The 454144-nt window shown below is 72.9% G+C and carries 414 protein-coding genes, 4 tRNA genes, 1 other RNA gene, 14 pseudogenes and 2 riboswitches (1 of these 435 cut by a window edge); of the genes and pseudogenes, 227 read left to right on the top strand and 206 right to left on the bottom strand.

The annotated features are described in order from the left end of the window. Positions 1 to 1185: the 3' portion of a bifunctional RNase H/acid phosphatase gene (locus tag EDD32_RS16205; protein WP_246006315.1), read on the top strand. 222 nt of this gene lie to the left of the window's left edge; the window shows 1185 of its 1407 coding nt (coding positions 223-1407); its start codon lies off the left edge, out of view; it ends in the stop codon at positions 1183 to 1185. A gap of 27 nt (positions 1186 to 1212) precedes the next feature. Here EDD32_RS16205 and EDD32_RS16200 read toward each other — a convergent pair whose 3' ends face one another. Further along, the gene (locus EDD32_RS16200; protein WP_123919130.1) at positions 1213 to 1989 is read right to left on the bottom strand and encodes a YaaA family protein; all 777 of its coding nucleotides are present in this window, start codon (positions 1987 to 1989) and stop codon (positions 1213 to 1215) included. Positions 1990 to 2047: 58 nt separating this feature from the next. Here EDD32_RS16200 and rnpB point away from each other — a divergent pair. Further along, positions 2048 to 2431: RNase P RNA component class A (rnpB, locus tag EDD32_RS16195), an RNA gene on the top strand. 11 nt (positions 2432 to 2442) lie between these two features. On the opposite strand, the gene EDD32_RS16190 is transcribed toward rnpB, so the two are convergent. The 5 genes from EDD32_RS16190 to map all read right to left on the bottom strand — a co-directional run bounded on the left by EDD32_RS16190 (position 2443) and on the right by map (position 5836). Beyond that, positions 2443 to 2877, bottom strand: coding sequence for a hypothetical protein (locus EDD32_RS16190; protein WP_123919128.1), 435 nt, complete (start codon positions 2875 to 2877; stop codon positions 2443 to 2445). Positions 2878 to 3012: 135 nt separating this feature from the next. Further along, on the bottom strand, positions 3013 to 3225 hold the full coding sequence (locus EDD32_RS16185; RefSeq protein WP_246006181.1) for a PspC domain-containing protein: 213 nt from the start codon (positions 3223 to 3225) through the stop codon (positions 3013 to 3015). A 76-nt stretch (positions 3226 to 3301) separates the two neighbouring features. Continuing rightward, positions 3302 to 4087 carry an MBL fold metallo-hydrolase gene (locus EDD32_RS16180; protein ID WP_211338867.1) on the bottom strand — a complete coding sequence of 262 codons (786 nt, stop codon included), beginning with the start codon at positions 4085 to 4087 and terminating at the stop codon, positions 3302 to 3304. A gap of 40 nt (positions 4088 to 4127) precedes the next feature. Continuing rightward, positions 4128 to 4883: a polyphosphate--glucose phosphotransferase gene (gene ppgK / locus EDD32_RS16175; RefSeq protein ID WP_123919124.1), complete on the bottom strand. Its 756-nt coding sequence runs from the start codon at positions 4881 to 4883 to the stop codon at positions 4128 to 4130. Positions 4884 to 4948: 65 nt separating this feature from the next. After that, entirely contained in the window at positions 4949 to 5836 is an 888-nt protein-coding gene (map, locus tag EDD32_RS16170) for a type I methionyl aminopeptidase (RefSeq protein WP_211338866.1), read from the bottom strand. A gap of 61 nt (positions 5837 to 5897) precedes the next feature. Between map and EDD32_RS16165 the strand changes: the two genes are divergently transcribed. Next, positions 5898 to 6167: an SPOR domain-containing protein gene (locus EDD32_RS16165; RefSeq protein ID WP_211338865.1), complete on the top strand. Its 270-nt coding sequence runs from the start codon at positions 5898 to 5900 to the stop codon at positions 6165 to 6167. On the opposite strand, the gene panB is transcribed toward EDD32_RS16165, so the two are convergent. Together panB and EDD32_RS16155 are read right to left on the bottom strand one after the other, a co-directional pair. Then, entirely contained in the window at positions 6155 to 6979 is an 825-nt protein-coding gene (gene panB, locus EDD32_RS16160; protein ID WP_123919122.1) for a 3-methyl-2-oxobutanoate hydroxymethyltransferase, read from the bottom strand. The two genes, EDD32_RS16165 and panB, sit on opposite strands and share 13 nt — an antisense overlap. Positions 6980 to 7014: 35 nt before the next feature. Then, positions 7015 to 8667 carry an NAD+ synthase gene (locus EDD32_RS16155; RefSeq protein ID WP_123919120.1) on the bottom strand — a complete coding sequence of 551 codons (1653 nt, stop codon included), beginning with the start codon at positions 8665 to 8667 and terminating at the stop codon, positions 7015 to 7017. Positions 8668 to 8836: 169 nt separating this feature from the next. Here EDD32_RS16155 and glnA (EDD32_RS16150) point away from each other — a divergent pair, with 169 nt between their 5' ends. Both glnA (EDD32_RS16150) and EDD32_RS16145 read left to right on the top strand, forming a co-directional pair. Further along, positions 8837 to 10171 (top strand): type I glutamate--ammonia ligase, encoded by a 1335-nt coding sequence (gene glnA, locus EDD32_RS16150; RefSeq protein WP_123919118.1) that lies wholly within the window; start codon positions 8837 to 8839, stop codon positions 10169 to 10171. A gap of 11 nt (positions 10172 to 10182) precedes the next feature. Then, positions 10183 to 13221, top strand: coding sequence for a bifunctional [glutamine synthetase] adenylyltransferase/[glutamine synthetase]-adenylyl-L-tyrosine phosphorylase (locus tag EDD32_RS16145; RefSeq protein WP_123919116.1), 3039 nt, complete (start codon positions 10183 to 10185; stop codon positions 13219 to 13221). Between the two features lie 118 nt (positions 13222 to 13339). Here EDD32_RS16145 and EDD32_RS16140 read toward each other — a convergent pair whose 3' ends face one another. The 4 genes from EDD32_RS16140 to EDD32_RS16125 all read right to left on the bottom strand — a co-directional run bounded on the left by EDD32_RS16140 (position 13340) and on the right by EDD32_RS16125 (position 17372). Then, the gene (locus EDD32_RS16140; protein ID WP_123919114.1) at positions 13340 to 13786 is read right to left on the bottom strand and encodes a DUF6098 family protein; all 447 of its coding nucleotides are present in this window, start codon (positions 13784 to 13786) and stop codon (positions 13340 to 13342) included. Continuing rightward, on the bottom strand, positions 13783 to 14244 hold the full coding sequence (locus tag EDD32_RS16135) for an STAS domain-containing protein (protein WP_170175330.1): 462 nt from the start codon (positions 14242 to 14244) through the stop codon (positions 13783 to 13785). Before EDD32_RS16135 ends, EDD32_RS16140 begins: the two co-directional genes overlap by 4 nt. A gap of 233 nt (positions 14245 to 14477) precedes the next feature. After that, positions 14478 to 15902: a type I glutamate--ammonia ligase gene (gene glnA, locus EDD32_RS16130; RefSeq protein ID WP_123919110.1), complete on the bottom strand. Its 1425-nt coding sequence runs from the start codon at positions 15900 to 15902 to the stop codon at positions 14478 to 14480. 138 nt (positions 15903 to 16040) lie between these two features. Beyond that, positions 16041 to 17372, bottom strand: coding sequence for an ISL3 family transposase (locus EDD32_RS16125; protein WP_425459468.1), 1332 nt, complete (start codon positions 17370 to 17372; stop codon positions 16041 to 16043). A 136-nt stretch (positions 17373 to 17508) separates the two neighbouring features. Here EDD32_RS16125 and EDD32_RS16120 point away from each other — a divergent pair, with 136 nt between their 5' ends. Then, a complete protein-coding gene (locus EDD32_RS16120) occupies positions 17509 to 17865 on the top strand; it encodes an RDD family protein (protein ID WP_246006180.1) in 357 nt (118 codons plus the stop codon). Positions 17866 to 18006: 141 nt separating this feature from the next. Here the strand turns inward: EDD32_RS16120 and EDD32_RS16115 are convergent, their stop codons facing one another. From EDD32_RS16115 to EDD32_RS16095, 5 genes are read right to left on the bottom strand one after another with little or no spacing between them, the layout of a single operon-like run. Next, positions 18007 to 18714, bottom strand: a complete 708-nt coding sequence (locus tag EDD32_RS16115; protein WP_123919108.1) for a DUF4191 domain-containing protein — start codon at positions 18712 to 18714, stop codon at positions 18007 to 18009. 57 nt (positions 18715 to 18771) lie between these two features. Next, complete coding sequence (locus tag EDD32_RS16110; protein WP_123919106.1) at positions 18772 to 19782, bottom strand: PHP domain-containing protein; 1011 nt, start codon at positions 19780 to 19782, stop codon at positions 18772 to 18774. A gap of 21 nt (positions 19783 to 19803) precedes the next feature. After that, on the bottom strand, positions 19804 to 20802 hold the full coding sequence (gene lipA, locus EDD32_RS16105) for a lipoyl synthase (RefSeq protein ID WP_123919104.1): 999 nt from the start codon (positions 20800 to 20802) through the stop codon (positions 19804 to 19806). 36 nt (positions 20803 to 20838) lie between these two features. Beyond that, positions 20839 to 21519 carry a lipoyl(octanoyl) transferase LipB gene (gene lipB / locus EDD32_RS16100; protein WP_123919102.1) on the bottom strand — a complete coding sequence of 227 codons (681 nt, stop codon included), beginning with the start codon at positions 21517 to 21519 and terminating at the stop codon, positions 20839 to 20841. A gap of 43 nt (positions 21520 to 21562) precedes the next feature. Beyond that, positions 21563 to 22009, bottom strand: coding sequence for a MarR family winged helix-turn-helix transcriptional regulator (locus EDD32_RS16095; RefSeq protein WP_123919100.1), 447 nt, complete (start codon positions 22007 to 22009; stop codon positions 21563 to 21565). Between the two features lie 123 nt (positions 22010 to 22132). Between EDD32_RS16095 and EDD32_RS16090 the strand changes: the two genes are divergently transcribed. Further along, positions 22133 to 24454, top strand: a complete 2322-nt coding sequence (locus tag EDD32_RS16090; protein ID WP_246006179.1) for an MMPL family transporter — start codon at positions 22133 to 22135, stop codon at positions 24452 to 24454. Positions 24455 to 24547: 93 nt separating this feature from the next. Next, entirely contained in the window at positions 24548 to 25858 is a 1311-nt protein-coding gene (locus EDD32_RS16085; protein WP_123919098.1) for a serine/threonine-protein kinase, read from the top strand. A 107-nt stretch (positions 25859 to 25965) separates the two neighbouring features. Here EDD32_RS16085 and sucB read toward each other — a convergent pair whose 3' ends face one another. The 3 genes from sucB to EDD32_RS16070 form a co-directional block, all read right to left on the bottom strand. Beyond that, entirely contained in the window at positions 25966 to 27837 is a 1872-nt protein-coding gene (gene sucB, locus EDD32_RS16080) for a 2-oxoglutarate dehydrogenase, E2 component, dihydrolipoamide succinyltransferase (protein ID WP_123919096.1), read from the bottom strand. A 24-nt stretch (positions 27838 to 27861) separates the two neighbouring features. Then, positions 27862 to 29256, bottom strand: coding sequence for a dihydrolipoyl dehydrogenase (lpdA, locus tag EDD32_RS16075; protein WP_123920618.1), 1395 nt, complete (start codon positions 29254 to 29256; stop codon positions 27862 to 27864). A 134-nt stretch (positions 29257 to 29390) separates the two neighbouring features. After that, a complete protein-coding gene (locus tag EDD32_RS16070; RefSeq protein WP_123919094.1) occupies positions 29391 to 30854 on the bottom strand; it encodes a leucyl aminopeptidase in 1464 nt (487 codons plus the stop codon). A gap of 44 nt (positions 30855 to 30898) precedes the next feature. Here EDD32_RS16070 and EDD32_RS16065 point away from each other — a divergent pair, with 44 nt between their 5' ends. Genes EDD32_RS16065 through EDD32_RS16055 form a run of 3 tightly spaced genes read left to right on the top strand, consistent with a single transcriptional unit; the run spans position 30899 to position 32806 of the window. After that, on the top strand, positions 30899 to 31252 hold the full coding sequence (locus EDD32_RS16065; protein ID WP_123919091.1) for a hypothetical protein: 354 nt from the start codon (positions 30899 to 30901) through the stop codon (positions 31250 to 31252). Next, complete coding sequence (locus tag EDD32_RS16060; RefSeq protein WP_246006178.1) at positions 31249 to 31749, top strand: hypothetical protein; 501 nt, start codon at positions 31249 to 31251, stop codon at positions 31747 to 31749. Before EDD32_RS16065 ends, EDD32_RS16060 begins: the two co-directional genes overlap by 4 nt. A gap of 1 nt (position 31750) precedes the next feature. Then, positions 31751 to 32806 (top strand): quinone-dependent dihydroorotate dehydrogenase, encoded by a 1056-nt coding sequence (locus EDD32_RS16055; protein WP_123919088.1) that lies wholly within the window; start codon positions 31751 to 31753, stop codon positions 32804 to 32806. A gap of 68 nt (positions 32807 to 32874) precedes the next feature. Here EDD32_RS16055 and EDD32_RS16050 read toward each other — a convergent pair whose 3' ends face one another. Together EDD32_RS16050 and EDD32_RS16045 are read right to left on the bottom strand one after the other, a co-directional pair. Beyond that, positions 32875 to 33888, bottom strand: a complete 1014-nt coding sequence (locus EDD32_RS16050; RefSeq protein ID WP_123919085.1) for an aldo/keto reductase family protein — start codon at positions 33886 to 33888, stop codon at positions 32875 to 32877. A gap of 22 nt (positions 33889 to 33910) precedes the next feature. Next, positions 33911 to 34480: a DUF3043 domain-containing protein gene (locus EDD32_RS16045; RefSeq protein ID WP_123919083.1), complete on the bottom strand. Its 570-nt coding sequence runs from the start codon at positions 34478 to 34480 to the stop codon at positions 33911 to 33913. A 41-nt stretch (positions 34481 to 34521) separates the two neighbouring features. Here EDD32_RS16045 and EDD32_RS16040 point away from each other — a divergent pair, with 41 nt between their 5' ends. The 7 genes from EDD32_RS16040 (at position 34522) to EDD32_RS16010 (ending at position 42136) form a co-directional block, all read left to right on the top strand. Further along, positions 34522 to 35883: a dipeptidase gene (locus EDD32_RS16040; RefSeq protein ID WP_123919081.1), complete on the top strand. Its 1362-nt coding sequence runs from the start codon at positions 34522 to 34524 to the stop codon at positions 35881 to 35883. Between the two features lies 1 nt (position 35884). Then, positions 35885 to 37069, top strand: coding sequence for a glycerate kinase (locus tag EDD32_RS16035; RefSeq protein ID WP_170175329.1), 1185 nt, complete (start codon positions 35885 to 35887; stop codon positions 37067 to 37069). Between the two features lie 145 nt (positions 37070 to 37214). Next, complete coding sequence (gene erpA / locus EDD32_RS16030) at positions 37215 to 37568, top strand: iron-sulfur cluster insertion protein ErpA (RefSeq protein WP_123919077.1); 354 nt, start codon at positions 37215 to 37217, stop codon at positions 37566 to 37568. Between the two features lie 109 nt (positions 37569 to 37677). Then, positions 37678 to 38640 (top strand): FKBP-type peptidyl-prolyl cis-trans isomerase, encoded by a 963-nt coding sequence (locus EDD32_RS19930; protein WP_123919075.1) that lies wholly within the window; start codon positions 37678 to 37680, stop codon positions 38638 to 38640. A 303-nt stretch (positions 38641 to 38943) separates the two neighbouring features. Next, on the top strand, positions 38944 to 39846 hold the full coding sequence (gene ctaC, locus EDD32_RS16020) for an aa3-type cytochrome oxidase subunit II (protein WP_246006177.1): 903 nt from the start codon (positions 38944 to 38946) through the stop codon (positions 39844 to 39846). After that, complete coding sequence (gene ctaD, locus EDD32_RS16015) at positions 39846 to 41663, top strand: aa3-type cytochrome oxidase subunit I (protein WP_123919073.1); 1818 nt, start codon at positions 39846 to 39848, stop codon at positions 41661 to 41663. Before ctaC ends, ctaD begins: the two co-directional genes overlap by 1 nt. After that, entirely contained in the window at positions 41660 to 42136 is a 477-nt protein-coding gene (locus EDD32_RS16010) for a cytochrome c oxidase subunit 4 (RefSeq protein ID WP_342771418.1), read from the top strand. The genes ctaD and EDD32_RS16010 overlap by 4 nt, the downstream gene beginning before the upstream one ends. Positions 42137 to 42339: 203 nt before the next feature. Here the strand turns inward: EDD32_RS16010 and EDD32_RS16005 are convergent, their stop codons facing one another. The 5 genes from EDD32_RS16005 to ctaE all read right to left on the bottom strand — a co-directional run bounded on the left by EDD32_RS16005 (position 42340) and on the right by ctaE (position 47496). Further along, positions 42340 to 42966 carry a superoxide dismutase gene (locus tag EDD32_RS16005; protein ID WP_123919070.1) on the bottom strand — a complete coding sequence of 209 codons (627 nt, stop codon included), beginning with the start codon at positions 42964 to 42966 and terminating at the stop codon, positions 42340 to 42342. A 234-nt stretch (positions 42967 to 43200) separates the two neighbouring features. Next, on the bottom strand, positions 43201 to 44967 hold the full coding sequence (gene qcrB / locus EDD32_RS16000; RefSeq protein WP_123919068.1) for a cytochrome bc1 complex cytochrome b subunit: 1767 nt from the start codon (positions 44965 to 44967) through the stop codon (positions 43201 to 43203). Continuing rightward, positions 44964 to 46022 (bottom strand): cytochrome bc1 complex Rieske iron-sulfur subunit, encoded by a 1059-nt coding sequence (qcrA, locus tag EDD32_RS15995; protein WP_123919066.1) that lies wholly within the window; start codon positions 46020 to 46022, stop codon positions 44964 to 44966. The genes qcrB and qcrA overlap by 4 nt, the downstream gene beginning before the upstream one ends. Next, a complete protein-coding gene (gene qcrC, locus EDD32_RS15990; protein WP_123919064.1) occupies positions 46019 to 46804 on the bottom strand; it encodes a cytochrome bc1 complex diheme cytochrome c subunit in 786 nt (261 codons plus the stop codon). The genes qcrA and qcrC overlap by 4 nt, the downstream gene beginning before the upstream one ends. Positions 46805 to 46860: 56 nt before the next feature. Further along, a complete protein-coding gene (ctaE, locus tag EDD32_RS15985) occupies positions 46861 to 47496 on the bottom strand; it encodes an aa3-type cytochrome oxidase subunit III (RefSeq protein ID WP_123919062.1) in 636 nt (211 codons plus the stop codon). A gap of 291 nt (positions 47497 to 47787) precedes the next feature. Between ctaE and EDD32_RS15980 the strand changes: the two genes are divergently transcribed. Together EDD32_RS15980 and trpD are read left to right on the top strand one after the other, a co-directional pair. Next, positions 47788 to 48222, top strand: a complete 435-nt coding sequence (locus EDD32_RS15980) for a response regulator transcription factor (protein WP_123919060.1) — start codon at positions 47788 to 47790, stop codon at positions 48220 to 48222. After that, on the top strand, positions 48219 to 49277 hold the full coding sequence (gene trpD / locus EDD32_RS15975) for an anthranilate phosphoribosyltransferase (RefSeq protein ID WP_123919058.1): 1059 nt from the start codon (positions 48219 to 48221) through the stop codon (positions 49275 to 49277). The genes EDD32_RS15980 and trpD overlap by 4 nt, the downstream gene beginning before the upstream one ends. Before the next feature lie 7 nt (positions 49278 to 49284). Here trpD and EDD32_RS15970 read toward each other — a convergent pair whose 3' ends face one another. Next, positions 49285 to 49563 (bottom strand): Lrp/AsnC family transcriptional regulator, encoded by a 279-nt coding sequence (locus tag EDD32_RS15970; RefSeq protein ID WP_123919056.1) that lies wholly within the window; start codon positions 49561 to 49563, stop codon positions 49285 to 49287. Between the two features lie 79 nt (positions 49564 to 49642). Next, complete coding sequence (locus EDD32_RS15965; protein ID WP_123919054.1) at positions 49643 to 51421, bottom strand: DEDD exonuclease domain-containing protein; 1779 nt, start codon at positions 51419 to 51421, stop codon at positions 49643 to 49645. Between the two features lie 245 nt (positions 51422 to 51666). Between EDD32_RS15965 and EDD32_RS15960 the strand changes: the two genes are divergently transcribed. Beyond that, on the top strand, positions 51667 to 52893 hold the full coding sequence (locus EDD32_RS15960; protein ID WP_123919052.1) for an IS110 family RNA-guided transposase: 1227 nt from the start codon (positions 51667 to 51669) through the stop codon (positions 52891 to 52893). Positions 52894 to 52994: 101 nt separating this feature from the next. Here the strand turns inward: EDD32_RS15960 and EDD32_RS15955 are convergent, their stop codons facing one another. Beyond that, complete coding sequence (locus tag EDD32_RS15955) at positions 52995 to 54833, bottom strand: AMP-dependent synthetase/ligase (protein WP_123919050.1); 1839 nt, start codon at positions 54831 to 54833, stop codon at positions 52995 to 52997. Positions 54834 to 54998: 165 nt separating this feature from the next. On the opposite strand from EDD32_RS15955, the gene EDD32_RS15950 reads away from it, so the two are divergent. After that, the gene (locus EDD32_RS15950) at positions 54999 to 55931 is read left to right on the top strand and encodes an ROK family glucokinase (RefSeq protein ID WP_123919048.1); all 933 of its coding nucleotides are present in this window, start codon (positions 54999 to 55001) and stop codon (positions 55929 to 55931) included. Positions 55932 to 55935: 4 nt separating this feature from the next. Here EDD32_RS15950 and EDD32_RS15945 read toward each other — a convergent pair whose 3' ends face one another. Continuing rightward, complete coding sequence (locus tag EDD32_RS15945) at positions 55936 to 56460, bottom strand: hypothetical protein (RefSeq protein ID WP_123919046.1); 525 nt, start codon at positions 56458 to 56460, stop codon at positions 55936 to 55938. A 179-nt stretch (positions 56461 to 56639) separates the two neighbouring features. Between EDD32_RS15945 and EDD32_RS15940 the strand changes: the two genes are divergently transcribed. From EDD32_RS15940 to EDD32_RS15930, 3 genes are all read left to right on the top strand, one after another. Further along, entirely contained in the window at positions 56640 to 57866 is a 1227-nt protein-coding gene (locus EDD32_RS15940) for a pyrophosphate--fructose-6-phosphate 1-phosphotransferase (RefSeq protein WP_123919044.1), read from the top strand. An 84-nt stretch (positions 57867 to 57950) separates the two neighbouring features. Then, positions 57951 to 59303, top strand: a complete 1353-nt coding sequence (locus tag EDD32_RS15935; RefSeq protein WP_123919042.1) for a class II 3-deoxy-7-phosphoheptulonate synthase — start codon at positions 57951 to 57953, stop codon at positions 59301 to 59303. A gap of 11 nt (positions 59304 to 59314) precedes the next feature. Then, positions 59315 to 59929, top strand: coding sequence for a molybdopterin-dependent oxidoreductase (locus EDD32_RS15930; RefSeq protein ID WP_246006176.1), 615 nt, complete (start codon positions 59315 to 59317; stop codon positions 59927 to 59929). A gap of 6 nt (positions 59930 to 59935) precedes the next feature. On the opposite strand, the gene pknB is transcribed toward EDD32_RS15930, so the two are convergent. Together pknB and EDD32_RS15920 are read right to left on the bottom strand one after the other, a co-directional pair. Then, positions 59936 to 61843: a Stk1 family PASTA domain-containing Ser/Thr kinase gene (pknB, locus tag EDD32_RS15925; protein ID WP_211338864.1), complete on the bottom strand. Its 1908-nt coding sequence runs from the start codon at positions 61841 to 61843 to the stop codon at positions 59936 to 59938. Between the two features lie 58 nt (positions 61844 to 61901). Next, positions 61902 to 63377 (bottom strand): lytic transglycosylase domain-containing protein, encoded by a 1476-nt coding sequence (locus tag EDD32_RS15920; protein WP_211338863.1) that lies wholly within the window; start codon positions 63375 to 63377, stop codon positions 61902 to 61904. Between the two features lie 172 nt (positions 63378 to 63549). Here EDD32_RS15920 and EDD32_RS15915 point away from each other — a divergent pair, with 172 nt between their 5' ends. After that, positions 63550 to 63921: an Rv2175c family DNA-binding protein gene (locus tag EDD32_RS15915; protein ID WP_123919040.1), complete on the top strand. Its 372-nt coding sequence runs from the start codon at positions 63550 to 63552 to the stop codon at positions 63919 to 63921. Between the two features lie 14 nt (positions 63922 to 63935). Here EDD32_RS15915 and EDD32_RS15910 read toward each other — a convergent pair whose 3' ends face one another. Beyond that, entirely contained in the window at positions 63936 to 65018 is a 1083-nt protein-coding gene (locus EDD32_RS15910) for a polyprenyl synthetase family protein (protein ID WP_123919038.1), read from the bottom strand. A gap of 142 nt (positions 65019 to 65160) precedes the next feature. Between EDD32_RS15910 and EDD32_RS15905 the strand changes: the two genes are divergently transcribed. The 6 genes and pseudogenes from EDD32_RS15905 (at position 65161) to EDD32_RS18945 (ending at position 69896) form a co-directional block, all read left to right on the top strand. Then, complete coding sequence (locus tag EDD32_RS15905) at positions 65161 to 66267, top strand: DUF4192 domain-containing protein (protein WP_123919036.1); 1107 nt, start codon at positions 65161 to 65163, stop codon at positions 66265 to 66267. 154 nt (positions 66268 to 66421) lie between these two features. Further along, complete coding sequence (locus tag EDD32_RS15900; protein WP_123919034.1) at positions 66422 to 66820, top strand: universal stress protein; 399 nt, start codon at positions 66422 to 66424, stop codon at positions 66818 to 66820. Positions 66821 to 66882: 62 nt separating this feature from the next. After that, on the top strand, positions 66883 to 67266 hold the full coding sequence (gene gcvH, locus EDD32_RS15895; RefSeq protein ID WP_123919032.1) for a glycine cleavage system protein GcvH: 384 nt from the start codon (positions 66883 to 66885) through the stop codon (positions 67264 to 67266). Positions 67267 to 67512: 246 nt separating this feature from the next. Beyond that, positions 67513 to 68805 (top strand): annotated as a pseudogene (locus tag EDD32_RS15890) (RNA polymerase sigma factor); the annotation flags it as partial. Between the two features lie 285 nt (positions 68806 to 69090). Continuing rightward, a complete protein-coding gene (locus EDD32_RS19230; protein WP_211338862.1) occupies positions 69091 to 69732 on the top strand; it encodes a winged helix-turn-helix domain-containing protein in 642 nt (213 codons plus the stop codon). Next, complete coding sequence (locus tag EDD32_RS18945; RefSeq protein ID WP_170175327.1) at positions 69729 to 69896, top strand: hypothetical protein; 168 nt, start codon at positions 69729 to 69731, stop codon at positions 69894 to 69896. Before EDD32_RS19230 ends, EDD32_RS18945 begins: the two co-directional genes overlap by 4 nt. Positions 69897 to 69914: 18 nt before the next feature. On the opposite strand, the gene EDD32_RS15880 is transcribed toward EDD32_RS18945, so the two are convergent. Beyond that, a complete protein-coding gene (locus EDD32_RS15880; RefSeq protein ID WP_123919028.1) occupies positions 69915 to 70736 on the bottom strand; it encodes a DUF1206 domain-containing protein in 822 nt (273 codons plus the stop codon). A 145-nt stretch (positions 70737 to 70881) separates the two neighbouring features. Beyond that, on the bottom strand, positions 70882 to 71094 hold the full coding sequence (locus tag EDD32_RS15875) for a DUF7455 domain-containing protein (protein ID WP_123919026.1): 213 nt from the start codon (positions 71092 to 71094) through the stop codon (positions 70882 to 70884). Between the two features lie 257 nt (positions 71095 to 71351). Here EDD32_RS15875 and EDD32_RS15870 point away from each other — a divergent pair, with 257 nt between their 5' ends. The 3 genes from EDD32_RS15870 to EDD32_RS15860 all read left to right on the top strand — a co-directional run bounded on the left by EDD32_RS15870 (position 71352) and on the right by EDD32_RS15860 (position 75861). Then, on the top strand, positions 71352 to 73472 hold the full coding sequence (locus tag EDD32_RS15870; protein WP_123920611.1) for a DNA gyrase/topoisomerase IV subunit B: 2121 nt from the start codon (positions 71352 to 71354) through the stop codon (positions 73470 to 73472). A 20-nt stretch (positions 73473 to 73492) separates the two neighbouring features. Then, complete coding sequence (locus EDD32_RS15865; RefSeq protein ID WP_123919024.1) at positions 73493 to 74545, top strand: GNAT family N-acetyltransferase; 1053 nt, start codon at positions 73493 to 73495, stop codon at positions 74543 to 74545. Between the two features lie 143 nt (positions 74546 to 74688). Then, on the top strand, positions 74689 to 75861 hold the full coding sequence (locus EDD32_RS15860; protein ID WP_246006175.1) for a GNAT family N-acetyltransferase: 1173 nt from the start codon (positions 74689 to 74691) through the stop codon (positions 75859 to 75861). 34 nt (positions 75862 to 75895) lie between these two features. On the opposite strand, the gene EDD32_RS15855 is transcribed toward EDD32_RS15860, so the two are convergent. After that, positions 75896 to 78364: a DNA gyrase/topoisomerase IV subunit A gene (locus EDD32_RS15855; RefSeq protein ID WP_123919022.1), complete on the bottom strand. Its 2469-nt coding sequence runs from the start codon at positions 78362 to 78364 to the stop codon at positions 75896 to 75898. Positions 78365 to 78440: 76 nt separating this feature from the next. Between EDD32_RS15855 and EDD32_RS15850 the strand changes: the two genes are divergently transcribed. Genes EDD32_RS15850 through EDD32_RS15835 form a run of 4 tightly spaced genes read left to right on the top strand, consistent with a single transcriptional unit; the run spans position 78441 to position 83648 of the window. After that, positions 78441 to 81236, top strand: a complete 2796-nt coding sequence (locus tag EDD32_RS15850; protein WP_123919020.1) for a GNAT family N-acetyltransferase — start codon at positions 78441 to 78443, stop codon at positions 81234 to 81236. A 10-nt stretch (positions 81237 to 81246) separates the two neighbouring features. Beyond that, the gene (locus EDD32_RS15845) at positions 81247 to 81813 is read left to right on the top strand and encodes a DUF5998 family protein (protein WP_425459503.1); all 567 of its coding nucleotides are present in this window, start codon (positions 81247 to 81249) and stop codon (positions 81811 to 81813) included. Positions 81814 to 81821: 8 nt separating this feature from the next. Then, positions 81822 to 82961 carry an alkaline phosphatase family protein gene (locus tag EDD32_RS15840; RefSeq protein WP_246006174.1) on the top strand — a complete coding sequence of 380 codons (1140 nt, stop codon included), beginning with the start codon at positions 81822 to 81824 and terminating at the stop codon, positions 82959 to 82961. Continuing rightward, positions 82962 to 83648, top strand: coding sequence for a thymidine kinase (locus EDD32_RS15835; RefSeq protein WP_123919016.1), 687 nt, complete (start codon positions 82962 to 82964; stop codon positions 83646 to 83648). Between the two features lie 53 nt (positions 83649 to 83701). Here EDD32_RS15835 and sepH read toward each other — a convergent pair whose 3' ends face one another. Continuing rightward, the gene (sepH, locus tag EDD32_RS15830) at positions 83702 to 84853 is read right to left on the bottom strand and encodes a septation protein SepH (RefSeq protein ID WP_123919014.1); all 1152 of its coding nucleotides are present in this window, start codon (positions 84851 to 84853) and stop codon (positions 83702 to 83704) included. Between the two features lie 389 nt (positions 84854 to 85242). On the opposite strand from sepH, the gene EDD32_RS15825 reads away from it, so the two are divergent. Continuing rightward, the gene (locus EDD32_RS15825; RefSeq protein WP_123919012.1) at positions 85243 to 85542 is read left to right on the top strand and encodes a DUF4193 domain-containing protein; all 300 of its coding nucleotides are present in this window, start codon (positions 85243 to 85245) and stop codon (positions 85540 to 85542) included. Positions 85543 to 85547: 5 nt separating this feature from the next. Here EDD32_RS15825 and EDD32_RS15820 read toward each other — a convergent pair whose 3' ends face one another. Then, positions 85548 to 86039 (bottom strand): DUF3093 domain-containing protein, encoded by a 492-nt coding sequence (locus tag EDD32_RS15820; protein ID WP_246006173.1) that lies wholly within the window; start codon positions 86037 to 86039, stop codon positions 85548 to 85550. 137 nt (positions 86040 to 86176) lie between these two features. Between EDD32_RS15820 and EDD32_RS15815 the strand changes: the two genes are divergently transcribed. The 3 genes from EDD32_RS15815 to EDD32_RS15805 are packed head-to-tail and all read left to right on the top strand — an operon-like array spanning position 86177 to position 87992. After that, complete coding sequence (locus EDD32_RS15815) at positions 86177 to 86932, top strand: DUF3710 domain-containing protein (RefSeq protein WP_123919010.1); 756 nt, start codon at positions 86177 to 86179, stop codon at positions 86930 to 86932. Further along, on the top strand, positions 86932 to 87300 hold the full coding sequence (locus tag EDD32_RS15810) for an OB-fold nucleic acid binding domain-containing protein (protein WP_123919008.1): 369 nt from the start codon (positions 86932 to 86934) through the stop codon (positions 87298 to 87300). The genes EDD32_RS15815 and EDD32_RS15810 overlap by 1 nt, the downstream gene beginning before the upstream one ends. Beyond that, positions 87300 to 87992: a DUF3159 domain-containing protein gene (locus EDD32_RS15805; protein WP_123919006.1), complete on the top strand. Its 693-nt coding sequence runs from the start codon at positions 87300 to 87302 to the stop codon at positions 87990 to 87992. The genes EDD32_RS15810 and EDD32_RS15805 overlap by 1 nt, the downstream gene beginning before the upstream one ends. Here the strand turns inward: EDD32_RS15805 and EDD32_RS15800 are convergent. Further along, positions 87946 to 88629, bottom strand: a complete 684-nt coding sequence (locus EDD32_RS15800) for a potassium channel family protein (protein ID WP_123919004.1) — start codon at positions 88627 to 88629, stop codon at positions 87946 to 87948. The two genes, EDD32_RS15805 and EDD32_RS15800, sit on opposite strands and share 47 nt — an antisense overlap. Beyond that, complete coding sequence (locus EDD32_RS15795) at positions 88629 to 89279, bottom strand: potassium channel family protein (RefSeq protein WP_123920607.1); 651 nt, start codon at positions 89277 to 89279, stop codon at positions 88629 to 88631. Before EDD32_RS15795 ends, EDD32_RS15800 begins: the two co-directional genes overlap by 1 nt. A gap of 53 nt (positions 89280 to 89332) precedes the next feature. Between EDD32_RS15795 and EDD32_RS15790 the strand changes: the two genes are divergently transcribed. The 6 genes from EDD32_RS15790 (at position 89333) to pflA (ending at position 100972) form a co-directional block, all read left to right on the top strand. After that, on the top strand, positions 89333 to 91300 hold the full coding sequence (locus tag EDD32_RS15790; protein ID WP_123919002.1) for an APC family permease: 1968 nt from the start codon (positions 89333 to 89335) through the stop codon (positions 91298 to 91300). Next, positions 91297 to 92544 (top strand): class I SAM-dependent RNA methyltransferase, encoded by a 1248-nt coding sequence (locus EDD32_RS15785; RefSeq protein WP_123919000.1) that lies wholly within the window; start codon positions 91297 to 91299, stop codon positions 92542 to 92544. Before EDD32_RS15790 ends, EDD32_RS15785 begins: the two co-directional genes overlap by 4 nt. 80 nt (positions 92545 to 92624) lie before the next feature. Next, a complete protein-coding gene (locus EDD32_RS15780; RefSeq protein WP_123918998.1) occupies positions 92625 to 95486 on the top strand; it encodes an aconitate hydratase in 2862 nt (953 codons plus the stop codon). A 284-nt stretch (positions 95487 to 95770) separates the two neighbouring features. After that, positions 95771 to 97678 (top strand): 1-deoxy-D-xylulose-5-phosphate synthase, encoded by a 1908-nt coding sequence (gene dxs, locus EDD32_RS15775; RefSeq protein WP_123918996.1) that lies wholly within the window; start codon positions 95771 to 95773, stop codon positions 97676 to 97678. A gap of 137 nt (positions 97679 to 97815) precedes the next feature. Next, positions 97816 to 100083 carry a formate C-acetyltransferase gene (gene pflB / locus EDD32_RS15770; RefSeq protein ID WP_123918994.1) on the top strand — a complete coding sequence of 756 codons (2268 nt, stop codon included), beginning with the start codon at positions 97816 to 97818 and terminating at the stop codon, positions 100081 to 100083. Positions 100084 to 100207: 124 nt separating this feature from the next. Continuing rightward, on the top strand, positions 100208 to 100972 hold the full coding sequence (gene pflA / locus EDD32_RS15765) for a pyruvate formate-lyase-activating protein (protein ID WP_123920606.1): 765 nt from the start codon (positions 100208 to 100210) through the stop codon (positions 100970 to 100972). A 52-nt stretch (positions 100973 to 101024) separates the two neighbouring features. Here the strand turns inward: pflA and EDD32_RS15760 are convergent, their stop codons facing one another. From EDD32_RS15760 to EDD32_RS15745, 4 genes are all read right to left on the bottom strand, one after another. Beyond that, positions 101025 to 103178: a 3-hydroxyacyl-CoA dehydrogenase NAD-binding domain-containing protein gene (locus EDD32_RS15760; protein WP_123918992.1), complete on the bottom strand. Its 2154-nt coding sequence runs from the start codon at positions 103176 to 103178 to the stop codon at positions 101025 to 101027. 145 nt (positions 103179 to 103323) lie between these two features. Then, positions 103324 to 104595 carry an HRDC domain-containing protein gene (locus EDD32_RS15755; RefSeq protein WP_123918990.1) on the bottom strand — a complete coding sequence of 424 codons (1272 nt, stop codon included), beginning with the start codon at positions 104593 to 104595 and terminating at the stop codon, positions 103324 to 103326. Between the two features lie 190 nt (positions 104596 to 104785). Then, the gene (gene eno / locus EDD32_RS15750) at positions 104786 to 106054 is read right to left on the bottom strand and encodes a phosphopyruvate hydratase (protein ID WP_123918988.1); all 1269 of its coding nucleotides are present in this window, start codon (positions 106052 to 106054) and stop codon (positions 104786 to 104788) included. 262 nt (positions 106055 to 106316) lie between these two features. Further along, the gene (locus tag EDD32_RS15745) at positions 106317 to 106880 is read right to left on the bottom strand and encodes a DUF3000 domain-containing protein (RefSeq protein ID WP_246006171.1); all 564 of its coding nucleotides are present in this window, start codon (positions 106878 to 106880) and stop codon (positions 106317 to 106319) included. 177 nt (positions 106881 to 107057) lie between these two features. On the opposite strand from EDD32_RS15745, the gene EDD32_RS15740 reads away from it, so the two are divergent. Next, the gene (locus EDD32_RS15740; RefSeq protein ID WP_123918984.1) at positions 107058 to 108284 is read left to right on the top strand and encodes a carboxylate--amine ligase; all 1227 of its coding nucleotides are present in this window, start codon (positions 107058 to 107060) and stop codon (positions 108282 to 108284) included. 275 nt (positions 108285 to 108559) lie between these two features. Here EDD32_RS15740 and treZ read toward each other — a convergent pair whose 3' ends face one another. Genes treZ through glgX form a run of 3 tightly spaced genes read right to left on the bottom strand, consistent with a single transcriptional unit; the run spans position 108560 to position 114980 of the window. Then, positions 108560 to 110293: a malto-oligosyltrehalose trehalohydrolase gene (treZ, locus tag EDD32_RS15735; RefSeq protein WP_170175326.1), complete on the bottom strand. Its 1734-nt coding sequence runs from the start codon at positions 110291 to 110293 to the stop codon at positions 108560 to 108562. Positions 110294 to 110346: 53 nt separating this feature from the next. Then, on the bottom strand, positions 110347 to 112863 hold the full coding sequence (gene treY / locus EDD32_RS15730; RefSeq protein ID WP_123918980.1) for a malto-oligosyltrehalose synthase: 2517 nt from the start codon (positions 112861 to 112863) through the stop codon (positions 110347 to 110349). Next, on the bottom strand, positions 112860 to 114980 hold the full coding sequence (glgX, locus tag EDD32_RS15725) for a glycogen debranching protein GlgX (protein WP_123918978.1): 2121 nt from the start codon (positions 114978 to 114980) through the stop codon (positions 112860 to 112862). Before glgX ends, treY begins: the two co-directional genes overlap by 4 nt. Positions 114981 to 115158: 178 nt before the next feature. Between glgX and EDD32_RS15720 the strand changes: the two genes are divergently transcribed. Continuing rightward, positions 115159 to 115713: a hypothetical protein gene (locus EDD32_RS15720; protein WP_447925992.1), complete on the top strand. Its 555-nt coding sequence runs from the start codon at positions 115159 to 115161 to the stop codon at positions 115711 to 115713. Positions 115714 to 115750: 37 nt separating this feature from the next. Here EDD32_RS15720 and sulP read toward each other — a convergent pair whose 3' ends face one another. The 6 genes from sulP to EDD32_RS15690 form a co-directional block, all read right to left on the bottom strand. Next, a complete protein-coding gene (gene sulP, locus EDD32_RS15715) occupies positions 115751 to 117460 on the bottom strand; it encodes a sulfate permease (RefSeq protein WP_123918974.1) in 1710 nt (569 codons plus the stop codon). Positions 117461 to 117623: 163 nt separating this feature from the next. Further along, the gene (locus EDD32_RS15710) at positions 117624 to 118610 is read right to left on the bottom strand and encodes an aldo/keto reductase (protein ID WP_123918972.1); all 987 of its coding nucleotides are present in this window, start codon (positions 118608 to 118610) and stop codon (positions 117624 to 117626) included. A gap of 150 nt (positions 118611 to 118760) precedes the next feature. After that, complete coding sequence (locus EDD32_RS15705) at positions 118761 to 119447, bottom strand: alpha/beta hydrolase (RefSeq protein WP_123918970.1); 687 nt, start codon at positions 119445 to 119447, stop codon at positions 118761 to 118763. 321 nt (positions 119448 to 119768) lie between these two features. Next, positions 119769 to 119843: transfer RNA gene (locus tag EDD32_RS15700), tRNA-Val, on the bottom strand. 13 nt (positions 119844 to 119856) lie between these two features. Next, positions 119857 to 119930 (bottom strand) — tRNA-Cys (locus EDD32_RS15695). Positions 119931 to 119967: 37 nt separating this feature from the next. Further along, positions 119968 to 120040 (bottom strand) — tRNA-Gly (locus EDD32_RS15690). A gap of 320 nt (positions 120041 to 120360) precedes the next feature. On the opposite strand from EDD32_RS15690, the gene EDD32_RS15685 reads away from it, so the two are divergent. Both EDD32_RS15685 and EDD32_RS15680 read left to right on the top strand, forming a co-directional pair. Next, positions 120361 to 120432: transfer RNA gene (locus tag EDD32_RS15685), tRNA-Val, on the top strand. A 172-nt stretch (positions 120433 to 120604) separates the two neighbouring features. Further along, entirely contained in the window at positions 120605 to 121822 is a 1218-nt protein-coding gene (locus EDD32_RS15680; protein WP_123918968.1) for a tyrosine-type recombinase/integrase, read from the top strand. A gap of 207 nt (positions 121823 to 122029) precedes the next feature. Here EDD32_RS15680 and EDD32_RS15675 read toward each other — a convergent pair whose 3' ends face one another. From EDD32_RS15675 to EDD32_RS19845, 4 genes are all read right to left on the bottom strand, one after another. Further along, positions 122030 to 122266, bottom strand: a complete 237-nt coding sequence (locus EDD32_RS15675; protein ID WP_246006170.1) for a helix-turn-helix domain-containing protein — start codon at positions 122264 to 122266, stop codon at positions 122030 to 122032. Positions 122267 to 122389: 123 nt separating this feature from the next. Next, positions 122390 to 123403 carry a class I SAM-dependent methyltransferase gene (locus EDD32_RS18940; RefSeq protein ID WP_170175325.1) on the bottom strand — a complete coding sequence of 338 codons (1014 nt, stop codon included), beginning with the start codon at positions 123401 to 123403 and terminating at the stop codon, positions 122390 to 122392. Next, positions 123400 to 124026, bottom strand: coding sequence for a hypothetical protein (locus tag EDD32_RS15660; RefSeq protein WP_211338861.1), 627 nt, complete (start codon positions 124024 to 124026; stop codon positions 123400 to 123402). The genes EDD32_RS18940 and EDD32_RS15660 overlap by 4 nt, the downstream gene beginning before the upstream one ends. Further along, entirely contained in the window at positions 124026 to 124157 is a 132-nt protein-coding gene (locus tag EDD32_RS19845; protein WP_281274896.1) for a hypothetical protein, read from the bottom strand. The genes EDD32_RS15660 and EDD32_RS19845 overlap by 1 nt, the downstream gene beginning before the upstream one ends. A 98-nt stretch (positions 124158 to 124255) precedes the next feature. Here EDD32_RS19845 and EDD32_RS15655 point away from each other — a divergent pair, with 98 nt between their 5' ends. Continuing rightward, positions 124256 to 124690 carry a hypothetical protein gene (locus EDD32_RS15655; protein ID WP_123918962.1) on the top strand — a complete coding sequence of 145 codons (435 nt, stop codon included), beginning with the start codon at positions 124256 to 124258 and terminating at the stop codon, positions 124688 to 124690. A 2-nt stretch (positions 124691 to 124692) separates the two neighbouring features. On the opposite strand, the gene EDD32_RS15650 is transcribed toward EDD32_RS15655, so the two are convergent. The 6 genes from EDD32_RS15650 to EDD32_RS15630 all read right to left on the bottom strand — a co-directional run bounded on the left by EDD32_RS15650 (position 124693) and on the right by EDD32_RS15630 (position 130257). After that, positions 124693 to 126459 (bottom strand): TraM recognition domain-containing protein, encoded by a 1767-nt coding sequence (locus EDD32_RS15650; protein WP_123918960.1) that lies wholly within the window; start codon positions 126457 to 126459, stop codon positions 124693 to 124695. After that, positions 126456 to 126995, bottom strand: a complete 540-nt coding sequence (locus EDD32_RS18935) for a hypothetical protein (protein ID WP_170175324.1) — start codon at positions 126993 to 126995, stop codon at positions 126456 to 126458. Before EDD32_RS18935 ends, EDD32_RS15650 begins: the two co-directional genes overlap by 4 nt. Next, on the bottom strand, positions 126992 to 127366 hold the full coding sequence (locus tag EDD32_RS15645) for a hypothetical protein (protein WP_123918958.1): 375 nt from the start codon (positions 127364 to 127366) through the stop codon (positions 126992 to 126994). Before EDD32_RS15645 ends, EDD32_RS18935 begins: the two co-directional genes overlap by 4 nt. A gap of 219 nt (positions 127367 to 127585) precedes the next feature. Further along, the gene (locus EDD32_RS15640) at positions 127586 to 128968 is read right to left on the bottom strand and encodes an IS1380 family transposase (protein ID WP_123918956.1); all 1383 of its coding nucleotides are present in this window, start codon (positions 128966 to 128968) and stop codon (positions 127586 to 127588) included. A 302-nt stretch (positions 128969 to 129270) separates the two neighbouring features. Beyond that, on the bottom strand, positions 129271 to 129603 hold the full coding sequence (locus tag EDD32_RS15635) for a hypothetical protein (protein ID WP_123918954.1): 333 nt from the start codon (positions 129601 to 129603) through the stop codon (positions 129271 to 129273). A 9-nt stretch (positions 129604 to 129612) separates the two neighbouring features. Beyond that, positions 129613 to 130257, bottom strand: a complete 645-nt coding sequence (locus EDD32_RS15630) for a hypothetical protein (protein ID WP_123918952.1) — start codon at positions 130255 to 130257, stop codon at positions 129613 to 129615. Between the two features lie 53 nt (positions 130258 to 130310). Here EDD32_RS15630 and EDD32_RS15625 point away from each other — a divergent pair. Further along, positions 130311 to 131559 (top strand): annotated as a pseudogene (locus EDD32_RS15625) (IS256 family transposase). Between the two features lie 406 nt (positions 131560 to 131965). Here the strand turns inward: EDD32_RS15625 and EDD32_RS15620 are convergent. From EDD32_RS15620 to EDD32_RS15600, 5 genes are all read right to left on the bottom strand, one after another. Continuing rightward, a complete protein-coding gene (locus EDD32_RS15620) occupies positions 131966 to 134137 on the bottom strand; it encodes a tyrosine-type recombinase/integrase (RefSeq protein WP_123918950.1) in 2172 nt (723 codons plus the stop codon). 262 nt (positions 134138 to 134399) lie between these two features. Beyond that, on the bottom strand, positions 134400 to 135569 hold the full coding sequence (locus EDD32_RS15615) for a tyrosine-type recombinase/integrase (protein WP_211338860.1): 1170 nt from the start codon (positions 135567 to 135569) through the stop codon (positions 134400 to 134402). Between the two features lie 94 nt (positions 135570 to 135663). Further along, positions 135664 to 136410, bottom strand: a complete 747-nt coding sequence (locus tag EDD32_RS15610) for an ArdC family protein (RefSeq protein ID WP_123918948.1) — start codon at positions 136408 to 136410, stop codon at positions 135664 to 135666. 93 nt (positions 136411 to 136503) lie between these two features. Beyond that, on the bottom strand, positions 136504 to 137898 hold the full coding sequence (locus EDD32_RS15605; protein ID WP_123918946.1) for a hypothetical protein: 1395 nt from the start codon (positions 137896 to 137898) through the stop codon (positions 136504 to 136506). Further along, positions 137895 to 138203: a hypothetical protein gene (locus tag EDD32_RS15600; RefSeq protein WP_123918944.1), complete on the bottom strand. Its 309-nt coding sequence runs from the start codon at positions 138201 to 138203 to the stop codon at positions 137895 to 137897. The genes EDD32_RS15605 and EDD32_RS15600 overlap by 4 nt, the downstream gene beginning before the upstream one ends. Positions 138204 to 138608: 405 nt before the next feature. On the opposite strand from EDD32_RS15600, the gene EDD32_RS15595 reads away from it, so the two are divergent. From EDD32_RS15595 to EDD32_RS15585, 3 genes are all read left to right on the top strand, one after another. Next, positions 138609 to 139688 (top strand): tyrosine-type recombinase/integrase, encoded by a 1080-nt coding sequence (locus EDD32_RS15595; RefSeq protein WP_123918942.1) that lies wholly within the window; start codon positions 138609 to 138611, stop codon positions 139686 to 139688. 7 nt (positions 139689 to 139695) lie between these two features. Next, positions 139696 to 140022 (top strand): helix-turn-helix domain-containing protein, encoded by a 327-nt coding sequence (locus EDD32_RS15590; RefSeq protein WP_123918940.1) that lies wholly within the window; start codon positions 139696 to 139698, stop codon positions 140020 to 140022. A gap of 389 nt (positions 140023 to 140411) precedes the next feature. Beyond that, positions 140412 to 141812 carry a hypothetical protein gene (locus tag EDD32_RS15585; protein ID WP_123918938.1) on the top strand — a complete coding sequence of 467 codons (1401 nt, stop codon included), beginning with the start codon at positions 140412 to 140414 and terminating at the stop codon, positions 141810 to 141812. A gap of 59 nt (positions 141813 to 141871) precedes the next feature. Here the strand turns inward: EDD32_RS15585 and EDD32_RS15580 are convergent, their stop codons facing one another. Together EDD32_RS15580 and EDD32_RS15575 are read right to left on the bottom strand one after the other, a co-directional pair. Beyond that, entirely contained in the window at positions 141872 to 143353 is a 1482-nt protein-coding gene (locus EDD32_RS15580) for an ATP-binding protein (RefSeq protein WP_123918936.1), read from the bottom strand. Further along, entirely contained in the window at positions 143350 to 143859 is a 510-nt protein-coding gene (locus EDD32_RS15575) for a hypothetical protein (RefSeq protein ID WP_123918934.1), read from the bottom strand. The genes EDD32_RS15580 and EDD32_RS15575 overlap by 4 nt, the downstream gene beginning before the upstream one ends. 557 nt (positions 143860 to 144416) lie before the next feature. On the opposite strand from EDD32_RS15575, the gene EDD32_RS15570 reads away from it, so the two are divergent. Beyond that, positions 144417 to 144857, top strand: a complete 441-nt coding sequence (locus EDD32_RS15570; RefSeq protein WP_123918932.1) for a hypothetical protein — start codon at positions 144417 to 144419, stop codon at positions 144855 to 144857. Positions 144858 to 144884: 27 nt separating this feature from the next. On the opposite strand, the gene EDD32_RS15565 is transcribed toward EDD32_RS15570, so the two are convergent. The 11 genes from EDD32_RS15565 to EDD32_RS15515 all read right to left on the bottom strand — a co-directional run bounded on the left by EDD32_RS15565 (position 144885) and on the right by EDD32_RS15515 (position 155423). After that, positions 144885 to 146339, bottom strand: coding sequence for an SCO6880 family protein (locus EDD32_RS15565; protein ID WP_123918930.1), 1455 nt, complete (start codon positions 146337 to 146339; stop codon positions 144885 to 144887). Then, positions 146336 to 147577, bottom strand: a complete 1242-nt coding sequence (locus EDD32_RS15560; RefSeq protein ID WP_148087417.1) for a conjugal transfer protein TrbL — start codon at positions 147575 to 147577, stop codon at positions 146336 to 146338. The genes EDD32_RS15565 and EDD32_RS15560 overlap by 4 nt, the downstream gene beginning before the upstream one ends. Before the next feature lie 7 nt (positions 147578 to 147584). Next, a complete protein-coding gene (locus EDD32_RS15555) occupies positions 147585 to 147887 on the bottom strand; it encodes a DUF6112 family protein (protein ID WP_123918926.1) in 303 nt (100 codons plus the stop codon). Positions 147888 to 147936: 49 nt separating this feature from the next. After that, positions 147937 to 148206, bottom strand: a complete 270-nt coding sequence (locus EDD32_RS15550) for a DUF6112 family protein (RefSeq protein ID WP_123918924.1) — start codon at positions 148204 to 148206, stop codon at positions 147937 to 147939. Beyond that, entirely contained in the window at positions 148203 to 149402 is a 1200-nt protein-coding gene (locus EDD32_RS15545; RefSeq protein WP_123918922.1) for a M23 family metallopeptidase, read from the bottom strand. Before EDD32_RS15545 ends, EDD32_RS15550 begins: the two co-directional genes overlap by 4 nt. Before the next feature lie 12 nt (positions 149403 to 149414). Next, positions 149415 to 150122 carry a hypothetical protein gene (locus EDD32_RS15540; RefSeq protein ID WP_123918920.1) on the bottom strand — a complete coding sequence of 236 codons (708 nt, stop codon included), beginning with the start codon at positions 150120 to 150122 and terminating at the stop codon, positions 149415 to 149417. An 11-nt stretch (positions 150123 to 150133) separates the two neighbouring features. Further along, positions 150134 to 151135: a ParB N-terminal domain-containing protein gene (locus EDD32_RS15535; RefSeq protein WP_123918918.1), complete on the bottom strand. Its 1002-nt coding sequence runs from the start codon at positions 151133 to 151135 to the stop codon at positions 150134 to 150136. Next, positions 151128 to 151961, bottom strand: a complete 834-nt coding sequence (locus tag EDD32_RS15530) for a serine/arginine repetitive matrix protein 2 (RefSeq protein ID WP_123918916.1) — start codon at positions 151959 to 151961, stop codon at positions 151128 to 151130. The genes EDD32_RS15535 and EDD32_RS15530 overlap by 8 nt, the downstream gene beginning before the upstream one ends. 370 nt (positions 151962 to 152331) lie before the next feature. Next, entirely contained in the window at positions 152332 to 153225 is an 894-nt protein-coding gene (locus EDD32_RS15525) for a bifunctional DNA primase/polymerase (RefSeq protein ID WP_211338858.1), read from the bottom strand. Positions 153226 to 153759: 534 nt separating this feature from the next. Further along, on the bottom strand, positions 153760 to 155112 hold the full coding sequence (locus tag EDD32_RS15520) for a dihydrolipoyl dehydrogenase family protein (RefSeq protein ID WP_123918912.1): 1353 nt from the start codon (positions 155110 to 155112) through the stop codon (positions 153760 to 153762). Further along, complete coding sequence (locus tag EDD32_RS15515; RefSeq protein ID WP_123918910.1) at positions 155112 to 155423, bottom strand: thioredoxin family protein; 312 nt, start codon at positions 155421 to 155423, stop codon at positions 155112 to 155114. The genes EDD32_RS15520 and EDD32_RS15515 overlap by 1 nt, the downstream gene beginning before the upstream one ends. 58 nt (positions 155424 to 155481) lie before the next feature. On the opposite strand from EDD32_RS15515, the gene EDD32_RS15510 reads away from it, so the two are divergent. Together EDD32_RS15510 and EDD32_RS15505 are read left to right on the top strand one after the other, a co-directional pair. Further along, the gene (locus tag EDD32_RS15510; RefSeq protein ID WP_123920603.1) at positions 155482 to 155883 is read left to right on the top strand and encodes a heavy metal-responsive transcriptional regulator; all 402 of its coding nucleotides are present in this window, start codon (positions 155482 to 155484) and stop codon (positions 155881 to 155883) included. 115 nt (positions 155884 to 155998) lie between these two features. Further along, positions 155999 to 156226 (top strand): hypothetical protein, encoded by a 228-nt coding sequence (locus EDD32_RS15505; protein ID WP_123918908.1) that lies wholly within the window; start codon positions 155999 to 156001, stop codon positions 156224 to 156226. 465 nt (positions 156227 to 156691) lie between these two features. Here EDD32_RS15505 and EDD32_RS15500 read toward each other — a convergent pair whose 3' ends face one another. The 16 genes and pseudogenes from EDD32_RS15500 to EDD32_RS15425 form a co-directional block, all read right to left on the bottom strand. After that, positions 156692 to 157393 carry a toll/interleukin-1 receptor domain-containing protein gene (locus tag EDD32_RS15500; RefSeq protein ID WP_211338857.1) on the bottom strand — a complete coding sequence of 234 codons (702 nt, stop codon included), beginning with the start codon at positions 157391 to 157393 and terminating at the stop codon, positions 156692 to 156694. A gap of 410 nt (positions 157394 to 157803) precedes the next feature. Next, positions 157804 to 159102 (bottom strand): hypothetical protein, encoded by a 1299-nt coding sequence (locus EDD32_RS15495; protein ID WP_123918904.1) that lies wholly within the window; start codon positions 159100 to 159102, stop codon positions 157804 to 157806. A gap of 425 nt (positions 159103 to 159527) precedes the next feature. Further along, positions 159528 to 159720: pseudogene (locus tag EDD32_RS20150) on the bottom strand (leucine zipper domain-containing protein); the annotation flags it as partial. Between the two features lie 107 nt (positions 159721 to 159827). Next, entirely contained in the window at positions 159828 to 161471 is a 1644-nt protein-coding gene (locus EDD32_RS15485) for an AAA family ATPase (protein WP_123918900.1), read from the bottom strand. A 411-nt stretch (positions 161472 to 161882) separates the two neighbouring features. Beyond that, a complete protein-coding gene (locus EDD32_RS15480; protein WP_123918898.1) occupies positions 161883 to 163682 on the bottom strand; it encodes an AfsR/SARP family transcriptional regulator in 1800 nt (599 codons plus the stop codon). Next, positions 163679 to 164095, bottom strand: a complete 417-nt coding sequence (locus EDD32_RS15475) for a pilus assembly protein TadG-related protein (protein WP_246006168.1) — start codon at positions 164093 to 164095, stop codon at positions 163679 to 163681. Before EDD32_RS15475 ends, EDD32_RS15480 begins: the two co-directional genes overlap by 4 nt. 32 nt (positions 164096 to 164127) lie before the next feature. Then, on the bottom strand, positions 164128 to 164583 hold the full coding sequence (locus tag EDD32_RS15470; protein WP_123918894.1) for a TadE/TadG family type IV pilus assembly protein: 456 nt from the start codon (positions 164581 to 164583) through the stop codon (positions 164128 to 164130). Further along, the gene (locus EDD32_RS15465) at positions 164580 to 164996 is read right to left on the bottom strand and encodes a TadE family protein (RefSeq protein ID WP_123918892.1); all 417 of its coding nucleotides are present in this window, start codon (positions 164994 to 164996) and stop codon (positions 164580 to 164582) included. Before EDD32_RS15465 ends, EDD32_RS15470 begins: the two co-directional genes overlap by 4 nt. After that, positions 164993 to 165184 (bottom strand): hypothetical protein, encoded by a 192-nt coding sequence (locus EDD32_RS15460; RefSeq protein ID WP_123918890.1) that lies wholly within the window; start codon positions 165182 to 165184, stop codon positions 164993 to 164995. Before EDD32_RS15460 ends, EDD32_RS15465 begins: the two co-directional genes overlap by 4 nt. 63 nt (positions 165185 to 165247) lie before the next feature. Then, complete coding sequence (locus EDD32_RS15455) at positions 165248 to 166159, bottom strand: type II secretion system F family protein (RefSeq protein ID WP_123918888.1); 912 nt, start codon at positions 166157 to 166159, stop codon at positions 165248 to 165250. Continuing rightward, positions 166156 to 166857 (bottom strand): type II secretion system F family protein, encoded by a 702-nt coding sequence (locus EDD32_RS15450; protein ID WP_246006167.1) that lies wholly within the window; start codon positions 166855 to 166857, stop codon positions 166156 to 166158. The genes EDD32_RS15455 and EDD32_RS15450 overlap by 4 nt, the downstream gene beginning before the upstream one ends. A 140-nt stretch (positions 166858 to 166997) precedes the next feature. Next, the gene (locus EDD32_RS15445) at positions 166998 to 168377 is read right to left on the bottom strand and encodes a TadA family conjugal transfer-associated ATPase (RefSeq protein WP_123918884.1); all 1380 of its coding nucleotides are present in this window, start codon (positions 168375 to 168377) and stop codon (positions 166998 to 167000) included. Beyond that, positions 168374 to 169156: a CpaE/TadZ family protein gene (locus EDD32_RS15440; protein ID WP_123918882.1), complete on the bottom strand. Its 783-nt coding sequence runs from the start codon at positions 169154 to 169156 to the stop codon at positions 168374 to 168376. Before EDD32_RS15440 ends, EDD32_RS15445 begins: the two co-directional genes overlap by 4 nt. Positions 169157 to 169162: 6 nt before the next feature. After that, complete coding sequence (locus EDD32_RS15435; protein WP_123918880.1) at positions 169163 to 169822, bottom strand: SAF domain-containing protein; 660 nt, start codon at positions 169820 to 169822, stop codon at positions 169163 to 169165. Between the two features lie 24 nt (positions 169823 to 169846). Then, positions 169847 to 170809 carry a hypothetical protein gene (locus EDD32_RS15430; RefSeq protein WP_246006166.1) on the bottom strand — a complete coding sequence of 321 codons (963 nt, stop codon included), beginning with the start codon at positions 170807 to 170809 and terminating at the stop codon, positions 169847 to 169849. Next, the gene (locus tag EDD32_RS15425) at positions 170791 to 171561 is read right to left on the bottom strand and encodes a hypothetical protein (protein ID WP_211338856.1); all 771 of its coding nucleotides are present in this window, start codon (positions 171559 to 171561) and stop codon (positions 170791 to 170793) included. Before EDD32_RS15425 ends, EDD32_RS15430 begins: the two co-directional genes overlap by 19 nt. Positions 171562 to 171770: 209 nt before the next feature. On the opposite strand from EDD32_RS15425, the gene mobF reads away from it, so the two are divergent. From mobF to EDD32_RS15405, 4 genes are all read left to right on the top strand, one after another. Continuing rightward, a complete protein-coding gene (mobF, locus tag EDD32_RS15420) occupies positions 171771 to 175352 on the top strand; it encodes a MobF family relaxase (RefSeq protein ID WP_246006165.1) in 3582 nt (1193 codons plus the stop codon). A gap of 350 nt (positions 175353 to 175702) precedes the next feature. Further along, positions 175703 to 176086 carry a hypothetical protein gene (locus EDD32_RS15415; RefSeq protein ID WP_123918878.1) on the top strand — a complete coding sequence of 128 codons (384 nt, stop codon included), beginning with the start codon at positions 175703 to 175705 and terminating at the stop codon, positions 176084 to 176086. Positions 176087 to 176537: 451 nt separating this feature from the next. Next, a complete protein-coding gene (locus EDD32_RS15410; protein ID WP_123918876.1) occupies positions 176538 to 178337 on the top strand; it encodes a ThiF family adenylyltransferase in 1800 nt (599 codons plus the stop codon). After that, the gene (locus tag EDD32_RS15405) at positions 178313 to 178837 is read left to right on the top strand and encodes a Mov34/MPN/PAD-1 family protein (protein WP_281274895.1); all 525 of its coding nucleotides are present in this window, start codon (positions 178313 to 178315) and stop codon (positions 178835 to 178837) included. Before EDD32_RS15410 ends, EDD32_RS15405 begins: the two co-directional genes overlap by 25 nt. An 8-nt stretch (positions 178838 to 178845) precedes the next feature. Here EDD32_RS15405 and EDD32_RS15400 read toward each other — a convergent pair whose 3' ends face one another. The 6 genes from EDD32_RS15400 to EDD32_RS15375 form a co-directional block, all read right to left on the bottom strand. Next, positions 178846 to 179118: a hypothetical protein gene (locus EDD32_RS15400; protein ID WP_123918874.1), complete on the bottom strand. Its 273-nt coding sequence runs from the start codon at positions 179116 to 179118 to the stop codon at positions 178846 to 178848. After that, the gene (locus EDD32_RS15395; RefSeq protein WP_123918872.1) at positions 179118 to 182129 is read right to left on the bottom strand and encodes a type I restriction endonuclease subunit R; all 3012 of its coding nucleotides are present in this window, start codon (positions 182127 to 182129) and stop codon (positions 179118 to 179120) included. Before EDD32_RS15395 ends, EDD32_RS15400 begins: the two co-directional genes overlap by 1 nt. Further along, a complete protein-coding gene (locus EDD32_RS15390) occupies positions 182126 to 183250 on the bottom strand; it encodes a restriction endonuclease subunit S (RefSeq protein ID WP_123918870.1) in 1125 nt (374 codons plus the stop codon). The genes EDD32_RS15395 and EDD32_RS15390 overlap by 4 nt, the downstream gene beginning before the upstream one ends. A gap of 74 nt (positions 183251 to 183324) precedes the next feature. Next, positions 183325 to 184869, bottom strand: a complete 1545-nt coding sequence (locus EDD32_RS15385) for a type I restriction-modification system subunit M (RefSeq protein ID WP_123918868.1) — start codon at positions 184867 to 184869, stop codon at positions 183325 to 183327. 256 nt (positions 184870 to 185125) lie between these two features. Next, the gene (locus EDD32_RS15380) at positions 185126 to 186238 is read right to left on the bottom strand and encodes an ImmA/IrrE family metallo-endopeptidase (RefSeq protein ID WP_170175322.1); all 1113 of its coding nucleotides are present in this window, start codon (positions 186236 to 186238) and stop codon (positions 185126 to 185128) included. 23 nt (positions 186239 to 186261) lie between these two features. Next, positions 186262 to 186630 carry a hypothetical protein gene (locus EDD32_RS15375; RefSeq protein WP_123918864.1) on the bottom strand — a complete coding sequence of 123 codons (369 nt, stop codon included), beginning with the start codon at positions 186628 to 186630 and terminating at the stop codon, positions 186262 to 186264. Between the two features lie 102 nt (positions 186631 to 186732). On the opposite strand from EDD32_RS15375, the gene EDD32_RS15370 reads away from it, so the two are divergent. From EDD32_RS15370 to EDD32_RS18930, 6 genes are all read left to right on the top strand, one after another. Beyond that, positions 186733 to 187017: a multiubiquitin domain-containing protein gene (locus tag EDD32_RS15370; RefSeq protein WP_123918862.1), complete on the top strand. Its 285-nt coding sequence runs from the start codon at positions 186733 to 186735 to the stop codon at positions 187015 to 187017. 2 nt (positions 187018 to 187019) lie between these two features. Then, complete coding sequence (locus EDD32_RS15365) at positions 187020 to 188159, top strand: ThiF family adenylyltransferase (protein WP_123918860.1); 1140 nt, start codon at positions 187020 to 187022, stop codon at positions 188157 to 188159. Continuing rightward, positions 188156 to 188554 carry a ubiquitination-like system serine protease family protein gene (locus EDD32_RS15360; protein WP_123918858.1) on the top strand — a complete coding sequence of 133 codons (399 nt, stop codon included), beginning with the start codon at positions 188156 to 188158 and terminating at the stop codon, positions 188552 to 188554. Before EDD32_RS15365 ends, EDD32_RS15360 begins: the two co-directional genes overlap by 4 nt. A 336-nt stretch (positions 188555 to 188890) precedes the next feature. Continuing rightward, positions 188891 to 190015 carry a CHAT domain-containing protein gene (locus tag EDD32_RS15355; protein ID WP_123918856.1) on the top strand — a complete coding sequence of 375 codons (1125 nt, stop codon included), beginning with the start codon at positions 188891 to 188893 and terminating at the stop codon, positions 190013 to 190015. A gap of 19 nt (positions 190016 to 190034) precedes the next feature. Next, entirely contained in the window at positions 190035 to 190436 is a 402-nt protein-coding gene (locus tag EDD32_RS15350) for a hypothetical protein (RefSeq protein ID WP_123918854.1), read from the top strand. A gap of 45 nt (positions 190437 to 190481) precedes the next feature. Beyond that, positions 190482 to 190646 carry a hypothetical protein gene (locus EDD32_RS18930; RefSeq protein WP_170175321.1) on the top strand — a complete coding sequence of 55 codons (165 nt, stop codon included), beginning with the start codon at positions 190482 to 190484 and terminating at the stop codon, positions 190644 to 190646. Positions 190647 to 191010: 364 nt separating this feature from the next. Here the strand turns inward: EDD32_RS18930 and EDD32_RS20040 are convergent. Further along, a pseudogene (locus EDD32_RS20040) lies at positions 191011 to 192182 on the bottom strand (IS481 family transposase). Between the two features lie 346 nt (positions 192183 to 192528). Continuing rightward, positions 192529 to 193824, bottom strand: coding sequence for an IS256 family transposase (locus tag EDD32_RS15340; RefSeq protein WP_123920598.1), 1296 nt, complete (start codon positions 193822 to 193824; stop codon positions 192529 to 192531). A 12-nt stretch (positions 193825 to 193836) separates the two neighbouring features. Here EDD32_RS15340 and EDD32_RS15335 point away from each other — a divergent pair, with 12 nt between their 5' ends. Further along, positions 193837 to 195030 carry an IS110 family RNA-guided transposase gene (locus tag EDD32_RS15335; protein ID WP_123918852.1) on the top strand — a complete coding sequence of 398 codons (1194 nt, stop codon included), beginning with the start codon at positions 193837 to 193839 and terminating at the stop codon, positions 195028 to 195030. Positions 195031 to 195129: 99 nt separating this feature from the next. Here the strand turns inward: EDD32_RS15335 and EDD32_RS15330 are convergent, their stop codons facing one another. Continuing rightward, a complete protein-coding gene (locus tag EDD32_RS15330) occupies positions 195130 to 196473 on the bottom strand; it encodes a DUF2252 domain-containing protein (protein WP_484103615.1) in 1344 nt (447 codons plus the stop codon). Then, positions 196401 to 197150, bottom strand: a complete 750-nt coding sequence (locus tag EDD32_RS15325; RefSeq protein ID WP_123918850.1) for an MIP/aquaporin family protein — start codon at positions 197148 to 197150, stop codon at positions 196401 to 196403. The genes EDD32_RS15330 and EDD32_RS15325 overlap by 73 nt, the downstream gene beginning before the upstream one ends. On the opposite strand from EDD32_RS15325, the gene EDD32_RS19925 reads away from it, so the two are divergent. Continuing rightward, positions 197141 to 197689 carry a DUF5335 family protein gene (locus tag EDD32_RS19925; protein WP_342771417.1) on the top strand — a complete coding sequence of 183 codons (549 nt, stop codon included), beginning with the start codon at positions 197141 to 197143 and terminating at the stop codon, positions 197687 to 197689. The two genes, EDD32_RS15325 and EDD32_RS19925, sit on opposite strands and share 10 nt — an antisense overlap. Before the next feature lie 33 nt (positions 197690 to 197722). Here EDD32_RS19925 and EDD32_RS15315 read toward each other — a convergent pair whose 3' ends face one another. The 4 genes from EDD32_RS15315 to EDD32_RS15300 form a co-directional block, all read right to left on the bottom strand. Then, positions 197723 to 198130, bottom strand: a complete 408-nt coding sequence (locus EDD32_RS15315; protein WP_170175320.1) for a helix-turn-helix domain-containing protein — start codon at positions 198128 to 198130, stop codon at positions 197723 to 197725. Between the two features lie 191 nt (positions 198131 to 198321). Next, entirely contained in the window at positions 198322 to 198753 is a 432-nt protein-coding gene (locus EDD32_RS20035; protein WP_123918844.1) for an AraC-like ligand-binding domain-containing protein, read from the bottom strand. Further along, entirely contained in the window at positions 198750 to 199319 is a 570-nt protein-coding gene (locus EDD32_RS15305; protein ID WP_211338853.1) for a YflT domain-containing protein, read from the bottom strand. Before EDD32_RS15305 ends, EDD32_RS20035 begins: the two co-directional genes overlap by 4 nt. Positions 199320 to 199359: 40 nt before the next feature. Beyond that, on the bottom strand, positions 199360 to 199788 hold the full coding sequence (locus EDD32_RS15300) for an Hsp20/alpha crystallin family protein (RefSeq protein ID WP_123918842.1): 429 nt from the start codon (positions 199786 to 199788) through the stop codon (positions 199360 to 199362). Positions 199789 to 200090: 302 nt separating this feature from the next. Here EDD32_RS15300 and EDD32_RS15295 point away from each other — a divergent pair, with 302 nt between their 5' ends. The 9 genes from EDD32_RS15295 to EDD32_RS15255 all read left to right on the top strand — a co-directional run bounded on the left by EDD32_RS15295 (position 200091) and on the right by EDD32_RS15255 (position 209707). Next, entirely contained in the window at positions 200091 to 200864 is a 774-nt protein-coding gene (locus EDD32_RS15295; protein WP_342771434.1) for an MEDS domain-containing protein, read from the top strand. 112 nt (positions 200865 to 200976) lie between these two features. Further along, positions 200977 to 202869 (top strand): molecular chaperone DnaK, encoded by a 1893-nt coding sequence (gene dnaK, locus EDD32_RS15290; protein ID WP_123918840.1) that lies wholly within the window; start codon positions 200977 to 200979, stop codon positions 202867 to 202869. Between the two features lie 5 nt (positions 202870 to 202874). Next, on the top strand, positions 202875 to 203420 hold the full coding sequence (locus EDD32_RS15285; protein ID WP_123918838.1) for a nucleotide exchange factor GrpE: 546 nt from the start codon (positions 202875 to 202877) through the stop codon (positions 203418 to 203420). Further along, positions 203420 to 204397 carry a DnaJ C-terminal domain-containing protein gene (locus EDD32_RS15280; protein ID WP_123918836.1) on the top strand — a complete coding sequence of 326 codons (978 nt, stop codon included), beginning with the start codon at positions 203420 to 203422 and terminating at the stop codon, positions 204395 to 204397. Before EDD32_RS15285 ends, EDD32_RS15280 begins: the two co-directional genes overlap by 1 nt. Continuing rightward, positions 204394 to 204714 carry a chaperone modulator CbpM gene (locus EDD32_RS15275; RefSeq protein ID WP_123918834.1) on the top strand — a complete coding sequence of 107 codons (321 nt, stop codon included), beginning with the start codon at positions 204394 to 204396 and terminating at the stop codon, positions 204712 to 204714. The genes EDD32_RS15280 and EDD32_RS15275 overlap by 4 nt, the downstream gene beginning before the upstream one ends. Continuing rightward, positions 204705 to 207320 carry an ATP-dependent chaperone ClpB gene (clpB, locus tag EDD32_RS15270; RefSeq protein WP_123918832.1) on the top strand — a complete coding sequence of 872 codons (2616 nt, stop codon included), beginning with the start codon at positions 204705 to 204707 and terminating at the stop codon, positions 207318 to 207320. The genes EDD32_RS15275 and clpB overlap by 10 nt, the downstream gene beginning before the upstream one ends. A gap of 140 nt (positions 207321 to 207460) precedes the next feature. After that, a complete protein-coding gene (gene trxA / locus EDD32_RS15265) occupies positions 207461 to 207787 on the top strand; it encodes a thioredoxin (protein WP_342771416.1) in 327 nt (108 codons plus the stop codon). After that, positions 207787 to 208062: a UBP-type zinc finger domain-containing protein gene (locus EDD32_RS15260; RefSeq protein ID WP_123918830.1), complete on the top strand. Its 276-nt coding sequence runs from the start codon at positions 207787 to 207789 to the stop codon at positions 208060 to 208062. The genes trxA and EDD32_RS15260 overlap by 1 nt, the downstream gene beginning before the upstream one ends. Beyond that, the gene (locus EDD32_RS15255; protein WP_123918828.1) at positions 208040 to 209707 is read left to right on the top strand and encodes an FAD-dependent oxidoreductase; all 1668 of its coding nucleotides are present in this window, start codon (positions 208040 to 208042) and stop codon (positions 209705 to 209707) included. The genes EDD32_RS15260 and EDD32_RS15255 overlap by 23 nt, the downstream gene beginning before the upstream one ends. A gap of 10 nt (positions 209708 to 209717) precedes the next feature. On the opposite strand, the gene EDD32_RS15250 is transcribed toward EDD32_RS15255, so the two are convergent. The 4 genes from EDD32_RS15250 to EDD32_RS15235 form a co-directional block, all read right to left on the bottom strand. Next, positions 209718 to 210305: a signal peptidase I gene (locus EDD32_RS15250; RefSeq protein WP_170175318.1), complete on the bottom strand. Its 588-nt coding sequence runs from the start codon at positions 210303 to 210305 to the stop codon at positions 209718 to 209720. Positions 210306 to 210430: 125 nt separating this feature from the next. Next, entirely contained in the window at positions 210431 to 210781 is a 351-nt protein-coding gene (locus tag EDD32_RS15245; RefSeq protein ID WP_123918824.1) for a hypothetical protein, read from the bottom strand. Between the two features lie 571 nt (positions 210782 to 211352). Beyond that, complete coding sequence (locus tag EDD32_RS15240; RefSeq protein ID WP_148087415.1) at positions 211353 to 212372, bottom strand: AraC family transcriptional regulator; 1020 nt, start codon at positions 212370 to 212372, stop codon at positions 211353 to 211355. A gap of 559 nt (positions 212373 to 212931) precedes the next feature. Further along, positions 212932 to 213987 (bottom strand): hypothetical protein, encoded by a 1056-nt coding sequence (locus EDD32_RS15235; RefSeq protein ID WP_211338851.1) that lies wholly within the window; start codon positions 213985 to 213987, stop codon positions 212932 to 212934. 323 nt (positions 213988 to 214310) lie between these two features. Between EDD32_RS15235 and EDD32_RS15230 the strand changes: the two genes are divergently transcribed. Further along, positions 214311 to 214919 (top strand): sensor histidine kinase, encoded by a 609-nt coding sequence (locus EDD32_RS15230; RefSeq protein ID WP_123918818.1) that lies wholly within the window; start codon positions 214311 to 214313, stop codon positions 214917 to 214919. Between the two features lie 317 nt (positions 214920 to 215236). Here the strand turns inward: EDD32_RS15230 and EDD32_RS15225 are convergent, their stop codons facing one another. The 3 genes from EDD32_RS15225 to EDD32_RS15215 are packed head-to-tail and all read right to left on the bottom strand — an operon-like array spanning position 215237 to position 217477. Continuing rightward, positions 215237 to 215773 (bottom strand): SLATT domain-containing protein, encoded by a 537-nt coding sequence (locus tag EDD32_RS15225; protein ID WP_123918816.1) that lies wholly within the window; start codon positions 215771 to 215773, stop codon positions 215237 to 215239. Continuing rightward, positions 215770 to 216327, bottom strand: coding sequence for a type II CBASS E2 protein (locus tag EDD32_RS15220; RefSeq protein WP_484103609.1), 558 nt, complete (start codon positions 216325 to 216327; stop codon positions 215770 to 215772). Before EDD32_RS15220 ends, EDD32_RS15225 begins: the two co-directional genes overlap by 4 nt. Then, positions 216308 to 217477: a nucleotidyltransferase domain-containing protein gene (locus tag EDD32_RS15215; protein WP_123918812.1), complete on the bottom strand. Its 1170-nt coding sequence runs from the start codon at positions 217475 to 217477 to the stop codon at positions 216308 to 216310. The genes EDD32_RS15220 and EDD32_RS15215 overlap by 20 nt, the downstream gene beginning before the upstream one ends. A gap of 921 nt (positions 217478 to 218398) precedes the next feature. Here EDD32_RS15215 and EDD32_RS15210 point away from each other — a divergent pair. Next, positions 218399 to 218875, top strand: coding sequence for a site-specific integrase (locus EDD32_RS15210; RefSeq protein ID WP_123918810.1), 477 nt, complete (start codon positions 218399 to 218401; stop codon positions 218873 to 218875). On the opposite strand, the pseudogene EDD32_RS15205 reads toward EDD32_RS15210, so the two are convergent. The 5 genes and pseudogenes from EDD32_RS15205 to EDD32_RS15185 all read right to left on the bottom strand — a co-directional run. Then, a pseudogene (locus tag EDD32_RS15205) lies at positions 218826 to 219146 on the bottom strand (helix-turn-helix domain-containing protein); the annotation flags it as partial. The gene EDD32_RS15210 and the pseudogene EDD32_RS15205 overlap by 50 nt on opposite strands. A gap of 815 nt (positions 219147 to 219961) precedes the next feature. Further along, positions 219962 to 221098, bottom strand: coding sequence for an MFS transporter (locus EDD32_RS15200; RefSeq protein ID WP_170175317.1), 1137 nt, complete (start codon positions 221096 to 221098; stop codon positions 219962 to 219964). 37 nt (positions 221099 to 221135) lie between these two features. Further along, positions 221136 to 222644, bottom strand: coding sequence for a tripartite tricarboxylate transporter permease (locus EDD32_RS15195; protein WP_123918806.1), 1509 nt, complete (start codon positions 222642 to 222644; stop codon positions 221136 to 221138). Then, the gene (locus tag EDD32_RS15190) at positions 222641 to 223192 is read right to left on the bottom strand and encodes a tripartite tricarboxylate transporter TctB family protein (protein ID WP_170175316.1); all 552 of its coding nucleotides are present in this window, start codon (positions 223190 to 223192) and stop codon (positions 222641 to 222643) included. Before EDD32_RS15190 ends, EDD32_RS15195 begins: the two co-directional genes overlap by 4 nt. Then, positions 223189 to 224232, bottom strand: coding sequence for a Bug family tripartite tricarboxylate transporter substrate binding protein (locus EDD32_RS15185; protein WP_123918802.1), 1044 nt, complete (start codon positions 224230 to 224232; stop codon positions 223189 to 223191). The genes EDD32_RS15190 and EDD32_RS15185 overlap by 4 nt, the downstream gene beginning before the upstream one ends. Before the next feature lie 145 nt (positions 224233 to 224377). Between EDD32_RS15185 and EDD32_RS15180 the strand changes: the two genes are divergently transcribed. Together EDD32_RS15180 and EDD32_RS15175 are read left to right on the top strand one after the other, a co-directional pair. Further along, a complete protein-coding gene (locus EDD32_RS15180; RefSeq protein ID WP_170175315.1) occupies positions 224378 to 225040 on the top strand; it encodes a GntR family transcriptional regulator in 663 nt (220 codons plus the stop codon). Between the two features lie 56 nt (positions 225041 to 225096). Next, complete coding sequence (locus tag EDD32_RS15175) at positions 225097 to 225486, top strand: universal stress protein (RefSeq protein ID WP_123918798.1); 390 nt, start codon at positions 225097 to 225099, stop codon at positions 225484 to 225486. A 167-nt stretch (positions 225487 to 225653) separates the two neighbouring features. Here EDD32_RS15175 and EDD32_RS15170 read toward each other — a convergent pair. Then, positions 225654 to 226247, bottom strand: a pseudogene (locus EDD32_RS15170) (IS110 family transposase); the annotation flags it as partial. A gap of 269 nt (positions 226248 to 226516) precedes the next feature. Between EDD32_RS15170 and EDD32_RS18925 the strand changes: the two are divergent. Together EDD32_RS18925 and lhgO are read left to right on the top strand one after the other, a co-directional pair. Then, positions 226517 to 226924: a hypothetical protein gene (locus tag EDD32_RS18925; RefSeq protein ID WP_123918794.1), complete on the top strand. Its 408-nt coding sequence runs from the start codon at positions 226517 to 226519 to the stop codon at positions 226922 to 226924. A 350-nt stretch (positions 226925 to 227274) separates the two neighbouring features. Then, positions 227275 to 228480, top strand: coding sequence for an L-2-hydroxyglutarate oxidase (gene lhgO / locus EDD32_RS15160; RefSeq protein ID WP_246006162.1), 1206 nt, complete (start codon positions 227275 to 227277; stop codon positions 228478 to 228480). A 5-nt stretch (positions 228481 to 228485) separates the two neighbouring features. Here lhgO and EDD32_RS18920 read toward each other — a convergent pair whose 3' ends face one another. Next, positions 228486 to 228767, bottom strand: coding sequence for a hypothetical protein (locus EDD32_RS18920; RefSeq protein WP_170175146.1), 282 nt, complete (start codon positions 228765 to 228767; stop codon positions 228486 to 228488). Positions 228768 to 229025: 258 nt separating this feature from the next. Then, positions 229026 to 229774: pseudogene (locus EDD32_RS15155) on the bottom strand (DDE-type integrase/transposase/recombinase); the annotation flags it as partial. Positions 229775 to 230721: 947 nt separating this feature from the next. Here EDD32_RS15155 and thrS point away from each other — a divergent pair. The 19 genes from thrS (at position 230722) to EDD32_RS15060 (ending at position 250374) form a co-directional block, all read left to right on the top strand. Further along, complete coding sequence (gene thrS / locus EDD32_RS15150) at positions 230722 to 232740, top strand: threonine--tRNA ligase (RefSeq protein WP_211338850.1); 2019 nt, start codon at positions 230722 to 230724, stop codon at positions 232738 to 232740. Further along, entirely contained in the window at positions 232737 to 233291 is a 555-nt protein-coding gene (locus EDD32_RS15145) for an HIT family protein (protein ID WP_246006161.1), read from the top strand. Before thrS ends, EDD32_RS15145 begins: the two co-directional genes overlap by 4 nt. Next, positions 233291 to 233932, top strand: coding sequence for a phosphatidylinositol phosphate synthase (gene pgsA / locus EDD32_RS15140; RefSeq protein WP_123918790.1), 642 nt, complete (start codon positions 233291 to 233293; stop codon positions 233930 to 233932). Before EDD32_RS15145 ends, pgsA begins: the two co-directional genes overlap by 1 nt. Then, the gene (locus tag EDD32_RS15135) at positions 233929 to 234990 is read left to right on the top strand and encodes a phosphatidylinositol mannoside acyltransferase (RefSeq protein WP_123918788.1); all 1062 of its coding nucleotides are present in this window, start codon (positions 233929 to 233931) and stop codon (positions 234988 to 234990) included. The genes pgsA and EDD32_RS15135 overlap by 4 nt, the downstream gene beginning before the upstream one ends. Then, entirely contained in the window at positions 234990 to 236186 is a 1197-nt protein-coding gene (locus EDD32_RS15130) for a glycosyltransferase family 4 protein (protein WP_123918786.1), read from the top strand. Before EDD32_RS15135 ends, EDD32_RS15130 begins: the two co-directional genes overlap by 1 nt. Then, positions 236183 to 236785, top strand: coding sequence for a hypothetical protein (locus EDD32_RS15125; protein WP_246006160.1), 603 nt, complete (start codon positions 236183 to 236185; stop codon positions 236783 to 236785). Before EDD32_RS15130 ends, EDD32_RS15125 begins: the two co-directional genes overlap by 4 nt. Before the next feature lie 36 nt (positions 236786 to 236821). Further along, positions 236822 to 238003, top strand: coding sequence for a PrsW family intramembrane metalloprotease (locus EDD32_RS15120; RefSeq protein WP_123918782.1), 1182 nt, complete (start codon positions 236822 to 236824; stop codon positions 238001 to 238003). A gap of 38 nt (positions 238004 to 238041) precedes the next feature. Next, positions 238042 to 238962 (top strand): pyridoxal 5'-phosphate synthase lyase subunit PdxS, encoded by a 921-nt coding sequence (pdxS, locus tag EDD32_RS15115; protein WP_123918780.1) that lies wholly within the window; start codon positions 238042 to 238044, stop codon positions 238960 to 238962. Positions 238963 to 238974: 12 nt separating this feature from the next. Next, positions 238975 to 239526 (top strand): NUDIX hydrolase, encoded by a 552-nt coding sequence (locus tag EDD32_RS15110; protein WP_123918778.1) that lies wholly within the window; start codon positions 238975 to 238977, stop codon positions 239524 to 239526. 49 nt (positions 239527 to 239575) lie between these two features. Next, positions 239576 to 240205 carry a pyridoxal 5'-phosphate synthase glutaminase subunit PdxT gene (gene pdxT, locus EDD32_RS15105; RefSeq protein WP_123918776.1) on the top strand — a complete coding sequence of 210 codons (630 nt, stop codon included), beginning with the start codon at positions 239576 to 239578 and terminating at the stop codon, positions 240203 to 240205. Positions 240206 to 240243: 38 nt separating this feature from the next. Continuing rightward, a complete protein-coding gene (locus tag EDD32_RS15100) occupies positions 240244 to 241005 on the top strand; it encodes a YebC/PmpR family DNA-binding transcriptional regulator (protein ID WP_123918774.1) in 762 nt (253 codons plus the stop codon). A gap of 87 nt (positions 241006 to 241092) precedes the next feature. Beyond that, a complete protein-coding gene (gene ruvC / locus EDD32_RS15095; RefSeq protein ID WP_123918772.1) occupies positions 241093 to 241710 on the top strand; it encodes a crossover junction endodeoxyribonuclease RuvC in 618 nt (205 codons plus the stop codon). 63 nt (positions 241711 to 241773) lie between these two features. Continuing rightward, complete coding sequence (gene ruvA / locus EDD32_RS15090) at positions 241774 to 242382, top strand: Holliday junction branch migration protein RuvA (protein ID WP_123918770.1); 609 nt, start codon at positions 241774 to 241776, stop codon at positions 242380 to 242382. Continuing rightward, positions 242324 to 243397: a Holliday junction branch migration DNA helicase RuvB gene (ruvB, locus tag EDD32_RS15085; protein ID WP_123918768.1), complete on the top strand. Its 1074-nt coding sequence runs from the start codon at positions 242324 to 242326 to the stop codon at positions 243395 to 243397. Before ruvA ends, ruvB begins: the two co-directional genes overlap by 59 nt. Positions 243398 to 243540: 143 nt before the next feature. Further along, positions 243541 to 243972, top strand: a complete 432-nt coding sequence (gene yajC / locus EDD32_RS15080) for a preprotein translocase subunit YajC (protein WP_123918766.1) — start codon at positions 243541 to 243543, stop codon at positions 243970 to 243972. Positions 243973 to 244035: 63 nt separating this feature from the next. Continuing rightward, positions 244036 to 246336 (top strand): protein translocase subunit SecD, encoded by a 2301-nt coding sequence (gene secD, locus EDD32_RS15075; RefSeq protein WP_246006158.1) that lies wholly within the window; start codon positions 244036 to 244038, stop codon positions 246334 to 246336. Continuing rightward, positions 246336 to 247445, top strand: a complete 1110-nt coding sequence (gene secF, locus EDD32_RS15070) for a protein translocase subunit SecF (protein WP_123918764.1) — start codon at positions 246336 to 246338, stop codon at positions 247443 to 247445. The genes secD and secF overlap by 1 nt, the downstream gene beginning before the upstream one ends. Continuing rightward, positions 247442 to 247993 carry an adenine phosphoribosyltransferase gene (locus EDD32_RS15065; RefSeq protein ID WP_123918762.1) on the top strand — a complete coding sequence of 184 codons (552 nt, stop codon included), beginning with the start codon at positions 247442 to 247444 and terminating at the stop codon, positions 247991 to 247993. Before secF ends, EDD32_RS15065 begins: the two co-directional genes overlap by 4 nt. 50 nt (positions 247994 to 248043) lie before the next feature. Continuing rightward, positions 248044 to 250374: a RelA/SpoT family protein gene (locus tag EDD32_RS15060; RefSeq protein WP_123918760.1), complete on the top strand. Its 2331-nt coding sequence runs from the start codon at positions 248044 to 248046 to the stop codon at positions 250372 to 250374. Positions 250375 to 250377: 3 nt separating this feature from the next. Here the strand turns inward: EDD32_RS15060 and EDD32_RS15055 are convergent, their stop codons facing one another. Next, a complete protein-coding gene (locus tag EDD32_RS15055; RefSeq protein ID WP_123918758.1) occupies positions 250378 to 250938 on the bottom strand; it encodes a hypothetical protein in 561 nt (186 codons plus the stop codon). 88 nt (positions 250939 to 251026) lie between these two features. Further along, on the bottom strand, positions 251027 to 253153 hold the full coding sequence (locus tag EDD32_RS15050; RefSeq protein WP_342771414.1) for a DUF349 domain-containing protein: 2127 nt from the start codon (positions 253151 to 253153) through the stop codon (positions 251027 to 251029). A 218-nt stretch (positions 253154 to 253371) separates the two neighbouring features. Between EDD32_RS15050 and EDD32_RS15045 the strand changes: the two genes are divergently transcribed. The 6 genes from EDD32_RS15045 to EDD32_RS15020 all read left to right on the top strand — a co-directional run bounded on the left by EDD32_RS15045 (position 253372) and on the right by EDD32_RS15020 (position 260608). After that, positions 253372 to 253743, top strand: coding sequence for an ArsR/SmtB family transcription factor (locus tag EDD32_RS15045; RefSeq protein ID WP_123918756.1), 372 nt, complete (start codon positions 253372 to 253374; stop codon positions 253741 to 253743). Then, positions 253740 to 254996, top strand: coding sequence for a cation diffusion facilitator family transporter (locus EDD32_RS15040; RefSeq protein WP_123918754.1), 1257 nt, complete (start codon positions 253740 to 253742; stop codon positions 254994 to 254996). Before EDD32_RS15045 ends, EDD32_RS15040 begins: the two co-directional genes overlap by 4 nt. Positions 254997 to 255005: 9 nt before the next feature. Continuing rightward, positions 255006 to 255752 carry an MBL fold metallo-hydrolase gene (locus EDD32_RS15035; protein WP_123918752.1) on the top strand — a complete coding sequence of 249 codons (747 nt, stop codon included), beginning with the start codon at positions 255006 to 255008 and terminating at the stop codon, positions 255750 to 255752. A gap of 64 nt (positions 255753 to 255816) precedes the next feature. Further along, a complete protein-coding gene (hisS, locus tag EDD32_RS15030) occupies positions 255817 to 257172 on the top strand; it encodes a histidine--tRNA ligase (RefSeq protein ID WP_123918750.1) in 1356 nt (451 codons plus the stop codon). Further along, the gene (locus tag EDD32_RS15025; protein WP_123918748.1) at positions 257169 to 258929 is read left to right on the top strand and encodes a dynamin family protein; all 1761 of its coding nucleotides are present in this window, start codon (positions 257169 to 257171) and stop codon (positions 258927 to 258929) included. Before hisS ends, EDD32_RS15025 begins: the two co-directional genes overlap by 4 nt. 5 nt (positions 258930 to 258934) lie before the next feature. Beyond that, the gene (locus tag EDD32_RS15020; RefSeq protein WP_246006309.1) at positions 258935 to 260608 is read left to right on the top strand and encodes a GTPase; all 1674 of its coding nucleotides are present in this window, start codon (positions 258935 to 258937) and stop codon (positions 260606 to 260608) included. A gap of 222 nt (positions 260609 to 260830) precedes the next feature. Here the strand turns inward: EDD32_RS15020 and EDD32_RS15015 are convergent, their stop codons facing one another. Then, complete coding sequence (locus tag EDD32_RS15015; RefSeq protein WP_123918744.1) at positions 260831 to 262765, bottom strand: DEAD/DEAH box helicase; 1935 nt, start codon at positions 262763 to 262765, stop codon at positions 260831 to 260833. Positions 262766 to 262982: 217 nt separating this feature from the next. Beyond that, entirely contained in the window at positions 262983 to 264449 is a 1467-nt protein-coding gene (locus tag EDD32_RS15010) for an MFS transporter (protein ID WP_123918742.1), read from the bottom strand. 218 nt (positions 264450 to 264667) lie between these two features. Here EDD32_RS15010 and aspS point away from each other — a divergent pair, with 218 nt between their 5' ends. The 3 genes from aspS to EDD32_RS14995 are packed head-to-tail and all read left to right on the top strand — an operon-like array spanning position 264668 to position 267857. Further along, on the top strand, positions 264668 to 266461 hold the full coding sequence (aspS, locus tag EDD32_RS15005) for an aspartate--tRNA ligase (protein WP_123918740.1): 1794 nt from the start codon (positions 264668 to 264670) through the stop codon (positions 266459 to 266461). Then, positions 266458 to 267228, top strand: coding sequence for a GNAT family N-acetyltransferase (locus EDD32_RS15000; protein ID WP_123918738.1), 771 nt, complete (start codon positions 266458 to 266460; stop codon positions 267226 to 267228). Before aspS ends, EDD32_RS15000 begins: the two co-directional genes overlap by 4 nt. 11 nt (positions 267229 to 267239) lie before the next feature. After that, positions 267240 to 267857 (top strand): L-threonylcarbamoyladenylate synthase, encoded by a 618-nt coding sequence (locus tag EDD32_RS14995; protein ID WP_123918736.1) that lies wholly within the window; start codon positions 267240 to 267242, stop codon positions 267855 to 267857. A gap of 64 nt (positions 267858 to 267921) precedes the next feature. Here the strand turns inward: EDD32_RS14995 and EDD32_RS14990 are convergent, their stop codons facing one another. Further along, positions 267922 to 270183 carry an MMPL family transporter gene (locus EDD32_RS14990; RefSeq protein ID WP_246006157.1) on the bottom strand — a complete coding sequence of 754 codons (2262 nt, stop codon included), beginning with the start codon at positions 270181 to 270183 and terminating at the stop codon, positions 267922 to 267924. Positions 270184 to 270250: 67 nt separating this feature from the next. Between EDD32_RS14990 and EDD32_RS14985 the strand changes: the two genes are divergently transcribed. From EDD32_RS14985 to nusB, 16 genes are all read left to right on the top strand, one after another. Further along, the gene (locus EDD32_RS14985; RefSeq protein WP_123918732.1) at positions 270251 to 271606 is read left to right on the top strand and encodes a replication-associated recombination protein A; all 1356 of its coding nucleotides are present in this window, start codon (positions 270251 to 270253) and stop codon (positions 271604 to 271606) included. Between the two features lie 142 nt (positions 271607 to 271748). Further along, positions 271749 to 272372 (top strand): 30S ribosomal protein S4, encoded by a 624-nt coding sequence (gene rpsD, locus EDD32_RS14980; RefSeq protein WP_123918730.1) that lies wholly within the window; start codon positions 271749 to 271751, stop codon positions 272370 to 272372. A gap of 123 nt (positions 272373 to 272495) precedes the next feature. Then, positions 272496 to 272846: a DUF948 domain-containing protein gene (locus EDD32_RS14975; RefSeq protein WP_123918728.1), complete on the top strand. Its 351-nt coding sequence runs from the start codon at positions 272496 to 272498 to the stop codon at positions 272844 to 272846. Then, complete coding sequence (locus EDD32_RS14970) at positions 272846 to 273121, top strand: hypothetical protein (protein WP_123918726.1); 276 nt, start codon at positions 272846 to 272848, stop codon at positions 273119 to 273121. The genes EDD32_RS14975 and EDD32_RS14970 overlap by 1 nt, the downstream gene beginning before the upstream one ends. 187 nt (positions 273122 to 273308) lie before the next feature. Then, a complete protein-coding gene (alaS, locus tag EDD32_RS14965) occupies positions 273309 to 276005 on the top strand; it encodes an alanine--tRNA ligase (protein WP_123918724.1) in 2697 nt (898 codons plus the stop codon). Further along, positions 276002 to 276505 carry a Holliday junction resolvase RuvX gene (gene ruvX, locus EDD32_RS14960; protein WP_211338849.1) on the top strand — a complete coding sequence of 168 codons (504 nt, stop codon included), beginning with the start codon at positions 276002 to 276004 and terminating at the stop codon, positions 276503 to 276505. The genes alaS and ruvX overlap by 4 nt, the downstream gene beginning before the upstream one ends. After that, the gene (gene mltG, locus EDD32_RS14955) at positions 276502 to 277665 is read left to right on the top strand and encodes an endolytic transglycosylase MltG (RefSeq protein ID WP_211338848.1); all 1164 of its coding nucleotides are present in this window, start codon (positions 276502 to 276504) and stop codon (positions 277663 to 277665) included. Before ruvX ends, mltG begins: the two co-directional genes overlap by 4 nt. Further along, complete coding sequence (locus tag EDD32_RS14950) at positions 277665 to 278615, top strand: shikimate dehydrogenase (RefSeq protein WP_123918722.1); 951 nt, start codon at positions 277665 to 277667, stop codon at positions 278613 to 278615. Before mltG ends, EDD32_RS14950 begins: the two co-directional genes overlap by 1 nt. After that, on the top strand, positions 278612 to 279100 hold the full coding sequence (locus tag EDD32_RS14945) for a prepilin peptidase (RefSeq protein ID WP_123918720.1): 489 nt from the start codon (positions 278612 to 278614) through the stop codon (positions 279098 to 279100). The genes EDD32_RS14950 and EDD32_RS14945 overlap by 4 nt, the downstream gene beginning before the upstream one ends. Positions 279101 to 279291: 191 nt before the next feature. Then, on the top strand, positions 279292 to 280509 hold the full coding sequence (aroC, locus tag EDD32_RS14940; RefSeq protein ID WP_123918718.1) for a chorismate synthase: 1218 nt from the start codon (positions 279292 to 279294) through the stop codon (positions 280507 to 280509). Between the two features lie 76 nt (positions 280510 to 280585). Beyond that, positions 280586 to 282304: a 3-dehydroquinate synthase gene (gene aroB / locus EDD32_RS20145; RefSeq protein WP_123918716.1), complete on the top strand. Its 1719-nt coding sequence runs from the start codon at positions 280586 to 280588 to the stop codon at positions 282302 to 282304. Positions 282305 to 282318: 14 nt separating this feature from the next. Continuing rightward, positions 282319 to 282834, top strand: coding sequence for a shikimate kinase (locus EDD32_RS14930; protein ID WP_246006156.1), 516 nt, complete (start codon positions 282319 to 282321; stop codon positions 282832 to 282834). A gap of 297 nt (positions 282835 to 283131) precedes the next feature. Next, positions 283132 to 283842: a hypothetical protein gene (locus EDD32_RS14925; RefSeq protein ID WP_211338847.1), complete on the top strand. Its 711-nt coding sequence runs from the start codon at positions 283132 to 283134 to the stop codon at positions 283840 to 283842. Beyond that, the gene (locus EDD32_RS14920) at positions 283839 to 284219 is read left to right on the top strand and encodes a hypothetical protein (RefSeq protein WP_123918712.1); all 381 of its coding nucleotides are present in this window, start codon (positions 283839 to 283841) and stop codon (positions 284217 to 284219) included. Before EDD32_RS14925 ends, EDD32_RS14920 begins: the two co-directional genes overlap by 4 nt. Before the next feature lie 68 nt (positions 284220 to 284287). After that, positions 284288 to 284848 carry an elongation factor P gene (gene efp / locus EDD32_RS14915; RefSeq protein WP_123918710.1) on the top strand — a complete coding sequence of 187 codons (561 nt, stop codon included), beginning with the start codon at positions 284288 to 284290 and terminating at the stop codon, positions 284846 to 284848. 74 nt (positions 284849 to 284922) lie between these two features. Further along, on the top strand, positions 284923 to 285348 hold the full coding sequence (gene nusB, locus EDD32_RS14910; protein WP_123918708.1) for a transcription antitermination factor NusB: 426 nt from the start codon (positions 284923 to 284925) through the stop codon (positions 285346 to 285348). Between the two features lie 22 nt (positions 285349 to 285370). Here nusB and aroD read toward each other — a convergent pair whose 3' ends face one another. Further along, entirely contained in the window at positions 285371 to 286144 is a 774-nt protein-coding gene (aroD, locus tag EDD32_RS14905; RefSeq protein ID WP_123918706.1) for a type I 3-dehydroquinate dehydratase, read from the bottom strand. Between the two features lie 117 nt (positions 286145 to 286261). On the opposite strand from aroD, the gene EDD32_RS14900 reads away from it, so the two are divergent. The 7 genes from EDD32_RS14900 to pyrF all read left to right on the top strand — a co-directional run bounded on the left by EDD32_RS14900 (position 286262) and on the right by pyrF (position 295381). Next, entirely contained in the window at positions 286262 to 286741 is a 480-nt protein-coding gene (locus EDD32_RS14900; RefSeq protein ID WP_123918704.1) for a CinA family protein, read from the top strand. Between the two features lie 125 nt (positions 286742 to 286866). After that, entirely contained in the window at positions 286867 to 287418 is a 552-nt protein-coding gene (gene pyrR, locus EDD32_RS14895) for a bifunctional pyr operon transcriptional regulator/uracil phosphoribosyltransferase PyrR (protein WP_123918702.1), read from the top strand. Continuing rightward, positions 287415 to 288422, top strand: a complete 1008-nt coding sequence (locus tag EDD32_RS14890) for an aspartate carbamoyltransferase catalytic subunit (RefSeq protein WP_123918700.1) — start codon at positions 287415 to 287417, stop codon at positions 288420 to 288422. Before pyrR ends, EDD32_RS14890 begins: the two co-directional genes overlap by 4 nt. Then, on the top strand, positions 288419 to 289735 hold the full coding sequence (locus EDD32_RS14885) for a dihydroorotase (protein ID WP_123918698.1): 1317 nt from the start codon (positions 288419 to 288421) through the stop codon (positions 289733 to 289735). Before EDD32_RS14890 ends, EDD32_RS14885 begins: the two co-directional genes overlap by 4 nt. Further along, entirely contained in the window at positions 289732 to 290994 is a 1263-nt protein-coding gene (gene carA, locus EDD32_RS14880; RefSeq protein ID WP_123918691.1) for a glutamine-hydrolyzing carbamoyl-phosphate synthase small subunit, read from the top strand. The genes EDD32_RS14885 and carA overlap by 4 nt, the downstream gene beginning before the upstream one ends. Then, complete coding sequence (carB, locus tag EDD32_RS14875; RefSeq protein ID WP_123918689.1) at positions 290994 to 294392, top strand: carbamoyl-phosphate synthase large subunit; 3399 nt, start codon at positions 290994 to 290996, stop codon at positions 294390 to 294392. The genes carA and carB overlap by 1 nt, the downstream gene beginning before the upstream one ends. Continuing rightward, complete coding sequence (pyrF, locus tag EDD32_RS14870; RefSeq protein ID WP_123918687.1) at positions 294392 to 295381, top strand: orotidine-5'-phosphate decarboxylase; 990 nt, start codon at positions 294392 to 294394, stop codon at positions 295379 to 295381. Before carB ends, pyrF begins: the two co-directional genes overlap by 1 nt. 91 nt (positions 295382 to 295472) lie before the next feature. Here pyrF and EDD32_RS14865 read toward each other — a convergent pair whose 3' ends face one another. Further along, on the bottom strand, positions 295473 to 297524 hold the full coding sequence (locus EDD32_RS14865; protein ID WP_170175313.1) for an HNH endonuclease signature motif containing protein: 2052 nt from the start codon (positions 297522 to 297524) through the stop codon (positions 295473 to 295475). A gap of 531 nt (positions 297525 to 298055) precedes the next feature. On the opposite strand from EDD32_RS14865, the gene mihF reads away from it, so the two are divergent. From mihF to putP, 10 genes are all read left to right on the top strand, one after another. Beyond that, the gene (mihF, locus tag EDD32_RS14860) at positions 298056 to 298367 is read left to right on the top strand and encodes an integration host factor, actinobacterial type (protein WP_123920588.1); all 312 of its coding nucleotides are present in this window, start codon (positions 298056 to 298058) and stop codon (positions 298365 to 298367) included. A 171-nt stretch (positions 298368 to 298538) separates the two neighbouring features. Beyond that, a complete protein-coding gene (gmk, locus tag EDD32_RS14855) occupies positions 298539 to 299141 on the top strand; it encodes a guanylate kinase (protein ID WP_123918683.1) in 603 nt (200 codons plus the stop codon). 67 nt (positions 299142 to 299208) lie between these two features. Next, entirely contained in the window at positions 299209 to 299472 is a 264-nt protein-coding gene (gene rpoZ, locus EDD32_RS14850) for a DNA-directed RNA polymerase subunit omega (protein WP_123918681.1), read from the top strand. Positions 299473 to 299530: 58 nt separating this feature from the next. Further along, entirely contained in the window at positions 299531 to 300766 is a 1236-nt protein-coding gene (gene coaBC, locus EDD32_RS14845; protein WP_123920587.1) for a bifunctional phosphopantothenoylcysteine decarboxylase/phosphopantothenate--cysteine ligase CoaBC, read from the top strand. Beyond that, positions 300763 to 301971 carry a methionine adenosyltransferase gene (gene metK / locus EDD32_RS14840; protein WP_123918679.1) on the top strand — a complete coding sequence of 403 codons (1209 nt, stop codon included), beginning with the start codon at positions 300763 to 300765 and terminating at the stop codon, positions 301969 to 301971. The genes coaBC and metK overlap by 4 nt, the downstream gene beginning before the upstream one ends. A gap of 85 nt (positions 301972 to 302056) precedes the next feature. After that, positions 302057 to 304099: a primosomal protein N' gene (locus tag EDD32_RS14835; protein WP_123918677.1), complete on the top strand. Its 2043-nt coding sequence runs from the start codon at positions 302057 to 302059 to the stop codon at positions 304097 to 304099. A gap of 22 nt (positions 304100 to 304121) precedes the next feature. Next, a complete protein-coding gene (locus tag EDD32_RS14830) occupies positions 304122 to 305060 on the top strand; it encodes a methionyl-tRNA formyltransferase (protein WP_123918675.1) in 939 nt (312 codons plus the stop codon). A gap of 209 nt (positions 305061 to 305269) precedes the next feature. Then, complete coding sequence (locus tag EDD32_RS14825; RefSeq protein ID WP_246006155.1) at positions 305270 to 306817, top strand: RsmB/NOP family class I SAM-dependent RNA methyltransferase; 1548 nt, start codon at positions 305270 to 305272, stop codon at positions 306815 to 306817. Positions 306818 to 306828: 11 nt separating this feature from the next. Further along, a complete protein-coding gene (rpe, locus tag EDD32_RS14820; RefSeq protein ID WP_123918671.1) occupies positions 306829 to 307497 on the top strand; it encodes a ribulose-phosphate 3-epimerase in 669 nt (222 codons plus the stop codon). 222 nt (positions 307498 to 307719) lie between these two features. Beyond that, positions 307720 to 309267 (top strand): sodium/proline symporter PutP, encoded by a 1548-nt coding sequence (gene putP, locus EDD32_RS14815; protein ID WP_123918669.1) that lies wholly within the window; start codon positions 307720 to 307722, stop codon positions 309265 to 309267. A gap of 105 nt (positions 309268 to 309372) precedes the next feature. Here the strand turns inward: putP and EDD32_RS14810 are convergent, their stop codons facing one another. Genes EDD32_RS14810 through EDD32_RS14795 form a run of 4 tightly spaced genes read right to left on the bottom strand, consistent with a single transcriptional unit; the run spans position 309373 to position 312819 of the window. Further along, positions 309373 to 310194, bottom strand: a complete 822-nt coding sequence (locus EDD32_RS14810; RefSeq protein WP_246006154.1) for an ABC transporter ATP-binding protein — start codon at positions 310192 to 310194, stop codon at positions 309373 to 309375. Further along, positions 310194 to 311057: an ABC transporter permease gene (locus EDD32_RS14805; protein WP_246006153.1), complete on the bottom strand. Its 864-nt coding sequence runs from the start codon at positions 311055 to 311057 to the stop codon at positions 310194 to 310196. The genes EDD32_RS14810 and EDD32_RS14805 overlap by 1 nt, the downstream gene beginning before the upstream one ends. Continuing rightward, positions 311054 to 311821, bottom strand: a complete 768-nt coding sequence (locus EDD32_RS14800; RefSeq protein WP_123918667.1) for an ABC transporter permease — start codon at positions 311819 to 311821, stop codon at positions 311054 to 311056. Before EDD32_RS14800 ends, EDD32_RS14805 begins: the two co-directional genes overlap by 4 nt. 14 nt (positions 311822 to 311835) lie before the next feature. Then, complete coding sequence (locus EDD32_RS14795; RefSeq protein ID WP_123918665.1) at positions 311836 to 312819, bottom strand: ABC transporter substrate-binding protein; 984 nt, start codon at positions 312817 to 312819, stop codon at positions 311836 to 311838. 195 nt (positions 312820 to 313014) lie between these two features. Then, positions 313015 to 313144: riboswitch (FMN riboswitch) on the top strand. A gap of 90 nt (positions 313145 to 313234) precedes the next feature. On the opposite strand from EDD32_RS14795, the gene EDD32_RS19835 reads away from it, so the two are divergent. The 5 genes from EDD32_RS19835 to EDD32_RS14770 all read left to right on the top strand — a co-directional run bounded on the left by EDD32_RS19835 (position 313235) and on the right by EDD32_RS14770 (position 317019). Further along, positions 313235 to 314212: an ABC transporter permease gene (locus EDD32_RS19835; RefSeq protein WP_281274893.1), complete on the top strand. Its 978-nt coding sequence runs from the start codon at positions 313235 to 313237 to the stop codon at positions 314210 to 314212. A gap of 162 nt (positions 314213 to 314374) precedes the next feature. Further along, a complete protein-coding gene (locus EDD32_RS14785; RefSeq protein WP_123918661.1) occupies positions 314375 to 315415 on the top strand; it encodes an ABC transporter substrate-binding protein in 1041 nt (346 codons plus the stop codon). Between the two features lie 10 nt (positions 315416 to 315425). After that, a complete protein-coding gene (locus EDD32_RS14780) occupies positions 315426 to 315689 on the top strand; it encodes a phosphoribosyl-ATP diphosphatase (RefSeq protein WP_123918659.1) in 264 nt (87 codons plus the stop codon). 35 nt (positions 315690 to 315724) lie between these two features. Continuing rightward, positions 315725 to 316573 carry an ATP phosphoribosyltransferase gene (gene hisG, locus EDD32_RS14775; protein ID WP_123918657.1) on the top strand — a complete coding sequence of 283 codons (849 nt, stop codon included), beginning with the start codon at positions 315725 to 315727 and terminating at the stop codon, positions 316571 to 316573. Next, positions 316573 to 317019: a PH domain-containing protein gene (locus EDD32_RS14770; protein ID WP_123918655.1), complete on the top strand. Its 447-nt coding sequence runs from the start codon at positions 316573 to 316575 to the stop codon at positions 317017 to 317019. The genes hisG and EDD32_RS14770 overlap by 1 nt, the downstream gene beginning before the upstream one ends. 176 nt (positions 317020 to 317195) lie before the next feature. Here EDD32_RS14770 and EDD32_RS14765 read toward each other — a convergent pair whose 3' ends face one another. After that, positions 317196 to 318419 carry a DUF3866 family protein gene (locus EDD32_RS14765; protein WP_246006152.1) on the bottom strand — a complete coding sequence of 408 codons (1224 nt, stop codon included), beginning with the start codon at positions 318417 to 318419 and terminating at the stop codon, positions 317196 to 317198. Positions 318420 to 318473: 54 nt separating this feature from the next. Between EDD32_RS14765 and EDD32_RS14760 the strand changes: the two genes are divergently transcribed. The 10 genes and pseudogenes from EDD32_RS14760 (at position 318474) to ribH (ending at position 326995) form a co-directional block, all read left to right on the top strand. Continuing rightward, positions 318474 to 319523, top strand: a complete 1050-nt coding sequence (locus EDD32_RS14760; RefSeq protein WP_123918653.1) for a DNA polymerase domain-containing protein — start codon at positions 318474 to 318476, stop codon at positions 319521 to 319523. Positions 319524 to 319687: 164 nt separating this feature from the next. After that, positions 319688 to 320173: a septum formation family protein gene (locus EDD32_RS14755; protein ID WP_170175312.1), complete on the top strand. Its 486-nt coding sequence runs from the start codon at positions 319688 to 319690 to the stop codon at positions 320171 to 320173. 163 nt (positions 320174 to 320336) lie between these two features. After that, positions 320337 to 321410 (top strand): ATP-dependent DNA ligase, encoded by a 1074-nt coding sequence (locus EDD32_RS14750; protein ID WP_123918649.1) that lies wholly within the window; start codon positions 320337 to 320339, stop codon positions 321408 to 321410. A 66-nt stretch (positions 321411 to 321476) separates the two neighbouring features. After that, a complete protein-coding gene (locus tag EDD32_RS14745) occupies positions 321477 to 322469 on the top strand; it encodes a helix-turn-helix transcriptional regulator (protein ID WP_246006151.1) in 993 nt (330 codons plus the stop codon). Then, entirely contained in the window at positions 322462 to 323436 is a 975-nt protein-coding gene (locus tag EDD32_RS14740) for a helix-turn-helix transcriptional regulator (RefSeq protein WP_123918647.1), read from the top strand. The genes EDD32_RS14745 and EDD32_RS14740 overlap by 8 nt, the downstream gene beginning before the upstream one ends. After that, a complete protein-coding gene (locus tag EDD32_RS14735; protein WP_123918645.1) occupies positions 323433 to 323750 on the top strand; it encodes a hypothetical protein in 318 nt (105 codons plus the stop codon). Before EDD32_RS14740 ends, EDD32_RS14735 begins: the two co-directional genes overlap by 4 nt. Positions 323751 to 323845: 95 nt before the next feature. Further along, a riboswitch (FMN riboswitch) is annotated at positions 323846 to 323977 on the top strand. Between the two features lie 78 nt (positions 323978 to 324055). Beyond that, a complete protein-coding gene (gene ribD, locus EDD32_RS14730; protein ID WP_246006150.1) occupies positions 324056 to 325147 on the top strand; it encodes a bifunctional diaminohydroxyphosphoribosylaminopyrimidine deaminase/5-amino-6-(5-phosphoribosylamino)uracil reductase RibD in 1092 nt (363 codons plus the stop codon). Beyond that, positions 325147 to 325746: a riboflavin synthase gene (locus EDD32_RS14725; protein ID WP_123918643.1), complete on the top strand. Its 600-nt coding sequence runs from the start codon at positions 325147 to 325149 to the stop codon at positions 325744 to 325746. Before ribD ends, EDD32_RS14725 begins: the two co-directional genes overlap by 1 nt. 86 nt (positions 325747 to 325832) lie before the next feature. Continuing rightward, a pseudogene (gene ribB / locus EDD32_RS14720) lies at positions 325833 to 326396 on the top strand (3,4-dihydroxy-2-butanone-4-phosphate synthase); the annotation flags it as partial. Between the two features lie 128 nt (positions 326397 to 326524). After that, positions 326525 to 326995 carry a 6,7-dimethyl-8-ribityllumazine synthase gene (gene ribH, locus EDD32_RS14715; protein WP_123918639.1) on the top strand — a complete coding sequence of 157 codons (471 nt, stop codon included), beginning with the start codon at positions 326525 to 326527 and terminating at the stop codon, positions 326993 to 326995. 2 nt (positions 326996 to 326997) lie between these two features. On the opposite strand, the gene EDD32_RS14710 is transcribed toward ribH, so the two are convergent. Beyond that, positions 326998 to 327951: a glycerophosphodiester phosphodiesterase family protein gene (locus tag EDD32_RS14710; protein WP_123918637.1), complete on the bottom strand. Its 954-nt coding sequence runs from the start codon at positions 327949 to 327951 to the stop codon at positions 326998 to 327000. Between the two features lie 164 nt (positions 327952 to 328115). Here EDD32_RS14710 and EDD32_RS14705 point away from each other — a divergent pair, with 164 nt between their 5' ends. The 6 genes from EDD32_RS14705 to EDD32_RS14680 all read left to right on the top strand — a co-directional run bounded on the left by EDD32_RS14705 (position 328116) and on the right by EDD32_RS14680 (position 336001). Continuing rightward, on the top strand, positions 328116 to 328529 hold the full coding sequence (locus EDD32_RS14705) for a twin-arginine translocase TatA/TatE family subunit (RefSeq protein ID WP_123918635.1): 414 nt from the start codon (positions 328116 to 328118) through the stop codon (positions 328527 to 328529). 3 nt (positions 328530 to 328532) lie between these two features. After that, positions 328533 to 329342: a twin-arginine translocase subunit TatC gene (gene tatC / locus EDD32_RS14700; protein ID WP_246006149.1), complete on the top strand. Its 810-nt coding sequence runs from the start codon at positions 328533 to 328535 to the stop codon at positions 329340 to 329342. Beyond that, complete coding sequence (locus EDD32_RS14695) at positions 329339 to 330313, top strand: diacylglycerol/lipid kinase family protein (RefSeq protein WP_123918633.1); 975 nt, start codon at positions 329339 to 329341, stop codon at positions 330311 to 330313. Before tatC ends, EDD32_RS14695 begins: the two co-directional genes overlap by 4 nt. Positions 330314 to 330322: 9 nt before the next feature. After that, entirely contained in the window at positions 330323 to 333118 is a 2796-nt protein-coding gene (locus EDD32_RS14690) for a DEAD/DEAH box helicase (RefSeq protein ID WP_123918631.1), read from the top strand. Positions 333119 to 333497: 379 nt separating this feature from the next. Then, positions 333498 to 335243: an apolipoprotein N-acyltransferase gene (lnt, locus tag EDD32_RS14685; RefSeq protein ID WP_246006148.1), complete on the top strand. Its 1746-nt coding sequence runs from the start codon at positions 333498 to 333500 to the stop codon at positions 335241 to 335243. Further along, entirely contained in the window at positions 335240 to 336001 is a 762-nt protein-coding gene (locus EDD32_RS14680; protein ID WP_123918629.1) for a polyprenol monophosphomannose synthase, read from the top strand. The genes lnt and EDD32_RS14680 overlap by 4 nt, the downstream gene beginning before the upstream one ends. A 105-nt stretch (positions 336002 to 336106) precedes the next feature. Here the strand turns inward: EDD32_RS14680 and EDD32_RS14675 are convergent, their stop codons facing one another. Next, on the bottom strand, positions 336107 to 336457 hold the full coding sequence (locus tag EDD32_RS14675; RefSeq protein WP_123918627.1) for an RNA polymerase-binding protein RbpA: 351 nt from the start codon (positions 336455 to 336457) through the stop codon (positions 336107 to 336109). 276 nt (positions 336458 to 336733) lie between these two features. Between EDD32_RS14675 and EDD32_RS14670 the strand changes: the two genes are divergently transcribed. Genes EDD32_RS14670 through EDD32_RS14660 form a run of 3 tightly spaced genes read left to right on the top strand, consistent with a single transcriptional unit; the run spans position 336734 to position 338468 of the window. Beyond that, positions 336734 to 337303: a biotin transporter BioY gene (locus EDD32_RS14670; protein ID WP_123918625.1), complete on the top strand. Its 570-nt coding sequence runs from the start codon at positions 336734 to 336736 to the stop codon at positions 337301 to 337303. Positions 337304 to 337308: 5 nt separating this feature from the next. Beyond that, positions 337309 to 338085, top strand: a complete 777-nt coding sequence (locus EDD32_RS14665) for an alpha/beta hydrolase (RefSeq protein WP_123918623.1) — start codon at positions 337309 to 337311, stop codon at positions 338083 to 338085. Next, complete coding sequence (locus tag EDD32_RS14660) at positions 338082 to 338468, top strand: VOC family protein (protein ID WP_123918621.1); 387 nt, start codon at positions 338082 to 338084, stop codon at positions 338466 to 338468. Before EDD32_RS14665 ends, EDD32_RS14660 begins: the two co-directional genes overlap by 4 nt. Before the next feature lie 96 nt (positions 338469 to 338564). Here EDD32_RS14660 and EDD32_RS14655 read toward each other — a convergent pair whose 3' ends face one another. Then, positions 338565 to 338966 carry a hypothetical protein gene (locus EDD32_RS14655; protein ID WP_123918619.1) on the bottom strand — a complete coding sequence of 134 codons (402 nt, stop codon included), beginning with the start codon at positions 338964 to 338966 and terminating at the stop codon, positions 338565 to 338567. A 96-nt stretch (positions 338967 to 339062) separates the two neighbouring features. Between EDD32_RS14655 and EDD32_RS14650 the strand changes: the two genes are divergently transcribed. From EDD32_RS14650 to EDD32_RS14635, 4 genes are all read left to right on the top strand, one after another. Then, on the top strand, positions 339063 to 339785 hold the full coding sequence (locus EDD32_RS14650) for a hypothetical protein (protein WP_211338845.1): 723 nt from the start codon (positions 339063 to 339065) through the stop codon (positions 339783 to 339785). A 36-nt stretch (positions 339786 to 339821) separates the two neighbouring features. Next, a complete protein-coding gene (locus EDD32_RS14645) occupies positions 339822 to 340337 on the top strand; it encodes a helix-turn-helix transcriptional regulator (protein ID WP_123918615.1) in 516 nt (171 codons plus the stop codon). Positions 340338 to 340342: 5 nt separating this feature from the next. Beyond that, positions 340343 to 340753: a VOC family protein gene (locus EDD32_RS14640; RefSeq protein WP_123918613.1), complete on the top strand. Its 411-nt coding sequence runs from the start codon at positions 340343 to 340345 to the stop codon at positions 340751 to 340753. Between the two features lie 64 nt (positions 340754 to 340817). Next, positions 340818 to 343217 (top strand): ATP-binding cassette domain-containing protein, encoded by a 2400-nt coding sequence (locus EDD32_RS14635; protein ID WP_123918611.1) that lies wholly within the window; start codon positions 340818 to 340820, stop codon positions 343215 to 343217. Here the strand turns inward: EDD32_RS14635 and EDD32_RS14630 are convergent. Further along, positions 343214 to 343861 (bottom strand): hypothetical protein, encoded by a 648-nt coding sequence (locus EDD32_RS14630; RefSeq protein WP_123918609.1) that lies wholly within the window; start codon positions 343859 to 343861, stop codon positions 343214 to 343216. The genes EDD32_RS14635 and EDD32_RS14630 overlap by 4 nt on opposite strands. Before the next feature lie 479 nt (positions 343862 to 344340). On the opposite strand from EDD32_RS14630, the gene EDD32_RS14625 reads away from it, so the two are divergent. Beyond that, positions 344341 to 345003 carry a histidine phosphatase family protein gene (locus EDD32_RS14625; protein WP_123918607.1) on the top strand — a complete coding sequence of 221 codons (663 nt, stop codon included), beginning with the start codon at positions 344341 to 344343 and terminating at the stop codon, positions 345001 to 345003. A 120-nt stretch (positions 345004 to 345123) separates the two neighbouring features. On the opposite strand, the gene EDD32_RS14620 is transcribed toward EDD32_RS14625, so the two are convergent. The 4 genes from EDD32_RS14620 to arr all read right to left on the bottom strand — a co-directional run bounded on the left by EDD32_RS14620 (position 345124) and on the right by arr (position 347345). Beyond that, positions 345124 to 345561 (bottom strand): VOC family protein, encoded by a 438-nt coding sequence (locus tag EDD32_RS14620; RefSeq protein ID WP_123918605.1) that lies wholly within the window; start codon positions 345559 to 345561, stop codon positions 345124 to 345126. A 191-nt stretch (positions 345562 to 345752) separates the two neighbouring features. Next, entirely contained in the window at positions 345753 to 346451 is a 699-nt protein-coding gene (locus tag EDD32_RS14615; protein WP_123918603.1) for a 4a-hydroxytetrahydrobiopterin dehydratase, read from the bottom strand. A 132-nt stretch (positions 346452 to 346583) separates the two neighbouring features. Further along, positions 346584 to 346769 carry a hypothetical protein gene (locus EDD32_RS14610; protein ID WP_123918601.1) on the bottom strand — a complete coding sequence of 62 codons (186 nt, stop codon included), beginning with the start codon at positions 346767 to 346769 and terminating at the stop codon, positions 346584 to 346586. Between the two features lie 147 nt (positions 346770 to 346916). Continuing rightward, complete coding sequence (gene arr / locus EDD32_RS14605; RefSeq protein ID WP_123918599.1) at positions 346917 to 347345, bottom strand: NAD(+)--rifampin ADP-ribosyltransferase; 429 nt, start codon at positions 347343 to 347345, stop codon at positions 346917 to 346919. A 130-nt stretch (positions 347346 to 347475) separates the two neighbouring features. Between arr and EDD32_RS18915 the strand changes: the two are divergent. Both EDD32_RS18915 and EDD32_RS14600 read left to right on the top strand, forming a co-directional pair. Continuing rightward, a pseudogene (locus tag EDD32_RS18915) lies at positions 347476 to 347586 on the top strand (YciI family protein); the annotation flags it as partial. After that, positions 347583 to 348431, top strand: a pseudogene (locus EDD32_RS14600) (DUF6596 domain-containing protein); the annotation flags it as partial. The pseudogenes EDD32_RS18915 and EDD32_RS14600, both read left to right, overlap by 4 nt. Before the next feature lie 86 nt (positions 348432 to 348517). Here the strand turns inward: EDD32_RS14600 and EDD32_RS19580 are convergent. The 10 genes from EDD32_RS19580 to clsA form a co-directional block, all read right to left on the bottom strand. Next, a complete protein-coding gene (locus tag EDD32_RS19580; RefSeq protein WP_123918597.1) occupies positions 348518 to 348901 on the bottom strand; it encodes a DUF2695 domain-containing protein in 384 nt (127 codons plus the stop codon). 83 nt (positions 348902 to 348984) lie between these two features. Next, a complete protein-coding gene (locus EDD32_RS14590; protein WP_170175311.1) occupies positions 348985 to 349887 on the bottom strand; it encodes an ornithine carbamoyltransferase in 903 nt (300 codons plus the stop codon). A 51-nt stretch (positions 349888 to 349938) separates the two neighbouring features. Further along, positions 349939 to 350460 carry a MerR family transcriptional regulator gene (locus tag EDD32_RS14585; protein WP_123920580.1) on the bottom strand — a complete coding sequence of 174 codons (522 nt, stop codon included), beginning with the start codon at positions 350458 to 350460 and terminating at the stop codon, positions 349939 to 349941. A gap of 253 nt (positions 350461 to 350713) precedes the next feature. Next, complete coding sequence (locus EDD32_RS14580) at positions 350714 to 351403, bottom strand: bifunctional nuclease family protein (RefSeq protein ID WP_123918593.1); 690 nt, start codon at positions 351401 to 351403, stop codon at positions 350714 to 350716. Positions 351404 to 351453: 50 nt separating this feature from the next. Further along, positions 351454 to 352233 (bottom strand): transcriptional regulator FtsR, encoded by a 780-nt coding sequence (ftsR, locus tag EDD32_RS14575; protein WP_246006147.1) that lies wholly within the window; start codon positions 352231 to 352233, stop codon positions 351454 to 351456. Continuing rightward, positions 352230 to 352709: an FHA domain-containing protein gene (locus EDD32_RS14570; RefSeq protein WP_123918591.1), complete on the bottom strand. Its 480-nt coding sequence runs from the start codon at positions 352707 to 352709 to the stop codon at positions 352230 to 352232. The genes ftsR and EDD32_RS14570 overlap by 4 nt, the downstream gene beginning before the upstream one ends. Positions 352710 to 352793: 84 nt before the next feature. Beyond that, positions 352794 to 353648, bottom strand: coding sequence for a DUF881 domain-containing protein (locus EDD32_RS14565; RefSeq protein ID WP_123918589.1), 855 nt, complete (start codon positions 353646 to 353648; stop codon positions 352794 to 352796). Continuing rightward, the gene (locus EDD32_RS14560; RefSeq protein ID WP_123918587.1) at positions 353645 to 353977 is read right to left on the bottom strand and encodes a small basic family protein; all 333 of its coding nucleotides are present in this window, start codon (positions 353975 to 353977) and stop codon (positions 353645 to 353647) included. Before EDD32_RS14560 ends, EDD32_RS14565 begins: the two co-directional genes overlap by 4 nt. Further along, entirely contained in the window at positions 353978 to 354859 is an 882-nt protein-coding gene (locus EDD32_RS14555) for a DUF881 domain-containing protein (protein WP_123918585.1), read from the bottom strand. Positions 354860 to 355002: 143 nt separating this feature from the next. Next, positions 355003 to 355608, bottom strand: coding sequence for a cardiolipin synthase ClsA (clsA, locus tag EDD32_RS14550; protein WP_123918583.1), 606 nt, complete (start codon positions 355606 to 355608; stop codon positions 355003 to 355005). A 134-nt stretch (positions 355609 to 355742) separates the two neighbouring features. Between clsA and EDD32_RS14545 the strand changes: the two genes are divergently transcribed. Both EDD32_RS14545 and EDD32_RS14540 read left to right on the top strand, forming a co-directional pair. After that, positions 355743 to 356336, top strand: coding sequence for a DUF4126 domain-containing protein (locus EDD32_RS14545; RefSeq protein ID WP_123920578.1), 594 nt, complete (start codon positions 355743 to 355745; stop codon positions 356334 to 356336). Between the two features lie 22 nt (positions 356337 to 356358). Continuing rightward, on the top strand, positions 356359 to 357369 hold the full coding sequence (locus tag EDD32_RS14540) for an LLM class F420-dependent oxidoreductase (protein ID WP_123920577.1): 1011 nt from the start codon (positions 356359 to 356361) through the stop codon (positions 357367 to 357369). A 61-nt stretch (positions 357370 to 357430) separates the two neighbouring features. Here the strand turns inward: EDD32_RS14540 and EDD32_RS19225 are convergent, their stop codons facing one another. Then, positions 357431 to 358216, bottom strand: coding sequence for a ribonuclease H family protein (locus tag EDD32_RS19225; RefSeq protein WP_211338843.1), 786 nt, complete (start codon positions 358214 to 358216; stop codon positions 357431 to 357433). A gap of 219 nt (positions 358217 to 358435) precedes the next feature. Here EDD32_RS19225 and EDD32_RS14530 point away from each other — a divergent pair, with 219 nt between their 5' ends. From EDD32_RS14530 to EDD32_RS14515, 4 genes are all read left to right on the top strand, one after another. Further along, a complete protein-coding gene (locus EDD32_RS14530) occupies positions 358436 to 360517 on the top strand; it encodes an elongation factor G (protein ID WP_123918581.1) in 2082 nt (693 codons plus the stop codon). Positions 360518 to 360566: 49 nt separating this feature from the next. Next, complete coding sequence (locus EDD32_RS14525) at positions 360567 to 360995, top strand: YccF domain-containing protein (protein WP_123918579.1); 429 nt, start codon at positions 360567 to 360569, stop codon at positions 360993 to 360995. A gap of 59 nt (positions 360996 to 361054) precedes the next feature. Beyond that, positions 361055 to 361657, top strand: coding sequence for a dihydrofolate reductase family protein (locus tag EDD32_RS14520; RefSeq protein WP_211338842.1), 603 nt, complete (start codon positions 361055 to 361057; stop codon positions 361655 to 361657). Between the two features lie 166 nt (positions 361658 to 361823). Then, positions 361824 to 362735 (top strand): S1C family serine protease, encoded by a 912-nt coding sequence (locus tag EDD32_RS14515; RefSeq protein WP_123918577.1) that lies wholly within the window; start codon positions 361824 to 361826, stop codon positions 362733 to 362735. Positions 362736 to 362775: 40 nt separating this feature from the next. Here the strand turns inward: EDD32_RS14515 and pepN are convergent, their stop codons facing one another. Beyond that, positions 362776 to 365352, bottom strand: a complete 2577-nt coding sequence (gene pepN, locus EDD32_RS14510) for an aminopeptidase N (RefSeq protein ID WP_123918575.1) — start codon at positions 365350 to 365352, stop codon at positions 362776 to 362778. Between the two features lie 155 nt (positions 365353 to 365507). On the opposite strand from pepN, the gene EDD32_RS14505 reads away from it, so the two are divergent. Continuing rightward, positions 365508 to 366395, top strand: coding sequence for a universal stress protein (locus tag EDD32_RS14505; protein ID WP_123918573.1), 888 nt, complete (start codon positions 365508 to 365510; stop codon positions 366393 to 366395). Between the two features lie 119 nt (positions 366396 to 366514). Here the strand turns inward: EDD32_RS14505 and EDD32_RS14500 are convergent, their stop codons facing one another. From EDD32_RS14500 to EDD32_RS14490, 3 genes are read right to left on the bottom strand one after another with little or no spacing between them, the layout of a single operon-like run. Then, entirely contained in the window at positions 366515 to 367471 is a 957-nt protein-coding gene (locus EDD32_RS14500) for a carbohydrate ABC transporter permease (RefSeq protein ID WP_123918571.1), read from the bottom strand. Next, positions 367468 to 368415: a carbohydrate ABC transporter permease gene (locus EDD32_RS14495; protein WP_123918569.1), complete on the bottom strand. Its 948-nt coding sequence runs from the start codon at positions 368413 to 368415 to the stop codon at positions 367468 to 367470. The genes EDD32_RS14500 and EDD32_RS14495 overlap by 4 nt, the downstream gene beginning before the upstream one ends. A 1-nt stretch (position 368416) precedes the next feature. Further along, on the bottom strand, positions 368417 to 369811 hold the full coding sequence (locus EDD32_RS14490) for an ABC transporter substrate-binding protein (protein WP_123918567.1): 1395 nt from the start codon (positions 369809 to 369811) through the stop codon (positions 368417 to 368419). Positions 369812 to 369969: 158 nt separating this feature from the next. Between EDD32_RS14490 and EDD32_RS14485 the strand changes: the two genes are divergently transcribed. The 8 genes from EDD32_RS14485 (at position 369970) to EDD32_RS14450 (ending at position 376964) form a co-directional block, all read left to right on the top strand. After that, positions 369970 to 370110, top strand: a complete 141-nt coding sequence (locus tag EDD32_RS14485; RefSeq protein WP_170175144.1) for a hypothetical protein — start codon at positions 369970 to 369972, stop codon at positions 370108 to 370110. A 10-nt stretch (positions 370111 to 370120) separates the two neighbouring features. Further along, positions 370121 to 371353, top strand: coding sequence for a zinc-dependent alcohol dehydrogenase (locus EDD32_RS14480; protein ID WP_123918563.1), 1233 nt, complete (start codon positions 370121 to 370123; stop codon positions 371351 to 371353). After that, positions 371350 to 372987 carry an NAD-dependent epimerase/dehydratase family protein gene (locus EDD32_RS14475; protein ID WP_123918561.1) on the top strand — a complete coding sequence of 546 codons (1638 nt, stop codon included), beginning with the start codon at positions 371350 to 371352 and terminating at the stop codon, positions 372985 to 372987. Before EDD32_RS14480 ends, EDD32_RS14475 begins: the two co-directional genes overlap by 4 nt. Before the next feature lie 57 nt (positions 372988 to 373044). Then, the gene (locus EDD32_RS14470) at positions 373045 to 373530 is read left to right on the top strand and encodes a DUF6328 family protein (RefSeq protein ID WP_123918559.1); all 486 of its coding nucleotides are present in this window, start codon (positions 373045 to 373047) and stop codon (positions 373528 to 373530) included. Further along, a complete protein-coding gene (arfB, locus tag EDD32_RS14465) occupies positions 373523 to 373948 on the top strand; it encodes an alternative ribosome rescue aminoacyl-tRNA hydrolase ArfB (protein WP_123918557.1) in 426 nt (141 codons plus the stop codon). Before EDD32_RS14470 ends, arfB begins: the two co-directional genes overlap by 8 nt. Before the next feature lie 32 nt (positions 373949 to 373980). After that, positions 373981 to 374433, top strand: coding sequence for a methyltransferase family protein (locus EDD32_RS14460; protein ID WP_123918555.1), 453 nt, complete (start codon positions 373981 to 373983; stop codon positions 374431 to 374433). A gap of 58 nt (positions 374434 to 374491) precedes the next feature. Further along, positions 374492 to 376153 carry a substrate-binding domain-containing protein gene (locus EDD32_RS14455; RefSeq protein ID WP_123918553.1) on the top strand — a complete coding sequence of 554 codons (1662 nt, stop codon included), beginning with the start codon at positions 374492 to 374494 and terminating at the stop codon, positions 376151 to 376153. Positions 376154 to 376496: 343 nt separating this feature from the next. Beyond that, positions 376497 to 376964, top strand: a complete 468-nt coding sequence (locus tag EDD32_RS14450) for a hypothetical protein (protein ID WP_123918551.1) — start codon at positions 376497 to 376499, stop codon at positions 376962 to 376964. A gap of 21 nt (positions 376965 to 376985) precedes the next feature. On the opposite strand, the gene EDD32_RS14445 is transcribed toward EDD32_RS14450, so the two are convergent. After that, positions 376986 to 377264, bottom strand: a complete 279-nt coding sequence (locus EDD32_RS14445; RefSeq protein ID WP_123918549.1) for a hypothetical protein — start codon at positions 377262 to 377264, stop codon at positions 376986 to 376988. A 61-nt stretch (positions 377265 to 377325) separates the two neighbouring features. On the opposite strand from EDD32_RS14445, the gene EDD32_RS14440 reads away from it, so the two are divergent. From EDD32_RS14440 to EDD32_RS14430, 3 genes are read left to right on the top strand one after another with little or no spacing between them, the layout of a single operon-like run. Next, entirely contained in the window at positions 377326 to 378306 is a 981-nt protein-coding gene (locus tag EDD32_RS14440; RefSeq protein ID WP_123918547.1) for an AAA family ATPase, read from the top strand. Further along, positions 378303 to 379535, top strand: coding sequence for a DUF58 domain-containing protein (locus EDD32_RS14435; RefSeq protein WP_123918545.1), 1233 nt, complete (start codon positions 378303 to 378305; stop codon positions 379533 to 379535). The genes EDD32_RS14440 and EDD32_RS14435 overlap by 4 nt, the downstream gene beginning before the upstream one ends. Then, the gene (locus tag EDD32_RS14430) at positions 379532 to 381910 is read left to right on the top strand and encodes a transglutaminase TgpA family protein (RefSeq protein ID WP_123918543.1); all 2379 of its coding nucleotides are present in this window, start codon (positions 379532 to 379534) and stop codon (positions 381908 to 381910) included. The genes EDD32_RS14435 and EDD32_RS14430 overlap by 4 nt, the downstream gene beginning before the upstream one ends. Here EDD32_RS14430 and EDD32_RS14425 read toward each other — a convergent pair. Beyond that, complete coding sequence (locus EDD32_RS14425; RefSeq protein WP_123920574.1) at positions 381838 to 382560, bottom strand: DUF72 domain-containing protein; 723 nt, start codon at positions 382558 to 382560, stop codon at positions 381838 to 381840. The genes EDD32_RS14430 and EDD32_RS14425 overlap by 73 nt on opposite strands. 164 nt (positions 382561 to 382724) lie before the next feature. Between EDD32_RS14425 and EDD32_RS14420 the strand changes: the two genes are divergently transcribed. Both EDD32_RS14420 and pgi read left to right on the top strand, forming a co-directional pair. Continuing rightward, positions 382725 to 383633: a Gmad2 immunoglobulin-like domain-containing protein gene (locus EDD32_RS14420; RefSeq protein ID WP_123918541.1), complete on the top strand. Its 909-nt coding sequence runs from the start codon at positions 382725 to 382727 to the stop codon at positions 383631 to 383633. A 135-nt stretch (positions 383634 to 383768) separates the two neighbouring features. Beyond that, positions 383769 to 385391, top strand: a complete 1623-nt coding sequence (pgi, locus tag EDD32_RS14415; RefSeq protein ID WP_123918539.1) for a glucose-6-phosphate isomerase — start codon at positions 383769 to 383771, stop codon at positions 385389 to 385391. 64 nt (positions 385392 to 385455) lie between these two features. Here the strand turns inward: pgi and EDD32_RS14410 are convergent, their stop codons facing one another. Then, the gene (locus EDD32_RS14410) at positions 385456 to 385719 is read right to left on the bottom strand and encodes a hypothetical protein (protein WP_123918537.1); all 264 of its coding nucleotides are present in this window, start codon (positions 385717 to 385719) and stop codon (positions 385456 to 385458) included. Between the two features lie 131 nt (positions 385720 to 385850). Between EDD32_RS14410 and EDD32_RS14405 the strand changes: the two genes are divergently transcribed. Next, on the top strand, positions 385851 to 387203 hold the full coding sequence (locus EDD32_RS14405) for a cryptochrome/photolyase family protein (RefSeq protein WP_123918535.1): 1353 nt from the start codon (positions 385851 to 385853) through the stop codon (positions 387201 to 387203). Positions 387204 to 387212: 9 nt separating this feature from the next. Here the strand turns inward: EDD32_RS14405 and hrpB are convergent, their stop codons facing one another. After that, positions 387213 to 389678 (bottom strand): ATP-dependent helicase HrpB, encoded by a 2466-nt coding sequence (gene hrpB / locus EDD32_RS14400; RefSeq protein WP_123920573.1) that lies wholly within the window; start codon positions 389676 to 389678, stop codon positions 387213 to 387215. Between the two features lie 74 nt (positions 389679 to 389752). Between hrpB and EDD32_RS14395 the strand changes: the two genes are divergently transcribed. From EDD32_RS14395 to EDD32_RS14375, 5 genes are all read left to right on the top strand, one after another. Next, positions 389753 to 390220 carry a nitroreductase/quinone reductase family protein gene (locus EDD32_RS14395; RefSeq protein WP_123918533.1) on the top strand — a complete coding sequence of 156 codons (468 nt, stop codon included), beginning with the start codon at positions 389753 to 389755 and terminating at the stop codon, positions 390218 to 390220. Beyond that, positions 390217 to 391248: an L-glyceraldehyde 3-phosphate reductase gene (gene mgrA / locus EDD32_RS14390; RefSeq protein WP_123918531.1), complete on the top strand. Its 1032-nt coding sequence runs from the start codon at positions 390217 to 390219 to the stop codon at positions 391246 to 391248. The genes EDD32_RS14395 and mgrA overlap by 4 nt, the downstream gene beginning before the upstream one ends. Positions 391249 to 391253: 5 nt before the next feature. Continuing rightward, entirely contained in the window at positions 391254 to 392471 is a 1218-nt protein-coding gene (locus tag EDD32_RS14385; protein ID WP_123918529.1) for a phospholipase D-like domain-containing protein, read from the top strand. A gap of 76 nt (positions 392472 to 392547) precedes the next feature. Beyond that, positions 392548 to 393345, top strand: a complete 798-nt coding sequence (locus tag EDD32_RS14380; RefSeq protein ID WP_342771413.1) for an alpha/beta fold hydrolase — start codon at positions 392548 to 392550, stop codon at positions 393343 to 393345. Continuing rightward, positions 393342 to 394859 (top strand): SpoIIE family protein phosphatase, encoded by a 1518-nt coding sequence (locus EDD32_RS14375; RefSeq protein WP_123918527.1) that lies wholly within the window; start codon positions 393342 to 393344, stop codon positions 394857 to 394859. The genes EDD32_RS14380 and EDD32_RS14375 overlap by 4 nt, the downstream gene beginning before the upstream one ends. Before the next feature lie 15 nt (positions 394860 to 394874). On the opposite strand, the gene EDD32_RS14370 is transcribed toward EDD32_RS14375, so the two are convergent. The 4 genes from EDD32_RS14370 to EDD32_RS14355 are packed head-to-tail and all read right to left on the bottom strand — an operon-like array spanning position 394875 to position 399150. Continuing rightward, complete coding sequence (locus tag EDD32_RS14370; RefSeq protein ID WP_123918525.1) at positions 394875 to 396161, bottom strand: cation:proton antiporter domain-containing protein; 1287 nt, start codon at positions 396159 to 396161, stop codon at positions 394875 to 394877. 32 nt (positions 396162 to 396193) lie between these two features. Beyond that, the gene (locus EDD32_RS14365) at positions 396194 to 397027 is read right to left on the bottom strand and encodes an ABC transporter permease (protein ID WP_281274892.1); all 834 of its coding nucleotides are present in this window, start codon (positions 397025 to 397027) and stop codon (positions 396194 to 396196) included. Continuing rightward, the gene (locus tag EDD32_RS14360) at positions 397017 to 397997 is read right to left on the bottom strand and encodes an ABC transporter ATP-binding protein (protein ID WP_246006146.1); all 981 of its coding nucleotides are present in this window, start codon (positions 397995 to 397997) and stop codon (positions 397017 to 397019) included. Before EDD32_RS14360 ends, EDD32_RS14365 begins: the two co-directional genes overlap by 11 nt. A 1-nt stretch (position 397998) precedes the next feature. Further along, the gene (locus EDD32_RS14355; RefSeq protein WP_123918523.1) at positions 397999 to 399150 is read right to left on the bottom strand and encodes a LolA family protein; all 1152 of its coding nucleotides are present in this window, start codon (positions 399148 to 399150) and stop codon (positions 397999 to 398001) included. A gap of 109 nt (positions 399151 to 399259) precedes the next feature. Between EDD32_RS14355 and rlmC the strand changes: the two genes are divergently transcribed. Next, positions 399260 to 400516 carry a 23S rRNA (uracil(747)-C(5))-methyltransferase RlmC gene (gene rlmC / locus EDD32_RS14350; protein ID WP_123918521.1) on the top strand — a complete coding sequence of 419 codons (1257 nt, stop codon included), beginning with the start codon at positions 399260 to 399262 and terminating at the stop codon, positions 400514 to 400516. Here the strand turns inward: rlmC and EDD32_RS14345 are convergent. From EDD32_RS14345 to EDD32_RS14325, 5 genes are all read right to left on the bottom strand, one after another. Next, positions 400480 to 401472 (bottom strand): iron-siderophore ABC transporter substrate-binding protein, encoded by a 993-nt coding sequence (locus EDD32_RS14345; RefSeq protein ID WP_123918519.1) that lies wholly within the window; start codon positions 401470 to 401472, stop codon positions 400480 to 400482. The genes rlmC and EDD32_RS14345 overlap by 37 nt on opposite strands. 88 nt (positions 401473 to 401560) lie before the next feature. Continuing rightward, positions 401561 to 402367 carry an ABC transporter ATP-binding protein gene (locus EDD32_RS14340; protein WP_123918517.1) on the bottom strand — a complete coding sequence of 269 codons (807 nt, stop codon included), beginning with the start codon at positions 402365 to 402367 and terminating at the stop codon, positions 401561 to 401563. Further along, positions 402364 to 403410, bottom strand: coding sequence for a FecCD family ABC transporter permease (locus EDD32_RS14335; RefSeq protein ID WP_170175310.1), 1047 nt, complete (start codon positions 403408 to 403410; stop codon positions 402364 to 402366). The genes EDD32_RS14340 and EDD32_RS14335 overlap by 4 nt, the downstream gene beginning before the upstream one ends. Then, positions 403407 to 404396: a FecCD family ABC transporter permease gene (locus EDD32_RS14330; protein WP_246006145.1), complete on the bottom strand. Its 990-nt coding sequence runs from the start codon at positions 404394 to 404396 to the stop codon at positions 403407 to 403409. The genes EDD32_RS14335 and EDD32_RS14330 overlap by 4 nt, the downstream gene beginning before the upstream one ends. A 176-nt stretch (positions 404397 to 404572) precedes the next feature. Next, positions 404573 to 405580: a siderophore-interacting protein gene (locus tag EDD32_RS14325; protein ID WP_123918515.1), complete on the bottom strand. Its 1008-nt coding sequence runs from the start codon at positions 405578 to 405580 to the stop codon at positions 404573 to 404575. Between the two features lie 261 nt (positions 405581 to 405841). Between EDD32_RS14325 and EDD32_RS14320 the strand changes: the two genes are divergently transcribed. The 4 genes and pseudogenes from EDD32_RS14320 (at position 405842) to EDD32_RS14305 (ending at position 408800) form a co-directional block, all read left to right on the top strand. Next, positions 405842 to 406045, top strand: a complete 204-nt coding sequence (locus EDD32_RS14320; protein WP_123918513.1) for a cold-shock protein — start codon at positions 405842 to 405844, stop codon at positions 406043 to 406045. 122 nt (positions 406046 to 406167) lie between these two features. Then, positions 406168 to 407446 (top strand): annotated as a pseudogene (locus EDD32_RS14315) (FAD-binding protein). Between the two features lie 78 nt (positions 407447 to 407524). Continuing rightward, on the top strand, positions 407525 to 408484 hold the full coding sequence (locus EDD32_RS14310) for a phosphotransferase (protein WP_123918511.1): 960 nt from the start codon (positions 407525 to 407527) through the stop codon (positions 408482 to 408484). A 67-nt stretch (positions 408485 to 408551) separates the two neighbouring features. Beyond that, positions 408552 to 408800 (top strand): hypothetical protein, encoded by a 249-nt coding sequence (locus tag EDD32_RS14305; protein ID WP_123918509.1) that lies wholly within the window; start codon positions 408552 to 408554, stop codon positions 408798 to 408800. Here the strand turns inward: EDD32_RS14305 and EDD32_RS14300 are convergent. The 6 genes from EDD32_RS14300 to EDD32_RS14280 form a co-directional block, all read right to left on the bottom strand. Then, positions 408797 to 409231, bottom strand: coding sequence for a VOC family protein (locus EDD32_RS14300; RefSeq protein ID WP_123918507.1), 435 nt, complete (start codon positions 409229 to 409231; stop codon positions 408797 to 408799). The genes EDD32_RS14305 and EDD32_RS14300 overlap by 4 nt on opposite strands. 65 nt (positions 409232 to 409296) lie before the next feature. Beyond that, the gene (locus EDD32_RS14295) at positions 409297 to 410313 is read right to left on the bottom strand and encodes a pirin family protein (RefSeq protein ID WP_123918505.1); all 1017 of its coding nucleotides are present in this window, start codon (positions 410311 to 410313) and stop codon (positions 409297 to 409299) included. Between the two features lie 114 nt (positions 410314 to 410427). Further along, positions 410428 to 411027: an NADPH-dependent FMN reductase gene (locus EDD32_RS14290; RefSeq protein ID WP_123918503.1), complete on the bottom strand. Its 600-nt coding sequence runs from the start codon at positions 411025 to 411027 to the stop codon at positions 410428 to 410430. 142 nt (positions 411028 to 411169) lie between these two features. Then, a complete protein-coding gene (locus EDD32_RS18910) occupies positions 411170 to 411340 on the bottom strand; it encodes a hypothetical protein (RefSeq protein ID WP_170175309.1) in 171 nt (56 codons plus the stop codon). A gap of 80 nt (positions 411341 to 411420) precedes the next feature. Next, complete coding sequence (locus EDD32_RS14285) at positions 411421 to 412245, bottom strand: HAD hydrolase family protein (protein WP_123918501.1); 825 nt, start codon at positions 412243 to 412245, stop codon at positions 411421 to 411423. After that, complete coding sequence (locus EDD32_RS14280) at positions 412242 to 413510, bottom strand: O-succinylhomoserine sulfhydrylase (RefSeq protein WP_123918499.1); 1269 nt, start codon at positions 413508 to 413510, stop codon at positions 412242 to 412244. The genes EDD32_RS14285 and EDD32_RS14280 overlap by 4 nt, the downstream gene beginning before the upstream one ends. A gap of 199 nt (positions 413511 to 413709) precedes the next feature. Here EDD32_RS14280 and EDD32_RS14275 point away from each other — a divergent pair, with 199 nt between their 5' ends. Further along, positions 413710 to 414861: a MalY/PatB family protein gene (locus EDD32_RS14275; RefSeq protein WP_123918497.1), complete on the top strand. Its 1152-nt coding sequence runs from the start codon at positions 413710 to 413712 to the stop codon at positions 414859 to 414861. A 9-nt stretch (positions 414862 to 414870) separates the two neighbouring features. On the opposite strand, the gene EDD32_RS14270 is transcribed toward EDD32_RS14275, so the two are convergent. Beyond that, positions 414871 to 417000 (bottom strand): DEAD/DEAH box helicase, encoded by a 2130-nt coding sequence (locus EDD32_RS14270; protein WP_123918495.1) that lies wholly within the window; start codon positions 416998 to 417000, stop codon positions 414871 to 414873. Positions 417001 to 417397: 397 nt separating this feature from the next. Between EDD32_RS14270 and EDD32_RS14265 the strand changes: the two genes are divergently transcribed. Together EDD32_RS14265 and EDD32_RS14260 are read left to right on the top strand one after the other, a co-directional pair. Then, positions 417398 to 418081 (top strand): LmeA family phospholipid-binding protein, encoded by a 684-nt coding sequence (locus tag EDD32_RS14265; RefSeq protein WP_123918493.1) that lies wholly within the window; start codon positions 417398 to 417400, stop codon positions 418079 to 418081. Between the two features lie 96 nt (positions 418082 to 418177). Beyond that, positions 418178 to 418582, top strand: a complete 405-nt coding sequence (locus EDD32_RS14260; protein WP_123918491.1) for a four-helix bundle copper-binding protein — start codon at positions 418178 to 418180, stop codon at positions 418580 to 418582. Here EDD32_RS14260 and EDD32_RS14255 read toward each other — a convergent pair. Then, on the bottom strand, positions 418579 to 418842 hold the full coding sequence (locus tag EDD32_RS14255) for a nuclease (RefSeq protein WP_123918489.1): 264 nt from the start codon (positions 418840 to 418842) through the stop codon (positions 418579 to 418581). The two genes, EDD32_RS14260 and EDD32_RS14255, sit on opposite strands and share 4 nt — an antisense overlap. Before the next feature lie 590 nt (positions 418843 to 419432). On the opposite strand from EDD32_RS14255, the gene EDD32_RS14250 reads away from it, so the two are divergent. Both EDD32_RS14250 and EDD32_RS14245 read left to right on the top strand, forming a co-directional pair. After that, a complete protein-coding gene (locus EDD32_RS14250; RefSeq protein WP_123918487.1) occupies positions 419433 to 419909 on the top strand; it encodes a methylglyoxal synthase in 477 nt (158 codons plus the stop codon). A gap of 68 nt (positions 419910 to 419977) precedes the next feature. Next, on the top strand, positions 419978 to 420757 hold the full coding sequence (locus tag EDD32_RS14245) for an SDR family oxidoreductase (RefSeq protein ID WP_123918485.1): 780 nt from the start codon (positions 419978 to 419980) through the stop codon (positions 420755 to 420757). 3 nt (positions 420758 to 420760) lie between these two features. On the opposite strand, the gene EDD32_RS14240 is transcribed toward EDD32_RS14245, so the two are convergent. Then, positions 420761 to 422380: a xylulokinase gene (locus EDD32_RS14240; RefSeq protein WP_123918483.1), complete on the bottom strand. Its 1620-nt coding sequence runs from the start codon at positions 422378 to 422380 to the stop codon at positions 420761 to 420763. 145 nt (positions 422381 to 422525) lie between these two features. Here EDD32_RS14240 and EDD32_RS14235 point away from each other — a divergent pair, with 145 nt between their 5' ends. The 3 genes and pseudogenes from EDD32_RS14235 (at position 422526) to nhaA (ending at position 425310) form a co-directional block, all read left to right on the top strand. Then, complete coding sequence (locus EDD32_RS14235) at positions 422526 to 423047, top strand: DUF421 domain-containing protein (protein WP_123918481.1); 522 nt, start codon at positions 422526 to 422528, stop codon at positions 423045 to 423047. Positions 423048 to 423052: 5 nt separating this feature from the next. Further along, positions 423053 to 423394, top strand: a complete 342-nt coding sequence (locus tag EDD32_RS14230) for a histone-like nucleoid-structuring protein Lsr2 (RefSeq protein ID WP_123918479.1) — start codon at positions 423053 to 423055, stop codon at positions 423392 to 423394. Positions 423395 to 423421: 27 nt separating this feature from the next. Beyond that, positions 423422 to 425310 (top strand): annotated as a pseudogene (gene nhaA, locus EDD32_RS20140) (Na+/H+ antiporter NhaA). Positions 425311 to 425401: 91 nt separating this feature from the next. Here the strand turns inward: nhaA and EDD32_RS14220 are convergent. From EDD32_RS14220 to EDD32_RS14150, 17 genes and pseudogenes are all read right to left on the bottom strand, one after another. Then, positions 425402 to 426193 carry an ABC transporter ATP-binding protein gene (locus EDD32_RS14220; RefSeq protein ID WP_123918477.1) on the bottom strand — a complete coding sequence of 264 codons (792 nt, stop codon included), beginning with the start codon at positions 426191 to 426193 and terminating at the stop codon, positions 425402 to 425404. After that, entirely contained in the window at positions 426193 to 427095 is a 903-nt protein-coding gene (locus tag EDD32_RS14215; RefSeq protein ID WP_123918475.1) for an ABC transporter permease, read from the bottom strand. The genes EDD32_RS14220 and EDD32_RS14215 overlap by 1 nt, the downstream gene beginning before the upstream one ends. Continuing rightward, positions 427095 to 428096 (bottom strand): ABC transporter substrate-binding protein, encoded by a 1002-nt coding sequence (locus EDD32_RS14210; RefSeq protein ID WP_342771410.1) that lies wholly within the window; start codon positions 428094 to 428096, stop codon positions 427095 to 427097. The genes EDD32_RS14215 and EDD32_RS14210 overlap by 1 nt, the downstream gene beginning before the upstream one ends. Before the next feature lie 428 nt (positions 428097 to 428524). Beyond that, on the bottom strand, positions 428525 to 429304 hold the full coding sequence (locus tag EDD32_RS14205) for a maleylpyruvate isomerase family mycothiol-dependent enzyme (protein WP_123918473.1): 780 nt from the start codon (positions 429302 to 429304) through the stop codon (positions 428525 to 428527). Continuing rightward, positions 429301 to 430164, bottom strand: a complete 864-nt coding sequence (locus tag EDD32_RS14200) for a fumarylacetoacetate hydrolase family protein (RefSeq protein WP_123918471.1) — start codon at positions 430162 to 430164, stop codon at positions 429301 to 429303. Before EDD32_RS14200 ends, EDD32_RS14205 begins: the two co-directional genes overlap by 4 nt. Beyond that, entirely contained in the window at positions 430161 to 431228 is a 1068-nt protein-coding gene (locus EDD32_RS14195) for a cupin domain-containing protein (RefSeq protein WP_123920566.1), read from the bottom strand. The genes EDD32_RS14200 and EDD32_RS14195 overlap by 4 nt, the downstream gene beginning before the upstream one ends. Positions 431229 to 431290: 62 nt before the next feature. Continuing rightward, positions 431291 to 431542 carry a hypothetical protein gene (locus EDD32_RS19220; RefSeq protein WP_211338839.1) on the bottom strand — a complete coding sequence of 84 codons (252 nt, stop codon included), beginning with the start codon at positions 431540 to 431542 and terminating at the stop codon, positions 431291 to 431293. A 77-nt stretch (positions 431543 to 431619) separates the two neighbouring features. Next, positions 431620 to 431973 (bottom strand): annotated as a pseudogene (locus tag EDD32_RS20030) (FAD-dependent monooxygenase); the annotation flags it as partial. A gap of 135 nt (positions 431974 to 432108) precedes the next feature. Then, on the bottom strand, positions 432109 to 433185 hold the full coding sequence (locus EDD32_RS14185) for a 2,3-butanediol dehydrogenase (protein WP_123918469.1): 1077 nt from the start codon (positions 433183 to 433185) through the stop codon (positions 432109 to 432111). A 449-nt stretch (positions 433186 to 433634) separates the two neighbouring features. Beyond that, the gene (locus tag EDD32_RS14180; RefSeq protein WP_123918467.1) at positions 433635 to 434411 is read right to left on the bottom strand and encodes an RNase H family protein; all 777 of its coding nucleotides are present in this window, start codon (positions 434409 to 434411) and stop codon (positions 433635 to 433637) included. Between the two features lie 167 nt (positions 434412 to 434578). Continuing rightward, positions 434579 to 435349 carry a heliorhodopsin HeR gene (gene heR / locus EDD32_RS14175; protein WP_170175308.1) on the bottom strand — a complete coding sequence of 257 codons (771 nt, stop codon included), beginning with the start codon at positions 435347 to 435349 and terminating at the stop codon, positions 434579 to 434581. Positions 435350 to 435617: 268 nt separating this feature from the next. Beyond that, positions 435618 to 436046 carry a hypothetical protein gene (locus tag EDD32_RS14170; RefSeq protein ID WP_123918465.1) on the bottom strand — a complete coding sequence of 143 codons (429 nt, stop codon included), beginning with the start codon at positions 436044 to 436046 and terminating at the stop codon, positions 435618 to 435620. A 92-nt stretch (positions 436047 to 436138) separates the two neighbouring features. Further along, positions 436139 to 436879, bottom strand: coding sequence for a serine hydrolase domain-containing protein (locus EDD32_RS14165; RefSeq protein ID WP_281274888.1), 741 nt, complete (start codon positions 436877 to 436879; stop codon positions 436139 to 436141). Between the two features lie 67 nt (positions 436880 to 436946). Beyond that, positions 436947 to 437129: pseudogene (locus EDD32_RS19820) on the bottom strand (serine hydrolase); the annotation flags it as partial. A gap of 335 nt (positions 437130 to 437464) precedes the next feature. Next, positions 437465 to 437629, bottom strand: coding sequence for a hypothetical protein (locus EDD32_RS19210; RefSeq protein WP_211338838.1), 165 nt, complete (start codon positions 437627 to 437629; stop codon positions 437465 to 437467). Further along, on the bottom strand, positions 437626 to 438306 hold the full coding sequence (locus EDD32_RS14155; protein ID WP_123918463.1) for a hypothetical protein: 681 nt from the start codon (positions 438304 to 438306) through the stop codon (positions 437626 to 437628). Before EDD32_RS14155 ends, EDD32_RS19210 begins: the two co-directional genes overlap by 4 nt. An 84-nt stretch (positions 438307 to 438390) precedes the next feature. Continuing rightward, positions 438391 to 441237 carry a winged helix-turn-helix domain-containing protein gene (locus EDD32_RS14150; RefSeq protein WP_123918461.1) on the bottom strand — a complete coding sequence of 949 codons (2847 nt, stop codon included), beginning with the start codon at positions 441235 to 441237 and terminating at the stop codon, positions 438391 to 438393. A gap of 191 nt (positions 441238 to 441428) precedes the next feature. Here EDD32_RS14150 and EDD32_RS14145 point away from each other — a divergent pair, with 191 nt between their 5' ends. After that, positions 441429 to 441791, top strand: a complete 363-nt coding sequence (locus EDD32_RS14145; RefSeq protein WP_246006303.1) for a response regulator — start codon at positions 441429 to 441431, stop codon at positions 441789 to 441791. Positions 441792 to 441801: 10 nt separating this feature from the next. Here EDD32_RS14145 and EDD32_RS14140 read toward each other — a convergent pair whose 3' ends face one another. The 4 genes from EDD32_RS14140 to EDD32_RS14125 all read right to left on the bottom strand — a co-directional run bounded on the left by EDD32_RS14140 (position 441802) and on the right by EDD32_RS14125 (position 445946). Continuing rightward, positions 441802 to 442137: a sensor histidine kinase gene (locus EDD32_RS14140; RefSeq protein WP_123918459.1), complete on the bottom strand. Its 336-nt coding sequence runs from the start codon at positions 442135 to 442137 to the stop codon at positions 441802 to 441804. Then, a complete protein-coding gene (locus EDD32_RS18905; RefSeq protein WP_170175307.1) occupies positions 442128 to 443825 on the bottom strand; it encodes a GAF domain-containing protein in 1698 nt (565 codons plus the stop codon). The genes EDD32_RS14140 and EDD32_RS18905 overlap by 10 nt, the downstream gene beginning before the upstream one ends. A gap of 1 nt (position 443826) precedes the next feature. Further along, entirely contained in the window at positions 443827 to 445188 is a 1362-nt protein-coding gene (locus EDD32_RS14130) for a sensor histidine kinase (RefSeq protein WP_123918457.1), read from the bottom strand. 92 nt (positions 445189 to 445280) lie between these two features. After that, complete coding sequence (locus tag EDD32_RS14125) at positions 445281 to 445946, bottom strand: response regulator transcription factor (RefSeq protein ID WP_123918455.1); 666 nt, start codon at positions 445944 to 445946, stop codon at positions 445281 to 445283. Positions 445947 to 446187: 241 nt separating this feature from the next. On the opposite strand from EDD32_RS14125, the gene EDD32_RS14120 reads away from it, so the two are divergent. The 7 genes from EDD32_RS14120 to EDD32_RS14090 all read left to right on the top strand — a co-directional run bounded on the left by EDD32_RS14120 (position 446188) and on the right by EDD32_RS14090 (position 453130). Continuing rightward, positions 446188 to 446958, top strand: a complete 771-nt coding sequence (locus tag EDD32_RS14120) for a DUF4386 domain-containing protein (protein WP_123918453.1) — start codon at positions 446188 to 446190, stop codon at positions 446956 to 446958. Between the two features lie 61 nt (positions 446959 to 447019). Then, the gene (locus tag EDD32_RS14115; RefSeq protein WP_123920563.1) at positions 447020 to 447988 is read left to right on the top strand and encodes an NAD(P)-dependent alcohol dehydrogenase; all 969 of its coding nucleotides are present in this window, start codon (positions 447020 to 447022) and stop codon (positions 447986 to 447988) included. Between the two features lie 35 nt (positions 447989 to 448023). Further along, a complete protein-coding gene (locus EDD32_RS14110; RefSeq protein ID WP_123918451.1) occupies positions 448024 to 448956 on the top strand; it encodes an ABC transporter ATP-binding protein in 933 nt (310 codons plus the stop codon). Further along, positions 448953 to 449810: an ABC transporter permease subunit gene (locus tag EDD32_RS14105; protein WP_123918449.1), complete on the top strand. Its 858-nt coding sequence runs from the start codon at positions 448953 to 448955 to the stop codon at positions 449808 to 449810. The genes EDD32_RS14110 and EDD32_RS14105 overlap by 4 nt, the downstream gene beginning before the upstream one ends. 19 nt (positions 449811 to 449829) lie before the next feature. Further along, positions 449830 to 450696, top strand: coding sequence for an SDR family oxidoreductase (locus tag EDD32_RS14100; RefSeq protein ID WP_211338836.1), 867 nt, complete (start codon positions 449830 to 449832; stop codon positions 450694 to 450696). 51 nt (positions 450697 to 450747) lie between these two features. After that, a complete protein-coding gene (locus tag EDD32_RS14095) occupies positions 450748 to 451557 on the top strand; it encodes a glycoside hydrolase family 16 protein (protein WP_123918447.1) in 810 nt (269 codons plus the stop codon). Between the two features lie 100 nt (positions 451558 to 451657). After that, positions 451658 to 453130 (top strand): AAA family ATPase, encoded by a 1473-nt coding sequence (locus EDD32_RS14090; RefSeq protein ID WP_123918445.1) that lies wholly within the window; start codon positions 451658 to 451660, stop codon positions 453128 to 453130. Between the two features lie 83 nt (positions 453131 to 453213). On the opposite strand, the gene EDD32_RS14085 is transcribed toward EDD32_RS14090, so the two are convergent. Further along, on the bottom strand, positions 453214 to 454035 hold the full coding sequence (locus tag EDD32_RS14085) for a CPBP family intramembrane glutamic endopeptidase (protein ID WP_123918443.1): 822 nt from the start codon (positions 454033 to 454035) through the stop codon (positions 453214 to 453216). Positions 454036 to 454144 lie beyond the last annotated feature (109 nt).

Genomic DNA, 454144 nt, shown 5'->3' with positions numbered 1-454144 from the left:
GCGCTGCTGGCGGAGCGGGCGGACTACCTCGGCGTCGCCTCGAACAACGTGGCCGAGTACACGGCGGTGGTCGAGGGTCTGCGCGCGGCGGCGGCCATCGACCCCGGCGCCGAGGTGGAGGTGCGCGCGGACTCCCGGCTCGTCGTCGAGCAGATGAGCGGCCGGTGGAAGATCAGGCACGCCGACATGCGCGACCTCGCCGCCCGGGCCCGGGCCGTCCTGCCCCCGCACCGGGTCCGGTACATCTGGGTGCCGAGGGCGCAGAACGGTGCCGCCGACGCCCTGGCCAACGCCGCGATGGACACCCGCGCCGCCGTCCGGCGCGACCACGGCGACCCGCCTGCCACCGCGTCCACGGGCCCCGCTCCCGCCACCGCGCCCGGTGTCGGTGTCACCGGCGCGGTCCTGCCGGGCGGGGTCGGCACCGACGCCGACGACACCTCCGCCGCGGACGCCAACGCCCCCCGGGCCTCGGGCACGCCCCTGCCGCGCGCGGTCGGCTCGCCCGTCACGGTCGTCCTCGTGCGCCACGGCGTCACCGCCCTGACCGAGAGCGGCCACTACTCCGGCGGGGACACGCCCGGCCCCCCGCTGAGCCCGCTCGGGCGCGAGCAGGCCGCCCGCGCGGGCACCCTGGTCACGCGGCTCGGGGTGGACCTGTGGGCCGACCTGCCCGTGCCCTCCGCGCTGGTCCCCTCGCCCATGGTGCGCACCCGGGAGACCGCCGAGGCCCTCGGGGCGGCGCTGGGGCTCACCCCGGCCGAGCCCGACGACCGGTTCGCCGAGTGCAGGTTCGGGCAGTGGGACGGGCTGTCCGTCGAGCAGATCGAGAGCGGCTGGCCCGGTGAGCTGCTGCGGTGGGCCACCGAGGCGGACCACCGTCCCCCGGGCGGGGAGTCCCTGCGCGACGTCGGGGCGCGGGTGGCGCGGGGCCTGCGCGCCCTCGCCGCCGCGCACGCCGGCGCGACGGTGGTCGTCGCCGCGCACACCGTCGTCGTCCGGGCGGCCGTCGGGCTCGTCGGCCGGGTGGCGGCCGACCACTGGTCCGCGGTGCGGATCCCGCCCGCCTCGGTGACGGTGGTGCGCGTGTGGCCCCAGGTCGACGCGGCGGGCCGCCTCGTCGGCGACCTCACCGTCGTCGGGTGCCCCTCGGAGCTGGTCGACCCGGCGGTGGTCGGCCGGTAGGTGGTCGACCTCTGCTGGTCGACCCGGTCAGTCCCGCTCGACGAGGGTGAGGGTGCGGCGGCGCCCCGTGCCCGTGAGCTCCACCGCCCCCCACGCCGTGCCGACCAGCTCCTCGGCGGCGTGGGCGAGCTGGTCGGCGGTGCGGGGCGGCCGGCCGGGCCGGACCAGGAGGTGGCGGGTCAGCACCCCGCGGGCGTGCTTGGCGTTGTGGGAGACCACCTGGCGCCGTCCGCCGGACTCGCGCACCACCTGGACCGCCACGTGCTGCGCCGCGGCGCCGGGACGCCACGCGGCGGCGTAGGTCGCCGAGCGGCAGTCGACGACGACGTCGCCGTCGGCCTGCTCGTCCAGGACGGCGGGCAGGTGCTCGCGCCAGTACGACGCGAGCGGCCCCGTGCCGGGCAGGGCGGCGCCCATGGAGAGCCGGTAGGCGGGGATGCGGTCCGTGGGCGTCAGGACGCCCCAGAGCCCGGAGAGGATCCGCACCGATCGACCGGCGCGGGCGCGGGCCGGACCGGTGAGGCCGGCCAGCCCCGCCGCGGTGTGCAGCACCCCGGTGTAGACCCGGGCCGCCGGGGCCGCGTGCGCGGTGCGCAGCGCCGTGTTCCGCTCCACCTCGGCGGCCAGCGACGGTCCCACGCCCAGCACCGACGGCCCGTCGGGTGTCGCGGAGACGGCGCGAAGCGCGTCGAGCACGCGTTCCCGGGCGGGCGCGAGGGCGGGGGCGGCGAGACGCCCGAGGTCGACCGGGCGGCCGCGGGTCGGGGCGGTCTTGCCCTCGGAGGGCGGCAGGAGCACGAGCACCGGGGAATGGTAACGGCCGGCCGTCCGGCGTCAGCCCGGGGTACGATGGCGGCGCGGATGAGTCGGCCAGGCGGTCGCGTCGTCCCGGCCTCGGCCGGGACGCCGAGGAACGTCCGGGCTCCATAGGGCAGGGTGGTGGGTAACACCCACCCGGGGTGACCCGCGGGACAGTGCCACAGAGAGCAGACCGCCGTCGGAGCGATCCGGCGGTAAGGGTGAAACGGTGGTGTAAGAGACCACCAGCGCGGCGGGTGACCGTCGCGGCTAGGCAAACCCCACCCGGAGCAAGACCAGACAGCAGGCGTGATCAGGGCTGCCCGCCCGAGCCTGCGGGTAGGTCGCTGGAGGCGTGCGGCAACGTACGTCGTAGATGGATGGCCGCCACCGACGGGACGGCAACGACCCGGCGGGACAGAACCCGGCGTACCGGCCGACTCGTCCGCACCACCACCGTCAGGCGAAGACGCTGACCCAGACGGTCCAGTCCTTCTCCGCGAGCTCGGTCACGGTGAAGTCGTAGGTGTGCACCCGCGGCGGCGTGCCCTCGCGTCGCAGCTCGACGACGTAGCTGTCGGCGCCCGTGAGGTCGCCGAAGGTGAGGGACCAGGTGCAGCCGTCGGGTGTGGCCCGGCCCGTGGCGTCGACCTCGCCCGCGCCGACGACCGTGCCGGCGGGGTCGGTCACCGTGACCGTGGCACCGTCGAAGAAGGTCCCCTCGAACGCCGCGGCGGAGCAGTCCGCCGTGCGACCGGTGCCGGCCGCGGTGAGGACCACCCGCAGAGGTCCCTCCGGGCCGAGGGAGACGTCCGACAGCGCCGCGGAGGTCGCCAGGCCGACTCCGGCCAGGGCGGCCGCCCCGACGACGAACCAGCGCGAGACCATGACCACCGTGTTGCTCCTCAGAACTGCCGTACCCCTGACGCCGATGGTAACGGCGGCGGGTGTACGGCCGGTGAACGACCAGGTGGTGCCGCGTGTCGTGGGGCCGCCGGCAGCGGGCGGGCCGCGCGGGGTGTGCCCGGGTCAGTACTCGTTGGGCATGAGGACCCACAGGATGGGGTAGACCACGAGCTGGCTGCCGGGCAGGACCATGAGCAGCAGGACGAACAGCAGCCGTGCCACCCACGGGGAGAGGCCGAAGCGCCGGCCCAGGCCCGCGCAGACGCCCGCGAGGACGCGGGTGTCGCGGGGGCGGACCAGGCCCTGGTTGCGCATTCCGGCTCGGATGTCGTTCACGTCGTGCACCTCTTCTGCTCGTCAGTACCTCCAGCGTGGTGCATCGGCCCGGTCCGCACATCAGGGACGCCCCGGATCACGACCCTGATCTCGGGGCCGGCCCCGCCGGGGGTCCGTCCGGTGGGTCGCTCCGGGCCGCCTGTCGGTCGTGCTCCGCCCTGACCCACGGGTCGATCAGACGCGGGTCGGTGCCGGGACGGCCGGCGGCCAGGCGGTCGAGGTAGCGCAGGTCGGCGACCAGGCGTGCGCGGGCCTCGGCTGCGGTGGCCACGGCGCCGTGCCCGGGCACGACGACGTCCGCGTCCCGCAGGAGGGGTACGAGGAGGGCCAGCGCCTCGGCGTAGTCGCCCAGGGGGTCGGCCGCGTCGAGGTCGAGGAGGGGCACCTCGCGGTCGGAGAGCATGTCGCCGACGAGCAGCGCCCGTGCGGCGGGGACGACCACCGTGAGGTGCCCGGGCGCGTGCGCGCGGTGCTCGACGAGACGGACCGCCGGCCAGGCAGGCACCGCCGGTCCGTCCTCGGCCACCGCGGTGGGCAGGGCGTCCGGGACGCGGAGGTGCGCCTCGGCGCCGGTGCCGCTCGCGGCGGCCTCGGCGACCAGCGCGGTGCGCCCGTCCCTCGCCGCCCGCACGGCGGCCGCCGAGGCGACGTGTGCCACGCCGGTCAGCGGCGCCGGCACCAGGAGGTGGTCCCAGTGCGGGTGCGTGGACAGCACGGCGCTGACCCGCCAGCCGCGCACGGCGACGGTCGCGGCGAGGCCGTCGAGCTCGGCGGGGGTCAGCGCGGGGTCGACGAGGAGGCAGGAGCCGTTCGATGCGACGACGACGGTCGACGTGGTCGCCCACCGACGCGCGGTGGCCACGTGGACACCGGGCGCGACCTCCTCGAGGCCGCGGGTCACGTCAGCGGTAGCCGTGGGCGGCCAGCTGAGCGGCGCCGGCGATCCCGGCGGTGTTGCGCAGCGCCGCGGGCACGATCGGCGCCTGGGTCGTCAGCAGGGGGAGGAACTTGTCGTGCTTCTTGCTCACCCCGCCGCCGACGACGAGGAGGTCGGGGGAGAAGAGCATCTCGACCGTCTCGTAGAACCGCTGGAGGCGCTCGGCCCACTCGTCCCACGACAGCCCCTCCGCCTCGCGCGCGGAGGAGGCCGCGCGGTGCTCGGCGTCGTGGCCGTCGATCTCGAGGTGGCCGAGCTCGGTGTTGGGTACGAGCGTGCCGTCGACGATGAGCGCGGAGCCGATCCCGGTGCCGAGCGTCGTGACCAGGACGACACCGGGCACGCCCTTCGCGGCGCCGTAGACGACCTCGGCGATGCCGGCGGCGTCGGCGTCGTTGACCGCGATGACCTGACGGCCGATGGCCTCGGTCATGAGGACCGGGACGTCCACGCCCTTCCAGGACTTGTGGAGGTTGGCGATGGACCCCACGACGCCGTGCTTGATCGGGGCGGGGAAGGTCAGCCCGATCGGGGTCGTGTCCGGCACGTCGAAGGAGGCGACGAGCTCGGCCACCGTGGCCGCGACGGCGGCCGGCTTGGACGGGTTCGGGGTGGGGATGCGCAGCCGGTCGCCGACGAGCTCACCCGTGGTGAGGTCCACCGGGGCGCCCTTGATCCCCGAGCCGCCGATGTCGATGCCGAATCCGATGAGGTCGCTCATGGTTCTCCGTCGTGTCCGTCCCGCCGCGCCGGTCGGCGCACCCGCAGGCTATCCGGACCGGGGCGTCAGGGCAGGGTGAGGATCTCCGCGCCGGTCTCGGTCACGACGACCGTGTGCTCCCACTGGGCGCTGCGCGAGCGGTCCTTGGTCAGCACGGTCCAGCCGTCGTCCCACTGGACCCAGTCGATCTCACCGAGGGTGAGCATGGGCTCGATCGTGAACACCATGCCCGGCTCGATGACGTCGTCGTAGCGGGGGGCCGAGTCGTAGTGGGGGATGATGAGTCCGGAGTGGAACGCCTCGCCGACGCCGTGCCCGGTGAAGTCGCGCACGACGCCGTAGTCGAACCGCCGGGCGTAGGCCTCGATGACCCGGCCGATGACGTTGACGGCCCGGCCCGGGCGCACGGCGTTGATGCCGCGCTCCATGGCGACCTTCGTCCGCTCGACGAGGAGGTGGGACTCCTCGTCCACCTCGCCGACCTCGAACATGGCGTTGAGGTCGCCGTGGACGCCGTCGAGGTAGGCGGTGACGTCGACGTTGAGAATGTCGCCCTCGGCCAGGACGGTCGAGTCGGGGATGCCGTGGCAGATCACCTCGTTGACCGACGTGCACAGCGACTTCGGGAAGCCCATGTAGCCCAGCGTCGAGGGGTAGGCGCCGTGGTCGAGCATGAACTCGTGGCCGATGCGGTCCAGCTCGTCCGTCGTCACGCCCGGCGCGACGTGGCGGCCGACCTCGGCCAGCGCCTGGGCCGCGACGCGCGAGGCCCGCCGGATCCGTTCGATCGTCTCGGGCGACTTCACCTCGGAGGCGCTCACCCGCTCCGGACCCGTGCGCCCGACGTACTCCGGCCGCGGGATCGACACGGGCACCTCCCGCAGCGGGGAGACGCGCCCCTTCGTCAGGGTGCCGCGGGGGGCGCGGTCGGCGAGCATAGGGTCCACCAGCATGGGCCCAGTCTACGGACGGGGCGGCCCGCGGTCCGCGCGGGCAGCGACGAGGAGGACGAGCATGAGCGAGCAGCCCGAGTTCTACTACGACCTCGCCACGGGCGAGGTCCAGGAGGGGAAGGTCGCGGGCTGGACCTCACGGATGGGCCCGTACCCGTCGGCGGAGGCCGCGCGGCACGCCATGGACAAGGTGCGCACGCGCAACGAGGAGTGGGAGGAGGACGACGCCGCCTGGAAGGGGGAGCCCGGCGCCGACCCGTCCGTCGAGGGGACGTCGGACGGGTCAGAGGGCGGCACGACAGGCGCCGGTGGTTCCCCTCAGCTCTCGTAGGTGTGCTCGGGGCCCGGGAAGGCCCGGGTCCGCACCTCCGTGACGTACTGCCGCGTCGCCGCGCCGAGGGCGGCACCCAGCTCGGCGTAGCGGCGGGCGAACCGGGGGGACCACGACCCCATGCCGGCCATGTCCGTCCAGACGAGGACCTGCCCGTCGCAGCCGTTCCCGGCGCCGATCCCGATCGTGGGGACGGGCAGCACCTCGGTGACCCGGTCGGCCACGGGCGCCGGGACCATCTCCAGGACGACGGCGACGGCGCCGGCGTCGGCCAGGGCGAGGGCGTCGGCGACGAGCCGGTCGGCGGCCTCCTCGCCGCGGCCCTGGACGCGCTTGCCGCCGAGGATGTTCTCCGACTGCGGCGTGAAGCCCAGGTGGCCCACCACGGGGATCCCCGACCGGGTGAGGAGCTCGACGTGGCCGGCCAGGTGCGTCCCGCCCTCGAACTTCACCGCGTGGGCGCCGGCCTCCTTGACCAGCCGCACGGCGGTGGCGTGGCACTGGGCGGGGGATGCCTCGTAGGAGCCGAAGGGCAGGTCCGCCACGACCATCGCCCGGCGGGTCACGCGCGCGACCGCCCGGGTGGCGACGACCATCTCGTCGACCGTCACCGGGATCGTGGAGTCGTGGGCGAGCATGTTGTCGCCGACGGAGTCCCCGACGAGGAGCAGGTCGACGCCCGCCTCGTCGAAGACCCGGGCGGTGACGGCGTCGTAGGCGGTGAGCATCGTCAGGGGTTCGCCGCGCTCCTTGGCCTGGCGCAGGTGGTGGACCCGGAACCGGCGGGGTGTCTCGGGTGCGGGGGTGCTCATGGGAAGGGTCGTCCTCTCGGTCGGGCGGGGGAGGGTCAGAGCCGCTCGCGCCAGCGGTTGGTCACGGGCAGGCGCCGGTCACGGCCGAACGCGACCGCGGTGACCTTGGGGCCGAGGGGGTACTGGCGGCGCTTCCACTCCGCGCGGTCCACGAGCCGCAGGACGAGCTCGACGGTCTCGGGGTCGAACCCGGAGTCGAGCAGCTCCTCCCGGCCGAGGCTGCGCTCGACGTAGCCCTCGAGGACGTTGTCGAGCAGGTCGTAGTCCGGCAGGGAGTCGGAGTCCTTCTGGTCCGGGCGCAGCTCGGCCGAGGGAGCCTTCTCGATCGAGCTCCACGGGATCGGCGGCTCCTCGCCGGCGGCCGCGGCGGCCTCGTTGCGCCAGCGGGCCAGCTCCCACACGTGGGTCTTGAGGACGTCCTTGAGCGGCGCGTAGCCGCCCGCGGCGTCGCCGTAGACGGTGGAGTACCCGACAGCGAGCTCGCTCTTGTTCCCGGTCGCCAGGAGCAGCGGCCCCTCGGAGTTCGACACGGCCATGAGGACGACGGCGCGCACCCGCGCCTGGAGGTTCTCCTCCGCGACCCCGGTGATGTCCATCTCGGCGAGGAAGGCCTCGACCATCGGGCCGATGGGGCGCACCCGGTAGTCGGCGCCGATGCGGCGGGCGAGGTCGGCGGCGTCGTCGCGGGAGTGGTCCGAGGAGTACCGCGAGGGCATCGAGATCCCCACGACGTTCTCCCCGCCGATCGCGTCGGCGGCCACGGCGGCGACGAGGGCGGAGTCGATGCCGCCGGACAGACCCAGCACGACCTTCTCGAAGCCGTTCTTGCGCACGTAGTCGCGCAGACCCAGGACGATGGCCTCGTACATCTGGGCGATGTCCGACCGCTCCGGGGGCAGGGCGTACCCGGCCGGGGTGGTGGGGGCCGCGCCGTCCCCGGGCAGCGCCACCAGCAGGAGGTCCTCGACGAAGCCCGGGGACGCCGCGACGAGGTCCCCGGCGGCGTCGACGACGAAGCTGTGGCCGTCGAAGACGAGGTCGTCCTGGCCGCCGACGAGGTTGACGTAGAGGACCGGGCAGCCGAGCTGCCGCGCCCGGTCACGGGTGAGACGCCGTCGCACGGCACCCTTGCCGAACTCGTACGGCGAGCCGTTGAGGACCAGGAGGGCGTCGAGACCGTCGTCGGCCATCGCGGCGACCGGCCCGCCGTCGACCCAGATGTCCTCGCAGATCGCCACACCGAGCCGGTGCCCGCCGGCCTCGACGACCACGACGTCGTCCGGGTCGCCCGGGGCGAAGATCCGGTACTCGTCGAACACGCCGTAGTTGGGCAGGTGGTGCTTGGTGTAGACCGCCTCGACGGCGCCGCCGCGCAGGACCGCGGCGACGTTGGTGGGCCGCTCGGCCCGGGCGGTGCCCAGCGAACCGAGCACGACGGCGGTGGCGCCCAGGCCGTCCGCGGCGAGCTCGGCGGCCAGGGTCTGCAGGCGCGCGGCCGCGGCGCGCTGGAACGACCCGCGCAGGGCGAGGTCCTCGACGGGGTAGCCGGTCAGGACCATCTCGGGCAGGAGCACGACGTCGGCCCCGGCCGCGACGGCGCGGGCGGTCACGGCACGCACGGCGGAGGAGTTGGCGTCGAGGTCGCCGACGGCGCTGTTGACCTGGGCGAGGGCGATGCGCAGCTCCATGCCCCGAGCCTATTGCCGCAGGCGACGGCGCAGCGCGCCGGAGGGGCGGATGCCGGTCGGCGGCGCGCGGGCGGCCGGGCGTGCGCCATGATGGGGCCTGTGGGGGCCGGTGCCCCTCGCACGTCCGCCCGGGCACCTTCCGTGGCGGTCCCGGACCGAGGAGGGGTCGATGGACAGGCAGCAGGAGTACGTGCTCAGGTCGATCGAGGAGCGCGACATCCGGTTCATCCGGCTGTGGTTCACCGACGTCCTGGGCGTGCTGAAGTCCGTGGCCATCGCGCCGGCCGAGCTCGAGGGGGCCTTCGCGGAGGGCATCGGGTTCGACGGTTCCTCCATCGAGGGCCTGACCCGGGTCTACGAGGCGGACATGCTCGCCAAGCCGGACCCGGCCACCTTCCAGGTGCTGCCCTGGCGCGGTGAGGAGAACGGCGTCGCCCGGATGTTCTGCGACATCCTCACCCCGGCGGGCGAGCCGGCCCGGTCCGACCCGCGCGGGGTGCTGCGCCGCGCGATGGACAAGGCCGCCGAGAAGGGCTTCACCTTCTACACCCACCCCGAGATCGAGTTCTACCTCTTCCAGAACTCGTCGCCGGAGGACGGGCTGGTGCCGATCGACCGTGGCGGGTACTTCGACCACGTCGCGCGCGGCACCGCCCACGACTTCCGCCGTGACGCGATCACCACGCTCGAGTCCATGGGGATCTCCGTGGAGTTCTCCCACCACGAGGCCGGCCCGGGCCAGAACGAGATCGACCTGCGCTACGCCGACGCGCTGAGCACGGCCGACAACATCCAGACCTTCCGCACCGTCATCAAGGAGGTCGCCCTCCAGCAGGACGTGCTGGCGACGTTCATGCCCAAGCCGCTCGTGGACGCCCCCGGCTCCGGCATGCACACCCACCTGTCCCTGTTCGAGGGTGAGCGCAACGCCTTCTACGACCCCGCCGGGCAGTACCAGCTCTCCGACACCGGCCGGGCGTTCATCGCCGGCCTGCTGCGGCACGCCGCGGAGATCACCGCCGTGTGCAACCAGCACGTCAACTCCTACAAGCGCCTGTGGGGCGGCGGCGAGGCCCCCAGCTACGTGTGCTGGGGCCACAACAACCGCTCCGCGCTCGTGCGGGTGCCCATGTACAAGCCCGACAAGGGCGGTTCGGCGCGGGTGGAGTACCGGGCGCTGGACTCCGCGGCCAACCCCTACCTCGCCTTCGCGGTGCTGCTCAACGCCGGCCTCAAGGGCATCGAGGAGGGCTACGAGCTGCCCGAGGGCGCCGACGACGACGTCTGGGCGATGAGCCGGGCCGAGCGCAAGGCGCTCGGGATCAGGTCGTTGCCGAACTCGCTGCGCGAGGCCGTGGAGATCATGGAGACCTCCGAGCTCGTCGCCGAGACCCTGGGTGAGGACACCTTCGAGTTCTTCCTGCGCAACAAGCGCACGGAGTGGGAGGAGTACCGGGCCCAGGTGACGGCGTACGAGCTGCAGCGCTTCATCCCCGCCCTGTGAGCTGACCGCCCGTGCCGCGTGAGGTCTCCGCCGCCAGCCGGCTGCGCCGGCTGGGGTTCGCGGCGCCCGCCCGCGCCGAGAGTCTCCTCGCCGAGGCCGCGCTCGCCCCGGTGGTCGCCGCCGCGGGGGCGGCGGGCGCACCGCTGCCCGAGGCGCTCGGACGCGCGGCCGACCCCGACCTGGCCCTGCTCACCCTGCTGCGGCTGGTCGAGGCCGCCGACGACGGCGGAGACCTCGCCGCGGTGCTCACCACCGACGGGCCGCACCGGGACCGGCTCCTCGCCGTCCTGGGCGCAAGCTCGGCGCTGGGGGACATGCTCGTCGCGCGCCCGGGTGACGTCACTCTCCTCGCCGATCGTGACGGCGAGGTCCCGGTCCTCGACCTCACGGCCGAGGACGAGCGCGAGCGGGCGCTGAGGGCGGTCGGGGCGGACCACCGCGACACCGTCCCGGTCGCCACGGTCACGGGCGCCGAGGGGGTGGACACCCTGCGGCGCACCTACCGCCGGCGCATCCTGGAGATCGCCGCCGCGGACCTCACCAGCCCCGACCCGCTGGCGGACCTGCCCAAGGTGGCCGCCGCCGTCGCCGACGTCGTGGCGGGGGCGCTGGACGCCGCCCTGGCGGTGGTGCGCGCGGACCAGCCGGACGGTGCCCGCGGGGTGCGCCTGGCGGTGCTGGGCATGGGTAAGACCGGTGGCCGCGAGCTCAACTACATCTCCGACGTCGACGTCGTCTACGTCGTGGAGCCGGCGGAGGGCACGGACGAGGGCGAGGCCCTCGCGGTGGGCACCCGGCTCGCGGCCGCCCTGGCGCGGGCGTGCGCCGGCCCGTCGGGCGAGCCGGCCCTGTGGCCGCTGGACGCCAACCTGCGGCCCGAGGGCAAGGACGGGCCCCTCGTGCGCACCCTGGCCTCCCACCTCGCCTACTACGAGCGCTGGGCGAAGGCGTGGGAGTTCCAGGCGCTGCTCAAGGCCCGGCCGGTGGCCGGTGACCTCGCCCTCGGCCAGGCCTACGTCGAAGCCCTCGCGCCGATGGTGTGGTCGGCGGTGGAGCGCGAGCACTTCGTCGAGGACGCCCAGGCCATGCGGCGCCGGGTCGAGGACACCGTCCCCGCCCAGCACGCCGAGCGTCAGCTCAAGCTCGGCAAGGGTGGCCTGCGCGACGTCGAGTTCACCGTCCAGCTGCTCCAGATGGTCCACGGCCGGACCGACGAGACCATCCGGTCCCGGACGACGCTGCAGGGCCTGGCGCAGCTTGCGCGCGCCGGGTACGTCGGCCGCGACCACGCCGAGGAGCTGGGGCACCACTACCGGTTCCTGCGGGCGCTGGAGCACCGCATCCAGCTCTACCGGTTGCGCCGCTCGCACCTCGTCCCCACCGACGAGGCGGACCTGCGCCGCCTGGGCCGGTCGCTGCGGACCGACGGCGTCGACGGCGCAGAGTCCCTCGAGGAGCGGTGGCGGCAGGTGCGCCGCGAGGTGCGCCACCTCCACGAGGAGATCTTCTACCGCCCGTTGCTGCCCCTCACCGCGCAGCTGAGCGCCCAGGACGTCGTCCTGGCGCCGGAGGCGGCCCGCGCCCGCCTCGCCGCGATCGGGTTCCACGACCCCGCCGGGGCGATCCGCCACATCGCGGCCCTGACCGAGGGCATCACCCGGCGGGCGGCGATCCAGCGCCAGCTCCTGCCCGTCATGCTCGGCTGGTTCGCCCAGGGACCCGAGCCGGACTCGGGCCTGCTGAGCTTCCGCAAGCTCTCCGAGACCATGGGCACCACCCACTGGTACCTCAAGCTCCTGCGCGACTCCGGCGCGGCCGCCGAGCGCCTCGCGCACCTGCTCTCCCACAGCCGCTACGTCGCCGCCTCCCTGGCGACCCTGCCGGAGGCGGTGCGGTGGCTCGACGACGACGACGAGCTGACGCCCCGCACCCGCGAGGTGCTGGAGCCGGAGCTGCTCGCGCTCCAGTCGCGCCGGGCCGAGCCGGTGCCCGGGGTCATGGTGGCCCGCTACCTCCGGCGCCGCGAGCTCCTCCGGGCCGGCATCGGGGACGTCCTCGACGCGGTCCCGGACGGTCGCTCCCGGGCGATGATCACCACCGCGGCCGACGTCGCCCTCGCCGGTGCGCTGCGGGTCGCCGTGGCCGAGGCCACGGCCGAGGCGGGCCTGGCCGAGCCGCCGTCGCGCTACCTCGTCGTGGCGATGGGACGGCTGGGCGGGGAGGAGATGAGCTACGCCTCCGACGCCGACGTCCTCTTCGTCCACGAGCCCGAGCCGGGCGCGGACCCCGAGACGGCCACCCGGACGGCGGTGGCCGTGGCGAGCAAGGTCCGCGGGCTCCTCGGGGAGGGTGGGGGAGAGCCGCCCCTGGCGGTCGACGCGGACCTGCGCCCCGAGGGCCGCAACGGCCCCATGACCCGCACGCTGTCGGCCTACGCCGAGTACTACGAGCGGTGGGTGGAGCCGTGGGAACGTCAGGCCCTGCTGCGCGCGCGCCCCGTGGCCGGGGACGACGACCTCGCGCGGCGGTTCGTCGCGCTCGTGGACCCGTTGCGCTACCCCGCGGAGGGCCTCACCGAGGCCGAGCTGCGCGAGCTGCGCCGGATCAAGGCGCGGGTCGAGTCGGAGCGGATGCCTCGCGGCGTCCCCCCGACCCGCCACCTCAAGCTCGGCCGGGGCGGCCTCAGCGACGTCGAGTGGACCGTGCAGCTGCTCCAGCTGCGCCACGCCGGGCGGGTGCCGGAACTTCGGACCACCTCGACGACCCGGGCGCTGCACGCCCTCCACGAGGCCGGCCTGGTCAGTGCCGAGGAGGCTGCGCGCCTGGACGGCGCGTGGCAGCTCGCGTCCCGGATCCGGGACGCGATCGTCCTCGGCACGGGCCGGACCACCGGCGCCAAGATCGACACCCTGCCCCACGAGGCGGTCGAGCTCGAGGTGGTGGCCCGGATCCTCGGCTACCCCCCGGGCAGGCGGCTGGACCTGGAGGAGGAGTACCTGCGCCGGGCCCGGCGGGCTCGGACGGTCGTCGACGAGCTCTTCTACCAGTGAGCCGGCCGAGGGTCGAACCCCGCACGGCCGGTGCCGTCGGCGCGATCGGAGTCGTCGGCGCGATCGGGACCCTCGGCCCGGCCCGGGCCCCCGGCGGGGCCTGCGCCCGGCGAACGCCTCAGCGGAACTCGCGCTCGCGCCACCCCGTGTAGGTCTCCGCCGCCTCGCGGTGCACCCCCGCCCCCACCTCGGCGAGCGTGCGCGGGTCGGCGAGGAGGGGCTCGCCGTCGCCGCCCCGACCGGCCGCGGCTCCCACGACGACCCACGCCGACTGCGACGGCTCGACGTGCCCGGCGCGGCGGACCAGTTGGCGCGCGATCCACACCCGCTGACCGCCCTGCCACCAGGGCTCGGCGCGCAGCGGCCACGCGGGCAGCCCCGGCAGCGGGTACCCGCTCTCGGCGTGCCAGGCCCCGGCCCGGAGCAGGTGGGGCGCCGTCCCGACGTAGAGGTGGGCCGAGCCGACGGCCCGCACGACCGCCTCGAGGTCGGCGAGCGTGAGGAGGAGGCGCGGCGGCCCGTCGTGGGTGCCGCCCACCGGCGGTGTCGTGGTCCCCAGCGTCATGGCAGGCCTCCGTCGGTGCGTGCCGTGCCCACCGGTTGGGGTTCGGCCTGCTCGGGCCGGACCGTCAGGGGCTCGGACAGGTAGAGGCGGGCGACCGCCAGCGGGGCGATCCCGCTCAGGTCGACGGCGCGGTCCGGCCCCGACGAGCCCGGGCCGTCGGCGGCGAGGGCGGTCAGCCCCGCCGTCTCCAGGAGGAACCGGACCGGGGCGCTGGCGGCGACGACGCGCACGGGCGCGCTCACCCGCCCGACGACCGCCTGGAGGATCCGCAGGCCGTAGCAGTCCATGAACGTCACGCCGGCGAGGTCGATGTCGACCGGTGTGTCGTGGGCGGCCACGCGCTGGAGCGCGTGGGCGACGTCGTCGGCGATGCCCGCGTCGATCTCACCGGCCAGGACCAGCCTGGTCGTGCCTTCCTCCTCGTCGACGACGACCGAGGGACTCCCGTTGCCGTCCATCTTCGCCTCTCCGTCGCACCGTCGCGGTGCCACCGGAGTCTGGAGTGGCGCTCCCGGCGCGCGGCGCGCCGGAACCATCAGGTTACGGTCGTAGGCGCCCGATGACAACGGCGGGCGCCGCCGCCCGCGCGGAGGACCAGCAGGCGGTCGATGTCGCTGCCCGGACGCAGGCCGCCCCCCGGCCCGCCCTGAGGGCGGGTCGGGGGGCGGCTCGGGCTGACGACCGGCTCAGATCAGAGGTCGTAGTAGAGCTCGAACTCGTGCGGGTGCGGGCGCAGGCGCAGCGGGTCGATCTCGTTGGTGCGCTTGTAGTCGATCCACGTCTCGATGAGGTCGGCGGTGAAGACGTCGCCCTCGGTGAGGTAGTCGTGGTCGGCCTCGAGCGCGTCCAGGACGGCCGGGAGGGAGTCGGGGACCTGGTCGATCTGCGCGTGCTCCTCGGGCGGCAGCTCGTAGAGGTCCTTGTCGATCGGGTCCGGCGGCTCGATCCGGTTCTTGATGCCGTCCAGGCCGGCCATGAGCATGGCGGAGAAGGCCAGGTACGGGTTCGACGACGGGTCGGGCACGCGGAACTCGATGCGCTTGGCCTTCGGCGAGGTACCGGTGACGGGGATGCGGATGCACGCCGAGCGGTTGCGGGCCGAGTACACGAGGTTGACGGGCGCCTCGAAGCCGGGGACCAGGCGGTGGTAGGAGTTCACCGAGGGGTTGGTGAACGCCAGGAGCGACGGCGCGTGCTTGAGGAGCCCGCCGATGTACCAGCGGGCGAGGTCGGACAGGCCGCCGTAGCCGCGCTCGTCGAAGAACAGCGGCTTGCCGTCCTTCCACAGGGACTGGTGCGAGTGCATGCCGGAGCCGTTGTCACCGAAGAGGGGCTTGGGCATGAAGGTCGCGGACTTGCCGGCCTCGAAGGCGACGTTCTTGATGATGTACTTGAACTTCATCAGGTCGTCGGCCGCGCCCCGCAGGGTGTTGAAGCGGTAGTTGATCTCCTGCTGGCCGGCCGTGCCGACCTCGTGGTGGGCTCGCTCGACGTCCAGCCCCACCTCCTGCATGATCCGGACCATGTCGTCGCGCAGGTCGGCGAAGCGGTCGGAGGGGGAGACGGGGAAGTAGCCGCCCTTGTAGCGGGTCTTGTAGCCCAGGTTGCCGCCCTCCTCCTCGCGGCCGGTGTTCCAGGCCGCCTCGGTGGAGTCGAGGTAGTAGAAGCTCGAGTGCTGCGTGGTCTGGAACCGGACGTCGTCGAAGACGTAGAACTCCGCCTCGGCACCGAAGTAGACGGTGTCGGCGATGCCGGTGCTCCTGAGGTAGGCCTCGGCCTTGGCGGCGATGTTGCGCGGGTCGCGCGAGTACGACTCGTCGGTGAACGGGTCGACGATGGAGAAGTTGACGACCAGCGTCTTCTGCTTGCGGAACGGGTCCACGAACGCGCTCGTGACGTCCGGGACGAGCTTCATGTCGGACTCGTGGATCGCCTGGAACCCGCGGATCGACGAGCCGTCGAACATGAGGCCGTCCGTGAAGGCGTCCTCGTTGAAGGCCTCGACCGGGATGTTGAAGTGCTGCATGACCCCCGGCAGGTCGCAGAAGCGGACGTCGACGAACTTGACGTCCTGCTCCTTGGTGAAGGCGATGGCCTCCTCGGCGCTGGAAAACATCCGCTGCTCCTTGGTGTGGACGAAGGTACGACGCCGAGGTTAGTCCCGACCTGTTGCCCGCGTGTCACCTCAATGTGTCCGGCATGTTTCGGGGCCGGAGCGGATCGGGGCCCTACGGTGTCGGCCGGGTAAACTGGCTCATCGGAGAATCGGTGGGGTGAGGCCGCCTCCGACGAGGAGCATCCTGAGTCGGTAGTTGTCCTTGTTGCGGAAGCCGCGGGCGATGCGGCGGTGGAGCTCGATGATCCCGTTCAGGGCCTCGGTGCCGCCGTTGCTGGCGCGGTTGGTGGTGAAGTAGCCGAGGAACTGGGTCTTCCACCGGCGCAGGGTCCGGCCCAGGCGGGCGACCTCGGGGACCGGGCAGGTGTGGAAGGTGGCGACGATGTGCTCGGCGACCTTCCTCGCCTCCGCGAGGTCGGGAAGGTGGTAGACCGAGCGGAGGCGCTGGTAGCACTGCCAGGCCAGGAGGACCTCACCGTCGGGGTCGCCAGCGGGTAGGTCCCGTTCGAGGCGGTCCCACTGCCGGCTGGTGAGCCGGTCCGCGCCGGCGCGCAGGACGTTGCGGACCTTGTACAGCGGGTCGTCCCGGCGGCCGCGGTGGCCGGTGGTGTGCTGCTGGACGCGGCGGCGGACCTCGTCCACGACGTCGACACCGAGCTTGGTGACGTGGAAGGCGTCCAGCACCGCGGCGGCGTCCTCGAGCTCGGCGTCGATGGCGTTCTGGTACCCGCGGAAGGGGTCCAGGGTCGCGACCTTGACCCCGGCGGTGAAGGTAGGCCCGCGGTCCTGGAGCCACTTCTCGTAGACCTTCCCCGACCGGCCTGGCACCAGGTCGAGCAGCTTCGCCCGGGTGCGGCCCGTGGCGTCGCGGGTCAGGTCGACCATCCCGGTCATCTCTTTGGGGCCCTTGTCCTTGATCCGGTGCGGGGTGTGGTGCCACACGTGCTCGTCCACTCCCAAGGCGTTGACGCCGGCGAAGCGGGACTCGTCCTTCGCCATCGCGTCGAGCTCGGGGCGGACGGTGTCCCACAGGGTGTGCCAGTCGACGCCGAGCTGGCGGGCCAGGCCGGCGATGGAGGCGTGCTCGCGGCGCAGCTGTCCGATCGCCCACCGCACCGCCCGGGCGGTCAACTTGGCCCCACCGATGACGAGGTCGGCGACGTCCTCCGAGAACGAGCCGGCCGGGCAGCCCGGGTCCGGGCACACCCAGGTCCGCCGCCGCCACACCACCGTCACGGGCGCGGCGTGGGAGGGGACGTCGTGCAGGACCCGGACCCGCCGGCCGTGCCCGACCGCGACCACACCGCACCGTCGGCACCCCTCGACCCGCGGCGGTGTCTCGACTGTCAGCACCAGACCGGTCTCGGTACGTCGGACGTCTGTCACATGCACGCCCGCGATGCCGAACAGGGTGTCAGTACGCGAGCAGTAGGTGCCGCCGCGAAGGCAGCACGACGTAGGGTGATCCACCGTCGAGGTCCTCTTCGAACAGGTTGCTTGGTCGCTCCTGATCGTGAGGACCTCGACCCCTATTCAGATGGAACTCGTCCCAGTCGGCGTGTCACCCCACCCCACCGATTCTCCGAAGAGCCGGTAAACTCTCCCGGTGACCGCGCCCGTCTCCGTCCCCGTCGCCACCCTCGGCCGCCGCCTCGTCGGACTGGCCGTGGACTGGGCTCTCGCCTCGGCGATCAGTGCCGGCTTCCTCGGCTACGAGCCCATGGCGACGCTCGCCGTGTTCGCCCTCATGACGTGGCTCATGGTCGCCACGCTCGGCGCCACGATCGGCCACGTGGTGGCGGGTCTCGCGGTCCGCACCCCCGCCGGCGGACTCCCCGGCCCGGTGCGCGCGCTCGCACGCACGGTGGGGCTGTGCCTGGTGATCCCCGCGGTGGTCTGGGGCCCCGACGGTCGCGGCCTGCACGACGTGTGGGCGGGGACCGTCGTCACACGGGTGCGCTAACCGACGAGTCGGCCCCGCGAGATTGACCGGCCACGGCTACGAAGCAGAAGAGTCCGTCGGGCTGGGCCTGACGGACTCTTCGGCCTGACGGTCACACCACCAGGGACGGAGGCGGACTCGACGACCCTGTGCGAGCAGGGTTCAGCGGCCCTTCATGCCCTTGCGGTCGGGACGCGCACGCATGGGGTCGACGCCCTTGGGGATGGGCAGCCTGGTCCCGCCGAGCGCCTGGATCCGGCGGGCGACCGTGGCCACCTCGGCGGCGGTGAGGGTCTTCTTGAGCTTGCGGACGGTCTTGCCGAGCTTCGCGAGCGGCACCTGTCCCTCGTCGTTGCCCGCCTGCACCAGGTGGACCGGGACGTTCGGCGCGACCCGGGCGACCTTGCGCCGCTCGTCCTCGAGGAGGCGCCGCACCCGGTTGGCCGGGCCCTCGGAGACCAGCACGATGCCGGGCCGGCCGACCATGCGGAACACGAGGTCCTGGGTGCGCGGGTTCACCGCGACCGGCTCCTGCTCGAAGTTCCATCCCTTGGTCTGGCCCAGGACGGCCCCGACGGCCCCGGTCCGGCCCTCGATCTGGCTGTAGGCCGCCTTCTCGGTCTGGCGCGAGAGCACCACGAGCATGAGTGTCAGCGCCAGCATGAGGCCGAACAGGCCCGTGTACCACGGGTGGCCCCAGATGAACCCGATGATGAGGGCGAGCCCCATGACGGCCACGAAGACACCCAGGAGGATCCACGTGATGAGGGGGTTGACCTGCCGGGTCAGCCGGTAGGCGTCACGGACGTTGTGGTACCAGCGCTGCTTCTGGGGCTTCGGCGCGGCGTCGTCGGAGTTCTTGCGGGCCATGACGGTCAAGCCTACCGTCCGGGGGCAGGGGCCACGCCGTCGGCGCCGGACGGGTCGTCAGGCCGTCCACGCCAGGAGGTCGTCGACGGCGAGGGTGTTGACGATCCGCGCCCGGGCCAGGCCGGCCGCCTGCGCGCGGGCGCAGCCGTGGTCGAGGAGCTCGAGCTGACCCGGCGCGTGGGCGTCGGTGTCGACGGCGAAGACGCAGCCGGTGTCGCGGGCGAGGTGGAGCAGCTCGGTGGGCGGGTCCCGTCGTTCGGGCCGGGAGTTGATCTCGACGGCGACGTCGAAGCGCCGGCACGCCTCGAAGACGATCTCCGCGTCGAAGCTCGAGGGCGGCCGCGTCCCGCGCGAGCCGGTGACGAGTCGGCCGGTGACGTGCCCCAGGACGTCCACCCGCGGGTTCGCGACGGCGGTGACCATGCGCCGGGTCATCGCCGCGCTGTCCATCCGCAGCTGGGAGTGCACGCTCGCCACGACGACGTCGAGTGCGTCGAGGAGGTCCTCGTCCTGGTCGAGGGAGCCGTCCTCGAGGATGTCGACCTCGATGCCGGTGAGGATCCGGAACGGTGCGAGCTCGGTGTTGAGGCGGGCCACGACGTCGAGCTGCTCCCGCAGCCGCGCGGCCGTCAGCCCGCGGGCGACGGTGAGCCTGGGGGAGTGGTCGGTGAGGGCGAGATAGGAGTGGCCGAGGTCCACGGCCGCGGCGGCCATCGCCGCGATCGGGGCCGTGCCGTCGGACCAGTCCGAGTGGGTGTGGAGGTCGCCGGTGAGCCAGCCGCGCACGACCTCCCCGCCCGTGACGACCGGGTCCCGCGCGCCGTCCTCGAGCTCGGCCAGGTAGGCCGGGACGTCCCCGGCGGCCGCCTGGTACGCCACCGCGGCCGTCTTCGGTCCGACGTCGGGGAGGTCGGTCAGGGTGCCGGCCCGCAGCCGTGCGCCGATCTCGTCGGGGGCGAGCGCGGCGAGCCGTCGGGCGGCGCGCCGGTACGCCCGGACGCGGTGCGGCTCGGCCAGCTGCCGCTCGAGCAGGTAGGCCACGCGCTCCAGGGCGCCGACGGGGTCCACCCGGCCGAGGCTACGCCCGGCTCACCGCACGAGCGCGGCAGCCTCCTGGCGGGACGTCCGGGCCTCGGACAGGTGCGCGAGGTGCTCGGGCACGGGCCGGCCCTTGCGGGCCATCGCCTGGCCCCACAGCCGACCGGCGCGGTAGCTCGAGCGCACCAGCGGTCCGGACATGACGCCGAGGAAGCCGATCTCCTCGGCCTTGTCCGACAGGGCGACGAACTCCTCGGGGCGGACCCACCGGTCGACCGGGTGGTGCCGCACCGACGGGCGCAGGTACTGGTTGATGGTCAGCAGGTCGCAGCCGGCGTCGTGGAGCATCTCCATCGCCTCGACGACCTCCTCGAAGGTCTCGCCCATCCCGAGCATGAGGTTGGACTTGGTGACCAGGCCCTCGTCGCGGGCGGAGGTGAGGACACCGAGGGAGCGCTGGTAGCGGAAACCGGGCCGGATGCGACGGAAGATCCGCGGCACCGTCTCGACGTTGTGGGCCAGCACCTCCGGCCGCGAGGAGAAGACCTCGGCGAGCTGCTCGGGCACGGCGTCGAAGTCGGGGATGAGCAGCTCGACGCCCGTCCCGGGGTTGAGGGCGTGGATCTGGCGGACCGTCTCGGCGTAGAGCCAGGCTCCGCCGTCGTCGAGGTCGTCGCGGGCCACGCCGGTGATCGTGGAGTACCTCAGCCCCATCGTCCGGACCGACTCGGCGACCTTGAGCGGCTCGCCGCGGTCCAGGGCCGAGGGCTTGCCGGTGTCGATCTGGCAGAAGTCGCAGCGCCGCGTGCACTGGGAGCCGCCGATGAGGAACGTGGCCTCCCGGTCCTCCCAGCACTCGAAGATGTTCGGGCAGCCGGCCTCCTCGCACACCGTGTGCAGGCCGCCGCCGTGGACGAGCTGCTTGAGGTCCCGGTACTCAGGGCCCATCGTGGCGCGGGTCTTGATCCAGCTCGGCTTCTTCTCGATGGGGGTCTCGGCGTTGCGTGCCTCGACCCGCAGCATCCTGCGGCCCTCGGGAGCGATGGTCACGTGGTGCCTCTCCTCGTCCGTTGCTTGGTGACGATCCTACGTCGGGGTCCCGGCGGGCGCCGTCGCGGGCCGGGACGCGGCCGTGAGCGGGCCGAGCGCCTCGGCGAGGTGCCGCTGGAGGGCCTCGGCGATGTCCGTGGGCCCGATGCGCCGGCCGGTCTCGGCGGACAGCGAGGTGACGTCGGCGTCCTCGATGCCGCAGGGCACGATCCGGTCGTACGCCGCGAGGTCGACGTCGGCGTTGACGGCGATGCCGTGCATCGTCACCCCCCGCGCCACCCGGACGCCGACGGCGCAGAGCTTGCGGTCGCGACCGCGGTCGTCGGCCAGCACCCACACCCCCGAGCGGCCGGGAACGCGGGCGGTGGCCACGCCGTAGGCGGCGGCGAGGTCGATGACGGCCTGCTCCAGCGCCCGCACGTACGCCACGACGTCGACCGGCTCACGGAGCCGGACGATGGGGTAGACGACGAGCTGGCCCGGGCCGTGCCAGGTGATGCGCCCACCGCGGTCGACGTCGATGACGGGGGTGCCGTCGGTGGGGCGGTCGCGCGTGGCGGTGCGCCGGCCCGCGGTGTAGACGGGCGGGTGCTCCAGCAGGAGGACCGTGTCCTCGAGGTCACCGTCGGCGACGCGGGCGTGGAGCGCGCGCTGGAGGTCCCACGCCCGCTGGTAGTCCGTCAGGGAGGTCCCCAGGTCGATCTGCTCGAAGCGCACGGGACGATCGTAGGCCGGTGGCGGCCGCGGTCGGCCCGGCCGCTCATCCCGCGGGCGGCTCGAGGACGAGGAGGAGCAGGCGCCGGAGCTCCGCCACCTCGGCCGCCGTGAGCGCCGCGCTGGCCAGGGCCTCGACCGCGCCGGGGTCGTCGAGGGCGGCGAGCGTCGTGCGGCCGTGGTCCGTGATGGCCACGACCTGACGGCGGCGGTCGGAGCCGTGTCGCCGGCGCTCGAGGTACCCGGCCCGCTCGAGCCCCACGGCCATCCTGCTGACCGCCTGCTCGCTCACCCCGAGGGCGGCGGCGATCTCGCGCTGCGAGCGGGGACCCCCCGCCAGGACGGCGAGCAGGGGGAGTGTGGCGTGGGACAGCGACCACCGCTGGAGGTAGTCGTCCCAGGACCGCTCGACGCGCCGGGCCGCGGCGGAGAGCAGGCGGCCGGTGGGCCACGCCGGCGGCGGGGTCGCGACACCGGGGCCTCGGGGATCCATCGGGGCATCCTTCCAGAGCGACGGCGGTCGGCCCGCGGAGGGGCCGGTTCGAGTCTTGCACGATCTAGGTAGCCAGGCTAGCGTTCACGGTGTTGAGCATCCGGTCCGTCCTGGAGGATCCCCGTGGCCACCCAAGCACCGCCCGCACCGACCAAGCGCCGCGTCCGCACCCGTTCTGCGGTCGCGCGGGCGGGTCTGATCCTGCTCGCGCTCGTCGTCTGGCTCCTCGTGGGCGCGTTCGGGGGGATGGCCCAGGGGACGCTCTCCGCGGTGCAGGAGAACGACAACGCGGCCTTCCTGCCCGCGAACGCCGAGTCCACGCGGGCGGGGGAGCTCTCGGCGCAGTTCAGCGACGAGACCACGCTGCCTGCGCTCGTCGTCGTCGAGGCCGCGGACGGGGGCAGGCTCGACGCCGGTCAGGTCGAGGCCGTCGGGACATTCGCCGAGGCCGTCCCGGGCATCGAGCTGCCCGGCGGCGGGACGCTCGGTGACGTCCTCACCGGCCCCGTCGTCGCTGTCCCGTCCGAGGACGGTGCCGCCGTGCTCGTGCCGGTCCCCCTGGACGCCACGGTCGCGAACGAGCTCGCCGGGGAGAGCGAGGAGCGGGTCGTCAACGCCGCCGTCGCCGAGCTGCGGGCCCTCGCCGCGGACGAGCTGTCCGGCGTCAGCACCTGGGTGACGGGTCCGGCGGGTGCCATCGCCGACCTCGTCACCGCCTTCGGCGGGATCGACGGCATCTTGCTGCTCACCGCGCTCGTCGTCGTGTTCGTTATCCTCATCCTCGTCTACCGCTCGCCCAGCCTGCCCTTCGCGGTCCTGCTGACCTCGGTCTTCGCCCTGGCCGCTGCCGCCCTCGTCATCAAGCCCCTCGCAGGTGGCGGGGTCCTGCAGCTCAACGGCCAGAGCCAGGGCATCCTCTCGATCCTCGTCGTCGGAGCCGCCACGGACTACTCCCTGCTGCTCGTCGCGCGCTACCGCGAGGAGCTCACCCGGCACGCCCACCCCGCCGACGCGATGAGGGTCGCCTGGCGGGCGTCCCTGGAGCCCGTCCTGGCCAGCGCCGGTACCGTCATCGTCGGCCTGCTGTGCCTGCTGCTGTCCGACCTGGGGTCCAACTCGAGCCTCGGCCCGGTGGCGGCCATCGGCATCGCCTCGGCGGTCCTGGCGGCCCTCACCCTGCTGCCGGCCTTCCTCCTCCTCGCCGGTCGCCGGTCGCGGTTCATCTTCTGGCCGCGGACCCCCCGCTACATCGGCGCCGACGTCGTCGACGGGGCGCAGGTCGCTGCGCGCGGCTCGGCGCGGCCCGGGATCTGGGAGCGGGTCGCCACGTTCGTCACCTCCCACGCGCGGCCGGTCTGGGTCGTCACCGCCCTCGTCCTCCTCGCGGCCGCCGCGTTCGTGCCCACGCTGCGTGCGGAGGGCACCAGCGACTCCGACATCTTCCTGGCCGAGACCGAGTCGGTGGCGGGCGAGGCCGTGCTCGCCGAGCACTTCGACGCCGGGCAGGTCCAGCCGGCGGTCGTCATCACCGCCGAGGCGAACGCGGCGGACGTCATCGCCGCCGCGGAGACCGTCCCCGGCGTCACCGGGGCGGCGCTCGTCACCGAGGCCGCGGGTCCGCCCGCGGGGGTGGACGCCGAGTCGGGTCCGCCGGCCGGGGCGGACACCGAGGCGGGTCCGCCCGCGGGGGTGGACACCGAGTCGGGTCCGCCGGCCGGGGCGGACGCCGAGGCCGAGGCGGTCGTGGTGGACGGACTGGTCCGGATCGACGTCGTGACCGAGGACGCCGCGGAGACCCAGGCAGCGGTGGCGACCGTGCGCGAGCTGCGCACCGCCGTGCACGCGGCCGACGCCGACGCCCTCGTCGGCGGCGCAGCGGCACAGCGCCTGGACACGCAGGACACCGCCGCCAAGGACCTGCGGACCATCATCCCGGTGGTCCTCGTGGCGATCTTCCTCATGCTGGTGCTCCTCCTGCGGGCGGTCGTGGCGCCGCTGGTGCTGCTCCTGGCCAACCTGCTCTCCTTCGGGGCGACCATGGGCATCAGCGCGATCGTGTTCAACCACGTCCTGGACCTGCCCGGCGCCGACGCGACCGTGCCGCTGTACGGCTTCGTCTTCCTCGTCGCGCTCGGCATCGACTACTCGATCTTCCTCATGACCCGGGTCCGGGAGGAGTCGCTCGTTCGCGGCACCCGGGAGGGGGTGCACCGCGGCCTGGCCGTCACCGGCGGCGTCATCACCTCGGCCGGGCTCGTGCTCGCGGCCACGTTCAGCGCGCTGGCGGTCATCCCGCTGCTGTTCCTGCTGCAGCTGGCGTTCATCGTCGCCTTCGGCGTGCTGCTCGACACCTTCGTGGTGCGCTCCCTCCTCGTCCCTGGACTCGTCCACGACCTCGGGCGCCGCACCTGGTGGCCGTGGCAGCGTCGGGTGCCGTTGGACTGACGGCGGCCCACAGCGCCCTCGGCGCACCCTCGTCGTCCACAGCACGAGCGAAGGGGGGTGCGCGAGGAGGTGCCCGGCTGGTTCGCTCGCACCATGAGCGCGACACGCACGGGTGCTCCCGAGGTGCCGGGGTACCGGGTGGGGGCGCCCGTGGGCTTCGGCGCGACCGGCGCGGTGTGGGCCGCACGTGACCCGGACGGCCGCGCGGTCGCGCTCAGCGTCCTGCGGCTGGCGCCGGACGAGCGCGGCGCGGCCCAGCTGCGCCGCCTGGCCGCCCTGCGCGGAAGCCACCACCCTCACCTGCCCCGGGTCCTGGACGTGATCAGCCTCGGCGGGGACCGCTGCGCCCTCGCGTGCGAGCTCGTCGAGGGACCCACCCTCGCCACGGTGCGCACCGCCCGGGGTCCGCTCACCCCCGCCGAGGCGGCCACCCTGCTCGACGCGCTCGGCTCCGCCCTGGGCCACCTGCACGACCGTGGTGTCGTCCACGGCGACGTCTCGCCCGCCAACGTCATCCTCACCGGGGGCGGCCGGCCGGTGCTGACGGACCTCGCCGGCGAGGTCACCCGGGAGGCCGGGACGCCGGGCTTCGTCGCTCCCGAGCGGGCGGGCGGGGCGCCCGCGTCGGCGCCCGGAGACCTCTGGTCCCTCGCCCGCACGCTCCTGTGGGCGGTGGCGGACGATCCCGTGGTGGGTGACGTCCTGAGCCCAGCCCTTCGTCCCGCACCGGAGGAGAGGCCCGCAGCGCGGGACCTCGCGGCGTGCGCGCCCGTACTTGCCGACCGCGTCCCCGTGGCCCTGCCGGCCGATGCCGACCTGGCCGCCGCTCAGCTCCGGTCACGGGCCGGTCAGCCCCCGACGGCGCTCGCCGCGCCCGGCCGGTGGCGGACCCGGACCCGGCGGCTGCGCCGTCGTCGACCGCGCTCACCCATCCCGCTGCTCGTCGCCCTGGGGCTCGGCGTCGGAGTGCTCGGTGGTGCGGCGGCGGCGCGGTCCGCAGCACCGGCGACCGGCGGCCCGGACGCGGTCCTCGAGCAGCTCGTGGCCGCCCGGGACGAGGCTCTGACCGCCGGTGACGCCGGCGGTCTGGCTACCCTCACCGTGCCGGGCAGCGCCCCGGCCGCCGCCGACGCCGCGGTCGTGCGTGCGCTGGGGGGCACCCGGCCGCGAGGGCTGAGCACCACCGTCGTCGACGTCCGGGTGGTCGAGCACGGACCCTCGCGGCTGGTGCTCGAGGCGGTCACCCGGCAGTCCGGGTACACCCTCACCGGGCCCGCCGAGCACCGGGCGGTGGGACCGCAGCCGGAACGCTGCACGCGCTACACCCTGGCCGGCCCGGCGCCGTGGCGGGTGGGCGCGACGGCTCCGTGCAGCCTCGCGGGGGGTGACCGCGCGGCCGGGTGACGGCGCAGCGGCCGGGTCATCTCCTCGGTGACGCGGCGAGGTCCGCGCGACGCGGCGGCCCCGCACCGGACAGTGCCGGTGCGGGGCCGCGGTGGTGGCGCAGTGCCCTAGAGGCCGACCTCGGCCTCGAACGCGCCCTCCTCGAGCCGGGCGCGCACGGCGCTGAGGAAGCGCCCGGCGTCCGCGCCGTCGACCAGGCGGTGGTCGTAGGTGAGGGACAGGTACATGATCGAGCGGATGGCGATGGCCTCGTTGCCGTCCGCATCGGTCACCACGGCGGGACGCTTGACGATCGTGCCCACCCCGAGGATGGCGACCTCGGGCTGGTTGATGATCGGGGTGTCCATGAGCAGGCCGGCCGACCCGGTGTTGGTGATCGTGAAGGTCGAGCCGGAGAGCTCGTCCGGGGTGACCTTGCTGTCACGGGTGCGGGCGGCAAGGTCGTTGATCTTCTTCGCGATCCCGCCCAGGGTGAGGTCCCCGGCGTCCTTGATGACCGGGACGAGGAGACCGCGCGGGGTGTCGACCGCGATGCCGATGTGCTCGGCGCCGTGGTAGACCACCTGCTCGCCGTCGATCGTGGCGTTGAGCTTCGGGTGGCTCTTGAGCGCCTCGGTCGCCGCCTTGACGAAGAACGGCAGGAAGGTCAGCTTCGTGCCCTCGTTGGCCTGGAACGACGACTTCGCCCGTGAACGCAGCGCGGCGATCCGCGTGACGTCGACCTCGACGACCGAGGTGAGCTGGGCGGAGGTGTCGAGCGACTCGCGCATCCGCTTGGCGATGACCTTGCGCAGGCGCGACATCTTCTCGGTGGTGCCCCGCAGCGGGGAGGGCTCGGCGGCCTTCCTCGGGTGGGTCGCCGCGGGCTGAGCGGGCTGGGCCTGCTCTGCGGCGGTCTTCTCCGCAGCCGCCTTCTGGGCAGCCTCGGCGGCAGCCTCGACGTCCTGCTTGCGGATGCGTCCACCGACGCCGGTTCCGGTGAGGGTGGCGAGGTCGACGCCCCGGTCGTTGGCGAGCTTGCGCACCAGCGGGGTGATGTAGGACGTCGACGCCGCCTCGGCGGTCGGGGCCGGCTCGGACGGACGGGCCGGGGTGGACGGCGGACCGGCCTGGGGCGCCTCGACCGGCGGCTCGGTCCGGTGCTGGCCGGACTCCTTCTCCACGGTGGCCTGGTCGGCCGGCTCCTCGGCTGGGGCCTCCTGCTCGGGCGCCTCCTGCGTGGCGGACGCCTCGGCCGCCGGCTTCTCGGCCGCCGGCTCCTGGGCGGGAGCCTCCTTCGCCGGGGCGGCGACGGCGCCTGCCTCGCCGACGATGGCCAGCTGCGCACCGACCTCGACGGTCTCGTCCTCCTGGACGAGGATCTTCAGGACCGTCCCGGCCAGGGGCGAGGGCACCTCGGTGTCCACCTTGTCGGTGGAGACCTCGAGGAGCGGCTCGTCGACCTCGACGGTGTCGCCCTCGGCCTTGAGCCAGCGGGTGACGGTGCCCTCGGTGACGGACTCACCCAGGGCGGGCATCGTCACCGGCTCGCCGGATCCGGACCCACCGCCGGACCCGCCCTCGGAGGGCGCGTTCTCGGTCGCCTCGGACTTGGCCTCCTCGGCCGGCTTGGCGTCCTCGGCGCCCGGCTGGGCGGCCTCGACCTCCTCGGCAGCGGGAGCCTCGCTCGCGGCCGGGGAGCTCTCGTCGGCGGCAGGCTCCTCGGCGGGCTCCTCGGCCGGGGCCTCGCCCCCGCCGCCGGAGCCGTCGCCGATGACGGCGAGCTCGGCGCCGACCTCGACCGTCTCGTCCTCCTCGACGAGGATCCTCTCGATGACCCCCGCCACCGGGGAGGGCACCTCGGTGTCGACCTTGTCGGTCGAGACCTCCAGCAGCGGCTCGTCCACCTCGACCGACTCGCCGACCGCCTTGAGCCATCGGGTGACGGTGCCCTCGGTGACGGACTCGCCCAGTGCGGGCATCTTCACGGACTCAGACATGTCCTGGCGTCTCCTTCGATCGGGTCAGTTGTGGGCGTGCAGAGGCTTGCCGGCAAGGGCCAGCGCGGCCTCGCCCATCGCCTCGTCCTGCGTGGGGTGGGCGTGGACGAGCGCCGCGACGTCCTCGGGGTAGGCCTCCCAGTTCACCATGAGCTGGCCTTCGCCGATGAGCTCGCCGACCCGCGCACCGAGCATGTGCACCCCGACGATGGGACCGTCCTTCTGCCGGACGAGCTTGACGAAGCCCGTGGTCTGGAGGATCTGGCTCTTGCCGTTGCCACCCAGGTTGTACTCGACCGACTCGACCTCGCCGTAGGCCTCCTTGGCCTCGGCCTCGGTGAGTCCCACGGAGGCGACGTTCGGCTCGCAGTAGGTCACCCGGGGGATGCCCGACTCGGCGATGACGGCCGGCTTGAGGCCGGCGATCTCCTCCGCGACGAAGATGCCCTGCTGGAACCCGCGGTGGGCCAGCTGGAGCCCGGGGACGATGTCACCGACGGCGTAGACGTTGCCGACACCGGTGTGGAGGCGCTCGTCGGTGAGGACGAAGCCACGCTCCATGGGGATGCCGTTGTCCTCGTAGCCGAGGTTGGCGGTCGCGGGGCCACGGCCGACGGCGACGAGGAGGAGCTCGGCCTCGAACGTCTTCCCGTCCTGGGTGGTGACCTTGACGCCGTCATCGTTCTGCTCGACGCCGGCGAACATCGTCTTGGTCTGGAAGGCGATCTTGCGCTTGCGGAAGGCTCGCTCGAGGCCCTTGGAGAGCGCCGGGTCCTCGTTGGGCACCAGGTTGGGCAGGCCCTCGATGATCGTGACGTCGGCCCCGAAGGAGTTCCACACGGAGGCGAACTCGACGCCGATGACCCCGCCGCCCAGGACGATGGCGCTCTTGGGGACGTAGTCCAGCTCGAGGGCCTGCTCGGACGTGATGACCCGGCCGCCGATCTCCAGGCCGGGCAGGGTCTTGGAGTACGAGCCCGTCGCGAGGATGACGTTCCTGCCCCGGTAGCGGGTGCCGTCGACCTCCACGGTGTCCTGCGCGACGAGGCGGCCCCAGCCGGCGATGAGGTCGACCTTGCGCGAGGAGACCAGTCCCTGGAGCCCCTTGTACAGGCGGGCGACGATCCCGTCCTTGAAGCTGTTGACCTTGGCCATGTCGATGCCGCCGAGCGTGCTCTCCACACCGACGCCGGCGCTCTCGCGGATCGTGTCGGCGACCTCGGCGGAGTGCAGCAGCGCCTTGGTGGGGATGCAGCCGCGGTGAAGGCAGGTGCCGCCGAGCTTGCCGGCCTCGATGAGAGCGACCTTCAGGCCGAGCTCCGCGCCCCGCAGGGCCGCCGCGTACCCGCCGCTCCCGCCGCCGAGGATGACGATGTCGTAGTCCTGCGTTTCAGCCACGTACCTCTCCTTGAGCACCATGGTCGGCCCCGGTTGGGCCGGATCCGCCGTCATCATTCCACTCCCGTGCCGTGAGGGCCCATTCGGGCGCGGGGTGCACCCGCGCGGCGGCGGGCCCGGCCGGGGCGCCGTGCCCCGGGGCACGGCGCCGACGGCTAGCGGGCGGCCGCGGCCTCGAGCAGACCCAGGAGGGTCCGCAGCCCCATGCCCGTGCCGCCCTTGGGGGTGTACCCGAACGGTTTGGCGTCGTTGTACGCCGGACCGGCGACGTCGAGGTGGGCCCAGGGCGTCTCACCCACGAACTCCTTGAGGAACAGGCCCGCGACGAGCATCCCGCCGAAGCGGTCGCCCATGTTGGCGATGTCCGCGACCGGGGTCTTCATCGACTCGCGCAGCTCGACCGGCAGCGGCATGGGCCAGAACTGCTCGCCGCCGGCGTCCGCGGCGGCGGCGACCTGCTCGCGCACCTCCTCGGTGCCCATCACGGCGCCGACGCGGTTGCCGAGGGCGATCATCTGGGCGCCGGTGAGCGTCGCGATGTCCACGAGGACGTCGGGGTTCTCCTCCCGGGCCGCGACGAGCGCGTCGGCCAGGACGAGCCGGCCCTCGGCGTCGGTGTTGAGGACCTCGACGGTGGTCCCGCCGCGGATCGTGATGACGTCGGAGGGCCGCTGGGCGGTGCCGGAGGGCATGTTCTCGGCGAGCGCGAGCCAGCCGGTCACCCGGACGGGCAGGGCGAGCTCGGCGGCGGCGAGCACGGTGTGCAGGACCGTCGCGGCGCCGGCCATGTCGCACTTCATGGTCTCCATGCCCTTGGCCGGCTTGATGGAGAGTCCGCCCGAGTCGAAGGTGATGCCCTTGCCCACGAGGGCGTAGTGGGCGCGGGAGCGCGCGGGCGCGTACTCGACCCGCACCAGGCGCGGCGGGCGCACCGAGCCCTGACCGACGGCGAGGAGTCCGCCGTAGCCGCCCTCGGCGAGGTCCTGCTCGTCCAGGACGGTCACCGTGACCGCGCTGCCCTCGGCGGCGGCCCTCGCCTCGTCGGCGAAGCTCGCCGGGTACAGGTGGGCGGGGGAGGCGTTGACGAGGTCGCGCACGCCGCGCACCGCGGCGCCGACGATCCGGGCGCGCTCGGCGGCCGCCCGCGCGGCCTTGTCCTTCGCGGCCGGGGTGGCCACCTCGACGCGCGCCACGGGGGCAGGGTCGGACGACTTGTAGCGGTCGAAGCGGTAGGCGCCGAGCAGGGCGCCCTCGGCGACGGCGCCGACGACGGCGGCGTCCCCGGCGGGCAGCGCGAGGACGACGTGCTCGGTCCCGGCGAGGGAGCGGACGGCGGAGCCGGCCGCGCGCCGCAGCGCCTCGTAGGTCAGGTCCTCACCCACACCGGTGAGCACGAGGACGTCCGCGGCGACGCCGTCGACGGCCGGGATGCGCACCACCTCGTCGGCACTGCCGCTCACGCCCAGGGCGGGCAGCAGCGCGGTGAGGGCGGAGGCGGCGCGCCCGGGGAGGACGTCACCGAGGAGGCGGGGGCCGTCGGTCGTGCGGGCGACGCCGACGACGAGGGCGTCGGCGCCGATGCGGGCGGGGTTCTTCGAGGTCAGGTCGAGGTCGGTCACCGTCCGATGCTAGCCCGGCGGCCCGGGGGCGATAATCTCGCCGGGTGCTCACGACCGTCGTCCTCGCCGCCGCCCTGGCCGGCGCGCTAGCGCTGTGGGCCGCCTGGTTCGCGCTGAGGGACCGCCCGGTGGTGCTGCGCCAGCTGGTCGCGGGCGGCGCCGTGGAGGTCGCGCTCCTGGCTCAGATCGTCGTGGGGATCGCCGCCGCCGCCGGCGGCAGGTCCCCGGCGGACCCCTGGACGTTCTGGGGCTACGTGGTCACCGCGGTCGTGCTGCTGCCGGTCGCCGCGGTCTGGGCGATGGCGGACCGGACACGGACGAGCTCTGTCGTCCTGCTCGTGGCGTGCGTGGCGATCATGGCCATGCAGGCCCGGGTGTGGCAGGTGTGGGCAGGATGACCGAGGAGGACGACATGACCACCCGCGAGGACGTCCGCGAGCCGGGGTACGCCCCGGTGAGCACGACGTCGACCACCGACACCCGGCGACCGGCCTACGGGTTGGGCCGTGTGCTCATCCTCGTGTACGGCATCTTCGCGGTGGCGGCGACGGCGCGCGCGACGGTCCAGCTGCTCCGGGACGCCGGGGAGGCCCCGTTCGCCTACGGCCTCTCCGCGCTGGCCGGCGCGGTGTACGTCGCCGCGACGGTGGCGCTGGCCCACAACGGGCGCCGGATGCGGCGCGTCGCGTGGGTGGCGGTGGGTTTCGAGCTGGTGGGCGTCGCCGTCGTCGGCACGCTGAGCCTGACCCGGCCCGACCTCTTCCCCGCGGACACGGTCTGGTCGCGCTACGGCAGCGGCTACGGCTTCGTCCCGGCGGTGCTGCCGGTGCTGGGCCTGGTCTGGCTCTACGTCTCGAGCCCGGCGCGGGTGGCCGCCCGGGCCGAGCGGCGCTGAGATGTACCAGGTCCTCTTCCGCACCCTCGCGCTGCGCCTCGACCCCGAGCGGGCGCACGTGCTGGCGATGGGACTGATCCGGTCGGCGGCGCGCGTCCCCGGCCTCGCGGGCACGCTCCGGGCCACCCTCGGCAGGCGACCCGCCCGACCCGTCCCGGCCAGGTCGGCGGGCGGACCCCTGGCGCGGCCGGTCCCGGGGGTCCTCGGGCTCGCCGCGGGCATGGACAAGGACGCGGACACCGTGCTGGGCATGGACATGCTCGGCTTCGGGTTCGTCGAGGTGGGCACCGTCACCGCCGTCGCCCAGCCGGGCAACGAGCGCCCCCGGCTGTGGCGCCACGTCGACCGGCGGGCCCTGCGCAACCGCATGGGCTTCAACAACCGCGGCGCCGCCGCCGCCGGGGAGCGGCTGCGACGGCTCCGGGGGACCCGGCGGGGGCGCGCGGTGGTGGTCGGGGCCAACATCGGCAAGAGCAGGGTGACCCCGCTCGAGAGCGCCGGGGCGGACTACGTCACCAGCGCCCGGGCGGTGGCGCGGTGGGCGGACTACCTCGTGGTCAACGTCTCCTCGCCCAACACCCCCGGCCTGCGCGACCTCCAGGCGGTCGACGCGCTGCGGCCCATCCTCGCCGCGGTGCGTGACGCGGCGCGGGAGACGGCCGGGCGGGAGGTGCCGGTGCTCGTCAAGATCGCCCCCGACCTGGCCGACGCCGATCTCCACGCCGTCGCGGACCTGGTCCTCGAGCTCGGCCTGGGCGGGGTGGTGGCGACGAACACGACGATCGACCACGACCTCGGCCCCGGCGGCCTGTCGGGCGAGCCGCTGCGCGCCCGCGCGCTGGACGTGGTCCGGCTCCTGCGGACACGGCTGGGGGAGGGACCGGTGGTCATCGGCGTCGGTGGCATCGCCACCCGCGCCGACGCCGAGGCGATGCTCGACGCCGGCGCGGACCTCCTCCAGGCGTACACGGCGTTCATCTACGAGGGTCCGGCCTGGCCGGGCCGGCTCAACCGCGCCCTCGCCGGCCGCGCGACCCGGGGTCGCGGCGGCCGCTGAGGCCGGCGGCCGCTGAGGCCGGCGGTCGCGGCGGCCGCCGAGTGCTGCCACGCGGCCGCCGTGCCCGGTCAGCTGGGCCGGGTGTGCGGGGCGTTCTCCCAGGTCTTCGCCGGGTCGCGGACGACCCGGTCACCGAGGGTCTCGTCGATCCTCGCCATGAGCTCGGCCGGGATGCGCACGCCGGAGGCGACGACGTTCTCCGCGACCTGCTCCGGCCGGGAGGCCCCGATGATGGCCGCGGCGACGTTGTCGTTCTGCAGGACCCAGGCCACGGCCAGCTGGGCCATCGTCAGGCCGAGCTCGTCCGCGACCGGCCGCAGGCTCTGGACACGGGTGAGGAGGTCGTCGTCGAGGAAGCGCTTGATCGTGTCGGCGCCGCCCTTCTTGTCGGTCGCCCGCGACCCCTTGGGCAGCTTCTCCCCGGGCAGGTACTTGCCCGTCAGGACACCCTGGGCCACCGGGGACCACACGATCTGGGACAGCCCGAGCTCGCTGGAGGTGGGGACGACCTCGTCCTCGATGACCCGCCAGAGCATCGAGTACTGCGGCTGGGACGAGATGACCTGGAAGCCCAGCTCGCGGGAGTGGTCGTGGGCGAAGCGGATCTGCTCCGCGGTCCACTCCGAGACGCCGATGTACAGCGCCTTGCCGGCGCGCACGACGTCGGCGAAGGCCTGCATCGTCTCCTCGATCGGCGTCTCCACGTCGAAGCGGTGCGCCTGGTAGAGGTCGACGTAGTCGGTGCCCAGGCGTCGGAGGGAGCCGTCGATGGACTCCATGATGTGCTTGCGCGACAGGCCCGAGTCGTTGGGACCCTTCGGGCCGGTCGGCCAGTAGACCTTGGTGAACAGCTCGAGGGACTCGCGGCGCTGGCCCTTGAGCGCCTTGCCGAGAACCTTCTCGGCCTTGCCGTTGGCGTAGGCGTCGGCGGTGTCGAACGTGGTGATCCCGGCGTCGAGGGCGGCGTGCACGCAGGACGTCGCCACCTCGGCGTCGACCTGGGAGCCGTGGGTGAGCCAGTTGCCGTAGGTGATCTCGGAGATCTTCAGGCCGGAGCGGCCGAGATAGACGTGGTTGACCATGCCCTCGATCGTAGGTGCCCGATCAGGCCGGGTACTCCCCGCGCCCGACCTGCGGACGGGGCTGGCGCATGCGACGGAAGTAGAAGTTGCGCGAGAACGCGTAGAACCCGGTCCACCGGGGGACCTTCTCCTCGCCGAACCGCGCGGCGAGCTTCTTCTTCAGCCGCCACACCATGAACAGGGAGTCGGCGATCGCGAGGACGAGGACGCCGTACATCGCCAGCACGAGGCCGCCGGCCAGCTGGGGGTACGCGCCGGCGAACATCATGACGACGATCATCACCAGCGCGAGCGGCAGGAAGAACTCGGCCACCGACCAGCGGGCGTCGACGTGGTCGCGGGCGTAGCGACGCACCGGGCCCTTGTCCCGCAGCGGCAGGTACCGCTCGTCACCGGTGCGCATCGCCTCCTGCTGACGGGCCCAGGACTCGTTGCGCTGCTCGCGCGCGCGGCGCCGGGCCTCCTTGCGGTCCTCGGGCACCAGCGGGCGGCGGTTGCGCGCCTCGGCCTGCTTGCGCTTGGGCGTGGGGCGGCCCTTGCCGGGGAGGACGGGTTCCGGCTCTGGCTCGACGGGGGTGCGGCGTCCGATCACCCCAGCAGGGTAGTCGACGCGGCGGCGGTAGCCTCGACGCCGTGACTGGAGTCGACGATCTCGCCCGGCGCACCCGTGAGGCCTTCCCCCGGGTGCGCGCCGACCTGGAGGACCTGGTGCGCATCCCCAGCGTCTCCTCCGACGCGTTCGACCAGGCGCACGTGCGCGCCTCGGCGGAGGCGGTGGCGGCGCTGCTGCACGGCGCCGGCATGACCACGGCCGAGGTCCTCGAGGTGACCACGGCGGACGGACGGACCTCCCGCCCCGCCGTCGTGGCGCACCGGCCCGGCCCGCAGGGCGCGCCGACGGTGCTGCTCTACGCCCACCACGACGTCCAGCCCCCCGGGGAGGCCGGGGGATGGACCTCGGACCCCTTCGAGCCCGTGCAGCGCGGTGAGCGGCTCTACGGCCGCGGCGCCGCGGACGACAAGGCCGGGGTCATGGCGCACGTCGGGGCGTTGCGCGTCCTGGGCGACGAGCTCGCCGTGGGCGTCACGGTCTTCGTCGAGGGTGAGGAGGAGATCGGCTCGCCCACCTTCACCGACTTCCTCCACGCCCACCGCGACCGTCTCGCCGCCGACGTCATCGTCGTCGCGGACTCCGGCAACTGGAAGATCGGCGTCCCGGCCCTGACGACGTCGCTGCGCGGTCTGGTCGACTGCGAGGTGGAGGTGCGGGTGCTCGACCACGCCGTGCACTCGGGCATGTTCGGCGGCCCGGTGCTCGACGCCGTCACCCTCATGGCCCGCCTGGTGGCCACCCTCCACGACGCCGCGGGGGACGTCGCCGTCGCCGGTCTCGTCGCCCGTGACGACGCCGACGTCGACTACCCCGAGGCGGACCTGCGTGCCGACGCCTCGGCCGTCGACGGCTACCGCCTCGCCGGCACCGGAGCGCTGAGCGCCCGCATGTGGACCAAGCCGGCCCTGTCCGTCATCGGCCTGGACGCGACGTCCGTCGCCCAGGCCTCGAACACCATCGCCCCGGTCTGCCGGGCCAAGCTCTCGATGCGCATCGCGCCCGGCCAGGACCCCGCGGAGGCCGAGCGGCTGCTCCACGACCACCTCCTCGCCCACGCGCCGTTCGGTGCCCGCGTCAGCGTCACCCCCGGCGAGCGCGGCCAGGCGTTCGACGCCGGCGGCGACTCCGAGGAGATGCGCACCGCCCGCTGGGCCTTCGCGCAGGCCTGGGACCACGAGCCGGTCGACATCGGCGTGGGCGGGTCGATCCCGTTCATCGCCGAGCTCCGGGAGGTCTTCCCCGAGGCGAAGATCCTCGTCACCGGTGTCGAGGACCCCGACTCCCGCGCCCACAGCGAGGACGAGTCCGTCCACCTCGGCGAGCTCGAGCGGGTGGTCCTGGCCGAGGCCCTGCTCCTGGCACGTCTCGGCGGTCGGGTCTGAGGTGCGGGTCCTCGTCGCGACGGACCGGTTCGCCGGGGCCGTCACCGCCGCCGTCGCGGCCACGGCGCTGGCCGAGGGCTGGCGGGAGAGCGTCCCGTCCGACGTCGTCCGGACACTGCCGCTCTCCGACGGCTCCGCCGGCCTGGTCGACGCCGTCGGCGCGGCGCTGGGCGGTCGGCTCGTCCCGGTGACCGTCCCGGGACCGCTCGGCGCCGCCGTGCCCGCCACGGTCCTGCACGTGCCCGGTCAGGCGGGCGGGACCGCCTTCGTCGAGGGGGACCAGGTCCTCGGCACCCACCTCGCGGCCGACCGCACCGAGGCCGCCGTCCGGGGCACCACCAGCGGGCTCGGGGCGCTCGTCCTCGCCGCCCTGGCCACCGGCGCCGGCCGGGTCGTCGTGGGCCTGTCGGTCCCCGCCGCCGCCCACGACGGCGGGGCCGGCCTGCTGGCGCAGCTGGCGGGCGGCGAGGCGGCGGACCCGCTCACGAGCGGGGGGCTCGCCCTGGCGGGCCTGGCGGCCGACGGTGCGGCGGCCGTGGTGTCCGCCGCGCGGGAGCGGCTCGCCGGCGTCGACGTCGTCCTGGCGCTCAGCGACGACGCGCCCCTGCTGGGGCTGCACGGCGCCGGTGCCGTCCTGGGTCAGGACCCGGCGGTGGGACCGGCCCGCGCGCAGGACCTCGAGCGGGCGCTGGGGCGCGGGTGCGACGTGCTGGAGCGCTCGGCACCGCCGGCCCCGCGCCGCTCCCTGCTCGCGGTCGAGCCCGGGTCCGCCGGCACCCGGCTGGCCCGCTCACCCGGCACCGGAGCAGGGGGCGGCAGCGCGTTCGTCCTGCAGCTGCTGGGCGCCCGGGCCCTGCCCGGGGCCGAGGTCGTCGCGACGGCCGTGGACCTCGCCGGCGCCGTCGCGGAGGCGGACCTCGTCCTGACGGGAACGGCCGTCCTGGACGCCCGGAGCCTGACCGCGTCGGTGGTCGCGACCGTGGCGCGCGCCGCCCTCCCGCGCGCGCTGCCGGTCGTCGCCGTCGCCGACGAGGTCCAGACCTCCCGGCGGGAGGTCTCCCCGCTCGGCATCAGCGCCACGTACGAGGTGCTCGATGGCGGACGCCGGCGCCGTCCGGGGGCGGGGGAGGGGCTGAGCGCCCTGCGGGCGCGTGGGGGGCGGATCGCCCGGACGTGGTCGGTGTGAGCCCACCGCGGGGCGGCGGTGGGATCGGTCACGATCGGCACGGATCGTGCGTCCGGACCGGCGCACCACGTAGGCTGGCCGGGAACAAGGTCGCTCCCGGTGCAGTTCATCTCATCGGGAGCCCATCGACGAAGCGGAGATACCCATGAGCGAGTCCACCGAGCAGCTCACCACGCACGGCGTGGAGCTCACCGACGTCGCGGCCACCAAGGTCAGGACCCTCCTCGAGCAGGAGGGGCGCGACGACCTGCGCCTGCGCGTGGCCGTCCAGCCCGGCGGGTGCTCCGGCCTCATCTACCAGCTGTACTTCGACGAGCGGGTCCTCGACGGCGACGCCGTCCGGGACTTCGGCGGCGTCGAGGTTGTCGTGGACCGCATGAGCGTGCCCTACCTCGACGGCGCGACGATCGACTTCGCGGACACCATCGAGAAGCAGGGCTTCACCATCGACAACCCGAACGCCACCGGCTCCTGCGCCTGCGGCGACTCGTTCCACTGAGCCACCCCGCCCCGCGCGCGGCCCCGCCGACCATGCCGGCCGGGGCCGTCGTGCTGCCCGGGGGGCGCTCGAGCGCCGCCCACCGCCTGACCACCCCCGAGGAGACACCGTGCGCCGCCCCGTAGCCCTGACCAGCCTCGCCCTCGCCGCTGCCCTGACCCTGGGAGCCTGCTCCTCCGGCGACGGCGAGGAGTCGCCCACGGCCGAAGGGACGTCCACCGCCTCGGCGGACGCCACGCCGGCCGGCGACGAGCTGCCCACCGTGGCCGGCGCCTTCGGCGAGACCCCTGAGATCACGTTCCCCGGCAGCGGTGCGCCCGCCGAGCTCGAGGTCGAGGTCCTGGAGCCCGGCGACGGTGCCGAGGTCGGCGCCGACGACTACGTGGTCGCGAACTACGCCGGACAGGTGTGGGACGGCGAGGTCTTCGACAGCTCCTTCGAGCGCGGCGCACCCACCGGCTTCAGCCTCAACCAGGTCATCCCCGGCTGGAAGGAGGGCCTGACCGGCACCAACGTAGGCGACCGGGTCCTCCTGTCCATCCCGGCCGAGCTCGGCTACGGCGACAACCCCCAGGGCGAGGTCATCGAGGCCGGGGACACCCTCGTCTTCGTCGTCGACGTCGTGGGCACCTACGCCCCCGACGCGACCGGCCAGGCGGACGCCACCGCCGTCGACCCCGCGCCCGAGCTGCCCGTGACCGTCGAGGGCGCACTGGGCGAGGTCCCCAGCCTCACGGTGGACGAGGGCGCCCCCGAGCCCACCGAGCCGGTCGTCACCGTCATCGCCAACGGCACCGGTGACGCGGTGCCCGCCGAGCCCGGCTCCACCGTCGTGGTGCAGTTCGCCGAGACGCTGTGGGACAACAGCCAGAGCGCGAACACCTGGGAGACCTCCGGCGTCACCGGTGTGACCCTGGGGCAGGGCTCCGTCTTCGACAAGCTCGCCGGCGTCCCGGTCGGCTCCCGCGCCGTGATCCAGATCCCCGGCACGCCCGCCAGCGACACCGCGGAGGCGTCCCCCTCCCTCGCCGCCGTCGTCGACGTGGTCGGGGCCCACGGCCCGACCGCCTGACCCGACCGGCCACGGCCCGGTCCGCACCCCACGGGGGAGCGGACCGGGCCGTCGCCGTCCGGCCCGGCCCACGCCGGGTGAACCGGTCATTCCGGTCGCAGGGCGCCGTTCCAAGGTGACAGAACGTCAAATTCCCCGTCCGGAACGCCCGTCGGTGGCGCCTCACGGGGCTGTCGACCGGTAGTGTTCCCTCGAAGGACGAAGGTCCCGGGTCCGTGCGCGCCGACGGCGTCGGTGCAGACGACGGGAGCCGGCGGCCCCTCGTCAAGACAGCTGCAGCACCGCGTCGGAAGGTCTCATCCCGTGCGTACCCCGTCTCCGCCACCCCGGCGCCCTGGCGTGCGCGCCCTCCTCCTCGCCGTCGGCGTGGGGCTGGTCGCCACCGCGTGCGCCCCCGCGGACCAGTTCCCCAGCGAGCCCGGCAAGGGCGTCGACGTCGGCTTCCTGCCCAGCGAGCGGGGCCTGACCGACCGCACCGCGGGCCTCATCGACCTGTGGAACGGCTCGTGGGTGGCGGCGCTGGTCGTCGGCGTGCTCGTCTGGGGCCTGACGATCTGGGTGGTCGTCGCCTACCGCCGGCGCAAGAACGACCCCGAGCTCCCCGTCCAGCTGCGCTACCACGTGCCGCTGGAGCTGATGTACACCGTCGTCCCGATCCTCATGATCGGCACGTTGTTCTTCTTCTCCACGCGGGTCACCGGGGAGTTCCAGGACACCGCCGCCGAGCCCGACCTCGAGATCGAGGTCTACGGCAAGCAATGGAGCTGGGACTTCAACTACCTCAGCGAGGACGTGTACTCCTCCGGCGGACGGATCGCGCTGACCGGCGAGGCGGGCGTCGAGGAGACCCTGCCGACGCTGTACCTGCCCGTCGACGAGACGGTGGAGTTCACCCTCCGCTCGCGCGACGTGGCGCACTCCTTCTGGATCCCCGCGTTCCTGTACAAGCTCGACATCCTCCCGGGCCGGGTCAACACCTTCCAGGTGACCCCGCAGCAGGAGGGCACGTTCTCCGGCAAGTGCGCCGAGCTGTGCGGGGAGTTCCACTCCGAGATGCTCTTCAACGTCGCTGTCGTCGACCGAGCGACGTTCGACGACCAGATGGACCAGCTGCGCGCCGCCGGCCAGACGGGGCGCCTGGGCGAGGAGCTCAACCGGCGCTACCTCATCACCGACGACAACGCCACCGAAGGGAGCCAGGACTGATGGCAGCGACCATCGAGGCCCGGCCGGAGCCCCTCCCCGGCCTACGCCCCCACAAGCAGAGCCTGGGCAAGATCGTCGTGTCCTGGGTGACCTCGACCGACCACAAGGTGATCGGGTACATGTACCTCATCGCCGCCTTCATCTTCTTCATGATCGGCGGCGTGCTGGCGCTGCTCGTGCGCGCCGAGCTCTTCGAGCCCGGCATGCTGCTGCAGTCCAAGGAGCAGTACAACCAGTTCTTCACCATGCACGGCACGATCATGATGCTTCTGTTCGCGACGCCGCTGTTCACCGCGTTCGGCAACATCCTCGTCCCGCTGCAGATCGGCGCACCCGACATGGCGTTCCCCCGCCTGAACATGTACGCGTTCTGGCTCTTCCTGTTCGGCGGGCTCATCACGGTCGCGGGGTTCCTCACCCCCAAGGGGGCGGCCAGCTTCGGCTGGACGGCCTACACCCCCCTGTCGAATGCCACGTTCTCACCGGGCGTGGGCGGTGACCTGTGGATCCTGGGCCTGGCGATGACGGGGTTCGGTACGATCTTCGGCGCAGTGAACTTCATCGCCACGATCATCGCCTTGCGCGCACCGGGCATGACGATGTTCCGGATGCCGATCTTCACCTGGAACATCCTCATCACCTCGATCCTCGTGCTCATGGCCTTCCCGGTGCTGGCCGCGGCCCTGTTCGGCCTGAGCGCGGACCGGCTCCTGGGGGCGCAGATCTACAACCCGGAGGCGGGCGGGGCGTTGCTGTGGCAGCACCTGTTCTGGTTCTTCGGGCACCCCGAGGTCTACATCATCGCGCTGCCGTTCTTCGGCATCATCTCCGAGGTCATCCCCGTCTTCTCGCGCAAGCCGATCTTCGGGTACAAGGGCCTGGTGTTCGCGACCATCTCGATCGCCGCGCTGTCGGTGACCGTGTGGGCGCACCACATGTTCACCACCGGCGGGGTGATGCTCAGCTTCTTCTCGCTGATGACGATGCTCATCGCCGTGCCCACGGGGGTGAAGTTCTTCAACTGGATCGGCACGATGTGGCGGGGCAAGCTCTCCTTCGAGACCCCCATGCTCTACGCGCTCGGCTTCCTCGTGACCTTCCTCTTCGGCGGGCTCACGGGCATCATCCTGTCCAGCCCGGCGATGGACTTCCAGGTCCAGGACACCTTCTTCGTCGTCGCCCACTTCCACTACGTCGTCTTCGGAACCGTGGTGTTCGCCATGTACTCGGGCTTCTTCTTCTGGTGGCCCAAGTGGACCGGTCGGATGCTCGACGAGCGGCTGGGCAAGATCCAGTTCTGGATGCTCTTCATCGGCTTCCACGCCACCTTCCTCGTCCAGCACTGGCTCGGTGCGCAGGGCATGCCGCGCCGGTACCCGGACTACATGCCCGAGGACGGCTTCACGCTCTACAACCAGATCTCCACGATCGGCGCGGTGCTTCTGGCCGCCTCGACGCTGCCGTTCCTCTACAACGTCTACAAGACCTCGCGCGGCCCGCGCACCGTCTTCGTGGACGACCCGTGGGGCTTCGGCAACTCGCTGGAGTGGGCGACGGCGTCGCCGGTCCCGCGGCACAACTTCACCTCGCTGCCCCGCATCCGTTCGGAGCGTCCGGCCTTCGACCTGCACCACCCCGAGGTCGCTGCGCTCGACCACCCCGAGCCGAACCGGGACTTCCTCGACTCCATGCTCGCCGGACCCGAGACCGCGGACGCGGCGGACGTCGCGGCTGAGCGCGCCGCGCGGCGTCCCGTGACGGGGACGGGTCTGCTCGAGCCGGGCCGGCGTGACGACGAGGAGGGGACGAGGCGATGACCGAGAACGACCGCCTGCACCAGCAGCGGCCGAACGTCGAGGCGGAGAAGGGCCACGGCGAGCAGACCAGGCCGATGCGGGTCGAGGTGCTCCTCTTCAGCGCGTGGATCCTGTTCTTCATCCCGGTCGCGATCATCTACATGTGGCTCTCCGACGCAGAGCCGGTGGGGACGGTAGGGCTGTTCCTCCTCGGCGGCATGTTCGCCTTCTCCGGTGGCTACCTGTGGCTGACCGCCCGCCGGATCGACCAGCGGCCCGAGGACGACCCGCGCGGCGAGATCGAGGACCGCGCCGGTGAGGTCGGTACCTTCTCGCCGCACAGCTGGTCACCGCTCGTCATCGGGATCGGGACCGCGCTGGCGTTCCTGGGCCTGGCGTTCGGCTGGTGGCTCACCGGCATCGGCGCCGTCGTCGCACTCGTCGGCGTGGCCGGTCAGCTCACCGAGTTCTCGCGGGGCCAGCACACCCACTGAGCCTGTCACCGAGCCGCTCCAGGGCCCCGTCACCGGCGTGACGGGGCCCTCGCGCGCTCGTCACCGGACGGCTGCTCGTCGCGGCGCCGAGCGGTCGGTCCCGGCGTCGTGGGGAAGCAGGCCGCCCTCGCGCGCACAGGGCCCCCAGGATCGCTCCTGGGGGCCCTGTGCGGCGCGGTGCCGGCCGGGCCGGCGTGTGTGCGTCAAGCGGGGACGATGAGACCCGAGGCCTGGGTCGTGGCGCGCGAGAGCCGCGCGGCGACGTCCTGCCAGTTGACGATGTTCCAGAACGCCTTGACGTAGTCCGCCTTGACGTTGAGGTAGTCCAGGTAGAACGCGTGCTCCCACATGTCCAGCTGGAGCAGCGGGAGGGTCCCGACCGGCACGTTGTTCTGCTGGTCGAACATCTGGAAGATCACGAGCCTGCCCGACACCGAGTCGTAGGCCAGGACGGACCAGCCGGAGCCCTGGATGGACGTGGCGTTGGCAGTGAAGTGGCTCTTGAAGCCCTCGAAGGAGCCGAACGAGTCCTTGATCGCCTCGGCGACCTCACCGTCCGGCTCGCCGCCACCCTCGGGGGAGAGGTTGTTCCAGAAGATGGTGTGGTTGATGTGTCCGCCCAGGTTGAAGGCGAGGTTCTTCTCGTAGAGGTTCACGGCGGCGAGGTCGCCGCTCTCCCGGGCGGCGGCGAGCTTGTCGAGAGCGGCGTTCGCGCCGTCGACGTACGTCGCGTGGTGCTTGTCGTGGTGCAGCTCCATGATCTTGCCGCTGATGTGCGGCTCGAGGGCGCTGTAGTCGTAGGGAAGCTCCGGGAGCGTGTACACGGCCATGAATTCTCCTCCTGGCTTGTCGTGGGTGCCGTGCTCCGGCACCCCTGCTCGTTCGGGGCGTGGCCCCGTCACGAGACCAACCTATTGCGTCACGGGTCGTTCCCGCGCGTCCAGCCCGCTGGCCGGGCGCGGTCGGTGGGCGCGGTCGGAGGGACGACCGGCGGGTGGAGTCCGATGACGACGGCGGCCGGCCCCCCCTGGGGGAGCCGGCCGCCGTCGTGGTGCGTGAGCGCGTCAGCGCTTGGTCAGGGTCGCCACGGAGGTGCTGCGACGGCCGGTGCCGTCGTCGTGGTGGCCCTGGGAGACCTCCATCTCGACGCCGATCGACCCGCCGTGGATGGGCTTGCGGGGGCCGTCGTCACCCTCGACCTCGTCCGCCAGGTGGTGCACCGCAGCGAGCTCGGCCGGGGTGAGGGGTTCGACCCGGTCCTCGTAGAAGAAGCGGGAGAGGCGCTGGCGGAGGGCGTCCGTGCGGTAGCCCCGGCGCTCGACGCCGTTGCGGTCGGTGGCCGGCTCGATCTCCATCGGGCGCCGCGGCTCGTGGGCGACGAGGATCCACCGCTCCTCCGGCGTCAGCGGCTTGTGCACCTCCATGAACGCCCCGTTGGGGAGCTGGACGATGCGGCCCGTCTCGTGCCCGTGCAGGGCGAGCTCGCGGTCCCGGCGCTGGAGCGCCAGCGCGGTGCGCTTGGTGACCACGAACGCGAGCACCGGCAGGACGAAGATCGCGACGCGGAAGAACCACGTGATGTCGTTGATGGCGAGGTCGAAGTGGGTCGCGATGAGGTCGTTCGAGCCGGCCAGCACCAGGACGACGAACGTCGTGATGATCGCGACCCCGAGTCCGGTGCGGACCGGGACGTTGCGCGGGCGGTCGAGGACGTGGTGCTCGCGCTGGTCCTTGGTGGCCGCGGCCTCGATGAACGGGTAGGCCCCCAGGAGGGTGAAGAGCAGCCCGGGCACGACGATCGCGGGGATGATCACGCTGAGCGGCACGGAGAACCCGCCGACCACCCACTCCCAGCCGGGCATGAGACGCAGCGAGCCCTCGAGGAAGAGCATGTACCAGTCGGGCTGGGCGCCGGCCGAGACGGGTGAGGGGTCGTACGGGCCGTAGTTCCACACCGGGTTGATCGAGATCGTGGCACCCATGATCGCCAGGAACCCGAACACGATGAAGAAGAACCCCGCCATCTTGGCGACGTAGAGCGGGAACGCCGGGTAGCCGACGACGTTGTGGTCGGTGCGGCCGAGGCCGGGGTACTGGGTGTGCTTGTGCACGACCATGAGCAGCAGGTGCACGCTCACCAGGGCTATGAGCAGGCCCGGGATGAGGAGGATGTGCAGGGTGAAGAAGCGGGCGATGATGTCGGTCCCGGGGAACTCGCCGCCGAAGATCGCGAAGCTGGCGTAGGAGCCGATCACGGGGATGGACTTCACCACGCCGTCGGTGATCCGCAGCCCGTTGCCCGACAGGACGTCGTCGGGGAGGGAATAACCGGTCAGGCCGGCCGCGAGACCCAGGAGCAGCATGACGAAGCCGATGAGCCAGTTCATCTCACGGGGCTTGCGGAACGCCCCGGTGAAGAAGATCCGGAACATGTGTACGACGATGCCGGCCATGAACAGCAGCGCCGCCCAGTGGTGGATCTGCCGCATGAGCAGACCGCCCTTGACGTTGAAGGACATGTTCAGCGTCGATGCGTAGGCCTCGGACATCGCTACCCCGGCCATCGACGCGGGCAGCGCGTCCTCGGGGTAGGTCGTGTGGGCCATCGACGGCTCGAAGAACATCGTGAGGAAGATGCCCGTGATGATGAGCACCACGAAGCTCCACATCGCGATCTCGCCGAGCAGGAACGACCAGTGCTCGGGGAAGACCTTGCGGGAGATGAACTTGACGGCCTTGGCCACCCCGACCCGGTTGTCGAGGTAGTCGGCGGTCGCGGTGACCGGCTTGGACGGGATGTAGCCCGTCTGGCCGTGCGAGGAGGTGCTCATCTCAGGCGCTCCCAGAAGGTCGGGCCGACGGGTTCGGTGAAGTCGCTGCGGGCGACGAGGTATCCCTCGTCGTCGACGGCGATCGGCAGCTGCGGCAGGGGGCGACCCGCGGGCCCGAAGACCACCTTCGCCTCGTCCGTGATGTCGAAGGTCGACTGGTGGCACGGGCACAGCAGGTGGTGCGTCTGCTGCTCGTACAGCGCGACAGGGCAGCCGACGTGGGTGCAGATCTTGGAGTAGGCCACGATGCCGTCGTAGGACCAGTCGGCGCGCTCGGGTCGCTCCTTGAGGACCCGAGGGTCCAGGCGCACGAGGAGGACGACGGCCTTGGCCTTCTCCTCGTAGTACTCCTCATCCTCGGACAGGCCGTGGGGGATGACGTGGAAGACCGAGCCGATGGTGACGTCGGTGGCCCGGATGGGGGTGTCCTCCGGGTCGCGGGCGAGACGGCGGCCCACGGAGCCGTCGGGCAGGGTGCCCACGAACCCCTCGGGGTGGTCGCCCCACACGGTGTGCTTGAGCTTGGAGACGTTCCAGTCGCCGCCGAGCCCGCCGACCAGCGGGACGAGGATCGGCAGCGGTGCGAGGGCGGCGGCCCCGACGAGGGCGCCCTTGAGGAGAGGCCGCCGGGCGATCCCGGAGTCGTCGACCCCGTCGACCATCATCTGCCCGGCGACCGCGCGCGTCTGGGCGTCGGAGCGCTGCGGATGGCGCTGCTCGACGCGCTCCATGTTGTTCATGATCGACTTGGACCAGTGGATGGCGGCAACGCCGATGCCGAGCATGCCGATGCCGAGCCCCAGCCCGAGCGCCAGGGTCGACGCGCGCACGGTTCCCAGGGTGTCCTCGGACGGGATGGCGAAGTACGCGACGACGGCCGCGAGCGATGCGAGCACGGAGATCGCGAACAGCAGGGCGACCTGACGCTCCACGCGCTTGGCGGCGCGCTGGTCGATGTCGCTCAGGCGCGGCTTGTGCTCCTCCAGCCCCGGGTTCTCGAACCGCGCCGGGACGGTCGAGGTGCCGGCCGTGGAAGGACGCTCGAGGGAGCTCATGACGACTTCGCTCCGATCCACACGCCCATGCCGATGAGACCGCCGATGCCGATGACCCATGCCCACAGGCCCTCCGACACGGGCCCGAGCGAGCCGAGGGTGATGCCGCCGGGGGAGGCCTCGCGCTGCTCGTAGAGGTAGGCGATGATGTCGCGCTTGCCCTCGGGGTCGATGTTGGCCTCGTTGAACACCGGCATGGACTGCGGGCCGGTGAGCATCGCCTCGTAGATCTCGGTGGGCGTCGAGTCGTACAGCGACGGGGCGTACTTGCCCTCGCTCAGCGCCCCGCCGGCGCCGACGGCGTTGTGGCACATGGCGCAGTTGGTGCGGAAGAGGGCCATGCCGCTCGCGGGGTCGCCCAGGGCCGGGTCCACCTGCTCGGCGGTGGGCACGGCCGGCCCCGGGGCCAGGGACGCGACGTACGACGCGACGAGGGCGATCTGGTCCGGCGTGAACTGCGGCTTCTTGGCCTCCGCCTGCGGGGAGTTGTTCGACATCGGCATGCGCCCGGTGGCCATCTGGAAGTCCACCGACGCGGCTCCCACGCCCACGAGGGAGGGAGCGAGGTCCGTGCCCTGTGCGTTCAGGCCGTGGCAGGTGGCGCAGTTGGCCCGGAACAGCTGTTGCCCGGCCCCGACGGTCTGGGCACTGGCGGCGGCCGGCGACGCGGTGGCGGTGCGCGGGGCCAGCACGGCGTACATGGCTCCGGTCAGGAGCAGGGCGAGCAGCACGAGCACCGCCGGTGCGAACCGGCTTCTTCTGCTGGCGGCGAATGCCTTCACGATGGTCGTCCTCGTTCGGGTCGTTGATGGGCAGGTGGTCGGTCTGCGGGCCGGGGCTAACGCAGGATGTAGATGACGAAGAACAGCGCGATCCAGACGACGTCCACGAAGTGCCAGTAGTAGGACGTCACGACGGCGCTGCCGGCCTCGAGGTGCCCGAACCGCCGGGCGGTGAAGGACCGGCCGAGGACGAAGAGGAACGCGATGAGGCCACCGATGACGTGCAGCGCGTGGAAGCCCGTGGTGATGTAGAAGACCGACCCGTACGAGCTCGTCGAGATCTTCGTGCCGTGCTGGATGAGCTCGGCGTACTCCGTGACCTGACCTGCCACGAAGATCGCACCCATGATGAAGGTGAGTGTGTACCACTCGTTCATGCCCCATCGGAGGGGGTTGAGCAGGGACCCCGTCCGGGACTGCTGGAAGCGCTCCGCCGCGAACACGCCCATCTGGCAGGTCACCGAGCTGAGCACGAGGATGAGGGTGTTCCCCAGCGCGAACGGGAAGTTCAGCGCGCTCGACTCGGCCGCCCACACCTCCGGCCCGGCGACCGAGCGATGGGTGAAGTACATGGCGAACAGCCCGGCGAAGAACATCAGCTCGCTCGAGAGCCAGACGATGACGCCGACCGACAGGGTGTTCGGCCTTGTCACCTGCACGTGAGCCGTGGGGGCAGCGGTTGTTGACGACACGGCGTCATTATGGCTCAGGTCGGGCCAATCGTGCCCACATTGCCCGGTGGTGAGTCGCGGAGATCGCCAGAAGTAGCCTAGTTCCGCCGAAATATCGCCGGGCCATGACGAAGGTCCCGGTGGGGGCGCGGACCGCTCCGTCCCGGTATGCCCGGATCGACGGTGGCGCCGGCGAGCAGGGACGGACCGGCCGCCGGCCGCGCACTAGCATGGGCGGGGGCCCGCCCGCGGCTCCCCAGCCCTGGAGCGGCCGGCTCGACCACGACCGCCCACACGCCTGAGAGGACGACGATGACCAGCACGGAGACAGGCTCCGACCCGTCGGCGAACGACGAGCGCACCGTGGACCTGCTCGTCTACAGCGACGACGCCGACACCCGGCGCGCGGTGATCGAGTCGGTCGGGCGCCGGCCCGCCAAGGGCCTGCCGCGCGTGCGGTGGACCGAGTCCGCCACCCACGCCGGCGTGGTGAACAAGGTCGAGCAGGGCTCCTTCGCGGTCCTGGTCCTCGACGGTGAGGCCGCCAAGGTCGGCGGCATGGCTATCGCCCGGCAGCTCAAGGACGAGATCTACAACTGCCCGCCCGTCCTCATCCTCACCGGTCGCCCTCAGGACGCCTGGCTGGCGACGTGGGCGGAGGCCGACGCCATCGTCGCGGCACCCCTGGACCCCATCGAGCTGCAGGAGGCGGTCGCGGGGCTGCTGCGCGCGACCGCGGCGCCGTGAGCGAACCCGGTGCTCGCACGTGGCCCGAGCTCGTCGCCCGGCTGATCGGCCGGGAGGACCTCACGGCCGCGGACACCGCGTGGGCGATGGACCGGGTGATGTCGGGGGAGACCGCCCCCGCCGTGCTCGCCGCGTTCCTCGTGGGACTGGCGACGAAGGGCGAGACGGTCGAGGAGCTGCGCGGCCTCGCCGACGCGATGCTCGAGCACGCGACGCCGATCGAGGTGTCGGACGACGTCGTCGACATCGTGGGCACCGGTGGCGACCGGATGCACACGGTCAACATCTCGACGATGGCATCCCTGGTCGTCGCGGCCGCCGGCATCCGCGTGGTCAAGCACGGCAACCGCGCCTCCAGCTCGTCGTCGGGCTCGGCCGACGTCCTCGAGGCGCTGGGGGTCGACCTCAACCTCGACGTCCGCGGCGTCGAGCGGGTCTTCCGCGAGGTGGGCATCACCTTCTGCTTCGCCAACCTCTTCCACCCGTCGATGCGGCACGCCGCGCCGACCCGCCGCGAGCTCGCCGTCGGGACGGCGTTCAACGTCCTGGGTCCCCTGACCAACCCCGCCCGGCCCCGCGCCGCGGCGATCGGCGTGGCTGACGCGCGCACCGCGCCGCTGGTGGCGGGGGTCCTCGCGGCCCGCGGTACCGACGCTCTGGTGTTCCGCGGGCGCAACGGCCTCGACGAGCTGTCCACCACCGCGGTCAACGAGATCTGGGAGGTGCGCGACGGCGAGGTCGTCGCCACGACCCTGGACGCCGCCGCCGAGCTCGGGATGGCCGCGACCACCGTGGCGGACCTGCGCGGAGCCGATGCCGCGTACAACGCCGGTGTCGCCCGCACCGTCCTGGGCGGGCAGCCGGGACCGGTCCGGGACGCCGTGCTGCTCAACGCCGCCGCGGCGCTGGTCGCCAAGGGCGACCTGCCGGGCACCGAGCCGGGCGCGGGCACGCTGATCGACCGCCTGCGCGCCGGCATCGAGCACGGGGCGCGGGCGGTCGACTCCGGTGCCGCGGGCGACCTGCTCACCCGCTGGGTGGCGGCCACCCGCTGACCGGGCCTCAGTCCAGGCCGATATGGAAGGCCTGCTCGAGGTCGTGGCGGGAGTACGCCTGGAACGCGATGTAGGTCTGGGTCCGCACGACGCCCTCGACCTTGCCGAGGCGGTCGGCTACCACCGAGGCCAGGTCCTCGTGCTCGCGGACGCGGGCGATCGCGATGAGGTCGATGTCGCCCGTGACCGAGTAGACCTCGCTGATGCCGTCGAGCTCGGCCACCTCCTGGGCGACCTCCGGGATCCGGGCGGCGTCGGCGTCGATGAGGACGATGGCGGTCAGCATGGGGGCTCCTCCGGGGACTGGCGGGCCGTCCCACCGGAGCGGGACGCACGCCCGCGGGCTCCGCCGGGGCGCACGCCCATCATGGCCTGCCGGGCACCACGTGTCGTGCCGCCCCGCGCACCGGCCACGCCAGCGGCAGACCGCCCTCGGCCACCTCCACGAGCCGCACCCCGTCCTGCTCGAGCCAGCCCGCGAGGAGCTCGGTCTCCTCCACCGGCGCCGCCCCGCACGCGTGGTCGGGAGCGGCGACCTCCTCGGCGGTGGCTCGCAGCGCGTCCATCACCGGCGTGGGGTCGGTGCGGGCGGGGCTGACCGCCGCGCCCGCGAGCCGGCCGTAGCGCACCAGGACGAGCTCCCACCCGCCGTCGTCGGCCCGCCGGGCCGCGAGGAGCTCCGGCGTCGTGACCAGGGGGCGCAGCCGTTGGGCGCGCCGCGCACCCTGGACGAGCGCGCGCAGCCGGTCCCGCTCGGTGGCGGCCTCCTCGTAGCGCTGCTGGGCCGCGAGGGCGGAGAGACGAGCGCGCAGCACCTCGACCACCGGGTCCAGCTCGGTGCCGAGGGCGCCCCGGGCCGGCGCGAGCGCGACCTCGTAGGCCGCACGGTCCTGACCCCCGGTGCACGGTGCCCCGCACCGGCCCATCTCCGCCAGGGCGCACGCCGCCGCGGTGGGGGACGGACGCACCGGCAGGCGCGGCGAGCAGCGCCGCAGCGCCACCGCCTCCTGCAGCGCCTCCAGCGCGGCGGTGGCGGCCCCGCGCGAGTGGAAGGGGCCGATCGCGGAGCCGAGCTCGGCGGCGGGGAGCCTGCGCACGACGCTGAGCCGGGGGAAGGCCTCGTCCGTCAGGCGCAGCCACGGGCGGCGGTCGGGCCGGCGGGACCGGCGGTTGTAGGGCGGGTCGAGCTCGGCGATGAGGCGCAGCTCGCGCACCTGCGCCTCGAGCGCCGTCGCGCAGGGGATCGGGCGCACCGCGGTGGCGATGTCGAGCATCTCCCCGATGCGGGCCCGCTTCTCGGCGGCGGTGAAGTACTGGCGCACGCGCCGGCGCAGGTCCACCGCCGTCCCGACGTAGAGGACCTCGCCCCGCGGACCGAGGAACTGGTAGACCCCGGGGCCCGACGGCAGCCCGTCGGCCATGCCGGCCTTGCGCCGGCGCCCGGAGGGCACCGGGTCGGCGGCGGTGCGCAGGTCCTCGAGGTGGGTGACCCCCAGCGGCGCGAGGCGCCCGAGGAGCGCATGGAGGACGTCGACGGTGGCGCGTGCGTCGTGCAGCGCGCGGTGGTCGGGCGTCACCGCGGTCGCGAACAGCCCGGCCAGGGTGGACAGCTTGTGGTTGGGCGCCTCGTCCCGGGTGACGACCCGGCGCGCCAGGGCGACGGTGTCCACCACCTCGGGCCGGGGCCAGGGCAGGCCCATGCGCTCGGTCGCGTGCCGGAGGAACCCGACGTCGAAGCGGGCGTTGTGCGCGACCAGGACCGATCCCCGGTCCAGGCCCGCGAACTCGAGGAAGGCCGGCAGCACCTCGGTGACCGGCGGCGCCGCCATGACCATCGCCGTGGTGATCCCGGTGAGGACGGTGATCATGGGCGGGACCGCCACACCGGGGTTGACGAGCGTCTGGAACTCGCCGAGGACCTCCCCGCCCCGGACCTTCACCGCACCGATCTCGGTGATCTCGGAGCCCGTGGGTGAGCCGCCCGTCGTCTCCAGGTCGACGACGACGAAGGTCACCTCGTGCAGCGCCGTGCCCAGCTCGTCCAGGCCGAGCTGGACGGGCACCCCCGTACCGGCGGCGTTGCGCGTGGTCCCGTCCAGCGTGAGACGGCCGCCCGGGGCGACGTCGAGGAGGGTGGCTGCCATGGACCGTCACGCTAGGGCCGACCACCGACACTGATGATAGGAAGCGTGTTCCGAGGGGTCGTGACCCGCCTACTGACTGGCGCCCTGCTGGGTTGCCTTCCAGTTGATCTGTCCGGCCCCTCGGGCATGGCACCGGCCGGGCCGGTCATGACCTGATAAGAGCTTGGCAGTTCCTCACCAGTGTCCTGTCTGACCGTCCCGACCGGCGTCGACCCCATCGACTCCAGCGAAAGGGCGGTTCCAGCATGACAGCGGCACCAGGAGATGACGACCGTGACGACGGGGCCGAGGAGGTCATCGGAGGCATCGACACCCACGCCGAGACCATCCATGTGGCTGTCGTGAGCGTGCTGGGGCGGGAGATCGCCGACGCCGAGTTCGCGACCACTCCGGCGGGCTACCGGGCGGCGTACGACTTCCTGAACAGCCACGGCGCGATCGAGCGGGTCGGCATCGAGGGCACCAGCTCCTACGGGGCCGGGATCGCCCGGGCATGTGCCGCCGGCGGGCTCGAGGTCCGAGAGGTGCTGCGCCCCGACAAGACCGTCCGCCGCCGCCAGGGCAAGTCCGACCCCATCGATGCCTATCACGCCGCCCGTGCGGTGCTCTCCGGCCGGGCGACCTCGCCACCCAAGGACGAGAAGATCCTCGGCCTGCGCGCCCTGCACCTGGCCCGCCGCTCCGCGGTCAAGGCACGCACGGCGACGATCCACCAGATCCACCAAGTCCTGGTCACCGCACCGGACTCGATCCGGCAGAAGTACCGTTCCATGACCAACACCAAGCTGGTCACCGCACTGTCCCGAAGCCGCACCACCCGCTACGACCCAGTCGGCGCGGCCATCATGCGCGCGTTGAAGGACCTCGCCGCACGACACGAGTTCCTCACTAGTCAGGCCGCTGACCTCGAGCGCGACATCCGTACCGTCGTGGAGTCCATGAACCCCGGTCTGCTCGCCGCCCACGGCGTCGGCCCAGACACCGCTGCCCAGCTGCTCATCACCGCCGGCGCGAACCCCGACCGGCTCAGCAACGAGGCCTCCTTCGCCGCACTGTGCGGCACCGCACCGGTGCCCGCTTCCTCGGGCAAGACCCGCCGCTACCGGCTCTCCCGGGGAGGGGACCGCGCCGCGAACAACGCCCTGCACCGCGTCGCCCTGGTCCGCATGTCCAGCGACCCCACCACCCGCGCCTACGTTCAGCGACAACGCGCCAGAGGCCGCTCGAGCAAAGAGATCCTCCGCACCCTCAAACGTGCCCTCGCCCGGGAGATGTTCAAGTACCTCACCCGAGTCGTCACGGCCCCCGCGACCGCGGACTTGCGCCCCGCCCGACAGGCCAAGAACATCACCCTGACCCAGGCCGCCGCCCACTTCGGCGTCTGGCCCATGCACATCTCCACCATCGAACGCGGCACCCGCCGCGACGACGACCTCGCCCGCGCCTACCGCCAATGGCTCCAAGCAGCTTGACAACCAATAGGAGCATCACCGGCGCCGTCCCACGCCGACGACGACGAGGGGGGGTCACCACCTCGCCGGTGGTGACCCCCTCGCACGTTAGCGCCGTGCGGTCAGCTCTCGGACCGGCCGGCGGCCCGGGTCGCCGCCGCGTCGGCGTAGAACTTCTCCACGACGTCGGCGAAGTCGGCGAGGACGAGGTTGCGCTTGACCTTCAGCGACGGCGTCAGGTAGCCGTTCTCGACCGTGAAGTCGTCGTCGAGCACGTGGAAGGCCCGGATCGACTCGGCCCGGGAGACCTTGTGGTTGGCCCGGTCGACGGCCATCTGCAGGTGCTCGCGCACGAACGGGTCCTGCGCCGCCTCGGTGACGGTCATCGCGTCCTTGCCGTGGTTGGCGAGCCAACCCGGCAGCATCTCCGCGTCGATCGTCATGAGCGCGCCGATGAAGGGCTGCTGGTCCCCGACGACGACGCACTGCGAGACGAGCGGGTGGGCGCGGATGGCGTCCTCGAGCGGGGCCGGGGCCACGTTCTTGCCGCCGGCGGTGACGATGATCTCCTTCTTGCGCCCGGTGATGCGCAGGTAGCCGTCCTCGTCGAGGGAGCCGAGGTCGCCGGTGCGGAACCAGCCGTCCTCGAACGCCTCGGCCGTGGCCTCGGGGTTGTTGTGGTACCCGCGGAAGATCGGGATGCCCTTGGCGAGGATCTCCCCGTCGGGGGCGATGCGGATCGCGGTGCCGGGCAGCGGCGGGCCGACCGTGCCGATCTTGATGCGCTCGGGACGGTTGACGTTGGTCGGGGCCGTGGTCTCCGTGAGGCCGTAGCCCTCCAGGACGATGAGGCCGACGCCGCGGTAGAAGTGGCCGAGCCGCTCGCCGAGGGCTGCCCCGCCCGAGACGGCGTACTGCGCCTGGCCGCCGAGGGCGTGGCGGATCTTGGACAGCACGAGCTTGTCCGCGAGCCGGTGCTGGGCCTTCAGCGCAGCGGAGGGCCCCGACGCGGTGTCGAGCGCGCGGGAGTAGACGATGGCGACCTTGGCCGCCCAGCGGAAGATCTTCGTCTTGAGGCCGCCGCCGGTGCGGGCCTCCACGCCGTTGTAGACCCGCTCCCACACCCGGGGGACGGAGAGGATGAACGTGGGGTGGAAGGTGGCGAAGTCCGCGACCGCCTGCTTGGTGTCGGGGGTGTGGCCGAGCGTGCGCCCCGAGAGCAGGACGAGGACCTCGACGAAGCGCGCGAAGACGTGCGCCAGCGGGATGAACAGCAGCGACCGCGCCTCGGGCGGGTCGAAGACGACGTGGAGCTCGCGGATGGCCTCGAGGGAGAGCTCGACGAAGTTGCCGTGGGTGAGCTCGGCCCCCTTGGGGCGCCCGGTGGTGCCGGAGGTGTAGATGATCGTGGCGAGGTCGGCCAGACCGACGGCGGCGTGCCGTGCGGCCAGGTCCTCGTCGCTGACCTGCGCGCCCCGCTCGGCGAGGGTGTCGAGAGCGCCCGCGTCGATCGTGAGCACCTCGCGCAGGTTCGGCAGGCCGCCCTCGACGGCTCGCGCCTCCTCGACCGTGGCGGCGTTGGCCGCCGTCTCGACGACGACGACCGCGGCGTCGGAGTCGGCGAGGATCCACTGCGCCTGGGAGGCCGAGCTGGACTCGTACACCGGCACGGGGACGGCGCCGGCGTGCCAGGCCGCCAGGTCCATGAGCGTCCACTCCAGGCGGGTGCGCGACATGATGCCCACGCGGTCACCGGGGCCGACGCCGGCGGCGATGAGCCCCTTGGCGACCGCCTCCACCCGGGCGAGGGTCCAGGCGGCGTCCCGGCGGACCCACGTGTCGCCCACCTTCTCCTCGTACAGGACCTTCGTCGGGGTCTCCCGAGCGTGGTCGAGGAGATAGTCGGTGATGCTCCGTGAGGGGTCGACCTCGACGGCGCGAGGGGTGGCGAACTCGTCCATGCTGTCTCCATCGGCAGGGGGGCGGGGATCCCGTGCCGCCACCCTAGTGGTGCCGGCCGGAGGTGACACCTCCCTCGTCCGGCGCGCCGAGGGGCGGACCTGTGGGCCCCGTGGCCCGTGACCCCTCACCATGGACCCCGGACACTCGACGGAAGGACGGACGGCATGGACGCCATCGGCGTGGACATCGGCGGCACCAAGATCGCTGCTGGCGTGGTCGACGAGGCCGGGACGGTGCTCTCGCAGGTCCGGCTGGACACCGACCCGGACAACCCCGGCGCGATCGAGGCGGCCGTCATCTCCGCCGTCGCGCAGCTGCGACGGACCCACACGGTCGGCGCCGTCGGCGTGGCGGCCGCCGGGTTCGTCAGCCCGCGCCGCGACGCGGTGCTCTTCGCCCCCAACATCGCCTGGCGCGACCACCCGCTGCGCGAGCGCCTCGCCGCCGGCATCGACCTGCCGATCGTGGTGGAGAACGACGCCAACGCCGCCGGCTGGGCGGAGTTCCGCTTCGGCCGGGCCCGTGCGGTCGAGGACATGGTCATGCTCACGGTCGGCACCGGCCTGGGTGGGGCCCTCGTCCTGGGTGGCCGGCTGCTGCGCGGCGCGCACGGCGCCGCCGGCGAGATCGGCCACATGCAGGTCGTCCCGGGCGGGCACTACTGCGGCTGCGGCCATGAGGGCTGCTGGGAGATGTACGGCTCCGGGCGGGCCCTGACCCGCTCGGCCCGTGCGGCGGCGGTGGCGTACCCGGACCGGGCCGGTGCGCTGCTCGAGCTCGCCGGGGACAAGAAGATCCAGGGGCCGCACGTCACCGCGGCCGCCCAGGCCGGGGACCCCCTCGCCATCGAGCTCTTCGCCCAGCTGGGATTCTGGCTCGGGGTGGGCATCGCCGACCTCGCGGCCGCGGTCGACCCCGAGATGGCCGTCGTGGGCGGCGGGGTGGCGGCGGCGGGGGACCTCCTCCTCGAGCCGATCCGCGCCTCCTTCGCCCGGCACCTGTCCGCCCGGGGCTACCGCGGGGAGCTGACGATCGAGCTCGCCGAGCTGGAGAACGAGGCAGGCATCGTCGGCGCGGCGGACCTCGCCCGGAACTGAGTCCCTAGACGACGGCCCCGTCGGAGCGGTCGTCGCGGTCGCGGCGGGCGGGCATGCGCCACAGGAGCAGCCCGACACCGCCGGCCAGGACGAGCGCCAGGGCCCCGAGCACCCCGTCGGGGACCGGGCGCCACACGACGGAGAGGACGACCCCCAGCATGACGGCACCGATCGTGGCGACCCAGCCCAGGGTCACGGCCGGATCGGCGTGGGTGAGGGGTTCGGGCTCGGGCGGCTCGTAGCCCTCGTCCTCGTCCTCGTCCGGGACGTAGTCGCGCGGACCCGGCGCCGCGGGTCGCACCACGCGAGCACCCGGCAGGTCCGCGGGGCGGGCGGGGCGCTCGTCGCCGGGGACGGCGCCGGGTCCCGGACGGTCGGGCCCGGGCTCGCCGGGCGTGGGGTGCTCGGGCGGCGGGACGGCCAGCTCACCGAGGGAGGCGGTCAGCTCCGCCCACCGCGCGGCGACGGCGGCGTCGTCGAGCTCCCGGGGCTCGCCGGGGGGCTCGCCCTCGCGGTTCGGTCCGGCCATGCCTGCACTCTAGATCGCCGCCACCGGCCACCGGCACCCCGCCCGCCGCTGGTGACGGGCGCCCGAGGACCCGGGGCCGCCCCACGACGCCCCCCTAGGATGGTTCCGGGTCCGTCCGCGACCGCGGCGGCCCGGCCCGGCGGCGTCCGTCGCGGGCCCGGACAGACGGAAGGTTCTCGATGACGGTCCGACGCGTCGCGCTGCTCACTGCCGGCGGCTTCGCCCCCTGCCTCTCCTCCGCCGTCGGCGGGCTGATCGAGCGGTACACCGAGATCGCCCCCGACGTCGAGATCGTCGCCTACCAGCACGGCTACCACGGCCTGCTCACGGGCACGAAGGTCGCCGTCGACGCCGAGGCGCGCAAGCACGCGGGCGTCCTGCACCGGTTCGGCGGCAGCCCCATCGGCAACTCCCGCGTGAAGCTGACCAACGCCAAGGACCTCGTCGAGCGTGGCCTGGTCCGCGAGGGCCAGAACCCGCTGGAGGTCGCCGCGGAGCGCCTGCGCGAGGACGGCATCGACGTCCTGCACACGATCGGCGGTGACGACACCAACACCACCGCCGCCGACCTGGCCGCCTACCTCGAGGAGCACGACTACCACCTCACGGTCGTCGGGCTGCCCAAGACGATCGACAACGACATCGTGCCCATCCGCCAGTCGCTGGGCGCCTGGACCGCGGCCGAGGAGGCGGCGGAGTTCGCGCAGAACGTCATCGGCGAGCACCGCGTCAACCCCCGCATGCTCATCGTCCACGAGGTCATGGGCCGGCACTGCGGGTGGCTGACGGCCGCGGCCGCGAGGTCCTACCGCGCGTGGCTCGACACGCAGGAGTGGGTCCCCAGCATCGGCCTGAGCCGTGAGCGGTGGGACATCCACGCGGTGTTCCTGCCCGAGATGCACCTCGACATCGACGGTGAGGCGGACCGGCTCCGGGCCATCATGGACGCCCAGGGCAACGTCAACATCTTCCTGTCCGAGGGGGCCGGCGTCCCCGAGATCGTCGCCGAGCTCGAGGCCAAGGGCGAGGAGGTCCAGCGCGACCCGTTCGGCCACGTCAAGCTCGACACCATCAACCCGGGCCGCTGGTTCGCCCAGCAGTTCGCGGAGCGGATCGGCGCCGAGAAGGTCATGGTGCAGAAGAGCGGCTACTTCTCGCGCTCGGCCCGCGCGAACGCCGAGGACCTGCGCCTCATCCAGTCCATGACGGACCTGGCCGTGGAGTGCGCGCTGCGCGGGGAGTCCGGCGTCATCGGGCACGACGAGGAGGACGGCGACCGGCTCAAGGCGGTCCCGTTCCCGCGCATCGCCGGCGGCAAGGCGTTCGACGTCAGCCAGGCGTGGTTCGGGGACCTCATGGCCGGGATCGGCCAGACGGTCGAGGCCGCGGCCCCCGCGGCGCACTGACCCGCGCCGCCGGGGGTGGGGCGGGCGTCGTCCGGGTGCCGGACGGCGTCTGTCTCACGTGCCGGGAAGACCTATCCTGGGCGCGTGAGCATCGAGGCATCCGAGGAAGTCCTGGCGGGTCTGCAGCACTGGCGCGACCTGCCGGCCGCGCAGCAGCCCGCCTGGCCGGACCAGGCCGCGGTGGACGCCTCCACGGCGGAGCTGCGCGAGCGGCCCCCGCTGGTCTTCGCCGGTGAGGTGGACAACCTCAAGGGCCACCTCGCCGCTGCCGCCCGGGGCGAGGCGTTCCTCCTCCAGGGCGGGGACTGCGCGGAGACGTTCGCCGAGTCCACGGCGGACCGGATCCGCAACAAGATCCGCACCATCCTCCAGATGGCCGCCGTCCTGACCTACGGCGCCAGCATGCCGGTCATCAAGATGGGCCGGATGGCGGGCCAGTACGCCAAGCCCCGCAGCTCCGACCTCGAGACCCGCGACGGGGTCACCCTGCCCGCCTACCGCGGCGACGCCGTCAACGGCCACGCGTTCACCCCGCAGGACCGCACACCCGACCCGCAGCGCCTGGTCGGGGCGTACACGCGCTCGGCGACGACGATCAACCTCATCCGCGCCTTCACCTACGGCGGTTTCGCGGACCTGCGACTCGTCCACGACTGGAACCGCGGCTTCACCTCCAACCCCGCCTACGCCCGCTACGAGGTCCTCGCCGCGGAGATCGACCGCGCGATGCGGTTCATGGCCGCCTGCGGCGTCGACTTCGACGCCCTGCGCACCGTGGACTTCTACTCCTCGCACGAGGCCCTGCTGCTGGAGTACGAGTCGGCGATGACCCGCATCGACTCGCGCACCGGGACGCCGTACAACACCTCCGCCCACTTCGTGTGGATCGGCGAGCGGACCCGGCAGGTCGACGGCGCCCACGTGGACCTGCTCTCGCGCGTCCGCAACCCCATCGGGGTCAAGCTCGGCCCGACGACGACGGGTGACGACGCCCTGGCGCTCGTGGACCGGCTCAACCCCGACGGCGAGCCGGGCCGGCTGACCTTCATCACCCGCATGGGCGCCGGCAGGATCCGCGACGCCCTGCCGGCGCTGGTCGAGCGGGTCACCGCCGACGGGCGGCCGGTGACGTGGGTGTGCGACCCCATGCACGGCAACACCATCACCTCCCCGTCCGGCTACAAGACCCGCGAGCTGTCCACCGTGCTGGACGAGGTGCACGGGTTCTTCGGGGTCCACAAGGCCCTGGGGACGGTCCCGGGCGGTCTGCACGTCGAGCTCACCGGCGACGACGTCACCGAGGTCCTCGGCGGCAGCGAGGAGGTCGACGACGCCGCGCTGGCCCGGCGCTACGAGACCCTCGTCGACCCGCGGCTGAACCACCAGCAGTCCCTGGAGATGGCCTTCGACGTCGCCGAGATGATCCGCGGGCACTGAGGACAATGGTCGTGCCGGACCGGATGGAGGTCGACCCGGGCCCGCGTCTGCCCGCGGACAGGTTCCTCCCGCCCGGCCAGCACCTGGTCGCCCGCGCCCCCGTCATGCACTACGGGCCGGTGCCGGCGCGGCGGCCCGAGCGGTGGCGCCTCACGGTCGGCGGCGCCACCGCGGACGGCGCCGAGCACGCCTTCGGCTTCGCCGAGATCACCGCGCTGCCCCGGCGCACGGTCGTGGCCGACCTGCACTGCGCGACCGGGTGGTCGGCCGTCGACGAGCGGTGGGCCGGGGTGGCCGCCCGCGACGTCGTCGAGCTCGCCCCGCCCCGGCCCGACGTCGAGCACGTCCTCGTGTTCGCCGAGTACGGCTACGCCGCCACGGTCCGCCTGGAGGACCTCGTCTCGGGCCGCGCCCTCCTGGCCACGCACCACGACGGCGAGCCCCTGCCGGACGAGCGCGGTGGGCCCATGCGGCTGATCGTCCCCCACCTGTACTCGTGGAAGGGACCCAAGTGGCTCAGGGGGTGGAACTACCTCACCGAGGTCGAGCGCGGCTTCTGGGAGGAGCGGGGCTACCACCTGCGCGGCGACGCGTGGCGCGAGGAGCGCTACGCCTACCAGGAGTGACGGCCGTCAGACGACCGTGAGGGTGATGACGCTGCCCCGGGGCAGCATCGACCCGGCCTCGGGGTCCTGGGCGCGGACGGTGCCGAAGAAGGCCCCGAGCACCTCCTCGACCTCCACCTGGAAACCGGCGTCGACGAGGGTCTGCCGGGCGGCGCGCACCTGGGTGCCGACCACCTCGGGCACCGCGAGCAGCTCCGGTCCGCGGGAGAGGACGAGGTCGACCGTGTCCCCGCGGTAGAGCGTGCCCTCGCCGGGCGCGGGCGACTGGGCGAGCACGAGACCGGCGCCGACCGTGTCGGAGTACTCCTCGGTCGTGCCTCCCAGGGCCAGGCCGGCGGCGGTGAGGGCGGCCTCGGCGTCGGCGGCCGACGCACCGGTGACGTCGGGCAGCTCGACCGGCTCCCGGCCGGCGGAGACGACGAGGACCACACCGGTGGTGTGCTCGACGACCTCCGCCGCGGCGGGGGAGGAGGAGATGACCGCCCCGGCCGGCACGGTGTCGTCGAACTCCTCCCGGACCTCGGACACGGCCAGGCCGGCGACGGCGAGGGTGTCCTCCGCGGCGTCCCGGTCCTGGCCGGTCACGTCGGGCACCGGCACGGTGAGGATCCCGAGCGAGACCCGGACGGCGACCTCGGAGTCGGGGCGGACCTCGCTACCACCGTCCGGGTCGGTGTCGATGACCGCCCCGGCGGCGACGTCGTCGTGGTGGGTGCGGGTGACCACCGGAACCAGGCCGGCGTCGCGGAGGGCGTCGACGGCGAGGTCCTCCGCCTGTCCCTGCGCCTGCGGGACGGGGACGGTGGCGCCGGGCCCGACCCGGAACCACCACAGGGCGCCCGCGCCCGCCACCAGCGCGATGGCGAGCAGCAGGGCCACCACCCGCGGCCAGGCCCTCGCCCGTCGGGCCGGACCCTCCTCGCGAGCGGCGAGGGCACCGATGGGCAGCGCGACCGTGCCGTACCGGCGGGGGAGGTCGACGGCGGCGGTGCCGCGGGCGTCGGGCGCCTCCTCGCTGCCCGGCTGGGCGGCGGGGGGTACGTCGGCGCGCCGGACGAGGTCCGCGGGGTCGAGGTCGTGGACGCACCGGCGCGCGAGCGCCAGGGCCGCCGCGGCGTCGACGGGGCGCTCGTCGAGCTCCCGAGCGGTCAGGGCCCCGACGAGCTCGTCGACCTCGGCGGGCAGCCACGAGAGCTGGGCGGAGGGGGCCGGCACCCGGCCGGTGACGTGCTGGTAGGCAATGCGGATCGGGGCGTCCCCGGTGAACGGCGGCCGGCCGGTGAGGAGCTCGTAGAGCAGGACCCCGACGGCGTAGACGTCGGCGCGCTGGTCCGCCCGGCCCTCGGTCACGATCTCGGGCGCGAGGTAGGCGACGGTGCCCAGGACCGTGCCGGTCGTCGCCGCGGTGGCCTCGCTGACGGCGCGGGCGAGCCCGAAGTCCGCGACCTTGGGTCGCCCGTCCTGGGTGAGCAGGACGTTCTCGGGCTTGATGTCGCGGTGGACGAGCCCGGCACGGTGGGCCGAGGCCAGGGCGTCGAGGACGTGGTCGACGACCGTGAGCGCCTCGCCGAGCGGCAACGCGCCACGGCGGCGCAGGACCGTGCGCAGGTTCGGTCCCTCGACGAGCTCCATGACGAGGTAGCTCGCCTCGCCCGTGGTGCCCTGGTCGTGCACGGCCACCACGCCCGGGTGGGTGAGGCGCGCGGCCGCCCGCGCCTCGCGGCGGAACCGGGCCACGAAGTCCGGGCTCTCGGCGAGGTGCGGGTGCATCACCTTCAGCGCGACGGTGCGCTCGAGACGACGGTCCACGGCCCGGTAGACCGTGGCCATGCCCCCGCGAGCGATGCGAGCGCCGACCTCGTACCGGTCGTCGACCAGACGGCCGATCATCGGGTCGAGGGTCGCGGTGTCCACGGCCGCGAGCCTAACCCGGCAGCGGCGCAGGGCCCGGCAGGCGTGCCGGGCCCGGACCTCAGAACCGGTTCATGAGGGCGCGCACGGCCGCGACGTACATCTTCGTGTCCGGGTAGAGCCCGTTGCGGGCCACCGACCCGGCGCCCTGGTAGTACGACGCGATCGCGGTGTCGAGGTCGGGGGCCGTGCGCACGTGGTAGCGGATGATCGCCACGCCGGCTACGACGTTGTCGAGCGGGTCCAGCAGGTTGAGCGGGCGTCCTACCAGGTCCGAGGCCCACCGGCCCGATGACGGGATGACCTGCATGGTGCCCAGCGCGTTGGCGGGGGAGACCGAGGCGTGGTTGAAGCCCGACTCCTGGAAGGCGTGCGCCTGGGCGAGGGCCGGGTCGACACCCATCTGACGGGCGACCGAGGCCACGAGCGCCTGCATCTCGGCCCGGGAGGGGACCCCGGTGGCGAGCAGGGTCGCCTTGTTGGCGTTGGCCGAGGCGACGGTGGCCTCGGGGTAGGTCCGGCCCAGGAAGCTGCTGGGCACCAGCGGCTGGGTGGTGGGTGCCGGGGCGGCGGACGCCTTGGCCGGGACCGTCAGGCGCTGCCCGACGTAGATCGTCGCGGCGGGTCCGAGCTTGTTGGCCTGAGCGACGGCCGCGACCGTGGTGCCCCACCGTGCGGCGAGGACCGAGACGGTGTCGCCCGCGACGACGGTGTGCGTGGTGGCGGCCGGGGCGGCCGGGGCGGCCGGCTTCGGGGGGGTCGGGGTGGCCGGCTTCGGGGGGGTCGGGGTGCCTGCCGCGCCGGCGACGCGTAGCTTCTGGCCGACGTAGATGCGGTCGGGCGAGGCGAGGGAGTTCAGGCTCACCAGTGCCGAGACCGACGTGCCGTACTGCCGGGCGATGCCGGAGAGGTACTCGCCGTTGCGGACCGTGTGGGTGGTGGCGGCCGGCGCGGCGGCCGGGGCGGCCGGCTTCGTGGGGGTCGGGGTGCCTGCCGCGCCGGCGACGCGTAGCTTCTGGCCGACGTAGATGCGGTCGGGCGAGGCGAGGGAGTTCAGGCTCACCAGTGCCGAGACCGACGTGCCGTACTGCCGGGCGATGCCGGAGAGGTACTCGCCGTTGCGGACCGTGTGGGTGGTGGCGGCCGGCGCGGCCGCGGGGGCGGCCGGCTTCGTGGCGGTGGGGGCGGCGGCGGCAGCCGACGGGATCCGCAGCATCTGGCCGACGCGGATCACCGCACGGGCGTCCAGGCCGTTCGCCCCGACGATGGCTCCCACCGAGGACCCCGTGCGGGCGGCGATGTGCGAGACGGTGTCGCCGGCCTGCACGCGGTAGGTCATCACCGGCGCGGCCGGCTGGACGTGGACCGGAGCCGCGAGAGCCCCGTGGAGCGCCGGGGCAGGGCGCGCGGAAGGTGCCGGTGCGGCGGCCGCGGGGACGGCCATCCCGACGGCGGTCGTGGCGGCGAGGGCGAGGCCCACGCCGGCCCGTCCCGCGTGTGCCCGCGCCGAGGGCTGGGAACGGTGCTCGGCCTTCATCGATCCTCCAACGTCGGTCTCACCCGGGGCCGCGTACCGACCCCGGGTGGGTGCCGTCCGACGTGACCATGTGCCTGGTGATGATGATGTGACTTGTGTTAACGCTGTGACAGTAGCGACTGATGTGGTGCGCCGCCAAGCCCTTCGTCCCAGCGGGCTCTAGGCTGGGGCGGTGAGTGACACGCCCCAGGACCCCGCCACCTGGCTCTCCGTCCCCGAGGTCGCCGAGATCCTCGGCCTCCGGCAGCGCGACGTCCGCGCCCTGGTCCGGGACCGTCGGCTGCTGACCGTCCCGCACGGCCCGAACGGGTCGGCCGCGATCCCGGGGGAGTTCCTGCTCCTGCCCGAGGAGTCGGACGAGCCCGGACCGCTGCCCGCCCTGCGGGGCACGCTCATGCTGCTGGCGGACGGCGGCATGGACGACCAGGAGGCGTTCCGGTGGCTCTTCACCCCCGATGCCGAGCTCGGCACCACCCCCATCAGCGCGCTGCGGGAGCGCCGGACCCACGCGGTCCGTCGCGTCGCGCAGACGCTGGCCCTGTGAGGTAGGGGGACGGCTCAGGCGTCCCGCCGCGTCAGCGCCTCGGCCAGCCCGGCGACCGCGGCGCGGGCGTGCCCCGGCAGGTGCGCGTCGTCGAGCGCACGCAGGGCCGCCTCGCGTCGCTCCTCGACCAGCCGACCGTGCTCGGCGAGGGCGCCGCTGGCGACGATGAGGTCCTGCAGACGCCCGACCTCGGCCGGAGCGAGGTCCGCCCGGCCCAGCCGGCGTCTGAGGTCCGCCCGGTCGGTGGCGTCGACCCGCGCTGCGGTGAGCGCGACGAGCGCGGTGCGCTTGCCCTCGCGCAGGTCGTCGCCCGCGGGTTTGCCCGTCACCGCGGGGTCGCCGAACACGCCGAGCTCGTCGTCGCGGAGCTGGAAGGCCTCACCCAGGGGCAGCCCGACCCCCGACAGCGCCGCGAGCAGGTCGTCGTCGCCGCCACCCAGGGCCGCGCCGAGCACGAGCGGGTGCTCCACGGAGTACCGGGCGGACTTGTGCCGCACGACCTGAAGGGCACGCGTGAGCTCCTCGCCGTCGTCGCGCCAGGGCAGGTCCTGGGAGCGGATGTCGAGGTACTGACCCAGCGCCACCTCGGCGGTCATGACGTCGTAGATCTCCCGCGCCCGCCGTCCGGCTGCGGGCGGCACCAGCTCACGCGCCCGCTCGAGCTCCATCGCCGAGAGCGCCAGGAGGAGGTCGCCCAGGACGATGGCCGCGGCCGTGCCGTAGGAGTCGGCCTCGCCCAGCCAGGCGTTGGTGGTGTGGTGCCCGGCGAACCTCCGGTGCGCCGCCGGGAGACCGCGCCGGGTCGCCGAGCCGTCCATGACGTCGTCGTGCACCAGCGCCGTCGCCTGGAAGAGCTCCAGGGCCGACCCGGCGAGCACGACCGCCTCGCTCGTCCGCTCGTGCCCCGCCGCCAGCCACCCCGCCGCGCAGAGCTGCGCGCGCAGCCGCTTGCCACCCGAGAGCAGCTCGCGTGCCGGGAGGAGGAACTCCTCGACGGGTGCCCCCACCTCCGCGAAGCGGGCGGTGTGCTCGCCGAGCGCGGCGAGCGTTCGGGCCGAGACGTTGTCGCGGACGTCCGTCAGCGTCGAGGTGCGCATGGACCGACCCTACGGTCCGGCCGCCCGGTCCGCCGACGTGCCGCCGGGCACGGCTCGTCGCTGGTCCGTCCACAGACCGCCGGGGAGGTGCCGGTCCACAGGACCTGCGCCCGCCCTGCCTCCGTGACGGTGCGATGCCCTCATGACGACCACCGTGACCGTCGACGACCCCCGCGACCTCGTCGCGCACCTGCCCTACCGCCTCGGGTTCCACCCCGCCGACTCCGTCGTCCTCGCGGGCCTGTGCCGCGGCCCGAGCGGTCGCGACCTCGTCGGCCTGGTCGTGCGCTGCGACCTGGCCGACCTCGGCCACCCCGCAGCGGGCCCGGCCCTCGCGGCGACCCTGGGCGGACACCTCCTTGCCGACGGCGCGTACGACGTCTTCGCCGTGGTCTACCTCGCCACCAGCCGGCGCGGGGTGTCCCGCGACGAGCGGGTCCGCCACGCCCGACGGGCGCTGGTCGACGCGATGCCCTGGGCCGCGTCGCTCCGCGGTCCCTGGTTCGTGGGCCACGAGGCCTTCGGCCACCTCGACCCGTGCCGGTGCTGCGCGGCCGGCGGGCGCCCGCTGCGCGACCTCGAGACCTCGGTGGCCAGCGCCGCGTTCGTCGCCGACGGCCGAGCCGCGGTCCGGTGTCGTGAGGACCTCGCCGTCGTTCGCACGCAGGACACCGCCGCGCGCGCGGCCGCCGCCAGGGCCGGTGCGCAGGAGCGGCGCCGGGTGGCCGCGGCCCGTGCGGTCGGCGCGGCGTTCCGCCCACCACCGGCCGAGTCGGCCGAGCTGTGCCGCCTCCGGCAGGAGCACTGCGACCTGTGGGACTCCTCCCTCGGCGAGGTTCCCGCGCACGCCACGCTGGGCCGCCTCCTCGTGGCGCTGGAGGACACCCGCGTGCGTGACGCCGTCCTCGCCGCCACGCTGGCCGGCGGCGACGTCGTCGCCCGCGACCTGCTCCCGGTCGACGCGGTGGACCTCGTCCTCACGGTGGCGCCGCCCCCGGAACGCGACACGATCGTCGCCGCCGACCGTCTGGCCTGCGCCGTCGTGGCCCACGCCCCGGACGGCGCCGCGGCCCCGGCCCTCGGACTGCTGTCGTACCTGTGCTGGTGGGACGCCGCAGGTGCGCGCGCCGACGTCCTGGCCGGGCAGGCACTGCAGGAGCAGCCGGGGCACCGCCTGGCGGTGCTGGTGCGCGAGGCGCTCGACGCCGCGGTGCCGCCACCGTGGTACCCGCAACGCCACGAGCACTGAGCGACCGCCTGCCCCACCGAGCGCGTCCCGCCGGCCGTGGTGCCGACCGGTCCGGATGAGCCGTCGCGCCCGGGTATCGGGTGAGCCGTCGCGCCCGGGTATCGGGTAACGTCGCGGGCACGACGAGCCGGAGCGGACGGGAACGGGGTGCTGGATGACCATCGTGGTGGGCTTCCTGTCGACCAAGGAGGGCGAGGCCGCCCTGACGTCGGCCGTGGCAGAGACCCGGCGCCGCGACACCAGGCTCGTCGTCGTGCTCTCGCGTCGCACCGACGCCGGTGACCACGCCGCGCTCGAGGCGGAGGCCGACGCCGTGCGCGACCGTCTCGACGAGGCAGACCTCGCCTACGAGGTGCGCCAGCTGCGCCGCGGCAGCGACGTCGCCGAGGACATCCTCGCCGTGGCCGAGGAGGTCGGGGCCGACCTCATCGTCATCGGCCTGCGACGTCGATCGCCGGTGGGCAAGCTCATCCTGGGCTCCAACGCCCAGCGCATCCTCCTCGACTCCCCGTGCCCGGTCCTCGCGGTCAAGCCCGCCGGCGCCGCGGCCTAGCGAGCCTCCACGACCCCGGCGCCCCCGTGCCGGCCTGCCTCGTCCCCCCGAAGGAGCACGCCATGGACTACCCCGGCGACCGGCTGTACACCCCTGACCACGAGTGGATCACCGTCGACGGCGACGTCGCCCGCGTGGGCATCACGAGCTACGCCGCCCAGGCGCTCGGCGACGTGGTCTACCTGGACCTGCCCGAGGTGGGCACCGTGGTCACGGCGGGGGAGAGCTGCGGGGAGATCGAGTCCACCAAGTCCGTCTCGGACCTCGTGGCCCCGGCCGACGGCGAGGTCCTCGGCCACAACGAGGCCGCCGTCGACGCCCCGGAGACGGTCAACACCGACCCCTTCGGCGACGGCTGGCTCTACACCATGCGCGTCGGCGCGGTTCCGGAGGACCTCCTCGACGCGGAGACCTACGCCGCCCTCGTGACCGGCGAGGGCGCCTGAGCGCCGTCGGGGCGCGTCCGGGTGGGCTCTGCGCCCGTCGCGGCCGCATCGGCGGGACCGCCCAGCGCTGACCACCGACGGTGGAATGCCTCGGGGCGCGGCGGCGTTGAGACCACAGCGCTGCCGCGGCGCTGCCCCACGTCAGCGCCCCGCCCACCACTGTCGGGCCCGCCGACCCGGCTGAGGCTATAATTGTAGGGCTGGCACGCTCGATCGTCGGCTCTCGCGACCCCCGCCGAAAGGTTCTCTGTGTCTGTGTCGTCCACGTCTGCCTCCAAGACCACCCGCTCCCACCGGGCCGCCAAGCCTGCTGCGGACGTCCCTGCCGAGGGTTCGGTCGAGCAGGCCGAGGTGCCCACCCAGGCCCCCGCGGAGGAAGCGCCCGCCAAGAAGACGCCGGTGCGCAAGGCCGCCGGCGCCAAGACGCCCGCCCGCGCCAAGGCCGCTCCCGGCACCAAGCCGGCTGCCGGCCGGTCCACCGCGAAGAAGACCGCCCTCAAGGCCGTGCCCGACGCCCCGGCGGAGCCTGCCGCGGCAACCGAGGACGACGAGCCCGACGAGTCCGGCTTCGTCGTCTCCGACAACGACGACGACGACGCGCCCGTCCAGCAGGTCGTCACCGCCGGTGCGACCGCGGACCCGGTCAAGGACTACCTCAAGCAGATCGGCAAGGTCGCCCTCCTCAACGCCGAGCAGGAGGTCGAGCTCGCCAAGCGCATCGAGGCCGGCCTGTTCGCCGAGGAGAAGCTCGCCAGCGAGGGGGAGTCCCTCGCGCCGAAGCTGCGCCGCGAGCTGCAGTGGATCGCCAACGACGGGCACCTCGCCAAGAACCACCTCCTCGAGGCCAACCTCCGCCTGGTGGTGTCCCTGGCCAAGCGGTACACCGGTCGCGGCATGCTGTTCCTGGACCTCATCCAGGAGGGCAACCTCGGCCTCATCCGCGCCGTGGAGAAGTTCGACTACACCAAGGGCTACAAGTTCTCCACGTACGCCACGTGGTGGATCCGCCAGGCCATCACCCGAGCCATGGCCGACCAGGCCCGCACCATCCGCATCCCCGTGCACATGGTCGAGGTCATCAACAAGCTCGCCCGCGTCCAGCGGCAGATGCTCCAGGACCTGGGCCGCGAGCCCACCCCGGAGGAGCTGGCCAAGGAGCTGGACATGACGCCCGAGAAGGTCGTCGAGGTCCAGAAGTACGGCCGCGAGCCGATCTCGCTGCACACCCCGCTCGGTGAGGACGGCGACAGCGAGTTCGGTGACCTCATCGAGGACTCCGAGGCGGTCGTCCCCGCCGACGCGGTGAGCTTCACCCTCCTGCAGGAGCAGCTCCACGCGGTGCTCGACACCCTCTCCGAGCGGGAGGCCGGCGTCGTCTCGATGCGCTTCGGCCTGACCGACGGCCAGCCGAAGACGCTGGACGAGATCGGCAAGGTCTACGGCGTCACGCGTGAGCGGATCCGCCAGATCGAGTCCAAGACGATGTCGAAGCTGCGCCACCCGAGCCGGTCCCAGGTGCTGCGCGACTACCTGGACTGACGAACTCACCACGCACCGATCGTCGACGCCGCCGCCAGCCATCGCGGCGGCGTCGCTGTGTCCGGCGCGGCTGCGCCGAGCCCGGGTCCCTGCCTCCCGTGCGGAGGGGCGTCGCTGTGTCCGGAGCGGCCTGAGCTCGGAGCCGTGCGACCGGCGCGGAGCGACCAGGGCGTGCGTGATGACGACGTGCCGCGGGAGGGCCCGAATCCGTGCCGCCGGAGGGCGCGAATACCACCTTGCAAAGAAATGCTTGCAAAGGTGTCTTTGGAGAACTAGTCTCGACTCATGAGCAGCACCCGCCACGAGGAGCACGTCCTCGACGTCGCCGCCCTCAAGGCACTCGCCCACCCGCTACGTACACGCCTGTGGGACGCCCTCATGTCCGGCCCGGCGACCGCGAGCCAGCTCGGCCAGCTCCTGGGGGAGTCCTCCGGCGCGACGAGCTACCACCTGCGCCAGCTCGCCCGGCACGGCTTCATCGAGGAGGTCCCCGACCGCGGTACCGCCCGTGAGCGCTTCTGGCGGGCCACGGAGCGGGAGACCCGCATCACCCGCGACGCCGTCAGCACGCCGTCGGGCCGTGCGGCCCTGGCCATCTTCGGCGACGAGTGGCTCAAGCTTCGGTTCGAGTCCGCGGCGCGCTACCAGCAGATGCGACGCCAGGACCTCGTGCCCGGCCCGTGGGCCGGGGCAGCGGTCGAGATGGCCACCACCTTCGTGGCCACCGCCGACGAGCTCGCCGAGCTCGTCGCCGACCTCCAGGCGGTCATCGAGGCCTGGCACGACCGGGTCGAGGGCCGCGACGGCACCGAGCCCGGCACGAGCCCTGTCGAGCTGCAGCTCAGGGCCTTCCCCCGCAGCATCCCCGCAGCCACCCCCACCGCGCCGCACGGCGCCGCCACCACCGAGCACAGGAGCCAGCCGTGACCGACCCCAGCCTCATCGACGCCTTCGCCGCCCGCAGCCTGGGCGTGCCCATGCAGGAGATGCTCCGCACCCGACGCGCACGGACCGCGCCGTGGCGGCTCACGACCCGTGGCGGGACGTCGTTCGTCAGCCCGACGCGGCCGCTCCCCGGCGAGCTCCGCTGACCCTCCCGGCCGCCGGCCTCAGCCCTCGACCGCGTGCCGGGCGCCCATCACCTGGTAGACGCCGAAGCTCATGAGACCGAGCGCCACCGCGCCGAGGAGCACCGTGCCGTAGGGCAGGCGGAAGATGGCGGTGAGGGCCTCGTCGATACCGCCGGCCTGCTCGGGGTCACGGCGCAGGGCCGCCAGGGCGACGATGACGCCAAGGACGCCGACCGCGACCCCGCGGCCCACGTGGCCCACCCGGCCGAAGGTGATGAGCCGCTCGTCGACCCCCGGCTCGAACTTCTCGCGGAAGCTCGCGGTGATGCCGCGGTACACCCAGTAGCCGCCGAGCCCGAGCAGGCCCGCGCCGACCGCGACGACGAGCACGACCCCGCCCGGGTTGGACAGGGCCGAGGCGGTGAGTGACTCCTCCGTCCCGTCGTCCGGGGATCCGTCGAGCACCAGGTCGGCGATGGTCGCGACGAGCACCCCGGCGACGACGACCTTGGCGGCCGAGCCGATCCGCTTCTTGAGGCGGTCGGTGCCCTCCTCGTACCGGTACCCCCACACGGCGGCGGCCAGCTGCCACAGGCCGTACGCGACCAGGCCGAGCGCCATGACGACCAGCAGCACCCGTCCGACCGTGGTGCCGGCGAGCTGGGCCAGCGCACCGGACTGGTTGGCCTCCTGGCCACCGGCGTCACCCGTGGCGAGCTGCAGGGCGACCCACCCCAGGAGGAACCACACCACGCCGATGGCGGCGAACCCCACCCGTCCGAGGGTGAGGAGCCAGCCCGACTCGGCGGACTCGTGGACGTGACCGCGGGCCTGCCGCGCGTGCTTCTCCAGGGAGCTCATGGGTGAAGGGAACCACCGGCGGACCCGACGGGCACGCCGAGCGCACGTCGGGTCCGTCCGCGGCACGCGCGGCAGCCGGACCGGGCCGCCCGAGGAGACGACGGCGGCCGCCACCCCGAGGGGATGGCGGCCGCCGTGGCGTCGCTCAGCGCTGGGCGCCGGGTTCCGCGTGCAGGCGCTCGGTCTCGTCGTGGATGGTCTTGGCCACACCCGAGAGGGCCTCGGAGTGACGGCGGGCGTGGTGGGCGCAGAACAGGAGCTCGCCGGCGTCGAGCTCGACGCGGACGTAGGCCTGCGCACCGCAGGCGTCGCAACGGTCCTGGGCTGTCAGCGTGGGCTCTGTCGTCGTGGTGCTCATGTCAGCATGTAACCACCCCGACCCTGGAAATATGCTGCGGGTGGTCCCCTTTACGCTGCCGGCGTAGCGCCGGCGCCAGGGCCGAAGGTCCCGGCGCGGTCGGACGGGCACCGGGTGCGGGTCCCACCGGGCACCCACCGGCGGCCGCGGGGCGTGCCCCGGACTGCCCGCTGCGGCACGGCACGGTGCCCACCGGTGGGTCGGTGCACGGGCCGGGGCGTGAGAAAACCTAGTATCGACAGGTGTCCACCGCCACGATGACCGCCGCGTCCAGCTACACCGCCCGCCACCTCTCCGTCCTGGAGGGCCTCGAGGCGGTGCGCAAGCGCCCCGGCATGTACATCGGCTCCACCGACTCGCGCGGCCTCATGCACTGCCTGTGGGAGATCATCGACAACGCCGTCGACGAGTCCCTCGAGGGGCACGCGACGACCATCGAGGTCATCCTGCACGCGGACTCCTCGGTGGAGGTCCGCGACGACGGCCGCGGCATCCCGGTGGACAACGTGGCGTCCCTGGGCCTGTCCGGCGTCGAGGTGGTCTTCACCAAGCTCCACGCCGGCGGCAAGTTCGGCGGCGGGTCCTACGCCGCCTCCGGCGGTCTGCACGGCGTCGGCGCCTCGGTGGTCAACGCCCTGTCGGCCCGCCTGGACGTCGAGGTCGACCGCGGCGGCAGGACCCACCGGATGACCTTCCACCGGGGCGAGCCCGGCGTGTACGACGACAGCGCCGGCCGCGGGCCCGACGCGCCGTTCAGCCCCTTCACGGACGCCTCCGAGCTCGCCGTCACCGGCAAGGTGCCCCGCACCCGCACCGGCACCCGTGTGCGGTACTGGGCCGACCGGCAGATCTTCCCCGCGTCGGCGACGTTCTCCTACGACGACCTCCTCGACCGGGCACGCCAGACCTCCTTCCTCGTCCCGGGCCTGACCCTGACGGTGCGCGACCTGCGGGGGCTGCCCGGCACGCCGGGGGAGGCGGGTCCCACCGAGGAGGTCTTCCGCCACGACGGCGGCGCGGTCGACTTCGCCGACTTCCTCGCCCCGGACGCCTCCGTGACGGACACGTGGCGCCTGACGGGCACCGAGACGTTCGCCGAGACCGTCCAGCAGCTGGACGACCGCGGGCACCTGCACCCCGTCGACGTCGAGCGCAGCTGCGAGGTCGAGGTCGCCCTGCGGTGGGGGATCGGCTACGACACGACCGTGCGCTCCTTCGTCAACATCATCGCCACGCCCAAGGGCGGCTCGCACCTGGCCGGGTTCGAGCAGGGTCTGCTCAAGACCGTGCGCAAGCAGATCGAGACCAACGCGCGGCGGCTCAAGGTCACCGCGAAGGAGGGCAAGATCGAGAAGGACGACGTCCTGGCCGGCATGACGGCCGTCGTCACGGTGCGCTTCCCCGAGCCGCAGTTCGAGGGCCAGACCAAGGAGGTCCTCGGCACCGCACCCGTGCGCGGCATCGTGGCCAAGGTCGTCGAGCGCGAGCTCACCGCGCTGCTCACCTCCTCGCGGCGGGCCGAGAAGGTCCAGGCCGCCGCCCTCCTGGAGAAGGTCGTGGGGGAGATGCGGGCGCGCGTCTCGGCCCGCATGCACAAGGAGATCTCCCGCCGCAAGAACGCCCTGGAGACCTCCACGCTGCCGGCCAAGCTCGCCGACTGCCGGAGCGAGGAGGTCGACCGCACCGAGCTGTTCATCGTGGAGGGGGACTCCGCGCTGGGCACCGCCAAGCTGGCGCGCTCGAGCGACTTCCAGGCCCTGCTGCCGATCCGCGGGAAGATCCTCAACGTCCAGAAGGCCTCGCCGGGGGACATCCTCAAGAACGCCGAGGTCGCCTCGATCATCCAGGTCATCGGCGCAGGGTCCGGCCGCACCTTCGACCTGTCCCAGGCGCGCTACGGCAAGATCGTCCTCATGACGGACGCCGACGTCGACGGCGCCCACATCCGCACGCTGCTCCTCACCCTCTTCTTCCGGTACATGCGTCCCCTCGTCGAGGCGGGCCGGGTCTTCGCCGCGGTGCCGCCCCTGCACCGGGTGGAGATCGCCGGCTCGGGCGGGCGCAAGGGGGACGTGGTCTACACGTACGCCGAGAGCGAGCTCACCGGGCTCCTGCGCCGGCTCGAGCGGACCGGCAAGCGCTACAAGGAGCCCATCCAGCGGTACAAGGGTCTCGGCGAGATGGACGCCCACCAGCTCGCGGAGACCACCATGGACCCGTCCCGGCGCACCCTGCGCCGGATCTCCATGGCCGACGAGACCGCCCTCCACGAGGCCGAGCGGGTCTTCGAGCTCCTCATGGGCAACGACGTCGCCCCCCGCAAGGACTTCATCGTGGCCGGCGCAGATCACGTCGACCCCGACCGGATCGACGCCTGAGCGCCCCTAGGATCGTCGTCATGCCTGACCGACCGCTCGCCGACCGCCTGGGCGCGCCGGAGGTGGCCGAGCTCCCGGCCGCCCACCTGGGGCTGAGCTGGCGCACGATCACGGCGGCGGACCTCGACGCCGTCCGCGACCTGGCCCTACGCTGCGCCGAGGTCGACCGCCCGGTCTCCGGGACCGGCCCCGGCTCGGTCGTCGACGCCCTCGGCCCCGGCTCGGTCGTCGACGCCCTCGGCCGGGGCACGGGCGACGCCCTCGGCCGGGGCACGGGCGACGCCCTCGGCGGGTTCTCCCGCGCGGGCGAGCTCGAGGCGGTCGCGGTCGTGGACGTCCCGCCCGGCGCCGGGCGGGTGCACCAGGCGGTGCTCGTGGCGTCCCTCGCCCCCCAGTGGCGAGGTCGGGGCATCGGGCGCGCCCTGCTGGACTGGCAGGACGGGCGGGCGCGGCAGCTCCTCGCCGCCCGTGGCGGGCAGGGCCCGGCGCGGCTCGCCGCGTACGTCGACGAGCACCACGCCGACCGGCGCCGGCTCTACGTCGCGGCCGGGTTCAGCGCCAAGCGCACCTTCCACGAGATGCGCCGCGCCGTGGCCGACCCGGTGCCCGCGGCGCCACCGCCGCCGGACCTGCGGATCGGTGACCTCGTCCCGGCCCTCGACGACGCCGTCCGTGAGGTCCACAACGCCGCGTTCGCCGACCACTGGGGCGCCGAGCCGCTGACCGCCGGGTCGTGGACCCGCCTGCTCGAGGCCCGGGAGCCGGCCTGGTCCAAGGTCGCCCTCGACGCCGACGGCGCCGTCGTCGGCTACGCCATGACCTGCCGGCGCCCCCACCCACGCACGGGCGCGGCCGAGGGCTGGACGGAGCTGCTCGGTGTCCGGACCGACCACCGCGGCCGCGGCGTCGCCCGTGCCCTCCTCGCGGCGGTGCTGCGCTCCCTCGCCGAGGACGACGTCGCCACCGCCGGCCTGACCGTCGACACGGTCGAGCCCGTCGGGGCGGGCGCCTTCTACGAGGAGCTCGGGTACCGGCGCGAGGGCGCCCGGATCCTCTACACCATCGAGATCTGAGGCGCACCGGCCCAGAGGCTCCTACCGACGCCCGGGCGCCCGGCGCCTCCGTGGTCGGCGCCGCTCGCACACCGGGTGGCCGGGCACCAGGCACCCGGGCACCGAGGTGACGGTCCCGGGCGCCACCACGTATCGTCGGGGCCGTGCCCGCCCCCCGACCCCGTCCGGACAGCCGTGCGCCGTCCCAGAGCGTGACGGTGCCCGGCGCCGCGGTGGTGCCCGGCACCGCGGCGGCTCCCCGCACCACCGCGGCCACCGGCGGCGTGGCGGCTCCCGGCGGCGTGGCGGCGCCCGGCAGCGCGACGGTGCCCCTCGCGGTCCGCGCCGGGGCTCCCGCGGTCGTGCCGCCGCCGGCGGCGGTCGCCGGCCTGGAGTGGCGCCCGCTCGGCGCGGTGGACATCGGCGGCCTCACCGACCTCGTGGGGCGCATCGAGGACGCCGACGACCCGCCCTACCGCACCTCGGCCGAGGAGATCGTCGAGTACTTCGACTCCGGGCACGCCTGGAGCGCGATGGGTGGCTGGGACGCCACCGGGTCGCTGCGCGCGTTCGGCTTCGTCCGGGTGCGCCACGGTGACACGTCGCTGCTGCGGGCGTTCTGCTCCGGCGGGGTCGACCCGCTGTGGCGCCACCGGGGGGCTGGCTCGGCCGTGCTGGACTGGCAGGTCGCCCGGGGCCGGCAGATGCTCGTCGAGACCGGCAAGGAGGCGCCGGCGCGCATCGTCGTCCACGTCGACGAGGGCATGGACGCCCTCACCCGGCTGATCGAGGCACGGGGGTTCGAGCCCCGGCGGTGGTACACCGAGATGCGGCGCGACCTCTCGCTGCCCATCCCCGAGGTGCCCCTGGACCGCCACCTCGCCGTGGTGCCGTGGAGCCCGGATCTCGACGACGCCGTGCGCCGCGCCCACAACCGGGCGTTCGGAGACCACTGGGGATCTCAGCCCCACACCCCCGAGTCCTGGCGCCAGGGCCGCACCCACTTCGCCCCGGGCTGGAGCTTCGTGGCCCTGGACCGGTCGAGCGACCGCGCCCAGGTGGCCGGGTACCTCATGTCCGGCCGCTACGAGCAGGACTGGCCCGCCCTGGGCTGGACGGAGGGGTACACCGAGATCATCGGCGTCCTGCGGGAGTGGCGCGGGCGCCATGTCGCCACCGCCCTCATGACCGAGGCGATGCGGGCCTACCGGGACTCCGGCATGCAGTACGCGGGCCTCGACGTCGACACCGACAACCTCACCGGCGCGGTGCGCCTGTACGCCAAGCTCGGCTACGAGGTCACCCGCACCTCGGCGATGTACACCGTCGAGATCTGATGTGGGCGGCGCCGCAGCCTGACGGCGCCCCGGCTCAGCCGATCGCGGCGACCGGGACGGGCAGGGGCTGCCCGGAGCCGTCGCGGCGCTCGTCGGGGTCGGGCAGGGGCACGGCCTGGCCCCCGGAGCCCACGGCGCGGGCGGGCTCCGGTCCCACCCAGGCGAGCTGGAGGCAGTCCTCGCCCCGGACGAAGCGGTGGGCGCGGACGCCGCCGGTGGCCCTGCCCTTGGCGGGGTAGCGGTCGAGCGGGGTGACCTTGGCGCTGCCGGCCACGGTGCCCGGCAGGGCCCCGGACGCGCCCGCCACGGTGACGACGACGCTGGAGGAGACGTGGTCGGCGTCGACGACACCGAGGTGGACGACCGTCGCCCCGGCGGCCAGCTTGATCCCGGCCATGCCCTGGCCGCCGCGCCCCTGCGGCCGCACCGCCGCGGCGTCGAAGCGCAGCAGCTGGGCGTCGGAGGTGATGAGGACGAGCTTGTCGCCCTCGGCGGCGTGCCCGGCGCCGACGACCCGGTCGCCCTCGCGCAGGCCGACGACCTCCCAGGCGTCCTTGTTGCCGGGGTGGTCGGGCACGACCCGCTTGACGACCCCCTGGGCGGTGGCGAGGACGAGCGGCGGGGCACCGGCGTCGAGGCGGACGAGCCCGACCACCTCCTCGTCGCGTCCCAGGCCCAGGAGCTCGCGGACGGGGGCGCCCCCGGAGAGCCCCGGTGCCGACCCGGTCGGGGGGATCGTGGGGGCGTCGAGGACCTCCAGCCGCACCACCCGTCCCGTCGAGGTCGCCACCGCGACGTGCCCGCGCGCCGTCGCCGGCACGGCGTGGGTGACCGCGTCGTGCGCGGACCGTCCCCCGGTGCGCACGGGTGCGTCGGGCTCGGTCGTGCGGGCGAGCAGGCCCGTGCCGGACAGGAGCACCCAGCACGGCTCGTCGGCGACCTCCAGCGGCAGGGCGGCCGTCCGGGTGCCCGCCCGCCCCGGCGCCGCCTGGGTGGCCGGGCCGCCGGCGTGCTCGAGGAGCACCGTGCGCCGTGGGGTGCCGAACCGGCGGGCGACGTCGGCGAGCTCGTCGGAGACGACCTGGCGCAGGCGCGCCTCGGAGCCGAGGATCTCCTGGAGGAGCTCGATCGTGCGGGCCAGCTCGTCCCGCTCGGCCTCGAGCTCGAGCCGGGAGAACTTCGTCAGGCGGCGCAGCCGCAGGGCGAGGATGAAGTCGGCCTGCGCCTCGGACAGGTCGAACACGCTCATGAGGCGGGTGCGGGCGGCGTCGGCGTCGTCGGAGGTGCGGATGACCGCGATGACCTCGTCGATGTCGGCGATGGCGACGAGCAGGCCCTCGACGAGGTGCGCGCGCTCGGTGGCCCGGTCGAGGCGGTACCGCGTACGGCGGCGGACCACCGTGAGGCGGTGCCCGACGAAGACCTCCAGGAGCTCGCGCAGCCCGAGGGTGCGCGGCTGGCCGTCGACCAGCGCGACGTTGTTGATCCCGAAGGACTCCTCCATCGGCGTGTGCCGGTAGAGCTGCTCGAGCACGGCCTCGGGGTTGAAGGCGTTCTTGACCTCGATGACCAGCCGCAGCCCGTGATGGCGGTCGGTGAGGTTCTGCACGTTGGTGATGCCCTGGAGCTTGCGCGCCTGGACGGCGTCCTTGATCTTCTCGATCACGCGCTCGGGCCCGACCATGTACGGCAGCTCGGTGACGACGATGCCCTTGCGGCGCGGGCTCAGGTTCTCCACCCGGGCGGTGGCGCGGGTGCGGAAGCTGCCCCGGCCGGTGGCGTACGCCTCGCGCACGCCCTCCAGACCCACGATCTTGCCGCCCTCGGGCAGGTCCGGGCCGGGGACGAGCCGGACGAGCTCGTCGAGCGTGGCGTCGGGGTGGTCCACGAGGTGGCGCGCCGCGGCGACCACCTCGACGAGGTTGTGCGGGGGCATGTTGGTGGCCATGCCCACCGCGATGCCGGTGGCGCCGTTGACGAGGAGGTTGGGGATGGCCGAGGGCAGGACCGACGGCTGGGTGAGCTGGTTGTCGTAGTTGGGGACGAAGTCCACGACGTCCTCGCCCAGGTCCGCCGTCATGGCCAGGGCGGCGGGGGTGAGCCGGGCCTCGGTGTAGCGCGAGGCCGCGGGGCCGTCGTCGAGGGAGCCGAAGTTGCCGTGCCCGTCCACCAGGGGCAGCCGCAGCGCGAACGGCTGGGCCATGCGCACCATGGCGTCGTAGATGGCCGAGTCGCCGTGCGGGTGGAGCTTGCCCATCACCTCGCCGACGACGCGCGCGGACTTCACGTGGCCGCGGTCGGGCCGCAGCCCCATCTGGTCCATCATGAACAGGATCCGGCGCTGGACGGGCTTGAGCCCGTCGCGCGCGTCGGGCAGCGCCCGGGAGTAGATGACCGAGTAGGCGTACTCGAGGAACGAGCCCTGCATCTCCGCGGAGACGTCGATGTCGACGATCTTCTCGTCGACGGGCTCTGAGGGGGTCGTCGGGGTCTTCCGGGCCATGGTGGCCATTGTCGCCGACGGCGGAGGCGATCGCGTGCACCCGCGCGGGCGGGGCGCACCGTTACGCTCGGGAGGCATGGACGCCGACGCCGCCGCGTACCCGTCGCGCTGGATGGCGGACGTGGTCCTGCGCGACGGCGCGACGATGCAGATCCGCCCCATCCGCCCCGAGGACGCCGACGCCCTCCAGCGCATGCACCTGGGCCAGTCCGCCCAGTCGGTCTACTACCGGTTCTTCGCACCCATGGAGCGGCTGGGGGAGCGGGACCTGCACCGCTTCACCCACGTCGACCACCACGACCGGGTCGCCCTCGTCCTCGTCCACGGCGACGACCTGCGCGCGGTGGGCCGCTTCGACGTCGTCGAGCCCGGGACGGCCGAGGTCGCGTTCTACGTCGCCGACACCGAGCACGGGCGGGGCCTGGGCTCGGTGCTGCTCGAGCACCTCGCCGCCGCGGCGCGTGAGGTGGGGGTCGACCGCTTCGTCGCCGACGTGCTGCCGGGCAACGCCAAGATGATCCGGGTCTTCTCCGACGCCGGCTACGAGGTCGCCCAGCACTACGAGGACGGGGTCATCTCGGTCGAGTTCTCCATCGAGGAGACCGAGCGGTCGTGGCGGGTCATGGCCGAGCGGGAGCGGCACGCCGAGGCGCTGAGCATGCGCGGGCTCTTCCAGGCCGGGTCCGTCCTCGTCCTCGCCGCCGGCCCCCCGGGCGGCGAGGGCCAGGTCCTCGCCGGCGCGGTCGCCCGTGAGCTGGCCGGCGCGCGGACCTCCGGCGCGTTCACCGGGGGCCTGGACCTCGTCGGCCTGGCCGCCCCGCCGCCGGCGGACGCCGACGTCGCGGTCCACGGCAGCCTCGGGTCGGTGACCGGCCCGGTCGACCTCGCCGTCGCCGCCGGCCCGCCCGCGGAGGTCGTCGCGGCCGTCCCGGCGCTCGAGGCCCTGGGCGTGCGGGCCCTCGTCGTGCTGTCCCACGGCTTCGGGGAGCAGAGACCTGCCGGCATGGCCCGCCAGCGCGAGCTGCTGCGCAGCACGCGCGAGGCCGGCATCCGGGTGGTCGGCCCCGCCTCGTACGGCGTCGTGGGGCAGGGACCGGCCGGGCGGTACAACGCCTCGCTCTGGGCCGAGCAGGGCGTCGTCGCCGACGGGCCGGGGGTCGGGATCTTCGGTCAGTCCGCCTCGGCCGGGCTCGCCCTGCGCTCGACCGCCGCCAGGCGCGGGCTGCCGGTGAGCACCTTCCTCTCGGCCGGGCACCGGGTGGACGTCTCGGGCAACGACACGATGCAGTTCTGGTCGGCCCACGAGCCCACCGCGGTGGGCGCCGTGTACCTCGAGTCGATCGGCAACCCCCGCAAGTTCTCGCGCGTCGCGCGCGCCCTGAGTTCGACCAAGCCCCTCGTGGCGGTCGTGTCGGGGCAGACCGGTCAGTCCACCCCGCCCGGCCACGCCGTGCGCACCTCGCGCCAGCCCCGGCGGGTGCTCACCGAGATGCTGCGCCAGGCCGGGGTCGTCCACGCGTCCTCGGTCCGGGAGATGCTCGACGTCGCCGCCCTCCTCCTCGCCCAGCCGCTGCCCGCCGGGCCGCGGACCGCGGTCGTCTCGTCCTCCGCGGCTCTGGCCGGGCTCGTCGGGGAGGTGCTGCGAGCCGGGGGGCTCGGCGTCGCCGGCGAGGCGGTGGTCCTGCCGCCGCTGGCCGGCCCGGACCGCTACGAGGAGGCGCTGGCCGCACTCGCCGCACGGTCGGACTGGGACGCCGTGGTGGTCGCACACTCCCCGCCGCTGGGACGCACCGACCCCGAGGTCGCCCAGGCCGTGGCGCGGGCCGCCGCCGCGGACGGACGCACCTGGGTCGCGGCGGTGCACGGCCTCCACGGCCTGACTCCCGAGCTCACCGCCGAGGGGCGGACCGTCCCGTCCACGACGACCGTCGAGGACGCCGTCGCCGCCCTGGTCGGTGCCGTGGAGCACGCAGCGTGGCGGCGGCGGGCCGGCGAGGAGCTCGTGGCACCGACCGGGATCGACCCCGCGGCGGCGCGCCGGGTCATCGGCCGCGCCCTGGAGGGCGTGGTGCCCGGGGAGCGGCGCCGGGTCGAGACCGCGACGGCGGCCGCACTGCTCGGCTGCTACGGCATCACCCTGCTGCCCGCGACCGCGGTGACGGACGCCGACGGCGCGGTCGAGGCGGCCGCGGCGATCGGTCACCCGGTGGCGCTCAAGGTCGCCGACGACGTCCTGCGCCACCGCACCGACCTCGGCGGCGTGCGCCTGGACCTGGCGGACGCCGACGACGTGCGCGAGGCGTTCGTCCACATGTCGGCCCGGGCCGCGCACGTCCTGGGCCGGCCGAGCACCTTCGAGGTCCAGGCGATGGCACCGCCCGGCGTGGCCTGCGTCGTCCGGGGGACGGAGGACGACCTCTACGGCCCCGTCGTGGCCTTCGGCGTCGCGGGGGACGCGGTCGAGCTGCTCGGCGACGTCTCCTACCGCATCCCGCCGCTGACCCCGACCGACGTCGCGGAGATGGTGCGGTCGGTGCGCGCCGCGCCGAGGCTCCTCGGACACCGGGGGCTGCCCGCCGCGGACGTGGCGGCCCTGGAGGACCTCCTCGCCCGGGTCTCGATGCTCGTCGACGACCTGCCCGAGGTGGCCGAGGTGGCGCTCAACCCCGTCATCGTGGGCGAGGACGGCCTGTGCGTGGCCTCCGCCGTCCTCGAGGTCGGCCACCCGGTGCGGCAGGACGCCGGGCGGCGTAGCCTGCCCACCCCCGCCGAGCCGGCGCCGGTCGGCGTCGTGGCGGACGGCCCCGGCACCCGGACGGCGGGGGGCCGGGGGTCGGAGGAGGACGACGGCGGTGCGAGGGTGGAACAATGACGGGGTGCCCGTGACCAACCTCGCCAAGCAGCTGCGCTCGGACCTCGACCACGCCGGGTACTACCCGGAGCTGGTTGCCGGCGTCATCGACGTCGCACTGGCCGACGAGCCGGTCGTCTCCTTCCTCGTCCACCCGGAGACCACGTTCGACAGCACCGAGGTCCGGCGCCACCTCACCGCCCTCGTGCTGACGCCCACGCGCCTGGTCGTCGCGCACGTGGACGACATGCCCGGCGCCGACGGCCGGCCCTCGGCCGCCGCGACCACCGAGTCGGTGCCGCTGCACCAGGTGCGCACCGTCTCGCTCACCCACGGTGTCAGCGAGCCCGCCCACGCCCGCGGCATGAGCACCCAGGAGCTGACCGTCGCGGTGAGCTGGGGGGCGGTCCTCAGCGTCGACCTCCAGCCGGCGACCTGCGGCGACCCCGACTGCGAGGCCGACCACGGCTACACCGGGATGCTCTCGCCGGACGACGTCGCGGTCCGGGTGAGCGTCGAGGCCGAGGGGAAGGGCGCCGTCGAGGGCGCCCTGTCCTTCGCCCGGACGCTGTCGGCGGCCACCGCGGCCCGGGCGTGAGTGCGGCGGTGCCGGTCGAGCACCCGCACCTGCGCTCGGTGATGCCCGCGGCGCTGGACGCCGTCGGGCTGGCCACGACCTCGGCCGGTCGCACCTCCGCGGAGGACCGGTCCCTCCTCGGCCTGCCCGCGGCCCCGAGGGTCTGCGTCGTCCTCGTCGACGGTCTGGGGGTGCGGATGCTCGCCGAGCGCGGCGGGCACGCACCCTTCCTGCGCTCGGCCGGCGCCCGGACCCTCACGACGACGTTCCCCTCGACCACGGCCGCGGCCATCACCACCCTCGGCACCGGCGAGCTGCCCGGCCGCACGGGCATGCTGGGCTACTCCGTGCGGGACCCCGGGCACGGCGGGGTCCTCAACCTCATCCAGTGGGACGGCGCGAGCGTCACCCCGCGGGAGTGGCAGCGCACCGACACCCTCTTCGAGCAGCTGGCGGGCCGGCGTGCCGCGGGCGAGGAGCTGCCCGAGGTCGTCAGCGTGGGCCCGGCCCGGTTCGTCGGCTCGGGGCTCACCGAGGCGGCGCTGCGAGGTGTGCGCAACGTCTCGGCGGAGCTCCTCCCCGAGCGGGTGGACGCCGCGGTCGCCCAGCTCCGCCGCGGCGCCGCCGCCGTGTACCTCTACTGGGGCGACGTCGACCACACCGGGCACGTGCACGGCTGGGGGTCGTGGCAGTGGGGGGAGGAGATGGAGTCCACCGACCGCGAGCTGCGCCGTCTCGAGCGGTCGCTCCCGCCGGGCACGCTCCTCGTCATCACCGCCGACCACGGCATGGTCGACGTCACCGACCGGGTCGACGTCGCCACCACCCCCGCCCTGGCGGCCGGGGTGGAGCTGGTCGCGGGGGAGCCGCGTGCCTGTCACGTCTACACCCGCCCCGGGGCCGCCCCCGACGTCGCCCGCCGGTGGCGCGAGGTGCTCGGCGAGCGGGCGTGGGTCGTGGATCGGGAGGAGCTCGTCGCCACGGGCCTGCTCGGCCCCGTGGCACCCGAGCGCGCCGCGGCCATCGGCGACGTCGTCGCGGTCATGACCGGGCGGCACGCGGTCGTGGACTCACGCACCCAGCCGGCCCGGTCGCTCGCCCTGGTCGGCATGCACGGGGCGCTGACGCCCGACGAGCTCGAGGTGCCCCTCGTCCAGGCGGTGGTCTAGGTGGCCCAGCTCGTCTTCTTCTCCGGGACCATGGACTCGGGCAAGTCCACCCTGGCCCTCCAGATGGACCACAACCACGCTGCCCGTGGCCGCGACGGCGTCCGCTTCTCCCGCAACGACCGCGCCGGCCAGGCGATGCTGTCCTCGCGCCTGGGCCTGGCGGTCCCCGCCGTGGAGGTCACCGACGACACCGACTTCTGGACCGAGGTGGTACGCCGGCGCACCCACGGTGCGCGGGTGGACTACCTCATCTGCGACGAGGTGCAGTTCTACACCCCCGGCCAGGTCGAGCAGCTCGCCCGTCTCGTCGACGAGATGGGGGTCGACGTCTTCGGCTTCGGGATCACCACCGACTTCCGCACGCGCCTCTTCCCGGGCTCGGCGCGCATGCTCGAGCTCGCCGACCGGGTGGAGGTCCTCCAGGTGGAGGCGCTGTGCTGGTGCGGCTCGCGCGCGACCCACAACGCCCGCACGGTCCGCGGGGTCATGGTCACCGAGGGCGAGCAGGTGGTGGTCGGCGACACCGCCGAGGCGCCCCGCCCCGACGGTGCCGACACCGCCGTGCCCGAGCGGGAGGACGAGGTGGGCTACGAGGTGCTGTGCCGCCGTCACCACATGCGCCACGTCACCTCCGCGGTCGCCCGGGCGGCGAGCCCGAGCCCGCAGACGCTGCCGCTGGGGTACTGAGCGCCCGGACCCGCGGACGCTGGGGGACCGAGCGCCCGGGCGCCGAGCGCGGCCTACTCCGGCCGCGCGCCGAAGACGATCTCGTCCCAGCTCGGGACGCTGCGGCGGGCGGAGCGACGCTGCCGCCGGGGCTGCCGGCCGGCGTGACCGCCGTCGGGCGCGGGTCCGGGCCCTCCCGAGGGCGGGCCGTCGACCTCGCGGTCGTCCGACGCGCCGGGCACGTCCTCACTGCCGGGCCGGTCGGTGGCCGGCAGGGCGGGCGTGGTCCCCGGGCCGGTCTCCACCTGCGTCACGGCACGGCGCGGCAGCGCCAGGACGTGGGCGTCGGTGGCCTCCTCGGGCCGGGAGGCCGGCGGGTGCGCCCCGGGGGCGTCCCACAGGGCGCCCCCCTCCTCGTCGTCCGCCTCGAGCTCGGGCTGCAGCTCCAGGCGCGTGCCGCGGTGGGCGGCGAGCTGGGCCAGGAGCGAGTCGGTCTCGGACCGCTCGGGGAGGGTCTCCTCGGCCGGCTCGACCGGCTTGACCGGCTCGACCGGCTCGACCGGCTCGTCGCGGCGCGGGCGCCGCTCAGGAGCGAGGTCCTGGACCCCGGCCCGGCCTGCGCCGACAGGGCTCAGGTGCCGGCGCGGGTGAGCCCCGGGACCGACCTCGGTCTCCGAGAGCCACCGTGCCTCGTCGTCGAGGGCGTGGACGCTCCGGGCCGGGAGGTCCACCTGCCAGCGGGCCTCACGTTCGCGACCGCCGGCGACGAACGTCACGACGACCTCCCACGCCTGTCCCTGGCGGCGGACCGCGTCCCAGGCGAGCGCGCCGGTGACGACGCCCCGGGCGGCGAGACGGTCGAGGACGAGGTCGCCCAGGCGCGGGGCGTCGCTCTCCCGGCCGACGCGGTGGCCCTGCGCCTGCTGGACCACCCACTCCCGCTCGGCCAGGACGGGGCCCTCGTACCGTCGGACGTGCTCGGGCGAGAGGCCTGAGACCTCGGCCACCTCCTCCGCGCTGGCACCGGCGCGCACGAGCGCCTGGATGTCCCTGGGGCGCAGGGGCGACTCCCCGGCGGCGCGCAGCGCCTCCAGGTGGGGTCGGTCGCGGCGGACGGCGGCGCGCAGCGTGTCGTCGATGGACAGGCGGTAGCGACGTCCGTCGTCGTCGGTCAGCGTCAGGTGCTCACCGTCGCCGTGCAGACCGAGGAGCTCGAGCTCAACCATGGGTCCTCCTTCGAGGTTCTCCACCCGAGGGTGCCATCCGCCCGCGCCCGGGCCGCGCATTGCCCCCGGTGTGTTCACCACGTGTCCCGGCCCGGGCCGCGGTGCGCCAACCGGGGGCCACCGTGGACGCGCGCCCCCGTCGCCCGCGAGACGGGCCGAGGGCCGTCGCGTGCCGGCGTCGAGCGGCACCGGGCCCGACGGCAGGCGCCTGTGAGTTCGGCCACGAACGGCACCGATGTGGCCCGCAAAGGGCTGCGCTCCCGGCCATGGTGGTTCATACTCCGGTGACCGCGGGAACAAAACGGCGACAACGGCGTTTTCCCGGGGTGTCCGGCCGATCGGCCGACCCGACCCACACCACCACGAGGAAACCGGAGCGTGACGCCGAGATGGCGACCGACTACGACGCACCGCGCAAGAACGAAGAGGACCTCTCCGAGGACTCCATCGAGGAGCTGAAGGCCCGCCGCGCCGAGAAGAACTCCGGAGCGGTGGACGAGGACGAGGCCGAGGCGGCGGAGGGCTTCGAGCTCCCCGGCGCGGATCTGTCCGGCGAGGAGCTCTCCGTGCGGGTGCTGCCGCGCCAGGCGGACGAGTTCACCTGCTCCAAGTGCTTCCTGGTCCACCACCGCAGCCAGCTCGCGTACGAGGAGAACGGACAGCTCGTCTGCTCCGAGTGCGCCGCCTGACCCGCTCAGCCCCCGCGCCGGCCCAGCGCAGCGATGAGCTGCGTGGGCCGGCGCGTGCACACCACCCACGACGGCGTCGGGTCCCGCGGGTCCACCACGGCCACCCGCACGCCGCCGCGCACCCACGAGCGGTGGCAGACGTGGTCGCGCACGTCGGCACCGGGCCCGATCGCCTCTCGCAGCCCGTCGGCGTCGAGCACCTGCACCTCGCCGAGGGCGTCGACCGGGATGACCGCACCGCCGGCGTGGAGCCGACGCGCGTCGGGGGCACCACCGTCGGCCGGGTCGCCCCCCTCGGTGACCCGGACCACCGGTGCCGTGGCGACGAGCAGCGCGGAGATCCCGACCGTCACGGCCACGCCCGCCACGACCGCGGCCGCCGTCCCGAAGAGGGAGACGGCCAGGGCCGTCCCCAGCCCGGCGAGCACCGACACCAGGTGCGTGCGGACCGAGGGGCTCAGCCGTTCGGAGTAGACCAGCGGTGCACGAGAGCTCACGGATCCCACTCTGCCACCTCGGCACGGACACCTCGCACCGGGCCCGCGCCCACGGGCCGTCAGCACGGGCACCGCGGGCGCGGGTACAGTCGAGGGCGCCCACCACACGGGCGACCACGGACCGAGGAGACGATCTGATGGGCCTGTTCTCGCGCCGCAGCCGGGACGAGGCGCCTGCCGACGGCGCTGACGCGCCGGAGACCGACGAGCGTGCCGACACGCCGGCGACCGCCACCGGTGCGCCGGCGACCGACCCGGTCCGCCGGGAGGACCCCACCGGCGCCTCCCGCGGTCCGTACGACGTCGCCGATCAGCCCGAGCTCGGTGCCCGGCTCGATCTCGGCGCGCTGCGCGTGCCGGCCCGCAGCGGTCTCCAGGTGCGCCTGGAGATGGAGAAGAAGTCGCGCAACGTCGTCGCGGTGACCCTGGGCCTCGAGGGCTCGGCCATGCAGCTGCAGGTCTTCGCCGCGCCCCGCACCGCCGGGATCTGGGACGAGCTCCGCGAGGAGATCTCCGCGTCCGTGGCCAAGCAGGGCGGGACGAGCGAGGAGGCCACCGGCCCGTTCGGCACCGAGCTCGTCACCCGGCTGCCCGTCAAGACCCCCGAGGGCGGCGTCGGGCACCGCCCGGCGCGGTTCCTCGGCGTCGACGGCCCCCGCTGGTTCCTCCGGGCCGTGCTCACCGGCCGGGCCGCCGTCGAGCCCGACGAGGCGGCGACGTTCGAGGCGCTGCTCGCCGACGTCGTCGTCGTCCGTGGGGGTGAGGCGCGGGCCCCGCGCGACGTGCTCCTCCTCCACGCCCCCGGCCGGGGGGCCGCCCCGCCGGCACCCGTGCCCGCGGACGCCCCGCTCGACCCGCTGCGGCGCGGCCCGGAGATCACGGAGGTGCGGTGATGGGCCGGCTCCTGGAGTCCGTGCACCGGCTCACCGCCTCACGCGAGGAGATCGACGCCGCAGAGCAGCTGCGAACCGCCCGGACCTCGGGCGCCACGCCCGTCGCCGAGTGCGTCGCGCGCCGGCCCGCCCGCGTGGCCGGGGTCATCTCCTCCCTCACCTACCGCCCGCGGGGCGAGACGCCCGCCCTCGTGGCCCGGCTGTACGACGGCTCGGGCTCGGTGGAGCTGATCTTCCTCGGGCGCCGGGACGTCCCGGGCATCGAGCCCGGGCGCCGTCTCGTCGCCGAGGGCGTGGTCTACGACGACCACGGCCGGCCGGCCATCTTCAACCCGGCCTACGAGCTCGGCGCCCGCGGGGACGACTGATGACCGAGCCCCAGGACGCCGAGGCGACGGAGCCGGGCCCGCTGCCCGAGGCCGCCGCACGCTCGAGCCTGCGTCAGCTCGTCGGCGAGGACTTCTCCGTGGCCGACTCCATCGGCGGGTGGCGCGGCGTGGCCGAGTCGATGGCCCCCGGCGCCGTGTTCCTGGCCGTGTTCGTCCCCACCCGCGACCTCGTCCCGGCCCTCGTGGCCTCCCTCGCCGTGGCGCTGACCGCCACGGTCCTGCGGCTCGTCCAGCGCACCCCGGTCACCCAGGCGGTCGGCGGCCTCCTCGGGGTCCTCGTCGGCGTCGTGTGGGCCTGGCAGTCCGGCCGCGCCGAGGACTACTTCGCGATGGGCCTGTGGACGAACGCGGCATACCTCGTCGCCCTCCTCGTGGCGCTCGCGCTGCGGTGGCCGGTCGTCGGGGTGGTGGTCGCGCTCCTGCGCGGTCACGACATGTCGTGGCGGACCGACCCGGGCCAGCGCGCCCGACGCTCCCGCTACACCGTCGCCACCTGGCTGTGGGTGGGGATGTTCGCGCTGCGCCTGCTCGTCCAGGTCCCGCTCTACCTCGACGCGGAGGTCGCCTGGCTCGGCACCGCCCGGATCGCCATGGGCCTGCCCCTGTGGGGGCTCACCCTGTGGCTCACGTGGCTCCTCGTGCGGGAGCCAGCATCTGCTGAAGCTCGCTGAGGTCGGACTCCAGCGCCGCCGCGGCGACGACGAAGAGCAGCTCGTCGCCGGCCTCGAGGGTGTCGTCCGGCGTCGGCGTGAAGGGCCGGTCCTCGCGGATGACCGCGGCGAGCACGGTGTCCGTGGGCCAGCGCAGGGACCCGACCAGCGCCCCGACCACCGGAGAGTCCGCCGGCAGGGTGAGCTCGTGCATGCTCGCCCCGGACTGGTGGAACCGGAAGATGCGCACGAGGTCGCCCACCGTGACCGCCTCCTCCACCAGGGAGGTCATGATCCGGGGGGTGGAGACCTGGACGTCGACGCCCCACGCCTCGTCGAACATCCACTCGTTCTTCGGGTTGTTCACCCGCGCCACGACCCGCGGGACCCCGAACTCGGTCTTGGCGAGCAGGGACACCACGAGGTTGACCTTGTCGTCGCCGGTGGCCGCCACCACGACGTCGGCGTCCTCGACCTGCGCCTCGGCCAGGGCGGACGGCTCGCACGCGTCGGCGAGGAGCCAGTCCGCCTCGGCGACGCTGGCGATGCGCATGGCCGCGGGGTTGCGGTCGATGAGGGCCACCTCGTGGCCGTGCCCGAGGAGCTCCCGGGCGATCGAGCGCCCGACCGAGCCCGCTCCCGCGATGAGGACGCGCATCACTCCTCCTCCGCCGGCGCGACGGCGAGGAGCCGCTGCACCGGTCCGATCCGGTCGGTCGCCACGACGAGGTGGACGACGTCGTGCTCCTGGAGCACCGTGCCCTCCTCGGGGATGATCCCGAGCCCGAGCCGGGTGAGGTAGGCCACCCGGGCCCCGGCCACCCGCTCCAGGCGCCGCATGTCCTCGCCGACCCACCGCCGGTGCAGGTCGAAGCTGGCCAGGGAGACCTGGGACGAGGCGTCCTGGAACTCCGCCACCGCACCCATCGGCACGAGCCGGCGGAGCACCTGGTCCGCGGTCCACCGCACGGTCGCCACCGTCGGGATGCCCAGCCGCTGGTAGACCTCGGCCCGCCGCGGGTCGTAGATGCGGGCGACGACGTTGGCGACGCCGAACGTCTCGCGCACGACGCGCGCGGCGATGATGTTGGAGTTGTCGCCGTTGGAGACCGCCGCGAAGGCGTAGGCCTCCTCGATGCCCGCCTGGGCGAGGGCGTCGCGGTCGAACCCCAGGCCGGTCACCCGCCGGCCCTGGAAGTCCTCGGGCAGACGCCGGAACGCGTCGGGGTTCTGGTCGACGACGGCGACGGAGTGCCCGCCCTCCTCCAGCTGCTCCGCCAACGTGGCGCCGACACGGCCGCAGCCCATGATCACGAAGTGCACGGGGCGACGCTACCGCGCGGGGCCTAGCATGGGCTCCCGTGCCGGACATCCCAGGGGCGTTCAAGCGCATGCTCGTCGGACGCCCGATGCGCAGCGACCGCCTGAGCCAGACCCTTCTGCCCAAACGGATCGCCCTGCCGGTCTTTGCCTCGGACGCGCTGTCGTCCGTGGCCTACGCCCCGGACGAGATCATCCTCACCCTCGCCCTCGCCGGGTTCGCGGCCACCGCGATCTCGCCGTGGGTCGGCCTGGCGGTGGTCGTCGTCATGCTCACGGTCGTCGCCTCCTACCGCCAGACCGTCCACGCCTACCCCTCCGGCGGCGGGGACTACGAGGTCGCCACGGAGAACCTGGGCCCGCGGGCGGGCCTGGGGGTGGCGAGCGCGCTGCTCGTCGACTACGTGCTGACGGTGGCGGTCTCGATCTCCTCCGGCGCCCAGTACCTCGCCGCCGCCCTCCCGGCCGCGATCGGGCTCGAGGTGCCGGTCGCCGTCGGCGTCATCGCGCTGCTGGCGCTGCTGAACCTGCGGGGCGTCCGCGAGTCCGGTACGGGCTTCGCCATCCCCACCTACCTGTACATGGGCTCGATCGGGCTCATGGCGGTCGTCGGGATGGTCCAGTCCGCCACCGGCACCCTGGCCCGTGCCGAGTCGGCCGGGCTGGAGGTCCTGCCGGAGGCGGCGCTGGACCAGGGCCTGGTCGGGCTGGCCGGGGCGTTCCTCGTGCTACGGGCCTTCTCCTCGGGCTCCGCCGCCCTCACCGGCGTCGAGGCGATCAGCAACGGCGTCCCGGCGTTCCGTCGACCCCGCTCCCGCAACGCCGCCACCACCCTGCTCCTCCTGGGGCTGATCTCCGCCACCATGCTCATGTCGGTGCTCCTGCTCGCCGGGGCCACCGGGGTGCGCTACGTCGAGGACCCCGGCACCCAGCTCCTGCGCGACGGGGTGCCGGTCGGGGACGACTACGAGCAGCACCCGGTCATCGGTCAGATCGCCGCAGCCGTCTTCACCGACGTGCCCGTCATGTACCTCGTCGTCACCGTGGTCACCGGCCTCATCCTCGTCCTGGCCGCCAACACCGCCTTCAACGGCTTCCCGGGTCTGGGCTCCATCCTCGCCCGGGACGGCTTCCTGCCGCGTCAGCTGCACACCCGCGGCGACCGCCTGGCGTACTCCAACGGCATCCTGCTCCTCGCGGCGGCGGCGGTCGTCCTCGTCGTCGCCTTCGACGCCCAGGTCACCCGCCTCATCCAGCTCTACATCGTCGGGGTGTTCATCTCCTTCACCGTCAGCCAGCTCGGCATGGTGCGGCACTGGACCAGCCGGCTGCGGGTGGAGACCTCGGGCCCGGTCCGCGCCCGCATGCGGCGCTCGCGGATGGTGAACACCTTCGGCCTGGCCATGACTGGCACGGTCCTGCTCATCGTCCTCGTCACGAAGTTCACCCACGGGGCGTGGATCACCCTGGTCCTCATGGCGGTGCTCTACGGGGCGATGAACGGCATCCGGCGCCACTACGACACGGTCGCGCGTGACCTCACCGTGCCCGACCTCGCCGCCGCCCGCGCGCTGCCCTCGCGCGTGCACGGCGTCGTCCTGGTCTCCAAGCTCCACCAGCCCGCCATGCGGGCGCTGGCCTACGCCCGGGCCACGCGGCCGTCGACCCTCGAGGCCGTGACGGTCAACGTCGACCCGGCCGACACGGCCGAGCTGCGCCGGGCGTGGGAGGAGGCCGAGATCCCCGTCCCGCTCACCGTGCTGGACTCCCCGTTCCGGGAGATCACCCGTCCGGTGGTCGAGCACGTCCGGGCGGTGCGGCGCGCCTCGCCGCGCGACCTCGTCGTCGTCTTCGTGCCCGAGTACGTCGTGAGCCACTGGTGGGAGCAGGTGCTGCACAACCAGAGCGCCCTGCGGCTCAAGGGCCGGCTGCTCTACACCCCGGGAGTCGTCATGGCGTCGGTGCCCTTCCAGCTGCACGAGGTCGACCACCTGGAGGAGAAGAAGTGAGCGAGGAACGCCCGGTCGTCACCGTCGGCCCGCCGGCGCACGGCGGCCACTGCGTGGCCCGGCTGGACGGCCGCGTGGTCTTCGTCCGCCACGCCATCGAGGGCGAGGAGGTCGTCCTGGACGTCACCGACCGCCGCTCGCGCTTCTGGCGGGCCGACGCCGTCGAGATCCTCACCCCGGCCGCCGAGCGCGTCCCCTCCGTGTGGCCCGAGGCCGGTCCCGGCGGCGTCGGCGGCGGCGAGCTGGCCCACGTGGCGCTGCCGGCCCAGCGGTCCTGGAAGGCCCGCGTCCTGGCCGACACGCTGCGCCGGATCGGCGGGGAGGAGGTCGCCGCCGACGTCGCCGCGGTGCGCCCGGAGGGGGTGGACGTCGAGGCCCTGCCCGGCGACGACGACGGTCTGGCCACCCGCACCCGCATCGAGCTGACCGTCGACCGGTCCGGCCAGGCCGGGATGCACCGCTCCCGCAGCCACGACGTGCTGGCCCTGGCGGCGATGCCCCTGGCGGCGGAGGGGATCACCGGGCTCGGGCTGCTCGGCCCGGGCTCGCCGTGGCGTTCGACGTGGGCGCCGGGTGCCCGCGTGCAGGCGGTCGCCCCGAGCGCCGGGGACCCGCTCGTCCTCGTCGACGGCGAGCCCGCCGCCCGGCGCCGCACCGGGCCGCCGCGGCGCAGCGTGCGTGAGCGGGTCGGCACGTCCCTCGGCGAGCTCACCTACCGGGTGGGCGGCGCCGGCTTCTGGCAGGTCCACCGAGCCGCCCCCGCCACCCTCGTCGACGCCGTCCTCGCCGCCGCCGCGCCCCGGGCGGGGGAGCGGGTGCTCGAGCTCTACGCCGGAGCCGGTCTGCTGACCCTGCCGCTGGCCCTCGCCGTGGGCCCGGCCGGCGGGGTCCTCACGGTCGAGGGGGCCGCCGACGCCGTCCGGGACGCCCGGCGCAACCTCCACGACCAGCGGTGGGCCACGCTCCACCACGGGCCCGTCGACCCGGCGGCCGTCGCGGCCGGGGCGGGGGCCGACGTCGTGGTCCTGGACCCGCCGCGCACCGGCGCCGGCCCCGGCGTCATGGCGGCGGTGGCCGCGCTGGGCGCCGACCGGGTCGTCCACGTCGCGTGCGACCCCGCCGCCCTGGCCCGCGACCTGCGGGCGGCGCGGGACCACGGCTACGTCCCCACCGCGGTCCGGGCGTTCGACCTCTTCCCGCACACGCACCACTTCGAGGTCGTCGTCACGCTGCGCCGCCCGTGAGGCGTGTCGGTGGACACACCTCGGGCGAGGAACTATCTTGACATCGAGATATAAGAGGGTGTGGTGACGGTCGTGGAACGATGGCCGCAGGCGCACAGACGCGCACCGCACGCGCCAGCACGAGCCGAGGAGCACATGTGAGCACTGACAGCTTCAAGTCCAGGGGAACCCTCGAGGTGGGCGAGAAGAGCTACGAGATCTACCGGCTCGCCGCCGTCGAGGGTCTCGACCGCCTCCCGTACAGCCTCAAGGTCCTCGCGGAGAACCTCCTGCGCACCGAGGACGGCAAGAACGTCACCGCCGACCACGTCCGTGCCCTCGCCACGTGGGACCCCGCGGCGCAGCCCAGCACCGAGATCCAGTTCACCCCGGCCCGCGTGGTCATGCAGGACTTCACCGGCGTGCCCTGCGTCGTCGACCTCGCGACCATGCGTGAGGCCGTCGCCGAGCTCGGCGGCGACCCGGCGCGCATCAACCCGCTCGCCCCGGCCGAGCTCGTCATCGACCACTCCGTCGTCATCGACGTCTTCGGCCGCGAGGACGCCTTCGAGCGCAACGTCGAGCTCGAGTACGGTCGCAACAAGGAGCGCTACCAGTTCCTGCGCTGGGGCCAGACGGCGTTCGACGACTTCAAGGTCGTCCCGCCCGGCACCGGCATCGTCCACCAGGTCAACATCGAGTACCTCGCCCGGGTCACGATGACCCGAGGGGTCGACGGCGTCGTCCAGGCCTACCCCGACACCTGCGTCGGGACGGACTCGCACACCACGATGGTCAACGGGCTCGGGGTGCTCGGGTGGGGCGTCGGGGGCATCGAGGCGGAGGCCGCGATGCTCGGCCAGCCGGTGTCGATGCTCATCCCGCGCGTGGTCGGCTTCAAGCTCTCCGGTTCCATCCCGCCCGGCGCCACCGCCACCGACGTCGTGCTGACGATCACCGAGATGCTCCGCGAGCACGGGGTCGTCGGGAAGTTCGTCGAGTTCTACGGCGAGGGCGTCGCCGCCGTTCCGCTGGCCAACCGCGCCACCATCGGCAACATGAGCCCGGAGTTCGGCTCGACCGCCGCGATCTTCCCGATCGACCAGGTCACCGTGGACTACCTGCGCCTGACCGGGCGCGAGGAGGAGCAGGTCGCCCTCGTCGAGGCGTACGCCAAGGAGCAGGGCCTCTGGCACGACGCGAGCCGCGAGCCCGCGTTCTCGGAGTACCTCGAGCTCGACCTGTCCACGGTGGTGCCCTCGATCGCCGGGCCCAAGCGCCCGCAGGACCGCATCGCCCTCACCGACGCGAAGTCGGCCTTCGCCGAGGCGCTCCCGCACTACGTGGGCGCCGAGGAGCCGTTCGCGGAGAACGAGCTGGACGAGGCGGTCGAGGACACCTTCCCCGCCTCGGACCCCATCGCGGTCGGCACCGACGGCGTCGAGCGCGCCGAGCCCCACCACCACACGCACCTGGGCATCGGCCGGGTGTCGAAGAAGGTGCCGGTGACGATGGCCGACGGCCGCGAGACCGAGCTGGACCACGGCGCCGTCGTCATCTCCTCGATCACGTCGTGCACGAACACCTCCAACCCCTCCGTCATGCTCGCCGCCGGCCTGCTGGCCAAGAACGCGGTCGAGCGGGGCCTGCAGGTCAAGCCCTGGGTCAAGACGTCCATGGCGCCGGGGTCGAAGGTGGTCTCCGACTACTACGACAAGGCGGGCCTGTGGCCCTACCTGGAGAACCTCGGCTACCACCTCGTCGGGTACGGCTGCACCACGTGCATCGGCAACTCCGGTCCGCTGCCCGAGGAGATCTCCGCCGCCGTGAACGCGAACGACCTCTCGGTCGCGTCGGTCCTCTCCGGCAACCGCAACTTCGAGGGCCGCATCAACCCCGACGTGAAGATGAACTACCTCGCCTCCCCGCCGCTGGTCATCGCCTACGGCCTCGCCGGGACCATGGACTTCGACTTCGCCGGTGAGCCGCTGGGGCAGGACAAGGACGGCCAGGACGTCTTCCTCGCCGACATCTGGCCCACCGCCGCCGACGTCGACGCCACGATCGCGTCCTCGATCGACCGCGAGATGTTCACCAAGGACTACGCCGACGTCTTCGCCGGGGACGAGCGCTGGCGCGCGCTGGAGACGCCCGAGGGCGACACCTTCGACTGGCAGCCGGACTCGACCTACGTGCGCAAGCCCCCGTACTTCGAGGGCATGAGCGTCGACCCCGAGCCCGTCCAGGACATCACCGGCGCGCGGGTGCTGGCCAAGCTGGGCGACTCGGTGACGACCGACCACATCTCGCCGGCCGGGTCGATCAAGCCCGACAGCCCCGCGGGGACGTACCTCGCCGAGCACGGGGTGGCCCGCCGCGACTTCAACTCCTACGGCTCGCGCCGCGGCAACCACGAGGTGATGATCCGCGGCACCTTCGCCAACATCCGGCTGCGCAACCAGCTCCTCGACGGCGTCGAGGGCGGTTTCACGAAGAACTTCCTCACCGGGGAGCAGGCCGCGATCTTCGACGCCGCGCAGGACTACGCCGAGGCCGGGGTGCCGCTGGTGATCCTGGGCGGCAAGGAGTACGGCTCCGGCTCGTCGCGCGACTGGGCGGCCAAGGGCACCGCGCTCCTGGGCGTCCGCGCCGTCATCACCGAGAGCTTCGAGCGGATCCACCGCTCGAACCTCATCGGCATGGGTGTGCTGCCGCTGCAGTTCCCCGCCGGGCAGAACGCCGACTCGCTCGGCCTGGACGGCACGGAGACGTTCGACGTCGCCGGGGTGACCGGGCTCAACGAGGGGACCACGCCCAGCACGGTCGAGGTCACCGCCACGAAGGAGGACGGCTCGGTCGTCGAGTTCGACGCGGTGGTGCGCATCGACACCCCCGGTGAGGCCGACTACTTCCGCAACGGCGGCATCCTCCAGTACGTCCTGCGGCAGCTCGTCAAGGCCTGACCGGGCCGTCGACGCCCCGGCCCGGGTCGTCGACGCCCCGGCACGGGTCGTCACTGCCCAGCCGGGCTCGTCACTGCCCGTCGGGCTCGTCATGCCCCAGCCCCGACAGCGGGCCCTGTCCGGATCCTCCGGGCGGGGCCCGCCGTCGCCGTGCGGGCGCGGCCCGAAACCGTCGCGCGGCACGACGGTGACCACCCGCACGCCCTCAGACCTCGCCCGCGGCCGCCGCGCGTCCTACAGTGTTGCACCGGTGCGTCTCCTCGCGCTCCGGGGAAGGACCGACCATGAGCCAGCTGGAGCGCATCCGCCGCCCCGCCGACCTGCGACGGCTGACGTCCCCCGAGCTGGAGGTCCTGGCCAAGGAGATCCGGGAGTTCCTCGTCAGCTCGGTCTCGGCCACCGGCGGCCACATGGGGCCCAACCTCGGCGTCGTCGAGCTGACCATCGCGCTGCACCGCGTCTTCGACTCACCGGTGGACCGGATCGTCTTCGACACCGGGCACCAGGCCTACGTCCACAAGCTCCTCACCGGCCGGCAGGACTTCTCGGGCCTGCGCCGCCGTGGCGGGATGTCCGGGTACCCGTCCCGGGCCGAGTCCGACCACGACATCGTGGAGAACTCCCACGCCTCCACCGCGCTGAGCTGGGCCGACGGCATCGCCAAGGCCAACGAGCTGCGCGGTCTCGACGACCGCTGCGTCGTCGCGGTCATCGGCGACGGCGCGCTGACCGGTGGCATGGCCTGGGAGGCGCTCAACAACATCGCCGACGGCCAGGACCGGTCCCTCATCATCGTCGTCAACGACAACGGCCGCTCCTACGCCCCGACGATCGGCGGGCTGGCGCACCACCTCGACGCGCTGCGCACCACCCCGAGCTACGAGAAGGTCCTCGGCTGGGGCAAGCGGACGCTCCAGCGTTCGGGGACACCCGGGCGCGTCGCGTTCGACGCCCTGCACGGGATGAAGAAGGGCCTCAAGGACGTCATCGCCCCGCAGGGGCTCTTCGAGGGCCTCGGCATCAAGTACGTCGGGCCCGTCGACGGGCACGACATCAGCGCGATGGAGTTCGCCCTCACCCGTGCACGCGCCTACGGCGGCCCCGTCATCGTCCACGCCATCACCGAGAAGGGCCGTGGGTACACGCCCGCCGAGGAGGACGTGCGCGACCGGTTCCACGCCGTGGGGGTCATCCACCCCGAGACCGGCCTTCCGGTGGCGCCGTCACGGTTCGGGTGGACGAGCGTGTTCGCCGAGGAGATCGTCGAGATCGCCCGGCGCCGGTCCGACGTCGTCGCGCTCACCGCCGCGATGCTCGCCCCGGTGGGCCTGGCCCCCTTCGCCGAGGAGTTCCCCGACCGGGTCTTCGACGTGGGCATCGCCGAGCAGCACGCGGTGACCTCCGCCGCCGGCATGGCCTTCGCCGGGCTCCACCCCGTCGTCGCCCTGTACGCGACGTTCCTCAACCGCGGCTACGACCAGGTCCTCATGGACGTCGCCCTGCACCGGGCCGGCGTGACGTTCGTGCTCGACCGGGCCGGGCTCACCGGGGACGACGGCGCCTCCCACAACGGCATGTGGGACATGGCGCTGCTGCGCACCGTGCCCGGCCTGCGGCTGGCCGCCCCCCGGGACGCGGAGACCCTGCGGGCCGAGCTGCGCGAGGCGGTCGCGGTCGAGGACGGCCCGACGGTGGTGCGCTACCCCAAGGGTGCCGTCCCGGAGGAGATGCCGGCCCTCGCGCGTCAGGGCAGCGTGGACGTCCTCGCCCGGCACGCCGGCACGCCCCGGGTGCTCGTCGTCGGTGTCGGGGCGATGACCCGCACCGCGGTCGAGGTCGGTGCCGCGCTCGACGCCCAGGGCATCGGCTCGACCGTGGTCGACCCTCGCTGGGTGCTGCCCGTGGCCGCCGACCTCGTCGACCTGGCGGCCCGGCACGACCTCGTCGTGACGGTCGAGGACGGCCTCGTCACCGCCGGTGTCGGCTCCGCCCTGCGCGACGCCGTGGCCGAGGCCGGCTCGGACGTCCCCGTGCGCTCGCACGGCATCCCCCTGCGCTTCCTCGAGCACGCCTCCCGGGGCGAGCTCGTCGAGGACTTCCACCTGCGCGGGCAGGACATCGCCCGCGAGGCCGCGGCATCGGTCGCGTCCCTGCCCACCCTGCCGAGCCGGGTCGACGCCACCGAGGTCTGATCCTGTGACTGCGGGCACGTCGCTGTGAGGGAGCGCACGGCCACCTCCAGCCCTAGGTCCCACGCGCGAGTGGGTGTCCGATTCGTACTGTTGTGACAGGCGGCAAGATCTGCCGCAGGCACACGTAGGAGGCAGGAATGGCCACGACCATCCAGGAGCCCGTCGACGAGGCCCGCGCGGCCGACCCGTGGGCGACGTTCGTCGCCGGCCCGTGGCAGGACGGCGTGGACGTGCGCGACTTCATCCAGCGCAACTACACCCCCTACGAGGGTGATGCGTCCTTCCTCACCGGTCCCACCGCGCGCACCACCCACATCTGGGAGGTTCTGTCGGGGATGTTCCCGGCCGAGCGGGAGAAGGGTGTCTACGACATCGATCCCGTCACCCCCGCCGGGATCACCGCGCACGCGCCGGGGTACATCGACAAGGACGCCGAGATCGTCGTCGGCCTGCAGACCGACGCCCCCCTCAAGCGGGCGATCATGCCCTACGGCGGCTGGCGGATGGTCGAGACCTCCCTGAGGACCTACGGGTACGAGGTCGACCCGGTCGTGCGGGACATCTTCACCAAGTACCGCAAGACCCACAACGCCGGCGTCTTCGACGTCTACCCGCCCGACGTGCGCCGCGCCCGCAGCTCCCACCTCGTCACCGGCCTGCCCGACGCCTACGGCCGCGGCCGCATCATCGGCGACTACCGCCGCGTCGCCCTGTACGGCGTCGACCGGCTCATCGCCCAGAAGAAGCTCGACCGGGCCGAGATGGACGCGGTGCGCAGCACCGAGGACGTCATCCGCGACCGCGAGGAGAACAGCGAGCAGATCCGCGCGCTGGTCGAGCTCAAGGAGATGGCGGCCTCCTACGGCTTCGACATCTCCCGGCCCGCCGCGAACGGCCGCGAGGCCGTGCAGTGGCTGTACTTCGCCTACCTCGGCGCGGTCAAGGAGCAGAACGGCGCCGCGATGTCGCTGGGCCGCACCTCGACCTTCCTCGACGTCTACCTCCAGCGTGACCTCGCCGCCGGCCGCCTCACCGAGAGCCAGGCGCAGGAGATCATCGACGACTTCGTCATCAAGCTGCGCATCGTGCGGTTCCTGCGGACCCCCGAGTACGACGAGCTGTTCTCCGGCGACCCGACCTGGGTGACGGAGTCCATCGGCGGCATGGGCGACGACGGCCGGACCCTGGTGTCGAAGAACTCCTTCCGGATGCTCCAGACCCTGTACAACCTCGGTCCCGCGCCGGAGCCGAACCTCACCGTGCTCTGGAGCGAGCACCTGCCCGAGGGCTTCAAGAAGTTCTGCGCGCAGGTCTCCATCGACACCTCCGCCATCCAGTACGAGTCCGACGCCCAGATCTGCGGCGCGTGGGGCGACGACTCGGCGATCGCGTGCTGCGTCTCGCCCATGGCCGTGGGCAAGCAGATGCAGTTCTTCGGCGCCCGCGTCAACCTCGCCAAGGCCCTGCTCTACGCCGTCAACGGCGGCCGCGACGAGAACACCGGCCAGCAGGTCGCCCCCGCGACCGAGCCCATCACCGGTGACGTCCTCGACTACGACGACGTCCTGGGCAGGTACGACACCCTGCTCGACTGGCTCGCCGCGACCTACGTCGACGCGCTGAACTGCATCCACTACATGCACGACAAGTACGCCTACGAGCGCCTGGAGATGGCGCTGCACGACAAGGACGTGCTGCGCACCATGGCGTGCGGCATCGCCGGTCTCTCGGTCGCCGCGGACTCCCTCTCCGCCATCCGCTACGCGACCGTGCGGCCCGTGCGCAACGAGGCCGGCCTCGTCGTCGACTACGTCACCGAGGGCGACTTCCCGATGTTCGGCAACGACGACGACCGTGTGGACTCCATCGCCGTCACGCTCGTCGAGCGGTTCATGACGAAGCTCCGGGCCCTGCCCACCTACCGCGACGCCGTGCACACCCAGTCGGTGCTGACGATCACCTCCAACGTCGTCTACGGCAAGCACACGGGCAACACCCCGGACGGGCGCCGCTCGGGCGAGCCGTTCGCGCCGGGCGCCAACCCCATGAACGGGCGCGACACGCACGGCATGCTGGCCTCGGCGCTGTCGGTCGCGAAGCTGCCCTACAACGAGGCGCAGGACGGGATCTCCCTGACCAACACGGTCGTCCCGTCGGGCCTGGGCCGGACCCCCGACGAGCAGGCCACCAACCTCGTGGGCCTCCTCGACGCCTACATGGGCTCGCAGGGGTACCACATGAACGTCAACGTGCTGAACCGGGACACCCTCTACGAGGCGATGGAGAACCCGGAGAAGTACCCGCAGCTGACGATCCGGGTGTCCGGTTACGCGGTGAACTTCGTCCGCCTCACCCGGGAGCAGCAGCTCGACGTCATCTCCCGCACCTTCCACGGCGGCCTGTGAGGTGAGGCCCCCGGCCGTCGTCGCGCCCGACGGGATCAACGGCGAGTACGTCGCCGTCCCCGAGGACGCCGTGCCGCGCCTGCGCCGTTCGGCGGGCACGGCGGGCATCGCGACGACGGCCGAGATGAGCCACGGCGAGCACGTCGCGGCGGTCCGGGCCGGCGAGATCGGCTCCATGCACTCCTGGGAGCTCGTCACGGCCGTCGACGGGCCGGGCACCCGGATGACCGTCTTCCTGGCGGGCTGCCCCCTGCGGTGCCTGTACTGCCACAACCCCGACACGCTGCGGATGCGCGACGGCGAGCCTGTGGCCGTGGACGAGCTCCTGCGCCGGGTCCGGCGCTACCTGCCGGTCTTCCGGGCCACCGGTGGCGGGCTCACCGTCTCCGGCGGCGAGCCCCTCATGCAGCCGGCGTTCCTCGGCCGGCTCCTGCGCGGGGCCAAGGAGATGGGGGTCCACACGACCGTCGACACCTCGGGCTTCCTCGGCACCCACGCCTCGGACGCGCTGCTCGACGACGTCGACCTCGTCCTCCTCGACGTCAAGTCGGGCCTGCCGCAGACCTACCTGCGCACCACGGGCCGCGAGCTGGCCCCGACGCTGGACTTCTCGCGTCGCCTCGCCGCGCGGGGCACGCCGATGTGGATCCGGTTCGTCGCCGTGCCGGGCCTGACCGACGCGCCCGACAACGTCGCGGCCGTGGCCGACCACGTGGCGTCGCTGGCGACCGTCGAGCGCGTCGAGGTGCTGCCCTTCCACCAGATGGGCCGGGACAAGTGGGAGCGGCTGGACCTGCCCTACGAGCTCGGGGAGACCCCGGCGCCCGAGCCCGCCGACGTCGAGCGCATCCGTGCGCAGTTTCGCGACCGGGGGCTGACGGTCTTCTGACCGTCCGGCGTTCCGGCGGTGCACCCGCCGGAACACCGGGCAACCCGCCTGCTCACGGCAGGTCCGCGACCCCCCGGGGGTGAAAGCGCCCGCCGCGCTCCTCGGCGGCACCGGTGCGGTCCAGGTACGGCGTCAGCCCGCCGTTGTGCGCCGGCCACCCCGCCCCGAGGATCATCGCCAGGTCCACGTCCTCCGCGCCGCTGACGACGCCCTCGCGCAGCAGGAGGTGGGTCTCCTCGGCCAGCGCCAGCTGCACCCGGCGCAGCACCCCGGCGGCGTCCAGGGGCTCGGGTGACCTCCGGGAGCCGAACAGCTCCTCGACCGCCGGGTCGACCGGCGAGGCAGCAGTGGGCCGACCGCCCCCGGTGACGAACGCGCGGCCCGACGCCACCACCGCGCGCAGGCCCGGCGAGTCCGGGTACCGCTCGCCGAGCTGCTCACGCAGGGTGATCAGGACGTGCTCGGCGACGGCGGGCCCCACGAGCTGGAGGAGCTGGAAGGGCCCCATCGGCAGGCCCATCGGTACGAGCGCGGCGTCGGCCTCGGCCACGGTGGTGCCCTCCTCCAGGGAACCGAGGACCTCGCCGAGGAGGCGCACGAGCAACCGGTTGACGACGAAGCCCGGCGCGTCGGCCACGGCGACGGAGGTCTTGCGGCAGCGGTCGGCCACGGCGAACGCCGTCGCGTAGGTGGGGTCGTCCGTGCGCCGTGCCCGCACCACCTCGACCAGGGGCATCTGGGCGACGGGGTTGAAGAAGTGCAGGCCGACCACCCGCTCGGGGTGGCGCAGGTGCTCGGCCATCGCCGTGACGGACAGGGCCGAGGTGTTCGTCGCCAGCACCGCGGTGGGGGAGACGACGCCCTCGAGCTCGGAGAGGACGGCGCGCTTGACCTCCAGCTCCTCGAACACCGCCTCGACGACGAGGTCGGCGCCGGCGAGGTCGGTGAGGTCGGTCGTGACGGTGACGAGGCCGGTGAGCTCCTCGGCGGTGGCCTCGTCGAGGCGGCCGCGCTCGCGCATCCGGCCGATCTCCGCCCGCACCGCCGCCAGTCCGCGGGCGGCGCGCTCGTCGTCGAGGTCGCGCATGGTCACCGGCACGCGGAGGGAGCGGGCCAGGAGCAGGGCGAGCTGCCCGGCCATGAGCCCGGCCCCCGCGATGCCCACGGAGGTGACCGGACGGGGCTCGACGCCCTCGGGCCGGCCGGGACGGGCGGTGCGGTGGCCGAGGAGGTCCGCGGCGTAGAGGCTCGCGCGGCACTGGTCGGTCATGACCAGCTCGGTGAGTCCGTCGTCCTCGGCGGCGAAGGACTCGGCGCGGGTGCGGGTGCGGGAGGCCTCGACGATGCCGAGGGCGCGCGCGGCGGCGGGTGCCCCGCCCGCGGCGGCGGCCCGGGCGCGCTCACGCCGGGCCCCGACCGCTGCCGACCAGGCGGCCTCGTCTGCCGGCACCGGAACGGCGCCGCCGGCGGGGGCGATGCTCTCGGCTCCGGCCGGGCCGCCCGCCTGCTCTGCGGTGGCCGGGCCGCCCGCCCGCCCCGCGGTGACCGTGGCGCCGAGGTGCTCCAGGGCGGCCTCGAGGCTGCCGACGACGACGTCGACGACGCCGAGCCGCTGCGCGCCGGCGGCGTCGAGGAGGGTGTTGGCCCGGGCGGGGTTGTCGAGGATGACCGTCAGCGCGGCGTCCGGGCCGACCAGCCGGGGTAGCACCGTGCACCCGCCCCAGCCGGGAAGCAGTCCGAGGGTGACCTCGGGCAGGCCGATCGCGCGGACCCCGGGGGCGGCCGTGCGGTGGTCGCACGCGAGGGCGATCTCGAGCCCGCCGCCGAGCGCGGCACCGTTGAGGTGGGCGAGGGTGGGCACCGGCAGGTCGGCGATCGCCGCCACGAGGCGGTGGCCCGCCTCGGCCAGGGCACGCACCTCGTCGGCGGTCGTGGCGGCACGCATCATCGTCAGGTCCGCGCCAGCGAGGAAGGTCCGCCCGCCGCCGGTGAGGACGACGGCGCCCACCTCCCCACGCGCGGCCCGGGACCCGGCCTCGGCCACCGCGGCCTCGAGGTTGGCCAGACCGGTCGGGCCGAGCGAGCACGGCCGGTCCGAGCCGTCCTCCGCGACGAGGACGAGGAGCGCGGCGGTGCCGAGGCCGGGGACCTCGACGTCGGAGGGGCGGACCACGGTGACGCGCTCGGTGTAGGACGGTGCGGGCACGAGACCTCCTGGTAGACGGCACTGTCGGTATCAGGTACCCGCGGAGCCTACCGGGTCCCTCCGTCAGCTGCCGATCACCGTCGCGGTCGGCGCATCACCGTCGACCCCAACCGGGGAACGTCACCCCGACCGGGGACCGTCGGCCTCAGCCGCCGAGCGCGGCCGCGAGGACCCCCGAGACCTGCTCGGCCTGCCACCGGCGCGCGCCGAGGGCGAGGAGCCGGTCGCCGACCGCCGCGGCCGTGGTCTCCGTGCCGTCCCAGGCGAGGCGGCGCTGCAGGGCGGGGGCCAGGAGGTTCTCCTGGGGCAGCTCGAGCTCGGCCGCGCGGGTCCGCACCGCGGCCCGCACGACCTCCAGGCGTGCGGCGGCCTCCGGGTTGCGCTCCGGCCACGACCGGGGGGCCGGCAGGTGGTCGGGCTCGAGGGGTGCGCGCCGAGGTGGTAGCTCGCTCTCGGGGAGCTGCAGGCCGCGTGCCACGGCCGCGTGCCAGTAGGGGGCGTGCCGGCGTGTGCCCTTGCCGGCGAACTCGGGGAGCCGCAGGAGGTCCTCGACGGTCCTGGGCTGCGCCTGGGCGGCGGCGACCACCGCGGCCGCCGGCAGCACCCGGCCCGGCGAGCGGTCCCGGCGCCGGGCGAGCTCCTCCCGGGCCAGCCAGACCTCGCGCGCCACGGCCAGGCCGCGCGGGGACCGCACCGCCTGGAGCCCCGAGGTGCGTCGCCAGGCGTCCGGCCGCGGGGGAGGCGGCGGCGCGGTGCGGACGTGCTCGAACTCCTCCAGGGCCCAGGTGAGCTTGCCGGCGTCGTCGAGGTGGTCGGCGAGGACGGTGCGCAGCTCCACCAGCAGCTCGACGTCCAGAGCGGCGTAGCGCAACCACGCCGCCGGCAGGGGCCGGGTGGACCAGTCGGCGGCGGAGTGCTCCTTCGCGAGCGCGTAGCCGAGGTTCTCGGCGACGACGGCGGCCAGACCGACCCGCTGGCGGCCCAGCAGCCGCGACGCCAGCTCCGTGTCGAACAGGCTCGGCGGCTCGAGCCCGAGCTCGCGCAGGCACGGCAGGTCCTGGTCGGCCGCGTGGAGCACCCACTCCGCCTCACCCATGAGCCGGGCCAGGTCACCGAGGTCGTTGAGCGGGACGGGGTCGAGGAGCACCGTCCCGGCACCCGCGCGGCGCAGCTGGACCAGGTAGGCGCTCTGGCCGTACCGGTAGCCCGAGGCGCGCTCGGCGTCGACGGCGAGCGGGCCGGTGCCCCCGGCGAGCCATGCGACCGCGGTCTCGAGCGCGGACGGTGTGTCGGTCACGGGCGGCACCCCGCCGGTGGGCTCGGTCAGCGGCTCGGCGGCCGGCGGCTCCGGCTCGGCCACGGACGTCGCGGCTCCCTCGGGGCGGGCGGGTCCGGCGGCGTCGGGCGTCTGGGGCACGGCCCCACGTTACTTGCCCACCCGTGCGCGGCGTCGCGCCGTCCCGGTGCCGCGCCGTCCCGGTGCCGCGCCGGTGACGTCCGCCGCAACGACCGGTGACTCGGGCGTTCAGCCGCCTCGCCGGTCCGCGGCTACACCCAGCCGAGGGGTCGCACGCAGGCCACAGCCCAGCAGGCTGCGAGCGGAATCCTCACTGTCCACCGAGCCCGTACGGCAGGTCGGTGGTGGCGGCGATCTGCAGGAGCCGGTTGTACTTCGCCACCCGCTCACCTCGCGCGGGCGCACCGGACTTCAGTTGGCCGCACCCGGTGCCGACGGAGAGGTCGGCGATGAAGCTGTCCTCGGTCTCGCCGGAGCGGTGGGAGACCATCTGCGTGTAGCCGGCCTCCCGGCACAGGCGCATCGCCTCGAGGGTCTCGGACACCGAGCCGATCTGGTTGAGCTTGATGAGGGCGGAGCTACCGACCTTGCGCCCGATCGCCTCGGTGATGATCGCGGGGTTGGTGACGAGGATGTCGTCGCCCATGATCTGCGCGCGGCCGGCCAGGCGCTCGGTCAGGTCGACCCAGCCGTCCCAGTCGTTCTCCGCGAGGCCGTCCTCGATGGACCACACGGGGAAGTCGCTGACCATCCGGGCGTACCGCTCGATCATGTCAGCGCTGGTCAGGCTCTCCCCGGCGACCCGGTAGGAGCCGCCGTCGTAGAACTCGCTCGCCGCCGGGTCCAGCGCGATGGCCACCCCGTCACGGCCGGCGGTGTACCCGGCACCCTCGATCGCCTGGACCAGCAGGGACAGGACGTCCTCGGGCCGGGTGATGTCCGGGGCGAAACCGCCCTCGTCGCCCAGGCCGGTGGCGAAGCCGCGGTCCTTGAGCAACGACCGGAGCCTGGCGTACACGGTCGCTCCGGCACGCACCGCCTCGGGCAGCGACGGGGCGCCGATCGGGGCGATCATGAACTCCTGGAAGTCGAGCGAGTTCGGCGCGTGCGCGCCGCCGTTGAGCACGTTGAAGTGCGGGACCGGCAGCCGGGGTGCGGCACCGTCGAGGCGCAGGAACGAGTAGAGCTCGCCGGTGCCTGCCAGGGCGCGAGCCAGCGCCATGGAGACGCCCACGATCGCGTTCGCCCCGAGGCGGCCCTTGTTCGCGGTGCCGTCGGCGTCGTTCATCGCCCGGTCCACCTCGGCCAGGGAGGTCCAGGTCCTGGACCGCAAGAGCTCGGCCAGCTCGCCGTTGACATTGCTGACCGCGCGGGTGACACCCTTGCCGCCGTACCGGTCGGCGTCGCCGTCGCGCAGCTCGACCGCCTCCCGGCTTCCGGTCGAGGCACCGGACGGCACACCGGCCGAGGCCTGGTGTCCGCCGGACAGCCTGACGGACACGCGCAACGTGGGATTGCCTCGCGAGTCGAGGATCTCCAGTGCGCTCAGGTCGGCGACGCCGAACTCGTCAACACCCATGTGGATCTCCACCTCTCCTCCGCACCCACCCGGGGCGCGGTCCCAGAACACGAGGGGAAGAGACCGTGGGTCACCGCAGCCGCTCGCCCTCTCGGACAAGACCAGGGACCGTTGGCGACATCGCTGCCGCGGTTGAAGGCGAGCCCCACCGCCGTGACAGCCATCACGCTATCCCCGCCCCGGGGGCGGCGAGCGGGACCAAAGGGCGGTCCGTGCGCCGAGCCGAGCGTCCGCGCCTTCTGGCGCGAGAGCACCTGAGCGCTCAGTGCCGCCGGGTGAGCGCGGTGACGTTCTCCGGCAGCGGCTCGAGCCCCGCCGCGGTGCACGTCAGCGTCGCCCAGGCGCGGAGGTGGGGGCCGAGGTCAGGCGTCGTCGCGGTCCAGGATGCGCGCACCTCGATCTCCACCTCACCGCCGCGCAGCTCCAGACCCCCGAACGTCTCGGACAGCACCCGCGTGACGGTGCCGGAGAGGTGGTGGTACCCGGCGCCGGCGTCGGTCAGCGCGTCGGTGAGCCAGCTCCAGCCGACCTCACCGAGGAGCGGGTCGGCCCCGAGCTCGTCCTCGAGGCGTGCCTTGGCCATGGCGACCACACGAAAGGTGCCGTGCCAGGCGTCCTGACCGGCGGGGTCGTGCAGGACCACGAACCGGCCGTGCCCGAGGAAGGAGTCCGGGTCCGACCCCGGGTCGGGGTTGACCTCACCGGTCAGGGCGAGCGCGTAGGGGGCGAGCCGGGACGGCGCGGGGATCTCCTCGAGGTGGAGCTCCGGGCGCAGGCGGTGCCCGCGCAGGCTCAGCAGCGCCGCCTCGAAGTCGGGTGGTGCCACCCGGTCACCGTTCACCACCCCAGGCTAGGTCTCCCGCCGTCGGGCGTCAGGAGGGCGCGCCGTCCCTCGGCCGCGGCGTCAGGTCGCTGCCCGGGTGCCGCACCGTCGGCTGCCGCACAGCCCTGGGTGCGCACCCCGCCTATGCTCGCCACTGCAGCCCATCCCTGAGAGGACCGCATGGCCCCCACCTCCGACGTCCGCCCGATCATCCTGGGCGGCGACCTCGGCGCCTACGCCACCGCCCGGACGTTCCACGAGCGCTACGGCGTGCGCTCGGTCGTCCTCTCGGCCGTGATCACCTGGGCGGTGCGCCGCTCGGTCGCGGTGGACCACCGCGAGATCCCCGGCATGTCCGACCCCGACGCCGTCGTCGCGGCGGTTCGTGCGGTCGCCGCCGAGGAGCCGGGCCGTCGTCACCTGGTGCTGGCCAGCGCGGACTGGCTCGTCGACGTCGTCGTCGCCCGCCGCGGCGAGCTCGAGCCCACCGTCGTCGTGCCCTACGCCGACGCCGCCGCCATGGCGCGGATCACCGACAAGGGCAGGTTCACCGCCCTGTGCGAGGAGCTCGGCCTGCCGGTCCCGCGCACGGTGGTCCTCAAGGCGGCCGACGGTGCCGGCGCGGCGCGTGACCTCACGTTCCCTGTCGTGGTCAAGGCGGCCTCGACGAGCGCGTTCCACGAGGTGACCTTCGACGGCAAGCGCAAGGTCGACCACGCGGACGACCCGGCGGCGCTCGAGGCCGTCCTCGCCCGGATCGCCGCCGCCGGTTTCCCCGGGGACCTCCTCGTCCAGGAGCTCGTGCCGGGTGGCGACGGGGAGATGGCCGCAGTCAACCTCTTCTTCGACGCCGACGGCGTGTGGCGCTTCGCCCAGTACGGCCGGGTCCTCCTGGAGGAGCACACGCCGGGGGCCCTGGGGAACTCCGTCGCGCAGGTGACGGGGGTCCACCCCGACGCGGTGGACCAGGCCCGGCGCCTGCTCGAGCACGTCGGGTGGCGCGGTTTCGCCAACGTCGACCTCAAGCGGGACCCGCGTGACGGCGTCCACCGATTCCTCGAGGTCAACCCCCGGGTGGGCCGCAGCGGCTACGCGGTGACGGCGTCCGGCTACGACGTCGCGGAGATGTACGTGCGCGCGTTCGTCGACGGAGCGCCGGCCGAGCCCCGGGTGGGCACCGCCGAGCACCTCTTCCACGTGGTGCCGCTGCGCCTGGTGCGCCGGTACGTCCCTGCCGCCGACGCAGCCCTGGTCCGGCGACTGGCACGAGCGGGCCGGGCGACCAACCCGCTGTTCTACCGCGCGGAGCGCGACCCGCGCCGGTGGGCCGAGATCGCCGCGGCCCAGGTGAACCAGTTCCGCAAGTTCGCCCGGCACCACCCCGGCGCGCTGCCCACCGGCCGGTGAGCTCGGGCCCGCCGAGCACGTCGCCGTCTGCCGCCGCCGGCGGCGGCCAGTCGCGGGTTCCGGCGGTGGTGAGCTCGTTCCGGCCGAGGTCGAGGCTCCATTGCCCGATCAGCAGGAACTGGTCTGCGGGCTCGACCCGCTACGTGCTGACCGACCCGGCTCCTGCTGATTCGGGAGCTATGGGCATCGCCTGGACCTCGCGCGCAGGCGTGCGCGGGTTCACCACCCGCGCGACCCGTGCCGTCCGGTGACCCCCACCGCTCCGGGGCGGCCGCTCACGCCAGCCGCAGCACCGCCACGTTGTGGCCGGACAGCTCGACCTCGGACCCGTGCACGGCCAGCCCCTCCCCGTCCCAGCACAGGAGCACCTCGCCCGCCGCGGACCCGAGCGCCAGGGTCGCGGGCCCCGGGGCGAGGTTGATCGCGACGGCGATGCCGCCTCGACGCATCACCAGCTGGTCCGGCCCGGTCTGGACGGCCGTGGCGGCCCGGTCGCCCGAGGCGATGTCGGGCTCGCGGCGCAGCCGCACGAGGTCGGTGTAGAACCGCAGGAGACGGGCGTTGTCCGGCCGTGCCGGCTCGTCCCAGTCCAGGCGCGAGGCCACCACGGTCTCGGGGGACTGCGGGTCGGGCACGACGATGTCGTGCCCGTAGAGCTCGGCCCACCCGTGCGTGCCGAACTCGCGCGAGCGTCCCTCCCGCACGCCCTCGGCCAGCTCGGGCTCCGCGTGGTCGGTGAAGTACTGGAACGGCGTGGTCGCCCCCCACTCCTCACCCATGAAGAGCATCGGCGTACCGGGTCCCAGGAGGACGACGGCGGCGGAGATCGCGAGCTGCCCCGGCGAGAGAGCCCGGCTCGGCCGGTCGCCCAGAGCACGGTTGCCGACCTGGTCGTGGTCCTGGGAGAAGACGACGAACCGGCGCCGGTCCACCTCGGGCGGGACCGGCGCGCCCCAGACCTTCCCGCGGAAGGAGGAGAACTCCCCGGCGTGGACGAAGACCTCGGTCAGCGCCTTGGCGAGGGTCGCCACGGACCCGAAGTCGGCGTAGTACCCCTGCCGCTCGCCGGTGACGAGGGCGTGGAGGGCGTGGTGGAGGTCGTCGTTCCACTGCGCGGTCATCCCCAGGCCGCCGTCCGCGGTGGCGGTCACCATCCGAGCGTCGTTGAGGTCGGACTCGGCGATGAGCGACAGCGGCCGGCCCACCTCGGACCCGAGCGCCGCCACGGCGTCGGCGAGCTCGGCGAGGACGTGCCGGTCCGAGTCGTCCACGAGGGCGTGGACGGCGTCCAGGCGCAGGGCGTCGATGTGGAAGTCGCGCAGCCAGCGCACGGCGTTGTCGACGACGAACGCGCGCACCTCGGCCGCGTCGCCGCCGTCGAGGTTGACCGCCGCACCCCACGGGGTGTGATGGCGCTCGGTGAAGTACGGCCCGTACGCGCCCAGGTAGTTGCCCGAGGGCCCGAGGTGGTTGTAGACGACGTCGAGGCACACCGCGATGCCGCGGCCGTGGGCGGCGTCGACGAAGCGCTGCAGCGCCGCCGGTCCGCCGTAGGGCTCGTGCACCGCGTACAGCGCCACACCGTCGTAGCCCCACCCGGCCGTGCCGGGGAACGCCGCGACGGGCATGAGCTCGACCATCTCCACGCCGAGGGCGACGAGATGGTCCAGCCTGGCGATGGCGGCGTCCAGGGTGCCCTCGGGCGTGAAGGTGCCGATGTGCAGCTCGTAGATCACCGCACCGAGGCTCGAGCGACCCGCCCATCCGGCGTCGGCCCAGGCGTGCGCCGAGACGTCGAAGGTCCGCGAGGGACCGTGGACGCCGTGCGGCTGCCACGCGCTGCGAGGGTCCGGCAGGGCCGGGCCGCCGTCGATCGCGAAGGCGTAGTCCGTGCCGGGCGCCAGCGCATCAGCCGAGCGCCACCACCCCCCGTCCTCGGGGCTCATCGGCGTGCGCGCCTCGCCCGAGACGAGCTCGACCGTCCTGGCGTCCGGTGCCCAGACCCGCACGGGGCCTCCCGCGGCGCGGCCTCCGCCGGGCCGGCCGGCGCCCGCCCCGGCGCTCACGCCCGCTCCAGGAGCGCGACCGGCGAGGACGCCAGCAGGTCGCCGAGGCGGCACGGGCCGCCCTCGAAGGTCGTCCCACTGAGGACGTCGTGCCAGGACCCCTCGGGCAGCACGACCGTGCTGTCGGGCAGGCCGTGCACGCGGGCAGTGGCGGCCGCCAGGCGGGTCGTCACCGCGACGACGACCGGCAGGTCGGCCTCGGTACGGGCCAGGGCCACCGCGTGCGAGGTGGTCGTCGGCAGCGGGAGGTAGCCCGCGGCAGGCCCGACGAAGGCGCCGGGGTGGGCGCGCCGAAGCCGCAGGGCGGCGGCGGTGAGGGCGAGCTTGTCGTCGTCCAAGCCGGTCGGCCGGGCGCCGCCGTCGAGCTCGGCCAGGCGCGCCGCGAGGGCGGCGTGGTCCACGGGCCGGCGGTTGTCGGGGTCGACGAGGGAGGTCTGGGTGATCTCGCTGCCCTGGTAGACGTCGGCGACGCCGGGGATGGTCAGCTGCAAGAGCTTGGTACCCAGGACCGACGCGCGCACCGCGGGGGCGACCTTCTCCACCCACCGGCCGAACCCCTCGACGACGGCGGGGTGCTCGAGCAGGGCGGCGGCGTGGTCGAGCAGCGCGGCCTCGCGGGCGAGGTCCGGCGCGGTCCAGGTCGTCCACGCCTTCTGCTCGCGCACGGCCTTGGTGAGGTAGCCCTGGAGACGCTCGGCGGAGAGGGGACCGAATTCGGTCCAGGTCCCGGCGAGGGTCTGCCACAGCAGGTTCTCGGTGCGGCCGTCCAGGTCGGCCGGACGCACCGCGGCGGTCGCCTCCCGCAGGGAGTGCACGAGCTCGGCCCAGGCGTCGGCGTGCTCGGAGATGACCCCGATCCGGGCCCGGACGTCCTCCCCGCGCTTGGTGTCGTGGGTGGTCCCGGCGGTCATGGTCGCGGGCCAGTTCGCGCCCGAGCGGCCCGCCCAGGCGTGGAGCTCGTCCGGCCCGATGCCGAACCGGGAGGGCACCCCGCCCACCTCGCACAGGCTCACCAGGTGCGTCCAGCGGTAGAACGCGGTGTCCTCGACCCCCTTGGCCATGACCGCCCCGCACACCTGCGGGAAGCGGACCATGAGCTCGGCGCGGCGGGCCTCGTGGGTGCGTCCCGCGCTGCCGGTCTCCTGGCCCAGGACCAGGGCGACGGCGACCTCGAGGGTGTCGTGGCGGTCGGCCTCGAGCCGGCCCCGGGCGATCTCCGCCGCCTCGCGGACCACCCGCTCCTCCGCCGCCGGGACCGGCTCGCCCGGTACGACGTAGGCGCGGTAGCGGTCCATCGCCACGACCAGCTCGGCGAAGCAGTCGTGCAGGGCGCGGAAGGTGTGGTCGCGCAGGCGGATGTCGTCGTGGCAGATCTCCGCCGCGAGCGTGGCCAGCCGGTGGACCTCGGCGTAGAGGGAGGTGGTGACGATCTGCCGCTTGGCCTCCTCGACGACCGCGGGCAGGGAGGCGGAGATCCCGGTGACCTCGTGCATGAGGTCGGCGAGGGGCACGGCGCCGGCGGGGTCGACCTGGAGCGCGTGCAGGCGCCAGGCGGCGTCGTAGCCGGTGGTGCCGGCCACGGGCCAGTCGCCGGGGAGCTCCTCCTCGCCCTCGAGGATCTTCTCGGCGACGACCCACGCGCCGCCGGTCGCCTCGGCGAGTCGGCGGAGGTAGCCGCGCGGGTCGGCCAGGCCGTCCGGGTGGTCGATGCGGAAGCCGTCGATCACCCCGGCGTCGAAGAGCTCGAGGAGCAGGGCGTGGGTGGCGTCGAAGACCTCCGGCACCTCCACGCGGACCGCGGCGAGGGTGCCGACGTCGAAGAACCGGCGGTAGTTGAGCTCCTCGTCGGCGACCCGCCAGTAGGCGAGGCGGTAGTGCTGGCGCTCGAGGAGCTCGGCGAGGGGGAGGTGCTCGGTCTCGGGCCGGACGGGGAAGACGTGGTCGAAGTAGCGCAGCACCACCTGCTCGCCGGCGTCCGGCTCGGACGGCACGACGAGACGCTCGACCCTGAGCTCGCCCGAGGCGAGGACCTCCCCGACCCTGGTGCCGAGGACGGGCATGAGCACGCCGTCGTCGCCGCCGAGGTCGATGTCGAACCACGAGGCGTAGGGCGATTCCGCACCGTGGCGCAGCACCGACCACAGGGCCCGGTTGTGCCACGCGGGGGTGGGCACCGCCATGTGGTTGGGCACGACGTCGACGACGACCCCGAGGCCGCGGGCGTGCGCGGCGGCGGCGAGGCTCTCCAGGCCGGCCCGGCCCCCCATGGACTCGCTGATCCGGGTGTGGTCCACGACGTCGTAGCCGTGGGTGGACCCGGGCGCGGCCTGGAGGACGGGGGAGAGGTAGAGGTCGGTGACCCCGAGGTCGTCGAGGTAGGGCAGGAGCGCCTCCGCCGCGGCGAACGTCAGGTCCGGCCCCAGCTGGAGCCGGTAGGTGCTCACCGGCAGGCGCCGGCCCGGCGCGGGCAGGTGCGCGCCGCCGCCGGCCGGAGCGGGGACCGGGCCGCTCACTCGCTCTCCCCGCGCGGGCTGACCAGGACGATGGTGGTGCGTCCCGGCACGGCGACGGTCCCGCCGGCGGTGTGCTCGACGCCGACGCCCTCGTCGTCCGAGGTGTCCAGCGCGGTGGTCCAGGTGGTGCCGTACTCGGCAGGGGGCAGCCGGAACTCCAGCGGCTCGGCGCCGGCGTTGAGGAGCCCGAGCACGTTGTCGTCAACGATGCGCTCGCCGCGCGCGTCGGGCTCGGGGATCGCCTGGCCGTTGAGGAAGACCATCACGGAACGGGCGTGCGAGACCGACCAGTCCTCGTCGGACATGTGCTCGGCGGCGTGGGTGAACCACTCGATGTCGCCGATGTCGGACTCGCCGCCGTGGTCGGGGGAGCCGGCGAAGAACCGGCGCCGACGCATCACCGGGTGGTCCTTGCGGAGCTGGACGACCGTTCGGGTGAAGTCGAGGAGCGACTGCCGGTCGTCGTCGAGGTCCCAGTCCATCCACGCCAGCTCGTTGTCCTGGCAGTAGACGTTGTTGTTGCCGTCCTGGGTGCGGCCGAGCTCGTCCCCGTGGGCGATCATCGGCACGCCCTGGCTGAAGAGCAGAGTGGTGAGGAAGTTGCGCTGCTGGCGCGCCCGCAGCGCCCGGATCTCCGGGTCGTCCGTCGGACCCTCGACCCCGCAGTTCCAGGACCGGTTGTGGGACTCGCCGTCGGCGTTGCCCTCACCGTTGGCCTCGTTGTGCTTGTCGTTGTAGGAGACGAGGTCGCGCAGGGTGAAGCCGTCGTGGGCGGTGACGAAGTTGACCGAGGAGACCGGCCGGCGGCCGGTGTGCTCGTACAGGTCGGACGAGCCGGTGATCCGGCTGGCGAACTCGCCCAGGGTGGACGGCTCGCCGCGCCAGAAGTCCCGGACGGTGTCGCGGTACTTGCCGTTCCACTCCGACCACAGCGGGGGGAACCCGCCCACCTGGTAGCCGCCCTCACCGACGTCCCACGGCTCGGCGATGAGCTTGACCTGGGAGATCTTGGGGTCCTGCTGGACGATGTCGAAGAACGCGGAGAGCCGGTCGACGGCGTGCAGCTCGCGCGCCAGGGTCGAGGCGAGGTCGAAGCGGAAGCCGTCGACGTGCATCTCCTCGATCCAGTAGCGCAGCGAGTCCATGATCATCTGCAGCGTGTGCGGGGAGCGCATGAGCAGGGAGTTCCCCGTGCCGGTCGTGTCGAAGTAGTGGGCCTCGTCGCCCTCGACGAGCCGGTAGTACGAGGCGTTGTCGATGCCCCGGAAGGACAGCGTCGGGCCCATGTGGTTGCCCTCGGCGGTGTGGTTGTAGACGACGTCGAGGATGACCTCGATGTTCGCCTCGTGCAGCGCCTTGACGAGGGTCTTGAACTCCTGGACCTGCTCACCGCGGGTGCCGTACGCGGCGAAGCCGTTGTGCGGGGCGAAGAACCCGATGGTGTTGTAGCCCCAGTAGTTGCTCAGCCCCTTCTCCTGCAGGTGCGGGTCGTTGACGAACTGGTGCACCGGCATGAGCTCGACGGCGGTGACGCCCAGCTTGGTGAGGTGCTCGATGACCGACGGGTGGGCCATCCCCGCGTACGTGCCGCGCAGCTCCTCGGGGACGTCCGGATGGAGCTGGGTCATGCCCTTGACGTGCGCCTCGTAGACCACGGAGTCGTGGTACTCGTGGTTCGGCGGCCGGTCGTAGCCCCAGTCGAAGTAGGGGTTGATGACGACCGAGTACATCGTGTGCTTCTTGGAGTCGGCGGTGTTGCGCTTGGCGGGGTTGTCGAAGCTGTAGGAGTACAGGGAGGGGTCGCGGTCGATCTGGCCGTCGATCGCCTTGGCGTAGGGGTCGAGCAGGAGCTTGCTGGGGTCGCAGCGGTTGCCGTTCTCCGGCTCGTACGGGCCGTGGACGCGGTAGCCGTAGCGCTGCCCCGGCTGGGCGCCGGGGAGGTAGGCGTGCCACACGTGGGCGTCGACCTCGGTCAGCTCGAGCTTCGTCTCCTTGCCCCGGTCCCCGATGAGGCACAGCTCCACCCGCTCGGCGACGGAGGAGAAGAGGGCGAAGTTGGTGCCGCTGCCGTCGTACGTGGCACCGAGAGGATAGGGACGACCAGGCCAGATCTGCATGGGCCAAGGTTGGCACGGCCCCGGCGTTTCCGCCCGGCTCAACGGGTCGGGATGCGTGAGACGATCGGCACGGTAGACCGAGCGCCCGCACGGCGCCGTCGCCGTCGTCGAGGGGGGCCCCGCCGTGCCGGTGCTGGAGATCGTGGGCTGGGCGGGCTCGGCCGTCATCGTCTGGTCGATGATGCAGCAGCGGATCCTGCGCCTGCGTGTGATCAATCTCATCGGCTCGAGCATGCAGATGGTCTACAACGGCATCCTGGGGATCTGGCCGGTGTTCGTGCTCAACGTCGTCCTCGCCGCGATCCAGGTGGTGAGCATCGTCCGGCTCCTGCGCACCCGGCACTCCGAGGCGACCTACGCGGTCCTGCCCGTCGACCCCGACGGTGCCTACCTGCGCCACCTCCTGCGTCTGCACGACGACGACGTGCACGAGTTCAACCCCGGCTTCACCGGCCCGGCCCCCGGGTCGGAGGCCTACCTGGTGGTGCGCGGGGAGGAGACCGTCGGCTACGTCCTCCTCCACGACGCCGGGGACGGGGTGGCCCAGGTCGACCTCGACTACGTCACCGAGAGATACCGCGACTTCACCCCGGGCGAGTTCGTCTTCCGGCGCTCGGACGTCCTGCGCGCCGCCGGCTACCGCACGGTGCGCAGCGCCCCCGGCATGCGCGCCCCCTACTACGAGCGCATCGGGTTCGCCCCGGCCGGGGACCGGTACGAGCTGGCCCTGTGAGCGTGCTGCCCAGCGGGGGAGGTTCGCCGGCCGCGGCTCACCCGGCAGCCGGCTCGTCGCTCCCGGGGGCGCGCCCCGCCGCCCACCTCTCGTACGCGTCCACCGCGGTCGGCAGGGTCGCGAAGATGTGGTCCCGCCCGACGGCCTCGACCAGGCCGTAGGCGTCCAGCTCGGAGTACAGGTCCTGCTTGACCCGGGCGAGGGCGACGACGACGCCGCGCCCGTGCAGCTCGTCGCGCAGCGACTCCAGCGCGTCGAGCGCGGTGAGGTCGACCTCGACGTTCGCCTCGGCGTTGAGGAGGAACCACCGCACCGGTCCGGGGTCGTCGTCGACAGCGCGCAGCGCCCGGCGTCGGAAGTCCTCGGCGTTGGCGAAGAACAGGGGCGAGTCGTACCGGTAGACCACGAGCCCGGGGATCGTGCGGGCGGTGGGGTAGTCGTCGACGTCGTGCATCCCCGCCAGGCCCGGGACCCGTCCGAGGATCGCGTCGTGCGGGCGCCCCACCCGCAGGAGCATCTCCGCCAGGGAGAGCGCGACGGCCAGCAGGACGCCCTCGAGGATGCCGAGCACCACCACGGCGGCGAGCGTGAGCAGGGCCAGGGCCAGCTCGCTGCGCCGGAACGAGGCGAGCTGGCGGAATCCCGGGACGTCCACGAGCTGCAGCGCGGCGAAGACGATAAGCGCACCCAGCGCGGCGTCGGGGAAGCCGGCGAGCACCGGGCGCCCGAACACCAGCACCAGCAGCACCGAGACGACCGCCACGAGGGAGAAGACCTGGGTGCGGCTGCCCGCCGCCGCGCCGATCGCGGTGCGCGAGCCGGAGGAGGAGACGGGGAAGCCCTGGACGAGGCCGGCGACGACGTTGACCGAGCCGAGGGCGAGCAGCTCGGCGTCGGGGTCGATCCGGTACCCCCCGCGGGTGGCGAACGCCCGCGCGGTGAGGATGTTGTCGGTGTAGGCGACGACGAGGACACCGAGGGCGGGCACGACCAGCAGGCCGAGCGTGCCGAGGTCCAGCGGCGGCACGGTGGGCGAGGGCAGCCCGGCCGGGATGGCCCCGACCACGTCGACGCCGAGGTCACCACCGACGGCGACGAGCGCCGTCGCGAGGAGGACCACGAGGAGCGGTCCGGGCAGCCGAGGGGCGGTACGTCTGAACACCAGCAGCAGGACCAGCGCACCGGTCGCGACGGCGGTGGTGACCGGCTCGACGTCCCGCAGGTTCGCGGCGAACGCGGCCAGCTGCGCCACGATCGTCCCGTCGGGCACCGGAACCCCGGTGACCTTCTCGAGCTGGCCGGTGATCATCAGCGCCGCCACACCGGCCATGTAGCCGATGAGGACGGGCCGGGAGACGACGTCCGCCACGACGCCGAGCCGCAGGACCCGCGCGACGAGCGCCAGTGCGCCGACCAGGAGCGCGAGGGTCGCGGCGAGACCCGCGTAGCGTCCTGCGTCGCCGTCGGCGAGCGGACCCACCGTGACGGCCACCATGAGCGCCGTCGTGGACTCCGGCCCCACCGACAGCTGGCGCGAGGAGCCCAGGAACGCGTAGACGGCCATGGACGGCACGATCGTCCACAGCCCCGCCACGGGCGGCAGCCCTGCCAGCGTTGCGTACGCCATCACCTGCGGGACGAGGTAGGCGGTGACGGTGATCCCAGCCAGGACGTCGCCGCGCCACCACGACCGCCGGTAGCGACGCAGCGTGACGATGCCGGGCTCGGGCCCCTCGAGCCGGGCCATCGCCGCTCCCTCCGCCGCTGTCGCTGCTCACGGTAGCGCCGGACGGTGGGCGCCGGACGTGCTCAGGCGGGCGTGAGCTCGACGGTCGCCGCCCGAGGCCCGGCGCCCACCAGGTGGTCCACGATCCAGGCGGCCAGGCGACCGTTGGTGGGTGTCCAGGTGCTCACAGGCCCACCATCCCCATGCCGGTGTCGTTGTACCGGTTGCCGCGGACGCCGACCCGCGTGGCGAGGGCGTCGAGGTCGGCCACGTCGTCGGCCGAGAGCGGCACGGTCGTGGCCGCGGCGTTCTCCTCGACGCGCTCGAGGCGGCGGGTGCCCGGGATGGGGACGATCCACGGCTGCTGCGCGAGCAGCCACGCGAGCGCGACCTGGCCGGGCGTTGCCCCCTTCGCTCCGGCCAGGGCCCGCACGTGGTCCACCAGCGCCGCGTTGGCGGCCTGGTTCTCCTCGGCGAAGCGCGGGATGGTGGCTCGGATGTCACCGGCGGGGAAGGTCGTGCCGGGCTGCACGGTCCCGGTGAGGAAGCCCTTGCCGAGAGGGCTGAACGGGACGAAGCCGATGCCGAGCTCGGCGCAGGTGGGCAGCACCTCGGCCTCGGGATCCCGGGTCCACAGCGAGTACTCGCTCTGCACGGCGGTGACCGGGTGCACCGCGTGCGCCCGGCGGATCGTGCCTGCCCCGGCCTCCGACAGGCCGAGGTGGCGCACCTTGCCGGCCGCCACGAGCTCCCCGACCGCGCCGGCAACGTCCTCGATCGGGACCTGGGGGTCGACCCGGTGCTGGTAGAAGAGGTCGATGGTGTCGGTGCGGAGCCGGCGCAGGGATGCGTCGGCCACCCGGCGGATCTGCTCGGGGCGGCTGTCCAGCCCGTTCGGGCGTCCGTCCTCGATGTGCCAGCCGAACTTCGTCGCGATCACCACCTGGTCGCGGACGGGCTCGAGCGCCTCCCCGACGAGCTCCTCGTTGACGTACGGGCCGTAGACCTCTGCGGTGTCGACGAAGGTCAGCCCGCGCTCGACCGCGCCTCGCAGGACGGCGATCATGTCGGTCCGGGAGCCGGGGTTGGGGCCGTAGCTCTGGGACATGCCCATGGCCCCCAGACCGATGGCCGAGACCCGGAGTCCCTGGCCGAGAGATCGTGTGTGCATCGTGACCGCCTTGGTCGTGTGTGGGACGAGGACGGTCCCAGACAACCACCCCGGCCGCCGGCGGGGGAGTCACCGGCTGTCCGGGTACTGCCGTTACCCCCTCGCGCGCGTTACCCCCATCGCGCCGGCCCCCCTCGGGGGCCCCGGCGGCTACGACCGCGGAGGTCCCGCGACGTCGTCAGCCGGGAGGGGTGGAGAACCGGCCGACAGCTCCGAGAGCCAGCGGTGAAGCTCCGCCACCGTCTCCACGGTGAGCCCGTGTCCGCCGGGGTCGCGCCTGGCGAGCGTGCGGGCACCGGACTCCTCCACCAGGTAGGTCCAGGTGCGGTCCAGCAGTTCGCGCGGAATGACGGTGTCGGTATCGCCCTGGGCCACGAGCACCGGCACGCCCTCGAGCCGGGCGGGCGTGACGGGGACGCCGGCGTCGAAGGGCAGCGTGCCGTAGAGGATGGCGGCGCCGGCGAACCGGTCCGGCCGGCTCAGGAGCAGCCCGCCGGCAAAGGCGGCGCCACCGCTGAAGCCCACGAGGACCACGGGGCGGCCGGGCGGGGCGACGTCGTCGAGCCAGGACCCGAACCAGGCCATCGTCTGCCTCAGCGACGCCTCGACCGGCCGGCCGATGCCCCGGTTCTCGAACCAGGCGAACCCGCCCCCGGCCGGGATGGGCGCCCGGAGGGCGGCGTAGGCCGGACCGGTCGGCAGGTGGCGGGCCAGGCCGACGATGTCGGCCTCGGAGGAGCCGCGGCCGTGCAGCAGCACGACGAGGGGCGCCGCGGGGTCCGTCGACCCGGCGAGTGCCACCACGTGCGGCGCTTGGAGGTCACCGGCGTCCGTCATCGTGCCGCGACCGGTACGGGGCCAGGGTTCGCGACGGTGACGGCCTCGGCCGCGCACCCTGTCCGAGGACGGGTGGGCGCGACGGGCGCAACGGGGTCCTGCACGGGAGGCCTCTCGAAGGGGACGGGGAACAGCTGCACGTTGACGTTGCTGCTAACAATACCCGGCTGTTACTTGTATGTTCAAGCATCCCCGGCACGCGGGGCTCGCCCGCTGAGTGCGGTCACCACCGAGGACGGCGAAGTGGGGAACCATCACCGAGGACGGCGAAGTGGGGGACACAAAAGCCCCAGGTCGGTGGTGTCCGACCTGGGGCTGTGCTGGTGGGCGATACTGGGATCGAACCAGTGACCTCTTCCGTGTCAGGGAAGCGCGCTACCGCTGCGCCAATCGCCCATGGTGCCTTTCGTGGAGGTGGCGACGGGATTCGAACCCGTGTGTACGGCTTTGCAGGCCGCTGCCTCGCCTCTCGGCCACGCCACCCTGAAGGCTTGTGCCCCACCGGGTGGTGGTGCCTCCGAGCGGATGACGGGACTCGAACCCGCGACCCTCACCTTGGCAAGGTGATGCTCTACCAACTGAGCCACATCCGCGTGCCCCGCCGAGATTCTCACTCGGTGGCGCAGTCCAGAACTCTAGCCAGACCGTCTGGCAAAGTCCAAACCAGCGTGACACCGTCGGGCTGTGAGAGCCCCCACAAGCCCGCGGGCGGCGCGTCCGCCCACGCTCGCGAGGCGGAGGCCCTACCCTCCAGCGCCGCTCCCGCGCGAACGTCCCGGCGAGGTCACCGGCCACGACGAGGGCGGCCGGCCGGCTGGACCGGAGGGGCGCCGTCGCGCCGGTTTCGCGATCGCCTCCGGCGTCCGCTAGAGTCGGTTGCCGCACGGAGAACACCCCCGGTGGGACCCGACGCGGGCGATTGGCTCAGTGGTAGAGCGCCTCGTTCACACCGAGGAGGTCACTGGTTCGAACCCAGTATCGCCCACCGCAGAGATGGTGCCTCTGACCAGCGAAGTCGCAGGTCAGGGGCCTTTTCTGTGCCCGCCCCAGGTGGACACAAGAGGACCTGAATGCCCCCTGTGGGCCCCTGGTGGGCCCACAGGGGGCCCACGGACTGGTGATCGAGAGACACCTAGTCCGTAGGAGGCGAGAAGCCGATGGCAGCAGGAAGCAGGCGGGGGTTCGGCAACACCGAGCGCCGCAAGAACGCGAAGACCGGCAAGACGACCGGGTGGCGCGCGCGCTACCGGGGGCCGGATCTCGGGCGCTATCACCGGAGCTTCACGACCAAGATCGACGCCGAGGCGTGGCTGTACGCCGAGGAGGCGCTGATCGCGCGGGGGGAGTGGGTCCCGCCCGACCAGCGCGTGGCGCGTGTCACCGTCACCCTCAACGAGTACGTCGGGGCCAACATAAAGATCCGCAAGCTCGCCCCCCGCACCCGCGAGGAGTACGAGACCTACGTCGAGAGATTCCTTACTCATGACGAGCTCGGCGGGAAGTCGCTCAGGGCGATCTCCGCCCGCGACATCACCGCCTGGTACAGCCGACTGCAGGAGCACACCGGAACGACCATGAGCGCGCGGGTGTACGGGTTCGTGTCTTCGGTCTTCAACGCCGCAGTGCGTGACCGGCTCGTCGACCACAACCCGTGCACCATCCGTGGCGCCTCCGAAGCGCCACGCCGGTCGAAGAAGACCATCGCTACGCCCGAGGAGATCGCTGAGGCGCTGCTTCACCTCGACAAGAGGTACCGGGCCATGATCCTGCTGGCGGCCTGGTCGGGCCTGCGCTCCGGGGAGTTCCGCAACCTGCGTCGCCGGAACGTCGACCTGGTCGGGCGCAGGGTCGTCGTCGATGAGCAGGTCCAGAACCTGCGCGGCCAGGGCAAGGTCGTGCGCGGGGTCAAGACCGAGGCCGGTGCGCGGATCGTGCATCTACCGGCCTCGGTGATCGGGGTTCTCGAGACGCACATGAGCGAGTTCTCCCAGGCCGGTCCCGACGGCCTGGTCTTCCCCTCCCGCATCGGCACACCGATCTCTCAATCGGTGCTTCACAAGGTCTGGAACGAGGCACGACAGGCGATCGGCAGGCCAGACCTGCGCATCCACGACCTGCGTGCGACCGCGGCGACCCAGGCGGCCCGAACGGGCGCGACGATCGCTGAGCTGCAGGCCCGCCTCGGGCACACCACCCCGAACGCGGCCATGAAGTACCAGGCGGCCGTCGCGGCACGCGACGCTCACATCGCCGTCGCGCTGGACGACTTCATCACGCTGCCGGTCGACCTGACGGCGGCGAAGAAGAGAACGCCCGCTCCCGACGCCCGCAAGGGCTCCCGGCGGAAAGCCACCGGCGGCAAACGGTCCACGTGAACCGCCTCTGGACTGTGCAGGGGCGCACGGGTTCGAGGGCGTTAGGCCCACGGCGTCATACGACTGGGACCACGGACAGCTGGCAAAATGGCGGTGCGATCGGCACCGATACCCGGCCCGATGAAGGCGTAGGCCCAGGGGCCCGGAGCCGTAGGCCCATGGACGACCGCCAAGGACCAGTATCGCCTGAGCGCCGGGGACCGAGACTCACGCAACTGTGCGCGTCGTGGTGATCGTCGTGATGAGGCACCGGGCGACCTCGTCGAGGTCCACCCTGACCATCCGGCCGATGCGATAGCCGGTGAGAGTGCCGTCGGCGATCCGCCGGCGCAACGTCTTCGGGTGGACGCCGATGTGTTCGGCAGCGACTGCCAACGAGACCAAGTTGGCGGGAAGCGCGGCGCTTGGGACGGTGGTCGTCTTTGAGGACCGCATGGCGCTCATCTCCAGTCTTGTCAGTAATCTCACAATGGGCGGTCAGCCACCAGCCGTTCGGCCAGAGACAGGTCGCCCGAGGCACGCACAGCCGCAGCGTTCGGACGGCCGGTGTCGTCCTCGCCTCTGCGTTCATGGCTCGAGTCCGGTGTGGCTATCGGCGCGGCGCAGGTGCGGCCGTGACGGCGTGGGGGCCTCCCGGCGGTGGTGCCGACGGGTGAGGTCGGCGACCGACGGCTGCTCCGGCTCTACACCCGTGGCGTGGGGCGTGTAGGTCAGGCCCGTGCGAAGGGCGTGGGTGGTGACGTTGCCGAGGGCCTCGGCCAGGTCTCGGTCGAGACGATCCGGTGTGGCGGAGACGGTGATGGCGGCGGGGCCCCAGGCGAGCGGGTCGGCGCCGACGGCGCCGAGGACCTGGTCGGCGTGGTTCTCGAAGTAGGTGTTGATCTCCACGTCGCGGCCGTCGACGTGAATGGTGGTGGTGCGCTCGAACTCCTGTGACCGCGTGCTCGCCCGGTCGGGTCGGCGTTGGAGGACGAGCAGGTCGGTCGGCAGGTCCAGGCCGGGGAGCCGGCGAAGGGCACCGGCGGGCAGGCGGACGGCCCCGAGCAGGTCGGCGCCCAGGTGGAGGTGGCGGCGGGTCTCGGGGAACGGGTGGTCCATCAGGTCGTGCGAGGCGAGCAGCGCCGCGTACCCGCCTGGTCGGGTGAGCCGTTGCATGGTCACGGCGAGCTGGGCTTGGACGGCGCGCCGCAGGACGACGTGCTCGGGGTCCTGAAGCCGCACGTCGTTGTACGGCAGGGAGCAGATGACGACGTCGAACCTCTCGTGCGCTTTCGGCGTCCGTACCTGCACTGAGAGCTGGCTGCTCGGGGCGTGCGCGGCGGGGACGTCCGCGACTACTGAAAGGGGCGAGGTGTCGTCGTTGTGCGGTAGCCCGAGCAGGGTCGCGGCCCCGTCACCGACGGCAAGCACGCGCCCGTCGGTGAACCCAAGGTGGCGGAGCATGGTCCACAGATGGGTCGCGATGATGCGGTGCGTGGGGCGGGCGGACGTCGTGGCGTGGCCGTCGAGTGCGACGTGGTCCGCTTCCCGGCGCAGCGCACGCAGGTCGCGGGCTTGGTCGCGATCGGGCCCGCTGGTCATGACGCACCTCGTCGGCCTCGGGCAGCCCAGTCCTTGCGGTTCGCTTGTGCCCTGGTGGCGCGGCGGGCGTCGAGGTCGGCGGCGACGAACGCCGCGAAGTCGGCCCGCCGATCGGTGATGGGCTGCTCGTCGGCCGGGGCGACGGTGGGCTCGCCGGGCCAGGAGGTGGCCCGGGTGGGGCGGTCGCGGTCCAGGCGGGTGCCGGAGGTGGCGACCCACTCGCGCAGCCGGTCGCGGGTGTCGGCGAAGTCGGCGTGCCAGGCGATCGGCCCGGAGCCCGAGCCGCCCGGTTCGTAGCACGCCATCCAGTGTGTGTGGAGCGCGGACAGTTCCCAGACCAGTTCGGGGTGGCGGTGCCACAGCGGTGGGATCACGGTCGGTGGCAGGCCGTAGGTGGTGCGGAGCCAGTGGACGAACGTGTCCAGCGACCGCCAGTGCATCTCAGCCTCGACGGCGGTGAGGGTTCGCCAGTCGACGGGCTCGACCTCGCCAACCGCATCGACCGCATCGTTCAGGTCGGCGGCGAGCTCGGCCTCGTACTCGACGAACTGCCGGTTCGACAGGAAGTCGTCGAATGGGTCGGCAGGGTCCGTGTCGAACTGCCAGGGAACCTGACCGTCCATCACAGCCCGATCCCGTGGCCCGGCGACGCATCCGGGCGGAAGCGGACCTGGGTGATACCGGCGTCGGTGAACGAGGCTTCCGCGTTGCCGGCGATGAAGCCCGCCAGGGACTGCTGGACAGGGATGGTCATGACGACCCCCTCCTCCGGTCGGACGGCGCCTACTGCGCGAGCGCCCGTGTCGACAAGGAGGTGTGCGATGTGTGACACGCCCGTCTAGGGTCACAGCCGTGGCCACCCGGGCATCCAGCGACGAGCACTATGTGATCGACCTGTGTGATGCGGTGCTTGGCGTGCAGGCGCTTCGCCAGCATCGTTTCCCTTGGCTGCTCGGGGATCCGTCTCCGAAGACCGGGCGACAGGTCGCTCTGCCCGTCGATGCGTACTGGCCCGACTTCAACCTCGTCGTGGAGTTCTATGAGCGCCAACACGACGAACCCGTGACGTTCTTCGACAAGCCGGAGCGACTGACCGTCTCTGGTGTGCCTCGTGGCCTGCAACGGTCGCTCTACGACGAACGTCGACGTGAGCTCGTGCCCCAGCACGGCATCAAGCTAGTGATCGTCACGCTCGACGTCTTTGAGAGCCGACGAGGAAAGATCATCCGCCGTCCAAGCGAGGATCGGCTCGCCATCGCCGCTCTGCTCGACGAAATCCACCGCTGACGCTAGGCCCGACGTAGGGTCTGCTCGACTGCGGAACGCTCGGTGGCGAGCTCGGCCGCGTCCGGGCGGTTTGTCCATGCGCGGAGGTCGGTGACGAGTGGGGGAGCGGAGCGCAGGAGCACGAGGGCGGTGCCGAACGGGAGCATGCGGATGGTCTCGGGGGGCATGACGGGGATGCGGCGCACGGACCGCTGGACGGAGCGGTTGCCGTGGTCGCCGATGGAGACGGTGTCGGTGTGCTCGTCGCGGTCGCCGAGGAGGGCGGAAACGTCCTGGAGGTCTTTGGCGACGGACGCGCCGCCGAGGACGATCTTGACGATGGAGGCGTCCCAGATGGCGCTGGCGTTGTGGTCGCCCCACCGGGCGCGGGCCTGGGACAGGGACTGCAGGACCGGCATGGTGGTGATCCCCGTGCCGCCGCCCTCAGCCATGAGCACCGGGAGAGACGGCAAGGGGGAGAGGTTACCGATCTCGTCCAGCGCGAGGAGCAGCGGTGGGTCCAACCGGGCACCCGGTGAGGCGGCGGCCAGGGCGCGGGTGGTCTCGACGAGGTCCTCGATGAATGCCGCGACGAGGGACCAGGATGCGGAGGCGCCGGCCCCGGTGGAGAGCAGGTACATGGTGCCGTTGTCGCGGAGGAACTTGGCCGGGTCGAACGACTCACCGGGTCCGGGGGAGACGGCGTCCATGACGCGGGGGTCGGCCAGGCAGGCCAGGGCGAGGGAGACGCCCATCCAGATCGAGTCCCTGGTGCGGGGGTCGGAGTGGATGGTGGACTCGAGCGACTCGGCCCAGCCGGGCGCGGACCCGGGGTGGGAGGAGAGGATGGCGACGGCGTCCGCGGCGGCCGAGGGGGACAGGGACCAGGCGAACAGGTCGCGTGGTGAGCACTGCCCGAGGGCGGCGGCGTGCAGGAGGGCTTGCAGCGCGGTGCGGGTCTTGCCCTCCCAGAACCCGCCGGACTCGACCCCGCCGGTGGACAGCCCGGTGGCTGAGCTGAACCCGGTGGCGCGGATCATCGCGGTGAGGGGGTTCTCGCACCCGCGCACGGGAGACCAGCGCAGCCCGGTGGGCAGTCCGTCGGCTAGGTGCTGCGGGTCGAAGACAGCGACCGGACCGCGCCGCTCGCGCGCCCTCATCGTGGCGGTGAGGTTGTCCGGGCGGGTCGAGGTCGTGATGACGGCCCCTGGGGCGTCGAGGATCGCGTTGATCACCACGTGCAGGCCCTTGCCCGACCGAGGCGGGCCGAGCACGAGCACCGAGTCTTCGACCGATGCCCACACGTCCTTGCCCTGGGAGGACCCGAGCAGGTAGCCGACGTCGGACGGGACAGGTCTGGTCAGTGAGGGCCGCAGCGTCCGGGAGCGGGCGAGCAGGGCTTTGGTGGAGGCGGCCCTGGTGACGTCGCCGCGGGTAGCGGTGCCGGGGAGCCGGTGCGGGTCGCGCGGGGCTCGGGTGGCGTCGTGGCGGACCAGCCGCCACGCTCGCCAAGCCGTCGCGCCGAGTCCGGTGAGGAGAACGCCGGCCACCGCCCAGTACAGCGCCGGGTTCAGACCCGGCGTGACGAGGGCGGACGCGGGGTCTCCCGGGGTCACGAGCACCCTCATCCCGGCGGCGAGGCCCGACACCGGTGGGTCGATGCCCGAGAGGTGCGCGGCGATCGTGCCGGCCACCCGCAGGACGGCCGCGACCGCGACCGCGGCGACGAGCAGGATGAGACCGAGGTTGGTCAGCTCGTCGCCGCCGCGGGGCGAGGACGGGCCGCTCATGCCACACCGGCCGCGAGAGCCTCCACGGCGGGGTCGTGGATCACCAGGGTGCCCGAGGTGCGGCCGAGCAGCACGATCGTTGCCGGGAGCCGCTCGAGGAGTGGGGTGGGTAGCGGGAGCGCCGCGCGGCCGTCGGCGTCGGCGTCCCGGGCGGTGACGACGACGGCGATGCACACCTGCTCCCCGGGCAGGAATCCCCGGCCGACGACCCCGAACGGGAACTCGACCGGGGACACCGCCTCGGAGGGCTGGACCGGGGCGGCGACGGGGACGGGGCGGCTGGGGTCGGGGAAGGGGTCGGGTTCGCAGATCTGCGTGTACCTTCCGCCTTCGGGGTTGACCGCGACGACGTGCACGGCCTCACCGAGGTCGAGCGCGACCAGACGGCCCAGGTCCCGGGGGTCCCGGGAGTTGATCCGCACCGGCGCCTCGGGTAAGTCGTACGGTCTGCCGGCCACCGTCACGACCGGGGCCCAGTCGGGCCCGTACTGAATGTGCACCTTGGCCAGGTCGGTCTGAGGGTCGTTGCGCTTCACCGGGTCACCACCGTCGATCGTGTGCTGGGGCCGCGCCGTCTGGCGGGCCGTCGGGTCTCGCGCTCTCGTACGGCGCGCTGGTCGCGCGTGGCGGCCAGGCCGGGTGGTTCGCCGTCGCCGATCTGGAGGGTGTCGAGCGTGTCGAGGATCGCGACGGCGGCCTTGCGGGCGCGCTCGGCCGTCGCTGTCACGACGTCGAACACGGTCTTGTCGGGCACCGAGCCGGCCCAGGACGTCACGTACGGCACCGAGTACTCGGCGGTGTCCAGGCCGTGCGCCGCGCCGATCATCAGGGCGACCGTCTCAGCCTCGACCTCGACGACGCCGCGGTGGGCGCGTGCGTCTACCGCCTCGGGGGTGTGGAGACGCACATGCCCCAGCTCTTTTCTGCACCAGCGCTGAGAGGCCGCAGGGGAAACTAATGTCATGCGGGTTAGCCTCGGTCTTTCACGCGGCCGGTGAGCGGAACTCTGATTGGTGATCTTGAGCAGATCGGGCCTTCACGGCGGAGGCTGGGCATAGCGAGGGCCCGGCTGTCGCACCGGGTGGTCGGGTTCCGAGGTCCTTGGTCGTCGGGGCAGGGCCGTCGGTCAGCCGAGGGCGGTACGTATCCGGCTCCAGCCGGTGGCGATCTCGGTGGCCCAGCGCCAGGTCTTGTCGATCCGTAGATGGACTTGTCGGGCGGCTCGAGTGATGCGGGCGGCGACGTGTAGGACGCGGTAGCGGAAGGCCTGGATCTCGCAGCGTGCGAGGGCGGGGTTGTCGGCGAAGGCAATGAGCTTGGTCCAGGCGATCAGGTCGGTGGCCATCAGGACGACCTCGAGCCATGCCTGGTTCTCGTTGAAGGCTCGGCACGGCAGGTTTCGAAGTCCGGTGGCCTTGGCCTGGCGGATCCGGTCCTCGACGCGGGCGTGCTGACGGTGGCGCAGCTCGAGCCCGGCGATCTGCCCTGGGATCACGCCCGGTGGCGTGTCGGTCAAGAATGCGGTGATCCGCATGCCGTCGACATCGGTGAAGCTCAGCTGCGCGCCGGGATGAGGGCGTTCCTTGCGCAGGATCAACCGCGACCCGGCCGGCCACCGGCCGAGGTCGATGTTGTCGGTGGCCTCGGCGACCCAGGCGCCCTCGCGTATCCCGTCGGTCTCGATCGCCGGGTACCACGCACTCTCCGGGATGGCGTCGACGATGTCCTTGATGCGAAAGTCGACCGGGAACCCGAAGGAGAACCCCACCCCGGCCTTGCGGCACGCGGCGGCGAAGGTGTGCGTGGCGCCGGCGGAGTCCGAGCGGGCCAGCACCCGCGGGCCATCGGTCTTCCCGGGCCGGGGCCGGGCGTTCGCCGGCAGCGCCTGAAGTGCCATGGTCAAGACGGTGACGTGGTCCGCGGCGGTGTTCGACCCGGCGTTACCGGCCCGGAGCAGCCCGGCCAGGGCCTCCCCGCCGGCGATCTCCGGGCGATCGAGGAACGCGAGCAATGGATGGAACCCGAACGTGCGCTTCCACGTCGCGGCCGCGTTCTCCTTCTCACTGTGGGCGATCGTGATCGTGGCGTCGAAGTCGATGCACAGCTCACCGTCCAGGTCCGGCCCTGCGCCGGCCGCCCACGCCTTCTCCCGGGCCACCGCCCTCGCGGCGCGCACCGCGCCGAGGTGGTCGGCGTCGACCCGATCCAGCACCCGCCAGGCGGTCGACATCGAGGCAACCGGGCCGAACACGTCCTGCCGGTCGCCCAGAACCGCGATGCCGGTGATCGCGTCCGCGCCGTCGGCGACCGCGACCGCGACGTCGGTCAGGACACGCCCCGGTGCGTGGACCGGCACCCCGCGGTAGGTGTCCGCCAGCGCGTCGTCGAGCGCCTCGACCAGACCGGTGTACCCGGCCAGCTCCCGCAGCATCCCCAGCCCGGCGTGGGACACGACGCCCTCACCGTCCGCGCTGACCTTCAACCGACGAACCGACCCGATACGCTTCACCTTGGAAGTGCCCTCTCGTGGGACTACTTGGAACCTCAACAAGCCCAAGTTTTCCGCACCAGACGGGCACTTCCGTCTATCTACCGGCCCGTGTCGCCACCCCCGCGTGAAACGCCGAGGTTAGGTGTGCGAACCGATCCCGAGGTCGTTCTCACGCAGCACGGGAGGCTTGGTGCGGCATGTGGAAGGGCGGATGTCGAACTCCACCGCCGCTAGCGCAACCGAGACAAACTACCGTCTCCCGAACGCTGGTAGGGGGTTCGGGGGTTCACGCCTGGATGACGCGAACCCCCGATGCTCGCTCACCTGGTGACTACAAAGCGGCCGTTCCGTAACGATGCCCTGCGCGGCACCGGTTCTGCGGTCTGCACTGTCTCCTGGAGGCCCACGAGGATGTAGTAGATGCCGGCCATCTGCGGCGACGCGTCCGGCCAGAGGTTCTCCCGGTCATCGTCCGAGAGCATCGAGATGGCCGCAGCCACCTCGGCCTCTGGGACATCGAGCTCCAGGGGCTCGGGCAGTTCCACAGACTCGAGCGATGCGACGGTGACCGTGCCCTCACTGCGGGAGGCGGCAACGACGGTGCCCCCCTTGCGCAGTTGCTTCACGAACGCGTCGAACGGTGCTTCCTCCACTTGGACCTCTCAGGAACTCGACGGGTAGGCGGTGATGATGTTCTGTGTCGCTCGGGCGACGATGACGTTCACATACTTGACCGCGAAAACCTTCCCCGTCGACTTGTCTCTGAGCTGGATCTGCCGCTTGTAGTAGTAGGTGTCGTTCGAGCTCACGTAGGTGGCCGACGCGGGGTACAACAACGTCTCGGCGATTGCCCAGTCTGCGGCCGTTCGCCAGTTCACCCCGTCGTACACGGCGATCGCTTCCCAGTGCGCCTGGTGATTTTTTTGAATGTGCCGGTAGCCCCACGCGTCCGACCCGCACTTCAGGTAGGCCTTTCCTGCCGGCACGCTTTGCCAAGCCACCCGAGTGAAGGTGCGCACCAACTTCGTGCTCGCGTCAGATACGCCGCATGCAGCCCACGTTGCGTTGATGCTGAACTCGGGCATCGCGTGAGATGGCTGCCCGGCTTCCGGTGCAGTGGACCAGTAGAGGTCCTCGGACGCTGGGGCACCGGGTTGGACGAGGGTTGCCTGGACCGGTCCGGCTGCAGCCGGTGCTGCTACGGCTACGCCGATACCGCCGACCGATAGCGCGAGAAATGAGTTGCGTCCTGCAGAGTGGTGTACCGGTAGCCCGGTGAGCGTGTCGTCGTAGACGAGTGCGGTCACCGCGTGATCCTTCGAGTGATCTCTCACAACCGACTCGAAGAGGACCTACAGCGATGACCGCACCATCAAGTATCGACCCTGCCCGCTTCCTGGAGGAGCACCTCGCCCAGGCGTCCCCGGACCTGTTGCGGCAGATGCTCACCACGTTCATCAACGCCCTGCTCTCGGCCGATGCCGACGCGGTCTGCGGGGCGGGTTACCGGGAGGTGAGCGATGCCCGGTCGAACCGGCGCAACGGTTACCGCCACCGCGACTTCGACACCCGCGCCGGGACCATCGACGTCGCGATCCCGAAGCTGCGCACCGGGTCGTACTTCCCGGACTGGCTGCTCGAGCGGCGCCGCCGCGCGGAGGCGGCCCTGACGAGCGTGGTGGCGACCTGTTACCTCCTAGGCGTCTCGACTCGGCGGATGGACAAGCTCGTCCAGTCCCTGGGGATCACCGGGCTGAGCAGGTCCCAGGTCTCACAGATGGCCAAGGATCTCGACGCCCAGGTCGAGGACTTCCGCACCCGGCCCCTGGACGCCGGCCCGTACACATTCCTCGCCGCGGACGCGCTCACGATGCGGGTCCGGGAAGGCGGCCGGGTGGTCAAGGTCGCCGTCCTGGTCGCCACCGGCGTCAACGCCGACGGCCACCGCGAGGTCCTCGGCGTCCAGGTCGCCACCGCCGAGTCCGGGGCCGGCTGGCTCGGCTTCTTCCGCGACCTCGTCGCCCGCGGCCTGACCGGGGTCAAGCTCGTGACCTCCGACGCCCACGCCGGCCTGGTCGAGGCCATCGGGGCGACCCTGCCCGGCGCGGCGTGGCAGCGGTGCCGCACGCACTACGCCGCGAACCTCATGGCCAAGTGCCCCAAGGCGTCCTGGCCAGCCGTGAAGGCCATGCTGCACTCGGTCTACGACCAGGTCGACGCCCCCGCCGTCCAGGCCCAGTTCGACAAGCTCCTCGACGCCGTCCAGACCCAGCTACCCGACGTCCACGCCCACCTCGACGACGCCCGCGGCGACATCCTGGCCTTCACCGGCTTCCCCAAGGCCCTGTGGCGCCAGATCTGGTCCAACAACCGTGGGCGAGCGCCTCAACCGCGAGATCCGCCGCCGCACCGACGTCGTCGGGATCTTCCCCGACCGCACCAGCATCATCCGACTCGTCGGCGCCGTGCTCGCCGAGCAGCACGACGAATGGGCCGAAGGCCGCCGCTACTTCGGCCTCGACGCCCTGGCCAAGGCCCGCCTGACCCTCATCACCACCACCGAGCCCGGACAGGAGGACCCCGCCGTCGCCGGCGCCATCAGCGCCTAACACCCCACGAATGGATCACGCCGAACCCGTACACCACCCCAGAGGACTTGACCGAGAAATGCGGAAGTAATCACGGATGCGAACGAACGTGCGATCAAGACTCTCTCCCTTTGGTGCGAGCCCCGGCCGACTGCCGCGGGCGGTAGCGGCAGCCTCGCGATAATTCGTTCCACTCCGGCACGGATTGAATGGCGTCTACCTGCCATGGCATCTACCTGCCATGGCCTGATATCCGCTCCTCGTGTCTCGTGGTGAACGCCCCATCACAGCAGGCCATCCACCGCAAAGCGCGAAGAGCCAGAATGGGAGGCGGTAGTCGTCTCGGGTGCGGTAGTCGCGGGCGAGGCGGCGGTGGAGTTCGATGATTCCGTTGATCGCTTCGGTGCCGTCCTTACATTTCGGCGCGTCATCGCTTCCGTATGGTGGGTATTCCGAGGTTCGTGGCGGTGCGCTGCATCTGGACGAGCTTGAGCTGGGCGGCGTCGAGGCTGACCTGTAGCCCGTCGACCTCGCCGAGCCAGCCCTGGTCGTGGGCCTCAGCGATGCGCTCGGTGAGGGAGGCGATGATCTGCTCGAGGCGGTCGTGCTGGGTGGGATCGGGCCGGAGCATGGGGCAGCGGATGCAGGCGTGTTCGTGCTGGCAGCCGGTGCCGTAGGCGCGCCCGCAGGTGCCGAGTTCGAGCTTGCGCTGGGCGAAGTGGCCGAGGAAGTCGTCCCATTCGCTGTCGGTGGGCTCGCGGTATTCCTCGGAGGGGCGTAGCGCTCGGCGGCGGGCGATGAAGGCGCGGTGGTGGTCGATGACGTCCTGGTCGTAGATGGCGACGTAGGTCTGGGTCGTGGCGATCGACTCGTGGCCGAGGATCTTGGCGGTGATGTGCACGGGCAGGCCCGAGGCGACGGCCTCGGTGGCGAAGATCCGGCGGAAGTCGTGCGGGGTGAACTTGGCGGGGGAGCCGTCGTTGTTGGTGATCTTGGCCGTGGCGACCAGCTCGTCGAGCAGGCGCATCACGTAGTTCTTCGTGATCTCGTGGTCGCGCAGCCCCCAGCGGCGTTGGAACAGGAACGGCAGTGTGGGGCTGTAGGTCCGTTCGGCGGCGTCGTAGCGGCTGATCAGTGGGATGTGCTCGGCGCCTTGGCGCACGTGGGTGATGATCTCGGCAAAGACCATCGCGAGCTCGGGGCCGATGACGAGGAGGCGTTCCTTGTCGGTCTTGGACGGGGTGATCTGGAGCATCGGAACGATCTCGCCGGTCGAGGGAAGCCGGTAGGAGACGAACGAGCGGTGGGTGATCTCGAGGACTTCCTCGATCCTGGCGCCGGTATGCCGAAGCACCTCGACCAGCGCCCATCCCCAGAACCCGCGTTCCGCCTCGAGGGTCAGGTTCCGTACGACGTCGGGCTCGCTGTCGGCGTAGGCGCGGATCACGCCCTTGCGGCCGGTGCCGCCCTGCGTGGGATCGGTGACCGGGGCGGTGCGGCGAAGCGTCTGGCCGGCGACGGTGAACTGGTGGCCAGGGGCGGTGCGGCGAGCCGCGTCGAGTCGTTCGCGCGTGGCGTCCCGGTGTGCGATCGCGGCGTCGACGAGGCGGGGCAGGAGTGGCGCGAGCTCGCGGGTGCGTTGGTGCATGCGCGATCGCGCGTGCTTCTGGGCCTTGGTCATGCCGGCCAGGTCGCGCGAGTCGACCGGCGTGGGCGCCGCCCAGGGCGCCCACCGGGCGGGGTCTTGCAGGGCCCAGTGCGAGAGGTCCGCGTAGAACGCGCGCACGCTCATCAGGACGGTGTATGGGTCCTGCCGCTTCTGGCCGACCCGGTTCGCGCCGTAGCGCACGACGTCGTGCAGGCGCTGCTTCCAGCACTGGGCCACCTCATCGCTCAGGTGCAGCGAGTTGATGCCCGGCTCGTGGATCTCGAGGTCTTTCCAGAACAGCAGGACGAGCTTGGAGGCCAGGTAGCGGATGGAGTTGTAGTCCATGCCGGGGCGCCGCTCGTAGAGGTAGGCCACGAACAGGTCGCGGATGGGGCGGCACTGCACGTCGTAGCGGTCGACGAGCTCCTCGATCGTGAACTGCCCCTTGCGTGAGGCGCCGTAGATCGTCGGCGGGCTGTCGGCCGGCAGGATGCCGGCGGTGAGCAGCAGGGAGTACCAGTGTGAGTGCTGACGGCTGCTGTAGCCGTCCTGCGCACGGTAGGCCTCGATGCAGTCCTCGAGCGTGATGTCCGCGAGCCTGCCGCCGTTGTGCATCAGCACCCTCGCCAGCTGACGCAAAGAGAATTGCGAGTCGGTCGGTTGCAGCCGGCGATCCTGCTGGCACAGCCGACGCATGAGCGCGAACCCCTCCGGGTCGCGCAGCTCCTCGCACCTGTCGAACGTGAGCTTTGACGCCATGTTCGAGTAGAGCCACGCGTAGTCCGGACGGATCACGTCGAGCACGATCAACCGCCAGGCCGCGCCCGTGAAGGTGCGTCGTCGGACCGGGCCCTCCTCGTGTCCGCCGATCAGGTCGATCCACTCCTTGCCAGCTTGGTCGACCGAGGAGGCGTGCCACCTCTGCTGCCAGGACTCACCCGGGAACCTCACCAGCCAGTCGAGCAACTTCCTGACGCCCGCGACCGCCTCACGCCTGTGACCCGGGCGCCGGGGCTGGTCACTCTCGAGCGCTTCGACGGCCGCGACGACTTCCTCGAAACTCTGCTGGGACGCGGTCCACACGGTCGGTCGCGCAATGGCCGGCGTGGGTAGCGATGGTGTCGGCGCCTTCGGTCGCAAGGCACCGTTGTTCGCAGGCGTGTGCCGGGACGGACGGGCCCCGCGCTCAAGGAACGCGACCGGGTCGACGCGATCAGCCACGAGAACCACTACCGAGGAGGAGTTCGAGGACCTCGGCCGAGTAGTCCGCGCTGCCGACAGCCATCGCCTGAGCTGGCCGGTCGGTACGACCGCGCAGGTGAGACTGCACCCGGGCGACGACCTCGTCCTCGCGGGGACGTAGGTAGATCTGGGTGGTGGTGATGTGCTCGTGCCCGAGCACCCACTGGACGTCGGTCAGCGACAGGCCGGGGTCGTCGACCATGCGCTGCGCGGCGGTATGGCGCAGGTCGTGCAGCGTCCACCCCGTGCCGAGCGTCGCGTTCGCGCGTTGAAGCACACGCCGCACGGCCGAGTAGGTCAGCGGCCGGATCGGGGAGCGTCGCGTCAACCACAGTGCGCGCTCCCCATCGGGGCGACGGGTCTGCTGCTCGTACAGCCGCAACCACACGAACGCGTCCGCGGACGCCGGCAGCCACTGGATGCGCCCCGAGCCCTTGCGCTGCACGGCGATGCGCTGCGAACCCGGGTCGATCATGTCCATCGTCGTGCTCAGCAGCTCCGAGGCCCGAGCGCCGGTCGAGACGTAGAACGAGAGCAACGCCCGGTCACGATCGCAGACCATCGCCGCGAACAGGTCGTCGAACTTCCCGTCCGACAACGCGCGAGGGATCCGATCGGGCTGCTTCTGCCGCAGCGGCGCCCGCCGGCCCGGCGCGAACGGTTGCATCGGGTTGTGATGGGCCTGGACCCGCCGCCCGTTGCGGTGCTCGGCAGGCGGCACCGGGTTGACCACGGGGCCCTCGCCCGCGCGGATCCGGTCCTCGTAGAACATCTTGATCACCGCCAGGGCGTGGTTGATCGTCGCCGGTGCGTACCCGCGGGCGCGGCCCGATGGGCCGACCAGGCGCATCCACAACACGAAGTCGCGCGCTTCACCTCTGCCGGCCTGCTGCCATGGCACGCCAATCGCCGCGAGGAACCGCCACCACCGCAACAGATCCATCGCGTAAGAGCGCAGCGAGCCCGGGCTCGATCCCGAGGCGAGCATCGAGGCGAAGAAGTCGGCCACCTCCGGCACCGGCTCGCCGGCAGCGTCGAGCAGTGCTACCCCGACGGGATCACCATCAGGCACCACAACCTGCCCGACTGCCATCACCTCGATCGCCGTCACGTCCCGCGACAGCCCCACACTCTCATCCACCCCACGCCTCCCTCACGTCGTCGTGGGGCAGACCTCAGCACACCGCCCAGCCAACGAGAGCCCGGCGACCAGCACCCGGCGTGTCGCGTCGGCGTCACGTCGGCGAAACTGCAGGAAGGCGCATCGTTGGTGCGGTCAACGGATCGTGCGCCAATGTCTTGACCCGGGCGGCGTCGTCCATGTCCCCGCGGACGGTCACCGTTCTGGCCACGAAGTCAGTCAGGCCGTTCGCGCCGCCGATCCCGCCTGCCGTGGGGACCTGTCGGAGCGTGTACCCGTCGCCGACGACCTGAGCGGCCAGCCCCTCCCACAGGCCCCCGGGGGCCGCGCCGCGCAGCAGCCGTGGGACCGGCTGTTGCGGGATCGGCTCGCCCTCGGTCTGACTCACGTCCCACACGTGAGCGGGCCGGGTGCCGGTCAGACGATCGCGCACGACCTCACCCGGCCCGGGGCCTTCACCGCGGGGCAGGAGCCGCCAGGGCCCGCTCGTGGGGTCGGCGGTGGCGTACCTCGCCGTGACCGGGGCCAGGATCACGTACCCGGACTGGCCCTTCACCACCTGCCGGTCGAGGTGCTGCCACTGCCGGTACCCGGCGACGAGTGTCGGCTCCGGTGCGGGGACCCGCCCGGCCTCGTACGCCTCGGCGTGCTGGGCCATGATCAGGAGCGCGTTGTTGAGCGAGCGGGAGCGGAACCGCGCCGCGAACTCGACCGCCCGCCGGTAGCCGTCGCTCCCGGCCATCGCGTCGACCGCGGCAGCCAGACGCTCGTGGGCCTCGTCCAGCTTGGCCTCGCGCACCGCGGCGGCGGCCTCGGCGTCCGCCGGTGTCCAGCGTCCCATCACGCACCTCCAACCATGTTCGGTGGAAAGGTGCGCGAGTGCCGCCTGACCTCCCGTGTTCACGCGTCGCGGATCCGACCCGCGGCGAGCTGATCAACGGGAGATGCCCCCTGAGTCGGCGTGGTTCTTGGCCACGGCGAGCCGGGGGACGGCCGGCCGGGCCCTGGGGGAGCGGGTGATCGGCGGGATGATGTTCCTCGGTGTGGGGGTGCCTTCGCGGACGGGCAGGGTGTACTCGTGGGCGGGGAAGACCTGGGTGATCCGCCGCAGCGCGGAGGCCAGGCGTGGCTCGTCGTCGTTGGCTCGGGCTCGGTCCCAGGTGTATGGGGTGTGCTCGCTGTAGGAGATGAGCCAGCGCCCCGAGCTGAGCTGACGGTCAGCTGCCCGGGAGAGCTGTGCGAGGACGGCTGGGCTCTGGTGCACCGTCGCGCGCAGCGCGAGGAGATCACCGCGGTCCAGCTCGGTGATCTGCTGGGGCGTGGCGAGGAAGTCCAGCATGAGCTGGGTCTGGATCAACGGTGCTCTCGTGCCGGGGACGAGGGCGGTGACGTCACCGACCGATGGGGAGACCGCTCGGGCGAGGTGGCCGGCGAGGTCCCGGGCGAGGTCGCTGGTGTGTCCGTGTTGGCCGGCCCGGTCGAGGCGGTCCGCGGCTGCCGCGAGGAGCAGTCCCTGACCGGCTGCGACGGTGGCGACCACCTGCGGGCGGACGTCTTCGGCGGTGGTGAGTTGTGCGGCGAGGCGCCGCTGCGCCTCGAGCAGCGCGGCCGGTGACGTCACCGCGACGGGTCGCGTCGAGGCAGGTGGGGTCTCCAGGGCGCTGGGGCTTGTCAGTGGGCCGGTGTGGGCGATCGCGTTGACCTCCGCCGCCATGAACGACGCCGAGCTGTGCTGGGTCACGGTGAGCAGCTCGACGGCGCCAGGTCGACTGGGTCGCCGGCCGTCGGGCTCGGGGTAGATACGGCGGGCGGCGCCGAGGAGCTCGAGGTCGAGCGCCTGCAGGACCGGAGTGAGCGCGGCGGCGTCGGCCACCAGCCCCCACTTTCGGTGCGGATGCCGGTATGCGGATCGCTCGTTGTCGAGCTCGTGTCCGGCGATGATCGCGGTGCGTGCGACGGCGTGCCAGTGCTCGGCCGCCGGTGAGGTGAGGTGCTCGGCCCGCACGTCCATGAAGGAGATGTTGACGGCAGGGCGTGGGTACCTCGCGAGGACGTGTTGGAGCACGATGACCGGGTTCGTGTAGGCCTCGTCGACCGTGCGCCTGCTCGCCGTCGCAGAGGCCTGTGACGTCGCCGCCGTGCGGATGCCGCCGAGGACGGGACTGGCACCGGTCGCTGTCGTCAGCGCCCGCTGGATGAGTCTGAGGGTCTGGTTGCGGCCGAGGAGCGCGACCTTCAGGCCATCCTCGTCGAGGTTCTCGCTCCCGCCGGATGCGACCAGGGCAAGGAGGTAGTGGGCCAGTGCGGCGCTGTGCTGGCGGTAGGTCATGGCCGACCGGGCCGGTTGAGCTCGCGGGCGGCGGCGGCAAGCAGCGTCAGTTCCTGGACCGAGGTGGCGCAGTCGCCCGCTGACAGGAGGGCCTGGCGGACGTCGTCGATGCCCGGCAGCGGCAGGTCGCTGACGTCACCGATGGGCGGGAACGGTGGCCACGCCATCTCGAGGGCGTTGAACGCCATCGCCGCCACGAGTCCGTCGACGAGATCGAGCTCGTCTTGGTGCATGGCCCGGCGCTTGAGGAGCCGGCGGGCGCTGGCCATCTGAGGTGTCTGCGGGCTGGTCTCGAAGGTGTCCATGGCTGCCACTCTCAACTGACAAGGACCGGTACGGCCCGCGGGTTGTGGACACCCTCAGCCGCGGCGGCGCGTGCACCAGCGCCGAGGCCGGTGGCCTTGCGATTGGCCGTGCTTCGCTGGCCTGTCGTGGCCGCAATCACCGGCTCGTTCCTCCCGCCGAGGTAGCGAATCCGGCGTAGTTCCCGCATGCGGCAGTGCTCTCGGACGCATGGGGAGTCACGGGTGGTCCGGCCGGTCAATCTCCATGCACTGAAGTTCCGCTCTCGGCTCCGTCTTCCGGATTGGCCGTTTCCCTTGTGGTTGCGGGTTCCTCGTGCGCGAAACGCCGGGTGAGGAGATGTCACTGTGGCTGACGGTACGTCGGTAGAATCGACGCATGGTCGACCAGCGTGAACAGCAGGGTTCGTGAACCTCGTCGCGCTGCCGGGCGGCGCCACCGATGAGGCGCTGGGGAGCGCGCAGGATGTTGAGGACTTCGAGCAGGAGATCGTCGACGAGTACGCGCTGGCGATGGCCGCCGCCGGGCTCAGTGACGGGCATGTTCGCACGACGCGGGCGACGATCATCGAGTTCGCCCGAGCGCTGACCGGGCCGCTGTGGGAGGCGACCTTCGCGGACGCGGACCGGTTCCTCGCCGAGCAGCGGCGGATGGGCCATGCGGTGAGCACGAGAGCGGGCAAGGCCGGGGCGCTGGCGCAGTTTTACGAGTTCGTTATCGCCCGCTATCAGGGCCAGCTTCACCGGACGACCGGGGTGGTGGTCGAGCAGCCGATCGACGAGTTCAACCGACAGTCCGGCGCATCGCTGGGCAAGGTGCGAGTGCCGCCGGCCGATGCGGAGGTCGACGAGCTGTTCGCCGCGTGGCGGGGTTCGATCCCCGAGGCCCGCAAGTACCTGCCCGCCGCGCGCGACTACTTCGCCGCGTCGTTGTGGCGCAGGCTCGGGCTGCGAATCACCGAGACGGTGATGCTCGACATCCGCGACTGGCGTCCTGACCTGGGCGGGTTCGGCAAGCTGCATGTGCGGTTCGGGAAGGGCTCGCGGGGCCGCGGCTTCAAGGCGCGCCTGGTCCCGGCGATCAACGGTGCCGATCAGCTCATCGACTGGTGGCTGGCCGAGGTACGTCACCAGTTCGGCGACGACTGGGCCGATCCGGACGCGCCGCTGCTGCCCTCGGAGCGGTTCGATGCGGAGTTGGGCCGGTGCGGTCGCGCGAGCGACTTCGCGTTGCGACGGGGCCTGGCGATCCAGACTCAGCGGTTCCTGCCGGCCTGGTCGAGTCGGCTGACGCCTCACGTGCTGCGGCACTACTGCGCCTCCTCGTTGTACGGAGCCGGGATGGACTTGAAGGCGATTCAGGAGCTGCTGGGGCATCAGTGGCTCTCCACGACGTCGGGCTATATCCACGTGCGCAGCGAGCACGTCGAGCTGGCCTGGCGAGGCGCCAACCAGCGGGTCGAGGCCCGCTTCGCGGAAGAAGGGTGAGCAGACCGTGCAGTGGAATCTGAGGATGAGAGCCGCCGAGCGCGGCATCTGGAAGTCCGCGCAGATGCGCCGGATGCTCGCCGACGCGGGCCTGGAGATCAGCGCCGGAAAGATGTCAGGCTGGTGGGCCGGGACCCCACCCACGATCCGGCTGGACGAGCTCGACGTGCTCTGCGCGATCCTGGAGTGTGCCCCCTCGGACCTGATGACTCCCGAGCCGGGGAAGGTCGCCGCCCGCAGGCCGCAGAAGGCCGAGACCGTGGGCGGCGACAACGATGTCCCGCCGCGGGTGGCGCCCCGGTTCGGCAAGCCGCGGTCCGAGCCGCCGCTGTGAGTCCCGCGCCGGGCGCGGAGGCGAGGCTGCGGCCGCCGCCGAAGTGCAACGAGTGCATGATCAAACGGGTCGCCTGGAGCAAGCCGAGAGTCGACCTCTGCTACGACTGCCTGCCCGGTGGCCCCTTCACCGCGCCGCCGTGTGAGAAGTGCGGCTCGGCCGACTACTTCAGCCAGGGCATGTGTGTGCGCTGCCATCCCGGCGGCCCCCGGCACCTCGGCGCCTGCCGAGGCTGTCTGGCCTGGGGCGTGTATCGCCAGCGGAGCTGGCTGTGTTCCTCGTGCATCTGGTGGCGGACCCACTACCCGTGGGGCGTGTGCGGGTCCTGTCACCGCGAGAGCTGGATCGCCGAGCAGGGCGCCTGCCGGCTCTGCCTGGAGCAGGCCCGGATGCTGCAAGAACCCGGCCGTGCCCTCGACCTGGTCGTGGCCAACGAGCACGGCCAGCAGCTGTTCTTCGCCAACATGCACTTCCAGCGCCGCCGAACCCGCCGCCTCGCACCCGAGCCGCGCGCGTCGAAGAAGAAGTGGAAGACGCCGGGCGGATGGGGGCGGCCAGGGCCCGCCCCCGACCAGCTCGTGCTCTCCGAGTGGGTCCAGCCCGTCCTCGTCGATGTGCCGCCCGACCCAGAGCTCGTGCGTCGGCGCGCCCTCATCGAGAACAGCGAGCTGACCCGATACTGCGCCGTGATCGTGCGCGAGCACGCCGAACGGTTCGGATGGTCCAAGCGCCAGCGCAACGACGTCGTCCGCTCCCTGCGGCTGCTGCAGACCCTCCGCGAGAGCCCGACCGCGAAGATCCGCGCCTCCGACGTGCTCCAGCTCCCGCGCTATGACGGCAACATCATCTCCACCCTCGACGTGCTCGACGCCGCCGGACTGCTCATCGAGGACCGGCCCCGGCCGATCGAGACGTACTTCACCACCAAGACCGCCGCCCTGCCGCCGGTGATGCGCGAGCAACTCGAGGTGTGGCTGAAGGTCATGCTCGACGGCGCCACCACCGCGCCCCGGCAACGCTCCCGCGACCCGCTGACCGTCCGCATCCGCATCCGCGCCATCGTGCCCGCCGTCACCGCGTGGGCCGGGGCCGGGCACCAGTCGCTGGCCGAGATCACCGCCGCCCAGGTGCGCGCCGCCCTCCCCGAGACCGGTGGCCAGCGTGTCCTCATGGAGCAAGGGCTGCGGTCCCTGTTCAAACTCCTCAAGGCCCGCAAGCTGATCTTCGCCAACCCCATGCGCGGCATGAAGGGCAACAGAGCGAACGCGACCGTGCCGATGCCGCTGGACACCGTTCTCATCCGGGAGAAGTTGAACTCGACCAACCCTGCGATCGCCCTTGCTGTCGCGCTCGTCGCGTTCCACGCCCTGACCGCCAAGCAGGTCTCCGAGCTGCTGGTGACCGACATCGTCGACGGTCGCCTCACCCTCGACGGACGCAGCATCCCGCTGGCCGATCCCGTCCGCGAACGCCTCGCTCGGTGGCTCGACCACCGCCAAGCCAGGTGGCCGAACTCGCGCAATCCACACTTGCTCGTCCACCAACGCTCTGCGCCCAGGCTGCTCCCGGCCGGCAGGACCTTCCCCTGGAAACAGGCTGGCATCCGCCCGCAGGCTCTCCGTGAGGACCGCATCCTCGCCGAGGTCCACGCCACCGGCGGCGACGCCCGCCGAATCAGCGACCTGTTCGGCATCGGCATCGAGACCACCAACCGCTACCTCGACACCCTCGAACACCCCGACCTCATCAGCGAGAGCCAAGATGTTCGAGGAACATCGACCCCCAGGTAGCCTGCAGACCTCGTGAACCTTGAAGTTCCGGCGAAAACCGTCAATATTCATCGGAACTTCTAGACGTTGGCGGTGAGGCGGGTGGAGGTATCGAAGAGCTGGGCTTCGGCGGGGTGGAGCTGGTGCTGCACGACGAAGGATCGTTCGCGGATGCGCCACAGGCCCTGCCCTGTGTTGAGGGTGGGCAGGAGGCCGCGTTCGGTGCGGGTGAGCCCCAGGGCTGCGGCCGTCGGGCCGAGCTGGTCGGACTCCTGCCGGTAGATGACCCGTGTCTCGGCGTTGGCGAGCAGCGAGGATGCCAGCGCGCGCATGGCGGAGCCGGCGTCGCCGACGTTCTCCAGGTCGGAGAGCTTGTGGAAGATGAGCATGTTCGCGATCCCGTACCAGCGGGCCAGGCGCCACTGGGCGTCCATGCGTCGTAACAGCGCCGGGTGGGACATGAGGCGCCAGGCCTCGTCGTAGACGACCCAGCGTGGCCCACCGGCGGTGTCGAGCAGCGCGGACTCCATCCACGCCGAGGCGCAGGTCATGAGCAGGGAGATCGCCGTGTCGTTCTCCGCCACGGCGGACAGGTCGAGGGTGACCATCGGCAAGGTCGGGTCGAACGTCACGGTGGACGGGCCATCGAACATGCCGGCCAGGTCCCCGGCGACCAGGCGACGCAGCGCGTGCCCGGGCAACCGGCCGTCCTCGGCCAGGCGCCCGTCGCTGTCGTGACGGCGGTCGGGGGCCAGGAGCCGGTCGACGACCATCGGCAGGACCGGGACGTCGGAGGTGCGGAAGACGTCGGCCAAGGCGGTGTCGATCGCGGTGTGCTCGAGCGGGGTCAGGCGCCGATCCAGGACCGTCTCGGCGAGCGCGCCGAGCAGGTCTCGGCGACGCGCGGCGAGCTGAGCTGCCCACGCGGCGTCATCGAGATCGGTGCGGCGGTGGCCCGGGTCGAGAGGGTTGAGCCTGGTGCGATGCCCATGGCCCAGCGTGATGGCCTGCCCGCCGACGGCCTGGGCGACGGGGGTCCACTCGCCTTTCGGGTCGCACGCGACGTAGACGCGTCGTCCGAACGAGATGGACCGCGTGCACAGCGACTTCGCGAGCGAGGACTTGCCGGAGCCGACGATGCCGGCGACGACGACGTTCGGAGCGGTGATCAGGCCGCGCGCGTACAGCACCCACGGGTCGTAGACGAACGCGGACCCCGAGTAGAGGTCTTGACCGACGAACATCCCGTCCGCGCCGAGGCCGCCCTCGGCGAGGAACGGGTAGGCCCTGCCCCAGGTGGCGGAGGTGTCCTGATGCTTGGGCAGGCGGAACCTGCCCGATGTCCGCAGGGCCGCGGGCCCGGGCTCGCCGGCCTTGGGCAGGATCACGGTTGCGCGCCGCTCCGCGGCCTCGGCCACCCGGCGGGCTCGGGCCGCGTCGCGCCGGGCGGCCCGGTCGTCGGCGCCGATCCTGGCGGCGGCCCGGCGGCGGGCCTTGCGCAGACGGCGCCGTTCCCCGTTCGGTGTGATGAGGACGACGGTGTGCAGCCGCTCGACGTTCACAGCGACCGCCCGTCCGGTACCGCCGCGGTGCGGGACCGCGGCGTCGGTGCCGGGGGTGCCGGTGATGCGCGACCGTCAGTACCGCGTACACGTGCGACGGTCGAGGTCGGGCCGACGGGGCGGGCCTGGTCTTCAGCGACCGGGGCAGCGGCGTCTGGGAACCACACGATCTGGGCCGACATGTCGGTGGCGTGATCGACGTGCCGGTAGGCATCGGCGATCTGGAAGGAGGCGCGGCGCAGGCTCTGTGCCGCCGCGAGTGCCAGCTCCCGCCCGGCCACCAGGTCTCTGTCTTGGTCGTCGTGGGCGTCGCCGATCTTGCGCTCGTGGGCGTCGGCAAGGTTGTCGAGGACGCTCACGTACGAGCTGGTGATCGAGAGCATGTCACCCAACACGCTGAAGGTGTCCTCGGGCTTGTCGACGAGATTCAGGGTCGCGTGAGCCAGTGCCCTCATGGCCTCGGCCGCCTCGAGCCCCGAGCTGACAGGTTGGTCGTAGTTCGGCACGGGTCGCCTCCAAGAGTGAGCCAGTCTCTTGACAGGTGCGCACGGCCGCCCACGCCGACCGCGGTCACCGCCTGTCTGGTGACGGCACCGGGCGGATGTAGTCCGGTGTGGTGACACTCCTCAAGGCGATGGGTTCTCCTGCTATGTGCGCGACCCGCCCAGCATCGGCGGGGAGGAGGCACGCTGCGGCGTATAGGCCGAATCACCCGGGGTTCCCCGTGGCTCGACGAGCAGCGCAAGCTCGTCCGCCTGAGCAAGACCCGCCGAGAGGATCGCTAGGCAAACGGTTGACGTTGACGCTCATCCGACCGGACGAGCTCCCGGCTATCCGGAACGGAACGACGGCCGCAGGCGCCGGCGAATCCTAGGCCTCCTTCTTGAGCGCATTTCCAGCGGCGGCCGTGTCATGCTGCGCAAGCCCGATGGCAGCCGGCGGCGTTGCGGGTTCTCGGAGATCGGGCGAAACGAGTGCGGGTGTCATATGTCAGTGGTCGGTGGGAGGCTCAGGAGCGGCCCGGAATTCGCCCCGGGCGGACCCGACCTCATGGAGTAGTGACGTGGATATTCGAAAGAGCGAACCGACTCTGCTTGGCCCGGCCGACTCGAGTTACAACGACTGGAAGGGCACGGCCGTCGCGGAGAACAGCCTCATCGAGGCAAGCGGTGATCTGTACGAACTTGCCGGTCTTAGAGATGAGCGTGATCGTTGGAGCATTCTTGGCATTGAGGTGGACGCATACAGCCATGGGGCCGACACGTCTTGGACGGTCCGCGTCTATGCCGCGGACCGTCATGAGTTGGGCGTCAATTCGTTCGAGGACTGGGAGCGTGTTGCTGCCAAGCACGGTGGCATCCCGGTTGCCGACATCCTCCTTCACGACGCGACGCTCGACGACGTGATCAAGTGCATGAAGAGCTTCGGCGTACAACTTCGCAACGGTCACATCTCGCACGACTTTCTCCACGCTGGGTACGGCGACCATCCGGCGCAAGATTGAGCTGCACCCTGCCAGTGTGCGTTCGCACTAGACCGCACGGCACAGCGGCAGCGCCGCGGCAGCGAACGCTTGAGCCTGCTGACCCCACAGCCGCCGGGTCTCGCACGACGCTTGGATCGCGGCTTGCTCGATCGCGGCGACGGCGCGTTCGAGCTCGTCCGCGGTGGGGGCGCTGACGGCGATGAGGCCGATGGCCCGCAGGATGCCGTGGCCGGTGGTGAGGTCGGCCTCCTGCTGGAGGACGTCGACGTACTCGGCGGTCTGGGCGGCGTCTTCGATCTGGCCGATGCGGTGGCGCTGGGCGGCGTCGGAGATGTGCTCGGTCTTCTTCTTGCGGATGTCACGCGCGGCGACGTCGGCGCGCACGGGCGTGAACAGCATGGCGAACGTTCGCCGCACCCCGGAGGCGAGAAGGAGGGGGTGGAGGAAGTCGGGGTAGACCAGGGAGCGGGGCCACTCGGAGATCCAGAGCACGGCGTGGTGGGCGGAGTCCGAGCGCAGATGCCCCCAGGTCTCGGTGACCGCGACGGGTCCGGCGGTGGCGAGGTCGCGGCCGAGGGTGCCGTGGCGTTCGAGGGCGGCGGCGACGACGGGGTCGTACGCGGACCGCAGCACCAGGGCCAGGTCGCCGGGGCCGATGGGGGTGGAGGGCGCGAGGTCGGCTGCGCGCAGCGCGGCGGTGAGGCTGTCGACCTCCTGGCGCAGGGCGGCGACCGCGCCGCGGGTGCCACCGCCGGCGGCGCGGATCGCGCGGGTGGCCGCGGTGAGGTCGAGGGCGATCGAGATCGTGGTCGCGTGCCGCTCGCCGGCGGGGCCCGCACGGCGGATGAGGTCGGCGTAGGTGGCCGCGGCGAAGGAGTCGTCGTCGCGGCCGTGGGTGGTCCACCAGTCGCCGAGCTCCTTGCCGGAGTCGGGCAGGGTGCGTTCGAGGACCTGCAGGCGCGCGATCCGGCCGGATCGGCACGCCGTGGCGAGCACGCGGGACCAGCCGGTGGTGCGCCGGTTCTGGTCGGCGGGGTCGAGCAGGATGAACGCGGGGTGTGACACCTCGACGATGGCGGTGAGGGTTGCGTCGTGTGGGTCGTGGACGTAGACGGCGCCGGTGTCCGCGTCGACCCACTGCCGCAGCCGGGCGGCGTCGCCGGGGAGGGCGAGCGTCCCGGCGGGGCGGGGCTTGCCGATGCGGGCCCGGTAGTCGAGCTGTCCCGTCGCGGCGCGCCGTTGCCACCGGGCCACGAGTGGCACCCACTCGACGAGCGGGCGACCGGCGACCTTGACCCAGACGAGGGCCGCGCACACGGCGACGGCGGGGACCGCGTACAGCACAGCGGCCCCGCCCAGGTACAACGTGGTGACGAAGGTGGCCGCCGCCACGGCGACGACGGCGAGCTGCCCGCCCGACAGGCCGAGCAACACGCCACGCGTGGACAGACGGGAGAACTTCACCGGCTCCAGGCCCGCGTCGTCGCGGGTGGTGGTCATGATCGTTCCCCTCGAGCCTGGGCGTCATGCTGCGCGGCGTGGTCCGCGACGGATCGCCCCGCCTTCGGGCCGGCCTTGACCGCCTCGGTGAGGATGGCAGCGGCGGCCGCCACGCCCCCTACACCGACCGCCACGCCTCCTGTACCGCCGGCCGCCGCGCCGCTCGGGCGGGCAGGGGCACCGGCCGCGCGGGCGGTGGCGCCGGGGAGGCTGCCGGGGCTGCTACCACCAGGAGAGCCCGGTGTGCTGCCGGCGCGCCCGTTCGGCGCCGGCTGTTCGTCGAGCAACGGGGACGGGGCACGTCGCGGCGGGACGCGGTGCGGGACTGGGGTGGGGCGGTCGAGAGCGTGCTTGCTCTCCTGCTCGGCGGCCATGGCGTGGTGGGTGTCGACGCCCATGAAGGCGATGAACTTGTACGTCAGGTAGGGCGCGAACCCGGCGACCATCATCAGGACGATCCCGGCCATCGGGTCGGCGAAGGACTGGAGGTCGGCGGAGATCGGGGCCGCGACCTGAGCGGTGGCGAGCAGGAACACCACGACGACGACGAGCTTGGAGGCGATCAACGCCAGGACGAAGGCGCCCCAGCGGGTCGCCCAGCCGCGGGTGGCGTCCCACGTCGCCCCGGCGAAGGCGATGGGGGCGAGCACGACCGCGACGAGCAGCAGGGCCTTGCGCACCAGCAGCGAGATCCACACTATGAACGACGCCGCGATCATCAGCCCGGCCAGGGCGATGACGACCAGGACCGGCATGACGGGGCCGCCCGCGCCCGACAGGGCGAGCCCGGCGGTGAGCGCCGTCATGCGGCCGCCCATCTCCTCGACGGTGGTTCCTGCAGCGGTCATGAGCCCCAGGCACAGGCGGTCGGTGATCTCCAACGCCGTGGCCAGCAGACCGAGCGCGACGAACGAGCCGAGGATCCCTTTGCCGAGGCCGACGACGGCGCGGGACAGGGCGGCGGGCTCGCGGCGGATCGTGGCTCCGAGGAGCTGGACGAGGAAGAAGACCAGCATCACGAAGACCGCGAGGCCGAAGATGATGTTGTAGACCTTCGTGAAGTGCCCGGTGGTGATGTCGACGAACGTGGTGGTCTCGAACGTCGCCCACATGGCCGCGATGGTCCACGCGGCCGCGGCGACGGTGGCGTCGGCGAGCCACTGGAACGGGCTGAGGACCGCGGCGGCACCGCCGCCCACGGTGCTGCAGACGGCGCCCAGGCCTGGGAGGTCGCACACGCCCATGTCACACCGTCTGCCCGAGGTCCCAGAAGAAGTTGACCAGGGTCACGGCGCCGCCGCACAGGACGGCGGCGCCGAGGGCGACCAGCACGCCGCTCTTGCCGCGGCCGGCGAGGTGGGGGTTGGAGGAGTTGGCGCCCATCGCCCACACGATCGCCGCGACGATCAGCGCCAAGACGGCCAGGATCAGCCCGACCGTCATGACGGCACCGACGATGGTGCGCAGCTGGGTGATGCCGGGCAGGCCGTCGGTGTTCGGGGCGATGTCGATCTGCGCCAGGATGACGCCGATGCGGGTGATGTCCATGGCAGGTGTGCTCCGCTCTCGTTGGGGGTTGCGCAGGGGAGCGCCGTTCTCACAGGCCGGCGCCGACGCCGAGGAGGTAGTTGGTCCAGGCGAGCGCGGTCCCGGCGAGGGCCGCGGCGCCCAGGGCGACCCACGCGCCGGTCCTAGCCCGCATCGCGGTGTGCCAGTGGCCCGTGGCGGCGGTCAGCGCCCACGTGACCGCACACACCACGACCGCGCCGACGGCGACCACGAGCGTGATCGTCAGCAGTGCGCCGATGATCCCGATGAGCTCGCCCGCGGCGGCCACGGCACCGAAGTCCGGTCCGACGGCGCTCATGAGGTAGCCACCAGGCAGTGGCTCGGTGCGGGGACGGCCGCCGAGGTCATCTCGGTGGCCGTGGCCAGCCAGCTGTCCGGGTCGACGCCGGTCTGGCTCGCGCCGCCGGGGCGGATCTCGAAGTGCAGGTGCGGACCGGTGGAGTTCCCGGTCGACCCCACGTCGCCGATCCGCTGCCCGACGGCGACGAGGTCACCGACCTGGACGTGGATGCCGCCGTCGCGCAGGTGCCCGTACGAGGAAGCCACGACCCGCCCGCCGACCTGGTGCTCGAGGACGATCTGATTCCCGCGGCCCGTTCGGTAGCCCGCGGAGACCACCCGGCCGGCGGCCGTGGCGAGCACCGGGGTGCCCGAGGGGGCGGCCAGGTCGACACCGGTGTGGACCTGCCAGACCCGCAGCACCGGGTTCAGCCGCATCCCGTAGCCGCTGGTGAGCGTCCACGTCCCGGCCGGCAGCGGGAAGACGGTCGAGGCCGCCGTGGGCAACGTGCTGGCGGCGGAGGCGGGGGAGGACGCCCCCAGTGACGTGCCGCTGGAGGGTGTGGTGCCGGGGCGCCTGGTGGTGAGGGCGGTGAGGATCTTCTCGGCGACTGGTTCCCAGGTGGCGTACCGGTCCGGGTGTGCGGAGACCTCCACGGCCTGCGCGGCAGCCGCCGCGGACAGCGACGTCCAGCCGGCGATGTCGAGCAGCCCGCGCGGGGAGCCGCCGTTGGGTCCGGTGGGTCCGCCGAAGAAGGCCCTGGCCTGGTAGGTGGGGTCCATGAGCTCGGCGACCGTGCCCCACCCGGCGGCCGGGCGCATCTGAAAGATCCCCAGCGAGTCGTGATCCGACCCGTCCGCGTCGTGCGGGTACCGGGCTGAGTCCGGGTAGGCGCCGGTGTTGGCGTACATGAGCAGGCGCGACTCGGTCAGCCCGGCCGTGAGCGCAACAAGCAAACCGTCCTGTCCGACGCCGTCGATCCCGCCACCGACGATGACGATCGTCGCCGCGTGCGTCAGCTGGGTGCGGTTCAGCCGCACGGCCCTCCCGTCGTGGGTCGTCGCCGTCAGGGTGTCCGGCACCTGCGCGACGCCGCCGGCCGTGGAGCACGAGGCCGTGGCACCGGAAGGCGTGGTGAGGGCGACCAGTGGCAGGACACCGAGCGGCACGGCGAGGACCGCGATCAACGCACCGGCCAGCAGCAGAAGCTTCATCAGTTCGGCCCCTCACCGCAGCGGCTCGTCGAGCCGAGACAGGCGCAGCAGGTAGCACCGGGGGTAGGTCGGCCCGCACACGACGACCGCGGTGAACGCAACGTCGAACCGCTCGGTGACCTCACGGCTTTCCCATGTCCCGGCCCGGTGCCGCACCCCTGTCACCGTCAGCGCCGTCGTCCCGGGCGCGAGGCCGCTCCCGGCGGCGACGGCGTGCCACTCATCCGGCACCCGGGCGCCGGTGACGTCGATCCACTGCCGGGTGTCGTACCCGGCCAGGAAGTCCCACGTCTGCGCCGACGGCAGGTAGCCGCCCAGGTCGGCGACGAGCCCCGGCGACTCCACCCCGGTGGGGTCGGCGACGGCGAGGAGCCGGCCCTTGTGGTCGGCCCGGGTGTGCGAGCCGGTGGTGTCCCAGTCGAACAGGGCGCGCGCCACAGCGGTGGCGAAGGCCACCGGGTCACCCGTCCCCGCGATTGGAGACAGCCCAGCAGGCGCTGGCGCGGTCGGCGTGGTGACCGTGACCGGGGCCGGCGGGGCCGGCGGGGCCGGCGGGTTCGCCGCAGCCGTCACGGGCGCCGCCCGGACGGAATCGGCGGTGTTGCCGGTGGCGAGCAGTCCGTAGGCAGTGAACGCGGCCACGACCAGGACGAGCAGGGCGCCGAGCACGACATGCACCCGGTGCACCGGACGGGCCGTGGACCACCTGAGTGGGAGCATGGCCGGGCTCCTCACGCGGCATCTGCGCGGGAGTCGCGCACCCGGTCGAGGAAGGCGGTGGACTCGGCCACGACCCGCTCGACCATCGCCCACTCGGCGTCGGTGAGCTTGGCCGCGACCTCGACCGGATCGTAGTGCCGGGTCCAGCCGTCCAGGTCGGCCCACGTCATCACCAGGGCCCGCACGGAGCGCTTCACCGGTTCGGCCGGTGGCCGGTGCGCCGACAGCCGTTCGATGCGGCGCTCACGCTCCTCCTTGGCCCGTGCCAGCGCCTGCGCGCTCAGCTCCGCGATCTCCTCCGGTGTCGGCTCCGCATCGACCTCAGGCCCGCCTGGTGCGGGTCCGCCCGCGCCGATCGCGACAGCGGCCATGACGGCCTCGTATGAGGGCGCGACCGGGGCGCCAGCGTTGATCTTGTCCAGCTCTCCCTCGGCCAGGCGCCGCACCTCGAGCGGGTACGACTCGTCGTCGACGACCTCCTGGATCTTCCCGATCCGCTCCATCCGCTCGAACGACGCCGTACCGGTCACCATCAACGCGGCCCGGAACCGCGTGCGAGAGGCGTCACCGCGCGGTCGTGACGAGTCGTCACCACCGCTGTCTTCCCCTAGTTCGCCGTGCGCGCCGAAGCGTGTCGTCTCCTGCCGCCGGTGCGCGTCCTCGGTGAGCACCGCCTTCAGCTCGCGGAAGAGCCTGGCGGCCTCGGTCGGGGCCAGCGGCTTGTGCAGCATGTTCTCGTCCTGCTGGGCGAGCAGCCCGGACAGCTTGTCGGAGAGCCCGGCCCTCACCCAGACCTTGACGCTGCGCCAGCCGAGCCGGGTGATCGCCTCGAGGCGGCGGCGGCCACACACGAGGACCCCGTCGGGGGTGACCGTGATCGGCTGAAGCAGGCCGACCTTCTCGATGGACGTCATCAGCGGCCCCAGGTCGCCCAGGTCGGCCCGGTGCCGGATACCCACGGTGATCGACTCGACCAGCCGCTCGGCACCGAGGTAGTCCCTCGCCTCAACCACGGTCCGCCTCCAGGCACAGCGGCGCGGTGATGGCCAGGACTCTGGTCACGGCCGGGTCGCCGCAGATCTCTTCGCGGGACTGCCCGGCGATCAGCCGCCACAGCAGCCCGCGACCGAGATCGGTGGTGGCGAGGTCGGGGTGCTGCGCGCCGAGCACGACCGTCAGCACCTGTGTCCACTGCTCCTGGCTCAGGTCCAGGTGCGCCCAGCCCTCCGGGTGCCGGCGCAGATACTCGAACGCCCGACGCCGCTGCCCGGCCGCCATCAGCCGCGAGCAGATCAAGAACAACGCGCCGCGCGCGAGGTCGTCGGGCCAGCCACACACGACGAAGACCCGCACCGCCTCGGCCAGTGCCACGTACGGCGGCACAAGCGCCGTCGTGACGTCCTCGGTCGGTGTGGAGTCTTCGACGTCACCGTCGATGCCGCTGACGTGGAAGGCGGGGTCGCGCTCGACGAGCGCGTGGTCGGCGATCCGCGTCACGTCGTGGACTGCCTCGTGCATGAGGTGCCGGGCCCGCTCCGCCCCGCACAGCAGTCCGTCCGCGCGATGCTCGGCCTGCAGCGTGCGGTTCACGGCGGTGGTCACCACGCCCCACGGGTCGCGGGCCCACCGGGTCGCGGGAGCGATGAGTGCCTCGTACGCAGCCGTAGCCGCGTCCTCACCGCTCTGCCCGTACCTGCGCGCCAGCCCGCGGTACCGCTGCGCGCAGTAGCTGAGCAGCGCCTCAGCCTCCGGCCCGCCCCACCTGTCCGGGCAGCGGTGCAGCTCGACGAGCAGGTCCCTCAGCCCGCTTGCGTGCATGAACCGGGGTGGCGTGCTCATCGGTCCATTCCTCTCGCGCGGCGCGACGCCCGCCGGGAAGCGATACGACGGGTTATCACCTGTGCGCCGACGGACGGGGCCCGGACGACGGACCGCGTGGCCTTGGACTGCGCAGTGAGGCTGCGGTCGACGACCTCGCTGAGCGCGGGGGCGAGGAGGACGTTCGGGAGCTCCGACGGCCGCAACCATGCCACCCTCCGGTTCGCCGCCTCCGTCGCAGCGGTCGCGGCGTCCTGCGCAGGAGAAGGCCCCTGGGGATGCACGCCAGACCGTGACGGGTCGCGGGTAGCGGGCTCCGCGTGCCGTCGTTGCCCGCCCGGAGCGGGTTGCGGCAGGCGCGGGTCATAGCGCTGCTCGTCGTCATGCTCGTTCATCGGGCCACCGCTTCACTGCGTGATCGGGACACTGCGGATGAGTGATTCGGGCGGCGCTGGCCACCCGGATCGTCTGGACTGGTCCGGCGGAACGCCGACCGGATCGTGGCCGCCGCCTCCCGCTCGCCGAGTCCGGCAACCCGGGCGGCCTCGCCGAGCAGCCCGAGCACCGAGGCATGGTCGAAGCCCTCCTCAGCCATCCGGCACGCTGCCCAGAACAGTCCGCCGTTGCGCCCGCCCTCCGGCCGGGTCGCCACCCACGCAGCCAGCCGCTCCGGAGCCGCGCCCACGACCGGCGCGGCGGCCGCCGGCTGACGTGGCGGGGGAGCGAGCAGGTCGCGCAGCGCGGTCGCGTCAACCGGGGCCGGGGCGCGGCGGGCGACAGCGATCAGCCTGTACTCGCGCACGGCACCCGATGTGGTGCGCACCCGCGACGGCGGCGCGATGACGTACCCGCCGTCGCCACGGAAGTCGACATGCACGCTCGCCAGCGCCCAGGACCGTTGCTCGGTCCCGTGCGGGTAGTAGGCGTGCACCCCACCAGAGGGGGTCCGCACGAGCCACGCCCACGCCCCGACCAGGCCCGCCTGCCGGGCGCGCTCGAAGCCGGGGAACCCGCTGCCGCCGTCGTGCACGTCGACGTCCACGACGTTCACCCCCGAGGTCGCGCCGGTCGGCAGGCCGATGTTCGCCTCCGGCCACCGCTGCCACCAGGCGGCCACCTGGCGCGCGTCACGTGACGCGTCGTGGAAGCCGCGCGGCGTCAGCGGCGCCTTCCCATTGCGCTGGCACGGGAACACCGCGACACCCGCCTGCGCAAAGGTGAGCGCCGCGTGCGCGAGCGATGGTGCGGACGACGCCGCGACGATCGTCGCCGGCGACCAGCCCACGGCAGCGGGAGCGGAAGCGGGATCCATGCGACCCACGTTGGCCCGGGTGCGTTGCCGAGAACGTACGGGGTACATGACCCCGTACGCACCCCGTACGCACCCCGTACGCACACGAAGGGAGTGCATCAGCGCAGGTCAGACTGCGTACGGGGACAGATCCAGGAGAAACGCGGCCGACGGCGCGCGCGGTCCGTCGATTGCCTCCGAGTCCGACCCCGTACGCGGCGCGGTGCTCACGGACGGAGCGCGACACAGTGCCCCAGCAACGGTCGTAGGCGCGACGGCGAACCTGGCGCCGGACCACTTGAGTCCTCTTCGACGTTCATGGTGTCGTTCGAGGTCCTTGGGCGGCTCAACGGTTGTGACCCCTTGATCTACAGGCTCACCGCTGGATTGCGCGCGATCGGCATGTGCGGACGTTTTGTGCCATCCGACAATGCGGGAGCGTCGAGTTGAGTTCTCGTGCCGCTCGGTCAGGGCCACCCAGTGTTCGGTCGCCAGTCTGCCGGACGGCTATCGCGTCGCTGTCCCGGGTCAGAGGATGGATCCGAGGTCTGATCCGACGGTGGGGTAGGCGGCGGTCATCGACTTGAGTTGTCGGGTGGTGAGTTGGAGCTTCATGGCGAGGCCGACGATGTTGATGAGTTCGCCGTACTCGGGGCCGAGGAGGTGTCCACCGACGATCCGGTCAGTGGACCTGTCGATGAGGATCTTGGTGGCTGCGGTGGTCTCACCGATCCGGTAGTTGGAGTACCAGCCGCTGGTGTCGCGATAGCGGACGTCGACGTCGATGCCCTGGTCTCGAGCCTCTTGCTCGAGCATCCCCACCCGCGTCAGTTCCGGGATGGTGAAGACCGCCGTGGGGACGCCGGTGTAGTCGGGGATGGTGGTGGTGGCTTTGAGCATGTTGGACGCGGCGACCTTGCCCTCGAACACCGCGACCGGGGTCAGCGGCATCCCGGGGCTGTCGGCTGAGTCGCCGGCGGCGTAGACCGCCGGGTTGGTGGTGCTCTGCAGATGGGCGGCGACGCGCACTCCGCGCTCGTCCCACTCGACACCGGCGGCGTCGAGGTCGAGGCCGGTCAGGTCGGGTATCCGGCCCGCGCCGTGCACGACGAGGTCGAACTCCACCGTCTCGGGTTGGCCGGATCGCTCGATGCTGACCTTGAATCCGGTGTCGGACTTCTCGATCGCGGTGACCGTGGTGGAGCGCCACAGCTGGATCCCGGCGTCGGCGCCGCGACTGATGAGGAGCTCGACGAGGTCGGGGTCGAAGGTCTTGAGCGGCCGCGGCCCGCGGTCGAGGATGACCGGCGTGCTGCCCGCGCGTGCCGCGATGTGAGCGAACTCGAAGGAGATGAAGCCACCACCGACGAACAAGATCCGCTCCGGCAGCTCGGGAAGCTCCATGAAGCCGGTGCTGTCCACCAGGTGCTCGTGGCCGGGAATGTCCAGCGGCCGGGGCCGGGCGCCGGCGGCGATCAGGAAGTGTGCCGCCTCGTAGGTGGTGCCGCCGATCGCGATGGAGTTCGCGCCGGTGAACCGTGCCCGGCCGTGGAGCGTGTCGACGCCGTTGCCGGCGAGGCCGTCCTCGGTCTGTCTCGGCACGGGGTCGGTGAAGCCGTGCTTGTGCTTGATCAGGTCGGCCCAGTTGATCGACAGGTCGGCATCGTCGATGCCCTTGCCCCGCATCAGCCGGGCGCTGTCGATGATCTCGGCACCGCGACGCAGGATCTTCTTCGGGTCACACCCGCGCAGAGCGCACGTGCCGCCGTAGGGCAGCGCGTCGACGATCGCGACCCTCCAGCCCGCGGCGGCGCACTTGTTCGCCGCCGAGACGCCGGCCATGCCCGCACCGATCACGATCAAGTCATGGCCGTGGATCATCACGCCCCCTCTTTGGTCGCCCCGAGCGCTGCCCGGAGCTGCTCCATCGTCGGTGCGCCCGCCAGGCCGTCGGGCGTGCGGTAGACCCGGCACGACAGCCCAATCCCGGCGCCCGGCTCGGCGAAGACATCGACACCGTCGACCACGATGCTCGGCGAGCCATGGAACCCCACCCGGTCGGCCTCCTCCACCGTCTCGACGCGGTGACGGCTCACCACGACCTCGGGGAGCTCGGCGGCGATCACGGCCAGCCGCTGGTCGGCGATCCTCCAGTTCGGGCAGTTCTCGAAGTACAACAAGGTGACGTCCATGCCCGCGACGCTAAACCTTGTACCGTGGTAGAAGGTCAAGAGGTGGAGGGTGGACGAGATGTTGATCGGTGAGCTTGCCGAGGCTGTCGGCGTGACCAGCCAGACCGTCCGGTTCTACGAGCGCAAGGGCCTCTTGCCCGACGCCGAACGGGGCGCCAACGGCTACCGCGTCTACGACGACTCCACGCTCACCCGGCTGCGCTTCATCAACGTGGCACAGGCCGCCGGGCTCACCCTCTCCGAGATCCGCAGCATCATCGACCTCCGCGACGACGGGACCGTGCCCTGCGCGCACGTGGCCACGCTCATCGACACCAAGCTCGCTGACGTCCGCGCGCGAATCAGACACTTTGCCGCATTACAGGCCGAGCTCGAAGCAATCCGCGAGCACAGCCACCTGCTCGACCCCGCCGACTGCGCAGACGACGACATCTGCCACATCCTCGCCTCACCGAAGTAGCCCTCGAAGGACATCTAGAGCCCACCCGTACCCCTCCTCCTGCCACCCAGGCCCGAAGGGCTGCGCCACAGTCCAACGCTCTCCACAGAGTGAATCTAGGCACCCGGATCTCGACATGGCCGAGGGATGCGGCAGCGCGAGCCGGCGTACCGGTGCGCACGTTCACCCGCTTTGGATTTCCGTGTGCCGCGCCGTGCTGAAGGTGTCGGGCCATCGGTTCTGTTGTGAGATCGCTGGATGGCTCGCCGGTCCCAGTTGGCAGCCGGTCGACGTCAAGCCCTCGATCCCCGATAACATCGTCTGGCGGTTCGGCCAGATCCTGTTTCGGTACGGCAACGACTGAGTGCTATGGCCGTCGGCTGCAGGAACGCACTCTTCTGCCGGCGACCGGGACGTTGCGGCAATCCGCCGGGCTCCGATTCGTCCGGGTGCGTTGCTCTTGGCCTGGCGCCTGTGTCGGTCTAGGGTCCGGCCCGTGAACCACATCGAGCAATGACGGCCCCAGCCCGGGGCCGTCCTGCCTGATGGAGCTCGACATGTACGGGAGAGGCGCCCGGTAAATTCAGTACGTTGGGTCGCGGGGCGAAGTACGCCGCTATTTCTGCCAGCACCCAGACCTCCGACAAGTCCGTCGCCGTCGACCGCCAGAGCGAAGCCGCCCGAGCGGCCCATTTTCGACCTGACCTTATCCGAGCCTCGCTCGACGACTGGCCAGCCACCATCGCGTTCGTCTAAGGACTCCTTCGGGGGTGACCCTACGGGCGCTCGCTGAGGGCTACGGCGCGGACGCTGTCGCCATGTAGATGGTCTACGCGGCCGGGAGCGCAGCGGCTGCAGCGGCAATCTTGGCGGCCACGTCGTCAAGCGAGGACTCCGCCGTGCTGAGTCCGGCGTGCGACGCGAGCATCGGGCTGACGTCATAGAGCTCGTCGAAGGTCACGCCGTGTGTAACGGGAACGACACGCCTGCTATTGAGCAGCACGGCGAGTTCCTTCTCGGCGATGCCCTCGTTTCTGATGCTCTTGAGCAGCGCTGGCGTCACCAGCACAATCCCGATGCGAGAGTTCCGGAGCCCTTTGTCGATCTCGCGAGTCATCAGCGAACCGAGGGGAATGTCTTCCTCGCTGAACCACACAGTCGCGCCGTTCGCCTTCAGCTGGCGGTGGAGGTCAGCCGCGCTGCCTTGACGGTCGTCCCAGGCGTGGCAGAGGAAGAGGTCGCGACGGTCCGGGTGTGTGCGAGCCTGCTCGGCAGCCTTCTCAGCGTAGGGCTCAACGGCGCGCCACTCGCTGAAGCTGTACGAGACGGACCTGCCGGTCCTGGTGCGTCGCGAGGTCAAGCCGCCGGACGATGACGACCCGTATGTGGACCCGCGCCCGCTGCCATACGACGACGAACTGCCGTAGGACGAGTAAGAGGAGCGGTATCGCGACCGCCCGCCGCACGCAGGGCAGTTCGCAGCCGCTGCAGGTGAGCGGTGACCGTATACGGGGGCTGTGCATTGCGCCATGAGGTGATGGTAATGGCGCCCTCCGACAGTCAGATCAGGACCTCTGGATCCCCGGGGCCCGGGTGAACAGAGAAGACGAGGTTCCTGTCGGTGTTCTGCGCCCACTCTGGGCGGAGTTAGGTACGAGTGCTGCACTCGGATTTCGGCACGAGCGCGAACTGGCACCTCGCGGCGGCCTTGGGGACGTACCGCTCCGCGGCATGAGAGCGCGTTCCTAGCGGGGCGCTGGCCAGGGGCAGAAGGGGCGTAGCGAGCTTGGCGTGGTCCTGCGGCTTGGCGTTCTGCTCCAAGTGCAGGACCGAACGTCTGGGTCTGCGTGCGTCGGGAGCCAGCACCGGCTGGGCGTCGATCCGTGATCGCACCCCGCCGCGACGGTCTGCAGAGCGCTCGGCAGCCCGCAGGAGCTGCTCTCAGACGCCGGAAAATCCCTCGCCTTGCTGATCCGCTTCTGCGATCAGGTCCTCCCATGGCCAAGGTACAGTTGCGTACTTCCGGTAGAGCAAGAGCTGCCGATCGACAACTGACACGACCTTGCGGGACTCGTCATAGGCGAGCACCAGACCCCGCCCTGCATCATCCACTTGCAGGGCCTCGATCCGTTCCAACACGGTTCTTAGGTTGCCCTTCTGAATCCGGGGCTCCCGTGCGTGCGCCGTCTTGAAAATAGAGTCGAGTGGTACGCCTCCGATCAGCTCGTCGTCGCTAGCGGCCATGATAACCGCCATGGCATGCGCATAAATGCCAGTGGCATTCTGCCTGGTTCGGATGCCACTCGAGACACGGTTCGCGAATTCTAGGTATACGGTGTTCAGTTCTTCCGCGTAGTTGAGTTCAGCGTCCTCGAGCAGCGAGACGTCGTCGACGTAGGTCAACTCTTTCTGCTCCTCTTCAATACCAGCCTCTTCAAGGACGCCCTCGATGAGGCGCTGCAGGATTCCGGCGTTGCCGTAGCAGTCTTTCACAGCACGCGCCACGACGTCGCCGCTGAACTGGAGGTTAAGAGCCTTGCCCCCACGCTCGAAAATCTTCTCGAGATCCTCATCGCTCCACACGATCGGGACTTCGCGAACTCGCGCGGTGAGGTCGGAATTGAGGTGCACCAGAATATTTTGCCCACTCCAAACGCCTACTATGACTACATAGGTCTTGTAATCCCATAGCGCCTTCAGGTCGAAAGCCAACTTCGTTCGTTCGGCATGACTGAGGTAGTGAAAATCTTCAATCACGAGCGTTCGGCCGCTTTCGCGAATAAGGTCGGCGATGAACCCCAAGTCGTTGATGTCCTGGCGCACACTCTTGGTTGTGATGCTGTCCGTGGCTGTCCCCGAGAAGCCCCATTTCGCTGCGATCTTGGCAATCAGGTTAACTCCGGCCTCAGCGGTAGCCTCGACAGTTCCCGTAAGACTGGTTGCCTCGGTGGAACTTACCTCCAACCGAATCCCGAGTTCGCCAAGAGCTTCCCGATAGATGTCGAGAACGGTCTTTCCGAGGCGGCACTGCACTACCAAGGCGCTGGGTACGACACGCTGACGTAACCATGACTTGCCGCACTTCGACACGCCGCGAAGCGCGATGTGTTTCTTCTTGTTGAGTAGGCGGGCAATCCTCTCATCAAGGTCTCCGCGATCGACGTATGAGTCAGGGAGCACTTCGGGGGCGACCCCGAAGACGTCTTCAGCGCGCTTAGGCCTTCGCAGCAAGGAATGCATTTTCCAATCCTACTGCCCCCAACGCTTCAGGTGTGCGGGGTCCCAGCAGCGCTTCCACAGAACGGCACCAGCCTGCTCGTGGGCGCCACCGATGGTCCTTTGGTGCGCGTAGTACAGATTGACGACCCGTTGAAGAGCTCTTCTCTCGGTGTGTCCCGAGACGGCTTGGCCGACTGGAGGTGGGCCTCGTGGAGATCGGCACGGGCTATCGGCGGCGCCTGAATATGTACGAGAGTACTGGCACGGACGCACGGTGGTGTGTGGGGTTGGCGTGGCGGGCGGCAATCTGCGCCGTCGCGCACGTTCAGACACCGTTCGGGCGGCACGCCGAGCTCGGGACCGAGCCAGTCCTGGCCCCCGCGTTCCTGCCGGCGCTTGGCCACGATCGCTTCTTCGACCTCGACCGGGGTAGCGCGGGACAGCGATGGGGGGGCGAGAGGACCGGTCGAGCAGGCCCGTCTCGCCTTCCTGGCGGAAGCGTGTGACCCAGCGGTGCGCGTACTGACGAGAGATCCCTTGGGCCTTAGCGGCGTGGGCTACCGGCCACCCCAGGTCACAGGCACGCTCGACAAGCAGTTGGCGGCCACGCACGTTCAGCCGGGCGTTACGGTGGGACACGAAGACCTCCGGACGGTAGACGACCTAGACATCGCCCACCGCACCCGGAGGTCTTCCCTTCGTCAACAACCGGCCCGGAGTGTCACCAACCTCCTGGCCGAGTACATCTAGAGGGGTGGCAGCGCACCGATCGCGTTGCGCAAAGATTCCGCCAGCTCGCGTTCCCTCGCAACCCTTACGCGCACCGCTGCTTCGTAGTCGGCGGGTCGCTGAAATCCGAGCATCGTGGATACACGAGATGGGAGGGCCGTGTCCCGAACTGGTAAGAGCGCCAGGAGCCCCGGGTAGTCGCGCTCGACTGCCATATTCTCGAGTTTGCCTCTAATCTCAGGATATGGGGAGGGAATCTGGACTTCAATCGGATCCTGCTGACCGCCAAATTTCGAAGGGATGCTGTCGACCATTGTACGTCGCAAGGCTGCTAGAGCTAGCCCGCCAGCGAGGCGATCTAGCGTTGCATTGTCTGCTAGCACGTCTAGGGCGAGCGCTCTGGCCCGTTCATACAGCGTGTCAGCGGAGCCGCCCACTAATTCGGCGCGGGCCATCGCTACGCTGCGCAAAGCGTCATCCGAGTAGTACAGATTCTCGACCTCACTCACTCGAAGTGATACGATTCCGCGACGTAGAAGCGACGCTCGTTCGGCTTCGTCTCTCCCGTCGCCATCCACGACCCCATAAGCATTGACCCAATGATGGTCAGCAGAACTGCGCAACCCGGTTACCGCCTTGATGACTTGATCCGCTCCACCTGCAGGGAAAACCGAGAGGGCTGGAAACAAGAGTTCGTATAAGGACTTGTCAAGGCTGTGAGCTTCCCCCTCGGCGAAAAGTAACTCACGACGTCCGCCCAGAATCGCTCTTCTGGCACTCTCGGGAAGATTGCTGTCAGGATCAACCTCCTTAAGGTCCCAACCAGTGGGTGCTTCGCCAGTCCAATCACACCCTGCTAGCGTCAGCGTTTGGCCTGGTCGTCGGCTCAGGGTAGATGCGAGATCAAGATCATGCGTTAGCACCACAAAGTGACAGTCCGGGCGATCGGCGATGACGGCGTCCACCAGGCCTGCCGAGATGGAGCGATGGAGATGCCGTTCGGGTTCGTCAATGATGAAGACTCGGGCTGGAGGGCTGCTGATGATTTCTCCTGCCAGCAACACTGCACTCTTTTCGCCGTCAGACATGCGGTTGATCGGATACGCCACCCGGGACCGTGCGTTTACGGTATCAAACGTCTGCTTGTCCGTCAGCAAGAGGGTCACCGCTAAGCCAGCTCGCTGCAAGATGACGTTCAGTCTATCGAGGATCGGTAGGCCTATTTCGGACTCGACTCGGGCAGGCGTGGCACCTTCCCTGAAAATGGCCACCATGCGAGCATTCTCAGCATTCAATTTGGCGAGTAGGTCAAAGAGAACGATCCCGGCTCGTTGTGCATCGGCGTGGTCTAGAAAGCGGGACTCCTCCTGACGATTCCAGGTCTGGATATTGCTTCCAGTCCTCTCACGCTGGGCCGGACTGAGGTCCGGTCCGGCATTTGGAAACCAGAGCCTGCGGTGGGCGACGAGTCGCTTGGCTACCCCACTAGAATGGGCATCTAGCCAGTACCCCAACGCGGACTTGCCCGCACCGTTTGCACCGACAATCGTTGTTATCTCGCCTGGCATGCCCACTAACGGGAACGGCTGCGCTCCGCCTACTGATGGGATCTCCCAGTGCGCGAGGGCAACCTTGTCGATCTTAGGTTCTGAGTCGGCCACAGAATGATCTTACGGCGAAGGTGTCGCCTGCTGGCCATGCCAACACAAAGCAAGCTGAACCGCTGCTGGTCTGAGGTGTGGGGTAAGGCGGGAGATCGCCTCGCATGAATCTGTGACTCGCGTTCTCGGTGCCAGGCACAGACGCCCCTCACGATCTCTGCCGATGCCTGCCGGAGTGGCTACGGTACGTCACGACGGCACGGTCCTCCGGCTCGAGACACCTTGGGCGTTACTCACTTCGGCATGAGTGGTAAACCGCGTCGGAACACGAGACTGAGTGCGGCGGTCTTTGCTGGCCGGCGCACCGGGACGTAACCCCCGTTCTCCGGACGCTGCGACCTCCCGAAGAGAGTCGTGTCACGCAGACGACTGTCCCATCGGAGTCTCCCAGTACTTCCACCGTGCGGGCTTCTACGAGCCGGCTGCCCGTCTTGGTGCCCCGGCGATCCTCTCGGTCCGCTCCGAGGCGTCGAGTGGGGGCCGGTAGTCGTCGGTGCGCTCGAAAATGCCTTCGCTCCTGATCTGGGCGGCTTCGGCGTGGTTGCCTTCGAGGTCGGCAACCTTGGCGAGGTCAAGACGGGAGATTTCGTCGTAGGGGGAGGCGCTGAGTGCGATCTCGACGGCGCGGCGTGCGGTGGTCAGGTCGCCGTCCTTCATGGTGCGGGTAGCGACGAGGTGGGCGACATCAATAATCGCGGCAGCGAACTCCAGATCGAAGCGCTCGCCCTCGAACATCCAGGTCCATGAGTCGGCGCGCAGGTCCGCGAAGGGCTCCCCGCGCACCAGGTGCAGTGCGGCGACGAGGTCGGGGAGGCCGTCGGCTCCGCGTGCTTGGGCGCGGGCGCGTAGGCGGCGAAAGAGGTCGACGTCGAAGAGCACGCCGCGCAGCGTGTATCCGTTCCAGCCGTCCTCGGCGCGCGCTCGGGTGTCGGGGGCGGTGGGCAGGTAGCTCTCGCCGGTGCGTGGGTCGGTGCCGAGGTACTTGCGCAGGTGGCTGACCTCGACGCGGGCGCGTTCGCGCTTGTACCCGAACTCATCGGCCAGGGTCGCTGAGGTGACGCCGTGCGGGTGCGCCCACAGGTAGGTCATCAGTTCGATGTAGTGGTGTTTGCGCTCGGCGACCTCTTGGTTGACGCCGTGCGCGGTGGCGCGGAGCTTGCCGAGCAGCATCACGCGCGGCACCGGGCACTTGTCGCCCATTCGCCACAGTTTCAGGTCCTCGTCGATGGTCGGGTCGGCCGCGAGTATGGCGTCGGCGGTCGATCGTGGGACGGGTGGGGCGAGGGCGGCGACGTCGTTCTCGGTGGTGGCGGCGGTCTCGGTGTACGCGGTCGCCGGCTCGGGCAGCAGCGACGTGTGTCCGGCCGGTTGATTGGGGGCTGGGCGCTCGTCGACCAGCGGGTCACGTAGGGCTCCGGTCGCAGTGATGAGGGCCCCGTACCCGTCGGTGAGCAGGTCGTCGACGGGCACCGGGACGTTCGTCCGCGTCCGGGTGACGCGCACGATCTCGGCGACGGACATCGCCTCGGCCTGCGTCAGCCCTGGCGCGCGAAGGTCGATCCCGAGGGACGGCACCAACAGCCGGGAACCCTCGACCCCCAGTACTGCGGCTGACCCTGCGGTCTCGCCGGCGAGGGTGACGACGGCGGCACCCGGCCGCTTCTCGTGCGCGGAGACGACCTGGGTGAGCTGGGCTGTGCCCTCGGTGGAGGCGGCGCCGGCGGCGATGACGACGACGTGCAGCTCCTCCGGGTCGTACCCGTCCGAGTCGCGCACCGATCGGGTGACCGTGTCGAGCGCGCTGGCGTCACCGGCGGGGTAGGGGATGAGGCGGAACTCGTCGAGGTCGGCCAGCTCGTCCCCGAACCCGACGGTGTGGATCTGGACGAGGGTCGACCACGGGGTTCGCGCGGCGTGCTGGGGCAGGGAGAGGCCGGGGAGTTCGGGGGCGTGGACGTTACGTACCGCGGCGACGAGCTCGACGATCAGGCAGTAGCCCAGGACTGCCCACACTGCCCAACTGATGATGCCGAGCCCGGCCCACACGATCCGCCAGTCGGCGGCGTCGAGCAGGTCCGCCCACACGGGCTGGGCGAGGATCCCGGCGGGGCTGAGACCGATGAGCGTCAGGAGCGTGGGGAATCCGACGGCGAAGGCGAGCAGGCCGAGGGTGACGAGGAGCCCGAGGAGCCGCTGCTTGAGGGTTGTCATTGTTCGCGGTCTCCCAACGTGCGGACCACCTGGGCGGTGGCGTCCCCGCCGACGGTCAGGGTTCCGAGGCCGACGATGCCGAGGAACCGTGGGTGGTAGGTGTCGGTGACGGACACGTGCACGGTGTCGCCGCCGGTGATGGTCACGGTGCCGTCGACACCGGAGGCGGCGAGGTAGGTCTGCGCGGCGACGCGCGCCTGGCCGATGGCGATGGAGGGGTAGGCGCCGGTGACTGCGGTGCCGTCGAGCTGTTGGCCGCCGGCGCGGGCGGCCTGGGCGGCGACGCCGCGGGCGTGCTGCTGGGCGTGGACCTGGCCACCGAGGTCGAGGGCGATGCCGACGCAGATCATCATGATGACCGCCGACGTCGCTGCCCACACCGAGATCGAGCCGCGCTCACCCCGGCCGGCCACCAGCCGCCCTCGCACGCGATGTCGCAGCCGGTTCATGACGTCGCCCGGTAGGCGTCGACGACGGCGGACATGGTCGCGGACACCGTCGCCTGGCCCGGGACACCGGGCACGGCGAGGTCGCGCAGGTCGATCGTGCAGGACACGGTCGCGGTGACCATGCCGGGCTGTCCGACCGGCTTGTCCAGGCCGGAGGTGTCCACGTCGAGGTCGTGGCTCGCGCACCGGAGCCCTTGTGCCACGAGTGCGTACTCGACGGCTGCCTGGGCCCGGGTGTGCGCCTCGGCGTGGGTGCGGGCGATGGACGCGGACCGGGCGGCGTCGTAGGCGACGGCCTCGACGCCCTGGTGGGCGACCGAGGTCCGGCCGGCGTAGATCAGCAGGCCGACGAAGAGGAAGAACGCGGGCACGACGATCGCCGCCTCGAGCGAGGACGACCCGCGGTCGCCGCCCCGGCGCATCAGCCGTCGCAGCCGTGGCAGCCGGGTCATGGTGCCGTCACCTTCTCCACCGGAGCCTCGGCCTGCGCGGAAATGGGCGGCGCCCAGCCGGGCAGGATGGACGCGGCCCGGCCGGTGACGGCGATGCGGGCGACGGTGTCGCCGCGTTGCCCGCCGACGGAGACGTCGGTGATGGCGTGCCGGCCGACGTCGGTGACGAAGTCCGTCGCCGCGGCGACGCCGGCCGAGACGGTGGAGTTCCTGGCCGCCGCCGCACGGGCGCCTTCCTGCGCGGCCGCGATGGCCACGGTGTGCGCGTGGTAGTAGAACGCGCCCTGGACGCCGAGCAGGACGATCGCGAACAGGGCGGGGAGCAGGACCACGAGCTCGACCGAGGCCGAGCCGCGCTCGTCCCGGAGACGGCGCCGGCGGCGTCGGCGGGTGGCCTGCCGCAGGCGTGTCATGGGGAGGAGATGAGCCCGGACTGGGTCGTGACGTAGTTCGTGATCGCCGCGACGACGATGCCGACGATCGCGATGACCGCGACCGCCCACAGGACGTGCTCGATGGTGACCGACCCGCGCTCGGGGTCACGTTCTGGTGGGGTCAGGTACGCCTTGAGCAGTGTCAGGGTGGTGAGGAGGTGCGGCATGGTCTTGTCCTTTCCGGGGTTGGGGTACCGGTTCGTGGCCCACGGGCTTGGGTGCGGTCCATGTCAGGTGCCGGTGAGCATGCCCAGCAGGGCGGGGGCGAGCAGGAGCGCCATGAAGAGGACGCCGGCGAGAGAGCCGGGGATCGTCATGCGTTCGCCGAGCGCGTTGGCCGCGGTGAGGTCGTCGGAGAGCATCGCGGTGCGCAGCGCGGCGGAGCGGGCGCGGAGGTTGGCGTAGACGGCGGCGCCTTCCGCGCCGGAGAGTCGCATGATGTCGGCGAAGTCGGCCAGCTCGGGGAGGATGAGCTCGTCGGCGAGGGCGTGCAGCGCGTCCCATGGTGGGACGCCGGAGAACCGGGAGCGGCGCAACTCTTCGGCGATGCGCCGGAAGACCCAGCTGGGCGATACCTCGGCGGCGGACTCCATCGCCTGGCGGGTGGCGGCGCCGTTGTGCCGTTCGGTGGCGACGAGGTCGATGTAGGCGGTCATGGCGTGGCGGAACTCCCCGCGCGCCGTCCTGGCGGCCTCGAGCGCGTTGTAGTTCGGGATGAAGAACAGCACCGCGGCGAGCGCGGGGGCCGCGATGGCCGGGATCACGAAGGGCAGCCGGAGCCCCATGAGGGTGAAGAACGCGCCCAGGACCGGTGGGATGAGGAGTCCGAGCGCGGCGAACTGGAGCTTCTCGCCGTAGAACCTGGCCAGCGGGATGCGCAGCAGGGCGAGCTCGCGGGCGGGGGTGCGCACCCACACCGCGGGCGGCAGTGCGCGCATAGCCCACACCCCGAGGCGGTCCTTGCTGCCCGCGCCGGCCGTGGTCGTGTGGAGCTCGGCGAGCGTGCGGTTGCGGGCGGGCGTCATGCGGTCGAACGCGTCGTCCAGCTTGACGTGGGCGGGCCGGAGCTGGGCGAGCAGGAGCACGAGGCTGCCCCCGGCGAGCGCGCCGAGCACCATGACCAGGATCAGGGACGTGGTCATGGGCGGGCTCCGTCCGGGGTCAGCAGGCGGGGCCACGGTTTCCCGGCCGCCATCTTCTTGAGCCAGACGAGTGTCGCGACGTAGGCCGACAGCAGGACGACGAGCACGACCTGCCCGATCGAGGACCGGTAGGAGGTGTTGTACGAACTCGTCAGGGAGAGCAACGCGAACACCGTCACGGAGATCGCCGTGACCCAGCGGGCCGTGGCCCGTGGCTTGGCCCGGTCGGCCTCGATCTGCCGGCGGGCGCGCACGTCCTCCTCCACCGACTCGGCGAGCGCTTCGAGGACCGAGGCCAGGCCGGTCCCGCGCTTGCGGGCGGCCAGGACGAGGTTCATAGCGATGAGGTCGCCGGTGGCGTCGTTCAGCTCGTCGGCGAAGGCGCGCAGCGCGTCCTCGGTGCGCCACCGGGCGCGCAGCCGCGAGGTCAGGCGGCGCACCTCCGGCTCGATCGGTGCGGGCGCGGAGCGCAGTGAGATGGCGAGCGCCTGCTCGAGCCCGATCCCGACGGTGAGCACGCCGGCCAGGGAGCGGGTCCACTCGGCCATCGCCTCGAGCTTGGCGATCTGGGACTGCACGTCCGAGCCGGACAGCAGGGCGGGCAGGCCGAGCGCGGCGACGGGGACGACGACGAGCGCGAGGACCCAGCCGGTGATCTGCCAGGCGAGCACGCCGCCGCCGAGTCCGGCCAGGAGCATCAGCCGTGCCCGTCTCGAGACCGCAAGCCGCACGCCGTTTGCCTTGGGTCGGGGTGGCGCCGGTGGCGTGGGTATGAGGCCGGCGACAATGGCGACGAGTCCGAGGCCGAGGGTGGCGCCGAGGACGATGACGGTGAGCATTAGTCCGCCTCTCGCTGGTGGGCGAGGTAGGCGTTCAGGTCGAACCCGTAGCGGGCCAGGGCCCGGTAGTCGTCGGGCAGCACGCCGGGGACTGCGACGCCGTCGGGTCCGGCGGCGAAGATGTGCGTGGTGGCGTATCCGGTGGCCTTCTCGCCGGGGGCGACGGCGACGATCTCGGCGACCCGCCGGGTCCGGGTCGTCCGGCCGTCTGTGGTCGTGGTCGACATGTCGACGTGGACGATCAGGTCGATGGTGGCGGCGAGCTTGGCGGTGGCCAGCTCTGCGGTCACGTGCGGGCCCGCCTCCATGGCGCAGGTGACGAGCTTGCGGATCGCGGCCACGGCGTCGGAGGCGTGGGTAGTGGAGATGGACCCGGTGCCGGACTCCATCGCCTTGATCATCGGCCAGACCTCCGACCCTCGAACCTCACCGACGATCTGTCGGGAGAGGTTGTACCGGTGCGAGGCGGACAGGGCCTGGTCGAGGGTGAACTCTCCTGGCCGTCGCCCGTTGGGGCCGATCTCGCCGGTGCCGGGCCTGTGCTCCCAGGGGCGGACCATCTGGTGGCGCTCGCGCACCTCGTGGAGGAACAGCTCGAGCTCGGTCTCGAAGGTCCCGATGGGCTCCCACGCGTCGATTTCCGCGCACAGGGCCCGCACCAACGTCGTCTTGCCCGCGCCCTGGGCGCCGGAGACGACGATGGACTTGCGCGCCCGGACGGCCGCGGCCAGGAAGGACGCCGCCGGCGGGGTGAGCATGTCCAGGATCACCAGGTCGTTGAGGGAGACCTCGACCAGGCGGTGGCGGCGGATGTTGACCTGCGGGCGCGGGCACACCCACGCCGACGCGGCCAGGCGCGACCCGCCATCCAGACGCAGGTCCAGGGTCGGGTTCGCCTCGGAGAACTCCCTCGCGCTGGCCTCGGACCGCGAGGCCAGGAACGACAGGAACTCGATCAGCTCCTCGTTGGAGCCAGCGACCGGCGGTCCCAGGACGCGGCGACCGTCGGCCATCTCCAGGATCACGTTGTCGAACCCGTCGATCATGATGTTCTCGACCTCGTCGTTGTCGACGAGGGGCTGGAGCCGGCCGAGCCGGAACAGGGCATCGAACACCGCTCTCGCGAGAACCTGCTGCTGGAGCAGGTTCCAGGTCGCCAGGCCGGAGTCGACACGGTCGGCCACGGCGGCCTCGATAAGGTCGAGGATGATCGACCGGCCCAGCTCCTCCTGGGCCTCCTTGGTCAGCGTGCCGTGCTGCCCGACAGCGTCGGAGAGCTGACTGGACGCCCGGGCCCGGAGCTGGGCGACGAGCTGCCAGTCCACCTCGCCCGGTCCCGTGCCGGAACCGGTCTGGTTGGTGAGGTCGGTGGTGGTCATGAGGTCACGTCCCCGGTGAGGTCGGCGGTCAGCGCGTCACGGCGGCGCGCCACCGTGGAGGTGATCGCCGCCGCGGCGGCTCGCAGGCTGCGCACGTACGGGCCGGAGTCGAACCGGCGCGGGGGAGTGGCGCCGCGGTGGTAGACGGCCGCCGCTGCGGCGTCGTCGGCAATGGTGGCGACCACGGGCAGGCCGAGCGCGTTGGTCACTTCCTGCTTGCCGTACGGCTGGGCCTCACCCACGAGGAGCAGGCCGGGCTCTCGCCAGGTCGTCGCCGAGGGCGAGCGCAGGTCCTCGGCCCACGTCCGGGCGCCGGCGAGAGCCGGCAGGGTGGTTCGGGTGAGCAGGAGTGTCAGGTCGGCCCACGACAGCAACGGCTCGGGTGAGCCGACCAGGCCGAGGCGCCCGGCGTCGACGATGACGTCCTGGCCGGTCCGCTCGAGGTCGGCCAGCGTCTCGGCAAGCGGCGCCCACAGCCCGCTCATCCCCGCCGCCTGGGAGTGCGTCTGGGTGCCGACGACGAAGGACACGTTCGTCCCTTCGATCGGCCGCACGACGTCCCGGAGTGCGTCAGAGACAGCCAACGGGGACGACCTGAGCTCGAGCAGCCCGACGTCGTACTCCCGCCCGCCGCGGAAGATCCCGGCCAGCAGCCCGTTCGAACCGGACGGGTCGGCCTCGACGATCAGGACCGGCCGGGGCCAGCTCATCGCGAGCCCGATCGCGGTCGTCGTCACCCCCGGTGAGCCTGACGCCGAGCAGAGCGTGATCACGGCCATGCCCGCTCACCTCTCCCGCGAGTCCAGGACGAGATAGAAGTTCCCCGAGGCGAGCCGCGCGGCGAGCACCGGCCCGTCCTCCTCGGGAACCAGGAGCGTCACGACCGTGGAGACCGTGTCGGCGCTCGGGGCGACGGTGGCGACCTCGGCCGCGGAGAACGGTGGGTTGCCCTCGACCGGCTGCCCGGGCGGCGGGGTCAGGACGACCTTGACCCGGTCACCAGGCTGGAGATCCAGGCCGTCGGCGCGTTCGGCCGGCACGGTCACCGGCAGGAGCGACATGCCGTCGCCCGGCAGTGCCTCCGGGATGAGCATGGCGTCGGTAACCAGGCTCCCCGCCGTCAGCGGGGTCGACGCCCGCTGCCCGACGAGCTCGCCGGCCCGGGCAGCGGGGATCTGCGCCAGGGCGGGGTCGAGCGTGATGCGAGCCGTGGTTAGGTCCTCGGCCTCGATCACCTCACCCCGGCCGACGTCCTGGGCGGCGACCACCACCTCGACGGCGTCGTCGGCGGCGGAGAACGCCCACCCCAGGCCACCCGCGCTGGCGAGGGCAACCATCGCGCCGGCCGCGACGACCGCGGGGCGTCGCCGCAGGCGGGGCGGCGCGCCAGGCGGCGAGCTCGCCTCGTCGGTCATCTTGTTCGGTCGTGTCGTTGTGCTGGTCATGTCCGCCCTCACTTCGTGGCTCGCTTACGAGGTCACGAGCACCTGCGCTTCCCCGACCGCGACCTGGACGGACTCGGTGAGCCCGCCCATGCGGATGGTCCCGGTTTGCCCTGCGCCTTCCCAGGTGATGACCCAGTCCGAGTTCGCCGTGACGGTGAACCTCTCGCCCGGCTCGCCCGAGGACGAGGTCGTGTAGACGTGACCGCAGTCGGGTGACTGCGCCCGTCCGTAGCCCGCGTTGTACGCGGTCCCGGCGCCACGGCACACGACCGTGTGGCCGTCGCCCATGTCCCAGATGATCTTGTTGATACGCGCGGTCGCGGTGACCGTGATGCCACCGGCCGACGCCGACGCCGTGACCGGGCCGACCGTGCTCGGGCCCGGCTCCGCCGCCCACATCCACACCGGCATGCCCACCAGACCGATGGAGCCGACGCCCGGTTCGGGCGCGATGCCGATCGTGATGGCGCGGAGGTTCATCTCATCGATCGCCATCTCCGCGACCTGCCGCGGCGAAGGCCCCGAGCCCGACGCTTCCGGCGGGCTCGCCAGCCACAGGTAGATGTCAATGTCGAGGGGGAGAGGCTGATAGCACTGGTAGATCGCGCCGCCCTCCTCGGGCGTGTGGCCGTCCCATGCGGGGTCATCGGCACCGGGCTGCGGATCTAGGACCCGCACGTAGCACTGGAGGCCGTTGTTCCACGCCCCGTACTCCCCTGAACAGGGGACCGGGCCGGCCGGCACCGAGTGGCCCTGCCTGGATGGATCGAAATAGCACGAAGCGCCGGAGCCGGTGTCCGCTGGGTCCTCGCGCTCCGAGACCGGTTCCGCGCTGGGTGGAGGCGGCACGACGACCTCGACGAGACAGACGCCGGTGCGGTCATCGATGAGTTCGCAGATGGGCTCGGCCGCCGCCGTACCTAACGCGAGAAATGGCAGGCTCGCGATCGCGAGGGCGACGACATACCTCAGGCGGCCGGTTGGCATGGTGGTTGCTCGAGATCCACGCTCGTCGAGACGCGCCACGCACCCTCGGGATGGGTATCCCACGAGTAGTTGCTCACCGTGTGACGGGTCCAGTTGGTATCGGGCCGGTCGGCCGTGACGACGGAACTGCCGCTCGCGTCGCGAACGTCGACGTCGGTGACGTCGACACAGACATCAACTTGGACTGCAGGGACGCGACCGGTGGATGGGTCGGAGTTGTCTAGGTTCACGGACTGGACCTTGAGTTCGACGATCTTGGTGTCACCGGTCTGAGTCCAGCCGTCGCGACGCTCTCGCTCGAACTGCCGCTGGCGGACGCTGAGGTCCTTGCTGATCGCGACCTCCTCCAGTGCGGTAAGCGGGACGGAGGGATCGAGACCGAGCTGGTCGATCACCTGGTAGTACTCGCGGATGAGTTCCTCGGCGTCTGTCGCTGCGCGCTCCGTGTCCGACGTCGGCGACAGCGACGGCGAACTGGTTGGCGAGGGCGACGGGGTCAACGACGGGGTAGACGACGGAGACGTTGAGACGGTCACCGTGGACGTCGGTGACGCCGCCGGTTCCGGCGATCCTGAGCAGCCCGAAGCGACGGCGAGTACCAGGATCGTCGCCGCTGTCAGTGCACTAGCTCGACCGCCACGGTGCATGCCCTCGACGCCCTTGTTCGAGTTCTGCTTGCGTGCCTTCTGTACCGGAGCGATCTCGCGGGGAGGCCGCCGCGTGCAGTCTTGCAGACTCATGTGTCCGATCACCAGCCTCCTTGTGGATGGACCAGCCCAAATGGACTGCCGCTGAGTCGCAGCGCCCTCTGAGGAACAGGTGTGTCGCGACCGCCAGGAGGCGATGCGGCGACCGTGACCACTCACCACTGAGGTGGACGACTCGCTGGCCATGCGCGCTCGTGTCGACTTCACACCGGCAGAGCGGGCCCAAACCGGGCCTGGGGCCATGGCGGCCACTCGTGGTCCTCACACCTCTGGCACCCGAGGCGGACTGGGTCGCGCACCTGGAGGGTGTGACGGTCTCGATGCGGGTGGTCTCGGCGGGCAAGGGGTACGGGTACCTGCTGCGGTCGGTGGTGCAGGGAGACGGCGACGCCGCCCAGGCGAGCGGGTTCACGCGGTACTTCACCGAGGCGGGCACACCGCCGGGGGTGTGGATGGGCAAGGGGGTCGCCTTCTTCGGGGCGGGGGAGCTGCGCCCGGGGATGGCGGTGACACCCGAGCAGCTGCAGACGCTCCTGGGGCGCGGGAACGACCCCGTCACCGGGGCCAACCTTGGTCAGCCTTTTCGGGAGTACCCGTCCGTGGTCGAGCGGACCGCGGCGCTGACCGCCCGGGTGGACCGGGCCCTGCCGGCGGGGGAGTTTGACGCCGAGGCGACTCGCATCCAGGCCGAGCAGGCCGTCCGGGGGCCGCAGACCGCGACGGCGGGTTTCGATCTGACGTTCTCGGTGCTGAAGTCGGTGTCCGTGCTGTGGGGCCTGGCGGATGCGAACACCCAGGAGCTGATCGTCGAGGCGCACCATGCCGCCGTCGCGCAAGTGCTCGACTTGTTCGAGCGGGAGGTCGCGGCCACCCGTACCGGGCACGCCGGCATCGCGCAGGTGCCCGTCGTCGGGGTCGCCGCGACGGCGTATGACCATTGGGACTCGCGCGCGAATGACCCCCAGCTCCACACCCACGTGGTGGTGTCGAACAAGGTCATGGCCGCCCACGACGGGCGGTGGCGGACCCTGGACTCCCGGGCGGTCCACCACGCGATGGTCGGCCTGTCCGAGCACTACAACGCCGTCCTGGCGGACCGGCTCACGGGCACGTTCGGTTTGTCGTGGGAGCGGCGCGAACGGGGGGAGGACCGCACTGCGCAGTGGGAGATCCGCGGCGTCGGCGAAGACCTGATCGCCGCGTTCTCCAGCCGGGCCCGGGCGATCGACGTCGCCACGGACGCGAAGATCGCCGCCTACGTGGCCGAGCACGGGCACCGCCCCACCGGCCGGCGGATCGTGCAGCTGCGTGCGGAGGCCACCCTGGACACTCGGCCCGAGAAGACCATCCGTGCCCTGTCGGAGCTGACGGCCGAGTGGCGGACACGCGCGCGGGACATCGTGGGCGGTGACCCGACCGAGTGGGCACGCACCCTCACCACCCCCCGAGAGCCGGCGCGGGGGCTCGCCTTGGAGTCGGTGCCGATGTTCCTGATCGACCAGGCCGCCGCCGACGTCGTGGACGTGGTGGCGGAGAGGCGATCGACCTGGCGGCACTGGAACCTGTGGGCCGAGGCGTCTCGCCGCACGATGGGCTGGCGCTTCGCGACCGCCGCGGACCGCGAACGCGTCGTCGCGCTCATCACCGACGCCGCCACCCGGCGGTCCGTCCCGCTCACCCCGGGTGAGGTCGCCACCACCCCCGCCGGAATGCGGCGGGGCGACGGCACCAGCACCCTGCGTCCGAAGCACTCCACGTACTACTCCAGCGAGCGTCTGCTCGGCGCGGAGGACCGGCTGCTCGCCCTGGGCGAGGAGCGCACCACGACGCTTGTCGTCCCGCAACGAATCGTCGAGACCATGACGGGCGCCTGGGGTGACGGTGTGGTGGTCGGCGGGGAGCAGGCCGCCGCAATCACGCAGATCTTGGCCTCGGGGCGGCGTGTGGACGTGTTGGTTGGTCCGGCCGGGACCGGGAAGTCGACCGCGATGGCCGCCCTGGCCGGTGCCTGGACCGAGGCGCACGGGGCCGGGTCCGTGGTCGGGATGGCGCCGTCGGCCGCCGCCGCGCAGGTGCTCGCCGAGGACATCGGCATGGGGTGCGACAACACCGCCAAGTGGGTCCACGACCATGCCCGTGGCAGGGCGGACTTCCGCCCGGGCCAGCTCGTCATCCTCGACGAGGCCACCCTCGCCTCGACCCGTGCCCTGGAGACCATCGCCACCCGCGCCAGCGAGGTTGGCGCGAAGGTCGTGCTCGTCGGGGACCCGGCCCAGCTGCAGTCCGTCGACGCCGGCGGCGCGTTCAACATGCTCACCGCTGCCCGTGGAGGCGACCTGGCAGAACTGGTGGAGGTGCGGCGGTTCGTCCACGCGTGGGAGAAGCACGCGTCCCTCGCCCTGCGCGACGGCGACGTCGCCGCGATCGACGCGTACGCCGGCCGTGGCCGGATCGTCGAGGGCACCACCGAGACGATGATCGACGCCGCCTACCGGGCGTGGCAGCACGACCTGACTGCCGGCCGGTCGTCCATTCTGGTGACCGAGGCCGCCGAGTCCGTGCGGCACCTCAACGAGCGGGCCCGCGCCGAACGCGTCCAGCAGGGCCTGACCGCCACCCGCGAGGCCGCCCTGCGCGAGGAGGTTCGCGCGTCCGTCGGTGATGTGGTCATCACTCGCCGTAACGACCGCCGCCTGCGCACCGGCCCGGACACCTGGGTCCGTAACGGCGATAGGTGGACGGTCACCCACGTCGGACCAGGCGGCACGCTCGAGGTCCGGCGAATCGACGCCGGCGGCGCGACGGTGAGGCTCCCGGCCGGATATGTCGCCCGGCACGTCGACCTCGGTTACGCCGTCACCGCGCACCGCGCCCAGGGCATGACCGTCGACACCGCGCACGTCGTCGTCTCGGCGTCGACCACCCGGGAGAACCTCTACGTGTCGATGACCCGCGGCCGCCACGCCAACACCGCCTACGTCGCCCTCGACCAGCCCGACCCCCTCCACGCCACCCCGGCCGAGACCGGCACTTCCGCCCGCACGGTGCTGTTCGGGGTGCTCAACCACTCCGGGCTCGAACTCTCCGCGCACCAGACCATCACCGCCGAGCAGGAACGCTGGACCGGCATCGCCCAGCTCGCGGCCGAGTACGAGACCATCGCCACCACCGCCCAACAAGGCCGCTGGACCCGGCTCGTCACCGACACCCTCACCCGCGCGGGCGGGCTCACGACGGCCGAAGCCAGCCAGGTCACCTCCTCCGAGACCTTCGCCGTCCTCACCGCAGAGCTGCGCCGCGCCGAGGCCAACCACCACGACGTCGAAAACCTGCTGCCGCGCCTGGCCGCCCAACGCACCCTGCTCGACGCCGACGACGTCGCCGCAGTCCTCACCGCCCGCCTCGCCCGAGCCACCCGACGACCCGCACCCGGCACGACCCCGAACCTCATCGCCGGACTCATCCCTGCCGCAGCCGGGCCAATGCCCGCCGACGCCGCCCGGGCACTTGGCGGACGCCGTCAGCTCATCGAGACCCGCGCTCGCACCCTCGCTGACGCCGCGGTTCGCGACCGGGCGCCGTGGGTGTGCCGCATCGGTGACCGGCCGCACAGTGCCGGCGACCGGGAACGGTGGCTGGCCGAGGTCGCGGTCGTCGCCGCCTACCGCGACCGGTACGGCATCACCTCCACCGCACCGCTCGGGCCCTCGACCCAGACCCTCCTCCAGGAACGCGACCGGCCGCGCGCCGCCGAAGCCCTCCGTCGCGCAGAGGCCATCGCCGAGAAGGGCCGGAGCGCACCGAGCCCGACACGCGCCCCCGGGCGCAGCCTGTAGGACGCCCCTCACTCCTTGCGCAGTCGCTCGCACGCAGCCCAGCGTGAAAGGGACCGCGGTGACCGCGCGGCGCAGCTACGAAATCCCTGGACAAGACCGTGGGTGCAGTCATCCGGGCGGTGGAGAGAACCGCAAAGAGTGAGCGATCGACATCTTCGCCTTCCAGCGGGACGGGACCGCCAGCAAGCGGCGTCGGCGGCGCACGCCGTGGAGCCGGGACCGCCCCCAGTTGCGGCAGGGACAAGTTCTCCACAGCCCCGCCGTCCTGTCCACTTTCGGCGCCCCAGTAGCGCGCACCCTTCATCGGAGGGCGGCTCATCCCGTGCCGCCACGAGCGAGGGACGGGGATCGTGGTCTTCTACGTCATCTTTCGGTTCTGGTGCACCCTCGGGCTCCGCGTCCTCCCCCTCGCTCAGGCCTGGATGCCTACCAACCACCTCGTCCGCTGGGTCGGCACCGACCGCGGAATCAAGTGGGGCCTCCCCATCGGCATCGCGCTCACGCCCTTGTACAACCTGGCCATGACCTGGGGACACGGGCACCTGGACGCCGGCGGGACCGCCTTCTGGTGGGTACCGACGGTCTGGGGCGCAATCAACATAATCAAGTTCGCCCACGTCGCCATCCGCAGCCCGTTCATCTGGATCCACCGGACGGTGCGCCGCCGCCGCGCGCTTGGTCGAGAGTTACCAGCGCGGGCCCGCGCAGTAACCGCTGACGCGACCAGCAACTAGCGGGCGAGAAGTGGTGGCCGGCGTCGCCAGCACCTGCCCGCACCGGAAGGGGCGGTTCAGGGGGGTGGATTGCAAAACTGACGACTTGCCACGATTCCGCTCCCAATCCCCCGATGGCCGCGATAACCCCCGCTCCCCTTCTGTGGGAATCGAGTTGAGCCCTGCCGTCGCGGACAGGACGCCCACAGGCCTGTGGGTAAGTGCGGGGGCTCGGGGCTATGTCAGACCCGTGTGCCAGAATCGGAGAGTCCGCAGTTGAATCCCTCAGAGGAGGTCAAATGTCTAGCGCGAACAAGCCGGAGCACCCGGAGCGCCCGGAGCACCCGGACAAGCCTGGCCGCCCTGACGAGCCCGGTAATCCCGACGTTCCGAAGGGCCCGCCGAGCGACGTCCCACCGGGGCACACGGACCCGCCGGTGCCGCCGCGGCCGCGCCCTGTGGGCTGAGAGCAGTGAGAAAGCCCACCTCCTGGTGGGAGGCGAACCCTGGGCGGCTCCAGTGGGAGATCGACTGGCTGGAGTGGCTCGGGGTTTCCCTGGTGAGCCAGACGGCCGACGAGGAAGCCGGCTTGCTCCGGATGTGCCTCCGAGTCCCGGACAGCTATACCGGGATTGGGGAACTGCCCCTCGACGTGACCTTCCCGCAGGCTTACCCCTTCGCGGAGCCTGTGGTCGTTGCACCCTCGCTCGCCCTGGCTCACCATCAGCATCCCTTCGCCAAGAACCTATGCCTCCTCACGCGAGGTGTCGGAACGCTCGCGCCCGATGGAGACGGTTCAATCGGGCACGACGGCTGGGAACCGGGCATGAGCCTCGCCGGGCTTCTCCGGGACCAGCTCCGCGATGTGATCGAGCTCGGTCAGGGGAGCGGCGTCACGGACCGCGAGGCGCGTCAGGGCGAGCCCTTCGCCGTCTACTACTCGTACGAGCCCATCTCCGTCGTACTCGTTGACAGTTTGTGGGGCCCGTTCAAGACAGGCGAAAGCGGCGCGATGGAGCTTGACGTCTACGGGGCGGTTAGCTTTGCGGATCACCAGCGGACCGTGCTTTTAGTGTGTGAGCTAGACCGAGGGGCGTCAGACGCAGTACGGATGCCGGAGGCCATTACTCGGTTCTGGGCGGAAACCGCGGCCAGCATCCCGTGCAACGGTCGATGGGTGTACCTGGACGACCCGGTGATGAGCGGTGACCCGGAGGAAGTGTGGCTCGCGGCCGCCCGGGCCGATGCAGGGAGTCCAACGACCCAGCACTCCAACGGCGTTGACTTCGAAGCCCGGCTCGTCGGGTTTCCAGAGGAGCACGGTCCCGGCGTTTCGGGCACTGGGTGGCTGCTCGTGATACGCCGCCGACCCGGAACTCAGGCCGCGGGAAACCGTGCCCAGAGACGCAGACAACAGCTGCCAGGGACGAAGCCACAACCTTGGACGTATCACCTCATCCGGGCTGTCAGAACGGGAGAGAAAGACATCCGGGCACGGGTTCCCCGTAACCTTGAAGACCTGAGCCACAAGTCAGCTCTCATCATTGGAGTTGGGGCATTGGGGAGCGTCGTTGCAGAGCAGCTAGCGCGCAACGGTATCCGATCTATGTTCCTGATGGACCGCGATGTCATGGAGCCGGGCAACGCCGCTCGCCATGCGTGCACCACCACGGAGAGTGGACTTCCGAAGGCTTCGGGGGTCGCTAGTCTGGTGAGGCGCATCAACCCGTTCATTCAGGTAGGCGCCTCGAACCTTTCCGTCGGCGCGGTCATTTCCGTGCCATCGGACCACGCCGACTTCATTGAGCGGATCTCTACTACGGACATCCTCATCGATGCGTCGGCAGACCTCCCGACTCAACGCCTGACCGCTGAACTCGCCCAGCGTGCCGGAAAGGACTGGGTCTCGGTTCACGGAACCAACGGTGCCTGGGCAGGTGAGGTGGTAGCGGTACCGGCGGGTGCCGACTGGTGCTACGGCTGCTATCTGGCCGCACTCGGCAATGGCGGCCTGCCTCGCTTGCCAGCGGACCAGGAAGAGTGGTGGCAGCCTGTCGGCTGTGCAGAGCCCACTTTCGTGGGGTCGAGTATCGATCTCACGGAGATCGCCCTCCTAGCCGTACGAACCGCTGCCGGGATGCTCGCCGGTCGTCAGCAGTCTGGTGTCTACTCTGTTCGCACGAGAGAGGCAGATGGAGTGCCGATCATGCCCATGTTCGAGCACACCCCAATCACCCAGCAGGACACGTGCGGCAAACACCGGTCGTCCTGACCATCGAGCCCGCGGCCGCCGCAACTCTGACAAGCGAAGCGAGTCGTGCCTTCCCGATGGAGACGGGCGGGGTCCTCATGGGATGGGAGTTGGGCGGACGTGTGCACATTCACACCGTCGTCGGCCCAGGTCCTGCCGCGGTGCACCGGCCCGCCGCATTCCATCCCGACAGTGAGTGGCAAGAGGGCGAGATCGCGCGGATTTACGCCGAGTCTGGTCGTCGCGTCTCCTACCTGGGTGACTGGCACACGCATCCCCGTGGAAGTACCAGGATGAGCCTGACGGATCGCGGCACGCTTCTGAGCATCGCGAATCACGCTGCCGCGAGGTGCCCCAACGCCGTGATGTTAATCCTGGCAGGTATGTCCAATAAGTGGTCCCTTGGCGCTTTCAGGGTGGAGCGCGTACCTCTGCTCTTGGGGATTGCGGTCACCACCGTCACAGCCCCCGTCCCGCAGCTAGCGGTATGGGATGACGATGTCGGTGGTCGGAAGCGATAGCCGCGGAGTCAGTCCATCGGAGGGGTCTTGTCCAAGATCCACGGCAGGCAATGCACCTCGATAAACTCCCATTCGCCGCTTCCGGGAACACCTGGACCAACGTATATGGCAGATTCGTGAGCGCCGGGCACGTTCCAGGCGTCCTCGTCGAGGGCGCCGACGGTGCCCTCTTGGATCACCGACATCCGCAGCGAAGTGAGGTGGTCGTGGATCTCGATCGGGTCGCTGCCGTCGTCGGCCAGCTGCACTGTGAACGGCAGTCCCGAGTCCCGCGTCGTCATCAATAGTTCTCGCGGATGTAGGCATAGGCGGAGTCGAACGGTTCGCCCTTGATGGGCAGGCCGTAGCGCTTGAGGAGGACGCGGAGCTCGGACTTGACCTTCTTGGCGCCCTCGTCCTTCTCCGTCCAGCCGGTGAAGGCGACGAGCTTGACGATGGCGTCGATCTCGGCGGCGAGCTTCTCCACGACGACGTCGACACCGGCAGGCTTGTTCTCGGCGACGATCTGGGACAGGGCGCCGATGTTTGGGTCGAACAGGGCCTCGTTCCCGGCGAGGGTGCCCTCGTCCTCCATGCGTTCGGCACGCACGGTCAGCTTCGCGACGTCGAACGCCTTCATCAGGTAGCCGACGGCGTCGTCGGGCTGGGCGAGCATCTGCTGGCGCAGCAGCTCGAGCCGCTTCGCGAGAGACTCGTACACGCCCTTGTGAGCCGAGGTGGTTAGGCGCCGCTGGATGCGGGCCTCGATAGAGTCGAGGACCTCCTCGACCGTCATCTCCTCCGCCGGCTTGTCCTCACCGCCGTCGGTAGGCGGCTCGACCGTGCCGTCGTCAGTGAGGTCCCGCAGGGCGATCAGGGCGGCGGGTTCGATGATGGCGCGGCCGCCGCGGTGGGTGACGGTGATGTTCTCCATGTGCTGGTGGACCAGGGCGATCGTCTTCGGGCCGACCCGGGCCCACAGCAGCTCGTGGGCGGCGTCGTGCGGGCGGGCGGCGTCGTAGACCTTTGCCAGCCACCGGTACTCGGCCGCGTACTTGGCCAGAATGGGGTGCGGGTCGAGGAACTCCCACATGCCCTGCAGCTTGAGGAACTTGGCGGCGAAGTCGTCGCGGGCGTCGCCAACGCCGATGGCCTGCAGGGCGGCGGTGAGGGCCTCGAAGGAGTCGTCGTCGGGGTCGATGCCGGCGAACCGGGTCATCGTCGTGGCGATCTGGACGACGAACCGGCCGGCGAGCTCGTTGACGCCGACGGTGCGCTTCTGCCCGGGGGTGTCCAGGTCGGGGGTGCGCAGGGCGTTGTCGATCGCCTTGTCCATGCCGAGGTAGTCCACGACGAGGCCGTAGTCCTTCACCGCCCCGTCGGGGGAGGTGTACTTGCGGTTCGGGCGGGTGATCGCCTGGAACAGGGTGTGCCGGGTCAGCGGCTTGTCGAGGTAGATGACGCCCTCGTTCGGGGCGTCGAACCCCGTCATGAGCTTCGCGGTGACGACGAGGAACGTGAGCGGGTCGTCGGGGTCGGTGAAGCGCTTCTTCTGCTTCTCCTCGGCGGCCTCGTCGAGCTCGTACTTCGCGTACGGGTCGTCCTTGCCGCCGGTGACGGTCATGTTCAGCTCGACCGTGTACGGCAGGCCCCGGTCGGTGATGACGCGCTCGAGGCCGTCCTTGTAGGCGACGACCATCTCGCGGTCGAGGGCGACGACCTGCGCCTTGAGGCCGAGGGGGGCGAACTTGGCCCGGTAGTGGTCCACGATGTCGACGCAGACAGCGGCGACCCGGTCGGGGTTGGAGAAGAAGACCTTCTTCCGCGCGACCTTGGACGCGATGTAGGCGTGCTGATCCTCAGTCAGGCCCTCCTGCTCGGCGAGCTCTTCGTCGGCGGCGTCGAGGGCGTCCTGGTCGAGGTCGAACCCGACCCGGCGGGACTCGACGTACACCGGCACGGTGGTGCCGTCGGCGATGGAGCGTTCCGGCTCATACGTGCTCATCACGAACCCGGGGTCGCCCGGGTCGCCGAACAGCTTGAACGTGTTCCGGTCCGTGTCCGCGATCGGGGTGCCCGTCATGCCGAAGAACCGCGCGTTCGGCACGGCGGCGCGCAGCTGGGTGCCGAGATTGCCCTCCTGGGTCCGGTGGGCCTCGTCGACGAGGACGACGATGTTGTCGCGGGCGTTGAGGAACCCGGCCTCCGCGAACTTGTGGATCGTGGTGACTATGATGCCGCGGTAGTCCCCACGGAGCAGGTCGTGCAGCTCCTCGGAGCGCTGCGGGGCCTCCAGGCGGGGCATGCCGCCGGTCAGGAACGTCTCCTTCGCCTGCGAGGCGAGCTGTGTGCGGTCCACCAGCATGATGACGGTCGGGTCGCCGGCGTGCGGGTCGTTCAGCAGCCGCAGCGCGGCGAACAGCGACAGGAACGTCTTCCCCGACCCCTGGTAGTGCCAGATGAGCCCACCGGGCCGGCCGGTGAGGACCTTGTCGTGGATGGCCTCCGCGGCCTGGACCTGCGGGTAGCGGGGGAGGAGCTTGCGGGAGCCGGCCACGCCGGAGTGCGCGAACAGGGTGTACGAGCGCAGGATCCGCAGCACCATGAACGGGTCGAGCAACAGGCGGGCGTCCCGCTCGACCCGCTGCGGGCCGATCAGGGCCGGGTCGCCGTCCATGTCGCCCCACCTCGACCACGCCTGCGCGGGTTCGGCGACGGCGCCGTAGCGCAAGTCGTGCCCGTCGGTCGCGACCTGGAACAGGTTGGTTGCGAAGAAGGACGGGTAGTCGTCCTGGTAGACGTCGACGAGGTCCTTCGCGGCGTTGAGCCACGTGATCTTCTTCCCCACCGGGGTCTTCGTCTCGATGACGACGAGGGGGAAGCCGTTGACGTAGAAGACGACGTCGAACCGGCGAGACCCGAGGGTGACCTCGTCGGCGACGACATACTGGTTCGAGGCTGGGTCGTCGAAGTCGATGAACCGGCGCGGGACCGACTTGCTCGTCGCTACGTCCTTGAACGTGCGGTTCCCCCGCAGGATGGTCGTCATCAGTTCGTTCGCGGCGAGGAGGCCGTCCGACCCGGCGGAGATCACCGCGGCGCGCAGCTCGGCGACGATGATGCTGACGTTGTCCCCGGCCCGGTCCAGGTCAGGGTTGAGCCGAACGAGGGCGTCGACGACCCAGTCGGTGATGAGGACGTCGGTGGTGTGCCGTGGGAGTTCGTCACCGGGGACTTGCGTCCACCCGCCCTCGACAGCCCACTTCACCAGCGCCTTCTGGATCGTGCTCGCCTCCGTGAAACCCGTGCTCATACCGCCTCCTGCAGACCGAACAGCTCGTCGTACGACTCGGGGATCTCCACCGCACCGGACAACAGCGCGGGGATTAGGTTGGCACGAAACTCTCTCGACGCAGCGAGGTGTCGTGAGATTGTCGATTCAACATCGGCGATTGCGTCGAGGATGTTGACCACATCGCGTTGCTCGCCAATATCAACGAGTGGCCGCTCCAGGAGGCGCAGAACCACCTCCTTGGAGAGATTTGCCTGAGCCGCTCCTGTGGCGGCGTGCTTGAGCCGCGCGCTGGCGTTTGAGGCCCAGTGATACAGAAAGCGGCCGTCGATCGCGGAGTTGTCTGGCACCAACGCAAGCACGGCCTGATTGGTCGCCAGCTCCGAAGCAGTGCGTCCGACCTGGGCAGCAGTCGCTCCGTACATCGCGATCACGACCGCCCCCGGTGGCACCATCCACGCGCTCGAGTCCCGAATCGCCGATTCGGTAATCGTCTCCTCCGTCTCGACGATCGAACGACCAGCGACCTCACCAGACTTGAGCCACGGAACCTTGCCGCCGTAGTAATCCGGACGTGATCTGCTCGGGGTCCCGCCCGCCTTTGCCTTCGTCAGTACCTCTGCGATCGACCCCGATGAGGGGATCTCGGACAGGACGGCTGTCCTAGTGGCGTCAAGAAGGGTGCGCCCTTCACCGAGCTCGGCTACGGAGGCCTCGATGTTGTCGTCGAGCGCGCCGATCAGGTCGACGATCCGACGCTGCACGTCGAGCGGTGGTAGGAGCACTTGTGCGGCGAAGAACTCCTCAAGGCGGACGTTGAGCAGACCGTGACTACGGGCGCCTTCCCGAAGCTTTCCAGCAAGCGAGGCGAAGAAGGTCGACGAGTTGCAGGCGAGTTCGAGGAACTCCGGCGTCACAAAGTCAGTGTCCGCTCTGAAGCAAATGTAAAGCGGTGTGACGACTCCAGGCTCGCCCTCGGTCATGCGGGCCACGACCCCGAACGGTGCATCCTTCGAGCTGCTCTTGTTGTAGACGAGGTCGCCTCGCTCGACGACGTAGTAGGTCGTGAGGTTCTTGCTCGCAACCTTCTTGGTGAAGAAGTTCTCCTGGTCGACCAAGCCTCGGTCTGCGGCGACCGTCATTACGCGTGTCTGCGACGTCGCTTTGCGCTTGATGCGAGTGACGACATCGCCGAGGGGGACCCTTCGCAAGCCGTTCACTGGACGCCTCCGAGGTCGGCGATGCCGGCGGCGGCGAGGCGGGCGAAGAGGGCCTCCTCGGCGGTGATGCGCTCCGCGCGGGCCTCCTGGTAGCGCACCAGGGCGGTCTCGAGGTCGAGCTCCTCGGCTGATTCGGCGCGCACGTACCGGCCGATGTTGAGGTCGAAGTCGTTGCCGGCGATCTCCTCCAGCGGCACGAGGCGGACGTTGACGCCCTGGTCCTCGCCGTCGGGGTCGATGCCGGTGCGGTATGCGGCGACGGCGGCGGCGACGTCGTCGTCGGACATCGTGTTCTGGTTCTTGCCCTTGACGAACCTCGCGGCGGCGTCGACGAAGAGGACGTGCCCCTGACGCTCGGCGAGCTTCTCCGACCGAAAGATGAGGATGCAGGCGGGGATGCCGGTCGAGTAGAACAGGCCCGTCGGCAGGGCGATGACGGCCTCGAGCTGGTCGGCCTCGACGATGCACTTGCGGATCGTGGCTTCCTTGCCGCCGCGGAAGAGGACACCGAGCGGCATGACGACACCGGCGCGGCCGGTGCGGCCCTTCATCGAGGCGACCATGTGCTGGACCCACGCGTAGTCGGCGTTGCCGGCTGGCGGGACGCCGCAGAACGCGCGCGGGTCCGTCGCCCAGTTCTCCGCACCCCAGTCCTTCAGCGAGAAGGGCGGGTTGGCGATGACGACATCGAAGCGGCGCAGGTTCCCTGCCACGGTGCGGTGCTTGGGGTCGCGCAGGGTGTCGCCGCGGGCGATGCGGGAGGAGTCGAACCCGTTCAGGATCAGGTTCATCCGAGCGATCGCGGACGTGGTGAGGTTGACCTCCTGGCCGTACAGGTTCAGCGACTGGTACTGCAGGCCATCCGCGCGAAGCTTGCCGATCGTCGAGACCAGCATGCCGCCGGACCCGCACGCCGGGTCGTACACGGTCTCCGCCTCCGTGGGCTGGAGGACGTCGACGAGGAGGTGGACGACGGAGCGGGGCGTGAAGAACTCGCCGGCCTTCTTTCCCGACGAGTCGGCGAAGTTCTTCAGCAGGTACTCATACCCCTGACCGAGCAGGTCCGAGCTGACCCGGTCGGGGGAGAGCCTGATCTGGTTGAACGCCTTGACGATGCCGAGGATCGCGTGGGCGGGGATGCGGTCCTGGTCGGCCCAGTTCGCGTCCCCGAAGATCCGTGCGAGGGCCTTGGGGTTGGCCTGCTCGATGTCGGTGAACGCCTGCTGGACATGGGCGCCGAGGTTGCCGGCGGTGCGGGTGGTGACGTCGTACCAGGACGCGCCCTCGGGCAGGACGAAGCGGTGCTCGTCGGCCTCGATCTCGTCGTCGAGGTCGTCGCCGTACTTCTCGACCGCCTGGTCGTGCTCGTACGCCCAGGTATCGGAGAGCCACTTCCAGAACAGCATTGGGAAGACGTAGGTCTTGAAGTCGGCCGGGTCGACAGGGCCGCGCAGGGCGTTCGCCGCTGCCCACAGGCGCGACTCCAGCTCCTCGAGCGTGCTCTGTTCCACGTCGTGCTGCGACTGTGTCTGGCTGATCATGCGTCCTTCGGGCCCCGATCATCGGTCTCAGTGCGATTGTGCGCTTGTCCGTCGTTCCGGGGACAGCGTCTCACCCGCGACTGACATTCATCCTGCACTTACGGGCTCACGTCGTCGGGTCCGAAGGGAAGGCTCTCCCCCTACGATGAAGCGGCTGTTCTCCGGGCACGCAGTGCAGTTCTTCGACAGCACGACACATCCACTGGGTCTGAGCTGAGTTCACTGACGCTGCCTGCCGATCGACAGCTCTAAAGCGTCAAAGGGCGACTGAGAGGACCGCGGCGAAATCCGCTCGGGGTCGTAGTTTCCCGAACTTCCTCCAGTCACCCGTCGCATGGCCGTACTGACCAGCAATCACTCCCGGTGAGACTCCGGCGCGCCGTGCGAGCGACTGCAACTGGTCATCAGTGTTGAGCTCCTCGAGCTCACGCCGGAGAGCCTCGTCGAGGATGATTTCGCTAGCGAATCTGTTAGCGGCTGTCTCCTGCAGGTCCTCGTCGTCGTGCGCGCCGCCGACGTCGACGTCGAGATATGTCGCCCGCTTTGGGTGCAGGAGGACGTGCCCGATCTCGTGCAAGAGCGCGAACCAAAAGACGTCGAGGTACTTGTAGCGCCCTGACAGTGCAATCACCGGATGGTTCGAGGCGAGCCATCTGGAGGCTCCGGTGATTCGAGTGTCGGCGATCCCTGGAACGAAGACCAGAAGAACGCCTGCCTTCTTGAGGAGGGTCTGGGCACTCTTGAAACCGGTAGGGATTGGTTCGCGAGTCAGGGGCGGCAGCATGCGTGAGAGCGCCCGAAGTTTGCCGGCATCATACGGGGGGCATTCTACTCTAAAGTCTTCTGCTGCAACTTCAGCAAGCCGGAGCCAGAGTGCGGTCGCGTATGGATCGATTGCGAACTTCTGGCTCCTCTTGTAGTTCGCCTGTGGTGTGAGCCAGACCTTCTCGAAGGCCGTCGTGTCGGCGACCTGGAAGAATCTAAGAAGTGAATCTGCGCGCGCGGCGACTGAGGCCTTGGTGTCGACGAGCTTCCGCTCTCGCAGCACCTCGTTTGGGAAGCGGCTCAGCCACGATGCGAGGCCGGCGAAGGAGACGGCCGAGTTCTCGCGGGCCTTGTGGGCCTGCCACGTTGCCTCGAGTGCGAGCCAATGGTCCGCGGGTACTCCGAGCACCCGCTCCAGCGCGACTGCAACCTCGGGGGAGAGCGGAACATGCGCCTTGATCACCTGGTTGAGGTGCTTCGCGCTGATGCTTGCGCGGGCCGCCACGTCCGCCTGGGTGAACCGCAGGTCCTCCAGTGTCTCTTGGATCATCGAGCCTGGAGCGACCGCCCAGTCAGGCTCGAACTCGCGGGGGATGTACCGCATCGTGCTGGTGCTTGGTGACGTCATCACATTGCCTTTCGAAGGCTGCCGGATCCCTCTGCCATGAGGTCGGCGACGAGCAGTGCAGTCGTGGTGCTCGCATGTCGCAGGAGTTGGTCTGCCTCGGCGATGCCGAGGACTTCGCCGGTGCGTGCCAGCGCCATCGCGCGCATCCCCGCCTTGCGCATCTGAACGCTCAGTGACGTCTCGGTGCGGTGGCTGTCGCTCGTGACCCTGACGGACGGGTGCCTCAGTAGTGCGGCAAGGTCCCGACAGTGCTTGACGGTCCACAAGAGGCGCCTGACCGCGTCCGCTGACTGCGGCCAGCGGAGCTCGATGGCGTCGCTGGACGAGCAGGTTTGCTCGAGCGCGGGGTCGCGCCACGCCAGAAGCACCTTTACCTCCCAGGTAAAGCCATCGTGCTACGGTTGTTTACCAGACAGGTAAAGCCTACCGCGCCGCGGCCTGGTTCCCTGCGCGACACCCAGGAGGTACCCATGGTTTCCACCGACGCGCTGACCGAGCTGGCCGCTGCCAACGGCTCCAAGATGATCGAGGTCTTCGTGAACGCTCGCCCGCACCTCGTCGCGGACAAGGAGGTGTCGTTCGAGCAGGTCGTCGCGCTCGCCTTCCCCGGGCAGACCCCAGGCGCCGACACCGAGTACATCGTGACGTACACCCGCGCTCAGCACGGGAACGAGTCGGGCTCCTTGGCCCCGGGCCAGGGGATTCGTGTCAAGAAGGGAACGAGCTTCGGCGTCCAGACCACGACGCGGTCCTGATCATGGACGACCTCACCCGCCTTCTGAACGAGGGCTACGACGTCGAACTGCGTGATGGCTACCTGGTCGTCCACGACGTCCCCTACGTCACCGCCGACAAGACGGTGGCCCGAGGGCAGTTCGTCATGCCGGCCACCATGGCCGGCGACATCCTGACGACGCCGCCGGACCACACGACCCACTTCGCGGGATCGGAGCCCTGCGACAACGATGGTCGGCGCCTGGCGAAGGTGATCCACGGCATGCAGGTCAGCGATCTGCTGCCTGGCCTGCGCACCAACTTCTACTTCTCCGCCAAGCCGCCCGAGGGTAATTACCGCAACTACTACGACAAGGTCACCATCTACGTCGACCTGCTCTCACGCTGGGCCCGCCGCATCGATACCCGGGCCACTGCGCGCACCTATCCGGTCCACGAGGTCGCCGACGACGACTACCCGTTCGCCTACCGCGACTCATCGTCCAGCCGGGCCGGCACCACCTCCCTCAACTCGATCTTCCGCGGCATGCGGATCGCGATCGTCGGCCTCGGCGGCACGGGTTCGCACATTCTCGACCTCGTCGCCAAGTCACCGGTAGCCGAGATCCACCTCTACGACGGCGACGTCTTCATCAACCACAACGCCTTTCGCGCTCCGGGCGCCGCCGACATCAACGAGCTGCGAGCCCAGCCGAACAAGGCCGAGCACTGGGCAGCGCAGTACTCGCGCATCAAGCGCGGGATCATCGCTCACCCCACATACTTCGAGGTCGAGACCGTCGCGGAGGTCGCGGGCTTCAACTTCGTCTTCCTCGCGCTCGACGACGGCTCCGACCGCCAGGGCATCGTCGCGGCCCTGGAGGCCGCTGACATGTCGTTCATCGACGTGGGCATGGGCGTCACCGACACCGGCGCTGGACTGACCGGCATGGTGCGCGTCTCGACCAGCACCCCTGGACGACGTGTGCCGATCCCGGCCGGGGGCACGGCACCCGACGAGTACCAGAGCAACATCCAGATCGGCGACCTCAATGCCCTTAATGCAGCACTCGCAGTGCTCCAGTGGAAGCGCCATCTCGGCTTCTACGCCGACATGGCATCCGACATGCCCGCCTTCGCTTACCCCGTCAGCGACAACACGATCAACAGGCTGTCCGTGTGAGCCGCCACCACGAGATGGACCACCGGTTTGTCGAGGTGCTTCCCACTCCCCTCGAGCCGGGCGTGCTCTACATCAGCGGCGCGCACAACATCGTCGCCCACCTGTGCTGCTGTGGATGCGGCACGGAGGTCGTCACCCCACTCGGCCCAGCCGGGTGGGCGCTCCGCTACGACGGACGAGTCAGCCTCTCACCGTCCATCGGCAACGGTGCGTACGACTGCAAGTCCCACTACGTCATCCAGGCGTCCCACGTGCGGTGGCTCTCGAACATGACCCTCGAGCACCACGTTCGCGCCCAGGCGCGGGATCAGGCAGCGGCGCTCAACCTCAACCTGTCCCGGCTTGACCGCGCCAAGCGAATGGTCGCAGACCTCTTCCGCCGCATCCGGCGCTGAAGACAAGCCCGGCAGCGCCTCCGCGACGCGACGAGATCGGAGCGAAGGGTTATGTACCTGCGAGGTGTTCGGTGCAGTACCAAGCAACTCCCTCTTGAGTCCCAGTACGGAGGGGACGTCATCGCTGCACGCGTCCCTAAGGGAGCCCAGTCATTTCACTGCCCATACTGCTGATGGTGGCACGTCGTCGGCTAGGGATCGCCGAGCGAGGCGCCGAGCAGACCACGCCTCACGACGGTAGAACTCAATGGCGTGCCCATGGCAGCCTCGCCACCGTAGGCGGCTCCATCGGACGGCGGCACCAGCAACTCAGACCAGCAGAGATGGGTGAGATGGATGGCACGTAGCGACACTCTCCGTCGGGAGATCGCGACTCTGGAAGACAAGAAAGCCAGCCACGCGAAGATCATCGCTGCGCAGGGCAAGGTCGCTACGGCGGCGCGCGAGGCCGCCCGCAAGAAGCGTGAGGCGGCAGCGCGCTCCAAGAGCGCCAGCGCGATCCGGTCGTCGCTAGCTGCGGCCGAACGCGAGGAGAAGAAGGCGGACGCCGCCGAGGACAAGGTCGCCAAGGCGCGCAAGGACATAGCGACCATCGACAAGACGATCGCCAGCAAGACGACCTCGCTGCGCGCCGCCGAAGGATCAGAGCGGAAGGCCGCCGAAAACGCCCAGCGGAACAACGATGCGAGGCGAAGGCGTGAAGAGCTCAGCCACGCACGTGCCTTGGCGAACGCGAGCAGCCCGTCACCCGTGACCCGCTACGTCGAGGTCGCCCCGCCAGTTCCCGAGCGGCTCCGGGTGCTCTACCTGACGTCAAACCCCGACGCCACCACAAACACGGTGACGAGCCCCGATGGGACGGTCGTCGAACAAGGCACGTGGCTTCGCGTCGACCAGGAAGTGCGACAGGTCAAGCAGGGCTTGCGCGGCTCGAAGTACCGCGATCTCGTCGTCGTCGAGCACGCACCCGCCGCAACCTTCGGCGATCTGAGCGCCGGACTCAACGACCACCGTCCCCACGTCGTGCACTTCTCTGGCCACGCTGACGCGTTCGGCGTCTGGATGGAGAACGACGCCGGCGCACCCGACGGGCAGGACGTCAACTTCACGCTCCTTGCGAGGCTCCTCGGAGCCACTGACGAACCGCCTCGCCTGGTCGTCCTGAACGCCTGCGAGAGCCTCGAGGGTGCAGACGATCTCCTCCAGACGGTACCTGCGGTGATCGGGATGTCGGACACGGTCGACGACACGGCCGCCGTTGTCTTCGCCCGATCGTTCTACGCCGCGCTCGCCTCCGCACAGTCGGTTGCAACGGCGGTCGAACAGGCGAAGGTGCAGATGCTTGCCGCCTCCATGTTCGACCTCGACCAGGCCGACCACTCCCATCTTCCGACGCTGAGGACACGAGACGACGTCGATCCGGCAACGCTCGTCCTGGTCTCGCCGCCCGCCGGCTCGTGACGTCCCCGAAAGGCCCGACGTGAACAAGCAGCAGAAGCTCAAGAACACCGCGGAAGGACTGCTCGCCGGCCTGGCCGCCGTGGGCTTCGAAGGTCCCTGGCGTTGGGCGCACTGCGAGTGGGAGGGCGCGTTCCTCCGCGTATGGAAGATGTGGCCGCCCGCTAGGGACGCCAAGGTCTTCCGGACGTTCCAAGTCGGTGGTTCCGCTGACGGCAGAACGTCTCAGGCCCGGGACATACTCTTCGCGGTGAAGAGCACATCACCGTTCGACGGCTACGACCGCGGTCCGCTGAACCCAGCGCCGAGAGGGCTGACTCCGGAGGAGTACCTCGAGATCTGGGAGGAGGGCGCTACCCCTGCGGAGTGGATGGTCCTCGCTCTTGCGTTCCTGACCGAAATGGACGAGCCGCTTCGGGATTAGTTCCGGACAGGCAGCTGCTCAAGGTGCGAGCCCCGGACGGTCCCGATGCTCAAGATCGCGCGCCAGCCCTACTACCGCTGCCTCGCCCGGCCAGTCGGCAACGCCGAGCTCGCGCAGGCCTACCGGGCCAACGCACTTATTGACACCCACAAGCACGACCCCGAGTTCGGCTACCGGTTCCTCATCGACGAAGCCAAGGAGTTCGGTTAGCCGTTGGCCTCGCGGACCACCGGAGGATCTGCTCCGAACGGCTGGTAGTCGGCCTTCGGCAAGCACAGGCGGGAGTCGTTGACGTGGTGCGTTATACATGCCGACAGCGGCTGTGGGAGATGTCTGCGTTGAACGACAGAAACCTACCGCTTACCCATCGCAATCACCCCTGAGCAACCCTGACTGGCCCAGTACACTCAGATTGAGTGAACCGCCTGGTTCCCCGGAAACACAAGGGAATCCGCGAGTTCCGGAGACAAGCGGCGACGACCCGGATCCGTCCGAATCCGCCAAGGGGTCGCAGGTTCAAATCCTGTCAGCCCGACCGTGTGATGTCGCAAGACATCCGCGACAGGCCGAACCCTCATTTTGAGGGTTCGGCTTTTGTCGTTGTTCGGGGTTGGTAGTCGCGTGTGGGGTCGAGGGTGAGCTCGCGGATGATCTCGCCGGTGTCTTTGGCGGCGATGACGATGTGGCGGTCCTGGATGACGATGACGACGGGGGTTCGGGCGTGGGTTCGTCCGACGCCGATGTGGTGCAGGCGGCCGTTATAGCGCAGGGTGACGGAGCCTTGGCCGTCGACCTTGTCGTGGCGGACGCGGTTGTCCTTGCCGGCGGGTGATCCTATCGGGACGGCTTTGGGTGTGGCGATGTACGCCGCTCGTGGGGTGCGACCGCCGAGGGAGCGGTGCGGGCGGGTGGTGTTGTAGTAGGTGACGAAGGTGTCGATGTGGGCCTGGAGCTCGGCGATGTTGTCCGCGGGCGCTCTGGTTGCGAGGTGCTTTTTGAGGGTCTGCTGGAAGCGTTCGACCTTGCCCTGGGTCTGGGGGTGTGGTTGGGGGCGCCGTTCTTCTGGTGGATGCCGAGCTTGTGGAGCAGTCGCTGGAAGCTGTTGCGGGCCTTGAGCGAGTGGGTGGTGTAGACGAGGCCGTTGTCGGTCAGGACGGTGGCGGGTAGGCCGTGCTCGGCGGCGGTGGTCTGGAAGGTGGTGGTGACGGTCTGACCGGTGATGACGGTGTGGGCGGTGACGGACAGGGCGTAGCGGGAGTGGTCGTCGAGCCAGGTGATGACTTCGGTGTCGGTGCCGCCTTTGAGGCGGACGTGGGTGAAGTCGGACTGCCAGCACTCGTTCGGTGCGGACGCTTCGAAGCGGATGTAGGAGGCTTTCGGGCGTTTCTTGGGCTCGGGGGTGATCAGGCCGTGCCGGTTCAGGGTCCGCCAGATCGTCGCCACGGACACGGTGACCCCGCGGCGGGTCAGGTGCTCGGCGATGGTGGCGGGGCCGGCGTCGTGCCCGGCGGCGGTCAGCTCCTCGCGCAGGGCCAGGATCGCCGTCACCTTCTCCGCGCTGGTCGCTCTGGGGACGGTCTTGGGACGGCGTGAGCGCGGCTCGAGCGCTGCCTCGCCGTCCTGCTCGTACCGGCGCACGAGCCGGTAGACCCACGATCGGTGGACACCGTAGGTCGCGGCGACCTCGGCGACCGGGCGGTTCTGATGGACGACGGCGGTGATGACCAGACGGGCTGTCGAGGACATGACCGAGCCCTACTGGGTCCGAGCGGTGTCGCGGATGTCTTGAGAGACGTGTCGCGCATGTCTTGAGACATCTGTCGCCTATGTGTTGAAACAGGACACTGTCAGCCCGACCGAGTGAGATGGCCTCGGACTTGCGAACGTGCAGGTCCGGGGCCATATGCGTCTCCCGAGCGGGACTGGTGACCGTGACCGAAAGGTTGCCAGTTTTGATTCATGGGGCATTTATGGGGCATAAACCCCTCGCCCGAGGCCCGCACTGGCCGCAGGTCCACGCCGCGCTGCGATCGGTGGTCCGAGCAGGGCCTGTCCGTTGTTCTGTGTAAGTGCGTGACGTGTGTTCATGGTGTCAGACCCGGTCCAGGCGGCCGGGGAACATCAGGTCGAACTGGTTCAGGGCGGCTCGCCAGGAGCCGGTGGCCAGGCTGCGGCCGGCGGTGTTGCGGGTGTGTTCCACGCCGAGGTCTTTGCAGCCGAGGTAGAGCAGCTTGATCAGGGCCTCGTCGGTCGGGAAGTGTCCGCGCGTCTTGGTGATCTTGCGGAGCTGGTAGTTGATCGACTCGATCATGTTGGTGGTGTAGATGACTTTGCGGACCTCCGGGGGGAAGGCGAAGAACGGGATGACCTGTTCCCAGGCGGCCTCCCACTGGCGTTTGATCGCCGGGTACTGCCGGCCGATGTCGGACTCGGTCCAGGCGTCCAGGGCGTCTCGGGCGGCGGTTTCGGTGGAGGCGGCGTAGATCGAGCGCAGCTGGGCGGCGACCTTCTTGCGGTCCTTGTAGTTCACCCAGCGCATCGAGGCCCGCACGAGGTGGACCACGCAGGTCTGCACGAGCGCGTCCGGCCACACGGTCGTGACCGCGGCGGGCAGGCCGGTGAGCCCGTCGCACACGACGATCAGGACGTCCTCGACGCCGCGGGCCTTGAGGTCGTTCATCACCCGCAGCCAGAACTTCGCGCCCTCGGTGTGCTCGACCCAGATGCCCAGGACCTCCTTGCGGCCGTCGACATCGACGCCGACGGCCAGGTGGGCGGCCTTGTTGCGCACGGTTCCCTCGCTGCGGACCTTGCAGATGAGCGCGTCGAGGAAGATCACCGGGTAGACGCGGTCGAGCGGGCGGGCCTGCCACTCGCGGACCTCCTCCAGGACCGCGTCGGTGATCGTGGAGATCAGGTCCGCGGAGACCTCCACGTCGTAGATCTCGACCAGGTGGGCCCGGATGTCCCGCACGGTCATCCCGCGTGCGTAGAGGCCGATCACGATCTTGTCGATGCCGTCCAGGCGCCGTTGCCCCTTCCGCACCAGCCGCGGCTCGAAGGACCCCACCCGGTCGCGCGGGACGTCCAGGTCGATCGTGCCGGCCTCGGAGTGCAGCCGCTTCGGCGTCGTGCCGTTGCGGGAGTTGCCTGCCCCGGCCCGCTCGTGCGGCTCGTAGCCCAGGTGCTCGGTCAGCTCCTCGGCCAAGCCCCGCTCCAGCACCGCCTTGGTCATCTGCCGCAGCAGTCCGTTCTCCCCGAGGAGCTCCACCCCCTGCTCACGGGCCCGGGCGACCAGCTCCTCCGCCAACGCGGCGTCGACGAGTCCCTCCCCACGCTCAGGGTCAGGCTCACGACCACGACGTCCCACCCGTGCAGTCTCGGTCATATCGCTCATCACGTGTCCTCCCCGGGCCGCTCCCACGGCCCAGCCTCGAGGTCACGCACTTACACAGAAGTTCCGACACGCCCCCACGAACGGCTCCTCGGCAGCGGACGCTTCGACACCACCAACACCGGTTACGCCGCGATGCGCCGTTATGTGAAGCAGTGGCCCACCCGGCTCTGGGCCGTCGAAGGAGCCAACGGCGCAGGTCGTCCGCTGGCCCAACGGCTCGTCACCGCCGGCGAGAAGGTCGTCGATGTGCCGGCCAAGCTGGCGGCCCGGGTGCGGCTGTTCGACACCGGACACAACCGCAAGACCGATGCCTTGGACGCCCACTCCATCGCCCTCGTCGCGGTCCGCACCCATGGCCTGCGGGTGGTGGTCGAGGACGGTGAACTCGAAGCCCTGAGGATGCTCACCGACCGCCGCGATGAGCTCGCCCGTCAACGGGTCCAGACCGTCAATCGGCTGCAACGCCTCCTCAGCGAACTACTGCCTGGCCAGCGCAAACGCGACCTGTCCGCCGCCCAGGCCAAGGCGATGCTGGCTACCGTGCGGCCCCGCGACATCGCCGGCAAGACCCGCCGCCGGATGGCCGCCGAAGAGATCGCCGACCTGGTCACGGTCGACGCCAAACTGAAGAAGATCAAGGCCGAGCTGAAGGCCGCGGTCCTCGAACGTAGGTCGGGGTTGATAGACATCTACGGCATCGGACCAGCCGGTGCCGCGCGGGTCCTGGCCGACGTCGGCGACGTGGCACGGTTCGCCGACCGCAACCGGTTCGCGTCCTGGACCGGCACCGCACCCCTGGACGCCTCCTCGGGCGAGCAGACCCGCCACCGCTTGTCGCGGGCCGGGAACCGGCGGATGAACCACGTCCTGCACGTCGCGGCGATCGTTCAGATCCGTCACGACACCGAGGGTCGTGCCTACTACAGACGCAAGCTCGATGCCGGCAAGACTCCGATGGAGGCGCTGCGGTGTCTGAAGCGACGCCTGTCCGACGTCGTCTACCGACAGCTCGTCGCCGACGCCCAGCAGCAGGGTGGAGCGGGTCCGGGAGGGCACTGCGGGGCGACTCGTCAATCCAGCGCGGCCGACTCGCACCCGCTCATCGACACTTCGGATCAGCCACTTCCCGGACCCGCGCAGCCGACGCTAAGCCGACCACCAGCTAGCCGGAAGACCCTCGCCAAAGCCGTGCCTTGACACAGAGGGGTGCCAGATCCGTGCGGTCCTCCGCGCAACTCTTGGTGGCATTAAGTGAGCCTCGGGTCGGGGTCCGGAGGTTCACGCCCTGAACCTCGGTCAGACTCCGGTCTCGGCCGGGAGACGTCCGGATCCGACGGCTCGGCGCAGCAGCTCGAAGTCGGCCTCGGCGACATCGGCGTAAGCGGCCGACCATTTCGCCGCCGCCTCGGCGAATTCCTCGGACCGGCCGAGGTAGCTCACGATCGCAGCCGAGGCGGGAGACTGCCCGTGCGCCCGAGCCAGGAGTGCGGCGCACAGCGCACCGTACGAGCGGAACTGGTCGGTGTCGAGCGTGTCCGGGTCGATCGACCCTTTCATGTCGCGGAACTGCCGCCAGTAGTAGTCCACCCGGTAACGGTCCGCGGAGTCACCGGCCCAGCCGCGGATCCATCCGACGAACAGGTCGGAGTTTGCCTGCAGGATCCGCTGCGCGGCGACGACGCGGTGACCCTCGATGAAGTCCGTCACGCCGGGGCGGCCGGGCACGGCCGAGCGCCGACCACCGTATGTCGTCAGGACGGACGGCGGCGCCTCCTTGGCCTGGAGGAACAGCATGTCGCCGGTGGGACCCTCGACGGCGATGAGGTAGCACCGGGTGCCGACGCTGCCGACTCCGACGACCCTCAGCGCGAAGTCGACCACGCGGTACTGCTCCAGCAGGAAGGCGATGTCCTCGCGCAGAGTTGCGCGGTACTGGGCGAACAGGTCGGTGACTTCGCCCAGGGTCGCATGATCGACGTGGCGAAGGACGGGCGGCTGATCGACGATGCGGATGCCGCCGTCGACAGCGATCGTCGTCAGGCGCTGCAGCACCTGCTCCGATGTGCGCCCACGGGCCTTCTTCGCCGCCTTGCGGACCGTCCGCTCGCCCTTCTCGCCGAGGTGACGCGCGACCGAAGAGGTATCGACGCGGGCGTAGTAGCGCTCCCGCGTCGACAGGCGGCAATAGCTCCGCAGCATCTCGCGGTACGCCTCGGCCGCGGCGAACGCCGCGTCGCGGCATGCGTCCTCGCTCATGCCGATGTCGCGCCCGCTGACGTACACGCTCGCGGTGAGGCGGCGCACGTCCCACTCCCACGGCGCGACGCCGCCCTCATCGAAGTCGTTGAGGTCGAAGACGAGCGCGCGTTCGGGTGAGGCGAAGAAGCCGAAGTTGGAGATGTGCGCGTCGCCGCAGGAGACGACCTCGAGGTCGGTGGTGGGCGCACCGCGCAGGTCGGCCGCCATGACGGCCGCCGTGCCCCGGTAGAACGCGAACGGCGATTGCAGCATCCTGCTCACCCGCACCGGCACGAGATCCTGCAGGCGCGACGCGTATGGCTTCTCCCTCACGGTCTCCCGTTGTGTGGTGTGGTGGGTTGTGGCACGGCGGCGCCCGGGCGGGCCAGCAGCTCGTAGCAGATCGCCGCGAGTCCACCTCCGACCAGCGGCCCGGCGAGGTAGACCCAGTACTCCGACCAGGGCGTGGATCCGCCGAAGAGCTGGTTGACCAGGTAGGGGCCGAAGGACCGGGCAGGATTGACGGAGCCTCCAGTGAACGGGCCGATCACCATGATCTCGGTCGCGACGGCCAGGCCGATGATCAAGCCGGCCCACCCTGCGGGTGCGCTGTGGCCCACCGCGACGGCCATGACCACGAGGAGCAGCAGGAACGTTCCGAGCCCCTCCGCGAGGACCCCTTGCGCGGCGCTGACGCCCGTTGCGAGCGACGTGAGACCCACCTGGGCGGAGCTCGTGGCGCGATCACCGGCGTACGCCACGATGAGCAACGCCCCGGCGACGGCACCCGCGAGCTGGGCGACGACGTACGGCGTGACCTCGGCCCACGTGAAGCGTCGTACGACGGCGAGCGCGATCGTCACGGCCGGGTTGATGTGGGCGCCTGAGATGGCCCCGACGGTGTAGACGGCGAGGGTGACGGCGAACGCGAACGCGAGCGAGACGATCCCCAGGCCGGCGTAGTCCAGCGTGCCGTCGCCCTGATCCATGGCGGCGACGATCGATCCTGCTCCGAACAGCACGAGGATGGCGGTTCCGACGAACTCCGCGACCAGCCGTCGGAGGAGCGATGCATTCATCAGGTCCTCTCGCCCATGGCGGAACCACCGATCGGGTTCCAGCAGTGGGTAGTAACGATGAGGTTGGTACAGCGGTACCACCGGCGTCATCCCGGGTTCGCGGGATGCCGCCGAACTGGGTGACGACCGACGATGGGCAACCACTCCGGACGGATGTTCTGGGGGCACGTGATCGCGAAAGGGTCTGTCCAATGACGTCGAGCCCGACCACCGACCACGACGAATGGATGCTGCAGCTCGACAAGCTGACCAGGGATCGCCGGGAGCAGTACGTCACCATCGAGATCCTGCATCCCGAGTACGGGGATCAGCCGGAGGCGGAGCACCTGCCGTTCGCGTACGCCATGTACGACCCCAAGGACGACGTGGTGGTGATCGCCGTCGGAGGCAACACGGCGAAGTATCCGGTGCTGCTCCGCCACCTGATCGCTCACCCCACCGAGGTGGAGGTCGACGTCGACGACGGCGCCCTGAAGGTCGTCGAGAAGGACGGCACGACGACGATCGTGGGCTTCCATGGAGTGCCCGCACAGATGTGACGCCGCCCAGGCGGTGGTCTTCCTCGGCCGCCTCTACCGTGCGAGTGTCCGGGACGGTGACTCGCCGAACGCCGCTCGATAGGCCGCTGCGAAGCGACCCATGTGCAGGATGCCCCATCGTGAGGCGACGGCCGCGACCGTGGTGCTCCCGGGGTGTGCGTCCCGGAGAACGGTGTGGATCCGGCGCAGTCGCACGTCCCTCAGGTACTGCATGGGCGGTTGCCCGACGTGTTGCCTGAATCCCTCTTGGAGGGCCCGAACGCTCAGGTGCGCCTCCCGGGCGAGCAAGGTGCTGGACCATGGCTCGTCCGCGCGTTCGTTGAGCAGGTCCACGATCCGGACGATGGCCGCGTGGGAACCGGGGCGCGGTCCTGCGCCGACGTCGTCGAGGTAGTTGTGGGCCTGGCCGAGCAGCAGCCCGTCGAGCAGGAGGCTCTGCACGTGCGCGCCGGCGTCCGGGTGGAGGAGGAGTCCCGGGCCTCCTCGAGCTCGCGCGCCAGCAGCCGCAGCGTCTCGGTCCAGGAACGTCCAAGGGGACCCCGCAGGGTCCATGGCGAAGTCGAAGCGGAGCGGACGCACCGCCGAACGCCCGAGGAGCTCGTCGAGCTACGCCTTCAGGACTCCCGGCGGGATCATGAGGCACACCTGGACACAGTCGGCACTCCAACGCATCCGTGCAGGCTCACCAGGGGGAAGACGGCGGCATGGTCCCCGGGAGCGGCGACGACCTCGGTTCCACCTGCGCCCATCTCCGCGTGCCCGGCAAGGGGGACGTCGACGTGGAAGTTCGTCGCCTCGTCCGTCACCACCCGGACCTCTTGCCCGTAGCCCAGTCGCCCCACCGTCAGCTGGCCGAGCCTGAGCGCGGCCAGCGACATGTCCAGGCGGCTCCGGCGCGGAGAGACCCTCAAGCGGTTCGGGAGGTACGCGTCACGCACCAGCACCTCTGCCTGAGCAGGGTCGGTCACGCCTCGGACCGAGACCGGCCCGTGCGCGCCGGTGGCTATGGGCGCCCTGGCCCGCGGAGCAACCGCCTGCCGTTGCTCGGGCGAAGGTGTGGTCATCGCGCGGGTGGCTCCTGGTCGCCCACCTCCTGGTCGCCCACCTCCTGGCGCGCGTCGACTCGAGCCTCCAGCTGCTGGACCTCCAGCTCCTGGATGGCGCGGTCGGCCACCTCGGCGTCCGCCAGGATGTCGTAGCGGGACGGCTGCATGATCCTGACGGTCGTGAAGTCACGACGTCCGCGTTGCATCGCGAACACCACGACGTTGAGCAGGCCACCGAGGACGGCGCCGAAGACGAGCCCGTAGATCGCGAGGAGGAGGCTCGCCCTGAGCGGATCGACCCACTCGAAGAGCCCGAACACCCAACCGATCAACGCGCCGGGGAGGGCCCCGGCTGCCGCCCCGTGTGCCGCCGCGGTGGCGTAGGTGAGACGGCCGGTCACTTGTTCGACGAGCCTCACGTCATGTCCGACGATGGCCGTCCGTTCGACCGGGAACTTGCGGTCGGCCAGGTGGTCGACCGCCGCCACGGCATCCGCGTAGTCCTCGTAGGAGGCGATCACTCGGCGAGCGGGCTCGCCGTGCCGTGGTCCTTCGTCGTGATGGTTCGACTGGGTCTGGCTCATCGATGCCTGCCTCTCGTCTGGCGGCGGGGCTGGTGACGAGTCACTGTCCCGCAGCGGCGGTGGTCACCGGGCGGTCGCTCAGGGAGATCTTACGTGGTTTGCTGGCTTCGGAGACGGGGATCTCGAGGTTGAGCACTCCGTCGGTGAGGTCGGCGGTGAGCTTGGTGGCGTCGAGGTTCTCGCCCAGGAACAGCTGGCGGCTGAACTCGCCGTGGGGCCTTTCGTCGACGATGACGTCGTCGCCCTCCTGGGCGAGCGGGGCGCGGCGGGCGCGGACGGTGAGGACGTTGCGTTCCACCGTGACGTCGATGTCGTCCTGGGTCACGCCGGGCAGGTCGAGGGCGACCAGGAAGCGGTGGCCGCGGCGCAGTGCCTCCATGGGCATCGTGCGCAGGTTGCGGGAGCCGGCCAGGGCCTGCTCGGTCCAGCGGTCGAGCTCGCGGAACGGGTCGAAGCGCATCAGGGTCATGCTCGTCTCCTCCTCTGGATGTCGACCTGCGGCAGTCGCAGGTCCAGGGTGCGCGCGAGCGGCCACGTCAGGTTGGTCTCCGTCGGGACAGTGACTGCCGTGGTCGGGATGTCGCTCCTGGAACCACCGGGGTACCTCACGCGTCGTCGTCAGCGAAACCCTGCCCACGAGCGACGGCCATGTCATCCCGCGTTCGCGGGACCCGATCGCGGGCCCGGAGGCGTAGCCTGAAGGGCGGATCTCGGCGTGTCGGGTGATGTCCGTGGACACCGAGGAGGCAAAAGTGCTCGCAGGAGCCCCATCTGTGCGCGCTGTGCTCGGGGCCGGCTGAGCGCAACAAGCTCATTCTCGACTTCCGCCAGGAGGGGCAATGGCGGGGGGACGGCTACCTTGGCCTGACAGATCACCCCGGTCGTGGCCCGGGGCACGAGCCTGCCTGGCGGTCGAGCACCCGCGGCCGTTCACCCTCCGACGTCCGTCCCGCCTCGGACGTCTGCCTCCCCGGCGGCCGGTTCTCGGCCGAGCGAATGACGGCCGTCCTCGTCGAACGTGCCGGGCATTCAGCCGAGTCGGGGTCCCCACTGCTGCGAGTGATGGTGGAGATGGGTTGGCTTCCCGGGCAGAGCGAGACGTTTAACGTCCTCGAGCTCTACGAGAACGCCGTGGACCAGGTGGTCGATCGGGTGGCGGCGGTCGTGCTGTGCGTGTACGACCTGCATCAGCTGAACGCGGCAACGCTCACGACGGTGTTGGCCGCGCACCAGACGGTGCTCCTCGACCACACCGTGCTGGTGAACCCGCACTTCCGGACTGACGAGTCTCGGCACGGCTTCGCAGGCGGCCGGGGCCCGCATGCGCAGCAGACGAGCACACGTGAGCGGTGGCGGACCCTGACCCACTCGGAGCTGCGAGTCGCGGCGCACGTGGCGGACGGCCTGACCAACCGGGAGATGGCCGCGGTGCTGCTGGTCTCACGCCACACGATCGATGCCCACCTGAAGCACATCTTCATCAAGCTGGACATCCACACCCGCGTGGAGCTGACGGTCATCACGCTTCGGCATCGGTCGCCCTAGCCGACGGCCTGCGTCCAGCGCACCGAGCCTGCTCACCTCACGCGTTCATGGGGTGCCGGACCCAGGCCGACGGTAGCATGGGCGTCTGGGTATCGACTGAAAGGAGCCGGTGATGGGCAGGGCTGTGGGTGTGGACCTCGGTACGACCAATTCCGTGATCGCGGCGATGGAGGGTGGCCAACCTCAGGTCATCCCGAATGCCGAAGGCCACCGGACGACGCCATCGGTGGTGGCCTTCTTGGAGTCGGGTGAGCGCCTCGTCGGGCAGATGGCCCGGCGACAGGCGATCCTGAATCCGAAGGGGACGATCTACTCCGCCAAACGTTTCATCGGACACAAGTACGACGAAGTCAGCAGCGAGCTGACGACTGTCTCGTTCGACGTGGTGGCCGGGCCGGACGGCGCGGTGCGCTTCCAGGTCAACGGCAAGCTCTACGCGCCGGAGGAGATCTCCGCCCAGGTGCTTCGCAAGCTGGTCGACGACGCGGGGAAGTTCCTCGGCGAGCGGGTCACCGAGGCGGTCATCACCGTCCCGGCCCACTTCAACGACGCGCAGCGACAGGCGACGAAGGACGCCGGCAAGATCGCCGGGCTCGAGGTTCTCCGGATCATCAACGAACCGACGGCGGCCGCGCTCGCCTACGGGATGGAGAAGGTCGAGAACGAGACCGTGCTGGTCTTCGACCTTGGCGGCGGCACCTTCGACGTCAGCATCCTGACGGTCGGAGACGGCGTGGTCGAGGTCCGGTCGACGGCAGGGGACACGCATCTCGGCGGCGACGACTTCGACCGCCGCATCGTGGACCACCTGGCCGACGAGTTCAAGAAGTCCAACGGCATCGACCTGCGCGACGACTCACAGGCCCTGCAGCGCCTGTTCGAGGCCGCTGAGAAGGCCAAGGTGGAGCTGTCTGCGGTCACCCAGACCGCCGTCAACCTTCCCTTCGTCACCGCTGACGCGTCCGGTCCCAAGCACCTCAACGTCAACCTGATGCGCTCGACGTTCGAGCAGCTCACGGCCGACCTCGTCGAGCGCTGCCTCGGGCCGGTCAAGCAGGCCATGGAGGACGCCAAGGTCACCGCGGACGACATCGACGAGGTCATCCTCGTGGGCGGGTCCACGCGGATCCCCGCCGTGCAGGCTCTGGTACGCCGCCTGACCGGTGGCAAGGAACCCAACATGACCGTCAACCCGGACGAGGTGGTCGCCATCGGCGCCGCCGTCCAGGCAGCGATCATCAAGGGCGACGTCAAGGACGTGCTGCTGCTCGACGTCACGCCCCTGTCGCTGGGGCTGGAGACCATGGGCGGGGTGATGACCAAGGTCATCGAACGCAACACGACCATCCCTGCCCGGCGGACGGAGGTCTTCAGCACCGCGGAGGACAACCAGTCGGCTGTCGACGTCGTCGTCCTCCAGGGCGAGCGGGAGAGAGCGGCGGACAACCGTCAGCTGGCCCGCTTCCGGCTGGAGAACATCCGTCCCGCGCCCCGTGGGGTGCCGCAGATCGAGGTGACCTTCGACATCGACGCCAACGGCATCCTCCACGTCTCGGCGCGCGACAAGGACACCGGCGCCGAGCAGGAGGTGACCATCAGCGAGACCTCCACGCTCAGCCAGGAGGAGGTCGACCGGATGGTCGCGGACGCCGAGACCCACCGCGGTGAGGACGCAGCCCTGCGCGAACGGGTCGACGCCCGCAACGAGCTCGACTCCGTGGCGTACCAGGTGCAGAAGGCCCTCGAGGAGGGTGGGGACGCCGTGCCCCAGCACGACCGCGCCCGAGCCGAGATGCTGGTCGAGGAGGCCCGGCAGGCCGTCGAGGGTGACGAACCGGTCGACCGCCTCCGCGCGCTGACCGGGGAGCTCCACCAGATGGGTCAGGCGCTGAGTACGGCCACCCGGGGTGGCGGCGGGACGTCGGCGGGCTCGGCCGATGCCTCCACCGAGACGTCTGACAGCGACGACGACGACGTCATCGACGCCGAGTTCACCGCTCACTGACGGCCATGTCCGACCACGACGCACCGACGACCGAGGCCCCGACGACCGGGGGAGGGAGCGACACGGCTCCAGCGAACGAGACCCCGGAGCAGGTCGACGACACCGAGGGAGACGATTCCGCGCGCCAGATCGCAGAGCTGGAGGACGCTTGGCGACGTACGGCTGCGGAGCTGGACAACTTCCGCAAGCGGTGCGCGCGCGACGTGGTCCGCAGCCGCGAGCAAGAGCGGGCGGCCGTGGCCACGAGCTGGCTACCCGTCCTCGACAACCTTGAGCGGGCGCTGGAGCACGCGTCGTCCGATCCCGCCTCCGTGGTCGAGGGCGTGCGTGGCGTGCTGGCGCAGGCGGTAGGCGTCCTGGCCGACCTCGGCTACCCGCGTCGCGACGACAACGGCCGGGCCTTCGACCCGGCCGTGCACGAGGCGGTGAGCACCGTGGCCGACGAGGGCCTGACGCCCGGCACCGTGGCCCAGGTCGTGCGTCCCGGCTACGGCCCGGACGACAAGCTCCTGCGACCGGCCGCGGTCGTGGTGGCCACCAGGGCAACCTGATGGCGAAGGACTTCTACGAGGTCCTCGGGGTCTCCCGCGATGCCGACCCGGCCGACATCCAACGCGCCTATCGCCGACTGGCGCGCCAGAACCACCCGGACGTCAACAAGCAGTCCGATGCCGAGGAGCGGTTCAAGGACATCGCCGAGGCCTACGACGTGCTGTCGGATCCGGAGCAGCGTCGCCGCTACGACGCCTTCGGCGAGGACTTCCGGCGCGTCCCTCCCGACACGGACCCGGACGCCTGGCGGCAAGCCCGGACGTACGCCGACGCCGGGGCAGGGGCGCGCGGGCGCTGGTCGTCGGGGGCCGGCCCGGCGGGGGGTTTCGGAGCCGGCGACTTCGGCGACGACATCGACATCGAGGACCTCCTCGGGGGGATCTTCGGCGGCCGGGGGAGGGGCGGTCGGGGCCGCGCCGGTTGGGGGCCGGGTCCGGTCCCGGGCTCCGACCACGAGGCGGAGGTCGAGGTGTCGGTCGAGGAGGCCTACCACGGCACCGAGCGCAACCTCACGATCAGCGGCCCCGACGGGCCTCGTACGGTCGATGTCACCATCCCGCCAGGCGTGGTCGACGGCCAGCGGATCCGGCTTCGCGGCCAGGGCGGGCCGGGGAGTGGCTCGGCGGCTGCCGGAGACCTCTACCTGGTGGTCCGGATCGCCGACCACCCGCGTTACCGGGTGGAGGGACGCGACCTGCACGCGCTCCTGCCGGTCGCTCCCTGGGAGGCAGCCCTGGGCGCCTCGATCTCGGTCGACACTCCCGGAGGCGTCGCCACGGTGAAGGTCCCGGCCGGCTCGTCGAGCCATCGCCGGTTGCGGCTCAAGGGCCGAGGGCTTCCCAACCGGCGCGGCACGCCGGGGGACTTCTATGCCGAGCTGCAGGTCCGCGTGCGCCGCACCCTCACCGACGAGGAGCAGCGTCTATTCGAGGAGCTCGCGAAGGTGTCGGGCTTCGATGCGAGGAGCACACGATGACCGCGGTCACGCACTTCGCGCTCGCTCGGCCCTACCGGCTCAGCCTCGACAGCTACGCACAGCTCACCGGCGTACATCCCGAGCTGGTGCGCCGCCTGGTCGCCCTCGGGCTGCTGGACGTCACCCGCGACGCGCAGGGGCGCTTGTGGTTCGACCCCTCCCAGGTGAGGGAGATGGCCAGGATCCAGCGGCTGCGGATGAGCCTGAACCTCGGCTACTCGGCCATCGGGCTGGTCGTCGAGCTGCTCGACCGGATCGCGGAGCTGGAGAAGACGCAACGGCGATCAACACGACGAGGAGGCGCTCCATGGACATGAACAGACTGACCCAGAAGTCACAGGAGGCACTGCACGACGCCCAGACCAAGGCGCTGCGCTTCGGGCACACCGAGGTGGACGGGGAGCACCTGCTCCTCGCCCTGCTCGACCAGGCGGAGGGCCTGGTCGCGCCGCTGCTCGCCCGGGCGGGGGCAGACCCGGACCGGCTGCGTGAGGAGCTCGAAGCCGAGCTCGGGCGGCGCCCGCGGGTCAGCGGGCCCGGCGTGACGCCGGGGCAGGTGCACATCACCCAACGACTCTCGCGCCTGCTCGACACGGCCGACCGTGAGGCTCGCAGGCTCAAGGACGAGTACGTCTCGGTCGAGCACCTCGTGATCGCCCTGGTGGAGGAGGGCTCGGGCTCGGCGGCCGGTCGGCTCCTCCACGCCCAGGGGCTGACCCGCGACACGTTCCTGGCCGCACTGACCGAGGTGCGCGGTCACCAGCGGGTGACCTCGGCGACGCCCGAGGGGACCTACGAGGCGCTGGGGAAGTACGGTCGCGACCTCGTCGAGGCCGCGACGGCCGGCAAGCTCGAGCCGGTGATCGGCCGGGACTCGGAGATCCGCCGGACCGTCCAGATCCTGTCGCGCAAGAGCAAGAACAACCCGGTGCTGATCGGCGAGCCAGGGGTCGGCAAGACCGCGATCGTCGAAGGTCTCGCCCGACGGATAGCCGACGGCGACGTGCCCGAGGGACTGCGGGACAAGACCGTCTTCGCGCTGGACATGGGGGCCCTCATCGCCGGGGCCAAGTACCGCGGCGAGTTCGAGGAACGGCTGAAGGCCGTGCTCAACGAGGTGCAGAGCGCCGAGGGCCACATCCTGCTCTTCGTCGACGAGCTGCACACCGTCGTCGGCGCCGGCGCCGGCGAGGGTGCGATGGACGCCGGCAACATGCTCAAGCCGCTCCTCGCCCGCGGCGAGCTCCACATGATCGGTGCGACCACCCTCGACGAGTACCGAACGCACATCGAGAAGGACGCAGCCCTCGAGCGCCGGTTCCAGCCGGTCATCGTCGACGAGCCCAGTGAGGAGGACGCCCTCTCGATCCTGCGTGGGCTGCGTGAGCGGTTCGAGGTCTTCCACGGCGTGAAGATCCACGACGGCGCCCTGGTGGCGGCGGTGACGCTGAGCCACCGCTACATCTCCGATCGCTTCCTGCCCGACAAGGCCATCGACCTCGTCGACGAGGCGTGCGCGATGCTGCGCACCGAGATCGACTCGATGCCGGCCGAGCTGGACGAGCTCACCAGGCGCGTGACCCGGATGGAGATCGAGGAGGCGGCGCTCTCGCAGGAGGAGGACAGCGCGAGCAGGGCGCGACTGGAGGAGCTGCGCAAGGAGCTGGCCGACGCGCGGGCCGAGGCCGATGCCCTGCGTGCGCAGTGGGAGGCCGAACGGTCGGCACTGCGCGAGGTGCAGTCCCTCCGACAGGAGCTCGAACAGGTCCGGTTGGAGAGCGAGCGGGCCGAGCGGGAGTACGACCTCAACCGAGCGGCGTCCCTGCGGCACGGCAAGCTGCCCGAGATCGAGAGACGACTGGAGGCGGCAGAGTCCCGGCTTGCGGGGAAGCAGGGCGGTCGACGACTGCTGCGCGAGGTCGTGACCGCCGACGAGATCGCCGACATCGTGTCGCGCTGGACCGGCATCCCGGTCACGCGGCTCCAGGAGGGGGAGCGCGACAAGCTGCTCCGCCTCGACGAGGTGCTCCACGAACGGGTCATCGGCCAGGACGAGGCGGTCCAGGTGGTGGCCGACGCGGTCGTCCGAGCGCGCTCGGGCATCAAGAACCCCCAGCGGCCCATCGGGTCGTTCATCTTCCTCGGCCCCACCGGCGTCGGCAAGACGGAACTGGCCAAGACACTGGCGGCGGCCCTGTTCGACACCGAGGAGAACATGATCCGGATCGACATGAGCGAGTACCAGGAGCGACACACCGTCAGCCGGCTGGTCGGGGCACCGCCGGGCTACATCGGGTACGAGGAGGGCGGCCAGCTCACCGAGGCCGTGCGGCGCAAGCCCTACTCGGTGGTCCTGCTCGACGAGATCGAGAAGGCGCACGTCGACGTCTTCAACACGCTGCTGCAGGTGCTCGACGACGGCCGCCTGACCGACTCCCACGGCCGGACCGTCGACTTCCGCAACACCGTGCTGATCATGACCTCGAACATCGGCTCCGAGCATCTCCTCGAGGGGGTCACCGCGGGGGGCGAGGTCAAGGACGAGGCACGCTCGATGGTGATGCGCACCCTGCAGTCGCACTTCCGCCCCGAGTTCCTCAACCGCGTGGACGAGATCATCATGTTCAAGCCGCTGACGCTCGCCGAGATCGAGCGCATCGTCGACATCCAGCTCGAGGAGCTGCGCCTGCGGCTGGCCGACATGCGGATCACCCTCGAGGTCACGACCGAGGCGCGCCGCTTCATCGCCGACCAGGGCTTCGACCCGGCGTACGGCGCCCGTCCGCTGCGGCGCTACATCTCCCGCGAGGTGGAGACCAAGGTCGGTCGGGCGCTGCTGCGCGGCGACGCGTCCGACGGCGGAACGATCTCGGTCACCGTGGTCGACGGGGAGATCGCGGTGACCGCGGCCGGCAGTCCGTAGGAGGGGTGGGCAGCCGCGTGAACGCGAACATGTCGAGGTCGACCACGGTGGTGTGCGACAACTGCGGAGCCAAGAACCGGGTGCCGGCAGCCGCCGACGGCGTTCCCCGCTGTGCGAAGTGTCAGACGCCGCTCCGCTGGGTGGTCGACGCGACCGACGAGGAGTTCCACGCCGTCGCGGACGAGTCGAGCCTCCCCGTGCTGGTCGACGTGTGGGCTCCCTGGTGCGGCCCGTGCCGGATGGTGAGCCCGGCCCTGGAGAGGCTGGCCGGAGAGATGGCCGGCAAGCTCAAGCTGGTCAAGGTCGACGCGGACGACAATCCGGAGGTGAGCCGGCGTTTCGAGGTCCAGTCGATCCCGACCCTGGTCCTCCTCCACCGCGGCGAGATCGTCGACAAGCAGATCGGCGCCGCGCCGGAGCCCCGGCTGCGCTCATGGCTCGAGTCCAAGCTCCCGGCGGGATCGTGATGACGCCCCCTCCGCGCGTCGCCCCAGACCCGCACCTGCCGATCATCCGGCCGGTGCCGCCGCCCGCTCGGCGCGCGTGCCCGGAGTGCCTGCGCCTCGCCACGCCGTGGGTGCACCTGCGCCAGTGCCTGACCTGCGGCCAGGTCGGCTGTTGCGACTCGTCGCCCATGCGGCACGCGCGCGCACACGCCGCCGGGACGGGCCACGTCATCGTGCGTTCGATCGAGCCGGGGGAGAGCTGGAGGTGGTGCTATGTCGACGACCAGTTCGTCTGAGTCCGAGCTCGAGGACCTGCCCGAGACGCCCGATACGACCGGCGCGTATCCCCGGCTGACCGACGACCAGATCATGCTGCTCTCGCGTTACGGCGAGCGGAAGCGGCTGCCCGGGGGCACCATGCTGTTCTGCGAGGGGGACCGCGAATGCGGCCTCTTCGTTCTGCTGGACGGCAAGGTCCAGGTCCTCCAGGAGAATGACCCGGGGGAGGAGTCTCGGGTGATCGCCGTGCACGGGCCCGGTCGCTTCGTGGGTGACCTGTCGATGTTGACCGGCCAGGCCGTCTATGTCACCGCCGTCGCCCAGACCGACGTCGAGGTGCTGGAGATCCCCTATGGCCGCCTCAAGGAGGCGGTCACCCAGGACCAGTCGCTGGGGGACCTGATCCTGCGGGCCTTCATCCTCCGGCGCAACATCCACGCCAACCTCGGCGCCGGGCTCCGGATCATCGGGTCGCGCTACTCCGCCGACACCCGCCGGCTGCGGGACTTCGCGAGCCGCAACCGGGTGCCGTACCGCTGGGACGACCTCGAGGAGGATCCCGACGCGGAGGCATCGGTGCGAGCCTTCGGCATCTCACCCGACCAGACCCCCGTCGTGATCTGGAAGGGGCAGGTGGTGCTCCGCAACCCGAGCTCCGCCGAGCTGGCCCAGCTTCTCGGCCTGCGGAGCGAGGCGCCGCCCCGCGATGCGTACGACGTCGTCGTGGTGGGCGCCGGCCCGGCCGGTCTTGCTGCCGCAGTGACGGCGGCGTCCGAAGGACTGTCCACCGTCGTGGTCGACGCGATCGCGACGGGAGGGCAGGCGGGGACGTCGTCCCAGATCGAGAACTACCTCGGCTTCCCTGCCGGCATCTCCGGCGGCGAGCTCGCCGATCGAGCCGTGGTCCAGGCCCGGAAGTTCGGTGCCACGTTCACGATTCCCGGCGAGGCCCGGTCGCTCGACCGCATCAACGGCCACTTCGTCGTGAGGCTGTCCGACGGGATCGAGGTGGAGGCGCACACCGTGGTGCTCGCGACCGGCGTCCGGTACCGCCGCCTCGAGGTCACCGGCATCGACCAGCTCGAGGGTCCCAGCGTCTACTACGCCGCCACCGAGTTCGAGGCGCGGATCTGCCACGGCGACCCGGTCACGGTCGTCGGTGGCGGGAACTCCGCCGGGCAGGCGGCCCTGTTCCTGGCCCGCAACGCCGCTGAGGTCAATCTCGTGGTCCGGCACGACGACCTGGAACGCGACATGTCGCGGTACCTCGCAGAGCGGATCACCGAAGCCCCACGCGTGCGCGTCTGGCGCAACAGCGAGGTGTGCGAGCTGCGAGGCGACCTCGCCCTCGAGGAGGTCATCGTCCAGGACCTGCAGACGGACGAGCGCCGAACCCTCGACACGACGGCTCTGTTCGTGCTGATCGGCTCCGAGCCCCACACCCGGTGGCTCGAGGGCTCGATCACTCTCGACGACAGGGGATACGTGCTGACCGGCGCTGACGCGGGAGGAACCAACCTGTTCGAGACCGCGAGCCTCGGCGTCTTCGCGGTCGGGGACGTGCGCAGCGGCTCCGTGAAGCGAGTGGCCTCCGCCGTTGGTGAGGGGGCCGTCGCCGTGCGTCTGGCGTACGAGCACCTCGTCAGGGCGGGCCAACGATGACGGTCGGTGGTCACAGGTGCTGGCCCGCGGTCGGAAGCCCCGGTCTGTCGTGGCGACGCCCAGCACGGCCCTTGTGGCGCGGCGCTCGAGCCGGTGTGGGTCCGCCGAGTCCGAGCAGGATCCTCAGGGCCCCGACCGCGATCAGCGCGTATGCCGCCGTATCGGCAAGGGTGGCGCCGAGGCCCACGTTGAGTCGGTTGGCGACCCATCCGAAGTACGGCACGGCGTAGACCACGGTCCCCATGACCTGTTCGGGGCGGACCGGCCGGTCATCCGGAGTGCGGTTGGCGTCGCCCTGCAGAGTAAGGCTGACGTCGCCTTCGGCGCCCTTGGTGACAGCGATGACCCGGTGGGTCACCGGCGTCGGGTCGTCCGACTCCGGCTGGTAGGAGAGGACGTCCCCCACGCGGGCTTGCGTGGCGTCGACGGGACGGACGACGGCGAGTGATCCCGGCGGCATCGTCGGGGCCATCGATCCCGACAGGATCGTCAGCGGGACGGCGCCCAAGATCTTCGGCAGCACCACACAGGTGAGGGCCAGTGCCGAGGTGCCCATGAGAAGAGCCACGGAGGTGGTTCTGGCGACGAACGTCGTCATGCGCCGGATGCCGTGCCCGGCTTTGATGTTTCCTCTCGGCTCCGGTGACGAGCGTCGCACAGGGGCGGCCGCGGTCACCCGTCGACCGCCCCCGTGCTCGGCTCCGGACATGTGGCGAAGGGTGGTCAGGGCTGCGTCGGTCGAAGCTGCGTGGTCACGAACTTCGCGTTGGACAGCAGCGCGGTGGCGCTTTCGGCCTCGTCCAGGGATGCCGCCGAGGACAGCGCGAACGTGACCGTCCCTGTCGCATCGATCTCGTCGTCGATCATGTCGTCGCGCAGAAACGAGACACTTCCGTCCGCCTCGTCGATCACGCCCGCCTCCGGAGCCGGAGCAACGTCGTAGGCCACGGTGAAGTTCGGCCCGAAACCGGCGGTGTCGAACGCCATGCGGTCGAGGTGGATCCTCCCGGCGAGGTTCTTGCCGACGGCGGTGACGGCGACCGGGACGGTGAGCGTGACGGTGTCACCGGGCACGAGCTTGTCGGTGGCGGGGTCCCAGTCTGGGTCCACGGCGTCGGGGGACTCGTCCTCCCACGACTCAGTCCCCATCTCGAGCGAGAGCTCGCCCGCGGTGATGGAATCGCTCGGGAGGGGGTCCTACTCGGACCAGAGCGCGAACGACCCGAAACCGCCGACGAGCAGCGCAGTGCCAGTCGCGATCGTGAGCGCGCCCTTGAGGACATTCTTGTTGCCGGGCATGGCTTGCCTTTCCGTTCTGGGTCCTCCCGGGTGGAGGACCTTCGGCCCGGGGAAGGAAGAGCTCCCTGCCTCCGCGGCTTGGCGCCAAGGCTCCGTCAGCCGCTCGCTGAAAGTGGCGGAACGTGGATCGGGTGCGCGTCCGGGATGGTGGGCCGCGCCCAGCGGCCACAGTCTTCCATCCGCGATGACGACGCGGTATCGCCCGCGGTGCGTGGCGGCGCAGCGATCGATGGTGGCGGCACCTGTCCGGGTGTGTGAAGCGACATGGATGGAGTCGGCCTCAGATGGCCAACAGTCCGTCCCGTTCCGCGCCAAAACGGATACCCCAGGGGTGAAGTCACCGAGGTCAGGCAGGACGGTTGAGCGTGTCCGAGAGGGCCTCACCGAATGCGGCCCTGTAGGCGGCCGCGAAGCGGCCCAGGTGCAGGATGCCGAGGCCGATGGCGATGGCACCGACCGTCGTCGTATCGCGGTCGGCCGCCAGGAGCGCCTCGTGCGCCCGGCGGAGCCGGACCTGACGCAGATAGGTCATCGGCGGGGTGTCCAGGTCCCGACGAAAGCCCTCCTGCAGCGCACGTACGCTCAGGTGCACCTCGGCGGCCAAGCGGACCGCCGTCCATGGCTCTGAAGGTCGATCCTCGATCAGCTCCACCGCCCGCTTGATCGCCGTGCCGAGCCTGACCGGACGATCAGCCACCACGGCGTCGTGGTGGCTGTGTGGCTGGCTCAGCAGCACACCCCCAAGCACCAGTCCTTCGACGTGGCCACCCACGCGGGGGTCGTGACCCACTGCCGTCGGCTGGTCCAGCTCGTCCACGAGGAGGTCTAGGACGGTCCGCCAGCGGCGTCCAATGGGGTTGTGCAGGTCGGCGGTGAAGTCGAACGTGAGCCGACCCCTGAGAGATCGACCCAACAGGCGCTCGAGCTCCGCCTCCAGACGTGTCCGCGGGATCATCAGGCACAGCTGCTCACAGTCGGCGGACCACGCCATCTCGGCAGGCGCCCCCGGCGAGAACACGAGACCCTCACCCATACCTGTCGCGACGGGCTCGCAGGACCCGCTCCGTGACGAGGCCCGGCCCCGCAAAGGGATGTTGACGTGGAAGTTCTCGGCGTCAGCCGTGCGCAGGCGCACGCGGCGTCCATATGTCAGCCGCCCGACGGTGAGCGCCCCCAGCCGGAGGCCGGTCACCTCCATGTCCAGCGGAGCGGAGCCCGGAGACAGGTCGAGTCGGTTCGGGAGGTAGAGCTCACCGACGATCCGCTCGGCCTCGTCGCGGTCAACCGTCGCGCTCCGTGTCGGGCGGGGCGGCGATGCGCGGTTCGCGATCGAACCTGGCCCACGGCTCCCGAGGGTGGCGCTCATGGTGCTGCTCCTGCATTGTCCCGGGCTCGACGCCCCAGGGGATCGAGCCTGCCCGAAAGGTGTTCGGCCGGGCTCGACCTGCTTCGTCACGTCGCGCGGTCGGCCCGGCGTCCCCGGTCATGCTAGGCCGCCCGGCCGTGCATGGAGCGCGCTTGATGAGCCGCTCAGCGCGGCACCATGGCCGGATCGCGCACGGCCGCTGACAGCGGCGCTGAGCCGTGTGGTCGACGTCACGCTCGTGCGAGGGCCTGACCCGCGGTCCCCGTGGTGCCCTGCCCGCCGACCCGGGAGCAGGGCGCCACCCGGGTCGGCGCCGGGACGTGGGCTGGGCGGGCGGGCGTCGGCGCGCATCCGGGACCAAGCGGTGCGTGGGTCGGATAGCCCTAGCGCGCGCGCTCGGGGGAAGGTTGGTCCGGACCTGCCAAGGATGGCGGGGGCGAGGCGTCTGCCAGGACGGCAGTGTGAACCTCGGCCAGGGACCCCGTGGCGCGGCCCAGCCGGGCCACGGGTCCCTTCCGAGCATGGAGGAGCGTCGCGACGGGACGCAGGAAACCGGGGTTCATCCCTTCGGCAGGGGTCGGCCCGACTCCTGCCGGTACGTGTAGGCGGCGGCCCGAACAGCTTCGTCGCTCTCCAGGCCCGCACCCAGAGCCCCGCCCAACGTGGCCAGGGCGCTGGTGAGCCACACGAGCTCGAGGTAGTCACCGACTCGGGCCGCGTGCCCGATGTTCTCCTCGAACAGATGCGCCGGCACCAGGACCGGTGACGTCAGCATCGCGAGCAGGAGGAGCGCGGCGTACAGGAAGAGCACCCCTAGCAGGACGGTGCCCGTCGTGGCCAGGTTGAAGAGGGTCACCTGCTTGCGACCATCCATGGTCGATGAGCGTTCCCACAGTCCCGCTCCGACGATCAGCGCGACGGTGATCGCCACGACAGATCCCACCCCGACCGCCGAGAGCCTGGCCCAGCCGAGGGCGTCGCCGAGCTGCCAGATGTCGGAGGTGACGAGCGCGAGGACCCCGGTCGCCAGGGCGGCGGTCAAGGCTCTCGAGAGACCGATGGCGAGTCTCCACGGCTGGTTGGCTCGGATCATCCCGGTCAGGAGTCGCACGTTCCCGCTCAGGACCCTCGCGGTGAACCTGACGCTGCCGTCCGCGCCTTCCTGCTGCCTCCCGAGCTCATGTGCGCGGCGCCGCAGCCCCGCGACGGAGCCCGGCAGCGCGTGGTCCTCCGTGTCCCCGAGCAACGTGCGCACGAGTCCCACGACGGTGTCACGCGTGCGACGACGCAGTCCGATGGCGCCGAGCGCCGGCAAGCACACGACCGCCACGCCGTGCAGGGGGCTGGCGTGGGCCACCACTGGGCGCCGGTGGACCTCGAGCGGCAGGTCGGTGAGGCAGACGACCAGGTCCCAGGCCTCGTCCAGGAGCCTCTCCCTCGCTGCGGCGACGATGATGGCGTCATCGGCAGGTGGGCTGACCAGGACGTCGACCACCGTCGGCACCCGCCACTCGACGGTGGGCAGTCGCTCGCTCAAGTCTGCGCGCAGGTCGTCGGCGAGGTTCGACGCGACCTCGGCGGCGGTACCAGGCGCAGAGACAAGCCCGATCACCACCACATAGCCACTCATCGCAAGGCGGCCGGCCTGCGCGAGTTATTCCGACCGTCCTGCCTCATCCCAGAAGTGTCGGACCATCGGGCGGCGTGAAGCAAGGGGCGCCACCGACACGTGTGAGGTGCTTCAGTGAGCCGGCGAACGCCGTCGCCTGGCCAGATCGCGCGGGGTCGTTGCTGGTCCGCTCCGCGCTCGAGACCCGCATCACGATGGTGCCGAGGGCTCTCCACGAGACCCTTGTGGCGCCTTGGGTCTGCCCCCTTCAGGCTGCAAGGCGCCACCCGACCCGAGACGACGCGCCCTGACCTACCAGGAGGCCCAACGTGAGCGAAGCGCTCAGCCGAGCAGTCGTCGAGTCGGTCAACCACCACCTGCGGACACCCGTCGCGGTGATCATGTTGAACTCCGAGATGCTGATCGACCACGGGCACGAGCTTCCCGAGGACGTCCAATGCTCGCTCGCCTGCATCCTGCGGTCAGGCCTTCGACTCAACGACGTGGTGGCCGGTATAGGTGAGCTCATCGATGTCGTCTGCCTCGGCATCAACGTCCGGGACACGGTCGACGTCTCGCACGTGCTGGCCGATGAGGTCGCGACCTACATGGACCGAGCCGAAGCACGAGGTATCCGCCTGGACGTCTCCACCGGTGGAGCGGTGAGCTGTGTGGGGAGCCCGAGTCGTCTGCGGCGTGCGCTCCGCGAGTTGCTCGACAACGCCGTGACCTACGCACCCGACGGGTCGACGGTGTGCGTAACCGCCACCGTCACGGCGACGGGGGTCCGGAACACGATCCGCGACCACGGCACCGGCATCGATGCGGCCGACCGCGACCGATTCATGAGGCCCTTCGAGCGCGGCACCCACCCGCGGCAGGAGGCCACCGGCCTCGGGATGAACCCGCCGTTCGGGTTCGTCGGCGAGTGTCGGTGAAACGTGTCGACCTGCGGTGATGTACTGCTCCGGACCGGTGCGAACTGGCTGCCTTGATCTGGGGGTCAAGGGGTCGCGGGTTCAAATCTCGTCGGCCCGACACAGAGAACGTGCTGGCGAGAGGCCCGTAGGCGGACTTCGTGTGGTCTCCTGCGGGCCTCTTTGCGTGGGCTGACACCAGTTTTGACACCAATCGGCCGACCGGTCACCGTCGCCAACTCTCCTCGACAGCCGAGGAGAGCATCGCCTCTCAAGAAGCCGCCAGAGGACGACCCTCGGGTCCGGCTCTTGCTGCAGGAGCGCGCCAGGGGCGGTGGTCAGCTTCTTTGCGTCGAGTCGGACTCGTGCTCAAAGTGGCCCGCCTCGATCTTCGTCCTTGCGCGGTCGAAGGCCCGGCCAGAGAGCGCGGGAGCCTCTCCGTCGATCTTCGCCTTCTCACTTGCGACCTCTGCGGGCAGCGACCGCCACGAGCGGGGATCGTCTGGTGCAGAAGTCGCGAGGTCGATGCGGATCATCTGTCGAGCTCGGACTCGTAGTGCGTTGAGCTGCCGCCCCGCGGTGAGATGACGCAACTCGGCCTCTCGCGGCTTGAGGAAGGTGAGCAGGCCGGCGGTGATTGCAGCGATGAGGGCGGCGGCTCCAGTGACGACTGGTGCCGCTTCTGTGAGCACGGTGGCCGCCGCGATGCTGGCGGAGATCGTGGACGTCAGGCCGAGCCAGAGGTTGATGCGGGCGTGGGCCTCGGCGTGCGCGAAGTGCGCCTTCTCCGTCCAGAGGATGTCCTCGGACAAATCCTCAAGTTCTCGCGCCACGGCTCTGCGGAACTCCGGCGTGAAACCGTGTGCGGTGGTCATCGGTGCCTCGCGTTGGTCGTGGATCGCGCCGTGGCGGAAGCACGGCGCGGGCGTGAAGGAGCGTTGATCGGTGCAGGGAGTCGCACCGAACCACGAACAGAAGATGGGGCTTGTTCGGGGCTATAGGGATGAAGGACGTCCGCCTGCGAGTCGCCGTCGAGGCGGTCGGGCCCATCTCCGTACCAGGTGCCCGTCGCCCGCCACTGCTCGTAGTGAATTAGCCACTCGAGGGTCCACGGGAGAACGGTGTCGACGAACAGCATGCCGGGGCGGAAGTCGCCGAGATCCGACACGCACAAACTGCCGGTGTCATAGACGTGGGGGAGGAGACCCGACTCGTTCGCGATAAGTTCCGGCTCCATCACGTAAATCGACGGCACTCGCGCGTGCTCGGCCTCGAGCCGCAAGAGGTAGGTGTCGCACAGGTCCAGTGGGCGCACGCTTCCAGTCCAGATGAGGTGGCCCCGCGTGAGCTCGGCGGAGCTCGAGGGGAAGGCCTTGGACAGACACAGGGCTTGAAGCGCTAGGTTCGCGTCACCGCGGCGATAAACCACCGGCAAAGTGGTGTCCTTTCACTGTACGGGAGCCTTGGGCGGCGGACGCCGTGGACGCGATGGCCAGCGTGCCGCCAGTCTGCATCCTCAACGCCTTGTTGTGCCGGGCGCCGTCGAGGGTCTCGCTGAGTGCGTCGTTCGCACCCCGTGCGAAGCGGCGCCCGAAGCTGGCCTCGAGCAGCGGAAGGACTTCATGCAGTCCGGACTTGGACTCGAACCCGGAGAACGTGTCCTGGGCGGCGCGAAGCCACTCGAAAAAGTGCTCGGCGCGAGTGGGCTCCGCTGCCCAGCCGTCGAGGAAGTTCTCCGCAGGTTGCGCGGGGTTGCTCAGGGTCCAGGTGTGGTCACTCCACTCGAGGTAGGAGCCCATCTGGGAGACGACTTGGCGTAGCGAGTCGTACAGGCCTGTGCCTCCTGCGTACGCGTGCGCTGCAAGGGTCGTGATCACGATCGACGCGGGCCGGTCGTGCAGGTGCTCGGCGAAGTGCACGTCGCGGTGCCGCTTGAGCGCCTGGACCACGCGCTGAAGAGTGGTGCGTCGGCGCCACTCCGGCACGCCTTCGATGTCGAGGCGCTTGGCTTCCTCGGCGCTCGCCGTGAGGGTGCTTGGGCTCATGCGGGCGTGGAACCAGGCTGCGTAACCCGTCGGGTTCGACGAGAGCCACGTGCGAACGTCCGTGTCCGTAATGAGAAGGTCGTCGCGATTACTGTCGCGGTTAGGAATAGCTGGCAAGACGTCCATGTGCATATCCGGCCACGTGAGGGTCCAGCACCGGGAGCTTTCCTCGACGTTGGGGCGCCCGCTGTCCGGAGTCCGGGCGAAGGTGCGAACCGCTTGTCCGATCTCCTCCTTGAGCTCTTGCTGGCTGATGGAGGTCTTTGCGATGTCACGCTTGGCCACGAGATCGATGTCGATGTCGTCGTTGCGGTGGACGTTGCGAACTACAGTCCCGAGCTTGAACGATCCCTGCGGGAAGACTGCGTTCTGCCCGTAGGTCGAGGACCACTGCTTATCGAGCACCTCGCCGAGCTGCTCGTACCGCCGAACCACTTGCTCGAACTCGAACTGCGTGATGTCGAGCGCTGCGAGGCCGCCACGGAGGAGGTGCCCGAGATCGCCGACTGGTGCGGCCAGCGCGGTCTGAGTCATGGTTCCTGGTCCTTCCTGACCGGGGCCGGGACTGTGTCCTGTGTCACCTGTCAAGTTCGTGCCGCGTGTTCGCGGGTGCCGCAATGAACTACAGGGCTGGAACTACTCCGCTGTGGTATGGATACTACACCTAGGGGCCTACGCGAACCTGGGCACCACATGTTGTGCTGGTCCGGCGCGAGGGTTGGGTGCGGTGCTGGTTCGCGGCTTGCTTGCCGCGAGCCGCGAACCGCGGCGGGAGCGACCGCGACGAGCCGTTCGTCGAAGGGGTGGGCGTCGAGAAGGACGACCCGTCGGCCGCCGACGCGGCGCCAGCGCCCGGCCCGGCGCTGCCGGCTGCCGCGGTCGCGACGAGCAGGTCGAGCAGCACGACGAGGAGTTCGATGGGATGAACGGTTGACACCAGTTCTGACACACCAACCGGGACGGATTCACTGCAGTCCGAGTACGTCGGTCACTATCCGTGTTGGCGGTAGCAGGCTGATATGCGACCTGAAGCGATCGCTCTGAACGGGCTGCCGTCTGCTGGGGATCAAAGGGGCCCACGGTCGGTTCCCGCCCGTCCGAACAGTTCCGCGGTAAAGTGAGTGCGATCCCAGCACAGAGTGCGCATGGGACACCGGTCCGTCGACGTCGCGCTCGGTAACGATCCGAGACGTAGGCCCACCAGGGGCCCACGGAGGTCCCAGAGGCAGCAAAGGTGCTGGTGAGCGAGCCAGAAGCATCAGGTTCGAACCCAGTATCGCCCACCATCCCGATGGGGCCTCTGACCAGCGAAAGCGCAGGTCGGAGGCCCTTTGCGTGTCCGCCCTAGGTGGACACGAGAGGACCCGAATGCCCCCTGTGGGCCTCCCGGAGGCCCACCAGAGGCCCACGGACTGGTGATCGACGAACACCTAGTCCGTGGGAGGCGAGATCCAGATGGCAGGCACTCGACGAGGGTTCGGCAACACCGAACGTCGCAAGAACGCGAGGACGGGCAAGACGACGGGATGGCGGGCGCGGTACTTCGGGCCGGACGAGGGCCGCTATCACCAGACCTTCACGACCAAGATCGACGCCGAGGCGTGGTTGCACTCCGAGGAGGCGCTGATCGCGCGGGGGGAGTGGCTCCCGCCCGCCCAGCGGGTGGCGCGCGTCACGGTGACCCTCAACGAGTACGTCGCGGTCAACATGAAGGTCCGCAAGCTCGCCCCGCGCACCCGCGAGGAGTACGAGACCTATGTGGAGAGGTTCCTCACCCACGACGACCTCGGCACGAAGGCGCTGCGGGCCATCTCCGCGCGCGACATCACCGCCTGGTACACCAGGCTGCAGGAGCGGACCGGCAAGACGATGACCGCGCGCGTGTCGACTCCAGGGTCGCGACCACGACGTCCTCGACCTGCTCGACACTGATCGAGGCCGGCCGCCCCGGGCGCGGGTCGTCGCTCAGCCCGTCCAGACGGTGCTCGACGAACCGGGTACGCCACTTGCCCACCGTCGCCGCGGCGCACCCCAGGCGCGCCGCCACCGTCTTGTTGTCCAGCCCCTCCGCACACGCCAGCACGATGCGCGACCGCAACGCAAGCGCCTGGGACGACTTCGCCCTTCGCGACCAGCGCGTGAGCTGCTCGCGCTCGTGCTCGGACAGGACCAGCTCGGCCTTGGGGCGCCCAGATCGCGACATACCCCAGTCTACGACTTATGGTATGGATTTCTGGCGCACGACACTAGCGACCAAGGATCGCTAGCGACCAAGGATCGCTAGACGGGGCGCACGACACCGCCACGCAGCAACGGCGTCTGGCCGCGCACGTCGTCCCGCTCGTCCGGGCCGTCGGGCACCTGGCACTGACGGATACCGAAGGCGGGGTGGCCGAGAGGCGGGGAGCTGATCGAGCCGTTGCAGGTCCCGGATGCCGGCCGGCCCCCGGGACCGGACGGCCGGAGCCAGGTCCGAGGCCGTAGCGCGAGGTTCGCTCGGGTGGCGGGGTAGGTCCGTGCTGGCCACGCTCAGTCCGGTGGTGCCCATGGCCCGCGGAGCGCACACTGGCGAGCGGTTAACGCAGTGGCGAGGGTGCCCGCCGCGACATGAAGCCCCATGGCGGTAGAGAGTGGCTGGTGCCGAGGATCGGGTTGAGGGTCGCCAGAACTTCATCGGTGCCCTGCCGGGCTTGGGTGTATGCCGCGGCCGAGTTCAGGACGTCCTCGGGCAGCGCGTCGGCGGCCCTGCGATAGAACTCCTCGCACGAGGTAACCAGCGTAGTAGTGCGCCTCATCAGCGACCGGCGGCATCCCGGCGTCGAGCAGCCGCGACATATCCCCCGCGAGGAATCCCAGCATGGCACGTCGGAAAGCGAGCCGGGCGACGGACTTCGACACCTCCCTGGGCGGTGACCCAAGCGGAGGATGTCGTGGAGCAGGTCGCCTAAGGAAGTTCCAAGAAGCCGGCGCTCCGGGCTGCCGGGCTCCCGGGAGCCTCGACAGGCACGGTGGCGGCGTTCAGGCCGGCCGGCCCCGGCGCACCACCAGCGCGACCCCCGCCAGAGCGGCGGCCATCACCCACAGCACGCCGCCGACCCCGGCCGAAGAGGCGGCGAAGCCGGCGACGGTCGGCACGACGGTCTGGCCCAGCCGGTTGCCGGTCAGCCGTACGGAGAGCCAGGTGGCGCGTGCGCCGGGCGGCGCCGCCTCGGTCACCCACGCCATCGTGAGCGGCTGCCCGATTCCGAGGGTCAGCCCGCCCAGGGCCATGACTGCGAAGAGCACGGCCAGCGGCATGGGCACCGGGATGACGGCGACGGCGAGCGCGGAGAGTGCGAGCGAGGCGCCGAGCGTGGGGAGGCGGCGGAAGCGGGCCACCAGGGAGCCGACGAACATGCGCGAGACCATCGATGCTGCCGCCCGCACCGACAGCAGCACGCCGACCGTCCCCGCGCTGATCCCCGCCTGCGCGCCGAGGGCGGGCAGGTAGACGACGAGCAGGTCGATCGCTGCGATCAGCACGAGCGAGGCCGCGATCGCGTTGATGAGCTCGCGGCGCACCGGCCCGGTCACGCGCATCGCCAGCCGCAGGCTCCCCGGTGAGTCGTCCCGGGCGGGCCCGGATGCCCTGGCGCGCATCGCCGCGGTGCTGAAGACCAGCACGACGGCGAGCACCACAGCCCCGCGGAGGATGGCGGAGGTGTCCGGGATGGCGCCGTCGCCACCCAGAAGCGTGATCAAGCCCGGCCCGATGATCTGGCCGAACGAGACCGACAGGGTGTAACGCCCGAACGCCGAGTCAAGCCCGAGGGCCCCGCGCAGCACGGTCACCGTGGTCTGCTCGCCGACGATGGTCAGCAGGTGCCCGACGCCGAGCAGCACGCTCCACAGCAGCAGCGTCATCAGAGAGTCCGCCAGCCACGCCAGCCCGACCGTCGCCACGAGCATCAGGTCCGCGCCGGTCCAGAGCACGAGTCGCTCGCCGCGCAGGTCGGTCATCCGCCCCACCGAGATGGCGATGAGCAGCGGCACGACGGCGAAGGCCCCGGAGAGCAGCCCGAGCTGGCTAGCGGGGACGTCGAGCTCGAGGGCGCGGTACGCCGTCGTCGGGCGCACGACGTAGGTGAGCGCCTGGACCACGACGGCGTGGCACATCAGGGCGACCGGCCACCCCCGCGCCGGCGCCATCGCGTCAGCCGGCGGCGGCGACGCGCGCCCGCGCGCCGGTGCGGCGGGCCAGCAACCGCGGCAGGACGATCGCGACCACCAGGAGGGCGTAGACGGTGATCGAGAACGTCGAGCTCACGAGGATGCCGAGGTCACCGGCGGAGATGTCTAGCGCCCGGCGCAGCTGGAGCTCGGCGAGCGGGCCCAGGATGGCGCCGATGATCAGGGGCGTGACGGGGATGCCGAACCGGCGCATGACGTACCCGAGCAGGCCGATCGCGGCCATGACCCAGACGTCGAACACGGCGCCGTTGAGCGTGTAGGCGCCCAGCAGCGCGAACAGGGCGATGCCGGCGTAGAGGTAAGGCTTGGGGATCTGGAGGATCTTCACCCACACCCGTACCAGCGGCAGGTTCAGCAGGAGCAGCATGACATTGCCGATGAACAGGCTCGCGATCAGGCCCCACACCAGGGGCGCCTGCGTGGTGAGCAGCTGTGGCCCGGGCTGGATGCCGTACTGCTGGAAGGCGACGAGGATGACCGCCGCGGTCGCCGACGTCGGGATGCCCAGCGTCAGCAGGGGCACGAGGACGCCGGCGGCGTTGGCGTTGTTCGCAGCTTCCGGGCCCGCGACGCCCTCGATGGCGCCCTTGCCGAACTCCTCGGGGTGCTTGGAGAGCTTCTTCTCCAGCGAGTAGGAAAGGAAGGTGGGGATCTCGGAACCGCCGGACGGGATGGTGCCCATCGGGAAGCCGATGGCGGTGCCGCGCAGCCATGGCTTCCACGAGCGGCGCCAGTCCTCGCGCGACATCATCCGGCCGGTAAACCGCGCGATCGAGAAGGCGGCGCCGGTCTGGTGGGCGGCCACGTAGAGAACCTCGCCGATGGCGAAGAGGCCGACGATGACGAGGACGACGTCGATGCCGTCCAGGAGCCGCACCAGCCCGAAGTCCAGGCGCGCCTGGCCGCTCTGGAAGTCGATGCCGATCAGCCCGATGACCAGGCCGACGGCGAGGCTCACGAGGCCGCGCAGCACGGAGCGGCCCAGCAGCGCGCTGACGGTCAGGAACGCCATGACCATGAGCGCGAGGTAGTCGTGCGCCCCCAGCTTGACGGCGACGCGCACGATCGCGGGCGCGGCGATCGCGAGCGCCGCCGTCGCCAGGGCACCCGCCACGAATGAGCCGATGGCGGCCGTGGCGAGGGCAGCGGCGCCCCTGCCCGCGCGCGCCATCTTGTTCCCGTCGATGGCCGTGACGATGGAGCCGGCCTCGCCGGGGGTCTTGAGCAGGATCGACGTGGTCGACCCGCCGTACATGGCGCCGTAGTAGATGCCGGCGAACATGATGAACGTGCTCGACGGCTCGAGGCCATAGGTGAGCGGGAGCAGCAGAGCGATCGTCAGTGCCGGGCCGATGCCCGGCAGAACGCCGACCAGGGTGCCGATGGCCGTGCCGGCCAGCGCGTAGAGCAGGTTCGTCAGGGTCAGCGCGACCGCGAAGCCCTGCGCGAGGGAGGTGAGCGAGTCAGTCACAGCACCCCCTCGAGCACGCCGGCCGGCAGCCGGATCGACAGTCCCTGGGTGAAGCCGACGTAGATGACGACGGCGAGCACGGCAGCGATGAGGAAGTCGCGGACGTAGCGGCGAGCGCCGAGGGCGTACGCGATGGCCCAGAACGTCACCAGCGCGGTCGGCACGTAGCCGAGCCTCTCGAGCGCCAGCGCGTACCAGGCGATCGCGGCCAGCACGATGAGCGCGCCGCGGACGTGGAGCACCGCGAGGTCGATGTCGCCCTCGCCCTCGTCCGGGTCGCCGCGGCCGCCAAGGAGGACGTGGACGATCAGGGCGAGCGCCACCGCCATGGTGAAGACAGCGACGATCGTGGGGAAGAACCCGGCCCCGATGCCCGAGGCCGAGGTGGAGGCGGGCATCGAGCGGGCGTCGAGGAGGACGACGACGCCGAGGCCCAGCACGGCCAGGCCGAGGACGAGCTCGCCCCAGACGATGCGCCGGCGTGCCCGCCCCGCCGGGGCGGGGCGGGTCTCCGGCGGGGCCGCGTGGGCTCCGCCGTCGGCCGTCACTGGACCAGACCGAGGCCCTCGAGCACCTCGGTGACGCGGGCGTTCTCCTCCTCGATCCACGAGGCGAACTCCTCGCCCGAGATGTAGACGTCCTCCCAGGCGTTGTCGGTGACGGTCTGCTGCCACGTCTCGGAGTCGTGCAGGGCGTCCAGGGTGGCGACGTACTGGTCGATGGTCTCCTGCGGCAGGTCGGCCGGGGCGGTGATCGAGCGCCAGTTGTAGAACTCCAGGTCCTCGAGCCCCTCGTCGGCGAGGGTCGGGGCGTCCGGCACCGACTCGACGGTCTCGAGGGAGGAGACGAGGAGGGGGCGGAGCTCGCCGGCCTCGACCTGAGCCTGGAACTCGCCGGTGCCCGCGATGCCGGCTGACACCTGGTTGCCCAGCAGCGCCGTCGTCGCCTCGCCGCCGCCGGAGAACGGGACGTAGTTGAGGTCGCTCGGGGTGATGCCGCGCTCCTGGGCGAGGAGGCCGAGGAAGAGGTGGTCCGCGCTGCCCGCCGAGCCGCCTGCGATCGGCACGGACGCGGGGTCCTCCTCGATGGCGGTCAGGAGGTCCTCGAGGGTCTGGAACTCCGAGGCGGCCGGCACCACGATGAGCTCGTACTCGCCCATGAGCCGCGCCAGCGGGGTGACCTCGTCGAGCGTGACGTCGGAGTTGTTCGTGACGACGCCGGTCATCATCGCCAGTCCGGACGCCATCCACAGGCCTTCTTTGCCGGTCTGCGGGGCCACTTGGGCGAGTGCGACCGTGCCGGACGCACCGGGGACGTTGGTGACGGTGACCTGCTCGGCGAGCGACTCTGCCTGCAGCCCCTCCTGCACCGCGCGGGAGGTCTGGTCCCACCCGCTGCCCGGGGCGGCGGGCGCGATGATCTCCAGCTGGGCGATCGGCTCGGCGGCCTCGTCGCTGCCGGCGGCTGTGGTGGACGTCTCGCCACCGGCGGTGCCGCCATCATCGGGGTCGGTGCCGCCGCCACAGGCGGAGAGTGTGAGGGCGGTGGCGGTGAGGGCGAGGAGGCCAAGGGTGCGGCGAGAGCGCATGAGGTGGCACCTTCCGGTTCGACTGGACATCGTTGTCAGCTGTCATGCCCCTGGCCATCCGTGCGATTCCGACCCGGGTGCTGCCGGGAACGTACCGCGGTGTATGCGTGTATGCAAGACCGACATTTTCTGCCACACTGCCGCCATGTCGAGCGCCAACGTCCGACGGGGGACGGGACTGGAGACCGTGTACGCCACGGTCCGCGGCCAGATCATCGACGGGACGCTGGGCCCGGGTGAGCGGCTCACCGAGCCCGCCCTCGCCGAGCGGCTGAACGTGAGCCGAACGCCGGTGCGCGAGGCCCTGCGCCTGCTGCTCGCTGAGGGGCTCGTCCACCGGCAGCTCTCCGGCGGCCTGCGCGTCGCGCCGTTGCGGCGCGAGGATCTCGACCGCATCTTCGATATCCGTGCCCGGCTCGAGGGGCTGCTCGCCCGCGACGCCTGCCTGCGCATGACGCCCGAGGTGCGGTCCCACCTCGATATATTGCTGGACCGCATGGACCGCGCGAAGGGCGACGAGTCCGAGATCCTGCGCCTCGGCCGGGAGTTCCACGCCACTGTCGCCGAGGCGGCCGACAATCCCTGGTGCAGCCAGCTGCTCCACGAGATCCGTGGGCACGTCGACCGCTACAAGGCCTGGGCGACGAGCGACCCGGGCCGGCCGGCGCAGGCAGCGGTCGAGCACCGCGCCATCTTCGACGCGCTGGTGGGGCGGGATCCCGAGGCCGTCGACCGCATCATGCAGGACCACGTGGTGAGCAGCGCCGTTGCCGCCCGGCGCGCCTTGCCGCCGGACGTCCAGAGCTGAGTTCTTCACCGCCCGACCCGCCCGAACCCCACCGCGCCCGCCGAGAGAGGACCACGATGACGATCGTCGTCGGCTACACCACCAAGCCCGAGGGCAGGGCGGCGCTCGCCCGCGCCATCCTCGAGGCCCAGACCCACGCCGAGGACCTGCTCGTGCTCAACGTCTCCGCTGGAGAGGCCTACGCCGACCCATTGCTGGCCACTGAGGATGAGCTCGACGAGGTACGTGCCGAGCTCGCCCGTGCCGGCGTGGAGGGCCAGGTGCGCCAGCTCGTGCGCGGCAACGACGTCGCCGACGAGCTCCAGGCAATCACCGGCGAGCTCGGCGCGAGCCTCGTGGTCATCGGACTGCGCAGGCGCTCGCCCGTGGGCAAGCTCGTGCTGGGCAGCAACGCCCAGAAGATCCTGCTCTCGGTCGATGTCCCTGTGCTCGCCGTCAAGGCCTGAGGCCGTCGCGCGGGCCCGACCGCCCCGGGCCTCGCGCATCGCTGTCGGCGCGAGGACGGGCGGTGAGACGGCCTACCAGGTGGTGGCTCCGCGGATCACGACGTCGGAGCCGCCGTCGACGAAAGATGACCTGGCCGCAAAGGTGGGTCTTCTTTCTCCTCGCTGGTCCGCTTGACCAGCCATGCCCGCAACCGCGACTCACCCGTCCGGCGGATCGCCTGCGGCGTCTGGTAGCCCGTCAGCAGGACCAACGCACCCCGGCTATGGGCGTAGTCGAAGGACCGCTCCAGCGCAGGGAAGTAGCCGCTGAGCACGTCGCGGAGCCGGTTGACCACGCGGACCCGGTCACCGACCAGGTCGGTGCGGTGGGTGACCAGCAGCCGCAGCTCGGTCACCAGCGCGGTGGCGACCTCGACGTCCTGTAGATCGCCGCGGTGTCGAAGGGTCTCGGCGATGACGTAGGCATCGCGGGCGTCGGTCTTGGCCTCACCGCGGTAGGCGCTGGCCATCTGGTTCACCGTGCGGCCGGGGACGTATCTCACCCGCTGACCGTGGGCTGCCAGCAGTGCCAGCAGCAGTCCCGACATGGTCCCGGTGACGTCTACTCCCCAGACGACCTCGTCGGCGTGGCCAAGGACGCCGGCGATCGCGTCGAGGATGGCGGCCTCGTCGTTGACCACCTTCGTCGACCAGACTGTGGTGCCGGCCTCGTCGATCAGGCAGATCCAGTGATGACCCTTACCGACGTCGACACCAGCCCACCCCGAGCGCGATCCGTTGCTTCATCAACTCCTCCTTCGAGCACACGAGCGATTGCCATGGCCCGAAGGAACACCCCGCCGACATCCGTAAACAGCGAACAGGACGCGCATCTCAATCAGCAGTCAAGGCGCCCCAGGAGGAACCGGGCGGCCAATCCATCGGAGCCATCAACGGGCGATCAAGGCTCAGCCACACCCAGCCCTCCCGGGCCACCCAAGAACTTACGGATCAGGGCTCAGCGGCAGGGAACAACCGCGAGTCGCTCGAGATGTGGTTCAGGGGTGCAACCCCCGCCCAGCGCGCCGCCCTGGAGAAGAACCTTGTCGACGCCTACAACGCATCCCAGGACGAGTACATCCTCTCGGTCACCTTCAACGAGCGCGTGGACAGCAACATCAGACCGCGCTCTCGCGAGGCGTCACCGGCCGGGACGAGCCCGCCGCCCATCCCGAACGCTTCGTCCGCCACCCACCCGCCCCGCTGGGAGCCGCCCGAGGAGCCGTTCACCACCGACGTCGTAGCCGTGCCCACCCGCGGCGTCGAGCGCTGGCTCGCCCAGCGACTCTCGTACCACCTCGGCGCCGGGCCCGACGGCGAGCCCCGCGTGTGCGCCAACGTCACACTCGCCTCGCCGCACAGACTTGTCGGCGCCGTGCGCGCCGCCGCGGCGCGATGACGACGAGAACGGCGCAGGCCACCGCGTAGGCAACGAGCAGCGCGTCCGACAGGTTGGTGTACCCGCACAGCTGCAGGTCCATCGGGACGATCCCGCTCGCCATGACGAGTGCGAGGTAGCCGGGCGTCAGGCCCTCGATGGCTCGAGCGACTCTCTCCCAGGTTCACAGGTTCCGTGGTCGATTCGCGCCTGCCGCCCCCACCGGCGACATAATGCTGGTGCGGCGGGGCACCCCGCCGCGGCGGCGCACGCGTCGTCGCCCGCAAGGAGGTCGTCGTGTCACGTGCTTCCCGGACGGCGGAGCCCGGGGCTTCCGGCCCGGCCGCGACCTGCCGGGGACGGTGAGCGCCGTGTCGAGCTACGACTTCCTCGTGGTGGGTGGGGGCATCGTGGGCCTCGCAACGGCACGTGACCTGCAGCGCCGTCGGCCGGGCGCCTCGGTGCTGGTGATCGAGAAGGAGCGGGCGCTCGCCGCGCACCAGACCGGGCACAACTCCGGGGTGATCCACGCCGGGATCTACTACGCGCCTGGTTCCCTCAAGGCGCGCCTGTGCCGGGCGGGCGAGGCCGCCACCAAGGAGTTCTGCACCGAGCACGGCATCCCGTTCCGCACGGTGGGCAAGCTCGTGGTCGCCACGGACGACGCGGAGGTGGCGCGCCTGCGCGCGCTGCGCGGCCGCGCCGCGGAGAACGGCATCGAGGTCGAGCCCGTGGACGCTGCCCGGCTGCGCGAGCTGGAGCCGAACGTGACCGGCCGCGAGGCGCTGCTGGTGCCGGCGACCGGGATCGTGGACTACCGGCGGGTGGCCCGGGCGATGGCCGAGGGCGTGCGCGCCGCCGGCGGCCGGATACTGACCGGCACCGCCGTCACGCGCATCACGGAGGACGATGACGCCGTGCGGGTCGTGGCCGGCGGCCAGGAGTTCCGGGCTGGGCGGCTGGTCGCGTGCGCCGGCGTGCAGGCCGACCGGGTCGCCCGGATGGGCGGCCTGGCGCCGGATTTCCGTATCGTGCCGTTCCGCGGGGAGTACTTCGAGCTGCCCGCGGAGCGCACGGGTCTCGTCGAGCACCTGATCTACCCGGTGCCGGACCCGGCGCTGCCGTTCCTCGGTGTCCACCTCAGCCCGACCATCGACGGCCGGATCACCGTGGGCCCCAACGCCGTCCTCGGCCTCGCCCGCGAGGGCTACCGCAAGGGCGCCGTCTCACTGCCCGACGTGCTCGACTACGCGAGGTTCCCGGGCATGTGGCGGGTCGCCCGCGCGAACCTGCGCACCGGGGCGGCGGAGGTGGCCAACTCGGTGTTCCGCCCCGGCTACCTGCGCCAGTGCCGGCGGTACTGCCCGTCCCTGCGGCTGTCGGACCTGCGGCCCCATCCCGCCGGCATCCGTGCGCAGGCGGTGCTGGCGGACGGGACGCTGGTGCAGGACTTCCTGCTGCGGCACACGCCGCGGCAGCTGCACGTCGCCAACGCCCCGTCCCCCGCCGCGACCTCCGCCCTGCCGATCGGGGCGATGATCGCGGCACGCGTGCTGGAGCCGACCAAGACGACCTAAGTCGTCTAGTCCTTCTGGGCGCAGCGTACGTCGTCGACCTTCGCGTCGATCGTGGCGAGATATTCGGTGATCTGATCAGTGAGGGCCGACAACAACGCTGGCTGGTCGATCGCCCGCGAGCAGCGCCGCACACCTGCACGGTGACCCCAAGGAGGGACAGCAGCAGCGGGCGCGCCATCACCGACGAGGACCGCCGCGACCGGGTCGTCGTCGTCGAAACCCTGGCCCTGGCCCGCGGCGATGACGACCCGGTCGCCGGGCGGTCGGCTACCAGGGTCCGGCGCCACAGCATCGCCGCATAACGGACGCCAGCCGCTGAGACGCGGCACATCCGGATGTAGCGCCTCCGTATCTTGACCCGGGAGGAGACGGGCGGCCGACGACGGCAGGTCCGGGAACGCATGAGCAACTGCAAGCGACAAGCGGGGGAGTACCGGCGCCCCGGGGGACGGATCAACCTGGCCACCGAGCCGGGCTCGCGGCCAGACCGGCCCGGTTAGTTCTCCTGCGCCCCTGGCGGGTGCGCCCTGTCGGGCGTGAGAATGGTGCTCCGCGTCACGCCAGAGATGAGACTTGTAGGCCGAGCCGTTGTCGGACAGGACCCGCTCGACGGCGACGCCGTGGTCGGCGAACCACGCCACCGCTCGCCGGAGCACCCGATGGCGGTGACGGCCTTCTCGTCGCCGCAGATCTCGGCGTAGGCCAGGCGGGAGTGGTCATCGATGACCGTGTGCACGAACGCGGTGCCGATCTTCGGATGCCCGTGTCGGTCCTGCCGGTCCGCAGTGCAGTCTTGGCCTTGTTCTTGTCGCCCTGCCGCTTGCCGACGTAGCGCCAGCCGCCCCCGTCGGGATGTTGCCGAACTTGGTGACGTCGACGTGGATCAACGAGCCGGGGTGGTCGTGCTCGTAGCGCCGCAACGGCTCCCCGGTGACCCGGTCGATGAAGGAGAGCCGGTTGATCCGGTACCACATCAGCACCGCGTGCACGGTCGAGGCCGGCATCCCCAGCCGGCCGGCGATCTGGACCGGCCCCAGCCGGTGCCGCCACCGCAACCGCAACCGATGCGCACTAGGTCGGGGTCTGTTCTCGTCAGGCTGGAGCGCGGACGCGAGCTGCGGTCCACCATCGCGGTCTTGCGCTCGGCGCGGTACCGATCAGCCCACTTCTTCGCTGTCCGCGGGGAAACCATGAACATCTTGGCCGCCGCGGCGTAGCTCCAGCCGGACTCGAGGACGAGCAGGGCGAGCCGCAACCGGGCACGCGGGGTCAGGGCAGCGTTAGCGTGGGACACGAAGGCCTCCTGCTTGGTGAAGCGGTTCCTCGACCGCTCCACTTCACTACCGGAGGCCTTCACCTGTCAGCCCGACTCACCGCCACTGGGCGGTACAACCTCCCTGGAGATCACAGCTCGACGATCGTGATCACCTCGGCCGAGTACAAGCGGTCACGCAGCTCGCGAGTGTCGTCGTCGGCGGCCAGCGGCAGCTGGCCCGGGCGCCCAGGATCGCGGCGGCGGCCTCCCGGTGGTCCCGGGCGGCGAGAGTCAGGCGCGGTCATAGGTACCGGCGACTTCGGCGTTTCGGTCGTGGTAGCAGTCATCCAGGGCGGGTGCGAATCAGCGGCGGAGCCCCATCCCGCTCTTCGCGGGCTCTCGCCCGCGCGTACGTGCGCAAACGCTCGGCGACGAGCACATGGAGATTCCCCAGGGCCATGGCTCGGCCGACCATGTGGTGTGCGCTGGCCAAGGTCTCTCTTCAACGGCAGGCGAGTGGGGACGGTGGCCTCGGGCAGGAGGTGCGTGTAGCCGAAAATGTAACCATGAGGCATCGGTCGCCGCCGTTCGGGAGCGTCGGCCGGCGTCGGTCATCAACATCGACCTGCGGTCATGTACTGGTCCGGACGGGTGTGGATGGGGCGCCTTGATCTGGGGGTCAAGGGGGCGCAGACTCCATTCTCGCTGACCCGAACCGCTCCTCGGTAGACTGGTCTCGGTTCCAGCGCAGACCGCGCGTGGGACTCCAGTCCGTCGAGTTCGCGCCCGGCAAGAGGCGGGACGTAGGCCCACCAGAGGCCCACGGAGGTCCCGGAGGCGGCCCGCCGGCACACGCCCTACCGCGGTGCTCTCCGACAAGCCCCGCCGGCACGCATCCGCCACGGCGCCGCGGCGACCGCCCGTGCAGGTCCCCGGCGTCGGTACGATCGAGACGACCTTTTCCGCAGGACGAGCAGGAGCACACCGTGGGTACCGACCACCCTTTGACCATCGACGGCACCCCGCGGACGGTCACCGGTGGCACCACGGGCACCGAGCTGTTCACCGACCGGCGCGACGTCGTCGCCCTCCGGGTCGACGGCGAGCTCAGGGACCTCGACACCGAGCTCGCCGCGCTGCCGGCCGGCGCCGTCGTGGAGTCCGTGACGATCGGCAGCCCGGACGGCCTGGCGATCCTGCGGCACTCCGCCGCCCACGTCCTCGCCCAGGCCGTCCAGCAGGTCGACCCCGACGCCAAGCTGGGGATCGGCCCGCCGATCACCGACGGCTTCTACTACGACTTCGACGTCGAGGTGCCCTTCACGCCCGAGCTCCTCAAGGATCTCGAGAAGCAGATGAACCGGATCGTGCGCGAGGGGCAGACCTTCCGGCGCCGTGTGGTGACCGAGGCGGAGGCGCACGCCGAGCTGGCCGACGAGCCCTACAAGCTCGAGCTCATCGGGCTCAAGGGGCCGGCCGGCGCCGGCGAGGTCGCCGAGGGGGCCTCGGTGGAGGTCGGCGGCGGCGAGCTGACGATCTACGACAACGTCCGCCGTGGGGGAGAGGTGGCCTGGAAGGACTTGTGCCGCGGGCCCCACCTGCCCTCGACCAGGCTCATCGGCAACGGCTTCGCGCTCATGCGCTCGGCGGCGGCCTACTGGCGGGGCAGCGAGAAGAACCCGCAGCTCCAGCGCGTCTACGGCACGGCGTGGCCGTCCAAGGACGAGCTCAGGGCCTACACCGACCGCCTGGCCGAGGCCGAGCGGCGTGACCACCGCCGGCTCGGCTCGGAGCTGGACCTGTTCTCCTTCCCGGACGAGATCGGCTCCGGCCTGCCCGTCTTCCACCCCAAGGGCGCCATGATCCGCATGGAGATGGAGGAGTACTCGCGCCGTCGCCACGTCGAGGCGGGCTACTCCTTCGTCAACACCCCGCACATCACCAAGGCGCAGCTCTTCGAGACCTCCCGCCACCTGGAGTGGTACGCGGAGGGGATGTACCCGCCCATGCACCTGGACGAGGTGCGCGACGCCGAGGGCAACGTCACCAAGCAGGGCCAGGACTACTACCTCAAGCCCATGAACTGCCCCATGCACAACCTCGTCTACAACTCCCGCGGCCGGTCCTACCGCGAGCTCCCGCTGCGCCTGTTCGAGTTCGGCAGCGTCTACCGGTACGAGAAGTCCGGGGTCGTGCACGGACTGACCCGGGCGCGCGGCTTCACGCAGGACGACGCCCACATCTACTGCACCCGCGAGCAGATGAAGGACGAGCTCGCCGGCCTGCTCTCGTTCGTCCTCGAGCTCCTCAAGGACTACGGGCTCGAGGAGTTCTACCTCGAGCTGTCCACCCGGGACCCCGAGAAGTCCGTCGGTGACGAGGCCACCTGGGAGGAGGCGACCCGCACCCTCGAGGAGGTCGCGACGGCGTCGGGCCTCGAGCTGGTGCCGGACCCGGGCGGTGCGGCGTTCTACGGTCCCAAGATCTCCGTCCAGGCCAAGGACGCGATCGGCCGGACCTGGCAGCTCTCGACGATCCAGCTCGACTTCTTCGAGCCCGAGCTCTTCGAGCTCGAGTACACCGCCCCGGACGGCTCGCGGCAGCGGCCGGTCATGATCCACCGGGCGCTCTTCGGCTCCATCGAGCGCTTCTTCGGCGTGCTCCTCGAGCACTACGCGGGCGCGTTCCCGGCGTGGCTCGCGCCGGTCCAGGTGGTGGGCGTGCCCGTCGCCGACGTCTTCGACGACTACCTCCGCGGCGTCCTGGACCAGCTCCGCGCGCGAGGTGTGCGCACCGAGCTCGACGCCTCCGACGACCGGTTCGGCAAGAAGATCCGCAACGCCGCCAAGGAGAAGGTGCCGTTCGTCCTCATCGCCGGTGGCGAGGACGTCGAGGCGGGGGCGGTGTCCTTCCGCTACCGCGACGGCACCCAGCGCAACGGCGTCCCCGTGCCGGAGGCGATCGAGGAGATCCTCGCCGCCATCGCCAGCCGGGAGCAGGTGTGACCGACGCCGAGCGGGCGAGCGACCACGCCGGCGTGCCGGACGCCTTCGCGCGCCTCTGGACGCCCCACCGGATGGTCTACGTGGGCGGCCAGGACAAGCCGGAGGACGACGGCGAGGCGGCGTGCCCGTTCTGCACGGCACCCGGCCGCGAGGACGCCGAGTCCCTCATCGTCCACCGCGGCGTGACGGGCTACGTCGTCCTCAACCTCTACCCCTACAACCCCGGCCACGTCCTGGTGTGCCCGTACCGTCACGTCGCGGACCTCACCGAGCTCACCGACGCCGAGCGGGACGAGGTCGGGGCCCTCACCGCCGCCGCGATGAGGGTCCTGCGGGACGTCTCGGCCCCGCACGGTTTCAACCTGGGGATGAACCAAGGACCCGCCGCCGGCGCCGGGATCGCCGGGCACCTGCACCAGCACGTCGTGCCGCGCTGGGGCGGGGACGCCAACTTCTTCCCGATCATCGCCGGCACCAAGGCCCTGCCGCAGGTCCTCGGCGAGACCCGGGACCTCATCGCCGCCTCGTGGGCGGGGTCGGTGGCGCGCTGATGGTGCTCTCGCGAAACGGGCGGGGCTTCGCCACCGCCGTCTTCGGCCCCGCGGCCCGCGGCCTCGTGAGGCGCGGGATCAGTCCCGACGTCGTCACGGTCGGCGGGACGGTCCTGTCCACCACCGTGGCACTGACCTTCCTCCCCTCCGGGCGGCTGACGTCCGGCGCCCTGCTGCTCGGCGCGCTGGTGCTGGCCGACAACCTCGACGGTCAGATGGCCCGCCTGCTGAACCGGGCGAGCCGGTGGGGTGCGTTCCTCGACTCCACCATGGACCGCATCGCCGACGCCGCGATCTTCTCGGGCGTCCTGCTGTGGTCCCTGACCCACCTGGAGGGCCCGCTGCGGGCGTGGACCGCGGGGTTCGCCCTGGCCGCGCTCGTCCTGGGGTCCGTGGTGCCCTACGCCAAGGCGCGGGCCGAGGGCCTGGGCATGACCGCCGACGTCGGCCTCGCCGAGCGCGCGGACCGCCTCCTCGTCGTCCTGGTGGCCACCCTGCTCGTCGGGCTCGGGCTCCCGGCGGCCGTCATGACGGGTGCGCTGGCACTGCTCGCCGTCGCCAGCGCCGTCACCGTGGTCCAGCGCATGCGGACCGTCTACGTCCAGGCCGTGGGCGGGGCCAGGCCCCGGAGCGGCGCATGAGGCTCGACGTCGTCCGGCTCTTCGTCCTCGCCGACGCCGGCGTGCGGGCCCTGCCGGAGCCGGTCGCCCGCGCCGCGTTCGACCTCGTAGCGATCGGCGCCTGGGCGGCGCGCGTCGGCGGGGTCCGTCAGCTCGAGCGCAACCTGTCCCGCGTCCGCCCCGACGTCGGGCGTGCGGGGCTGCTGCGCCTGTCCCTGGCCGGCATGCGGGCGTACATGCGGTACTACTGCGAGTCCTTCCGGCTGCCCGCCCTGGGACCGGACGACCTCGCGGCGCGGGTGCGTGCCACCGGCGACGGGGCGATCCGGGAGGCCCTCACCATGGGGTCGGCGGTCCTGGCGCTGGGTCACACCGGGAACTGGGACCTCGCAGGCGCGTGGGCGACGAAGTTCCTCGGGCCGGTGGTCACCGTGGCGGAGCACCTCGAGCCGGAGGAGATCTTCCAGGGCTTCCTCGAGTTCCGGACCTCCCTGGGAATGACGATCATCCCGCTGGAGAAGGACGGCTCGACCTTCCGCGAGCTGCTGCGCCACACCCGCGGCTCGGCCAGCGTGGTCCCCCTCCTGGCGGACCGCGACCTCTCCCGGACCGGCGTCGACGTCGACCTCCTCGGCCACCGCGCCCGGTTCGCCCCGGGTCCGGCCGCCCTCGCCCTGGCCACCGGGCGTCCGCTGTTCGTGGCGACGATCCGTCACGAGCGGCTCCGGGGCGCCCGCCGCCGTGCGGCCGGCACGGGGTGGGGCATCGCCATCGAGTTCGTCGAGGTCTGGCCGGGCTCGGCCCCCGGCGCGCCCCGGCCCTCCGTGGCGGAGCTGACCCAGCGCTGGGTGGACGCGGTGGCGTCGGGCGTCGCTGCGCACCCCGACCAGTGGCACATGCTCCAGAAGGTCTTCCTCGCCGACCTCGACCCGGACCGGCTCGCGCGTCAGGCGGCTCCCCGGCCGACGCCGGACGGCGGGACCGCCACACCGCCGGACGGCCGTGGGAACGAGACGCCCCCGGACGGCCGCGAGAACGAGACACCCGCTGACGGCGCACCAGCGGCAGGCGGGCGCTGATGCGCATCGGCATCGTCTGCCCGTTCTCCTTCGACGCCCCCGGGGGCGTGCAGTTCCACGTCCGCGACCTCGCGGAGGAGCTCACCACGCGCGGCCACGTCGTCAGCGTCCTGGCACCCGCCGACGAGGACACCGAGGTCCCCGACTACGTCGTCCCCGCCGGCGGCTCGATCCCCATCCCGTACAACGGCTCCGTCGCGCGGGTGACGTTCGGGCCCGTAGCGGGTGCGAAGCTGCGGCGCTGGGTGCAGCAGGGCGACTTCGACCTGCTCCACCTGCACGAGCCGATGAACCCCTCCCTGAGCATGCTCGCGCTGTGGGTGGCGGACGGCCCGGTCGTGGGCACCTTCCACAGCTCCATGGAGCGTTCCCGCGCGCTCCAGGCCGTCTCGCCGGTCGTCGGCCCCATGCTCGAGAAGCTCACCGCCCGCATCGCCGTGTCGGAGGAGGCCCGCCGCACCCTCGTCCAGCACCTGGGCGGTGACGCCGTCGTCGTCCCCAACGGGGTCTACGTCGACCGGTTCGCCGGCGCGCCGACCGACCCGCGCTGGACCGGCACCGACGAGCGTCCGACCGTGGCGTTCCTCGGCCGCCTCGACGAGCCGCGCAAGGGCCTGCCGGTGCTCGCCGCCGCCGTCCCGGCCGTGCTGGCGCGGGTGCCGGGCGCCCGGTTCCTCGTCGCCGGCCGCGGCGACGCCGAGGACGAGCGGGCCCTGCTCGCCACCGCGGGGGAGTCCGTGGAGTTCCTCGGCGGTGTGAGCGACGCCGAGAAGGCGGCCCTGTTCGCCTCGGTCGACGCGTACGTCGCACCGCAGACCGGCGGGGAGAGCTTCGGCATCGTCCTGGTCGAGGCCATGAGCGCCGGGACGCTCGTCGTCGCCTCCGACATCCCGGCGTTCCAGGCCGTCCTTGACGGCGGGGCGCACGGTCGGCTCTTCCGCCGCGGCGACTCCGACAGCCTCGCCCACGCCCTCGTCGACGTCCTCTCCGACCGGTCGGCCGCGCGGGAGCTGGCGGCCCGCGGGGCGGTCGCGGCGCGCCGGTACGACTGGTCCACGGTCACCGACCAGATCCTCGCCGTGTACGAGATGGCGATGTCCACCACGCACGCCCGCGTGCGGGAGGACCCGCGCTCGCGCACGATGTTCGGCCGCCTGCGGGCCGCCACGACGGGCGGTGAGGACGCGTGGGTGTGACCGAGTGGGTGCTCGTCGGCGTCCTGCTGGTCGTCCTGGCGGGGGTGGCGCTGCTGCGCCTGGCGGCGCGCGTCGACCGGCTCCACCGCACCGTCCTGCGCTCACGGGTCACCCTCGACGCCCAGCTGGCGCGCCGCGCCGCGGCGGCCAGCGAGCTGGCCGCGTGCGGGGCGCTCGACCCCGCCGAGGCCCTCGCCGTGACGGACGTGGCGCTGCGGGCCGCCGACGCCGCCCCCGGCGGGGTGGTCGCCGACGGTCTCGAGGGCTTCCCGGAGGCGGACGTCCTCACCGGCGCCGACGCGCGGGACGCCGCGGCCGACCGCGGTCTGGTCGAGAGCGAGCTCAGCCGCACCCTCCGGGCCGTGCTGGGGGAGCCGGCCGACCGGGCCGAGCTCGCGGCCGACCCGCGTGCCGCGGAACCGCTCGAGCGGCTCGAGCACGCCTGGTACCGGCTGCAGCTGGCGCGCCGCTTCCACAACGCCCACGTCGAGCAGGTCCGGCGGCTGCGCACCGACCCGGTCGTGCGGGTCTTCCACCTCGCCGGCCGGGCGCCCCTGCCGGAGCCCTTCGACATGGACGACGTCCTGCCGCAGCGCTGAGCCGGCCCTGCGGGGCCGGAGACCTAGGGTGTGGCCATGACGACGAGCGGGCCACAGCAGATCCCGCCGGGCAGGCCAGGCCGTCCGGCGATCGCCCCCGCGCCGGGCGCACCGCCCACGGTCGGTGGCTGGACGCCGCGCCGGCCCCCGGGCCGCACCCTGCTCGTCGTCGAGGTCCTCGGCATCGCCCTCGGCCTGGCCGGCGTCTACTGGATGATCACCCTCATCATGGGGGTGGGCGGGGCGACCTCCACGGCCATGGCCGGGGCGCTGGCGTTCGTGCCCCTCCTGGTCGTCCTCGGCGCCGTGCGCTGGGTCGACCGCTGGGAGCCCGAGCCACGGAGCCTGCTGCTCACCGCCCTGATGTGGGGCGCCGGGGTCTCCACCGCGGTCTCGCTCGTGTTCAACGAGCTGTTCACCTTCTCGGTCCTGTCCACCACGGGCGACGACACCACCGCCTCGGTCCTCGGCGCCGTCGTGGGTGCGCCCCTGGTGGAGGAGAGTGCCAAGGGCGTCGGCGTCCTCCTCATCTTCCTGCTGCGCCGCCGCTACTTCGACGGCCCGGTGGACGGCATCGTCTACGGGTCGGTCGTGGCCGCCGGGTTCGCCTTCACCGAGAACATCCTCTACTTCGTCCAGTACGAGCAGGCGCTCGGGCAGGTCTTCTTCGCCCGGGCGATCCAGGGCCCCTTCGCCCACGTCACCTTCACGGCCTGTACCGGGCTGGCGCTGGGCCTGGCCAGCCGTACCCGCAGCCGCGGCTCGTGGGTGTGGCTCGCCCCGCTCGGGTGGGCCGGCGCCGTCGCCCTGCACGCCCTGTGGAACGGGTCGGCCGTCATGGCCGTCCACGAGAGCGTGTACTGGACCATCCAGGTGCCGCTCTTCGCCGTCGCGATCCTGCTCGTCCTGGCGCTCCGCCGCGCGGAGCAGCGCACCATCGCGCGGCGGCTGGGGGAGTACGCCCGGGCCGGCTGGTTCGCCCCCTTCGAGGTGGAGATGCTCACCTCGATGCCCGCCCGTCGCGACGCCCGCGCCTGGGCCGCCCGGCGCGGCGCCGCCGGCGCCATGAAGGACTTCCAGCGGACCGCCACCTCCCTGGCCTTCGCACGACAGCGGGCCCTGACCGGCCGGTACGACATCGGTGCGCGCCTGGACGAGCAGCACCTGCTCGAGCAGGTGGTCTCGGCGCGGGCGGGGTTCGCCGCGCGCCGCGACTAGACTGGTGAGGTTCCATCCGCCCTTCCCCCGAGGTCACCGTGTCTGAGAACGAGTTCGCCACCGAGCCGGCCGCCGCGCCCCAGCAGGGCACCGCCCGCGTCAAGCGCGGGATGGCCGAGATGCTCAAGGGCGGCGTCATCATGGACGTCGTCACCCCCGAGCAGGCCAAGATCGCCGAGGACGCGGGCGCCGTGGCCGTCATGGCCCTCGAGCGGGTGCCCGCCGACATCCGCGCGCAGGGCGGGGTCTCGCGCATGAGCGACCCCGACATGATCGACGGCATCATCGCCGCCGTCTCCATCCCCGTGATGGCCAAGGCCCGCATCGGCCACTTCGTCGAGGCCCAGGTCCTCCAGGCGCTCGGCGTGGACTACGTCGACGAGTCCGAGGTCCTCACCCCCGCCGACTACGCCAACCACATCGACAAGTGGCGCTTCACCGTCCCCTTCGTCTGCGGGGCCACCAACCTGGGCGAGGCGCTGCGCCGCATCACCGAGGGCGCCGCGATGATCCGCTCCAAGGGCGAGGCCGGCACCGGGGACGTCTCCAACGCCACCACGCACATGCGCCAGATCCGCCAGGAGATCCGCCGCCTGCAGAACCTGCCCGAGGACGAGCTCTTCGTCGCCGCGAAGGAGCTCCAGGCGCCGTACGAGCTCGTCAAGGAGGTCGCCGGGTCCGGCAAGCTGCCCGTGGTACTCTTCACCGCCGGCGGCATCGCCACCCCGGCCGACGCCGCGATGATGATGCAGCTCGGCGCCGAGGGCGTGTTCGTCGGCTCGGGCATCTTCAAGTCCGGCAACCCCGCCCAGCGGGCCGCGGCGATCGTGCGGGCGACGACCTTCTACGACGACCCGGATGTCATCGCCGAGGTCTCCCGCGGGCTGGGCGAGGCCATGGTCGGCATCAACGTGGACGACATCCCCGTCCCGCACCGTCTCGCCGAGCGCGGCTGGTGACCGCCCGGGCGCATGCCTGACCCGCAGACCTACGGGCTGAGCCCCGACTGGGTGCCCGGGCCGGACGGCATCCCGTACCGTCGCGCCGCCCGCGTGATCGTCGCGGACGAGGAGGACCGGGTCCTCCTCGTCCGTGGGCACGACTCCGGCGAGGTGACCCGCTCGTGGTGGTTCACCGTCGGCGGCGGCGTGGACGCCGGCGAGGACGGGCGCGCCGGTGCGGTGCGCGAGCTGGCCGAGGAGACCGGGCTGGTGGTCGGCCCCGAGGAGCTCCTCGGGCCGGTCCTGACCCGCAGCGCCCTGTTCGACTTCGCCCGGGTGACCTGCCGGCAGGACGAGGACTTCTTCTTCGTGCGCGTCACCGCCACGGAGGTCAGCCACGCCGGCTGGACCGAGCTCGAGCGCGAGGTCCTCGACGAGGTGCGCTGGTGGCACGTGGCCGAGCTGGAGGAGGCGGTGGGCGCCGGGGTCGTCGTCTACCCCGCAGGGCTGCCCGCCATCGTCGCCCGGCTGCTGCGCGGCTGGGACGGGACGGCCGAGCACCTCGACGAGTCGTCGGTGTGAGCGGGACGACCGGCCGGGTCCGTCCGAGCCCGGTATAGGATCCCCCGCCGTGACTTCTTCCCCCACGATCGGCGTCCTGGCGCTGCAGGGCGACGTGCGCGAGCACGTCGCCGCGCTCGCGGCGGCCGGCGCCCGACCGGTCACGGTGCGACGGGCGACCGAGCTCGCCGCCGTCGACGCCCTCGTGCTGCCCGGTGGGGAGTCGACGACGATCGAGAAGCTCCTCAAGGCCTTCGAGCTGTACGTGCCCCTGCGCGGGCGCATCGCCGCCGGCCTGCCGGTGTACGGCTCCTGCGCGGGGATGATCCTGCTGGCCGACCGGGTGGCCGGCGCCACCGCCGACCAGGAGGGGCTGGGCGGGATCGACATGACCGTGCGGCGCAACGCCTTCGGGCGCCAGGTCGACTCCTTCGAGGAGGACCTCGCCGTGCCGGCGCTCTCCGAAGCGGGGGAGGGCCCCCTGCACGCGGTGTTCATCCGCGCCCCGTGGGTCGAGCAGGTCGGGGCGGACGTGGAGGTCCTCGCCCGCACCGGCGCCCCGGGCGCGTCCGGCACCGGCGACGGTAAGATCGTCGCGGTTCGGCACGGCAGGCTGCTCGCCACCGCCTTCCATCCGGAGATCGGGGGGGACGGGCGGGTGCACCGATACTTCGTGGGCATGGTCCGCGACGCGGCCTGACCGCTCGCCATGCACACGCAACCTCCGAGGAGCACACAGTGTCCGGTCACTCCAAGTGGGCCACCACCAAGCACAAGAAGGCGGCCATCGACGCCAAGCGGGGCAAGCTCTTCGCGCGGATGATCAAGAACATCGAGGTCGCCGCGCGCACCGGCGGCGGTGACCCGGCCGGCAACCCCACACTCTTCGACGCCATCCAGAAGGCGAAGAAGTCGTCCGTGCCGGCCGACAACATCGACCGCGCCGTCAAGCGCGGCTCCGGCGCGGAGACGGGCGGCGCCGACTACGAGACCATCATGTACGAGGGCTACGCCCCCGGCGGCGTCGCGGTCCTCGTCGAGTGCCTCACCGACAACCGCAACCGCGCCGCCTCCGACGTCCGCGTGGCGTTCACCCGCAACGGCGGCAACCTCGCCGACCCCGGCTCGGTGTCGTACCTGTTCAACCGCCGGGGCGTGGTCACCCTGCCCAAGACCGGCGGGCTCAGCGAGGACGACGTCCTCGCCGCCGTCCTCGACGCCGGCGCCGAGGAGGTCAACGACCTCGGCGACTCCTTCGAGGTGCTCTCCGAGGCCACCGACGTCGTCGCCGTGCGGACCGCCCTGCAGGACGCGGGGATCGAGTACGACTCCGCCGAGGCGCAGTTCGTGCCCTCCATGGAGGTCGAGGTGGACCTCGACGGCGCCCGCAAGGTCCTGCGCCTCATCGACGCCCTCGAGGACAGCGACGACGTCCAGAACGTCTTCGCCAACTTCGACGCCTCCGACGAGGTCATGGCGGCGCTCGACGAGGAGGACTGAGGTCCACCGCCGCAGTGGCCGCCGCCCCGCGCACACCCCGGCGCGCCGGTGCCGCCGCGGCGGCGGGCCGCGGGGGAGAGTAGGCGGGTGCGCATCCTCGGAGTCGACCCCGGCATGACCCGCTGCGGTCTCGGCGTCGTGGACACCGCCGCCGGGCGGCGGGTGCACCTCGTCGAGGTCGGCGTGGTGCGCACGGCCGCCGAGCTCTCCCCGCACCTGCGCCTGCTCGCCGTCGCCGAGGAGATCGAGCGCTGGCTGACGACGCTGCGCCCGGACGTCGTCGCGGTCGAGCGGGTCTTCGCCCAGGCGAACGTGCGCTCGGTCACCGGGACGTCCCAGGTGGCCGGCGTGGCCATGCTCGCGGCCGCCCGCGCGCACCTGCCGCTGGCGCTGCACACGCCGAGCGAGGTCAAGGCCGCGGTGACGGGGAACGGCCGTGCCGAGAAGGCGCAGGTCCAGGAGATGGTCATGCGCATCCTGGGCCTCGCCGAGCGGCCGCGCCCCGCCGACGCCGCCGACGCCCTCGCCCTGGCCATCTGCCACGCCTGGCGCGGCGGCGGGGCGGGCTCGGCGGTGCGCGCCCAGTACGGCGGCGCGGACACCCTGCCCCGCGCCACCGGGGCCGGCCTCACGCCGGCCCAGCGCGCGTGGGCCGAGGCCGAGCGGTCGGCGCGCCGGGCCGGCGCCGTCGCACCCAAGCTGTAGGTTGGTCGTACACCTGTACGTCCCGCACGCCGAGCGGGCAGCCCGCCGGGAGGAACCACACCGATGATCGCCGCCGTCACCGGCACCGTCGAGAGCGTCACGCTCGACCGAGCCGTGGTCACCGTGGGCGGGGTGGGCATGCTCGTCCACGCCACGCCCACCACGCTGGCCGGGTTGCGCGTGGGGGACCGGACCCGCCTGGCGACCACGCTGGTGGTGCGCGAGGACTCCCTCACCCTGTTCGGCTTCGCCGACGACGACGAGCGTGAGGTCTTCGAGACCCTCCAGACGGTCTCCGGAGTCGGGCCGCGCCTGGCGCTGGCCATGCTGGCCGTGCACACCCCCGACGGTCTGCGTCGCGCCGTCGCGGCGGAGGACCTCGCCGCCCTCCAGCGGGTGCCCGGCATCGGCCGCAAGGGTGCCCAGCGCATCGTCCTCGAGGTCGGGACGAAGCTCGGCACCCCGGGCGGGACGGGCGCGGAGCCGGCCCCGGCACCGGCTGCGGCCGACGGGGCCCCCGACGTCGTCGAGGCCCTCGTCCAGCTCGGCTGGACCGAGAAGGTCGCCGCCGGGGCCGTCGAGTCCGTCCTGACCGCCGACGACGCCCCCTCGGATGTCCCGGCGATCCTGCGGGCGGCGCTGCAGAGCCTCGGCGGGCAGCGCCGTGGCTGACGCCCGAGAGGTGGTCGACGCCGCGGCGGACGACCTCGAACGGGCCGCCGAGGCCGCGCTGCGCCCGCGGCGGCTGGCCGACTTCGTCGGTCAGGAGGTCGTGCGAGACCAGCTCTCCCTCCTCCTGGACGCCGCGAACGCGCGCCAGAGCCCGCCCGACCACGTCCTGCTGTCCGGCCCGCCGGGGCTGGGCAAGACCACCCTGGCGATGATCATCGCCGCCGAGGTCGAGGGGTCCCTGCGGCTGACGTCCGGGCCCGCCATCCAGCACGCCGGTGACCTGGCCGCGATCCTGTCGTCCCTCCAGGACCGCGACGTGCTGTTCATCGACGAGATCCACCGCCTCGCCCGGCCCGCCGAGGAGATGCTGTACCTGGCGATGGAGGACTACCGGGTCGACGTCATCGTCGGCAAGGGGCCCGGCGCCACGTCGATCCCGCTCAGCCTCCCGCCGTTCACGGTGGTCGGCGCCACCACCCGCGCCGGCTTGCTGCCGGCCCCGCTGCGGGACCGGTTCGGGTTCACCGGCCATCTCGAGTTCTACTCACCCGCCGAGCTGGAGCGGGTGCTGCGGCGCAGCGCGGGCCTGCTCGGCGCGCCGCTGCACGACGACGCCGCCACCGAGCTCGCCTCCCGGTCGCGGGGCACCCCGCGGATCGCCAACCGCCTCCTGCGCCGGGTGCAGGACTTCGCCCAGGTGCGCGGCAGCGGCGAGCTCGACCTCGCTGCCGCCCACGGGGCGCTGGACGTGTTCGAGGTCGACCGGCTCGGCCTGGACCGGCTCGACCGTGCCGTGCTGCAGGCCCTGTGCAACCGCTTCGGCGGCGGCCCGGTGGGCCTGACCACCCTCGCCGTGACCGTCGGTGAGGAGCCGGAGACCGTCGAGACCGTCGCCGAGCCGTTCCTCGTGCGCGAGGGTCTGATCGTGCGCACGCCCCGGGGCCGGATGGCCACGCCGGCCGCGTACGACCACCTCGGGCTCGACCGGCCCGGCGACGGCCTGCTCTTCGTCTGAGCGGCACGCGGCCCCCGCCGGACGAACCGCGCGTCCGCGTGCCGAGGAACCCACCGGACGCGCGCGGCGGAGTTCCCCCCGGCGGCGGGGCGTGGCCTAGACTCAGGTGGCCATCGTCCTCGACACGACCGGAGCATCTCCCGATGGATCCCTCGATCTTGATCTTCCTCGCCCTCATGCTCGGCATGATGTGGTTCATCAGCTCACGCGGGAAGAAGCAGCAGGCCGCCGCCCGGCAGAAGCTCGAGGAGGCGCTCGTCCCGGGCACGTGGGTCATGACGATCGGCGGCTTCCTCGGGAAGATCGTCGACATCGACGGCGACGTCATCACCCTGGAGAGCCCCTCCGGCGTGGAGACCATCTGGAACCGGACCGCGATCCGCGAGGCCAAGGAGCCCCCGTACGCCTCGGCCGACGAGGACGAGGGCGAGATCGACGGCGTCGTCGTCCCCGACGACGCCGGTGCCCTGGGTGGCACGCCGACGGCCATCGACGGCACGGGCACCACCGGGACCGGCGGGCTGCCCCCGGCCGACCGCGGACCCGACGGCGACCGCGAGAACCCGCGCCCCTGACCTGCCGCCCGGTCCGGGCGAGCACCTGCGGCCCCTCGCCGCCCTGCACGAGAGAAGACATCGGTGGCGCAACGCCCGAAGAAGAACCGTCCCGGCCGGTCGCTCGGCCTGCTGGCCCTGCTGGTCCTCCTCCTCACCGGATCGCTGGTGGCCGGCGTCCAGCTCACCGGCGACGAGGAGGACGGGGCGTCCTTCGCGCCCCGCCTGGCGCTGGACCTCGAGGGCGGCACGCAGCTGATCCTCACGCCCACCACCACCGACGGGTCGGAGGTGACGGAGGAGGACATCACCCAGGCGATCGAGATCATCCGCCAGCGGGTGGACGCCTCCGGCGTCACCGAGGCCGAGATCACGAGCCAGGGCGGGCAGAACATCGTCGTCGCCCTCCCCGGGACCCCGTCGCAGGAGACCCTCGACCTCGTGCGGCGGTCCGCGCAGCTGCGGTTCCGGCCGGTGCTGACGCTCGCCGGTCCCGGCACGATCGACCCGGTCGCCTTCGAGGAGTCCCAGCAGCCCGCCGAGGAGCCGACCGACGCCGCCGCCGAGCAGCTCACCGACGGGCAGACCGAGGCGCCCGCCGACGCCGCCGGCGAGCAGCCGACCGACGCCGCCACCGAGCAGCCGACCGACGCCGCCACCGAGCAGCCGACCGACGCCGCCACCGAGCAGCCGACCGACGCCGCCACCGAGCAGCCGACCGACGCCGCCACCGAGGAGCCGACGGCGCCGCCGACCCAGGAGGAGATCGAGGCCGCGGCCCGCGCCGCGTCGGACGCCGACGGCGACGGTCAGCTCTCCGCGGACCCCGCGACCGAGCCGACGTCGTCCTCCGACCTCGCGTGGATCACCGAGCAGGTCAGCTACGACTTCTACACCACCGACTGCACCGACCCGGCGAATCTCACCGGGGGCGTCGAGGACGACCCCGCCGCCCCGCTGGTGGCGTGCTCGGACGACGGTGCCACGAAGTTCATCCTCGGCCCCACCGCCCTCGAGGGCACGAACGTCGACTCCGCCACCTCGGGCATGGGCGTCAACCAGCAGGGCGTCAGCACGGGGCAGTGGGTCGTCTCACTCGAGATGGACGGTGAGGGCGCCGACGTCTTCGCCGAGTTCAGCCAGCGCCTGCTCGACCTGCCCGAGCCGCAGAACCAGTTCGGCATCGTCCTGGACGGCCTGGTGATCTCCAACGCGGTGATGCAGAACGCCATCTTCGACGGCCGGGCCCAGATCTCCGGCGACTTCACCCGCGAGACCGCGGCGTCGCTCGCCAACCAGCTGAACTTCGGGTCGCTCCCGCTGGACTTCACGGTCCAGTCCGAGGACCAGATCTCCGCGACGCTCGGCTCCGAGCAGCTCCAGCGCGGCGTCCTCGCCGGCCTCATCGGTGCCGGCCTGGTCATCCTCTACATGTTCTGGCAGTACCGCGGGCTGGGCCTGGTCTCCGTGGCCAGCCTCCTCATCGCGGCGCTGCTTACCTACCTCGTCATCACCATCCTGTCGTGGACGGTCGGGTACCGCCTGTCCCTGCCCGGCGTCGTCGGCATGATCGTCGCGGTGGGCATCACGGCGGACTCGTTCATCGTCTACTTCGAACGCATCCGGGACGAGGTCCGTGAGGGCCGGCTCCTCGTCGACGCGGTGGAGCACGGCTGGGCCCGCGCGCGTCGCACCATCCTGGCCTCCGACGCGGTGAACTTCCTCGCTGCGCTCGTCCTGTACTACCTGGCCGTCGGCGGCGTCCGCGGGTTCGCCTTCACCCTCGGCCTCACGACCCTCATCGACCTCCTCGTGGTCATGCTCTTCACGCACCCGCTCATGCGGGTGCTCATCCGCACGCAGTTCTTCGGCCAGGGGCACCGACTCTCCGGTCTGGACCCCGTCCGGCTCGGTGCCAGCTCGGTGACCTACCGCGGCCGGGGCCGGTTCGACCGGGCCGCGCGACCGGCGACGGCGGCGCGTCCGGCCGAGAGGACCCTGGTGGGGGCGGGGGTGGGCGCAGGCTCCACGGGCTCGGCCGCTGGCGGTGAGCCGCGGTCTGCCGGGACGGGCTCCGCCGGGACGACGACTCCCACCGCGAGCAGCCGGAGCGCCGCCGGGGCGGGCGTGGTGCCGCCGGCCTCCGCGACAGGGGCCACGCACGACGTCGACGGCGCTCACGACGACGAGCTCTACGCACCGGACGGCCGCCGTCTGACCATCGCCGAGCGCCGCGCGGCCGCGCGCGCCCGGGCCGCCGCCCGGGAGGGGACCGGCTCGGAGGACACCCGGCCGGACACCGGCGTACCGCCGGACGCCGGACCCCCCACCGACCTGCCCGGCACGGGCACCGACACCCGCACCACGGAAGGCGGTGAGCGCTGATGCGCGGCCTGTCCTCCCTCGGCAACGAGCTCTACACCGGACGCCGGTCCGTCCAGATCGTCGGACGACGCCGGACCTGGTTCACCATCGCGCTCGCGCTCGTGGTCGTCTCGGTCCTCATTCTCGCGGTCAAGGGCATGAACCTCGGCATCGAGTTCCGCGGCGGCTCGCAATTCACCGTCTCGGGCGCCGCCAACCTCGACCAGCAGCCCGCGGCCGATGTCGTCGCCGAGCTGTCGGGCGAGCCGCCGCGGATCTCCACGGTCGGAACCGACTCGCTGCGGGTGCAGACCGCCGAGCTGACCAGCGAGGAGACCCAGCAGCTCCGGGACGGCCTGGCCGAGGCGTACGGCGTACCGGCGGAGGACGTCACCGCGACGTTCGTCGGTCCGTCGTGGGGCCAGGACGTCACCGCCAAGGCCCTTCAGGGCCTGGTGATCTTCCTGGTGCTCGTCTCGCTCGTCATGGCGGCCTACTTCCGCACGTGGACGATGTCGGTCGCGGCGATCGTGGCGCTCCTGCACGACCTCGTCGCCACGGTCGGGGTGTACGCGCTCGTCGGGTTCGAGGTGACCCCCGCCTCCGTCATCGGCTTCCTCACCATCCTGGGCTACTCCCTCTACGACACGGTCGTCGTCTTCGACAAGGTCCGCGAGAACAACGCGGACCTGTACACCCAGCACCGGCGCACCTACGCCGAGGGCGCCAACCTCGCCGTCAACCAGACGCTCGTGCGGTCGATCAACACCTCGGTCGTGGGCCTGCTGCCGGTCGCCTCGATCCTCTTCGTCGGGGCGTTCCTCCTCGGCGCGGGCACGCTGCGCGACATCGCGCTGGCACTGTTCGTCGGGATGCTGCTGTCGACCTACTCCTCGATCTTCATCGCCACGCCCCTCGAGGTCACGCTGCGGGAGCGTTCGGAGCCCATCCGCCGGCACACCCGTTCGGTGCTCGAGCACCGGGCGCGCAGCCGCGCCGCGGCCGGTGAGGGGCAGGGCGGCGAGGACGTCGCCGCCCGTACCGAGGACCTCACCGGCGTGGGGGTCGTCGCCGGCCACCACCAGGGCCACGACGCCCAGCCCAGACGACGCAAGAAGGGCCGACGATGACCGCCGCACCGCAGACCGCTTTCCCGACCTCGCTCACCGACCTGGTCCGTGGGCACATCCGGGAGATCCCGGACTTCCCGGCGCCCGGCGTGCTGTTCCGTGACATCACCCCGCTCCTCGCCGACGGGCCCGCCTTCGGGGCCCTCGTCGACGGCCTGGCGGAGAAGTACCGCGGTCGGGTCGACGCCGTCGCGGGCCTGGAGTCCCGTGGCTTCATCCTCGCGGCACCGCTGGCGAACGCCCTGGGCGTCGGCATGATCACCGTGCGCAAGGCCGGGCGGCTCCCCGGGCCCGTCATCGGTGTCGACTACGCCCTCGAGTACGGCACCGCTCGCATGGAGCTGCGGCCCGAGACCGTCCGCGACGGCCAGCGCGTCCTCATCATCGACGACGTCCTCGCCACCGGGGGCACGGGCGCGGCGGCCGTCAAGCTCATCGAGCGCAGCGGCGGCGAGGTCGTCGCCCTGGCCATGCTGCTCGAGCTCGCCGCGCTCGGGGGGCGCTCGAAGCTCGAGGGTCACGACGTCGACGCGGTGCTCGTGTACTGAGGCGGCGTCGCCGGTCGTCCGGCCCTCCGGGCGCACCGTAGGATTCTCCAATGGCGGGCGAACGGATCCCGGCGCCGGGAGAGACGGGCGCGACCGACACGGTCGTCCCCGGGTCGCGGGTGCGCTCTCGCCTTGTCTGGCTCGGCTCCCGCGGCCACACGAGCCCGCCGGCGATCGAGCCGCTGCTGCGCGCCGTCCGGGCGAACCACCCCAAGGCCGACGTCCAGCTCCTGGTGCGCGCCTACGAGGTCGCCGAGGAGGCCCACCGCGGGCAGGTCCGCAAGAGCGGCGACCCCTACATCACCCACCCGGTCTCCGTCGCGACCATCCTCGCCGAGCTGGGCATGACCCCGCCCACCCTGGCCGCGGCGCTGCTGCACGACACCGTGGAGGACACCGGGTACTCCCTCGAGGCGCTGCGCAAGGAGTTCGGCGAGGAGATCGCCCTGCTCGTCGACGGCGTCACCAAGCTCGACAAGGTCACCTACGGCGACGCCGCCCAGGCCGAGACCGTCCGCAAGATGGTCGTGGCGATGGCCAAGGACATCCGCGTCCTCGTCATCAAGCTCGCGGACCGGCTGCACAACGCGCGCACCTGGAAGTACGTCCCCGCGGCCTCCGCCCAGCGCAAGGCGCGCGAGACCCTGGAGATCTACGCCCCGCTCGCGCACCGGCTGGGCATGAACACGATCAAGTGGGAGCTGGAGGACCTCTCCTTCGCCACCCTGTATCCCAAGGTCTACGAGGAGATCGAGCACCTCGTCGCCGAGCGCGCACCGGCCCGCGACGAGTACCTCGACCAGGTGAGCCAGCAGATCGAGTCGGACCTGCGCAGCGCGAAGATCCGCGGGGTGGTCACCGGCCGGCCCAAGCACTACTACTCGATCTACCAGAAGATGATCGTGCGCGGCCGCGACTTCGACGACATCTTCGACCTCGTCGGGGTGCGCGTCCTCGTGGACTCGGTGCGCGACTGCTACGCCGCGCTCGGCGCGATGCACGCCCGCTGGACGCCCCTCCCGGGGCGGTTCAAGGACTACATCGCGATGCCGAAGTTCAACCTGTACCAGTCCCTCCACACCACCGTCGTCGGGCCGGGCGGGCGGCCGGTCGAGATCCAGATCCGCACCCACGACATGCACCGCCGGGCCGAGTACGGCGTCGCCGCCCACTGGAAGTACAAGGAGAACCCCGGCGCCAAGGGCGCCAAGTCGGGCGAGGCTCCCCCCAGCGAGATGGGTTGGCTGCGCCAGCTCGTGGACTGGCAGCGCGAGACCGCGGACCCCGGCGAGTTCCTCGACTCGCTGCGCTACGAGATGTCGGGCTCGCAGGTCTACGTCTTCACCCCCAAGGGCGACGTCATCGCCCTCCCCGCCGGGGCCACCCCCGTCGACTTCGCCTACGCCGTCCACACCGAGGTCGGGCACCGCACGGTCGGGGCGCGTGTCAACGGCCGTCTCGTGCCGCTCGACTCCGCGCTGGAGAACGGTGACAACGTCGAGGTCTTCACCTCCAAGGCCGAGGGGGCCGGCCCCAGCCAGGACTGGCTGACCTTCGTCAAGAGCCCGCGGGCGCGCAACAAGATCAAGGCGTGGTTCACGAAGGAACGGCGCGAGGAGGCCATCGAGCTGGGCAAGACCCAGCTGACGAAGGCGATGCGCAAGCAGAACCTGCCCATCCAGCGCCTCATGAACCACGAGTCGCTCAGCGCCCTCGCCACCGAGATGCGCTACGCCGACGTGTCCTCGCTCTACGCAGCGGTCGGCGAGAACCACGTCTCCGCCTCCAACGTCGTCCACCGGCTCGTTCAGTCGATGGGTGGGGAGCCGGGCGCCGAGGAGACCCTCGCCGAGGCGACGATGCCGGGGGAGCAGCGCATCCGGCACCGCACCGGGGACTCCGGGGTCGTCGTGGAGGGCATGGCGGACACCGACATCTGGGTCAAGCTCGCCCGGTGCTGCACCCCCGTCCCGGGCGACCCGATCGTCGGGTTCATCACCCGCGGCTCGGGAGTCTCCGTGCACCGCGCGGACTGCGGCAACGTCGAGGGCCTGCGCGCCCAGCCCGAGCGGATGGTCTCGGTCAGCTGGGCGCCGCGCGGCCAGAGCACGTTCCTCGTGCAGATCCAGGTCGAGGCGCTGGACCGCAACGCGCTCCTGTCGGACGTCACGCGCGTCCTGTCCGAGAACCACGTCAACATCCTCTCGGCCGCGGTCTCGACCTCGCGGGACCGCGTGGCGCTGAGCAAGTTCGTCTTCGAGATGGCCGAGCCCTCCCACCTCGGCGCCGTCCTCAGCGCGGTGCGCCGGATCGACGGTGTCTTCGACGCCTACCGGGTCACGGGGACGAAGAGCTCGCGCACCCCCGAGCCCAACGCCTGACGCTCACAGCAGCAGGGCGACCAGGTCCCGACCGCGCTGGACGAAGGGGCGACGGCGCTGCAGGGCGAGCGCGGCGGACACCTCGGCGAGGTCCAGCCCGGCGCGGCGCAGGGCCAGCAGGCCCGCCGCCGCCCGGTCGAGGGGCGCCAGCCGGGCGACGTCGCACGCGGTGCGCAGCGGCGTGGTCACGGTCAGGGACTCCAGGACGACGACGTCGTCCTCGACGAGCGTCAGGGCCACGGTGCCCACCCGACCGGCGCCCGGCGCCGGACACACCTGGAGGTGACCCGGGTGCGACAGGCCGGTGTGGACCCACACCGCGGTGCCCAGGCAGACCGCGCCGGTCCCGGGCACCCGGCCGGCGAGCGAGGACGCGCGCGCGGCCGCCGAGCCGGCGAGGTCGAGCGTGGCCGCCCGGCCGTCCGGTCCCGGGCAGAGCAGCCCGTCCAGCCGCGCCCCGGCCAGCAGGGCATCCCCCCGGGGGCCGCCGCCGCCGGGCAGCTCCACCGCACGCACCGGTTCGGGGTGTCCCGGCTCCAACCACCGCAGCGCCGTCGTCGTCATGCCCCGAGCGTGCCGTTCCCACCCGGCCCAGGAACGCCGCCGGCCCGCCCCCTGTGGACGCGGGGCGGGCCGGCGGCGTTGTGGAGCGTCAGCCCTGGGCGGTGCGCTGGATCTGGTCCAGCCAGGCACGCCGGGCGTCCAGCGCAGCCTGCGCCCGGGCCACGGCGTCGGCGTCGCCGGTGGCCCGCGCGGCCTCGAGCTGGTCCTCGAGCTGGCCGATCGCCGACTCGAGCTGGGCGGCCGCCCCCTCGGCCCGGGCCCGGGTCTCGGGGTTGGACTGCTTCCACACGGCCTGCTCGGCGTCGCGGACGGCCTGCTCCACGGCGCGCATCCGGCCCTCGACACGCTGGACGTCGGCGCGGGGGACCTTGCCGGCGGCCTCCCACCGGTCCTGGAGCGGGCGCAGGGCCGCCTTGGCGGCCTTGAGGTCGGTGACCGGGACGAGCGCCTCCGCCTCCTCGAGGATTGCGAGCTTGACCTTGAGGTTGTCGCCGTACTCGGCGTCCACCTCGGCGTTCTGGGCGCTGCGGGCGTCGAAGAAGCGCTGCTGCGCCGCGCGGAAGCGTGCCCAGAGGGCGTCGTCGTCCTTGCGGGAGGCCCTGCCGGCCTCCTTCCACTCGTCCATGAGCTGCCGGTACGCCGCTGCGGTGCGGCCCCAGTCCGTCGACGACGACATCTCCTCCGCGCGGGCGATGAGCTTTTCCTTCGCGGCCTTGACGGTGCTCTGGGCAGAGTCGAGCTCGGAGAAGTACTGCCGGCGGTGTCGGTCGAAGGCCGTGCGCGCGTGGGAGAACCGCTTCCAGAGCTTGTCCTCGGTCGGCCGGTCCAGGCGAGGACCGGAACGCTGCGCGGTCTTCCACTGGTCGAGCAGCTCGCGCAGCCGCTCGCCGGACTGCTTCCACTGCGTGCGAGACGGGTCCTGCTCCGCGATCGCCTCGGCCTTCTCCACGATCGCGGTCCGTTCGGCCACGGCGACGGCCCGCGCCGCCTCACGCTCCGCGGCGGCCTCGCGCCGGCGCTCCTCACCGATCTCGCGGAGCTTGTCCAGGCGAGCCCGGAGTGCATCGACGTCGCCCACGGCAGCGGGCTCGGCGAGCGCCTCCGTGAGGGTCTGCAGCGTCTGGTCGATCTCCTTCGGAGCCAGCTGCGGCAGGCGCGCCTCGAACAGGGCGACCTGAGCCTGGAGGTCGAGGAAGCGGCGCACGTAGAAACCGAGCGCCTCCTCGGTGTCGGCACCGGTGTACTGCCCGACGACCCGCTCACCGGCGGCCTCCCGGACGTACACGGTCCCGTCCTCCGCGACCCGCCCCCACGCCGCGGCCTCGGCGGCGTCGTGCGCGTCCACCGGCGGGGCCGGCGGCGTGGCAGCAGCAACCGACGGCGCCGCCTTGCGGGGAAGTGGGCGCGGGGCGGGCCGAGGAACCGGTCGGGGTGAAGGCGCTGCGGCCGGCTCGGGCTCAGCGGCGGGCTCAGCCTCGGCAACTGGCTCGGGCTCAGCGGCGGGTTCAGCCTCCGCGACCGGCTCAGCCGCGGCGACCGGCTCGGCCTCGGCAGCGGGCTCAGCCTCGGCGACCGGCTCGGTCACAGCAGCGGGCTCACCAGCGGGCTCAGCCTCGGCGACCGGCTCGGCCTCGGCAGGGGGCTCAGCCTCGACGACCGACTCGGCAGCGGGCTCAGCCTCGGCCACCGGCTCGGTCACAGCAGCGGGCTCACCAGCGGGCTCAGCCTCGGCGACCGGCTCGGCCTCGGCAGCGGGCTCAGCCTCCGCGACCGGCTCAGCAGCGGGCTCAGCCTCGGCGACCGGCTCGGTCACAGCAGCGGGCTCAGCAGCGGGCTCAGCACCGGGCTCAGCCTCGGCGACCGACTCAACCTCGACGACCGACTCAGCTTCGACGACCGGCTCGGCGACCAGTGCGTCGCCGGTGGACGCGTCGTCGACCGACGCCGTCGACCCGGACGTGTCCGACACGACCGGCGGCATCGCCGCGGACTCGACCGGCGGCTTCTCGGCCGCCTCGACCGGCGGCATCGCCGCGGACTCAACCGGCGGCTTGTCGCCCGCCCCTCCGGGAGGCACCGCCGCGGACTCGACCGGCGGCTTCTCGGCTGCGCCGGCGGGGGAGCCCGCTGCGCCGCGGTGCTCTCCCGTCGCAACCTGGTCCTGGGCGGTCGATGCGCTGTCCTCGTTCTCGCTGGTTCCCGGCTGCTCGGTCACGTCGTGGTCACTCCTTCGGGATGACGGGGTTGGCGGGGACGCCACACCGTTCTCGGCCATTCGGCCCGACGTCTCCGCCGGTGCCTCGTCGCGCCTGCACGCAAAGGTCTGCCGCCGCGCGCGCGAGACCATCAGTCTAGGGACAGGCGCAAGCGGGCACACACCGGTTTTCGAGCGCCGCGCGTCGGCCGCCGAGGGCGAACCGCTATTATCTGCACATGTACGCAGATACAGACGGACTGGTCGACGACGATCTGGTCGACGTGGCGGCAGAGGTCTTCGCGATGCTCGCCGAGCCGACCCGGGTCAGGCTCGTCCTCGCCCTCGGCGACGGCGAGCGCTCCGTGGGAGAGCTGGCCGCGACCGTCGGCAAGGCACCGTCCGCCGTCTCCCAGCATCTGGCGAAGCTCCGACTCGCCCGGATCGTCGCCGCACGCCACGAGGGGACCCGGGTGCTGTATCGGCTCCTCGACGAGCACGCGCACAGCCTGGTTACCGACGCGCTGCACCAGGCCGAGCACAGCATCGGCGGCACGCCGCGGCACCACCAGGTGAGCGCTGTCCGCCCGGCCCAGCAGGTGCGGCGATGAGTAGATCACCTGAGGGCGGCTCGACCGACCGGCTCCACCTGGCCGGGGACGACCGCGATCACGCTCACCAGCCCGGCCACGACCAGGGCCACGACCACGACCACGACCGCCGCCACACTCACGACCACGGCCACGAACCCGGCCACGACCACTCCGACGGCGCCCACACCCATCCCCACGGCGGTGTCCGGGGCTTCCTCCACCACCTCTTCGTCCCGCACAGCCACGACGCCGCGGACTCGATCGACGACGCCCTCGAGGCCTCGAGCCAGGGCATCAGGACGGTCAAGATCAGCCTGGTCGTGCTGGGGGCGACGGCGCTGCTGCAGCTGGTGGTCGTGGCCGTCTCCGGCTCGGTCGCCCTGGCGGCGGACACGATCCACAACTTCTCCGACGCCCTCACCTCGGTGCCGCTGTGGATCGCCTTCGTCCTGGGTCGGCGCCGTCCGGACCGGCGCTTCACCCACGGCTACGGCCGGGCCGAGGATCTCGCCGGCCTGTTCGTCGTCGTCATGATCGCCCTCTCCGCGGTCGTCGCGGCGTACGAGTCGGTCCACCGGTTCTTCGAGCCGCAGCCGCTGCAGAACCTCGAGTGGGTCCTCGCCGCGGGTGTCATCGGCTTCGCCGGGAACGAGCTCGTCGCCGGGTACCGCATCCGTACCGGGCGCCGGATCGGCTCGGCCGCCCTCGTCGCCGACGGCATCCACGCACGCACCGACGGCTTCACCTCCCTCGCCGTGGTCCTCGGCGTGGTCGGTGTCTGGCTGGGCGTCCCGGCCGCCGACCCGCTCGTGGGCCTGCTCATCTCCGCGATGATCGCCGTCCTGCTCTGGGGGACGGCGCGCGACGTCGGCCGGCGGCTCCTCGACGGCGTCGAGCCGGACCTCGTCGACCGCGCCGAGAAGGCGCTGACCGCCCTTCCCGGCGTCCACGCCGTCCGCGGGCTGCGGCTGCGGTGGGCGGGGCACCGGCTGGATGTCGGGACCGAGATCGAGCCGGCGCCCGGGGCGACCATGACCGACTTCCTCGCCCTGCAGGGCTCGGCCACCGCGGCGCTGCGGGCCGCGCTGCCGGGCGTGGGCCACGTCGTCGTCGCCCCGGCCGCGGCGGCCACGGACGTCGTGCCGGCGCCCGACGGGCGTGCCACCGGTGTGGCGCCCGGACCCGACCGACCTGAGGTCGCACCCGGCCCCGGCCGCCCTGCTCCACGGTCGCGTCCGACGTCCCGCGGGCACACCCACCCGCACCGGTAGCCTGGCGCGGTGCTGCTGCTGCGAACCTCCCGCACCGCCCTCGAGACCCACTGCTACGTGCTCGCCGCAGGGGCAGGTGGCCCAGCGGTGGTGGTCGACCCGGGTGCGGGCGCGGGCCAGTCGCTGCCACCGCTGCTCGCCGAGCACGGCCTCACTGTCGGTGCCGTCGTCGTGACCCACGGTCACGCCGACCACCTCTGGGACGCGGCCGAGGTCGCGGGCGGGGCGCCGGTGCACCTGGCCGGCCCCGACCTCTACCGGATGAGCGACCCCGCGGGCGCGCTGGGCGAGCTGGGGGAGTACTTCCGTCGGCTCACCGGCACCGCGTGGCGCGAGCCGGAGACCACCCGGCCCTTCCCGGCCGGCTGGCTCGAGGGCGGTGGGGACGAGGTCGTCCCGGGCGTCGTCGTCCGGGCCGTCCCCGCGCCGGGGCACACCGAGGGCAGTGCCGTCCTCCTCGTCCGGGCCACGCTGGCACCGACGGACGTGCGGCCGGCCGACATCCTGCCCCGCGGGGTCCTCGCCCCCGACGGCCCGACGGAGGTCCTCCTCGGGCTGTGCGGGGACGTGCTGTTCGCCGGCTCGATGGGCCGCACGGACCTGCCCGGCGGGGACGAGCGCGAGATGCTCTCGACGTTGCGCACGCTGGCCAGCGCGCTGCCGCCCGAGACCGTCCTGCTGCCCGGCCACGGCCCGTCCACCACCTTGTCCGCCGAGCTCGCCACCAACCCCTACCTCCGCCGGGCGACCGGCTGAAAACCCAGCGGACAGCGGCGGGCCGAATCGCCCGCAGCGTGGCGGGGATGGAAGGATCAGGCCCATGGCACGCACGTCCTCCCTCTCCGGCTTCCCCGAGTGGCTCCCCGACGGCCGGGTCGTCGAGCAGCACGTGCTCGACTCGCTCCGCCGCACCTTCGAGCTCCACGGGTTCGCCGGCATCGAGACGCGCGCCGTCGAGCCGCTGTCCCAGCTGCTGCGCAAGGGTGAGACGTCCAAGGAGGTCTACCTCCTCCAGCGCCTCCAGGAGGAGTCCGACGACGCGGGCGAGGTCGACGCCGAGCGCCGCCTCGGCCTGCACTTCGACCTCACCGTCCCGTTCGCCCGGTACGTGCTCGAGCACGCCGGACAGCTCGCGTTCCCCTTCAAGCGCTACCAGATCCAGAAGGTGTGGCGAGGCGAGCGCCCTCAGGACGGCCGGTTCCGCGAGTTCACGCAGGCCGACATCGACGTCGTCGGCGCCGACACCCTGCCCTTCCACTACGAGGTCGAGCTGCCGCTGGTGATGGCCGAGGCCCTCACGGCGCTGCCGATCCCTCCTGTCCGGGTGAGCGTCAACAACCGCAAGGTCGCCCAGGGCTTCTACGAGGCCATCGGGCTGGAGGACGTCGAGGGGACCCTGCGCACCATCGACAAGCTGGACAAGGTCGGCCCCGAAGGTGTCGCCCGGCTGCTCATGGACGAGGTCGGCGCCACGCCGGAGCAGGCTGCGCACGCCCTCGAGCTGGCCGACATCTCCGGGACGGACGCCTCGGTCGCCGACCAGGTCCTCGCGCTCGGGGCCCGCTCGCCCCTCCTCGACGAGGGCCTCGGTGAGCTCGTGGCCCTTCTCGAGGCCGCGCACGAGCTCTCCCCGGGCACCGTGGTGGCGGACCTGAAGATCGCGCGCGGGCTCGACTACTACACCGGCAGCGTCTACGAGACGACGCTCCTGGGCCACGAGGACCTCGGCTCCATCTGCTCCGGGGGACGCTACGACTCCCTCGCCTCGGACGGCCGGCGCACCTACCCGGGGGTGGGCCTGTCCATCGGGGTCTCCCGGCTGCTGGCTCGGCTCCTGCGCGACGACCTGGCGACGGCGACGCGACCGGTGCCGAGCGCCGTCCTCGTCGCCGTGACCGACGAGGAGCACCGCCGGGGCTCGGACCGGGTGGCCCGCCGGCTGCGCGCCCGGGGGATCCCCACCGACGTCGCGCCCGTGGCGGCCAAGTACGGCAAGCAGATCCGCTACGCCGACCGCCGCGGCATCCCGTTCGTCTGGTTCCCCGGTGCCGACGGCGACGAGGTCAAGGACATCCGCTCGGGCGAGCAGGTCCCGGCCGACGCCGGCACCTGGGCCCCGCCCGAGAACGACCTCCTGCCCCGCGTCGTCCGGGCCGACCCCGCGGCGGCCCGATGAGCCTGACCCTGCCCTCGGGGACGGGCGACGGCGCTCGCGCGGTCCTCGGCGCCCTGGGCGAGCTGCGCGAGATCCTGCGCGGCGTGCACCTGCCGCTCGACGTCGAGGGCGCCGCGCTCGCGCGACAGGACCGCCAGGAGGTGCTCGACCAGCTCTCCGACTACGTCATCCCGCGCTACGAGCAGCTCGAGGCGCCGCTGCTCGCCGTCGTCGGCGGGTCCACCGGGGCGGGGAAGTCGACCCTCGTCAACGCGCTCCTGCGCGAGCAGGTCACGGCGGCCTCCGCGATCCGCCCCACCACCCGCCGGCCGCTCCTCGTCCACCACCCCGACGACGCCGCCTGGTTCACCGACGACCGGATCCTGCCCGGCCTCGCCCGCGTGCACGTGGGACCGGGCGCCCCGCCGAGCCCGGCCACGGGGACGGCCGGCCACGAGATCGAGCTGCGGGCCTCCGCCGCCCTGCCGCCGGGCCTGGCACTGCTCGACGCCCCGGACATCGACTCCGTCGTCAGCGAGAACCGCCAGCTCGCCGGCCAGCTCCTCGCGGCGGCCGACCTGTGGGTCTTCGTCACGACGGCTGCGCGCTACGGCGACGCGGTCCCGTGGGCGCTGCTCACCGAGGCCGCCGACCGCCGGATCGTCGTGGCCGTCGTCCTGGACCGCGTCCCCGCCGGCGTGAGCGCCGAGGTGCGCCACGACCTGGCCGAGCGGCTGGAGGAGGAGGGCCTGGGCCGGGCCCCGCTCTTCGTCATCGGCGAGACCGTGCTCGGCCCGGACGGCCTCCTCCCCGGCGCCGACGTCGCCGCCCTGCAGGGGTGGCTGCACGGCATCGCCGCCGACGCCGGATCGCGGGCCTCCGTCGCGCGTCAGACCCTCGGCGGCGCCGTCGACGCCGCGCTGGGCCGCGCCACCCTCGTCGCGGAGGGCACGCACGCCCAGACCGCCGCCCTCGTCCAGCTCGCCGGGCGGGTCGACGAGGCCTACGCCCAGGCGCACCACCGCATCATGACCGCCACCGCCGACGGGGCCATGCTCCGCGGCGAGGTCCTGGCCCGGTGGCAGGAGTTCGTCGGCACCGGTGAGTTCTTCCGGTCCGTCGAGGCCCAGGTGGGCCGCCTGCGCGACCGGATCGGCAGCTTCTTCCGGGGCCGGCCGGTCCCCACCGAGCAGGTCGAGGAGGCCATCGAGACGGGTCTGCAGACCGTCCTCGTGGCCGAGGCCGAACGGGCCGCCGCCGACGTCGACCACGCGTGGCGCCGCGAGCCGGGCGCCCGCGGCGTCCTCGCCACCGCGACCGCGTCCCTCGCCCCCGAGGCCGAGCTCTACGACGCCGCCTCCGCGCAGGTGCGCGGCTGGCAGTCGGGGCTGCTGGCGATGGTGCGGGACGAGGGCGCCGACAAGCGGTTCACCGCCCGGATGCTCTCCTTCGGCGTCAACGGCCTGGGCATCGCGCTCATGATCGTCATGTTCGCCTCGACGGCCGGCCTGACCGGCGCCGAGATCGCCATCGCCGGCGGCACCGCCGTCGTGGCGCAGAAGCTCCTGGAGGCGGTCTTCGGTGACGACGCGGTGCGGAAGATGACGAAGAACGCCCGCGACGACCTCCACACCCGTGCCGGCCAGTTCCTCGCCGACCAGGCCGAGGCGTACCGGCAGGCGCTGGCCACGCTGGAGATCGACCCGTCGGCGACGGACCGGATCGGCGCGGCGGTCACCGCCGTGCGGGCCGCCCGCCGGGCGGAGGCGGGCCTGTGAGCGCGATGCTCCGCCGGCGCCGCGAGGTCGACCACGCCGCGACGCTCCCGCAGGACCTCGCCACGCTGCGCTCCGCCGTCGGCATCGGTGAGCCGCACCTGCCCTCGAACGTCGTCGAGGGCGCCCGGTCCCTCGTCCTGCGCGCCGACCAGCGCCAGAACCTCGCCGCCGGCCGGACGGTCGTGGCCCTGCTCGGCGCGACGGGGTCGGGGAAGTCCTCGCTGTTCAACGCCCTCGTCGGGCGGCCGGTCTCGCGGGTCGCGGCCACCCGGCCCACGACGGCCCGGCCGCTGGCGGCGGTGTGGGGCCCGGACGACGCCGGCGACCTGCTCGACTGGCTCGGCGTGCCCGACCGTACCCGTGCCGGCGACGGAGCCGCCGACGCCGACGCGGCCCTGCGCCGTCTGCCCGCCCGGCGCGCGTCGACGGCGAGCCCGGACGGGCTGGTGCTCCTCGACCTGCCCGACATCGACTCCACCGCGGAGGACCACCGCCGCATCGCCTCGCGCATGGCCTCGGCCGTCGACGTCCTTGTGTGGGTCCTGGACCCGCAGAAGTACGCCGACGCGATCGTCCACCGCGACTACCTCGCCCCGATGGCCGCGCACGCCGACGTCACCGTCGTCGTCCTCAACCAGGTGGACACCCTCGAGCCGGGGGAGCGGGAGGGGATCCTCCGCGACCTCGCGGGCATCCTCGCGCGCGACGGTCTGCGCGGGGTGCCCGTCCTGCCGGTCTCCGCACGCACCGGCGAGGGGGTGGCCGAGCTGCGCGAGCGGATCGACTCCGTCGTCGCCTCGACCCGGGCCGCCCAGCTGCGCCTGGCCGCGGACGTGCGCACGGCCGCGGCGCACCTGCTCCGCGCCGCCGAGGTGACCCCGGACGGGGAGCCCGTGACGGGCGTGGAGCCGCGCCAGAGCGCCCGGCTCATCGAGGCCGCGGCCCGCGCCGCCGGGGTGGACGCCGTGCAGGACGCCGTCCGCGGCAGCTACGTCAGGGCCGCGCGCCGGCACGTGGGCTGGCCCCCCGTGCGCTGGCTGGCCCGGCTGCGGCCGGACCCGATGCGCCGCCTGCACCTGGAGAAGCAGGCGCCCGAGGCGCGCCTGGCGCGCACCTCCCTGCCCGGACCGACGCCGGTGCAGGAGGCCGCGGTGCGCTCGGCCGCGCACGCGATGGCGTCCACGGCCACGCGGCACCTGCCGGACTCCTGGCGGGCGGACGTCCTGCAGGACACCGAGGCCCGCGTACCGGCGCTCGTGGACTCCCTCGACCAGCAGGTCGGCGCGGCCGAGCTCGAGCAGACCCGGCGCCCCGCCTGGTGGCGGGTGCTGGGGTTCCTCCAGTGGCTCTTCCTCGCCGCGGCCATCGCCGGCGGCCTGTGGCTGGCGGCGCTCGCTGTGATGGGTTACCTCCAGCTCCCGGCGCCGGAGACCCCGGTGGCCGGCCCGCTGCCGTGGCCGACCGTGCTGCTCGGCGGCGGGGTGGTCGTGGGACTGCTGCTCGCGCTCGTGGGCGGCGTCGCCGCGCGTGTCGGGGCGCGCAGGCGGTCCCGCCGGGTGGCCCGACGCCTGCGCGAGGTGGTCGCCGCGACCGTGCGTGAGCAGGTGGTCGAGCCCCTCGAGGGTGAGCTCGCCGACTTCGCGCGGTTCTGGCGCGAGCTGACGTCGCTCGCGCGCTGACACTGCCGGACCGGGCGTCGGCGGCGCGGTGTCGGAATCTGCAGGCTCGCGCTTCGCAACCAGCGGCGTCCGTGCACGGACCGCCCCGGCACGACGACGAAGGCCCACCCAGTCGGGTGGGCCTTCGTCGTCGTGCCGGGCGCCGTCCGTCCCTCGACGAGTCTGCTCAGGTGGCTGCTACGAGCGACCAGACGAGCAGAGCTCGGGACCGGTGCCGACGGCTCAGCGGGGGCGGCGGGCGGGGCCGACCGGCCGCGAGGGCCGACGCTCGGGACGGTCGTGCTCCCGCTTCGCTGGCCGGGCGGCGCGCGGGCCGTCGTCCGGGCGGATCTTCAGCGGCCGGCCGGCCACCTTGGCGGCCCCGATGCGACGGGCCGACTCGGGGGAGAGGTCCCCGGAGATCTCCACGAGCGAGAAGCTGGGGAAGATGTCGATCTTGCCCAGGTCGGAGCCGCGCAGGCCGCCCTCACCGGTGATCGCACCGACGATCGCGCCGGGCTGGACGCCGTCCTTGTGCCCGACCTCGACGCGGTAGCGGGTACCGGCGATGCGCTGGCGGCGGCCGCCACGCTCGGCCGGGCCGCGGGTCCCGTGCTTGGACGTGTGGCCCTCGTCGAAGCGGGCGGCGACGAAGGTGCCCTCGTCGTCCACGGCCTCCTCGCGACGAGTGCGCGGGCGGTCGTCCTCGTCGTCACGGCGCTGCGGACCCTCGTCACCGACGGACAGGGCCACGAGAGCGGCGGCGACCTCGAGCAGGTCGGCACCGGTCTCCTCGACGTGCGCGCTCAGCGCCTCGCGGTACATCTCCAGGCGGCCGGCACCGCGGCGTTCGGCGACCTGGCCGAAGAGCTTGCCGGCTCGGTGCGCGGAGACGTCCGCCGGCGTCGGGAGCGTGACCTCCTCGAGGGTGGAGCCGGTGAGCTTCTCGATCTGGCGGAGCTGCCCGCGCTCACGCGGGGTGAGGAAGGTCAGGGCCGTCCCGGTCCGACCGGCGCGGCCGGTGCGGCCGATGCGGTGGACGTAGGAGTCGGCCTCACGGGGCACGTCGAAGTTCACGACCAGGCCGATGCGCTCGACGTCGAGGCCGCGGGCAGCGACGTCGGTGGCCACGAGGACGTCCAGCGTGCCGTTGCGCAGCCGCTCGACGAGCCTCTCGCGCTCCTTCTGCGGGACGTCGCCGGACAGACCGGCGGCGGAGATCCCCCGGCCGGCGAGCTCGATGGCGACGTCCTCGACGGTGCCCTTGGTGCGGACGAAGACGATCGCCGCGTCGGCCTCGGTGGTGGCCAGCACGCGGGCGAGCGCACCCACCTTGTGGCGGAACGGCACGACGGCGTACGTCTGGCGCACGGTGGCTGTGGTGGACGCCGGCCGGGTGACGGCCACGCGCACCGGGTCGGTGAGGTGGGTGTCGGCCACGCGCTTGATGGCCGCGGGCATGGTGGCGGAGAACAGCGCGGTGCGGCGGCCGGCCGGGACGTGGGAGGCGATCTGCTCGACGTCCTCGGCGAAGCCCATGCGCAGCATCTCGTCGGCCTCGTCCAGGACGAGGAACCGCACGCCCGAGAGGTCCAGGCTGCGGCGCTCGATGAGGTCCATCACGCGGCCGGGGGTGCCGACCACGACCTGCGCGCCGTCCTTGAGGGCGCGCAGCTGCGGGATGTAGCTCGAGCCGCCGTAGACCGGCAGCACGGTGAGGTTCTTGGTGCGGTGGGCGAAGGACGCGATGGCGTCCGAGACCTGCATGGCGAGCTCGCGGGTGGGCGTGAGCACCAGGGCCTGCACCGAGCGCTCCCACGCGTCGACCGCCTCGAGCAGCGGCAGCCCGAAGGCGGCGGTCTTGCCCGTGCCGGTCTGGGCCACGCCGACGACGTCGCGGCCGGAGAGCAGCACCGGGATGGCCTCGGCCTGGATGTCGGTCGGCACCGTGAAGCCGAGGTCCTCGATCGCCGCGAGCAGGTCGTCCGGCAGGCCGAGGTCGGCGAAGGTCACCGCCGCCTTGGCGAGCGGTGCCGCCGCCGCGGGAGCGGTCTCGGCGGGAGCGGCCTCGGCGGGAGCACCGGCCTGGTCGGCGGACGCCACGGCGTCGGAGATCTCCAGCGCCTCGAACAGGGCGTCGTCAGCCGCCTCGGGGCGCGAAAGGGCAAAGTCGTTCATCGTCACAGGGGAAACCCATCGTCGAACGGAGTGGGGCGGCACCGCCAGGTCGGCGGCGAGCCCTCCGCGATGGGCCCACACAGTTGCGACAACATCCGCTTCAGGGCCTGGGCGGGAGAGCACTCCAGGAGGTCCCAGCCTACCCGGAGGCCCCTCGAGACCGCAGGAGCGAGCAGCGGTGACCTTGGGCACAAGGTCCCGCACCCGTCCTGGCTGCTCAGCCGCCCGGGAGCGGGGCGCCGTCCGCGGGGAGGTCCGCGTCGTCGGCGACGCGCCGCTCGGACCCGCCGGGCGGGTCGTCGGTCTCGTCCTCGCCGCGCTGCCCAGCCCGTGCCCCCGCCAGCGTGGCCAGGAGCGCCACCACGACGGCGAGGAGGAGCCCAGCGAGGTACGCGAGCGTGCCGCCCCGCCCCACGAGCGCGATGAACAGCCCGCCCGACGCGGCCAGCCCCAGCGCGGCCCCGAGGGCGTCGGCGACCTGGAGCGAGGAGCTGATCCGGCCGTGCCGGTGCGCGGGCGTGCGCTGGAGGACCAGGACGCTGACCGCGGGGAACACCAGGCCCATCCCGCCCCCGGCGATCGTCCAGCCCACGACCACCACCCACCCCGGTGCCCCCTCGACCGTGGCCCCGGCGGTGACGAGGGTGCCCAGGGCGAGCGTCAGCGGCCCCACCCAGAGCAGACGGCGGCGCAGCTCCTCGTCGCTGACCCGGCCCTGGATCCACGAGCCGGTCGCCCAGGTGACCGACGCGACGGTGAGGACCAGGCCGGCCTGGGCCACGGACCACCCGTGCTCGCGCACGAGGAGCAGCGGCAGGAACGTCTCGGCGCTGAGGAACGTGGCGTTGAGGAGCCCGCGGGTCGCGACGGCGGAGGGCACCCCGGCGCGCAGCCGCACCGTCCCGGCCGGCAGGAGGACCGGGAGCGTGAGGACGAGGACCGCCCCCCCGGCGACGGCGAGGAGCAGGCCCGCCGCGCCGCCGTCGGCACCGGCGACCTGCAGGGCCGCCGCCGCGAGCCCCGCCCCGGTGGCGGCGACCACCAGCCGCCGTGCCCGCGGACGGGCCTCGTCGGGCCGGTCGGGCTGACCGGGCAGGTGCCGCAGCAGCGGCAGGAGCACGACCGAGGCACCGAGGGTGAGCACCGGCACGGCGAGGAAGACCCATCGCCACGACCACTCCTGGGCGACGAACCCCGCGATCCCCGGACCCACGAGGCCGGGGAACACCCAGGCCACGGCGAAGGCGGCGAAGAACCTCGGCTGCCGCGGCGCCGGCACCATCGAGCCGACCAGCACGTACAGCGGGACGATGAGCAGCCCGCCGCCGAACCCCTGTACGGCCCGGCCGGCGGCCAGGACCTCCATGCCGGGCGCCAGGCCGGCCACGACCAGCCCCGCGCAGAACAGCAGGACCCCGCCGACGAGCGCGCCGCGCGGACCGCGGGCGTCGGACCACGCGCCCCCGACGGCGGTCGCGACGAGCTGCGCCGCCAGCGGCGCGCCGGAGGCCACCGCGTAGAGCCGGAGCCCGTCGAGGTCCGCCGCGACGCTCGGCATCACCGTGGTCACCGCGAGGTTCTCGAACGCGACCAGGGTGATGAGCGAGACGGAGGCGACCAGGAGCAGCCGCACGACGTCGGGGCCGCCCGTCGTCGTCGCCGTAGCCGGCCGCCGCTCGCTCACCGGGGAATCATGACGGACGCCGAGGCGCCTGCGGAACGGAGGCGCCCGCGGAACGGAGGCGCCTGCGGAACGGAGGCGCACGCGGAAGCGAGGCACACACGGAACCGAGGCTCCCGCGGCACGTCGCCGCCGCGGCCTGGCACCCCCGGCCGCCGACACTAGGATCGTCGGAGCGCCCGCCCGTCTAGCGGTGCGCCCGTCTACCCGGAAGGAACCCCGTGCTCCGCACCCACGCGGCAGGATCCCTGCGCGCCTCCGACATCGGCACCACCGTGACCCTGGCCGGCTGGGTCGACCGCCGCCGCGACCACGGCGGCGTCGCCTTCATCGACCTGCGCGACGCCTCGGGCATCGCGCAGGTGGTCATCCGTGACGAGGCGGTCGCCCACGAGCTGCGCAGCGAGTTCGTCCTCCAGGTGACCGGGGAGGTCGCCCGGCGGCCCGAGGGCAACGCGAACCCCAACCTGCCCACCGGCGGGATCGAGGTCATCGCGGCCGACGTCGAGGTCCTCAACACCGCCGCCGCGCTGCCCTTCCAGGTCTCCGAGCACGCCGAGGACGCCGGTCAGGTGGGGGAGGAGGCGCGCCTGCGCTACCGCTACCTGGACCTGCGCCGGAAGGCGCCGTCGCACGCGCTGCGGCTGCGCGCCAAGGTCAACCAGGCCGCCCGCCGGGTCCTGGACGACCAGGGCTTCGTCGAGATCGAGACACCCACGCTGACGCGGTCCACCCCGGAGGGGGCGCGCGACTTCCTCGTGCCGGCGCGACTCTCGCCGGGCTCCTGGTACGCCCTGCCGCAGTCGCCGCAGCTGTTCAAGCAGCTGCTCATGGTCGCCGGCATGGAGCGCTACTACCAGATCGCGCGCTGCTACCGCGACGAGGACTTCCGCGCCGACCGCCAGCCCGAGTTCACCCAGCTCGACGTCGAGATGAGCTTCGTGGACCAGGACGACGTCATCGCCGTTGCCGAGCAGGTCCTGGCCGAGCTGTGGCGCCTCGTCGGCCACGAGATCGACCGCCCCATCCCGCGGATGACCTACCTCGAGGCCATGCGCCGCTACGGCACCGACAAGCCGGACCTGCGCTTCGGCCTGGAGCTGACCGACCTCACCGAGTACTTCAAGGACACCCCGTTCCGGGTGTTCCAGAGCCCCTACGTCGGCGCCGTCGTCATGCCGGGCGGCGCCTCGCAGCCGCGCCGGACCTTCGACGCGTGGCAGGACTGGGCCAGGTCCCGCGGCGCCAAGGGTCTGGCGTACGTGACGATCGGCGAGGACGGCACCCTCGGCGGGCCCGTGGCCAAGAACATCTCCGAGGCCGAGCGGACGGGGCTGGCCGAGGCGGTCGGCGCCCAGCCGGGTGACAACGTCTTCTTCGCCGCGGGCCGCGCCTCCGACGCCCGGGCGCTCCTCGGCGCCACCCGGCTGGAGATCGGCCGGCGGGTCGGGCTCATCGACGAGAACGCGTGGTCCTTCGTGTGGATCGTCGACGCCCCCCTGTTCAAGCCGACGGGCGAGGACGACGACGTCGACCTGGGCCACAGCGCCTGGACCGCCGTCCACCACGCCTTCACCTCCCCGACGCCGGAGTGGGTCGACCGGTTCGAGGAGAGCCCGGGGGAGGCCCTGGCGTACGCGTACGACATCGTCTGCAACGGCAACGAGATCGGTGGCGGCTCCATCCGTATCCACCGCCGCGACGTCCAGGAGCGGGTCTTCGCGGTCATGGGCATCGGTGAGGCGGAGGCGCAGGAGAAGTTCGGCTTCCTCCTCGACGCGTTCAAGTTCGGGGCCCCGCCGCACGGCGGCATCGCGTTCGGCTGGGACCGGATCGTCTCGCTCCTGACGCACTCGGACTCCATCCGCGACGTCATCGCCTTCCCCAAGTCCGGCGGCGGGTACGACCCGCTCACGCGGGCGCCCGCGCCCATCACCCCCGAGCAGCGCAAGGAGGCCGGCGTGGACGCACCGGCCGAGCCGGCGCCCGGGGGTCCCGCGTCCCCGGTGGCGTGAGCGCACGGACGGACCCGCTGACGGCCGGCGGCCAGGACGTCCTGGACCGCTGGCCGTTCTGGCGCGCCAACGCAGGGCGGTTCCGCCTGCTCCACGTGTGGGCCACGACGTCCCCGGCCGCCGCCGCGCCCGCGCCGGCGGTCGCGCACGTCGAGCGAGGGGGCGGCACGGCCCTGGTCGGCGTGGGACGGCCCGCCGACCTCGCCGCGCTCCTGACCGAGGTGAGCGCTCCCGCCGTCGTCAGCGCGCTGCTCCCGCGCGGGACGTGGGACGCCGTCGACCCCGCCGCACGGAAGCGGATCGGCCTGCGGCCCGGCCGCCCCTGGGACTGGCTCACGTGCAGCGCCGCGCCGCCACGTCACCCCGACGCCGGACGGGTGCGCGACCTGGGTCCGGGACCGGCGGCCGCCGCCCGGGCGCAGGAGGTGCTCGACCGCGCCTACCCCGAGCGCGAGGCGCGCGCGGACGACGCCAGGAGGACCTGGGTGGGCTTCGACGACGGCGCCGGCGGCCTCGCCGGCGTGCTCTCCGCCCTGGCGCTCCCGGGCGGCGTCCACCTCTCGGCCGTGGCGGTCGATCCCGCCTGGCGACGGCGCGGGGTCGCCTCGGCGATGACCAGCGAGGTCACCCGGCGCGCCCTGGTGGGCAGCGGCCTGGTGCACCTGGGCACCTGGGCCGACAACGACGCCGCGCGGGCCCTGTACCTCTCCCTCGGGTACACCGTCGCCGCGGAGCTGGAGAACCTGCACGCCGCGCCGCGGTGGTGAACACTTCCCTCATGGCCCGCACCCTGCAGATCCACCCGGTCGACCCGCAGCCCCGGCTCGTCGGGCAGGTCGTCGACGCGCTGCGGGGCGGGGGTGTCATCGCCTACCCGACCGACTCCGGCTACGCCCTGGGCTGCACCCTGGACAACAAGGCGGGACTGGACCGGATCCGCGCGATCCGCCAGCTCGGCGACACCCACCACTTCACGCTCATGTGCCGTGACTTCGCCCAGCTCGGGCAGTTCGTCATCGTCGACAACCGCGCCTTCCGCCTCGTCAAGTCCGCGACCCCCGGGCCCTACACCTTCATCCTCAGGGGCACCAAGGAGGTGCCGCGGCGGATGTTGCACCCGAAGAAGCACACCGTGGGCGCCCGCATCCCCGACCACCGGATCACCCAGACGATCCTCGCCGACCTGGGGGAGCCGCTGGTCTCGAGCACGCTCATCCTGCCCGGCGAGGAGCTGCCGATGACCTCCGGCTGGGAGGTCGCCGAGCACCTCGGGCACCTGCTCGACGCCGTGGTGGACGCCGACGTCGACGACGCGGCGCCGACCACGGTCGTGGACCTCACGTCCGGGACACCCGAGGTGCTGCGGGAGGGCGCGGGCGACCCCTCGCGCTTCTGACGGCGGTCGGCGCGCCTCGCGAGGCGGTCGGCGCGGCTTGCGAGGCGGTCGGCGCGCCTCTCGGTCAGTGGACGATCTTGAGCCGGTCGTACAGGGCCCGCATCGGCGCGGGCGCCCACCAGTTCCACCGACCGAGCAGCGTCATCGTCGCGGGGACGAGGAGCATCCGCACGAGCGTGGCGTCGATGAGGACCGTCAGGGCCAGCGCGACGCCGGCCTGCTTGATGACGATGAGGTCGCCCGCGGCGAAGCCCGCGAACACCGAGATGATCACGAGGGCGGCCGAGGTGATGATCCGGCCCGAGCGCTGCAGCCCGTGCTCGACCGCGGCGTCGTTGTCGTAGCCCAGGTCCCAGAACTCCTTGATGCGCGAGAGCAGGAACACCTCGTAGTCCATGGCCAGGCCGAACCCGAACGCCACCGCGATGGCCACGACGTAGGACTCCAGGCCGGCCACGGGCGTGAACCCCAGGAGGTCGGCACCGTGGCCCTCCTGGAAGACCCACACGGTCACCCCGAGGGAGGCGGCGAGGGAGAAGAGGTTGATGACCAGCGCCTTGAGCGGGACGAGCAGCGAGCCGGTCATGAGGAAGAGCAGGACGAAGATCGCCAGGACGATGATCCCACCGGCCAGCGGCAGCCCCTCGACGATGGCGTCGTTGAAGTCGGCCTGGTTGGCCGCCTGCCCGGCGACCCACGTCTCGAACCCGGGGTCGAGCGCACGGATGTCCCGCACCACCGTCGTCGCCTCCGGCCCGCCGGCGTCCTCGGCGTCGACGAACACCTCGAGCACGGCGCGGTCGTCGACCGGGACCGGGCCGCGGACCTCGGTCACGCCGGGCAGCCCGCCCACGTCCTCGGCGAGACCCGCGGCGCCGGCGGCCTCGGTGTCGGCGACGACGAGGACGTCCGCCGCCGCCGCGGCGGGGTAGTCCTCACCGAGGACCGCGATGTAGTCGCGCTGGTCGGAGTCCGAGGGCAGCAGCTCGGTGGTGGAGTTGCGCATCGTCAGCCCCAGCACGGGGGAGGCGAGCGTCGCGAGGAGGGCGACGACGCCGATGAGCACCAGCCAGGGGTGGCGGTGCACGCCGCGGGCGAGCCGGGAGAAGAAGCCCTCCGCGGGTGCCACGTCGCCCAGTCCCCGCACGAGCACCCGCAGGCCGGGGACCCGCCGCAGGGCGGAGGGTCGCAGGAGCCGCTCCCCGAGCAGCACGATGACGGCAGGGACGAAGACCACGGCGGTGAAGACGGCGAGGATCACCACGGCCACGGCGGCGGCCCCGATCGAGCGCAGCACGTCGGGCCGCAGGAGCAGCAGCCCGGAGATCGCGAAGGCCACCGTGACCGCGGAGAAGAGCACCGTGCGCCCGGCCGTGGCCACGGTCGCGCGCACCGCCTGCACCACGAGGGGGTTGCGCCGGTGCCGGCGCCGCCGTGCCTGCACCGCGACCGGTTCCGCGCCGTCGCCGACGAGCCGGTGCGCCTCCTCCCGGAAGCGGGAGACGATGAGCAGGCCGTAGTCGATCGACAGGCCCAGGCCCAGGACCGTGACGACGTTGATGACGAACGAGTCGATGTCGACCCCGTAGCTCATGACGAGCAGGACGCCCAGCCCGGCGAAGATCGAGGCGACGGCGCCCATGAGCGGCAGGCTCGCCGCGAGGAACCCACCGAAGACCACCACCATGATGAGCAGGGAGACCGGCAGGGCCACCGCCTCGCCGGTGACGAGGTCCTCCTCGACCTGCTCGACGATCTCCCCGGCGATGATCTCGTTCGAGCTGGTCGTCCCGCGGGCGTCGGGCGCGACGCCGGCCAGGTCTGCCGGCACCTGCTCGAGGCGCTCGACGACGGCGTCGTGGGCGAGCGCGGCCTCGTCGTCGTCGAGGCCCGGGTCCAGGGTCACGGCGACGAGGAAGCCGTCCTGCGCGCTCGAGACGAGGCCGGCCGCGGCGGGGTTGGCGAGCCCCTCGGGCAGGAGGAAGGCGTCGACGACCTGGTCGACGCCGTCGATGGCGGTGAGATCGGCGTGTGCCGGGGCGAGGGCCTCGGCGATCGCGGCGGTCCGCTCGGTGTCGGTGAGGTCGGCCCCCTCGACGAGGAGGGTGACCTGGTCCCCGCTCTCGCGGTCCCCCTCGAGGATCTCGCGGGCCCGCTGGCTCTCCGATCCCGGCACGGTGGGCTCGCCCGTGCGGAGCCGGTCGAAGAGGCTGTCGCCGCCCAGCCCCGTGAACGCCACGAGCAGCGCGGCCAGCGAGACGAGGGTCCACAGCAGGACCACGGAGCGTGGGTGCCGCGTGACGAGGCGGCCGAGGCGGTCGAACACGCGCCCAGTCTTCCACCGCGGGGAGGTCCTCCCGGCCACGGGCGCGACGTTGCGTAGGCTCCGGGGCGTGGACCTGTTCGAGGCGGCCGGAGCCGACGACGCCGGCGTCCCTGCCGTCGGCAGCGGGGCGCCCCTGGCCGTGCGCATGCGCCCGGCCTCCCTGGAGGAGGTGCTCGGCCAGGAGCACCTGCTCGAGCCGGGCTCGCCGCTGCGCCGCCTCGTCGAGCCCGTCCCCGAGGGGCGCCGCCGGATCGCGCCGTCGTCGGTGGTGCTGTGGGGGCCGCCCGGCACCGGGAAGACGACGCTGGCCTACCTCGTCGCGCACGCCTCCGGCCGGCGCTTCACCGAGCTCTCCGCCGTCACCGCCGGCGTCAAGGACGTCCGCGCCGTCGTGGAGGACGCCCGCCGACGTCTGGTGACCTCGGGGGAGGAGACGGTCCTCTTCATCGACGAGGTCCACCGCTTCTCCAAGTCCCAGCAGGACGCGCTGCTGCCCAGCGTGGAGAACCGGTGGGTCACGCTCGTGGCCGCGACGACGGAGAACCCCAGCTTCTCGGTCATCTCGCCGCTGCTGTCCCGCTCGCTCCTGCTCACGCTGCGCCCGCTCGCGGAGGAGGACGTGCGAGCCCTCGTGCGCCGCGCCCTCGACGACGAGCGCGGGCTCGGCGGCTCCCTCGCCCTTGACGAGGCGGCCGAGGACCACCTGGTGCGCCTCGCCGGGGCCGACGCGCGCAAGGCGCTGACCATCCTCGAGGCCGCCGCCGGCTCCGCCGACGCCGCCGGCGAGGACGCCATCACCCTCGAGGCCGTCGAACGGGCCATCGACGTCGCGGCGGTCCGGTACGACCGGGCCGGCGACCAGCACTACGACGTCATCTCCGCCTTCATCAAGTCCATGCGCGGCTCGGACGTCGACGCCGCCCTGCACTACCTCGCCCGCATGGTCGTCGCGGGGGAGGACCCGAGGTTCATCGCCCGGCGGATCGTCATCGCGGCGGCCGAGGACGTCGGCATGGCCGACCCCTCCGCGCTGCAGACCGCCGTCGCCGCCGCGCAGGCCGTGGCCCTCATCGGGATGCCCGAGGCACGGATCATCCTCGCCGAGGCGGTGGTGCACGTGGCCACCGCACCGAAGTCCAACGCCGCCTACGCCGCCGTCGACGCCGCGATCGCCGACGTCCGCGCCGGCAAGGCCGGGCCGGTCCCGGCCCACCTGCGCGACGCCCACTACGCCGGGGCCAAGCAGCACGGCCACGGGGACGGCTACCGCTACGCCCACTCCTACCCGCACGGGATCGTCGGCCAGCAGTACGCCCCCGACGAGCTGGACGGCACGCGGTACTACGAGCCCACCGGCCACGGCCACGAGCGCGACATCACAGCCCGGCTCACCCGGATCCGTCAGATCCTCACCGAGCGGTAGTGCTAACCTCGTGAGGTTGCCGTGCGGGCCGCTCCGCGCCCGCCGTCGGCAGCCACCTGGGGTCATGGCCACGAGGTCGACCCCGCACCGCCCGGACATCCGTCCGCCGCGGTGACGTCACCGACACGACAGGACGAAACACATGGCAGTTTCCCGCACGCGCCGTCAGGTGCGCCTCTCGCGCGCCCTCGGCATCGCCCTGACCCCCAAGGCGGTCAAGTACTTCGAGAAGCGCCCCTACGGCCCCGGTGAGCACGGCCGCGCCCGTCGCCGCACCGAGTCCGACTACGCGGTGCGTCTGAAGGAGAAGCAGCGTCTGCGCGCCCAGTACGGCATCCGCGAGGCCCAGATCCAGCGGGTGTTCGAGGAGGCCAAGCGCGAGCAGGCCCTGACCGGTGAGTCGCTGGTCGAGCTGCTCGAGATGCGCCTGGACGCCCTCGTCCTGCGCTCGGGCTTCGCCCGCACCATCGCCCAGGCCCGCCAGGCCGTGGTGCACCGTCACATCCTCGTCGACGGCAAGCTGGTCGACCGGCCCTCCTTCCGGGTCAAGCCCGGCCAGGTCATCCAGGTCAAGCCCAAGTCGCAGGCCATGGTGCCCTTCCAGGTCGCCGCCGCCGGCGCCCACCGCGACGTGCTGCCCAACCTGCCGTCCTACCTCGACGTCGAGCTCACCAAGCTCCGCGCCGAGCTGGTCCGCCGCCCCAAGCGCGCCGAGGTCCCCGTGACCTGCAACGAGCAGCTGGTCGTCGAGTACTACTCGCGCTGACGTCAGCGCTCACGACGCCCCGGGCGGCCGGCTTGCCGGTGCCCGGGGCGTCGTCGTCCTACGGGTAGGCTTCCCCGGCAGACCGGCCCAACCCGCCGGTGCCCACCGGTACGAGGAGAACACATGTCGCTCGGTGACATCGCCGGACTGATCGCCGCGCTGGCGTTCGTCGCCCTGGTCGGGTTCCTGGCCGTGCCGCTGCTCAAGCTCGGCCGGGTCCTGGACGAGGCCCGCGGCACCGTCCACCAGCTCACCGAGCACACCCTGCCGGCGCTGGACGAGGCCGTGGAGACCGTCCGCGCGGCCAACGGTCAGCTCGCCAAGGTCGACACCATCACCACCTCGGCCGCGCAGGTCACCGAGGACGTCTCGGCCCTGACGACCCTCGTCGCCGCCACGGTGGGCGGGCCCCTCATCAAGGTCTCCGCCTTCTCCTACGCGGTGCGCCGGGTCCTGGCCGGGAAGGGCCGCTGATGGGCGTGCGTCTGGTCGTCGGGCTCGTCGTCGTCGGCTCCGCCGCCGTCGTCCTGGCAGCACGGGCCCCCTCCCTGCTCCAGCGCCTGCGAGCCCTCCCGGGTGAGCTCTCCGCCGCCTACCACGAGCGCGAGGCCGAGCTGCGCGCGGCGCTCCTGCCCGACGAGGACGCCGTCGCCGCCGCCCGGGCCGAGGTGGCCCGGCGCCGGGCCGCCCCCACGACACCGCAGCCCTGGGCCGCCACGGAAGACGACGACCTGGCATCGGCGTTGTAGCCCGTGAGGGGCAGCGGGCGCCGTCCCTCAGCACGTCACCGCCCGAGAGCACCACGCGGCCACAGCACCACGCGACCGCACCACCACAGCACCACGTGACCGCTCGACACCACCGCACCACGTGACCCGCACCACCACGTGAGCGCACCACCGCCGCACCCCAGCACCGACACGAACCCGAGGAACCATGCGTACCGCCGAGATCCGCTCCCGCTGGCTGGACTACTTCGCCAAGCACGACCACGCCGTCGTGCCGAGCGTCCCCCTGGTCTCCCCGGATCCGTCGATCCTTTTCACCATCGCCGGCATGGTCCCCTTCATCCCGTACATCATCGGGACCCAGGAGGCGCCCTGGCCGCGGGTCGCGAGCGTGCAGAAGTGCATCCGCACCAACGACATCGAGGAGGTCGGCCGCACCACCCGGCACGGCACCTTCTTCCAGATGGGCGGCAACTTCTCCTTCGGCGACTACTTCAAGGAGGGGGCGATCACCTACGCCTGGGAGCTGCTGACCGCCTCGCGCGACCAGGGTGGCTACGGCCTGGACGGCGACCGTCTGTGGGTGGCCATCTGGGACCAGGACGAGGAGGCGCGTGACATCTGGGCCCGCAAGATCGGCCTGCCCGCCGAGCGGATCCAGACCCAGCCGCGCGCGGAGAACTTCTGGGACACGGGCCAGCCCGGCCCCGCCGGTCCCACCTCCGAGATCCACTACGACCGCGGCCCGGCCTACGGCCCCGACGGCGGGCCGGAGGTGGACAAGCAGGGCGACCGCTTCCTCGAGATCTGGAACCTCGTCTTCGACCAGTACCTCCGTGGTGAGGGTGGGGGCAAGGACTACCCGCTCCTGCGCGAGCTGGACAAGAAGGCCATCGACACCGGCCTGGGCGTCGAGCGGCTCGCGTTCCTCCTGCAGGAGAAGGAGAACTTCTACGAGATCGACGAGGTCTACCCGGTCATCGCGGCCGCGCAGGAGATGAGCGGGCGCCCCTACGGCCTGGGGCGCAACTCCACCGACCCCGACGACATCCGCATGCGGGTGGTCGCCGACCACGTGCGCTCGGCGATGATGCTCATCGGCGACGGCGTCCGCCCCGGCAACGACGGCCGAGGGTACGTGCTGCGCCGGGTCATCCGCCGCGCGGTGCGCTCGATGCGCCTGCTCGGCGTGGACGAGCCCTCGCTGCCCGTCCTGCTGCCCGCGTCGCGCGACGCGATGAAGGACTCCTACCCCGAGATCGGCACCGACTTCGACCGCATCTCCCAGGTCGCCTACGAGGAGGAGGAGGCCTTCCGGCGCACCCTCACCTCCGGCACGACCATCCTCGACAGCGCCGTGAGCCGCGCCCGCACCGCGGGTGGGTCGGTCCTCAGCGGGGCCGACGCGTTCGCGCTCCACGACACCTACGGCTTCCCCATCGACCTCACCCTCGAGATGGCGGCCGAGCAGGGCGTGCGCGTCGACGAGGCGGGCTTCCGCAGCCTCATGCAGGAGCAGCGTGAGCGTGCCCGCGCCGACGCCCTGGCCAAGAAGTCCGGCCATGTCGACACCGCGGTCTACAACGAGGTCCTCGGCCGCCTCGGCGGCGCGGTGGAGTTCCTCGGCTACACCGACGCCGTCGCCGAGGCGCGGCTCGTCGGCCTGCTCGTCGACGGCGTCGCGGCCCCGGCCGCGACCGCTCCCGCCGACGTCGAGGTCGTCCTGGACCGCACCCCGTTCTACGCCGAGGCCGGTGGGCAGCTGGCCGACCAGGGCACGATCTCCTTCCAGGGCGGGGCGATCGTCGACGTCGCCGACGTCCAGGCCCCGGTCCGCGGGCTGTCCGTGCACCGCGGGCGCCTCACCGAGGGCACCCTCACCCTGGACGAGACGGGCGTGGCGAGCATCGACACCGACCGGCGCCGGGCGATCGCCCGCGCCCACACGGCCACGCACATGGTCCACAAGGCCCTGCACGAGCACCTCGGCGACCAGGCAACCCAGGCCGGCTCCGAGAACGCGCCGTCACGGCTGCGGTTCGACTTCCGGCACGGCTCCGCCGTGCCCGGCGACGTCCTGTCCGAGATCGAGGGCCGCGTCAACGCCCAGCTCGCGGAGAACCTCGACGTCACCGACGAGATCATGGACATCGACGACGCCCGCGCCGCGGGGGCCATGGCCCTGTTCGGCGAGAAGTACGGCCGCCGCGTCCGTGTCGTCTCCATCGGCGGCGACTGGTCGAAGGAGCTGTGCGCGGGCACCCACGTGCCCTCCACCGGCAACCTCGGGCTCGTCACCCTCCTCGGCGAGGCCTCCATCGGCTCGGGCGTACGCCGGGTCGACGCCCTCGTCGGCGCCGGCGCCTACGGCTACCAGGCCAAGGAGCACGCCCTCGTCAGCCAGGTCTCGACGATCCTGGGCGGGCGCCCGGAGGAGCTGCCCGAGCGGGTCAGCACGCTCATGACCAAGCTCAAGGCGGCCGAGAAGGAGCTCGCGGCGCTGCGCCAGGCCCGGCTCCTCGGGGGTGCGGCCCAGGTCGCCGGCTCCGCCCACCGGGTCGGGACCGCGCTGGTCGTCACCCACGACGCCGGCGAGGTCGCCTCCGCCGACGACCTGCGCACCCTGGCCCTGGACGTGCGCCAGCGCCTCGGTGAGTCCGCGCCCGCCGTCGTCGCCGTCGGTGGCGTCGCGAAGGACCGGCCGGTCGTCGTCGTCGCCACCAACGCCGCCGCCCGGCAGGCCGGCGTGCGGGCCGGTGCGCTCGTCCGCGTGGCGGCCACCACCCTCGGCGGGGGCGGCGGCGGCAAGGACGACGTCGCCCAGGGCGGCGGGACCGACGTCGCAGCGCTCGGCAGCGCCCTCGACGCGGTCCGCGCCGAGGTGACGACGCTGGTCGGCGCGTGAACGCTGCCGGGCTGCGGCGCGGGGTGCGCCTCGGCGTCGACGTCGGCTCGGTGCGGGTCGGCGTCGCGCGCTGCGACCCCGAGGGCATCCTCGCCACGCCGGTGCGCACCGTCGCCCGGCGCCGGGACGGCGGTGACGTCGCGGAGATCGCCGCGATCGCCGCGGAGGTCGGGGCGATGGAGGTGCTCGTGGGCCTGCCCCGGCACCTGTCCGGCCGGCAGGGGGAGTCCGCCGACGCCGCGCGCGGGTACGCTGTCCGGGTCGCGGCCGCCGTGGCACCTCTCCCGGTGCGGCTCGTCGACGAGCGACTGACGACGGTCAGCGCCCACCAGGCGCTGCGGGCGTCCGGCCGCCCCGGACGCCGGCACCGGGAGGTCGTCGACCAGGTGGCTGCCGTGATGATCGTTGAGCACGCCCTCGAGGTCGAGCGGCGCACCGGCCAGCCCGCCGGTGAGCCGGTCGGGCCGGGGGAGACCGTCCGAGGGGGGACCTCGCAGTGAACGACCTGTTTGCCCATGGCACGACCGCCGAGCCGGCGCACGAGGACGACCTCCGACGCGTCCGCCGCGAGCAGCGGCGCGCCCGCGAGGACCGCCGCCGCCGGCGGCGCCGCCGCACGCTGCTCGTCCTCGCCGTGGTCGTCGCGGTCGTCGGCGCGCTCGCCCTCTGGGCGTACCCGACGGTGCGCGACGCCGTCTCCGACCGGCCCTCGGCCGCGGCCGAGGACTTCCCCGGCCCCGGCAGCGGCGAGGTCCAGGTGGTGATCCCCGCGGGCGCCTCCGGCGCCGAGATGGGCTCGGTCCTGGAGGAGGCCGGTGTCGTGGCCTCGCAGCGCGCGTTCGTCGACGCGTTCGGCGAGAACGTCAACGCCGGACGCATCCAGCCCGGCACCTACACGCTCATGAACGAGATGGCCGCGAGCGACGCCGTCGCCGCGCTGCTCGACCCGGCCTCGCGGGCCGAGGTCACCATCACGGTGCCGGAGGGCTTCCACGCCGCGCAGGTGTACGAGCGCATCGCGAACGTCGCCGACATCCCCCTCGAGGACGTCCAGGCCGCGGCCGAGGACACCGAGGCGATCGGGCTGCCCGCCGAGGCGGACGGCAACCCCGAGGGGTGGTACGCCGCCGCGACGTACTCCTTCGAGCCGGGCGACGACGCCGCGACCATGCTCTCGACGATGGTCGCCCAGACCGTCTCGCGCCTGGACGCCCTCGACGTGCCGGCCGACCAGCGCCAGGCGGTCCTGACCAAGGCCTCGATCGTCGAGCGCGAGGTGAACCTGCCCGAGTACTACGGCCAGGTCGCCCGGGTCATCGAGAACAGGCTCACCGACGACGACGACGTCAACGGTCGCCTCCAGATGGACTCCACCGTCCTGTACGGCGTGGGCAAGGTCGGCGGCGTGCCCACCCAGGCCGACCTCGACGACGACAACCCGTACAACACCTACCTCAACCCCGGTCTGCCGCCGACGCCCATCGGCGCCCCGGGCGAGGCGGTCCTCGACGCGGTCATCAACGCCCCCGAGGGGGACTGGCTCTACTTCGCCACCGTCAACCTCGACACGGGGGAGACGAAGTTCGCCGCGACCCTCGACGAGCACAACGCCAACGTCGCCGAGCTCCGCGCGTGGCTGGCCGAGAACCCGCAGGGCTGATGGGGGTCGGCGCCGGTGCCCCTGGCCAGGACCTCGCCGCCCCGGGGGTGACCCGGCGCGCGGCCGTGCTCGGCCACCCCGTCGCCCACTCCCTCTCGCCGGCGCTCCACCGGGCCGCCTACGCCCAGCTCGGCCTCGACGGCTGGGCGTACGGCCTCCAGGACGTCACCGCCGAGGAGCTGCCCGGCGTCATCGCCCGGCTCGACGGCTCGTGGGCGGGCCTGTCGTTGACCATGCCGCTCAAGCACGCCGTCATGGGCCTGCTCGACGCGGTCGACCCGCTCGCCGAGGTCACCGGGGCGGTCAACACGGTCGTCGTCCAGCCCGGACCGGGCGGGGCGGCGGGCCCCCTCGTCGGGTTCAACACCGACGTGCACGGAATCGTCGCGGCGGTCCGCGAGGCAGCCGCGCCCGGCTGGGTTCCGCGGCGGGCCGTCATCCTCGGCGCGGGTGCCACCAGCTCCTCCGCGCAGGCCGCGGTGGCCGAGCTCGGCCTGACCCGCTCCACCCTCGTGGCCCGCCGCGTACCACCCGCCGCCGCCGCGGCCACGGTCCGGATGGGTGTGGCCGTCGAGCACGTGACGTGGACCTCCCCGGCCGTCGCGGCGCAGACCGCGGCCGGCGCCGACCTCGTCATCTCCACCGTCCCGGCGGGCGCCGCGGACGACACCGCCGCCGAGCTCGTCCGGCTCGGCGTCCTCGGCGGCGCGGTGCTCCTCGACGTCGTCTACGAACCGTCCCCCACCCCGCTGGCGGCCGCGTGGGAGGCGGCCGGCGGCGTCGTCGTGCCGGGCTGGTCGATGCTCCTGCACCAGGCGGAGGCCCAGGTCCGTCTCATGACCGGCCGCACCCCCGACGTCGAGGTGATGCGCGCGGCCCTCCTCGCCGAGCTGGCCCGGCGCCGGGGCGGGGGAGAGGTGGGGGCGTCGCCGGCGCCGTTCCCGGCGTGAGCCTCCCGGCGGCCGTGCTGGCGGCCGGCGCCTGGCTGGCCGCCGTGTCGGCGGCGCTCATCGTCACCGACGTGCGCAGCCACCGGCTCCCGGACCGCCTCGTCGGGGCGGCAGCGGCTGGAGTGCTCGCGCTCCTCACCGTCGCGGCGCTCACCACCGGCCAGTGGACGGACCTGGCCCGGGCGGTCCTGGCCGCCGGCACGGTCACCGCCGGCTCCCTGCTCCTCGCCCTCCCGCGGGCGACCGGGCTGGGATTGGGGGACGTCAAGCTGGCCGGCGTGCTGGGACTCTGGCTCGGGTGGTTCGGCTGGCTGGTGGTCGCCACGGGACTCCTCGCGGCGGTCGTGCTGGGCGGCGCCTGGACCACCGCGCGACTTCTGGCCGGCCGCGCCCGACGTGACGACGCCGTCCCCCTCGGGCCCTGGCTGGTGCTCGGGGCGGCGCTCGCCACGGTGGCACACCTCGCCGGGCCCGCGCCGGCCTGACCCGAACCCACCCCCGACACTCGCGCAGCGAACGCTCTCCGCCCGCGCCACACCCGTTCCCCTTGCGCCGCGAACGCACCCGATCCCCACCACGTGGCGGCCTCCTGCGCCGCGAACGCACCCACCCGCGCCCCGGCGCATGCCGTGGACACCCCCGCACGAGCCCCGCCGCCGCGTGGGAGGATCGGGCCATGCTCAGATGGATGACCGCAGGCGAGTCGCACGGCCAGGCTCTCGTCGGGGTGCTCGAGGGCCTGCCTGCCGGGGTCGGGATCACCACCGGCCAGGTGCGCGACGCCCTCGCCCGGCGCCGGCTCGGGCACGGGCGCGGGTCTCGGATGTCGTTCGAGCAGGACGAGGTCCGAGTGCTCTCCGGCGTGCGGCACGGCCTGACAATGGGCGGCCCGGTCGCGATCGAGATCGGCAACACCGAGTGGCCCAAGTGGGAGACCGTCATGGCCGCCGACCCGGTGCCTCGCGAGGCGCTCCTCGTCGACGCCGGCACCGGCGACGAGCGGGAGATCGCCCGCAACCGGCGCCTCACGCGTCCGCGGCCCGGCCACGCCGATCTCGTCGGGATGCAGAAGTACCACCTCGACGACGCCCGGCCGATCCTCGAGCGGGCCAGCGCGCGCGAGACCGCCGCCCGGGTCGCCCTGGGCACGCTGGCCGCCGCGCTCCTGGAGCAGGTCGCGGGTGTCCGTCTCGTCTCGCACGTCGTGGCGATCGGCCCCGTCGCCGTCCCCGACGACGCTCCGGTGCCCGGGCCCGACGACGTCGCGGCGCTGGACGCCGACCCCGTGCGCTGCCTCGACGCGACGTCCTCGGCGGCCATGGTCGCCGAGATCGACGCCTGCCAGAAGGACGGCGACACCCTCGGCGGCGTCGTGGAGGTTCTCGCCTACGGCCTGCCCCCCGGCCTGGGCTCGCACGTCTCGTCCGACCGGCGCCTGGACTCCCGGCTCGCTGGAGCGGTCATGGGCATCCAGGCCGTCAAGGGCGTCGAGATCGGCGACGGGTTCCGCACCGCGACCCGCCGCGGCTCCGCCGCGCACGACGAGATCGTCCGAGGGGCCGACGGCCGGATCCGCCGCGCCACCAACCGGGCCGGCGGCACCGAGGGCGGGATGTCCAACGGCGAGCCGCTGCGCGTGCGCGCCGCGATGAAGCCCATCTCCACCGTGCCCCGCGCGCTGGCCACCGTCGACGTCGCCACCGGCGCCGAGGCGCGCGCCATCCACCAGCGGTCCGACGTCTGCGCGGTGCCGCCGGCCGCCGTCGTCGCCGAGGCGATGGTGGCCCTGGTCCTGGCCGACGCCCTGCTGGAGAAGGTCGGCGGGGACTCGGTGAGCGAGTCCGCCCGCAACCTGCGCGGCTACCTCGAGGCCATCCCCGAGCACCAGCGCTGACGGGGTCCTCGACCGCACGTCTCGGTCCGCAGCACGGGCCGCGTCGCGCCCGGCGCCGGCGGTAGCGTTGCGCCTCGTGGCTCACTCCGGAACCGGTCCCCGCCTCATCCTCGTCGGCCCCCCGGGGGCCGGCAAGACCACCGTCGGTGAGCTCGTCGCCGCCACCCTGGGTGTGCCGCTGTGCGACTCCGACGCCGAGGTGGAGCGGCTCGCGGGGACGACCGTCCCGGAGATCTTCCGCACCCGTGGCGAGAGCGAGTTCCGGGTGCTCGAGCACGACGCCGTCACCCGCCTGCTGTCCGAGCACGACGGCGTGCTGGCCCTCGGCGGCGGCGCCGTCCTGCACCCCGGCACCCAGGCGGCCCTCGCCGGGCACCACGTCGTCTTCCTCGACGTCGACGCCGACCACGCCGTGGCCCGGGTTGCCCGTTCAGGTGCCCGCCCCCTCCTCGAGGGCGACCCGGCCGCGCGCTTCGAGGCACTCATGACCGCACGTCGTCCGGTGTACGAACGGGTCGCGACGGCGCGGGTGGGCACCGGCGGACGCACCGCCGAGGACGTCGCCGCCGACGTCCTGCGGACCCTCGTGGCACCGGCGTCGTCAGCCGCACCAGCCACATCACCCGCACCGGCGGCACCCCAGGCACCGGCGTCGTCAGCCGAACCAGCCCCAGGACCCGCACCAGCCTCAGCACCCGCACCGACGGCACCCGCGGCACCGGCCACCCGGATCACGGTCACGGGCGCCGCCCCGTACGACGTCGTCGTCGGCCATGGGCTGGACGGGGAGGTCCTCGACCTCGTCGGCCCCGACGCCTCCCGCGTCCTCCTCGTCCACCCCGCAGCCCTGGCGGGCCGCGCGGAGGCGCTGCGGGCTGAGCTGGCCGCCGCCGGCCGCACGGCCCTGACCCACGAGGTGCCCGACGCCGAGTCCGCGAAGACCCTCGACGTCGTCGCCGGCTGCTGGGACCTGCTGGGGGAGCGGCGTTTCGGTCGCGACGACGCGGTCGTCGCCCTCGGCGGGGGCGCCACGACCGACATGGCCGGCTTCGTGGCCGCGACGTGGCTGCGTGGTATCCGGCTCGTCAACGTGCCGACCACCCTGCTCGGCATGGTCGACGCCGCGGTCGGCGGCAAGACCGGCATCAACACCGCCGCGGGCAAGAACCTCGTCGGGTCCTTCCACCCGCCCGCCGGTGTCGTGTGCGACCTGGACTCCCTCGGGACACTGCCCGCGGTGGACCTGCGCGCCGGCCTCGCCGAGGTCGTCAAGTGCGGCTTCATCGCCGACGAGGAGATCCTCCGCCTGGTCGAGGCCGACGGCGGCGCGGCGGCGCTCCGTCCGGGGTCACCCGTCCTGCGTGAGCTCGTCGAGCGCGCCGTGGCGGTCAAGGCGCGTGTCGTCGGGGCCGACCTGCGCGAGGCCGGTCTGCGCGAGATCCTCAACTACGGCCACACCTTCGCCCACGCGATCGAGCGGACCGAGGGCTACACCTGGCGCCACGGCGACGCCGTCGCCGTGGGGATGGTCTTCGCGGCCGAGCTCGCCCGCGCGGCCGGGCACCTGGACGAGACGGACGTCCGGCGCCACCGCGGGGTGCTCGAGGCGCTGGGCCTACCCACCGCCTACGGCGAGGACCGCTGGCCGGACCTCCTCGACGCGATGGCGAGCGACAAGAAGGTCCGCGGGTCCACCCTGCGCTTCGTCGTGCTCGACGCCGTCGGCCGGCCCACGATCCTGCGCGGCCCGGCCCCGGAGCAGCTCGAGGCCGCATGGGCCGCGGTGCGGGGATGACGTACGGTTCCCCGGTGACCCAGATCCCCACGCTCGTCCTCCTCGGTGCCCCCGGTGCCGGGAAGTCCACGGTCGGCGCGCTCCTCGCCGACCGGCTGGGGGTCGAGCTCCTCGACACCGACGACCTCCTCGCGGCGCGGGTGGGCACGGACGTGGGGGACTACTTCCTCGATGCCGGCGAGGAGCGGTTCCGCGAGGTCGAGGCCGAGGTGGCCGCGGCCGCGCTCGGCCGGCCCGGCGTGGTCGCGCTGGGCGGGGGAGCCGTCCCGGGCGTGGCACAGCGTCTGGAGGCCTACCGCGGCGACGGCGGGACGGTCGTCTTCCTCGACGTCTCGCTCGCGGCGGCGATGCCGCGCGTCGGCCTCAACGCCCCGCGGGCGGTCGTCGTGGGTTCCCCGCGCGCCCAGTACGCCGCCATGGCGAACGCACGCCGGCCCGTCTACGCAGCGGCCGCCGACGCCGTCGTCGACACCTCGTCCCTCAGTCCGACCGAGGTTGCCGAGGCGGTCCTGGCGGTCCTGCGCGGCTGAGGGCGGTCCGTGTGGCCATGGCGCCGCGTCAACCGCGGAGATCGCGGTGCATGGCGGCACGGCAGCTGGTTCGAACAAGGCCGTGGACGCGATGGCGGCGCATCAAGCGATCACCCTTGATCATCGGGGGATGTGCCCTCGGGCCGTCGTCTGCGTGCACCCTCGGTCGGGCGTCGAGCGCGCGCAGCCCGGGGTCCGGTCTGGAGCATGGCGCATCCTGGTCCTGTCCCGAGCACCCACGCATCAATCAAGCCTGAAACCTTGACCTCCTATAGTCTAGCCCCTAGGCTTGATTCCATGTTCGTGCTCACCGCAGACCAGCACGCGAGCAAGGTCCGTGGCGACAAGGTCGCCGCGCTGCTCGACGCGCAGGAGGGGTGGGCACGCGCCCACGCGGACGCCGTCGTGCTGCCCCTCGAACGGACCGTGGGCGACGAGGTCCAGATCGTCCTGTCGGACGCCTCCGCCGCCGTCGACCTGGCGCTGCACCTCATGCGGCTGGGCGAGTGGGCCGTCGGGATCGGCGCCGGTCCGACCGACGCACTGGCGCAGACCTCCCGGGCCAGCTCGGGACCGGCGTTCGTCCACGCCCGTACCGCCGTCGAGCGGGCTCGGGGCCGGGCCGTGCCGGAACCGGTGGTCGTCACCGGCGAGGACGCCGCGGCCGCCGAGCGGGCCACCGCCCTCCTGCAGCTCCTCGCCGCCGTGGTGCGCCGTCGCTCGGCGCCCGGCTGGGAGGTGGCGGACCGGCTCGTGGGCGGGACCCTCCAGAAGGACGTCGCCGCGGCGCTGGGCATCAGCGAGCAGGCGGTGAGCCAGCGCGTGCGCTCGGCCATGATCGAGGAGGAGCGCGCCGCCCGGCCCCTGGCGGCGGAGCTCCTCACCGGCGCCGAGGAGGTGTCCCGGACCGAACCCGCCGCACCGTCCCGGACCGGCGCTGAGACACCCTCCCGGACCGGCGCCGCGGACGACACCGCACGCGTCCCACCCTCGAAGGAGAACAGGTGAGTTCGACCACAGGCCTCCAGGCGGGCGTCGTCCTCGCCGTGCTGCTGCTCTCGGCCCTGCTGGGCCGGGTGATCGTCGGTGCCACCCTGCGGCGCGTGGAGCCGGGGCCGGTCATCCCCGGCGTGCTCCGCGGGGGCACCTGGATCGGCATGCTCGAGCGCTTCGCGATCACCGGCGGTGTCCTGGCCGGCTACCCCGAGACGGTCGCCGTCGTGCTCGCCGTCAAGGGGCTCGGCCGCTACCCCGAGCTGCGTGAGGCCCACCCCGACAAGCGCAGCCCCGCCGCGGAACGGTTCATCATCGGCACGCTGGCGAGCTACATCTGGGCCGCCCTCCTCGGCGTCGTCGGCGTGCTGGTGCTCGGCGCGGTATCCTGACCGGCGCTGCCCGGCGCCCGGCGACCGGTGGCGCGACCAGCACTCGACGACAGGAACGGCAGAGAAACGTGGCGACGACGAACGACCTGAAGAACGGCCTCGTGCTCAACATCGACGGACAGCTCTGGCAGGTCGTCGAGTTCCAGCACGTCAAGCCGGGCAAGGGCCCCGCCTTCGTCCGCACCAAGCTCAAGAACGTCATGTCGGGCAAGACCGTCGACAAGACCTTCAACGCGGGCATCAAGGTCGAGACCGCGACGGTCGACCGCCGCGACATGCAGTTCCTGTACAAGGACGGCACCGACTTCGTCTTCATGGACTCCGAGACGTACGAGCAGATCCACGTCCCGGCCGAGACGGTCGGCGACGCCGCGAACTTCCTCCTGGAGAACCAGGAGGCCATCGTCGCCACGCACGAGGGCACGGTGCTCTTCGTCGAGCTGCCCGCCTCGGTCGTCCTCGAGATCACCTACACCGAGCCGGGTCTCCAGGGCGACCGCTCCTCGGCCGGCACCAAGCCCGCCACCGTGGAGACCGGCTACGAGATCCAGGTCCCGCTGTTCCTCGAGATCGGCACCAAGGTCAAGGTGGACACCCGCTCGGGCGACTACCTCGGTCGCGTCAGCTGACCGGCCGCCCGGGCCGACCGGGCTGATCGCGACCACACGCACGACCAGGAGCACGAGCACCAGAGAGGACCTCCGTGGCCGCACGCACCAAGGCCCGACGCCGGGCGTTGGACGTCCTGTTCGAGGCCGACCAGAAGGGCCGTGGTGACACGGCCGACGACCTGCTCGCCCTGCTGGAGGAGCGCAAGCAGATCACGGTCGCGCAGGGCCCGTTCCCGCCGTACGCGGCGGAGATCGTCACCGGTGTCGCCGCCCACGGCGGGGAGATCGACGAGCTGCTGCGCACCTACTCCCAGGGCTGGTCGCTCGAGCGGATGGCGGCGGTCGACCGGGCCATCCTCCGCCTGGGCGCGTGGGAGCTCCTCTACAACGACGACGTCCCCGACGCGGTCGCCGTCGACGAGGCGGTCAACCTCGCCACCGAGCTGTCCACGGACGAGTCCCCGTCGTTTGTCAACGGGCTGCTCGCACGGCTCATGGAGATCAAGCCCACCCTCTGAGCTCGGCTGGCGCCCCGTAGCCTTACCCGCCGCCGAGGACTCGCAGGACCCGGCTCAGCTCGCCCACCGGCACCTGGCCGGGTGCCGACGCCGCGCCGACGCTCCCGAAGGTGGCGGCCGAGCCGAACACCCCGCCCACGAGCCGCGAGGCCACACCCACCTGGCCCATCGCCATGGTGATGAGCGGGCGGTCCGTGCGACGGCTCATGGTCCACGTGGCGTCGAGCAGGGTCAGCACGTCCCCGGCGTCCCGGGGTGTCGCGGCGAGCTTGGCGACGTCCGCGCCGAGCTCGACCATCCGGCCCAGGCGGTCGAGGATCTCCTGCGTCGCCGGGGTGCCGGCGAAGTCGTGGGTGGACATGACGACGGCGACACCCGCCTCGTGGGCGGCCGCGACCACCCGCCGCACCTGCTGCTCGTCCCGGAACAGCTCGACGTCGACGGCATCGACGACGCCCGACCGGGCGAGCGCGATCGTGAGGTCGGCGTAGTCCTCGTCGGCGATCGCCGCGGCACCGCCCTCCTCGGCGGTGCGGAAGGTGAAGAGCACGGGCAGGTCGCCGGCCTCGGCGGCGACGAGCCGTCCGGCCGCGAGCACGTCGGCCGCGAGCACGTCGGGCCCGGCCACCCGGGTCAGGTGGTCCGCCCGCCACTCCACGACGTCGACGACGCCGGCGACGGCCCGCACCGCGCGCAGCTCCTCGACGAGGGTCGCGGCGTCGGCACCGGTGATCGGGACGATCACCTTCGTCGGGTCCTCGCCGAGGACGACGTTCTTGAGTCGGACCGTGCGCACCGTGCTCCTCCGCCGCTGGGCCGGACGTCCCGGCCCGCCGAGCGTATCGGCGGGGCGGGTCCCGGGAGGGGACGTCCACCGTGCAGGCCGCCGGGCGCCCGGGCATCATCTGGCTCCATGACCACGCTCATCGACGGCGCGCAGCCGCTCCTCGACGACATCGCCGCCCGGGCGCGGACCTCGGGGGTGAGGGTCGCGGTGGCCGAGTCCCTCACGGCCGGGCTCCTGGCCACCCAGCTCGGCGCCGCCGAGGGGGCGTCCACCTGGTTCGCCGGCGGCGTGGTGTCCTACCTCGACGAGGTCAAGTTCACGGTCCTGGGCGTGGACCCGGGCCCGGTGGTCACGGCGCGGTGCGCGGAGCAGATGGCCGACGGCGTCGCCCGCCTCACCGGTGCCGACGTCACGGTCTCGGTCACGGGCGTCGGCGGTCCGGGGCCGCAGGAGGGACGGCCCGCCGGCACGGTGTTCGTCGGCGGGCACCTGCGCGGCACGGCCCGTCACGAGGAGCACCACCTGCCGGGCGACCCCGAGGACGTCCTCACCGGCACGGTGCTGCGCGCGCTGGAGATGCTGCGGCGTCTGCTCGACGAGGCCTGAGGCGTGAGCGTCGCCACGGCGCCGACCCGCGGACAGCGCGAGGACCGCCCCGGGCCAGGGCGTACCATCGGCGCTGTCCGACATCCTTTAACACCCGTCCCGTGAGGCGGGGAAGGAGGTCCATCGTGACCAGCACGCCCCGACAGGTCCTTTCCGACGCCGACGTCTCCCGGTCCCTCACCCGGATCGCGCACGAGATCCTCGAACGCAACCACGGCAGCGACGACGTCGTCGTCCTGGGCATCCCGACCCGCGGCGTACCGCTCGCCGAGCGCGTCGCCCGACGCATGGCCGGCACCGAGGGCGGCCGGGAGATCCCGGTCGGGTCCCTCGACATCACCATGTACCGCGACGACCTGCGGTCCCACCCCACCCGGCCGCTGGGCCCGACGTCGCTCCCGGCGGGCGGGATCGACGACAAGGTCGTCGTCCTCGTCGACGACGTCCTGTTCTCCGGCCGGACGGTCCGCGCCGCCCTGGACGCCCTCCAGGACCTCGGGCGCCCCCGGGCCGTCCAGCTCGCCGTCCTCGTCGACCGCGGCCACCGCGAGCTGCCCATCCGCGCCGACTACGTGGGGAAGAACCTGCCCACCGCCCGCAGCGAGCGGGTGAGCGTGCAGCTGTCGGAGATCGACGGCGCCGCCGACGCCGTGACGATCGCGGGGGAGGCACGATGAGGCACCTCCTCTCCGCCGCCGACCTCGACCACGACGCGGCCGTCGGCGTCCTCGACACCGCCGAGGCGATGGCCGCCACCCAGGGCCGGACGATGAAGAAGCTGCCCACCCTGCGCGGGCGGACGGTCGTCAACCTCTTCTTCGAGGACTCCACCCGCACGCGGATCTCCTTCGAGGCGGCCGCCAAGCGCCTGAGCGCCGACGTCATCAACTTCTCCGCCAAGGGCTCCTCGGTGTCCAAGGGCGAGTCCCTCAAGGACACCGCCCAGACCCTGCAGGCGATGGGCGCCGACGGCGTCGTCATCCGCCACCAGGCCTCCGGCGCCCCGCACCGGCTCGCCCACTCGGGCTGGATCGACGTCCCCGTCCTCAACGCCGGCGACGGCACGCACCAGCACCCCACCCAGGCCCTGCTCGACGCGTTCACCCTGCGCCGCCACCTCCACGCCCGCGGCGTCATCACCGCGTGGCGGGTCGCCGGCGCCACCCCCGCCCCGACCGGCTCCGACCTCGCCGGGACGTCGGTCGTCATCGTCGGCGACGTCCTCCACTCCCGCGTCGCCCGGTCGAACGTCCAGCTCCTCTCCACCCTGGGGGCCAGGGTCACCCTCGTCGGCCCGCCCACCCTGCTCCCGGTCGGCATCGACGGCTGGCCCGCGACGGTCCGCTACGACCTCGACGAGGCCGTCGAGGCCGACGCCCCCGACGCGGTGATGATGCTGCGCGTCCAGCGCGAGCGGATGTCCAGCGCCGGCGGCGGGTTCTTCCCCTCGCCGCAGGAGTACCACCGCCGCTACGGCCTGGACGGCCCGCGGCTGCGCGCCCTGCCCGAGCACGCCATCGTCATGCACCCGGGACCGATGAACCGCGGCCTGGAGATCAGCGCCGAGGCCGCCGACTCCCCGCGCTCGACCATCGTCGAGCAGGTCGCGAACGGCGTCTCGGTCCGCATGGCCGTGCTGTACCTGCTCCTGTCCGGGGGCACCGACGGAGGGATCTCATGACCGACCACCTCGTCCGCGGCGCACGCCTGCTCGGCGGCGACCCGGCCGACCTGCTCCTGCGCGGGGGCCGCATCGCCGCCGTCGGCGCCGACGCCTCCCGTGCGGCCGGGCGCGACGCCGTCGTCGTCGACGCCGACGGCCTGGTCGCACTGCCCGGCCTGGTCGACCTGCACACCCACCTGCGCGAACCGGGCCGGGAGGACACCGAGACGGTCGCGACCGGGACCCGTGCCGCGGCGCTGGGCGGCTTCACGGCGGTGCACGCCATGGCCAACACCTCCCCGGTCGCGGACACCGCCGGCGTCGTCGAGCAGGTGTGGAACCTCGGCCGCGAGGCCGGCTGGGTCGACGTCCACCCCGTCGGTGCCGTCTCCGTCGGCCTCGAGGGCAAGGTCCTGGCCGAGCTCGGGGCCATGGCCCAGTCCGCCGCCCGCGTGCGGGTGTTCTCCGACGACGGCCGGTGCGTCGCGGACCCCGTGCTCATGCGGCGCGCCCTGGAGTACGTCAAGGGCCTCGACGGCGTCATCGCCCAGCACGCCCAGGAGCCGCGCCTGACCGAGGGCGCCCAGATGCACGAGGGCGCGGTCTCGGCCGAGCTCGGCCTCGCCGGCTGGCCGGCGGTGGCGGAGGAGTCGATCATCGCCCGGGACGTCCTCCTCGCCGAGCACGTCGGCTCCCGGCTCCACGTGCTGCACCTGTCCACCGCCGGCTCGGTCGACATCGTCCGGTGGGCCAAGGCCCGCGGCATCGCGGTGACGGCGGAGGTCACCCCGCACCACCTGCTCCTCACCGACGAGCTCGCCCGCAGCTACGACCCGCTGTTCAAGGTCAACCCGCCGCTGCGCACCGCCGAGGACGTCGAGGCGGTCCGGGCAGGCCTGGCCGACGGCACCATCGACACCGTCGGCACCGACCACGCCCCGCACGCGGCCGAGGACAAGGACTGCGAGTGGGCGGCCGGGGCCTTCGGCATGACCGGCCTGGAGACCGCCCTGTCGGTGGTCCAGGAGGTCATGGTGGACAGCGGCCGGCTGACCTGGGCCGACGTCGCGCGCGTCATGTCCGAGGCGCCGGCCCGGATCGGCCGTGTCACCGGCCACGGCCGGCCCCTCGCCGTCGGCGAGCCGGCCAACCTCACCCTGGTCGACCCCGCCGCGCGCCGGGTCGTCGACCCGGCCGCCCAGGCCACCCGCAGCCGCAACACCCCTTGTGCCGGCCGGGAGCTCCCCGGTCGGGTGGTCGCGACGTTCCTGCGGGGACGTCCCACCGTTGTCGACGGCGCCCCCGTGGCGCGTGAGGAGGCAGGCGCATGAGCGCCCCCACCAGCCAGGCGTCCGGCACCGCCCCCCGCGGCGCCCTGCGCGAGCCCGCGCTCATCGTCCTCGAGGACGGTCTCGTCCTGCGCGGCAGCGCCTACGCCGCCACCGGCCGCACGGTCGGCGAGATCGTCTTCTCCACCGGGATGACCGGATACCAGGAGACCCTCACCGACCCCTCCTACCACCGCCAGATCGTCGTCATGACCGCCCCGCACATCGGCAACACCGGCGTCAACGACGAGGACCCGGAGTCGCACCGGATCTGGGTGGCCGGCTTCGTCGTGCGCGACGCCGCCCGCCGCGCCTCGTCGTGGCGCTCCCAGCGCGAGCTGGAGGACGAGCTCGCCGAGCAGGGCGTCGTGGGGATCTGCGACGTCGACACCCGGGCCCTGACCCGGCACCTGCGCGAACGCGGGGTCATGCGCGCCGGCATCTTCTCCGGCGCAGCCCTGCCCGCGGGCGCCGAGAACCTCACCGAGCAGGCCACCGAGGTGCTCCTCGACGTCGTCCGCGAGTCCCCGGAGATGCTCGGCGCCGACCTGGCGCGCGAGGTCAGCACCGAGGCCGCGTACACCGTCGAGCCCACCGACGACCACGCCGGCGACCCGGTCGCGACCGTCGTCGCCGTCGACCTCGGCATCAAGTCCCGCACCCCGCAGCAGCTCGCCGCGCGGGGGGTACGGGTCCACGTGGTCCCGCAGTCGGTCACCCTCGCCGAGGTCCTGGCCCTGAAGCCCGACGGGGTGTTCTTCTCCAACGGCCCCGGCGACCCCGAGGCCGCCACCCACGAGGTGGACCTCCTGCGCGGCGTCCTCGACGCCGGGCTGCCGTTCTTCGGCATCTGCTTCGGCAACCAGCTCCTCGGCCGGGCGCTCGGGTACGGCACGTACAAGCTCGAGTACGGCCACCGCGGGGTCAACCAGCCGGTCCTGGACCGCGAGACCGGCAAGGTGGAGATCACCGCGCACAACCACGGCTTCGCCGTCGACGCCCCCATCGGCGAGCCGTCCACCGCCCCCTTCGAGGGTGGGCGGTACGGCCGCGTGGAGGTCTCGCACGTGGGTCTCAACGACAACGTCGTGGAGGGCCTGCGCGCCATGGACATCCCCGCCTTCTCGGTGCAGTACCACCCCGAGGCGGCGGCCGGCCCGCACGACGCGGAGCACCTCTTCGACCGGTTCGTCCGGCTCATGCACGACCACCCCCGCACCGGCGCCGCCGGCGGCCCCACCGACGAGAGCGAGAACAGCTGATGCCCCGGCGCACCGACATCGCCAGCGTCATGGTGATCGGCTCCGGGCCGATCGTCATCGGCCAGGCCGCCGAGTTCGACTACTCCGGCACCCAGGCCGTGCGGGTGCTGCGCGAGGAGGGCATGCGGGTCATCCTCGTCAACTCCAACCCGGCCACGATCATGACCGACCCGGAGATGGCCGACGCCACGTACGTCGAGCCCATCACCCCTGAGGTCGTCGCCACGATCATCGCCAAGGAGCGTCCCGACGCCCTGCTGCCGACCCTGGGCGGGCAGACGGCCCTCAACACGGCCATCGCCCTGCACGAGGCCGGTGTGCTGGATGAGTTCGGCGTCGAGCTCATCGGCGCGTCCATCGACGCGATCAACCTCGCCGAGGACCGGGAGGCGTTCAAGGGCGTCGTCGAGCGGTGCGGGGCGGAGAGCGCCCGGTCGGTCATCACGCACAGCCTCGAGGAGTGCCACGCCGCCGCGGAGGAGCTGGGCTACCCGCTCGTCGTGCGGCCCTCCTTCACCATGGGGGGCCTCGGCTCCGGCATCGCGTACACGCCCGAGGACCTCACCCGGATCGCCGGCGCGGGCCTGCACTACTCGCCCACCACCGAGGTGCTGCTCGAGGAGTCCATCCTCGGCTGGAAGGAGTTCGAGCTCGAGCTCATGCGCGACAAGGCGGACAACGTCGTGGTCGTGTGCTCGATCGAGAACGTCGACCCCGTCGGCGTGCACACCGGCGACTCGATCACCGTCGCGCCGGCCCTGACGCTCACCGACCGCGAGTACCAGAGGCTGCGCGACGTCGGCATCGCCATCATCCGCGAGGTCGGTGTCGACACCGGCGGCTGCAACGTCCAGTTCGCGGTCGACCCGGCGACGGGGCGCGTCGTCGTCATCGAGATGAACCCGCGCGTCTCGCGCTCCTCGGCGCTGGCGTCGAAGGCGACCGGGTTCCCCATCGCCAAGATCGCCGCCCGCCTCGCCGTGGGCTACACCCTCGACGAGATCCCCAACGACATCACCGGCTCCACCCCGGCCAGCTTCGAGCCCACGCTCGACTACGTCGTCGTCAAGGTCCCGCGGTTCGCGTTCGAGAAGTTCCCTGCCGCCGACCCCACCCTCACCACGACCATGAAGTCGGTGGGGGAGGCGATGGCGATGGGCCGCAACTTCACCGAGGCCCTGCAGAAGGCGCAGCGCTCGATCGACAAGCGCGGCACGAGCTTCCACTGGGACGGCCCGGCCCCCGACGCGGAGACGACGGCGGCCCTCCTGGAGTCGGTGCGCACCCCCACCGAGACGCGCCTGGTCGACGTCCAGCAGGCGCTGCGCGGCGGCGCCACCGTCGAGGAGGTGTTCGAGGCGACGGCGATCGACCCGTGGTTCCTCGACCAGCTCGTCCTCATCGAGGAGGTCGCCGAGGCGGTGCGCACCGCGCCGGCCCTCACCGAGCAGGTGCTGCGCCTGGCCAAGCGCAACGGCTTCTCCGACCTGCAGATCGGCCGGCTGCGCGGGCTGGGGGAGGAGGCGGTGCGCGAGGTGCGCCACGCCTACGGACTGCGCCCGGTGTACAAGACGGTCGACACCTGCGCCGCCGAGTTCGCCGCACGCACCCCGTACCACTACTCGGCGTACGACCTCGAGACCGAGGTCGCCCCGCGCGAGCGCGAGGCCGTGATCATCCTGGGCTCCGGGCCGAACCGCATCGGGCAGGGCATCGAGTTCGACTACTCCTGCGTCCACGCCGCCCTGGCGCTGGCGGAGAAGTACGAGACCGTGATGGTCAACTGCAACCCGGAGACCGTCTCGACGGACTACGACATCTCCGACCGGCTCTACTTCGAGCCGCTGACGTTCGAGGACGTCCTGGAGATCTACCACGCCGAGCTCGCCGCCGGTCCCGTGGCCGGCGTCGTGGTCCAGCTGGGCGGTCAGACCCCGCTGTCGCTGGCCCAGCGCCTCGCCGACGCGGGGGTGCCCATCATGGGCACCTCGCCGGAGTCGATCGACCTCGCCGAGGACCGCGGGGCATTCGGCGCGGTGCTGGGACGGGCCGGGCTGCCGGCGCCGGCGTTCGGGACCGCGACCTCGCCCGAGCAGGCCCTCGAGGTTGCCGCGTCCATCGGCTTCCCCGTCCTCGTGCGCCCGAGCTACGTCCTGGGCGGTCGGGGGATGGAGATCGTGTACGACGAGCCGGGGCTGCGGGACTACATCGCGCGCTCGGCCGTCGAGGCCGGTGACGCCACCCGGCGGGTGGCCCCCCTGCTCATCGACCGCTTCCTCGACGACGCCATCGAGATCGACGTCGACGCGCTCTACGACGGCACCGAGCTCTACCTCGGCGGGGTCATGGAGCACATCGAGGAGGCGGGCATCCACTCCGGCGACTCCGCGTGCGTCCTGCCCCCCGTGACGCTCTCCCAGACGGAGATCGCCCGGATCCGCCGTTCCACCGAGGCGATCGCGGAGGGCGTGGGCGTGCGCGGCCTCATCAACATCCAGTTCGCGCTCGTCTCCGACGTCCTCTACGTCATCGAGGCGAACCCGCGGGCGTCGAGGACGGTGCCCTTCGTCGCCAAGGCCACCGGCGTCCCGCTGGCCAAGGCCGCGTCGCTGGTCATGGCGGGGGAGAGCATCGCCTCGCTGCGCGAGCGGGGGATCCTGCCCGTCGACGACGGCGGGGTGCTCGACCTCGACTCGCCCATGGCGGTCAAGGAGGCCGTGCTGCCGTTCAAGCGGTTCGCCACCGCCCGCGGGACGATCGTGGACACCCTCCTCGGGCCCGAGATGCGCTCGACGGGCGAGGTCATGGGCTTCGACGTGGACTTCCCGCGCGCGTTCGCCAAGTCCCAGTCCGCGGCGTACGGCGGTCTGCCGACGACGGGGCGGGTGTTCGTCTCGGTCGCGGACAGGGACAAGCGATCGATCATCTTCCCGGTCAACCGGCTGGTCGAGCTGGGCTTCGAGATCCTCGCGACCGAGGGCACGGCCGGGGTGCTGCGCCGCTACGGCATCCACGCCACCGTGGTGCGCAAGGCGTCCCAGGGCCGCGGTCCCGGGGGTGAGCCGACGATCATCGACCTCATCTCCGACGGCGACGTCGACATGGTCATCAACACACCCAGCGGTCAGGGCGCGCGAGCGGACGGCTACGAGATCCGCGCGGCCACGACCGCGGCCGACAAGCCCATCATCACCACCGTCCAGGAGTTCGGCGCCGCCGTGCTCGCGGTGGAGGCCCTGACGGCCGGGCCGTTCCGGGTCCGCAGCCTCCAGGACCACGACGCCGCCCGTCTCGTCCGCCGTGAGGCCGCGGCGTCAGCGTCGGCGGCGCTGGTCGGCGCGGCAGCCGCCGTCATGTCGGCCCCCGCCGGCTCGGCCACCGCGACCGGGGTGCACTGATGGCGCCATCCGCGCCTGTCCTGTCCGGCCGGCAGCCGGTGCCGTTCGGCGCCCGGCTCGCCGAGGCGATGGCCGAACACGGTCCCGTCTGCGTCGGCATCGACCCGCATCCCGCACTTCTTCGCGCCTGGGGACTCGGTGACGACGTGGAGGGGCTTCGCCGCTTCTCGCTCGGAGTGGTCGAGGCGCTCGGTGGCCGCGTCGCTGCTCTCAAGCCGCAGTCGGCGTTCTTCGAGCGGCACGGCTCGGCGGGCGTCGCCGTCCTGGAGGAGGTCCTGGCAGCCGCCGCGGCGGCCGGCACCCTCACCGTCCTCGACGTCAAACGGGGCGACATCGGATCGACGATGGCCGGCTACGCCGACGCCTATCTGCGCGACGGCTCCTCCCTGGCGGCGGACGCCGTCACGCTCTCGCCCTACCTCGGGTTCGGATCGCTGCGCCCGGCCCTCGATCTCGCCCGGCAGACCGGCCGGGGCATCTTCGTCCTGGCGCTGACGTCCAACCCGGAGGGTGCCTCCATCCAGCACGCGCTCGACGGTGGTGTCGCCGTGGCTGCGCGGATCGCCGAGGGCGCGGCGGTCGAGAACGCGGCGGTCGAGCACCCGACGGTCGAGCACGCGCCACTCGAACACCCGACGGTCGAGAGCCCGGCTGCTGCTGCCGCGGGTGACCCGGCACCCACCGACGTTGCCTCGACCGACGCGGCCGCGCGGCTGGGCTCGGTGGGTCTGGTCGTGGGCGCGACCACGGGTTCGGCAGTTGCTGACCTGGGCATCGACCTCACCCGGATGGGCGGGGCCATCTTGGCCCCGGGTGTCGGTGCCCAGGGGGCCGGTGCGCGAGAGCTTGCGGAGGTGTTCGGACCCGCACGCCGCCAGGTTCTCGCCTCGACGTCGCGCGCGGTCCTGGCGGCCGGTCCAGAAGCCGCTTCGCTGCGTTCGGCGCTTGCCGCGACGGTCGACCAGGCGCGCGAGGCGCTTCAGGGTTGAGCCGCCCGCGAGGCTCGCCGGTACGCCGGTACGCCGGTACGCCGGTACGCCGGTACGCGAGCGTCGCACCGCCGGCGTCGGGCCGGGCTCATCAGAACGGCGGGTCGAGGGTCTTGGTGTAGCGGGGGTCGAGCATGGTGTTGCCGTCCCAGGGGCCACTGTCCCACAGGTCTGGCTGTGCGTGGTGGGTCCGTGCCGAGGTTCGCCCACTCCGCTCGCGCCGCTCTCGCCCGGTCGGGTGGTCTGTGGGCGTGGTCGTTCCGGGTCTCGGCGGCCCGTCGGGCCTGGCCGGCGGCGCGCTGCCAGGTCGCCGGGTCTGGGGCGGGCTCGCCAGCACGGCCCGCGTCCGGTCCGGCGTGTCCGGCGCCGCCCTGGCTCCCTTCGCAGGTTCCGGCGCCGACCGGCTTTCATCGGGCGCACCCGGGTAGGACTTGCCGGCCGTCGCGGGCGGTGACCCGCGGGTGCTGTCGACGACCATTCGCCCCTGAACCGGGGGGTCGCCCGTGCGGGGCGGCGAGCCAGGTCCACCCCCACCGACGTCGGCGGCGGCGCCCGCGTCGGTGCCGGTCGCGGCGTCCGGGATCGCGCCGGAAGAGCCGAGTGAAGGCCGCTGCGCCGTTGGCGGCCGGGCGCCAGTCAGGGCCGGGGGCCACGATGCGAGGAGGACCGCTTCCGGGCCGTCCGCGGTGCAGCGCGGCGGGCTCAGCCCGTCACCGGCGTCCCGCCGCCGCCCAGCGGTCCTCGGGTGCCGTCGGGTGGTACCGATAGGGCGGCCGTCACGGTGGTGGAAGTCGTACCCGTCGGCCAGGATCGTCACACTCACGTGCTCGTTGTGGATGCGGTGATGGTGGAAGCTGCACACCGTCAGCCCCAGCTCGACCGAGGTCGGCCCACCCCGGGAGTACCACCACAGGTGATGGACCTCGCACCACGACGCCCGGATCGCGCACCCCGGCCACTGACAGTGACGATCCCGTGTCGTCACCGCCCGACGCAGCTCCTTGGCGTAGGTGCGCTGGGTCTGGCCCACGTCCAACGGCACCCCCGTCGCGTCCACGACCATCCGGGTGACTTCGCAGTCACACATCAACCGCTCCAACTCACCCAACGGGATCACCGTGCCGTCCTCGAGCTCACCGGGATCGACATCGGGCAGCGCGGCCACCGCTGGCACCGGACCGGTGGCGCCCGGCGCGGTGGCATCCGGGCCGGTGACGCCCGGGCCGGTGACGCGCGGGCCGGTGACGCGTGGGCCGGGCCGGCCCGAGACGAACGTGCAACCGATTTCGGGCCGGGCCGCACCGGTGAGCCCGAACCCCGCCCCGGCGGAGGTCTCCCCGGCGCCGGCGCCTCCACCGCCCGCGTCACCTCCGGCGTTTCCGCACACGGAGCCGTCCTGGCCGGTGCCCGCCTGCTGCTGGCGCCACAGCCGAAGCGCCGCCCACGTCCGGTCCTGGACCAACAGCGCCAGGTGCGGGCGGACCTGCGCCCCGGTCAGATCGTTCCCGACCTGCAGGACCCGCCCAGCCATCATCACCAGCGCGTCAGCCCACCGCTGCTCACGCGAGCGCGTGTCGTCCTTCGCCGGGGTCCCGACCACCGCGTCCAACGCCGTCTCGACGATCGCCGCCCCGACATCATCGAGGAACCACTCACCCCTCCGACCCCCACCCGCGACCCCGCTCGTGGTGACCTTGCGGCGCCGCCACACCGCCGTATAGCTCTCCTGCGCCGCCTGCGCATCGATCCGCGCCGCGACCTTGCGCGCCTCCCGTCCCAGCTCCGGCGCTGACAGCGACTTGCCGCGCTCGACCAGATCCGCCACCACCGCACCCGTCAAGGACTCCTTGACCTCCCGCGACCCGCCCGCCCGCACCCGCGCCAACACCCTCGCGTGCTCCAACGTCAACTCACCGCCCGCGACTGCCGCGGCGACCTCGGGCATCAGCTCCAACCCCTCCGCGACCTGAAGCTCACCCAGCGCTGCGCCCCGCCCGGCGCCGGTGACCCGCGCCCGCCAGTCCGGGAAGTCCCGGTCCCGCCCGGACGACCACGACCCACCCTGCCGGTGCGCCAGCAGCACCTCACCGCGGTAGACCGTCAACTCCCGCAGGGCCGCGTCCAGCCCCTCGATCACCGCCACCCGCTCACCATCAGACCACTCCGCCGCACCCGACCCCGCCGCCCCCGCGCGCAGCCCCGCGACCGCCGACCGCACCCCCACCACCAACCCCAACGGCGACGCCGAACAGCTCTCCGCCGACACCACCGACGGCGACGCCGGTGATCCCGACCCCACCGACACCGACCCCGCCGGCGACACGGGCGGTGCCTGCGCCGCCATCACACCCTCCGCCACCAGGACCACCCCCTCTTGCCGACCGACCGACCAGGTAGAACGTCTGTACAGAACGCTAGACCGGCCCACCCACACCGGCTCAACGGGTGTGGACAACCACGGGCGCGCAGCCATGTGCAGGGTGGATCGGTGGTGCGCGGGCAGCTCGGATGAGATCCGGACCGTGGCAGCGACACACCGCGGAGGACCCAGAGATTCCGATGCCTAGGACCGCAAACCTCAACCGTTGCCGGACCCCGGGGGAGTCGCTACGTTCAGCACAACGTCGCTGATGACGTCCGTGCTATGTCCCTGCGACCCGACGAGGTGACCGCCGTGGCACTGCCCCCGCTGACCCCGGAACAGCGAGCCGACGCCCTGCGGAAGGCGGCTGCCGCCCGAGCCACACGCGCCGAGGTCAAGAACAAGCTGAAGTACTCCCAGGTCAAGCTCTCCGAGGTCCTCGAGGCCGCCCAGACGGACGAGGCGCTAGGCAAACTCAAGGTCGTCTCGCTCCTCGAGTCCATGCCCGGCGTGGGGAAGGCCACCGCCCGGAACCTCATGGCCGAGATCGGTATCTCCGAGGCACGGCGTGTCCGAGGCCTGGGTCCGCACCAGAGCGCCGCACTCGTCGACCGCTTCGGCTGAGCTCGCACGCCCGGGCCCCTGCACGCCCAGACCCTGCACCGCCCGCGCCGCGCCGCACCGTCGGCGCCGGACCGCACCATCAGTGCCCGGACCGACGGACCCTCGCCGGGCGGGCCGCCGCGGGTCCGTGGCCGGGAGATCCTGTCAGCCGCCGATGGCAGGATGTCCGCCATGACCGACGCCCTCCCGACAAGCGTGCCCGTGACCCGGCCGGACGCCGCGCGCCTGACCGTCCTGTCCGGTCCCACCGCGGTGGGCAAGGGAACGGTGATGGCCGAGATGCGCCGTCGCCACCCCGACCTCTGGATCTCCGTCTCGGCCACGACGCGACCGCCTCGCCCCGGCGAGGTCGACGGGGTCCACTACCACTTCATCAGCCACGAACGCTTCGACGAGCTGGTCGCCTCCGGGCAGATGCTCGAGTGGGCGCTCGTGCACGGCCGCAACCGCTACGGCACCCCCCGCCTGCCGGTCGAGGAGCAGCTGTCGGCCGGCAGGCCCGTGTTCGTCGAGGTCGACCTCCAGGGTGCCCGGCAGGTCCGCGCGGCGATGCCGGAGGCGCGGTTCGTGTTCCTGGCGCCGCCGGACTTCGACGAGCTCGTGCGCAGGCTCGTCGGACGTGGCACCGAGAGCGAGGAGGAGCGTGCGCGCCGCCTGGCCACCGCCCGGGAGGAGCTCGCCGCCGTCGCCGAGTTCGACCACGTCGTGGTCAACGACGACGTGACGCGCGCCACGGACGAGGTGCTGGCGCTGATGGGCCTGGCCGCCAGGTAGACTGGGCGGCTGTATGCGTGCGCGCGCCCAGCGGCAGCGCACCCCCGGCTGGAAGAGAAGGTCACGCATGTACGGAACCGTCGCCGCCCCCGAGGGCATCACCGACCCGCCCATCGACGAGCTGCTCGAGAAGGTCGACTCCAAGTACGCCCTGGTGATCTACGCGGCCAAGCGCGCCCGTCAGATCAACACCTACAACGCCCAGCTGCAGGAGGGCCTCCTGGAGTTCGTCGGCCCGCTCGTGCCCGCCGCGCAGGAGGACAAGCCGCTCTCCATCGCGATGCGTGAGATCAACGAGGGCATGCTCACCCTCACCCCCATCGAGGAGTGACCGGCCGGTCATGACCGACGACGTGCGCGCCGCCCCCGGCACCCCGGGTGGCGGCGCGCTGCGCATCGTCCTGGGGGTCACCGGCGGGATCGCCGCCTACAAGGCCGCCTACCTGCTTCGCCGCTTCCGTGAGGCGGGCCACCGCGTCCGGGTCGTCCCCACCGAGGCGGCCCTGCAGATGGTGGGCCGCCCCACCTGGGAGGCCCTGTCCGGCGAGCCGGTGCGCACCTCCGTCTTCGACGACGCCGAGCACGTCGACCACGTGGCCCTGGGCCGCGGCGCCGACCTCGTCGTCGTGGCCCCCGCGACGGCGGATCTGCTCGCCCGCGCCGCCACCGGCATGGCCGACGACCTCCTCACCGCGACCCTGCTCACCGTCACGTGCCCGGTGCTGCTCGCCCCCGCGATGCACACCGAGATGTGGCTCCACCCCGCCACGCAGGCCAACGTCGCCACCCTGCGAGCCCGCGGCACGCACGTCCTGGACCCGGACGTCGGCCGCCTCACCGGAACCGACACCGGGGCCGGTCGCCTGCCCGAGCCCGAGGCGATCGCGGCCGCCGCACTGGCCCTCGTGGGCCGGCCGAGCCCGACGGCGGACCTCGCCGGCCTCGAGGTCGTGGTCTCCGCCGGCGGTACCCGCGAACCCCTGGACCCCGTGCGTTTCCTCGGGAACCGCTCGTCCGGACGACAGGGGATCGCCCTGGCCGCCGCTGCGGCGCGGCGCGGGGCCAGGGTCACCCTCGTCGCCGCCAACGTCGACGCCGCTCTCACCGCTCCGCTCGGCGCCCTGACCGTCGTGCCCGTCGAGACGACCGCCGAGCTGCGCGAGGCGGTGCGCGACGCCGCCCGCTCCGCCGACGTCGTCGTCATGGCCGCCGCGGTCGCGGACTTCCGTCCGACCACCAGCGCCGCGCACAAGATCAAGAAGACCCCCGGCGGCACCCCCGCCCCGATCACCCTCGTGGAGAACCCGGACATCCTCGCCGAGCTCGCCGCGGAGAGGCTTCGCCCGGGGCAGGTCGTCGTCGGGTTCGCCGCGGAGACCGGCGACGACGACGCGGACGTCCTCGAGCACGGCCGCGCCAAGGCCCGCCGCAAGGGGGCGGACCTCATGGCGGTCAACGCCGTGGGCACCGCGGCCGGCTTCGGCGACGTCCCGAACTCGGTCACGGTCCTGGACGCCGCCGGCGAGGTCGTCGCCCGCGCCGCGGGGACCAAGGACGACGTCGCCGACGCCCTGCTGGACGCCATCACCGCCCGTCTGGCCGCGGCGACTACGATCGTCCGGTGACCTCAGCACCCCGCCTGCGCCAGTTCACCTCCGAGTCGGTGACCGAGGGACACCCCGACAAGGTCTGCGACCGCATCTCCGACTCCATCCTCGACGCCCTCCTCGAGCAGGACCCCGACGCCCGGGTGGCCGTCGAGACGGTCGTCACCACGGGTCTGGTGCACGTGGTGGGGGAGGTGACCACCGAGGCGTACGTCGAGATCCCCCAGATCGTGCGCGACGAGGTCAACCGGATCGGCTACACCTCCTCCGCGGTCGGCTTCGACGGCGACTCGTGCGGCGTCTCGGTCTCGATCGGCCAGCAGTCCCCGGACATCTCCGCCGGCGTGAGCAAGTCGCTGGAGATCCGCGACGACGCGAGCGACCACGACCCGCTCGACCTGCAGGGCGCGGGCGACCAGGGCCTGATGTTCGGCTACGCCTGCGACGACACCGCCGCGCTCATGCCGCTGCCCATCCACCTCGCGCACCGCCTCGCCGAGCGCCTGGCCGCGGTCCGGCGCGAGGGGATCCTCCCGGGCCTGCGACCCGACGGCAAGACCCAGGTGACCATCGGCTACGAGGGCGACCGGGCCGTCGACCTGCAGACCCTCGTCGTCTCGACCCAGCACGACGAGGACGTCACCCAGCGGTGGCTGCGCTCGGCCGTCGCCGAGGAGGTCGTCACCCCGGTGCTCGCCCAGCTCGACCTCGATCTCGACACCGCCCGGCACGACCTGCTGGTCAACCCGACCGGCAAGTTCGTCGTCGGCGGACCCATGGGCGACGCCGGCCTGACCGGGCGCAAGATCATCGTCGACACCTACGGCGGCATGGCCCGCCACGGCGGCGGGGCGTTCTCGGGCAAGGACCCCTCGAAGGTGGACCGGTCCGGCTCGTACGCGATGCGCTGGGTGGCCAAGAACGTCGTCGCCGCCGGGCTGGCGCGCCGGTGCGAGGTGCAGGTGGCCTACGCCATCGGCAAGGCGCACCCGGTCGGCCTGTTCGTCGAGACGTTCGGCACCGAGAGCGTTCCCGTGCACAAGATCGTCGACGCCGTGCGTCAGGTGTTCGACCTGCGCCCGGCCGCGATCGTCCGCGACCTGGACCTGCTGCGCCCGATCTACCGTCACACCTCCGCCTACGGCCACTTCGGCCGCGAGCTGCCCGAGTTCACCTGGGAGCGGACCGACCGCGCCGAGGCGCTGCAGGAGTTCGTGGCCTGAGTGTCGGCCGAGCCGCGGCTCGAGCACGGCGGGGCCCGGGCGCCCTCGACCGCCCGTGTCCCCGGGCCGTGATGAGATGACACCCATGACGACGGCGGGACGGCAGGAGGTGCTCCTCGACCTGCCGGCGGCCGCGCCGGTACGGGTCGACGGCGGCGACGTCGCCGACCCGGTCGCCCGCGTCGTCGTCGACGTCCCGCTGGCCCACCTCGACCACCCCTTCGACTACCTCGTCCCGCCGTCCATGTCGCAGGACGCCCTGCCGGGGACGCGCGTGCACGTGCGCTTCGCGGGCCAGGACCGGCCCGGCTACGTCCTCGAGCGACGCTCCGACACCGACCACGGCTCGGTTTTGAGCCCCCTGCGCCGCGCCGTCTCGCCGGTGCCGGTGCTCACACCCGCGGTCCTGCGTCTGTGCCGCGCCGTCGCGGACCGGTACGCCGGCACCCTCGTCGACGTCGTCCGCCTGGCTGTTCCGCCTCGGCACGCCACGACCGAGCGCTCGGTCCTGGAGAAGGCAGCGCCGCCGGCCGACGCCGAGGTCGACGCGCCCGAGCCCGGCCCGTGGACCGACCTCACCGGCGGCCCGGCGTTCCTGCGGCACCTCGCCGACGGCGCCAGCCCCCGAGCCGTGTGGACGGCCGCCCCGGCGGCAGCCACGCCGGCCGCCGGCTGGGAGAGCGCGCTCGCCCTCGCCGCCCGCGCCACGCTCGCGTCCGGGCGAGGCGTCCTCGTCGTCGTACCGACCTCGCGCCACGTCGAGGCCGTCACCGCCGCGCTCACCGTCGAGCTCGCCGCCGAGCCGGTCGTGCGCCTCGTCGCCGAGGACGGCCCCGCCCGGCGCTACCGCAGCTTCCTACGGGTGCTGCGCGGCGAGGCGCGAGTGGTCGTGGGCACCCGTGCCGCAGCCTTCGCCCCGGTGCGGCGACTCGGTCTCGTCGCCTGCTTCGACGACGGCGACGACCGCCTCGCCGAGCCCCGCGCGCCCTACCCGCACGCCCGGCAGGTCCTGGTCCTGCGGGCCGAGCAGGAGGGCGCCGCGCTCCTGCTGGGCGGGCACACGCGGACGGTGGAGGCCCAGCTCCTCGTCGAGACCGGCTGGGCGCACCCCGTCCAGCCGCCCCGCGCGGTCGTGCGCCGTGCCGCGCCGCGGGTCGAGGCCCCCACCGACGTCGACCTCGCCCGCGAGGGCCCCGCCGCCGCGGCCCGCATCCCGCACGCCGCGTGGCAGCTCGCCCGCACCGCGCTCGAGACCGGGCCCGTCCTCGTCCAGGTGCCACGCTCGGGGTACCTACCGGTCGTCGCCTGCGCCCGGTGCCACGAGCCGGCGCGGTGCCGTGCCTGCCACGGCCCGCTCCGGCTCGACCGCGCCGGCGCCGTGCCCGCCTGCTCGTGGTGCGGCCGGCCCGCGGTGGACTGGTCGTGCAGCACCTGCGCGCACACGGCGCTGCGCGCGGCGCGGGTGGGCTCGGACCGGACCGCCGAGGAGCTCGGGCGGGCCTTCCCCTCGGTCCCGGTCGTCGTCTCGGGCACCACCGCCGCGCACGGGGTGGTCGAGACCGTGGACGACCGTCCCCGGCTCGTGGTCGCCACCCCGGGCGCGGAGCCGGTGGCCCGCGGCGGCTACGCCGGCGCCCTCCTGCTCGACGGCGCGGTCCTGACCTCCCGACCGGAGCTGTGGGCATCGGCCGAGGCGCTGCGGCGGTGGACCGGGGCGGCCGCGCTCGTCCGGGCCGCGGCCGACGGCGGACGCGTCATGCTCCTGGGCCGGCCCGCGCCGGTCCCGGCGCAGGCGCTCGTGCGCTGGGACCCGGCCGGCTTCGCCGCGCGCGAGCTCGCCGAGCGGACCGAGCTGTCCTTCCCACCGGCCGTCCGGCTCGCGATCGTCGAGGGCCCGGCGGCGGCCGTGCGCTCGTTCCTCGACCACCTCCGCGCCGGCGAGGGGCTGCCCGGGCTGGAGGTCCTCGGGCCGGTCCCGGCCGACGACGGCGTCCGGGCGGTCCTGCGGGTGGGGCGCCGGAGCGGGACGGGTCTTGGCCGACGTCTCGCCCAGGCCTCCGCCGTGCGCAGCGCCCGGAAGGAGGAGGGCTCGGTCCGGGTCCAGGTGGACCCCCCGGACCTGTGGTGAGCGGCACCTAGACTTGCCGACCATGCGCCTGCTGTTCGCCGGCACCCCCGAGGTGGCCCTTCCCTCCCTGCGCGCCCTCATCGGCTCGGCCCACGACGTCGTCGCCGTCCTCACCCGTCCCGACGCCCCGCGCGGCCGGGGCCGGGGGATGGCGGCCAGCCCCGTCGCGGCGCTCGCCCGGGAGGAGGGCATCCGCCGCCTCACCCCGCGCACCCTGCGTGAGGACGGAGTCGCCGAGCAGCTCGCGGACCTCGGCGTCGACGCCGCACCGGTGGTCGCCTACGGCAACATCATCCCGGCGCACCTCCTGGACGTCCCCACCCACGGCTGGGTGAACCTGCACTTCTCGCTCCTGCCCGCCTGGCGCGGTGCCGCGCCCGTGCAGCGGGCCCTCATCGCCGGCGACGAGGTCACCGGTGCCAGCACCTTCCGGATCGAGCAGGGCCTGGACACCGGCCCGGTCTACGGCACGCTCACCGAGGACGTCCGCCCCCGCGACACCGCCGGTGAGCTCCTCGCGCGTCTCGCCGTCTCCGGTGCCGGTCTGCTCGTCGCCACCCTCGACGCCATCGCCGACGGCTCCGCCCGGCCCCAGCCGCAGGGCACCGACGGGCTGAGCCACGCCGCCAAGCTCGAGGCGGCCGACGCCCGCGTCCGCTGGGTCGACCCGGCCCTCGCCGTGGACCGCCTCGTGCGCGGGTGCACGCCTGCGCCCGGCGCGTGGACGACACTCCCGGACGGGTCGCGACTCAAACTCGCCCCGGTCCGGCCCCGGCCCGACGTGGACGACCTGCGCCCGGGCGAGATGCGGGCCGGCAAGCACGAGGTGCTCGTCGGCACGGGCTCGGTCGCGGTGGCGCTGGGCGACGTCGCCCCGGCGGGGAAGGGCTGGATGGCGGCGGAGGCCTGGGCGCGCGGCGCCCGCCCGGCGCCCGGGACGATCCTCGGGCCGTCCTCGTGAGCCCGGACCGGACGGGGCGCGCCGGCGGAGCGGGCCGGTCGGGCGGGGACTCCGGGCACGACCGCGGCCGTCCGCCGGGCCGTGACAGCGGCAGACGCCGGGACGGCCAGGGTCGCGACGGAGCGGTCCGCCGGGACGGCCAGGGCCGCGACGGAGCGGTCCGCCGGGACGGCGCGCGGCGGCCGGGCAGGCCCGACCCCGCCCGGGCCGTGGCGTACGAAGTTCTGCGCGAGGTCCGGGAGTCCGACGCCTACGCGAACCTCGTCCTGCCGGTCCTCCTGCGCGAGCGCGGCCTCACCGGGCGCGACGCCGCCTTCGCCACCGAGCTCGCCTACGGCACCCTGCGGCTGCGCGGCCGCTACGACGCCGTGCTCGAGCAGTGCACGAACGGCCGTCCGCTCACCGCACTGGACGCCCCCGTCCTGGACCTCCTGCGCCTGGGCGCCCACCAGATCCTCGGCATGCGCGTGCCCGTCCACGCAGCGGTCTCCGAGACCGTCACCCTCACCCGCGCGAGCGTGGGGCCCGCCCCGGCCGGGCTGGTCAACGCCGTGCTGCGCGCGGTGGCCCGGCGCAGTCTCCAGGAGTGGCTCGCCGTGCTCGCCCCGCCCGCCGGCAAGGCCAACCGCGCCGGCCACACCGACCGCACCGACCGCACCGACCGGACCAACCGCGCCGGCCGCACCGACCGCACCGACCGCACCGACCGCACCGACCGCACCGACGGAGCGGACGGAGCGGGGGAGCGGGACGCCACCGAGGACGCGCCACTCGGCGACGACGTCGCCGTCCTGTCGCGCACCGAGTCCCACCCGGAGTGGATCACCCGCGCGCTGCGGCAGGCCCTGGTGGCCCACGGTCGCCCCGCAGCCGACCTGCCGGGTCTGCTCGCCGCGGACAACGCCGCACCCCGGGTGGCGCTCGTCGCCCGCCCAGGCCTGGTGACCACCGACGCGCTGGCCGACGAGGCTGCCCGCGCGGGGGAGTCCGGGGTCCGGCGGGGCCGCTGGTCGCCCGTGGCCCTCGTACCGGGCGGCGGCGACCCGGCGTTGCTGCCCTCGGTCCGCCGGGCCGCCGCCGGCGTCCAGGACGAGGGCTCCCAGCTCGTCGCCCTGGCGCTGGCCGCTGCCCCGCTGGGCCCGGACCGCGAGGGCGCCGCCCACGACCGGCAGTGGCTCGACCTGTGCGCCGGGCCCGGCGGCAAGGCGGCCCTCCTCGGCGCCCTCGCCCACCAGCGCGGCGCCCACCTCCTGGCCAACGAGGTCGCGCCGCACCGGGCCGGCCTGGTGCGCGGGTCGGTCGCAGCGGTCCCTGCCGGCACGGTCGAGGTGCGGGTAGGCGACGGCCGCGAGGTCGGGGAGCTGTTCCCGGCGAGCTACGACCGCGTCATGGTCGACGCCCCCTGCACGGGCCTGGGTGCGCTGCGCCGTCGGCCGGAGTCACGCTGGCGGCGCACGCCCGGGGACCTCACCGCCCTCTCGCCGCTCCAGCGCGACCTGCTCACGTCGGCGCTCGAATCGGTCCGGCCCGGGGGAGTGGTCGCGTACGTGACGTGCTCGCCCCACCTGGCCGAGACCCGGGCGGTCGTCGAGGACGTCCTGCGCCGCCGCGACGACGTCGAGGTCCTCGACGCCGTCGCCGTCCTCGACGACATCACCGTGGAGCCGCTGCCGGGACTGACCGGCCCGTACGTCCAGCTCTGGCCCGACCTGCACGGCACCGACGCGATGTTCCTCGCGCTGCTGCGCCGCCGATAGGCTCGGGCACCGTGAGCATCGTCATCTCGCCCAGCATCCTCAACTCGGACTTCTCCGACCTCCGCGGGGAGCTCGCGAAGATCGCCGGCGCCGACTTCGCCCACGTCGACGTCATGGACAACCACTTCGTGCCCAACCTCAGCCTCGGGCTGCCGGTGGTGGAGCGGATCCTCGAGGTCAGCCCCGTCCCGGTCGACGCACACCTCATGATCGACGACCCCGACCGGTGGGCCCCGGCCTACGCCGAGGCCGGGTGCGCCTCGGTGACCTTCCACGCGGAGGCCGCGGCGGCCCCGGTCAAGCTCGCCCGGGACCTGCGCGGCCTGGGTGCGCGGGCCGGCCTCGCGCTGCGCCCGGCGACCGCCGTCGAGCCGTACCTGGACCTCCTGCCCGAGTTCGACATGATCCTCGTGATGACCGTCGAACCGGGCTTCGGCGGGCAGAGCTTCATCGATGCGACGCTGCCGAAGATCGCCCGGACCCGCAAGGCCGTGACCGAGGCCGGTCTCGACGTGTGGGTGCAGGTCGACGGCGGGATCTCCCGTGAGACGATCGAGCGGGCCGCCGACGCCGGGGCGAACGTCTTCGTCGCCGGCAGCGCCGTCTACCGCGCCGAGGACGCGGCCGCCGAGGTCGACGCCCTGCGCGACCTCGCCGCCGGGGCGCACCACCACCGGTGAGGGACGTCGGGACGGCCGGTGAGGGCGTGCTGAGGCCCCACGGGAGCCCCTGCGTGACCACCCCTGTGCCATGCACCGTGGTTCCGACCTGACGTGCTGCGCCCACGCCCTCGAGCACTGAGAGTCCCCTCACAATGCCCCTCGCAGCAGGGGCAAACCGCTGGATCCCGCCGCTGAGCCGCGGTAACGTCGCCGCGCCCCGAACCCAACCTAAGGAGCGGCGTGAGCGATCAGGCGTACCAAGCCCTGGCCATGATCATCTACCTGGCAGCGATGTTGTTCATCGGCTGGTGGTCCTTCCGCAAGACCACCGACCTCGGTGACTACATGCTCGCCGGACGAGGTCTCGGACCCGGCGTGGCCGCCCTGAGCGCCGGAGCGTCGGACATGTCCGGCTGGCTCCTCATGGGTCTGCCCGGCGCCATCTACGCCGCCGGTCTCGTCGAGGCCTGGATCGCCGTCGGGCTCACCGTCGGCGCGTGGCTGAACTGGAAGTTCGTCGCACCGCGGCTGCGCACCTACACCCAGGTCTCGAGCAACTCGATCACGATCCCGAGCTTCCTCGAGAGCCGCCTCAAGGACACCTCACGCGCCCTGCGCATCGCCTCCGGCATCATCATCCTGGCGTTCTTCACGTTCTACGTCTCCTCCGGCATGGTCGCGGGCGGGGTGTTCTTCGAGAGCTCCTTCGGCTGGGACTACCGCACCGGCATGCTCCTCGTCGCCGCCGTCACGGTGGCGTACACCCTCTTCGGCGGCTTCCTCGCCGTCAGCTACACCGACTTCGTCCAGGGCGTCATGATGTTCCTCGCCCTGCTCGCGGTGCCGCTCGTCGGCCTGACCGTCGTCGGCGGGCCCGCCGGCGCCGCCGCGTCCATCCGCGACGTCGACCCCGGTCTGCTGAGCCTGACCAGCGGTGCCACCGTGCTCGGCGTCGTCTCGGCGCTCGCCTGGGGCCTGGGCTACTTCGGTCAGCCCCACATCATCGTGCGCTTCATGGCGATCCGGAGCTCGGCCGAGGCCAAGGCCGGCCGCCGCATCGGGCTGGGGTGGATGATCCTGTCCGTCCTCGGTGCGCTCGCCACCGCCCTGGTCGGTGTGGCCTACTTCCAGCAGAACCCCGGCGCCGACCTCGGCGACCCCGAGACCGTGTTCATCACCATGGGCCAGGTCCTCTTCCACCCGCTGGTCGCCGGGTTCCTCCTCGCCGCCGTCCTCGCCGCGATCATGAGCACGATCTCCTCGCAGCTGCTCGTCAGCTCCTCCGCGCTGGTCGAGGACCTCTACCGCACCGCCGTGCGCAAGGACGGCTCGGACCGACAGTTCGTCATCCTGGGTCGCCTCGGCGTCCTGCTCGTCTCGCTCGTGGCCGCGGCCATGGCCTGGACGCAGAATGACACCATCCTCGGCCTGGTGGCCTTCGCGTGGGCCGGCTTCGGCGCCGCGTTCGGCCCGACGATCCTCCTGGCCCTGTACTGGCGCCGGCTCACCGCCGCGGGTGCGCTCGCCGGCATGGTCGTCGGGGCGGTCACCGTCGCGGTCTGGGGCAACCTCGAGGGCGGCATCCTCGACCTGTACGAGATCGTCCCCGGCTTCGTCCTCAACCTGTTCGTCGCCGTCGTGGTGAGCCTGGTCGTGCACCGGCACGACCAGGAGGTCACCGACGAGTTCGACGCTGCCCTGCAGCTGCTCGACGACGACGAGTCCGACGCCGCGGCTGCTCGCGCGGACGCCGCCGACGCCCGCGCCGCGGGCCGCACGACCGCCTGAGACGTCGCACACCGAGGGCCGTCGCCGACAGGCGGCGGCCCTCGTGCGTTCGTTGACCACGGCCGCCGCCGTCGAGCGGCGGCCCCTCGTGCTCCGGCGACGCACCTACGAGTTCGTCGGACCTCGGCGGGCCTGCTGGACGAGGTCGTAGACGCGGGCGCGGAGCCGGGCGAACTCCTCCGAGCTGCGGGTGGTGCGCTGGTCGCGCCGGTCGGGCAGGTCGACGGCGACGTCGGCCAGCACGACGGTGGGCCGGCCGGACAGGACGAGCACGCGCTGGCCGAGGTAGACGGCCTCGTCGATGTCGTGGGTGACGAGGACCAGGGTGATGCCCAGACGGTGCCAGAGCTCGCGGACGAGGTCCTCGAGGTCGGCGCGTGTCTGGGCGTCGACGGCGGCGAAGGGCTCATCCATGAGCAGGATGTGCGGCTCGTAGGCCACCGCCCGCGCGATCGCCACCCGCTGCTGCATGCCGCCGCTCAGCTGCCAGGGGTAGGCGGTGGGCACATCGGCGAGACCCACGGCCGCCAGCGACTGCCCGACCAGTCGCCGCCGCTCGGCCCGGCCCACCCCCTTCTCCCGCAGCGGCAGCTCGACGTTGCGCTCGACGGTGTGCCACGGGAACAGCGAGCGCGCATAGTCCTGGAAGACCATGGCCATGCCCGGTGGTGGCCCGTGCACCCGCCGCCCCTCGAGCACCACCTCGCCCGACGTCGGTTCGAGCAGGCCCGAGAGGCACCGCAGGAGCGTGGTCTTGCCGGCGCCGGAGGGCCCGACGACGCAGACCATCTCGCCGGCACGAACCTCGAAGGTGAGGTCGCGGATGGCCTCCACCCCGCCGTCCGCGGTCCCGTAGACCTTGTGCAGGGCGTCGACCCGCAGCATCGGCGTGCCGGTGGGCGGCCGGCGGTCGGGCACGGCGGGCATCAGCGGCTCTCCCGGGCGGTCCGTCGCAGGCCGCGGTGCCAGGCGAGCACGCGCCGCTCGACCACCCGCAGCAGCGCGGACAGCACCACGCCGAGCACCCCGAGCACGATGATGCCGGTCCACATCTCGGGGACGGCGAACGAGCGCTGGAACTGCACGACGGTGAACCCGAGGCCGTTGTTGGCGGCGAACATCTCGCTGATGACCATGAGGATGATGGCGAGCGAGAGCCCCTGCCGGGCGCCGGTCATGATCTGGGGGGAGGCGGCCCGCAGCACGAGGGTGCGCAGCGCCGTGCGCCGACGGAGCCGGTACACCGCGGCGGTGTCGCGGAGGATCTCGTCGACACCGCGCACCCCCTCGACCGTGTTGAGCAGGATCGGCCACAGCGCCCCGGTGGCGATGACGAACACCTTCATGGGGGTGAAGATGCCCAGGAAGAGCATCGTCACGGGGATCATCACCGGCGGGGGGATCGCCCGGAAGAACTCCAGGGCCGGCTCGGTCAGGGCCCGCAGCACGGGGGAGGACCCGATCGCGACCCCCGCCGCGACGCCGACGACGAGCGCCACCGCGTAGCCGGCGAGCAGCCGGGCGAGGCTCGGGGCGGCGTCGGTGACGAGCCTGCCCTCGAACCACGCGGGGCCGAACGCGTCGACGATCGCCGACAGCGGCGGGAAGTAGAACGACTCGCTCCCCGCCGAGGCGAACCACCATGCGGCGAGGAGGACGGCGGGCAGGGCGACGGCAGCCCCCACCCGCCGCAGGACGCCCGCGCCGACCTCTCGCGACCGGTCGCGCGGCGCGCCGCCCCCGGCCCGGCCACGGCCGGTGCCGGCAGCCCGGCCCCCGGTCGCGGTCACGCCGGCACCTCCCGACGGACCGACGGGTGCCACCGCAGGACCCGCCGCTCGAGCGCGCGCACGCCGAGGTTGACCGCCACACCCAGCAGCCCGGTGACGACCACCAGGGCGTACATCGGCGCTACGGCGCCGGACTGCTGGGCGACGGCGAGCAGCCGGCCGAGGCCCGGTGTGCCGATCACGAGCTCACCGGTGAGCGTGAGGACCAGGGCCACGGAGGCAGCGAGGCGGAACCCCGTGATGACGTACGGCAGGGCGCTGGGCCCCACCACGTGGGTGGCCACGGTGAGCCGTCGGTAGCGGTACACCCGAGCGGTCTCGCGTGTGAGGGGGTCGACGTCGGCGACGCCGGCGAGGACCTGCAGCAGCACCGGCCAGAAGGCGGCGTAGACCACGAGGAGCAGCGTCGCGGCCACACCGGTGCCGTGGAGGAGGACGACCAGGGGGATGAGGGCCACCGACGGGATGGGACGCAGGAACTCGATCGTCGACGACGTGGCCGCGCGCACCCACCCGGCCGAGCCGATCACCGCACCGAGCACGACCCCGGCGATCGTGGCCGCCGCCAGGCCGATCGACCACGTGGTCAGGGTCTGCCCCAGCGCGGACCAGAACGCCGGCGTCGCCGCCCGGTCCGCGAGCGCGGCGGCGATCTCGGTGGAGGGAGGCAGGAACCGCCGGTCCGCCGCGCCGGTCCGGGGAAGGATCTCGAGCAGGGCGACGACGGCGAGGACCCCCGCCAGTCCCAGCGCCGTCCGGTGCACGGGCCCCAACGGTGTCACCGCAGCAGGGCGCTGACGTCGATCGCGTCGTCGACGAGGCCGTAGCGCAGCGCCAGGTCCGCGAGGAGCCGGACCGAGTCCTCGGGGATCTCCCCGGCGTAGCGGGGCACCACCATGCGCGCGATGACGTCGTCGCCGATCTCGGTGTAGGTGCCGAGGATCTCCCGCGCCGCGTCCGGGTCCTCGGCCGCGCGGGCGGACGCCTCGGCCATCGCGGCGGTGAACGCCTCCACCGTGCCGGGGTCGGACGCGGCGTATTCCGCTGAGGTGAAGTAGGCGGCGATGAGCATCTCGGGGTCGACCGCCGCGAAGGTGTGGCTCACGACGCGCGCGCCCTGGTCCTTCGTGATGGTGAGGAACGGCTCGTTCACCCACGCGGCGTCGACCTGGCCACCGGCGACGGCGGCGGGCATGTCGGGGAACCCCAGCTCGACGAACCGCACGGCCGCCGGGTCGCCCCCGGCGTCCTCGACGACCTTGCGGACCGTGGACTCACCGATGTTGCCCAGGGTGTTCACCGCGACGGTCCGGCCGGCGAGGTCGGCGGGGGAGGTGATGCCGCTGGCCGGCTGGGTCACCACGGCCGCGATGTCGGCGTCGGTGTCCCCCGTGGTGAAGCTGCCCGGCGCGACGAGGCGCAGGGGCAGACCCCGGGACTCGGCGAGCAGGAGGGAGGTGACGTTGGAGAACCCGAACTGGTAGTCCCCGGCCACGACGGCCGGCACGACGGCGGCACCGCCCTGCGCGACGGCGAGCTCGACGTCGAGGCCGTGCTCGGCGAAGATCCCCTCCTCGACCCCCAGCCAGATGGGGGCGGTGTCGACGATGGGCAGCACCCCCACGGTGATCGCTGTGAGAACCGCTGATGGGTCACCGTCGGCGGCCGTGGTGGCCGGGTCACCGTCCTGGCCCCCGCCGGCACAGGCCGCGAGCGCGAGCACGACCGTTGCGGCCGCCGGCGCGAGGGGGAGTGGTCGCATAGGTGTCCTCCGGTCGGTGCAGGTGCGCAGGAGCCCGCACCGCGCCCAGCATGCCCGACGGCGCGGCCGGGCGGGACCCCGGTCCGCGGCGTCTCACGTTGGCCACGGCTCACGTGCGCCACGTCTACGTGCGCGGGGTCTCACGGGGCCGACACCCCGCCGGTGGGGCGGAAGGGATATCATCGACGCGCAAGCAACGTGCTCCGGGGTCGGTGAGAGTCCGAACCGGCGGTGACAGTCCGCGAGCCGTGCACCCTCGGGTTCCCGGTTGACCTGGTGGAACTCCAGGACCGACGGTGAAAGTCCGGATGGGAGGATGCACGCGGCGTGCGCCCTCGGCGCACGTCGAGGGCTGGCGACGGCACACGCCGTCACCCGTCCGGCCCCGGTCCACGTCCAGGACCGGGAGGACTTCGTGAGCACCGACCTCGGCGCACCCGCCGCCGCGACACCGTCGCAGGACCCGCCGGCGACCCTGCCGACCGGCGCACCGGCCCACGACCGGTCGTCGGCCGCCGTGCGGTCCGCCCGCCCGCGCGCCCGCGGCGCCGCGACCGGCGCCACGACCACCGCCGGCACGGTCACGGCCGGCGCGGCAACCTCCGGCACAGCCGCCACGGGACCGGCCGCGACGCGCGCGGCCCGGCCGGCCGCCCGTCGCCGCCGGATCCTGCCGGCGCTCGTCCTCGGCGCGGTGCTCGTCGTCGTGTGGGAGACCGTCGCGCGCACGGGGCTCGTCCCCGCCGTCTTCCTGCCCGCCCCCACGGCCGTCGCCGAGCGCCTGGCGGAGGACCTCACCACCGGTGGGCTGGCGCGGTACGTCCTGCCCACCCTCGTCGAGGCCGTTCTCGGCAGCGCGCTGGGGGCGGCGGTCGCGCTGCCGCTGGGCTACCTCGTCTTCCGCAGCCGGCACGCCTCGGCGGCGCTCGAGCCGTACATCGCCGCGTCCCAGGCGATCCCCGCGGTGGCGCTGGCCCCGCTCCTCGTCCTGTGGCTCGGCTACGGTCTCCTGCCGATCGTGGTCCTCTGCGCGCTGCTGGTGTTCTTCCCGATCCTCCTCGCCACCGTCCTCGGCCTGCGCACCCTCGACCCCGACGTCGTCGCTGCCGCGCGACTGGACGGGGCGGGCTCGTGGTCGCTCCTGCGCCACGTCGAGCTGCCCCTGGCCTGGCCCTCGATCCTCACCGGCGTGCGCAACGGCTTCACCCTGTCGGTGACCGGCGCGGTCGTGGGGGAGTTCGTCATGGGCGGGCACGGCCTGGGGATGCTGCTGTCCGCCCGCGGCCTCGCCGCCGACACGACCGGCATCTTCTCCGCCCTCATCGTCCTGTGCGCCCTGGCCATGACCATCTACGGCCTCCTCGGTGCGCTCGAGCGCCGCACGGCCGACTGATCCCGCCGGGACCGCCACCCGCCGCCGCGACCAGGCGCCACCCGACCACCACCACTTCCACGAACCGACGTCCACCCGACCACACGACCACCCGACCACCCGACCACCACCCAGCACACCGTCCGGCGTCCGCGCCCCGGACCGCCGCACCCGAGGAGCCCCATGTCCCGCCGCCCGCTCGCCCTCCTGGCCGCCACCGCCACCGCCACCGCCCTGACCCTCGCCGCCTGCGCGGCGGAGCCGGAGACGGCCCCGGCCGCGACCGACCCCGCCACGACGGCCGCCGAACCCGCCCCCCTGACCCTCGGGCTCACCTACGTCCCCGACATCCAGTTCGCGCCCTTCTACGTCGCGGCCGAGAAGGGGTACTACGAGGAGGCCGGCCTGGACGTGACCCTGCGCCACCACGGCCAGAGCGAGGGCCTGTTCACCGCGATCAGCGCCGAGGAGGAGGACGTCGTCGTCGCCGGCGGGGACGAGATGCTCCAGGCGCGCTCCCAGGGGGTGCCGCTGGTGTCCGTCGCCACCCTGTACCAGCAGTACCCCGTCGCGCTCATCGTCCCGGAGGACTCCGACATCCGCTCCGCCGCCGACCTCGCCGGCCGCACCGTCGGCATCCCGGGACCGTTCGGGGAGACCTACTTCGGCCTCGTCGCGCTCCTGCAGGATGCCGGGCTGACCGAGGACGACGTCACGGTCGAGCACATCGGGTTCACCCAGCAGGCCGCCCTGACCGGCGGGCACGTCGACGCCGTCATGGGCTTCGTCAACAACGACGCCGTGCGCTTCGCCGAGGCGGGCACGCCCGTGCGCACCATCGAGATCGCCGAGGGTGAGGTGCCCCTCGTCGGCATCTCGCTGGGCACCCTCGAGGCGACGGCCGAGGAGCGGGGCGAGGACGTCGCCGCGTTCGTCGAGGCGAGCCTGCGCGGGGTCGCCGACGTCGCGGCGGACCCCGAGGCCGCGGTGGAGATCTCCGCCGCCCAGGTCCCCGACCTCGACCGGCCCGAGCAGCGCCAGGCGGCCCTGGCCACGCTCGAGGCCACCGTCCCGCTCTACGAGGGCGCCGGCGAGCCGGGCGCCCACGAGGCCGGTGTGTGGGAGGAGATGGTCACCCTCCTGACCGACGCGGGTCTGCTCGAGGCCGACGTCGACCCCGCCCAGGCGTGGACCGACCGGTTCCTGCCCGCCGCGAGCAACTAGGCTGGCGCCCGTGAAGTCGTTCGAGGAGCTCTTCGCCGAGCTCGAGCACAAGGCCGCCACCCGTCCCGAGGGCTCGGGGACCGTGGCCGAGCTCGACGCCGGGATCCACACCATCGGCAAGAAGGTCGTCGAGGAGGCGGCCGAGGTGTGGATGGCCGCCGAGCACGAGGGCGCCGAGGCCACGGCCGAGGAGATCAGCCAGCTCCTGTACCACCTCCAGGTGATGATGATCGCGCGGGGCCTGACCCTGCAGGACGTCTACCGCCACCTCTGAGGCGGCCGACCACCAACCCAACCAACGGAGCGAAAGTGCTGCGCATCGCCGTGCCCAACAAGGGCTCCCTGTCCGCCCCCGCCGCCGAGATCCTCTCCGAGGCGGGCTACCGCCAGCGTCGTGACTCGCGCGAGCTCGTCCTGGCCGACCCGGGCAACGACGTCGAGTTCTTCTTCCTGCGCCCCCGCGACATCGCGGTGTACGTCGGCTCGGGCACGGTCGACGTCGGGATCACCGGCCGCGACCTGCTGCTCGACTCCGGTGCCGCGGCGGTCGAGCACCGCCCCCTCGGCTTCGCCCGGTCCACGTTCCGCTTCGCCGCGCCCGCCGGGGAGATCACCTCCCTCGAGCAGGTCGCCGGCAAGCGGGTCGCGACCAGCTACGACGTGCTCGTGGGCGACTACCTCGCCGCCCACGGCGTCGACGCGGAGGTCGTCCACCTCGACGGCGCGGTGGAGTCCTCGGTCCAGCTCGGCATCGCCGACCTCGTCGCGGACGTCGTCGAGACCGGCTCCACCCTGCGCGCAGCGGGCCTGGCCACCTTCGGCGAGCCGATCCTGCGCTCGGAGGCGGTCCTCATCCGACACGACGGCGGCGCCGAGGTGCCCGCCGGGCTCAGCGTGCTCGACCGTCGGCTCCAGGGCGTCCTCGTCGCCCGCCAGTACGTCCTCATGGACTACGACGTGCGGGTCACCGACGTCGAGGCCGCGGTCGCGATCACCCCGGGGCTGGAGTCCCCGACCGTCTCGCCGCTGCACAACGGCGAGTGGGTGGCGGTGCGGGCGATGGTCCGCCGCGAGGACACCAACCGGGTCATGGACTCCCTCTACGACGTCGGCGCCCGCGCCATCCTCACCACCTCCATCCACGCCTGCCGGATCTGATGGCTGACCGCGCCGAGCTCCACCGGCCGTTCCGGCCCCGGGCGGCGCGGGCCGTCTCGTGGGTGCTGGGCGTCCTGACCGTGCTCGGCGCGGTGGCCGTCGTGCTGTTCCTGCCGGCGGCGGGCATCGCGTACGGCCCGGCGGACGCGGCGGGCACGGTCGGCCTCGCCGGCCTCATCTGCTGGTTCCTGTGGCGCCAGGGCGGGGTGCTCGCACGCCCGGACGAGGACGGCCTGCACGTGCGCAACCTCATCCACTCCCGCGACGTGGGGTGGGCGGAGATCGTCTCCCTCGGCTTCGGCGACGGCACCCCGTGGGCGCAGCTCGACCTTACCGACGGCTCCACCCTCGCCGTCATGGCGATCCAGCGGGCCGACGGCGAGCGCGGACACAGCGAGGCGCGGCGCCTCGCCACGCTCATCGCGCTGCACGAGCCACGGGACTGAACGCCGGGCGGCACGTCCGCGGCCTCTCGGCACGTCCGCCGCTCCGCGGCTCCCGCCCGGTCACACCCCCCGGTGTGAGTCAGGGCCTGCGGGGTCAGTCAGGACCTTCCGGGATGAGCCAGGAGCGCCGGACCCGCTGACCCGCGCCGCAAGCTGCTCACTCACCGGACGGGTTCTCACCGGACGCGCCGCCCGGCCACCCGCGCCGCGTGGACCCCGGCGACGGCCGCGGCGACGAACGCCGCCGGGTCGGCGTCGAGGCCGCGCCCCATCGTCGAGAGCGCCACGGGCGAGTCCGCGAGCGCCTCGAGCAGCCCGCCGGTGGGCACCTCGACGAGCCGATGGATGCCCACGGGCGCGACGAGGCCGGCCACCTGGTCGTCGATGCGCGCGGCCAGGCCCTCGGGCAGCGCGGCGGCCAGGGCGTCGTCGAACCGGGGGACGACGACGTCGGCCGGGGCGAGGGCGACGCGCCCGTACGCGGTCAGCGAGTGGTGCGAGACCCCGAGGTGGCGCTCACGCGGGTCGGCGCCCGAGACGCGCAGCGACGCCACGGCCAGCCCCCCGAGAGCGGCGACGGCGTTGACGGCGTCGCCACACACGGTCCCGGAGAACCCCCACCGGGTCCCGGTGCCGAGGTTGCCCGGCCCCTGGGCGACGACGACGACGTCGGCCCCGAGGACGAGCCGGGCGGCGAGCAGGCCCGAGTGGAGGCTGACCGCCTCCAGGTCACCGCCGAACGCCTGCCCCACCGTCACCGAGCCGGCCAGAGCACCCGCCTCACGCAGCCCCGCGAGGGAGCGCGAGAACCACGCCGGCAACGCCCCGCCGTCCGTCATGACGTACACGACCCGCGGGGTGGTCGTGCCGTTCCAGGCGGCGCGGACACCGGCCACCACGGCCGGGAGCGCAGAGTGCAGGTCGGCCACGACGACCGGCAGACCGGCCAGGTCGTCGGCGTCGCGCAGGATCTCGTGGTGCTCGGACTCCTGCTCGTCGGCGCCGAGGACGAGGGTCTGCAGCGGGGTGTACCGCGCCTTGACGAGGTGACCGGGGCCGGGCGCCGGGTCGGCGGGGAGCCGGTCGGGCAGCGCGACCACCATGGCGTAGCCACCGGTGCCCAGCCCGCGGGCCAGCGCCGCCGCCGAGAGCAGGACGCGGTCGCCCGGCGCCGGTTCGCCGACGAGCGCCGGGTAGGCGAGCGCCCGGACGAGCGTGCCGGCCGGCACAGGACCCGCCGGCACGGGCCCCGCCGGCACGGAGGTGACCGGCGCACCGGCGTCCGCGGCCGGCTCGCCCGCCGCCACGGAGGCTCCTCCGGTGACCTCCACCTCCAGCTCAGCCGCGCCCGGCCACGTCCTGCCGAGCCGCCGCACCACGCCCTCGCGCCAGATCATCACGGCGGCCACGCTACCGGCGGGCCGCCGACGTGGCCGCGCGTGTAGCGTGCCGACATGGCAGCCACCCCGGCGATCGAGCTCGACGTCGACGGCCGCGCCGTCCGCGTGACCAACCCCGACCGCGTGTACTTCGCCGGACCGGGCATCACCAAGCTCCAGCTCGTCCAGTACTACCTGAGCGTCGGTGAGGGGATCATGCGGGCCCTCGGCGAGCGCCCCGTCACCCTCGAGCGGTGGCCGCACGGCGTCCGCGACAACGTCAAGATGGCCACGCGCGCTGACCCGCACGGCGACGCCTTCTTCCAGAAGCGGGTCCCCACCAAGGGCGTGCCGGACTGGATCGAGACGGCGACGATCGCCTTCCCCAGCGGCCGCACGGCCGACGAGCTGTGCCCCACCGAGCTCGCCGCGGTGGCCTGGGCCGTGAACCTGGGGACGATCACCTTCCACCCCTGGCCGGTGCGCCGCGCGGACGTCGACCACCCCGACGAGCTCCGGATCGACCTCGATCCCCAGCCCGGCACCGACTTCTCCGACGCGGTCGCCGTGGCCGGCGTCGCCCGGGAGCTGCTCGAGGAGCTGGGGATCACGGGCTACCCGAAGACCTCCGGCAACCGGGGCGTGCACATCTACGTGCGCATCGCCCCCCGGTGGACCTTCACCGACGTGCGTCACGCGGCCATCGCGCTCGGCCGCGAGCTCGAGCGCCGCATGCCCGGGAAGGTCACCACGAGGTGGTGGAAGGAGGAGCGCGGCGAGACGATCTTCGTCGACTACAACCAGAACGCCCGCGACCGCACGATCGCCAGCGCGTACAGCATCCGTCCGCTGGCGCACGCGCCGGTCTCCGCCCCGGTGGCGTGGGACGAGCTGGTCGACGTCGACCCGCGCGACCTCACGGTCCTGACCATGCCCGCGCGCTTCGCCGAGCGGGGCGACCTCCACGCCGGCATCGACGACGTCGCCCACGACCTCACCCCGCTGCTCGAGTGGTACGCCCGGGACGAGGCGGAGCTGGGGGACATGCCCTACCCACCGGAGTACCCCAAGATGCCGGGGGAGCCCAAACGGGTCCAGCCCTCGCGCGAGCGCCGCACGGAGTGACCCGGTCGCGCCCCTCGCGAGGTCCATCCTCGTGTGACGCACCTCACATGGCACGCAGGCGCGCGATCCCGCCTTGCCCGCCTGGCGGTGCCCCTAGGCTCGGCCACGCCGGAACGAGGGGGACGACCGTCCCTCCGCCGCGTTTCCCAGAGAGCCCGACCGTGATGAAGCGTGCTGCGTCGATCGTCCTTCCCCTCCTCCTCCTCGTCGGGCTCACCGGTTGCGGCCCGACCGCGGTGCGTGACGACACCGGTGCGGTCGCCACCGCGGGCACGGTGGACGCGTTCTCCGTGGCGCTCGGCGACTGCGTGAGCGAGGGCGGCGCCGAGGCCTCCGAGGAGGTCGTCGAGGTCTCGCAGGTCGAGGTGGTGCCCTGCGCCGAGTCGCACGACTCCGAGGTGTACGCCGTGTTCGACCTCGCCGACGGCGAGTTCCCCGGCGACGAGGCGGTGATGGGCTCGGCGGACGAGGGCTGCTACGGCGCGTTCGCGGAGTTCGTGGGCGCGGCCTACGAGGACTCCACCCTCGACTTCGGCACGTACTTCCCGACCGAGGAGTCGTGGAACGGCTTCGACGACCGCGAGGTCGTCTGCCTCCTGGTCGACCCCGCGGGAGCGGTCACCGGCACCCTGAAGGGCGCCGCGCGGTAGGCTGGTGCGCAACGCGATCCTCTTCCACAGGTGAGCGCCAGGCCCCGCCCGGTTTCGCCACCGGCGCGGGGCCGACCTGTTCCTGCCACCGGCCGGCGCCGCGCCGACGAGATCCGTCGTGGTGCCGGGGGCGCATCCCGCCCCGAGCGGGCAGGATCACACCATGGACCTGCCCGTCATGCCGCCCGTCGCCCCGATGCTGGCCAAGTCCGTGCCGGAGATCCCCGACCTCGGCCACGCCGAGCCCAAGTGGGACGGCTTCCGCACGATCGTCTTCCGCGACGGCGACGAGGTCGTGCTCGGCAGCCGGAACGAGAAGCCGATGACCCGGTACTTCCCCGAGCTGGTCGAGGCCATCCGGGCGAACACGCCCGAGCGGTGCGTCATCGACGGTGAGATCGTCCTCGTGGCGGACGACCGGCTCGACTTCGACGCGCTCCAGCAGCGCATCCACCCGGCGGACAGCCGGGTGCGCCTGCTGGCCGAGCAGACCCCCGCGTCCTTCGTCGCGTTCGACCTGCTCGCCGTGGACGACGAGGACCTCATGCGCCGGCCCTTCCGCGAGCGCCGCGAGCACCTCGTCGGCGCCCTCGCCGACGCCCGGGCACCGGTGTTCGTCACCCCGGCGACGGCGGACCTCGCCCAGGCCCAGGAGTGGTTCACCCGGTTCGAGGGTGCCGGGCTCGACGGCGTCGTCGTCAAGCCGCCCGAGCGGCCGTACGAGCCCAACAAGCGGACGATGTTCAAGATCAAGCACCTGCGCACCGCCGACTGTGTCGTCGCCGGGTTCCGGTGGCACAAGAGCGGCGACGTCGTCGGCTCGTTGCTCCTGGGGCTGTACACCGACGACGGGCGGCTCCAGCACGTCGGCGTGTCGGCGTCCTTCCCCATGGCCCGGCGCAAGAGTCTGCTCGACGAGCTCGCGCCCTACCGCGAGGTCGACCTCGCCGGGCACCCGTGGGGGTCCTGGGCGGACCAGTCCGCGCACCCGGACCGGCGCATGCCCGGCGCCGTCAGCCGGTGGAACGCCACCAAGGACCTGTCGTTCGTGCCGTTGCGACCCGAGCTCGTCGTCGAGGTGGCCTACGACCACATGGAGGGCGACCGGTTCCGCCACACCGCCCAGTTCCGCCGCTGGCGCACCGACCGGGACCCGGCCTCGTGCACCTACGACCAGCTCGAGGAGCCGGTGGGCTACCGGCTCGCGGACATCCTCGGCGGGCCGGCGCCCGCCTGACCGGCCCCGCGGCGCGCGGGCGCCGCCGGTGCGAGCCACGGGCCGCCGGGCCGGTAGCGTGCAGGGGTGGCCCAGCGTGTGGAGGCGGCCGAGCGCCTGCTCGACCTCGTCATCGCGCTCTCGCACACCCAGCGGTGGATGACCAAGCGTCAGATCCGGACCCAGGTGCACGGCTACGCCGACGCCGCCTCCGCGGAGGCCTTCGAGCGGATGTTCGAGCGTGACAAGGACCTGCTCCGGGAGATGGGCGTCCCGCTCGTCGTCGCGCACGACCCGCTCCACGAGGACGACATCGGCTACCGCATCGACGCCGCGGGCTACACCCTCCCGCCCGTGTCCTTCACGGCCGCGGAGATCGGGGTGCTCTCCCTCGCGGCCGAGCTGTGGCAGGACGCCTCACTGCGGTCCCCGGCCAACCGCGGCATGACCAAGCTGCGCGCCGTCGCCCCGGCCGCGGACCCGGTCGCCCACGCCGGCCTGGCGCTGCGGGTCCGCGGGCCCGAGGAGGCCTTCGCACCCCTCCTCGCCGCGATCGACGCCCGTCAGCCGGTCACGTTCACCTACCGCGCGGCGAGCACCGGCGCCGTCGCGCGGCGCACCGTCGAGCCCTGGCGGATCCTCAGCCGCAACCGGGGCTGGTACCTCGTCGGCCGGGACGTCGACCGCGCCGCGCCGCGCGCATTCCGGCTCTCGCGCATCCAGGGCCGCGTGCGGTCGACCGGTGCGCCCGGGTCGTTCGCGGTCCCGGCCGACGTCGACGTCGCCGCCCTCCTCGAGCGCAGCACCCCGCGCGCCGGCACCGCCCGCCTGGCCGTGCTCCCCGAGCGCGGGGCCGCGCTGCGCGCCCGCGGCCGGTCCGGGCCCCCGCCCTCGCCCACCGGCCCGCTCACCGACCGGGACGTCGTCGTCGTGCCGTTCGCCGACCTCGAGGACCTCGCCGAGGAGCTGGCCACCTACGCCGAGGCGGTCCTCGTCCTCGACCCGCCGGAGCTGCGCGAGGCGGTCCTGCGCCGTCTGCGGGCGGTCGCCCGCCTCGACCAGGAGGCACCGCGTGGCTGAACCCACCGCCGAGCGGCTCACCCGCCTGCTCTCGCTCATGACGTACCTGCGCGACAACCCGGGCGCCCCCGTGCCGGCCGTCGCGGCGCACTTCGGCACCACCGAGGCCCAGGTGCTCGCCGACGTCAACCTCCTGTGGGTCACGGGCACGCCCGGCTACCTCCCGGACGACCTCATCGACTTCTCGGCCGACGCCCTCGACCACGGCGAGATCGTCCTCACCCAGGCGCGCGGGATGGACCGCCCGTTGCGGCTGAGCACCTCCGAGGCCATGTCCCTCCTGGTCGGCCTGCGGGCGCTGGCCGAGCTGGTGCCCGACGGGCTCGGCGCGGCGCAGACCGCGCTCGCCTCCGCAAACGAGAAGCTCCTCGCCGCGGCCGGCCGCGCGGCGGACGAGGCGGCCCCGGTCGAGGTCACCGGCGGGGCACCGGCTCCGGCCGGGACGGCCGAGACCTTGCGCGACGCGCTGGCACGGGACCGGCGGGTGCACCTGCGCTACGTCTCGGCCGCGGACGTCGTCACCGAGCGCGACGTCGACCCCGTGGAGCTGCGCACGGACGGGGCGTCGTGGTCGCTGCGCGCCTGGTGCCACCGCGCCGGGGGCCCCCGCACCTTCCGCCTCGACCGGATCCTCCAGGCCCGCGTCCTCGACGACGCCGCCGCACCCCACCCGGAGATGACGGCCGAGGTGCCCGCCTGGGACGTCGGCGGGCGCGAGGTGGTCCTGCACCTGCCCTCCCAGGCGCGGTGGGTGGCCGAGCACACCCCGGTCGAGGAGGTCACGGACCTCGACGACGGCACCTTGCGCGTGCGCCTGCGGGCGGTGGACCCGGCCTGGACGGCGAATCTGCTGCTCTCGCTCGGCGAGTCCGTCCTGGCCGTCGAGCCGGCCGACGTCGCCGGCGAGGTGGCGGGTCGGGCCCGTGCCGCGCTTGACGCGTACGAGCGCCTATCCTCGGCACCATGATCTCGTGGCTCGTGTGGGCGCTGCTCGTCCTCGGCGCCCTCGCCGCGCTGGCACTGACCGGACTGTGGCTGTGGCGCCGGGTCAAGGCGCTGGGGGCCGAGGTCTCCGCGGCCGGCGAGCTCGGCAACCGGCTCGCCGACACCGGTGAGCCGCCGGCACCGGCCCGCCACGTCCCGGGGGTGACGGGGGACCCGGCCGCCCTGGACCGCGCCCGTGCCACCCACCGGCGTGTCAGGGCGGCCCGCGCCGCCCGCCGTCGCGCCCGGCTGGACCGGGCCACCGCCCGCTGGCGCAGCCTGGGCCTCACCGGCTGAACCCGCACCTCGCCGGCTGAACCGGCACCCCGCCGTCATCCCAGCTGCCGGTTTGGGCAGGGCCGCGTGTCCGTGCCAGGATCCTCCACGAGCAAGCACGTGCTCCGGGGTCGGTGAAATTCCGAGCCGGCGGTGACAGTCCGCGACCCGACCACCTCCTGGTGGGCGGTTGACCTGGTGGAACTCCGGGACCGACGGTGAGAGTCCGGATGGGAGGCAGCACGTGACGTCGTCGTGCGCGCCTGCGCCCGGCGGCGTTGCGTTCGCGTCCGCACATCTCCGGTCCACGTCGTGGAAGGAGACCGGTGCAGGACCTCACCGCCGACGCGGGACGCGCCATCGACCGGGCGCCTGACGGCCGCGCCGTCGACCGGGCGCTGGAGCGCGCCCTCGTCCTGGCCGCCCGCGGTCCCGCGGACGGACCCAACCCCCAGGTCGGGTGCGTGCTCGTCGACCCCGCGGGCGCGGTCGTGGGGGAGGGGTGGCACCACGGTGCGGGCACCCCGCACGCCGAGGCAGCAGCCCTCGCGTCGGCCGACCGGGCCCGGCTGAGGGGCGCGACGGCAGTCGTCACCCTCGAGCCGTGCCACCACAGCGGGCGCACGCCCCCCTGCTCGGTGGCGCTGCGGGACGCGGGTGTCGCGCGGGTCGTGTACGCGTGCGCCGACCCCAACCCCGTCGCGGCCGGCGGCGCCGCCTGGCTGGCGCGCCACGGCGTCGAGGTCCGCACCGGCAGCCGTTCCGGCGCCTCGCCGCACGTCCTCGACCGGGCGGACCGGCTCCTCGAGCCGTGGGCGGCACCGTGGACGCTCGGCCGGCCGTGGGTCACCGGCAAGACCGCCACGAGCCTCGACGGACGCGTGGCCGCCGCCGACGGCACCTCCCGCTGGATCACGGGTGCCGCCGCCCGGGCCCACGCCCACACCGTCCGCACCGCGGTCGACGCGATCGTCGCCGGCACCGGGACGGTGCTGACGGACGACCCCGCGCTCACCGCCCGCCGCCCGGACGGCTCGCACCACGCGCGCCAGCCGGTGCGCGTGGTCGTCGGCCGGCGCGCCGTGCCTCCGGACGCCGCGGTGCGCCGCGGACCCGGGACGTGGCGCCACGCCGCCACCCACGACCTCGCCGCCGTCCTGGACGAGCTCGGGAAGGACGGCGCCCGCCGGGTCCTCCTCGAGGGCGGCCCGACCCTCCTCGGCGCCGCGCTGCGCGCGGGGCTGGTGGACGAGCTGCACGCCTACCTCGCGCCCGTGCTGCTCGGCGCCGGCACCGCCGCGGTGCCCGACCTCGACATCGCCACGCTGGCGCAGGCGCAGCGCTGGCACACCCACGAGACCCACCGCCTGGGCGAGGACGTCCTCGTCGTCGCCCGCCGAACCGAGAGGAAGCACTGATGTTCACCGGACTCATCGAGGAGGTCGGGACCGTCCGCGGGCGGACCGACGCCGACGGCGCCGCCGTGCTGTCGGTCGCGGCCACCACCGTGACGACCGACCTGCGCGAGGGCGACTCGGTCGCGGTCGCAGGCGTGTGCCTGACCGTGACCGCCCTGGACGGTGCCGGCTTCACCGCCGACGTCATGCCCGAGACGCTGCGGCGCACCACTCTCGGGACCCTCACGCCCGGCCGCGGCGTGAACCTCGAGCGGGCCCTCGCCGCGGGCGGCCGCCTCGGCGGGCACCTCGTGCAGGGTCACGTCGACGGCGTGGGGACGGTCCACGCCCGCCGTCCCGGCCCGCGGTGGGACGAGGTCGACGTCTCGGTACCCGCACCGCTGGCGCGGTACGTCGCCGAGAAGGGGTCGGTCACCGTCGAGGGCGTCTCCCTCACGGTGACGGCCGCCCGGGAGGACTCCTTCGGTGTCGCCCTCATCCCCACCACCCTCGGTGCGACCACGCTCGGCACCCTGGCCGTGGGCGACCCGGTCAACCTCGAGGTCGACGTGCTGGCCAAGTACGTCGAGCGGCTGCTCGGCGTCGGGGGCGCCTCGTGAGCGCCCCCGCGACGGCCGGGCGCCCGGCCGCGGACCCCGCAGTCCATGGCGGACCCGCCGACGCCGACGACCTCGTCGCCCGGGCGCTGGCCGCCCTCCGCGCCGGCCGACCCGTCCTCGTGGCGGACGGCGAGGACCGCGAGGACGAGGTCGACGTCGTCCTGGCCGCCGCCCACGCGACCGAGCACTGGGTGGGCTGGACGGTGCGTCACACCTCCGGCTACCTCTGCGCCCCGCTCCCGGCCGAGCGGGCGGACGACCTCGAGCTGCCGCTCATGGTCGCCCGGTCCCAGGACCCGCGAGGCACGGCCTACACGGTGAGCGTCGACGCCGCACGCGGCGTGGGCACCGGCATCTCCGCGGCCGACCGCGCGGCGACCCTGCGCACCCTCGCCGACACCGCTGCCGGGCCCGGCGACCTCATCCGTCCGGGCCACGTCCTCCCGCTGCGTGCCGTCCCCGGCGGCGTCCTGGCCCGGCCCGGGCACACCGAGGCCGCCGTCGACCTGTGCCGGCTCGCGGGCGTCGCACCGGTGGCGGCGATCGCCGAGCTCGTCGAGGACGACGGCACCATGACCCGGCGGCGCCAGGCCGCCGCCCTCGCCGACCGGGAAGACCTGGTCCTGCTGACGATCGCCGACGTCGTCGCCCACGTGTCCGGGGCGCGCGCCGAGGAGACCCGCCGTCCTCGCCGCCGGCCCGGCCACGACCACACCGGCACCCGCACCCCCGACGACCCCCACACCGACACCCACCACACCGACGAGGAGACCCACGCATGAGCGGAGCAGGAGCACCGACGATCACCACCGACGGCCGGGGACTGCGGGTCACCGTGGTCGCGGCCAGCTGGCACACGACCGTCATGGACGGCCTCGTCGCCGGTGCCCTGCGGGCGCTGGTGGAGGCGGGGGCCACGACGACCCTCGTGCGGGTGCCCGGTTCCTTCGAGCTGCCCGTCGCGGCGTCGCGGGCCGTCGCCGCCGGCGCGGACGCCGTGGTCGCCCTCGGCGTCGTCATCCGCGGCGAGACACCCCACTTCGACTACGTCTGCCAGGCCGCCACGGTCGGGCTGACGGAGGTCTCGGTGCGCACCGGCGTGCCGGTCGGCTTCGGCGTGCTCACGACCGACGACGAGGCCCAGGCCCTCGACCGCGCCGGCCTGCCCGACTCACGCGAGGACAAGGGTGCGGAGGCGGCTCAGGCCGCCCTCGCCACCGTCCGCGCCTGCGCCGCGCTCGGCTCGTAGCACTACCCGGGCCTGCCGGCGGCCACGAGCGCTGCGGCCCGGTCCGGTCGGTCGCTGATCACCCCGTCGACCCCCGCGGCCAGGACGTGGGCGAGGTCGTCGTCGCCGTTGACCGTCCAGGGCAGGACCGCGAGCCCGACCTCGTGGGCGTGGTCGACGAACGCCCGGTCGGTGACGAGGGCGAAGCCGTCGTCACCCGCCCGCGCACCGTAGGGCGACGCGTACGCGGGCGCGACCGCCTGGACGCCGAGCGCGTGCGCGGCGGCGGCCAGGTCCCCGTCGTGGTCGTCGTAGTGCACCGGACCGAGCCAGGCACTGCCTCGTGCGAACGTCAGGCCGGGCACGGCCAGCGCCGCTCGCGGCAGGTCCGGGGCAGCCCGCCCCGCGAGGTCGACGGCGTGCCAGTCGAAGGACTGCAGCACCACCCGCGACCCCGCCCCGCACGCCCGGACCACCTCGACGACCGCGCGCACGAGTGCCTCGGGTTCGGCGCCGGGGTCGGTGGGGTCGGTCTTCATCTCGACCAGGGTCCACACCTCGGGGTCGACCTCGGCCAGGGCCTGGAGGACCTCGCCGAGGAGCGGGATGCGCGCCCCGGGCCGGGGCCGCTGCTCGGGGAACGCCGCCGCCGTGCGCCGGCCGACGTCCACCGAGGCGAGCTGGCCGTAGGTCAGCTCGCGCAGGCGGGAGCCGACGTAGGGGAACAACGGGTCCTCACGGGTGGCCGGCGCGGTGTCGACCGCCTTGTCGGCGGTGAGCACCGGGTCGTGCCACACGACGACCTCGCCGTCAGCGCTCAGCTGGACGTCGAGCTCCATCGCGGTGGCGCCCACCCGGTGGGCGTGGAGGAACCCCACGAGCGTGTTCTCGGGGGCCAGGCCGCGGGCCCCACGGTGCCCCAGGACCTGTGTGGTCCCCGGCCGCCAGGGCAGGGCGGGGGTCTGCTGGGTGCTCATACGTCCTCCGGGCTCTCTCCGCCGGGCATCCTACGGGCGCCCCCACGACGAGCGAGGTGCCGGCCGGGGCGAGGGCGCCGCGGCGGTGGCAGGGCCGGTCCGGCTCGGCGCCGACGCGCCGTGAGTATCCTGGGAGGAACCCGACGACGACCGAAGGTGCCCAGATGCTCCGCAACGGCCTCCAGCCCTCGCACATCATCATCCTGCTGCTGGTGATCCTCCTCATCTTCGGCGCATCGAAGCTGCCGGAGATCGCGGGGAGCATCGGCAAGTCGCTCAAGGTGTTCAAGAAGGAGGTCAAGGAGCTGCGCGAGGACGACGACTCCTCGGCCGCGCCGTCCTCCTACACCGCCACGGGCGGTCAGCCGCCGCAGACCACCTACCCGACCTACCCGCAGAGCGCCCCGCCGGCGGGCGCGCCCTACCCGCCGCCCGGGGCCACGGCGCCGTACCCGCCGGTCCAGGACCCCCCGCAGGCGGCGCAGGAGCCGTACCCGCCCCAGCAGGTGCCCTACCCGCCGCAGCAGGCCCCCCAGCAGCCCTACCCGCCGCAGGGCCAGAGCCCGCTGCAGCCCTGACGGGTGGGCGCGGAGACCACCGCGCGCCCGCGCAAGAAGGACCCCGAAGGGCGGATGCCCCTGGGTGACCACCTGCGCGAGCTGCGCAGACGCATCCTCTGGGCGGGCCTGGGCGTCGTCGTCGGCGCCGTCGTCGGCTGGATCCTCTACGACCCCATCGTGGCGATGATGGTCTCCCCGCTGGAGGTCATCAACGACCGCGGCCAGCAGGCGGACCTCAACTTCGGCACGGTCGGCTCCGCGTTCGACCTGAAGATCCAGGTCTCGCTCTTCCTCGGGCTGTTCATCGCCAGCCCGTGGTGGATCGGGCAGATGTGGATGTTCATCACGCCGGGCCTGACCCGGAAGGAGCGGCTCTACTCCATCTCCTTCGTCGCCGCCGGTGCGCTGCTGTTCGTCTCGGGCGGCTGGCTGGCGTGGTACATCCTTCCGCACGCGGTCCAGGTGCTTACCTCGTTCACCCCCGACCTCGCAGTGAACATCCTCGACGCACGCACGTACTTCACGTTCTTCATGCGGGTGATCCTCGCCTTCGGCGTGGCCTTCCTCCTGCCCCTGGTCATGGTCGGGCTGAACTTCCTCGGCGTGGTCTCCGGCGCCGCCTACCTCAAGGCGTGGCGCTGGGCGGTCCTCGGCTCGTTCGTCTTCACCGCCTTCGCCAACCCCCTGCCCGACGCATGGTCGATGATCGCGATGGCACTGCCCCTGTGCGGGCTGTACTTCGCCGCCGTCGGGATCTCGTTCCTGCGGGACCGCCGGGTCGCCCGCCGCCGGGCCGCCCAGGACGCGGCCGACGCCGCGGCGGCGCTGTGACACCGCCCCCGCCCACCGGGCGGGTCGGCCTCGTCGTCAACCCCACGGCCGGCAGGGGCCGCGGCACGCGCGTCCACAGCCGGGTCGCCGGGGCACTGGCGGCCGCGGGCCTGGAGCCGGTCGACCTCTCCGGGGCCGACGTCGAGCGTGCCGTGGCCAACTCCCGCGCGGGGCTCTCCCGGGGCCTGGACGCCCTCGTCGTCGTCGGCGGGGACGGCATGGTCCACCTGGGCGTGGGCGCCCTGGCCGGCACCGCGGTCCCGCTGGGCGTCGTGGCGGTCGGCTCGGGCAACGACGTCGCCCGGGACCTGGGCCTGCCCGTCGGCGACGTCGAGGCCTCCGTGGCGGTGGTCTGCGACGCGCTGACCAGGACCGCCGGCGCGGGTGTGCGCCGCCTGGACGCCGTCGCCGTCTCGAGGCCGGGCGGGCCCACGGCCCACTGGTACATGGCGTCGCTGTCGTGCGGGCTCGACGCCGCCGTCAACGAGCGGGCGAACGCGATGTCCTGGCCCTCGGGGGGCGGCCGCTACGTGCGCGCCCTCCTGGCCGAGCTCGGCTCGTTCCGGCCCTACGGCTACAAGGTCACCCTCGACGGGGACGTCTGGCAGGGGGAAGGCACCCTCGTCGTCGTGGCGAACACGCCGTCCTTCGGCGGGGGGATGCGCATCGCCCCGTCCGCCGAGCCCGACGACGGGCTGCTCGAGGTGGTCCTCGCGCGGGGTCTGAGCCGCGCGGGCCTGCTGCGGCTGTTCCCCCGGATCTACCCGGGCACGCACGTGCGGCACCCCGCCGTCGAGGTGCGCCGTGCCCGGTCGGTGGTCATCGAGCCCCTCGAGGGAGCCGGGGCCACCCCGCCGGTGGCCTTCGCCGACGGCGAGCGGCTCGAGGCGCTCCCGCTCCAGTGCGACGTGCACCCCGGCGCCGTCGGCGTGCTGGTGCGCCGGGAAGCCGGCGGCACCGACCGGACGTAGTGTTCCGGTATGACCTCACCGGCGGAGCGGTACGCCGCGGCGAAGCGCCGCCAGCAGGCCGAGCGCAGCGAGCTGGGGCGGTTCCGCCGTGGCCTCGCCTTCGAGCTCGACGACTTCCAGGTGCGTGCGTGTGAGGCGCTGGAGTCCGGGCACGGCGTCCTCGTCGCCGCCCCGACGGGCGCCGGCAAGACGGTCGTGGGGGAGTTCGCCGTCCACCTCTCCCTCGCCACGGGGCGCAAGGCGTTCTACACCACGCCCATCAAGGCGCTGAGCAACCAGAAGTACCTCGACCTCGTCGCCGCGCACGGCCGGGCGAACGTCGGCCTGCTCACCGGGGACACGACCATCAACGGCTCCGCACCGGTGGTGGTGATGACCACCGAGGTCCTGCGGAACATGCTCTACGCCGGCTCGGCCACCCTCGACGGCCTCGGGTTCGTGGTCATGGACGAGGTGCACTACCTCGCCGACCGCTTCCGCGGACCGGTGTGGGAGGAGGTCATCATCCACCTCGACCCGTCCGTCCAGGTGGTCTCCCTCTCCGCGACGGTGTCCAACGCCGAGGAGTTCGGCGACTGGCTGACGATGGTGCGCGGCAACACCGAGGTCGTGGTCTCCGAGCGGCGACCGGTGCCGCTGTGGCAGCACATGATGGTGGGCCCGCGCCTGCTGGACCTGTACTCGGCGCACGTCGACCCCACCGACGTGCGGGCCGACCCCCCGCTCAGCCCCGATCTCGTCGACGCCATCCGCCGGGCCCAGCGCACCGGCAGCGCCCGCGTGCTCCCCGGTCGCCGCTCGGACGCCGGGCGCCGCTCGGGCGGTCCCCGGCGCGGCCGTGAGCCGCTGGCCGAGCGGGTGCGCCCCGCCCCGCGGCCGGTCGTCGTCGAGCGCCTCGACCGCGACGGCCTGCTGCCGGCGATCGTGTTCATCTTCTCCCGCGCCGGCTGCGAGGCCGCGGTGCGTCAGACCCTCGCCGCGGGGGTGCGACTGACCTCGGCCGCGGAGGCCGCCCGGATCCGCGCGGCCGTCGAGGCCGCCACGGCCGCCGTCCCGCCGGAGGACCTCGCGGTGCTCGGCTACGACGCCTGGGCGCTCGCCCTCGAGCGGGGCGTCGCCGCCCACCACGCGGGCCTGCTGCCGGTGTTCAAGGAGACCGTCGAGCAGCTCTTCGCCGCGGGCCTGGTCAAGGTCGTCTACGCCACCGAGACCCTCGCGCTGGGCATCAACATGCCCGCCCGGTCGGTCGTCCTCGAGTCGCTCGTGAAGTGGAACGGCAGCGCCCACGTCCAGCTGACCCCGGGGGAGTACACCCAGCTCACCGGCCGGGCGGGGCGCCGGGGCATCGACGTCGAGGGCCACGCCGTCGTGCTGTACTCCGACGAGATCGACCCCGTCGCCGTCTCCGGCCTGGCCTCGCGCCGCACCTACCCGCTTCGCTCGGCGTTCCACCCCACGTACAACATGGCGGTCAACCTCCTGGGCACGATGTCGGTCCACCAGGCCCGCCAGGTGCTGGAGACCTCCTTCGCCCAGTTCCAGGCCGACCGCGGCGTAGTGGGCCTGGCCCGGCAGGCGGCCCGCCACGCGCAGACCCTCACCGAGTACGAGCGGGCCATGAGCTGCCACCTCGGCGACTTCGCCGAGTACGCCGACCTGCGCCGGCGTATCAAGAACCGCGAGGCGGACCTGTCCCGGGAGCGCTCGCACGCCCAGCGCTCCGACGCGCGCCGGTCGATGGCCGCGGTGCGGCGCGGCGACGTCGTCTCGTGGGCGCGCGGGCGCCGGCTCTCGCACGGCGTGGTGCTCGAGACGCTCGAGGGCTCCTTCGCCGGACCCGAGCTCCGCCTCCTCACCGAGGAGCGACAGGTCCGGACGCTGTCCACCACGGAGGTGCCGCACGGGGTGGAGGTGGTGGCCCGTGTGCGGGTGCCCAAGAACTTCAACCCCCGCAACCCCGCGCAGCGCCGCGACCTGGCCTCCTCGTTGCGCAACGCAGTGGGCCGCGCCCCGACCGACGTGCCACGCGGGCGGCACCGCCCGCCGGCCACCGGCGACGAGTCCCTCTCGCGCCTGCGCGAGGAGCTGCGCGCCCACCCCTGCCACGGGTGCGCCGACCGGGAGGACCACGCCCGGTGGTCGCAGCGGTGGGCGCGTGCGAAGGAGGAGCACGAGGAGCTCCTCGGGCGGATCGAGAGCCGGACCGGCTCGATCGCCGCCGACTTCGACAAGGTGGGCGCGATCCTCGCCGAGCTGGGCTACCTGCGCGAGGTCGAGGGCGGCAACCTCGAGGTCTCCGAGGAGGGCCGGTGGCTGGCGCGCCTGTACGCGGAGAAGGACCTCCTCCTCGCCGAGTGCCTGCGCACGGGCGCCTGGGACCACCTCGGGTCGGCCGAGCTGGCCGCCGTCGTCTCCACCACGGTCTACTCCTCCCGCACCGAGGAGCAGCGCGGCCCCGGGCCGCTGCCCGGCGGTCGCAACGGGATGCTGGGCCAGGCGCTGGACGCCACGGTGGGTCTCAGTGCCCGGCTGGCCGAGCTCGAGCGGGAGCACGGTGTGCGCGTGACCGACCCGGTCGACCTCGGCCTCGTCGGCGCGGTGCACCTGTGGGCGCGGGGCGAGAACCTCGCCGAGGTCCTGCGGGTGGCCGAGCTGGGCGCCGGCGACTTCGTGCGGTGGTGCAAGCAGGTGCTGGACGTGCTCGACCAGCTCGCCACGGCCGCGCCGTCGGCCCGGATGGCCCAGCGGGCGCACGAGGCGATGGGCCTGGTCCGCCGGGGCGTCGTCGCCTGGTCGAGCGTCTGACGTCGGCCACCACCACCGCGCGACACGCTCGGTCACCGACACGCCGAGGTGTCGGTCCGTCTCTTCGGCCGTGACCTGCGCCGTCGACGCCGACCTGCACCGACGCGTGGTTGTCTCCGCGCGCGCCCAGGCGCTAGGTTCATGCCCTGTCCCTCCGCCGAGCAGGCACACCACGACGGGCTCCGCTGTGCGTGGACCGGCTCGTGAGGAAAGCAGTGACCAGGCCCGCGTGCCCCGTAGAAAACGCCGGGCCCCGCCCATCAGCGGGGCCCGACGGTCCGAAGGGCACGCGGGCCCGGCGCCGCGACGCAGCCGGCGCCGCCGGGGTCCTCGGGCCCCGGCGACGGAGCCGGTGCGGCGGCGCACCTAGACTGGGCCGGTGGCCCACGACTTCCCCCGGCGCAGGTGGACCCTGCTCCTCGCCGCCGCCGGCGGCCTCAGCCTGGACACCGCCTTCCCGGACCGGTCGTGGTGGCCGATGGCCTACGTCGGGATCGCCCTGCTCCTGCTCGCCCTGCGCCGCGACTCCGCGCCGTGGGGCTTCGTCGTCGGCACGGTCGCCGGCCTCGGGTTCTTCCTGCCGCACCTGTGGTGGGCGAACGAGGCGGTGGGCGAGCCCATCGGGTGGGTGGCGCTCTCGGTCGCCGAGGCGGGCGCCGTCGGGCTCTTCGGCGCGAGCTGGGTGCTCGTGCGGCGGATCCCCTGGGTGGCCCGGCACGGGTGGGCCCGCGTCCTGACCGTCGCGGTGCTGTGGGTGGCGGTGGAGCAGCTGCGGTCGAGCTGGCCCTTCGGCGGGTTCCCGTGGGGCGTCCTGGCCTTCTCCCAGACGGACGCCCCGCTCGTGCGGGCGGCATCCCTGGGCGGCACCACCGTCGTGAGCCTGCTCGTGGTCGTCGTCGGCGCCCTCCTGGCCCTGGCGGCCGTGCACCTGCGGACGTGGCGGGTCGGCTCGGCCAGCGCGGCGATCGTCCTCGCGGCCGTGGTGGTCGCCGGTCCGTGGCTCGTCCCGCTGCCGTCGCGCGCCGAGGCGGGGACCCTGCGGGTGGGCGCGGTCCAGGGCAACGTCCCCACGGTGGGCGCCGAGGCGACGTCACAGGCGCGTGAGGTCGCGGCGAACCACGCGGCCGGCACGGAGGCGCTGCCCGGCGCGCCCGGGACCCTGGACGTGGTGCTCTGGCCCGAGAGCGCGTCCGACATCGACCCGCGCACCGACGCCGACATCGCCTCGACGGTCGACGCCGCGGCCCGCGCCGTCGACGCCCCGATCCTGCTCGGCACCCAGCGCTACGTCGACGACCCCGACCAGGAGGGCCTGCGGATCCGCTACAACGAGATGGTCCTGTGGGAGCCGGGCGGCCCGACGGACGTGACGTACACCAAGCAGCACCCCGTCCCGTTCGGGGAGTACATGCCCTACCGCGACTTCTTCCGGAAGTTCACCACGGCCGTGGACCTCATCACCGTCGACATGGCGGCCGGGACGGGCACGGGGCTCGTCCCGGTCCCGGTGGACCGACTCGGCCGCGCCGTCCCCGTCGGTGTCGGGATCTGCTTCGAGGTCGCCTACGACGACCTCATCCGCGACGCCGTCACGGCCGGGGCGGAGGTCCTCGTCATCCCGACGAACAACGCCTCCTTCGGGTACACGCAGGAGTCCACCCAGCAGCTGGCGATGTCGCGGTTCCGGGCGGTGGAGCACGGGCGCGCCGTCGTCCAGGTCTCGACCGTGGGCGTCAGCGGGATCATCAGCCCGAACGGCGTGGTCATGGACTCCACCGAGCTGTTCACGGCGGCACAGATGACCGAGGCGCTCCCGCTGCGCACGACCACGACGCTCGCGGCCCGGCTGGGTGGCTGGCCCGCGGCCACGGTGGAGGTCGTCGCGGCCCTCGCCCTCCTCGCCGGCCTCGTCGCGACCGCGCGGCACCACCGTGAGGCTCGCCGACGGCGGCGCACCGGCGGGTCCCGGCGCGGCCGCCCGGCGGCGGGGCGGGGCGCACCGACGAACGTGCGGGGCCGCGGCGCGGGCGCCCCGACCGGCCGGGCCGGCGTCGCCCGCGGAGCGGCCCGGCCCCCGGAGCGGGCCGCGGCCGGCCGCCGGCCGGGAACGAGGTCGAGCCGGTGAGGACCCTCGTCATCGTCCCCACCTACAACGAGCGGGACACGCTGCCCAAGGCCGTCACCCGGACCCGCGCCGCGGTCCCCGAGGCCGACGTCCTGGTGGTCGACGACGCCAGCCCCGACGGGACGGGCACGGTCGCCGACGCCCTCGCGGCGGACGACCCGCACGTGAACGTCCTGCACCGCACCGCCAAGGAGGGGCTGGGACGCGCGTACGTCGCGGGCTTCGGCTGGGCGCTCGATCGGGGCTACGACCACGTGGTCGAGATGGACGCCGACGGCTCGCACCGCCCGGAGGAGCTGCGCCGCCTGCTCGACCGCGCCCACGCCGACGACGCCCCGGACCTGGTCCTCGGCTCCCGGTGGGTGCCCGGGGGAGAGGTGGTCAACTGGCCGGCGCACCGCGAGCTCCTCTCGCGCGGGGGCAACCTATGGGTGCGTCTCGCGCTGGGCCTCGAGGCGCGCGACGCGACCGGCGGGTTCCGGGTCTACCGTGCCTCGGCGCTGCGGCTGCTGCCGCTGCAGGAGATCCAGTCGCAGGGCTACTGCTTCCAGGTGGACATGACCTGGCGGCTCCAGCGGGCCGGCGGGCGCATCGTCGAGGTCCCGATCAGCTTCGTCGAGCGGGCCGAGGGCAGCTCGAAGATGAGCCGGGCCATCGTCCTCGAGGCGCTGTGGCGGACCACCGCGTGGGGAGTCGCCCACCGGGCCGGTCAGGTGCGCCGCGCCGTCGTGGCCCCGTTCGGTCGCCGGTCACGCTGAGCGGCCGGACGCGCGAGAGGCTGAGCCGCCGGACGCGCGAGGGCCCGCCAGGTCATGACCTGGCGGGCCCTCCGTGGTGCGCCGCGGCGATGCCCGGCGCTGCGATCAGGCGCTGCGGCGACGTGCCTGGCCGCTGCGCAGCAGCTCCAGGCGCTCCTCGAGAAGGACCTCGAGCTCGCCGATCGAGCGCCGCTCGAGAAGCATGTCCCAGTGGGTGCGCGGCGGCTTCACCGGCTTCTTGGGCTCCGGCTTCGTGGCGTCCAGCAGGAGCGCCTCCTTGCCGCAGCGGCACTCCCACACCGGGGGCACCTCGGCGTCCGCCGCGAAGGGCAGCTGGAAGCTGTGACCGTCGGGGCAGGTGTACCTGGCCATCATCCTGGGGGCGAAGTCGACACCCTCCTCGGACTCCATGCTGTTGGCACCGATCTTCATGCCGCGCAGTGAGCGTTCCGCCATGTGCTTCTCCCTCGCTCGTCACTCGTCCGGGGACCGTCCTGCCGCCCGGGTCGCGGGGGTCTGAGGACCCACCGCCCGCTGTGTCTGTCATGTCCAACGCCGCCGCACCCCGTTGTGTTCCAGGACAGCGGCACCGCTCCTGTGAGGTGGCTCCCACCCCGGCGCGAGCGCCCACGAGCCGGGAAGGCGGGAGGGCGCCGGCCGGGGGAGCGCGCGACCGCCGGGTTCGGGCATGCTAGGGCCCGCACGACGCCGTCCAGCCCCCGGGAGCCACGCATGTCCGCCACCACCGCCGTCCTCGCCGACGCCCTGCCCGGATCCCGGGCCCGCGACGTCGCCCTGGTCGTGGGCGGCGCGGCCCTGGTCGCCGTCGTCGGCCAGATCGCCGTCCCGCTGCCCTTCACGCCCGTCCCGCTGACCCTGGGGACCTTCGCGGTGCTCCTCGTGGGGTCCGCGCTCGGACCGGCGCGCGCCGGTGCCTCGATGTCGCTCTTCCTGCTCGCCGCCCTGGCCGGCGCCCCGGTCCTCGCCGGGGGCGGCTCCGGCTGGGCCGCGGCCTCCTTCGGCTACGCGCTGGGCTACCTGCCCGCCGCGCTCCTCGCGGGGGCGCTCGCCCGCCGGGGGGCGGACCGCTCCGCCGGCCGCATGGTGGCCGCCGCCGTCGCCGCGACCGCCCTCGTCTACGCCGCCGGCGTGCCGTGGCTCATGGGTTTCGCCGACCTCTCCCTCGAGCGCGCCCTCGTGCTGGGCGTCCTGCCCTTCCTCGTGGGCGACGTCGTCAAGGCCGCCGCCGCGGCGCTGCTCCTGCCGGGGGCCTGGCGCCTGCTCGGGACCTCCGGGCGGTAACGGCCGTGGCCCTCCTGCGCTGCGACTTCTTCTCCGACGTCCTCGGGGTGGGGACGTCCATGTCGGTCATCCTCCCCCAGCCGACGTCGGCCCAGATCGGCCTGACCGGCGCGGCACCCGTTGCCGAGCCGCCGGTCCTGTACCTCCTGCACGGCATGAGCGACGACGCGACCACGTGGGTCCGGCGCACCTCGATCGAGCGCTACACCACCGAGCTCGGCCTCGCCGTCGTCATGCCGCAGGTGGGCCGCAGCTTCTACGTCGACGAGCACCACGGCTCCCGGTACGGCGAGTTCGTCCAGGACGAGCTCCCCGCGCTGGTCCAGCGGTTCTTCCGCGTCTCCGACCGTCGCGAGGACACCTTCGTCGCCGGGCTGTCGATGGGCGGCTACGGCGCGTTCCGCTGGGCGCTGGACCGCCCCGAGCGGTTCGCCGCCGCCGCGAGCCTCTCGGGCGTCCTCGACCTCGCGGGCCTGCGGTCCGCCCGACCCGACCTCGAGCCCGTGTTCGGGCCCGGCCCGGTCGGCGGGAGCCGCCACGACCTCGTCGCCCGGCTCGCCGACGTCGACACCGCCACGGTCCCACGGCTGTGGGCGGTGTGCGGGACGGAGGACGAGCTCCTCCCCGGCAACGAGACGTTCGTCGCCGCCGCGCGGGCCGCGGACGTGCCCCTGACGTGGTCCGCGGGTCCGGGCCGGCACGACTGGGCGTACTGGGACGCCCGCATCCAGGACGTTCTCGCCTGGCTCCCGCTGGCGCATCGGAAGGACCCGACCTCATGACGCACGTGCCGATGGTCACCGTGCTGGTGCGCGACTACGACGAGGCGATCGCGTTCTACACGCGGGCCTTCGGGCTGAGCCTCCTGGAGGACACCGCGCAGGGCGGGGGCAAGCGCTGGGTGGTGGTCGGTGCGCCCGGACGTGGTGCGGGGCTCAGGCTGGCCCTGGCCCGCACGCCCGAGCAGCTCGCCCGGGTCGGCGACCAGCTCGGTGGCGGCGTCGGGTTCTTCCTCCACGTCGAGGACTTCGACGCCACGCTGGCCGCGGCCCTCGCGGCGGGGGCCGAGGCGACGGAGGCGCCCCGGGACGAGCCGCACGGCCGGGTGGTCATCCTGCGCGACCTGTACGGCAACCTCTGGGACGTCATCGCGCCACCCGCCTGAGCGGTCCGCGCGGGCGCCGGCTCCGGTGACGGTCGTGCCGCGAGGCTGGTGAGTCCGCGAGGTACCCGACCCGGCGGCGGGCCGGTGAAGTGCCGGTCACGCGGCGAGCAGGCCCTGGACCGTGGCCACCCTGGTGATCCCCGCCGCCCTGGCTGCCAGATCCGCATCGACGGTGACCAGGGCGTCCGCCTGGAGTCGGGCGATCGCGAGGTACTCGGCGTCGCGGAGCCCGTCCCAGTCGTGCTCACGCGCGATCTGCCATGCCGTTCTGCGCGACACCCGGTCACCGAGCAGGCGCATCTTCAGCTCCGTCATCCGGTCGTGGCGTTCCAGGGCCTCCTTCTCGCTGCGTGCGCCGAGCCGGACCTCGCGCAGCAGCAGCTCCAGCGCCGCCGAGTGGATCGACCTGGGCGCGACGAGCTGGTGGCCGGGGTGCACGGACAGGCCCGCGTCCACCAGGTGCAGCAGGGTCGGGGCATCGATCGCGTAGCGAGCCATGCGCTGCAGCGTAGACACCCCGCGTTCGGACGACACCGGCGGGCTCGACCCGCGTGGCGCCACGGGTGCCAGCCCGACGGCGCTAGCGTGCACAGCGTGACACTCCTCGTGCCGCACCGGTTCCGTGGCCCGACGACGTCCGGCAACGGCGGGTACACCGCGGGTGTGCTCGCCGCCCGCCTCGGTGCCGACGTCGGCGCCGTCACGGTCACGCTGCGGCTCCCGCCGCCGCTCGAGACGCCCATGGTGGTCCAACCGGTGGGGGACGGCCTCCACGACGGCGTGACCCTCCGCGACGGTGTGACCCTCCACCACGGCGACGACCTCGTCGCCGAGGCGACACGGGCCACGGTCACGGATCTCGTCACGGTCCCCCCGGTCGGTCCGGAGCAGGCCGCAGAGGCCTCGAGCACCTACGCGGGGCTGCGGCGCCACCCTTTCCCGGAGTGCTTCGTGTGCGGGACGGCGCGCGGGGAGGACGCCATGGGACTGCGACCCGGGCGCATCGACCACGGCCGGACCGCCTGCGTGTGGACCGTCGCGCCGGACCTGGCCGGTCGGGCCGAGCTCGTGTGGGCCGCCCTGGACTGCCCCGGCGGCTGGGCGGCGCCGATCGAGGGCCGACCCATGGTGCTGGGGCGGATCACCGCCGAGGTCCCGGGCACGACCCGGCCCGGCGAACGCTGCGTCGTCATGGGCCAGCTCCTCGCGACCGAGGGGCGCAAGTCCTTCACCGCCACGACCTTGTACGGCGAGGACGGAAGGGTGGTCGGTCGGGCGCGGTCCACCTGGATCGCGGTCCCCGCCACCGCGGCGTGACTTGCCCGCGCCGGCCCTGGAGCTCGCCGGCCCTGGATGGCGCCGGGCGGACGTGGCACGATCGTCCGGGTGAGCACCCGGGCTGACGCCGCGCGGCCACGCGACCTGGCGCAGCAGCGCGACGCTGCGCGGCTGCGCGACCTCGCCGGGCTCCGCCGGGTCCGCGACCGGATCGACCGCGAGTACGCGCAGCCCCTCGACGTCGAGGCCCTCGCCCGCGGCGCCAACGTCTCCGCCGGGCACCTGAGCCGGCAGTTCCGCAGGGCCTACGGCGAGTCTCCCTACGCCTACCTCATGACACGGCGCATCGAGCGCGCGATGGCCCTGCTGCGCCACGGCGACCGCACCGTCACGGAGGTCTGCTTCGCCGTCGGCTGCTCCTCCCTGGGGACGTTCAGCACCCGGTTCACCGAGCTGGTCGGGGTGCCGCCCAGCGTCTACCGGCGCCAGGCGGGCCTGGCGACGACCGGGATGGCGCCGTGCGTCGCCAAGGCGGTCACCAGACCGGTCAGGAATCGAGAAGCGCCCGCGGCCGGGCCGCGCCTACCGTGAACGCCATGGACCTCACCATTCACCAGAGCTTCCTCCCGCACACCGACCCCGACGCCTCCTTGGCCTTCTACCGCGACGTCCTCGGCTTCGAGGTGCGTGGCGACGTCGGCTACCAGGGGATGCGGTGGATCACCGTCGGCCCGGCCGGGCAGCCCGACACCTCGATCGTCCTGCACCCGCCCGCCGCGACACCGGGGCTCACCGACGACGAGCGTCGCACCATCTCCGGCCTCATGGCCAAGGGCAGCTTCTTCGGGGTGAACCTGGCCACGCCGGACCTCGACGGGACCTTCGAGCAGGTCGTGGCCGACGACGTCGAGGTGGTCCAGGAGCCCACCGAGCAGCCGTACGGTGTGCGAGACTGCGCGATCCGCGACCCCTCGGGCAACCTCATCCGCATCCAGGAGCGGCGCTGACCGACGACGGACGCCGCCGCGCGTTCCTCACCCACCAGACCGAGCGACGCCGGACGGAGAACTCATGAGCACAGGTACGCGGACCGACACCGACCAGGGCAGTCGCACGGTCGCCGACACCCACGACCTCATCCGCGTGGAGGGCGCGCGGGAGAACAACCTCAAGGACATCCATGTCGAGATCCCCAAGCGACGCCTCACGGTCTTCACCGGCGTGTCCGGCTCGGGCAAGAGCTCGCTGGTGTTCGACACCATCGCCGCGGAGTCCCAGCGGATGATCAACGAGACCTACTCGGCCTTCGTCCAGGGCTTCATGCCCACCCTCGCCCGGCCCGACGTCGACCGGCTCGAGGGGCTCACGACGGCGATCATCGTCGACCAGGAGCGGATGGGGGCGAACCCGCGATCGACCGTGGGCACCGCCACGGACGCCAACGCGCTGCTGCGGATCCTCTACAGCCGGCTCGGGCAGCCCCACATCGGCTCACCGAACGCGTACTCGTTCAACATCCCCACGGTGCGGGCCAGCGGCGCGATCACGATAGAGCGCGGGGAGAGGACCAGGGCCGAGAAGGCCACCTTCACGCGCCTGGGCGGCATGTGCCCGCGCTGCGAGGGAATGGGGTCGGTCACCGACTTCGACCTGACCGCGCTCTACGACGACACCAGGTCGCTCAGCGAGGGCGCGCTGACCGTGCCCGGGTACAGCATGGAGGGCTGGTACGGCCGGATCTTCGCCGGGGCCGGCCTGCCCATGGCCAAGCCGATCGGGACGTTCACGAAGAAGGAGCTGCACAAGCTGCTCTACGCCGAGCCCGAGAAGATCAAGGTCGAGGGCATCAACCTCACCTACGAGGGCCTCATCCCCAAGATCCAGAAGTCGATGCTGTCCAAGGACCCGGAGGCGATGCAGCCGCACATCCGCGCCTTCGTGGACCGTGCGATCACCTTCACCACGTGCCCGGAGTGCGACGGCACGCGGCTGAGCCCCGAGGCCCGCTCGTCGAGGATCCGGGGGAAGAACATCGCCGAGCTCTGCGCGATGCAGATCAGCGACCTCGCCGGCTGGGTCCGCGAGCTCGACGAGCCGTCGGTGGCCCCGCTGCTCACGGGCTTGCGGCACCTCCTGGACTCCTTCGACGAGATCGGGCTGGGCTACCTCTCGCTCGACCGGCCCGCGGGCACCCTGTCCGGGGGAGAGGCCCAGCGCACCAAGATGATCCGGCACCTCGGTTCCTCGCTCACCGACGTCACCTACGTCTTCGACGAGCCCACCATCGGCCTGCACCCCCACGACATCGCGCGGATGAACACCCTCCTGCTGCAGCTGCGGGACAAGGGCAACACGGTGCTCGTCGTCGAGCACAAGCCCGAGACGATCGCGATCGCGGACCACGTCGTCGACCTCGGTCCCGGCGCCGGCACGCAGGGTGGCACCGTCTGCTTCGAGGGCGACGTCGAGGGACTGCGGGGAAGTGACACCGTCACCGGCCACCACCTCGACGACCGGGCGCGGCTCAAGGAGTCGGTGCGGACGGCCGCCGGCACCCTCGAGGTGCGCGGGGCGGCCACGCACAACCTCAAGGACGTCGACGTCGACCTCCCGCTGGGGGTGCTCTGCGTGCTCACCGGCGTGGCCGGCTCGGGCAAGAGCTCCCTCGTCAGCGGGTCGGTGGCCGGGCGCGACGGCGTGGTGGTCATCGACCAGGGCGCGATCCGCGGCTCCCGCCGGAGCAACCCCGCGACGTACACCGGGCTGCTCGACCCCATCCGCAAGGCGTTCGCCAAGGCCAACGGGGTCAAGCCCGCGCTGTTCAGCTCCAACTCCGAGGGCGCCTGCCCCACCTGCAACGGCGCCGGCGTCATCTACACCGACCTGGGCGTCATGGCCACGGTCGAGTCCACCTGCGAGGAGTGCGAGGGCAGACGGTTCCAGGCGGCGGTGCTGGAGTACACGCTCGGCGGGAAGAACATCGCCGAGGTCCTCGCGATGCCGGTGACGGAGGCCGAGGAGTTCTTCGCCGACGGCGCCGCGCGCACGCCCGCCGCCCACAAGATCCTCGGCCGGCTCGCCGACGTGGGCCTGGGGTACCTCAGCCTCGGGCAGCAGCTGACGACGCTGTCGGGCGGCGAGCGGCAGCGGCTCAAGCTGGCCAGCCAGATGGGGGAGAGGGGAGAGGTCTACGTCCTCGACGAGCCGACCACGGGTCTGCACCTCGCCGACGTCGAGCAGCTGCTCGGGCTGCTGGACCGGCTCGTCGACTCGGGAAGGTCGGTGATCGTCATCGAGCACCACCAGGCGGTCATGGCGCACGCGGACTGGATCGTCGACCTCGGCCCCGGCGCCGGCCACGACGGCGGCCGGGTGGTCTTCGAGGGCCCGCCCGCCGACCTCGTGGCGGCACGCTCGACCCTGACCGGTGAGTACCTCGCCGCCTACGTGGGCGCGGACCTGGCCCGCTAGTTGCCGGGGCTGATGCTCTTGTCCTCCTCGCTGGTGATCACCGGGGTGATGCGGTGGTTCGCCGCGCCGTCGACCAGCACTGCGCCGTCGAACGTCACGGTTCCGGTGGCGGTGGCGCTTCGCTCCTTCTCGGTGTGGATCAGAACGCGGAATCCGGTGAACGCGGTGACCTCAGTCTCCAGGCCCCCCGTTCCGGCCCAGGTGACGTCGAACGTGACGTCGTGGTCGACGCCGAGATTGTCGCGAACGGTTCCGGTGCCGCTGGCGTGAACGCCCTCGAGGTCCGGGGCGCTCACAATGGTCGCGTGTTCATCGAGCGGGCGGTCATCGCCGATGATGCCTACCCAGCCGAACGAGGTGCCGTCCGGGCAGACCGCCTGGTACTGCACCCGCACGGTGGGCTGGGCGTCTTCCGTGTCTGGGCTCTCGAAGTCCCGGGTGGACTCGACGAGCAGGCGGGCGTCCACGACTGCACCGCTCGCACACGTGTGGGCGACGGACCAGTTCGCGGTGGCTTGTTCCTCGAAGAAGATCTCGGTCGCCGCGAACGCCGATGTGCTGGGCGCGACGACTAGCGCGACCGCCGTGCCCATGGTGGCGGCGAGGGCGCCACCCGCTCGGCTTCGGGATCGGGGGTTCTTCATGACGCACCTCCACGTCGTTGTGTGTACCTCTGGCGAGTATGTGCAGGCGGCCGCTGACGCCACAGGGGCATTCCGGACAAACCGCCCGAGAGGCGGTTGTTGCTGTGACCGACATCCCACGATCCCGGCCGAACGTACGAAGGGGCAGTGAATCCCCCGCAACTTGGGGCACCTTCTGCCTCGCGGACTCGTTCGCGTGGTCACACCTCCACGGTCAGGAGCCCGACATTCGAGCCTGCGTCAGGTCGATCTGCGGTCCGCGAAACGACCGCCTCGGCCTCGTATCGCGGGACCTACGGCCCACAGATGGCGGGTGCCGCGTGAGCGTCCACCCGGCTTGGACGCCGAGACCTACAAGGGGCGCAGCCCGCACAGCCGCACATCTGGCCGGCAGCTCGCGTCCTCGTGCTGTGCACGGTCGGGGTGCGGCCAGCTCCGTGGCGACGCCCCGGAGCCGGCCCACGGGTGATACTCGAGTCATGCGCCTCGTTCTCATCCGGCACGGGCAGACACCGTCCAACGTCGACCACCTGCTCGACACCGCCGAGCCCGGCCCGGACCTCACCGACCTCGGCCGGCAGCAGGCGCTCGCACTGCCGGCCACGCTCCGACCGGTGGGGATCGAGGCGATCTACGCCTCCACGCTCGTGCGGACCCAGCAGACCGCCGACCCGCTGGCCCGGGCGCTCGGGCTCGACGTCCAGGTCCGTCGCGGGCTGCGGGAGATCACCGCGGGTGACCTGGAGATGGCCGGCGACGAGGAGTCCGTCCGGACCTACCTGTCGATCGTCCTCGGGTGGGCCGACGGCGCACCGCACGCTCGTATGCCGGGGACCGACGAGGGCGCCGCCGCGGTCCTGGGCCGGTTCGACGAGGTCGTCGGGGAGGTCGCCGGCACGGGCGTCGAGGTCGCGGCCCTCTTCAGCCACGGCGCCATGATCCGCGCCTGGGCCGCTGCGCGGTGCCACAACGTCACCGTCGACTTCGCGGCGCAGAACGCGGTGTCGAACACCGGAGCGCTCGTCCTGTCCGGCCGGCCCGGACGCTGGCGGGCCGAGCACTGGCAGGAGCAGGCCCTCGGCGGCGCACCCCTCGAGGACCCGGCCACCGACGGCGCCGCCGCGGAGCCGCTGCACCACTGAGGTATGTGCACGCGGGGTGACGACGCGCTACGCCGTCAGGGCGTCAGCACCTGGACCACCATCGCACTCGTCATGTGACCGCTCGGCGTCCGAAACTCCGTCAGCACCCGACCGGGGATGTCACCCGTCGGACTCCTGGCGCTGCACGTGACGGTCGTCGTCGCCCTCGAAGCCGATCAGCCAGTGGAGGCCGTACCGGTCGACGACCTGGCCGTCCGTCGCGCCCCAGGGGCGCACCTGCAGGTCGTCCACGACCCGGCCGCCCTCGGAGAGCCTGCTGAACCAGCCGCGCAGAACCGACGGGGTCGAGGTCCCGAGCAGGGACAGCATCAGCCCCTCGCACCTCAGCGGGGGCTGGTCGCCGGCGGCGTCGGCGGCGAAGATGACGACCGGTCCGTCCACGAGGTAGCCGTGCGCGACGGCGTCGGGCGGACCGTCGGACCTGCCGAACTCGTCGAAGCTGTGGACCTGGACGTCGCAGCCGAAGACATCTCCGTAGAAGGTCAGGGCCTCACGTGCGGTGCCCGGGAGATGGATGTACAGCGTCGGCGCGGTCATCCAGCCGATGCTATCGGTCGCCCTCAACCCTCGCGTGGACCACAGCACCCCATCCGTCGCCTCACTTCCGGCAACATCCGATAATGTACGTTATGTCAGACCGCCTCCGCGGAGCCCCAGACGGACACACCTCGGCCCGGACGCATCATCTCGACCGCCCACTTCCCCACGGTGAAGGACGGCGGCGCCACTCAACCCGTCTTCGCGGCGGAGACGTCGACGCACACCACTGCCGTGTTGTCGTCCTGGTCGGCGATCACGGTGAGCGAGGGCGCGTTGCTGTCATCGACGACGGTCCCGCCCGCGACGGCGGCGGCGATCCGTCGCCCGGCCTCCTCCGGCGCCACGTAGACCTCGACGTGGAACCGCTGGTGGGAGGTCTCGTGTGCGTCGTCGTCCCCGAACCACAGGTTCGGCACCCGTCCCGTGGCGTCCCGGATCTCGTCGCTGGGAGACCCGCGGCCCTGGGCCTCGGCGCTGCCGGTCAGCAGGGCGGCCCACACCGGGGCGATGGTCGCGGAGCGCGCCGTGTCGAGGCCCAGCTCGATGTGGCTGACCGAGGCCGGGTCGGCGTCGACCTTGTGCTCGGTGGCGATCTCGGTGATCCGTCGCGCGAGGTCGAGGTCCTGCTGGGTCACCCACTCGACGACGTGCTCGGTACCCGCGACGTCGCGGGCGTCGTCGCTGATCAGCTTGAGGTCGACGTACCCCCTGCCGATCGACACGCTCGGATGGTGCCCGAGCGCGTCGCCCGCCTCCCCCACCGCAGCGACGAACCGGGCGGCGGTGCCGAAGTCGTCGACCAGGTACCGGGCGTGCAGTCCCTGGGCGAGCTTGCGCCAGTCGGTCAGGCCGGCCTCGGCGATCTGCTGCCCTCTCAGCATGTCCATGGACGGGGAGACTATGCCTGACTCAGCCCGCAGCGCCGGCACAACGAGGAGTGGAACCTGCCGCTCTGCGTGCCGACGCACGCTGCCCGCGCGTCGAGTGCGGATCGGGGCTACCGGGTACCCGGAGCCGGTTCAGTCGGACACCCGGTCGCCGTAGCGCCCGAGGACCAGCAGTCGGCGGAACGGCTCCGACATCTTGTCCCACGGCATCATCGGCGGTGCGCCGTCGCGCCGGCGCCGCTCCTCCCACTCCAACCACATCAGGTACGCCGCCTCGGCGTAGGTGAGCGCGGCCTGGTCGGTGGTGGTCGTTGTCATGTCCGCCCGCCTCCGTCGTGGTGCCGGCCTCGCGCCCGGCCCCGTCGCCTTCTCGTGTGCGGCGCTCCGCCATGAGCACCGGCCATCGACGATACGGACGACCCCACCGCCGAGCACGGACCACACTCGGCGTGTCGGCCGGTCGGCTCAGTCCTCGATCGCCTCGACCCCGAGCCGCTCCAGCTCCTCCAGGTGCTCCCGCATACGCTGGAGGACCTCGGGTGGGTGCCCGGCCCAGTCCGTCACCTCACCGACCACGCGCACCGGCTGCCGGGTGCGGTACGACCTCGTCGGGTTCCCCGGGAACTTCTTGTCCGTCAGGTTGGGGTCGTCCTCGATGAGGCCGGTGGGCACCACCCGGTAGATCCTGCCTCTCCCCTCGCCCACCGCCAGCTCCGCCCCCCATGTGGCCGCGTCCAGCGTCGCCGTGACATAGAGGAAGCTCGACCGTCGTCGAGCGCCGTAGTTGGAGCCGTAGCCGGGCTCCAGCACGTCACCCGGCTCGAGGTCCGCCTTCGTGCCGTGGTAGAACGGCCCGGGATCCTGGGCACCTGAGAGATCGGGTGCGCTCGCCATCCAGCACCCCCCGCTCGGTTCGTCGGCAGCGCCCGCCACCGTGCCGCCCGGCGGAGCCGTCCGCAGGGGTGGCCACGGCCCGCGTCTGCCGGAAGCCGTTCTCGTGCACGATACCCGTGGGCCGCACGGGCTGGAGCTCGCCGGCGAGCTGTCCGCGGCCCCGGGCGCCGGCGGCAAGCCGATCCACGAGTGGCTCGAGCTGCGCCCATTCCTCACGGCGCAGCCGACCGTCACGGAGTGACCGTCCGTGGACGAGGCCCTGCTGCGGAGCCTGACACCTGCCGCTCCCCGCCGCGCGACCCGAAGGCCTGGCTCGTCACCGTCGCCTGGCGCAAGTTCGTCGACGACGCGCGCGCCGAGGCCTCCCGGCGTCGACGCGAGGTCAGGGTCGACGCGGAGCCCCGGCCGGGACCCGCCGGAGGGACGGACGACACGCTCTGGCTGTACTTCCTCTGCGCCCACCCCTTCCTTGTCGCCCACCTCGGCCGTGGCGCTGACGCTCCGGGCCGTCGGCGGACTCACGACACGTCAGATCGCCCAGGCCTACCTCGTCCCCGAGACGACGATGGCTCAGCGGATCAGCCGAGCCAAACGAACGGTCGCCGGGGTCCGGTTCGACCGGCCCGGCGACCTCACCACCGTGCTGCGGGTGCTCTACCTCGTCTTCAACGAGGGCTACTCGGGCGACGTCGACCTTGCGGCCGAGGCCATCCGGCTCACCCGCCGGCTCGCCGCGATGACCGAGGACGAAGAGGTGGCGGGCCTGCTCGCCCTCATGCTGCTCCACCATGCGCGTCGGCCGGCACGGACCCGCCCGGACGGCACTCTCGTCGCGCTGCGGGAGCAGGACCGGGGCAGCTGGGACACGACGATGATCGCCGAGGGTGTCGGCGTGCTGCAGGCCGCACTCGCCCGCGACCGGCTGGACCCGCCATCCCGCGGCACACCGCGGTCCGGGCGTACCTCCACGAGCGCGACGGCGACCTGGCGGGGGTGGCCCGGCTCTACGCCGAGGCGGCTCTGCTGGGGCCCAGTCTCGCCGAGCGCGAGCACCTCACCCGCCAGGCCGCGCGGCTCCGCGCCCGCGAGCGGACCTGGGCCACCGCCGGCGGGCTACCCGCGGCGATGGCCCGCGCCCACCCTGGCCACCTTCGGCGAACCCGCCGTACCCCTCAGCGCCGACGCTCCGTCCACAGGCTGCACGGCAGGGTCGACCCGGTGCGGACGCCCCGGCAGCCGTCGACCTCAGCGGGCCACCGCGACTCCCCGGTCACCGGGTCCACCACAGGCTCGACCGTGACGTCCCAGCCGTTGAGGAAGATCTCGCAGTCGCAGTAGGCGCCACGCCGCCCCAGACGCTCGAGGAGCCGGTACGCCCGCGGCGCCCGGACCTCGCGCCAGCGGCGTGCCCACCGCAGGGAGCAGTCACACCCGAACTCCACGAGCATCCGGTTGGTGAAGCACTGCAGGCACTCCCCCGGACCCGGCTCGGTCAGGCCCTGCGCGAGCTCCGCCAGCTCGATCTCGAGCGTGCCGATCCCGTCGTCGACAGTCATGTCCCACTCCCCTGCCTCGCGGGCCCGAACCGATCGTTCGAACCTCTGTGCGAAGACTGTCAGAGGGGTCTGACATCCGGCACTCAGCCCTCCAGTGCGCGCTCGACGATCGCCGCGTGCGTGGCGGAGAGGTTGCGCTTGGCGGCGAGGGTGATGGAGCGGGGGTCGGCGAAGGCGTCCGCGGTGACCTCGTCCCCGCGCCGCACGGGCATCGCGTGCATGAGCAGGGCCTGGGGGCCGGCGATGTCGAGCATCTCGGTGGTGACGCGGTACGGCTCGAAGGAGAGCCGCCGCCGGCCGACCGAGCGTGCCGCCGCGGGCCAGGCGTCGGTGTAGACGACGTGGGCGCCCGTGACCGCCTCCTCGACGTCGTGCAGGACCCGGACGCTCCCCCGCTGGCCGCGGGCGGCGAGATCCTCACGCAGGTCCTGCTCCAGGCTGTGCCCCGGCGGGCAGAGCTGGCGCACCTCGATGGCGAAGGGCACCGTCAGCTCGGCCCACGACCGGAGCATGTTCGTGGCCTCGCCGACGAACGTCAGGACGACGTCGTCGAGGGGGCCGAGACGCTCGAGCACGCTGAACGCCTCGGAGAAGACCTCCACCGGGTGACCCGCGTCGCTCATCGCGTTGATGACCGGGACCTCGCACGCCTCGGCGAGCGCACCGAGCGCGCCGTGGGACGTGGAGCGCACGACGACGGCATCGACCGCCCCGGAGAGGATGGCGGCGGTGTCCTCGATCGGTTCGCGCTCGCCGAGCACGACCGGCAGGTCCACCCGGTGGGCGCCGACGGCGTCGATGGCGCTGTCGAAGGCGAGTCGCGTCCGGAAGGCCGGGCCGTCGAAGATCGTGGCGACCCGTCGGTCGGCGAACCGCGAGCGGCGCCGCGAACGCTGGTCCTTCCACCCCGCAGAGGCGAGCCAGAGACGTTCGAGGTCGATGCGCTGGAGGTCGAGGAGGCTCAGGAGGCTGCGGGGGTGCGGCACGCGGGACAACTTACCGCAGGGCCACCCTGGGGCCCGGGGGCACGGGAGCGCTCAGACCGCGTTGCGGGCCGCGCGGCGGCGGGCCAACTCGTCCTCGACGTCGGGGACCTCCTCGTCGTGGGCGCGCTCCGTGGGCAGCTGGGCGAGGTCGCCCTCGACCTCCCGCCACACGCGTCCGACCGCGATGCCGAAGACGCCCTGGCCGCCCTGGACGAGGTCGATGACCTCGTCGGCGGAGGTGCACTCGTAGACCGAGGCGCCGTCGCTCATGAGGGTGATCTGCGCGAGGTCCTCCACCCCGCGCTCCTTGAGCGCGGTGATGGCGGACCGGATCTGCTGGAGGGAGACCCCGGTGTCGAGCAGCCGCTTGACGACCTTGAGCACGAGGATGTCCCGGAAGCTGTACAGGCGCTGGCTGCCCGAGCCCTTGGCGCCACGGATGCTCGGCTCGACCAGTCCGGTGCGGGCCCAGTAGTCGAGCTGGCGGTAGGTGATGCCCGCAGCGCGGCAGGCGGTCGGCCCGCGGTAGCCCGTGTCCTGGTCGAGGTCGGGCAGGGTGTCCCCGAAGAGCATGCCCTGGGCGCGCTGGGGGACGCCGGGGACGGCGCCGGCCGTCGCATCAGTGCCGCTCACAGGGATCTCCGTTCGTCCGCGGCCCCGGGTGACGCTCGCATCTCGAGGGTACCGCTGCCTCACTTGCCGATACACACACGCTATGACCGGGGAGAGGGCTGGTCAACGAGGCTGGCCGCGCGCCGCGTCAGGCGTGTCGGCCGGGCGAGTCTGACTCTCGACCAAACGTTGAGTCTTGCCAGCCCGGGTCCGGTCATCCCGCTCCTGGTGCGCGCGGCGGTCCGGCCTCGGGGCCGGGCCCGTCCGCGTCGTCGTCCCAGGTCACCGGCCCGGGAGCGTCCCCGTCCGGTCCAGGAGCGTCGTCCGGTCCAGGAGCGTCGTCCGGCCCAGGGGCGTCGTCCGGCCCAGGGGCGTCGTCCGGCCCGGCGCCCGGTTCGCCCTCGCCGGCCGGCCGGCCGAAGTCCTCCGGCTCGACCTCGGCGAGGAAGGCGCGGAACTCCTCCATCTCGCTGGCCATCTCGCCCTGGTCCTCGGCCGTCTCCAGCCCGGCGTCGGCGACCGGCACGCCCGCCACCTCGAGGAGGTCGTCCTCGCACAGCACCGGGCAGTGGACCCGCAGGGCCACGGCGATGGCGTCCGAGGGCCGGGCGTCGACCACCTGTCCCGCCGAGAGGACGAGCTCGGCGTGGAAGATGCCGTCGACCACCCGGGTGACCCGCACCTCCACCACGGTCGCGCCGAGGGTCTGCAGGATCGAGACGAGGAGGTCGTGGGTCAGGGGACGCGGGGGGACCAATCCGGCCTGCGCCGAAGCGATGGCCGCGCCCTCACGGGGACCGATGACGATGGGCAGCACCACGGTTCCGCCGGGCTCGCCCAGGACGACGACGACCTCGTTCCCCGGGACGCTCACCCGCACGCCGAGCACCACCATCTCGCGCATGCGGCCAACGGTACGACGGCCCGGGACGCGGCGCGCAGCGAATGACCCGCTCAGCCGAGCTGGTCGACCGCCGCCCGCACGAGCTCGGCGTGCAGCGTGGCGTAGAGCTCGGCCAGCTCGGCGGCCTGCGCCGCACCGCGCTCGCGTGCCGCACCCGAACGCTGCGCCCGGAGGGGGGCGACCACCTGGTCGATGAGGTCCGCCTCGCGCTCGGCCGCGGTGCGGACCGAACGCAGGTGGCGGGGGCTGATGCCGTGCCGCGCGAGCGAGAGGGCGGCCTGGACCACCTGGACCGAGCGTCCCGGGAACCGGCCCCGGGCGTCGGCGATGATGAGGCCCGCCGAGGCCATCTCGTCCACCTCGGCCTCGCCGGCACCGGTGAGCTCACAGATCTCCGCGGCGCTGACCCGCGCCCCGGCGGCCGGTGCCACGAGCTCGCCGTCACGGGTGACGACGCGGGCGTGGGAGGGGTGCTCGACGCTGCGTCCGGCGTCGAGGTCGGCGAGCTGGTCACGGATGACGCGCAACGGCAGGTAGGAGTCGCGCTGCGCCGTCAGGGCGTACCGCAGCCGCTCGACGTCGGCACGGGAGTACTTGCGGTACCCGGACCCGGTGCGCCGCGGGGTCACCAGGCCCTGCTCCTCGAGGAAGCGCAGCTTGGAGACCGTCACCGCCGGGAACTCGGGCTGGAGGACGGCCAGCACCGCGCCGATGCTCATGGTCGCCTCGTGGGAGACGCCCTGGGGCCAGGTCTGCTCCCGCGCCGGCGCGCCCGGGTGGTCCTCCCGGCGCGGCCCGGCGGCCGCGGCGGGTCCTGCGGCGGGGCTCACCGGGCGTCTGCGCCGTCGCCGCGCTGGGGGCTGGGGTGGTAGGTGAGTCGGTACTTGCCGATCTGGACCTCGTCGCCCGCCCGCAGGGTCGCGGTGTCGATCCGCTCACGGTTGACGTACGTGCCGTTGAGGCTGCCGACGTCGCGCACGACGAACCCGCCGTCGACGGCGATGAACTCGGCGTGCTTGCGCGAGACGGTGACGTCGTCGAGGAAGATGTCCGAGCTCGGGTGCCGCCCGGCGGTGGTGCGCTCGGCGTCGAGGAGGAACCGGGCGCCGGCGTTGGGGCCCCGCTGGACGATGAGCAGCGCGGAGGCCGGCGGGAGCGCCTCGACCGCCGCGGCGTCGTCGGGGTTGAGCCCGCGGCTCAGCAGCTCGGTGTCGGGCTCGTGGCCCACGGCTCCGAACCGGGCGGTCGTGGTCACGTCCGGGCGGTCCGCGGGCTCACGGCCGGGCTGCTCCGGGGTGCTGGTCATGTACCTGCCTCCTGGTGGTCCTGGGCGCTCGCCCGCTGTCTCCTCCCCCACTCTAGAGGTCCGTGACCGACCTGTGACCACCGCTCACCCCGTCGGCGCGGCCGGTTCGGCGAACTCGGGCTCGTCGAGCGTGCGGACGGCGGTGATCTCGACCTCCTCGACCTCGCGCAGCACGACGGTCGCACCCGCCGCCCGGACCGTGGCGAGCGCACCACCGGGGATCCCCAGGGCGACCGAGACGACGTCGGGGTCCCCGATCGCCGTCCAGGTCCAGGGCTGCTCGAGGGCGACGCCGTCGACGACGATGCCGTCCTCGCCGTCGAGGATCCAGCTGCTGGCGGTCAGCCGCTGCCCGGAGAGCTCCACGGCCTCCACGCCGGCGTTGCGCATCTCCTCGAGGATCGTCACGAGGTGCTGCGCGCGGACGCCGTCCTCGGGGTCGCGGATCGTCAGCACCACCCCGGGCCCGCGCACCGGCAGGGTGCCGGCCAGCACACCCTGCACCCGGGCCTGCTCCTCGGCGGCCTCCTGGGCCGCCTGGCGCGAGCTCGTGCTCGAGCGCAGCTCCGCGAGGTCCTGGCGCAGCCCCTCCTGCTCGTCGGTGAGCTCGGCGTTGCGCTGGTTGAGGTCGTCGAGCAGCCGGACGAGGTCGTCCTGACGCATCCCGGTGAGCACGTCGTCCTGGGTCTGGCTCACCTGGGCGACCACGGCGAAGCCGAGGGCCACGCACAGCAGCGCGCCGACGACGTGCGTCGGGCTCCACCGGGGAACCAGCAGGGCCCGGGCGCCACGGGCGCCCGCCCGGGCGGGAGCGGCGTGGCCCTGTCCCGCGTCGCCGGCCACCCGCTCGGGGCCACCGTCGGCGCCGCCCTGCGACCGGCCCGCCGCCTGGTCCGGCGCCCGGTCCGGACGGTTCTCCCCGTGCCTGGTCGTGCTCATGCCTTGAAGACGTGACGGCGGATCGCCGCGGCGTTGGAGAAGATGCGGATCCCGAGGACCACGACGACGGCGGTGGTCAGCTGCGCCCCGACGCCGAGCTGGTCGCCGAGGAAGACGATGAACCCGGCCACGAGGACGTTGAAGACGAACGAGACCACGAAGACCCGGTCGTTGAAGATGCCGTCAAGGCCGGCGCGCAACGCCCCGAAAAGGGCGTCGAGGGCAGCGACGAGCGCGATGGGCAGGTAGGGCTGGAGCCACAGGGGCACGGTGGGGTCCATGAGCACCCCGGCGACGACCCCCACGACCAGTCCGATCAGCGCTAGCACTCAGTCTCCCTCTTCGTCGGTGGGACCCGGGCGCCCCTGCGTCGGCGCCCCCGGTGATTGTGCCCCGACGTCGGAGGCCGCGGTGGCCTCACCGCCGAGCGGTTCGGCGTACCTCAGCTCCGACAGGGTCGGCGCGGAGAGGACGAGCTCGCCGGCGACCGTGATCTCCGAACGGATCCCGAAGCTCGAGCGGAGCACACCGAGGTGGGCCCCGGCCACCGTGCGCGCGAGCCGGGTCTGCAGCTCCACGGGGTCGCCGACGACCTCCACCGTGTACGGGGAGGCCACGGGGGCGAGGTTGACGAGGATCGTCTGCCCCGCCGCGCGGATCGCGCTCGTCGAGCTCAGCCGCTGGCCGTCGACGGCGATCGCCTCCGCGCCCGAGGCCCAGAGGCCGTTGACGAGGACCTGGAGGTCGATGTCCTTGACCCGTTCCTCCTCCGTGCCGGCCTCGCCCGCCTGCGCCGCCTCGGAGTCGGTGAGCTCGACGACGATCCCCGGTCCGGAGACCCGGGACATCCCGGACGCCACCCCCAGCACCGCGAGCTCATCCAGCAGCTCCTGGTCGGCGCCCTCGAGCGCGGCGGCGCGCAGCTCCTCGATCTCGATCTGCCGGCTCTCGTTGGCGGCCTGCAGCTCGTCACCGACGGCGCGGCGCTCGACGATCTGGTCGAGGAGCACGGTGCGGGCGGTCACCGTGCCCTCGGGGGCCCGCAGCTCGCGGGCCGACCACACGGCACCGGCGCCGATGACGATCGCCGCGACCACCACGATGACCTGGCGCCACGTGAGCGGGCGGCCCGGCCCGGACTCCGGGCTGCGGGGTGCGGTGCGGTAGCCGGCGTCGAGCGGGTTGTCGAGCAGCTCGCGCAGGAGCGACATGGACTCGTCGGGGCGGCGCGGCGGCGGGGGTGACGCCGCCGGGCGGTGCGCCGACGGCCCCGTCCGGTGCGCCGACGGCCCCGTCCGGTGCGAGGACGGCCCCGCGCGGTGCGGCGCCGGGTCCGTGCGGTGGGCGGGTGCGTTCACGCGGCCCGGTCCTCACGCACGATGCGCACCACCTGCTCGAGGTAGAGCAGCGCCGCGAACCAGTACAGGCCCACGCCCCACAGCGCCGACGCCCAGCCGACCGTGCTGGCGACGTCTCCGAGCGTGCCGGGGCGGCCCGCGAGCAGCAGGAGGGGGAAGGAGTACATGAGCGCGAAGGTGCCCGCCTTGCCCGCGAGGTGGACGGGCAGCGGCCCGTACCCGTGGCGGCTGAGCGTGGGGATCATCCCCGCGAGGAAGACGTCGCGGGCGGCGATGACCAGGACGAGCCACCACGGCACGACCTCGCGCCACCCAAGACCGATGAGGGTGACGAAGATGTAGAGCCGGTCCGCGGCGGGGTCGAGGAGCTGACCTACGCGGCTGGTCTGGTCGAACCGGCGGGCGATGACGCCGTCGAGCCAGTCGCTGGCACCGGCGACGACGAGGACGACGATCGCCGCGACGTCACGACCGGTGAAGATCAGCACCGCGAAGACCGGCACGAGGAGCAGCCGCACGCCCGAGATGGCGTTGGGCACGGTCCAGACCCTCTCGCTCGGGGCGGCGGTCCGAGTCCGCTCCCGGGGGGCCTGGCTGCTCACCCGCCCAGCCTACGCAGCCGCCCCGACGCCCCGGGCCCGGACGAGGCCGCCGGACCGGGACGAGACCGTTCCGTGACCACGCCCCCCCGGCGGCGACGCCGCGGTCGTGGGACGCTGACGACGTGCTCGAGCTGATGACCGGGTCCGGGATGGCGATGGCCGCCGGCCTCAACGCCTACGTGCCGCTGATCGCCCTCGGGCTGCTCTCACGCTTCTCCGACCTGCTCGCCCTCCCGGCGGGGTGGTCGTGGCTGGAGTCGACCCCGGCGCTGGTGGTGCTGGGCGTCCTCCTCGTCGTCGAGGTCGTCGCCGACAAGATCCCCGCGGTCGACTCGGTGAACGACGTCATCCAGACGGCGGTGCGCCCGACCGCCGGGGGGATCGTCTTCGCCGCGGGCTCCGCGTCGCAGACCCAGGCCGTGCCCGACCCCTCGACCCTGCTGCAGGACTGGCAGTGGGTGCCGGTCGTGCTGGGAGTGCTGCTGGCGCTGACGACCCACGCCGCGAAGTCCCTGTCCCGCCCGGTGGTCAACACCGCGACCGCCGGAGTCGGCGCGCCGGTCGCCTCCACCGTCGAGGACGTCTCCGCGGTCGGCCTGGTGCTCGTGGCCGTGCTCGTCCCCGTCCTCGTGACGGTGCTGGCGGTCGTGGTCCTCGTCCTGGCGGTCCTGGCGGTGCGCAGGTGGCTCGCCGCCCGCTCGCGCGCGAGGCACGAGGCCCCCCTCTAGGGTTGGCGTCATGGCTGATCACATGCGGTTCGGGATGTTCATCCCGCAGGGCTGGCGCTTCGACCTCGTCGGGATCGACGAGTCGCAGCACTGGAACGTCATGTCCTCCCTCGCCAGGCGCGCCGACGACGGCGGCCTGTGGGAGTCGGTGTGGGTGTACGACCACTTCCACACCACCCCCGTGCCCAGCGAGGAGGCGACGCACGAGGCCTGGTCCCTCATGGCGGGCCTCGGCGCGGTGACCGACCGGGTCCGGATCGGGCAGATGTGCAGCTGCATGAGCTACCGCAACCCCATGTACCTGGCCAAGGTGGCGGCGACGGTCGACCACATCAGCGGGGGCCGCCTGGAGATGGGGATCGGCGCGGGGTGGTACGAGCACGAGTGGCGTGCCTACGGCTACGGCTTCCCGTCCGCGGGCGAGCGGCTGGCGCGGCTCGACGAAGGTGTGCAGATCTTCGAGCAGGCGTGGCGCACGGGCTCGGCCACCCTCCACGGCAAGCACTACGACGTCGACGGCGCCCTGTGCTTCCCCCTGCCCGTCCAGCCCGGCGGGATCCCGCTGTGGATCGCCGGCGGCGGGGAGAAGGTCACGCTGCGCATCGCCGCCCAGCACGCGCGGTACACCAACTTCGACGGGACCCTCGAGGGCTTCACCCGCAAGAGCGAGATCCTCGCCGAGCACTGCGCCGTCCAGGGCACGGACTTCGACCAGATCGTCCGCTCGGCGAACTACAACGTCACGATCGGACGCACCGAGGCGGACGTGGCGGCCAAGCTCGACGAGCTGGCCGCCCGGCTCGCGCCCCACCTGGGCGCCGATGACCTCGAGCGGCAGCTCGCGGGCTTCCGGGACCTGCCGGCCTTCGGCACTCCCGAGCAGATCGTGGAGAAGCTCCTGGCGCTGCGCGAGGCCGGCATGACCTACGGGATCTTCTACTTCCCGGACGCGGCCTACACCACGGAGAGCATCGAGCTCTTCGAGCACGAGGTGATGCCGGCCCTGGCCGGGGTGCGCTCCTGGGAGGACTGAGCGAGCTCGTCGCCCGCGGGTAGCGCGTGCTCGCCCCCGCGGGCGGCGAGCCAGGGCACGGCTACCCGCGGGCGGCCCGCGCGGCGGCGTTGGCGAGGGCGTCGGCACGCTCGTTGTGCTCGTCGCCGGCGTGGCCGCGCACCCACTCGAAGTCCGTCCGCCCCTCGCGGGCCTCCAGGGCGACGAGGATGTCCTGGACGATCTCGAGGTTCTCCGGGACCTTGCCGTCCCCCTTGCGCCAGCCGCGCCGCCGCCAGCCGACCGCCCATCTCGTGGCGATGTTGATGACGTACTGCGAGTCCGCACGGACGAGGAGGTCGCCCTCGGGCCCGGCGTGGCGCAGCGCCTCGCGCAGCGCGAGCAGCTCGCCGATGTTGTTGGTGCCGTGGGCCAGCCCGCCCGAGCCGGTCTCCCCCGTGGTCTGGTCCACCCACGCCCACCCCGTCGGGCCCGGGTTGCCCAGCGCCGAGCCGTCGGTGGCCACCACGCGGTCGTGACCGTTCGGCCGCGTCGCACCGTCCGCCGGGACGGCGCCGCGTGCCGGCGCCCCGCCGCTCGCCCCGGCGGTGCGCGCCGCTCCGCGCCCGGCGGCGGGCGCTCCCGCGCCACCGGGGGCGCGGGTGAGCCCTCGCCCGGCCAGGAGGGCGGTGACCCGCTCGGTGTGCCACACGAAGAACCCTGTGCCGTCGCGGAGCGTCGCCTCGCGGGCGAGCCCGTCGGTCACCGCGTCCTCGCTCGCCCGGGCGCCTTCCTTCAGCCCGAGGGCGGCGAGGTGGGTGCCCACCTGCCGCGCGGTGAGCGCGTACGCGGCACCCAGCTCCGTCTGCGTCGACCAGGTCCCTGCCACGTCCACCCCTTCTGTCGCGCCCGCGGACGCGGCCGGCCGGGGACCACTGTGCAACGCCGGACGGTCCACCCCGAAACCGGACACGCCCGGCGCGGCCGGTCCGGGCACCCGGCGCGGGCTGTACACCGGCCGGCGCAGTACGAAGTGGGATCTTCGTCACATACCCCCGGCCCCCTCGGCGCTACGATCGCAGCCACAGACCCAGAGCCGGGAGTGAGCATGGACGACGTCGTCACCTCAGCCATCCGCAACGTGGTCCTGGTCGGCCACGCGGGCAGCGGCAAGACCTCCCTCGCCGAGGCGTTGCTCTTCCGTGCCGGCGCGACGGCCCGCCTGGGGCGCGTGGACGACGGCACCTCGCTGCTCGACGCCGACCCCGAGGAGACCCGGCGCCACCAGACCCTCTCGCTCGCCCTGGCGGCCGTGCCGTGGACGACCGCGAACGGCGAGACCTGCAAGATCAACCTCCTGGACACCCCCGGCCACGACGACTTCACCCAGGTGGTCGACACGGCGCTCGAGGTGGCCGACCTCGCCGTCGTCGTCGTCTCCGCGGTGGAGGGCGTCCAGGCGGGCGACGAGCGGGTGTGGGCCCGCTGCCGGGAGCTCGGCCTGGCCCGGATGATCTTCGTGACCAAGGAGGACAAGCCCAGCGCGGACTTCGAGTCCGTCCTGGCCGACCTGCGCGCCCGCCTGGGCGAGCGGCTGTTCCCCCTCGAGCTTCCCATCGGGGAGCAGCAGGACTTCCGCGGCGTCGCCGACGTGCTCTTCGACATCGCTCACCTCTACGACGCCGAGGGGCACGAGACCACCGCGCCGGTACCCGCCGACGTCGAGGAGATCGAGCGGATCCGCCACGAGGAGCTCGTCGAGGAGGTCGTCAGCGGCGACGACGACCAGCTCGAGCGCTACCTCTCCGGCGACGAGCCGGCCCCCGCGGACGTCGAGCGCACCCTGCGCCGGGCAGTCGGGGCCTCGGCGATCTTCCCGGTCCTCGTGGGTTCGGCCACCACCGGCGCCGGGGTGGACCGGCTCGGGGACTTCATCTGCGAGATCGGCCCCTCGCCGGACATGCACCCCACCGAGGTCCTCGTCGGCGGCGAGCCCACCGCGGTGCCGGCCGACCCCGGCGGGGAGCCCCTCGTCCACGTCTTCCGCACCGTCGCCGACCAGTTCGTCGGGCAGATCTCGCTCCTCAAGGTCCTCTCGGGGACCGTGCGCGGCGACGAGCGCCTCACCAACACCTCCACCGGCGCGGACGAGCGGCTCCACGGCCTGTTCACCCTGCGGGGGCGCGAGCACCTGGACGTCCGCTCGGTCGTGGCCGGCGACCTCGCCGCCGTCGCCAAGCTCGGTGACTCCCCCACCCGTACCCTCCTGGCCCGGCCCGGCCGTCCGGTGGCCCTGCCGGCCCGGCCCACCCCCGAGGCGGGCTACACCCTCGGGGTGCGCCCGCTCACCCAGTCCGACGACGACAAGCTCACCGACGCCCTGCGCCGCCTCGCCGCCGAGGACCCGGCGCTGACCGTGACCCAGGACGAGGAGTCGGGGCAGACCCTGCTCACCGCGGTCGGGGACACCCACCTGGCGGTCGCGCTCGAGCGCCTCGAGCGCAAGTTCGGCGTGCGGGTCGAGACGGAGGACGTCAAGGTCGCCTACCGCGAGACCATCGCGGGGCCGGTCGAGGTGGAGGGCAAGCTCAAGAAGCAGTCCGGCGGGCACGGCCAGTTCGCCGTGGTGCGCCTCGTGGTCTCCCCCGCCGAGCGTGGCACGGGCCTGGTCTTCATCGACTCCATCGTCGGCGGTGCGATCCCGCGCAACTACCTGCCCGCCGTCGAGCACGGGGTGCAGGACGCCCTCCTCGCGGGCGGGCCGAACGGGCACCGCCTGACCGACCTGCGCGTCGAGTGCGTCGACGGCAAGTACCACTCGGTCGACTCCTCCGACATGGCGTTCCGGACCGCCGCGGGCCTGGGCGTGGCCCAGGCGCTGCAGCAGGCCGGCTCGCTCGTGCTCGAGCCGGTCTCCGCCGTCACGGTCACGGTCCCGGTCGCCAGCCAGGGCGACGTCCTGGCGGACCTGGCCGGCCGGCGCGGACGCGTCGTGGACACCGGCACCGGCGCCGACGGCGAGGGCGTCATCGAGGCCCACGTGCCCACCGCCGAGCTGCGCCGCTACGCCATCGACCTGCGGGCCCTGACCGGCGGCCGCGGCACCTACCGGGCGGTGCACGACCACTACGACCCCGTGCCCGCCCACCTCACCGCCGCCACCCGCACGACGGTCGGGGCCGCCCGCTGAGGAGCCGGCACCTCCCCGTCCGGCGCGCGGGTGTGGCAACCTCGTAGCCATGTCCGCTCTGCTCAACGTCGTCTGGCTCCTCTTCGGCGGTCTGTGGCTCGCCCTCGGCTACGTGGTGTTCGGGATCGTCGCGTGCCTCTTCATCGTCACCATCCCCTTCGGGGTGGCCTCCTTCCGGATGGCCTCGTACGCCCTGTGGCCGTTCGGCCGCATGGTGGTGGCCAAGCCGGGCGCCGGGGCGGGGTCGGCGGTGGCGAACGTCGTCTGGTTCGTCGTCGCCGGGGTGTGGCTGGCGATCGGGCACATCACGACCGCCGCCGCGCAGGCCGTGACGATCGTCGGCATCCCGCTGGCCCTGGCGAACCTCAAGATGCTGCCGGTCACGGTCGTGCCGTTCGGCAAGCGCATCATCCCCTCGGACCAGTACGTGCCCGAGGGCTGGGTGGCCGTGCACCGGGTGCAGCGCGGCGGCCGCTGACCGCAGGGCGCGCCCGCCAGGAGCGGGCCGAGGGTTCCCGCCACGAGAAGGAGGAGACCGTGCGCACGCTGATCATGGCCGGGTTCGTGACCCTCGACGGCGTCATACAGGCACCGGGCGGCCCGGGCGAGGACACCGAGGGCGGCTTCCCGTTCGGCGGGTGGCAGGTCCCGTTCGCCGACGACGAGCTCGGCACCATCGTCGGTGACTACTTCCGCTCGGCGTCCGCGCTCCTCCTGGGCCGCCGGACGTACGACATCTTCGCGGCGTACTGGCCCGGCCAGGCCGAGGCCGGTGACCAGTTCGCCGCATCACTGGGTCGGATGCCCAAGTACGTGGTCTCCCGGACGCTGACCGACGCGACGTGGGAGAACACCACGGTCCTGCGCGGTGAGGCCCACGACGTCGTCGCGGAGCTGAAGCAGGGCGGCGACGGCGAGATCCTCATCCAGGGCAGCAGCCGGCTCCTCCAGCACATCCACGACCTGGTCGACGAGTACCGCCTGTTCACCTACCCGGTGGTGCTGGGCCGCGGCAAGCGGATCTTCGCCGACGGGGCGCCCGCGCGGACGCTGCGGGCCGTCGAGACCCGCGCGACCGCGGGCGGCGCCGTGTACACCGCCTGGGTCCCTGCCGGCGAGGTCCGCACCGGCTCGTTCTGACGGCGACCGCTCCCCGGGCCGGCTCCCTCCGACCCGCCCCCGGCCGGCCGCCTCGCGGACCCGGTGACCGCACCTCGGACCGCAGCGTCGCCGGGGTGGATAAGCCCCGGGCGAACACGGGTATCGCACCGTGGCCCGGCGGCGTTGCGCTGTCGTGGACGAGGCCATGGACGCCTACTCCCGGGTGGTCACGACGGTCGCTGCGGCGCTCGCGCCGTCGGTGCTGTCCGTGCGGGTGCACGGCCGCCGCGGCGGCGGCGCCGGCTCCGCCGTGGCGCTCTCCGCCGACGGCCTGCTGCTCACCAGCGCCCACGTGGTCGAGGGTGTCCGTGGCGGCGGGGTCGTCGCGGCCGACGGCGAGGAGTCGCCCTTCGACGTCGTCGGCACCGACCGGCTCTCGGACCTGGCGGTCCTGCGCACCCGGGACGGCCTCTCGCCGCCGGCGGTGCTCGGGGACGCCGACACGCTGCAGGTGGGCCAGCTCGTCGTCGCGGTCGGTAGCCCGCTCGGCCTCGCCGGGTCGGTCACCGCCGGTGTCGTCAGTGCGCTCGGCCGCTCCCTGCCGGTCCGCACCGCCTACGGCGCCCACTCCATCGACGACGTCATCCAGACCGACGCCGCGCTCAACCCCGGCAACAGCGGCGGGGCGCTGGCGGACTCCGCCGCGCGGGTGGTGGGGGTCAGCACGGCGGTCGCCGGCGTGGGGCTCGGCCTCGCCGTGCCGGTCAACCCCACGACGCGGCGGATCCTCGACGAGCTCGTCCGCACCGGCCGGGTGCGCCGGGCCTGGCTCGGCGTCGGCGGGGTCACCGCGCCGGTACCGCCCGCTCTCGCCGGCCGGCTGGGCCGGCGCACCGGCCTGCACGTGCGGGAGGTGGTCCCCGGCGGTCCGGCCGCCGCCGCGGGCATCTACCTGGGCGACGTCGTCATCAGCGCGGGCGGGCGGCCCGTCAGCACCGCCCAGGACCTTCAGCGACTCATGCTCGGCACCGCGGTGGGCCGGGACCTGCCGGTGACCGTCTTCCGGCGCGGCGCCCTGGTCGACGTCGTGGCCACCCTGGCCGAGCTCGCCGTCTGACCGGGCCGGGCCTCGCCGTCCGGCCGGGCGGGGCAGGGACTCAGCGGTCCTGACCCGCCCGCTGGGCGCGCAGCGACCGCAGGAGGTGGTCGCGCTCCTCCAGCACCAGGCGACGCAGGGCGGCGGGTGCGTCGGCGTTGTCCTCGAGCCACCGGGTCGTCCGCGCGGCCACGGGGTGGTCGGCAGGGTCGCCGTCGCCGGCGTCCTGGTGGCCGGGGTAGAGGCCCTGGACGAGCCGGTCGGCGATCTCGATGCTGTGCTCGGCCCAGAGGGTGCGCAGGGCGGCGAAGTACCGCTCGGTCAGGGGCGCCGTCAGCTCGGGGTGGAGCGGCTGGCCGTACCCCTCCAGGGTGGCGTCCACCTGGTCGTTCGTCAGCGCGCCCGGGAGCAGCAGGGTCTCGAGGGCCGTCTCGCGCACCTGCGGTTCCGGCAGCGCGGAGAGCGCGGCGAGGTGGCGGGTGGCCCCGTCGGCGGTCGCGTCGCGGGCCAGCTCGGCGTCAAGCTCGGCACGGTTCGCGCACCCGGTCGCGGCCAGGGACTGCCACATCGCCCACCGCAGCTCCGGGTCGAGCGGCAGGCCGGGCACGGTCCCGGCGAGGACCTCGCGAGCACGCCCCGCGGCGGCCGGGACCGTGGCGACGGCCGCGGCGAAGGCGCGCGCCCAGATGAGCTGGTCGTCCGAGCCGGGCGCCGCCGCACGCAGGTGCTCCCATGCGCCCGCGCACAGGCGCTCCCGCTCGTGGCGGCGGCGCGGGGCCGGGACGTAGCGCTCGACGGCGGTCCGGGCGTTGGCCGTGAGGCCGGTGAGGACAGCGGTGTCGCTCTCGGCCGCGCCGTGGGCGAGGACCGCGGTGAGGTAGTCCGCGGCGGGCAGCCGGGCGTCCCGGGTGGCGTTCCACAGCGCCGACCAGACCAGCGAGCGGGGCATGGCGTCGGGGATCGCACCGACGTGGGCCAGCGCCGTGGCGGCGGACCGCTCGTCCAGCACGACCTTGGCGTAGGTGAGGTCGTCGTCGTTGACGACCACGAGGTCCGGTACCGGCGCCCCCACGGCCCCGGCCACCTCCGTCACCGCGCCGGTGACGTCGACCTCGTACCGGGCGGTCCGCACGAGGACGCCGTCGGCCAGGCCGTAGAGCCCCACGGCGAGGCGGTGCGGCCGCAGCACCGGTGAGCCGGTGCGCGGGTCCGTGCCCCGCTGGTGGACCGTGAGCCGCTCGATGCGGCCGTCCCGGGCCTCGACCTGCGCCCGCAGCTCCGCCGTGCCGGCGGTCTGCAGCCACAGCCGCGCCCACTCCCCCAGGTTCCGGCCCGACGCCGCCTCGAGCGCCCCGAGGAGGTCCGCCAGCGTCGTCGCGGCGTAGGCGTGGTCACGGAAGTAGCGGCGCGCGCCGTCGAAGAACGCCTCCACCCCGACGTAGGCGACGAGCTGCTTGAGGACGGCGGCGCCCTTGGCGTAGGTGATGCCGTCGAAGTTCTGCTTGGCCGCCTCCAGGTCCGGGATGTCCGCCACCACGGGGTGGGTGGTCGGGAGCTGGTCCTGGGTGTAGGCCCAGGCCTTGCGCCGGTTGGCGAAGGCCACCCACGCGTCGGTGTGCTCGGTGGCGGCGACCGAGGCGTGGGAGCCCATGTAGTCGGCGAAGGACTCCTTGAGCCACAGGTCGTCCCACCACCGCGGGGTGGCGAGGTCGCCGAACCACATGTGGGCCATCTCGTGCAGGATCGTGTTGGCCCGGCCCTGGTACTGGTGACGGGTGGCGGCGGAGCGGAAGACGTAGCGCTCGGTGAACGTCACGCACCCCGGGTTCTCCATGGCGCCGAGGTTGTACTCGGGGACGAAGACCTGGTCGTACTTGCCCCACGGGTACGGGAAGGCGAACGCGGAGTGGTAGAAGTCCAGGCCCTGCCTCGTCACGGTGAGGACCCGGTCGGCGTCGAGGTGCGGGGCGAGGGAGGCGCGGCACAGCACGCCCAGCGGGACGCGCAGGCCGTCCGGGGACTCCCACACGTCGCGCACGTGGTGGTAGGGCCCGGCGACGACGGCGGTGAGGTAGGACGACAGCGGCGGGGTGGGGGCGAACGTCGTCCTCGTCAGGCCGTCCCCCACCGGCTCGGACCCCACGGCCGGCTGGTTCGACAGGACCAGCCACGGGGCCGGCGCCGTCACCGAGAAGGTGAACCGGGACTTGAGGTCGGGCTGCTCGAACGTGGCCAGGACCCGGCGGGAGTCGGCCGGCTCGTACTGGGTGTAGAGGTAGGTCTGCCCGTCGACCGGGTCGACGAAGCGGTGCAACCCCTCGCCCGAACGGGAGTAGGCGCCGCGGGCGACGACGGTGACCACGTTCTCCGCCGCGAGCGGTGCGAGGTGGATGCGCGCGCCGTCGAAGCACGCGGCCGGGTCGAGCTCGGCGCCGTTGAGGACCACCCGCTCCACGACCGGGCCCAGGAAGTCCAGGAACGTCGCGCCGGTCGTGGCCTCGAAGGTCACGGTCGTGGTGGTCCCGAAGGTCTCGGCGTCACCGGCGAGGTCGAGGTGGACCTGCGTCGTCGCCACCCGCAGGTGCGCCGAGCGCTCCTGCGCCTCGGCCCGGGTCAGGTTCTGGGTCGCTGCGCTCACCGGGGCACTCAACCACCTCCGGCGGTCCCGCGGCCAGGCGGGACGTTCGTCCGAGGGCGTCGTGCACGGGTGTGGGACGCTGGGTGGACCACAGGGTGGTTCGCCCCGGTTCCGGGTGCCGGCCGCGACGGGGCGCGCCGGAGAAGGGGTGCGTCATGACGTCCACCGAGATCCCCCGAGGAAGCGTCGTCGTCGGTGTCGACGGCTCGCCCCGCGCCCGGCACGCCGCCGAGGTCGCGACGAACGAGGCCGCCCGGCGCGGCGCCGGGCTGCACCTGCTCTACGCGTTCCCCCCGCTGCCGTCGGGCGCGGACTTCGACGTCATGCCCGTCGTGGACCTGCTCGCCGGTGGCGGGAAGCTGGTGGACGACCTCGCCGCCGAGGTCGCCGCGGCGCACCCCGAGCTCGCGATCACCACGTCCGTCCACCTCGGTGCGCCGGCCGTCGAGCTCGTCGCGGCGTCGGAGGACGCCGCGCTCGTCGTCGTCGGGGCACGTGGCCTCGGGCGCCTGGCCGGACCCCTGCTGGGCTCGGTGTCGCAGAAGGTGGCCGCGCACGCCCACGGTCCGGTCCTCGTGGTGCGGGAGGAGGCCCGGGACACGGACGGGCCGGTGGTCGTGGGCATCGACCCGGCCGACGGCTCCCCCGAGGCGATGGCCTTCGCCATGGCGGAGGCCCGGCGCCGGGGCGTCGGGGTCCGGGTGATCCACTCGCGCTACCGCGAGGCCGTGACCGGGGAGTACTTCGACTCCTTCGCGATGCAGACCCTCGCCGACCTCGACGAGCGTGCGGAGCAGGCGGTCCGCGACGCGGTCGCGTCGTGGACCGAGCACTACCCCGACGTCGGAGTCGAGCTCGTGCAGGTGCCCGAGCACCCGGTGGACGCACTCGCGGCCGAGGCGGGGACCGCCGGCGTCGTCGTCGTGGGCAGCCGCGGCCGCGGGGGGCTCGCCGGGCTGCTGCTGGGCTCGGTCAGCCGCGGGGTGCTCCACCGCGCGCCGCTCGTCGCCGTCGTCCGGGCCGGTCACGCGACGACGGGCTGAGAGGGCCGGCCGTGCCGGCGGCACCGGCGACGGGACGCGGCGGCGGCACGGGCGACGGGACGCGGCGGCGGCACGGGCGACGGGACGCGGCGGCGGGACGGGCGTCCCGTCGCCGCGGCTCAGCCCTTGGAGCCGGTCGTCGCGATGCCCTCGACGAAGTGCCGCTGACCGAGGAAGAACAGGATGATCATGGGCACCGTCGTGATGACGGAGGCGGTGACGATGATCTCCCAGTGCCAGTTCCCGCCGAAGCCGAACTGGTCGAGGAGCGACTTCAGCCCGCGCGGGATGGTGAACTTGTCGGAGTCGCGCAGGTAGATGAGCGGACGCATGAGGTCCGTCCAGGCCGCCTGGAACTCGAACAGCAGCGTCACCACCAGCGCCGGCTTCGTCAGCGGCATCGCGATGCGGCGGAAGATCGCCCAGTTGCCCGCACCGTCGAGCTTCGCCGCCTCGAAGAGCTCGCGGGGCAGTCCGAGGAAGAACTGGCGCAGCAGGAAGATGTAGAAGGCGCTGCCGAAGAGGTTGCCGGCCCACAGCGGGGTGAGCGTGTTGACCTGGCCGAGCGAGTTCCAGATGAGGAACGTGGGGATCATCGTCACCGCGCCGGGCAGCATCATCGTGGCCAGCACGAGGCCGAACAGCGGCCCGCGCCCGGGGAAGCGGAAGTAGGCGAACCCCCACGCGACCATCGCGCTGGAGACGGTCACCGTCACGGCCGCGAGGACCGTGACGAGGACGGTGTTGCCCAGCCACAGGAGCATCGGCGCCTCGGCCCACACGTTGACGTAGTTCTCGAGCGTGGGCGTCAGGGGGATGATGCGGTTGTCGAAGACCTCGCCCTGCGGCTTGAGCGACGCGCTCACCAGCCAGACGAACGGGTAGACGAAGACACCGGTGAGCGCGACGAGGGCCATGACGACGACGACCCGGCCGGGCCCCCACCGCCGCCCGCCGCCCGCGGGCCGTGCGGCCCGCGGCGGCGGGGTGGGCAGCGGCCCGGTGGGCCCGCCCGGGGTGAGGTCGACGCCGCGGGCGGCAGCGGCCGGACGGGCGGTGTCGGTGGAGGCGCTCATCGCTGCTCCCCCTCGAGGTAGACCAGCCGGCGGGAGACCCGCAGCTGGATCACGGTGATGACCATGATGATGACGAAGAGCACCCAGGCCATCGCCGAGGCGTAGCCCATGTTGAGGAACTGGAACGCCTGCTGGAACAGGTAGATCGAGAAGAACAGGGCCGCGTCGTTGCTGTAGGTGGAGTTGCCCGAGCCGAAGAACGCCGTGTACGTCTCGGTGAAGGTCTGGAACGCGGCGATCGTGTTGACGACCGTGACGAAGAACAGGGCCGGGGAGATCATCGGCAGCGTCACGCTCCACGTCCGCTGCCACGGCCCGGCACCGTCGACCCGGGCGGCGTCGTAGAGCTCGGTGGGGACGTTGCGCAGGGCGGCGAGCAGGATGATGACGGAGCCGCCCACCGACCACAGGCTCATGACGATGATGGCGGGCTTGACCCAGTTCGGGTCCGTGGTCCACGACGGCCCGTCGATCCCGAAGAAGCCGAGCACCTCGTTGATGAGGCCGTTCTGGCCGTTGAAGATCAGCAGGAGCAGCACCCCGACGGCGACCGGCGGGGTCATGTTGGGCAGGTAGAACGCGGTGCGGAAGAACCCCGCCGCGCGGCCCGCCTGGTTGAGCAGCATGGCCAGGCCGAGGGAGACCAGGACGTACGCCGGCACCTGGATCACCGTGTAGAAGATCGTGTTGCGCAGCGACAGCGCGATCTTGTCGTCCTCGAGGAGCGTGCGGTAGTTCTCCAGGCCGATGAAGCTCGGGTCGTTGAGGACGTCGTAGTCGGTGAGCGACAGGTACGCCGAGTACAGCAGCGGCCAGGCGGTGAAGACGAGGAAGCCGACCGCCCACGGACTGATGAAGAGCAGGGCCGCGCGCAGGTCCCGACGCTGGGAGCGCGTCGAGACCTGCGCGCGGACCCGGGCGAGCGGCCCGGTGAGGGCGGTCATGTCAGCCCTCGCCGTCGTCCCAGGCCGCCCACCGCTCGTCGAGGGCCGCCTGCGCCTCCTCCTGTGCCTGGGCGAGGGAGTCGGCCGGCTCGGCCTGGCCGTTGAGGACCCGGTTGACCGCGTCCTGCCAGGCCGTCTTGAACTCGGCGTCGGCGGGGTTGGCCGGCAGGGAGAAGGTGTTGTCGTTGGCCTCGTACATCGCCTCGACGGCGCTGTCCCAGACCTCCTCCCCGCTGGGCTCGACGAGCTCGGCGACGGCGTCGTCGGCGGCCTGGTTGCCGGTGAGCAGCCCGGTGAAGGGCTTGCCCTCGCCGTCGCGGATCGACTTGCGCTCCTCGGCGGCGGCCACCCACGCGTCGACCTCGGTCATCGCACGGGCCCAGCGGCACGCGGCGGCGGGGTTCTCGGTGTCGGCCGGGATCGCCCAGGCCGAGCCGGAGGCGTAGGCGACGGGTGCGCCGTCGTGGTCGCGCACCGTGTCGAAGACGAGCGGGGCGTCGGGCGAGACGTCGTTGAGGACGTTGACGTACCACTGCTCCATCGGCATCGCCCCGAGGGTTGCGGAGGCGAACTGGTTGCCGGAGCCGAAGAAGTCGGCGGAGTCGCGCACGGCCTTCACGGCCGGGAAGCCGCCCTGGGCGTCGTAGATCCCCACGGCCCACTCCAGCGCCTCGACGACGGCGGGGTCGTCGAGCTGGGCGGTGCGGCCGTCCTCGGAGATGAGGTCGGTGCCGTTGACGTGGGCCCACAGCGGGAGGAACTCCGGGAGCTTGGAGTCGTAGCCGATGACTCCCGCCCCCGGGTCGGCCAGCGCCTCGCTGGCCGACGTCACCGCGTCCCAGTCGGAGCCGTTGACGTCCTCGACGCTCAGACCGGCGGCCTCGAGGAGCTCGGAGTTGGCCATGGTGAGCTGGACGGAGTTGAACTCCGGGATGCCGTAGACCTCCCCGTCGAAGGTGACCTGTTCGAGGGCGGGCTCACGGAAGTCCTCGGTGCGGATGCCCTCGCCCTCGATGCAGCCGGTGAGGGGGATGATCGCGCCCCGGGAGGCGAACGTGCCGATCTGGTCGCGGTTGGCGTAGATGAGCTCGGGCGGCTCCCCGGAGGCGACCGCGGAGAGGAACTGCTGGATGTCGAGGTCACCTTCGGTCAGCGAGACCTCGACGTCGCCGAGGATCTCCTCGGCGCGCTCCATCCGCACGGTCGCGACCTCGTCCCCGGCGCCGAAGCCGAGGATGTCGAGGCTGCCCGAGAGCTCGGCCTCGGGGTCGAACTGGCCGGCGTCGTCGCCGGTGGGCGCGGGGTCCTGGTCGTCGCCGCCGCTGCCCTGTGCGCAGGCGGCCAGCGTGAGCGCGAGCGCCGCGGTCAGCGACGTCGCGGTGAGGTGGTGACGCATGAGTCTGTCTCCTTCGATCCGGCAAAGCTCGCTTCGACGGACGTCGATGTGCCCTGAAGGTAGGACGCTTCCCCGCGCGCTGCGACCCGAACGGTCATCCGGTGCCGGACCACCGCCCCGAGATGCGCGCCGAGGGTGCCGGTGCCACCGTGATGATCATGAGCACACCATCGGAGCAGCCGTACGACCCCACCACCGACCCCGACGCCGACCCCGGCAGCCTGACCTCGCGCGAGGCGGCCGACCAGCCCGACCAGGCCGAGGGCGAGGACGACCCCGCCGAGACCGGCGGAAGCTGACCCTCCGCCGATGCGCGCACTGACCTGGCAGGGCAAGGAGGACGTCCGGGTCGAGGACGTCCCCGACCCGAGGATCGTCGAACCGACCGACGCCGTCATCCGAGTGACGTCCACGGCGATCTGCGGCTCGGACCTGCATCTCTACGACGTCTTCGGCCCCTTCCTGGACGCCGGCGACGTGCTCGGCCACGAGCCGATGGGCGTCGTCGAGGAGGTCGGGCCCGAGGTCGCGCACATCCGCCCGGGCGACCGTGTCGTCGTCCCCTTCAACGTCTCGTGCGGCCGGTGCTGGATGTGCACCCGCGGCCTGCAGAGCCAGTGCGAGACCACCCAGAACCACGAGCACGGCACGGGCGGGTCGCTGCTGGGCTACACCAAGCTCTACGGGCAGGTCCCCGGCGGGCAGGCCGAGTACCTGCGCGTGCCCCAGGCGCACTACGGCCCGGTCCCGGTCCCCGACGACGGCGAGCCGGACGAGCGCTACCTCTACCTCTCCGACGTCCTGCCCACCGCGTGGCAGGCGGTCGAGTACGCCCAGGTGCCCCCCGGCGGGTCGGTCGTGGTGCTCGGGCTCGGACCGGTCGGCCAGATGGCCGCCCGGGTCGCCCGCCACCGCGGGGCGGAGCTGGTGGTCGGGGTCGACCTCGTCCCCGAGCGTCTGGCGATGGCGCGCCGGCACGGCGTGGACACCCTGGACCTGCGCGAGGTCGACGACCTCCCCGACGCCGTCCGGGCCCTCACCGGTGGTCGCGGGCCCGACTCCGTCATCGACGCCGTCGGGATGGAGGCTCACGGCTCGCCCGTCGCCGAGGCGCTGCACGCCGGGGCGAACCTCCTGCCCGACGCCCTCGCCCGGCCGGTGTTCAAGAAGCTGGGGGTGGACCGCCTCGCGGCCCTGCTCACCGCGATCGAGCTGGTGCGGCGCGGTGGGACGCTCTCCGTCTCCGGGGTCTACGGCGGCGCCCGCGACCCCCTGCCGATGCTGCAGCTGTTCGACAAGCAGGTCACCGTGCGGATGGGACAGGCCAACGTGCGCCGCTGGGTCGACGACCTCCTCCCGCTCGTCTCCGACGCCGCCGACCCGCTCGGCGTCCTCGACCTGCGCACGCACCGCATCGCCCTCGAGGACGCCCCGTACGGGTACGAGATCTTCCAGAAGAAGCTCGACGGCGCGATCAAGGTCGTGCTCGACCCGACCCTGCCGGCGCGCCGTACGGGCACCGACGGGGGCACGGGCGCATGAGGGTCGTCGTCGTCGGGGCGACCGGCAACGCCGGCACCGCCGTCCTGCGCGCGCTGCGGGCCGAGCCGGCGGTCACCTCCGTGCTGGGCCTGGCGCGCCGGCTGCCGGACCGGACGGCCGAGCCCTACGCCGACGCCGAGTGGGCCACGGTCGACGTCGGCGCCCCGACCGCCGGCCCCGGTGAGGAGGACGCGCTCGTCACCCGGCTTGCCGCCCACCTGGCGGGCGCGGACGCCGTCATCCACCTCGCCTGGCTGATCCAGCCCAACCACGAGCGGGAGGTTCTGCGCCGCGCGAACGTCGCCGGCACCCGCCGGGTGGCCGAGGCGTGTGTGCGGGCCGGCGTCGGGCACCTCGTGTGCGCCTCCTCGGTGGGCGCGTACTCCCCCGTCGACGACGACGTCCCCCGCGAGGAGTCCTGGCCGACCGGCGGGATCCCGACGTCCCACTACTCCGTGGACAAGGTCGCGCAGGAGCGGGTCCTGGACAAGGTGGCCGCCGCCCACCCCGACCTGGTCGTCTCGCGCCTGCGACCGGCCCTGATCTTCCAGGACGACGCCGGCGCCGAGATCGTGCGCTACTTCCTCGGTCCACTCGTCCCCGCCGGGCTGCTGGCTCCGGGCCGCCTCCCCGTGCTGCCCCTGCCGGCGGGGCTGCGCCTCCAGGTCGTCCACGCCGACGACGTCGCCCGCGCCTACGTCCAGGTGGTCGTCCGGCGTGCGCCGGGGGCCTTCAACGTGGCCGGCGAGCCGGTCCTGCGCGCGGCGGACCTCGCCCGAGTGGTCGACCACGGCCGGCTCGTCGAGGTGCCGCCGGCCGCGCTGCGACGCGTCCTCGCCCTCGCCTGGCAGACCCGCCTGGTCCCCACCGACGCGGGCTGGCTGGACATGGGCATGGGCGTCCCCCTGATGTCCACCGACCGTGCCCGCGACGTGCTGGGCTGGCGGCCGCAGCACGACGCCGCCGCCACCCTCGCCGAGCTGCTGGAGGGCATGGCGGCCGGCCACGGCACGGCCAGTCCGCCGATGCGTCCCGCCGGCGTCCCCGACACCCCCACCGCGCCGGCGCCGTCCGGCGCGAGCACGTCCCTCGGAGGAACCATGGGCCCGCACGTCCCGCACCGCCTCGACGACGGGCTCCTCGGCCTCTACCTCTCCGACCACCTCACCGGCGCCACCGGCGGGCTGAACCGGGCCCGGTTCATGGCCGAGCACTACGCGGACACCGCCCTCGCGCCCGACCTGCGGCGCCTGGTCACCGAGCTCACGGAGGAGGTCGACGTCCTCACCACGGTCATCGACGGGCTCGGCCTGCCGCGCCGCCGCTACCGTCAGGCGGCCGCGTGGGCCGGCGAGCGGGTGGGCAGGCTCAAGCTCAACCGCCGGGTGCTCTCCCGCTCCCCGATGACGCCGCTGCTCGAGATCGAGCTCTTCCGCGGTGCCGTCATGGGCAAGCTCGGGCTGTGGCAGGTGCTCTCCCACCACGCGGCGGACCTCGGGCTGACCGCCGCCCGGTTCGACGCCCTCGCGCAGCAGGCCCGGGACCAGGCGGAGATGTTCGACCGGCTCCACGCCCGCGTGCGGACCGAGGCCTTCGTGCGGGGGGACGAGGTCGACGCCGGCACCGGTCGCTAGGGCCGCCGCGGCTCGGAGGACCTACCCTGGCGGCCTGGACATCACGGAGGAGGACGGGTGCGCGGCAGGAACGGCGGCTTGGAGAAGGGCCGGGACGAGACACCCGAGGAGCGCTCGGACCGGAACTGGAACGAGCTTCTCCAGGAGATGCGCGTCATGCAGACGGGCACCCAGATCCTCACCGGCTTCCTCCTCACGCTGCCGTTCCAGTCCCGCTTCACCGAGCTCGACGCGTTCCAGGTGGGCACCTACCTCGCGCTGGTGGTCCTGTCGACGATGACGACCATCGCCGTGGTCGCCCCGGTGAGCCTGCACCGCATCCTCTTCGGCAAGCGGCTCAAGTCCGAGACCGTCGACACCGGCAACCGCCTGGTCAAGGGCGGCCTGGCCCTGCTCGGCGTGGTCGTCGTCGGCGTCGTCCTGCTCGTCTTCGACGTCGTCACCACCCGCACGACGGCGCTCACCGTCGCCGGCGTGCTCGGCCTGCTCGTCGTGCTGGCCTGGCTCGTGCTGCCGCACGGCGTGCGCCGTCGCGATGCCTGACCCACTGCGGGTCACCGCTGCGGTCGTCCTCGACCCCGCCGACCTGGCGTGGCGCTTCTCGCGCGCGGGCGGACCGGGCGGCCAGGGCGTCAACACGGCGGACTCCCGCGTCGAGCTCTCGTTCGACGTCGCCCGGTCCGCCGCGCTCAGCCCCGCCCAGCGCGACCGGGTCCGGGCGGTGCTCGCGTCGCGCCTCGTCGGCGACGTGCTGACGGTGGTCGCGTCCGAGCACCGCTCGCAGCTGCAGAACCGGCGCGCCGCCCAGGAGCGCCTGCTCGCCCTGCTGCGGGACGCGCTGGCCCCGCCACCCCCGCCGCGGCGCGCGTCGCGCCCGTCCCGGGGCGTGCGCCGCCGCCGGGCGGAGGACAAGCAGCGCCGCAGCGCCACCAAGGAGCTCCGGCGGCGCCCGCCGGACTGACGGGCACCCGTCGCTGGTGGCACCCTGGGCGTATGGACCGTACCGACCTGCTCGTCGCCGGCCAGGCCGCTGCGCTCGCCGGCGTGCTGTGGCCCGGACGGGCCCGGTGGCGGCCCGCGCCGGCCACCCGCCGCCTCGCCTGGACGCTCACCCTGGCCGGCGGAGCCCTCTCCCTCGCCGGGCTCGCCCCGCACGGACGGCGGATCACCCCACGCGTGCGCCCGCCCGCCGACGCCGGGCTCATCACCACCGGCGTCTACGCCCACACCCGCAACCCCATCTACGCCGGTCTCGCCACCGCCTCCTTCGGCGTGGCGCTGCTGCGCGGGCGCCGTGGCCCGCTCGCCGCCGCCGCGCTCCTGACCGTCGTCCTCGCCACGAAGGCCCGGGTCGAGGAGGACGCCCTGCACCGCCACTTCGGCGAGCCCTACCGCCACTACGCCGCGCGCACCCCGCGACTGATCCCTGGGCGCCGTCCGCACTGACCCTCTGCCCCCAGAACGCGCGGTATCACCATGGCCGGACCATCGTTAGGTTCACGGCATGGGTCGGCACGACGACTCGCGACGCAGCGGGCTGTGGTGGGTGGCACCCACCGCACTCGTCGTGCTGCTCGTGGTGCTGGGCGGCATCGCCTGGGCGAACTGGCCGCGCGCGGACGAGCCCGCCGGCCGGGACCGGGCGGACGGCCCGGCAGCCACCACGGCCGCGGCCACCGCCACCGCCGCCCCCTGCGAGGAGCCCGCGGAGGTGCGGGTGACCACGACCCCCGACCTGGCACCGGTCCTGGAGGAGGTGGCGGCCAGGATCCAGGAGGAGGCCTGCGCGACCTACGCGGTCACGGCCGCGCCCGCCGCGGAGACAGCCGCGCAGCTCACCGTCGCCACGGCCACCGGTCCCCACGTGTGGGTGCCCGACTCCCCCGTCTGGGCCGAGCGTGCGGCGGCCGCGCGTGGTGAGGCCCTCGAGGTGGGGCCGGTCCTGGCGACCAGCCCGGTCGTCATCGCCCTGCCGCGCGCGATGACCGAGGAGCTCGGCAGCGCCCAGCCCTGGCAGACGTTCCTCACCGGCGGGGTGGACCTGCTCATGGCCGATCCCGAGGAGTCCACCGCCTCCCTCCTCGCCCTCGTCAGCGCCGGGGAGGTCCTCGGCGGCACGCCCGAGGGCGAGCAGGCCCTGGGCCGCGCCACGATCGTCCTGTCCCGGCAGGAGACGACCGAGGACGAGCTGTTCGACCGGGCGGACTCCCCCGACGCCGTCGCGTTCCCCGCCAGCGAGCAGCGGCTCTTCCGCCACCTCGCGGCCAACCCCGGCGCCCCGCTGGTCGCCGTCGTCCCGGCCGAGGGGACCGGGGCGTTCGCATTCCCCTTCGTCCGGGTCGCCGCAGCACCCGAACCCGCCGTGGCGGCGCTCGAGGAGGCCCTGACCGGGTCCGCGGGGCGCGCCGCGTTCGCCGCGGCCGGCTTCCGCGACACCGACGGCGGCGGCTCCCCGGGCGTGCCGGGCATCCCGGAGGACACCGAGCCGAGGCCGGATCCCTCCGCGGCGGCCGTCGAGACCGCCCTGGCCTCGTGGCGCACCGTCGCGGTGGACATGCGCATGCTCGCCGTCATCGACATCTCGGGCTCGATGCTCGACGACGCGGGCGGGCGGTCCCGCATCGAGCTCGCGGCCGGCGCCGCCCAGGTGGCGATGCAGCAGTTCCCGCCGACCTCGCAGGTGGGCCTGTGGGCCTTCTCGACCGACCACGGCGAGGGCCGCGACTGGACCGAGCTCGTCCCGGTCGCCCGGATCGACTCCCCCGCCGGCGACGGGACGCACCGCGACGCCCTGCTGGCGGCGGCGCAGTCCCTGCCGGCGCGCGCCGAGGGCGACACCGGCCTCTACGACACGGTGCTCGCGGCGTACCGTGCGGTCCAGGACAGCTACGAGCCAGGATTCGTCAACTCGGTCGTGCTGCTCACCGACGGCAAGAACGAGGACGGCGAGGGGATCAGCTTCGACCGGCTCCTCGCCGAGCTCCAGGCGGCGGGCGACCCGGACCGGCCCGTGCCGGTCATCACGGTGGGCATGGGGCCGGGCACCGACGAGACCGAGCTGCGGGTCATCGCCGCCCAGACGGGCGGGCGGAGCTACCTCGCCGAGAACCCGGAGGACATCGGGACCGTCTTCGTCGACGCCCTGCTGAACCGGCCCCGCCGCTGAGCCGCGCCGACGTGGCGGGCGACCCGTGCCGCGACGCGGTCCCGGACGTGGAGGACGGCCCGCCGCGTGCCGGGGGAAGGCGTCGCGACGGGCCGTCGGTCAGGGTGTCCGCGTCAGCGGCAGGTGCAGCGCTGCTCCGTGGGAACGCCTGCGAAGACCTGGTCGACGTGCATGCCGCAGCCGGTCCAGGTGATCTTGCCACAGCTGTTGCATCGAGCGGGACTGCACATGGTTCTCTCCTCGGTCTCAGGAAGGGGTACCCGACTTTTATACCCCACGGGGTATGTGCTGTCCACCCGGCGGGAGCCAGAGTGACGCATACCCCACGGGGTATGGTGCGCTCATGGCTGCCCCGTCCGCCCCCGTCCCGCCGACCGAGGAGACCGCCCACGCCGGCCTGGACCTCACGAGCCCTGCCCTGGCGGCGGTCGCGGGTCCGCGGCTGCGCGACCAATGGCCGGCCCGGCGGCTCCTGGTCGCGGCCGTGGCGGCACCCGCCCTCGCCGTCGTCCTGGTCGTCGCCGGGGGCGGCTGGGGCGGCCCGCCCGCGTGGAGCGCGCTCGTGCTCGCAGCGGCCGTCCTCGCGGCGGGCACGCTCGCCTCGTACGTCCCGCTCACCGGCGCCGGTACGGTGGTGGACACCGGCTGCTCGACGTGCGCGGCGCTGGCGGCCGTCGGCGTCGTCGGCGCCGTGGTGACCCTGGCGAACAACCCCGCGCACGCCGTCCCCGGCGCGATGTTCGCCGTCTCCTTCGCCGCCTTCGGCCTCACGCAGCGGCTGGTCGGCCAGACGTCCTGCCCGACCGCCTGACCCTCCGGTCGGCGCTGCCCGCTAGGCCGTCCACCCCAGGACGAGGTCGCCGACGTACATCGTCACGAGCCACACGGCCGCCAGGGCGAAGGGCAGGGCCAGCACCCGCCCGGGGTGCCGCCGGAACCACCGGACCGCGAGGACCAGGGCCACGACCCACACCAGGACGAGGGCGACCACCGCCCACCCCGGGGCCAGCAGCCCCGAGGAGAGGAAGACCGGCAGGAGCACCAGCAGCAGGAGGACCCCGACGACGGCGGCGGCGCCGCGGCCGACGTCGCGCGCCCGGTGGTGGGCCATCCCCGCAGCGTAGACGCCCCGATCCCTTCCGTGCGGGCCGCCGATGAGGCACGATCGGGCCATGGACCCGGTTGTCACGGAGACGGTCGACGTCGACCTCGACCGGCTGCACGCCGTCGTCGGCTCCGCCCGGGCCGCGATGTCGACCGTGGTCGAGGGCAAGGAGGAGGCGGTCGCCACCACGCTGACCGTCCTCCTCGCGGGTGGTCACCTCCTCGTCGAGGACGTCCCCGGCGTGGGCAAGACCCTCCTGGCCAAGACCCTCGCCCGCACGGTCGACGGCACGGTCCGGCGCATCCAGTTCACCCCCGACCTCCTCCCGAGCGACATCACCGGGGTGAGCGTCTTCAACCAGGACACCCACATCTTCGAGTTCCGCCGGGGGGCGGTCTTCGCCAACGTCGTCGTCGGCGACGAGATCAACCGGGCATCGCCCAAGACCCAGTCGGCGCTGCTCGAGGCCATGGAGGAGCGCCAGGTGACGGTCGACGGCCGCACCCACCACCTCCCCTCCCCCTTCGTCGTCATGGCCACCCAGAACCCCATCGAGATGGAGGGCACCTACCCCCTCCCCGAGGCGCAGCGCGACCGGTTCATGGCACGGATCTCCATGGGCTACCCCTCGGCGTCGGCGGAGCTGCGCATGCTCGACACGCACAGCGCCCGGGACCCCCTCGACGAGCTCGAACCCGTCACCGACGCCGCGACCGTCGCTGCCCTCGTCCAGGAGGTCCAGCGCCTGTACGCCAGCGCCGCGGTGCGCCAGTACGTCGTCGACCTCGTCGCCGCGACACGGACGAGCCGCTACCTCCGCCTGGGGGCCTCACCGCGCGCCGGTCTGCACCTGCTGCGCGCCGCGCGGGCCCACGCGGCCCTGCGCGGGCGTGACCACGTGCTGCCCGAGGACATCCAGGAGCTCGCCGTCCCGGTCCTCGCGCACCGCCTGCTCCTCGCCGGCGAGGCCGAGCTCGCCCTGCTCACCCCCGCGGACGTCCTGGGGGCGATCCTGGCCGACGTCCCCGTCCCCGACCGCGCCCGATGAGAAGCCCGCGCCTGACGACCCGGGGACAGTCGTTCCTGGCCGCGGGACTGACGATCTCCCTGGTCGGCATGGTGCTCGGGTTCCCCGACATCACCCGCATCGGTGACCTCCTCGCCGTGCTGCCGGTCCTCGCGCTGGTCGCCGGCTGGCGGCGCACGCCGCAGATCTCGGTGCGCCGGACCGTCAGCCCCACCCTGCTGCGACCCGGGCAGAGCGCCGACGTCCACCTCGACATCCGCAACACCGGCACGACCACCACCGTCCTGCAGCTCGCCGAGGAGCACCTCGACCCGGCGCTGGGGCGGCCTCCGCGGCTGCTCCTGCCCGACATGCGTCCTGGCGAGCACCACCAGGCGTCGTACCGGGTGCGCGGTGCCACGCGGGGAGGCTACCGGGTCGGCCCCCTGAGCCTGCGCCAGGAGGACCCGTTCGGCCTGACGACCTCGCGGCTGGAGCTGCACGCCACCGCCGACGTCGTCGTCCTGCCCCGGGTGGAGGAGCTCGACCCGGCGGTCCTGCGCCGGCTCGGCGTCGCCGGCGAGGGCGTCCTGCCGCACTCGGTGGGGACCCAGGGCGAGGACGACGCCAGCACGCGCTCCTACTGCGAGGGCGACGACCTGCGCCGCATCCACTGGCCCGCCACGGCCCACCGCGGCGAGCTCATGGTGCGCCAGGAGGAGCGCCACGCCCGCCGCCGCGCCGTCCTCGTGCTCGACCCCCGCCCCGCCGCCCACCGTGGCAGCGGCGAGGACAGCTCCTTCGAGTGGGCCGTCAGCGCCCTGGCCTCGGCCGCCGTGCACCTGCACCGGCTGGGTTTCTCGCTCGTGCTGGCCTCGGCCGGGACCGCCGCCCAGGGCCTGGCCAGCGAGCCGCTGCCCGTCCAGGCCGTCCTGCGCCACCTCGCGCTCGCCCGCCCCGACGACGGCGACCTCGCCGGGGTCCTGCGCGCCGCACGTCACGCCCGCGCGGGGATGGCGGTCGCGGCCGTGGCCGACGGCCTCGGTGAGAACCTCCCGCGCCTGGTCGGCGTCCGGCCAACGGGCGGGGTGGGCCTGCTGCTGCTCCTGGACACCGCCACGTTCACCTCCGCCACCGTGCCCGGGCGCCGCACCCAGGAGGCAGCCACGCGGGCCCGTGCGGCGGGCTGGCACTGCCACGTCACCCGCCACGGTGAGAGCGTCCACCGGGCCTGGGCCGAGGTCACGCGCGGTGAACGGGTGCGCTCGTGATCGAGCGCAGCCGCTGGCCCGACGCCCTCCTCGCCGCCCTCGCGACCGCGGTGGCGAGCTGGTCGGTCACCCCGCTCCTCCGCGAGCAGCCCTGGGTCGGGCCGCTGCTGCTCGTCCTCGCGACCGTGGCCGTGACCGGCAGCGCCGCGCGGGCGCTGCGCCTGCCGGCCCCGGCCGTCCTCGGCGTCCAGGGGACCCTCGCGACGCTCGTCCTGTCCTGGCTCCTGGTGCCCGGCGACCACCTCTACGGCCTGCCCACCTCCCGCACCCTCGCCGCCGCCGCGGCGCTGTGGACCGAGGGACTCACCACCGTCCGTGACGAGCAGGTCCCGGCGCCGGCCACCGCCGGCCTGGTGCTCCTCGTCGTCGCCTCGCTCGCCGCGGTGGGGCTGGCCGTGGACGCCATCGGGGTCACCGGCCGGTCGCCGGCGCTGGCCGGCGTCCCGCTCCTCGTCGTGGGGACGGTGACGGCCTCCAACACCGGCGACGCCCTGCACCCGTGGTACTTCGCCTCCACCGCCGTCGTGTGGCTGCTGCTGGTCGCGCGTGAGGGGCTCGGCACGGTGCGGCGCTGGTCCACCGCCCGCACGGACGAGCTCACCACGTCGGTCTGGCTCGGGCCTGCTGTCGAGCGCAGCCGACGGCGCTACTCCCAGCGGGGACGCGTCCTCGTCGCCGCCACCGTCGCGCTGGCCGCCGCCCTCCCGGCGGTCGTCCCGCACCTGCCACCTACGACGGTGGTGGAGGGCCTGGCCCGGGCGGCCGGCGGCGCCCGGGGCCCGGTGACCTTCACCGAGACCCTCGACCTCGCCCAGGACCTCGCCTCCCGCAGCGAGGCACCGGTGCTGCGTTTCCGGACCGACTCCAACCGTCCGACCCCCCTGCGGGTGACGGTCAGCACCCGGTACGAGGACGGGCGCTGGCTGCCCAGCGCCCGCCGCATGGGCGACCCGCCGCCGCCCGAGCCTCTCCTGCCCGTCGGCGTCGAGACGGAACCGTGGTCGATGACCGTCCTGCTCAACCGGCTCAGCGCCCCCCAGGTCGCGATGCCGCACCCGCTCGTCGCCGCCGACGTCGGGGACATCACGTGGGGCCTGGACGCCGCCACCGGCACCGCCCTCGTCGCGGACCAGCCCGCCAGCTACGAGGCGACGTCCTACCGGACGGTGGGCAGCCTCCCACCGGGGACCGGCGCCTGGACCATCCCGGAGCTGGGCGATCCCGACCTCCTCCACGTCGACGAGGCGTCCCGGGAGACCGTCACCGCCCTGGCGCGAGAACTCACCGCGGGCAGCGCCAACCAGGTCGACGCCGCCTCCGCCATCCAGGCCTTCCTCAGCAGCGAGGCGTTCGTCTACAGCCTCACCCTCGCCGACCCGGTCGTCGGCGCCGACGGCATCGAGCTGGACCCGGTCAGCCACTTCCTGGCCACCCGGCGCGGCTACTGCGTGCAGTTCGCGACGGCGATGATCATGATGTCCCGGGCGAGCGGCATCCCGGCCCGCCTGGCGGTGGGGTTCCTGCCCGGCGAGCAGGATGAGGACGGGGCACGCACCGTCGTCGCCGCGGACGCCCACGCCTGGCCCGAGCTCTACGTCACCGGCCTGGGGTGGACCAGGTTCGAGCCAACCCCGGCTGTGCGGGCGGGCAGCCGCCCGCTGTACTTCGTCCAGGACGCCCCCGAGGCGACCGCCGCACCGGGCGCCACCGCCGCCCCGGTCGCCCCCGAGCGCACCGCGCCGGGCCTCGACGCCGGCGACGTCACCGACGTGGGCACCAGCTCCTCCTGGACCGACCGCGTCCGTGGCCTGCTCCTGCCCGCCCTCGCTGCGGTCGTCGTGCTCGCCGCGCTCGTCCTCCTGGTCCCCCTCGCCGGCCGGCGTGCGCGGACGGCGCCGCTGCGACGCGCCGAGGACGACGCTACCCGGGTCGAGGCTCGGTGGCACCTGCTCGTGGCCTCGCTGCGCGACCTGGGAATCGCCGTGCCCGTGGGCGCGAGCCCCCGGCGCTCCCGCGAGCTGCTGGTCGGGGCCGCCGCGCTGAACGGCGCCGGCGCCGAGGCGCTCGCGCGGATCACCGACCGGGTCGAACGCGTGCGCTACGCACCCGGCCCGGTCCGGGACGGTGCCATGACTGCCGACGTTGAGACCGTCCTGGCGGAGGTCAGGGCCGCGGCTCCGCGCCGCGCCCGGCTGCGGGCCGCCCTCCTGCCGGTGACGGGGGTCGACCGGCTGGCCGCCCTCGGCGCCGGCGCGCGCACCGCCGTGGCCGCGGCGGTCCGGCGGCTCGGCTCCGTGGGGCTTCAGCGGTCCAGCAGCTCGCGGAGCCGGCCGGCGTTGCGCACGGCGTTGCCGCCGCCGTCGTTGTTGAAGTAGGCGAAGACCTCCCGGCCCGACCCCTCCCACTCCCGGAGACGGTCGGCCCACCACCGCAGGTCGTCCTCGGAGTACTGCCCCCCGTAGAGGTGGTGGTGGTCGGGCCCGTGGAGGCGGACGTAGACGTGCGGCGCGGTGGCGCGCAGCAGGCACGGCAGACCCGCGCCGCTCATCACGCAGTAGGCGGCGCCGTGGCCGGCGAGCATGTCCAGCACGGCCTCGTCGTGCCAGCTGGGGTGGCGCATCTCGATCGCCACCCGCATCCACGGCGGGAGCCGGCCGAGGAAGTAGCCGAGCCGGGCGTCGTCGCGCTCGAGCCCGGGCGGGAGCTGGACGAGCACCACGCCTCGGCGCGGTCCCAGGGTGTGCCACGCCACCGCGAGGCGCTCGACCCAGGGCTCGGGGGCGTACAGGCGCCGGGCGTGGGTGAGCCCGCGGGGCGCCTTGACCGAGAGGAGGAAGCCCTCGGGCGTCCGCCGGCGCCAGCTCGCGAAGGCGGCCTCCCGCGGCCAGCGGTAGAAGCTGGCGTTGAGCTCGACGGTGCCGAACCGCTGCACGTAGTGCCCCAGCCTCTCGCGCGGCGGCGAGCCCGGGGGGTACAGCACCCCGTCCCAGTGGTCGTAGCTCCAGCCCGACGTGCCGACGTGGATCACCGGCGGCCCCCTCTCCGCGGCGAGCCTACGTCCCCAACCCCCGTCCGTCGCGGCCCGGCGGTGCCACACTGGGAGCGTGCGGCGGGGATGGTCCGGCCTTCGGGCCGTCCGGGCCGGCGCACCGGCCCCACCCGCGACGCCGCCCCACCGAGGAGGCCGACATGGCCAGACACCTTCGACGATGGGGGCCGGTCGCCGCCCTCGTCCTCGTCCTGACGGCGTGCACCGACGTCGACCCGGGCACCGACCCGACGACGAGCGCGTCGCCCACCGGTGGGGCCACCGCCACCGCCGGCCCCACCGGTGAACCCACCACCGAACCCGGCGCGGAGCCGACCACGGAGCCCGCCACGGAGCCCGCCGGGACGGAGGAGGTGCCGGTGTACTTCGTCGTGGACACGCGCAACGGCATCCGCCTGGCGCGTGAGCTGCGTGAGGTCGTCGGCGACCCCCTCGTCGGCGCCGTCGAGACGATGGTCGCGGGCCCGCAGGACCCCGACTACACGACCACGTGGGACCCGGCCACCGAGGTCCTCGGCGTCGAGGACGACGACGGCACCCTCGTCGTGGACCTCTCCACCGAGGCGCGCACCGCCAACGTGGGCTCCGAGGGCGCGGCCATGATGGTCCAGCAGCTCGTCCACACGGTCACCGGCGCCGCCGGCGCCGAGGACGCGGACGTCCTCCTCCTCATCGACGGCGAGCCCGCCGGTGAGCTGTGGGGCACGCTCGTGTGGGACGAGCCTGTCGCGGCCGAGGACCCGCTCGACGTTCGGCAGCTCGTGCAGATCGACCGGCCCGCCGAGGGCGCGGCGGTCACCTCGCCGCTGACCGTCTCCGGTGAGGCGGCCGTCTTCGAGGCCAACCTGCCGTGGCGGGTCCTCGACGACGCAGGCACCGAGGTCGAGGCGGGCTTCACGATGACGAGCGAGGGCCAGACCTTCGCGCCGTTCTCCTTCACGGTCGAGCTCGACCCGGGCACCTACACGGTGGAGATCACCGAGGACGACCCCTCCGGCGGCGCCGGCGGTGAGCCGACCGTCGACACCAGGACCGTCACCGTCGGCTGAGTGCGCGCCGCGACGCCGTCGCCGCGCCGCGGGTTCGTCCCGGTGCCCTCACCGCGCCATGATGGTCCCGTCAAGGCCGGGCCGGACCCGGCGGACCGACGAGGCCGGGGCCAGCCCGGCGGAGGAGCGCACCCCGTGAGCCGACCCGACATCTCCACCACCCCCGCCTGGCAGGCCCTGGCCGCGCACGCGGCGACCGCCGGCGACGCGCACCTGCGGGACCTCTTCGCGGCCGACCCCGAGCGGGGCACACGCCTCGTGGCCGAGGTGGGCGACCTCTACGTCGACTACTCGAAGAACCGCGTGACCGACGAGACGCTCGCGCTCCTGGTGGACCTGGCGCGGGCCGCCGGGCTGCCCGAGCGGACCGAGGCGATGTTCCGCGGCGAGCACATCAACACCACGGAGGACCGCGCCGTCCTGCACACCGCCCTGCGCGCCCCGCGCTCGGCCGAGCTCGTCGTCGACGGCCAGGACGTCGTCGCCGACGTCCACGCCGTCCTCGACCAGATGGCCGCCTTCGCCGAGCAGGTCCGCACCGGGGCCTGGACCGGCCACACCGGCGCGCGCATCTCCACGGTGGTCAACATCGGCATCGGCGGGTCCGACCTCGGCCCCGCCATGGCCGCCGGCGCCCTGGCACCCTTCAGCCACCCCGGCATCCGATCGCTCTTCGTCTCCAACGTCGACGGCGACGACATCGCCGACGCGCTCGACGGCCTCGACCCGGCGAGCACCCTCTTCGTCGTCGCGTCGAAGACCTTCACCACCATCGAGACCATCACCAACGCCCGCACGGCCCGCGCCTGGCTGGTCGAGGGCCTCGGCGACGACGCGGCGGTCGCCAAGCACTTCGTGGCCGTCTCCACCAACGCCACCGAGGTCGCCGGGTTCGGCATCGACACCGCCAACATGTTCGGGTTCTGGGACTGGGTCGGCGGCCGCTACTCGTTCACCTCGGCGGTGGGCCTGTCGCTCATGATCGCCATCGGCCCCGAGCGCTACCGCGAGATGCTCGACGGGTTCCACACCGTCGACGAGCACTTCCGCACCACCCCGCTCGAGCGCAACGTCCCTGCGCTGCTGGGTCTGATCGGGATCTGGTACCGCAACTTCCTCGGCGCGGCCACGCACGCCGTCCTGCCGTACAACCAGCACCTCGCGCGTTTTCCCGCCTACCTCCAGCAGCTCGACATGGAGTCCAACGGCAAGTCCGTCACCGTCGACGGCGAGCCCGTGCGCGTCGAGACGGGCCCGGTGGTGTGGGGCGAGCCCGGCACCAACGGCCAGCACGCCTTCTACCAGCTCATCCACCAGGGCACCCAGCTGGTCCCGGCGGACCTGCTCGGCTTCGTCCGGCCGGCCGTGGAGATCGACCCGCACCACGACCTCCTCACCGCGAACCTCCTGGCCCAGGCCGAGGCGCTGGCCTTCGGCAAGACCGCGGACGAGGTACGGGCCGACGGCGTCGCCGCCGACCTCGTGCCGCACCGCACGTTCGCCGGCAACCACCCGACCACGATGGTCCTGGCTCCGGCCCTCACCCCGTCCGTCCTCGGCCAGCTCGTCGCCCTGTACGAGCACAAGGTCTTCACGCAGGGCGTCGTGTGGGGCATCAACTCCTTCGACCAGTGGGGCGTCGAGCTCGGCAAGGTCCTCGCCGGGCGGATCGTGCCGGAGCTGACCGGGGAGGACGAGCCGGCCCACGACTCCTCCACCAACGCGCTCATCCGCCGCTACCGCGAGCAGCGACGCTAACGCGGCACCAGTCCAGGCGGGCCGGTGCCGGGGCGGCGGTCCGGGGACGGCAGTCGCGGCGCCCTCACCGGCGGGTGACGTCCCGGGCGGGCACCCACACCCCCCGGTAGGCCGACCGCGGGTCGCCCACCGCCACGAGGACGAGCGGTGACGTCCAGGCGGTGGCGACGGTCTCCACGAGCTCCTCGCCGTCGTCGGCCCACACGAGCCGGGCGACGACGGGGACCGGCGCCTGGGCGGTCGTGAACCGCCCGGGCACGCCACGGCTGTTGAGGATCCTCTGCCGGCCCGCCCACCACGGGGCGACGCCGTCCGCCCCGACCGTCATGCGCGCCATCGTACGCCTGTTCGACCCGGCGCGACCTCGCGGCCCTGCGCCGGGGTTCTCAGGCTCAGGCGTGTCCCCTCGGCCGGCTGGTCCCAGCGGCGTGGCCGGGTAGGCACGGATAGTGTCCGGACGTGCCCACCACCGTCCTGTGGTTCCGCCGCGACCTGCGCCTGCGGGACCATCCCGCCCTGCTCGCCGCCGCGGGGGCCGGCCCGGTGGTGCCGGTGTTCGTCCTCGACCCGGCCTTCGACGGCGCGGGCGCAGCCCGGCGCGACGCGCTCCATGGCGCCCTGCGGTCGTTGCACGAGGCCACCGGCGGCGCCCTGGTCGTGCGGCGCGGCCGGCCCGAGGAGGTCCTTCCCGCTCTCGTCCGCGAGACCGGGGCGGCCGCGGTGCACGTCAGCCGGGAGACCACCCCGTACGGGCGCCGGCGCGACGCCGAGGTGGAGCGGGCCCTCGACGTGGACCTCGTGGCCACCGGCACCCCCTACGCCGTCGGCCCCGGGGTCCTGCGCAAGGCCGACGGCACCCCCTACCGCGTCTTCACCCCGTTCTCCCGGGCCTGGCGCGACCACGGGGCGCCCGGCCCGGCGCCCCTGCCCGCGGTCCGGTGGGGCGCGGCGCCCACGGACCCCGCGGGCGCGCGGGTCCTCGCGGGACCGGACACCGGCAGGGCCGGAGGGGCCGGCGAGGACGCCGCACTGCGCCGGTGGGAGGCGTTCCTCGACAACGGGCTCGAGCGCTACGCCGAGCGACGGGACCGGCCGGACGTGGCGGGAACGTCGCGCCTGTCGGCCGACCTCAAGCTCGGCACGGTCCACCCCCGCACGCTCCTCGCCGACGTCGCCGCGCACCGGGCGGGCGGCAGCAGGGGCGCGCAGACCTTCGTCAGCGAGCTGTGCTGGCGTGAGTTCTACGCCGATGTCCTCCACCACCACCCCGCCTCGGCGTGGGCCGACCTGCGCGCGGATCTCGGCTCGCTCGTGTACGACGACCCCGCCGCAGAGCCCACCGCCACCCGGTTCGAGGCGTGGCGGGCCGGACGCACGGGCTACCCGTTCGTCGACGCCGGCATGCGCCAGCTCCTCGCCGAGGGGTGGATGCACAACCGGGTCCGCATGGTCACGGCGTCCTTCCTCGTCAAGGATCTCCACGTGTGGTGGCCGCACGGGGCCCGCCACTTCCTCGACCTCCTGCGTGACGGCGACATCGCCTCCAACAGCCACGGGTGGCAGTGGGCCGCGGGCACCGGCACGGACGCCGCCCCCTACTTCCGCGTCTTCAACCCCGTGGCCCAGGGCCTGCGGTTCGACCCCGACGGCGACTACGTGCGCCGGTACGTCCCCGAGCTCGCACACCCGGCCGGCGCCGCCGCGCACGAGCCGTGGCGCCACGGCGGGGCACCGGGATACCCCGAGCGGGTGGTCGACCACGCCGCCGAGCGGGTGGAGGCGCTCGCCCGCTACGAGGCCGCCCGTCGCTGACCCAGCCCCTCACGCACGCCGGGGCCGGCCGGTGCCGCGGGTGGGCGCCGCCGTGAGCGGGTCCTCCGGCCACGCGTGGCGCGGGTAGCGCCCGCGCAGCTCGGCCCGCACCTGGGTGTACCCGGTGGCCCAGAACGACGCCAGGTCGTCGGTGACCGCGGCGGGGCGACGGGCCGGGGAGAGCAGGTGCACGAGCACCGGCACCCGCCCGCCGGCCAGACGGGGGGCCTCCTGCCAGCCGAAGACCTCCTGGATCCGGGCCGCCAGGACGGGCCGCTCCCCGGTGTAGTCCACCGCGGCGGACGAGCCGCTGGGCAGGGTCACCCGCTCGGGGGCCAGCTCGTCCAGGCGGGCGGCCTCGGGCCAGGGCAGGAGCCGGCGCAGGGCACCGAGAAGGTCGAGGCGCTGCAGGTCGCCGGCGCCCCGGACCCGGGCGAGGTCGGGCCCGAGCCAGGAGTCGAGCTCGAGCAGGGCGTCGTCGCCGACGTCGGGCCAGGGCTCGCCCAGCGCGCGGTGGAGGAACGCGAGCCGGGCGCGCAGGGCGCGGGCCGCCGCCGACCACGCGAGGGTGTCCAGGCCGTCGCTGCGCAGCGCCTCCCGCACGGCGCCGACCACCTGGTCCGGAGCCGGGTCGAACGGGGTCGAGGTCAGCTCCACCGCTCCCAGGGCGAGGGTGCGGCGGGCGATCACCCGTCCCTCCCAGCGCACCTCCTCCTCCTCGTGGAGCGTCGCGCCGGCTGCCTCCAGGGCGAGGTCCTCGTCGACGGGGACGGCGGAGCGGATGAGGGCGTCGCGTCGCCCGGCGGTGCGCTCGGCGTCGGCGACCGCGAGCCAGGGTGAGCCGGCCAGTCCCGAGCCCGGCGGCAGGACCGCCCCCGTGCCCGAGACCATGAGGTACCCCGACCCGCCGGGACGCAGCCGGGCCAGGCGGTCGGGGTGGGCGAGGGCGACGACGAGCCCGACGGCGAGGTCGTCGGGCAGCGCAGCACCCGGCGCCGCGCCGGTCCCGCCGCGCCGCTCGTCGAGGAGGCTGCGCAGGCGCCGGGCCTGCGCGGCCCACGCGGCCGACCCCGCGCCGCCGCGCCGCAGCGCTCGCAGGGCCGCGACGAGATCGTCCCCCGCTGTGGACTCGGTCAGCAGCGCCACCGCCTCCGCCGCTCGTCGGGCGCCGACCACCGGGGCGGCGTCGAGCAGCGCCCGGGCCAGGCGCGGGTCCGCCGGGACCGCGGCGATCGCCCGCCCTCGGGCGGTCACCGTGCCGGCGTCGTCGAGCGCCCCGAGCCGGCGCAGGGTCGCCCGGGCGGCGTCCGCCGCCGCGGGCGGTGGCGGGTCGAGCAGGGTCAGGTCGCCCCCGCCCCAGCACGCGACCTCGAGGACGAAGGACGCCAGGTCGGCGGTGGCGATCTCCGGGGCGGGGTGCTCGCGCAGGCCGGCGTGCTCCGCCGGCGACCAGCACCGGTACACGGCGCCGGGGCCCTCCCGACCCGCCCGCCCGGCCCGCTGCTCGGCCGCGGCCCGGCTCACGCCAACGGTCACCAGCCCGGCCAGACCGCGGCGGTGGTCGGTGCGCGGCTCCCGGGAGAACCCGGCGTCGACGACCACCCGCACGCCCGGGACGGTGAGGGACGACTCCGCCACCGCGGTGGAGAGCACCACCTTCCGGCGCGGGCCGGGGTCGAGCGCGCGGTCCTGCTCGGGTCCGGGCAGGCGGCCGTGGAGGGGCCGGACGTCGGCGTCGACCCCCGCCAGCCGGCGGGCCACCGCGCCGATCTCACCGGCGCCGGGCAGGAAGACGAGCACGTCGCCGGACCGCTCCCCCAGCGCCCGGCGGACCGTCGGGGCCACGTGGCCGAGGAACGCCGGGGTCACCCCCCGGTGGTCCGCCCGCGCCGCGGGCGGCGGGCACCACAGGATCTCGACGGGGTGCAGGGCGCCCGTCACCGAGACCACCGGGACCCCCTCGCCGAGCAGCGCGGCGGTCCTCGCGGCCTCGACGGTCGCCGACATCGCCACGAGCGGGAGGTCCGGGCGCAGGTTGGCGCGGACGTCCACGAGCAGCGCCAGGGCGAGGTCGGCGTCAAGATGACGCTCGTGGACCTCGTCCAGGACGACCGCGCCGACGCCGGGGAGCTCGGGGTCGCGCTGGAGCCGGCGCAGCAGCACCCCGGTGGTGACGACCTCGACGCGCGTGCGCGGCCCGACCACCCGGTCACCCCGGACGCTGTAGCCCACGGTCGCTCCGAGGGGCTCGCCCAGCAGGTACGCGAGTCGGCGGGCCGCGGCCCGGACGGCGACCCGCCGGGGCTGGGTGAGCACGACCGTGCCCGGCACGTGCGCGGCGAGCGCGGGCGGCACGAGGGTCGTCTTGCCGGTGCCCGGCGGGGCATGGACGACGGCGGCGCCGCGGGCGCGCACGGCGTCGACGAGCTCGGCCAGCGCCCCCGCGACGGGCAGGTCGGGCGGGTCGGCGAGCAGCCGGGCGACGGGGTCAACGGGCACCTTCGGTAGTGTGCCCGCAACGCGCCCACCGCGCGGACCGAGGAGGCCCGATGCCCGCCGACGCCCTGCTCCGGGCGATGAACGCCGGCCACCGCGCGCTCCTGGTCCTCTCCCGCGGCCGGGTGGGGCGGGTCGCGGCCGGCATGCCCGTCCTGGAGCTGACGACGACCGGCCGGCGCACCGGCCGGCGCCACACCGTCCTGCTCACCGCCCCGCTCCACGACGGCGCCGGCTACGTCGTCGTCGCCTCCCGCGGCGGTGACGACCGGCCGCCGGCGTGGCTGGTCAACCTCACCGCGGACCCGCGTGTCCACGTGCGTCCGCCCGGGGCCCCGGGCCGCGCGATGCACGCCCGGGTCGCCGGCCCCGCGGAGCGGGCCGAGCTGTGGCCGCGGATCGTCGCCGGTCACCCGCTGTACGCCCGGTACCAGGAGCGGACCAGCCGGGAGATCGCCGTCGTCGTCCTGGCACCGGCCCTTGGACACGGCGTCGCGGACGGGCCAGACTCGTCGCCATGACGTACAACCCTTCCCCCGCCCGTTACGACGACATGGTCTACCGCCGCACCGGCGCCAGCGGCCTCGACCTCCCTGCGGTGTCGCTGGGCCTGTGGCACAACTTCGGGGACGACATGCCCTTCGAGACCCAGCGCGCGATCCTGCGTCGCGCCTTCGACCTGGGCGTCACCCACTTCGACCTGGCCAACAACTACGGCCCGCCCTACGGCTCGGCGGAGCGCAATTTCGGCCGCCACCTCGCCGACGACCTCCGTCCCTACCGCGACGAGCTCGTCATCTCGACCAAGGCCGGGTACGACATGTGGCCGGGCCCGTACGGTCAGGGCGGCGGCTCGCGCAAGTACCTTCTCGCGAGCCTGGACCAGTCCCTGGCCCGGATGGGCCTGGACTACGTCGACATCTTCTACTCCCACCGCTTCGACGCCTCCACCCCGCTGGAGGAGACGATGGGGGCCCTGCACACCGCCGTCACGAGCGGCAAGGCGCTGTACGCCGGGATCTCCTCCTACGGCCCCGAGGACACCCGGCGCGCCGCGCAGATCCTCGCCGACCTCGGCACCCCGCTGCTCATCCACCAGCCGTCGTACTCGATGCTCAACCGCTGGATCGAGAGCGAGGGGCTCCTCGACGCCCTCGCCGACGTCGGAGCCGGGTGCATCGCGTTCTCGCCGCTCGCGCAGGGCATGCTCACCGGCAAGTACCTCGGCGGCATCCCCGAGGGCTCGCGCGCCAGCCAGGGCAAGTCGCTCTCCCCCGACCTGCTCACCGACGCCACACTCGACCACGTGCGCAAGCTCGCCGAGATCGCCGAGGGCCGCGGGCAGGGCCTGGCCCAGATGGCCCTGGCGTGGGCGCTGCGCGACGAGCGGGTGACCTCGGTCCTCATCGGCGCCTCCAGCGTGGCCCAGCTCGAGCAGAACCTCGGCGCCCTGGACAACCTCTCCTTCACCGACGACGAGCTCGCCACGATCGACGACCACGCGCGCGACGCGGGCATCGACCTGTGGGCCGGCTTCCGCCGGGCCTGACCACCATGAGCGAGGCGACCCGGCCTGAACCCGGCGAGGGCGTGACCGGGCCCGGGGCCGAGGGCGGGGAGGACTCGCGCCGCCGGTTGCGGCGCACCCTCGAGTGCCTCATCGGGGTGCACTTCACCGAGGGCAACGCCGTCCAGGTGCTGCACAACGGCGACGAGATCTTCCCCGCCATGCTCGAGGCGATCGGTGGGGCCCGCCGCAGCGTCGACCTCATGACGTTCGTGTACTGGAAGGGCTGGCCCGCCCGGGCGTTCGCCGACGCACTGTCCGACCGGGCCCGCGCGGGCGTGCGGGTGCGCGTGCTCATCGACGCCCTCGGCGGCTTCCACATCGAGCCCGGCCTCGTCCAGGCGATGGAGGCCGCGGGCGTGGACGTCCAGTGGTTCCGACGTCCCCTCGTGCGCTCGCCCTTCAAGCAGAACCACCGCGGCCACCGCAAGGTCTGCGTCGTGGACGAGTCCCTCGCGTTCACCGGCGGGGTCGGCATCGCCGAGGAGTGGGCCGGCGACGCCCGCGACGAGACGCAGTGGCGCGACACCCACTTCCGGGTCGAGGGCCCGGCGGTGGACGGCCTCGCCGCGGCGTTCGTCCAGGACTGGGCCGAGACCGGCCGGTCCCTCTACGACGAGCGCGACCGGTTCCCCGACCACCCCCACCGGGGCGACGCGGTGGTCCAGGTCGTGCGTGGCTCGGCCAGCATCGGCTGGGACGACATCCACACGGTGTGGTACGTCCTCATGCGCTCGGCCCGCCGGCGCATCCGTCTCCAGAGCGCCTACTTCGCCCCCGACGAGGCGATGCGGGCCGCGCTGCGCGAGGCGGCCGCGCGCGGGGTCGAGGTCGACGTCCTCGTGCCCGGTCCGCACGCGGACAAGCGGGTGGCCCAGCTCGCCGGCGAGGCGGTCTACGCCGAGCTCGCCGACGCCGGGGTGCGCGTGTGGAACTTCCAGCCCAGCATGCTGCACACGAAGATCATGGTCGTCGACGGCACCGCCGCCCTCGTGGGGTCGAGCAACCTCAACCGCCGCTCCCTCGACCACGACGAGGAGGTCGCGATGGTCGTCCTCGACGCCGCCGTCGTCGAGGTCCTCGAGCAGCAGTTCCTCGACGACCTCGGGCGCAGCCGCGAGATCGACCTCGACCGGTGGCGGCAGCGCTCCCCCCGGCAGCGTGCGCTGGAGGCGGCCGTCGCGCCGATCCGACGCTGGCTCTAGCACCGCCGGCAGCGCGCCTGCCCCGCTGCGCCGGGCCGGCGCGCGGCGGCGGCGCGCCGTCCCGTAGCCTGCCGGGGTGAGAGTGCTCGAGCGCAACAACGTCCGGCTCAGCGGGCCCGAGGGCGCCCCGCCCATGGTCCTCGCGCACGGCTTCGGGTGCGACCAGGGCATGTGGCGTCACGTGGCCCCGGCGTTCGAGCGCTCCCACCGGGTCGTCCTGTTCGACCACGTCGGTGCCGGTGGCTCCGACGTCGCCGCCTTCCGCCCGGAGCGCTACTCCTCCCTCGACGGCTACGCCGAGGACGTCCTGGAGATCCTCGACACCGTCGACCTCGCCCCCGTGACCTTCGTCGGGCACTCGGTCAGCGCGATGATCGGCGCGCTCGCCGCCGCCCGGCGCCCCGAGCGCTTCGCCCGCCTCGTGCTCGTGTGCCCGAACCCCCGGTACACCGACGACGGCGAGTACCGCGGCGGGTTCACGAGCGCGGAGATCGACGAGCTGCTCGAGACCATGGACGAGAACTACCTCGGCTGGTCGGCGTTCATCGCCCCGACGATCATGGGCGTGCCCGACCGGCCCGAGCTCGGCGAGGAGCTCACCTCCAGCTTCTGCCGCACCGACCCGGCCGTGGCGCGCCACTTCGCCCGCACGACCTTCCGCTCCGACAACCGCGCCGACCTGGCGCGGGTGAGCACCCCCGCCCTGGTGGTCCAGACCCGGGAGGACGTCATCGCCCCGCCCTCGGTGGGCGCGTTCGTCCACCGGCACCTCGCCGGCTCCGAGCTGGTCACCCTCGACGCCGTCGGGCACTGCCCCAACCTCAGCGCGCCGGACCAGCTCGTCGCCGCGATGCGCGGGTACCTCGCCGCGTGAACGCCCCACCGGACCCCTGGGACGGTGCGCCGTGCGGGCTCGTCCGGCTCCGGCCCGACGGGACCGTCTCGGCCGCGAACAAGACGTTCCTCTCCTGGGTCGGACGGCCGGTCGCCGAGGTCCTGGGCGGTGCCCGGTTCACCGAGCTGCTGTCCGTGGGCGGGCGGATCTTCTGGGAGACCCACCTCTCCCCGCTGCTGCTCGTGGACGGCAGGTTCGACGAGGTCGCCCTCGAGCTGAGGACGCCCCACGGCCGCCTCCCGGTGCTCGTCGCCGCCACCGCGCGTCCCGACGGCGCCGGGCAGGACGAGGTGCTCGTCGCCGTCTCGGGTGCCCGGGAGCGCAGCCGGTACGAGCGGGACCTCCTCGCCGCCCGCCGCGCGGCGGAGACCTCGACGGCGCGGACGGCGGCGCTGCTCGCCGCGACCTCCGCCCTCTCCCTGGGCGTGGGCGTCGACGGCGTCGGCGCCGCGCTGCTCGAGGCCTCGACCGGTCGGCTCGGCGCCGCTGCCGCGAGCCTCTGGCTCACCGACCCGGACGGACTGGTCCTTCGCTCCCACCTCGGACCGGCCTCGCCGCGTCCGCGTCTGCGGCCGGCCCGGAAGGGGCGATCCACCCGGTCCGAGGGCGAGTGGTTCGTCGCGCCGCTCCACGGCCAGACCCGCCTCCACGGCTTCCTCTCGCTCCTGCCGAGCCCGGCGCCCGGCGCCGAGCCGCTCGACCCCGAGATCGTCACCGCCGTCGCCGAGCAGGCCGGCCTCGCCCTCGACCGGGCCCTGCTCTACGAGCAGAGCACGAGCATCGCCCACCAGCTCCAGGACTCGCTGCTCGCCGGCGAGCCGCCCAGCGACCCCCGCTTCGACGTCACCACCGCCTACCACCCGGGTGTGGACAGCCTTGAGGTGGGCGGGGACTGGTTCGACGCGTTCCGGGTCGACGAGGACACCCTCGCCCTCGTCGTCGGGGACGTGGTGGGCCGGGGGCTCGGGGCCGCGATCGCGATGGGCCAGCTGCGCAGCGCCGTGCGTGCGGTGGCCGGTCCGGGGACGTCCCCGGCCGAGGTCCTCACACGGCTGGACCGTTTCGTCGAGCAGGTCGACGGCGCCGTGTCGGCGACGCTGGCCTACGTCGAGCTCGACCTGGGCACCGGCCGGGCGCGCTACGCGTGCGCCGGCCACATGCCGCCCCTCCTGCTGCCCGTCGACGGCCCCGGGCGCCTGGTGTGGGGCGGGCGCTCGACGCCGCTCGGCCTCGGGCACCCCGGCCGGGGCCGCGTGGAGGACACGCTCGAGCTGGCGACCGGGGACCGCCTTCTGCTGTTCACCGACGGGCTCGTCGAGCGGCGCGACCGGTCCCTGCGCACGGGACTGGCCACTCTCACCGCTCACCTCGACGAGGTGGGCGGCCTGCCGCCCGCCGACCTCGTCGCCGCCCTCACCGCCCGCCTCCTGGAGGGCGGTGAGGGGCACGACGACGTGTGCGTCCTCCTGCTCCGGCGGCTCGGCGGGGGGTAGCGGGCCCCCTGGTGGTCACACGGGGGTGGTCGGCGCCGCCTCCGGCCGGCCGCTGACGGCGGCCGCCCGCTCCCGGCGGCGGTCGAGCTCGGCCATGAACGGTGTGGCGGTGACGCCGTGGATGACGACGGAGGTCACCACGACGAGCCCGACGGTGGCCCAGAGCGTCTCCGCCTGGTCGAACTCCGCCTTCCCCAGGGCGTAGGAGACGTAGTACAGCGAGCCGATCCCGCGGATGCCGAAGTACGCGATCGCGCCGCGCTCACGGGGCCCGGTCTTCCCGCCGGCGAGCCCCACCCAACCCGTGAGGGGGCGCACCAGGAGCACCGCCGCCAGCGCCAGGGCGACGTGCTGCCAGCCCACCTCGGCGAGGAGCCCGCGGGCGACGGCACCCCCGAGGAGGATGAGGACGACGATGGTGAGGAGCCGCTCGATCTGCTCGACGTACTCGTGGAGGATCTTGTGGTAGCCGTGGTCCCGCTCGGCCGATCGGATGGTCAACGCGCAGACGAAGACGGCGACGAAGCCGTACCCCTCGATGAGCTCGGCCGCGCCGTAGGCGGCGAAGGTGGCTGCGAGCGCGACGAAGCCCTCGCCGTGCTCGGCCAGCCGGAAGCGCTCGGAGGGGGCCCGGAAGAACAGGGTGCGCAGGAGCCACCCGACCCCGACGCCGACGAGCACCCCGGCCGTCAGGCGCCACACCACGTCGACGAGCAGCCACTCACCGAGCCAGCCCGACGGTGCCACCCCCGCCGTCGCGATGGCGATCGCGGCGTAGGTGAAGGGGAAGGCCAGGCCGTCGTTGAGGCCGGCCTCGGAGGTCAGCGCGAACCGTGCCTCGTCCTCGTCCGACGGGTCGTCGGACGGTTCGCCCACCTGCACCTCGCTCGCCAGGACCGGGTCGGTGGGGGCCAGGGCGGCGGCGAGGAGCACGGCGCCCGCCGCACCCAGGCCCAGCAGCCAGCCGCCGAGGAGACCCACCGCGAGCATGGTCAGCGGCATCGTGATGCCCAGCAGCCGCCAGGTGGTGATCCACCGCCGCCACCCGATCGGGCGGTTGAGCGCCAGACCCGCGCCCATGAGGGAGATGATGACGACGACCTCGGTCAGGTGCGTGGCGACGCCGCCGTGCGCCAGCGGGTCCGGGTCGGGCAGCTCGGGGATCGTGGCGAACGCGAGGACCCCCGCGCCGAGGAAGGCCATGGGCATGGACACCGGGGCACGCCGCAGCGCGACGGGCAGGAGCGCCGCGAGGAGGGCGGCGAGGCCCGCGGCGGCATAGATGAGGCCGGTCGTGTCCACGTGGGGTGCCTTCCGAAAGAGGGGTCGGAGGATCAGGAAAGCACGTCCTTGGTCACGAAGCGCCCGTAGGCGAGCGCACCGAAGGTGAGCACGTACCCCGCCTGCAGGAGCGCGTTGTCCGTGAAGGACCCCCACGCCATCGGGTTGCGCAGGAGGTCGGCGAAGCCGAGCCAGTGGTGGCTGAGCAGCCACGGGTGGAGCCACTCGAGCTGCGCGAGGGAGTCGAGCACCTGGGAGACGATGGCGAGGACGACGGTGGTCGCCATGGCGCCGACCGGGACCTCGGTGAGGGTGGAGACGAACAGCCCGACGGCGGCGAGCCCGAGGAGGGAGACCGTGACGTAGCCGGCCACGAGGAGGGACCGGACCACCGACTCGCCCGTCCCGACCGTGTCGCCGGAGAGCAGGGTCACGGGGCCGACCGGGAAGAGGGCGGCGCCGATCGCGGCGCCGGTGAGCACCACCGTCAGGGTCGCGGCCACGCAGAACGCCGCGGCGCCCGCGAACTTGACCAGGAGCAGCCGGACCCGCCCGGCCGGGGCGATGAGCAGGTACCGCAGCGTCCCCAGGCCGGCCTCGCCGGCGATCGTGTCCCCGGCGACGACGCCCACGGTCAGGGGGAGGAACAGCGGCACGGTGACGACGAGCGCCGTCACCGAGACGAACAGGCCGTTCTGGGTGATCCGGTCGATGAAGGTTGGCCCCTCCCCCGGCCCCGGCGGGGAGGACGACAGCCGCACCGCGACGGCGATGAGGACGGGGATCGCCGCGAGCGCGAGGAGCATCGCCCAGGTCCGGCGCCGGCGGAACAGCACGGCCAGCTCCGAGCCCAGCAGGGCCCACCCCGGCGAGGCCTCACTGGGCAACGTCGAACCCCTCCCCGGTCAGGGCCACGAACCGCTCCTCGAGGGTGGGCTCCTCCACGGCGAACCCGCGGACCCGGACCCCGGCCGCGACGAGCGCGACGACGATCGTCTCGGGCGCCGGACCGGGCGTGGCGTCCCCGGTCGCGCCGCCGAACCTCGCCAGGACGGCGTCACCGGCCGGCTCCGGGTCGAGCCCGAGCCGGGCGAGCTCGGCGGCCGCGGCGGCGCCGTCGGGGGTGCGCACCCGCACACGGGCCGCCCCGCCCGAGCGGCGGAGCTCCGCCAGGCTGCCCTGCGCCACGAGGGACCCCGCGCTCATGACGGCCACGTGTGTGCACATCTGCTCGACCTCGGCCAGCAGGTGGCTCGAGACGAACACCGTCGCGCCCTCCGCGGCGAGGGAGCGGACGAGGCTGCGCACCTCGCGCGTGCCCTGGGGGTCCAGGCCGTTGGTGGGCTCGTCCAGGACGAGGAGGTCACGCGGGGAGAGGAGCGCACCGGCGATGCCGAGCCGCTGCTTCATGCCGAGCGAGAAGGCCCGCACCCGCTTGCCCGCCGCGTGCGACAGGCCCACCCGCTCCAGCGCGCGGTGGACCCGCTCGGTCCGGGTGGCCGACGGGGCGTACCGGTTCGCGGTGTCGAGGCGCTCGAGGTTGGCGGTACCGGAGAGAAAGGGGTAGAACGCCGGTCCCTCCACGAGGGCGCCGACCCGGGGCAGGACCTCGCGCAGCCCGCGCGGGACCTCCTGCCCGAGGACCCGGGCGCCGCCCTCGGTGGCCGAGGCGAGGCCGAGGAGCACACGGATCGTCGTGGTCTTGCCGGACCCGTTGGGACCGAGGAAGCCGAAGACCGCGCCGCGCGGGACGGCGAGGTCGACCGCGTCCACGGCTCGCTGCCGGCCGAACCGCTTGGTCAGGGCCGTGGTCTCGATCGCCAGCTCCGTCGCCCCGGGCGCCACGGCGGTGCCCACGTCAGGACGCGGCGACGGCGAGGAGCCGCTCGAGGGGGACGGCGCCGGCGAGCACCCGGCCGTCGTCGGTGAGCAGGACGGTGAGCAGCGACGTCGACAGAGCCCGGCCGTCGTCGACCTCGGTGGTGAGCTGGTCGAGCAGCGGGTCGTCCAGGAGGTCGGTCCCGGCCGGGGCGACGACCACAGCGTCCCAGCCCGAGCCCTCGAGCCCGAAGCCCTCCGCGGCCGCGAGGTCGCGGGGGCCCGCCGTCGCGTCGTCGCCGGGCAGGCCAGGGTGCGACCGGTCGACGCCGTGCGGGTTCTCGGGCAGTCCGTCCGCGAGCCCCTCGGGCAGCTCCTTCTCGACGACCTCGGCCCCCTCGGGGGGCTCGAAGGCGAACAGACCCGCGTCCGGGGCGACCGGGTCGAAGGAGGTGTACGCGAGCGAGAGGGCGGGGTCCTGCTGCCCGACGGCGCGGACGGTGACCGCCAGCGGGAAGCCCGTCTCCGCGTCGACGGCGAGGCTCACCGAGTCCACGAGGGTGTCCTCGGTGCGGGGGTCCACGACCAGCTCGTACGCGGGCCGGCCGGCGACGAGCCGGTCCTCGCCGACCGTGAGGTCCGCACCGTCCTCGGCGGCCGCGACGAACCGTGCGGCCACCTCCTCGGGGGTGAGCGAGTGCCCCGTCGTCGCGCCGCCCGGGACGGCGTCCGCCGGGAGGGTGAGGTGGGTGGCGGTGTTCTCGGCGGAGTCGTAGAGCCACACCTGCGTGCCCGAGCGGACGAGGTCGACCTGGTCGAACCGGTCGAGGAGCTGCACCCGCACGCGCTCGGGACCGTCGGCGTAGATCCGGCCGGACCGGTCCTGCGTCAGCGCCGCCAGCACCTCGCCGACCACCGCGGCCGGGTCGGCCCCGGACGGGCCGGCCGAGGGGTCGCCCGGTCCGGCAAACCCGCCGGGGAGCTCGGGCAGGCCCAGGTCCGAGGTCTGCTCGAAGGCGCCGGAGAAGGACTCGACCTCGTGCTCCGCCGCCATGACGAGGACCTCCTCGGCGGTGAGGTCGGGCAGGTCCACGGCCGCGCCGGCCTGCCCGGCGACGACGAGCGAGCCCGCCCCGATCGCCGCCGGCACGACGATCGCCGGGATCCACCTGGTCCACGCGTCGCGCCTCATGGCACGACGTTACGTCGCGGGAGTGCGTCCCGCCAGACCCCGACGCCCCTGACCCCCTCCGCCCGACCGCCCGACCGCCCGCCTCCCGCCCGACGTAGACTCCCACCCTGTGCAGTGCTCCTACTTCGACGCGGACCGCTGCCGTTCCTGCTCCCTCATGGGCCGGCCCTACGACGACCAGCTCGCCGGCAAGCAGCGCCACTGCGAGGAGCTGCTGCCGGCCGGGGTCGAGTGGCTGCCACCGGTGCCGAGCCAGGAGTCCGGGTACCGCAACAAGGCCAAGATGGTCGTCGCCGGCACGGTCGAGCACCCGACGCTGGGCATCCTCGACGCGGACGGACGCGGGGTGGACCTGCGCGGGTGCGGGGTGACCGCCGCCGACCTGCGCGCGTCCTTCGACGTCCTCGCCGCCTTCGTCACCCGTGCGCACCTCACCCCGTACGACGTCCCCACCCGCCGCGGAGAGCTGAAGTACCTGCTCCTGACCGGCTCCGCCGACGGCGAGCTCATGCTGCGGTTCGTCCTGCGCTCCCAGGAGCCCCTCACACGCCTGCGCAAGCACCTGCCCTGGCTCCGGGCCGCCCTGCCGCGCCTTGAGGTCGTCTCGGTCAACCTCCAGCCCGAGCACAAGGCCGTGCTCGAGGGCCCGCGCGAGATCGTGCTGACCGAGGCCACCGCGCTGCGGATGCGCGTCGGCGACGTCGACCTCCACCTGCGTCCGCAGAGCTTCTTCCAGACCAACACCGCCGTCGCGGCCGCGCTGTACCGCCAGGCAAGACAGTGGGTGGCCGAGGTCGACCCCGGCACGGTGTGGGACCTGTACTGCGGGGTCGGCGGGTTCGCCCTGCACCTGGCGGACGGCCGGCGCGACGTCGTCGGGATCGAGACCAGCCACGAGGCGGTCGCCAGTGCGGAGGCCGGCCGGGACGCCGCCGGGCTGACGTCGGTGCGCTTCCTCGCCGGCGACGCCACGACCTACGCCCTGTCGGCCGAGGACGTCCCGGACCTCGTGGTGGTCAACCCGCCGCGGCGGGGCATCGGGGCCGACCTGGCCGCCTGGCTGGAGGCCTCCGGCACCCGGCACGTGGTGTACTCCAGCTGCAACGCGGCCTCTCTCGCCCGGGACCTCGCCGCCATGCCGTCCCTGGCCGTGCGCCGGGCCCGGGTGCTGGACATGTTCCCCCAGACCGACCACTGCGAGGTGATCGTCCTGCTCGAGCGGGAGAACCCGCACCGCCCGGCGGCGGACGCGGCGGTGGCCCGCGTCGTCGCGGGCCACCTCGAGGTCCCCGGCGCCGCGGGCCGCGCGCCCCGCAGCCCCGGCCGCGATCAGTCCGCCGCGGCGGCGGAGATCAGCTCGACGTAGGTGTCCAGACCCCAGTCGACCGACAGCGCGGTGGGCGGGGACATCGCCGCGACGAGCTCGTCGCCGGTGATCGCGGCCACCGAGCCCTCCGCCACGGCGGGGATCGCCTGGGCGTAGGACTGCCCGAGGAAGGTCTCGACCTCCTCCTCGGTGCTGGCGTAGGTGACGAGGATGTCGGACTCGAGCCGGTCGGTCTCCTCGTAGCTGAGGGTGTAGACGAAGCTCTCCTCGCCGCTGGCGAGCTCCTCGACGGCCGGGGCGCTGACCAGCCCGAGGTCGAGGAGGAAGTCCACCCGGGAGTCCTGCGGCTTGTACACCCAGAACGTCCCGCCGACGTCCCACACCGCGGCCACGCTCTTCCCCTCGAGCTCGGGGTGGGCGGCGGCCTCCTCCTCGATCCGGGCGTCGAGGTCGGCGACGAGCTCCTCGGCCTCGGCGGTGCGGCCCAACGCCTCGCCGACGATGGTGATGACCTCGCGCCACGGCGTCGTCCAGGGCTCCTCGGGGAAGGCGACCGTCGGGGCGATCTCGCTGAGGATCTCGTACTGCTCGGCGGTCAGGCCCGAGTACGGGGCCAGGATGACGTCCGGCTCGAGCGCGCCGATCTCCTCGTAGGCGGGCTCCTCCACGCTCGCCGGCACCATCGTGGGCTCCTCGCCGGTCTCCGCGAGCGCCTCGGTCACCCACGGGAGCCGGCCGTCCTCGTCCGCAGCGTAGGTCTGGGCCTCGATACCCACCGGTACGACGCCGAGCGCCAGTGCCGCCTCGGTGCTCCCCCAGCCCAGGGTCACCACGCGCCGGGCGTCGCCGGGCACCTCGGTCTGCCCGAACGCGTGCGTGAGCGTGACGCCGGCCGCGGTCGTGGCGGGTGCGTCCGCCTCCCCGCCGGCAGGACCGGAGCAGGCGGACAGGGCGAGGACCAGCGGGACGGCCACGGCCGCGAGCCGGTAGTTCATGGAGTCTCCAGGGTGTTCCGGACGAGCGTCGCCGACGGGCGACTTAGGCAAGCCTTACCTTACCTATATCCGGCCGGGCGTCGAACCGTCAGGACGTGACCTGCGTCACCCGGCCGCGCGGGACGACCATGGGCGCACCGGCGACGGGGTCGGGAAGGACCTCGGCGTCGAGGCCGAACGCCAGGCGCAGCAGGTCCGGGGTGATGACCTCGGCCGGCGTGCCGGCCGCCACCACCGAGCCCTCCGCCATGACCACGAGGTGGTCGGCGTAGCGCGCAGCGAGGTTGAGGTCGTGCAGGACCATGACCACGGTGGTCCCGCGCTCGCGGTTGTGGGCGCGCAGGAGGTCGAGCACGTCGAGCTGGTGGGCGACGTCGAGGAACGTGGTGGGCTCGTCCAGCAGAAGGATGTCGGGGTCCTGGGCGAGCGCCATCGCGATCCACACCCGCTGACGCTGGCCCCCGGAGAGCTCCTCGACCCGGCGGGCCGCCAGGTCCGCGGTGCCCGTCGCGGCGAGCGACGCGGCCACGACGTCGTCGTCGGTGCTGCTCCACCGCCGGAACCGGCCCTGGTGGGGGTAGCGACCCCGGCCCACGAGGTCGGCGACCGTGATGCCCTCCGGGGCGGTCGGCGACTGGGGCAGGATGCCGACGACGCGCGCCACCTCCTTCGCGGGCAGCCGGTGCACCGGTGCGTCGTCGAGCAGCACCTGTCCCGCGCGCGGCCGCAGGAGCCGGGCCAGGCCCCGCAGCAGGGTGGACTTGCCGCAGCCGTTGGCCCCGACGACCACCGTGGTGGCGCCGTCGGGCACCACGAGGTCGAGGTCGCGCACGACGAGGTCGCCGTCGTAGGCCAGGCTCAGCCCGCGCGCCTGGAGCTGGTGGGCGGGTCTCATGCTCCGCGTCCTTCCCGGTTGCCGGTCGCCAGCAGCCACAGCAGGTAGGGGGCGCCGACCACCCCCGTGACGATCCCGACCGGCACCGGCTGGGCGAGGAGGTGCTGCGCGGCGAGGTCGGCCGCCAGCACGAGCACGACCCCCACGACGGCGCTGGGCACCAGGGCCAGCCCGGGCAGCAGGCGCCGGGCGACGGGGGCGCTGACGAACGCGACGAACGCGACCGGCCCGGCCAGGGCCGTCGCCGCGGCCGCCAGGGCGACGGCGACCCCGAGGGCCGTCAGCCGGGCGGCCTCCACCCGGACACCGAGGCCGGCGGCGGCGTCGTCACCGAGCTGGAGGATGCGCAGCCGCGGGGCGAGCAGCGCCACGCCCGGCACCAGCGCGGCGAGCGCGACCGCGAGCACTGCGACCTCGTCCCAGGCCGGGGTGCCGATGCTCCCCACGGTCCACACCAGCACCTCGCGCACGTCGTTGATGCCCGCGCGGCTGACGAGGTAGCCCAGGCCCGCGTTGACGACGAAGGCCACGGCCACACCGATGAGGACGAAGCGGTAGCCCGACACGCCGTCGCGCCAGGCGAGCAGGTAGATCGCGACGGCGGCCACGACCGCCCCGGCGAGGGCGGCGAGGGAGACCCCGGCGCCCGAGAGCCCGCCGAGGAGGATCGCCGCCGCGGCGGCCAGGCTCGCCCCGCCGCTGACGCCGAGGATGTCCGGGCTGGCGAGCGGGTTGCGCAGGACGGTCTGGAACAGCGCCCCCGACAGGGCCAGGGCCACGCCGACCCCGGCGCCGAGCGCGAGGCGGGGCAGCCGGAGCCGCTCGAGCACGAAGGACTCCCCCGCACCGGCCTGCCCGGAGACCAGGCGGAGGAGGTCGCCGGCGTGCCCTCCGACGGTGAGGGTGACCCAGGCGAGCAGGAGGCCGGCCGCCACGAGCGCGGTGAGGACGAGCCGCCGCCGGCGCACCGCCCGCCGCAGGGCGCCCGCCGGGTCGGGGACCGGCCGGGGCGCCGTCGCCGCGGCGACCGCCGCCGCGGTCACAGGCCGGCCACCTTGGTGCGCCGGACGATCGCCACCAGGGCGGGGGCGCCGACGACGGCGACGACGAGGCCGGCCTCGAGCTCGCCCGGACGCAGGACGAGCCGCCCGACGACGTCGGCGGCCAGGAGGACCACCGGGCCCAGGACGACCGAGTACGGCAGGAGCCACCGATGGTCGGGGCCGGTGAGGGGCCGGGCGAGGTGCGGGACGACGAGGCCGACGAAGACGACCGGGCCCGCCATGGCCGTCGCCGCGCCGGCGAGGAGGACGACCGCGCCCGCGGCAGCGGCCCGCGCGAGGTGGACGTTCTGCCCGAGGCCGCGGGCGAGGTCGTCGCCCAGGGCGAGGAGGTTGAGGGCGCGCGCGGTGACCAGGGCGAGCCCTGCCCCGGCGAGGAGGAACGGCACGAGCGCGACGACCGTGTCGAGGTCGCGTCCGGCGAGGGAGCCCACCGACCAGCGCCGGTAGGCGGCGATGGTGTCGGTGTCGGTGATGAGCAGGAGGGTGATGACCGAGGTGAGCCCGGCCGTGACCGCGGTGCCGGCCAGGGCGAGCTTGACCGGGGTGGCCCCCTCGCGGCCGATGGCACCGACGCCGTAGACGATCGCGGCCGCCACGGCGGCGCCGGCCAGGGCGAACCAGATGAACCGTGACGGGCTCGTCACGCCCAGGACGGCGGTGGCGAGCACGACGGCGAGGGAGGCACCGGCGTTGATGCCCAGGAGTCCGGGGTCGGCGAGGGGGTTGCGGGTGATGCCCTGCATCACCGCGCCTGCCAGGCCGAGGGCCGCACCGGCGGCGAGGCCGACGACCGTGCGGGGCAGCCGCTGGTCGAGGACGACGGCGTGGTCGGTGCTCCCGGTCGGGTCGACGAGCGCACCGAGGACCACACCCGGGGCGATGTCGCGCGCGCCGAGAGCGAGCGAGGCGAGGACGACCAGGGTGAGCGCCGCGACGGCCAGCAGCAGCCCGGTCGCCCGCCGCACGCGCGCCGGCGCCGGCAGCGGCCCCGCACCCGCGGTGCGCAGGCCCGTCGCGGCTGAGCTCGCCGGTGCCGGCCGCTGCGTCGTGGCACCCGTCGGAGTCGTGGGCGTCCGGGGCGACGTGGGCGTCCGGCGCGACGTCGACCGCGCCCGCGACCTCTCCAAGGACCCCGCGGGGCTCACTGGGCCTCGGCGCGACCGAGGCGCCAGTACCCCATGAACGCGACCCGGCGCCGGCACACGCCGATCTCGGACACGAGCGTCCGGCGCAGGGTGCGGATGACCGCCGCCTCCCCCGCGAACCACGCGTAGAAGTCGCTCCCGCACCGTTCGCCCCCGCGTCCGCACAGGTCCACCGGCAGGACCTGCACCACGGGCGAGTCCCAGAGGGTCTCGCGGTCGACGTCGACCTCGTCGAGGGTCTGCTCCGCGACGGCGCGGGCGTCGTCGACCACCTCGGCGTTGGCACCCACCCACTGCTGGACGGCGGGGACGAGGAGGTCGCCGTGCGGCCGGCCCTCGCGGCCGAGCCACGTGATGTGCGTGCCGGGCGGGACGGTGACGTCGAGCACGTCGGCGGCCGTGGGCACCTCGACGAAGGCCCGGGCGCGGCGCCCGGCCGGGAGGGACTCCAGGATCGAGCAGATCGCCGGCGCGGCGGTCTCGTCACCGGCGAGCAGGAGGTCGGCGGCGCTGCCAGGGGCCCAGTCGATCCCCGTGGCGGAGGTGCGGGACCGCACGTCCGGCCCGACGACGACCGCCTCGTCGCCGACCCGCACCCCGGCGAGCCAGCGCGCGGCCGGCCCGACCGGGCCAGGAGCGTCGTCGTGGCGCACCATGTCGACGTCGATCTCGCGGGCGACGGGGCGCACGTACCGCACCGTGTAGGTCCGGAAGGGCGGCGGCTCGGGCAGCGCCCGGAGCCTGGCGTACCACGTGCCCGCGAGGATGACCTCGGGGTCCTCGGCACCGACGTCGGCGAGGGTCCCGTCGGCCCCGGGCAGGACCAGCTTGACCCGCTGGTCCAGGCCGTCGGTGCCGAACCACGCGAGGTCCTCGCCCGCGAACGTCACGCGGACGAAGTGCGGGGTGAGCTCGCGCACGGCGCGCACACGGACCGCGAAGGGGCGGTAGGCGGGCCGGTCGTCCTTGCGCACGCCGACCGTCGACGTAGGTAAGGTAAGCATTACCTTAGTAAACCAGACCTGCGCGGCGCACCGGTGCGACGTCCGTCTCAGGTGGGACCACCGGCGAGACACGCCCCACACGCAGACGCTCGCACAACAGCCGAGATTGCCGTAGGCTCAGGGAACAGTTGCAGTGCGTCGAAGTCTTGTGTGCCCCCGGACCCGTCCGGGTTAGCTATTCCTTTGCGGAGCAGACAGAGAAACACCGTGACAAGCGGCCTCGACACGCGGGGTCGTTTGACAGCTCTAGAAGGAGTAGCCATGGCCACCGGAACCGTCAAGTGGTTCAACGCTGAGAAGGGGTTCGGCTTCATCGCCCCCGACGACAACACCGCGGACGTCTTCGTCCACTACTCGGCGATCTCTACCTCCGGGTACCGCTCGCTCGAGGAGAACCAGAAGGTCGAGTTCGACGTCACGCAGGGCAACAAGGGCCCGCAGGCGGAGAACGTTCGTCCGCTCTGACGCCTCGTAGACCTCGAGAACCCCAGCACCTCTCGGTGCTGGGGTTCTCGCGTTCCTGCCCGACCGCCCCGGGCCCAGCCGGGGTCCTCGACCAGAACCCGCCACGTCCCCGGAGGCCGAAAATGACCGCCACCCCTGCCGCACCCGTCACGAACTGGGCGCGGACCCTGACCTTCCGCGCTCGCGCCGTCCACCGCCCCGGGTCGGTCGCCGAGCTGCAGGAGCTCGTGAGGACGAGCGAGCGCATCCGTGCGCTCGGCACGGGGCACTCGTTCAGCCGGGTCGCGGACACGACGGCGGACCTCGTCTCGGTGGCCGGCCTGCCACCGACGGTCGAGATCGACCCGGCCCGCTCCCGCGTCACCGTCGCGGCGGGCGTGCGCTACGGCGACCTCGCCGAGCAGCTGCACCGGGCGGGCTTCGCGCTGCGGGCGATGGCGTCGCTCCCGCACATCTCCGTCGCGGGGGCGTGCGCGACCGGCACGCACGGCTCCGGGGTCACGAACCAGGGCCTCGCCTCCGCCGTGTCGGCCGTGGAGCTCGTCACCGGCGACGGCGACCTGCGCACGCTGAGCCGCGCGGACGACCCGGAGGACTTTCCCGGCGCCGTCGTCGCCCTCGGGTCCCTGGGCGTCGTGGTGCGCCTGACCCTCGACGTCGTCCCCACGTACGACGTCAGCCAGGTCGTCCACGAGGACCTGCCGGCGAGGTCCCTCGGCCGGGACGAGCTCGACGAGGTGCTGGCCGGGGCGTACAGCGTCAGCCTGTTCACCCGCTGGCGCGGTGACGACGTCGACCAGGTCTGGCTCAAGCGCCGCACCGACGACGCCGCCTCGGACCACCCGGCCACGAGCTTCCACGGCGCGCGGCTCGCCGCCGGGCCCGTGCACCCGGTGCCAGGGATGCCCGCCGCGAGCTGCACCGTCCAGGGGCGGGGTGCCCGGTCCGTGGCACGAGCGACTCCCCCACTTCCGGGCCGCGTTCACCCCCAGCAGCGGCGAGGAGATCCAGTCGGAGTACCTCGTCGCACGGGCTGACGCCGCCGCCGCGCTCACGGCGCTGCGGGGGCTGAAGGAGCGGGTCGCGCCGGTCCTGCACGTCTCCGAGGTGCGCACGGTCGCGGCCGACGACCTCTGGCTGAGCCCCGCCTACGGACGGGACACGGTGGCGCTGCACTTCACCTGGCACAAGGATCCGGGCGGCGTCGCGGCGGTGCTGCCCGCCGTCGAGGAGGCCCTCGCGCCGTACGCGCCGCGCCCGCACTGGGGCAAGGTCTTCACGATCGCACCCGACCTGGTGCGGTCCGTGTACCCCCGGATCGGCGACTTCGCCGCGCTGGCCGCCCGGCTGGACCCGACCGGGACGTTCCGCAACGACTTCGTCGACACGTACCTGCGCTGAGTCAGCAGCGGCCCCGCCGGGGGCGGGGACAAACCCGTGCCACTACCCCGCGGCGCGCCGGTGTGGTGCAGTGGGTCCGTGGAGGCGGCGGAGGTGGCGCGGCGGTTCGGGCTCGGCTCCGCCCCGGGCCTGTCGGCCGGGCCCGTGGCGCGCGGGCGCCAGGGCGAGGTCTGGCGCCTGACGACCAGCGACGGCGTCTGGGCGGTCAAGACCTCCTTCCACCCGCGCCGGGAGGCCGAGGTCCTGCCCGCGACCCGGTTCCAGGAGGCCGCGCACGCCGCCGGCGTGCCGACCCCGGCGGTCGTGCGCACGACCGAGGGAGATGTCCTGGCCGAGGTCCGGGGCGTCGCGGTCCGCGTGTTCGAGTGGGTGGACCTGCTCCCACCCGACCCCCTCGTGGAACCGGAGATGGTGGGGACCGTCCTCGGGGCCCTGCACCAGGTGCGGGACGCCGGTCCGAGCGGTCCCCCGGACCCCTGGTCGCACACCCCGGTCGGCGCCGACCGGTGGGACGACCTGCTCGCGAGGCTGCGGGCCGGGGGCGCCCCGTTCGCCGGCCGGCTCGCCGCCCTGCGCGACGAGCTCGTCGCGCTCGAGTCCTGGATCGAGCCGCCACGGACGCTGCGCACCTGCCACCGCGACCTGTGGGCCGACAACCTCCTTCCCACCGACGACGGCCTGTGCGTCATCGACTGGGAGGAGGCCGGGCCGGCCGACCCCAGCAACGAGCTCGGCGCCGTGCTCTTCGAGTTCGCCCGCACCGATCCCGGTCGCGTCCGCGCGCTGGTCGCGGCGTACGAGGGCGCGGGCGGACCCGGCCGGGTCGAGCGGCCGGGTCACTTCACCATGCTCATCGCCCAGCTCGGGCACATCACCGAGGTCGCGGCCGAGGACTGGCTGGCGCCCAACGTCCGCTCGCCGGACCGGGCGGACTCCGCCGCCTGGGTCGGCGAGGTGCTCGACGAGCCCCACACCCGCCGGGTCCTGCGGTCCCTCCTCCGCACGGCCGCCGGGCCGAACGTCCCGCCCGAGTCTTGATCGGACCACGCTAGCCTCACGCCATAGTGTTGGTTGAGCAAAGTGCAGGCAATCCCCGGAGGTGGGTATGACCGCGACGACGACCCTGGACGTCCTGTTCGAACCGGACGACGACCCGAGCATCCTCGACGCCCCCGTCCTCGTCTGGCGGCGCCGCGAGGGCTGGGTCCTGCACTACCTCCACCGGGGGGAGCCCGGACGGGCGGTGGAGTACGAGGTCGTCGGCGGGCCGGACGACGTCGCGGGCGCCATCCGCCAGGCCGTCCAGCACCTGCGGAGCCGGGCCGACGCAGACGACGACGCCGTCGCAAGCTAGTCCAGGCAGAACTCGTTGCCCTCGGGGTCCTGCATGACGATCCAGCCGGCGTCCATCGCGTCCGGCTCGAACCGGGTCAGGCGCCGCGCGCCGAGCGCCACGAGGTCGGCGCACCGGGCCTCGAGCACGGCCATCCGGTCCTCCCCGGTGAGCCCCGGTGCCGCGCGGACGTCGAGGTGCACCCGGTTCTTCGCCGTCTTGCCCTCGGGCACGCGCTGGAAGAACAGCCGGGGTCCTGCGCCGTCGGGGTCGCTGAGCGCCGAGCGGTCGTTGCGCCGTTCCGGGGGGACGCCCCACGCCTCCAGCGCCTCGTCCCAGGTGGCGAACCCGGGCGGGGGCGGGTCGAGCTCGTACCCGAGCACCTGCGCCCAGAACTGGGCGAGGGCGCCGGGGTCGTGGGCGTCGAACGTGATCTGGACGGTAGCCGCCACGGGTCCTCCTCGGTCGGTGCGCCCAGACAACCACGGCGCACCGACACCGGGAAGGGCGACCGTGCTCAGCCCCGCGGGCGCATCCGCACCTGCGGCAGCTCCGGCGCGGGCAGGGGCGGGGGCTCCCCGGGCGGGAAGGTGCCGAAGCGGGGCAGCCGCTCACCGCCGGGGCCCACGAGCGCCGGGTCGTCGGTCACGACGTCGCCGTCGGCGCCGATCTCGGCCATCCACTCCGCCCGGTAGCGCACCACCTCGTCGTGGTCCCGGCCGACGAAGTTCCACCACATGACGATCTGCTCGCCGAGCGGCTCGCCGCCGATGAGCAGGGCCCGGACGGGCCGCTCCCCCACCGCGAGCGTGATCCCGGTGCGGCCGGTCGGGACATAGGCGAGGTGGTCCACCGGCACCGCCCGGCCGTCGAGGGCGAGGTCGCCGTCGTCGACGAGGACGCCGTGCTCGAACGAGGTCTCCACGTCCAACCGCAGCTCGGTACCGGGCCGGAGCAGGACCTCGGCGCCGAGGAGCGGCGTGTGCGTGCGCACGGGCGAGACGCTGCCGGCCAGCGAGCCGAGGAAGACCCGAACCTCCCAGCCGGGTCCGGACACGGGCTCGGGCCGGTGGTGCTCGAACCCCGCAGCGGTGTGCCGGGCGGCGTCGGGCAGCGCCACCCAGAGCTGCGCCCCGTGCAGGACCTCGGTGCCGGCCGTGGAGAGCTCGGAGTGGCTGATCCCCCGGCCGGCGGTCATGAGGTTGACCTCGCCCGGGCGCACGAGCGCGTGGTGGCCCGCGGAGTCACGGTGCTCGATCTCCCCGGTGAAGAGCCAGCTGACGGTCTGCAGCCCGGTGTGCGGGTGGCGCGGGACGTACATCCCGCCGGTCTCGCCCACCCGGTCCGGGCCGTAGTGGTCCAGGAAGCACCAGGCGCCGATGAGGCTGCGGCGCCGCTGCGGCAGCGTGCGGCGCACACCCATCGCGCGCGGCCCGCCGAGGGGCACGACGCGAGGCTCCAGCAGCTCGACGCCCGCGGTGCCGTCACCGCTGACGCAGATCGTCTCGACCGGCGCGGTCTCCCGGTTGCTCATCGTCGAAGCCTAGCCACGGCGGCCCGCCGCACGCGCTCGAGCCTGCCGGCCGCGCGAGCAAGCCCGGCCGGCCGCGCGCGCAATCCCGGCCCGCCGCACGCGAGCAAGCCCGGCTCACTTGCGCGAGCTCGGGTCCTCGTCGCCGATGTGACCGGGCGCCGTCACCGCCAGGACGCGCTGGACGAACGCGGAGTACTCCTCCATGTAGTGGCGCAGGAACTGGGCCGTCGACTCGTCCGTCACCTCGCCGTCGTCACCGAACACCTCCGGCTTGAACGTGATGTACGCCTCGGGGGCGTTGAGCTGGGGCGCGTCGAGGAAGCTCAGGACGCTGCGCATCGAGGACTGCATCACGGCGGTGCCGATGCCGCCGGGCGAGGCCCCGATGATCCCGGTGGGCTTGCGGGCGAAGGAGTTGGTCCCCCACGGCCGCGAGCCCCAGTCGATGGCGTTCTTGAGGGCGCCGGGGATGGACCGGTTGTACTCCGGGGAGACGAAGAGGATCCCGTCGGAGGCCTCGATCGCCTCCTTGAGCGCCCGGCCCTCCGGCGGGAAGTCGGCGTCGTAGTCGTAGCTGTACAGCGGGAGGTCCTTGATGGGGATCTCGGTGAACTCGAGCTCCTCGGGAGCGAGCCGGATCAGCGCCTTGGACAGGGTGCGGTTGATCGAGCCGGTCGCGAGGCTCCCGACGAAGTAGCCGATCGTGAACGCCATGGCAGGTCCCTTCTCGCCGGTCCGGGGGCGGTCCGGCTGCGTGCGGTGGGCTCGGGCTGGGCGCGAGGGTGCCGTCGTGGCGCCCCTGCCCGTCCCACTGTCCTCCGGCCCGCCGTGGGCGGCAACGCCGCCGCCCGCACGGTCAGCCTCCGCGGCGCTCCGAGGTGCCGCTCCGCTGCCGTCGGGGCGCCGACGCCGCGGTGCGCGGGGCGGGCTCGGCGCGACGCCGCTCGGCCTCGCGACGCTGCTGGAACGCCTGGCGGGCGCGCGCGAACGCCGGTGTCGGGCTGGACCACGGGGCCTTGGTGCTCACGCCACCATTGTCCGGTCGCCCGACGCCGCACTCGGAGGACCTTCGGACCCCCTCAGCGGTCCCCGGGTCACGTCACCGGCTCAGAGAAGCCCGAGCGCGGCGAACGCGTCGGCGAGGCCCTCCTCGCCGGGTCCGCGGGCGGTCCGGTCGGAGACCGCGAGCACCCTGGGGTCGGCGCCCTCGATCGCCACGCCGACGCCGGCGTACTGGAGCATCTCGAGGTCGTTGAGACCGTCACCGAAGGCGACCGTGTCGTGCTGGGCGACCCCGAGGTGCTCGGCGACCACCGCCATGCCGGCGGCCTTGTGGACGCCGGTGAGGAACAGCTCGCCGGCCGAGTCACCCATGCCGGGGATCGAGCTCGGCAGCACCCCGACCTCCTCGCCCAGGGTGGTGCCCAGCAAGGCGATCGGCACCGGGGAGTCGAACATCGTGACCTTCCCGAACGAGGCACCGGTGAGGTCCGCCGACATGCGCAGCGCCCGGAGGATGTCCACCGGACCCTCCTGCTCGTCGTCGCCGCCGAGCTGGCCGGACAGGAGCGAGCGCAGCCGCTCGTCGATGCCGACCGGGCCGTAGAGGGCGTCGGGCGCCTCGAGGACGTAGGCGACGTCGTGGGTGTCGAGGACCTCCACGACACGGGCGGCGAGCGCGGCCGGGAACCGCCGGTCCACCAGGACCTCCCCCGCCACCTCGACGTAGCCGCCGGCGGCGGCGACGAACCCGTCGAAGCCGGCCTCGAGGATGCGCTCGGGCAGCATGGAGCGCGGCCGGCCGGTGCACAGCAGGACCAGGTGGCCGGCGGCGCGGGCGGCACGCACCGCTGTCACGTGCCCGGCCGGGACGACGCCGCGGTCGGCGAACGTGCCGTCCACGTCGAGGAAGATCGCTCGTCGTCGTCTCACGGGTTCATCTTCGCCGCTGCTCGGGGACGGTCGTCGCCGCGCAGGACCGCCAGCGCGGCGTCGAGGTCCTCCCGCAGGTCCTCGACGTCCTCGAGGCCCACGGACAGGCGGACCGTCGTCGCCGTGATGCCCAGCTCCGCGCGCACCGCCGGGTCGACGCGGCGGTGCGTGGTCGTCGCCGGGTGGGTGACGAGGGACTTGGCGTCGCCGAGGTTGTTGGAGATGTCGATGACGCGCAGGGCGTCGAGGAAGGCGAAGGCGCGGTCCTTCTCGTGCTCGTCGTCGCCGCCCGAGCGCTCGAGGGTCATCGTCACCACGGTCCCGCCGCCGCTCATCTGCGCGCGGGCCAGCGCGTGCTGCGGGTGTGAGGCCAGGAACGGGTACCGCACGGACGCCACCCCCGGCTGCTCCTCGAGCCACGTGGCGAGGTCGAGCGCGGCGGCGCTCTGGGCCCGTACCCGCAGCGCCATCGTCTCCAGGCCCTTGGTGAGCACCCAGGCGTTGAACGGGGCGAGCGTGGGTCCGGTGTTGCGGACCATCTGCTGCAACGGTCCACGGACGAGGTCGCGGCTGCCGAGCACCGCCCCGCCCATGACCCGGCCCTGCCCGTCGATGTGCTTGGTGGCGGAGTACACGACGACGTCGGCGCCGAGCTCGAGCGGGCGCTGCAGGACCGGGGTCGCGAAGACGTTGTCGACGACGACGACGGCGCCCGCCGCGTGGGCGAGGCGGGCGATCTCCGGGAGGTCGAGGACGTCCTGCATGGGGTTCGAGGGCGACTCGAGGAGGACGACGTCCGCCGGGGTGGTCAGGGCGCGGGCCCACTGGTCGAGGTCGGTGCCGCGGACGTAGTCGGTGCGCACGCCCCAGCGGCCGAGGATGTCGTCGAGGACGACCAGCGAGGAGCCGAAGAGCTCCCGGGCCGCGACGATCCGGGAACCGCTCGAGACGAGCGACGCCAGGGTGGTGAACACGGCGGACATGCCCGAGGCGGTGGAACAGCAGTCCTCCGCGCCCTCGATCAGCGCGAGGCGCTCCTCGAACGTCGTCACCGTGGGGTTGGCGTACCGCGAGTACGTGTAGCGCTCGATCTCCTCGGCGAAGGCGGCCTCGGCGTCGGCGGCCCGGTCGTAGACGTAGCCCTGGGTGAGGTAGAGCGCCTCAGAGGTCTCCTGGAAGGCACTGCGGTACTGCCCGCCCCGCACGGCCAGGGTGGCCGGACGCAGGCCAGCCGGGTCGATGGCTGGCTGGGGCAGCTCGGGCATGTCGTCCTCCGTGGTCGGGGTGGTGCGGGCGGCCCTCGGGTGTCCACCCGCCCGCGCCTCGCGCGTGAGCCCTACCGGAGATCGTCGGCGCACGCCTGGGCCACCGTGATCTTCCCGGATGGCGGCGGCCCAGCACGACGGCGTTCCACCGGTTGGCACGCCCGGCCGGCCCGGGCCCGGGCGGCGTAGACATGGCGCCATGGTTCACCCCCTCGACGACCTCTCCGCCGACTGGGCCGCGTCCAGCGAGAAGTGGACGCGCTACCCCGGGAAGATCGGTGCGTTCGTCGCCGAGATGGACTTCGGGACGGCGCCGCCGGTCACGGCCGCCCTGCTCCGGGCGGTGGAGCGCGGCGAGCTCGGGTACGTCTCACGGGGTGTGGCCGAGGAGATGTCCCGGGCGACCGCCGGGTGGATGCTCCGGGAGTACGGCTGGGCGGTGGAGCAGGACCGGGTCCGGCCGGTCGGGGACGTGCTCGCCGGCCTCCAGGCGACGATCGAGCACTTCACCACCCCGGGCTCGCCGGTCATCGTGCCCACGCCGGCGTACATGCCGTTCCTCACCCTGCCGCCGGTGCTGGGCCGGGAGGTGCTCGAGGTCCCGCTCCGCCTCGTCGGCGGCCGGTACGTCCACGACCTCGAGGCCCTCGACGCCGCGTTCTCCGCCGGCGGCGAGCTGCTCGTCGTGTGCAACCCGCACAACCCCACCGGGCGGGTGTTCGACCGGAAGGAGCTCCTCGCGGTCGCCGGCGTCGTCGCCCGCCACGGCGGCCGGGTCTTCGCCGACGAGATCCACGCGCCCCTCGTCGGCCCGGGACGCCGCCACCTGCCCTACGCCGGCCTCTCGGCCGCCGCGGCGGCCCACACGATCACCGCGACCTCGGCCTCGAAGGCGTGGAACATGCCCGGCCTGAAGTGCGGGCAGCTCGTCCTCACGGCCGACGCCGACCTCGAGCGGTGGGACGCCGTCGGCGGCCGGACCCAGAACCTCACGGGAACCCTCGGGGCGATCGCCGCGACGGTCGCGTACGACCAGGGCCGGGAGTGGCTGGCGGAGGTCAAGGAGTACCTGCGGGGCAACGAGACGCTGCTGCGCCGCCTGCTCGCCGAGCGCCTGCCGGAGGTCGGCTACATCGCGCCGGAGGGGACCTACCTGGCCTGGCTCGACTGCCGAACGCTGGGACTGACGTCGCCCCAGGAGTTCTTCCTGCACGAGGCGGACGTGGCGCTGACCGACGGCGCGGCGTGCGGCCGCGCCGGCCGGGGCTTCGTGCGCCTGAACTTCGCGCTGCCGCGGCCGCTGCTCGAGCAGGCGGTCGAGCGCATGGCCGGCGCCCTGGCGCGACGCTGACGCCGCGCCCTACCCGGCCGCCCGCTCGGTGAGCGCGTCGGTGAGGAGGGCGACGAGCGCGTCGAGCTGGACGTCGCTCGAGGACCCGATCTCCTCGTCCGACCCGTCCAGCGCCCGGGCGGCGAGGCCCGCCTTGGCGTCGATGAGCTCGGCGATCTTCGCGTCGAGCGTCTGCGCGGCGATGATCCGCCACGCGGTGACGGGCTCCGCCTGACCGATGCGGTGGATGCGGTCGATGGCCTGGGTCTGCTCCGCGTCGGTCCACGACAGCTCCGCGAGGACCATGTTGGACGCGACCTGGAGGTTGATGCCGACCCCGGCCGCGGTGAGCGAGCAGACGGCGACGGCGACGTCGGGGTCGTTCGTGAACGCGTCGATGTGCTTCTGCCGGGCCGACGCCGTCTGGTCGCCCCGGATGGACGCGTACCGGATCCCGCGCTGGGCGAAGGTCTCCTCCGCGGCGTCGAGGACGTCGATGTGCTTGGCGAAGAAGACCACCTTGCCGACGCTGCGCACCAGCTGGGCGGCGTAGTCCGCCGCGGGACCCGCCTTCGCCTCGCCGATGCGTCGCATCATGGAGAAGACGTTCTCGTCCGACTTCGCCGCGGCCTTGTCGTTGCGCTCCCACCGCGCGACCTGGCGGACGAGCTCGAGGTCGAGGCCCTCGACCACCTCGGCGCCGTGCCGCGCCTCGAGCGCCATGTCGTACCGCCGCACGAGGCGCCGGGCCAGGGCCTGCTCGGCCGCCCGGACGGAGCGGCCGGCCTCCCCGTCGAGCTCGACAGGCAGGTCGGCGACCCGGCGGGCCGGGATGTCGGCGGCCACGTCGATCTTGCGCCGGCGAACGATCCCCCGGTCGATGACCGCCGCCCGCGCCGCGGCGTAGAACTCGTGGTCGGCGGGCGTCAGACCCGTCTCCTCCAGCGCGGCCATGAGCTCGCCGAGCGGCTTCTTGTCGTCGATCCAGCCCAGGAACTCCCAGATGGCCTGGAAGTCCTCGATGTCGTTGATGAGCGGGGTGCCCGTCAGTGCCATGAGCAGCGGGTTGCCGGTGCGGAAGCGGATCCGCTCGGCGATCTCCAGGACGTGCTGCGAGCGCTGCGACCTCTTGTTCTTGATGTAGTGCGCCTCGTCGACCACCATGCCCCGGAACCCCAGGTCACCCAACCAGCCGACGTGCCGGTCGAGCACCTCGTAGTTGACGACGACGATGTCGGCGAACGCGTCGACGGTGTGCCCGTCACCGTGGACGACCGTGGCCCGCCGGTGGGGCGTCCACAGCCCGACCTCCCGGGCCCAGTTCGTCTTGACGACGTTGGGCACGACGACGAGGAGCGGGTAGGCGTCGGCGGCCTGCGCGGCGAGCAGCGCCTGCGCCGTCTTGCCCAGGCCCGGCTCGTCGGCCAGGAGGAAGGTGCGGTGCCCGGCCGCGGCCGCGGCGACGACCCGCGCCTGGTGGGGCATGAGCTCCAGGCCGCCCGGCAGGCGCACCGGCGACGGCTCGGGCAGGTCCATGCAGGACGACGCCCCACCCAGCTCGAAGGAACGGAACAGCGGGCCGAGCAGCTCCCAGCCGGCGAGGCGTCGCGGCCGGACGGCCCGCCGTCCGGCGGCGGAGTAGTCGGGCGCGAGGAAGGGGTTGGCGAGCTGGCGCGAGACGACCGACTGCGGCACCACCCGCCGTGCGGTCGCCGCGGTCTCGACCGCCTCGGGCTCGTCGTCCTCGTCGGGCTCGACCTCGAAGCCCAGGCCCTGCAGCAGCTCGCGCCGGAGCTCCTTCGCCGCGTCGGAGACCACCGCGTCGTCGTCGAGCAGCGCCATGAGGGAGGAGTCACGCACCGCGGTCCGGGCCAGGATCCCCGCGATGCCGTCCAGGCGCTTGAGCTCCTCGGCGCGCCGGGCCTCCGGGAGGGTGGTCTCCGCCTTGAGGCGGGCCCGCTCCTCGCGTACCAGCAGGGCCACGACCTGGAACTTCGAACGCACCGAGGGCACCACCCGGCCGCGCTGGACGGACGCCTCGACCTCACGGACGAGGCGGGCGAGGACCGGCATGATGCCCTCGTTGTCGTGGTGGCGGGCGCGTCGCTGGTCGCGCTGGGGACGGCGCGTGCCGGACTGTCGCTGGGCTCTCTGCGCCACTCGGTGCTCCTCCTGCGTTGACGGCCGGGGTGAGGGGCCCACGGGGACCCGCTGCCCGGGAACCGTCGACTCGAGCGGCCTGGCCGGCCGCGTGGGGTGGTGGCCCCGCCGCACGGATCTCGGGAGATCGACGTGACGGTCGCGGGCGCCCACCATGATCTGTTCGTCCCCGCAGGGCAGAACGCTCCGGCCCCCCGGTCAGGGGCCGGCCACGGACGGCAGCTCGCCGGGTCGACGGTCCGGCACCGGTCCGTCCGTTCCCGGCGTCCCGACTGCGCGTCTGTGCAGCGTCATCCTACCGCCCCGCCGGTGGTGCGGGGCCCGCGAGGTGCTCCGTGGCGCGCCCGGCTCGCGCCGCCGGGCGGCGGGCCGGCCGTCGACCCCCCACACTGTGCGGATGGACCGGGCACGCATGAAGGACTGGCTCATCGGCGCCACGGCGATGCTCCTCGTCCTGGCGCTCGGTCTGGTCCTCACGTGGTGGGCGGTGACCGAGCCGGACCGCGACGACCGGGACCCCGCCCCGCCGGCGCCGGGCGCCGGGTCGCCGCCCACCGGCCCACCGGCCGACCTCGGCGAGGACGAGGTGTGGCTGGGCGACCTCACTCTCGACGCCGGCGCCGTCACGGCCGCGGGCTCGACGTTCCTCGACGTCACCGCCGTCGGCCGGGACGTGGTCACGAGCGACGAGCAGATCGTCGCGGCGAGGCTCACCCTCGAGGCGACCGTGCCGTTCGACGTCGTCGCGGCCGAGCTCGGCGAGGGGACCACCCTGCGCGAGGCCGACGGCGGCCAGGCGAGCGTCGTCCGGACCGTGGAGGTCCTCGGCCGGGAGCTCCCCGTCGTCGCCACCGGGACGGTCGAGGTCGAGGACGGGCGCCTCGTCGTCGAGCCACGCTCCATCGACGTCGGCGGCCCGTCCTTCCTCTCCGGTGCCCTCGCCGCGCTCGTGCGCGAGCTCGTCACCATCGAGCACGAGCTCGAAGGACTGCCCGAGGGCCTCGTGCTCCGGGACGTCACGGTCCAGGACGACGGGTTCCGGGCCCTGCTCCGCGGCGAGGACGTCGAGCTCACCCCGTAGGTTCCGGGCAAACCGCCCTCTGGCGTGGCGGATCACGCCCGGCGTAACGTCGTCACGTGACAGAGGTCACGTGACGACGAGGGTGGGCGAGCTGCGATGAACATGATGGCCGACATGATGAAGTCGATGCCGATGGCCGAGAAGGCCGGCATGGAGATGCCCATGATGCAGCAGTGCATCGAGGCGTGCTCCGCGGCGGCGATGGCCGCGACGATGTGCGCCGACGCCGACGCGGGCGAGGGCATGGGGCGCTGCGCCGCCATGTGTACCAACACCGCCGACGTCGCGACGGCGATGATGCGCATGATGATGCGGCCGACGGGCTACGACATGGCCGTCATGACCGCGATGACGTCGGCGTGCATGGCCATGGGCGAGGCCTGCGCGGCGGAGTGCGAGACGCACGCCGCCATGTCCGAGCACTGCCGGGTCTGCGCCATGGCCTGCCGTGCCATGGTCGAGGCGTGCTCGTCGATGATGTCGTCGATGACGAGCGCCTAGGCCTCGACGGCCACCTCGGCTCGCGCCGAGAACCACACCCCACCGACCGCGACGAGCTCGGCGACGGGGTGCACGGCGACGGGCTCGCCCACGGGCGCGCCGGCCCCGGTGGTCAGCGTCCGCACGCCGCCGTCCAGCAGGACGACGGTGAGCTCAGCGGGACGGCTGGAGAGGACGAGGCCGTCGAGCCACGCGCTCGGGGAGGCCTTGGCGACCACTTCCTGGATGGGCAGGACGTCGGTACGGCTGGGGTTCGACACGTCGATTCCTTCGGCGTTCGGTGATGCACTGGTCCGGGCCGACGCCGGGCGCCCTGGTTCCTGCCAGGTCCTGCGGTGTCGGGGTGCGCCGCGATGCAGCGGGAGGGTCCACGCGGTCCAGGCGTCATGCCTGGGGCTCCTCAGAGCTGAGGGGACCGGACGCGAGAGGTCAGCGGCACATTCGACACAGGCAACGGCACATCGACGAGACGTCGACGGAGCTCGCGGAGAGCGAGTTCAGAGACCGGGCCGTGGACATGTGTCGAGTTTGCGGGACGGTCCGCATGGTGTCAACGGTTCTCACATGTCGGACAGGCCCGATACCGCCAGGGTGCGGTGGTCCGGCATTCGCGGTCCCTGGGTGACGTGCAGGACCAGGACGTCGGCGTCGACGACGCACCCCGGCGTACCGTGCCCTCGGTCACTTCCGGCGGCGTCTGTGCAGGTCAGCGACGGACGAGGATGGTTCGCCGGGCACGAGAGCGCCACGACTCGTGACAGTCCGCCCGGCATGCGCCAGTGTTGGTGCCACGGCGCGTGCAACGGCGCGGCGGCGGTCCTGCACCACTGCTCGACCGGAGGAGCTCGCCATGAGCCCGAACATCAAGCCCCGACACATCGCCCTCGTCGCCCACGACAACATGAAGGTGGAGCTGCTGCGCTGGGCGGAGTACAACCGCGGCACCCTCGCCCAGCACCAGCTCTACGCCACCGGCACGACCGGGACGATGCTCGAGTTCGAGCTCGGCCTGCCCGTCCACCGCTTCCTCTCGGGCCCCGTCGGCGGCGACCAGCAGATCGGCGCCAGGATCGCCGAGGGCAGCATCACCATGCTGGTCTTCTTCTGGGACCCGCTGGAGGCGCAGCCGCACGACCCCGACGTCAAGGCGCTCCTGCGGATCGGGGCCGTGTGGAACGTCCCGATGGCGTGCAACGTCGCGACGGCGGACATGCTCATCTCCTCCCCGCTCCTGGGCAGCGACTACGAGAACCGCCGTCCCGACCTCACCCCCCGCGACTGGGACCGCACGGCGGAGAGCGACGGCGAGCTCCAGCCGGCGTCGTGACCTGGTTCCCGCTTGCCGACCCGCACGACGCCCCCCACCCTGGTGCCTCGGACGATCAGGAGGCACGCATGCGACTCGACGGCAAGGTGGCGCTGGTGACCGGGGCCGGCTCGGGGATCGGCAGGGCGTCGGCCCTCGCGCTGGCCGGCGCCGGGGCAGCGGTCGTGGTCCTCGGCCACCGGAAGGAGCACGCCGACGACGTCCTCGCCGAGATCGAGCGCGCCGGCGGCACCGGCATGGCGGTGGGCGGGGACGTCGCCGACGAGGCGGGCATGGCCGGCATCGTCGACCAGGTCGACGAGCGGTTCGGACGGCTGGACGTCGTGCTCGCCAACGCCGGGATCAACGGCGTGTGGGCGCCGCTCGAGGAGCTGACGGTCGACGAGTGGCGCACCACCATCGACACCAACCTCACCGGCACGTTCATCACGGTCAAGTACGCCGCCCCGCTGCTCCGGCGGCAGGGGGGCTCGGTGGTCATCACGTCCTCGATCAACGGCACGCGGACGTTCAGCAACACCGGCGCCTCGGCGTACAGCAGCAGCAAGGCGGGCCAGGTGGCCTTCGCCAAGATGGTGGCCGTCGAGCTCGCCCAGGACCGGGTGCGCGTCAACGTCATCTGCCCGGGCGCCATCGAGACCGAGATCGACGACAACACCGAGCAGCGCGACCTCGATGACGTCCAGGTCCCGGTGGAGTACCCGGAGGGTCAGATCCCGCTCACCCACGGCCGGCCCGGCAGCGCGCAGCAGGTGGCCGACCTCGTCCTGTTCCTCGCCTCCGACGCATCCGCCCACATCACGGGCACCGAGGTGTGGATCGACGGCGGGCAGTCGCTCCTCGTGTGACGGTCAGTGGACCGCCTCGACGGCGGCCCGCTCGATGGCCAGGCCGGCGGTGTAGCGCTCGAGGTACGCGGCGTACCCGGTCACGTCGTCGGCGTCCGGCTCGACGACGTCGAGCGTGACGTCCGCGAAGACCTCCTCCGCCAGCCACGTCGCCAGGTCCCGATCCCCCGCGCTGCCGTTGGCGACCGCCCGGCGATAGGCGGCGAGCACGGCGATCCCCCACGCGCCGCCCTCGCCCGCCGTGGTGCCGACGGCGACCGGCGCACCCGTCGCCGCTGCGAGCAGGCGCTGCGCCACCCCCGCGGTCCGGAACAGGCCGCCGTGCGCGAACATCGAGTCGACGGCCACCCCCTCCTCCTCCAGCACCCGCATCCCCAGGCTGAGGGTGGCGAAGACGCCGAGGACCTGGGTCCGCGCGAAGTTGGCGAGCGTGAGGCGCGAGCCCGGGGTGCGGACGAAGAGCGGCCGCCCCTCCTCGAGCCCCGTGATGGGCTCGCCCGAGAGGTAGTTGTAGGCGAGCAGGCCACCGCCGTCCGCCTCACCCTCCAGGGCGCTGCGCAGCAGGGCGCCGAACACCTCGGCCGGCTCGGCGGGGTGGCCCAGCGCCGCGGCCAGCTCGCCGAGCAGCCCGGCCCAGGCGCCGAGCTCGCTCGCCCCGTTGTTGCAGTGGACCATCGCCACCGGGTCGCCCGCCGGCGTGGTGACGACGTCGATCTCGTGGTGCACGCGCTCCAGCGCCCTCTCCAGCACGACCATCGCGAAGATGCTCGTGCCCGCGCTGACGTTGCCGGTGCGCGGGGCCACCGCGTTGGTCGCCACCATCCCGGTGCCCGCGTCGCCCTCGGGCGGGCAGAGCGGCACCCCGGCGCGCAGGGTGCCGCTGGGGTCGAGGAGTGCGGCCCCCTCCTCGCTCAGGGTGCCGGCGTCGCCACCCGCGGGCAGGACCCGCGGCAGCACGTCGACGAGACGGACGTCCGCGCCGTGCGAGGAGAGGAGCCCGTCCACCGTGGCGAGCATCCCGGCGTCGTAGTCACCGGTGGCGGGGTCGATCGGGAACATGCCCGACGCGTCACCCACGCCCAGCACCTTCTCGCCCGTCAGCCGCCAGTGCACGTAGCCGGCGAGCGTGGTGAGAAACCGGATCTGCGGCACGTGCGGCTCGTCGTCGAGAACGGCCTGGTACAGGTGGGCGACGGACCAGCGCAGGGGCACGTTGAAGGCCAGCGCGTCCGTGAGCTCGGCGGCCGCGGCCCCGGTGCTCGTGTTGCGCCACGTGCGGAAGGGCACGAGGAGCTCACCGCCCTCGTCGAGCGCGAGGTAGCCGTGCATCATCGCCGAGACGCCGACCGCCCCCACCGTGGCGGGGCGGACGCCGTGGCGCTGCTCGGCGTCGGCGAGCACCGCCGCCACGGCCGCCTGCACCCCGGCCCACACCGCGTCGAGGGAGTACGTCCACACCCGGTCGACGAACTCGTTCTCCCACGCGTGGCTCCCGCTGGCGAGCGGGGCCTGGTCGGGCCCGATCAGCGACGCCTTGATGTTCGTCGAGCCCAGCTCGATCCCCAGCGCCGTGCGTCCCTCGGTCAGCGCGGCACGGATCTGTGCCTCGTCCTGGTGCTCCATCGCAGTGCTCCGTTCTCGCCCGGCGTCGTCGCGGGCGTCGTCCTGTCCGGGTCCGGAGCCAGGTTAGCGCTCACATCGGGGCGTTCCCGTGACACAGGGCCCGGAGGTGACCGCACGTCGCTCGCGACCCTGGGAGGCTGGCCGCATGTGGTTCGACTCGTGGTCCGACCTCCTCCGCATCGCCGTCGTCGGCACGGCCGCCTACGTCACGGTCGTCGTCGTGCTCCGCGTCGCCGGGAAACGAGCGCTGGCCAAGCTCAACGCCTTCGACCTCGTCGTCACCGTGGCGCTCGGGTCGACCCTGGCCACCATCCTGCTCAGCTCAGACATCTCGTGGAGCGAGGGCGCGCTGGCACTCGGCGTCCTCGCGGTCCTGCAGCTGGCCGTGACGTGGACGTCGTCCCGGCGCCCGCACCTGCGCTCCGCCGTGACGTCGGGGCCCACCCTGGTGCTGCGCGACGGCGAGCCGCTGCCGGCGGTGCGCGAGCAGCGCCTCACCGTCGAGGAGCTGCGTCAGGCCGTGCGGAGCACCGGCCTCGGCTCGATGGCCGACGTGGCCGCGATCGTCCTCGAGAGCGACGGCACCCTCAGCGTCATCCCGGCCGACAAGCTCGGTGACGCAAGCGCCCTCTCCGGCCTCGACGGGCCACCGAGCAGGCTAGGTTGACGACCATGGCGACGAAGACGATCACCGAGCTGGTCTCCGACCTCTCCGGCCGGCCCGTCGAGCGCGGCAGGGGCCGGTCGGTCGACTTCTCCTACGAGGGCGTGCTCTACCGGGTCGACCTGACCAGCGACGAGGTCGCCGCCTTCGAGAAGGCGCTCGCGCCCTACCTCGCGGCCGCCCGGAAGGTGGGCTCCCAGCACCGCCGGACGTCGGCGTCGAGCACCACGAAGCGGGGGTTCGACCCCGCCGCCGTCCGCGCGTGGGCGGTGGGCCAGGGCATCACCGTCAGCCCACGCGGACGCATCAGCGCCGACGTGGTCGAGAGGTACCGCGCGGCAGGCAACTGACCGCCCCGTCCGGCCACCACCACCGCCATGCCTGCCGATCCACCACCGGCACGGGTGCAGACCCGGGCGGGTCGGCGCGCCCTCCTCGCCCAGCTGTCGGCACCAGCCCGGCGGTTCCTCAGCACGGAGGCCGGGAGCGCAGGGCTGCTGCTGGCGGCCACCGTGGTCGCCCTGGCCTGGGCGAACTCGCCGTGGTCCGACGCCTACCTCTCGTTCTGGGCGGTCGAGGCGGGCGTCTCGGTGGCCGGCTGGGAGCTGTCGACGGATCTGGGCCACTGGGTCAACGACGGCCTCATGGCGCTGTTCTTCTTCGTCATCGGCCTGGAGGTCCGGCGCGAGCTCTCGGTCGGTGAGCTCACCGACCTCCGGCGCACCGCCGTCCCGGTGGCCGCCGCCCTGGGCGGCCTGGCCGTCCCGGCGCTGCTCTTCCTCGCGCTGGCACCGGGTGGTGACGCGGCCCGCGGGTGGGGCGTGGTGATCGGGACCGACACGGCCTTCATGCTCGGCGCCCTGGCCGTGGTGGGCCCCACGTTCGCCACCCAGCTGCGGGTCTTCCTCCTCACCCTGACGGTCATCGACGACATCGTCGCCGTCAGCGTCATCGGCGTGTTCTACACCGAGTCCCTCGACGTGGCCGCACTCGTCGCCATGGCGGCCCTGGGGACGCTGCTGGCGGTGTTCAGCCGGCTCGGCGTGTGGCGGGCGGCACCGTACGCCGCGGTCGGCCTCGCGCTGTGGGTGGCCGCCGTCCAGGCGGGTCTCCACGCCTCGATCGCCGGCATGCTCGGCGGCCTGCTGGTGGCGGCCCACCCGCCCGCACGCGACCTGGTCGAGGGAGCGGCGGTGCGGTTCCGCCGTTCCGCCAGTCTCCCGACGTCGTGGTCGGCCGGTCCGCGCGCCTGGGCCTGGTCCGCGCCGTGTCGGTCAACGAGCGGCTCCAGACCACCCTGCACCCCTGGGCCGGCTACGTCGTGGTGCCCCTGTTCGCCCTGGCCAACGCCGGGGTCGACCTGCGCGACGGCGTGCTCGTCGAGGCGCTCTCGTCCCGCCTCACGTGGGCGGTGGTGGTCGCGCTCGTCGTCGGCAAGCTTCTCGGTGTGGGCCTGACGACGCGGGCTGCGGTGCGAGCCGGTCTGGGCCGGCTGCCCGCCGGGGTCGGGTTCGGGCACGTCCTCGGCGGCGCGGCGCTGTCGGGGATCGGCTTCACCGTCGCCCTCCTCATCGCCGGTCTCGCCTTCGACGACCCGGCGCTGCGTGACCAGGCCACGGTCGGCGTCCTCATCGCCGCCGTGGTCGGGACCGCGCTCGGCTGGGCGGTCTTCCGTGCCGCCGCCGTCTTCCGCGGCCAGACCGACGCGGACCTCCCCCGGTTCCTCGACCGGCCGGTGGACCCGGCCCGCGACCAGATCCGTGGCCCCGTCGACGCACCCCTCACGCTGGTCGAGTACGGCGACTTCGAGTGCCCGTTCTGCGCCCGCGCCACCGGGGTGACCGACGAGCTCCGGGAGCGCCTGGGCGACGACCTCCGCTACGTCTTCCGCCACCTTCCGCTCGTCGACGTGCACCCCCGGGCCGAGCGGGCCGCCCGCGCCGCGGTCGCCGCGCAGCGGCAGGGCCGCTTCTGGGAGATGCACGACCTGCTGTTCTCGCACCAGGACCAGCTCGACGTCGCCGACCTCGCCGGGTATGCCCGGGACCTCGGCCTGGACGTCGAGGCCTTCCTGCGTGACCTGGACGACGAGGACACCGCTGCCCTGGTCCGCGCGGACGTGGCGAGCGCGGAGGCCAGCGGGGCGCGCGGCACGCCCACCTTCTTCGTCGGGGAGGCCCGGCACACGGGCCCCCACGACACAGAGTCCCTGGCCCGGGCGCTGGAGGCGTCACGACGGGCCGCCGGTGGGCCCCGTGGTCGGTAGGTTCCCGTCCGGCCCCCGGGCTCGGACCCGGGTCCGACCGGACGCCGGGCGACGTGCGGTCCAGGTCCTTCTCGGGCGCCGTGGAACCGTGCTACTGCAGGAGGGTGCGGTCGTCGAGACCGCCGCCCTTGATCTTCTCGAACTCGGCCAGCAGGTCGGCCGGGCTCATGCGCGACTTCCGGGCGTCGTCGACGTCGAGGATGATGCGGCCCTCGTGCATCATGATGAGCCGCGTGCCCATGCTCAGGGCCTGCTCCATGTTGTGCGTGACCATGAGCGTCGTCAGCCGGTGGCGCTCGACGAGCTCGGCGGTGAGCCGGGAGATCAGGGCTGCGCGCTGCGGGTCGAGAGCTGCCGTGTGCTCGTCCAGCAGCAGGATGCGCGGCTCGGAGAAGGTCGCCATGAGCAGCGAGAGGGCCTGGCGCTGACCGCCGGAGAGCAGACCGACCTTCGCCCGCAGCCGGTTCTCCAGACCGAGCTCGAGGCTGGCGAGGTCCTCGCGGAACCGTTCCCGCTTCGCGCCCGTCACCCCGCGCCGCAGGCCGCGCCGGCGGCCACGCTCGAACGCGATCGCGAGGTTCTCCTCGATCGTCATGTGCGGGGCCGTCCCGGCCATCGGGTCCTGGAAGACCCGGCCGATGTAGCGGGCACGCTGGAAGTCGGCGAGCCGGGTGACGTCCCGCTCGTCGATCCGCACCCTCCCCGCCTCCGGCCGGAGCTTGCCGGAGACGACGTTGAGCAGCGTCGACTTCCCCGCACCGTTGGACCCGATGACGGTGACGAACTCGCCCTCGAAGAGCCGGAGCTCCACCTCCCGCAGCGCGACCCGCTCGTTCACGCTGCCCGGGAAGAAGGTCTGGGTGACGCCGTCGACGTGGAGCATCAGGCCTCCGCCCCTGCGGTCACGTCCCGCACCCGCCGGGCCGGCTTGAACCGCCGCAGCACCGACCAGCGCGGCAGGACGAGGGCGAGGACGACGAGCACGGCCGAGATGAGCTTCATGTCGTTGGGGTTCAGGCCCGCGCCGAGGGCCACCTGGATGACCACGCGGTAGAGCACCGAGCCGACGACGACGGCGAGCGTGGCGACGACGATGACGCGCTGGCCCACGATCGCCTGGCCGATGATGACCGACGCGAGACCGGCGACGATCAGGCCGATCCCCATGCCGACGTCGGCGAAGCCCTGGTACTGCGCGATGAGCGCCCCGCACACCGCGACGAGGCCGTTGGACAGCGCCAGCCCGAGCACCTTCATGAAGTCCGTGGAGACACCGAAGGACCGGATCATCTCCTCGTTGTCGCCCGTGGCCTGCATGGCCAGGCCGGTGTCGGTGTGGAGGAACCAGTCGAGCACGAGCTTGAGGGCAAGGGCGCCGACGGTGAAGATGCCGACGGCGACCGCGGTGCCGAGCAGGGCCGAGTCCCGCAGCGGGGTGAACAGCGTCTCCTCGCGCAGCAGCGGCAAGTTGGCCTTGCCGCCCATGATCCGCAGGTTGATCGAGTACAGCCCGATCTGGGTGAGGATGCCGGCGAGGAGGCCGTTGATCCTGCCCTTGGTGTGCAGGACGCCGGTGATGACCCCGGCGGCCAGTCCGGTCACGCCCGCCGCCGCCGTCGCGAGCAGCGGCGGGGTGCCGGAGATGATGAGCATGGCCGCCGTCGCACCGCCCGTGGTGAACGACCCGTCGACCGTGAGGTCGGGGAAGTCGAGAATCCGGAAGGTGAGATAGACCCCCAGCGCCATGACGGCGTAGAGGAGGCCCAGCTCGACGGCGACGACCACTACTCGACGACCGTGTCAGCGCGGTCGAGGACCGCCTGCGGGATGCTCACGCCCATGCGCTCGGCCGCGCCGCTGTTGACGACGAGGGTGAGCTCCTCGAGCGTCTCCACCGGCATCTCGGCCGGGTCGGCGCCCTCGGTGAGGATCTGGACCGCCATGAGCCCGGTCTGGTAGCCGAGCTTGTCGTAGTCGATGCCGTAGGTGGCCAGGCCGCCGCGCTCCACACTGTCGGACTCGCCGACGACGAGGGGCACCTGGCGCTGCTCGGCGACGGCGATCACGGACTCGAGCGCCGAGACGACGGCGTTGTCGGTGGGGATGTAGAACGCGTCGACCTCGAGGGACTGGGCGGCCTGCTGGACCTCGGCGGAGGTGCTCACGGTGGCCTCCTCGATCGTCAGGCCGAGCTCGTCGGCCGCCTCCTTGGCGAGCTCGACCTGCACCTCGGAGTTGACCTCGCCGGAGCTGTAGACGATGCCGACCGTCTCGGCGTCGGGCGCGATCTCGACCAGCAGCTCGAGCTGTTCACGGACCGGGTTGAGGTCCGAGGTGCCGGTGAGGTTCCCGCCGGGCGCCTCCCAGCTGTCCACCAGCCCGGCCTCCGCCGGCTCGGTGACGGCGGTGAAGAGCACGGGGACGTCGGTGATCGCCTGCGCCGCGGCCTGCGCCGTGGGTGTGGCGATGGCCAGGACGAGGTCCTTCCCGCCCGTGGCGAACGTGTTGGCGATGGATGTGGCGGTGGACTGGTCACCCTGGGCGTTCTGCTCGTCGTACGTGGCCTCGACCCCGTTCTCCGCGAGCGCGCGCTTGAAGCCCTCCCGCGCGGCGTCGAGGGACGGGTGGGAGACGATCTGGGTGATGCCGATCTCGACGGTCTCTGCGGCGGCGCCGGTGGCGTCCGTGCCGCCGCCGGCGGGCGCGTCGTCGTCGGTCGAGCCGCAGCCGGCGAGGAGGAGGGCGGAGGCGGCGAGGGCGCCGAGCAGGCGCGCGGGGCGCATCATGGTGGGGTCCTTTCGGCGGGGCCGGGACGGCAGGGCGGTCCGTCACCGCGCAGGCTAGACGCTTGCCCACCATCCGGGCGATCCCTTCTCGCCTGGTGGCACGACGCCGCTCCGGGACTGCGACGAGAGGGTGATCAGCGCCGTCGGGGACGTGTGCCGCAGCACTGTCGGGAAGACCAACTCCGCGCTCGGAGATGCGGCACCGACGTCCGATCCACGCACGCCTGTTGGCAGACCGATCAGGAGCGGGCGGAGCGAGCACCGCCTTCGCCAGACCTGACGCCATGTTCGGACTACGGACAACCTGCAGAACACATGTCCCGGACGGCTCGGGCGCCGGGCGGACGAGAGCCGCCACCATCACGCCTCCCGCGCACGGAGGACGGCGGCCCGGCCGGCGCGCGATCACGCCGGCCGGACGGGCGCCATCAGAGCCAGCGGGGCACGGCGGGGACGGTGCCCGTGCTGGACGTCAGGCGCCGCTCGCCCCGCCCCGTCAGCCAGCGGACGAGGTCGGCGGTGGTGCCCGAGACGGTCGGGCCGTCGGCACCGACGGCGTGCGTCGCCGACCGGTCGGTCGGGGCCAGGACGAGGTCGACCTCCTCGCCCCTGCGGGCCCAGCTCCGCAGCACGTCCGCCACGAGCTCGTCGAGCATCTCCGGCGGGAGGTCGAGGTAGGACCCGCCGTTGTCGAGGTCGACGGCGTGGACCCAAACCTCGCGGGCCCGCATCCACGCCGTCTCCCGGGCCGGGACGGTCCGCCCCTGCGCGGTCACCACCTCGGCGTCCCACGCCTGCGCACGGAGGTCACGCCACTCCACGTTGAGGTGGACCTCGGAGTGGGCGAAGAGGTTGCGCAGGGCCCGGGCCGGCAGGGTGGAGCCTCGCTCGATCTCGGCGTTGCGCTGCTCGGGCGAGGCGTACATCGGCGTCTCGACACCGCTCGCCGCCCACTCGGTGAGCCGCGTCAGCGCCCGGGCGTTGTAGCCCACGTGCGCGACCAGCGCGCGCCGGCTCCACCCGGGCAGCAGGCTCGGCTCGTCGAGCTGGTCGTCGCTGAGCTCGTTGAGCTTGCGCGCGAAGTAGGCGGTGCCGCGCCGGGCCCACCCGAGCTCACGCGCCGGGGCGGCCGGGTCGTCGTAGCGCGCCCCCGCACCCAGGCGCTCGCGCAGGGCGGCGCGGGCCTCCTCCTCCGTCGTCGTGCTCATGCCCGCACCACGTCCGGCTCCCGCGCCGCAGCGGCGTCGAGCTGCTCGGCCACCGCGACGTTCACGAGCTCGCCGATGCCGTCGATCCTCGTCGTGAGGGTCTGGCCGGCGGTGATGTACCGGCCCGACCTCCGCGCGTGGCCCACCCCGCCCGGGGTGCCGGTGGCGATGACGTCACCCGGGTTGAGGGTGAAGATCGTGGAGATGTACCGCACCAGCTCGACCGCGGAGAAGACGAGGTCGTCGACCGGGGTGCGCTGGACCTCCTCGCCGTCCAGGAGGGTGACGAGCTGGGCGCCGTCGGGCATCTCGTCGGGGGTGACGAGGACCGGGCCGAGGGGGGTCGAGCGCTCCCAGGTCTTGCCCTGGAACCACTGCGGGCTGCGGTACTGGTAGTCGCGCATGGTGACGTCGTTGAGCACCGAGTACCCGGCGATGGCGGCCGCCGCCTGCTCGGCGTCGGCGCGTCGGACCGTCCTGCCGATGACGACGGCGAGCTCGCCCTCCCAGTCCACCTTGTCCGACTCCGGCGGCAGCTGGATCTCGTCCCGGGGGCCGACGAGCGCGTCCGGGTACTTGGCGAACAGGGTCGGGTGCTCGGGCAGCTCCCGGCCCATCTTGAGGATGTGGTTGCGGTAGTTCAGCCCGACGCACACGATCTTGGCGGGCGCGACGACCACGGGCGCCAGCTCGGCCGAGGCCAGGTCGTGCGTGGCGCCGGTGGCGGTCGCGACGGCGCCGAGGTCACCGCGGCGCAGGAGGTCGCCGACGTCGGCGAAGCCGAGCTCGACGGCGGTGTCGCCGTCGACGCGGGCGGCGACCGTCGCGCCGCCGGCCAGGCGGATGGTGGTGAGCTTCATCGGTTGCCTCCGTCGACGTGCACACGGTCGAAGTGCAGACGCTCCATGATCGGCGCGTCCGAGAAACGGAACAGGTCGAACAGCGTGTCCGCCTGCAGGGACCACGGCACCCAGGAGGGCACCACGAACAGGTCGCCGACCTCGAGCCGGTGCTCGGTGCCGCCCAGGACCACGGAGCCGGAGCCCTCGAAGACCTGGAACACCGTCGAGCCGACCTCGCGGCGGGCGGGGGTCGCGGTGCCGGCGCGGAGCCGGTGGAACTCCGCCCGGATGGTGGGCATGACGTCGCCGCCGGTGGTGGGGTTGACGTAGCGCACGGCGGCGTGGCCCTGCTCGACGGTGGCCGGCTGGCCCTCGTCCTCGAGCAGGAGCTGCTCGGTCAGGGCCCGGTCGGTGTGCTCCCACCGGTAGGCACCGATCGGGGAGGAGACGGTGTCCTGCAGACCCGAGAGCGGACGCAGGCCCGGGTGGGTCCACAGCCGCTCGCCGCGCGAGAAGTTCGGTGTGGCGTAGTCGGTGACCCGCTCCGAGCCGAACTCGAAGAAGCCCACGTCGTTGGCGGAGGAGAACGGGATGTCGAGGCCGTCGATCCAGGCCATCGGCTGGTCGGTCTCGTTGTGGTGGCCGTGGAAGTTCCAGCCCGGGGTGAGCAGCAGGTCGCCGCGCGACATGCGCACCGGGTCGCCGTTGACGACCGTCCAGACCCCCTCGCCCTCGACGACGAAGCGGAAGGCGTTCTGGGAGTGGCGGTGCTCCGGCGCGGTCTCCTTCGGCCCGAGGTACTGGATCGCGCACCACAGCGTCGGGGAGATGTAGGTGTTGCCGCCCAGGCCGGGCTTGGCCAGGCCGATCGCGCGCCGCTCGCCGCCGCGCCCCACGGGGACGAGGTCGCCGGAGCGCTGCGCGAGCGGGTACAGCGTGGACCACTTCCACACGTGCGGCACGGCCTTGGGGGCCGGCTCCATCGGCATGAGGTCGTCGAGCTGGGTCCACAGCGGGTGGAGGTGCTCGGCGTCGAGGTCCCGGTACAGCTGGGTCAGCTCGGGGCTGTCGCCCTGCGTCATCGCGTTCTCGACGGATCCGTGGGCGATCGGCTGGTCGGTGGTGGTCAAGAGTGGGCTCCTTCTCAGGCGTGGGCGGTCGTGACGGGGGCGGGCATGGCGGGGGCGGGCGTGGCGGGGACGGGCGGGACGGCCAACGACGCCGGCGCGGCGTCGTCAACGACCGCCGCGTGGTCGGCGCGGACCGGGCCGTACAGCCAGTCCACGAGGCTGTAGTCGTAGACGTCCCGGGACCGGAACGCCTGGTCGCGCAGGATCGTCGCCACGTGGTCGTCAACGTGCCAGATGTCGCCCCACACGCGCGCGGTGGTCTGCACGTTCCCGGCTGCGCCACCCTCTGGTCCTCGTACTGCGCGAGGGCGGCGCCGACCGCCTCGCTCGACCAGGCGCCGTCGCCCAGCCCCGGCAGGGCCTCGGCGAGGGCGGCGCCGTCGAGCAGCGACTGCCCGGCGCCCTGGGCGAGGTACTGGAGCATCGCGTGCGCGGCGTCGCCCAGGAGGGAGACCCGGCCCTTCGTCCAGGTGCCGAGCGGCTCACGGTCGGCCATGGGCCAGCGGTGGACGCGCCCGAGCGCCGGGATGGCCACGCGCACCTGCTCGCACATGCGGGCGTAGGTGCGGTCGAGCTCCTCCGGCGTGCCCCAGTCCGCCCTGCCCTCGAGGAACTCCTGGCTGCGGAAGACGGCGACCTGGTTGTAGAGCTTGCCGGCGCGCACGGGGTACTGGACCAGGTGCAGGCCGGGGCCCATCCACACCACGACGTCGTCCATGTCCATCCGGCGGTCGACGTCCACCATGCTGGAGATCTGCGCCCGGATCCGGGCGGAGATCTGGCTCGGCGAGGCGGCCCGGTAGGATCCTGCGCCGCTACCGGCCGCGCCGGCTCAGAGCCCCTTCCCGGACGGGGAGACGAGGATCTTCACGGCGGTCTCGTTGTGGTGGATGAGCGTCTCGAACCCCTTGTCGACGATGTCGTCAAGACCGATCTTGCCGGTGATGAACGGCTTGAGGTCGATCGTGCCCGACTCCACGAGCGCGATGGTGTCGGGGTGGTTGTTGACGTAGGCGATCGAGCCGCGCACGTCGATCTCCTTCATGACCAGCTGGAAGAGGTCGACGGACGCCGGCTTGCTCCAGATGGACACCACCTGCAGGACGCCGGTGGGGCGCAGCGCGTTCATGAGGGTGTCGAGCACCGGCTGGGCGCTGGTGGCCTCGATGGCCACGTCGGCGCCGCGACCACCGGTCAGCCGCTTGACCTCCTCGACCACGTCGACCTGGGTGGGGTCGAACGCGTGGTCGGCGACGCCCGTGTCGAGGGCACGCTGCCGGCGCAGCTCGCTGAGCTCGGTCACCGCCACCGTGGCGCCCTTCGCCTTGAGCACCGCGGCCGTCAGTAGACCGATCGGGCCGGCGCCGCCGACGAGCACGAAGTCCCCGGCCTTCGCACCCGACCGGTCCACCGCGTGGTACCCCACGGACAGCGGCTCGAGCAGCGCCGCCTCGTCGAGCGGCACGGCGCTGTCGATCGGGTGGACCCACCGGCGTTTGACGGAGACCTTCTCGCCCAGGCCGCCGCCGTTGCCGGACAGCCCGATGAAACCCATGTCCGCCGAGACGTGGTAGTCCCTGCTCCGCGGTCCGGTGTCGACGTCGTCGCGGATGATGTACGGCTCCACGACGACGTGCTGGCCCACCTCGATGTCGTCCACGCCCTCGCCCAGGGCGTAGACCACGCCCGAGAACTCGTGCCCCAGCGTGATCGGCGCCGACTCGCCCGAGAGCGGGTGCGGGTGGCCGGGCGCCGGCACGAAGATCGGGCCCTCGAGGTACTCGTGGAGGTCGGAACCGCAGATGCCGCACCACGCGACGTCGATGCCGACCTCGCCGGGCCTCACCTCCGGCTCCGGCAGCTCCTCGATCCGGATGTCCCCTCGGCCGTGGTACCGGGCAGCGCGCATGTGGAGTCCCTTCACCTGGAACGCCGCAGCGGTGCGGGCCACGTCGTCACGAGGACCCGTGCAGCTCGGCGTCCGTCTCTGCTGTGTCTTCCGACCGTACTCCCCGGCGCCCGGGAGCAGTGAGCACGGGGAGGCAGGAGCACGCCGTCCGCGCGACGGCTACGGTCGCTCCTCAGCTCGATCCAGGCGGCAACCGGGCCACGGAGCGCAGGTGCCTTGGCCTCGAGGTCGCTCTCGTCGAGGAAACGCGCGACCCTGGGACACCGCCCCCTCGCCCTCGAGCAGCCCGGTCGGGTCAGGGAGTGCGGCCCCCGGTGTGGAACATGAGGGACACGTGCTGCGTCGACCGGGGGGTAGAAGGACGCCACATTGCCCTCCCTCTGCCGGGACTGTCGCCGAGGTCGTCGTGCGGGGGCGACCGCGACCGCCCCTGCCGGTCGGTGACTCGGTCAGGAGCTCTCCTGGTGCGCGGCCTCCAGCGCACTCCGGGTCGCCGCGACGATGAACTCGTCGCCGCTGTCGGCCAGCCCGAACCTGGCGCGGCCGGCCCGCTTCGCGATGGTGGTCAGGAGCGGCTCGACGAGGGCGAGGTCCTCCGGGCGCTGCCCGTCGCGCTGCTTCCAGCCGTTGCGATGCCAGGTGGGCCCCCACACCGTCGCGACCTTCACGAGGTGCTCGGAGTCGGTCCTGATGAGGAGATGGGCCTCTGACGGCGCGTGGTCCAGCAGGTGAAGGACGGCGAGCAGCTCGCCCTCCTTCTCCGTCGCGTACGGCATCGCGCCGGTCGTGGTGACCCTGGTGCGCTGGTTCATGTAGGCCCAGCCGGTCGGCCCCGGGTCCGGGTCGGCGACGGCGCGAACCGCGATCACCGCGTCGAAGGTCGTGCCGGCTGCCGGCGCGGTGGCGGGCGGACGGGTGGCCCTCGGGGGGGTGGCAGGGGAGCGGCGCTTGGCAGGCGTCCTGGACGGACGGGCGGCCGGGACGGCCGGTGCCTCCTGGAGGCGCCGCGCCAGGGGCTCGAGGAGCGGGAGGACCTCCGCGGTCTGCCACCGGAGGAACGGCCGGCCGAGCGGCGAGACGTCCGGCGCCGCGAGCCCCCGCGACAGCGCGTCGGGGGTGGCCTCCCGGCCCACCTTCAGTCCAGCACTGATGAGCAGCTCCCCCGCGGCCTGGGTATCGACCCCGAGACGCCGGCCGAGCTCCTCCTGGGTGGCCCAGGTCTCCACGATCCGCTCCTTCCCCGGTCGGCAGGAGCCGACCGCCCCGTGCACGGACGTGCCGCGGCCTCCTTCGAGGCGCCGCGACCGCCTTCCACACTACTGGGCCGCGTCTCCGCGCCGGGCCGCCCTTCCCGCCACTCGGCGGACCACGCGGTGCTTCCTCGACGCGAGGGTCATGCGGCCAGCGTGCCCCCGAAGACCTGCCAGGCCAAGGCTGACTTCGCCGTCAGGCTCAGCACGATGTAGGCCCTCTCGCCGAACAGGTAGTCCCGCCACCGGCCGTTGGCGCGGTACTGCAGCCACTGGTTGAGGGCGAAGGCGTTGAAGAAGACGAACAGCGACACGAAGATGCCGTAGACGAAACCCGGAGGCGAGGCCGACGACGTCGAGCCGGGCGACAGCAGGTAGACGGTGATCGCCAGCCACGGGACCACACCGGCCACGCACCCGAAGACGAAGGGCAGCCAGCCGCCTCCGGGGCGCTCGTAGTTCTCCTGCAACCAGCCGAACAGGATCATGGCGGCGTTCACGCCGAACAGGGCGAGCAGGGCAGCCACGTCGGATATGCCGACCAGCTGTGCGATCAGGACGATCATGAGCGACGACGAGAGCGAGTACTCCACCCATCGGGCGGGGTTGCGCTGGCGGCCCAGGTCCGCGACGTACCGGTGCCACCACGCCGTGGAGACGATGAGGTGCGCCAGCGCGGACAGGGCCAGGAACGCCGCGACAGCCGCCCCGGTGGAGATGTCGAGGAGAACCACGGGCTCCGAGGGCGGCGTACCCGGCGGACCGGCCATGTAGCTCGCGGTCACCGGCAGGGCGAAGTCCGTGGCGAGCACGAGCACGGCGACGGCCTGGACCGCGTGGAGCACCGCTGCTCCGGCATTCGCCAGACGCAGCGATCTGGTCTGGCGTTCCGCCTCGTTCGACCGGACCTCCATGCCTGATGGTCCCACCCGCCTGCCGCGCTCGTCCTCGAACCGGCGCGCTGTTCTGCGAGGCTATGGCCGGCGGATCACGTGCGCCGCTCGGCAGGGACCATCGACTCTGGCCGGACCTCGGACGGGGGTCATGGCGTGAGCATGATCGGCACCTGGTCTCCCATCGACCCGCAGCCACGCGCGCGCTCACCGCTGAGAGTCGCCTTGCGGGCCCCTCACGGCCCGGCTCGACACCCGGCCGCGAGGGGCTCGCAGGTGCGCGCCGGCATCAGCTGCTGCTGGACGCCTGCCGCGGGCCCAGGACGGCCATCGTCACGGCGAGGGTGAGCCCCGCCGCCACGGCGGGCGTCGTCGTCGGGTTCCAGCCCGCCGGCGACAGCGCGCCGCGGGCCTCCTTCTCGATGAGGTACCCGCACGTCATCAACGCGCCCAACGACCCGAGCACCCGTGTCGCACCACGGCTGGACCCTGCCGCCAGACGGATCGTCGCCACCGCCTGGACAGACAGCATCAGGACCGGAGCCGACAAGCCGGTCCCGAGCAGCCACGAGTCGCGGCCCAACCGCGCGGGCGACCCACGAAAGCCCAAAACGTCGATGTCGAAGGCTCGCCCCTCACTGAGGGCGATGACCTGCCCCGCTGCTCCGGCCGCCAGCTGAGCAGCTGAGACCGCGACCAGCACCCACCGTGAGGCCATGGGTCGAGCCTACCCAGCGTCGTGTGCCCTGCGGCCTCGCCGAGGTGCCGAGGCGAGCGCGGTGCCGAGGTGAGCGAAGGGTTCCCGCGCCGTCAGTCGAGCAGGTCGACGACAGGCCAGGCGCCCTCCGACCAGTTCGAGATGACGGTGTAGGTGGTCGACGACGACGGCAGGTGCTGGCTCACGAACGACACCCCGGCGTCGTGGCCCTCGAGCCACACCCGGTCGGTGGTCCCGCCGAGGTGAAACCCCAGGCCGTAGCGCCTGGACCCCTCCGCCCAGACGCTGCGCGGCTGCAGCATCTGCGCGACCCGCTCCGGGGAGACGATCCGGCCGGCGAGAAGGGCGTCCCAGAACGCGGTGAGGTCAGCGGCCGTCGAGTAGATCCCGCCGTCGCCGTTCCCGAGCACGGGAAGGTGGAGCACGTTCGTCCTCAGGCCGTCGACGGCGAGGTAGCCGCGGGCGGCAGACCCGGGAAGCTCGTCGGACCGCAAGAAGCCCGTGTCCACCATCCCCGCGGGCTCGCAGACTCGTGAGCGGACCAGCTCGTGGAAGCCGACACCGCTCGCCCGTTCGGCCAGCAGCGCGAGCAGCACGTACCCGCCGTTGTTGTACGCGAACCGCTCGCCGGCGGGGAAGACGGCGTCGCACGGGCCCAGCACCCGCAGGAACTGCTCCGTCGTCGCGAGCTCGTGCACCGGTACCGGCATGACGTAGTCGCTGACGTCGCCCAGGGCGTCCTCGTCGAGGTAGTCCCGGATCCCCGAGCGGTGCGCCAGGAGGTGCTCGACCGTCACGTCGTCGGCGACCAGGGGCAGGTCGTCGCCCAGCAACGACCCGCGCAGGCGTGGCGAGCTCGAGCGTCCCGCGCTCGACCAGGGCCATGACCGCCAGGGCGGTGAAGCCCTTGGACCCGCTCGCGGTCGCGAAAAGGGTCTCGGGCGAGTTGGGAATCCGGTGTGCGCGGTCGGCGAACCCGTAGGCCACGGAGAACTCGGTGCGACCCCGGCGGTCCAGGCGGACCACGCCCGAGAACCCGGTGCGCTCGGCCGCCTCGTCCACCGCGTCCCGGAGGAGCTCCATCTCGTCGAGCCTAGTCACCCCCGGAAACAGCCTCCGACCGGGCCGGGTGCACCGGTCCGGCGGCTCGTCGACCGGCCGACGCTCGCTCAACGCGTCAGGTGCCTCAGGTGCGTCAGGTGCGTCAGCCGCCCTCACCGAGATCAGGGGGACTCCCAGATCACGCACCTTGACGAGGAGTCCGTGCAGCGCGGCCTGGTCGGCGACCGGCCCGCGCAGGGTGGTTGCGCCGTCGCCGTCACGGGTGAGCGACATCCCGCCGAACCACGTCGACCAGCACTCGTCGAGGTGTCCCTCGACCCGGATCTGGTAGTGGGCCGTCCCGTGCTGTCGCCGGATCATCGCCCACCCGTCGAGCGAGACCGGCGGCCCGCCCCACGGGTGGCCGGGCGGCGGATCACCCCCTCGGCGACGACGGCATTGATGACCCAGCCCGAGCTCACCGAGGCGGCGGTGGTCAGCGTCTTCGCCGGCGCGGTCCCGACCCCGGTTGGCGTGGTCACCGTGCGCTCGCCGGGGTGCGGGGCGAGGCGCCCACCGCCGTGGTGGCCGCGACGCGCGTGGACACCCAGAGGGAGTAGCCCAGGCCGATCATGGCGATGGAGTTGGGGAAGGCCAGGAACCGGAAGAAGGCGTCCGGCAGGACGGCGAGCGAGGCGGTCAGGAGGCTGGCGACGGCGAGGAGTGCGGCCGCCCACCGGGCCAGGACGCGTGCCCGGTACAGGGCGATGCCGAAGATCAGGCCCCCGCCCAGGAAGGTGATCCCCGTGACGCTGAGCGCAGCCTGCATGAGGCCGATGTCACCGACGGCGCTGCCGTTGGTCGCGGCGGCGAGGACGTCGTCGACGTAGCCGGGATCGGTGCCCGCGATGGCGGGGAGGACGACTGCGCTGACGAAGGCGGTGCTCATGAGGACGAGGTAGCCGGCGCCGAAGACGAGGTACCCGACCAGGCCCAGCAGACCCGTCTGCCTCACCTGACGCAGGTACATGCCGGTGATGCCGGCCAGGGCCAGCACGGTCATCACCACCTTCAACGAGTTACGCACGGCCCACTCGGTCGTGGTGACGGCCGTGACGTCGGAGTGTGGGTGGCCGATCTGGACACCGATGAAGATCAGGCCGGCGGCGACGGCGGCGAGGGCTGCTGACCGGATGAGGGTGGTGCGGGTGACGGTCATGACGGTTCCTGTTCGGCTCGGTCCGCGGCGGGGGCCGCGGGGATGACTGGAACCTAGGAGCCGGCCGGGTGACGGGGCATCACCTCATGATGTGACTGACGTGGTGACGGTCCGGTGACCCGGCGGCTCGAGCGGGGGCTGGAGGAGCCCCCGCTCGCGGGCGCGTCGCACGGCGGCCGCCCGCGTCCTGGCGTCGAGCTTGGTGAAGATGTGCTTGGTGTGGGTGCGCAGGGTGTTGACCGTGATGTAGAGCTCCCGGGCGATTTCGGGTCCGGTCAGCTCGGTGGCGAGCAGCCTCAGCACATCGACCTCGCGGTGGCTCAGGGGCTCCACCAATGGCGGCGCGGGCTCGGCGAGCTCGACCGTACGCACACGCTCGAGGAGCCGACGCGCGCGCGCCGGCACCGCTTCGCCACCCTCGCCGTGGAAGGCCTCGTCGTCGGCACCGGCGGTCGGTTCCGGGAGTCGCGCGAGCCGGTCCAGCAGCGCGAGCACCGGGGCACCCTCGTCCAGGTAGAGGCGCACGTGGCTGTCCGGCTCGGGCGCCTCCCCCAGGGCGCGACCGAGCCTGGCCAGCGCCGAGGAGAGGTCCCCGTGGGCGTCGTGGGCGAGCGCCTGCAGCACCCGGATCTCCAGCACGCTGCCCTCCCGCCCGTCGCTGACGGCCGCGGTGTGCAGCCGGTCCAGCAGCCCCAGCACCTCGGCCGGGGACGCGCTGCCCGCGTCGTGACGTCCGGCGCGGTGGTCGGCGAGGAGGAGCCGCGCCAGAGTCAGGTGCTCGTACTCGCGCAGGAGGTCCGGGTCGTCGCCGACGCCGATCCCTCGTCGCTCGGCCCAGGCGCGCGCCGCCGCCAGGTCGCCCGCGCCGATGTGGACGCGAGCCCTCATGGCGGCGATCGGACGCAGGTCGGGGTAGAAGCCGTGCCGGTACAGCAGCTCGGCCTGGTCGAGCAGGGCGGCTGCGCTCTCGTGGTCCCCGCGGGCGGCGCGCACCTGCGACATCGCCACGAACCACCGGTGCCGGTTCTCGGTGATCGACGTCCGCTCGCCCAGGACCCGGGCTGTCTCGAGGTGGACCTCGGCGCCGGCGAGCTCGTCGATCTCCCGGTCGAGCTCGGCCAGGGCGACGTGCAGGTCGGCGGCGGCCCGCAGGTACGGGTGACCACCGTCGGTGGCGGTCTGCAGCGCCTGCTCGCACAGCCGTCGGGCGCGGCCGGGCCGGCCGGTGGCGACCCACATGTCGGCGAGCACCACGGTGCCGTCGAGCTCGTCGACGAGGTTCCCCGCCGCACGCAGGCTGTGCAGCGCCCCGCTGAACGTGGACAGGGCCTCGCGCACGTCCCCGGCCGCCCAGGCGGCCAGGCCGAGGAACCCCGCACCGGCCCCGCGCACGAAGTGGTCGCCGGGCCTGGCGAGCTCGAGGGCACGTCGCGCGTGACGGACGGTTCCGGCGACGTCGCCACGGGCCTGGGCCAGCGACGCGCGGTAGACCGCCAGGATCGCCGGCGCCGTGCGGAGGTCGTCGGTGTCGGCCCAGGCGGCGGCGAGGCCCGGGTCGACAGCGCCCGCGGCGAGCGCCACCTCGGCGTCGTCGAACCGGGCCTCGGCCCCGTCGAGGTCGCCGGACATCATCAGCGACCAGCCGGAGAGGATGCTCAGGACCGGGCTGCGCCGGACCACGGCCTCGGGCAGCAGCGGCACCCAGGACAGCAGCACGCCGTCCCGGCGGTTGCGGCGCAGCTCCGGCAGCGCCGTCTCCATGAGGTGAGCGGCACGGCCGACGTCCCCCGCGGCGAGCGTGTGCCGGACGGCGTCCTCCACGAGGCCGTGGTCGCCGAGCCACACCCCGGCCCGCTGGTGCAGCCCCGGCACGCGGTCGGGGCGGTCGGCGCGCAGGCGCGCCTGGAGGACGTCGGCGAACAGGTGGTGGTAGCGGTACCAGCGGCGGTCGGTGTCGAGCGGGACCAGGAACAGGTTGGCACGCTCGAGGTCCACCAGCATCGAGGTGCCGTCCGCCCGACCGGTGACGGCGTCGCACAGGGGGCCGGTGAGGCGGTCGAGGACGGCGGTGTCGAGCAGGAAGTCGCGGACCCAGCTGTCCTGCCTGGCCAGCACCTCGTCGGCGAGGTAGTCGATGACGAACCGGTTGCTGCCGGTGAACGCCTCGACGAAGCCGGCGACCTCACCCGGCCCGGTCATGCCGCGCAGGGACAAGGCGGCGAGCTGGAGCCCGGCGACCCAGCCCTCGGTACGCCCCTCGAGGGCGTCCACGTCCGCCGGGGTCAGATCCAGCCCCATGGCCCGGTTGAGCAGCTCCCGCGCCTCGTCGGGGCGGAAGCGGAGGTCGGCGGCCCGGACCTCCGTGAGCCGGCCACTCGTGCGCAGCCGCGCCAGCGGTAGCGGCGGGTCCGAGCGGGTCGCCACCACGAGGCGCAGATGGTCCGGGACGTGCTCGAGGAGGAAGGCCACCGCCTCGAGCACGTCCGACGCCTCGATGACGTGGTAGTCGTCGAGCACCAGCACCCACCGCTTCCCCGCCGCGCTGCCACCGGCGCGCGTGACGTCGTTGACGAAGGCGGTCAGCGCGGTCGCGGGCGGCCCGGTGTGCAGAGCCTCCAGCACGGCCGGGTCGACGCCCAGGCCGGCGCCGTCGAGGGAGGCGACGACGTGCGTCATCAGGCGGGTGAGGTCGTTGTCGGCGTCATCCAGGGAGAGCCACGCGACGCGGACCTGTGGCTGACGCCGGGCGAGGTGGACCAGCCAGTCGCTCAGCGCGGTGGTCTTGCCGAACCCGGCGGGCGCGGACACGAGCGTGAGCCGGTGGCCCGCGTCGAGGGTGGCGTCCAGCTGTGCGGTCAGTCGCGGGCGCTCGACCACCTGCGAGCGCCGGGCCGGCGCGAACAGCTTGGTCGCGAGGACCGGAGTCGGCACCCCCTGATCGTAGGAGCACGATGAGTCCGATGGCGCGCCCGTGAGCCGCGTTCCGGGCGCCCGTCGGCCCGGCGCCTCGGCTCCGTGACCGGCAGTCGTGGGGCTGGCACCGCCCGTCGTGCGGCTGACCTCCTCCCCCGGCGCCGGCCCCAGCGCCATGATCAACCCAGGAGGTGTCGGCGTTGACTGTCGTGCGGGTGCTGGTGGTTGACGACGTCGCGGCGTTCCTCCTCGCCATGGTCTCCGTCGTGGGGGAGACGCCGGGGTTCGAGGTCGTCGCAGTCGCCTCCTCCGGCGAGGAGGCCGTCGCCGCGGCCGCCGAGGTGCTCCCGGACCTCGTGCTCATGGACGTGAACCTTCCCCGTATCGACGGTCTGGAGGCCACCAGACGGCTGCTCCGCGGGTCGCCGGTCCCGACCGTGCTGCTCCTGTCCACCTACGACGACGACGTCGGCGAGCAGCTCGTGGCCGAGTCCGGTGCCGCCGCCTACCTGCACAAGGCCGCCCTGGGGCCCGACCGCCTCCAGCAGGCGTGGTCCGACGCGCGTCGCTGACCGCGCGAGCTCACGCCACGGCCGCCGCCGACGCGGCGCGGACCTCCAGGACGGCACGTCCGTCGCTCCGCGCGACCGACACCGAACCACCAGCCGCCTCGACCCGGTCGCGCATCCGGGCGAGAGGAACGGCCCCGCTGTCGGGCCCGGTGATGACCAGGAGCATCGCGCCGTCAGGTGCGTCGAGGACGACGGCGACAGGACCGGCGAGCTCCTGCACCGCCTCGGCCACGCAGAAGTACGCGGCAGCCTCGATGCCGACGTCGAACCGTCGACCTGCCGCGCGGTCGCGGACGACCAGCGTCCCGGCGTCCGGGGTCCGCGCCAGCAGCGACGTCAGCGCCATGGGGAGCCCGGAACGGACGAGCTGGGCGGGAAAGACGCCCCGGGTGATCTCCCGCAGGACTCCAGTGCCGTCGTCAGCGACGCGAGCAGCGGTCCGAGCGCTGCGGCGTCGAGGGCCCCCTGCGGCGGGTGCGCCGAGAGCTGCCGCAGCCGGTCCGGCAGCGGCGTGAGGTGGATCAGGACCTGCTGGGCGATCGCCCGCTCGGTGCGGCTGCGCTCGGCGTCCGCCGCGCTGATGAGGCGTCGGCGCGAGGCGGCGAGCTCGTGCGTGCGCGCGCCGAGCCGTTCCACCTGCGCCGTGTGCTCGGCGGACAGCCGCGCGTTCCGGAACGCGATGCCGGCCTGGTCGGCCAGGTCGGCCAGGAGGCGTCGCTCCCACCGGCGCAAGGGCCGACCGGGCGGCATCTCGACGGTGATGAGGCCGAGCAGCTCTCCGCCGTCGCGCACGGCGAGGTCGATCCCCGGCCCTCGTGGCCCGGCTCCGGCGGCGGACCAGACCGCCACCTGGTCGGGCCCGAGGGCGACGTGGAGCAGGACGACGACACGCCGCGCGCCCACCGCGTGCGCGGCCGCGTCGGCCACGGCCGGAAGCAGGTTCGAAAGGTCCAACCGGTCCCCGAGGCGGCGGCTGAGATCGGCGAGCGCCTCGTAGGGGGCGGCCGCCGCGCCGAACGCCAGCCGGTCCGCGAGGGCGACCACGCGGCGCCGGAGCGGCTGGAAGGCCAGCGCGACGAGCGCGGTCGTGACCAGGGAGCGCCAGAACCCCGGGGCGCCCTGACCGAGGGCGCGTCCCACGACCACGACCACGACGACGTAGCCGCCGGCCACCAGCGAGGTGGCGAGGGCAAGCACCAGCGCGCGGTTGACGATGAGGTCGATCTGCACGAGGCGGTGGCGCAGCACCGCGACCGCGACGCACAGCGGCACCGCGAGCTGGGCCACCCGCAGCGGCAGGGCTGCCAACCAGGTGCCCTCGATGCCCTGGACGCGGGGGACGGCGAGGATGACGAGCACGCCGGTCGCCAGCAGGGCGGCGGAGGACGCGATCCAGAGGACCTGCCGACGCTCGTCGTCGCGCGCGGTCCGCAGGCGCCACGCGACGGACACGGCGGAAGCCACGAGACCGGTGGCGACGAGCGCCGCACCGACGTTGAGGAGCGGACCGGACACGCTGCGGTGGCCGTGGTCCTCCCCCACGACGAACTCCTCCGGCCGGATCGTCAGCGTGCCGAGCGTGTGGAGGACCAGTCCCGCCATGGTGACCCAGAGCGCCCACCGCCACCGTCGGGAGGGGAGGTGGCCGTCGGGAGAGATGAGGAAGACGACGACCAGCGCCGTGAAGGCCGGCCAACCCAGCAGGGGTGAGGCCCAGGCCGCGACGTGGGCCCACTCGGGTCGGCCCGGTCCGCCACCGTCGAGCACCCAGACGCTGTAGGCATCGGCCGCCAGCGTCACCGAGAGCAGGCTCGCCGCGCACAGCAGCCAGCCGATCGGGTGCCTGGGGTGGCGCGCGACGATGAGGGCGCCCATCAGGGCGCTGCCGATCCCGGCGAGAGGGGCGAGCGGCCATCCGTGGTCGGCCCACGTCGCCTCGCTCAGGAGCGAGCGGTGCGCGGCGGTGAAGGCGGTGTCCAGGACGGCGGCGACCGTGACCACGGCGAGGATCGACCAGGCGATCCGGCTGCGCATCTCAGGGCGCCCGACCGACGGCGGTGCGGGCCGTCGCCGAGGGTTCGTCGAGATGCGCCCGGGGGACCTCCGCGGTGACGGTCGTGCCCGCGCCGGGCGCCGACGTCACGGTGAGGGAGCCCCCGACCGCGTCGATCCGGTCGCGCATGTTGGCCAGGCCCGCGCCCGTCCCGGACCGGCTCGCGCCCCCCGGGTCGAACCCGGTCCCGTCGTCCTCGATGCTGAGGCGCCACCGGCGGGGCAGCTCCTCGACACGCACGCTGACGCCGCCCGCCCCGGAGTGCTTCGCAGCGTTCTGCACCGCTTCCATGCAGCAGAAGTAGAGCGCGGCCTCGACGGCCGCCGGGAGCCGCCCGAGGCTCGTGCCGTCGATGGTGACCAGGATGGCGCCGGTGGCCGCCCCGGTCCGGAGAGCCGGCAGCAGTCCCACGTCCGCGAGGGTCCGGGGATAGATCCCGCGGGACAGCGAGGAGAGCGTCTCGATCGCCGCACCCGCGGCGTCGGCCTGCTCGGCGAGGACGCGAGCCGCCCGTCGTGGCGAGCGGACCGCGATCGTCTGCGCGAGCCGCAGGTTGACCATGAGGGCGACCAGGTGCTGCTGGGCCCCGTCGTGGATGTCCCGCTCCAGGCGCCGCCGCTCGGCGTCCTGAGCGGCGATGAGGCGCTCGCGGGAGGCCTTGAGGTCCTCGGCCCGCGCGGCCAGCTCGGCGCGGCGGTCCTCGAGGTCGGCGCGCAGCGCGACGAGGCGCAGCATGCGACCGGCCTGCGCGGCCAGACCGGCGAACAGCCGCTCCTCGACCGCCGTCAGGACCGAGCCGGGTCGCTCCTTCAGGCGCAGCACACCCAGCACCTGGCCGTCGTCCCGGACGGGCAGGGACCGCAGACCGTCCGGCGAGGCGCCGTCGTCGGACGGCGGCGGACCGCCCGGGCCGGGGTGCGGGGGCCACGTGGCCGCGAGGGTCAGCCGGCCGGAGACGCGGAGCCAGACCTCGGCCCACTGCGCCCCTGTGCCCTGAGCGAGCATCGTGGCCATGCGCATGGGGAGGCCGGCCGGCGCGTCGCCGCCGGTGACCGCGCCGGGGAAGCGGCTCAGGACGTCGTACGGCGTGGCGGCGGCGGGGTGCCCCAGCCGGTCGGCGAAGCCCTCGAGCGCGGACTGGACGGGAACGAACGACAACGCCACGACCGTGGTCGCCAGGACGGACAGGGCCACGCTCGGTGACGCGGTACGCCCCGCGACCACGCCGCCACCGAGCACGACGAGGACGTAGGTCGCGAGCACGAAGCCGGCCAGGCCCGCCACCACGACGCACCGGCGCAGCAGCCCCCGGCGCAGCAGGACGGTCGGGCGGGGCGTACCCATGCCGCGAGTGTGACCCTCTTCCGCCGCCGGGGGTAGAGGGTCCGCCGCACCGGGTCGGTGCGGGCGGGGCAGGGCGGGGCAGGGCGAGGAGGTCACCGGCCCGAGGTGGCCTCCAGGTAGGCGAGAACCGCCATCACCCGCCGGCTGACGTCCTGCTCGTCGACGAGCCCGAGCTTCTGGAACAGGGACCCGATGTGCTTCTCCACGGCGCGGTCGCTCATGAACAGCGATCTCGCGATCGTCGCGTTGTTCCGGCCGGTGGCCATCTCGTGGAGGACCTCGCGCTCACGCTCCGTCAGCCCCAGCAGCGGGGCGTCGCCGCGGCGGCGGGCCATCAGGGCCTCGACCACCGCGGGATCGAGCACGGATCCTCCGCGACCGACCTCCCGCAGGGCGCGGACGAGCTCCTCGACGTCGCTGAGCCGCTCCTTGAGCATGTATCCCATGCCTGCCACACCGTCGGCGAGGAGGTCGAAGACGTAGTCCTCGTCGACGTACTGCGACAGGACCACCACGCCGACCCCCGGATGGTCCGACCGGATCCGCCTCGCCGCCCGGATCCCCTCGTCCGTGCCGGTCGGGGGCATCCGGATGTCGGTCAGCACCACGTCGGGCTCGTGCTCGGCGACGGCGTCGACGAGCGAGTCGAGGTCCCTCGCCACCGCCACCACGTCGATGCCCTCGACCTCGGCCAGCATCGAGCTCACGCCCTGACGGACCAGGTAGCTGTCGTCGGCGAAGACGATCCGCAGCGCCATGGTCGCGACTCTAGTCAGCCGCGGGGCCCCGGCCGAGCGCTCACGCGTGACCGGCCAGCCGACGACCGGCCCCGGGGTGGGGTAGGCCGTACGTCCCGGGTGCTCACCCCCCGCAGCCGTGCAGCCTGCCCCATCGTGGCGGGCCGCCCTCCCTTCCTAGCCTCGGTGTGACCGGTCAGACGGTCGGGACACGTCAGGACCTGCGCGACCGTGCACCACCCTCCAGAGAAGAGGCACCACCATGACCGACCACGTGGACACCCGTCTTCCAGCACAGCCCCTGCCCCCCGCTCCCGCCTCGAGCACCCGGTGGACGGTCCGCCGGGCGGGCGCCGTCGCGGGGCTCTCGCTCCTGCTCATGGCAGGCACGGGGGCGTTCGCCTACTTCGTCGTGCTGGAGGGGATGATCACCCCCGGTGACGCCGTCTCCACGACCGCCGAGATCACCGGGCGCGAGGGGACATTCCGCCTGGGGGTGCTCGCGTGGCTGGCCATCGTCGTCCTCGACGTCCTCGTGGCCTGGGCCCTGTACCGGGTGTTCCGGCCCGTCAGCGTCGCGGTCGCGGTGCTCGCCGCCGCCTTCCGGCTGGTGTACACCGCGGTGCTGCTCGTGGCCGTCGGGCAGCTGCTGCGGGCTCTTGACGTCCTCGGCAGCGGCCCCGGTGCCGCCTCGTCCCCGGACCAGGTGAGCACCCAGGTGATGCTCGAGCTGTCGGCCTTCCAGGGCATCTACGACATCGGGCTGCTCCTGTTCGGGATACACCTGGTCCTCCTCGGCTACCTCGCCACCAGGTCCAGCTTCGTCCCCACGGTCGTCGGCGCCCTGCTGGTCCTCGCCGGGGCCGGGTACGCCTTCGACACGGTCGCCGCCGTCCTGGGCCTGGACATGCCGATCCGCGTCTCCGAGCTCACCTTCCTCGGCGAGCTGCTCCTCGGGCTGTGGCTGCTCCTCGCCGGTGCCCGGCTGGACCGTGCCGAGCACACGCCCTTGGCGGTGCGCCGTGCGCGGTGACAGGGCGCCGTCGCCCTCCACCGAAGGGACGGACGGCTTCGGCACCCCCGCCGGCCTCACCATGCGGGCGGTGGTGCACGAGAGGTACGGCCGCTCCGACGTCCTCCGCCTCGCGACGGTCCCGCGTCCCCGACCCGGCGCCCACGACGTGCTCGTGCGCGTCGCCGCAGCCGGTCTGGACCGCGGCGCCTGGCACGCGATGACCGGCCTGCCCTACCTGAGCCGCCTCTTCTTCGGGCCGCGCCGACCCCGCAACCCGGTGCTCGGGACGGAGGTCGCCGGTTCGGTGGTCGCGGTCGGAGCCGCAGTGACGGGCTTCGCCGGCGGGGACGAGGTCTTCGGGTTCGGTCGCGGCACGTTCGCCGAGTACGCGCTCGTCGCCGAGGACCGGCTGGCCGCCAAGGCGGCGGGCCTGTCGTTCGCCCAGGCCGCCACGCTCCCGGTCTCCGCGGTGACCGCGCTGCAGGCCGTCCACGACCGGGGCCAGGTCCAGGCGGGCCAGGAGGTTCTGGTCATCGGGGCCTCGGGCGGCGTCGGCAGCTACGCCGTCCAGCTGGCCAGGTCGGCAGGGGCGCACGTCACCGGCGTCTGCAGCCCTGGCAAGGCGGACCTCGTGCGGTCGCTCGGCGCCGAGCACGTCGTCGACCGCACCCGTGAGGACTTCGCGGACGGCACCCGCCGGTACGACCTCATCATCGACATCGCGGGCAACCCGAGCCTGTCGCGCCTGCGTCGGGCCCTCACGCCGCACGGGACCGCCGTCCTCACCGGCGGCGAGGACGGCGGTTCCCTCACCGGCGGCATGAGCAGGCAGCTCCGGGCGGTGACGCTGTCACCGTTCATCGGTCAGCGCCTGACGTCGTTCATCGCCGACGTCCGCACCCACGACCTGCACCGGCTCACGGCCCTCATCGAGGACGGCGAGCTCGCAGCCAGCCTCCAGCGCACCTACCCGCTCGACCAGGCGGCCGCTGCGATGCGCGCCCTGGAGACCGGCACGGCCCGCGGCAAGGTCGCGATCACGCTCTGACCCCCGACACCCCCCACCACGAGAAGGGCACGTCCATGATCGAGGCACACGAGCTCACCAAACGCTACGGCGAGAAGGTCGCCGTCGACCACATCAGCTTCACGATCGCCCCGGGTTCGGTGACGGGGTTCCTCGGGCCCAACGGTGCCGGGAAGTCCACAACCATGCGCATGGTCGTGGGGCTGGACCGGCCGACGGCGGGCAGCGTGAGCGTCAACGGCAAGCCGTACGCGCAGCACCGCTCGCCACTGAACGAGGTCGGCGTCCTGCTGGACGCCAAGGCGGTCCACAGCGGGCGGTCCGCCCGCTTGCACCTGCGCACGATGGCGGCCACGCACGGCATCTCCACGCGGCGGGTGGACGAGGTCATCGAGATGACCGGCCTGGCCGGGGTGGCCCGCAAGCGGGTGGGCGGGTTCTCCCTGGGCATGGGTCAGCGGCTCGGCATCGCCGCCGCGATGCTCGGCGACCCGCGCACCCTGATCCTGGACGAGCCGGTCAACGGGCTGGACCCCGAGGGCGTGCAGTGGGTGCGTCACCTGGTCCGCGACCTCGCCACCGAGGGCCGAACCGTGTTCCTGTCCTCGCACCTGATGTCCGAGATGGCGCAGACCGCCGACCAGCTTCTGGTGATCGGTCGCGGGCGGATCATCACCGCCGGGCCGGTGCAGGAGGTCATCGACTCCGTCACCGGTGCCACCGTGCGGGTCCGCTCGCCCCGCGCCACGGCGCTGGCCGAGCTCCTGCGCGGGGACGACGTCACCATCACCGCCGCCGAGCCCGGCGGGTTCGAGCTCCACGGCCTCACCGCCCAGCGGATCGGCGAGACCGCCGCCGCGCACGGCATCGTCCTGCACGAGCTCAGCCCCCGGTCCGCCAGCCTCGAGGAGGCCTACATGAGCCTGACCCAGGGCGCCGTCGAGTACCACTCCGAGCCGATCCACCCCCAGGAGGGCGATCTGAGATGAGCACCGTCGTCGAGACCACCGAACCCGTCCGTCCGCGCCACGCGCCCTTCGCGCCGGTGCACGCCCGGCTGAGCTTCGCCGGCGTCATGCGCGGGGAGTGGATCAAGATGTTCTCCCTGCGCTCGACCTGGTGGGTCCTGGGCATCGCCGCCGCCCTCATGACCCTCTTCGCCCTCGGCCAGGCCATGTCGCTCGACCTCCTGGCCGAGTCGCCCGGGGCGGCCGCACTCACCACCGTCCACGGCGCCGAGATCGTCTCGGGCGGGTACCCGCTCGGGACGGTGACGATCGCCGTGCTCGGTGCGCTGCTCATCACCGGGGAGTACTCCACCGGCATGATCCGCTCCACCCTCACCGCCGTCCCCACGCGGGTGCCCGTACTCCTCGCGAAGACCATCGCACTGGCGGTCGTCACCGTCGTGACCTCGGTGACGAGCCTGGCCCTGTCCTCCCTCGTCACCCGCTCCCTGCTCGCCGAGTACGACCTGGTCCCCGCCCTCGACGGCGCCCAGACGTGGCAGATCTACGGCGGCGTCATCTACTTCCTCGTCGCCGCCGCCCTGTTCGCCCTCGGCATCGGCACGCTCCTGCGCTCGACCGCCGCCACCGTGACCGTCGCGCTCACCGTCCTGCTGCTCCTGCCCGGCATCCTCAGCTTCATCACCCTGGACTGGGTCGAGACCGTCGTGACCTACCTGCCGATGCCCGCGGCCGCCGCGTTCGTCACCGTCAGCGACTCCACCCTCGCGGACTCCAGCGACCTCGCCCCGTGGACCGGCGTGCTGGTCGTCGCCGCCTACGCCGTCCTGCCCATGGTCGCCGCCGCCGTCGTGCTGCGACGCCGGGACGCCTGAGCACGCGGGAGGAGTGGACATGTCGCACGCCGACGCAGGTTCGATGACCGGCCGGACCGTGCTCGTGACGGGCGGTACCGCGGGCATCGGCCGGGCGACCGCCGCCGGTCTCGCCGCGATGGGCGCGCGCATGGCCATCACGGGCCGGGACCGTGCCCGGGCCGAGCGGACCGCGAAGGAGATCGGTGCGGCGGCCGACTCGCCCGTCCACGTCTTCGTCGCCGACCTCTCCTCCCAGACGGAGGTCCGCCGGCTGGCACACGAGGTGCTGCGCACCCTTCCCTGCCTCGACGTCCTGGTCAACAACGTCGGCGGCCACTGGCACACCCGCCACGTCACCGCCGACGGCCTCGAGCACACCTTCGCGCTCAACCATCTCGCGCCGTTCCTGCTGACCTCCCTGCTCCTGGACCGGCTGGCGCAGGGCGCGGGACGCGTGGTCACGGTCGCCTCCGACGCCCACAAGCAGGGTCGGATCGACTTCGACGACCTGCAGGGCGAGCAGTCCTACTCGGGCGCCCGGGCGTACAGCCAGTCCAAGCTCGCCAACGTCCTGTTCACGTACGAGCTCGCACGTCGGCTCGGGACCGGCACCGTCACCGCCAACGCCCTGCACCCCGGTGTGGTGCGGACGTCCTTCGGGGCGGAGGACCCCGGCGGGGCCCAACGCCTCCTCGTCCCGCTCCTGCGCCCCTTCCTCAAGAGCCCACGCTCCGGCGCCACCACGTCGATCCACGCGGCGTCGTCGCCCGCCCTCGCCGGCCGGACGGGCCTGTACCTCGTCGGCAGCAGGGCACGACGGTCGTCGGGACAGACCTACGACGCGGCAGCAGCGGCACGGCTCTGGCGGGTGAGCGCAGACCTCACCGGCCTGGACCCGAGGTGACACGATCGTCTCGTGCGGCGCGAGGGGCGGTCCGGCGAAGGAGGGAAGCACATGCACCGTGAGGAGCGCTCACGCTCACGCTCACGGCCCCGGCTCGAGCTGGAGCTCACGGACTGCTTCAGCGGGCCCTCGCTCGACGAGAGCCGGTGGGTCCCCCACTACCTGCCCCACTGGACCACACCGGAACGCTCTGCCGCACGGTACGACCTCGGCGCTGACGGGCTCCGGCTGCGCATCGACGCCGACCAGCCGCCGTGGCGGCCCGACGACGGCCCCATGCGCGTGTCGAACATCCAGACCGGAACCTGGTCCGGTCCCCCGGGCAGCTTCGAGGGCCAGCACCGTCAGCAGGCGGGTCTGCAGGTGCGGACCGCCCAGCCGTCGCGCTACCTGTGGACACCGACGTACGGTCGCGTCGAGGTGGCAGCGCGGGCGAGCGCGGACCCGGACTGCATGCTGGGCATCTGGCTCGTCGGTTTCGAGGAGGATTCCCCGAAGCACTGCGGTGAGATCTGCATCGCGGAGCTCTTCGGCAACGCGACCTCACCGACGGGCTCGGCCGTGCGCCTGGGCGTCAAGGCGCACCACGACCCCCGGCTGAGGACCGAGATGCACGACGTCGTCCTCCCCGTCGACACCACGGAGAAGCACACGTACGCCGCCGAGTGGGACAGCGTCGAGGTCCGGATCGTCGTCGACGGAGACCTCCTCGTGACGTCCCACCAGCGCATCGCCTACCCGCTGCAACTGATGATCGACCTCTTCGAGTTCCCCACGCGGGACCAGCGGGACCGGGACGACTACCCAAAGACCGGCGTCATCCGTTCCGTCCGCGGCTGCCGGGCCGTACCCGTAGCCTGAGCGAGCCCCGTGGTGGACCGGCCCCGGCGGTGTCGGGGCCGTGGACGCGGTGGTGGCGATACCGCTGCGACAGGCCACGTCGGCCTGACAGGATCCGGCCATGAGTCCCGGTGCGTCCGAATCTGACCTCGAGTCCTTCCTCCGGGCTTTCCACCGCCTGGGTGAGCTGGCCCAGCAGCAGGCCGAGACCGCCCGTGCCCGGGGGCGCGAACCTCTGCTCCCGCTCCTGCAGGCCCACCTCGGCGTCGACCCGCGCAGCCTCGCGACGTTGACCGAGATGGTCAGCCCGCTGCGGCTCGCGGACGCCGACGTCGCCGTCGAACGGGTGGTCGCCTCGCACGGCGGTGGCACGTTGGTGGGTATCGGCGGCGGCGACCAGCGCTGGCACAACGGGCTGTCGGAGATCCTCCAGGTCGCCGGGCAGTGGGGCCAGTTCCCTCTCGGGCCGGTCGACTACACCACGGTCCCGGTCGGTCCCGACGAGGAGCGGGCGACGGTCAGCTACGGCGTGCACCTCTTTCGACACGACGGTGTGCCCGTCGCCCTGCTCCAGCGCGGCGGCCGGCCCCAGTTCGGCAGCCCTCCGCAGCTCGAGGTCCTCGCCGCCGAGGGCGGTGTCGGCGCTGTCGTCCTCACCGAGATCCGCGAGGCGATGAACGCGCACAGCGTCCTGCGCGGCCAGGCAGTCACCTTCACAGCCTCGAGCTACGAGCCCGGCGCGGGCGGCGTCACGTTCGTCCGACGTCCGGCCGTCCCCGCCGGGGAGGTCGTCCTTCCGGAGGGCCTCCTCGCCCGCGTGGAGCGGCATGTGCTCGGCATCGGCCGGCACCGCGCGGAGCTCGTCGCGGCCGGGCAGCACCTCAAGCGCGGCGTCCTGCTCTACGGCCCGCCCGGCACGGGCAAGACCCACACGGTCCGTCACCTCGTCGGCGCGGCCCAGGACTCGACCGTCATCCTGCTGTCGGGCCTGTCGCTGCAGTTCGTCACCCAGGCCGCGGACACCGCCCGCGCCCTGCAGCCGGCGATCGTCGTGCTCGAGGACTGCGACCTCGTCGCCGAGGAGCGCAGCCACCGCTCGTCGTCGCCCCTGCTCTTCGAGGTCCTGGACGCGCTCGACGGCCTGGCCGCCGACTCCGACGTCGTCTTCCTCCTGACGACCAACCGGGCGGACGTGCTCGAGCCCGCGCTCGCCCAGCGACCCGGTCGCGTCGACCTCGCCGTCGAGATCCCGCTGCCCGACGCTCGTGCCCGGCGTGCGCTGCTTGACCTGTACGCCGCCGACCTGGCGTTCACCCCGGACGTCCTCGACGACGTCGCGGCAGGCGCCGAGGGGACGACGGCCTCGTTCACCAAGGAGCTCGTACGACGGGCGGTCCTGCGGGCGGTCGAGCGCGCGGGCGAGGTCGGCGACGACGACCTGCGCGCCTCGCTGGAGGAGATGATGACCGACGGCGGTGCTCTCACCCGGGTCCTGCTGGGCGGCGCCGGCCCGGTCGAGAGTCATGGACCGATCCCCGCAGACGGTCCCGGCCTCGTGACCTCATTCGGCGCCGGTCCCGATCCCCGGCAGTAGGATCAGGAACAGCCGCCGCCGCGGGTTGACCGACGTCCGCTCCCGCCGGCGAGCAGGCACCGGGCGACGGGCACGCGGCTTGCCTAGACGGCGCCGACGCGCTGCTCGGGCCGTGCTGCAAGCGAGCCGACCGGACGCTGACGACCGAGGCGGCCCCGGGTGACGGCCAGCACGACGAGGCCGAGCGCGAAGAAGGCGAACAGGTGCGCCATCGTCGCGACCTGCTGCTCGGGGTAGAGCCGGGCGAGGAGTCCGGTGTGGAAGCCGCTGCCACCGGTGACGGCGTTGCCCATCGCATGCAGCAGGCCGACGAGGAACAGGCTCGAGGTGCGGTTGTAGACCCACCCGGTGAGGAACCGGAACGGGATGGCGAGGACGACGAGGAGCAGCATCAGCACGACGGCGCTGACGAGGTCGACGCCTGCGACCAGGGCGACGTGCTGCAGGGCGAAGAGGATCCCGGTGAGCACGGCGGCCACGACGGGCCCCCTGCGGTCCTGCAGGCGGGTCTGGACGAAGCCCGTCCAGGCGACCTCCTCCCACCAGTTGTTGGGCACGAAGGTCAGCGCCAGGGGCAGCAGCACCCCCGAGGCGAGGAGCGGCGCCAGTGCGCCGGTCTCTCCGGTGGGCGCACCGATCAGGGCGAAGGCGATGCCGAGGGCGACCACGGGCACGCCGAGGACCGCGAGCAGGTACCAGCCGACCGCCACGCGCGTCTCGATCGCGCGAGCCCACAGGGCTCGGAGACCGGCACGTCCGTCGACGATCCGGGTGATGACGAGGCTGGGCAGCAGCAGCCCGACCAGCGTGCCGGCGACGACGAACGGTTGGACCGGCAGGTCCGCGCCCGAGGCGTTGGCGACGACGGGGTGAAGGCGATGGCCTGGCCGATGGTGAAGAACCACAGGAGGAAGGCCGCGAGCGGGCGACGACGCACGAGGCGGACAAGAGGTCCACCGGGCGTCGGAGTGATGGTGCGTTCGGCGACGGGCATGCGACGTCCCTTCTCGGGTC

Source organism: Georgenia muralis (assembly GCF_003814705.1).
In the GTDB taxonomy this organism is placed as follows: Bacteria; Actinomycetota; Actinomycetes; order Actinomycetales; family Actinomycetaceae; genus Georgenia; species Georgenia muralis.
The sequence above is the reverse complement of the archived record's forward strand: the minus strand, read 5'-3'. Positions and strand labels throughout refer to the sequence as shown.

Bases quoted from the DNA above. Each gene is read 5' to 3' on its own strand.
- ppgK (WP_123919124.1), bottom strand. From the start codon at position 4,883: ATGAGCGACCTCATCGGATTCGGCATCGACATCGGCGGCTCGGGGATC.
- map (WP_211338866.1), bottom strand. From the start codon at position 5,836: ATGCTGGTGGACCCTATGCTCGCCGACCGCGCCCCCCGCGGCACCCTG.
- EDD32_RS16165 (WP_211338865.1), top strand. From the start codon at position 5,898: ATGAGCGAGCAGCCCGAGTTCTACTACGACCTCGCCACGGGCGAGGTC.
- panB (WP_123919122.1), bottom strand. From the start codon at position 6,979: ATGAGCACCCCCGCACCCGAGACACCCCGCCGGTTCCGGGTCCACCAC.
- EDD32_RS16155 (WP_123919120.1), bottom strand. From the start codon at position 8,667: ATGGAGCTGCGCATCGCCCTCGCCCAGGTCAACAGCGCCGTCGGCGAC.
- glnA (WP_123919118.1), top strand. From the start codon at position 8,837: ATGGACAGGCAGCAGGAGTACGTGCTCAGGTCGATCGAGGAGCGCGAC.
- EDD32_RS16140 (WP_123919114.1), bottom strand. From the start codon at position 13,786: ATGACGCTGGGGACCACGACACCGCCGGTGGGCGGCACCCACGACGGG.
- EDD32_RS16135 (WP_170175330.1), bottom strand. From the start codon at position 14,244: ATGGACGGCAACGGGAGTCCCTCGGTCGTCGTCGACGAGGAGGAAGGC.
- glnA (WP_123919110.1), bottom strand. From the start codon at position 15,902: ATGTTTTCCAGCGCCGAGGAGGCCATCGCCTTCACCAAGGAGCAGGAC.
- EDD32_RS16115 (WP_123919108.1), bottom strand. From the start codon at position 18,714: ATGGCCCGCAAGAACTCCGACGACGCCGCGCCGAAGCCCCAGAAGCAG.
- EDD32_RS16095 (WP_123919100.1), bottom strand. From the start codon at position 22,009: ATGGATCCCCGAGGCCCCGGTGTCGCGACCCCGCCGCCGGCGTGGCCC.
- EDD32_RS16085 (WP_123919098.1), top strand. From the start codon at position 24,548: ATGAGCGCGACACGCACGGGTGCTCCCGAGGTGCCGGGGTACCGGGTG.
- sucB (WP_123919096.1), bottom strand. From the start codon at position 27,837: ATGTCTGAGTCCGTGAAGATGCCCGCACTGGGCGAGTCCGTCACCGAG.
- lpdA (WP_123920618.1), bottom strand. From the start codon at position 29,256: ATGGTGCTCAAGGAGAGGTACGTGGCTGAAACGCAGGACTACGACATC.
- EDD32_RS16060 (WP_246006178.1), top strand. From the start codon at position 31,249: ATGACCGAGGAGGACGACATGACCACCCGCGAGGACGTCCGCGAGCCG.
- EDD32_RS16055 (WP_123919088.1), top strand. From the start codon at position 31,751: ATGTACCAGGTCCTCTTCCGCACCCTCGCGCTGCGCCTCGACCCCGAG.
- EDD32_RS16050 (WP_123919085.1), bottom strand. From the start codon at position 33,888: ATGGTCAACCACGTCTATCTCGGCCGCTCCGGCCTGAAGATCTCCGAG.
- erpA (WP_123919077.1), top strand. From the start codon at position 37,215: ATGAGCGAGTCCACCGAGCAGCTCACCACGCACGGCGTGGAGCTCACC.
- ctaD (WP_123919073.1), top strand. From the start codon at position 39,846: ATGGCAGCGACCATCGAGGCCCGGCCGGAGCCCCTCCCCGGCCTACGC.
- EDD32_RS16010 (WP_342771418.1), top strand. From the start codon at position 41,660: ATGACCGAGAACGACCGCCTGCACCAGCAGCGGCCGAACGTCGAGGCG.
- EDD32_RS16005 (WP_123919070.1), bottom strand. From the start codon at position 42,966: ATGGCCGTGTACACGCTCCCGGAGCTTCCCTACGACTACAGCGCCCTC.
- qcrB (WP_123919068.1), bottom strand. From the start codon at position 44,967: ATGAGCACCTCCTCGCACGGCCAGACGGGCTACATCCCGTCCAAGCCG.
- qcrA (WP_123919066.1), bottom strand. From the start codon at position 46,022: ATGAGCTCCCTCGAGCGTCCTTCCACGGCCGGCACCTCGACCGTCCCG.
- EDD32_RS15980 (WP_123919060.1), top strand. From the start codon at position 47,788: ATGACCAGCACGGAGACAGGCTCCGACCCGTCGGCGAACGACGAGCGC.
- EDD32_RS15970 (WP_123919056.1), bottom strand. From the start codon at position 49,563: ATGCTGACCGCCATCGTCCTCATCGACGCCGACGCCGCCCGGATCCCG.
- EDD32_RS15965 (WP_123919054.1), bottom strand. From the start codon at position 51,421: ATGGCAGCCACCCTCCTCGACGTCGCCCCGGGCGGCCGTCTCACGCTG.
- EDD32_RS15960 (WP_123919052.1), top strand. From the start codon at position 51,667: ATGACAGCGGCACCAGGAGATGACGACCGTGACGACGGGGCCGAGGAG.
- EDD32_RS15955 (WP_123919050.1), bottom strand. From the start codon at position 54,833: ATGGACGAGTTCGCCACCCCTCGCGCCGTCGAGGTCGACCCCTCACGG.
- EDD32_RS15950 (WP_123919048.1), top strand. From the start codon at position 54,999: ATGGACGCCATCGGCGTGGACATCGGCGGCACCAAGATCGCTGCTGGC.
- EDD32_RS15945 (WP_123919046.1), bottom strand. From the start codon at position 56,460: ATGGCCGGACCGAACCGCGAGGGCGAGCCCCCCGGCGAGCCCCGGGAG.
- EDD32_RS15940 (WP_123919044.1), top strand. From the start codon at position 56,640: ATGACGGTCCGACGCGTCGCGCTGCTCACTGCCGGCGGCTTCGCCCCC.
- EDD32_RS15920 (WP_211338863.1), bottom strand. From the start codon at position 63,377: ATGAAGGCCGAGCACCGTTCCCAGCCCTCGGCGCGGGCACACGCGGGA.
- EDD32_RS15910 (WP_123919038.1), bottom strand. From the start codon at position 65,018: ATGCGCACCTCGACGCTGACGGACGTCCGCGACAACGTCTCGGCCCGA.
- EDD32_RS15905 (WP_123919036.1), top strand. From the start codon at position 65,161: ATGACGACCACCGTGACCGTCGACGACCCCCGCGACCTCGTCGCGCAC.
- EDD32_RS15900 (WP_123919034.1), top strand. From the start codon at position 66,422: ATGACCATCGTGGTGGGCTTCCTGTCGACCAAGGAGGGCGAGGCCGCC.
- gcvH (WP_123919032.1), top strand. From the start codon at position 66,883: ATGGACTACCCCGGCGACCGGCTGTACACCCCTGACCACGAGTGGATC.
- EDD32_RS19230 (WP_211338862.1), top strand. From the start codon at position 69,091: ATGAGCAGCACCCGCCACGAGGAGCACGTCCTCGACGTCGCCGCCCTC.
- EDD32_RS15880 (WP_123919028.1), bottom strand. From the start codon at position 70,736: ATGAGCTCCCTGGAGAAGCACGCGCGGCAGGCCCGCGGTCACGTCCAC.
- EDD32_RS15875 (WP_123919026.1), bottom strand. From the start codon at position 71,094: ATGAGCACCACGACGACAGAGCCCACGCTGACAGCCCAGGACCGTTGC.
- EDD32_RS15870 (WP_123920611.1), top strand. From the start codon at position 71,352: ATGACCGCCGCGTCCAGCTACACCGCCCGCCACCTCTCCGTCCTGGAG.
- EDD32_RS15865 (WP_123919024.1), top strand. From the start codon at position 73,493: ATGCCTGACCGACCGCTCGCCGACCGCCTGGGCGCGCCGGAGGTGGCC.
- EDD32_RS15855 (WP_123919022.1), bottom strand. From the start codon at position 78,364: ATGGCCCGGAAGACCCCGACGACCCCCTCAGAGCCCGTCGACGAGAAG.
- EDD32_RS15850 (WP_123919020.1), top strand. From the start codon at position 78,441: ATGGACGCCGACGCCGCCGCGTACCCGTCGCGCTGGATGGCGGACGTG.
- sepH (WP_123919014.1), bottom strand. From the start codon at position 84,853: ATGGTTGAGCTCGAGCTCCTCGGTCTGCACGGCGACGGTGAGCACCTG.
- EDD32_RS15825 (WP_123919012.1), top strand. From the start codon at position 85,243: ATGGCGACCGACTACGACGCACCGCGCAAGAACGAAGAGGACCTCTCC.
- EDD32_RS15815 (WP_123919010.1), top strand. From the start codon at position 86,177: ATGGGCCTGTTCTCGCGCCGCAGCCGGGACGAGGCGCCTGCCGACGGC.
- EDD32_RS15810 (WP_123919008.1), top strand. From the start codon at position 86,932: ATGGGCCGGCTCCTGGAGTCCGTGCACCGGCTCACCGCCTCACGCGAG.
- EDD32_RS15805 (WP_123919006.1), top strand. From the start codon at position 87,300: ATGACCGAGCCCCAGGACGCCGAGGCGACGGAGCCGGGCCCGCTGCCC.
- EDD32_RS15800 (WP_123919004.1), bottom strand. From the start codon at position 88,629: ATGCGCGTCCTCATCGCGGGAGCGGGCTCGGTCGGGCGCTCGATCGCC.
- EDD32_RS15795 (WP_123920607.1), bottom strand. From the start codon at position 89,279: ATGGGCTGCGGCCGTGTCGGCGCCACGTTGGCGGAGCAGCTGGAGGAG.
- EDD32_RS15780 (WP_123918998.1), top strand. From the start codon at position 92,625: ATGGCCGCAGGCGCACAGACGCGCACCGCACGCGCCAGCACGAGCCGA.
- dxs (WP_123918996.1), top strand. From the start codon at position 95,771: ATGAGCCAGCTGGAGCGCATCCGCCGCCCCGCCGACCTGCGACGGCTG.
- pflB (WP_123918994.1), top strand. From the start codon at position 97,816: ATGGCCACGACCATCCAGGAGCCCGTCGACGAGGCCCGCGCGGCCGAC.
- pflA (WP_123920606.1), top strand. From the start codon at position 100,208: ATGAGCCACGGCGAGCACGTCGCGGCGGTCCGGGCCGGCGAGATCGGC.
- eno (WP_123918988.1), bottom strand. From the start codon at position 106,054: ATGGGTGTTGACGAGTTCGGCGTCGCCGACCTGAGCGCACTGGAGATC.
- EDD32_RS15740 (WP_123918984.1), top strand. From the start codon at position 107,058: ATGGCCCCCACCTCCGACGTCCGCCCGATCATCCTGGGCGGCGACCTC.
- glgX (WP_123918978.1), bottom strand. From the start codon at position 114,980: ATGCAGATCTGGCCTGGTCGTCCCTATCCTCTCGGTGCCACGTACGAC.
- EDD32_RS15720 (WP_447925992.1), top strand. From the start codon at position 115,159: ATGATGCAGCAGCGGATCCTGCGCCTGCGTGTGATCAATCTCATCGGC.
- sulP (WP_123918974.1), bottom strand. From the start codon at position 117,460: ATGGCCCGGCTCGAGGGGCCCGAGCCCGGCATCGTCACGCTGCGTCGC.
- EDD32_RS15710 (WP_123918972.1), bottom strand. From the start codon at position 118,610: ATGCACACACGATCTCTCGGCCAGGGACTCCGGGTCTCGGCCATCGGT.
- EDD32_RS15705 (WP_123918970.1), bottom strand. From the start codon at position 119,447: ATGACGGACGCCGGTGACCTCCAAGCGCCGCACGTGGTGGCACTCGCC.
- EDD32_RS15680 (WP_123918968.1), top strand. From the start codon at position 120,605: ATGGCAGCAGGAAGCAGGCGGGGGTTCGGCAACACCGAGCGCCGCAAG.
- EDD32_RS15675 (WP_246006170.1), bottom strand. From the start codon at position 122,266: ATGAGCGCCATGCGGTCCTCAAAGACGACCACCGTCCCAAGCGCCGCG.
- EDD32_RS18940 (WP_170175325.1), bottom strand. From the start codon at position 123,403: ATGACCAGCGGGCCCGATCGCGACCAAGCCCGCGACCTGCGTGCGCTG.
- EDD32_RS15660 (WP_211338861.1), bottom strand. From the start codon at position 124,026: ATGGACGGTCAGGTTCCCTGGCAGTTCGACACGGACCCTGCCGACCCA.
- EDD32_RS19845 (WP_281274896.1), bottom strand. From the start codon at position 124,157: ATGACCATCCCTGTCCAGCAGTCCCTGGCGGGCTTCATCGCCGGCAAC.
- EDD32_RS15650 (WP_123918960.1), bottom strand. From the start codon at position 126,459: ATGAGCGGCCCGTCCTCGCCCCGCGGCGGCGACGAGCTGACCAACCTC.
- EDD32_RS15610 (WP_123918948.1), bottom strand. From the start codon at position 136,410: ATGGGACGCTGGACACCGGCGGACGCCGAGGCCGCCGCCGCGGTGCGC.
- EDD32_RS15605 (WP_123918946.1), bottom strand. From the start codon at position 137,898: ATGACCTACCGCCAGCACAGCGCCGCACTGGCCCACTACCTCCTTGCC.
- EDD32_RS15600 (WP_123918944.1), bottom strand. From the start codon at position 138,203: ATGGACACCTTCGAGACCAGCCCGCAGACACCTCAGATGGCCAGCGCC.
- EDD32_RS15585 (WP_123918938.1), top strand. From the start codon at position 140,412: ATGCTGCAAGAACCCGGCCGTGCCCTCGACCTGGTCGTGGCCAACGAG.
- EDD32_RS15565 (WP_123918930.1), bottom strand. From the start codon at position 146,339: ATGACCACCACCCGCGACGACGCGGGCCTGGAGCCGGTGAAGTTCTCC.
- EDD32_RS15555 (WP_123918926.1), bottom strand. From the start codon at position 147,887: ATGGACATCACCCGCATCGGCGTCATCCTGGCGCAGATCGACATCGCC.
- EDD32_RS15550 (WP_123918924.1), bottom strand. From the start codon at position 148,206: ATGAGCGCCGTCGGACCGGACTTCGGTGCCGTGGCCGCCGCGGGCGAG.
- EDD32_RS15545 (WP_123918922.1), bottom strand. From the start codon at position 149,402: ATGAAGCTTCTGCTGCTGGCCGGTGCGTTGATCGCGGTCCTCGCCGTG.
- EDD32_RS15540 (WP_123918920.1), bottom strand. From the start codon at position 150,122: ATGCTCCCACTCAGGTGGTCCACGGCCCGTCCGGTGCACCGGGTGCAT.
- EDD32_RS15530 (WP_123918916.1), bottom strand. From the start codon at position 151,961: ATGAGCACGCCACCCCGGTTCATGCACGCAAGCGGGCTGAGGGACCTG.
- EDD32_RS15520 (WP_123918912.1), bottom strand. From the start codon at position 155,112: ATGATCCACGGCCATGACTTGATCGTGATCGGTGCGGGCATGGCCGGC.
- EDD32_RS15515 (WP_123918910.1), bottom strand. From the start codon at position 155,423: ATGGACGTCACCTTGTTGTACTTCGAGAACTGCCCGAACTGGAGGATC.
- EDD32_RS15510 (WP_123920603.1), top strand. From the start codon at position 155,482: ATGTTGATCGGTGAGCTTGCCGAGGCTGTCGGCGTGACCAGCCAGACC.
- EDD32_RS15505 (WP_123918908.1), top strand. From the start codon at position 155,999: ATGGCCGAGGGATGCGGCAGCGCGAGCCGGCGTACCGGTGCGCACGTT.
- EDD32_RS15500 (WP_211338857.1), bottom strand. From the start codon at position 157,393: ATGGCGCAATGCACAGCCCCCGTATACGGTCACCGCTCACCTGCAGCG.
- EDD32_RS15495 (WP_123918904.1), bottom strand. From the start codon at position 159,102: ATGCATTCCTTGCTGCGAAGGCCTAAGCGCGCTGAAGACGTCTTCGGG.
- EDD32_RS15480 (WP_123918898.1), bottom strand. From the start codon at position 163,682: ATGACAACCCTCAAGCAGCGGCTCCTCGGGCTCCTCGTCACCCTCGGC.
- EDD32_RS15470 (WP_123918894.1), bottom strand. From the start codon at position 164,583: ATGACCCGGCTGCCACGGCTGCGACGGCTGATGCGCCGGGGCGGCGAC.
- EDD32_RS15465 (WP_123918892.1), bottom strand. From the start codon at position 164,996: ATGACACGCCTGCGGCAGGCCACCCGCCGACGCCGCCGGCGCCGTCTC.
- EDD32_RS15460 (WP_123918890.1), bottom strand. From the start codon at position 165,184: ATGCCGCACCTCCTCACCACCCTGACACTGCTCAAGGCGTACCTGACC.
- EDD32_RS15455 (WP_123918888.1), bottom strand. From the start codon at position 166,159: ATGACCACGTCCCTGATCCTGGTCATGGTGCTCGGCGCGCTCGCCGGG.
- EDD32_RS15450 (WP_246006167.1), bottom strand. From the start codon at position 166,857: ATGCTCCTGGCCGGACTCGGCGGCGGCGTGCTCGCCTGGCAGATCACC.
- EDD32_RS15445 (WP_123918884.1), bottom strand. From the start codon at position 168,377: ATGACCACCACCGACCTCACCAACCAGACCGGTTCCGGCACGGGACCG.
- EDD32_RS15440 (WP_123918882.1), bottom strand. From the start codon at position 169,156: ATGGCCGTGATCACGCTCTGCTCGGCGTCAGGCTCACCGGGGGTGACG.
- EDD32_RS15435 (WP_123918880.1), bottom strand. From the start codon at position 169,822: ATGACCAGCACAACGACACGACCGAACAAGATGACCGACGAGGCGAGC.
- EDD32_RS15430 (WP_246006166.1), bottom strand. From the start codon at position 170,809: ATGCCAACCGGCCGCCTGAGGTATGTCGTCGCCCTCGCGATCGCGAGC.
- EDD32_RS15400 (WP_123918874.1), bottom strand. From the start codon at position 179,118: ATGACGACGCGGGACTCGGGACTGCCGTTCACAGTGCAGCTGGCCGAC.
- EDD32_RS15395 (WP_123918872.1), bottom strand. From the start codon at position 182,129: ATGAGCACGGGTTTCACGGAGGCGAGCACGATCCAGAAGGCGCTGGTG.
- EDD32_RS15390 (WP_123918870.1), bottom strand. From the start codon at position 183,250: ATGACGGTCGCCGCAGACCGAGGCTTGGTCGACCAGGAGAACTTCTTC.
- EDD32_RS15385 (WP_123918868.1), bottom strand. From the start codon at position 184,869: ATGATCAGCCAGACACAGTCGCAGCACGACGTGGAACAGAGCACGCTC.
- EDD32_RS15380 (WP_170175322.1), bottom strand. From the start codon at position 186,238: ATGCGGTACATCCCCCGCGAGTTCGAGCCTGACTGGGCGGTCGCTCCA.
- EDD32_RS15370 (WP_123918862.1), top strand. From the start codon at position 186,733: ATGGTTTCCACCGACGCGCTGACCGAGCTGGCCGCTGCCAACGGCTCC.
- EDD32_RS15365 (WP_123918860.1), top strand. From the start codon at position 187,020: ATGGACGACCTCACCCGCCTTCTGAACGAGGGCTACGACGTCGAACTG.
- EDD32_RS15355 (WP_123918856.1), top strand. From the start codon at position 188,891: ATGGCACGTAGCGACACTCTCCGTCGGGAGATCGCGACTCTGGAAGAC.
- EDD32_RS18930 (WP_170175321.1), top strand. From the start codon at position 190,482: ATGCTCAAGATCGCGCGCCAGCCCTACTACCGCTGCCTCGCCCGGCCA.
- EDD32_RS15340 (WP_123920598.1), bottom strand. From the start codon at position 193,824: ATGACCGAGACTGCACGGGTGGGACGTCGTGGTCGTGAGCCTGACCCT.
- EDD32_RS19925 (WP_342771417.1), top strand. From the start codon at position 197,141: ATGCATTCATCAGGTCCTCTCGCCCATGGCGGAACCACCGATCGGGTT.
- EDD32_RS15325 (WP_123918850.1), bottom strand. From the start codon at position 197,150: ATGAATGCATCGCTCCTCCGACGGCTGGTCGCGGAGTTCGTCGGAACC.
- EDD32_RS20035 (WP_123918844.1), bottom strand. From the start codon at position 198,753: ATGACCACACCTTCGCCCGAGCAACGGCAGGCGGTTGCTCCGCGGGCC.
- EDD32_RS15305 (WP_211338853.1), bottom strand. From the start codon at position 199,319: ATGAGCCAGACCCAGTCGAACCATCACGACGAAGGACCACGGCACGGC.
- EDD32_RS15300 (WP_123918842.1), bottom strand. From the start codon at position 199,788: ATGACCCTGATGCGCTTCGACCCGTTCCGCGAGCTCGACCGCTGGACC.
- dnaK (WP_123918840.1), top strand. From the start codon at position 200,977: ATGGGCAGGGCTGTGGGTGTGGACCTCGGTACGACCAATTCCGTGATC.
- EDD32_RS15285 (WP_123918838.1), top strand. From the start codon at position 202,875: ATGTCCGACCACGACGCACCGACGACCGAGGCCCCGACGACCGGGGGA.
- EDD32_RS15280 (WP_123918836.1), top strand. From the start codon at position 203,420: ATGGCGAAGGACTTCTACGAGGTCCTCGGGGTCTCCCGCGATGCCGAC.
- EDD32_RS15275 (WP_123918834.1), top strand. From the start codon at position 204,394: ATGACCGCGGTCACGCACTTCGCGCTCGCTCGGCCCTACCGGCTCAGC.
- clpB (WP_123918832.1), top strand. From the start codon at position 204,705: ATGGACATGAACAGACTGACCCAGAAGTCACAGGAGGCACTGCACGAC.
- EDD32_RS15260 (WP_123918830.1), top strand. From the start codon at position 207,787: ATGACGCCCCCTCCGCGCGTCGCCCCAGACCCGCACCTGCCGATCATC.
- EDD32_RS15255 (WP_123918828.1), top strand. From the start codon at position 208,040: ATGTCGACGACCAGTTCGTCTGAGTCCGAGCTCGAGGACCTGCCCGAG.
- EDD32_RS15250 (WP_170175318.1), bottom strand. From the start codon at position 210,305: ATGACGACGTTCGTCGCCAGAACCACCTCCGTGGCTCTTCTCATGGGC.
- EDD32_RS15240 (WP_148087415.1), bottom strand. From the start codon at position 212,372: ATGAGCGCCACCCTCGGGAGCCGTGGGCCAGGTTCGATCGCGAACCGC.
- EDD32_RS15225 (WP_123918816.1), bottom strand. From the start codon at position 215,773: ATGACCACCGCACACGGTTTCACGCCGGAGTTCCGCAGAGCCGTGGCG.
- EDD32_RS15215 (WP_123918812.1), bottom strand. From the start codon at position 217,477: ATGACTCAGACCGCGCTGGCCGCACCAGTCGGCGATCTCGGGCACCTC.
- EDD32_RS15210 (WP_123918810.1), top strand. From the start codon at position 218,399: ATGGCAGGCACTCGACGAGGGTTCGGCAACACCGAACGTCGCAAGAAC.
- EDD32_RS15200 (WP_170175317.1), bottom strand. From the start codon at position 221,098: ATGTGCCACGCCGTCGTGGTCCAGGCGCTCACCTACGTCGTGCGCCCG.
- EDD32_RS15185 (WP_123918802.1), bottom strand. From the start codon at position 224,232: ATGCGCTCTCGCCGCACCCTTGGCCTCCTCGCCCTCACCGCCACCGCC.
- EDD32_RS15180 (WP_170175315.1), top strand. From the start codon at position 224,378: ATGTCGAGCGCCAACGTCCGACGGGGGACGGGACTGGAGACCGTGTAC.
- EDD32_RS15175 (WP_123918798.1), top strand. From the start codon at position 225,097: ATGACGATCGTCGTCGGCTACACCACCAAGCCCGAGGGCAGGGCGGCG.
- EDD32_RS18925 (WP_123918794.1), top strand. From the start codon at position 226,517: ATGTGGTTCAGGGGTGCAACCCCCGCCCAGCGCGCCGCCCTGGAGAAG.
- pgsA (WP_123918790.1), top strand. From the start codon at position 233,291: ATGGTGCTCTCGCGAAACGGGCGGGGCTTCGCCACCGCCGTCTTCGGC.
- EDD32_RS15135 (WP_123918788.1), top strand. From the start codon at position 233,929: ATGAGGCTCGACGTCGTCCGGCTCTTCGTCCTCGCCGACGCCGGCGTG.
- EDD32_RS15130 (WP_123918786.1), top strand. From the start codon at position 234,990: ATGCGCATCGGCATCGTCTGCCCGTTCTCCTTCGACGCCCCCGGGGGC.
- EDD32_RS15120 (WP_123918782.1), top strand. From the start codon at position 236,822: ATGACGACGAGCGGGCCACAGCAGATCCCGCCGGGCAGGCCAGGCCGT.
- EDD32_RS15110 (WP_123918778.1), top strand. From the start codon at position 238,975: ATGCCTGACCCGCAGACCTACGGGCTGAGCCCCGACTGGGTGCCCGGG.
- ruvA (WP_123918770.1), top strand. From the start codon at position 241,774: ATGATCGCCGCCGTCACCGGCACCGTCGAGAGCGTCACGCTCGACCGA.
- ruvB (WP_123918768.1), top strand. From the start codon at position 242,324: ATGTCCCGGCGATCCTGCGGGCGGCGCTGCAGAGCCTCGGCGGGCAGC.
- yajC (WP_123918766.1), top strand. From the start codon at position 243,541: ATGGATCCCTCGATCTTGATCTTCCTCGCCCTCATGCTCGGCATGATG.
- secF (WP_123918764.1), top strand. From the start codon at position 246,336: ATGCGCGGCCTGTCCTCCCTCGGCAACGAGCTCTACACCGGACGCCGG.
- EDD32_RS15065 (WP_123918762.1), top strand. From the start codon at position 247,442: ATGACCGCCGCACCGCAGACCGCTTTCCCGACCTCGCTCACCGACCTG.
- EDD32_RS15060 (WP_123918760.1), top strand. From the start codon at position 248,044: ATGGCGGGCGAACGGATCCCGGCGCCGGGAGAGACGGGCGCGACCGAC.
- EDD32_RS15055 (WP_123918758.1), bottom strand. From the start codon at position 250,938: ATGACGACGACGGCGCTGCGGTGGTTGGAGCCGGGACACCCCGAACCG.
- EDD32_RS15045 (WP_123918756.1), top strand. From the start codon at position 253,372: ATGTACGCAGATACAGACGGACTGGTCGACGACGATCTGGTCGACGTG.
- EDD32_RS15040 (WP_123918754.1), top strand. From the start codon at position 253,740: ATGAGTAGATCACCTGAGGGCGGCTCGACCGACCGGCTCCACCTGGCC.
- hisS (WP_123918750.1), top strand. From the start codon at position 255,817: ATGGCACGCACGTCCTCCCTCTCCGGCTTCCCCGAGTGGCTCCCCGAC.
- EDD32_RS15025 (WP_123918748.1), top strand. From the start codon at position 257,169: ATGAGCCTGACCCTGCCCTCGGGGACGGGCGACGGCGCTCGCGCGGTC.
- EDD32_RS15020 (WP_246006309.1), top strand. From the start codon at position 258,935: ATGCTCCGCCGGCGCCGCGAGGTCGACCACGCCGCGACGCTCCCGCAG.
- EDD32_RS15015 (WP_123918744.1), bottom strand. From the start codon at position 262,765: ATGAACGACTTTGCCCTTTCGCGCCCCGAGGCGGCTGACGACGCCCTG.
- EDD32_RS14995 (WP_123918736.1), top strand. From the start codon at position 267,240: ATGGCCCGCACCCTGCAGATCCACCCGGTCGACCCGCAGCCCCGGCTC.
- rpsD (WP_123918730.1), top strand. From the start codon at position 271,749: ATGGCAGTTTCCCGCACGCGCCGTCAGGTGCGCCTCTCGCGCGCCCTC.
- EDD32_RS14975 (WP_123918728.1), top strand. From the start codon at position 272,496: ATGTCGCTCGGTGACATCGCCGGACTGATCGCCGCGCTGGCGTTCGTC.
- EDD32_RS14970 (WP_123918726.1), top strand. From the start codon at position 272,846: ATGGGCGTGCGTCTGGTCGTCGGGCTCGTCGTCGTCGGCTCCGCCGCC.
- alaS (WP_123918724.1), top strand. From the start codon at position 273,309: ATGCGTACCGCCGAGATCCGCTCCCGCTGGCTGGACTACTTCGCCAAG.
- EDD32_RS14950 (WP_123918722.1), top strand. From the start codon at position 277,665: ATGGGGGTCGGCGCCGGTGCCCCTGGCCAGGACCTCGCCGCCCCGGGG.
- aroC (WP_123918718.1), top strand. From the start codon at position 279,292: ATGCTCAGATGGATGACCGCAGGCGAGTCGCACGGCCAGGCTCTCGTC.
- EDD32_RS14925 (WP_211338847.1), top strand. From the start codon at position 283,132: ATGTTCGTGCTCACCGCAGACCAGCACGCGAGCAAGGTCCGTGGCGAC.
- EDD32_RS14900 (WP_123918704.1), top strand. From the start codon at position 286,262: ATGACCACGCTCATCGACGGCGCGCAGCCGCTCCTCGACGACATCGCC.
- EDD32_RS14890 (WP_123918700.1), top strand. From the start codon at position 287,415: ATGAGGCACCTCCTCTCCGCCGCCGACCTCGACCACGACGCGGCCGTC.
- EDD32_RS14885 (WP_123918698.1), top strand. From the start codon at position 288,419: ATGACCGACCACCTCGTCCGCGGCGCACGCCTGCTCGGCGGCGACCCG.
- carA (WP_123918691.1), top strand. From the start codon at position 289,732: ATGAGCGCCCCCACCAGCCAGGCGTCCGGCACCGCCCCCCGCGGCGCC.
- carB (WP_123918689.1), top strand. From the start codon at position 290,994: ATGCCCCGGCGCACCGACATCGCCAGCGTCATGGTGATCGGCTCCGGG.
- pyrF (WP_123918687.1), top strand. From the start codon at position 294,392: ATGGCGCCATCCGCGCCTGTCCTGTCCGGCCGGCAGCCGGTGCCGTTC.
- gmk (WP_123918683.1), top strand. From the start codon at position 298,539: ATGACCGACGCCCTCCCGACAAGCGTGCCCGTGACCCGGCCGGACGCC.
- rpoZ (WP_123918681.1), top strand. From the start codon at position 299,209: ATGTACGGAACCGTCGCCGCCCCCGAGGGCATCACCGACCCGCCCATC.
- EDD32_RS14835 (WP_123918677.1), top strand. From the start codon at position 302,057: ATGACGACGGCGGGACGGCAGGAGGTGCTCCTCGACCTGCCGGCGGCC.
- EDD32_RS14830 (WP_123918675.1), top strand. From the start codon at position 304,122: ATGCGCCTGCTGTTCGCCGGCACCCCCGAGGTGGCCCTTCCCTCCCTG.
- EDD32_RS14810 (WP_246006154.1), bottom strand. From the start codon at position 310,194: ATGCCCGCCGTGCCCGACCGCCGGCCGCCCACCGGCACGCCGATGCTG.
- EDD32_RS14795 (WP_123918665.1), bottom strand. From the start codon at position 312,819: ATGCGACCACTCCCCCTCGCGCCGGCGGCCGCAACGGTCGTGCTCGCG.
- EDD32_RS14785 (WP_123918661.1), top strand. From the start codon at position 314,375: ATGTCCCGCCGCCCGCTCGCCCTCCTGGCCGCCACCGCCACCGCCACC.
- EDD32_RS14770 (WP_123918655.1), top strand. From the start codon at position 316,573: ATGGCTGACCGCGCCGAGCTCCACCGGCCGTTCCGGCCCCGGGCGGCG.
- EDD32_RS14760 (WP_123918653.1), top strand. From the start codon at position 318,474: ATGGCAGCCACCCCGGCGATCGAGCTCGACGTCGACGGCCGCGCCGTC.
- EDD32_RS14755 (WP_170175312.1), top strand. From the start codon at position 319,688: ATGAAGCGTGCTGCGTCGATCGTCCTTCCCCTCCTCCTCCTCGTCGGG.
- EDD32_RS14750 (WP_123918649.1), top strand. From the start codon at position 320,337: ATGGACCTGCCCGTCATGCCGCCCGTCGCCCCGATGCTGGCCAAGTCC.
- EDD32_RS14735 (WP_123918645.1), top strand. From the start codon at position 323,433: ATGATCTCGTGGCTCGTGTGGGCGCTGCTCGTCCTCGGCGCCCTCGCC.
- EDD32_RS14725 (WP_123918643.1), top strand. From the start codon at position 325,147: ATGTTCACCGGACTCATCGAGGAGGTCGGGACCGTCCGCGGGCGGACC.
- ribH (WP_123918639.1), top strand. From the start codon at position 326,525: ATGAGCGGAGCAGGAGCACCGACGATCACCACCGACGGCCGGGGACTG.
- EDD32_RS14710 (WP_123918637.1), bottom strand. From the start codon at position 327,951: ATGAGCACCCAGCAGACCCCCGCCCTGCCCTGGCGGCCGGGGACCACA.
- EDD32_RS14705 (WP_123918635.1), top strand. From the start codon at position 328,116: ATGCTCCGCAACGGCCTCCAGCCCTCGCACATCATCATCCTGCTGCTG.
- EDD32_RS14690 (WP_123918631.1), top strand. From the start codon at position 330,323: ATGACCTCACCGGCGGAGCGGTACGCCGCGGCGAAGCGCCGCCAGCAG.
- EDD32_RS14675 (WP_123918627.1), bottom strand. From the start codon at position 336,457: ATGGCGGAACGCTCACTGCGCGGCATGAAGATCGGTGCCAACAGCATG.
- EDD32_RS14670 (WP_123918625.1), top strand. From the start codon at position 336,734: ATGTCCGCCACCACCGCCGTCCTCGCCGACGCCCTGCCCGGATCCCGG.
- EDD32_RS14660 (WP_123918621.1), top strand. From the start codon at position 338,082: ATGACGCACGTGCCGATGGTCACCGTGCTGGTGCGCGACTACGACGAG.
- EDD32_RS14655 (WP_123918619.1), bottom strand. From the start codon at position 338,966: ATGGCTCGCTACGCGATCGATGCCCCGACCCTGCTGCACCTGGTGGAC.
- EDD32_RS14645 (WP_123918615.1), top strand. From the start codon at position 339,822: ATGGCGCCGGGCGGACGTGGCACGATCGTCCGGGTGAGCACCCGGGCT.
- EDD32_RS14640 (WP_123918613.1), top strand. From the start codon at position 340,343: ATGGACCTCACCATTCACCAGAGCTTCCTCCCGCACACCGACCCCGAC.
- EDD32_RS14635 (WP_123918611.1), top strand. From the start codon at position 340,818: ATGAGCACAGGTACGCGGACCGACACCGACCAGGGCAGTCGCACGGTC.
- EDD32_RS14630 (WP_123918609.1), bottom strand. From the start codon at position 343,861: ATGAAGAACCCCCGATCCCGAAGCCGAGCGGGTGGCGCCCTCGCCGCC.
- EDD32_RS14625 (WP_123918607.1), top strand. From the start codon at position 344,341: ATGCGCCTCGTTCTCATCCGGCACGGGCAGACACCGTCCAACGTCGAC.
- EDD32_RS14620 (WP_123918605.1), bottom strand. From the start codon at position 345,561: ATGACCGCGCCGACGCTGTACATCCATCTCCCGGGCACCGCACGTGAG.
- EDD32_RS14615 (WP_123918603.1), bottom strand. From the start codon at position 346,451: ATGGACATGCTGAGAGGGCAGCAGATCGCCGAGGCCGGCCTGACCGAC.
- EDD32_RS14610 (WP_123918601.1), bottom strand. From the start codon at position 346,769: ATGACAACGACCACCACCGACCAGGCCGCGCTCACCTACGCCGAGGCG.
- arr (WP_123918599.1), bottom strand. From the start codon at position 347,345: ATGGCGAGCGCACCCGATCTCTCAGGTGCCCAGGATCCCGGGCCGTTC.
- EDD32_RS19580 (WP_123918597.1), bottom strand. From the start codon at position 348,901: ATGACTGTCGACGACGGGATCGGCACGCTCGAGATCGAGCTGGCGGAG.
- EDD32_RS14585 (WP_123920580.1), bottom strand. From the start codon at position 350,460: ATGCTCTTCGGGGACACCCTGCCCGACCTCGACCAGGACACGGGCTAC.
- EDD32_RS14580 (WP_123918593.1), bottom strand. From the start codon at position 351,403: ATGCGCGAGATGGTGGTGCTCGGCGTGCGGGTGAGCGTCCCGGGGAAC.
- EDD32_RS14570 (WP_123918591.1), bottom strand. From the start codon at position 352,709: ATGACCAGCACCCCGGAGCAGCCCGGCCGTGAGCCCGCGGACCGCCCG.
- EDD32_RS14565 (WP_123918589.1), bottom strand. From the start codon at position 353,648: ATGAGCACGACCAGGCACGGGGAGAACCGTCCGGACCGGGCGCCGGAC.
- EDD32_RS14555 (WP_123918585.1), bottom strand. From the start codon at position 354,859: ATGTCGCTCCTGCGCGAGCTGCTCGACAACCCGCTCGACGCCGGCTAC.
- EDD32_RS14545 (WP_123920578.1), top strand. From the start codon at position 355,743: ATGACCGGGTCCGGGATGGCGATGGCCGCCGGCCTCAACGCCTACGTG.
- EDD32_RS14540 (WP_123920577.1), top strand. From the start codon at position 356,359: ATGCGGTTCGGGATGTTCATCCCGCAGGGCTGGCGCTTCGACCTCGTC.
- EDD32_RS14530 (WP_123918581.1), top strand. From the start codon at position 358,436: ATGGACGACGTCGTCACCTCAGCCATCCGCAACGTGGTCCTGGTCGGC.
- EDD32_RS14525 (WP_123918579.1), top strand. From the start codon at position 360,567: ATGTCCGCTCTGCTCAACGTCGTCTGGCTCCTCTTCGGCGGTCTGTGG.
- EDD32_RS14515 (WP_123918577.1), top strand. From the start codon at position 361,824: ATGGACGCCTACTCCCGGGTGGTCACGACGGTCGCTGCGGCGCTCGCG.
- EDD32_RS14505 (WP_123918573.1), top strand. From the start codon at position 365,508: ATGACGTCCACCGAGATCCCCCGAGGAAGCGTCGTCGTCGGTGTCGAC.
- EDD32_RS14500 (WP_123918571.1), bottom strand. From the start codon at position 367,471: ATGAGCGCCTCCACCGACACCGCCCGTCCGGCCGCTGCCGCCCGCGGC.
- EDD32_RS14495 (WP_123918569.1), bottom strand. From the start codon at position 368,415: ATGACCGCCCTCACCGGGCCGCTCGCCCGGGTCCGCGCGCAGGTCTCG.
- EDD32_RS14490 (WP_123918567.1), bottom strand. From the start codon at position 369,811: ATGCGTCACCACCTCACCGCGACGTCGCTGACCGCGGCGCTCGCGCTC.
- EDD32_RS14485 (WP_170175144.1), top strand. From the start codon at position 369,970: ATGAGCACACCATCGGAGCAGCCGTACGACCCCACCACCGACCCCGAC.
- EDD32_RS14480 (WP_123918563.1), top strand. From the start codon at position 370,121: ATGCGCGCACTGACCTGGCAGGGCAAGGAGGACGTCCGGGTCGAGGAC.
- EDD32_RS14475 (WP_123918561.1), top strand. From the start codon at position 371,350: ATGAGGGTCGTCGTCGTCGGGGCGACCGGCAACGCCGGCACCGCCGTC.
- arfB (WP_123918557.1), top strand. From the start codon at position 373,523: ATGCCTGACCCACTGCGGGTCACCGCTGCGGTCGTCCTCGACCCCGCC.
- EDD32_RS14460 (WP_123918555.1), top strand. From the start codon at position 373,981: ATGGACCGTACCGACCTGCTCGTCGCCGGCCAGGCCGCTGCGCTCGCC.
- EDD32_RS14455 (WP_123918553.1), top strand. From the start codon at position 374,492: ATGGGTCGGCACGACGACTCGCGACGCAGCGGGCTGTGGTGGGTGGCA.
- EDD32_RS14450 (WP_123918551.1), top strand. From the start codon at position 376,497: ATGGCTGCCCCGTCCGCCCCCGTCCCGCCGACCGAGGAGACCGCCCAC.
- EDD32_RS14445 (WP_123918549.1), bottom strand. From the start codon at position 377,264: ATGGCCCACCACCGGGCGCGCGACGTCGGCCGCGGCGCCGCCGCCGTC.
- EDD32_RS14440 (WP_123918547.1), top strand. From the start codon at position 377,326: ATGGACCCGGTTGTCACGGAGACGGTCGACGTCGACCTCGACCGGCTG.
- EDD32_RS14435 (WP_123918545.1), top strand. From the start codon at position 378,303: ATGAGAAGCCCGCGCCTGACGACCCGGGGACAGTCGTTCCTGGCCGCG.
- EDD32_RS14420 (WP_123918541.1), top strand. From the start codon at position 382,725: ATGGCCAGACACCTTCGACGATGGGGGCCGGTCGCCGCCCTCGTCCTC.
- EDD32_RS14410 (WP_123918537.1), bottom strand. From the start codon at position 385,719: ATGACGGTCGGGGCGGACGGCGTCGCCCCGTGGTGGGCGGGCCGGCAG.
- EDD32_RS14395 (WP_123918533.1), top strand. From the start codon at position 389,753: ATGCCCGCCGACGCCCTGCTCCGGGCGATGAACGCCGGCCACCGCGCG.
- mgrA (WP_123918531.1), top strand. From the start codon at position 390,217: ATGACGTACAACCCTTCCCCCGCCCGTTACGACGACATGGTCTACCGC.
- EDD32_RS14385 (WP_123918529.1), top strand. From the start codon at position 391,254: ATGAGCGAGGCGACCCGGCCTGAACCCGGCGAGGGCGTGACCGGGCCC.
- EDD32_RS14355 (WP_123918523.1), bottom strand. From the start codon at position 399,150: ATGAGGCGCGACGCGTGGACCAGGTGGATCCCGGCGATCGTCGTGCCG.
- EDD32_RS14345 (WP_123918519.1), bottom strand. From the start codon at position 401,472: ATGAACTACCGGCTCGCGGCCGTGGCCGTCCCGCTGGTCCTCGCCCTG.
- EDD32_RS14340 (WP_123918517.1), bottom strand. From the start codon at position 402,367: ATGAGACCCGCCCACCAGCTCCAGGCGCGCGGGCTGAGCCTGGCCTAC.
- EDD32_RS14325 (WP_123918515.1), bottom strand. From the start codon at position 405,580: ATGCTTACCTTACCTACGTCGACGGTCGGCGTGCGCAAGGACGACCGG.
- EDD32_RS14320 (WP_123918513.1), top strand. From the start codon at position 405,842: ATGGCCACCGGAACCGTCAAGTGGTTCAACGCTGAGAAGGGGTTCGGC.
- EDD32_RS14305 (WP_123918509.1), top strand. From the start codon at position 408,552: ATGACCGCGACGACGACCCTGGACGTCCTGTTCGAACCGGACGACGAC.
- EDD32_RS14295 (WP_123918505.1), bottom strand. From the start codon at position 410,313: ATGAGCAACCGGGAGACCGCGCCGGTCGAGACGATCTGCGTCAGCGGT.
- EDD32_RS14290 (WP_123918503.1), bottom strand. From the start codon at position 411,027: ATGGCGTTCACGATCGGCTACTTCGTCGGGAGCCTCGCGACCGGCTCG.
- EDD32_RS14280 (WP_123918499.1), bottom strand. From the start codon at position 413,510: ATGCCCGAGCTGCCCCAGCCAGCCATCGACCCGGCTGGCCTGCGTCCG.
- EDD32_RS14275 (WP_123918497.1), top strand. From the start codon at position 413,710: ATGGTTCACCCCCTCGACGACCTCTCCGCCGACTGGGCCGCGTCCAGC.
- EDD32_RS14265 (WP_123918493.1), top strand. From the start codon at position 417,398: ATGGACCGGGCACGCATGAAGGACTGGCTCATCGGCGCCACGGCGATG.
- EDD32_RS14260 (WP_123918491.1), top strand. From the start codon at position 418,178: ATGAACATGATGGCCGACATGATGAAGTCGATGCCGATGGCCGAGAAG.
- EDD32_RS14250 (WP_123918487.1), top strand. From the start codon at position 419,433: ATGAGCCCGAACATCAAGCCCCGACACATCGCCCTCGTCGCCCACGAC.
- EDD32_RS14245 (WP_123918485.1), top strand. From the start codon at position 419,978: ATGCGACTCGACGGCAAGGTGGCGCTGGTGACCGGGGCCGGCTCGGGG.
- EDD32_RS14240 (WP_123918483.1), bottom strand. From the start codon at position 422,380: ATGGAGCACCAGGACGAGGCACAGATCCGTGCCGCGCTGACCGAGGGA.
- EDD32_RS14235 (WP_123918481.1), top strand. From the start codon at position 422,526: ATGTGGTTCGACTCGTGGTCCGACCTCCTCCGCATCGCCGTCGTCGGC.
- EDD32_RS14230 (WP_123918479.1), top strand. From the start codon at position 423,053: ATGGCGACGAAGACGATCACCGAGCTGGTCTCCGACCTCTCCGGCCGG.
- EDD32_RS14220 (WP_123918477.1), bottom strand. From the start codon at position 426,193: ATGCTCCACGTCGACGGCGTCACCCAGACCTTCTTCCCGGGCAGCGTG.
- EDD32_RS14210 (WP_342771410.1), bottom strand. From the start codon at position 428,096: ATGATGCGCCCCGCGCGCCTGCTCGGCGCCCTCGCCGCCTCCGCCCTC.
- EDD32_RS14205 (WP_123918473.1), bottom strand. From the start codon at position 429,304: ATGAGCACGACGACGGAGGAGGAGGCCCGCGCCGCCCTGCGCGAGCGC.
- EDD32_RS14200 (WP_123918471.1), bottom strand. From the start codon at position 430,164: ATGAAGCTCACCACCATCCGCCTGGCCGGCGGCGCGACGGTCGCCGCC.
- EDD32_RS14195 (WP_123920566.1), bottom strand. From the start codon at position 431,228: ATGACGCAGGGCGACAGCCCCGAGCTGACCCAGCTGTACCGGGACCTC.
- EDD32_RS14185 (WP_123918469.1), bottom strand. From the start codon at position 433,185: ATGCGCGCTGCCCGGTACCACGGCCGAGGGGACATCCGGATCGAGGAG.
- heR (WP_170175308.1), bottom strand. From the start codon at position 435,349: ATGGAGGTCCGGTCGAACGAGGCGGAACGCCAGACCAGATCGCTGCGT.
- EDD32_RS14170 (WP_123918465.1), bottom strand. From the start codon at position 436,046: ATGGCCTCACGGTGGGTGCTGGTCGCGGTCTCAGCTGCTCAGCTGGCG.
- EDD32_RS14155 (WP_123918463.1), bottom strand. From the start codon at position 438,306: ATGACCGTCACCCGCACCACCCTCATCCGGTCAGCAGCCCTCGCCGCC.
- EDD32_RS14140 (WP_123918459.1), bottom strand. From the start codon at position 442,137: ATGGCGCTGACGTCGCTGCTGGCGCGGACCCCGGACGCCGGGACGCTG.
- EDD32_RS18905 (WP_170175307.1), bottom strand. From the start codon at position 443,825: ATGCGCAGCCGGATCGCCTGGTCGATCCTCGCCGTGGTCACGGTCGCC.
- EDD32_RS14130 (WP_123918457.1), bottom strand. From the start codon at position 445,188: ATGGGTACGCCCCGCCCGACCGTCCTGCTGCGCCGGGGGCTGCTGCGC.
- EDD32_RS14125 (WP_123918455.1), bottom strand. From the start codon at position 445,946: ATGGCGCTGCGGATCGTCTTCGCCGACGACAGCTACCTGGTCCGTCAG.
- EDD32_RS14120 (WP_123918453.1), top strand. From the start codon at position 446,188: ATGACCGACCACGTGGACACCCGTCTTCCAGCACAGCCCCTGCCCCCC.
- EDD32_RS14115 (WP_123920563.1), top strand. From the start codon at position 447,020: ATGCGGGCGGTGGTGCACGAGAGGTACGGCCGCTCCGACGTCCTCCGC.
- EDD32_RS14110 (WP_123918451.1), top strand. From the start codon at position 448,024: ATGATCGAGGCACACGAGCTCACCAAACGCTACGGCGAGAAGGTCGCC.
- EDD32_RS14105 (WP_123918449.1), top strand. From the start codon at position 448,953: ATGAGCACCGTCGTCGAGACCACCGAACCCGTCCGTCCGCGCCACGCG.
- EDD32_RS14100 (WP_211338836.1), top strand. From the start codon at position 449,830: ATGTCGCACGCCGACGCAGGTTCGATGACCGGCCGGACCGTGCTCGTG.
- EDD32_RS14095 (WP_123918447.1), top strand. From the start codon at position 450,748: ATGCACCGTGAGGAGCGCTCACGCTCACGCTCACGGCCCCGGCTCGAG.
- EDD32_RS14090 (WP_123918445.1), top strand. From the start codon at position 451,658: ATGAGTCCCGGTGCGTCCGAATCTGACCTCGAGTCCTTCCTCCGGGCT.